Genomic DNA, 461,373 nt, shown 5'->3' on the forward strand with positions numbered 1-461,373 from the left:
CAACGCCGAGCGCATGCCCTTCGGTGGCGGCGGGCCGTATGCCATGAGCAAAGCCGCGCTGGTCGGTTTGACCAAGGGCCTGGCACGAGACCTGGGGCCGCGTGGCATCACCATTAACAACGTGCAGCCTGGGCCGGTGGACACCGACATGAACCCGGCCAACAGCGACTTTGCCGAGAGCCTGATCGGCTTGATGGCCATTGGGCGGTACGGACATGTGGAGGAGATCGCCAGTTTTGTGGCGTATCTGGCGGGGCCGGAAGCGGGGTATATCACAGGCGCGAGCCTCACCATCGACGGTGGCTTCAGCGCCTGACCCAGTGCAGGAGGGGCTTGCCCCTCTCACCTGTTGACCGTGTCGATTCAGGTCATCGGCGGTAAGCCATAGGCCGCCAGATCAAAGTCCGCGAGCTTGCGGATGATCTGGTCGGCGTGGTGGTATTTGCTGTCGGCCATGGCTTCATCGGGCACGGCGATGGCAGTCATCTGGGCGGCCTTGGCAGCGGTCACGCCGAACGGCGAATCTTCGAACACCAGGCAATCTTTGGGGTCGACACCCAGGCGGCGCGCGGCGGTGAGGAAGATGTCCGGCGCGGGCTTGGCCGCGCCGACTTCCGGGTCGTCCGCCGTGACGATGGTGTCGAACAACGCAAACCACTCGCGGTGCAAGGTGGTCTTGTGTCCGAACGAATTGCGCGACGAGCTGGTGCCCACGGCAATCGGGATGTTGTGCGCTTTCAAGTGCCGCACCAAAGCCTCAGCGCCGGGCATGCCAAGGGCCTTGGGGAAACGCTCGCTCATCAGCGGTTCGCGGATCTGCAGAAACTCGGCCGGAGTGATCGGCAGTTCCAGCGCCTTGACCACGTATTCAGCCAGGTCCTGAGCCCCACGCCCGATGATGTGCTGCTTGATACCCCAGTCGTAGGTACGGCCGTAGCGTTCGGCGATAATCTGCGTCACTTCGGTGTAGATGCCTTCGGTATCCAGCAATAACCCGTCCATATCGAAAATCACGGCCTTGATCGGGACAGCGGTACGCGGTGCATTCATCACAACGGATCCTTGGGAGAACGACTAAAAGGGTTCAGCACAATAACGGTGACACCGACACGCGGGCAACCTTTAGGGCGCGGTTGATCCCGCGTCGCGTACAGGATCGCGACAGCTTGGCTGGTGAAGAATCAGTATCCCTCACGCCGTTCACAGACGCCGCCATGTCCGAAGCCTTCGAAGTCCCGAGCCCCCACGAAAAACATATCGAACACACCACCGAACACGCCCACGCCCGCGGGGATAGTTTCGCCAGTCGCATCGCCGTGATGACCGCGTTGATGGCCACCCTCGGCGCCATGCTCAGCTACCAGGCCGGTTCCACCGAGAGTGAAGCGGCGATGGACAAGAACAACGCCGCGATCATCAAGACCGAAGCCGCCAACCAGTGGAATTACTACCAGGCCAAGTCCAGCCGACAAAACCTGGCGGAGCTGGCCACCCATATCCCCGGCGTGGATGCCGCGCATTACCGGGAAGAGATCGAACGCTACAAAAACCAGAAGGAGGCCGTGCGCCAACAGGCAGAAAAGCTTGAAGCCACTTCACGGGAGTGGGATGAAAAATCCGAGCAGGCGCTGCATCGGCACCACCGCTGGGCCCAGGCGATGACTGCGATTCAGATCGCGATTTCGTTGGCGGCAATTACTTTGTTGACGAGGAAGGAATGGTTGAAGCGGCTTTCGTACGCGGCCGCAGGCGGGGCCATGGTGCTGGGCGGGTTGGCGTGGCTGCATGTTTAGCCAGCGCGGCGTGAGCGAGCCTAATCGTTCAGATTCGTTTCAATTCGTCAGAGCAGCGATTACAGTACGCGCCCCCAGGAATTGAATCCTGGGCTTTAGTTCATGGAGTTACACAGTGAAGTACGTCAGCAAAGTGGTTGCAGCAGCAGTACTCGGTTTCACCCTGGCCGGCTGCACCGGCACCGCCATCAAATCCCCACAGTACGACAGCAGCCAATACACCGTGCTCGGTCACAGCGAAGCCAGCGCCACCGGCATCATGTTGTTCGGCCTGATCCCGATCGGTCAGAACAGCCGTTTCGTGCGCGCGCAGCAAGCCGCCATCCAGGCTAAAGGCGGCGACGCGCTGATCAATACCCAAGTGCAGGAAAAATGGTTCTGGGCCTGGGTGCTCAGCGGCTACACCACCAAGATCTCCGGTGATGTGGTCAAGCTGAAAACCGCGCACTAAATCGCCCGGGCGCTCGCCCACGCCCGCGACGTATCATGGGCCGACCTTTCGAGGATGGCCCATGAACCTCAGTATCGTTTACGCCCTCTGCGCCGCCGCCCTGTTCGGTGCCAGCACCCCGCTCGCGAAACATTTCGGCATGGGCCTCTCGCCCCTCCTGCTGGCCGGTTTGCTGTACCTCGGCAGCGGCCTCGGCCTCGGCGTGGTACGCCTGATCCGCGATCGCGGCTGGCGGCCCAGCGGGCTGAAGCCCCTTGAATGGCCCTGGCTGCTGGGCGCCATCCTCTTCGGCGGCATCCTCGGCCCCGTTGCCCTCATGTATGGTTTGATCCGCACCGCAGGCGCGACCGCTTCACTGCTGCTCAACCTGGAATCGGTACTTACCGCCCTGATCGCCTGGCTCGTGTTCCGAGAGAACGCCGACCGCCGTATCGTGCTGGGGATGATCGCGATTGTGCTGGGCGGCTTGGTGTTGTCGTGGTCCGACGGCGTCGGCGCCGGTCACGACTGGAGCGGGCCGCTGGCGGTCGCGCTGGCCTGCCTGTGCTGGGGCATCGATAACAACCTGACGCGCAAGGTCTCTGCCTCCGATGCGGTGTTTATCGCCGGCATCAAAGGCCTGATCGCCGGCCTGGTGAATACTGCCCTGGCCGTTTACCTCGGCGCACAATGGCCGGCGGCCACACAGTTGGCGCCGATCCTGCTGGTGGGCTTGCTCGGCTACGGCATCAGCCTGGTGCTGTTTGTACTGGCGTTGCGCGGCCTGGGCAGCGCGCGCACGGGGGCCTACTTCTCCACCGCCCCCTTCCTCGGAGCGGTCCTGGCCGTTCTGGCGCTGGGCGAGTCGGTATCGAACGCGTTCTGGATCGCCTCGGCATTAATGGCGGCAGGCGTGTGGCTGCACCTGACCGAACGCCACGCCCACGAACATCAGCACGAAGCCACGGAACACGGCCATCGGCATGTGCATGACGAACATCATCAGCATGAACATGCCTTTGAATGGGACCCGAAAGAGCCTCACAGCCATGTGCATGTGCACAGCCCGCTCAGGCATAGCCACGCGCACTTTCCGGATGTGCATCATCGACACCGGCATTGAGCGCCTGGCCGCAGCTCAGTCCGGCACCGGCTCAACCACCACGCGATTGCGTCCGCCTTGCTTAGCCTGGTACAGCAATTGATCCGCTCTCTCGAGGACGGCAGCTATCGACTCGCCATCAGCACGCCACAAAGCCACCCCGAGTGAGACCGTAACATGCCCGACGGTCTCGATGCTGGCTGCCTCAATCGAGGCGCGCAGCCGCTGAGCAACGTCGGCCGCTGTGTGCAGTGAACTGCCCGGCAATAACAGGACGAACTCCTCCCCACCTACCCTGCAAGGCAGGTCGTTGGCGCGTGAATTCTGTTGCATGAGTTGAGCAACGGCACGCAGCGTTTCATCCCCCACGCCGTGCCCGAACGTATCGTTGACGCGCTTGAAATGGTCAATGTCGATGGACACCACGGCGAACGCTTTGCCCGCCTCCTGCCAGAGCGACAGAACGTCCTGCATCGCACGGCGATTGGCCAGCCCTGTCAGGGTATCCGTGTGGGCCTGCTGATTGAGCTTGCCGATCTTTTCCTGCAACAGGGTTGCCCCCAGCAACAACGCTCTGCGGATCTGCCAGCTTTCAAAATAGCGCGCAGGTACAGCGCTGATGCGCGCATAACTGTCCGGCGTGTCCAAGCGTTTGGCACAGTCGGCGAGCCGCGACAACGGGGCCGAAATTCTGGTCCCCAACCACCAGATCAGAATGATCCCGAACAGCCCCAGTGGCGCGATACCTTGAGCGATTTTGATCATTGTCCGGCGCAGGACTGCCTGGATATTTTCCAGGGGCTGCTGCGAGATCACGCCCCACCCGCTGCTGGGCACTTGAGCAAAGCCGGCGAGCATTTCCACACCGTGCTCATCCACAGCCTGCAATGTGCCCGCGGCCTCTTTGAGCGATGCATCGGCGATCAAATCCGCGCCCCTCACGCTGCCTATCTGCTCGGGATAATTGTGATAGAGCACCCGGCGGGCGCCATCGATCAAGTAGAAATGCGCGCCGTCTTTACGCACATTCGTGTCCATGAGGGCTTGAAGGGTATTGCTCTGCTCCAGCCGAATAGTGCCGCCGATCAAGCCCAGGTACTGCCCTTTCACATCGAATATGGGATGAGAGATAAAGACCACCAGGTTGCCGGTGATGGATCTGAAGGCGTTGCTGATTTTCGCCGTGCGCAGACTCAGGGGCTCTTTGTGCTGCAACGTACGGCCGTTGAGCTGAAGGCTTTCGGGGGGCAGAAGCAACGATGGTGCCGTTCGCGTCGGCGACCAGTACGGAGTTGAAACTGGCATCCTGCTCAACCAGGCGTTTGGCTTCCCGAGTCAACGCACTGTTGTCGCCAAACGTTTTGCCAATCCCGGCTGAACCGTACTTCAACTTATCAAGGTCGGCGTTCAGTACCTGCTCGACACTGCGAGCAATACGGGCGGCATAGGCCTGGTTGGCGTCCAGTGCATTTTCAATCAGCTCTTGCTTCTGAATCTTGAACATCACCCAGAAACTGTTGGCCAGCGTCGCAACGGCAGAAAACAGGACAAAAATAAGAATCAGGCTACGCAGGTTGAGTGTGGGCTTCGGTCGAGTGGTCATTTACGCAATCCGGGTGAGGCGCAGGAGGTACAACAAACAAGTTAAAGTATGAATCGCCCGGTACACCGGCAGGAATGCGGGCTTCTCACACCAAGCTTGGCACCCATCGGGCGGTTAGAAAATGGAATTCGGATCTGCTTTGGATAATAGGGCTGCAGCCACATGAAAATGCTCGTCATCGCCTCACTGGGAATGCTGTCGCTGTCCCAGGTATCACTCGCCTCCGCAGACACTGCCAACGGCAAATCCCTCTTTTTACAGCGATGCTCTATGTGCCACGGGCCAGACCTCAAAGCGACGGGCCCTTTAGCGAGAAAAAGCACCCCGCCCACGCCTGACCTGACCACACCGGCTTTCAAGCAACGTTTAAATGAATACCCAGGTGTTATCGTGGCGTCAGTCATCCTTCGCCCAAATGGCAACTTGATTCCGAGGACCTTGCAGGAAAATGGTGTAAAGCTGCCGGCGCACGCATGGAGCGTTCAGGATCTGCGGGACTTGAATGACTATATGCGAGGGGTGATTGTAAAAAGTCGGTGACGAGACAGGGGCTGGGCACTACCTAGCGTGCCGGACCTTGTATTTGCGAACCCCAGAAACCACAAACCCCCGGCTCTTTATAAGAAACCAGGGGTTTGTGTTTGTAGAATGTGGCGGTGAAGGAGAGATTCGAACTCTCGATACAATTTCTTGTATACACACTTTCCAGGCGTGCTCCTTAAGCCACTCGGACACTTCACCGTATCTCGTCAAACCAGTTCAGTCTGTCGAGGCGCGCTAATGTAGTCGAAAGCCTTTCTGATGGCAAAGGTTTTTTTCAGAATATTCATGCGGTTAGCCGGCTATGCCGGAGCCTGCCCGGCGAGGGGTGGCGATTGTGCCATTCTCGGGCACTGCTGATGCCGGTCGTAAGGCTTTGCCGCGCCACGCCGCAGGCCGTCTACGCTTGGGCACGCGTGAAAAGCCTGACTGGGCAGTCAGTCATGGCGCTTTACCCGGGCGGGCGCGGTGGGTAACGTCTGCTGCATTCTTCTATAACAAGCCCTACAAGGAACCGCGTCATGAGTGAGCTGATTGCCTACCACCTCGAAGACGGTATCGCGACCCTGACCTTGAGCAACGGCAAGGTCAACGCCATTTCCCCTGCGGTGGTCAGTGCGTTTAACGAAGCGCTGGACCAGGCCGAGAAGGATCGGGCGGTGGTGGTGATCACCGGCACGCCGGGAATTCTGTCCGGGGGTTACGATTTGAAGGTGATGACCGCCGGCCCTAAAGAAGCAATCGGCCTGGTGACGTCGGGCTCCACATTGGCGCGGCGCCTGTTGTCGCACCCCTTCCCGGTGATTGTGGCGTGCCCTGGGCATGCGGTTGCCAAGGGCGCATTTCTGTTGTTGTCGGCGGATTATCGGATCGGTGTCGAAGGTCCGTTCAGCATCGGCCTCAACGAAGTGATGATCGGCATGACCATGCACCACGCCGGCATCGAGCTGGCGCGGGACCGTCTGCGCAAATCGGCGTTTCATCGCTCGGTGATCAACGCCGAGATGTTCGACCCGCAGGGCGCATTGCAGGCCGGCTTCCTCGACAAGGTGGTCGCCCCCGAAGAACTGCACGCAGCAGCCCTGGAAGCTGCACGGCAATTGAAGAAGATCAACATGAACGCCCACAAGCACACCAAATTGAAAGTCCGCAAAGCGCTGCTGGAAGCGCTGGACGAGGCGATTATCCAGGATCAGGGCCATATTCTGAGCTAAGTCCTTCGTTGCGTGCGTCTAAGCCCGACCTTGCGTCGGGCTTTGTCTTACAGCCATATCTGAAAAAAACTCCCGCCGCTCTAGGCTGGGGTCTCTGACAGATACAGAAACATGCCCTCAAACATCGCCCATCTCCTCACTCTATAGCGCCAATTGCCGAATACAGTGCACATCCGTACACTGCGCCCCCTTTTGTTTCGATAGGCCATGTGGATGCTTTTTCTGTTACGGATGGTGCTGATGAGCCTGCACTTTATAGTCGCCGGGGTGCTGGGCGTGCTGATCGGCGTCTGCCGACCGTTCAACCCGGACAACAGCCGCCTGTGCGCCCGTCTCTATGCGGTGCCTGCCATGTGGTTGCTGGGGCTGGAGGTGAAGGCCGATGTCGACTCGCTGCGCCATAAACCGGGCACCTGCGTGATTATCGCCAACCATCAGTCCAACTATGACTTGTTCGTGTTCGGCACCGTGGTGCCCCACCGTACCGTGTGCATCGCCAAGAAGAGCCTGAAATGGGTGCCCTTGTTCGGCCAGTTGTTCTGGCTGGCGGGCAATGTGTTGATCGACCGGGGCAATGCGCACAAGGCGCGCCGGGCGATGCTTACCACCACACGCACACTGCAACACGAAGACACGTCAATCTGGGTATTCCCGGAAGGTACGCGCAACCTGGGCAAGGGCCTGCTGCCCTTCAAGAAAGGCGCGTTTCATATGGCGATTGCCGCCGGCGTGCCCATCGTGCAGGTATGTGTCAGCAATTACGTCACCCATATGCAACTCAATCGCTGGAACAGCGGTGATGTGCTCATACGCTCGTTGCCACCTATTCCTACCGTTGGCATGACCTCGGAGGATATCCCAGCCTTGATGCAAGCCTGTCAGGCGCAGATGGACGCGTGCATCAAGGCAATGGATGGGCAACTGAACAGCGTGTAATCCCGTCTCCTTTGCAGGGCTGGGGTTGCTCGCTGCGCCAACGGAACGCCATTCAGGCTAAGCTGCCCAACATCTGTCCCCTCCTATAAGAAGTGATCAGCACCATGGGTAGAGTTGTTGCGGCCGCCGTGTACAGCGCCGGAAAGAAAGTCACCGATATCACCCTTGACGAAGGCGCGGCATGGGCCGCCAAACCCGGCCATTTTGTATGGATCGGCCTGGAAGAGCCCAACGCCCAGGAATTGGCCAACCTGCAACGCCAGTTCAACCTGCATGAACTGGCCATCGAAGATGCCTTGGAAAAACACAGCCGTCCCAAGCTGGAAACCTTTGGTGACGCGCTGTTTATCGTCACTTACTCGCCGGTGCGCGAGAACGGCAAACTGATATTTATTGAAACCCATATTTTCGCCGGCAACGGTTACGTGATCACCGCGCGCAACGGTCATTCGGCGTCCTACGGTTTTGTGCGCCAGCGCTGTGAGGCGCGGCCGCTGTTGCTGGAGCATGGGGAAGATTTCGTACTGTATGCACTGCTGGATTTCGTCACGGAAAACTACCAGCCGGTCAGCGAGGCGATTCACGCCGAGATCGATGAGCTGGAGCGCAATGTGCTGTGCAGTTCGTTGAGCGAACGCGATATCCAGAACCTGCACAGCCTGCGGCGCGATGTGCTGCGGCTCAAACGTCACGTGGCGCCGATGGTGGAGATCAGCCAGGAACTGCAAAAGCTGAGCTTCCCGTTTATCGACAAGAACATGCGCCCGTACTTCCGCGATGTGCAGATCCACGTCACGCGGCAGATGGAAGACCTCACCACCCTGCGCGACATCGCCAGCCAGACCATCGAGATCGGGGTGTTGCTGGAGGCGTCGCGCCAGAGCGTGGTGCAGCGCAAATTCGCCGCCTGGGCGGCGATCCTGGCGTTCCCCACTGCGGTGGCAGGGATTTACGGGATGAATTTCCAGAACATGCCCGAGCTGCAATGGCACTACGGCTACTTTGCGGTGCTCGGGCTGATTGCGGTGGGATGCACCAGCCTATGGGCCAGTTTCAAGCGCTCGGGATGGCTTTAACTTCGGCCTCGGGCGTGTGCGCCACGAAGCGCATCATCCATTCCGCTACGGTGACGCCGTGGTGCTCGCGTGCCAGGCTGGCCACACCGTTTGAGTACACCTTTTCACCCAAGGTTGTCTGAAGAATCTCCAGCAACTCGCGCGAATAGTCCTGGATAAATTCCGGGTGGCCCTGAAAGCACAGCACCTGATCGCCGATGTGGTATGCGGCGAACGGGCAAAACTCGCTGGAGGCAATGACCTTGGCGCCCTCCGGCAAGGTGGTCACCTGGTCCTGATGGCTGATCAGCAGGGTCAGTTCCGGCACCTCGGGGCTCATCCAGGGGGTCTTGGCATCCAGCGTGTAATCATGGATGCCCATGCCCCAGCCTTGAGTGGCGCGCTCGGCTTTGCCACCCAGCAGCAGTGCCAGCAACTGGTGACCGAAACAGATGCCCAGCAATTTGTCGCCGCGCTTGTAACGCTCTAGCAGGTAGGTTTTGAGCGTCTGGATCCACGGGTCGGTACCGAAGGAATCGGCCTTGCTGCCGGTAACCAGGTAGGCGTCAAACCGCTCATCGTCCGACGGGTATTCTCCGTTCACCACGTTGTACACGACAAACTCGGCAGGGATCGGCTGCTTGGCGAACAGGCGCTTGAACATCTGCCCGTAACCTTGGTACTGATCGATCAAGCCTGGACGCAGGATATCGGTTTCCAGGATGCAGACGCGTAGCGACATAAAAAATACCTGACACGGCGATGGGAATATTGAACACCTCAAGCCTGCCTGCAAACCTACCTGCAAAGCAAGCCCCCGCCGCACCTATACAAAGCGCTGCCCGCGCGCGGCCTTCTCCAGCAACAACGCCGGCGGTGTGAACCGCTCGCCATACTGTTCGGCCAGATAGCGGGCGCGGGCGATAAAGTCGTTCAGGCCGTACTGATTGATAAATTGCAGCGCGCCGCCGCTCCACGCGGCAAAGCCGATGCCCAGGATCGAGCCCACATTGGCGTCCGCCGTGGACATCAACACGCCCTCCTCCACGCAGCGCACGGTTTCGATGGCCTGGATAAACAGCAACCGGTCGCGCACGTCCTGGGATGCAATCCGTTGTTCGGGCCGCTCGAAACGTTGTTTAAGCTCAGGCCAGAGGTATTTCTGCGCGCCACTGGGGTATTCATAAAAACCGCCGCCGGCGGCCTTGCCTGGCCGTTTGAATTGATTGACGAACAGGTCGATCAGCGCTGTGGCTGGATGGGCCCGCATCGCCTTACCTTCGGCCTGCAGGTCCTTGGCGGTTTGCTGTCGGATATGGTTCATCAGGCTGAGGGAGACTTCATCGGACACCGCCAGCGGCCCTACCGGCATGCCCGCCTTGCGCGCTTGCATCTCGATCAACGGCGCGGCCACGCCCTCGCCCAGCATGGCGATACCTTCGCTGGTGAACGTGCCAAACACCCTTGAGGTGAAGAAGCCGCGACTGTCGTTGACCACGATAGGAGTTTTTTTGATCTGGCGTACGAAATCAAAGCTGCGGGCCAGGGTTTCATCCGAGGTGCGCGCGCCCTTGATGATTTCCACCAGCGCCATCTTGTGCACCGGGCTGAAGAAATGCAGACCAATAAACCTGGCCGGGTCCGGCACCGCCGTGGCCAGGCCACTGATGGGTAAGGTGGAGGTGTTGGATGCGATCACCGCGTCGGCCCCCACCACACGTCGGGCAGCGGCTGACACGCTCGCCTTGAGTTCGCGGTCTTCAAACACCGCTTCAATGATCAGGTCACAGCCGGCCAGGTCGCTGTCATCTTGAGTAGGATGGATCCGCGCCAGGATGCTTTCGCGTTGTTCAGCGCTCAATTGCCCACGGCCGAGCTTCTTGTCGAGCAGGGCCGCCGAATGCGCCTTGCCTTTCTCGGCCGCCGCCAGGTTGATGTCCTTGAGCACCACGTCGATCCCGGCACTGGCGCTGACATAAGCGATACCCGCGCCCATCATGCCCGCGCCGAGCACGCCGAGCTTGCGCGTCACACAAGGCGCAATACCCTGCGGGCGTGAACGGCCGGCGTTGATGTCATTGAGCTGGAACCAGAAGGTGCCGATCATATTTTTAGCCACTTGCCCGGTGACCAGTTCGGTGAAGTAGCGGGTTTCGATCAGATGAGCGGTCTCGACGTCCACCTGGGCGCCTTCGACGGCGGCGCAGAGGATTTTCTCCGGCGCAGGGAAGCAGCCGTGGGTTTTGCTGCGCAGGATCGATGGCGCAATCGCCAGCATTTGCGCGATTTTGGGGTGCGACGGTGTCCCGCCGGGGATCGGGTAGCCCTTGTGGTCCCAGGGCTGTCTGGCCTCGGGATTGGCAAGAATCCAGGCACGAGCCAGGGCCAGCATCGCCTCGCGGTCCGTGGCCAGCGCATGGACCAAACCGGCCTGCAGTGCTTGCTGCGGCCGCACTTTTTTCCCTTCGAGCAAATACGGCAGGGCTTTTTCCAGGCCCAGCAGGCGCACCATGCGTACCACGCCCCCGCCGCCGGGCAGTAAACCCAGGGTGACTTCCGGCAACCCCAACTGTATCGATTGATCGTCCAGGGCGATGCGGTAATGACAGGCCAGGCAAATCTCCCAGCCACCGCCCAGTGCCGCACCATTGATGGCAGCCACCACCGGCCTGCCCAAGGTCTCCAGGCGACGCAACTGCGCCTTAAGCACCCGCACGCCGTCGTAGAACGCCTTGGCGTCGGCCTTCTCGACCTTGATCAACTCGTTGAGGTCGCCGCCGGCGAAGAACGTCTTCTTGGCCGAGGTCATCACCACGCCGGCGATGTGGTCCTTTTCCGCTTCCAGCCGTGTGACGGTGGCGGCCATGGCCTCTCGGTATACAGCGTTCATGGTGTTGGCGCTCTGGCCGGGCAGGTCGAGGGTCAGCACTACGATCCGGTCCTGGCCTATTTCGTAACGAATGGCATCGGTCATGACTAATTCCTAAGGCTCAGAGACGTTCGATTACAGTGGCGATACCCATGCCACCGCCCACACACAGAGTGGCCAGGCCGTAGCGCTGTCGGCGTGCCTCCAGTTCGTCGAGCAAGGTGCCCAGGATTGCGCAGCCGGTGGCGCCCAACGGATGACCCATGGCGATCGAGCCGCCATTGACGTTGACCCGCGCCGGGTCGATGCCCATGTCCTTGATGAACTTGAGCACCACCGAGGCGAAGGCTTCGTTGACCTCAAACAAGTCGATGTCTTCCACACGCAAACCGGCCTTGGCCAAGGCCTTGCGGGTGGCCGGAGCGGGGCCGGTGAGCATGATGGTGGGATCGGTGCCGGTCACCGCTGCGGCGACAATGCGCGCCCGTGGCTGCAGGCCCAGCTCCCGGCCCTTGGACTCGGAACCGATCAGCATCAGCGCGGCACCGTCGACGATGCCGGAACTGTTACCCGGCGTGTGCACATGGTGGATGCGCTCCACATGGCTGTAGATCCGCAACGCGGTGGCGTCGAAGCCCATCTGCCCGATCATCTCGAAACTGGGTTTGAGCTGGCCGAGCCCCTTGAGGGTGGAGTCGGCGCGGATAAACTCATCATGATCCAGTAGCACAATGCCGTTCTGGTCCTGCACCGCGATCAGCGACTTGCTGAAAGAACCGTCCGCACGGGCCCTGGCTGCTTTCTGCTGAGACTGTAAGGCAAAGGTATCGACGTCCTCACGGGTGAACCCTTCCAGCGTGGCGATCAGGTCCGCACCGATACCTTGGGGGGTGAAATGGCTGTGCAGGTTGGTCTGCGGGTCGAGCACCCAGGCGCCGCCGTCGCTGCCCATGGGCACGCGGGACATGGATTCGACACCGCCGACCACCACCAGGTCTTCAAAACCTGAACGCACTTTCATCGCGCCCAGATTGACCGCCTCCAGGCCCGAGGCGCAGAAGCGATTGACCTGCACGCCGGCGACGCTGATGGCCCAGTCGGCGACTAGTGCGGCAGTTTTGGCGATGTCGGCCCCCTGGTCGCCCACCGGGGTCACGCAGCCGAGCACGATGTCATCCACTTGCCGAGTGTCGAGGTCGTTGCGTTGCGCCAGCGCCGTGAGCAACCCGGCGGCCAGGTTGACCGGTTTGACGCTGTGCAAGGCGCCATCAGCCTTGCCTTTGCCACGGGGCGTGCGTATCGCATCAAAGATCAGAGCTTGGGTCATGACATCCTCGAAACGTGCATATGAGCCCTTACCTTAAGCCCGATTGACACGGTTTCAATGACGGATGCGCTCACGGCCTTTGACCCTCACGCTCGGACGAACGGTAGGTTCCTAAGCTAATTGCCGGATTAATCGTTTTAGCTGTCTAGCCAAGGCATTGGCGCCAAGATGGCGTTGTGCCTCATGCCTTTTTAAGCAGAAATGCTGATTAGCTGATACGAAATGGATCTAAGCGAGGAAGAACGAGGGCTCTAAGGTTCAATCAGTAAGAAGTTGCTGCCGGGTTTTGCCGGGGCAGTTGTAAGAAAAGCGACACGTCACTGCGCCATACTGAAATATCACGGCACGTATTTGACGCTCAGGAATAACAACAAAAGGCAGTCAGCCATGTTCAAGCATTCGAAAGTTCGTCAGGCGGGACTCATTCTGTTCGCCACCACACTGATATTGATCCTGCCCAACCTGACCAAGGTCATTGGGTGATCGTTCAGCCCCCGTATTCTGTGCACTCACTGCATCAGGATTGCAGTTTTTGGCAGCACCTGTCGGGTCTTCGCGTAAAGCGATGCCGTGGCAGGGGCTGTCTTTTTACGCGCGTTTTTCCGGTATCGTGAGCGCTGTCGCCCTTCTTACCGAGCGCTCCTCTTGAAATCGATCCTCGCTCTTCTCCTCGTGCTGATTGCCCTGCCGGTTACGGCGGCATCCTTGACCCTCGAACTCGATCACGAGAGAAAGACCTGGCAGACCGCCGACTTGCTCACGCATCCGGATGCACAGACGGTGCGCATCGCTGATGACGTTTCCTACAAGCACGCCATGACTTATCGCGCAGTCCCCATGGCGGTGCTCCTGCAGGGCTTGAAGCCGGAGCACCATGTGCAAGCCGTTGCACTGGATGGCTTCGCCGCCGAGTTAAGCGCTGGCCCATTGCTGCAGAGCCACGGCGCCCGCGCCTGGCTGGCGGTGGAGGACCCGGCGCACCCCTGGCCCGCCCTCGCCGACGGCAAACCCAGCGCGGGGCCGTTTTACCTGGTGTGGACCGACCCGCAGGCCGGGCCTGTCAGCCCCGAACAATGGCCGTTCCAGATTTCCAGCATCAAGCAGTTAAAAACCGTGGCAGAGCGCTTTCCGGCTCTCTTGCCCGACCCGCAGCTGGCGGCCGACGATCCGGTCAATCAGGGTTTTACGCTGTTTCAGAAAAACTGCCTGGCATGCCATCGCCTCAACGGCGCGGGGGATGCGCAGGTGGGGCCGGATCTGAATATTCCCTACAACCCAACGGAATATTTCGCCGGGGATTTCCTCAAGCGCTACATCCGCGACCCGCAAAGCCTGCGGCATTGGCCACAGGCAAAAATGCCGGCGTTCGCCGCCAGCGTGTTGCCGGATCCTGAGCTGGACCTGCTGGTGGGCTATCTGAAGCACATGGCGGAGCGTAAGCAGCAGCGGTAAATCTCAGCAATGACCTTCGTTTGGCCGGTGAGCTTCGCGGCGGTGCCCGATTATTGCTGCTGGACTGAAATCACGGGCATCGGCGCCACCGATACCTTGGCGTGCATTTGTTCATGCCCACCGCCTCGGCGCATGCCGCGAACCGGGCAGGCGTCAAGATAGTCCAGGCCCACCGCCAGCTTGAGGTGGCGTTCCGGCCGGGCCAGACGGTTGGTCACGTCGAAGCTGTACCAGGCGTTGTCCAACCAGGCTTCGGCCCAGGCATGGCTGGCCAGGTGCGTGCTGTCCTCGCTGTACAAATACCCCGACACATACCGCGCCGGAATACCGAGGCTGCGTGCGCAGGCCAGGAATACATGGGTATGGTCCTGGCACACGCCCGCGCGGCCGGCGAACGCGTGGGCGGCACAAGTGTCGACTTCGGTGGCGCCGGGCGTGTAGACCATGGCCTCGTTGAGCGCGTGCATGAGGTCGATCAGCGCGCTGCGGTCACGCCCTTGACGACAGTGCTGCCGCGCGAAGCCGCGCAGGGCTTCATCGGACTCGGTCAGGCGGGTACCGCGCAGGAACGGATAGGCCGACTGCTGCTCATGCTCGGCTTCGCGCAATTCATCGATATCCACTTGGCCACGGGCGCCGATGATGATGGCGTCGTGGGGCTCATCCAGGGTCAACACGTGCAGGATATTACCGAACGGGTCGATCTGCGCGCGAACCGGGCGCGGCAGGTCGAGCTGCCAACTGAGTACCTGCTGCCGTTCGCTGTCGTGGGGCGTCAGGCGCAGGTACTGGATGCTGGCGCGCACCTGGTCTTCGTAGTGGTAGGTGGTTTCGTGGCTGATCGAAAGTCTCATGCCGCCTCCAGGTAGGAATGGTAGATGGCATCGCCCAAGTGGCGGACCAGGGGAATAAAGTCGGTCAGCCAGGCGTGCAGGCCTTCCTCCAGGATTTCATCAATGGCGGTAAAGCGCAGGCGCGCATCCATCTCTGCGGCCAGGCGCTGTGCCGGGCGGCCGTTCAGGCCGGGCAGGCTGGCGAGGATCTGATCGATCTCTTCGCTGCAGGCGCGCAGGGAGCGCGGCACATCGGCGCGCAACAGCAGCAACTGGGCCACTTGCCGGGCGCCGGGAGCGTCACGATAAATTTCGGTGTAGGCCTCGAACGAGGACAGCGCGCGCAGCAACGCGCTCCACTGATAGTACGCGTGAGCGGTGCCGTCGGTGACCGTGTCGGCATGGTCGCCGGCCATTTCATACCGCGCATCCAGCAGGCGCAAAGTGTTGTCGGCGCGCTCGATAAAGGTGCCCAGGCGAATAAACCGGAACGCGTCATTGCGCATAATGGTGCCGTAGGTTGCGCCGCGAAACAGGTGGGAGCGCTCCTTAACCCACTCGCAGAAACGGCTCATGCCATAGCGGCTCAGGCCTTGTTGAGCGATTTCACGAATATCCAGCCAAGTGGCATTGATGTTTTCCCACATGTCGGCGGTGATTCGCCCACGCACCGCATGGGCGCTGGCCCGCGCGGCGCCCAGGCAGCTGTAGATGCTCGCGGGGTTGGCCGCGTCCAGGGCAAAGAAGTGCAGCAGACGCTCGGCGTGTAACTGGCCGTGACGCTCGTGGTAATCCTCCAGGGTGCCGGTGATCAGCAGCGGCATCGCCAGTTCATGCAGGCCATCGCCGCGCCCGTCCTGGGGCATCAGCGACAGCGAATAACTGACATCGAGCATGCGTGCGAGGTTTTCCGCGCGTTCCAGGTAGCGCGACATCCAGTACAAATCCGAGGCAGTTCGACTCAACATGGCATCAGTCCTCCACGACCCAAGTGTCTTTGGTGCCGCCGCCCTGGGACGAATTGACCACCAGCGAGCCCTCGCGCAGGGCCACGCGCGTCAGGCCGCCAGGCACCACGCGGGTGTCCTTGCCGGACAGCACGAACGGGCGCAGGTCGATATGGCGCGGGGCGATACCATTCTCGACGAAGGTCGGGCACGTGGATAAACACAGCGTCGGCTGTGCGATATACGCATGGGGCTTGGCTTTGATGCGGGCGCGGAAGGCTTCGATTTCCGCCGCCGTGGACGCCGGCCCGACCAACATGCCGTAGCCGCCGGACCCTTGGGTTTCCTTGACCACCAGTTGCGGCAGGTGGGCGAGCACGTGGGACAATTCGTCGGGCTTGCGGCACTGAAAGGTCGGAACATTCTGCAGGATCGGCTCCTCATCCAGGTAAAAACGGATCATGTCGGTGACGAAGGGGTACACCGACTTGTCATCCGCGACCCCGGTGCCGATGGCGTTGGCCAGCACCACATTGCCCGAGCGATAGGCGGCCAACAGGCCCGGCACCCCGAGCATGGAGTCCGGGTTAAAGGCCAACGGGTCGAGGAACGCGTCATCGAGGCGGCGGTAGATCACATCCACCGCCTTGGGACCGTCGGTGGTGCGCATGAACACGTGATCGTCGCGCACGAACAGGTCGGCACCTTCCACCAGTTCCACGCCCATTTCCCGGGCGAGAAAAGCATGTTCGAAAAAAGCACTGTTGAACCGCCCTGGGGTCAGCACCACCACGCTGGGGTTATCCAGGGCGCTTGCGCTTTTGAGGGTGTCGAGCAGCAGGTTGGGGTAGTGGTCGATCGGCGCAATACGCTGGGCAGCGAACAATTCGGGGAACAGGCGCATCATCATCTTACGGTCTTCGAGCATGTAGCTGACGCCGCTGGGTGTACGCAGGTTGTCTTCCAATACGTAGTAAGTGCCGTCGCCATCACGGACGAGATCGACCCCGGCGACGTGAGCATACACATCGCGGTGCAGATCCAGGCCCTGCATGGCCAGTTGGTATTGCTCGTTGGCCAGCACCTGCTCGGCGGGAATGATCCCGGCCTTGATAATGCGTTGTTCATGATAGAGGTCGGCAAGGAACAGGTTCAGTGCCTTGACGCGCTGGATGCAGCCGCGCTCGACAATCCGCCATTCGCTGGCCGGAATACTGCGCGGGATGGTGTCGAAGGGAATCAGGCGCTCGGTGCCCTGTTCATCCCCGTAAAGGGTGAAGGTGATCCCGGCACGGTGAAACAGCAAATCGGCTTCGCGCCGACGCTGGGCCAGCAGTTCAGCGGGGGTCTGGGCCAGCCAGCGGGCGAATTCGCGGTAGTGAGGCCTGACCTGCCCTGCCCCATCGTACATTTCGTCGTAATAAGTGCGGATCATGCCGTACTCCTTGTCACTCGGACGCCAGAACCATCGCAAGGCCCGTGCCATCGGCATAAACACTTAAGAATCAGCGAGTTGTATAAATACGAAGCACTATGCGCACCTTACTGGTGCGCAGATTGCCCGGTGTGTGGTCGCGCGCTTCATCGCAATGCAGGCTTTGACTATCAAGAGCATAGTCAGAGTTGATTTCACCGGCCTGCAAAGCTTGCGGATAATCGCCACCATCTGCTGAACAGACCTTCAGCGCTCCGCTCTTCCCTTCGGCCACCCTACTCGGGTGGCTTTTTTTTGGTGCATGAAAAGAGCTCGCAGAATGCTCCGGGTATTGCCTGCGGCACAAACAAGATCGGCCGACCCGAAGGCCAGCCGATGCGTGGTGTTGTTGCGAGTGCGGGCAGTGTCGAACTACATCGGCAAACCGCGCACCTCCTGTTTGACGCCCCACCCCTCGATAATGCCACCGAGGGGCTCGACCACTGCTTCAAAGTCCTGCTCGAAATCTCCTATGCCGTCGTAGGTTGCAAACATGACCTTGCTCAGTTCCAGGTACCACGCGCCATCGTCGCGCGCGCTGACCTGGGCGTTCAGGGACTCTCCACGAAACTCGCCCGCCGCCCTGCGCGCCCGTTCTTCATCCGGGAAAATCGCGTAGAACTCGATGGGGTGGAAACGTGAGAAATCGAAACCGCCTTCTTTCATGCGGCGCAGAACGTGGGTGCTGATGTCTTCTTGATAGGCTGTGCTCATGAAAAGTGCTCCTCAAGACCGATGGATAGACTTTCCGTGCTCCCCGAAGCCCGCGCCCTGCTGGCGCGGAGGCTACGGCAATGACCTCACCGCGGGAAAACAAGCATGTAGCTGACAAGACCAGACCTTAGCGATTCATTCGCTGATCTCGTTTGCAGAGTAGCGCGAAGCAATCACCTCCACCAGAGGCGCTTGCCAGGCCTACAGGGAATATTCAGGCAGAGGGAGAAATATCGAGGATCTGGATACTGTTCTGGTCTTTGAGGATCTTGACCGTCGGCTCCGGCTTGCGTCCCTCAAGGTCATTGAGGTCGAGCTCGGCGGCGACCGGCACCAGTTTGCTGCGAATCATGTGCGCAGCGTCTTCGAGGCTGGGCTCTTGTTCGCAGGTGAACAGCTCTACGGTTTTTACGCCGTGATCATCAACGAAGGTAATTTGCCACGTTTGCATCGGTGCCTCCTCGATAAAACCCATGTGTGGGCTCACTTCTATCTGGACCTTGGGGGTTCGCCAAACGTTCCACCCAAGGCAGGGGCACCCGATCAATCGCGCTTATTTTTCCGCGCGCGCTTTAAGCGCCTTGAGGGTGTTGAACGGCGCGTCGACCACGAACTTGTTGGCCAGCCACGAAGGCACGCTGCCGCCTGGCTCGGTGTGCACCTGGTAAGTCACTTCGGTCTCATTTGCTCCCTTAGGGACCAGTTTCCAGAAGCCCTCGACTTGAGCAACACGCACGTAGCCTTTTTCTTCGGGCTTATAGGTCGGCACGCCCTGCAACGTGCGGGTTACGTTGCCGTCGGCATCCTTGGTGGTGGTGACATGGATGTAAGAATCGCGGTCGGTCACCGGGAACGGTGCCTTGAACTGGGTGTAGGTCCAGGCTTCATCGCCTTTTTTGTCGACCAGCTTCTGGGACTTGCACTCATGAATCCACGAACAGGCACCGGCGACATCTTCCTGCAGGGCCTGGACCTTGGCGACAGGCGCCTTGATCGTGGTCACACCGCGATACGCCTTATATTTGGAGCCGGCGACTTCGCTAAGGGACACCTTGATGCCGTCTTCATCCTTGGCAACCTGCCAATCCTCAGCCTGGGCAGTGGCGGCAAATACCAGCGTAAAACCGCACACGACAGCTATTCGTTTCAGCGAACCCATTGTTGTATTCCTTATTGTTGAAGTTCCGATAGTAAAGCCCATCAAGCCGCCGTCATCTGTTCCCACCAGCCGATCAGGCGGATCGCATCGGCCTGGTCGGTGCCGCACACCTCGATATCAGCCTTGAAATCACTGCATACCGCCGGTCGCTCCGGTTGGCCGAACAGTTGGCACAGCAGTTCGACCGACAGGTGCGCGCAGCGTTCGCCCGCCGGTTTGCCATTGGGCATACCGGGCAGCGGTGAACTGATGGAGGGGGCGATGCAGCAAGCGCCACAGCCTTCACGGCATTTCATGACCAGTGGGTCCTCGACGACTCAATAGGGATGGCCGGGCTAGACTACGCCCTTAAACAGCCGTTTTAAAATGGTCCAACAGGGGTTTTATGCAGAAAACCCAAGTGACCGACCAGTCCGCGACAAATGGTCGAAGGGTCATCTTGCAAAGGTAGGAAGCACTTACTGTTTGAATTCGAAATCCAGCGCGGCACCCTCTACCTCGCGCCGCTCTTCATTGCGCAATTGCAGGCGCATTTCGTTACTGAGCAGACGTCCGTTGATCTGGAAATCGCTTTTATCGGTGGGTTTCTCACCGAACATCGGCGGCAGCAGTGGCACGCTCTTAGGCTGCGGCAAGGTGCCCAGCGGCTGCAGGTGCCGGACCATGTCCGAGGGCAGCGACAGGTCCAATTGGGCCGGTGGCAATTTGGTCTCGGCCACTTCATGGGCGGATTTGGCCTTCCTGGCCGCCGTACGTTTCTTGGCGTTGGTGGTGTTTTTCTTCACGGCAGGCGCTTTTTTTGCCGGAGCCGGCGTTTTCGCGGGAGTGCTCTGCTCACTGCCGGCGGCCGGCTTGTTTTCGCTCACAGGCGCCGCCGCCAGCGCGGTGTGGACGTTGCACAGGCTTAACAGGCCAATTACCAGAACAGCTCGGAACATCGAGGTCATATCGCCTACAGCATTAAAGGCAGAGGGCCATATGCTCGCTTGTTGTGCGCGCCATGACAAGCGCGGTGATTAGCCAGCTATCGGCATAGCCCTGTTTTGCACGCTCATCAGCGCTCAAAAACCGGCAGCGGTTTCCTGGCACAACTGGCTCGCCAGCATGCCCAACGTCATCAGCGCGCGCTCTGCCTCGCGGTTCCACGGCGTGCCGCAGTTAAGGCGGATGCAGTGGTTGAATTGCTCGGTATTACTGAAGATCAACCCTGGCGCGATGCTGATGCCCTGTTGCAGTGCACGTACGTGCAGTTCCTGGGTATTGACCCGTCCTGGCAAACTGACCCACAGGATGAAGCCGCCGGTGGGACGGGTCATCTGCGTGCCCTCCGGGAAGTATTGCTGCACCGCCAATTGAAAGGCGCTGAGGTTCTTGCGGTATTCCTGACGGATGTAGCGCAAATGTCGGTCGTAACCGCCGTTCTCCAGGTACGCAGCCACGCCCATTTGAGTCACGCTGCAGGCCGAGTGGGTGCTGAACATTTGCAGGCGCTGGATTTCCTGCTGGTACTTGCCGGCGATCATCCAGCCGATACGCACCCCTGGCGACAACGTCTTGGAGAAGCTCGAACAATAGATCACCCGATCCAGGCGATCATAGGCTTTCAGGGCCTTGGTGCGGCCCAGCTCGAACATCAGCTCGCCGTAGATGTCGTCCTCGACAATCTGAATATCGAAATCCGACGCCAGGCGCAGCAACTGCTTCTGACGCTCCTCCGGCATGGTGCCACCCAGCGGGTTGCTCAGCCGCGTGGTCAGCACCAGCGCCTTGATCGACCACTGGTTCGCGGCCAGTTGCAGCGCCTCCAGGCTCATGCCGGTGGACGGGTCGCTGGGGATCTCAATGACTTTGAGGCCCAGCAGATCCGCCAATTGCAGCAAGCCGTAATAGGTGGGGGATTCCGCCGCGATCAGATCGCCGGGGCGAGTCAGCACGCGCAGTGACATCTGCAACGCATCGACGCATCCGTGGGTGATCACCACTTCGGAAGGGTCCACCACCACCCCGGCATCGCGCATGCGGATCGCGACCTGGCGGCGCAGCGGCTCGAAGCCGGGACTGAACATGTAGCTGAACGCGCGCGGGCTCTGGAAACGCGTGACCTTGGCCAGTTGCTGATGCAACGCGCGCACCGGCAGGTAATCGACGCTCGGGACTGCGGCGCCCAGGGGAAAAACCCCTTCGCGGCGCGACTCGCCCAATACCTGCTGGATGATGCTGCTGCGCGTGACCAGCCCCGGACGCTCGACCCGTGCGATATCCGGCGTGGGCGCGGTGAGCGCGGGGGTCTGGTGTACGTAATAACCGGACTGCGGTCGCGCCCTGATCAGCCCCTGGTCTTCGAGGTTGGCATAAGCCTGCAATACCGTGGCATGGCTCACATTGAGCTGGGAGCTCATCTTGCGTACGGAAGGCACCCGTTCGCCCGGTTGATAGACACCACGCCGGATATCCTCAGCCAGCTGCTGAGCGATACGTTGGTAGAGCAAAAGATTGGTCATGTCGCAGCACTCGATTTCACGGGCATTTTATTTTTGTGTGAAACATACCGGCACAGTTTAGAAGTGTACGGGGACAGTTGCCACAATAGTCGAGCGCGGCTGGCAGTGACAGCAAAAACTGTAAGGGTGGTGGAGAGAGCTTTCAGGCTTATGCAGAAAAAAGCAGGAGGGGCGGTGCGACGATTCGATTGGCCCGATAGCGGTGCGTCAGTGACAGCTGGGCTGACTGACCCACCGCGAACGGGGCATGGGTATCGACTTCTCTTCAGTGAACACCTCACCTGAGAGCCTGAGGCTCTTGGGGTGAGCCCCACCTTGTCAATCAGCCCAAGGCTTCAGCGGGCGGCGCCCAACTGGCCCTTGGCGTCGGAGAATACGATTTCTACCCGGCGGTTCTGCGCACGACCGCGCTCGGAAGCATTGGCTTCCACTGGATACTGGTCGCCATAGCCTTCGACCTGGATGCGTTTTTCATCAATGCCCAGATCTACCAGAACGTCCGCCACCGCCTGCGCGCGATCACGCGACAGTTTGAGGTTTTCCTGTTCGCCACCGGTACTGTCGGTGTAGCCCTCGATGCGTACCACGCGCTTGGGGTTCAGTTGCAGGAATTGCACGATCTTGAGCACGGTGCGATTGGCCGAGTTTTTCAGTTCCGCTTCGCCGGTGTCGAACAGCACGTCACCCAGGGTCATCACCAGGCCGCGATCGGTCTGGGTAGTGGCCAAACTGGCGATCTGCTCTTCAAGCCACTTGCCCTGTTGCTGCACGCTGCTCAATTTGCTTTCGCGCAGGGCCAGTTGCAGGCGCTGACGCTCCAGCTCAAGTTTGGCGCCGCGTTCTTCATTCAGTGCCTGCTCGGTGTGTTCGCGGGCGATGGCGCTGTAGCGCTGGCTCAGGTAGGCGTAGTGCACGACGTCATTGCCGCTGCCCCAATAGCTGGACAGTCGGTCGGCCCGGGCCAGGGATTCACCGGCGCGGATCACGTCCTTGGGCGCGATGCGCAGCACATTGGCATCTTCCTTGACCTTCTGGAAGTCGCTGCCGGCCTGCTGCAATGCCTGCTCGCTGTTGGGATGGCTGGCACACCCGCCCAGTACCGCACTGGCCAACAACGTTGCAAAGCCCAGACCTCGGATCGTCAGGCTCATTGGGCATCTCCCAATTGCAGTTGCTTGCGCAGGCGCGTGATGCGGGTATTGAGCACGTTCAGTTGTTCCTGGCTTTTGCGGGTCAGCACCTTGGCCTCGGCCAGACGCGCATCCAGCTCGGCCTGCTCAGCACGCATGCGCGCATGTTTGAAGGATTGGTCGGCCATGTCGGCCCTGGCCCGGGCAAATTTATCCTCGGCCAGCTTCAGCTCGGGCGAGTCATCGGCATTGGCACCGACGGCGCTGGCCTGTTCGAGAGCCTGCTGAGTAAGGCGTATTTGTTCATTCGGCGCAGGATCGGCTGCACATCCCGCCAGAGCGACAACGGCGAGGGCCGCGAAAAGAGGTCGAAGAGTCACTGAAAATCCCTACTTTGTTGGGGTGCCGACGGGTTGTTGCAATTGCGCCTTCCAGCGCTCGATATTGCGCTGCAGTGCAGCTTGCACCCCATCGGACCCGCGCAATTCTGTCATCTTTTTGGCCAGCTGTCCGCGCAGCCACGGATCATTACAGGCCGAGTTGTGAGAAATCGCCAGGTACAGGCCGGGCTGATCGACCGGTACATCGCGGGCGACCAAGTCATTGCTCATGCCCAACGACTGCGCCATGGCCATGCCGGAATAACGCCCGGCCAGCACATAATCCACCTCGCCCAGCAGCAGTTTCTGGAACGCCGGGGTCAAGGTGGGAAAACGTTGCAGGCTCAACTGCTGGCCCGCGAAGGTTTCAAAACCACGGCTCAGCCGCGCGCGTTCCGACACCGCGCCCTGATGGCCGTGCAGATCCGCAGCCGTGGCGTAAGCCAGCGTCGAGTCTTTGCGCGTCCAGACCAGGTAATCGTTCTGCATCAGGGCTGGATGAATGTAGTCAAAGTTTTCCAGCTCGCCGACATTTAGCGGCGCATCGGCCAACATATCCATGCGCCCGCTGCGCGCTTCATCCAGGGCCAGGGCGCGCTTGCCGCCGTAAAGCAGATCGATCTTTACACCCAGGTCCTTGGCCACTTGCTGCAACACATCCGCGGTGGCGCCAATCAGGCGCGTAGGGTCTTGCGGGTCGCGCCACAATAAAGGCGGTGCATCCGGGCTGCCGGTAATCACCAGGCGGTCACATTTACCGGCGGCCAGCGACAAGGTCGGCAGCAACAGTGTGAAACCCAGCAGCGCAGTCCAGGGACGCAATTGCATGGTGCATTTCTCCGATAGGCAAAAAGCCGGGCAAAAAAAACCCGGTCATACGACCGGGCTCTTTATAAGTGAAGCGACTGGATTAGACCAGCTTCTCCAACTCGGGTACGGCTTCGAACAAGTCCGCCACCAGGCCGTAATCGGCCACCTGGAAGATCGGAGCTTCTTCGTCCTTGTTGATCGCGACGATCACTTTGGAGTCTTTCATACCGGCCAGGTGCTGGATCGCGCCGGAGATACCGACGGCGATGTACAGCTGTGGCGCAACGATCTTGCCGGTCTGGCCGACCTGCATATCGTTGGGCACAAAACCTGCGTCCACTGCGGCGCGCGAAGCGCCAACCGCGGCGCCGAGCTTGTCGGCCAGGGCGTACAGGTGTTTGAAGTTGTCACCGTTCTGCATGCCACGCCCGCCTGAAACGACGATCTTGGCAGCGGTCAGTTCAGGACGATCGGACTTGGCCAGTTCTTCGTTGACGAAGCTGGATGTGCCGGCGTCATGAGCAGCCGCAACGGCTTCAACAGCAGCCGAACCGCCTTCTGCAGCAACCGGGTCGAAACCGGTGGCACGCACGGTGATCACTTTGATGGCGGCGGTCGACTGTACGGTAGCGATGGCGTTACCGGCGTAGATCGGGCGTTTGAACGTGTCGGCGCTTTCGACCGAGATGATCTCGGAGATCTGGTCAACGTCCAGCTGCGCGGCTACGCGCGGCAGGATGTTTTTACCGTTGGAGGTGGCGGCCGCCAGGATGTGGCTGTAGCCCTTGCCCAACTCGGCGACCAGCGGCGCAACGTTTTCCGGCAGCTGATGCGCGTAGGCCGCGTTGTCAGCGTTCAGAACCTTGCTCACACCGGCGATTTTCGCAGCGGCTTCAGCAACGGCGCCCGCGCCCTGGCCGGCAACCAGTACGTGAATGTCGCCACCGATCTTAGCGGCGGCAGCCACGGTGTTAAGGGTGGCCGGAGCCAGCACCTTGTTGTCGTGTTCGGCGATTACCAAGATAGTCATGTTCAGATTACCTTCGCTTCGTTTTTCAGTTTCTCGACCAGTTCAGCCACCGACTTGACCTTGATGCCCGCGCTGCGTGCAGCCGGCGCTTCGACTTTGATGGTCTTGTTGGTGGAGGCGGTGGAAACGCCCAAGGCATCCGGAGTCAGCGACTCGAGCGGCTTTTTCTTGGCTTTCATGATGTTTGGCAGGGACGCATAGCGCGGCTCGTTCAAACGCAGGTCGGTGGTGACGATGGCCGGCAATTTCAGGGAAACCGTCTGGGCGCCGCCGTCGATTTCACGGGTCACGGCAACGCTGTCGCCGCTCACTTCGACTTTGGAAGCGAAGGTGCCCTGGCCGTAACCGGTCAGTGCAGCCAGCATCTGGCCAGTCTGGTTGTTGTCGCTGTCGATGGCTTGTTTGCCGAGGATCACCAACTGGGGCTGTTCCTTGTCGACAACGGCCTTGAGCAGCTTGGCCACGGCCAGAGAGGTCAGGTCTTCGGCGGACTCGACCAGGATGGCGCGGTCGGCACCCAGGGCCAGGGCAGTACGCAACTGCTCTTGAGCGGTGGTCGGGCCGATGGACACTACGACGATTTCAGTCGCGACGCCTTTCTCTTTCAGGCGCACCGCTTCTTCAACAGCGATTTCACAGAAAGGGTTCATCGACATTTTGACGTTAGCAAGATCGACGCCGGAATTGTCCGCCTTGACGCGAACTTTCACGTTGTAATCGACAACGCGTTTGACAGCTACAAGAACCTTCATGGATTCCTCGTTACTCTCCGGTGAAAAGAAAGTCGCCTAGGCGAACCTGGCGGTTGATGCTCATCGGCACACAAGGGCACCTCCAAAAACATCCGCAGCGGCGAATCGACAGTAAAATGCAGACCGTTCGTCAGGAGTGACTGGGAGGTCATTCTCTATCGCGGCGTGTAAACTGCGCGCCACCCTCTGCACGCGTACCCGCCGTTCATGCCGTTGCATTGCTTTTGGACGTGCTCTTGAAACCTGCTGTCTGCCTACGGTAAGCGCAAAACCGACCGTATCTTGACCGGAACGCCTATTCTGGTCAATACGGCAAAATGGTCAGTCATAAGCCGCGTTGCTTTGATTTATCTAGCCTGCGGGCAATTCAAACAAACGTTTGTATTGGACGCTGTCGGTGGTCTATATATAATGCGCCACCTAGAGAGAGAGGTGGGTCTTGCCCTGTCTGCAAGACGAAACCGAACCTCCACCCATTAGAAAAAAAGCCTGTTGAGCCTTGAGTAGGAGATAGCCTGTGGAACGCGAATACATGGAATTCGACGTGGTCATCGTCGGCGCTGGCCCGGCTGGCCTGTCCGCCGCCTGCCGACTGAAGCAGAAGGCCGCCGAAGCCGGTAAGGAAATCAGCGTCTGCGTGGTCGAGAAAGGCTCTGAAGTCGGCGCCCATATCCTCTCCGGTGCCGTATTCGAACCACGCGCCCTAAATGAATTGTTCCCGGACTGGAAAGAACTCGGTGCCCCGCTCAACACCCCGGTGGTGCGCGACGACATCTATGTACTGCGCAGCAGCGACACCTCCACCAAGGTGCCTGACTTCTTTGTGCCCAAGACCATGCACAACGAAGGCAACTACATTATTTCTCTGGGCAACCTGTGCCGCTGGCTGGCCCAACAGGCCGAAAACCTCGGTGTGGAAATCTACCCCGGCTTCGCCGCCCAGGAAGCACTGTTCGATGAAAACGGCGTGGTGCGCGGGATCATCACCGGCGACCTCGGCGTCGACCGTGAAGGCAACCCCAAGGAAGGCCTCTACACCCCCGGCATGGAGCTGCGCGGCAAATACACGCTGTTCGCCGAAGGCTGCCGTGGCCATATCGGCAAGCAACTGATCCAGCGTTTCAACCTGGACAGCGATGCCGACGCCCAGCACTACGGCATCGGCCTCAAGGAAATCTGGGAAATCGACCCGGCCAAACACCAGCCAGGCCTGGTGGTGCACACCGCCGGTTGGCCGCTGGACATCATGAGCGCCGAGAACACCGGTGGCTCGTTCCTGTATCACCTGGAAAACAACCAGGTGGTGGTGGGTCTGATCGTCGACCTGTCCTACAGCAACCCTTTCCTGTCGCCGTTCGATGAGTTTCAGCGCCTCAAGCATCACCCGGTACTGGCTCAGTACCTGGAAGGCGGCAAACGCGTCAGCTACGGCGCCCGCGCCATCTGCAAAGGCGGCCTGAACTCACTGCCGAAGATGGTCTTCAAAGGCGGCGCGCTGATCGGTTGCGACCTCGGCACCCTGAACTTCGCCAAGATCAAAGGCAGCCACACTGCCATGAAGTCCGGCATGCTCGCCGCCGATGCCGTGGCCGATCGCCTGTTCGCCGCGTCCGAAGGCGGCGATGAACTGACCGCCTACGTCGACAGTTTCAAGTCCAGCTGGCTCTACGAAGAACTGTTCGCCACACGCAACTTCGGCCCGGCGATGCACAAGTTCGGCCCGATCCTCGGCGCCGGCTTCAACTGGTTCGACCAGAACATTCTGGGCGGCAAGATGCCGTTCACACTGCACGACACCAAGCCGGACTATGCCTGCCTGAAACTGGCCAAGGACAGCCAGAAGATCGATTACCCCAAGCCCGACGGCAAATTGAGCTTCGACAAGCTCAGCTCGGTGTTCATCTCCGGTACCAACCACGAAGAAGAGCAGCCGTGCCACTTGAAATTGAAAGACCCAAGCATCCCGATCGGCACCAACCTGCCGCTCTACGATGAACCGGCGCAGCGCTACTGCCCGGCCGGGGTGTATGAAGTGGTGACGAAACAAGACGGCGAGAAACGCTTCCAGATCAACGCCCAGAACTGCGTGCACTGCAAGACCTGTGACATCAAGGACCCTTCGCAGAACATCACCTGGGTCACGCCGGAAGGCGCGGGCGGGCCGACTTACCCGAATATGTAAGCCAGACAAGGCTCCCAAATGCAGACTGTGTGAAAACCTAGCAATCTGTCCGGCCCTTTAAGAGAATGCTCCGTATCGAAAGATACGGAGCATTTTTCGTTATGGCCTACATACAAGGCGAGTCCCGCAGCCAGACCAGCCTGTTCCCGGTCTCGCTGGAGGAACTGATCCCTGAAGATCACCTCGTACGGGTCATCGACCTGTATGTCACCAAGCTCGATCTGGGCCAGCTCGGTTTTGAGAAGGCTCAGCCCAAGGCCACTGGGCGCCCAGCTTACGACCCCGCCGATCAGCTCAAGCTCTATCTCTATGGCTATTTTCAGCGCATTCGATCGTCGCGGCGCCTAGAAGCTGAGTGCCAACGCAACATCGAAGTGATGTGGTTGATCAACCGGCTTAAACCCGACTTCAAGACCATCGCCGACTTTCGCAAGAACAACAAAGTAGCGTTCGTTACGACGTGCCGAGCTTTTGTGCAGTTCTGCCGATCCGTCGGCTTGATTGCGGGCGATCTGGTTGCGATCGATGGCAGTAAGTTTCAGGCAGTCGCTTCCTCGCGACGCCACCTGAATTTGAATCAGCTCAAGCGTCAGGAGGAGAAGCTGGATAAACGGATCGCCCAATACCTGGCTGACCTGGATGCCGTTGATAAAGCAGAGGGCGAGCAAGTGGTCGATCGCACTGCGATCAAGGCGGCACTGGCGAAGCTTGAGGCCAAGCAGCAAGACAACCGTAGTTGCCAAGCTTTGATGAAGTCGATGGGGCTGGAGCAATTCAACACGCACGAAAGCGATGCCCGAATGATGCGCACGCCAAAGGGGGCTCGTGTTGCCTATAACGTGCAAACAGCCGTGGACGCAGAGCACTGTCTGATTTTGCACCATGAGGTGACGCAAGATGGTGACGACCGCAAACAGCTTGAACCCATAGCTAAAGCTGCCAAGGCCGAACTGGGGCAGGACACGCTGACCGTGACAGCCGATATGGGCTACTCAAATGGCCAGCAATTCCAGGCGTGCGAGGATGCCTCCATTACCGTGTACGTGCCGCCAAACCGAACTTCGAACCCAGGCGGAGAGACATTATTCGAGCGCCAGGACTTTACCTATGACGCTGAACAGGATCGATACCAGTGCCCGGCAGGTCAATGGCTAACCCTGAAGCAGCGTTGCAAAGGCGACCGGATCTACCAGGCGGCAGTCAGCGACTGCGCTGGATGTGCGCTGAAAGCCCAATGTACAAAGGCTCAGCGCCGCTATGTCTCACGTCACGCACAAGAGGAAGCCTTTGAGCGTATGGCACAGCGGATGCAACTGCATCCAGAGATGATGGAGCGACGCAGATCCATCGTGGAGCACCCGTTTGGCAATCTCAAACAATGGCTATTTGGGAACGGGCGGTTCTTGCTACGACAACTTGAAGGGACGAAAGCTGAAATGGCCCTGGCCGTGACCGCGTACAACTTCAAGCGGGCGATCAGTGTCTTGGGAGCCAAGAAAATGATGCAACTGATGGGCTGAAGAGCCTTTTTCAGCACAAAAACAAACGCCCCGAACAAGTCGGGGCGTTTGGTCTAAGGCCTGTCAGTGTGTTTTCACACAGTCTGCAAATGGGAGCCTTTTTTATAGTTAACATCAATCCAATGTGGGAGGGGCTTGCCCCCGATATCGGTGGTGAGTTGCAGAAATGCTGACTTCACACCGCCATCGGAGGCCCCTTCGCACCTTGGGATTTGTTTCTTCGCCTGAACTCGCTACGCCGCTCGTTCTTCACCCGGATTGCGCAAAAAGTAGCGCTTATATTCCCGACTGAACTGCGACGTACTCTGATACCCCACGCTGTGTGCCGCCTGCGCCACGCCCATGCCGTCCACCAGCAGCAATTGCTGGGCCTTGAGCAGGCGCAGCCGTTTGAGGTACTGCACCGGCGACAACAACGTGCAACGCTTGAAATGCTCGTGAAAGGTCGACGCGCTCATATGTGCATAGCCGGCCAGGGTCTCGATATTCAGCGGCTCGGCGTAATGGGCATGCAGGTGATTCAACGAGGTGGCAATGCGTGAGAATTGGCCCTGTTGCTCTACCAGCGCGCGCAGCACATCGGCCTGGGGCCCGCGCAAGGCGGTAAACAGCAATTCGCGCACCCGCGACGGGCCGATGATCCGGCTTTCCAGCGGATCGTGCAGGCACTGCAACAGCCGCTCGACGCAGCCGCGCATCGCTTCGTCGAGCACCACCGAACTCATCGATGCCAACGTCTGCGCAGCGGGCGGCGGACCGGCCTGAATACCCATGGCCATGACCAGCTCGCCAAGCACCACGCGGTCGATCGCCACCGTCACGCCCAACAGCGGTGCACCAGGCGCCATGGCGAAGGTCTCGCACTCGAACGGCACCGGCATCGCCTGGATCAGATAGTGCCCGGCACCATACTCCAGCGTGCGCGGTCCCAGGTACGCGACCTTACTGCCCTGAGCCACGAACATCAGGCTCGGCTCATAGATCTGCGGGCCGCGTGCCACATCACAACTGGCACGCAAAACCTGTACGCCAGGCAAGTGGGTCGGGGAGAAACCGTCACGGGTCGTGAGGCCCTCGATCAAGGAAACCAGCGTGGCGTTGGCGTCGAGATGGCGGGTCAATAGCATAAAAGCAGTTCTCGGGAGTTTTCAGATCTGAGCGTCAGCAAGCTTCAAGCCTCAAGCTGCAAGAGAGCGCGCAGTTTATAGCTTGCGGCTTGCAGCTTGCTGCTTTTAGCTGCTCCGCCGGAGCTTTAGGCATAAGACTCGGAGCAATCGCCATGGCCGCCAACCAAGTCGATGGGGACAATGGCCCGCCTCACTTGCCATTGCTTTTGCGAGGTTCTCCCCATGTACACCGCCATCGGTTACGCCGCCCAGTCGGCCACCACTCCCCTCGCCCCCATGAGTTTCCAACGTCGCAGCCCACGGGCCGACGACGTGGCCATCGAGATTCTGTACTGCGGCGTCTGCCACTCCGACATTCACCAGGCACGCAACGAGTGGGGCATCGCCGTCTACCCGCTGATGCCAGGCCATGAGATCGTCGGCAAAGTCACCGCCGTGGGCGCCAGCGTCACCGCGCACAAAGTCGGCGACCTGGTGGGCGTGGGCTGCATGGTCGATTCGTGCCGCCAGTGCCAGGCCTGCCAGTCGGACCTGGAGCAATACTGCCTTGAAGGCCCGACCATGACCTACGCCACCCCCGACCGCGTGGACGGCAGCAACACCATGGGCGGCTACTCCGACAGCATCGTGGTCAGCGAGCATTTTGTGGTAAAGATCCCGGCCAAGCTCGACCTGGCCAGCGCTGCGCCGATCCTGTGCGCGGGCATCACCACCTACTCGCCGCTCAAGCACTACGGCGTGAAGGCCGGCGACAAGGTCGGGATTCTCGGCATGGGCGGCCTGGGCCACATGGGTATCAAGTTCGCCAAGGCCATGGGCGCCGAAGTGACGCTGTTCACCCGCTCCGCGAGCAAGGCCGAAGAAGGCCGCCGCCAGGGCGCCGATCATGTGATCGTGTCCACCGATGCCGAGCAAATGAAAGCCGCCGCCGGGCAGTTCGACTTCCTGCTGGACACCATTCCGGTGCAGCACGACCTGAACCCCTACCTCGATACCCTGCGCTTTGACGGCGTGCATATCCTGGTGGGCCTGATCGAGCCAGTGGACCCGCCCGTCAACGCCGCCAAGCTGGTGCTGGGCCGTAAAGTGCTGGCCGGCTCGTTGATCGGGGGTATTGCCGAAACCCAGGAAGTCCTGGATTTCTGCGCCGAGCATGACATCACCTGCGATATCGAGATGCTCGACATCCGCCAGATCAACGAGGCTTACACCCGCATGATCGCCGGCGATGTGAAGTACCGCTTTGTCATCGATATGGCGACCCTCAAGGTCTGATCAGGCCTTGGCGCCCAACTCCGCCGACAGCCGCGCTGCGACCTGTTTGATCACAGGGATCAGCTCGGCCATTTTTTCCAGCGGCATGTAGGGCACGGTACTGGCGATGCTGATGCCGGCGACGATCCGCCGGCTGGCATCGCGCACCGGTGCAGCCACGCAACGGATCGACGGTTCGTTGTCTTCCAAGTCGAAGGCATAACCACCCGCTACGTACTCGTGCATGCGTTGCTCGAACTGCGCCCAGGATTGCTCAGGATGGTGGGGCCACTGCAGATTCTTCCCGCCTGCCGGCAGGCTGGCGTCGTACAAGCGTTGCCATTCCTGTACCGAATCATCCAGCAACATCGCCTTGCCCACCCCGGTACGCGCCAACGGCATGCGGTGGCCGACCCGCGAGCGCATTTCCGGCCCGTAGCGGCCTGGGTTCTTGTGCAGGTAAAGCACGTCGTCGTGTTCACGGATGGCCAGGTGGATGGTGTCGCCGGTCAGCGCCGAGAGCTCGTCCAGATAGGGCACTGCCAGGGTGACCAGCGGCAACTCTTCGCGTGCCTGGAACCCCAATTCGATCAACTTGGGGCCCAGCAGGTAACCGACTTGCGGCACCACACGCAGGTAACGCTCGTCCACCAGGCAACTGGCCAGGCGGTGAGTGGTGCTGCGGGTGGTGCCGATGCGCCTGGCGATCTCTTTCAGATCCCGCGCACCCGCCGCCACCGCTTGCACCACCCCCAGGCCACGCAACAGGGTCTGGGTGCCGGTGGGAGCGGCGTCTTTGGCGGGGGTTTGGGCGTTTTCCTGCATATCGGGCCTATTGGGAAGTACGAAAACGGGCGCCATTATGGCAAATACCCGAGGGCAACACAGTGCGGATATCTATGTGGCGGGGGGCTTTACCCGATGGCTGTGGGTCAGTTTGAACATCCGGGTCTGACACATCGCTATCGGGGGCAAGCCCCCTCCCACCTTTTGATTTCACATGACCAGGGCTCAGCTTTGTTTCATGGACTCAATCACCGCTGCCAGCAACCACATCGAACCGCCTTACTGTGGGAGGGGGCTTGCCCCCGATTACGGAGTGTCAGGCTGCAATTTTTGCTCTGATACACCGCTATCGGGGGCAAGCCCCCTCCCACACTCAGTCCTCACATGGCCTGGAGTCAGCGTTGTTTCATGCGGTCGATGACCACGGCCAGCAGCAGGATCGAACCTCGAATCACATATTGGTAGAAGGTGTCGATGTTCTTCAGGTTCATCGCGTTTTCGATGATCGCCAGGATCAGCACGCCCGCGATCACATGGCGGATCATGCCGATGCCGCCGCTCAGCGACACGCCGCCCAGTACGCAGGCGGAGATCACGGTCAGTTCAAAACCCTGGCCGATCATCGGTTGACCCGAGGTCATGCGTGAGGCGAGGATCACGCCGGCGAGTGCGCCGATCAGGCCGTGCACGGCGAAGATCAGGATTTTGGTGCGGTCCACGTTCACGCCCGCCAGCAGCGCCGCTTCCGGGTTGCCGCCGATGGCCATGGTGTTGCGCCCGTAGGTGGTGTAGTTGAGCAGCCAGCCGAAAAACAGGAAGCACACCAGGGTGATCAGGATCGGCACCGGCACGCCGAACAGCTGGCCGTTGCCGAAGATGAAGAACTGCTCCTGGGACACGCCCACGGCCTTGCCGTCGGCAAATATGTAGGCCAGGCCGCGCACGATCTGCATGGTCGCCAACGTGGTGATCAGCGCGTTGACCCGCAGTTTGGCGATGACGATGCCATTGATCAGCCCGACGACCAGGCCCATCAGCAATGCTGCGCCAATGCCCAGCATCACGCTGTCGGTATCGCGCATGACGATGGCCGCGACCACGCCGGCACAGGCGATCACCGAGCCCACCGACAGGTCAAAATGCCCCGACGCCAGGCAGAACAGCATGGTGCACGCGGCGATGCCCACGGTCGACACCGCCAGGCCCAGGCCGCGCATGTTCAGCGGCGAGAGGAAGTTGTCGATCAGCAAGGCGCACAGCACGAAGATGCCGATGGCCGCCAGCAGCATCGCCCAGTTGTCGAGCAAGGCGCGCATGTCCAGGGGTTTGCGTGCGCGGGGCAGCGCGTTGTTTTGAGTGGTCATGGTCTTCTCTCAGTTCGTCACGCGGCGCGGCAAGGCCAGCTGCAGCAGGTTGGATTCAGTGGCGTGTTCGCGCAGTTGTTCGCCGCGCAGGGCGCCTTCGCACAGCACCAGGATGCGGTCGGAAATGCCCATGACTTCCATCAGGTCGCTGGACACCACAATCACCGCAATGCCCTGCGCCGCGAGGTTATGGATGATCTGGTAGATCTCGGCCTTGGCGCCGATATCGATGCCCCGCGTCGGCTCGTCGAGCAGCAGCACTTTCATCGGCATCGACAGCCAGCGGCCCAAAATGGCCTTCTGCTGGTTGCCGCCGGAGAGGTACAGGATCTTTTGCGCGGCGTTCGGGGTTTTGACTTTCATCGCCTGGATCTGGTGTGCGGCGTTGCCCTTCTCCCAGCCCTCGCGCAGCAGCCAGCCGAAGCGCGAGTGGGCGCCACGGGCACTGATGTTGATGTTCTCGGCCACGCTGGACAGCGGGATGATGCCTTCCTTCTTGCGGTCTTCGGGGCACAGCAGCACCCCGGCAGCGATGGCGTCGCGCGGCGAACGCAGTTGCAATGGCTCACCACAGAGCTCAAGGCTGCCGGCGCGGGCACGCTCCAGGCCGCTGAGCAGACGGAACAGCTCGGTACGCCCTGCCCCGACCAGGCCGAACAAGCCGAGGATTTCGCCTTTGCGCACCTGGAAACTCACCGGCTCGCGCAAGCCTGGCCCAAGCAGACCGTCGACCTTGAGCGCCACCTCGCCCTGCTCGCGCGGGCGGTAGTCGTAGATGTCCTGAATGTCGCGACCGACCATGCAGGTCACCAACTGGTCGTGGGTCAGTGCGCTCATGTCCTCGAACGTGCGCACGTAGCGGCCGTCCTTGAACACCGTGACCGCGTCGCAGATGCGGAACACTTCTTCCATGCGATGCGACACGTAGAGCACCACTTTGCCCTCGTCGCGCAGGCGCGTGATGATCGCCATCAAACGGTCGATCTCCCGTGCCGACAGGCTGCTGGTCGGCTCGTCGAAGGCGATCACATGGGCGCCACGGGACAGCGCCTTGGCGATTTCCACCAATTGGCGCTGGCCCAGGGACAAGCGCCCCAGCTTCTGGTCCGGGTCGATCTCATCGGCCAGGCCCTTGAGGCACGCCAGGGCCTGCTTGCGCAGCAGGCCACGGTTGACCACGCCCCAGCGCGTGGGCAAATGGCCGAGGAACAGATTCTCGGCCACGCTCATTTCCGGCACCAGATGCAGCTCCTGGTGAATCACCGCCACGCCGCTGGCGATGCTGTCGGCGGCACATTTGAAGGCCATGGTCTGCGCGCCGATCTGCACCGTGCCGCTGCTCGGGATATAGGCTCCGCCGAGGATCTTCAGCAGCGTCGACTTGCCCGCGCCGTTTTCGCCCATCAAGGCGTGCACCTGCCCCGGGTGGGCGGTGAAGCAGATACCGTCCAGCGCCTTGACGCCGGGGAAGGTTTTGCCGATGCCGTCGAAGCGCAAAGCCGCAGCGGTCATTTCCACAGCCCGATCTTGGTCAGTTCTTCCTGGAAGTTGGCGCGGGTGATCAGGGTGACTTCATCCATGGCGGTGTACTTGGCCGGTTCCTTACCGGTGGTGACCCACTCGTACATCGCCAACGCGGTGTTGTAACCCTCGATATGCGGGCTTGGCAGCATCGAGCCGAAGAAGCCGCTGTTCGGTTTTTTCAGCTCGCCGATGGCGTCGGTGCCGTTGATGCCGATACCGATCACATTAGCCGCCTTGAAACCGGCCGCCTCGGTGGCGCGTACGCCGCCGAGCACGGTGTTGTCGTTCATGCCGCCGATGATCAGGTTTTTCGCCGCGCCGGGCAGTTTGACCAGGGCCGAGTTGGTGGCGTCCATGCTGCCGGGGACGTCGAGGGTTTTCAGCGGTGCGGTGAGGATATGGTCTGCAGGGATGCCGGCTTTTTTCAGCGAATCCATCGAACCGTCGGTGCGTTTCTTGCCGGTATCGAGTTCGTTGTAGGTGGTAATCACCGCGTAAGTTTCTTTCCAGTCCCAGCCGCGTTTTTTCGCTTCATCCGCCATGGCCGCGCCCTGCTTCTGGCCCACTTCAAAGGCCGCCATACCCAGGTACGGCACGTCTTCCATGAACTTGCCCTTGGCATCGACAAAACGGTCGTCCACCGCCATGACTTTCAGGTCGTTGACTTTGGCCTTAGCCACGATAGCCGGGCCGAGGGACACATCCGGCGGGCAGATCACAAAACCCTTGGCGCCGTTGGCGGCCAGGCTGTCGATGGCCGAGAGGGTTTTTTCGCCGTCGGGCACGGCGATCTTGATCACGGTAAAGCCATGCTCCTTGCCGGCTTTTTCGGCGAAGGCCCACTCGGTCTGGAACCAGGGTTCTTCGGCCTGTTTGACCAGAAAACCGATTTTGACGGGATCGGCGGCCAGGGCGAAGGAACTGAGGCCGCTGAGCGCAACGGCGGTAGCAAGCACACGTAAGGCTTTTTTCATGAACGGCACCTCTTGTTGTTATGGGAGAGCAGCGGGTTTTAGTCGTGGTACATCACAGACCGCCCGCCATCGATCATCAGGCAGGTGGCATTGATAAAAGGCGCTTCGTCGGTGGCCAGGAACAGCGCCGTCATCGCCACCTCGACCGGCTGGCCGATGCGCTTGGGTGGGTGCAGGTCGAAGGCGCGCTGACGCTCGGCGTGGGGGTCGGGGAAACCGTTCCAGTAGTCCACATTGAGTTGGGTTTCGATATAACCCGGCGCGATGGCATTTACGCGGATGCCTTTGGGCGCATATTCGATGCCCAGGGCACGGGTCAGGCCGAGCAGGCCATGCTTGGCGACCGGGTACGGGAAGCAACCGGGAATGATGTGACTGGAATGGGTGGAAGCGATATTGATGATGTTGCCGATGCCCTGCTCGATCATGTGCGGCAGCACTGTGCGGCAGCCGAACCAGGCTCCGTCGAGGTCGATGGCGAAGCAGCGGCGCCAGTCTTCGTCGGTCATCTCCAATGGGTCACGGAACACATTGACGCCGGCGCAGTTGACCAACACATCCACGCGCCCGAAACGCTCGATGGCCAGGCTGACCAGCGCCTGCCACTGCTCCTTCACGGTGATATCGATAGGCAGCGCATGGATCCGGGCGCCACGTTCGCGCCAGCGGGCGGCTACGGCTTGGACTTTCTCACCCTGGATATCGCCGATCACCAACTGCGCCTGCTGGGCCTGGAAACACGCGACGATTGCCTCACCAATGCCTTGGGCGGCACCGGTGATAATCACCACCTTGCCTTTGAGACGCTCGCCGTAGGTAGGCTCGGGCACCACGGGTAAGGACAACGGTTGTGCCTGCATCGCTTCACCTGTTTTATTTTTGGTAGTGAGTGCTGATGCCGCCGACTATAAACCCAGACCCTGAAACATCTCAATATATAAATTTGCATCCCATAATGTGAGAGAAGATATAAAAAAACCGGCATTAGGATGCCGGTTTATTGAGCAATCGCTACGGCGGCTTTCAGCCTCAGCCCAAGGCAAAGTCGCGCAACGCGTCGCCTTCCATGCGATAACGCACCCACTCTTCCTGGGGCTGGGCGCCGATGGACTTATAGAAAGCAATCGCCGGCTCGTTCCAGTCCAGCACGCTCCACTCGAAACGACCACAGCCGTTGTCGAAGGCGATCTTGGCCAAGTGGCGCAACAGCTTCTTGCCTGCCCCGCCGCCGCGTTGTTCCGGGTTGATGTAGAGGTCTTCGAGGTACAAACAGTTGCTGCCCAGCCAGGTGGAGTAGCTGAAAAAGAATACCGCGAAGCCGATCGGCACACCGTCTCGCGAGCAGATCAGGCCATGGGCAGTCGCACCTTCGCCAAACAGGCTGCGCTGGATATCCGCCACGCTGGCGATCACCTCATGCCGGGCCTTTTCGTACTCGGCGAGCTCGGTGATGAAAGTCAGGATCTGCGCAGCGTCACTGGGCACGGCGGGACGAATCTCGATGGTCATGGGCGAGCCTTGGCAATGTGAAAGGCCACATATTAAGACGCTTCGATGAGCGATTGCAGCGCAATTTTATGCGCTGCGGGGTGCCGTCGTTGTGGCCGGGTGCGCTGTCACACAAATTCTTACAGGCGACTTGATACCGTTCGTCGCCCTTAAGGCACGATCAATAAACACCGGCTGACCAATAGAGGGTAAGGACATTAATCATATGGAGACACCCTCATGAACCATTCCAAATGTGCTGCCCTCGCCCTCGCCGGCCTGCTGTCCGCGGTTTCCCTGAGCAGCTTCGCGGCGACTTCGTCCACCGGCCCGACCAACCCAGACGCCACCACCGAATCGCAGAAGTCCATGGGCACGGGCCTGGACGCCAATGGCGGCGCGGTGATCGATAACACCAACGCCGCCGACCCGCACACCCAAGGCCACGACACCCAGCGCCAGGCACCGGCTGCGGTAGGCAATGGCAAGATGGGTCCATCGGTGAACGAGCCTAAGATCAACAAAGGCGACGACTCGAACCTGCCGGGCGCGCCTAAACAACCGACACCTTGATCCATCGTACGCCAGCCGAACACCCGATCATTTCCCCATGAAGAGGTACGCATGAACGTCGATAAGAACCTTGAAAAAGAAGTCCTCACCCGCCTGCTGCACGCCCATCCCCACGGTTTGGGCAAGGAAGTGCTGGACAACTACCGCGGCGAAAAAGAGGTCGCCAGTGCCTTGGCGTTTCTCCAGGACCGTGGATTGATCAAGGATGGTCATGTGACCACCGACGCTGCCGGTGAATATGCGTTGAACCTGCCGATCAAGCTGACCGCGTCGGGTGTCGATGAAGCGCGCAAGCTGGAGAGCGCAGACGCTCAGTAATTCATTTTGTCTGGTCTGGCCCTGGCGAAAGGGCCAGTAGGAGTATCGCAATGCCTCTTGGAAGCAAAGCCAAATACACCGCCGCACAGAAGCGCAAAGCCGCCCGTATCGAGCACAGTTACGAGGATAAAGGCGTGCCAAAGGCCGAAGCCGAAGCGCGCGCCTGGGCCACGGTCAACAAGCAATCCGGTGGTGGCGAAAAAGCCGGCGGTTCCGGGCAGCGCAAGGCCCCGGCGAAGAAAGCCGAGGATCGTCAGGCATCGGCCAAACGCGCTGCCGCCAGCCGCGAGGGACATCCGCGCAACAGCCGTGCGGCGTTAAGCGCCCAGACCAAGCAAAGCTTGCTCGAAGAAGCTCGGGCGAAGGATATCCCCGGGCGTTCGAGCATGCGCAAGGACGAATTGATCGAGGCGTTGAAGAAGGCGGGTTAACCCTGCTCTGACGCCAATGTCACCGATGTGAGGGCGCGCACGTCCTCACATCGGTGGCGTGTTATCCGTTGAGGAAAGCGTCGACTTCGCCAGCGCCCGGCGATGTGGCCGGGCCCCGACGGGTCACCGCCAATGCCGCTGCGGCATTGGCACGGCGCGCCGATTCCACCGGCGTGAGGCCTTGGGCAAGGCCGGCCATCATTACCCCTGCGTGCGCATCCCCGGCGCCGTTGCTGTCCACTGCCCGTACCTTGAAACCCGGCACGTGGTCGATGTGGGCGCCCCTCCCTACCCAGCAGCCATTCGGCCCGTCGCGCACCACCAGCAGCGCGTCGGCGGGCAGGTGCCGAGCGAGCGCGGACAGGGCCTGCGCGATGTCCACCGCGCCGGTGAATGCCAGCGCCTCGGGAGCGTTACTGGTCCAGATATCGATGCGCGGCAGCAATGCACGCATCAGGGCCGAATCAGGCGCTTTGACCAAAGGCCCCGGATCGAACACCACCACAATGGCGCGCGGCAGCGTCAGCACCCAGTCAATCAGCGGTTGCGCCTTGCCTTCCAACAACAGGCTGTAGCCGCTCACATAGACATAATCACCTGCATGCGGCGCCACGCTGGCAAGGTCTTCGGCACTGAGATCACCCTCGGCGCCGAGGCGAGAAATGAAGGTTCGCTCCGTGGACGCTTCGGTCAGGGCAACGCACAAGCCGGTGTCCTTGCCAGTGCTGGGCGCAAGGGCTATCTCGATGCCGTCCGCCTGCATTGCCGCGCGGGCCAGGTCGCCGAAACGCCCGGTACCATGGCGCCCCAGGTACACCACCGGCATCCCGTTGCGGCGTGCGGCGGCCATCACGTTGAAGCCCCCGCCGGTTTCGAAGCTGGCCGATTGCGCCAACACGTCGCCACCGGATTCGGGCAACGCATCGAGGGCCATGACCAGGTCGACAATAACCTGACCGGTGTGCAGCAACCTAGACATGCGCGCCCTCGACCAGCGCCGGACGGCGATCGGAGGCGCCACCCAGTACGGCATAAAGGCCACCCGCAACCAGGAACGTTACGATCCAGCCCAGGCCGTTGTGGCCCAGCCAGGAATCGGACAATGGTCCGGCAAACCAGATGTTGTCGGCGGTGGTGCCAATGGTGGTGAAGCTGAAACCCAACACGATCGCCACGGCCCAGGCGCCGAACGCGCGCCATTCCACGCCGCCGCGATACCAATAGGCGCTGCTGGGGCTGACGTCCAGCAAATCCTTGGCGCTGTAGTAGTGACGGTGAATCAGATCGACCACGAAGATCCCGACCCACGCAGTAATCGGCACCGCCAGCAGCGAAATGAAGGTGATGAACGGGCCATAGAAACTGTCGGCGATCAGCATGAAGTAAATCGAACCGGCGAAAATCGCCACGATATCGACGATCACCGCATGCACGCGCTTGACCTTCAGGCCGAGCGTCAAGGTGGTGAGGCCGGCCGAATACACCGACAGGTTGTTTGACAGCAACAGCCCGCCGAACGCGGTGATCAGGTACGGCACGGCCATCCAGGTGGGCAGCATGTCGCGGATCGCGATGATCGGGTCCGTGGCCGCCGCCAGGTCATTGTTGCCCACCGACAGCAGACCGCCGAGGGTGATCAACAGTACCAGCGGGATACCCGCGCCAAATGCGGCGGACGCCACCAGTCGTGCGGCCTTGACGCTGCGGTGCTGGTAGCGCGACATATCGGCACCGGCATTGGCCCAGCCGATACCGGTACCGGCGGCCATGGTGCCGATGCCGATGATCATCGCGCTCAGCGGAGCCGGGGCGGCGTTGAAGACGGCGCTCCAGTCGATGGTGGCGCAGAGAAAACCACCCACCAGGATGTTCAGCGCACCGAACACATAGGTGGCCCACTTCTGGATCACCAGCAAGGTGGCGTGGCCCAGGCCGGAGACGGCCAGGGTCAGCAGCACGAAGATGCCGATAAAGATCAGGGTCAGCACCGGCGCGCTTTTGGCTTCGACCGCCGAGCCGAACAGAATCGAACACAGCGACAGCAGCACAAACGCGGCGGTGGTGGTGTTGACGGTTTCCCAGCCCAGGCGCGACATCAGCGAGACCAGCGTCGGACCGATATTGCCGCGCACGCCGAAAATGGCTCGGGACAGTGTCAGGCTGGGCGCGCGGCCCCGTCGGCCGGCGATGGAAATGATGCCCACCACGGCAAAGGAACCGGCGGCGCCGAGGATTGCCACGATCACTGCCTGCCAGATCGCCAGGCCGCGAAACGCCACCAACGTGGCGCCCAGCGGCAAACCGAGGATGCTGATATTGGCGGCGAACCATACCCAGAACAGTTGCAGCGGGTGGCCGTTGCACTCCCCTTCCGGGACGGGCTCGATACCGCGTGTTTCCAATTGCCCGGCGCCTTGGCCGGAAGTCATGCTGCCCATCGTGGTGCTCCTGATGCCTGTAGTTGTTATGTGAAGGCAAATGGTTAAAGGGTTAACCCGTCATCCTGACTGTTCAATCATGCGCTTGACGCAAGGCCAGCAGCCCCTGGACCAAGGGCTGCAGATCCAGGCGATTGACCCGCCTGATCTGCTCGATCATCGCCGACGGCCAGCACGGCATGCCCAGGCAAGCGCCGAGCATGGCGCCGAGCATGGCCGCGATGGTGTCGGTGTCCCCGCCGAGGCTGGCGGCCAGGCACAGGGCATCCAGCGCCGTCAGCTCGCCCACCGCCACTTGCTGCGCAAGGGCAAACGACACCACCACCGACTCCTGGGAGGCGACGGAAGTGCCGATCAACTCGTACAGCAAGTCGGCGAACAGCGCCGTGTCGCCACTGCCGACGCTCAGGGTACGCGCCCAACTGATGCGGGTGGAAATCCGCCCGCCGGCAATCCAATGCCCGTGGGTTTCAGCCTGCTGGGCCATTTGAGTGCCGATGTTCAAGGCTTCGCCCAGGTCCGCACCGTTGATGCCGGCCGAGACCACCGCCGCCACCGCCGCCGCGCTGGAAATCCCCAAGGTGGTGTTATGGGTGACCTGGCACGCCTGGATCACCGCCTGGATAAACCGCGCCGAGTCGTTGACGTCGGCGGCAATGCCCACGGGCGTAATGCGCATGGCGGCACCGTTGGTGGTGCCATAGCGCCCGGACTCTTCCGGGGTATGGCCGGCGAGGATCATGTCGATGGCACGCTTGGTGGAAGGGCCGAGCAAATCCTGGGAGCCCTTGGCGCGCATGCTCGCTTCCCATTCGATCAGCCGATGGGCGAGCACCGAGGGTTGGATCGTGCCCTGCCCCTGCACCAGCAGCTCGCCCACGAGGATGGCTTGTTCGGTGTCATCGGTGATGGAGCCGGCCGGCATGTTGGGGGCGATAGGCTGGTCGGCGTGGGCGTCGACCAGCGTGGTGATAGCGCCGAAACGCGCGCGAACCTGTTCACGGCTCAGAGACTGGGTGGGCATGCCCAGGGCATCGCCCAGGGCCAGGCCGTAGAAGGCGCCGAGGGCGCGGTCGTGCGGAGTCATTTGGCGGTTCCGAATTGCAGGTGCAGGCGAAAGTGCACAGGGTCTAGAAGGCTTTCGACGTACTCCATGAAACGCCCACGGCGGTCATAGGTGGTGCGTGACGCCTTCAGAAACACTGTGCCGGCCGTACGCCCGAGCAACTCGGCGTCCGCAGCGCTCAGAGGCTCGGCACCGATCCACTGATCGCCGTCGGCGCCGATATAGCCGTAGGCCGCGAGGGTGATGGTCAGGGAATTGTCGATCAAGCCCACGCGGGGCAGGCTTTCCAGACTGCCGGAGGCTGGCATCAACGAGCGCTCCAGGGATACGGCAGTGCCGTCGGTAGTGCGCCGGCGGCGGTCGAGGGCGATGAATTGGTCGCTGCCGAAGCGGCTGCGCAGGTCCTCTCGCGTCACAGCTTCCAGGCGCAGCACCTCGGTGTTCACCAGTGCGCCCGTGTCGGCCAGGGCCTGGGCCCAGCCATTGGCTTGATCGAGCACCATGCCATCGAAGGTGACGATGGAGCCGACCCCGCTTTGGGTGGCGATGTAATTGCGCCGCTTGAGTTCGGCCAGTGCCTCGCGCAACGTGCCTCGGCTGACCGCAAACTCTTCGGCCAACTGGTGCTCGCCTGGCAGCAGGAAACCGTCGGCCATCACCCCGCCTTCGATACGGCGAATGAGTTCGTCGACGACGCGTTTTTTCTTATCAAATCGGACATGTCTAATCATGTACAAATTGATAACCGAAAGCCCCCATCAGCGGCAAGCGAATTATGTCAGGGCCGCGTAAAAACTGAACTCACGGCTCCAGGCCAATCACAAAGAACGCTCCGCCGCTCCAGACCCCAAGCCAGTTTTGCCCATTGATCGGACGGCTCACCGCCAGTTCTACCAACTGGTAGAACACATTGCGATGCACCAGCGCTTCGAGGTTGTTGCGTACGCAAAGATAAGGCGACGGCTCGTCGGTAACCGGATCAATCACCACCCGCAGCGGATGTTCAGGGCCAGCCTCGATCTGCTCGTCGATGTTAGTGGTGAAGCGCAATTGCTGACGTTCACCCTCGCCTTCGACCTCGAGCGTCACCGCAACGAAGGGTGCATCGTCGACCACGATCCCGACTTTTTCCACCGGCGTGATCAGGAAATAATCATCACCGTCGCGGCGAATGATGTTGGAGAACAGCTTGACCATCGGCTTGCGCCCGATCGGCGTGCCCTGGTAATACCACGTACCGTCCCGAGCGATACGCATGTCGATATTGCCGCAGAAATCCGGGTTCCACAGATGCACCGGCGCCGGGCCCTTGCCTTTTGGCAGTTGGGCCAAGAGATCATTGGTTTTGGCGGAATCGGTCATGGGTTCTCCCTGGTTGACGAACCTACTGATCACTCATGCCCAGCAGGCCGCGTGCGTACTGCGCCAGTGGGCGGGCAATCAGGTCTTGTGGCTTGTTGTCGTGGAATGTCAGTAAACCGCCACGACTGCGAATGCGTGCAGTATCAATCAAATACTGGGTGCTGGTCTCGATCAACATGATCTGGATGACACCGCTGTCCACGCCAACGCGGTCAAGCGCCTCCTGATCGGCCCATTCATCGGCGTTGCCGATACGGTCGTCGGCCTTGGCGAAGCGGCAATACAACAGGTAATGGGCGCCCGCCGCACGGGCTTCCGCCATGGCTTGCTCGAGGCCTTCGGGTTGGCGCGCGCGACGTACCATGGGGAAGTACTCGACGAAACCGTTGAAGGCTTCCTCGGCCACCACGTTCGGACGTGGATAGGCACTGCCGGGCGGTACGAAGGCCCCCTGGGCGATGAAGATGAACGAATCGGGCTGCACGCGAATCGACGCGGTGCGGCGGGTATCGCTGTGGTCCAGCAAACCGGCGTCACTCATCTGATAGCGGGTGCCTTCGGCCATATCGCTGACGGTCATGCAGCCACTCAGCGTCAACGACGCCAGCAATAACACCAGACTACGCATCCTAATCCTCCAGAAGCCGGTGACGGAAAACCGGCGAATGGGCACGAGATGCAGGTTCTGGGCCAGGGGAGCCGCTCGGCGTCAGCCGCCAATAATCTTCATGACGGTTGCACCGCCGGAGAAGGCCACTTCCTGTTTGTCGCCCAGAGCCTTCATCAACAGGCCCTGCAGCGCAGGCAGCGCCTGGTGGCGAGGCTTGTCGAGCAAGTCGCCGACGTAATGGCGGTTGCTCGACGACAGGCAGCCATGCAACCAGCCGGTGGATGACAGACGCAGCCGCGAACAGGTACGACAGAATGGCACGCTCTCGTTGGCAATCACGCCGAAATGGCCTTTGCCAGGCACTTCGTAGCGTACCGCGGTAGCGTCCACGGGGGCGTTGGCCTGCAGGTATTCGTGGTGCTCGCCGATCAGGCTGAGCAATTGTTGCAGACTGACGAATTGCTGCAGGAATGCGTTCGAATCCTTGGCCAGATGGCCCATGCGCATCAGTTCGATAAAGCGCAGTTCGTAGCCGCGTTCCAGGCAATAATCGAGCAGCGGCATGACCTGGTCCAGGTTCTGGCCGCGCAGGGGCACCATGTTGACTTTGATCTTGAGCCCGGCGGCACGCGCCTGGTCCATGCCATCCAGCACGGTCGCCAGGTCGCCGCCACGGGCGATGCTGCGAAACGCCCCGGCGTCCAGCGTGTCGAGGGAAACGTTGATGCGACGGATGCCGGCGTCCACCAACAGCGGCAATTTGCGCGCCAGCAACTGACCATTGGTGGTCAAGCTGATATCACTGAGCCCCATCCCGCCCACAGCGCCCAGAAAAGCCTCCAATTTGGGGCTCACCAGCGGCTCACCGCCGGTGATGCGCAGGCGCTCGATACCCGCCGCTTCAATCAGATACGCCACACCACGCGCCATGGCCTGAGCCGAGAGTTCGTCCTGGGCAGCCACCAGCCGCTTGCCGTCAGGCACGCAGTAGGTACACGCATAATTGCAGGCTGAGGTCAGGCTGATTCGCAGATTGCGAAAACGCCTGCCTTGACGATCAACGATCATGGATCACTCCGGCAGCGGTTAATTCGGGCGCGCTAAAAACTGACCTATAAATCAGCTTTTAGCAAGGTCCTTGCCTGAGTATATTCCTGGGTTACTGCACCTGGCAGCAAATCATTGCGTGGCGGGCGTTTCGGCGGGAGCCGCTTCCAGCGCAGGCTCACTGCTGTGCTTGCGCTTATTGCCCATGCGCACGCCAATGTCCATCAGGAACTGGAAGAAACCTTCCTGATCTTCCAGCACATTGCTCCAGAATGGCGAGTGATACAGCGCGACCGCACCGTGCACCAGCGCCCAGGCGGCGCAGTAGTGGAAATACGGCGGCACATCTTCAAGCTTGCCTTCGCTGATACGGCCCTTGATCAACAGGGTCAGCCGTTCGAAGTTGGACGCGCGAATCTTGTGCAGCTCTTCAACCATCTCCGGGACTTGATGGCCTTTCACCACTTTCTCTTCCAGGCGATCGAACAGGCGATAGCGCTGCGGGTCACGCATGCGGAACTCGAAATAGGCGCGGGACAGGGCTTCTTTATCCTTGTCCACGTCAGCCGAATGCAGCAGCTCATTCAAATCGCGCTCATAGTCGAGCATCAGGCGCAGATAGATCTCGGCTTTGGATTTGAAGTGCTTATAGATAGTGCCTTTGCCGATACCTACGGCATCCGCAATCATCTCGACGGTGACGCTGTCTTCACCCTGTTCGAGAAACAATTTGAGCGCGGTGTCGAGAATTTCCTGCTCACGGCGGCGAAACTCACGGACCTTACGGGGTTCTTTGTGCATGAGGAAGAGGTCTGCAGAGGTCGGTAGAGGGAGGGTTGCGCAAGGCCACGGACACGTGACGATACGATTTACCTGACGCGAGGGATTATCCCGACTGAACGGTCGTTGGGCAACGCCTATGTGAACCGACCCGGCACTTTAATGACAACACGCCAACGAATAGGCGCCGATCAGTCAGAAATAATACGCAACATCCACCGTTGCCCTCCGCTCAATGAGAACTCAACTGAAGCGCACGTATTCCAAATCTGTTTAAAAAACGACCAGCCGCCACTGGACTGAATCGGATACTGATCAATACTTCAACTGTCGGCGTGACATCTCCCCCAAGTGAAGCGCCGACCTGGGTACCGACGGACTGAGTGCCCTTGTTTTACTCCTAATGGTCTTAGCCCGGATTCACCCCCCAGAACCCGGGTTTTTTTTGCCTGCGATTTGGCCTTCAACCCGCTACGTGAGCCAATGGGAACAAGCGCTTGAAGTTTTCCGTGGTCTGCTCGGCGAACCGCTCGTAGGGTTCCCCGCGCAGCATCGCCAGGTACTCCGCTACGTCGCGCACATATTCCGGCAGGTTGGGCTTGCCGCGATGAGGGATGGGCGCCAGGTAGGGCGAGTCGGTCTCCACCAGCAAGCGGTCAGCCGGCACTTGCCGCGCCACGTCGCGCAGCGCATCGGCATTGCGGAAAGTAACGATCCCCGACAACGAGATGTAGAAGCCCAGGTCCAGGGCAGCCCTGGCCATGTCCCAGTCCTCGGTGAAGCAGTGCAGCACGCCGCCCTGGGGCAACGCAGCTTCGCGCAGCAGGGCCAGGGTGTCGGCACGCGCGCCGCGGGTGTGGACGATCACTGGCTTGCCGGTTTGGCGGGCAGCCTGCAGGTGCAAACGAAAGGAAGCCTGCTGCAACTCGGCGGCTTCGGGCTCGTAATGGTAGTCCAGGCCGGTTTCACCGATGGCCACGACGCGCGGGTGATTGAGTTCCGCCAGCAGCCACTCAAGCGCCGGCGCTTCGCCGGGTTTGAGGTCCAGCGGGTGGATACCCACCGAACAATCCACATCGGCATAGCGATCGGCGAGGGCTTTGACGTCGGTGGCGTTTTCAGCACTGACGCCGATGCACAGGAAATGCCCGACCCCGCGCTGGCGCGCCGCTTCGAGGGCGGCGTCAAGGGAGCCTGCGTGCTGGGCAAGGTCAAGACGGTCAAGGTGGCAATGGGAATCTACGAGCATAAGAAGGTACGACTTGAAATCACGGTAAATGTCCGGCCAACGATACACCCGTCGGCCATCGAGGGATTAACGGCGCCCGAGCAGGCCAACCCATTGCACCAGCAGCGCTTCAAGCAGTAGCACACGGTTGAGGTTGGCCTTGCCAAGGACTTTCTGGCGTTGGGCAAGGATCCAGTCCTGGATGTTCAGCACCTTGTCCTGAGGGCTTTTCTGCGCAAGGTACTGCACCACTTTGCGCATGTCCGGCAAGCCAAGACCGTTTTCGTCCTGGGTCAACTGATAACGCAGGATCAGGCTCGACCAATCGCAGAACCAGTCGAACAGTAGCAGTAAGGGGATGTCCTTCCAGGCCGTTTCGGCCAACTGCGTAGCGGACAATTCCTGTTTGAGCAACTTCTTCACGCCCTCCACTACCAGGGCTCGCTGTTCGCGCACGCCCTGGGCCTGCAGCTTGACGGCAGCCAATGGCGAGCCTGCGGCCAGGGTCAATAACTCCACACGTTCCTCAGCAGAGCAATCCGGCAGAGCCTGTCCCAGCCACTGCAGGCTCATGGCCTCGCTCGGCAGGGGGCACGCCTGCTGCACGCAACGGCTGCGAATGGTCGGTAGCAAACGGCTGGACTGATGGCTGACCAGCAACAACACGGTATCGCCGGAAGGTTCTTCAAGACTTTTAAGCAAGGCGTTGGCGGCGTTGATGTTCATCGCCTCCACCGGCTCGATCAATACCACTTTGCGCCCGCCCATCTGCGCGGTCTGCACCACAAAACTGACCAGATCACGCACCTGGTCGACCTTGATCGCCTTGTCGGCCTCTTCGGGTTCGAGCAGGTAATTGTCCGGGTGGCTGCCTGCCTTGAGCAGCATGCAGGATTTGCATTCACCGCAGGCCTGCAGATTAACCGGCCGCTGGCACAGCAGGCTGGCCATGAGGCGCTCGGCCAGATGGCGCTTACCGATCCCCGCCGGGCCATGCAACAAGTACGCATGGGCGTGCTGGGCACGGCCGGCCAATTGCTGCCAGAGGCCGTCCTGCCACGGATAGGCTTCAGCCACGGGCACGCTCCAAGAGCGTCGGCAACAGTGTGTCGATGGCGCGCTGCACATGGCTCAACGGTTGCGCCGCATCCAGCAGGTGATAGCGCGCGGGTTCGGCTGCGGCCCGCGTGAGGAAGGCGCTGCGCACGGCGTCGAAAAACGCCTGGCCCTCCTGCTCGAAACGGTCCAGGCGACCTCGGGCACTGGCGCGGGCCATGCCCACTTCCACCGGCAGATCGAACAGCAGGGTCAGGTCAGGACGCAGTTGGCCCTGCACGAACGCTTCCAGCGTAGCGATACGTTCCAGGCACAGGCCACGGCCACCGCCCTGGTACGCGTAGGTGGAATCGGTAAAACGGTCGCAGATCACTACGGCACCACGCGCCAGGGCCGGGCGGATGACCTCGGCCAGATGCTGGGCACGGGCAGCGAACACCAGCAGCAACTCGGTGTCCGGGTTCATCTGTTCTTCGCCCGGAGCCAGCAACACTTCACGGATGCGCTCGGCCAGCGGGGTTCCGCCCGGCTCACGGGTCAACACCACCTCGATACCCTCTGCACGCAAGCGCTCTGCCAGGTAATCGCGATTGGTGCTTTTGCCGGCGCCTTCCGGGCCTTCCAGGGTAATAAACAAGCCAGTCACAGGCGGTCCTTAGTCAGAGTCATTGCGGGCTTTGCGGTGCGGCGGTGCGGCGGTGTCCGGCGCGGCATCGGTCGCAGGTGCCGCCGGTTCGGACGGTTTCACCGCCGGCGCCGGGCTGGAGCGATAATCGGCCCGCCGCTTGAGCTGAAACTCACGCACGGCCGCATTATGCGCATCCAGGTCATCCGAGAAAATATGGCTGCCATCGCCACGCGCGACAAAATACAGGCTGCTGCCCGGCGCGGGGTTCAACGCCGCATGAATCGCCTCACGGCCGACCATGGCGATCGGCGTCGGCGGCAAGCCGGCCACCATGTAAGTGTTATACGGGTTGGCTTCCTTGAGATGGGCGCGGGTCAACTTGCCGTTGTAACGTTCGCCCAGGCCGTAGATCACCGTGGGGTCGGTCTGCAGCAGCATGCCGATCTTCATGCGGCGCACAAACACGCCGGCAATCTGCCCGCGCTCTTCGGGTACGCCGGTTTCCTTCTCCACCAACGATGCCATGATCAAGGCTTGATAGGGCTCGGTGTACGGCACATCGGCGGCGCGCTTGCTCCATTCCTGGGCCAGCACGTCGTCCAGGCGGTTATAGGCTTTTTTAAGGAACTCGACGTCGGTCATACCGCGCACAAAACGGTAGGTGTCAGGGAAGAACCGTCCCTCCGGGAACACACCGGGATGGCCGAGCTTGTCCATGACTTCGCTGTCCGTCAGCCCCGACAACGTCTGCACGATCTTTTCGTGCTTGGCCAACGCCGCGCGTACCTGACGGAAATTCCAGCCTTCGACCAATGTAAGGCCGTATTGCACCACTTCGCCGCGTTGCCACAGGCCGATCAGCCCTTGGGCAGTCATGCCGGGGGTCATGCGATATTCGCCGCTGTGCAGCGGCTGGCCGTCCAGGTTGAAGCGCCAATACAGGCGCAGCCAGAAAGCGTCGTCAAGCACGCCGTCGGCTTCGAGGCGGTTGAAGGTGCCGGTGGGCGTTGCTCCGGAAGGTACATCGAGCAATTGCTCCTGGGTCAGCTTCAAGGGCTGCGTAAGGGCAGAGTCGAGTTTCCAGGCAGAAAAGCCCAACAGCAAACCGGCGCAGAACAGACCGACCAGCAGCAGTACAACCAGTTTTCGTATCAACTCAAATATCCAATAGCGCGCGAACAATGCCCTGCAGTTTACGGGTGAGCGGGCCAACCGACCAGCTCATCGCAGCGCACTCACGCACCGGCCAAATGCCATAAATGCTGTTGCAGGTGAAGACTTCGTCAGCCTGACGCAACTGCTCCAGGCTGATGTCGGCCACGGCCACCGGGACGCCCAGCACTTGAGCCTGGGCCAGAATCTCGGCGCGCATGACGCCGGCAACCCCACAACGCTTCAGATCGGCGGTTAGTAACAAGCCGTTGCTTACAATGAATAAATTGCTGAACACGCCTTCGATGACACGCCCGGACGTATCCAGCATCAAGCCTTCGGCGTGCTCGGCATCCTGCCACTCGGCGCGGGCAATCACCTGTTCCAGGCGGTTGAGGTGCTTGAGACCGGCCAGCAGCGGTTGCTCGGCGAGGCGAGTGGCGCATGAAAACAGACGGATACCGACGGTTCCATGGGCCTGCGGATAGGATGCGGGCGGGCTGCCCTGAATCACTCGACGCACGGGGGCGCCGGGGTTGATGCCATAACCACGCAGGCTGTCGCCCCGAGTAAGGATCAACTTGAGAACACCGTCGCCGAGGGCGGCGGCATAGGCCTGCACCTCACCGCGTACGAGCACGTGATCGACCGCTAAGGCGAGGCGCCTGCAGCCCTCGTGCAGGCGCTGCAGATGCCGGTCGAGCAGCACAGGCTGCCCGGCCTTGACGGCAATGGTCTCGAACAGACCATCGCCGTATGCCAGGCCGCGGTCTTTCAGGGGCACGCCGTCCGCTGGCTGACCGTCGACCCAGCTGTGCATCACTCGGCGAACCGGCGGAACACCAGAGAGCCGTTGGTACCGCCAAAGCCAAACGAGTTGGAAATGGCGACATCGATCGGCATCGGCTGCGCTTCGTGAGGTACGAAGTTCAGGTCGCAGCCTTCGTCCGGCTCATCCAGGTTAATGGTCGGCGGAGCGACCTGATCCTTGATGGCCATCACACTGAAGATTGCCTCGACCGCGCCCGCCGCACCCAACAGGTGCCCGGTCATGGACTTGGTGGAGCTGACCGCCAACTTATAGGCGTGCTCGCCGAATACCGACTTGATGGCCTCGGCTTCCGCCAGGTCGCCGGTGGGGGTCGAGGTGCCATGGGCATTGATGTAGTGCACCTGGTCCGCATTGACCTTTGCATCACGCAGCGCATTGGTGATGCACCGCGCAGCGCCGGCACCGTCGGACGGTGGCGAAGTCATGTGGTAGGCGTCGCCGCTCATGCCAAAGCCGATCAACTCGGCGTAGATGGTGGCACCACGCGCCTTGGCATGCTCCAACTCTTCCAGGACCAGAGCCCCGGCACCGTCGGACAATACGAAGCCATCACGGCCTTTGTCCCAGGGACGGCTGGCACGGGTCGGTTCGTCGTTGCGCGTCGACAGTGCACGGGAAGCACCGAAGCCGCCCATGCCGAGGCCGCAGGCAGCCATTTCCGCGCCGCCCGCAATCATCACGTCCGCCTCGTCATAGGCGATGTTGCGCGCCGCCATGCCGATGCAGTGGGTGCCCGTGGTGCACGCCGTGGCAATCGCGTAGTTAGGCCCCTGTGCGCCCAGGTGGATGGACAGGAAACCGGAAATCATATTGATGATCGAGCCCGGTACAAAAAACGGTGAAATTCGACGTGGGCCCGTCTCATGCAGCGTGCGGCTGGTGTCTTCGATATTGGTCAAACCGCCAATACCCGACCCCATGGCTACGCCGATGCGCTCACGGTTGGCGTCGGTGACTTCCAGGCCGGCGTTACGCACTGCCTGAAAACCGGCGGCCAGGCCGTATTGAATGAACAGGTCGAGCTTGCGGGACTCTTTGATCGAGAGATATTCCTCGACGTTGAACCCTTTTACCGAGCCGCCAAAACGGGTGGAATAGGCAGAAAGGTCCGTATGTTCGATCAGACCAATGCCACTGCGGCCAGCCAGAATGCCCTGCCAACTGCTCGGCACATCCGTACCCAGTGGCGACAACATACCCATACCGGTGACTACGACGCGTCTACGCGACACAGCACTCTCCTTTTTCATGATGACGACACTATGCTTCAGCGCTCACTTTTCATTGGAGCTAAAGAAAAAACCGCACGCCGTTACAGCAGTGCGGTTTTTCCCTGACAGCAAGCGACGACTACAAACTATTACGCCTGGTGGGCAGTAACGTAGTCGATGGCAGCTTGAACAGTAGTGATTTTTTCAGCTTCTTCGTCCGGGATTTCGGTCTCGAATTCCTCTTCCAGAGCCATCACCAGCTCAACGGTGTCAAGGGAATCGGCACCCAGGTCTTCTACGAAGGAAGCAGTGTTGACCACTTCTTCTTCCTTAACGCCCAGTTGCTCGGCGACGATTTTCTTGACGCGCTCTTCGATGGTGCTCATACCTTGTTTAACTCCTAATGGACAAATTCAGGCAGCTGGCCAGTGGGTAAGTGTATAGAAAGCCATTTCAGCTTTTCAACTGAAAGCTTCACCCCGAACCCGCTCGGCCACCCGCCTATAAATTAAGTTGCAGCTTTATAACGGATTTTAGACAGCTCGTATGACATTTTTTTGAAGCGATCCGTCACAATTTAACTCATGTACATCCCGCCGTTAACCGGGATTGTAGCCCCAGTCACGTATGCCGCACCGTCGGATGCCAGGAAAGTGACCACATTCGCGATCTCTTGAGCCTGGCCCAGACGACCCAGCGGAATCTGCGTCAGCAAGGCTTCACGCTGTGCTTCCGGCAGTTCGCGAGTCATATCGGTGTCGATGAACCCAGGGGCCACCGAGTTGACCGTGATCGAACGCGAACCGACTTCACGCGCCAGTGCGCGGCTGAAACCTTCCAGGCCGGCTTTGGCGGCAGCGTAGTTTACTTGGCCTGCGTTGCCCATGGCACCCACTACGGAACCAATATTGATAATTCGGCCCCAACGCGCCTTGGTCATGCCGCGCAAAACACCCTTGGACAGGCGAAACAGACTGTTCAGGTTGGTATCGACCACGTCGTACCACTCGTCGTCTTTCATGCGCATCATCAGGTTATCGCGGGTGATGCCGGCGTTATTGACCAAGATCGACGGCGCGCCGAACTGTGCGGTGATCTCGGCCAGTACAGCGGCCACGGACTCATCGCTGGTCACGTTCAGCTCAAGGCCGGTGCCTTGAACGCCATTGTCCTTCAGGGTGGCGGCAATACGCTCGGCGCCCGAGGCGGATGTGGCGGTGCCGATCACAACGGCGCCCTGACGGCCCAGCTCCAGGGCGATCGCCTGGCCGATGCCACGGCTGGCGCCGGTAACCAGTGCAACTTTACCTTGCAGACTCATGCAGGTTTCTCCTGTTCAAGCTTGTGCTGCGCGAGCGGCAGCGAAAGCGTCTGGGGTGTTGAGATTGGAAGTGGACACGCCCTCGGCGCAGCGTTTGTTCAGACCGGCCAGCACTTTGCCTGGGCCGCATTCGACCAGTTCGGTCGCGCCCTTGGCCGCCAGGGTCTGCACCGATTCGACCCAGCGAACCGGCTTGTAGAGTTGCTCCAGCAGGTCGCGCTTGAGGGTGTCGAGGTCGGCAGCCACGGCGGCGCTGACGTTCTGAACCAGCGGAATCTGCGGCGCCTGCCAGTCGATGGCGGCGATGGCTTCGGCAAAGCGCTCGGCAGCCGGACGCATCAGTTCGCAGTGCGACGGCACGCTCACCGGCAGCGGCAGCGCGCGCTTGGCCCCACGAGCCTTGCAGCCTTCGATGGCGCGCTCGACGGCAGCCTTGGCACCGGCGATCACCACCTGGCCAGGGGAGTTGAAGTTCACCGCGCTGACGACTTCGCCCCGGGCCGCTTCGGCGCAGGCTTCAATCACCACGGCATCGTCCAGGCCCAGGATCGCGGCCATGCCGCCCTGCCCGGCCGGAACCGCCTCTTGCATCAACTGGCCACGACGTTCGACCAGCTTGACCGCTTCACCGAGGGTCAGGCTGCCCGCCGCTACCAGCGCGCTGTATTCACCCAGACTGTGACCGGCAACAAACGCCGGACGCGCGCCGCCTTCTGCCAGCCACAAGCGCCACAGGGCGATCGAAGCGGTCAGGATGGCCGGTTGGGTTTTATCGGTCTGATTGAGCTGCTCTTCCGGCCCTTGCTGGGTCAGGGCCCACAGGTCGTAACCCAGGGCGTCGGAAGCTTCCTTGAAAGTGTCCAGGATCAACGGGTATTGCGCGCCCAGCTCGGCCAACATGCCGAGGGACTGCGAACCCTGCCCTGGAAAGACGAATGCGAGGGATGTAGACATGTAACAAGCCCCTAATGATCTGGTCGTCGGAAATAGTCGCTCCTACGGTGGGAGCGCACGAAACTGACAGATTGGATGGTCAATTGAACTGGCCGGTCACATTTAAGCATTCCCGGGCCGATTCGCCTAAGGCAACAAGTCCTCGAGACGGCCGTGCAAGCGCTGCGGCAGGTTTTCCTGAATCTCGATCACCGCACGGGCAATCGCACTCTGGAAGCCTTCGACCCCGGCCGAACCATGGCTTTTCACCACGATGCCCTGCAGCCCCAGAAAACTCGCCCCATTATGCCGCGCCGGGGCCAGGTCGGCCTGCAGGCGCCGCATCAGCGGTAGCGCCAGGGCGCCCACCAGGCGCGATGCCAGGGTGCGTCTGAACAACACTTCGATACGCGAGGCGATCATGCTCGCCAGGCCCTCGCTGGACTTGAGCAGGATATTGCCGACAAATCCGTCGCACACCACCACATCCGCTTCGCCTCGGTACAAACCATCGCCCTCGACAAATCCGATGTAGTTCAGCCCGCGCGCTTGCTGCAACAGCGTCGCGGCGAGCTTGACCTGCTGGTTGCCCTTGATGTCTTCGGTGCCGATATTCAACAACGCTACGCGCGGCCGTGCCACGCCCAGCGCTTCGGCGGCTACCGAGCCCATCACGGCAAACTGGAACAGGTGCTCGGCGCTGCAGTCCACGTTCGCGCCCAGGTCCAGCAACTGGCAATAGCCATTCTGCGTCGGAATCGCCGCCACCATCGCCGGACGATCAATCCCGGGCAGCGTCTTGAGCACATGCCGCGACAACGCCATCAAGGCCCCGGTATTACCCGCACTGACGCAGGCCTGCACCTTGCCGTCGCGCAACAGCTCCAGGGCCACCCGCATTGAAGAGTCAGGCTTGCCGCGCAAGGCCGCCGACGGCTTTTCATCCATCGTGATGGTTTCGCTGGCCGGCACAATGCTCAGGCGCGCGCGATCCACCGCCGGATGGCTGGCAATCAGTTCTTCAAGAAGGGAGGGTTGACCGACGAGGGTCAGGTGCAACGAGGGTGTAGCGCACAGGCTGGCAAGGCAGGCCTGAACAATGCTGCGGGGACCGAAGTCCCCGCCCATTGCGTCAATCGCGATGACGAGAGCAGACAAGTGATTACTCGTCAGCGCCCTTGTCGATCACTTTACGGCCACGGTATACGCCTTCTGGCGATACGTGGTGACGCAGGTGAACTTCACCAGTGGTCTTTTCCACGGACAGGGTGCTTGCCTCGAGAGCGTCGTGCGAACGGCGCATGTCACGGGCGGAGCGGGATTTTTTGTTCTGCTGAACAGCCATAATTGATTAACTCCTAAACGTTTGGGTCACGCTTTAACTGCGCCAATACACTGAACGGGTTGGACCGCGTTACCTCGTCCTCGCTCGGTTCGGGCTCGGCATCGAGGCCCGCCGGCTGCTGGCATTCTTCCGGATGATGAGCAGGCACAATGGGCAAGGCGAGCAGAAGCTCCTCCTCGATCAGTGCATGCAGATCCAATGGATCTTCGCCCAGTTCCAGCACGTCATAACCTTTCGGCAACGACTGGGTATTCGCACCCTCCTTCACCACGGCGTAACTGCATTCGCTGTGGATCGGCAGGGTGACCAGCTCAAGACAACGCTGGCAAACCATTTTGACTTCGGTGTCGATAAAACTGTGGATCACCACAGATTTACGTTCATCTCGTTCAAAATCGAATTTGGCCTGCACCGTACCGACAGTGTCGGAAAGCGGGTCGCAGAGTCTCTCCAAATCGGCCAGCAGCACTTCACCTTGAAGGGAGGTGCCACGATCAGCCAATTTGCGCGGGTCAACGTGAGGTGGAATCGGGTCATTCAACATAGGCGCAGCATTATAGGGATGCACCCAGCCATGTCAAAGGAAATTCAGCCCTGTGCGTCAGCCGGTCGCCCCGCTAGAATCGGCGGCTGCCTTGAGGAGACGTATATGCTGCCTTTATTACTCGCTTCCAGCTCGGTTTATCGCCGGGAACTGCTCAGTCGCCTGCATCTGCCGTTCATCTGCCGCTCGCCGGATATCGACGAAAGCCACGCTGCAAATGAGTCCGCCACAGACTTGGTCAAGCGCCTGGCCAAACAGAAAGCCCATGCCCTCGCCGCCAGCCACCCAGGCCACCTGATCATCGGTTCAGACCAGGTTGCCACGCTGGAAGGCCGCATCATCGGCAAGCCCCACACGTTCGAAAATGCGCGCGAGCAGTTATTGGCCGCCAGTGGCAAGCGTGTCAGCTTCCTCACCGGCCTGGCTCTGCTTAACAGCGAGACGGGGCACTGCCAGGTGGACTGCGTGCCGTTCACTGTGCACATGCGCGAACTGGATGCAACGCGCATCGAGCGCTACCTGCAGATCGAGCAGCCGTACGACTGCGCGGGCAGCTTCAAGGCGGAAGGGTTGGGCGTGAGCTTGTTCCAAAGCACCGAAGGGCCGGACGCGACCAGCCTGATCGGCTTACCATTGATTCGGCTGGTGGATATGCTGCTCAGCGAAGGCGTGCAAATCCCTTAAGAACACAACCAAATGCGGGAGGGAGCCAGCTCCGTCCCACATGTTGATCTACGGCAGACTTGAGATATTAACGCAGCGCCGGGCCCTGGAAGCCCATGTACAGCGCCAGTTTCTCAGCCACGCTGGCGCCTAGTTTCTTGGAGAAACGATCAAACGGCGATTCTTCAACGGTGAAGTCCACCAGTTCTTTCTCGCCGACCACATCCCGCGCTACCGAACTGGCACTGCCCAGTCCATCGACCAGGCCCAGCGGCAATGCTTGCTCGCCCGACCACACCAACCCGGAGAACAACTCCGGATGGTCTTTGTCCTTCAGGCGATCCCCACGCCCCTGCTTCACGCTGGCGATGAACTGGCGATGGGTGGTGTCGAGCACTCCCTGCCAGAACTGGGTTTCATCGGCCTTTTGCGGCTGGAACGGATCAAGGAAGGACTTGTGTTCGCCGGAGTTGTAGGTCCGACGTTCAACCCCCAGCTTCTCCATGGCTCCGACAAAGCCGTAACCGGCCGCCGTCACGCCAATGGAGCCCACCAGACTGGCCTTGTCGGCGTAGATCTGATCGGCTGCACTGGCGATGTAGTAAGCACCGGAGGCGCCAAGATCGGCGATCACCGCATACAGCTTGATATCGGGGTGCAGGCCGCGCAGGCGACGAATCTCGTCATACACGTAACCCGACTGCACCGGGCTGCCGCCGGGACTGTTGATTCGCAGGATCACGCCCTTGACCTTGGGGTCCTCGAACGCGGCACGCAGGCTGCTGACGATATTGTCGGCGCTGGCAGGCTCCTTGTCGGCAATCACCCCACGTACTTCGATCAACGCGGTGTAGTTGGCGCCACGGGTCGCGCTCTTTTCCATATCCATCAGCGGGCTGAACAGCGCCAGCATGATCAACAGGTAAGCAAAGGTCAGCAGCTTGAAGAAAATCCCCCAGCGCCGCGCACGCCGCTGCTCCTGGACACTGGCCAGGAGCGTCTTCTCCAGCAACTGCCAGCTCTTGTCGTCACCGCTTTGAGCCTTCTCAGGCGCTTTCCACTCGTCACTCATGCCATCAACCCCAGCAAAGACTTATTGGGCCCGACCAAGCCAGGCCTGCAATTGCGAAAAATGATCAATCGTGACCCTCGGCTCGTATTGCTGCAGCGCCTCGGCGGACTGGGCGCCATAACTGACGGCCACACTGTCCATGCCGGCGTTGCGCGCCATCATCAGGTCGAAGCTGGCATCGCCCACCATTAATGCCTGGCGCGGCGACACCCCGCAATGCGCCACGATCTGCTCCAGCATCAGAGGGTGAGGCTTGCTGGCGGTTTCATCGGCCGCGCGGGTGGCATCGAAATAATCCTCAAAGCCATGAGCCTTGAGCACCCGATCCAGGCCGCGACGAGCCTTGCCGGTAGCCACCGCCAGGTGATAACCATCGGCACGGAAAGCCTCAAGCGATTGCCGCACACCCTCGAACAGAGGCGAAGGCTCGGCCTCCAGTCCAATGTAGTGTTCGGCGTAATGTTCACGGAACGCCAGCAGCCCGCCATCGGATATCTGCGGATACAGGGTGCGAATCGCTTCCGGCAGGCCGAGCCCGATAATGCCCTTGACCGCCAGGTCGCTGCACAACTCGAACCCCGAGCGGGTCGAAGCCATGTGCATCGATTCGACGATGCGACCAATGGAATCGGCCAGCGTGCCGTCCCAATCGAAAATCAGCAGCTTGTAATCACGGTGCGACACTCAAACGCTCCACGGTCTTGGCCCACATCTCGTCAACCGGTGCCTGAAGCTTCAGCTCACCGCCATCGGGCAGCGGCACCGTCAGCATGTACGCGTGCAGGAACAGACGTTTGCCGCCCAGATCGCGAATCTCCCTGGAAAAATCTTCGTCGCCGTACTTGGTGTCACCGGCAATGCAATGACCCGCGTGCAGGGTATGCACACGAATCTGGTGGGTGCGGCCGGTGACCGGCTTGGCCTCGACCATAGTGGCAAAGTCACCGAAGCGGCGCAGCACCTTGAACAGGGTCAGCGCCTCCTTGCCCTCCTCGTCCACCTCGACCATGCGCTCGCCGGAACGCAGGTTGCTCTTCTGCAACGGCGCGCGGACGCTCTTGATCGAACTGGCCCAATTGCCGCGTACCAGCGCCATGTAACGCTTGTCCACGCCATCGCCGCGCAGAGCTGTGTGCAGATGGCGCAACATGCTGCGCTTCTTGGCGATCATCAGCAGTCCGGACGTGTCGCGGTCCAGACGGTGGACCAGCTCCAATTCCTTGGCATCCGGGCGCAACTGACGGAAGGCCTCGATTACGCCGAAGTTCAGGCCGCTGCCGCCGTGGACGGCAATCCCGCAGGGCTTGTTGATCACGATCAGCTTGCTGTCTTCAAAGACAATCGAGGCTTCCAGGCGTTGCAGCAGGCCCTGGGCCAGCGGTACGGGTTCGTCGCGCTCGGGCACGCGAACCGGCGGTACGCGGACGATATCGCCGGCCTGCAACTTGTACTCGGGCTTGATGCGCCCCTTGTTCACGCGCACTTCGCCTTTACGCAAGATGCGGTAAATCAAGGTCTTGGGCACGCCCTTGAGCCTGGCCAGGAGAAAATTGTCGATGCGTTGGCCGGCATATTCCGGCGAGACCTCAAGCAGCTGGACGCTGGGGGTCGGGGGGGTGGTAGTCGTCATGGCGGCGATGATAACAATTTTTTATGGAATTGAAGCACTTAATCATTGCTGCTATAGTCGCGAACGCCGCCAAAAGCGGCCTGGCCAGAGGACTTGCGGCAAACTGCCGGCCCTGACCATCGCAATTCATCAGGACGCGAGGCCGTCCTACGGGGCGTTCGCCACCTTGGAAAGCTCGGGATTGTAACAAGCGCAGGTGACATGAGGCCTGAAGCGAGCGCGGAAAGCAGAGTGAATACTCGCCTTCTGCGCCGATATTTACGGCCAGTTCACAAAGTGCAGTCAGTCTTGAGCCAGACCATGGCGAATGCTTCGGAAACAACGCCTGTTAAGAGCTGAGTGAGAGCGCAGTCGCTTTCATTCAGGCCTGTTTAGCCATGAGCGTGAACTCCCCATTGGAGTACACGGTAAATGCCAACCCGCTGCGGATTCTGCGCGCGGCAGCACCCGAATTATCAGGGATACGTGTAGGGTGGAGATGCACAACCGTCGGACCGTGTAGCACTAGGCTTATATTTAGACGCTTCATCTCGTCCACAGTCGCCGGTTGATTCCTCCTCCTGACCTTAGCTTTTGTTGAAGTGGTGCCTTTGTCACCACCGCTAACAAGCAGGACGCGTCCGTCGCATACCGGCCCAATTGGCCGATTTTGCTGGACACTGGAGTGGCCAACCACTCTTGACGCACCTGACACCGACCGTGAGAAGTCGTGTGTGCCGAACGCCGTTTCCGGCAGCCCGGAAACCGACGGTACAACATGAAAAGAATGCTGATTAACGCAACTCAACCCGAAGAGTTGCGTGTTGCACTCGTAGATGGCCAGCGCCTCTATGACCTGGATATCGAATCCGGTGCACGCGAGCAAAAGAAGGCCAACATCTACAAAGGCCGTATTACTCGCATCGAACCAAGCCTTGAGGCTGCCTTTGTCGATTTCGGCTCCGAGCGCCACGGCTTCCTGCCCCTCAAAGAAATCTCCCGCGAGTACTTCAAGAAAGCCCCCGAAGGCCGCGTAAACATCAAGGACGTCCTGAGCGAAGGCCAGGAAGTCATCGTCCAGGTCGAAAAAGAAGAACGTGGCAACAAGGGCGCCGCCCTGACCACCTTCATCAGCCTCGCCGGCCGTTACCTGGTCCTGATGCCGAACAACCCGCGTGCCGGCGGCATCTCCCGTCGCATCGAAGGCGAAGAGCGCAACGAACTGCGTGAAGCGCTCAACGGCCTGATCGCTCCAGCCGACATGGGCCTGATCGTGCGCACTGCCGGCCTGGGCCGCAGCAGCGAAGAAATGCAGTGGGACCTCGACTACCTGCTGCAACTGTGGACCGCCATCAAAGAAGCCTCCCTGGATCGCTCCGCGCCGTTCCTGATCTATCAGGAAAGCAACGTGATCATCCGCGCTATCCGCGATTACCTGCGCCAGGACATCGGCGAAGTGCTGATCGACAGCGTTGAAGCCCAGGACGAAGCCCTGACCTTCATTCGCCAGGTGATGCCGCAGTACGCCAGCAAGATCAAGCTGTACGAAGACAGCGTCCCGCTGTTCAACCGTTTCCAGATCGAAAGCCAGATCGAGACCGCTTTCCAGCGCGTGGTCGAACTGCCTTCCGGCGGCTCCATCGTGATCGACCCGACCGAAGCCCTGGTGTCCATCGACATCAACTCGGCGCGCGCCACCAAAGGCAGCGACATCGAAGAAACCGCCCTGCAGACCAACCTGGAAGCGGCTGAAGAAATCGCCCGCCAGCTTCGCCTGCGTGATATCGGCGGCCTGATCGTGATCGACTTCATCGACATGACCCCGGCCAAGAACCAGCGCGCCGTGGAAGAAAAAGTCCGCGAATGCCTGGAAGCCGACCGCGCCCGCGTGCAGGTTGGCCGCATCTCGCGCTTCGGCCTGCTGGAAATGTCCCGTCAGCGCCTGCGTCCATCCCTGGGCGAGAGCAGCGGCATCGTCTGCCCGCGTTGCAACGGCACCGGCATCATCCGTGACGTTGAATCGCTGTCCCTGGCGATCCTGCGCCTGATCGAAGAAGAAGCCCTGAAAGACCGCACCGCCGAAGTCCGCGCGCAAGTGCCGATCCCGGTGGCCGCATTCCTGCTCAACGAAAAACGCAACTCGATCACCAAGATCGAACTGCGCACCCGTGCCCGCATCGTGATCCTGCCGAACGATCACCTCGAGACGCCGCACTTCGAAGTACAGCGCCTGCGTGACGACAGCCCGGAAGCCCACAGCGGCCAGTCCAGCTACGAAATCGCCGCTGCCGCCGCGGAAGTGGAAGAAGTCCAGCCAGCCGCCGCCACCCGCACCCTGGTTCGCCAGGAAGCTGCCGTGAAGACCGCGCCGGCGCGCGCCAATGCACCAGTTCCGGTTGAAGTCACCGCACCGGCTGCAGCACCGGCCGCAATGCCTGAGCCGAGCCTGTTCAAAGGCCTGGTCAAGTCGCTGGTCAGCCTGTTCGCATCCAAGGAAGAGCCTGCCGCCGCCCCGGTCGTGGTTGAAAAGCCTGCCACCGAGCGCCCGGCGCGTAATGAAGAGCGTCGCAACGGTCGCCAGCAGAGCCGTAACCGCAACGGCCGCCGTGACGAAGAACGCAAGCCGCGCGAAGAACGTGCACCGCGTGAAGAACGCGCGCCACGCGAAGAGCGCCAGCCTCGCGAAGCCCGCGAAGACACGCCGACCGTAGCCCGTGAAGAACGTGCACCGCGTGAAGAGCGCGCGCCACGCACCCCACGCGCTCCGCGCGAAGATCGCAAGCCTCGCGGTGAGCGTGAAGAGCGCGTACGTGAACTGCGTGAGCCGCTGGACGCTGCTCCGGCCGTTGCCGCTGCCGCCGCCACCGAAGAGCGCCCGGCTCGCCCGCCGCGCGAAGAACGTGCGCCGCGTGAAGAACGCCAGCCTCGTGCCCCGCGTGAAGAGCGTCAACCGCGCGCCGAACAGGCCGCTGCCGCCAGCGAAGAAGAAGTGCTGACCGGCGAAGAGCAACTGCAGGAAGACGGCCAGGACAACGCCGAAGGCGATCGTCCACGCCGCCGCTCCCGTGGCCAGCGTCGTCGCAGCAACCGTCGTGAGCGTCAGCGCGACGCCAACGGCAACGTGATCGAAGGTTCGGAAGAAACCGGCGAACACACCGAAGCCGGTGCCCAGCAACCGACTGGCGACGAACTGGCCGCCGGCCTTGCCGTCACCGCTGCCGTGGCCAGCTCGGTTATCAGCGCACCAGCTGAAGCCCAGGCCCACGAGCAGGCTGAACGCGCAACCGCCGCTGTCGAAGAGACTGCTGTTGTGCAAGCCCCGGTTACCGAAACTGCGGCCGTTGAGCCTGCCGTGGTGGAAGCTCCGACGGTAGAAGCAACGACCCCGATCGAAGCCCCCGTGGTTCCGGAAGTGGAAGTAGCACCGGTTCGCGACGCCCAGCCGGTCACCGATGTGATAGCCGTTGAGGTTGCGCCGCAGGCTGAGCCTCAGGCAGTGGTGGAAGCAGCGATTGAAGCACCGGTCGCCGAAGAAGCCGCCCCGGCAGTGCGTGAAGTTCGCGAAGAACAGACCGCCTTCCAATGGAACGCTGAACCTGCCGCTCCGGTTGAAGCACCAGCGCCTGCCCCTGTGGCAGAAGAAGCACCAGCGCCGGTTGCCGAAAACGTGGTAGTCGAGCCGACGCCAGTCGTCGAGCCCGCGCCGGTCGTCGAGGCCCCTGTGGTCGCCGAGGTTGCAGCCCCAGTGGTTGAAGCCGCGCCAGTCACTGCCCTGACCGAAAATGGCCGCGCGCCGAACGACCCACGTGAAGTGCGTCGCCGTCGCAAAGAAGCTGAAGCAGCTGCCGCTGCGGCAGCTGCTCAAGCCTCGGTTGAACCGGTGGCAGAACCCGCCGCCCCTGTCGCTGACGAAGCCCCGCGCGTCGTCGAAGAAGCGGCAGAGCCCAAGGCCCAGGAAGCAGAGCACGAGCCTAAACCTCTCGCCTGATTCCATCAGCCACTAAAAAGCCCCGCCTGAGTGATCAGGCGGGGCTTTTTTGTATCGCTCAGCGGTAATTCAACAGCGCAGGTACGTCCACATCCCACAACACGCCCGGATCGTTCACCGGCACCTGGGTGACATCTGCCTGAGTGAACAAAGACCTGGCGCCGCGATCACCCGTCAACGCCATCAACCCCAGCCCGAAATCACGGCCAAAGGCCACAGGGTGCCCATAACGGCCGGCTTGCACAGGCACGCGGATGCCTTCTCTGGATAACCCGTGGATCACCTGCTCGATGCTGGATGCCTGGATAAACGGCATATCCCCCAGCAGCACCAGCCAGCCCTCGGCGTTATCACTGGCCGCGACGGCCGCCGCAAGGCTTTCGCCCATGCCGGCGGAGCACAACGTCAGGACTTGGCAGCCGTAGGCTTCAGCCAGCCGAATGACGTCGGTGCGCTCCGGCAGTGTCACGACCCAGCGCTCAACCACAGCGGCGGGTAGGTTGACCAGCACCTGCTCAATCACCGGCCGGGTCACACCGTCCAGCCCCACGCAGGGCGCCAGCAATTTGTCCTGGTCAGCCCCGGCTTCGGCGCGAAAACGACTGCCCTGCCCTGCCGCCAGCACTATCGCCGTGACGGTCACTCAGCCAGCACCGGCAAGGGTTTTTTCTGCATAGGCGCCACGCCGTTCTTGATCGCGACAATTTCCGCCATCAGCGACAAGGCGATTTCCGACGGCGTGTGACTGCCGATATGCAGGCCGATCGGCCCGTGCAACCGCGCAATCGCCTGCGCCGTCAGCCCCAACGCCGCCAGGTTGTCCCGGCGTTTCTGACTGTTGACCCGCGAGCCCAGCGCGCCGATGTAAAACGCACGGGAGTCCAACGCCGTCAGCAGCGCCATATCGTCCAGGCGCGGGTCGTGGGTCAGGCAGACGATAGCCGTACGCTCGTCGGTCTGGATGGACAGCACCGCTTCATCGGGCATGCCCGGCACGAAGCGCCCGTGCTGCGCCTCCCAGCCGTACACGAACTCTTCGCGGGGATCGCAGATGAGCACTTCGAAATCCAGCAAGCGCGCCATTTCCGCGACGTAGCGCGACAGCTGCCCGGCGCCGATCAGCAGCAGGCGCCAACGCGGGCCGTAGATGGCGCGCAGGCGTTCACCGTCAAAGCTCAGACCATCGGTTTTGGTGGCGCCGCTCAAGGTGACCTCGCCCGTGGTCAGGTTCAGCTCCCGTGCGACAATCTCATGGGCCTCGCAGCGTGCCAGCAGGTCGGCGACCCATTGCCAGTCCTGCACCCGCTCTTCGGTCAGGCGCAAGGTGCCGCCGCAAGGCAGACCAAAACGTGCGGCTTCGTCCTGGGTGACGCCGTAGGTCACTAACTGTACCGGCGGACCGTCGTCTACCAGGCGGCCGTCGTGCAGGCGGGCAATCAGGTCATCTTCGATGCAACCGCCGGATACCGAGCCGATCACCACGCCATCGCCGCGCAACGCCAACATGGCGCCCGGTGGGCGTGGCGCGCTGCCCCAGGTCTGGACCACGCTGTACAACACCACTCGCTGCCCGGCGCGGCGCCACTCCAGCACGCTACGCAGAACATTCAGATCCACACTGTCCATCAAGCCTCCCGCGGTCACTATCGCGCTCACTGTAAACCAAAAAATCGCCTGAAGTGCCGAGCCATAAACGCAAACGCCCCGAACATGTCGGGGCGTTTGTGCAAGGCTGGGGGCGTCAGTTCACGCCATCAGCGTCTTACTTGACCACCGGTGCAGGACCTTCGGCCACGCCCAGGTCATCGAGTTCACGGGATTCGGAAATACCGGTACCGCCCGACGCCAGCTCACTCTGCAGTTTATCGGTGTCCAGTTCCTTGACCCACTTGGCCACGACGATGGTGGCAACGGCGTTACCCACCAGGTTGGTCAGCGCACGGGCTTCGGACATGAAGCGGTCGATGCCCAGGATCAGCGCCAGACCGGCGACCGGCAGGTGGCCGACAGCCGACAGGGTCGCCGCCAGGACGATGAAGCCGCTGCCGGTCACGCCCGCAGCACCCTTGGAAGACAGCAGCAGCACCAGCAGCAGGGTGATCTGGTGGGTGATATCCATGTGGGTGTCGGTCGCTTGGGCGATGAACACGGCGGCCATGGTCAGGTAGATCGAGGTACCGTCGAGGTTGAAGGAGTAGCCGGTCGGGATCACCAGACCGACTACGGATTTCTTCGCGCCAAGACGCTCCATCTTGATCAGCATACGTGGCAGCGCGGATTCGGAGGAGGACGTACCCAGAACGATCAGCAGCTCTTCACGGATGTAGCGGATCAATTTCAGCACGCTGAAACCGTGGGCGCGGCAGATGGCGCCCAGCACCACGACCACAAACAGCACACAGGTGATGTAGAAGCAGATCATCAGCTGGCCCAGTTGCACCAGCGAACCCACACCGTAGGCACCGATGGTGAACGCCATGGCGCCCAGGGCACCGATCGGCGCGAGCTTCATGATCATATTGATGATGTTGAACATCACGTGGGCGAAGCGATCGATGAAGTCCAGCACCGGTTTGCCGTAGGCACCCAGGCGGTGCAGGGCAAAGCCGAAGATGACCGAGAACATCAATACTTGCAGGATATCGCCGTTGGCGAAGGCGCCGACGATGGTGTTCGGGATGACGTTGAGGATAAAGCCAACCACGCTCTGGTCTGCACCGGCGGTCACGTAGGCCGCGACTTTAGAAGCGTCCAGGGTGGCTACGTCGATGTGCATGCCGGCACCCGGCTGCACCACGTTCACCACCACCAGACCGATCAGCAGGGCAATCGTGGAGACGATTTCAAAGTAGAGCAGCGCGTAGCCGCCGGTCTTGCCCACCGATTTCATGCTCTGCATGCCGGCGATGCCGCTGACAACGGTACAGAAGATGATCGGGGCGATGACCATTTTGATCAGTTTGATGAACCCGTCACCCAGTGGCTTGAGGGCCACGCCGGTCTGCGGGTAGAAGTGACCGAGCAAGATACCGATAACGATTGCAACGATCACCTGGAAATACAGGGATTTGTAGAGTGGCTGACGAGTCGTCATTGCAAAATTCCTCAAACGTCCCGTGTGGCAAATATCCGCCATTGCCCACGACACTTGAATTGCGAACCCTCCTGCACTGGAGGGATTTGTTGTTTGTGAGGGCAGTGGGATAAATCTTTCACTGCCTTACCTGTCGACCTATCGCAAACGCCGTGCCACTTTGCATAAATCCGCTGAAGGCCTTTAGACACCGGGGCCGGCGGTTTCAAGCTGCCGCCAACGCAGATCAATACGTGGCGGTTTTCCGCCGCACCGCTCTGCAGTGCCCTGCAATTTGGCGGATATCCGCCTTGCCGCGCCCGCCGGGTGGTGGCTACCATCCGCCACTCCATGGACGAGGGCCCCGCATGCGTGAACGAACCATTGCCAGCCACTTTGCCCGCGCCGCTCTGGGGGGTGCGCGTCGGGCCGGTCATGACTATTCGGCCCTGCTGCAGCAGGTGGGCATCCCACAGGAACTGTTGACCGAACCCCGCGCCCGCATCGCGCCGGAGCAATTTACCCGGCTGCTGCAAATGCTCTGGCTGGCGCTGGACGACGAATACCTGGGGTTCGCCGATGGCCCCAGCAAACGCGGCACCTTCGCCATGATGTGCCACGCGTTGATCCACTGCCGCACCCTGGAGAAGGCTCTGGAACGCGGCTTACTGTTTTATAGCTTATTCCCGCAGGGCCCGCGTTGGCAGCTGACGCGCGAGGGCGAAATGGCGCGCCTGAGCCTGGACCATTCGCAACTCTGGGACCCGGACCACTTCCTCAGCGAGTGCCTGCTTGTGATCTGGCACCGCCTGGGCAGTTGGCTGATCGGCCAGCGTATCCGATTGCACCAGGCCACCTTCGCCTACCCCAGGCCGCCCCATGCCAGCGAATACGACCTGCTGTTCCCCTGCACCCAGGTGTTCGGTGCACCGCACAGCAGCCTGGTGTTTCCGGTGCGCTACCTGAGCCTGCCGTTGCTGCAGGACGAGCGCACCCTCAAGCATTTCCTCGCGCGCTCCCCGGCCGACCTGTTATCGCGCCCGGATGAAGGCGACAGCCTGAGCAGCCAGTTGCGCCGCCTGCTGAGCCGCGACCGCACGCCCTGGCCCGACCTGGAAGCGGTCGCCCAGCATCTGCATATCAGCCCGCAAACCCTGCGCCGGCACCTGCGCGAAGAAGGCACCAGTTTCCAGGCGCTCAAGGATGAATTGCGGCGGGACATCGCCATCTACCACCTGGGTCGGGCGGATCTGTCCTTGCAGCAGATCGCCGAGCAGTTGGGTTTTTCAGAACCGTCGGCGTTTCATCGGGCGTTCAAGAAGTGGACGGGGCTGACACCGGGCGCCTATCGGGCGCAGGAGAGCTAGCACTGCGTCGTGTGTGAGGGCCTCATCGGGGGCTTGCTATGGTGAGCGGGCTTGCCCCGTGCATGGCCAGCCCAGCCACTGAAGATCACACGGCGGGGAAGTGAATCCTGAACGCCGCGCCGCCCAGGGGTGAATCGTCCAGGGTCAGCCGCGCGCCGTAGCTTTCGATAATGTCCTTGACCACCGCCAGGCCGATGCCCTGCCCAGGATGCTGGCGGTCCAGGCGCTCGCCGCGTTGCAGGATGCGCGCCCGCTGGTCCGGCGGCACACCGGGGCCATCGTCTTCGATGCACAGTTCCGTGCCGTCTTCGTTTTCGATCAGGCTGATGCGCACCTGGCTCAGGCACAGGCGGTAGGCGTTCTCCAACAGATTGCCGAGCAACTCGAGCAAGGCCCCCTTCTCGATGGGCACGTCGCACGCCTGGGGCAACTGGAAGGAGACCGTCACTGCTTTGTCGCGGTACACCTTGCCCAACGTGTCGCACAGGCTCTGGACCACCGGTTCCAGGCGCACCTGATGGCGCACCAGGCCGCTCTTGCGCAGGCTGGCACGCTGCAGCTGGTAGCTGATCTGCTGGCTCATGCGTTCGATCTGCGTTTGCAGTACCCGGGCCTGATCGCGGTCTTCTGGGCGCTGGGCCATGTCTTCGCTCACGCCCTGCAACACCGCGAGCGGGGTTTTCAGGCTGTGGGCCAGGTCGTCGAGGGAATCGCGGTAACGCGTGCGTTGTTCGCGCTCGCTGTGCAACAAACGGTTCAGGGAACCGGTCAGACGCAGCAGTTCGCGGGGATGCTGTTCGGACAGGCTTTCGCGGGTACCGCCTTCGATCTGGTCCAGTTCCTGGCTCAACCGCCGCAACGCCTGCAGGCCCCAGGTCAGGCCCAGCCACAGCAGAGTCAGCAGCACCAGCAACGCCGCGCCGAAGCCCAGGTAGAGGTTTTCGCGCAGACCTTCGAGGGTCAACTGGTATTCGCGCACCGGTTGCAGGGCGACGATACTGAATGCCGCGCTCTTGCCGCCGAGCAGCTTGACCTCGACGTCATACACGAAGAATTCCTGGCCATTGGCCTCGCGAATCCTTGCAAACTCGTTGCCGCGCCCGTCATAGCGCGGTTTGTAATTGATGTTTTCTTCGCGGGTCGCGCGCGAGCGCCACACCAGGTGGCCTTCGCGGTCATAGATATAGCCCAGCAGCCGGCTGTCGGCGAGGTTGAAGCGTTCATCCGGCAGTTGCGCCGGCATCAGCAAATGGTTGTTTTCCACCCGCGCGGCGGAGATCAGCGTGGTCACATCCGACGCCAGGCGCTGCTCGATGGAATCCTGCAACGCCAGGCTGAACGCACCTTGCATCGCCGGCAGCAGGCCGAGCATAAACAGCACGGCCAGGGTGGCGGCCGCCAGCATCAGTCTCACACGTAACGAGCGAATCAACGGCAGCGCTCATTAAACAGATAGCCCAGGCCACGCACGGTGTCGATCGGCTTGAATCCGGCCGGGCCTTCCAGTTTGCGGCGCAGACGACCGACCAGCACTTCGATGACATTCGGGTCGCGCTCGTCATCATCCGGGTAGAGCTGTTCCATCAGGCGGTCCTTGGCGACCACTTGCTGGTGATGGCGCATCAGGTATTCGAGGATGCGGTATTCGTAGGCGGTCAGCGCCAAGGGCTGTTCGTCGAGGGACGCCTGCTTGCGGTTGATGTCCAGCAGCAACGGCCCGGCGACGATGGTGGACTGGGTAAACCCGCTGGAGCGGCGCAACAGTGCGTTCATGCGGGCTTCCAACTCTTCGAACTGGAACGGCTTGACCACATAGTCGTCGGCGCCGGCGGCCAGGCCTTCGACCTTGTCCTGCCAGTTGCCGCGCGCGGTGAGGATCAGAATCGGGAACGTCTTGCCCTTGGCGCGCAACTGGCGGATCAGGTCCAGGCCGCCCATGCCCGGCAGGCCCAGGTCGACGATGGCCAGGTCGTGATTGAACTGGCCGGTCTGGTACAAGGCCTCCTCGGCATTGGCCACGGCCTCAACCACATGGCCGCTGTCGGTCAGGCGGGTAAACAGGTGATGGCGCAGCAGCGCCTCATCTTCCACCACCAGCAATTTCATAGGGCTCTCCAAAGCGTATCAACTGTCCGACTGGGTGACATCATAGCGGCCCTGCAGGTCTTGCGGGCGCAGTTTGATGCCATTGAATTGACCGGTCAGCTGCGCATAACCGACGCGGTAGGCTGGCTGCGGGGTCGTCGCGCCCAAGGCCTGGCCCCACGGCGAGGTCTGGCTGCCCGCTTCTTCGAAGCTCACACGATGGATCAGGTTACTGGGCTTTCTGGTTTTCTCCCTGCCGAATTCGGCGAAGGCGCCCTCCGACGCCTGCGCTCCGGCAGCGGCACTCAGCAGGGTCAAGGCCAGCATCAGCTTTTTGATCGCAGTCATGGTGTTACCTCATACGCGTTTGGCTGTCCGGCCAGACTACGCAAGCGCCCCTGAACTCCCCCTGAACAGGCTCTGAACCTGGCCTGAACCGGCGCGGGCTATCCTGTGAGACGGCAACTGGGCAAAATACCGCCCCATGAATCTCCTACCCGCTTGCTGCACTCCGCTCGACGCCCGCTGGCCCCTGCCCGATCCACTGGCGGGCACGGTGTTGCTCAGCACCCGTTTCGATCCCGCGATGCTGGCGGTGGACGATTTTCAACGCTGCGCCGTGCCGCCACCGGCGAGCATCCAGCGTTCGGTCGCCAAGCGTCAGGCCGAATTCCTGGCCGGCCGCGTGTGCGCCCGCGCCGCCCTGCACCAGCTCGGTCATCCCGATTGCATCCCGGCGATCGGCGCAGATCGCGCGCCGGTTTGGCCCCCCTCTGTCAGCGGTTCCATCACCCACAGCACCGGGCACGCCGCCGCAATTGTCGGGCACACGGCGCAATGGCGCGGCCTGGGCATGGACCTGGAAAATCTGCTGAGTGCCGAACGGGCGCAACGCCTGGCCGGGGAGATTCTGACCACCGATGAACTGCAACGCATGGCCAGACTCAAGCCAGAGCAGGTCGCGCTGCTGGTGACACTGACGTTTTCGCTCAAGGAAAGCCTGTTCAAGGCGCTCTACCCGCTCGTGCACAAACGATTTTACTTTGAGCATGCCGAGCTGCTGGAGTGGTCTGACACAGGCCATGCACGCCTGCGGTTGCTCACGGACCTGTCCCACGAATGGTGCCAGGGTACGGAGCTGCAAGGCCAGTTTGCACTGGACGACGGTCAACTGCTGAGCCTGGTGGCCGTGCAGGCCCAGGCGTGCTGATCAGTGCGCGTGCTTATCCTGGTCCCTCGGCCAGCTCAGGCTGAAACACGCGCCGCCCAGGTTGTTGCTTTTGCTGATCAACGCTCGCCCGCCGTGCCAATAAATGATGCGCCGCACGATCGACAAGCCCAGCCCATGCCCGCCGGAAGCGCGGGTGCGGCTGTCGTCCAGGCGCAGGAACGGCGTGAAGATGCGCTCCCAGGCGCTTTCCGGTACGCCGGGGCCGTCATCTTCCACGTCGATACGGCAGCGTACCTGCCCTACCTGATAACTGATCAACACTTGGCTGCGGGCGTGACGCATGGCGTTGGTCACCAGATTCTGCAGCGCGCGGTGCAGGTAGCGCGGCTCGGCATCGACCCGGGCGCCGTCCCAAAGGGCCGATGACAGGCAAATGCCGCGACTGACGACGATAGTCGGGCGCAGTGGCGATAATTCGCCGATCACCTGATCGAGCAGCCCATCCAGGTCCACGCGCTGGAAATTCAGCTCCGGCGACCCCTGCTCCAGTCGCGCGTAGGTCAGCATTTCATCCACCAGGCCGTCCAGATCCTGGATATCACTGTCCATGCCCTCCAGGTATTTGCGGCGCGCTTCAGACGTAGCGGCCTCGCCAAGCATCTCCAGGCCAAAGCGCAGGCGCGCCACCGGCGTGCGCAGCTCATGGGACACCGCACGCACCAGTTCGCGCTGGATCGCCAGCAACTGCTGCAAGTGCTCGGCCATGCCATTAAAGGCCGCCGCCAGACGCCCGACCGAGTCCGCGCCCCGGGCCGGCACACGCACATGCAGGTTGCCCTTGGCGATACGCGTGGCGGCGGCTTCCAACCCTTTGAGCCGACGTTCCAGCTGGCGCACCAGGAAATACACGATCAGGCCGATCAGGGTCAGGCCGATCAAGGCGATCAGGATCAGCCATTGCGCCGGATACGGGTTCATCTGGTACAGCGGGCCGATCTCCAACACCCACGGCGTGCCGACCATGCCGGCAAACACACGGATCGAGTCGCCGCCCTTACCCAGCGCCATCACCGTATCGCCCTCGGAGACGCGCCGGCGCTGGTCGTCATCCATGTCGGCCTGGTCCAGGGTCATCAGGCGCATGTCGAAGCCAAAGCCTTTGGTCTCCTTTATAGCCGCCAGCCGTTGAGGCTGTTCCGCCACGGGATAGCGCACCAGTTCGTCGGACAGCAGGTAAATCGTCGCGCGCGCCAACTGTTCGCTGATTTGCTGCACTTCGCCGGTCAGTACCAGTTGTTCCTGCTCGCTGACTAACCGCACCACCCGCGCCGCATGCGGGCCGGTCTGTTGCACCAGCACCTGGCCGCGCTGCAGGCTGGTGCGCTGGCCCAGGTCCAGGCGGGCGTCGGCGAAGGTGCGCAACTCCAGCGGTATGCCGAGTAAACGCTCCCACACCGCCAGGGCGCGCTGGCGTTCGATGCGGTTCATGGGCTGAAGGTTGTCGCCCATCAGGGCAAATGTGCCGTGGGCCAGGCGCTCGCGGTATTGGTCGCTGCGCACCTCGTTGAGCAGGTGCAAGGCGAGCACGCCGAGCAGCGCCACCAGGATCAGTGCGGCACACATACCGCCATAGATGCGCAGGAAGATTGAGTTCACAGCTGCAGGTCGACGGCGGCTTCGGGGACGAACAGGTAGCCTTTGCTGCGGATGGTCTTGATCAGGCGCGGGTGGATCGGGTCGTCACCGATTTTAGGGCGAATGCGCGAGATGCGCACATCAATGGAGCGGTCCTGACCGTCGTAGCCGACGCCGCGCAGAGCGATAAAGATTTCTTCGCGGGACAGAATGCGTCCGGCATTCGCGACCAATAGCCACAGCAGGTCGAATTCGGCGCTGGTCAGTTCGATACCGGCGTCATGCAGCCACGCCTCACGCAACGCGCTGTCCACCACCAGCGGGCCGAATTGCAGGCGCCGCTCAAGCGCCAAGGCCTGCGCTTGCGCCGGCTCGCTGCGGCGCAACAGCGCCTGGATCCGTGCCAGCAGCAGGCGCGGGCGTACCGGTTTGCACACATAATCGTCGGCCCCCAGGTCCAGGCCCAGCACCTGGTCCATATCGTCGGTGCGCGCGGTGAGCATCAGGATGACGCCGTCGTAGTGCTCACGCACCTTGCGACAGATGCTCAGGCCGTCTTCGCCGGGCAGCATCAGGTCGAGGATCACCAGGTCCGGCTGCTCGCGGATGATGCGCTCGGCCGCCAGCGCCCCATTGCCTTCCACTGCGACCCGCAGACCGTTGCTTTGCAGGTAATCGCGCGTCAGCTCGGCCAGTCGCTCGTCGTCCTCGACGATCAGGATGTGCCAGGCGTCGTGCTCCATCAGCTACCTCGGTTGTATTTATTATTGGAGCGAGCGCGCTCGCGAAAAGCCCAAAGGGCCGCAAGCACGCGCCTTAAGTTGTCATGTGGCGCGGACAAACTAGCGCCGATTGTAGCCATGGGCCAGCCCTCAAACACAAGGCGGGAAATCCATTCGGTGATCGTGTTTTTTTGTGATAGGGTTCGCGCCCTTCGAAAAGGGCACCCTGGTTTTTTGGACGAAACATTTCATGACAAACGGTCCGACGCAGTGGTAACGCGGCCTACAAGACCATTGCACCTTTCATACACATTTTACCCACAGCGTTATCCACAGGTTACTGCGTTGCTAAGCCCTCCAAAACGCATTATCTTGTAGCTCGGCGGCATCGAAGACCCTACATGTAGCGTTTTCGACCTAAGCGCCCAACCACACAAGTGGCTCGAAACTCAAGCGCTTTATTTGTTAGTGCAGCGTGGAACCAACCGATTTTCAGTAGACCAAACCGCTCACGCGGATGGCACCTGTTTCTCCATCCCGATATGGAAAACGGTACGGGTGTTGCAGGAAGAGCCTGGCACTCGCAATCAAATATAGAACGTGGAGACATCCCCCCATGCAAACCGACACAACTCGCGAGAACCCGCAGGGCTCCGTGCCGCAGGCCGCCGATTCGACTATGGATCTGTCCGCCACCGCACCTGGCCAGCTGCGCGTGATCAAGCGTAACGGCACTGTCGTTCCTTACACCGATGACAAAATCACCGTCGCCATCACCAAAGCGTTTCTTGCAGTTGAAGGCGGCACCGCTGCCGCTTCGTCGCGCATCCACGACACGGTTGCCCGCCTGACCGAACAAGTCACTGCGACCTTCAAGCGCCGCATGCCTTCGGGCGGCACCATCCACATCGAAGAAATCCAGGACCAGGTCGAACTGGCCCTGATGCGTGCCGGCGAGCAGAAAGTGGCTCGCGACTACGTGATCTACCGCGATTCGCGCGCCAAGGAACGTGCCGTGCGCACGCCCGCCGAAGAAGCGGCGGTACAAGCGCACCCGTCGATCCGCATCACCCTGGCCGACGGCAGCTTCGCGCCGCTGGACCTGGGCCGCCTGAACACCATCATCACCGAGGCCTGCGAAGGCCTGGAAGAAGTCGACGGCGACCTGATCCAGCGCGAAACCCTGAAGAACCTGTACGACGGCGTGGCCCTGACCGACGTCAACACCGCCCTGGTGATGACCGCCCGTACCCTGGTTGAACGCGAACCGAACTACTCGTTCGTGACCGCGCGCCTGCTGATGGACACCCTGCGTGCCGAAGGCCTGGGCTTCCTGGGCGTGGCCGACAGCGCCACCCACCACGAAATGGCCGAGCTGTACGCCAAGGCCCTGCCTGCGTACATCGCCAAGGGTATCGAATTCGAATTGCTGAACCCGGTCCTGGCCACTTTCGACCTGGAAAAACTCGGCAAGGCGATCAACCACGAGCGTGACCAGCAGTTCACCTACCTGGGCCTGCAGACCCTGTACGACCGTTACTTCATCCACAAGGACGGTATCCGTTTCGAACTGCCGCAAGTGTTCTTCATGCGCGTGGCCATGGGCCTGGCGATCGAAGAGAAGCACAAAGAAGACCGTGCGATCGAGTTCTACAACCTGCTGTCGTCCTTCGACTACATGTCGTCGACCCCGACCCTGTTCAACGCCGGTACCCTGCGTCCACAGCTGTCGAGCTGCTACCTGACCACCGTGCCGGACGACCTGTCGGGCATCTACCACGCGATCCACGACAACGCCATGTTGTCCAAATTCGCCGGTGGCCTGGGCAACGACTGGACGCCGGTGCGCGCACTGGGTTCGTACATCAAGGGCACCAACGGCAAGTCCCAGGGCGTCGTACCGTTCCTGAAAGTGGTGAACGACACCGCCGTAGCGGTCAACCAGGGCGGCAAGCGCAAAGGCGCTGTGTGTGCCTACCTGGAAACCTGGCACATGGACATCGAAGAGTTCATCGAGCTGCGCAAGAACACCGGTGATGACCGTCGTCGTACCCACGACATGAACACCGCCAATTGGATCCCGGATCTGTTCATGAAGCGCGTCTTCGATGACGGCAAGTGGACCCTGTTCTCGCCCTCCGAAGTACCGGACCTGCACGACCTGACCGGCAAGGCCTTCGAAGAGCGCTACGAGTACTACGAAGCCCTCACCGAGTACCCAGGCAAGGTCAAGCTGTTCAAGACCATCCAGGCCAAAGACCTGTGGCGCAAGATGCTGTCCATGCTGTTCGAAACCGGCCACCCATGGCTGACCTTCAAGGACCCGTGCAACCTGCGCAGCCCGCAGCAGCACGTGGGCGTGGTCCACAGCTCGAACCTGTGCACCGAGATCACCTTGAACACCAACAAGGACGAGATCGCCGTTTGCAACCTGGGCTCGATCAACCTGCCGAACCACATCGTCAACGGCAAGCTGGACACCGCCAAGCTGGAGCGCACCGTCAACACCGCCGTACGCATGCTCGATAACGTGATCGACATCAACTACTACTCGGTGCCGCAGGCGCAGAACTCCAACTTCAAGCACCGCCCGGTGGGCCTCGGGATCATGGGCTTCCAGGACGCTTTGTACCTGCAGCACATTCCTTACGGTTCGGACGCTGCGGTCGAGTTCGCCGACAAGTCCATGGAAGCGGTCAGCTACTACGCGATCCAGGCTTCCTGCGACCTGGCCGACGAGCGCGGCGCCTACGAGACGTTCCAGGGTTCGCTGTGGTCCAAGGGCATCCTGCCGCTGGATTCGCAACAGATCCTGATCGAAGCCCGTGGCCAGAAGTACATCGACGTTGACCTGAACGAAACCCTGGACTGGGCACCGGTACGTGCTCGTGTGCAGAAAGGTATTCGTAACTCCAACATCATGGCCATCGCACCGACCGCCACCATCGCCAACATCACCGGCGTGTCGCAGTCGATCGAACCGACTTACCAGAACCTGTATGTGAAATCGAACCTGTCGGGCGAATTCACCGTGATCAACCCGTACCTGGTGCGCGACCTCAAGGCCCGCGGCCTGTGGGACTCGGTCATGATCAACGACCTGAAGTACTACGACGGTTCCGTGCAGCAGATCGAGCGCATCCCGCAGGAACTCAAAGAGCTCTACGCGACTGCGTTCGAAGTGGACACCAAGTGGATCGTTGACGCCGCCAGCCGTCGTCAGAAGTGGATCGACCAGGCGCAATCCCTGAACCTGTACATCGCCGGCGCTTCGGGCAAGAAGCTGGACGTGACCTACCGCATGGCTTGGTACCGTGGCCTGAAAACCACTTACTACCTCCGTGCCCTGGCCGCGACCAGCACCGAGAAGTCGACCATCAACACCGGTAAGCTGAACGCAGTGTCCAGCGGCAACCACGGTGATGATTCGGTACTCGCCGCCCCGGCCGGCCCGGCGCCAGTGCCAAAGGCCTGCGCGATCGACGAGCCGGATTGCGAAGCTTGCCAATAAGCTGAGCCCGCTGGGTTAACCAGCCCCCGTTATGCTTATCGCATACCGGGGGCTTTGTTTTGCCGGATGAACAGCGCCGCGACTAGAACAAGACGGTTGCAATACCCGATCGAGGCATGCCGCCGCGTTTGCCCCACAACTCAATACGGCCCTCAATCACGGCCATCGAATGACCGTCGTATTCCACCGTCCCCACCTTGCTGCTTCTCAAGTCAGCACCGGTTGCCGGCCGGTAACGTCCCCTCAAACCCAAACGATCCAGCCCTTCACGCGAGTGTTCACCATCGTTGAGGCTGTTCATGGCCGCCTGAAAACTGCGTCCGGCGCTACCATCGTTGTTTTCCATCTGCGCCCGCTTGGCGCTCGCGGCATACATGAAGTTGGCATCGGTCATCATTGCCGGGTCATCGCCCTTGAAACGCGCATGAGTGGCCGCCTGCCTCACTTCATCCTTGGACAAAGACAGCTGGAAGCCGTCACGCATGGTCACTTCATAGCCGTTGCCAACCTCCTTGACCTCTTTGAAAACGTCCGTAGGTTTTTGGCCGTACTGCATCATTGCAGCCTTTATTGCCGATACCGTCACGCAATTGCCGTCAGGCCCCTGGCTGAACCCACTCCAGATATTGTTCGGCTTCTGCCCGGGGCTGCTCGTGTCGGGCTTGTAGTTATAGTGCCTTGAGCCTTCGGTAATCGGCTTGTGGCTCATCGACTCGCTGGGACCGAACCCGCCGCGGCCAGGAAAATGACCGCCGCCACCGCCACCGCCGCCACCAGGCGATGGGGGCGCGGGAGAAGGAGAAGGCGCATCCGGAAACAAATCCGGAAACAGCATCTTCAACAGCTCAAGCCATCGCCGGGACCATTCGTCCTTGAGTTGCTCGAGGATCTTCTTGAACGCCTCGTCCCCCAGCGCTTTGCGCTTCTCGTTGAGCTTGTCGCGTAGCTCCCGGACGGTCTGGCTCTTGCCGGTACTTTGGGCGTCGTCCAGTTCCTTGAGCAGTGCTGCGACGGCGTTCTTAGTTGCGCCCGCGTCCTCGCTGATATCGTCTGTCGCGCCCTTGCCGCTCAAATAAAGCGGTGCCGCTGCAGCGGCCCCGGCAAAACCCACCTGCCACTGATTTCCCATCGCTGTCCCCACCCCAGATCACAAGCTCAACGGCTTGCCGCCTCCTGGGTGGCATTGAGGGCGTAGGGCGTTCCATACGATATTCGTCAGAAAAAAAAACCCCTCGATCGAGGGGTTTTCAGTCAAGCGCGTGACGCCATGGCATCAGGTCATCTGAATGATGGTCTGCATGATGGTGCTTTGGGTGGAGATGGTCTTGGCGTTCGCCTGGTAGTTGCTCTGGGCCTTGATCAGGTCCACCAGCTCGTTGGTCAGGTTGACGTTGGAGTTCTCCAGGGAGTTGGCCACGATCGAGCCCAAGGTCCCGGACTGCGGGGTGTCGTAACCTGGCTGGCCCGAGGCGAAGGTTTCACGCCAGGAAGTGCCGCCCGCCGGCTGCAGGCCTTGTTCGTTGTTGAAGCTGGCCAGAGAAATCTGGCCGATGGCCTTGCTCTGCTGGTTGCTGAACGTTGCGAACAGTACACCGTTGCCGTCGATTTTGAGGCCGGTGATCTGGCCGGTGGCATAACCGTCGGTCACCGGTGGGTTACGGTAGGTGGCCGAGTTGTACTGGGTGATGTTAGCCATGTTGATGGCGATACCGGTCGGGTTGGCATCCGCGCCGTTTGCCTTCCATACGCCGTTGGTCACGGTACCCGGTACCCACCCAGTAACGTTCAGGGTCGTGCTGGAAACGGTACCGGTCAGAATACCGGTGAGTTTGCCGGCACCGTCAAAGCTCAGGGTCGACGGTACAGGCGGCGTCGAAGGCGTGCCGGTCGGCGCCGAACCGTCCGGGTTGCGGCCATCGATCAAGGTATAGGCGTTCCACTTGTTGCCGTCGGTTTTCACCAGGTACTGCACCATCGGGTGCGCGTTGCCCTGGGAGTCGTACAACGTGGTGCTGTACTGGGTGGTGAACGTACTGGTATCGGACGGGTTGAACGGCTTGAGCGTCTGGTCGATCACCGGCTCAGAGGAGTTCAGGTTACTGGTGGAGTCCACTTTGGTGGACGCCTTCGGCGGCAGGTTGGACAGGTTCAATTGCAGGTCGGTCAGGCCGCCCTTGATGATCTTGCCGTCGTCATCCGCAGCGTAGCCCTGCAGACGCGAGGTGCCGGTGTTGTTGGTGATGTAGCCGTCCTTGTCGGCACGGAACGCACCGGAACGGGTGTACTCCAGCGAACCGTCGCTGCCCTTCTGCACGAAGAAGCCGCCACCCTGGATCGCCATGTCCAGGATACCGCCGCTGCCGTTGACGTCGCCCTGGGTGAATTGCTGCGACACCGCCGCCAGGTTCACGCCGTTACCGATGCTGTTCTGGCCGGTGCCCAGTTTGGACGCGGCGTAGATGTCGGCGAATTCCGCACGGGACGACTTGAAGCCGGTGGTCGCAACGTTGGCGATATTGTTGCCGGTCACGTCCAGCTGTTTGTTGGCCGCATAGAGGCCGCTAAGGCCGATGTTAAAAGACATGTTTCTCTCCCTCTGCCGTATTTAGCCGGCTCTATGTACCGATAGTCTGAATTTGCGACAGCTTGACGCTGCCCATGCCGCCCGCAAGGTTCAGCAGCATTTCGCCGCCGGTCTTGCTCAATGTCACGCTGGTGACGGTTGCCGGCAGCGAGGTGGCCAGGGCCACCGATTCGCCCTTGTCGTTCTTGGTGGTGGCCGCGAAGGTATAAGTACCCGCCGCCGCCACTTCACCCTTGTCGTTCTTGCCGTCCCAGATAAAGTCGGACGTGCCGGCGCTTTGGGCGCCCATGTCGATAGTGCGGACCACATTGCCGTCCTTGTCGGTGATCTTGACGGACACATTGCCCGTCGCCGCCGTCACTGCCACCGAACCGTTCATGCTCTTGCTGGTATCGACCAGCGCCTTGTCGGTCTGGGTGATGATCGAGCGCCCCACCAACGACGAAGCCTGCAACGCCTGGGAGGAGCTGAAGTTGCTGGAAATCGAGTTCACCGAGTCGTTCAGGGTGTTGATACCTTCCAGGCTGCTGAACTGCGCCAGTTGGGCGACGAACGCGCCGTTGTCCTGGGGCGACAGCGGGTTCTGGTTTTTCAGCTGGGTGACCAGCAACTGCAGAAACGCGTCCTTGCCCAGCGACTGATTGCCGGTCGCGGCCTTGGAGGCGTTCGCCAGATTAGTGTTATCCGACGCCGTCTTGACCTTCGAATTGAAAAGGTCCTGAACCGCCGTATTGTTAGACGTATCGACAATGGCCATGGTTGGCGCCCCTTATCACTGACCCAGGGTCAGGACCTTCTGCATCATGGTTTTGGCGGTGTTCATCATTTCCGCGTTGGTCTGGAACGAGCGGCTGGCCGAAATCATGTCCGCCATTTCCTCGACCACATTGACGTTCGGGTAGTACACGTAGCCTTTTTCGTTGGCCGCCGGATGGTTCGGCTCGTAACGGGCTTCGAGGTTGCTCTGGTCTTCGACCACACCGAGCACCTGCACGCCCTGGCCTGCGGCATCCTGGTTCTGGAACAGCGAATCGCTGCCGCCGCTCTGGCCGCCCTGGAACATGGTGGCGAACACCGGGTGACGGGCGCGGTAGGTTTGGTCAATGCTCGAAGACACAGTCTCGGCGTTGGCGATGTTACTGGCGACGGTGTTCAAGCGCGTGGTCTGCGCGCTCATGCCACTGCCGGCAATATTGAAAACACTGGACAGGGACATGGCTTACTCTCCACGCAGGGCTGACATCAGCCCTTTGAATTTACTGTTGAGCAGGGTAAAGCTGGCCTGAAAGTTCACCGAGTTCTCGGCATAGGCCGATTGCTCCAGCTGCGCATCGACGGTGTTCTGGTCGATGGACGGCTGCATCGGCGTGCGATACAGCAGCGACTCGTCGCCACTGCTCAGGCCTTGCGCTTCGATGTGACGGTTGTTGGTCATGTTCAAGGCGAAGGTGCCGTTCTTGGTCTTGTCCTGCTGCGCGGCGAGCACGGCGGAAAAGTCCAGGTCCCGAGCCTTGTAGTTCGGGGTATCGGCGTTGGCAATGTTGTTGGCCAGGACTTCGGCACGCTGGGCGCGGAAGCCCAGGGCTTGTTCGTGGATACCGAGCGCTTTATCGAAGCTGATGCTCATGGCGGAAACCTTTAGGCTGACCTGCTGTTCGTTAACAGAGGTATAGCAAGGTGCATGCCAATCTTTTCAACGCCCGTATATCAAGGACTTAAGCCGATATTGCCGGCGGCAATGCCAGAAAAGCGGCAAGCGGCTTCCGCCTGGCGCCAGTAAAGCGGCAATGGGGGATTGCCGCGAAACTAAAAGTGGGAGAAGGCTTGCCTCCGACAGCGGCGTATCAAGTCATGGATAGGTGACTGATCCAAACGCTATCGGGGGTAAGCCCCCTCCCACATTTTTGACTGCACAGGCCTTGTTTACTTGGCCTGGTAAATGATGCCAGGGCTGCACTGCACCATCTGGTAATGGTCCGGCAGGCCGTTCAGTGCTTCGGAGGCCCCGAGGAACAGGTAGCCGCCCCGCTTGAGCGTGCCATGGATGCGCAAGAGGATGTCTTTCTTCACTTCCGCCGAGAAATAGATCAGCACGTTACGGCAGAACACCATGTCGAACTTGCCCAGACTGGCGTAACTGTCGAGCAGGTTGAACGAACGGAACTCCACGCGGCTCTTGATCGGCGCCTTGACCGCCCAACGCCCCGCCCCTTTGGAGTCGAAGTAACGTTGCAGACGCTCCTGAGACAAACCACGGCCCAGGGCCAGGCTGTCGTACTCGCCGGTTTTGCAATTGGTCAGCATGGTCCCGGACAGGTCGGTGGCGACGATCTGTGCCCCGGCCTTCAACTGGCCCATGTTGGTTCGCTCGAACTCGTCGATGGCCATGGAAATCGAGTACGGCTCCTGCCCCGACGAACAGGCCGCCGACCAGATGCGCAAGCGCTGGCCGGGGCTGGCCTTGATGGCCTCCGGCAGCACCTTGCTCTTGAGCACCTCAAAGGGGTAAGTGTCTCGAAACCACAGGGTTTCGTTGGTGGTCATGGCATCGACCACCATCTCCTTGAGCCCACCGCGCGGCTGACTCTGGATCCGCTGAACCAACTCGCCCAGGGACTTGATGCCCTGCTGCTCCATGAGTTTGTTGAGACGGCTGGATACCAGGTACTGCTTGTTCTCACCGAGCAATATGCCACAGGCTTTTTCCAGGAAGACCCGGAACTGTTCAAAATCCAAATTACCCGTAGACACTGATACTACCGCCTCTTAAATCGTATGACCGCCAAGGAAATACCTTAGCTGTGATCTGCTGCCTTGATCCGGTCGACTACCCGGGATGCGAGGTCATCAGGACGGAATTTGGCCAGGAAGTCATCCGCCCCGACCTTCTTGACCATAGCCTGGTTGAAGACGCCCGACAGCGAAGTATGCAGGACGATATGCAGTTTTTGCATACGCGGGTCACTTCGTATCTCGGCCGTGAGAGTGTAGCCGTCCATTTCCGGCATCTCGATATCCGAGATCATCATCAGAAATTCTTCTTCCGGCTTCTTGCCTTCGTCCACCAGTTTGCGCAGGTAATCCAGCGCCTGGCGGCCATCATTGAGCGCCACCACGTCAACGCCGACGGTTTGCAGGCAACGGGTCACCTGCTTACGCGCCACCGAGGAATCGTCCACGGTGAGCACACGCAGGGACACGGCCTTGTGCGCCGTCTCGGCGTCCACCACTCCCACCGAAATCGTCTCCGAGGTGGGAGCCACTTCGGCGAGAATTTTTTCCACGTCGATGATTTCGACCAACTGGTTATCGACCCGCGTCACCGCCGTGAGGTAATGATCGCGGCCGGTGCCCTTGGGTGGCGGATGGATCTCTTCCCAGTTCATGTTGACGATGCGCTCCACCGAGCGCACCAGGAAGCCCTGGGTCTTGGTGTTGTACTCGGTGATGATCACGAACGGACTCTCGCGATCCTGCAGGCCCGACGAACCGGTCGCCAACGCCAGGTCAAGAATCGGGATGGTCGCGCCACGAATATTCGCCACGCCGCACACCACCGGACTGGACTTGGGCATGATCGTCAGCTTGGGGCACTGCAACACTTCCCGCACCTTGAACACGTTGATGCCGTACAGCTGCCCGCCATCAAGGCGAAAAAGCAACAATTCCAGGCGATTCTGCCCTACCAGCTGTGTGCGCTGGTTTACTGAATCCATTACACCTGCCATGCCCAGACTCCTACGCTAAAACCTTCGGGGGTACGACGCGCACCCAACACTAAACGGCACGAGCTTTGCTATTTGTTGGCTATGGATATGAAAACGACAGTTTCTCGACACCCCCGCCACCGCAGATTGCTCTGCGTCACGTTGGCATTGCTTGCTTTCTGCCTGGGCGCCACGGCCCGCGCAGAGAACGTCACCTTGCCTGATCTCCTTATCGGCGTCACTCAGGGCTTTCTTGAGTTCACTGTAGAAGATTATCTGGCAAGCACACAGACGCCGGGGCGTTATGAAATCCAAGTCAACCAGCTGGACCCACGCCTGCGCATGCCGCTGTGCGACAAGGAATTGACAGCGACCCTGGAAAGCCCGGCCCAGCCCATCGGCCGCGTGACGGTGCGTGTACGCTGCGACGGCGCCTCGCCCTGGACCGTGTTTGTGCCGGCGCAGGTCAAACTGTTTCGCGATGTGGTCGTGGTGGCGCGACCGCTCAAACGCACCGGCATCATCAGTTTTGAAGACGTGGTGCTGCGTGAACGCGACATCAGCCAGATCAATCAGGGCTATCTGACGTCCGTTGATCAGGCCATCGGCCAGAGGTTGACCCGACCAGTGGTCACCGACCAGCTCCTCACGCTGGTCCATCTGGAGCAGGCCGAGGTGATTCGCAAGGGCGATCAAGTGGTGATTTCCGCCAGCAGCGGCGCCTTGAACGTGAAAATGCCGGGAGAAGCGCTGTCCAACGGGGGCATGAGCGAACAGATCCGCGTCAAGAATCTCAACTCCAATCGCGTCATCAAGGCGCGCGTGACCGCGCCGGGGCAAGTCGAGGTGGCCTTATAGATCACTGGTAGAGGACGCTGGGTTTTCCTACACTGTGCACGGACAAGTCCCGTGTGGAGATTTATTGTCATTCGCGCCTAAAGTTAATCCGGGTATGGCCGAAAACATGGCAAGCGTCCAAATACCCAGAGGTTTTTTATCATGGTCATTGATTTCAGTCGTTTAAATAACTCCCCGGCTACGTCCGGCGCCACGCGCACTTCAGGTGCCAAGGAAAGTGCAGACGCCAAGGCTGCGCTGCCCGCCAAGGCAGAACAGGCCAGCGCCAGCCAGAGCGGGGAATCGGTACACCTGAGCAATGAGGCTCAACAGTTGCAGAAGGTCACTGACTCGCTGCGCGATCAACCGGTCGTCAATAAAGCCCGCGTGGCCGAATTGAAACAGGCAATCGCTGATGGCAGCTACAAAGTCGACAGCAACCGTGTCGCCAGCAAGCTGCTTAACTTCGAAGCCGAGCGCTAGGCAAAGGCCTGCGCTGGGCTTCTGGACGCTTAAATCCCAAGGCCAGCCATGCATCACGACGAAAATCTGCTTCAACTGATCATCGATGATCTTGAGCCGACGCAACAATTGCTCGATCTGCTCAAAGAAGAGTCCCTGGCCCTCTACGGTCGGGACATGCCGCTGCTCGAAGAAATTCTCGCGCGCAAGCAGTCGCTGATTGTCCTGCTGGAGCAGCACGGCAAAAAACGCAGCCAGATCCTGATCAGCCTGGGCCTGCCGGCCAATCACGACGGGCTCGCGCAACTGGCCAGCCACTCCTCGGTCGGCGAACAGCTGCTGGCCCAGAGCAAAGAACTCAATCAATTGCTTGCCAAGTGCCAGGAAGCCAACCAGCTTAACGGCCAATCGATCCAGCTTCAGCAAGCCACCACGGCCAACCAGTTGCGTATCCTCCACGGCGGCGAGCCACCGGCGCTTTACAATGCCCAGGGTTCCACCTCGCGCCTGGTCAAGCCAAGCACTCGCAGCCAAGCCTGACATCGTTTATCGCGCGCCCTATCCAAGGCGCGCTACATGCTGGCAAAATGCCGGTTCTTGCGTGTAGTCGTATTTTGCCTGGAGATGGAAGAACCGTGTTCAACGCCCTTAATGCGGAAGATGCTCCGCAGCCCCCCAAGGTCCTCACCACGCCCCTGGAAATCGCCGGCACCTTGCGAATGCTGCAGGAAAGCCATGACCCGCTGATCATCACCTTCCACGAGCGCAGCCAGCGTTTCCAGAGTTATCTGGTGGATGTCGACCGGGACAACAAGACCCTGGCGCTGGACGAAATGATCCCCCGCGACGGTGAACGCCACCTTGAAAACGGCGAGCCGTTCCGCATCGAAGGCTTTCACGACGGCGTGCGTGTCGCCTGGGAAAGCAACGGCAGCCTGACCATCAGCGAAAAAAACGGCCATCGCATTTATACCGGCAGCATGCCCGACGAGGTGGTCTACCATCAGCGGCGCAATGCCTTTCGCGCCGCTCTGAAACTGGCGCAACTGGTGAACATCGAGCTGGGCGGCGAAAAGCTCAAGGCACCGGTCAGCGGCAAGCTACTGGATATTTCCGCTACCGGCTGCAAATTGCGTTTTGAGGGTGATATCTGCGCGCGCCTGCAATTGGGACAGGTGTACGACCGCTTTGTCGCCGCCCTGCCCTTCGGCAGCATGACCACCTCAGTGGAACTGCGTTACCTGCACTTCGAAGAAAAGATCAACACCACTTTCGCCGGCGTACGCTTCCACAACATGAGTGGCCTGGTGCAGCGCCAGGTTGAGCGATTTGTTTACCAGTTGCAGCGCGAAGCCCGTCGATTCGATAAAGACGACGATTTTTAAACGGTCCGGTCAGCGACAAAAAAACGGGCAGCTCCTTAAAGGGGCTGCCCGTTTTTTGTTTCAGGGGCGCGCCCTGCTCAAGTCGTGAGGATGCTCGTCCGGGTCCAACGGTTCGGTGGGCGGTTCAGGGCTCGGCTCGTCGACCGGCGGCTGCTCGGGGTCGGTTTGCGCCTCAGGCGGAGTGGTCTGCATCTGGTCCTGCACCACCTGCTCATCCACCCGCGGATCCAGTGCCGCTACCAGCGGCGAACTGGACATGCTGTCGGGCATTGCCACGTGGTGCAACGGTGCATCGTCCACCTGGTGCAGGTTGGTCACCGCTTTAGGACGAATGCGCCATACCAGAATCAGCGCACACAGGCTGAAAAACGCGTACAGCATCTGGCTGCCGAACAGCTTCATCACCACGCCCGCGAGCAGCGGCCCGATACTGGCGCCGACGCCATAAGTCACCAGCAGCATGGCCGTCAGGGAAACCCTACGATCGCCCTCGACATGGTCATTGGAAAACGCCACCGCCAACGGGTAAAGGCAGAACTGCACCAGCGAGCACAGGAATCCGGCGACGAACAGCACCTCCAGCGGTACTTGGGTGAGGATCGCCAGCGGCAGGGCCGCAACGGCCAGGCACAGCGCAAAGCAGCGGATCAGCAGCGCGCGGTCATAGCGGTCCGACAGCCAGCCCAGCGGCCACTGCACTAATAAGCCGGCGAAAATGCAGCTACCCATGAACAGACCGACCTGCTCGGTCGTCAACCCTTGCTGGGCCGCGTAGAGCGGCGCCAGGCCGTAGAACGACCCGACGATCAGCCCCGCGCCGAGTACCGTGCTCAGTGATTGCGGCACGCGCTTGATAAAGAAGCGCGGCTCCATCGGTGCCGGGTGCAAGGGCGCGGGGTGGATGCGCCGCGTCATCGCCACCGGCACCAGGCACAGCGCAAAGCACAGCGCCACCAGCATCAGCAGCTCAAGGCCGAGCTGGGGATGCATCACCAGGATCAACTGCCCGAGCACCAGGCCCAGGTACGAAGCGATCATATAACCGCTGAACACCACGCCACGCTGCTTGGCATCCGCCTGTTCGTTAAGCCAGCTTTCGATAACCATGTACTGGCACATCATCCCCAGGCCCACGATCACCCGCAGCACGATCCAGGCCGGCAACCAGTCGATCAGACCATGGCCAAGCACTGCGGCGCCGACGATCCCGGCGCAGGTAGCATAGGCGCGGATATGCCCGACCCGGGCAATCAGGCGGTGCCCGATTTTGCCGCCCAGCACCAGGCCGAAGTAGTTGGCCGCCATCAGCGCACCCACCCACAGGCTGTCGACATGATCGGCCGCCAGGCGCAGGGCCAGGTAAGTACTGAGCAGGCCGGAGCCGATCAGCATCATCAAGGAGGCGAAATAAAGGGCTCGAAAAGATTTCCAGATCTGGCGCATCGGCGTTCCGAGCGGCTCCTTGCAGTGAGAGACAGGGCTATCGGCATGATAGTCCTGGGTAGCCGGTTCCGGACAGGCGGTACGGGCGGTTTCCGGGGAAAATTTGTTTAAAACGATTGGCTACAGCTCAGACGCTGCCCAGTGAGGTGCAAGTTACAACGTTGCACTAAATACACGCCAAGCCCCTGCTGTGAACCTGGATCGTCGCCAAGGTTCGACCGGGGTTGGAAAAGATCCGGCGCACACAAAAAAGCCCCGCCGGATATCTCCGTGCGGGGCTTTGAATCTGGTGTCCCAGGGCCGGTTCGAACGGCCAACCTTCCCCTTAGGAGGGGGATGCTCTATCCAATTGAGCTACTGGGACTAATGACAGCCACCAAGCCGGGTAAGGCGATGGACGGCGTGCATGTTAACGGCCGAGGTGCATTTTGTCATGTCGTCCGTCAGCTTTTTGAGTGTAGGGCGATCCCGAGGCCGGAATGTGCGGTTTCGTCCAGTAAACACGGGAGATAGCCGTCATCGTGCAAAATGCACTCCCCATCAGTGACCATGTTGCAAATTGCAACCTCCAAAGCCTTCAATACTCAACCAAACCGTTGATTTCATTAATAAAATAGTTTGGCACGAGACCTGCACTATCCCTCTCGCAAACACCCTATTCAGCCACGGCGGTAAGCGGAGTACATCACCATGAACAGTGCCCTTCTGTTAGCCCTCAACACAATCGCCTTGGCTGCGCTGGTGATGTTTCACTTCCAGTCGTCACAGGCGCCGGATCCGGCCCAGATCAGCCAGGCGATTCCGCACCATCTGCAACAACGCCCGCAACTGGCGGTAATGACGCCTGGCGCGCAATCCCCGGTACGCCTTGCACAAGATACCCAGGGCGCCCCCGCATCCGAACACTGGGTTTTCTAAGGACACGATCGATGAGTAAATCCGCCTGGTTTTTCCTTTGCCTGACCACTGCAACCTGCATATATGGCTTGGGAACGCATGCCCAAGACGAGCAGACCACGGCATTCATTGCCAGCGGCGTCTGCGCCTGCCTGTGGTTGCTGACCCTGATCGTAGGGCGCCGTATCAAGTTCGACCCGGTGTTGCGCTGACCCTCGCGTCTGAATCATGGATGTTCGCCCGACACCTGCCAACCCCCTCTCCTTCGCCCTACCTTACGTCGCCTCGACCTAGTCAATCGGCAGATTGCCACTAGTCTTAAACACAGGGGCAAAAGGCCACTCTGCGTTAGGATGTGCGGTCTCAACCCCAGCTGCGGCTTGGTTTTGCAGGAATCCTTCCTGAAATCTCCCCGACGGGAAGTTTTCCAACCAGTCCGCAAAAATGTAAATCAGTGCTGGCATAAAGCCTCCAGGCAGTTCAATATTTGTCACAGAATTGACGCCAAGGAACTGGCAAATCTGAGGCATGATGCGGCCTCTTTGCAATTCGGGTTGAACTTTGGTCGTGAGTCTTGTCTTAACACTCATCTTGCGGCCAATTCCAAAAACCGCTCCCCTGAACTAACCGGTTAAATATATGCGCCCATTGAAACAGGCAATTTATTCCAGCCGTACGGCTGACAAGTTCGTCGTACGTCTGCCAGACGGAATGCGGGAACGCATTGCCGAGGTGGCTCGCAATCATCACCGCAGCATGAACTCCGAAATCATCGCGCGCCTGGAACAGAGCCTTATTCAGGAAGGTGCGCTGGGCGAAGAGTTGAGCATGCGCCTGGACAGCCCGGAGCTGTCGCTGCACGAACGCGAACTGCTGCAGCGTTTCCGTCAGCTCTCCCACCGCCAGCAAAATGCGCTCGTCTCGCTTATTGCGCACGACGTCGAGGCGGCCGCAGAAGCCGACTGATACGCTACTGAAAGCCGAAGCCAGCCTAGTGCTGGCTTTTTTTTGCCTGGGATTTGAGTGTTGAAATGCAGGAGCGAGCTCGCTCCCGCAGTGCCGCGACGGGAACGCCGCGCATGGGCATGGCTCAGAGCAGGAAGATCGTCGCCAGACCCAGGAAGATAAAGAAACCGCCACTGTCGGTCATGGCCGTAATCATGACACTGGCGCCCATGGCCGGGTCGCGCCCCAAGCGCGCCAATGTCATCGGGATCAGCACCCCCATAAGGGCGGCGAGCAACAGGTTCAGGGTCATGGCAGCCGTCATCACCACTCCGAGCGACCAGCTGCCGTAGAGCAAGTAAGCCACTACGCCGATCACTCCACCCCATACCAGCCCATTGATCAGACCAACCGCCAGCTCTTTGCGCAACAACCGCGAGGAGTTGGCCGTGCTCACCTGATCCAGCGCCATCGCACGCACGATCATGGTAATGGTCTGGTTACCGGAGTTACCGCCGATACCCGCCACAATCGGCATCAATGCCGCCAGCGCCACCAGTTTCTCGATGGAGCCTTCAAACAGTCCGATTACGCGTGAAGCGATAAACGCGGTAATCAGATTGATTGCCAGCCAGGCCCAGCGGTTATGCAGCGAGCGCCAGACCGAAGCAAAAATATCTTCCTCTTCACGCAGACCCGCCATGTTGAGGACTTCGGTTTCACTCTCTTCACGGATCAGGTCGACGATTTCGTCGATGGTCAAACGACCAATGAGCTTGCCGTTCTTGTCGACCACCGGCGCGGAGATCAAGTCATACCGCTCAAACGCCTGGGCCGCCTCATAGGCGTCCTCGTCAGGATGGAAGCTCACCGTGTCGCTGGCCATCAAGTCGGCTACTTTTTTCTCCGGGTCATTGACCAGCAAGCGCTTGATCGGCAAGACGCCCTTGAGAATGCCTTCGTAGTCGACCACGAACAGCTTGTCGGTATGGCCAGGCAATTCTTTCAGCCGGCGCAGGTAACGCAGCACCACTTCCAGGCTGACGTCTTCGCGAATGGTGACCATCTCGAAGTCCATCAGCGCGCCGACCTGGTCGTCGTCATAGGACAACGCCGACCGCACGCGCTCACGCTGCTGACCGTCGAGCGCTTCCATCAGCTCATGGACAACGTCCCGAGGCAACTCAGGGGCCAGGTCGGCGAGTTCGTCGGCATCCATCTCCTTGGCAGCGGCGAGGAGCTCATGATCGTCCATGTCGGCGATCAGGGTTTCGCGCACCGAGTCGGATACTTCGAGCAGGATGTCGCCGTCGCGATCAGCCTTGACCAACTGCCAGAGGGTCAGGCGATCATCGAGCGGAAGGGCTTCGAGAATGTAAGCGACGTCGGCGGAGTGCAAGTCGTCGAGCTTGCGCTGCAGCTCGACGAGGTTTTGCCGGTGTACCAGGTTTTCGACGCGGTCGTGGTGCGGACCTTCCTGGCGATGCGTGAGGTCTTCGACCACACGTTGGCGCTGCAGCAGCTCGATGACTTGAGCAAGGCGATCCTGCAGGCTTTCTTGAGTTTTCTTTACTTCAACTTCGGTCATAGGCGAGCTCCACTCCCAGCAGCAGGGCACGCCGGAAGGATCAATCAGTCAATTCATGATTGGTAAAACGCGGTACTGAGTAACTACTGGGTAAGTCCATGGAGGTATTCCACAAGCCCCGGCGGGGCTGACGGGCGCAATGATACACCTTTGCGGGCGCTTTTAATGTTAAAAAACTGGAAAGAACAAGCGCTTGCGAGCCAAAGTTGAGTAGTAGCCGCATCTATGAACTGCGACGACGCAGCAGAAAAGGAAAACACATGGCTGGAGCGAAAAAAGATAAAACCCAGACGGCAAAAAGCCCGCACTAGGCGGGCTTTTTGTTTGTATGGTGCACTCGACAGGATTCGAACCTGTGACCGCTCGGTTCGTAGCCGAGTACTCTATCCAGCTGAGCTACGAGTGCAAATTGTGTTTTTAGACCAGATCACAACTGGTTGGAGCCAAGCTACCTGCATTGCTGCAACTAACTCTTAAATGGTGCACTCGACAGGATTCGAACCTGTGACCGCTCGGTTCGTAGCCGAGTACTCTATCCAGCTGAGCTACGAGTGCATTTGTTGCCGCGCATTATAGGCCGTTCAATCTCTATGTAAAGCGATTTTTTCGAGTAATTTCAACAACTTACCGATAAATCCAGATTACAACGTACTAAGCAAATAATGGCGGAGAACGGGGGATTCGAACCCCCGACACCCTTTTGAGGTGTACTCCCTTAGCAGGGGAGCGCCTTCGGCCACTCGGCCAGCTCTCCGCAACACGGGGCGTATATTAACCACGTTGATCCCCGTTTGCAAACATAAAAAACGATAAAAATTAAAGGCTTGGTTCTTCGTCCTTCTCTTTCTTGATCCGCAGGTAAATTTCCTCGCGGTGAACCGCTACCTCTTTCGGAGCGTTAACCCCGATACGCACTTGATTGCCTTTGACGCCGAGCACGGTCACGGTGATTTCGCCATCACCGATAATCAGGCTTTCTGCGCAACGACGAGTCAGAATCAGCATGCCTTTCTCCTCACGCATTTCAGTTCAGGAACAACAGTCTGCAAAAAAAAGGCAATCGACCTACAACCAGAAGGCCATAGCCCTACCCACCTAAGTATTGTCCAGCGCAGGCAAAAGACCATGCGCCCTACAAAAAAATGAAAGGCGCGGTAAACCGCGCCTTTCAGGCAGTGCATCACTCGCCCTGTCGGGCCGGAGCGTCAAGCTCAAAAGCGGTGTGCAACGCGCGCACGGCCAGCTCAAGGTACTTTTCTTCGATCACTACCGAGACTTTGATTTCCGAGGTGGAGATCATCTGGATGTTGATGCTTTCCTTGGCCAGAGCCTCGAACATGCGGCTGGCAACGCCGGCATGGGAACGCATGCCCACACCAACGATCGACACCTTGGCAATCTTGGTGTCGCCCACCACTTCACGGGCACCGATTTCCTTGGCCGTGTTCTGCAGAATCCGCTCCGCCGCATCGTATTCATTGCGGTGCACGGTGAAGGTGAAATCGGTGGTGTTATCGTGCGAAACGTTCTGCACGATCATGTCGACTTCAATGTTCGCGCCGCTGATAGGGCCCAGGATCTTGAACGCCACACCCGGAGTGTCTGGCACGCCACGGATCGTCAGCTTGGCTTCATCGCGATTGAAAGCGATGCCGGAAATGATCGGCTGTTCCATGGATTCCTCTTCATCAATAGTAATGAGGGTGCCCGGACCCTCTTTGAAGCTGTGCAATACGCGCAGCGGAACGTTGTACTTGCCGGCGAATTCCACCGCGCGGATCTGCAACACCTTCGAACCGAGGCTGGCCATTTCCAGCATCTCTTCGAAGGTAATCTTGTCCAGGCGCTGGGCCACCGACACCACGCGTGGGTCAGTGGTATAGACGCCATCCACATCGGTGTAGATCTGGCACTCGTCAGCCTTGAGGGCCGCCGCCAGCGCTACGCCGGTGGTATCCGAACCGCCACGCCCCAGGGTCGTGATGTTGCCCTGCTCGTCCACACCCTGGAAGCCTGCTACAACTACCACGCGCCCGGCCTTGAGATCAGTACGGATTTTCTGATCGTCGATCTGCAGGATACGCGCCTTGGTATGCGCGCTGTCGGTCAGAATGCGCACCTGGCTGCCCGTGTAGGACACCGCCGGCACGCCGCGTTTGTTCAGGGCCATGGCCAGTAAAGCGATCGTCACCTGCTCACCGGTGGACACGATCACATCCAGCTCGCGCGGCAGCGGTTGCTGGTCGCCACTGATTGCCTTGGCCAGATCGATCAGGCGATTGGTCTCGCCGCTCATGGCCGACAGCACCACCACCAGGTCGTCGCCCGCGTCGCGGAATTTCTTAACCTTGTCGGCCACCTGCTCGATTCTTTCGACAGAACCGACCGAGGTGCCTCCAAATTTCTGTACGATCAAAGCCATTTCCAGCCGCCTCAGCCCGTAAAGGGGCGCCTAAATTTCCAATCCACCCGCACTGGTCAGGCCCGCGACTAGACCACGGGCCGATTAACAGCGCCTTAAATGCCAGCCTCGACGAACGGCACGGTCAGGGCCAGGGCCGCATCCAGGGCACCGGCGTCTACACCACCGCCTTGCGCCATGTCCGGACGACCACCGCCCTTCCCGCCCACTGCCGCGGCGGCCTGCTTCATCAAATCACCGGCTTTGAGTTGGCCAGTCAGGTCTTTGGTTACACCGGCAACCAGAACGACCTTATCCTCATGGACACCGCCGAGCAGGATCACTGCGCGGCCGAGCTTGTTCTTCAACTGGTCGACCAGCGCCAACAACGCCTTGCCGTCCTGACCGTCCAGGCGCGCAGCCAGAACTTTCACGCCCTTGACGTCGACGGCCGAAGCTGACAGATCGTCGCCCGCAGCGCTGGCGGCCTTGGCTTGCAACTGCTCCAGCTGTTTCTCCAGCGCACGGTTGCGCTCCAGTACGGCGGACAGCTTGTCGACCAGATTGTCGCGGCTGCCCTTGACCAGGCTGGCCGCTTCCTTGAGTTGTTCTTCCGCCGCATTCAGGTAGGCCAGGGCCGCAGCACCGGTCACCGCTTCGATACGACGCACACCGGACGCCACGCCACCTTCGCTGATGATCTTGAGCAAAGCGATGTCGCCGGTGCGGTTGGCGTGGATACCACCACACAGTTCCACCGAGAAGTCGCCGCCCATGCTCAGCACGCGCACACTGTCGCCGTACTTCTCGCCGAACAGCGCCATGGCGCCCTTGGCCTTGGCCGTCTCGATATCGGTCTCTTCGGTCTCGACCGGGGTGTTCTTGCGGATCTGGGCGTTGACGATGTCTTCCAGCGCCTTGATCTGCTCAGGCTTGATCGCTTCGAAGTGGCTGAAGTCGAAACGCAGGCGCTGGCTGTCGACCAACGAACCTTTCTGCTGGACGTGCTCGCCCAGCACCTGACGCAGTGCGGCGTGCAGCAAGTGGGTGGCCGAGTGGTTCAGCGCCGTGGCGTGACGCACATCGGCGTCTACCTGGGTGTCGACCGGCGAGCCCACGGTCAGGCTGCCCGAAGCCAGCACACCGTGGTGCAGGAAGGCGCCGCCGGTCTTGGTGGTATCGCGCACGTCGAAACGGCCGGAGGTGGATTTGACGAAACCGCAGTCGCCGATCTGACCGCCGGATTCGGCGTAGAACGGGGTCTGGTCCAGCACCACGACGCCCTCGTCGCCCTCGTTCAAAACGTCGACCGACTGGCCGTCCTTATACAGGGCAACCACTTTGGCCGCTCCGCTGGTGGCTTTGTAGCCGGTGAACTCGGTGGCCACGTCAACCTTGACCAGGCTGTTGTAGTCCATGCCGAAAGCGCTGGCCGAACGTGCGCGCACGCGCTGGGCTTCCATCTCGCGCTCGAAACCTTCTTCGTCGAGGGTCAGGTTGCGCTCGCGGGCGATGTCGCCGGTCAGGTCCATCGGGAAACCGTAGGTGTCATAGAGTTTGAACACCACGTCACCCGGCACCACGTTGCCCGACAGGTTGGCAAGGTCTTGCTCGAGAATCTTCAGGCCCTGTTCCAGGGTCTTGGCGAACTGCTCTTCTTCGGCCTTGAGCACACGCTCGATGTGCGCCTGGTTCTGCTTGAGTTCCGGGAATGCGTCGCCCATCTCGGCGACCAGCGCCGCGACGATCTGGTAGAAGAAGCTGCCATTGGCGCCCAGCTTGTTGCCGTGGCGGCAGGCGCGACGAATGATGCGGCGCAGCACGTAGCCACGGCCTTCGTTGGACGGCAGCACGCCGTCGGCGATCAGGAAGCCGCATGAACGAATGTGGTCGGCCACTACCTTGAGCGACGCCTGGTTGTCATTGCTGCAACCGATAGCCTTGGCGGCCGCCGCCAACAGGCTCTGGAACAGGTCGATTTCGTAGTTGGAATGGACGTGCTGCATCACCGCACTGATCCGCTCCAGGCCCATGCCGGTGTCCACCGACGGCGCCGGCAACGGATGCAGCACGCCATCGGCGGTGCGGTTGAACTGCATGAAGACGTTGTTCCAGATCTCGATGTAACGGTCGCCGTCTTCTTCCGGCGAACCCGGCGGGCCACCCCAGATGTCGGCGCCGTGGTCGTAGAAGATCTCGGTGCATGGGCCACACGGGCCGGTATCGCCCATGGTCCAGAAGTTGTCGGACGCGTACGGCGCGCCTTTGTTGTCGCCGATGCGCACCATGCGCTCGGCCGGCACGCCGACCTGTTTGGTCCAGATGTCGTACGCCTCGTCATCGCTTTCGTAAACGGTGACCCACAGTTTTTCCTTCGGCAGTTTCAGTACGCCGGTGAGGAAGGTCCAGGCGAAGTTGATCGCGTCCTGCTTGAAATAATCGCCAAAGCTGAAGTTGCCGAGCATTTCGAAAAAGGTGTGGTGGCGGGCGGTGTAGCCGACGTTTTCCAGGTCGTTGTGCTTACCACCGGCGCGCACGCACTTCTGGCTGCTGACTGCACGGGTGTAGGCGCGCTTTTCCTGGCCCAGGAAGCAGTCCTTGAACTGGTTCATCCCCGCGTTAGTGAACAGCAGGGTGGGATCATTGCCTGGGATCAAGGAGCTGGAGGAGACACGGGTGTGACCTTGCTCTTCGAAGAAGCGAAGGAAGGCTTCACGGATTTCTGCGCTTTTCATTAGGTTCTTCCACGGAGGCTGCGGCCAAAGGCCAGTGCGCAACATCATCAGACGGAGCGACGGCAAAGGGCCGCATTATATCGGCCCTTTGCCGGTGGTACAGCGTGTTTATGCGATAGCGACGTTCAATTAGACGGTCTGCACGATCATTTTTGCGAATATTCGACGAATGTCTCCAGCACCTGCGCCATCTGCGCCCGGCTTACATCCAGATGAGTGACCATGCGCAGACGCGGGGCGGCGCTCAACTTGATCCCGCGCTCGGCGGCAAACGCCTTCAAGGCCTGGGCCTGGTCGCCCACCTGCACATAGACCATGTTGGTCTGCACCGGCTCCACCGTGTAGCCGGCCTTGCGCAGCTCATCCCCCAGCCACTGGGCATTGGCATGGTCTTCGGCCAGGCGCTGCACCTGATGGTCCAGTGCATACAGGCCCGCCGCCGCCAGAGAACCGGCCTGGCGCATACCGCCACCGACCATCTTGCGCAGCCGGCGCGCTTTGGCGATCAGCGCGGTTGAGCCGCATAACACCGAGCCTACGGGTGCACCGAGGCCCTTGGACAGGCACACCGACACCGAATCGAAATGCGCGGCGATCTCACGCGCGTCCACGCCCAGCTTGACCGCCGCGTTGTAGAGCCGCGCGCCATCCAGATGCAGGGCCAGGTCGTGTTCGCGAGTAAATGCCCGTGCCCTGGCCAGGTACTCCATCGGCAGCACCTTGCCCTGCATGGTGTTTTCCAGGGCCAGCAAGCGGCTGCGGGCGAAGTGGAAGTCGTCGGGCTTGATGGCGGCCAGCACGTGCTCCAGATCCAGCGAACCGTCCGCCTGCACTTCCAGCGGCTGTGGCTGGATCGAACCCAGCACCGCCGCACCACCGCCTTCGTATTTGTAGGTGTGGGCCTGCTGGCCGACGATGTATTCCTCGCCGCGCTCGCAGTGGGCCATCAGCGCCAGCAGATTGCTCATGGTACCGGTGGGCACGAACAACGCGGCGGCGAACCCCAGGCGTTGGGCCAGCTCGGCTTCCAGGCGGTTGACGCTGGGGTCTTCGCCGTAGACGTCATCGCCGCAGACGGCGCTGGCCATGGCATCGCGCATGCCGGCGGTGGGTTGGGTCACGGTATCGCTGCGAAGGTCTATCACGGTCATCAAACTGGCCTCGGGCAGGTGGGGCGTTTTGTCGTATTGACGATTACTGCGGGCAAACCCGCGAGATATCAAGCCCTATGTGCAGTCAATCGAATAGCTACCAAACAAACCGATATAGCTTATCGATACGGCGTCCGTGCAGTTTCTGAAAAACCGTGTTAAAAACTCTGCGCCGCCAGGGTTCTGGCGGCAACGTTCTCAGGGCGGGGTGCAATTCCCCACCGGCGGTAATTGCACGCAATGTGCATAGCCCGCGAGCGCTTGACGCCTTGGACTGCTCACGCAGGCCGGCGCCAAGGTCAGCAGACCCGGTGTGATCCCGGGGCCGACGGTCATAGTCCGGATGAAGAGAGAACGGGATTGGCACCTAAGGGCCGCACGCCTGTTTGCGCATGCGTACCCTTAAATCCCATTCGATTCATAACGCCCTGTTTTTTTCTTAAACAGGAGTCAGAGCATGCAACCCACCGCTATCGACAGCAAAAGCAAAAACCATCACGGCGAGCGCGTCGCGTTTATCCAGGCCTGCTGGCACAAGGATATCGTCGACCAGAGCCGTAAAGGTTTTCTCGCCGAAATGATCGCCCAGGGCTACCAGGAATCGGACATCGATTTCTTCGAAGTCGGCGGCGCCTTTGAAATGCCCCTGCACGCCAAACTGCTGGCCAAGACCGGCCGTTACGCCGGCATCGTCGCTGCTGCGCTGGTGGTGGATGGCGGTATCTACCGCCATGAGTTCGTCGCCCAATCGGTGGTCAGCGGCCTGATGCAGGTGCAACTGGAAACCGAAGTGCCGGTGTTCTCGGTATCCCTCACGCCGCATCACTTCCACGGCGGCAGCGAGCACACGACGTTCTTCTACGAGCACTTCGTGCACAAGGGCCAGGAAGCGGCACGGACCTGCGCCGACACGCTGCACAAAGTGCGGGCGATCCGTCGCAGCGAGCCACGGGCGGTAGCAGTCTAAGCAATACTGCAAAACAAAATGTGGGAGGGGGCTTGCCCCCTCTCACATTCGGTCCAGGTCTATGCCAGGCCCACGTCCGTGGTCGGCACAATCAATATCCCTGCCCGCAAACCGTTTTTCACCTTCGGGTTGGGGAAGATGATACGCGCACCCTCCTCCTCGATTACCCAACGGGTCTTGGCCACGTCTTCGGCCAGCAGATAACCCTTTTCCAACTCAGAAAAGTTTTCCACATCCGCCGGCAAGTGCAGCAGGAAGGCGTCGCTGTGCTTGATCACTTCCCGCGACACGGCAAACAGTTTCAACCCATCCAGGCTGTCGGTCGCAGGCTCGGTGCCTTCGATGATCTGCGTCAGGCGCGATTCCAGGCGTGAAACGTCCACCCCCTGGTTCTGCCCGAACGGCCGCGCCTTGCCCAATTCCAGGGTGAATGCCTCGGCGTCCAGTTGCTCGTAGGTGAAGGCCGTGAAGGTGATCGAGGTTTTGTTCTGCAACAGCACCGCTTCCATGCCCGCCGCACGCAAACGTTCCAGCTCGCGACGCGAATGCTGGCGCCCGTCTTTCCACGGGTACAGCGCGAACTGCTCGATTTTGGAGCCACGGATGGCGGTGTGCAGGTCGTAATGCAGGCGCGTGCGCTCGGGTTTGCTGAAAAAACTGCGCGCCAGTTGTTCCAGCTCTGCGGCACGCATGGCTTCGGGGCCGATGTTTTTTTCGTGACGGCCGTTGAACAGCCGATTGATGTCCAGTTCCAGGTAACGCTCGCCGCGGCGCATGGCCTCGGGGTTGCCGAACAGGAACAGAATACGGGTGCGGGGCTTGATGTCCCCACGGGCGATGCCATGCAACAGGCGGTCGAGCAGTTCGATCGGCGCGGTTTCGTTGCCATGGATGCCGGACGACAGCAGCAGATCGCTGCCATTGTCCCTTGTCTCGGGAGGTCGCACTTCCAATGCGCCCTCGCTGAGCCAGCGCATCTGCACGCCGTCGACAGTCAGTTGAATTTTTTGCGCCGGTTCGCGACCGGCGAGGGTCAGTTCAAGCAGTTTGCCGAGGGCGAGCATACGCAAGCTTCCTTAGTGGTTGCAGCCAGGACCGTGGACGTGATCGTCATCATCGCCGTCAACGTCGGCCGGTTCCATTTCCAGTTGCAGGCTCATCAGGTTGGTGGCCAACGGGCGCATCAGCAGGTTGGCGTACTCGGCGTCGCCTTCCTCCACGTCCACACCGATCAGCAGTTGGCCGCGGCCGTCGTGCTGAATCCAGATTTCCTTGCCCTGCCACACCACGGCGACGCGGGTGCAGGAGGTTTCCAGCTGGGTGCCGTCGGTGTCTTCAAGGATCAGTTTCAGGGTGTCGGTCATAAAATGCTCTCAGCCGTGCGGCGTTAATTGATCTGGAAAGGATAAACCGCGCCCAGTTTAAGGATTTGCGTCAGTTCATCCAGTGCCGTCCGGCACTCAAGCAGCAATTGCGGGTCAGCCAGGTCGGTTTCGCGCAGGCTGTCGCGATAGTGCTTGTGGACCCATTGGGTCAGCGTGTCGTACAACGGCGCGGTCATGATAACCCCTGGGTTTACCGCCGCCAGTTCGGTTTCGTTCAGCGCCACGCGCAGGCGCAGGCACGCCGGGCCACCGCCGTTCTGCATGCTTTGCTTGAGGTCGAAGACCTTCACTTCACGGATCAACCCACCCGAGGCGGTCAGGCCCTGCAGGTACTGCCAGACGCGTTCATTGACGCGGCACTCTTCCGGCACGATCAGCAGCATCGAGCCGTCGGCGCGAGTCAGCAACTGGCTGTTGAACAGGTAGGAACGCACCGCATCCTCGACGCTCACCAGGACGCGCGGTACACACACCGACTGGAAATTGCCGCCCAGCTTGCCCAGCTTGGCCTGCAGTTCGCCGAGCATCTGCTCGGTATTGAGAAACGCATCCTCGTGGTAGAACAGCACTTCGCCGTTGCCCACCGCGATCACATCGTTGTGGAACACGCCGGCATCGATCACCGCCGGGTTCTGCTGGGCGTAGACCACGCCGTCATCCTTCAGGCCATGCAGACGGGCGACGGCCTGGGAAGCTTCCAGGGTCTGGCGCGCCGGGTACTTCTGCGGTGCCGGGTAGCGGGTGTCGAACGCACTGCGGCCGAACACGAAAAACTCCACACCGGCCTCGCCGTAGTCACGGCAGAAACGCGTGTGGTTGGCGGCGCCCTCGTCGCCGAACTGCGCCACTGCCGGCAACGCGGCGTGGTGGGCGAAGTGCTGCGGGTTGGCAAACATGGCGCCCAGCACGCGACTGGTGGTCGGGTGCTCGATGCTGCGGTGGTATTTGCAGTTGAGGTTGGCGGCGGTGAAATGCACGCGGCCGTCGGCGGTGTCGGCGCTGGGGCTGACGGTGGCGGCGTTGGCCACCCACATGCTCGATGCCGAACAACTGGCAACCAGCAACGGCATGGCCTGCTTGGCCGCCTGCTGGATCACCTGAGCATCGCTGCCGCTGAAGCCGAGGTTGCGCAGCGCGGCCACGTCGGGACGTTCCTGGGGAGCCAGCACGCCTTGCACGAAGCCCATGTCCATCAGGGCCTTCATTTTTTGCAGGCCCTGCAACGCCGCTTCCTTGGGGTTCGAAGACTGCTGGCTGTTGCTCTGGGACGCGACGTTGCCGTAGGACAACCCGCCGTAGTTATGGGTCGGCCCCACTAGACCGTCAAAATTGACTTCATAGGATTTCATCGGCGAGGCTCCACGAACATCTGTTTTTATAGGCATCAAAAGTCTTCAACACATCCCCTCCCACCTCTAGATGAGGGTAATGCCAGGGGTCAGTGTCGCGGGCACCACCAGGCTTGGGGTTTCCAGCGATGCCACCGGGTACGCGCAATAATCCGCCGCGTAATACGCACTGGCGCGATGATTGCCCGAGGCCCCTACTCCACCAAATGGCGCGGTGCTGGCGGCGCCGGTCAACTGTTTGTTCCAGTTGACGATACCGGCGCGGCTTTCCAGCCAGAATTGCTGGTAGCGCGCTTCGGAATCGGACAACAAGCCTGCGGCCAGGCCGTACTGGGTGTTGTTGGCTTCGGCAATCGCCGCTTCGAAGTCGTGGTAACGGATCACCTGCAGCAGCGGGCCGAACAGCTCTTCGTCTTCGCGTTCGGTCACGCCGGTCACATCGATGATACCCGGCGTCAGCAACGCTGCCTGGTCCTGGGGCTGGGTCATTTCCAGCAGCGCCACGGCGCCATTGGCCAGCATCAGCTCCTGGGCGTCCATCAAGGCTTTGGCGGCGGCGAGGGAAATCACCGAGCCCATGAACGGCGCCGGTTGCTGATCGAACGCGCCGACTTCAATGGTCGAACTGACTGCCACCAACCGCGCCAGCAACGCATCGCCCCAGGCGCCTTGCGGCACCAGCAGACGACGGGCGCAGGTACAACGCTGGCCGGCCGAGATAAATGCCGACTGGATAATGGTGTAGACCGCTGCGTCCACGTCGGCCACTTCGTCCACCACCAGCGGGTTGTTGCCGCCCATTTCCAGGGCCAGGATTTTGTCCGGGCGCCCTGAGAATTGCTGGTGCAGATGGTTGCCGGTGCGGCTGGAACCGGTGAAGAACAGGCCGTCGATGCCTGGATTGGCCGCCAAGGCGATTCCGGTTTCCCGCGCACCTTGCAGCAGGTTCAGTACGCCCGCCGGCAGGCCGGCTTCGATCCAGCATTGCACGGTCAGCTCGGCGACCTTCGGGGTCAGCTCGCTGGGTTTGAACAGCACCGTGTTGCCCGCCAGCAACGCCGGCACGATATGCCCGTTGGGCAAGTGACCGGGGAAGTTATACGGACCGAATACCGCGACCACGCCGTGAGGCTTATGGCGCAGCACAGCGGTGGCGTCGCCCAGCGGGCCGCTCTTCTCGCCGGTGCGTTCGCGGTAGCTTTGCACGGAGATGGCGATCTTGTTCGCCATGCTGGTGACTTCAGTCGCCGCTTCCCACAGCGGCTTGCCGGTTTCCTCACCGATGCAGCGGGCGATTTCATCGGCGCGGCGCTTGAGCGTGGCGGCGAAAGCGTCCAGCACCGCGATGCGTTCTTCCAGGCTGCGCCGAGCCCAGCTCGGGAACGCCTGACGCGCGGCCTGTACGGCGGACTCGACCTGCTCGGCGGTGGCGCCGTTGCCAGCCCACAGCACGTGCTGAGTCACCGGGTTGCGCGATTCAAACAGTTCACCCTGGCCGGCCAGCCAGCTACCTGCGATATACAACGAATTCATTACTTCGACTCCCGAGCAGCGGACAACGGTACGGCACGCACCTGATCACCAACCACCAGTTGCAGACGCTTGGCGGTCAACGGGTCGACCACCAGCGTGCCGGCGGCCAGGCGCGCCGGCGCGGCGGTAATGCGGCAATCTTCGCGTTTGCGGTTATGAATCAGGAACGGCGTGGCGTCGTCCCCTGGCGTACCGATGGCCAACACCAGCGACTGGCTGTCGCGCACCGCACGGATCTTGCTGGTTTCGCATTCCACCGCCGGGCCGGCGTCGAAAATGTCGACATAGCCCTGGTAGCTGAAGCCTTCGCTCTTGAGCATGCTCAGCGCCGGTTCGGTGTCGGGGTGGACCTTGCCGATCACGTTGCGCGCGTCTTCGGACAAAAAGCAGCTGTACAGCGGAAACTTCGGCATCAGCTCGGCGATAAACGCCTTGTTGCCCACGCCCGTGAGGTAGTCGGCCTGGCTGAATTCCATTTTAAAGAAATGCCGGCCCAGGCTCTCCCAGAACGGCGAACGCCCGGCCTCGTTGGACACGCCGCGCATCTCGGCAATGATCTTGTTGCCGAACAGTTGCGCGAACTCCGCGATAAACAACAGGCGCGCCTTGGCCAGCATGCGGCCGTTGAGACCGTTGCGGTAATCGGCGTGCAGGAACAACGAGCATAATTCGGAATTGCCGGTGAGGTCGTTGGCCAGAAACAGCGTCGGGATCTCGCGGTAGATGTTCAATTCCTGAGACGCGCTGACGGTCAGGCCCACCCGGAAGTTGTACCAGGGCTCACGCAGGCCGACGGCACCGGCAATCGCGGAAATGCCGACCACGCGGCCCTCGTCGTTTTCCAGCACGAACAGGTAGTCGGCATCGCCGCGACCGGCCTCGCCGCGAAAGGTTTTCTCCGCCCAGCCCACGCGGTGGGTCAGGCGCTCTTCGTTGGCCGGCAGGGTGGTCAGGCCGGTGCCGGTGCTGCGCGCCAGATCAATCAGGGCCGGTAAATCGCTGCTGCGTACGGGACGAACGATCATGCTATCTCCTCAGACGGGCCGCTCTTGGCCACCCGCGAAACTCTGCGTTTAAACCGCGACCAGGCGCACACTGGCGCCCTCGCCGACGCCCAGGGCTTCAGCCGCGGCCAGGTCCAGGGTTACCGGCTTGCCAGGCGCGTAATCCAGCTCCAGCATCACCGCACGGTAATCCTGCAGCTGCGCGTTGCTGACCAGGTACTGGCGGCCGACGCCCTTGACCATCTCGCCGATCTTCACCGGCACCACGCGGCTCTGGGCAATCGAACGGATGCCCGAGACCCGCGCATGCAGCGTCGGGCCGCCGTCGAAGATGTCGATGTAATGATCGGTCTCGAAGCCTTCGCGCATCAGAATGTCGAAAGTGATCTGCGCGCGCGGATGCACCTGGCCCATCGCCTCCTGGGCTGCGTCCGGCAGCAGCGGCACGTAGATCGGGTAATGCGGCATCAGCTCGGCGAGGAAGGTGCGGCTCTTGAGCCCGCACAGGCGCTCGGCGGCGGCATAGTTGAGGTCGAAGAAGTTGCGGCCGATGGCGTCCCAGAACGGCGAGTCACCGTTCTCGTCGCTGTAGCCGACAATCTCGGTGACCACCGAATCGGCAAAGCGCTCCGGATGGCTGGCGACAAACAACAGGCGCCCGCGGGAATTGAGTTCCGACCACGGCGAGCCGACCAGTTCCGGCACCACGTAGAAACTGGTGAGCAGGCTGTTGCCGGTCAGGTCGTGGCACTGGGAAAGCACGTGAATCTTGTTGTGGATCTTCAGCTCGCGGGAGGCGTGCACGAAGGTCTCGTTGCGAAAACTGTAGAACGGCTCGGAATAACCGGCCGAGGCGACGATGGCCGAGCAACCGGCGAGCTTGCCGGTCTCGGTGTCTTCGAGCACGAAGAAATAGCTTTCTTCGCCGTTGAAACTCACCTCGGCCGCGAAAGACGCTTCGCTGGCGGCGATCTTGTCGCTCAGGCGTTCCACATCGTCCGGCAAGGAGGTGACACCAATCGGGCTGTCCGCAGCCAGACGCTGTACCTCGCCCAGATCAGCCATTTGCGCGGGGCGCATCACCAGCATGGTGTCACTCCTTAACTCGAAAATTCACAGAAAAAAATACCGGACAGGTCAGGAACGCCACATAGCTTCAAGTGGGCATATTCCAGTGTGGGAGGGGGCTTGCCCCCGATAGCAGTCTGTCAGTTGATACATCTGTGACTGATACACCGCCATCGGGGGCAAGCCCCTCCCACATTTGATCCGGTCCGACAGAAAGATGTGTATCAGGCTTGGGTCAGCGTCTTTACCGCACGCTCGAAACGGTCCAGGCCTTCGCTGATGTCCGCCTCATCCACCACCAGGCTCGGGGCAAAACGCACCACGTCCGGGCCGGCTTGCAGGATCATCAGGTTTTCTTTTTCGGCCGCGTTGAACACGTCCTTGGCCTTGCCCTTGAATGCATCGCTCAATACGCAACCGATCAGCAGGCCCATGCCGCGTACTTCGGTGAAGATGCCGTACTGCTTGCCGATCTGCTCCAGGCGCGCCTTGAACAGTGCGTGCTTGGCCTTCACGCCCGCCAGCACCTCAGGGGTGTTGATCACATCGATTACCGCTTCAGCCACCGCACACGCCAGCGGGTTGCCGCCGTAAGTGGTGCCGTGGGTGCCGACCACCAGGTGCTTGGCCAGCGCTTCGGTGGTGAGCATCGCCGCGATCGGGAAACCGCCACCCAGGCTCTTGGCGCTGGTGAGGATGTCCGGGGTCACGCCGTAATGCTGGTAGGCGAACAGGTGGCCGCTGCGGCCCATGCCGGTCTGCACTTCGTCGAACACCAGCAGCGCGTTGTTCGCGTCGCACAGCTCGCGGGCGCCTTGCAGGTAAGCCAGTTCGGCCGGCAGTACGCCGCCTTCGCCCTGGATCGGTTCCAATACAACGGCGCAGGTCTTATCCGACACGGCGGCTTTCAGCGCTTCCAGGTCGTTATAAGGAACGTGGGTGATGCCGGTGATTTTAGGCCCGAAACCATCGGAGTACTTGGACTGCCCACCGACGTTGACGGTGAACAGGGTACGGCCGTGGAAGCTGTTGAGCGCGGCAATGATCTCGTATTTTTCGCTGCCGAAGCGGTCGAACGCCACGCGGCGGGCCAGCTTGAAGGCGGCCTCGTTGGCCTCGGCGCCGGAGTTGCAGAAGAACACGCGCTCGGCAAAGGTGGCGTCGATCAGCTTATGCGCCAGGCGCAGGGCCGGCTCGTTGGTGAACACGTTGGAGACATGCCACAACTTGTTGGCCTGTTCGGTCAACGCGCCGACCAACGCCGGGTGGGCATGGCCCAATACGTTGACCGCGATGCCGCCGGCAAAGTCGATCAGCTCGCGACCGGCCTGGTCCCATACACGTGAACCTGCGCCACGCACGGGAATGAACGCGGCAGGTGCGTAGTTGGGAACCATGACCTGGTCGAAATCGGCACGTTGCACCGGGGCTTGCTCAACGGACATCGGAGTCTCCTGAAGAGGAACGCCTGCCTGGAACTGGCGGGCGATGCAGGGATTGTAAGGACAGTTTTCGGCGCGGCCTTGCCGCCAAGCGACAACTTCTTATAGCGCCAACCCGCGATTTTCGTGGGTTTACGCCAATGCGACAAATAGCGTCGCAATGGCGCAGTTTAAACCGTGTAAAGCCGCAGAGGCAGGCCAAGGCGGATTGTTTTAATCCGGACAAGCCGCGCAACTATCTAACACCGCCCCTATGTCACCCTCTGGCTTGCTAGGCCTTCATTTACCACATGAAGGCGCCAGCCGATGCCCGTGCAACCCGACCCAACCGCCCCGCTCGATTTACTTCCCACCTATCGCGACCTTCACCACGACCTACTGGCGAAGGCCATTCCCGCCTGGCTGGGCAACGCGTCCGATGCTCGCCGGGCAGCCCTCAAGGCTGTCACCCCGGGCATCGAGCCCTGGCACGCGAATGCCACCGCCGAGCAACATGACGCGCTCAAGCCGCTGATCGGCGAAGCGTGGGCCGCGCAAAACCAAGTGGACCGGGTGATGACCAGCCTCAAATCCCCCCAAGACTTCGGCGCACCGATTCTGCAACAAGCCCTCAAGCAGCGCTTCGGTGTCGAGCGTGATGTGCACAGCACCTACCTTCGGCTCTATATCCCCGCCACCATTCCCTGGCTCAAGGTCAAGTCCGGTGCCGCGCGTACCTGGACGGTGTCGCTGCTGGAAGCGGCGTTGCACAACTTCGAAGAATCGGAAACCCGAGAAGGCGCGTACGAAGAAGCGTCCACCTTCATCACCCGCCCCGGTGCCGATGGCCATTTCGAAAGCCTGCCCGGCGTCGCCACCCGCATCAGCGTACCCGCCTTCACCCAGCTATGCCGCGAGCTGGATATCGGCCGCCAGTACAGCGCCTACCTCGAGCAGTACCTGGGGGTGCAGGATGCGGCGGCCAAGGCGGCCCTGCAGCTCAAGCTCAGGCAAAGCCACCAGTCGGCCTTGAAGGTCGCCTTGCAGATGGCACGGATGAAGGGCGACATCCCGCAAGCCAGTGTTGATCCCCTCGCGCGCCTGTTCAATGGCCAGGACTGCACTTCGCTGCTGCGTCACGACTTGAGCCTGCTGTCCACCCCGCTCACCGGCATCGTGCTGTTTGCCGCAGACCTTGAACGCAGTCAAACCGTGGTGCCCGTAGTGGCCTACATTCCCGGCGACCCGGAACACCCGCTCAAGTACTACCCCTCTACCGCCCACTTCATGCAGGAACTGACGATCAAACTGCGCCATCCCAAGTACCAGCGCTTTTTCAGCCATTTTGTCGGCCATGAGGAACAGGGCCGTTTTTTCACCCTGCTGGACACGCGCCTCAGCGAAGTCACCTGGCATCCACACACCCAGGGGGACGCACGCCCCAGCTGGCGCGAAACACCGACAGCCGCTCCTGACCTGCAAGCGGTCTCCACCCCTTTCGGCGAAGACCTGTTCGAGCACCTCTACCACAGCCACTTGAATAAGCTGCTCAACGATGCGCGGAGCATGGCGATCGCTACCGCCAGCGTCGACCAGCAGGCGCGCTGGCGGCGTTGGGACCTGCTGGGTAAGATCAGTTCGGCCTTGCTGCAGGTCGTCGCCTTCATCGCCGCGCCTTTCGTGCCGCCACTGGGGCTGTTGATGCTCGGCTACACCGCCTACCAATTGCTCGATGAGACCTTCGAGGGCATTGTCGACTGGGCCGAAGGCGTCAAGGACCAAGCCTTCGAACACCTGATGTCGGTGCTTGAACAACTGGTGCAACTGGGCCTGTTCGCCACCGGCCTGCCCATCGCCGAAAGTTTGCTGCGCCAGGCGCTGCCCGCGCACGTGTGGGCATTTTTTGACACGCTCACACCGGTCATGCGCAAGGATGGCTCCTCCAGGCTGTGGAATGCGGACCTGGCACCCTATGCCCACGACCTGTCGCTGCCCGCCGACGCCATGCCCGATGCCAAGGGCCTGTATCGCCACGCCGGCAAAGACGTCCTGCCCCTGGCCGGCCAGCACTACGCCGTAGCGACGGACCCTGTAACCGGGCACTATCGCCTGCAACATCCTTCACGCCCCGATGCCTACCGTCCGCGCCTGTACACCAATGACCGCGGTGCCTGGGTCACCGAACTGGACTACCCGCTGGCGTGGGACCGCCCGACCCTGTTGCGCCGGCTCGGCCATCAGGTCGATGCCCTGAGCGATGCCCAACTGGAGCAGGTTCGCCACATCAGCGGGGTCGATGACGATGCGCTGCGCGCGCACTACCTGAACCGGCAGCCGCCGCCGGCACTCTTGGCCGACAGCCTCAGGCGCTTCAAGATCGACCACGACCTGCACACCTTCGCCGCTCAACTGCGCAGCGACGATCCGGCCGTATATAGTCACGCCGATGCCCAGACCCAGCTGTTCCTGCTGACCCGTTACGGCCTGTGGCCCAAGACCAAAACCCTGCGTTTTCTCGACCGCCACGGCACCGTTGCCTGGGAAGTCGTCGGCAACCCGGATGCCGCCGTGGTGCAGATACCCGAGGAACAGTTAACGAACGGCGACCTGTTGAAAACCCTGCTGCAGGCACTGGACGAACCTGAACGTAAACAGTTGCTGGAGGAAGAGTTCGGCTTGCCGCCGATCTCCCTGGAGGCACGAGCCGGGACCCTCAGGGCTCGATTGGCCGACCTGGCCCAGGACAAACATGCGGCGCTGTTCGAGTCGCGCTACCACAGCCTGGAACACACCACCGACGCTGGGTTGCAAAGTCTTATCAACGCAGAGCGCGGCCTGCCTCTGAGCGCCGCCGAAGCGCTGCTGCATCACGCCAGCACCAGCGAACTGCGTGAGCTGAACCAGGGCAATATTCCGCAATCCCTTCAACAGCGGGCACGCGCCGCCTTGCATCAGGTACGCGTGGCTCGCGCCTATGAAGGGCTGTATCGGGAGTCGCTGGCTTCGCTGGACACCCACCGCCTGGCCCTGCATTCATTGCAGCGCCTGCCGGGTTGGTCGAGTGACGTGCGTATCGAGGTCAGGGACTACAGTGCCAGCGGCCCGCTGCGCGACAGCATTGGCAGCGCCAGCGCCCCTATCCACCGAACCTTGATCCGCCACGAAACCGGAGGCTATACACCGACCACGCTCACCGATGAGCTGTTCGGGGTCACCGACCTGTACACCGCCGTCCTGCAGGCCCTGCCCGACACCCAACGCGACGCACTGGGCCTGCACATCGGCCAAGGCCCGCAGCTCAGGCAGGCAATGGCCGAACACGCACTGGAACACCGCCAACTCAGCCCGTTACTGGCGGCCGATCCCATTCTCAAGCCCAGCCATGACCCCAGTACCATGCGCCTGCTCGGCGGCATGGAGGGTTATCGAGCGGCACCCGCGCACCAGCCCGGCACCGTGCCAAGCATCCAGGCGCAGTTGCAACAGCTCTATCCCCGCCTCTCTCAAGAACGCATCAATGCGCTGGTCATCACCCTGCAGCGCCTACCCGGTGGACCCTCGAGCGCGGTGGCGGCACTGAGAGTCGAATACGCGCAACTGGACAATGACCTGGATATCTGGGAAAGCAATACACCTCAGCGGTCCACCACCGGAGAACGCCTGAGGCATCAGGATTACACGTATGCAAGGCGCAATCGCCGCCTTTGGGCCGATGAAATCCGGCGCGCCTGGCGCCACGAAACCACGGTCGACGACTACTATGAGCCGATCACCCGCAACGGCCTGCGCCTGCTGCTCAGCGCCCCCATCGAAGGCGAGCTGCCACAACTGACCGCACGCTTGCCTCACGTGACACTCCTGGAACTGCAAGGCAGCGAGCGCCCGGTCGCGCACCTCGACGCCTTCCTGGCGCTGTTTCCAAACCTGCGCCTGCTGGCGGTGCGCGACATGCCGCTGAACGCACTTCCCGCCGCCACACCGGGCATGCCGCACCTCAATGAACTGATTCTGAGCAACTGTTCGATCACCTTGAATGCCCGGAGCGCGCAAACGCTGTCGGCCATGACGCGCCTCAGAAGCCTGGATCTCTACAACAACCCGTTGGGCATCACGCCCGATGTGACGAACATGCCGCAGCTGAGCTTTCTGGACCTCAACCACACAGGTATCACCGAAGTACCGCCAGGCCTGGCGAATCGCCCGCGACTGGAAGCCGCGATCCTGTCGAACAACCGCATCAGCGCGTTGCCCGCCGAGCTGTTCACCTTGCCGGCGGCTGTCAGCGAACACTTCGACCTGGCGAACAACCCGTTCACCCCGACGACCCTGGAACAGGTGAAAATCTACTTCCAACGCACCGGCAGCCACTGGGAAGCCACGCCACACGCCTTGGACGTCGCCCGGGTTAAAGCGCTTTATCCGTCCTTCAATGACAGTGAAGTGCGCAGTTTTATCTTTGGCCTGCACGGCACTTTGGAAATGGGGCGAATAGAACTGACACGCCTTGAGCAGGAGTACACAGCCCTGCAGACAGAATTGACCCAATGGGCCACGCAAGCGCCACGTCCGCAGGACATCCAGACGCGCCAGACCTTCAAGGCATTGCTTGAAGCCTGCTGGCGCAAGGAGTCGGCGTTGGACGAGCGCAGTACCAGCATCGTACCGACCTACGCACTGCGTGTTCCCTCGCCGCTTGCCGGTGACCTGCCGGCGCTGGGCGTGCTTTTGCGCGAGGTTTCATCGCTTGAGCTGCAAGGTAACGCCAGCCCACTGCAAGTGGCGCAGTTCCTTAACGCGTTTCCTCAACTGACCAGCCTGCGGGTGGAAAACGCCTTGCTCGGTGCCATTCCACCCACGGTCTTCGAGCTGCCCTACCTGGTCTCGCTGCAGCTGCCACGCTGCGGCGTGCGCCTGTCGGCCGGCGAGGAACAAGGCCTTATCGGCCTGTACTACCTTGAGCACCTGGACCTCAGTCACAACCCGCTCACCCACCTACCCGATTTCGAACGTCTGCCCAGGTTGTTCAGGCTATCGCTGCAAAACACCGGCATGACCGAGCTCCCCGCCAGCCTGCTGGTGCCCACGGGACGCCGTGAAATCAACCTGAGCCACAACCGGATCAGCCAGTTGCCCGAGGATTTGTTCGCACTGCCTGCGTCGGCCACCAGAGCCTTCAACCTATCGGGCAACCCGCTGTCGCGCCAGGCATTGCAGCACATCAAAACCTACAGCCAGGCCCAGGGCGAGCATCTGCAAGCCGATGCGCCAGCCAACGAGCGCGCGCGGGTATCAGTGCTTTACCCAACATTCTCTTCGGCGGAGGCCAACCGTTTTGTGTTCAACCTGCCAGGCGATATGGACGCCGTACCTCGAGCACTCGACAGCCTGGAAGCCGAGTACCGCCAGCTCTGCGCAGATTTGCAGACGTGGGCACTGGATGTCCCGGCACCCGAGCCCACGCAAGGCGCCCGGATGGATGAGCAGCTCCAGGCCCAGGAGCAGATCAACCGCCTGATGTTCAAAGAGTTGCTGGAACAGGGCTGGCGCCGCGAGAGTCCGTTGGATGAACTCAATGGCGGCGAGCCACCCACTCACGAGCTGACGTTTGAGACACCGCTGCGTGGCGCACTACCGAGGTTGAACGCGCGTTTCGAACACATCTCTCGACTGGACCTGAGCACGGGCGACATCACCACCGACATCGACGGGTTGCTCGCAGGCTTCCCCCAACTCAAAAGCCTGTCGGTGTTCCGTTACGCCCTGAGCAAGCTGCCTTCCTCGATATTCGACATACCCAGCCTGACCTCCCTGAGCCTTCAGGAATGCCGGATTATCCTGACTGAGGAAACCGCCGGCGCGCTGGCGGCGATGACGCAACTGGAGTACCTGGACCTGAGCGAGAACCCACTGGGCCTGCCGATTGACGTGAGCCAGCTGTCCAACCTGCAGTCGCTGTATATGCAGGACGTCGGGCTCACCGAGTTTCCCAGTGGCGTATTTGGCCTGCATCACCTGACCACATTGGACGTCAGCGACAACGCCATCGTAGAGGTGCCCGCCGACATCCTCGAACGGCAACTGCCCTTCGATGAAGAGTCTGACTTCAGTGGGAACTCGTTTTCGCCTGCCAGCATCGAGCGTTTAAGAACCTATTTCTTGCAGACCGGCAATGACCTGGGAGTCGCGGATGCGGCCCACGATGATGCAGGCGCCCCTCTGGCGCCGCCGACACCGCCGGAGCCCGTGGAGGAGTAACCCGTCAGCCGCGCTCGGCCGGCACCGACGACAACTCGAATGGGCTGCTGCTGCGGCGCTGGTTGCGGTCTTCACGGGGGGTGGCGCCGAAGAAATTGCGGTAGGCGCTGGAGAAGTGCGGCCCCGAAGAGAAGCCGCAGGACAGGCCGATCTGGATGATCGACTTGCTGGTTTGCATGAGCATCTGGCGCGCCTTGTTCAGGCGCAGTTCCAGGTAGTACTGGCTGGGGACGCGATTGAGGTATTGCTTGAAGATGCGTTCCAGTTGTCGTCGCGACACGCACACGTGCTGGGCGATTTCGTCGGTGGTCAGCGGCTCTTCGATGTTGGCTTCCATCAGCAGCACTGCCTGGGTCAGCTTCGGATGGCTGGAGCCCAGGCGGTTTTGCAGCGGGATACGCTGGCGCTCGCCGCCTTCGCGGATGCGCTCGACCACCAGCTCTTCGGACACCGCGCCGGCCAGTTCGGCGCCGTGGTCACGGGCCAGCACCGCCAGCAGCAGGTCGAGCACCGACATGCCGCCGCAGGCGGTCAGGCGGTCGCGGTCCCAATCGAACAGATGGCTGGTGGCGATGACCTTGGGGAAGCGCTCGGCAAAGTCGTCCTGCCAGCGCCAGTGCACGGCGGCACGGTAGCCGTCGAGCAGACCGAGCTGGGCCAACGGATAGACGCCGGCCGACAACCCGCCGATCACACACCCGGCGCGCACCAATTGCTTGAGCGCGCTGCTCAGTTGAGAGGCGATGACGGTGGGCGGCTCGTCGGCCAGCAGGAACAGTTTCTGGAAGCCTTCGAGCTTGCCGGCCCACGGCTCGCCCGGCAGTTGCCAGGCACCTTCGGCGGCAGGTTCGGCGAGCAGAAACGACAGCTCGTAGACCACTTCCGGATGCACCCGCTGGGCCACGCGCAAGGCCTCCTCAGCCAGCGCAAGCGTGAGTGCTTTTGTGCTGGGCCAGATCAGGAAACCAATTTTGTGGGCGGTCATGGAAGGCTATCCGAAGCAAAAACAGTGAAAGAAGCCGTGGGCCAATGCTAGCCCGTAAATGAACACAAATCTCAAAAACGATGAATATCCAATGTGGGCGGGGGCTTGCCCCCTCCCACATAAAGCAGCGCTCACACGGAGTGGCTACTTCAAGCTGCCGGACAGGAACTGCTGCAACCGCTCCGATTGTGGATTCACCAGCACTTCACGCGGGTTGCCGCGTTCTTCGACGATGCCTTTGTGCAAAAACACCAACTGGTTGGACACTTCACGAGCAAAGCCCATTTCGTGGGTCACCACCACCATGGTGCGGCCTTCCAGGGCCAGGTCCTGCATCACCTTGAGCACTTCGCCCACCAGCTCAGGGTCGAGGGCCGAGGTGGGTTCGTCGAACAGCATCACCTCCGGTTCCATCGCCAGGGCACGGGCAATCGCCACGCGCTGCTGCTCGCCGCCGGACATATGGCCGGGGAACGCATCCTTGCGATGGCCCACGCCGACTTTGGCCAGGTAGTGCTCGGCCTTTTCACGGGCGTCTTTTTTCGACATGCCCAGCACATGCACCGGTGCTTCCATCACGTTTTCCAACGCGGTCATGTGCGACCACAGGTTGAAATGCTGGAACACCATGGACAGGCGCGAACGCATGCGTTGCAGTTGCTTGGGATCGGCCGCCTTCATGGCGCCGTCCTTGTTGGCCACCAGCTTCAGCTCTTCGTTATTGAGCAGGATCTTGCCGGCGTGAGGTTGCTCCAGCAGGTTGATGCAGCGCAAAAAGGTACTTTTGCCCGAACCGCTGGAACCGATGATGCTGATCACATCACCGGCGGCGGCGGCCAGGGACACGCCTTTGAGCACTTCATGACTGCCATAGCGTTTATGCAGGTCTTGGACTTCAAGCTTGTACATGCGGTCGGTTCTCACAAAAACAGGTGGTCAGTCGTTGAGCAAGCGCCCGTGTCGCAGCGCTTCGCGCCCCGCCACCTTGGCCAGCCAGAAACCCGCTTGGGCATAACGTAGCCGTTCAACGGCAAACAGCACCCCCGAGGTGCCCGCGCAGATAATGCTCACGCGGTCGGTCAGGGGATCAATCACTTCAAAAATCGGTTCGCCTTTGTCGACCCAGTCCCCGGCCTTGCGCAGGTAACTGATCACCCCGGCGTGGGGCGCGAACAGCAACTCGGTGCCTTCGAACGGCACGCCTTCGCACGGTTCGTGTTGCGGCGCCGGCCACTCGCCTTTGATCAGGCCCTGCTCGGCGAGGAAGGCGAGGATGCCTTCGGCATGGAAGATCGCTTCGTCGCGACCGGTGTCGGCCTGACCGCCCAGCTCCAGCGTCGTCGCCAGGCACGCCAACGGGATCTGCGCCTCGGGGAATGCCCGCGACAAGCGCAACCACGGCAGCGAACAGGCTTCATCGAACGAACTGCCGCCGGAGTCTTCTGCGAGCAGGCCGACCTTCACATTCAGGTGCGCCGAGAGCGAACGCCACTGCGGCCAGTGCTGGGGCAACGCGTACATGTGCAGCGCGGCTTCGGCGTCGCAGTGCAGGTCGAGCACGATATCGGCGGTGCACGCATGCTTGAGCAATACGCGCTGCATGCCTTGCAACTGGCTGCTCGGCTCGGGCAGTGCGTCCAACGCCTGGCTCATCGCCTGGCGAATCAGGCGCACATTGGCGTGAGGGTCATCCTCCAGCTTGCCGGAGAGCAGCTCGGCCACTGGCTCGCTCAATTCAACGAAGTCGCGGTTGAAATTCTTGCCGCTGCCCACTTCGAAACGGCCCTGGTGGCTGCCTTGCAGCAGCTGCCCAAGGCCCATCGGGTTGGCCACCGGCACCAGCTCGATCACGCCGTTGAGGGCGCCTTGCCGTTCCAGTTCGATCAGACGCTTTTTCAGCTCCCAGGCGGCGCGCATGCCGGGCAGCTCATCGGCGTGCAGGCTGGCCTGGATATACGCCTTGCGCTCGCCGCTGCCGAAACGGAACACACTCAGCTGGCGCTCGCAGCCCAGGTGGCCCCAGGGCAACAGGTGGTCGATACGTTCCATATCAGTGCTTCCGTGGAGCCAGGTAGCTCAGCCAGCGGCGCTCGGCCAACTTGAACAGGCGCACCAGGATGAAGGTCAGGCACAGGTAGAACACGCCGGCGGTGATATACGCTTCGAACGGCAGGTAATACTGCGCGTTGACGGTACGGGCCGCGCCGGTGATGTCGATCAACGTGACGATGGAGGCCAGGCTGGTGGTCTGCAGCATCATGATCACTTCGTTGCTGTACTGCGGCAGCGCGCGGCGCAGGGCCGACGGCAGCAGGATGCGGCGGTACAGCTTGTAGCGCGACATGCCCATGGCCTTGGCCGCTTCGATCTCGCCGTTCGGAGTGGCCCTGAGGCTACCGGCAATGATTTCGGCGGTGTAGGCGCTGGTGTTGATCGCAAAGGCCAGGCACGCGCAGAACGTCGCGCTGGACAGCCACGGCCACAGGAAGCTCTCGCGCACCGCTTCGAATTGCGCCAGGCCGTAGTAGATCAGAAACAGCTGCACCAGCATCGGCGTGCCGCGGATCACGTAGGTGTAGAGCCAGGCCGCGCCGTTGACCAGCGGCTGTTTGGACACCCGCATCAAGCCCAGGGGCACCGCCACGAGCAGGCCGAAGAACAGCGAGATCGCCAGCAGTTTCAGGGTGGTCGCCAGGCCGCCGAGGTACAGCGGCATGGCCTCCCAGATGACGTTGTAGTCGAAGATCATAGATCAGCCGCCCTTACGCCTACCGAGTAGCGCTTTTCAAGGTAACGCAAGGCCAGCAACGACACGCTGGTGATCACCAGGTACATCGCCGCCACTGCGAGGAAGAAGGTGAAAGGCTCGCGGGTGGCGTCGGCCGCCTGCTTGGCCTTGAACATCATGTCTTGCAGGCCCACTACCGAGATCAGCGCGGTGGCCTTGGTCAGTACCAGCCAGTTATTGGTGAAGCCGGGGATCGCCAGGCGGATCATCTGCGGCACCATCACCCGGAAAAACACCTGGAAGCTGCTCATGCCATACGCAAGGCCGGCTTCGGCCTGGCCCTTGGGGATGGCCATGAAGGCGCCGCGGAAGGTTTCCGACAGGTAGGCGCCAAAGATGAAACCCAGGGTGCCGATGCCGGCGGCCAAGGGGTTCAAGTCGATATAGTCGTCAAAGCCCAGCAGCGGCGCGACGCGATTGAGCAGGTCCTGACCGCCGTAGAAAATCAGCAGGATCAGCACCAGGTCGGGGATCCCGCGGATCACCGTGGAGTACAAGTCACCCAGCCAGGCCAACCAGCGCACCGGCGACAGGCGCAACGCGACCCCGATCAGACCCAGAACAATGGCCAAGGCCATGGACGACAAGGCGAGCTGAAGCGTCAACCATGCGCCATCGAGGATGACGGCCCCGTAGCCTTTCAACATGATTCAGGTCCTCGAAAAGGGGAGATGAAAAAATGGCGCAAACCGCAGGAATTCTGTTGCTTGCGCCATTCTGGACAGACAGCCGCGACGATTTACTTGGCGTCGGCGCCGTAGATATCGAAGTCGAAGTACTTGTCCTGGATTTTCTTGTACTCGCCGTTGGCACGGATGGCAGCGATCGCAGCGTTGATGCGGTCCAGGTTTTCCTTGTCGCCTTTGCGTACCGCGATGCCTACGCCGTCGCCGAAGTATTTCACGTCGGTAAATGCCGGGCCTTCAAACGCGAAGCCTTTGCCGGCGTCGGTCTTCAGGAAACCGTCCTGCAGCAGGGTGGCGTCAGCCACGGTGCCGTCCAGACGACCGGCGGCCACGTCCAGGTAGATTTCGTTCTGGGTGCCGTAAGGAACCACGGTGGCGCCTTTAGGGGCCAGCACTTCCTTGGCGAAACGATCATGGATCGAACCGCGCTGCACACCGATCTTCTTGCCTTTCAACTCATCCAGGCTGTCGCTGACGGTCGTGCCTTCCTTCAACACCAGGCGCGCCGGGGTCAGGTAGTAGCGGTTGGTGAAGTCGACGGACTTCTTGCGGTCGTCGGTGATGGACATGGACGACAGGATCGCATCGATCTTGCGCACTTTCAGCGCGGGGATCAGACCGTCGAATTCCTGCTCGACCCAGGTGCATTTAACGTCCATCTGCTTGCACAGGGCGTTGCCGATGTCGTAGTCGAAACCGACGATGCTGCCATCCGGCGCTTTCGATGCGAACGGAGGGTAGGCTGCTTCGATACCAATTTTCAGCGGCTTGCCTTCAGCGAAAGCCTGCATGGACAGCACGGACAGCGCCAGGGCGCCCAACAGCACGAGTTTCTTCATCTTGGGACTCCATCGGTATAGGGCAGAAACAGCAGTATGAGCCAGGGCCCACGATGCGATTGAGTAAAACCGAATAGCGGTGCTGCGTCCTGCGCCGGTGGCTACCTGCGACGACGAGCGAGTGATCGGCATTCTAACGACAGGCCGGAAGCCGATATTTCCTCAATGCGACAACAATTTACAGAAGCACCGAGAAAGCGGTTCCAGCTCATTGACAGCCTCTGAAATTTATGCAGAGACAAAAGATATTAAACCTGTTGATGCTGCAAATTGCGGGCCTATTATTCGCAAACCCTTCTAGCACGGCAAGTCTGGCGTTTAATCTTATTTCAAGGGGTGTCTAAAACGCGGTTTTTCGCGGCATGAACGTAGCGCTTTGCCTCATGCCTGGGCAGGAGGTTACACATTTGCACCGCTCGGTAACATCCAGAAACCTCCTACGGGAAAAACCGATATTTATTGGTTTCTACCTTGATCGTTCCCACGCTCCGCGTGGGAATGCAACCCAGGACGCTCCGCGCCCGCTCTACTTGGATGTCCACCGTTTTTAAGCAACGACAAAAAAGCCCCACTCGGCCTACGCCGAATGGGGCTGTTTGCCACCTACCCCGCCTTACGCGACGTTCATGGTCTTGTGCGTTTCAATCAAATGCGCCACCACACCCGGGTCGGCCAGGGTGGAGATATCCCCCAGCCCGTCATATTCGGCCGTGGCGATCTTGCGCAGGATACGACGCATGATCTTGCCCGAACGCGTCTTCGGCAGGCCCGGCGCCCACTGGATCACGTCCGGCGAAGCAATCGGCCCGATCTCTTTGCGCACCCAGTTTTTCAGCTCCAAGCGCAGCGCTTCGGTCGGTTCTTCGCCACCATTCAAGGTGACGTAGACATAAATGCCCTGGCCCTTGATGTCGTGCGGCACACCCACCACCGCCGCTTCGGCGACTTTAGGGTGCGCGACCATGGCGCTTTCGATCTCGGCGGTGCCCATGCGGTGGCCGGACACGTTCAACACGTCATCCACGCGCCCGGTGATCCAGTAGTAGCCATCCTCGTCACGACGCGCACCGTCACCGGTGAAGTACATGCCACGGAAGGTCTTGAAGTAGGTGTCGACGAAACGGTCATGGTCGCCGTACAGCGTACGCGCCTGGCCCGGCCACGAATCGAGGATCACCAGGTTGCCTTCGGCGGCGCCTTCGATCAGGTTGCCGAGGTTATCCACCAACGCCGGCACCACACCAAAGAACGGCCGCGCCGCCGAGCCCGGCTTGAGCGCGTGGGCGCCGGGCAGCGGGCTCATCATGTTGCCGCCGGTTTCGGTCTGCCACCAGGTGTCGACAATCGGGCAACGGGACTGGCCGACGTTCTTGTAGTACCAGTCCCAGGCTTCCGGGTTGATCGGCTCGCCCACCGAACCGAGCAGGCGCAGGCTGCTGCCGTCGGCGCCTTCGCAGGCGGCGGTGCCCGAGGCCATCATCGCGCGGATCGCGGTCGGTGCGGTGTAGAGGATATTGACCTTGTGCTTGTCGACGATCTTGGCCACCCGGGTGATGTCCGGGTAGTTCGGCACGCCTTCGAACAACAGCGTGGTCGCGCCATTGGCCAGCGGGCCGTAAACGATATAGGTGTGGCCGGTGACCCAGCCGACGTCGGCGGTGCACCAGTAGATTTCGCCCGGGCGGTAGTCGAACACGCGCTCATGGGTCAGGGCCGCGTACAACAGGTAACCGCCGGTGGTGTGCTGCACGCCTTTAGGCTTGCCGGTGGAACCGGAGGTGTAGAGGATGAACAGCGCTTCTTCGGCGCCCATCTCTTTGGGCGCACACACGGTGCCCGCCACTTTCATCAGGTCTTCGTACCAGATGTCGCGATGCTGGTTCCACTTGATCTGGCCATTGGTGCGCTTGCACACGATGACCTTCTGGATGCTGCTGGTTTCCGGGTTGGTCAGGGCATCGTCGACATTAGCCTTGAGCGGAATTTTCTTACCGGCGCGGATACCTTCGTCGGCGGTGATCACCACTTTCGACTTACAGTCGATAATACGACCGGCCAGGGCCTCCGGCGAAAAACCACCGAATACCACCGAATGAATTGCACCGATACGCGCGCACGCCAGCATGGCGACCACGGCCTCGGGAATCATCGGCATATAGATAGTCACCACGTCACCACGGTGCACGTCCTGGCCACGCAGGGCGTTGGCGAACTTGCAGACTTCTTCGTGCAGCTCGCGGTAGGTGATGGTGCGGCTTTCGGCAGGGTCATCGCCCTCCCAGATGATCGCCGCCTGGTCGCCGCGCTCGGCGAGGTGACGGTCCAGGCAGTTGTAGGAAACGTTCAGGGTGCCATCGGCAAACCACTTGATGTCGACGTGGTGATCGTCGAACGACGTCTGCTTCACCGTGGTGAAAGGCTTGATCCAGTCGAGACGCTTGGCTTGCTCGCGCCAGAAACCATCGGGGTTGACCACCGACTGCTGGTACATGGCCTTGTAGGTCGCCTCGTCGGTCAGCGTGTTGGCTGCTACTTCGGGGCGAACGGGGTACAGGGAAGCCGCACTCATCTTTCTTACCTCGGTGACAATAGTTGTTTTTGTATGGCCCCTGTTGTAGCCGGGGTGAGCCTATAGAACCATTCGACGATGGTAGTAACAAGACCCTACAAATTGCCCTGCTATGCCCTTACGCCGCTCTGGCCCGCTGCCTGCGCGGCTTTGCGCGCAGATGGAAAAAACCTGATTCGGCGATTGTTACAAAAACCGCCAAAAGTGTTTATCAAAAGCACGGGTATATGAATATAACCCGCAGGCCTAGAATCAGTTCCGCCAACCAAGGCACCGTGATTAACACCGTAACAGCCCCCACGAAGGCAACGTTAATCCGAACTTCCCAACTTTCAAGTTACACACGCGGCCTCACAAGGGCCCCGTGACCCCTTTCGCCCTGAAGAAGGTAGATACAGTAATGAAAGCTTTACTAGTTATGGCCCTCAGCAGCCTGTGCGCCACCGCCGCCCTGGCCGACGAGGCCCCGACTGAACTGGCCGGCCAGAATGCACCGATTGTTGAGGATTACACCTACAGCACCAAGCTGGACGTAGCCAAAGTGTTGTCCATGAGCAACATCCCGGAAGTCTGCGAAGTTGTACCGGTAAAAATGGAATATGAAGATTCCCAAGGTCAGCGTCACATTCTTAATTATCACGTGATGGGTAATGGTTGCTCTAACGGATAACAACTTCGTTAGTTGGAACAGACCCGGATCTTATTCGCCGCAAGAAATCGTTCTTGCGGCAAAGAACCGACGCCTGGCAAAGCACGCGGTACATGTGGGAATGGGGTTGCCCCCGATAGCGGTCGTCACTCAGCCCCTCCCCTCCCTTCCTCTCTTCAAAAAGCCCTACCCTACCCCCCACAATAAATAGCCCACCGCCCGTCAAAAATTTCCTACCCCATCAACCCCCCGCAAACCCTCACTCTGGCTCAAATAGCCACCTTTTTGTCTCTGATCCGAGACCATCCGCCGCAACACAAAGCCGAATTTTTCCCTATAATGCGCGGGTAAATCGGGCCTGCAATATCCCTTTACACAGGGACGAAGAGCCAGACCTGAGGCCACCGCCGGAGCTTGCACCTGTTGCTCCGCCCCTCAAGCCTCACGCAGAGCACCCGTTACGCAATTTCCGTTTAATGCCTGCGCGAGCTGTTGCAAGAAACGATTCCTTAAGATCCACCGCGGCCCGAGAGCCGTGTGAACACCCAACCATCCGGTTTCACACGGGCACCTTGGAGCCCTCACGCAGGAGACGACACGTCATGCTGAGCTGGGACGAATTCGACAAAGAAGATGAAGGCGAAGTAGCCACCAAAGGCGCCAACGCCGGCCACGCCACCGAAGCCAACATGGACCGCCTCGACGGTGCCGGCGCCGCCGCCGCCATCGAAGCCCGCGCCGTCACCGCCAGTGACTCCGCCGCCATCGTGCGCGCCAAGGCCGCCCTGGACAAACTCGACGTCGCCGAAGGCCTCGCCGAACTCGAAGGCGCCTCCGCCCGCGTCGCCGTCGACGAAAAGCGCATGATCAACTGCCGCGCCGACCTCAACCAACTCGTGCCCTTCAAGTACGACTGGGCCTGGCAAAAGTACCTCGACGGCTGCGCCAATCACTGGATGCCGCAAGAGGTCAACATGACCGCCGACATCGCCCTGTGGAAAAACCCCGAAGGCCTCACCGACGACGAACGCCGCATCGTCATGCGCAACCTGGGCTTCTTCTCCACCGCCGACTCCCTGGTCGCCAACAACCTGGTGCTGGCCGTGTACCGCCTGATCACCAACCCGGAGTGCCGCCAGTACATCCTGCGCCAGGCCTTCGAAGAAGCGATCCACACCCACGCCTACCAATACTGCATCGAATCGTTGGCCATGGATGAAGGCGAGATCTTCAACATGTACCACGAGATTCCATCGGTCGCCAAAAAGGCAGCCTGGGGCCTGAAGTACACCCGCTCGATCTCCGATCCGAAGTTCGAAACCGGCACTGTCGACACCGATAAGGAACTACTGCGTAACCTGGTCGCCTACTACTGCGTACTGGAAGGCATCTTCTTCTACTGCGGCTTCACCCAGATTTTGTCCATGGGCCGCCGCAACAAAATGACCGGCGTGGCGGAGCAGTTCCAGTACATCCTGCGTGACGAGTCGATGCACCTGAACTTCGGTATCGATGTGATCAACCAGATCAAGATCGAAAACCCGCATTTGTGGGACGCCGAGATGAAGGAAGAAGCGACCCAGATGATCCTGCAGGGGACGCAGCTGGAGATCGAATACGCGCGCGACACGATGCCTCGCGGTGTTCTCGGCATGAACGCGGCGATGATGGAGGATTACCTCAAGTTCATCGCTAACCGTCGGCTGTCGCAGATCGGTCTTAAAGAAGAGTATCCAGGCACGACCAACCCGTTCCCGTGGATGAGCGAGATCATGGACTTGAAGAAAGAGAAAAACTTCTTCGAAACCCGCGTGATCGAGTACCAGACCGGCGGCGCGCTGAGCTGGGATTGATTCCTGAGTTAAGCACCCTTAAAAAGCCCTGACTTGTTCAGGGCTTTTTTATGCGTTCATGATTTGAATAGGAACTGTCTTACAAAAGGATCATCCACAAAACGATTGATGCGAACTTCGATACTGATAGCCTAGTCCGCCGGTGCCTAAGAAACGCCCAACGTAGATGCTAACCCTGATCGTATAGCAGAAATCCGCCTGAACTTTAGTCATGGGGACGTGATGCTGCATGAAGGGCAATGCCTGTTGGAGTTTCTTGAATCCGCTCTCTACGTTGGGCCCTTGGCCCTCCTGAAAATCACGTAGAGGTCATAGGAAATGCCTAACCAATATCTGCTCGACTTACCGACGGCCAAGAGTGCAGTAATACCTGAGCTTTATATTGCCGTCGTGTTCACTAGACATCATCTTCCCCTACATGCCCTCCTTTTAGAAAACCAACCGTGGTTCTGCGCGCGCGACCTCGGGCGCTTGATGGGTTACTGCCTGGATGAACGAACGACTCGTAAGCTCGATGCCGATCAACGGCAATACCTGAAATTGCTGTTCCACGGTCAACCAGAAGAATTGCTGATGATCAGCGAGTCCGGTGCATACGCACTGCTGGTCTATCACTACGCCCCAGAGAACAGGCTGTTACGGAGTTGGCTCACTCATGAAGTCGTTCCGACATTGCGCGACGAGCTCCAGCCCCGGACGGTGGAGCGACCGCTATTGAGCATGCTGGATTGGCCGGAGATGTCGTTGAACCTGCTGCACTGGCAGGATGAAGGCTGGATTCGCCTTCGAGACATGCCGTATCTGTTGATCAATCGAACCTATCGGAAAGAGTCAGCAAAGACTCCGTGGTGGCGCAAAGTCACTCAACCTTTCCGAATGAAGCAGCGAATTTACTAACTCGGACGACCGCCGAATCCTACCAATGCGTAGGAAATTTCGTAGACGCAATAATGGCTACTCAGTATCGTCCGAGGGTTTTCTACCCTCGGCGGCTGCATGGACATTACGAAAGACAAAACGGACTGGAGCGACGCGGAGCTGGCAGCTGCGGTCGAGGCGTACTTGAAGATGCTGGCCTGGGAAAAGAGCGGCCAACCGTTCAATAAAGCCCTCGAAAACCGCCTCCTACGCGAAGGACCGGTGGCAGGCCGTGCAAAGGGCTCCATCGAGTTCCGCATGCAAAATATCTCCACCGTGCTTGTGCGTATGGGCTGGGACCGCATCGAAGGCTATAAGCCTGCGAAGAACGTGGGCACAGGCGTGGAGCAACGCATCCGTCAAGCGCTGGCCGAGCAGGGTGTATTCGAATCCGAAGACGCCGCCCAAACAGCAGACGAGCAAACGCTTATCCGCCGCGCGTCCAAACTGCAGCAACAACCTTTTCCTAAGCTACCGGACGGCATTGCCCAACCGCAGAAGGTCTCGACCGTCAGCACCGCTTTTGTTCGCGACCCAAAGGTACGCGCCTGGGTGCTGAAAGAAGCCAACGGCATCTGTGACGGCTGCGGCGCTAACGCGCCGTTTGAGGTCGACGGTTTGCCATTTCTTGAAGTACATCACGTCAAGCACCTGGCCCAGAAGGGTTCGGATCGCATCACCAATGCTGTAGCCTTGTGCCCCAATTGCCATCAGCGTTGTCACCGGTCGAGTGATCGAGAGGCTTTCACCGAAGGGCTTTACGCCAAGGTCGGAAGATTGGCACGGGAGTAGACTCCTGCTGTCACACCTGATGCACGCTTAAAAAATACTAGATAGGACCGAGGCCACCCCGTGAACCCAGACATGCTCGAAGCCGGCCCCGCTGACGCCAAAGTACTCTCCGTCTTTGACTTCGACGGCACGCTTACCCACCACGACAGTTTCGTGCCCTTCCTCAAGTTTGCCTTCGGCACCGGCGAGTTTTATGGCCGGATGGTCAAGCTGGCGGTGCCGGGGCTGCGTTTTTTGCTGCGGCAGATCAGCCGGGATGAATTGAAGGCGCAGTTGATCCGCACCTTTATGACCGGGGTGGAGAAGACGTGGGTGCAGCGCAAGGCCGAGGAGTATTGCCAGCGCAATTGGGCGCGGTTGATGCGCCCGGCGGGGGTTTTGTCGGTGGAGCAGGAATTGGGCTCGGGGGCGGTGGTGACGCTGTGCTCGGCGTCGCCGGCGTTGGTGTTGCAGCCGTTTGCCGATCGGCTGGGGATCAAGTTGATTGGCACGGAGCTTGAGGTGGTCGACGGGGTGTTGACCGGCAAGCTCACCGGGAATAACTGCCGGTGTGAGAACAAGGTGCTGCGGCTGGAAGCGGTGTATGGCGATTTGGGCGAGTATCGGCTGCGGGCCTGGGGCGATACGCGTGGGGATCGGGAGTTGTTGGCGGCGGCGCAGGATGCGCATTTTCGGCATTTTCATGCGAAGAAGAAAAAGCGGGCTCGGTTGCAGCGGTGATTCGGGTGGTGGTTTTCAGGGAACGCTTTAAGCCGCTACCCAGTTCTCCACAATCAAGCCATTTACGCGCTTGAACTCACATTCATTGTTAGTCACCAACACCAAGCCTGCGCTTCTAGCGTGCCCGGCGATGTGGAGATCATTTACACCGATAGGCGTGCGCTTTTTCTCCAGATCCGAACGAATCGAGCCGTAGTGAAAGGCGGCCTTGTCATCGTAGTTAAGGACGTCGAGCCGGGAAGAAAAGTCTTCCACGGCTCGCGTATTTTTCTCAACGAGCTGACTCTTTTCTGCTCCATGCATCAGCTCTGCGAGGGTAATTGAAGAAATCACCATACGCCCTACGTTCGCGTTGAATTTTTCCAGTATTTCGATGGGCCGACGCTTGATGATGTAGATCACGATGTTGGTGTCAAGCATGTACTTAATCATCAAAAGACTCTCGCTCTTGCTGGGTTTGATCGGCGCGCTCTTCCATAAAATCATCAGATACCGATTCGCCTGCAAGGAAAAAGCTGTCCCAAGTGTTTTCAACCGGCGAAATGATCAGCTCGCGTCCCACAGCGCGGACCTCGACAGTTTTCACCCCCGCAGGAAAGCGCATGTCAGCAGGGATACGAATATTTTGCGTTCGATTGTTAGTGAAGATCGTTCCAGAAGACATAGAGAACACCTCTCTGGGCAGGGAAGACTGGGAAGAATGATAGTTCGTGGATGCTCTATTGCAAAGCTCTATAGCAGTCATCCGACGGACGCCCATCCTTAGCCCACAGGCATGGGGAGGTAGGATCAAACGTTCGAACCGCTCTTGCTCATAGCCTCCAGCTACTTACTGCAGCCATGAAAACGCTGACGCCCCCCTGAATTTGATAACAACTCCACTGTTCGCGTCGAAAACGATAACGGCCTGGAGGAAAAGGCGATGCGGGTGGAGAAGTTTGACAGGGAAACCGAATCGATCCCATCGCAGCCTCGCCAAAGCTCGACACCTCCCACATTTAACCTTTTTCAGCCCGTTGATCTGTGTTCGGCGAGTGGTTTATGTGGTGGCTTTGAGGTTTACGCCCAGGGCGGTGGCAAAAGCTTTTACCAGCGGGCTTCTCGGCGCGTTGTGGCGCAGGATCAGGTTGAAGGCGGTGCTCAGGTGAACGTGCTCCGGGCACAGTGCGCGCAGGCGTCCTTCCCTTACCAGCGGTGCGGCGTAGTGTTCGGGCAGGAAACCGATGAAGCGGCCGGTCAGCACCAGGATGGCGACCGCTTCAACCTGGGAGGCTGAGGCGGATTGGCTGTCGTAGTTGACGAAATTAGTCTTGTCGCGATGGATCGCATACCGATGGTTGACCACTTCGTATTGGCGCAGCACCTCGGGCGTTATGTCGTTCGCGGTGAAGAGCGGGTGTCCTACGGCGCAGTAGGCGTGGGCCTTTTCTTCGTAGAGCGGGAAGTAGTCGAATTCTTCGCGGCGCTGGTAGACGGGGACGATGCCGACAATCAAGCGCCCTTCCACCACGCCGCGTTCAACTTCATCCAGCTGCGAGGCGTGCAGGCGTAATCTAACTTTTGGCGATTGGCTATGTAAGTTGCCCAGTGCGGTAATCAGCGGGGAATTAACGTCGGACACAGTGTTATCAATAACGCCCACACTAAGGTCGCCAATGAGTTCATTTTGCGCTGAACTAAGCTTGTCTCTGAAACTGTCCACCGAGGTAAATAACTCGATGGACGCTTGATACACCAACTTGCCTTCTTCGGTCAGCCCGAAGCCTTCCCGGCCCCGCGTACACAGGCGCATGCCGATACGAATTTCCAGATCGGAGATCTGTTTGCTGATGGCCGCCAGGCCCACATTCAGCTCGTTTTGCGCAGCACTGAAGCCGCCGGCCTCGACCACGGCCATAAATACCCGCAGCAGTTTGAAGTCCAAACCACTGAGTTGCAGGGGCGGTCGTGCGCCGGGTTTGGGCGGCAGGTTTCCAGAAGTGGAAAGTGGAGTTTCCATAATACGCGTTGACCTCTAGTGCCATATTCAACAGGCTTCAACCCAATCCTTGAACATAGCCAGGCGGCGATAATGAACATAAACATCCGGCCTTGGCAACCTTGAATACGGCGCGTCAGACGTCGATTCAACCCGATGGAAATTTGATTGTTACTGCCTCCGACTCTTCTAAAAACAAGCGTGAGGAACACCTATGTCTCAGCCCACCGATCGCCTTTGGGGCGCGCGTTTCAAGACCGGCCCGTCTGCTGCGTTGGCCGCGTTGTCGCGCTGCCCTGAGCGCTATTTCCGCCTGACGCCCTACGACCTGGCCGGCTCCCGTGCCCATGCCCGTGAGTTGCAGCGCGCCGGTTTACTGGACGAGTCGGAGACCTTGCGTACCCTCGAGGCCCTGGACCGTATCGGCGATGACTTCGCCGCCGGCCGCCTGCATCCGACCCAGGATGACGAGGACGTGCACACCTTTATCGAACGCGTATTGACCGAACGCCTGGGCGCCCTGGGCGGCAAGTTGCGCGCCGGGCGTTCGCGCAATGACCAGACCGCCAACGATTTGCGTCTGTTCCTGCGCGACCATGCGCGCACCATCACCACCGAGGTGCTGGGTTTGCAGCAGGCGTTGGTGGCGCAGGCCGAGCAACATGTCGAGAGCATCTGCCCCGGTTTTACCCATTTGCAGCAGGCGCAACCCATCGTATTCGCCCATCACTTGCTGGCTCACGCGCAGTCGATGTTGCGCGATGTACAGCGCCTGGTGGATTGGGATGCGCGTACGGCGTTGTCGCCATTGGGCGCCGCCGCGATGGCGGGCTCGGCGATTGCGCGGCAGCCGGAGCATTCGGCTAAGGAAATGGGCTACACCGGGCCGTGCGAAAACTCCATCGACGCTGTCGCCAGCCGTGACCATGTGGCGGAGTTCCTGTTTGTGGCAGGCATGCTCGGGGTGAATATTTCGCGGCTGTCGGAGGAGTTTTGCCTGTGGTCGTCGCGCCAGTTTCGTTGGGTCGTGTTGGACGATGCCTACGCCACCGGCAGCTCGATCATGCCGCAGAAAAAGAACCCGGACATTGCCGAATTGGCACGGGGCAAAGCCGGACGTTTGATCGGCAACCTGACCGGGTTGATGTCGACGCTCAAGTCGTTGCCACTCTCCTACAACCGCGATTTGAGTGAAGACAAGCACAGCGTATTGGACAGCGTGGACACCTTGCTGCTGGTGCTGCCGGCCATGGCCGGGATGGTCGCGACCATGAAGGTGCAGGTAGAGGAGCTGCGGCGCCAGGCACCGATGGGCTTTACCTTGGCGACTGAGGTGGCGGATTGGCTGGCCACCCGTGGCGTGCCGTTCAAGGAGGCCCATGAGATTACCGGCGCTTTGGTGCAGGCCTGTGAGAAGCATGAGATCGAGTTGTGGGAAGCCTCACCGGCGATGTTGGCGGAGGTGGATGCAAGGTTGACGCCCGAGGTGCGGGACTGCCTGACATTGGAAGCGGCGATTGCGGCGCGCAGTGGCTGGGGTGGGACGGCGCCGGAGCGGGTTAGGGAGCAGATTGGGCGGTTGAAGGTAGCGTTGGCTGAGCAGCAGAAATGGGCTGAGAGTTACCTGGGGTTTCGGCTTTGAGCCGGTGGCATAGGTGGTGCCTGCACGGACGCTTTCGCAGGCAAGCCAGCTCCCACATTTTGACCGCATTTCAACAGTTACACCGAGTACAGCGGTAATCGCTTTTTTGGAGAATCACCATGAACCAAACTCCGGCCGAGCGCTTGGAAATAGAGCGCAAGCTGTCCGAAAACCAGTTCGATATCACGCAGTACGAGCACGTGCCGCGGCGTTATTACGGGCGCATGTTTTTTGCCACGTTGATCGTGATCGTACTGGCCGCGTTGTTGCGCGCGTTCGCCAACGGCCAGATCGAATGGTCCTACATCGGCCAGTTTCTGACGTCTGAAGCGATCCTATGGGGCTTGGCCAATACCATCATCATGTCGATCCTGGCGATGGCGCTGGGCGTGGTGATCGGGGTGATCACGGCGATCATGCGCATGTCGGCCAACCCGATCCTGCGTTACGTGGCCATCACCTACACCTGGCTGTTTCGCGGCACGCCGCTGATTCTGCAGTTGCTGCTGTGGTTCAACCTGGCGTTGATCTTCCCGGTGATCGCGATTCCCGGCCTGTTCAGCATCGACACCGTCGACCTGATGACACCCTTCGTGGCCGCCCTGCTCGGCCTGAGTATCAACCAGGGCGCCTACACCGCCGAGGTGGTGCGCGCCGGCTTGCTGTCGGTAGACACAGGCCAGTACGAAGCCGCCAAGTCCATCGGCATGCCGAGCCTGCAGGCGCTGCGTAGGATCATTCTGCCGCAGGCCATGCGCGTGATCATTCCGCCAGTAGGCAACGAGTTCATCAGCATGGTGAAAATGACCAGCCTGGCCAGCGTGATTCAGTACTCGGAGCTGCTGCACAACGCGCAGAACATCTACTACGCCAACGCCCGGGTGATGGAGCTGCTGATGGTGGCCGGTATCTGGTACCTGGCGGTGGTGACCGTTCTTTCATTTGGCCAAAGCCGCCTGGAGCGTCGTTTTGCCCGCGGCGCCGGCAAGCGCTCGTAAGCCTGGGTTGAGGAGATTTGCCCCATGAGAAGCATCGTCAAGGCCGTCAACCTGAATAAGTACTACGACCAGTATCACGCGCTGCGCGACATCAATATCGAGGTCGAGCAAGGCGAAGTCATGTGCATCATCGGCCCGTCCGGCTCGGGTAAAAGCACGCTGCTGCGCTGCGTCAACCAGCTGGAAAAAATCGACAAGGGCGGCCTGTGGGTCGACGGCGAACTGGTGGGTTATCGGGTCGTCGGCAACAAGCTGCATGAGATGAACGAAGTGCAGATCGCCCGCCAGCGCCTGGCCACTGGCATGGTGTTCCAGCGCTTCAACCTGTTCCCGCACATGACGGTGTTGCAGAACATCATCGAAGGCCCGTGCCAGGTGCTCAAGCGCTCGCCCAAGGAAGCCACCGAGGATGCCTTGGAATTGCTGGCCCGCGTCGGCCTGGCGGACAAGCGCAATGCCTATCCGGTGGAATTGTCCGGCGGACAGCAACAGCGTGTGGCGATTGCCCGCGCGTTGGCAATGCGCCCCAAGCTGATGCTGTTTGACGAACCTACGTCAGCCCTCGACCCGGAGCTGGTCGGCGAAGTGCTGTCGGTGATGCGCGATTTGGCCACCACCGGCATGACCATGATCGTGGTCACCCATGAATTGGGCTTTGCCCGTGAAGTGTCCAACCGCATGGTGTTTATGGACGCAGGCCAGATTGTGGAAGCCGGCAGCCCCGAAGACATTCTAATAAGCCCACAAAACCCGCGTACCCAAAGCTTTATTTCTGCCGTTCGCACTTAACTAAAAAACTAACGAGAACGCCCCCATGAAAAACATGTTCCTCCCCACCCTGCTCGCCGGCCTGATGGCCTCCTCCGCAGTGTTCGCGGCGTTGCCGGCGGCCATCAAGGATAAAGGCGAAATCAGCGCGGCCATCGTGCCGAACTACCCGCCGATGGACTTCAAGGACCCGGCCACCAACCAGCTCACCGGTTTTGACTTCGACCTGGGCAACGCCCTGGCCGAGCGCCTGGGCGTGAAGATCAAGTGGCAGGAAACCGGCTTCGAGCAAATGCTCAGCGGCCTGACCACCAAACGCGTGGATATCGTGCTGTCGGGTATGAGCGACACCGCCGAGCGTCAGAAATCGGTGACGTTCATCGATTACTTCACCAGCGGCCCACAGCTGTACACCCTGGCCAAGCGTGAAGAGATCAAGGAATTGACTGACCTGTGCGGTAAAAAGGTCGGCACCAGCCGCCGTACCACCTGGCCGTCGGAAATTACCGCGTGGAGCAAGGAACACTGCGAAGCGGCGGGTAAGCCGGCCATTGTGGTGATCGGCACCGAAGGCTCGGCGGACGCGCGGGCGCAGTTGCAGCAGAACCGCCTGGATGCGGCGATGCAGGGCAGCGAGACCCTTCCTTATCTGATGTCGTTGGACAAGGGTAAGTACAAGCCGGTGGGTCAGGCGATTTCCAAACAGTTCACCGGGCTGGGTATCGAGAAGAGCAACACTGAGCTGGTGACGGCGATCAGTGAGACGTTGCAGGGCATGATCGATGATGGCACCTACGGCAAGATCCTGAAGAAGTGGGACCTGGAGCAAGGGGCGGTCGGGAAGATCACCATTAATGCCGGCCAATAACTCGGTCTAAAAAATGTAGGAGGGGCTTGCCTCCTCCTACATTTGCCCTGTGTTGTCATCAAGTACTCACTAGGACGCTCGCCCCCACCGTGGCCACCTACTCCCTGGTAATCCGCCGCCTGATGATCTGCTCGGTGACCATTGTGGTCAGCCGCGCCATGACCAGCCCGTTGCTGGCGCTGCTGTTGAGCACGCGCCTGGGCTTGAATCAGCAGGACATCGGCCTGCTGATGGGGGTTGCGGTGTTTATCGCCACCCTGCTGGGCCTCTACGGCGGCTACATCATCGACCGTCTGGAAAAGCGCAAGCTGTTGATCCTGGCGATGCTCTCCAGCTCCATCGGGTTTCTATTGCTGACCTTTGCCAGCAACCTCTACCTCACCACCTTGACCCTGGTGATCACCGAAGCTGCGTCGGCGCTGTTTTTGATCGGTTCCAAGGCGATCATCAGCGAGAACCTGCCGGTGGGCGAGCGCGCCAAGGTGTTTTCCCTGCGCTACACCCTGACCAACGTCGGCTACGCCACCGGCCCGATGGTGGGCGTGGTGATTGCCGGGCATATGCAACTGGCGCCGTTCCTGATTGCCAGTGCAATTGCTTTGGGCAGTGTGTTCCTGATGATCGGCATTGCACCCACCCAGCGCGACGACAGCGTCAGGCCGCTGAGTTTTTTCAGCACCCTGCGTACCTTGCGCAATGACCGCACGCTGATCCTGTTCACCAGCGGCAGCCTGTTGAGCACCATTGTCCACGGGCGCTACACGCTTTATCTGTCGCAGTTTCTGCTGGTGGCCTACAAGCCCGAGCAGGCGCTGAAGATTCTGTCCGCCGTGCTGGCGTGCAACGCCATCACGGTAATCCTGATGCAGTACCAGATCGGCCGCTTTCTCAAGCGCGAACAATTGCGTTACTGGATCATGCTGGGCACCGCGCTGTTCATCGCCGGGCTGATCGGCTTCAGCCTGGCCGACGGCCTGCTGGGCTGGTGCGTGGCGATGTTCGTGTTCACTCTGGGCGAGATGATCATCTACCCGTCCGAGTTCCTGTTTATCGACACCATCGCCCCCGACGCCTTGCGCGGCAGTTACTACGGAGCGCAGAACCTGGCGGCCTTCGGCGGGGCGATGAGCCCGGTGATCTGTGGCTATCTGTTGATCAATGCGGCACCGACCAGCATGTTCTATGCGCTGGGTGCGCTGACCGCACTGGGGGGTACCTTGTGCTTCCTGAGTGGGCGGCGCGTTGCAGGTTCTTGCTGATATTTACTCGGGATCCGGCTATTAATAGCGAACTTTCTCACGGACCCGAGCCCCATGAAATTCGACACGGCCTACTGCCTGAGTCTCGACGAGAAGCTGTCGATCTATGATGTACGAGAGCTGAATTTCGACGAAACCGCCGATTTCGACTCCGACACCGACAGCTTCCTCTGCCCCAACGACGCGTGCCGTGCCGCCTTCAAGGCGAGCAACACACTGAGCACCTTCAATGCGAAAAACGTCAACTACCAGCGCACGCCGCATTTCAAGAACAAGACCGGCACCCAGCACATCGACGGCTGCCGCTACGCGAGTACGCACAAAGGTACGGACGGCGAAAACGAGGACGACCGCGAGGATAATTTCCCATCGGAATTCGTACTGACGCGGCGCACTTACCCGCGTAAAGCCTCGACCGTGAATACTGAGGGACAGCCCCCACAAGATCCGACGAAAACACCCCCGACACGCATCGGTACGTCCGTCAGCGGCAGCGACGCTACGCCGGATAAAACCAGCGTATTCGCCCACCCGGTGGAGTGCTACGTGTCGAATATCGACGACAAGGACAAGCTGAAGAGCATGCCGTTGAAGATCGGCGAGCACACCGCGACCTACTGGACCTTTTTCAAAAAGATCGAATACCTGCAGGACAACAAGGGCCTGATCTACTGGGGCAAAATCAAAGAGATCAAGGACTACACCAACAGCTTTCGCATCGATTTCGAAAAGAAGGTGTGGCTCGACAAGAAGCCCTATTCGGTGAATGTCTACCTGAGCAAAAAGCTCATCGACAACTACCGCAAGCGCAAGGCATTTCTGGAGCAGATCAAGGCGGCGGTCGCCAGCGAGCGGGCGTTGTATTGTTTTTTCTATGGAGTGACGCCGGAACTCAAGCAGGTGCCCAGCAAGAAAAACCCCGAACAGACGTTCGGGGTGTTCAGCGCGAATATCGAGAACCTGGACCACTTGATCGTTCGCGAGGTGCCGGGGGCCGAAGAGCTGTAACCCACTGCTAGCGAGCGATCTGTGTCGTGCACCCGGTTATCGGCATCGACGCGGCAAGGGGAAAACTTCGAGGGGATGAGCGGTCAAAACAACTGTACAAAAACACAGTATAGTAACCCCTCACTCGTCGAACCCTGGAGAAATCCCATGTCCTCTCTGGCAATGAGCTCTTCTGTAGACCAGCAGATCGTGCTTCACCAATTCACCGCTAAACACAGCGTGCAGGCGCGCGCCATGCTCGGCTGGAGCCGCGAAGAGCTGGCCCGCCAGGCCGGGGTGCCGGTGAGTGCGCTTCAACAATTCGAAAGCCTGGGAGAGGTGGACGATGACACCCGCCTGGCCCTGGCGTTTCGGCTGGAGGCTGAAGGGCTGGTGTTTTTTCCGGGGTTTGCGCCGGGGTGGGGAATGCGTACGCGCCGGTTTGGCACCTCACCCACCGAGCCCGCGGCGCAAAGCGTCATTTCGCGCCTGATGGGCTCGACAACGGCGGCCCTCGACGGGTCGGCGCCGCAACCCAATGGGGCCTGACAGCAGGCCAGGGGCTGGAACAGTGCGTAGTCACAACCCAGGCCTGGCAGGCACTTTTGCCGCCTGCTCATACCCATGCGCCACGGCCAGCAGCGTCGGCTCCGACCAGCGTGCACCGAAGAAGTAGGCACTGGTGGGTGCACCATTTGCATCCTTGCCCGACGGTACGCTGATGCCAGGGTAGCCGGACGCGGCGACTGCGAAGTAACTGTTGGTTTCGAAATCCGAGACCAGGGCGTCCAGGGATTGCTGATCGATCAACTCGTCCACCGTGCCGCGAAAGGCCTGGATGAGCGCATCCCATAACGGCGCGCGTTCTTCGGCGCTCAGGGTGGAGGCTTCGATGTCCTTGAGTACCGGCTGGTGGTCCGTGTCGGTGCCGTCGCGCTGCTCGTTGAAACGGATCAACTCAGACACAGACTTCACCGGCAACCCGTCGCGCTTGGCCAGATAGCCATTGAGTTCGTCCTTTACATCGGCAAGCAGTAACTCGTCATAACGCGAGGCATCCGCCAGGCGAATGTTGACCGGCACAAGCTGTGCCCCCTGGGTGCGGAGCACTTCAAGCGTTTGCGCAAACTGCGGGCTGTTGTCCACCGGCAGGCTTTCGCCGTCGGCGGAAAACGTTGCGGGATACCCGATACGTTTACCCTGCAACGCGCCGGGCGTGAGCAATGCGGTGTAGTCGATCCCTGTGGGTGCCTGAGTAGTCGCTGCGTCGTGGGGGTCACTGCCCGACAAGGCGTTGAGCAATAGTGCGCTGTCAAATACCGTGCGGGCCATGGGCCCTGGCGTGTCCTGTCGGTGGCTGGCCGGAATGATACCGCTGCGGCTCAATACGCCCACGCTGGGCTTGAGCCCCACCACACCGTTTAACGCGGCCGGTACGACGATCGAACCATTGGTTTCGGTGCCGACCGCCAATGGTGCCAGGCCGGCCGCGACCGCCACCGCCGAGCCTGAACTCGAGCCGCCTACGGGCGCGTCGGCATCGTGAGGGTTGCGAGTTTGGCCGCCCCGGCGGCTCATGCCGTCGGGGCCACCGCGAAAGCCTGCCAGCTCAGTCAGGTTGGTTTTCCCCAGGATCACCGCGCCCTGCTGGCGCAGGCGTTCGACGATAAATGCATCTTGGGCGGCCGGGGCGCCCACCAGGGCAAAGGCGCCGGCGCTGGTTTGCTGGGTGTCCGCGGTCTCGATGTTGTCTTTGAGCAACACGGGGATGCCATGCAGTGGCCCGCGCACTCTGCCGTTGGCGCGCTCGCAATCAAGCTCGCGGGCGATGTCCAATGCTTGCGGGTTGAGTTCGATGACGGCGCTCAAGGCGGGGTCGAGTGTTCGAATTCGCTGCTGCAGGTAACTGACCAGCTCGACCGACGTCAGCCCGCCCGGCCGGGCCATCTGCTCTCCAAGTTCACGAACACTCGCGTATTCGGTTCCCGGCGGAACGGGCCTTGATACCGGCGCAGGCGCGTTCAATCCCATCAGTTGCACAGCGTGTTGAACCACCGCACTCACACCGTAACCCATGCCAAACATAAACCACCTCCCAGGAAGGGTAAGAAACGACGAAGGATCACCGTTGATCCGTGCGCCAGTCTAAAAACTCCCCTCTTCCCAGGCTGCGTGATGCGAGCACTTCACTGCGTGCGATTGTTCAACGCGGCGAGTAGGCGTGCGGCTGGCCCTGACCAGCACTGCGATAAGCCTGTACCAGCGCGGGCAGCGAATCCCTGGACCACCGCGCCACGTAGAACCACAGCGTCGCGCCGTCCTCAAGCGGCTCGCCCAGCCTGGCGTAACCGCCCCAGCACGCGTCATGGAACGCACTGCTGCGGCTGTCCGACACCAGGGCATCGAGTCGGTATTCACTCACCAACGCATCGATTTCATTGTGGGTATGCAGATCGAATCGCAGACTGGCATCGGCCTGCCGGGCAGGCACAGGCACAAGTTGCGCACCGGCGCGGCTCAGCCTGTCCAGCGCATGGGTGAACGTCGCTCGATGTTCGATCGGTTCGTGCGCATCGCCATGGGTATAGCGGTCGGCAACGCCTATGCGCCTGCGCGCCAATGCCTGGCAGGGTGCAAACGTACTGTCATTTTGCACCAGCGGTACTTCCACCATCACCGGACCCGAAGGCTCGATGCCACTCAACGCAATAAGCGATAACGCCGGGTCTCGCACGGTCTTCATCATCGGCCCCGGCACATCTTGCCTGGGGGCAGGAATGCCTGGCTGGGGCGCGGTCGCGAAGGCGATGCTGCCTTGAGTGGCCTGCTGCTCAGGGCGATTGCCCACGGGCGCCGACGACAGGCTGGCCGGACAGGACGACGGGTAAGGTTCCAGGGCGCCAGGCGCGCAAGGTCGCAAAATTTTCCTACAATCTTCTTCCATCAAAACCTGCCCGGACTGTGAACTTGCCGGGATCACCGCACCTCTCACGCTTACGTGTCGCAGGGGTGAAACACTTTGAAAACTCCTTTTCCAGGCACCTGGCGCATCAGCTCACCAGCCGCTCCTCAAGGCCCTGGGGCTCCACGTCCAGCCACCATGCATGCCCGCGTTCCGGCTGGTTCAAGCTGAACGCCCGGCCCATTGGCGGCGTGGTAATCGCCACGTTGCGTTCCCACGCCAGCGCCATGATGCGGTCAAACGGTTCGTGCCAGGCATGAAACGCCAGGTCGAAAGTACCGTTGTGGATCGGCAACAGCCAACGCCCTTTGAGATCGATATGCGCCTGCAGGGTCTGCTCCGGCTGCATGTGCACATGCGGCCAGTCAACGTTGTAGGCGCCGGTTTCCATGAGGGTCAGGTCAAACGGACCGTAGTGATCGCCAATGCGTTTGAAGCCGTCGAAGTACCCAGTATCGCCGCTGAAAAAAATCCGTCGCGCGCCGTCGATCATCACCCAGGAACACCACAGCGTCTGGTTGGCGTCGAACAGGCCTCGCCCGGAAAAATGCTGGGCGGGCGTCGCGACAAATCGAATGCCGCCCACCTCGGTCCCCTCCCACCACTCCAATTGACACACCTTGTCGGCATCCACGCCCCATTTGATCAGCAGGTCGCCCACGCCCAGCGGCGCCAGAAAACAGCGGGTCTTGGCGGCCAACCGGACCACCGCATTGCGGTCCAGGTGGTCGTAGTGGTTGTGGGAAAGAATCACCGCCTCCAGGTCGGGCAGGTCTTCAAGGCTGATCGGCGGCTGGTGGAAACGCTTGGGACCGGCCCAACCGAATGGCGAGGCGCGCTCTGCGAAGACCGGGTCGGTCACCCAGAACTTGCCACGCAGTTTGAGCAGTACGGTGGAATGGCCGAGGCGAAACACACTGTGGTCGGGTGCGTCCAGTAACTGCTGGCGCGTTAAAGGCTCGACCGGAATGGCTCCTACCGGGCGCGTGGTGCGGGGTTTGTTGAACAGCATGTTCCAGAAAATGCGCAACGTTTTGCCAAACCCGGCGTGCTGCACCGGCGCCTCATTATTGAAATGTCGTTTGCCCTGCTTGGCGCGCGGGGTGGAAGGGTCGACACGGGATGAAATCGTGGGCATGACAGAGTGACTCCTGCGGTCCGCTCATAAATTACACTGCACAGTGTAGTTTCAAGATTGCAACAAAAGCGAGAACAAGTAAACTACCGAGTGTAATTTCCCCTCGAAGAGCCGAACGTTATCCATGACTGCCCCTAAACGCCTTACCGACCGCAAACGCGAAGCCATCGTGAGCGCGGCCATCAGCGAATTTCGGGCTAACGGCTTCGAAGTTACCAGCATGGATAAGATCGCCGCCACGGCCGGGGTGTCCAAACGCACGGTGTACAACCACTTTCCCAGCAAGGAAGAGTTGTTCGCCGAGATACTCCATCAACTCTGGGCCAGCACCGTGGCGCAGCTCGACGTGGTCTACGCCAGCGACCGCCCGCTGCGCGAACAACTGCGCGGTTTGCTGGAAGCCAAGATGAAGATGATGTCGGACGCCAACTTCCTCGACCTGGCCCGCGTCGCCATCGCCGCCACCATTCATTCACCGGAACGGGCTCAAGATATGGTCACGCGCCTGAGCCAACGCGAAGAAGGCTTCACGCAATGGGTGCGCGCGGCGCAGCAGGACGGGCGTCTGTCCTGCACCGACCCGGCTTTCGCGGCCCACCAGATCCAGAGCCTGCTCAAGGCGTTTGCGTTCTGGCCGCAGATTACGCTGGGCCAACCCACCCTCGACACGGCCACCCAGGCCAGCGTTATCGAGTCGGCCATTGACCTGTTCCTCGCCGGCTATGAAATCAACCCGCCCCGCCTGCAGTAATGCCTGTTGCCGGAGCGACATTCCTGGTCGCTTTTGACGCATTCGCCGTCTTTTTTGCGCAAATGGCCTGGAAGGACACTGATTATTCCTACGGGAATCCCTGACAATATTCACAGGGTTTCCCCGATCAACGGTCATGCCCGATCAAGTGCCGTCACCTCCGCAAAAAAAGAACTCACCCAGGTATTTATGGAAAACCGACAAGGCAAAGGGCTGTCATTTGCCAGGCGTCTCTACAAGCCAAGGATCATCGGCGCGGCCATGTGCTGCATCAGCGTGACCGCCGCGCTCTACCCGCTGGGCATGCCCGGATGGGTGTGGGCGCTATTGCTGGCCAGTGGATTTGCCTGGCCACATTTAGCGTTTCAACTGGCGACCCGCGCCAAATTCCCCTACAACGCCGAACGACGCAACCTGATGTACGACGCGGTGCTGGGCGGGTTCTGGGCCACGACGCTACAGTTCACGCCGTTGATCAGCGTAACGTTGCTATCGATGATCGCCATGAACAGCGTGGCCGCAGGTGGCACGCACTTGCTGCTGCGCGGGTTGCTTGCCCAACTGCTCGGTGCAGGGGTGGCCGGATTGATTTTCGGGCTGCGGTTTAACCCCGATGTCAGGCTGGTGGAGGTCTACGCCAGCCTGCCGATGTTGACGCTCTACCCCATGGCCATCGGCATGGTCTGCTATCAACTGGCGATCAAACTCTCGGAACACAAGCGTACCCTCAGTGCGCTGAGCCGTATCGACAGCCTCACCGGGCTGCTCAACCACGGTTCGTGGAAAGACCTGCTGAACCTCAAGTTCCATAAATGCCAGCAGCAGCAAAGCCACGCCACCATCGCGCTGATCGATATCGATCATTTCAAACAGATCAATGACACCCATGGCCACATCGTGGGCGACGCTGTGCTGCGTCAACTGAGCCTGGAACTGCGGCGCAACCTGCGCGACAACGACCTGGCCGGCCGTTACGGCGGCGATGAGTTTTGTGTGATTTTGCCGCAGATGTCGCTGAATAAAGCCGTGCACCTGATGGAGCACTTGCGCGAAACGTTCAGCGATTATCGTAACGCGCATATTCCCGAGCTACGGGTGAGCCTGAGCATCGGCGTGGCGGACTTCCAGCCCGAGTTCGCCGATGCGGCTGCCTGGCTGAATGCGGCGGACCGCGCGTTGTACGCCGCCAAACACACCGGGCGCAACCGGGTCGGCGTCAGTGACCATCGGCTCGCGTGTAGCGCCTGAAAGTGGCGCAATGACATCTCGTCTGAAATCTCCGTGCACCGCCCCGTCGATAGCATAATGCCTCTACTGGTCGTCAACCCAAAAATGGTCCCGCCCACGGGCGAACTTCCGGGCAGGCTGATCACTCTGAACCCTTTGTTACACCCACCCTGCCAGCACACGGAGGCTGGCAATGAGCACGTCAACCGTACGGCACAGGCCCTACGGCGGCAGGCGCATATCCATGGAACCCCCCAGACGCTTGCTTGCCTGAGCACACGACCATGCTATTCAACGCCCATAAGAAAACCATCGACGCCCTGCAGCACACCCTTGCCCAGCAAACCCACCTGCTGAACGCCATCGAGCGTTCGATGGCAGTGATTGAGTTCGACCCCCAAGGTCAGGTGCTGCGGGCCAATGACAACTTTCTCAAGACATTGCGCTACCGCGCCGACCAAGTGATCGGCCAGTCCCACCGGATGTTTTGCACGCCCGCGTTCGCGCGCAGCGCCGATTACGCGCAGTTCTGGACGGACCTGCGCAGCGGACGCTTCCAGTCGGGCACGTTCGAACGGGTGGCCGGCGACGGCCATTCGGTGTGGCTGCAAGCCAGTTACAACCCGATATGCGATGACAGCGGGCGTGTAATCAAAGTGGTGAAGTACGCCATGGATGTCACCGCGCGCCTGCAAAGCGAAAGCGAAACCCACGGCAAACTGGAAGCCATCGGCCGGGCCATGGCGGTGATCGAGTTCAACCTGGACGGCACCGTGATCACCGCCAACGCCAACTTCCTGCAACGCATGGGTTACAGCCTGGCGCAGGTCCAGGGCCAGCATCACCGCCTGTTCTGCACCCCAGCCACGGCCGGCAGCCAGGCCTACAGCGAGTTCTGGAGACGCCTTAACCAAGGCGAATTGTTCAACGGTCAATTTGAACGGGTGGACAAACACGGCAACCCGGTGTGGCTGGAAGCCAGCTACAACCCGGTGTACGACGCCGGCGGGCGCCTGTGCAAAATCGTCAAGTTCGCCTCCGACGTGACCGCCAGGGTACAGCAGCACGCGGCCGACGCCGCCAGCGCCGCGCAGGCCTATCACATCTCCATGACCACCCGGGACATCGCCGAGAAAGGCGCCGAGGTGATTCAGCAAAGTGCCAGCGGCATGCGCGACATTGCCGCCGACATCGACAGTTCATCGCACTTGATTGCCAAACTGGGCGAGCGTTCGGAGCAGATCACCACCATCGTCAACACCATCCGCGCGATCGCCGATCAGACCAACCTGCTGGCGCTTAACGCTGCCATCGAGGCCGCGCGCGCCGGTGAGCAAGGACGCGGATTCGCCGTGGTGGCCGATGAAGTTCGGCAATTGGCCGCGCGCACCAGCGGCTCGACGTCGGAAATTTCCAGCATGATCGCACTCATCCAGGCCGAAACCCGCCAGGCCATCACCAGCATGGACGGCACGCGCGACCGCGCCGCCCTGGGCGTGGAACTGGCCAACCGCGCCGGCGCGGTGATTGTGCAGATCCGCGAAGGCACCGGCGAGGCGGTGCAGGCGGTGAGCGCGTTCGCCAACGAGCGGGGCGCACGCTGAGCGCAGGCTCGGGTTATTCATGCATCAGACAGCCGGCCAGGCCTATAGTGAGTCACTGTCTTAACGTTGATGACCCGAGCCCGCCATGACCCCAGACAAACCCGAAACCGCCGCCGTCGACCACCTGCGTTTCCACCGGCGCCATGCCCACCTGGCCCCCACCTTCGGTAACGACACGTTTGCGCTGAAGGCCGAAGCGTTCGCGCGCTTCTTCGGCACGCCCGCCTTTCTTGGCGCGCAAACCCTGATCGTGATCCTCTGGGTGGCGCTCAACGTCAGCGGTGTCACGCATTTCGACGTGTACCCTTTCATCCTGCTCAACCTGGCTTTCAGCCTGCAATCAGCCTATGCCGCTCCACTGATATTGCTGGCCCAGACCCGTCAGGCTGCGCGCGACAAAGCGCAGTCCGACGCCGATGCCCAACACCGCGAAGCCTTGGCCGTCGCCAACAGCGAGCGCCAGGCCCAAGCCGCGCAGACCAACAGGCAGTTGCTGGAATTGTTGGAACAGAACACCCGGCTGACGGAAATCACCAAGCAGCTGTCGGAGCACATCGACAGCCTGACGTGCGAAATGCATCAACACTTTGTGCGCAAGACTTAACCCTGCGGCAAGCGCACATGTCGACCCAGTTCATCGAACAGCGTCACCACCGAGCGCAAGGCCCTGCAATCGGGGCGCGTGAGCAACCATAGTGCCGTGTTATGCGCCGCCAGTGGCGGGCCCAGGGCTTGCAGGGTGTGATCGAGCAGAAAACTCGGCAGCGCCGCGACGCCCAGCCCCGCCCGCACCAGTTCGGTGACCGACAACATGCTGTTGCAGCGATAACCGGGACGCACACCCGGCAAGTGCTCGCGACGCCAGACGACGGTGGGGTGATCGGGCAGAAAATCATCCGGCGCGATCCAGGCCAGTTCCGCCAACGCTCGGCCTGCGTGGCGGGCGGCATAATCGCTACTGGCGCAGACTTGATACGACACGCTGCCCAGGCAACGTCCCACGAGATGCTCCGGCGGCGTGCGCGTTAACCGCAGGGCAACATCGGCATCGCGTCGACTGAGGTTGGCGAAGTCATTGGAAGTGCTCAGTTCCAGGGCCAGCGCCGGATAGTCCGGCATGAACTGCGCCAGCGCCGGCAGCAGCAGGCCCTGTAATACCAAGTCGGTACACGTCAGGCGCACCGTGCCGCTGATCACTTCGCCACCTTGCTCCACGCCAATCCGCGCCGCTTCCAGCGCCTGCTCCGCGCGTTCGGCCTGTTGCGCCAGGGTAGCGGCCAGGCCGCTGGGCAGGTAGCCGGCGCGGCTCTTTTCAAACAGGGTCTGGCCCAATGCCGCCTCCAGCCGACGCACCGCGCGAAATACCGTGGAAACATCCACCCGCAGCAATGCCGCCGCCCGCGCCAGGGTGCCGCCGCGCACCAAGGCGAGGATCAGAGAGAGGTCGGCATAGTCGAGCTGATAGTGCGTGGCTGCATTGAGCATATGCGTAAACGCCAATATTGATTGCGTGAGCGCCAATCTATAGTGCACGCCAGGACACCACAAGCCATGGGATGCACCCAATGAAACACCCTCACCTGCACCTTGCCCTGATCGGCGACTACAACCCCGATGTGCTTGCGCACCAGGCGATTCCCATCTCGTTGCAACAGGCCGCGGACACCCTTGGCGTGCAGGTTCACGCGCAATGGCTGGCCACCGACACCGTGACGCCCGCCACCGAACTGCACGGCTTCGATGGTTTCTGGTGCGTGCCCGCCAGCCCCTACCGCGACACCGCAGGCGCGTTGTGCGCCATTCGGTTTGCCCGCGAACAACGGCGCCCTTTCCTCGGCACCTGCGGCGGTTTTCAACATGCGGTGCTTGAGTATGCCCGCAACGTGCTGGGCTGGGCCGATGCCGAGCACGGCGAGCTGGCGCCCAATGCCGCCCGCGCAGTGATCGCGCCGTTAACGTGCTCGCTGGTGGAAGCCACCGATACCGTGGGTTTAGCGCCCTACACGCGGATCGCCGAAGCCTACGGCCAGTTGCAGATCGAAGAAGGCTATCGCTGCCGCTACGGGGTAAACCCGACCTTCGCCGATGCATTGCTCGCAGGGGCACTGATCGCCTCCGGGCATGATTCGACCGGGGATCTGCGCGCGGTGGAGTTGCTCGACCACCCGTTCTTCGTCGCCACCCTTTTCCAACCGGAACGCGCCGCGCTCAAAGGCACCCCCGCGCCGTTGGTACTGGCGCTGCTCAAGGCCTGCCAGGCGGTGTCGGCATGATCGCCAGCACCCCGGCGACGCCTTACTACGCGGTGATTTTCACCTCGCTGCGCACCGCAGACGATCAAGGCTACGGCCGGGCCGCCGCGCGCATGCTCGAACTGGCGCGCGAACAACCGGGGTTTCTCGGGGTAGAGTCGGCGCGGGAGCACGGCCTGGGGATCACCGTATCGTATTGGGCCAGCGAAGCGGCGATCCTGGCCTGGAAACACCACGCCGAACACCGGGAGGTGCGTGAGCGAGGGCGCTCCACCTGGTATTCGGCGTTTCACACACGAGTGTGCAAGGTGGAGCGCGACTATGCCTTTTAGGCGCGAGCGTGTGCCTGCACCAGACTGCGCAAGGCACTGATCTGCGGGATTTCCACCCGGCGCATGTACACCCGCAGCGGTTCGGTGATGTGGATGCGATCGTCGATATTCTGATCAAGCAGCAACTGGATGCGCTCGCGGGACAGGGTCATGGTTTGCCCCGGGGCCGGCAGCCAGACAAATTCGGCGCAGGGAATGATGCCGTCATCGGCAACGTCCATGCCGAACGAGTCTTCGCTGAAACGCACGATGTATTGACCGGTCTTGCGGTTGAGGCCGACGAAACCGTTGAGTTGGTCGGCGGCCTGGCAGATAAGCTCGGAAGTGATGCGCATGCTAAACCTCACTGAAAAGTCCCACAGGGACTGGAAAGATGGTTTACACGCGTGGCAGAAATTGCTGTCCTCTGACGGGGCAGCTGCGGGCAAGAGTACTGCAATGCCTGCTGAAAAAGGCAGAAAATCGATGGGTGCACACGTTAATGTCGGTTTGGTGATAGCGCCTTTCGCAATCAATTGTTAAAAAGGAGCCCTTCTCAAAGCTACCTCCAAGAAAGGACTTCGCCTATGCCTGCCACGTTCACTAAGAGCGCCTTGCTGCTCGCCCTGATGCTCGGCCTGGGCCATGCACAGGCCGCCGAACCGATCAGCCCGGCTGAATTGGCAACCAACGAAGGCATTCCCTACCCCGCTGTGATCGCTCACCGTGGCGCCTCCTACGATGCCCCCGAGTCCACCGCCGCCGCTTACAAGGTTGCGCGTGACCTGGGCGCCGACTACTTGGAACTGGACCTGCAGCGCAGCAAGGACGGCGTGCTGTTCGCCCTGCACGACAACAATCTGCAACGCACCACCGATGTGGCCACCAAGTTTCCCGAGCGCAAGGACGCGCCGGCCAACGAATTCACTTGGAAGGAACTGCAAACCCTCGACGCCGGCAGCTGGTTCAACGCCGCCTACCCGGACCGCGCGCGCCCCGGTTTCGTCGGCCTGAAAATCCTCAGCCTGGACGACATCATCAAGATTGCCGAAGGCAACCCGCAGCACAAACCCGGCCTGTACATCGAAACCAAAGAACCCAAGCAATTCCCCGGCATCGAAGCCGACCTGAAAAACAAACTGCTGGATAAAGGCTGGTTGAGTTCCGCCGGCTCCAAGCTGGGCAAGAGCAACACCGGGGTTGGCCAGGGCAAGGGCCGCGTGGTGCTGCAAACCTTCGAAACCGCGAGCCTCAAAGAGCTGCAGAAGGAAATGCCGAACACGCCGAAGATTCTGCTGCTGTGGGTGGGCGAAGGCAGCATCGAGCCTAAATCCAAGCAGACCTTCGCCGAATCCGGCGAGCCGACCAAGGCCGCGTACTACGCCAAGCAAGAACCCAAGGACGCTGCCGAATTCGAAAAGTGGGTGGACGAGGCCAAGCGCCTTGGCGCCATCGGCACCGGCCCGTCGGCCCAGTTGACCAACCTCGGCGACCAGAGCTATTCGGACCTGGTGAAACCTGAGATGAACAAGCTGACCCACGACAAAGGCCTGCTGGTGCACGTGTACACCGTGGATGAGCCGGTGGACTTCGAGAAAGTGATGAAGGCCGGCGTCGACGGCATCTTCACCAACCGCGCCGCCGAACTGCTCAAGTTCTACAAACGCTGGCCGTCGTCGAGTGTGCAGGACTTGCTCAGGGACAATAAGTTCTGAGCCCGCCTTTAAGGGTGAGTTAAGTTGCGCCGGTTAATCTGGCGCCACTTAAACAGCTCAACCGAGAAGGACACACCCCATGAAAACTTTGACTGCCCTGTTCGCCGCCACCGCTCTGACCCTGACTGCCGGCCTGGCCCAGGCGGATGTTCGCCCGGACCACATTGAAGGTCTGCTCAAGTCCGGCGCGGTAATGCCATTCGAAAAACTCAACGCCGCCGCCGTGGCCAAGCATGCCGGCGCCAGCATCACCGACACCGAGCTGGACCACAAAAACGGCGTACTGGCTTACGAGGTCGAAATGACCGACACCGCCGGCAAAAAGTGGGATGTGACCCTCGACGCCAAGACCGGCGCCGTACTCGAAGACAAGCAGGACTCCTGACCAACGATTGCGCCACCCGCGAGGGTGGCGCTTTTTATGCGCGATCAACCGCCCAGTCGCGCCGTCACTTCATTGAGCTCCCCGGACAGCCCTCGCAGGTTTTGGCTCGCCGCTTCGGTGCGTCGCACGTTGTCCAGGTTGGCGGTAGCGACCGTTGTGATCTGTGTGATATTGCGCGAGATGTCCTCGGCCACCGAGGTCTGCTCTTCGGCCGCGGTTGCGATCTGACGGTTCATGTCACGAATCGCCTCCACCGCCTGCGTGATGTGCGCGAGCATGGCACCGGCCTGAGTGACTTTTTCCACACTGTCGTCGCTGCATGACTGCCCGCTGACAATCGCCTCGGCCGCATCCACCGCGCCGGTTTGTACCGCCTGGATGATCCCGTTGATCTCGATGATCGACGCCGCCGTGCGTTGCGCCAGGCTGCGTACTTCGTCGGCGACCACCGCAAAACCGCGGCCCGCCTCCCCTGCACGTGCCGCCTCGATGGCGGCGTTGAGCGCCAGCAGGTTGGTCTGCTCGGCAATCCCACGAATCACTTCCAGTACTTTGCCGATGCGCACGCTGTCGTTTTCCAAGCGACGAATGATGGTGCCGGTGTTGAGGATTTCAGTGCGCATCTGGCCGATGGTGGCAATGGTGACTTGCATCACGTCGCCGCCTTCACGCGCCGAGCGGTCGGCCTCATCGGCGGCGCGGGATGCGTCGGCGGCGTGACGTGCAACTTCCTGGGCGGTGGCCGACATTTCAGTCATGGCCGTGGCCACCTGATCGGTGCGGGTAAATTGATCGTGGGTGCCCGAGGCCATCTGACCGGCAATCGAATTCAGCTCGCCACTGGCATTGACCAAGTCGGTGGCACTGCGTTGCAAGCGGCTGAACGTCTCGGCCAGGAAGTCGCGCAACGTATTGGCGGCGGCGGCCAGATGACCCAGTTCATCCTGGCGCCGGCTGGCGACTCGCTCGGCAAAACGCCCACGGCTCAATTGCGTCACGTAGTCGATCAGGCCACGTATTGGCTGGATCAGGTTACGGTTGATCAACCACAGACTGAACAAACCGATCAGCACACCGGACAGCAGCATGATGCCCAGGCCCACCACTACGGTGCGCTCGGCATAGGCACTGATGGTCAGGGATTTCTGGTTGCCTTGCTCTCGCAGATCGTTGACCAAGGCGCTCATCTGCTCACTGGCGGCGCGGTCCACGCCTTTGACAGCCGTGTCGCCGGCCACCGGGTCGCCACCGGAAGCCACGTAGGCGTCGCGGCCTTTCTGGTAGGCCACGCCGAGTTGCTGATGTTCCTGGCGCAGGGTTTCAATGCGTCGGCTCAACGCCGGATCGCTGTCGGTCTGGGTGACCAGCCGCGCCAGAATGCCTTGCACATCGTGTTGTCGTGCCTCGAACTGGCCCCAGTATTTTTCCAGGTCCTGAGGCTGTTTGCCGCGCAGCAGAACGTTTTTCCATTCCTGCACCTGCACTTTGAATTGCAGGTTGGCTTCATCGATCAGTTGGGAGGTGTGCAACGGGCCATCGATCAAGCTGCGATAGCTCTGCACACCATTGGACAAGAAGTTGAAACAAGCCAGGGCGATCAACAGCATCGCCAACAGACTCCCGCCGAGCAGCGACAGAATCTGCGCTCTCAGTGAAGCTCGTAAAACGTTCATCGGGGAAAGCCTCGATACAGGAAGAAAGGCGCACGCACAGCCACATCCCTGTCATCCCGCCAACCCTTTCGACAGTGGTGCTTACACGTTGGATCGACCGTTCCAGACGCTTCTTGAGCGTAGCTGACCCGTGGTCAGCCCTTCCGAGCCGTCACAAAACTGTCAAATCTCCCTGCAATGATTCGCCCACGCGAACCTGTGAAAAGTCCTACAGGCGCTTTCTCTGCGAGCCTCCATGAACCACAGCATCGACCACAGCCACCAGGACTCTGACCTGTTTGGCTTGCTCTACGGTTTTCGTTTTCGCCCAGGTGAAAAAGGCGAGCAGATCGACTCAGCCACGGCCTTGCAAGCACTGCAGCAACCGGCCGACTCGGAAGAATTCCTATGGCTGCACCTGAACCTGGCCCACGCGGCCTGCGAGCGTTGGATGAAGGCTCACCTGCAGTTGCCCGAAGAGTTCTTCGAAGCGCTGCATGAAGGCTCGCGCTCCACGCGCATCGAACACGTCGACGCGGCCTTGCTGGCGGTGGTCAACGATGTGGTATTCAACTTCAGCAGCATGGTCTCCTCGGATATTTCCACGCTGTGGGTGTGTGCGCGCAGCCGCCTGTTGATCAGTGCGCGCCTGCAACCGCTGCACTCGGTGGATAAATTGCGTTCGTCGGTCAAAGGCGGTGAGCGCTTTCGTTCGCCGCTGGAATTGCTCGTGCATTTGCTGCGCGATCAGGGCGAGGTGCTGACGCAGATCGTGCGCAAGACCAGCATCAGCGTGGACCATATCGAAGACCAGTTACTTTCCTCGCGCGTGTCCACCAACCGCGCCGAACTGGGCGCCATGCGCCGGGTGCTGGTGCGCCTGCAACGCTTGCTGGCGCTGGAACCGGGCTCGCTGCTGCGGCTGCTCAACCGTCCGCCGCAGTGGTTGCAGAAGGAAGACGTCAAAGAGCTGCGCAAGTCCACCGAGGAATTCGCGCTGATCATCAACGACCTGACGGCCCTGGGCGAACGCATCAAGCTGTTGCAGGAAGAGATCGCCGCCAACCTCAACGAGCAGAGCAATCGCACGTTGTTCACCCTCACCGTAGTGACGGTACTGGCGCTGCCGATCAACATCATCGCCGGTTTCTTCGGCATGAACGTCGGCGGCGTGCCGCTTTCCCAGGATCCGGAGGGGTTCTGGATTCTGGTGGCGCTGGTGGCGACGTTTACCTTGATTGCCGGACGCTGGGCATTCCGCAAGCGCAAGGACTACTGAGTGCGCCCTGCCCTGGCTGCACGAGCAGACCGACGGCGCCTTCAATCACCTAAACACTGACGTGCCGCAGCATCTCTGTAACATTCTGCAATGATCATGGGCGACATCCTCCTCACTCTGGATGCTCCGGCATGGCCACCCCTTCCCTGACTGCTTCCACGTCCGCCCCCCTGGCAGGCCCCAAACCCCGGCTCGACAAGAAACCCGGCCTGGTCACGGTGATCATTTTCTTCGCCGTGCTTGCCATGGGCCTGTTATTCACCGCCTACAGCCTGATGCACGACATGCACGAGATGGGCGCACAGGTCACCACCTGGACGCCATTCCTGTTGCTGGGCGTGGCACTGTTGATCGCCCTGGGCTTCGAGTTCGTCAACGGGTTCCATGACACCGCCAACGCTGTGGCCACGGTGATTTACACCAATTCGCTGCCGCCGCACTTCGCGGTGGTATGGTCGGGCTTTTTCAATTTTCTCGGCGTGCTGCTTTCCAGCGGCGCGGTGGCGTTCGGCATCATCGCCCTGTTGCCGGTGGAGTTGATTCTGCAGGTCGGCTCCAAGGCCGGCTTTGCCATGATTTTCGCGCTGCTGATCGCCGCGATTCTGTGGAACCTCGGCACCTGGTGGCTGGGGTTGCCTGCGTCGTCATCCCACACCCTGATCGGTTCGATTATCGGCGTGGGCGTGGCGAACGCCTTGATGCATGGGCGCGACGGCACCAGCGGGGTGGATTGGAGCCAGGCGACCAAGATCGGTTATGCGTTGCTGTTGTCGCCCCTGATCGGCTTTGTGTTTGCCGCTTTGCTGTTGCTGGCCCTGCGCGCCTTCGTGAAAAACCGCGCGCTGTATAAAGCCCCCAAGGGCGACACCCCGCCGCCGTGGTGGATTCGCGGCATGCTGATCGCTACCTGCACCGGCGTGTCGTTCGCCCACGGTTCCAACGACGGCCAGAAAGGCATGGGCCTGATCATGCTGATTCTGGTCGGCACCCTGCCGATGGCTTATGCCCTGAACCGCACCATGCCCGCCGAACAATCGTTGCAATTTGCGGCGGTGGCCGAAGTGACCCAGGCCGCGCTGGTCAAAAGCGCGCCGCAGGCCGCGCCAGGCGACCCGCGCGCGATTCTGTCGGTGTATGTGCGCACCAAGGAAGCCACTCCGGAACTGGTGCCGGCCCTTGCCGCCCTCGCCGGCCACATTGGCGATGAAGTCAAAGGCTACGGCTCCCTGGCCAGGGTTCCCGCCGAAGCGGTCGGCAACGTGCGCAATGATATGTACCTGACCAGCGAAACCATTCGCCTGATGGACAAGGGCAAGGTCGGCAACTTCGACGCCGACACCCAAGGCAAACTGCAACTGTTCAAACAGCAGATCGACGATGCCACGCGCTTTATCCCGCTGTGGGTGAAAATCGCCGTGGCCATTGCCCTGGGCCTCGGCACCATGGTCGGCTGGAAGCGCATTGTGGTGACGGTAGGCGAGAAAATCGGCAAGACCCACATGACCTACGCCCAGGGCGCCGCGGCGGAAACCGTGGCGATGCTGACCATCGGCGCGGCGGATATGTATGGGTTGCCGGTCTCGACTACCCATGTGTTGTCATCCGGCGTGGCGGGCACCATGGTGGCCAACGGCGGTGGCTTGCAGATGAAGACCATCCGCAATTTGCTGATGGCCTGGGTGCTGACGTTGCCGGCGGCGATTCTTCTGTCGGGCAGCCTGTACTGGCTGTTCACCAACCTGTTCTGACGCACCTTGATCAAACATGCGGGTGGGGTTGCACCATGGCCGCCAACCAGTCCATGAACACCCGCACCCGCATGGGTAAATGCCGTTGCCCGGCGTACAGCAGGGCCACATCCAACGGCGGTGGCGGGTAGTCCGGCAGGATCGCCACCAGTTCACCACGAGCCAATTCGTCGGCCATGCCCAAGGTCGGCACCTGGATAATCCCGAAGCCGCCCAGGCAAGCCGATTTGTACGCATCGGTGCTGTTGACCGTCACCCGCCCCTTCATGGGAAGCCGTTGCACCTTATTGCCCTGCAGGTACTCGAACCCCGCCGAACGTGATCCCAGCGGGCGTACGTAATGCACCAAGTGATGGTCGGTGAGGTCGGCCAAGGTGTGTGGCACGCCAAAACGCTGCAGGTAGCTGGCGCTGACACAATTGATCATCGGCAGGCTGCACAGCGAGCGGGCTACCACCGTCTGATCCGGCTGCGCGCCGATGCGCAACACGCAGTCGAACCCTTCGGCGAGCAGGTCGACCTGGCGGTCGGTGGCGCTGATCTCCAGCTCGATCAGCGGGTGTGCGTCCATGAACGATGGCAGGCGCGGCAGAATCAACTCCCGCGCCAGGGCGTTGGGCATGTCCACGCGTATCCGCCCGGCCAACTGAGCTTCGTCCTGGCGAAACAGCCCCTCAAGTTCCTCCATATGGGCCAGCAAATCCTTGCTGCGCTCGTACAACACACGACCATCCTGGGTGGCTTGCACCTTGCGCGTGGTGCGTTGCAGCAAGCGTGCACCGAGCAGTTCCTCCAGCGCCTGCACATGCTCGGACACGGTAGAGCGCGGCAGGCCCAGGCTCTCGCCGGCCTGGGTAAAACTCGACAGCTCGGTGACGCGTACGAAGGTGCGCAGCAACTCAAGTTTGTTCATGGGATTGTTCGCCTTATCCGGCCAGTGATTCCGGTTTCGTTCTGTTTATCACGTTACAGGCGGACAAATACACTCAGTCCCACATTCACATCCGAAGAGGACTGCACCATGACCCGTAAAATCGCACTTATCACCGGTGCCAGCCGTGGCCTGGGCAAGAACGCCGCGCTGCACCTTGCCGCACAGGGCGTCGATATCATCGGCACTTACCACAGCAAGGCCGACGAAGCCCAGGCACTGCTGATGCAGATCGAACAATTGGGCGGTCGTGCCGCAATGCTGAAGCTGGATGTGAGCCAGAGCGCGACGTTCGGTGATTTCGTCGGCGATGTGGCTGGCGTGCTCAAGGATGTTTTCGCACAGGATCGCTTCGACTTTCTGATCAACAATGCCGGTATCGGCATTCACGCCAGCTTCGCCGAGACCACCGAAGCGCAGTTCGACCAACTGCTGGCGATCCAATTCAAGGGCCCGTTTTTCCTGACCCAGAAACTGCTGCCGGTGATCCGCGACGGTGGTCGCATCCTCAACGTCTCCAGCGGCCTGGCGCGCTTCAGCTTGCCAGGCTACGCAGCCTACGCGGCGATGAAAGGCGCGATGGAAGTGCTGACCCGCTACCAGGCCAAGGAGCTGGGCGGGCGTGGCATCAGCGTCAACATCCTCGCCCCCGGTGCTATTGAGACCGACTTCGGTGGCGGCGCCGTGCGCGACAACGCCGACCTCAACGCGATGGTCGCCAGCAATACCGCCCTGGGCCGCGCCGGTTTACCGGACGATATCGGTGGCGCGATCGCCAGCCTGCTCGCCGACGGCAGCCACTGGATCACCGGGCAGCGTATCGAGGCGTCGGGCGGGATGTTTTTGTAGGAGCTTTTCGCGCAGCACGTCATACCCCCAGTGATACACGTAGGTGTACGGCAGAAAAAACAGCAGTACACCGATGTCGAGGATGAAAGCCTGCAACAGGCTGATCTTGAGCCACGCCGCGATCAACGGCACGCATACCAGGATCAGCCCGCCTTCGAACAGCAACGCATGGAGCACGCGGGTCCATGGGTTGTTGGCCAACTGCAGGCGCACCTTGAGGCGGTCGAACAGGCCGTTGAAGATCACGTTCCATGTCAGCGCCATCACGCTGATCGCCAGGGTGACCATGCCCATTTCCAGGGCGGGCTTGTCCATGATCCAGGCCAGCAACGGCGTACAGATCAACAACGCCAGGGCTTCGAAACCGATGGCCTGGCACACGCGTTCGGTAAGGGATTTGCTAGGGCTCATGACCCGGCTCCACAGTGAGGAAGGTTGCCATCATTACCCTTTGAATCGATACTTCATAACCAATAACCATCGATCAAGGCGATAGTCATGGCCTCACATGAAGTGCTGCAGGCGTTTGTGCAGGCGGCTACCCAAGGCTCGTTTTCAGCGGCGGCGCGCAAGCTCGGCAAGAGCCAATCCACCGTCAGCGCGGCGGTGGCGAGCCTGGAGATCGACCTGGATGTGGTGCTGTTTGACCGCAGCAGTCGCAAGCCGACCCTCACCCCCGCCGGCCATGTGCTGCTGCAACGCGCCGAGCAGGTGCTGGAGGCCAGCAGCCGGCTTGAATTGGCGGCGAGCCAGCTGGCCCAGGGGCTGGAGCCTAAGCTGAGCATCGCGATGTCGGACACCTACCAGTCCGACCGTTTCGAGGTCGCCCTCAGTGCATTCGAACAACGCTACCCGGACCTTGAGCTGGAATGCCTGATCGCCGAGTGCGAGGACCTGATCGCGCTGGTGCAAAGTGGTCGCGCGCAGATCGCGTTTATTGAACAGCAGGACGTGTACCCACCGGACCTGACGCGCGCGCCCGTGGAAGAACGCACGGAAATTGCCCTGTTCGTGTCCCCCAAACATCCCCTGGCGCGCCTCGGCACGCTCACCGCGCACGCCCTGCAACAGCATCGCGAACTGCGTCTGGCCAGCATCATCAACCCGAATGAAACCCGCGCCAACGGCCGCGTCTGGTCGGCCCCCAGTTACCTGATGCTGCTGGAGATGGCCCAATTGGGTTTCGGCTGGGCGCCAATTCCGCGCTGGCTGGTGGAACGGTTTGGCGGCGGCCAATTGGTGGAGCTGAAAGCACGCGGCTGGCCGCGCTCGGTGGCGGTGGATGCGTTGTGGTCGCGGCATCATCCACCGGGGCCGGCGGGGAGCTGGTTGTTGGGCAAAATGCTGGAATGATCGGGACGACTAAAGTGGGACGGCGCGGTTGAAAAATAATGTCGCTGCACCAAACCCGATAGACTGCGCCCCTACTTGCAGCCGTTCGGACACCCTCGATGCACACCCGCCTCGTCGACTACGCGGCGCTGACTGCCATGCAACAACAGCACGTCAGCGCCATCGAAGTTCACCCTGAGCAGTTGCCGTTTTGCGGCGATATGTATTGCGCGCTCAATAGCCTGTTGGCTAAACCCAGCCCCGGCGTCAAAGGCTTTGCGCTGCTGGCCGACGACTTGCCGGTGGCCTTCCTGCTGCTTAAACGTCCACCTTGCCTGCCCCACTGGGCCGATGAACACAGCGCTACGCTGCATGCCTTGCAGGTGGACCGGCGGCAACAGGGTCGTGGGTTCGGCAAGGCGTGTCTGCAGGCATTGCCGGCGGTGGCGCTGGAGGCATGGCCGCAGATCAAGGGCTTGGAGTTGTCGGTGGACACGGACAATGTGGCGGCGATGGGCTTGTATCTGGGGCTTGGGTGGGTGGACAGCGGCGAGGCCTATAAGGGGCGGGTTGGCTACGAGCGCAGGTTGAGCCGGGCACTTCATCCGAAGCAATAACAGTCACGTAAACATGACGTTCAGAGGTCCATGTCATGTTTACGCGACATTGGTTGCCGGTTCAGCCCCGCTCTCCGATCGGTAACCAGATTTCCACCGTTCCCGTGCCTTTGCGCGCATCAAAATCCGCGCTGTAGCGCTCGAAATCCGCCCCCATCACCTTGTAGCCCGAGTGCGGCAACCACTCGAACATGATGCGCTCGTAGGTCTGTTCCAACGCCTGTACCGGGCCATGATGCGGGAACACGGCATAGTTGAGCGGTGGAATTTCGATCACTTCAAAGTTGCTCGGCACATCGCTTTTGGACGGGACTTCCACGCCGGCCATGTAATCGAATTCGCCGTGGCGGGGGTTATGGCACACGCCATAGGTCACACCACCGACACGTTTCTTGATGTCCTTGATGCAACTGTCGAACAACTCCCACAGCCGGGGGATATCGCCGACGGTGGCCTTCGAATAACGGCCTTGTACCCCGGCGATCACCAAGGCCTTGCCTGCTTCCAGGCGTGGCTCCAGCGGTTGTTTTGTCTGCTGATCCATACGAACAGTCTCCTTCTTATAAGGGAACGAACCCGCGTCGAGTATAGGGGCATTTCCACGCGGCGCCTCAAGCAGAAAATTTTCCTACGCATCTGGACAACTGGCCATCACCGACCGTATTGTCTGCCCCGCAGGCCACCGCAGTGGCCGACGTCGCTCGGACGGTTCCGGGCGCTTACGTACTCTCGAGGCAACAATGGCCGAACAAGGTTCGCCGCGCCGCTTTGCGCGCATCGATCGACTCCCCCCTTACGTGTTCAATATCACTGCCGAGCTGAAGATGGCTGCGCGTCGGCGCGGCGAAGATATCATCGACTTGAGCATGGGCAACCCCGACGGCGCCACGCCGCCGCACATCGTCGAAAAACTTGTGCAAGTGGCCCAGCGTGAAGACACCCACGGTTACTCCACCTCCAAAGGCATACCGCGCCTGCGCCGGGCGATCTCGCGCTGGTACAAGGACCGTTATGCAGTGGATATCGACCCCGAGACCGAAGCCATCGTGACCATCGGTTCCAAGGAAGGCCTGGCGCACTTGATGCTGGCCACCCTGGACCAGGGCGACACCGTGCTGGTGCCCAACCCCAGCTACCCGATTCACATCTACGGTGCCGTGATTGCCGGCGCCCAGGTGCGCTCGGTGCCGCTGGTGCCTGGCGTGGATTTCTTCGCCGAGCTGGAACGGGCGATCCGCGGTTCGATCCCCAAGCCGAAAATGATGATCCTCGGTTTCCCGTCCAACCCCACCGCGCAGTGCGTGGAGCTGGATTTCTTCGAACGTGTGATTGCGCTGGCCAAGCAGTACGACGTGCTGGTGATCCACGACCTGGCCTACGCCGATATCGTCTACGACGGCTGGAAAGCCCCGTCGATCATGCAGGTGCCCGGCGCCAAGGACATTGCGGTGGAGTTTTTCACCCTGTCCAAGAGCTACAACATGGCCGGCTGGCGTATCGGCTTTATGGTGGGCAACCCGGAACTGGTCAACGCCCTGGCACGGATCAAGAGCTACCACGACTACGGCACGTTCACACCGTTGCAGGTGGCGGCGATTGCAGCATTGGAGGGCGACCAGCAATGCGTAAAAGACATCGCCGAGCAATACCGCCAACGCCGCAATGTGCTGGTCAAGGGCCTGCATGAGTTGGGTTGGATGGTCGAGAATCCGAAAGCGTCGATGTACGTCTGGGCGAAGATCCCGGAGGCGTATGCCGCCATGGGTTCGCTGGAGTTTGCCAAGAAGCTGCTGCTGGAAGCCAAGGTGTGCGTGTCACCGGGAATCGGCTTTGGCGAGTATGGGGATGATCATGTGCGCTTTGCGCTGATTGAGAACCAGGACCGCATTCGCCAGGCGGTGCGTGGGATTCGCGGGATGTTCCGCGCGGATGGGCTGGTCCAGAAAGCCTAGCCATTTGTGTTGCAGAAATGCAGTTAAAAATGTGGAAGGGGGCTTGCCCCCTCCCACATTTGATTGGGTTTTCACCCTTGCCTTGTGGTGTGCCTGTTAGACCACTAACGACAGCAACATGATGAAGATCAACGCCACCACGGACAGGATGGTTTCCATCGCCGTCCAGGTCTTGAAGGTCTCGGCCACGGTCATGTTGAAGTACTGCTTGACCAGCCAGAACCCCGCATCGTTGACGTGAGACAGGATCAACGAGCCCGCCCCCGTCGCCAGCACCAGCAGCTCGCGGTTCACCCCCGGAATCATGCCCACCACCGGCACCACGATGCCCGCGCCGGTAATGGTCGCCACAGTGGCCGAACCGGTGGCCACGCGAATCACCGCCGCCACCAGCCACGCCAGCAGAATCGGGTTGATCTGCGCGGTCACGGCCATATGGCCGATCACGTCACCTACACCGCTGGTGACCAGCATCTGCTTGAAGCCACCACCGGCACCGATGATCAGGATGATCGCGGCGGTCGGCGCAAGGCTGGCGTCGAGCAGTTTGAGGATCTGCTTGGAGTGAATGCCCTGACGCGCACCGAAGGTATACAAGGACAGCAGCAACGCCAGCAGCAGGGCGGAGATCGGATGACCGATCATATCCATCCAGTTGCGCACGATGTGGCCGTCCGGCAGGCCGATGTCAGCGAAGGTTTTGAGCAGCATCAGGAACACCGGCAACAGCACGGTGATCAGGGTAATGCTGAAGCTCGGCAGGTCTTTGCTTTCCGGCTCGCGGGCCAGTTGATCCACCAGTTCCTGGGACGGGTTGCCCGGAATGTACTTGGCGATGAACGTACCGAAGATAGGGCCGGCGATGATGGCGGTCGGCAGTGCGACGATCAGGCCGTACAGGATGGTCTTGCCGATGTCCGCGCCAAACACACCGATGGCCAGCAGCGGGCCCGGGTGCGGCGGCACCAGGCCGTGCACCGCCGACAGGCCGGCGAGCAACGGAATGCCGATTTTGATCAGCGACACACCGGTGCGGCGCGCGACGATAAACACCAGCGGGATCAGCAGCACAAAGCCGATTTCGAAGAACAGTGGGATACCCACCAGAAACGCGGCGAACATCATGGCCCACTGGACCTTTTCCTTGCCGAAGGCGCGGATCAGGGTCTGGGCGATCTGATCGGCGCCGCCGGATTCGGCCATCATCTTGCCGAGCATCGTGCCCAGGGCGAGGATGATGCCGACAAAGCCGAGCACGCCGCCGAAACCGTCCTGGAACGCCTTGATGATCTTGTCCACGGGCATGCCCGAGGTCAGGCCGAGAAAGCCTGCCGCAATGATCAACGCGATAAACGGGTGAACCTTGAAACGGGTGATCAAGACGATCAGCCCGATAATAGTGACCACTGCATCAAGCAGCAGATACGACTCGTGGGACATGCCAAACATGGGGGTCTCTCCTGTTTGTTGTTGTTATTAAAGCGGGTATTGAATGAGTTGCCGGGGATAGCGCTATCTTGTCCGGCAAACAATTATTTGGATGGTTCAAAACCGTGTTCCAGCCACCAGGCGTTGGTCTGCTCGGCGAGTTGCTCGACGTTGTCGCGGCTGGCGTTGAGGGCCAGGGTCAGCGGCTCGCCTTTGGGCGATTCGAGGGTGGCGAACTGGCTGTCGATGAGGCTGGCCGGCATAAAGTGCCCAGGGCGGTGGGACACGCGGTCGGCGGCCACTTCACGGGTCAGTTCCAGAAACACGAACCCCAGGCCCGGCGCGGCTTCGCGCAGGTGGTCGCGGTATTTTTTCTTGAGGGCCGAGCAGGTGAGCACCGGGTGTTGGCCGGCCTTGAGCGAGCGGCGCAGCTCATCGCAGAGGATGTCGAGCCAGCCGGCGCGGTCGTCGTCGTTGAGGGGGTGGCCTGCGCTCATCTTTTCGATGTTGGCGGCGGGGTGAAAGCTGTCGCCTTCAATGGCGGTGGCGCCGTTAAGGCGGCACAGGGCCTCGCTGACACTGGTCTTGCCGCAGCCGGCAACACCCATGATGACCAAGGCGGTAACAGGTTGACTCATGAAACACCTCAGGACGCAGATAGCGCTACCCTTGCACGCTGTAAGGCTAGTGCAAAAACAGGCTTTTCCCGCGCCGTCTTGTCTTTTTTTATGGAGTGACGCGTGCATCCGCTCCAATGGTTTGAACAGGATCAGGCAACCCAACGTTCAAGTATTTGCAGCCTTTTGGAGACAGCGCTACCTTAGTGCCTCGATTTTTGTTTGGCAAGCCGCCTGATGACCTCCAAGAACGATAAAAATACCCGCACGACGGGACGCCCCACCCTGAACGAAGTCGCCCGCCTGGCCGGCGTCAGCCCTATCACCGCCTCACGCGCCCTGCGCGGCATCAGCACCGTGGCCACGGAGCTGGCGGAAAAAGTCCGGCACGCCGCCGCCGAACTCAATTACGTGGTCAACCCCGCCGCCCGCGCATTGGCCTCGGCCCAGAGCCATTCGGTGGTGGTGCTGGTGCCTTCGCTGTCCAACCTGCTGTTCATCGAAACCCTCGAAGCCATTCATCAGGTACTGCGGCCCAAGGGCTTCGAAGTGTTGATCGGCAACTCCCACTACTCGCGCGATGAAGAAGAAAACCTGCTGCGCAATTACATGGCCTACCAGCCGCGAGGCCTGCTGCTGACCGGCTTCGACCGCACCGAAAGCGCCCGACGGATGGTCGAGACCAGCAACGTACCCTGCGTCTACATGATGGACCTGGACCCCAACGCCGGCGTGAACTGCGTGGGTTTCTCGCAACTGGTCGCCGGTGAAACGGCGGCGGCGCACTTGATCGCCCGTGGGCGCAAGCGCCTGGCGTACATCGGCGCGCAACTGGACCAACGCACCCTGCTGCGCGGCGAAGGCTTTCGCCGCGCGCTGCAACAGGCCGGCCTCTACGACCCCGCCTTGGAACTGCTGACGCCGCGCCCCTCTTCCGTGGGCCTGGGCGGCGAGTTGTTTCTGCAGTTGCTGGCCAGCCATCCGGATGTGGATGCGATTTTCTTCGGCAATGACGACTTGGCCCAGGGCGCATTGCTGGAAGCGCTGCGCCATAACATCAAGGTGCCCGAACAAGTGGCGGTGCTGGGTTTCAACGACTTGCCGTCCTCCTCCTTCATGGTGCCGCGCCTGAGCAGCATCAGCACTCCGCGCGAAGCGATTGGCCGGCGTGCGGCGGAGCATTTGTTGACGATCATGGCGGGTAACAAGATCGCCAAGCCGGTGGTGGATATGGGGTTTGAGTTGCGCGTGCGGGAGAGCACGTAGGACAGGTGTAGGAAGCAGCTGACATTACGGTAAGCGCCTTGCCCGCTTGCCTACGCTTACGTCAGAATCCGCCGGCTTGTGTGCCTGGGAGGCGATCTTTAAGGTTTGCCGGTCGCTGAATTCTCGGTGATCGGGTTTAGTAGCCCGAGCCTCCCAACACAAGATGCATGAGCCTATCGATGCTTGATGGTGGCTGTGCGCAGGGCGCCTTCGGGTGCGCCGGGTTTGTGTGGGATACCGGTCTACTAACCTGCGTACAGCTGCCACCCTCGTTTAGTAGCGATGAGGTATCAGCCCAAATCAGGTACTTAAACATGCAAAGCCCACATCCCACGCATACGCTTTTCACCGTCATCCCCGATGTCTCCATCGAAAGCCTGTTGATCAACAGTTACGAAACCGTCTGTTCCGTCAGCACCTTGCTGCTTGATTTGTCCAATGACCTATCCGGTAAACACCGTGATGTCGCCTTGGCCATTCATCAATTAAGTGAGCTGAGCGTACTGCTGGTCGGCAAGGCCGCGGACCTGCACGCCCCACGCTGTTGAGCCCCTCCCCTTCGCACATTTTTTTCCGTGCACACTTAGAGATATCGCCGTCGCTTGTCGCCCCTGCTAGATTGTCCCTCTCTCCATCGCCAGGGAAGCACCATGGGACACTCACTGAAAATCTTGGGCCGCGCGTCGTCCATCAACGTGCGCAAAGTGCTCTGGACCTGCCAGGAACTGGGCATCGACTACGTGCGTGAAGATTGGGGCATCGGCTACACACCCACTCAATCCGCCGAGTTCCTGGCCCTGAACCCCAACGCTCAGGTGCCGGTGCTGATCGATGACCACGGCGTGCTGTGGGAATCCAATACCATTTGCCGCTATCTGGTCGGCCTATACCAACGGCATGACCTGCTGCCCGCCGAGCCCGCGCCAAGGGCTCGGGTGGAGCAGTGGATGGATTGGCAGGCTACCGAGCTGAACCCGTCCTGGGGCTACGCGTTCCATGCCTTGGTGCGCAAAAACCCGGACTATCAGGACCCGCAACGCATCCAGGCCGGTGTGCAAGGCTGGAACGACAAGATGGCCATCCTCGAACAACAGTTGACCAAGACGCAGGCCTACGTCGCCGGTGATGAATTTACCCTGGCCGACATCCTTATCGGCCTGTCGGTGCACCGCTGGCGCATGACGCCGATGGAGCATCCGCCCTTTCCCGCGGTGACGGCCTATTACGACAGGCTCAGCCAGCATGCGGGCTTCAAGGCATTCGCCCTTGATGGTCATAATTGATCGCCACGCCATAAAACCTTAAGCCATGCGCCTTATGCGCAATTAATTGCCAAATGTGCTCGGCGCCACCTGCAACTTAACAAGCAGCAGTTTCCGTTAGCCGGCTAAGATTCCAGGTCACTGCCCCTGGAATCTCAGCCATGTCGACCCTCACCGCCTCAGCCACCGACGGCATCGACCCGTTGCGCGCTGCCCACATCAGCGCACGCATCGACCGCCTGCCCGCCGTCGCCACCGTCTGGCGCCTGGTGGCGCTGCTGTCGATCGGTGGTTTTTTTGAGTTGTATGACCTGTTCCAGACTGCCTACATCAGCCCAGGCCTGATCAGCGATGGAATTTTCCACACCGGCAGCGAGGGTGTGTTCGGTTTCTCCGACCAGGCCGCGTTCGCCTCCGCGACCTTTCTGGGCCTGTTCCTCGGCGCCAGCCTGCTCAGTCCGATTGCCGATCGCTTCGGGCGCCGGGCGATCTTCACCTTTGCGCTAATCTGGTACACGGTGGCCACCGTGTTGATGGGCATCCAGACATCCGCCCTGGGCATTATCGGCATGCGTTTTCTGGTGGGCATCGGCCTGGGCATCGAGCTGGTGACGATCGACGCCTACCTCTCGGAACTGGTGCCCAAGCGCATGCGCAGCTCAGCGTTTGCCTTCGCGTTTTTTATCCAGTTTCTGTCGGTGCCCGCCGTGGCGCTGATGTCGTGGTGGCTGGTGCCCCAGGCGCCATTCGGGATCGCCGGTTGGCGTTGGGTGGTGCTGAGCAGTGCGGTGTTTGCGCTGTTTATCTGGCAACTGCGCAAGCGTTTGCCGGAATCACCGCGTTGGCTCGCGCAACAAGGCCGCTTCGACGAGGCCGGGCAGATCATGGACAACCTGGAGGCGCACTGCCGCCAGGATCACGGCAAACCGCTGGACGAGCCCGAGCCAGAGGCCGTCAGCGTGCAGGGCAGCGGGCGTTTTGCCGATATCTGGCAGCCGCCGTACCGACGCCGGGCGTTGATGCTGATCGTGTTCCATGTGTTCCAGGCCATCGGTTTTTTCGGCTTTGGCAATTGGTTGCCGGCGTTGCTGTCGGGCCAGGGCGTGAGTGTGACCCACAGTTTGCTGTACGCGTTTATCATCACCCTCGCCTATCCGCTGGGGCCGTTGCTGTTCGTGAAGGTGGCCAACCGCTTTGAGAACAAGTGGCAGATCGTCGGCTCGGCCATGGGCGCGGTAATCTTCGGCAGCCTGTTCGCGCTACAGACCACGGCGGTGGGGCTGGTGTTCTGCGGGGTGATGATCACGTTCTGCAATGCCTGGCTGAGCTTCAGTTATCACTCGTACCAGAGCGAACTGTTCCCAACCAATATTCGCGCGCGGGCGGTGGGGTTCTGTTATTCGTTCAGCCGCTTGTCGACGGTGTTCAGCAGTCTGTTGATCGGGTTCATTCTCGAGCACTTGGGCACGCCCGGTGTACTGGCGTTTATCGCCAGCAGCATGTTGATCGTAATGATCACCATCAGTTGGTTCGGGCCACGCACGCGCAACCTGGCCCTGGAACATATCGCCCATTGACGGCAACGGTTGGCCGTCGGTGGGATAAGTTTTGCCGCCGACGGCGCGCCGCCCCCAACAAACCGGGGGGGCCGGCACTCGGCATGCTATTTGCTCCAGCTGTGGCAACGAACATTTCACAGGTGACGATCATGCTGGTAAACAACAACACCCAAGCCGTGTCGACCGTTCAACAGATCAAGCGCCCCGACATGGACCCCGCCAACGCCGCCGCCAGCGCACTGTACAGCGGCGCTTTGCAAGCGGCGCAACAAGCCGTGACCGTACCGGCCGCGCAAAAGGAACTGGACAAGGCCACCGATCGTATCGATGAAGCCTTCGCCAAAACCCGTGTGCAATTGCAGACCAGTACCACCAGCGATGTGCCGGCCACCAACGCTACGTCCGGCGCACGCGCGGAGTTCACTGAATACATGAGCAAATCTCCGGCCGAACGTATCCGTGAGCAATTGCTCAAGGAACAGGGGCTGACCGAGGCGGATGTGCAGAACATGTCGCAGGAAAAGCAGGACGCGATTTCCAAGCAGGTGGCTGAACGCTTGAAGCAGCAGCAGGAACAGCAAGTAGCGGCGAAGACGGCTGCGCCTCAGGCGCAAGCGCTGAAAGAGACCTTGGCGGCCATCTGACGTCACTGGCCGCGAGGTTTTTAAGCACTCACGAACGCTGCGGCCATTCCCGGATGATCGTGCCATCGAACGACTTCGCAAGCCTGCTCGCCCTTGAGCGAACAGGCGTTTGCGGATCAGTGCCCGAACAGACCTGTTTCGGATTTCTTGGCTTTCTTGTCTGCGCGTTTTTCATCGGCGGTCTTTGCCGGTTTTTTCTTCGCGGCTTTCTTTGAATCCATACCTTTGGCCATGTTGCGTACTCCACTGTGAAGGGATGCAGCATTGGGTATACCACCTATTGCCCGGCAGAAGGCGCTTATAATCCTGGGCCCATCACGACGCCTGCTTGAATACCATGCCCGAGTTGCCCATTGAGCCACTGCCAGCGCCCCTGTGGCCGCTGCTGAACAAATTTTACCGCCGCCACGACTCATCGATGAAGGCGCTCAAGGGCGGGCGCTTATGGGTGGCGCGCGATGGCGACATTGTCGCCGGGTTGTGCCTGACCCCCGCAGTGGGCGGGCAGTGGCTGACGGGCGTGTTTGTGGCGCCGGATTATCGCGGCCAGGGTTTGGCGACGCGGTTGATCCGTGAGGCAGTGGCGTCAGCCGAGGGCACGGTATGGTTGTTGTGCCATCCTGACTTGGAGCGGTTGTATCAGCGGATGGGCTTTACCCAGGACACGCGATTGCCGCAGTCCCTCAGCGAGCGGCTGGTGCGTTACAAGCGCAACAAACCGATGATCGCGATGGGCTTGGAATCGGGAGTGAGGTCGCCCTCGGATAGCCGGTGACAGGCAGGGAATGGCCCATGTTTTTTGTCTGGCACACCGCTGTGTCTGGAGAGAGGGCCGCTTCGCGGCCCGGCGCGGGGCAAGCCCGCTCACCACAACCACTTTGTGCGCCGATCCCCTGTGGTGAGCAGGCTTGGATTATGTGCAGCTAACTAAGGCTACTGGGCAAGCCCCTTCCCACATTCTGATCGGCATTTGTTTGTTTAATCGGCCGTAGTGGGATCCAGCTCCGGGAACATCACGTCGATGAAACCGAACTTGCTGAAGTCGGTGATGCGCGACGGGTATAAGCGGCCGATCAGATGGTCGCATTCGTGTTGCACCACCCGCGCATGGAAACCATCTGCAAAGCGCACGATAGGCTCGCCCTTGGGGTCGAAACCTTCATAGCGGATCTGCTGGTAGCGGTTCACCGCGCCACGCAGGCCAGGCACCGACAGGCAGCCTTCAAACCCCTCTTCGAGCACCGGGCTGAGCGGCGTGATCAACGGGTTGATCAGGATGGTCTGGGGCACGGGTGGCGCGTCCGGGTAGCGTTCGCTGCTCTCGAAGCCGAAGATCACCAGTTGCAGGTCGACGCCGATCTGCGGGGCGGCCAGGCCCACACCTCCTACGTGTTCCATGGTCTGGAACATGTCATCGATCAATTGCCACAGCTCGGGGCTGTCGAACATTTCCGGCGGAACCGGAGGGGCGATGCGCAGCAGGCGTTCGTCGCCCATTTTCAAGATTTCACGGATCATCGATCAGACTTCGTCAGTAGTGGGCTTGATGGAGTGGTCACGGCCAAGGCCGGACACGTGCTGTTTTTCCAAGGCCGGCGGCTCGTCGAAATCCTTCGCCCCGGGTTCCTTGCCTTCGGCTGACATGTGTTCGATCACGGCGTTCATCTCCGCGCCCAGCAGCAGCACCGCGGCGGAAATATAAAAGTACAGCAGCAACACAATGATCGCACCGATGCTGCCATACATGGCGTTGTAGTCGGCGAAGGTCTTGACGTAATAGCCAAAGCCCAGGGAGGCGACGATCCACACCACCACCGCCAGCACCGAGCCCGGCGTGATAAAGCGAAACTTCTGCTCGACATCGGGCATCACGTAGTACATCAACGCCACGGCAAACATCAGCAGGATCACGATCAGCGGCCAGCGCAGGATGGTCCACAGGGTCACCACGAACTCCTGCATACCGATCTGCCCCGCCAGCCACTCCATCACTTGGGGGCCGAGCACCATCAGCGCGGCGGCGGCCAGCAGCATGCCGGCGATACCGATGGTATAAAAAATCGACAGCGGAAAACGCTTCCAGATCGGCCGACCTTCGACCACGTCGTAGGCCGCGTTCATCGCGCTCATCATCAGGCGCACACCGGCCGAGGCCGTCCACAGTGCAATCACGATACCTACCGAGAGCAGGCCACCTTTGGATTGCTGCAGCTGGTCGATCACCGGGTTGACCTGCTCCAGCGCCTGGGGCGGCAGCACCAGTTCCGATTGCAGGCGCAGCCAGCTGAAGAAGTCCGGCAGGTGCAGGAAACCGATCAGGGCGATCAAAAACAGCAGGAATGGAAACAGCGAGAACAGCATCTGGTAAGCCAGCGCCGACGCGTAGGTGGGCATTTCGTCATCGACGAATTCCTTGATGGTGCGAAACAGCACGGTGTGCAGCTTGAGGCCATCAAGTACGGGAAAAATCATAGCGTCTCCTTTCGCCGCAAAGAGGAAAAGATCGTGGGCGACTCAAGAGCCGTTTTCTACCTCAAAGTAGCCCATCTGGCGACTTTGAAACAATTTCCAAAGTTTAGTTGCAGCGCAGGACATAAAAACGGCCATCCGTGGATGGCCGCAGGACGACGGGTTTGCACCCGCCCTAGCCAGCATTACTTAGTGGCTTTTTTGACGGCATCCTTGGTCTTGCCGACAGCCTGCTGTGCTTCGCCTTTCTTCTCTTGAACCACACCTTCAGCACGCAGTTTGTCGTTATCGGTCGCTTTGCCGACACCTTGCTTGACGTTACCAACCGCTTCGTTGGCCAAACCTTTTGCCTTATCCGCTGTGCTGCCCATGGTATTTCTCCGAAAGAACAATCAAGGGTTTTTGGTCATTACCTAAAGATTGACCGGGGGCCGTTCGGCAGAGTTTCAATTATTTCAACGTGCATTTGATCGTCGCGCACAGGTTGGGCTTTATGTTTTGCGGCCAACCCACGAGAATGCGCGGCACATTCAGGCTATTACGCTGAATAACAGATCCCGTAGGAAGGTTATGAAACTCAATAAAGCACAGGCCATTGCCCGCAGAAACCAGGAATTGGGCGGTGCCGTACTCGGCGTCAACAATTGCCATTTCACCGACCTGGACCGTAAACGCAATATCTGGTGGTTCGATCTGCCGGTGGCGCGGATTGCGGTGGGTCAGTACGAGTGGATTCACTTGTTGATGCATAACGCCGAATCCGACCAGTTGCTGCACCTGAAGGTGCCGACGGCGTTTCTGCGTGAAAAACTCGAAGGGTTGGTGGTGCGTAATGCGGGCAAGCGCAGGCCGGAGATCACCTTGGAGCTGAGCGCGGACAAGGACTCGTTCTTGAAGGACGTGCGTCCGGCGGGTGCAGGTGTGAGCTTCGCGCAGTTCGCTCTGTAAGAGCCGCAGTCAAAAAAATGTGAGAGGTGGCTTGGCCCCTCCCACATTTGAATTGCATTACTTTTTAAGCCCGAGCTTCTTCAGCTCTTCGTCGCGCAACTCGCGACGCAGGATCTTGCCTACGTTGGTAGTCGGCAAGGCATCGCGGAATTCCACGGCCTTGGGCACCTTATAGCCGGTAACGTTAGCGCGCATGTGCTCCATGACCTGCTCTTTGGTCAGGGTCGCGCCCGGCTTGACCACGATAAACAGCTTGATGTGCTCACCGGATTTCTCGTCCGGCACACCGATGGCCGCGCATTGCAACACGCCCGGCAGGCCGGCCAGCACGTCTTCCAGCTCGTTGGGGTACACGTTGAAGCCGGAGACCAGGATCATGTCCTTCTTGCGGTCGACAATGCGCATATAGCCATCGGGCTGGATGATCGCGATGTCGCCGGTCTTGAGCCAGCCTTCGCTGTCGAGCATCTCGTCGGTGGCGTCCTGGCGCTGCCAGTAGCCCTTCATCACTTGCGGGCCCTTGACGCACAATTCGCCGGTTTCGCCCAGCGCCAGCTCGGTGCCGTCGTCGGCAATGACCTTGCACACCGTCGAGGGCACCGGAATGCCGATGGTGCCGATCTGGATATGCTGGATCGGGTTGACCGTGGCCACCGGGCTGGTCTCGGTCATGCCGTAACCTTCGCAGATGCCGCAACCGGTCACGGCTTTCCAGCGCTCGGCCGCCGCCAATTGCAGGGCCATGCCGCCCGACAGGGTGACTTTCAGTGCGGAGAAGTCCAGCTTGCGGAAAGCCTCGTTGTTGCACAGCGCCACGAACAACGTGTTCAGGCCGACAAAGCCACTGAACTTCCACTTCGACAGTTCCTTGACCATCGCCGGCAGGTCGCGCGGGTTGCTGATCAGGATGTTGTGGTTGCCGATCAGCATCATCGCCATGCAGTGAAAGGTGAACGCGTAGATGTGGTACAGCGGCAGCGGCGTGATCAGGATCTCGCAACCTTCATTGAGGTTTGAGCCCATCAGCGCCTTGCACTGCAGCATGTTGGCCACCAGGTTGCGGTGGGTCAGCATCGCGCCCTTGGCCACGCCGGTGGTGCCGCCGGTGTATTGCAGCACCGCCACATCGCTGCTGAGCGGACTGGCGTCGCTGACCGGTTGGCCACGGCCTTTGGCGAGCACGTCGTTGAACTTGACGGCCTGGGGCAAGTGATACGCCGGGACCATTTTTTTCACGTACTTGATGACGCTGTTGATCAGCAGGCGCTTGAGCGGCGGCAGCAGGTCGGCGACTTCGGTGACGATCACATGCTTGACGGCGGTCTTGGGCACGACCTTTTCCGCCAGGTGAGCCATGTTGGCCAGGCACACCAGCGCTTTGGCGCCGGAATCGTTGAACTGGTGTTCCATTTCCCGCGCGGTGTACAGCGGGTTGGTGTTGACCACGATCAGGCCGGCGCGGATGGCACCGAACACAGCGACCGGGTATTGCAGGACGTTGGGCAGTTGCACGGCGATTCGATCGCCGGGCTTCAAGTCGGTATGCTGTTGCAGGTAAGCGGCAAAGGCGCCGGACAGTTCGTACAATTCACCGTAGGTGATCGTCTTGCCCAGGTTGCTGAAAGCCGGTTTGTTGGCGAAGCGCTGGCAGGACTGTTTCAGTACCGCCTGAATATTTGGATACTCGTCTGGATTGATGTCTGCAGCAATCCCGGCGGGGTACTTATCCTTCCAAAAGTCTTCGTTCATGGAAGCCCACTCCTCAGCGACGCGAATTCATCATCGCATTTGATGCGATTATTATTGGTGTATGTTTTTTTAGGTGAGTCCGGCGCGTTCAAGCAGGCCGAGAGGTCACAAAGCGCGCCGAGAGTAGCAGCTTTGCCGAGGGCCGACTAGAGCCAAAAGAGGCCCCTACAGTCATAAACATGACTCAAGAATATCCAATAGTCATTTTTAGAGCAAAAATTCTATACCGCCTGAAAAGGCTCTAGAACAGGGCTTAACAGGTTAAACACAGACGAATGTGAGAGGGGGCCTGCTCCCGATGGCAGTGGATCAGTCGATACAAATGCTGACTGTTCCACCGCCATCGGGGGCAGGCCCCCTTGCACATTTTGATTGCATTTCACTTCGGGGTCAGGCGATCTCGCGCAGCTCCCTGCGCAGGATCTTGCCCACCGGCGTCATCGGCAACGACTCACGCAAGACGATGTGCTTGGGCACTTTGTAGCCGGTGAAGTTGGCTTTGCAGTAGGCCTTCAGCTCTTCAAGGCTAACGCCCTGAGAACGCGCTACCACGAACAGTTTTACCGCTTCCCCGGTGCGCTCGTCCGGCACGCCGATCACCGCACAACTGGCCACCGCCGGGTGGGCCATTACCACGTCTTCGATTTCGTTGGGGTATACGTTGAAACCGGACACGATGATCAGGTCTTTCTTGCGGTCGACGATGCTTACAAAACCGTCGCTGTCGATCACCGCGATATCCCCGGTTTTCAGCCAGCCCTCGGCATCCAGGGTTTCGGCGGTTGCCGCCGGCTGTTGCCAGTAGCCTTTCATCACCTGCGGGCCCTTGATGCACAATTCGCCGCGCTCCCCCAGGGGCAATTCGTGGCCTTCGTCATCGATCACTTTCATCGCCGTACCCGGCACCGGCATGCCCACGGTGCCCAGCCGCGACTGGCTGCCGTAAGGATTGGTGCTGGCCACCGGCGAGGTTTCGGTCAGGCCGTAGCCTTCGCCGATGGTGCAGCCGGTCAGGGCCTTCCAGCGCTCGGCGGTGGCCTTGACCAGGGCAGTACCGCCGGAATTGGTGATCTTGAGGTGGGAGAAATCCAGGGTCTTGAAGTCCGGGTGGTCCATCAGCGCCACAAACAGCGTGTTCAACCCCAGCAGGCAGGAGAACCGCCATTTTTTCAGCTCCTTGATAAACCCACCGATGTCGCGCGGGTTGGTGATCAGCACGTTGTGGTTGCCGGTCACCATCATGCACATGCAGTTCGCGGTGAAGGCATAGATGTGGTACAGCGGCAGCGGCGCAATCATCACCTCCTGCCCTTCGCGCACCAGCGGCTGACCGTTGTCGCTGACCTGGGACATGCACGCCCGCGCCTGCTGCATATTGGCGACCAGATTGCCGTGGGTCAGCATCGCGCCCTTGGCCAGGCCGGTGGTGCCGCCTGTGTATTGCAACACGGCGATGTCATCCAGGGTCACCGGGTGGCGGGTCACGCCCAGGCCCGCCCCCATGCGCAGCGCGCGCTTGAACGACACGGCGCGCGGCAGGTGGTAGGCCGGTACCATCTTCTTGACCTTGTCGACGACGGTGTTGACCAGCCAGCCTTTGACCGCGGGCAGGAAGTCGCCCATTTTCGCTTCGATCAGGTAGTCGATCTCGGTGTCCGCGCACACCTCCTGCACCCGTGAACCGAACAGGTTGAGGTAGACCAGCGCGCGCACGCCGGCATCCTTGAACTGGTGGCGCATCTCACGCGGGGTGTACAGCGGGTTGGTGTTGACCACGATCAGCCCGGCGCGCAGCGCGCCGAACACGGCAATCGGGTAATGCAGCACGTTGGGCATCTGCACCGCGATGCGCTCGCCGGGCTTGAGGTCGGTGTGATGCTGCAGGTAGCCGGCGAACGCCGCGCTCTGGCGTTCAAGCTCGGCGTACGTGAGGGTGATGCCCATGTTGCTGAATGCCGGACGGTCGGCGAACGCCTTGCAGGACCGCTCGAACACTTCGATCACCGACTTGTAGGTGGTGAGGTCGATGTCATTGGGAACGCCCGCCGCACGTTTGTCATTCCAGAAATCAGGTTGCATTATTCTTATTCCCCTTGCCCGCATGTGTCCGGCCGCCTTTATAGAAAGCGGAGCTTTGGGGACGTTAGCAGCTATGGCCAAACAGGCAAATACACTGAACTGTGTCATTGATTGTATGAATCTTGCCGCTGATGCGCAGGCAGATACCCCGCCCCTCACCCGATCAGCGATACACTGCAACGACCCGGAGCAAAGGAATCGCCATGAACCCGTCCACCTTCTGGCTGACCGCCAACGATCACACTCGTCTCTACGTGAATCAATGGATGCCGCAGGCTCCGATCAAGGCCGTGGTGATGGTGTCCCATGGCATGGCTGAGCACAGCGGGCGCTATGCGCGGCTGGCCCAGGCGCTGTGCGACGCAGGCTACGGCGTGTACGCGCCGGACCAGCGCGGTCATGGCCGGACCGCCGATGAAGGTACTCTGGGGTTGTTCGCCGAGCGCGACGGTTGGAGCAAAGTGGTGGGCGATCTGGCCAGCCTCAACCAGCACATCGGCCAACAGCATCCGGGGCTGCCGATCGTGCTGCTGGGGCATAGCATGGGCAGCTACATCGCCCAGGCGTACCTGCTGCACCACAGCGCCAGCCTGCATGGGGCGATTCTCAGCGGGTCGAATTTCCAGCCGGTGGCGCTGTACCGCGCCGCGCGCCTGATCGCTCGCGCCGAACGCCTGCGCCAAGGCGTGCGCGGTCGCAGCGCGCTGATTGACTTTCTGTCGTTCGGCTCATTCAACAAAGCATTCAAACCCAATCGCACAGCTTTCGACTGGCTCAGCCGCGACTCGGACGAGGTGGATAAGTACATCAACGATCCACTCTGTGGCTTTCGCTGCACCAACCAATTGTGGGTGGACCTGCTCGGCGGCTTGCAGCAGATCAGCAAAGCGTCCAACCTGCGGCAGATCGATCCGGGCCTGCCGATTCTGGTAATGGGCGGCGAATGTGATCCGGTCAGTGAGGGCAAGCGTCTCACCCACCTGGCCCAGGCCCTGCAAGCGGCCGGCTGCCAGCACCTGCAGCTGACTATTTACCCGCAGGCGCGTCATGAAGTGTTCAACGAAACCAATCGTTCGCAAGTCACGGCGGATGTACTGACATGGCTGGACCACGCCCTGAGCTTGCATCGACCGCCCCGCTGCGAATAACTTTTCCTTTAAAATCAAAAAATTACCGATTATCCACAGGATGCACCTTGAGATGACCCAGGTTACCAATACCCCGTACGAAGCCCTTGAAGTCGGCCAGACCGCCAGCTACAGCAAAACCGTTGAAGAGCGCGATATCCAGCTGTTCGCCGCCATGTCCGGTGACCACAACCCGGTGCATTTGGATGCGGAATACGCGAAGGCGACCATGTTCAAGGAGCGTATCGCCCACGGCATGTTCAGCGGCGCACTGATCAGCGCAGCGGTCGCCTGTGAGTTGCCTGGGCCGGGTACCATTTACATCGGCCAGCAGATGAGCTTCCAGAAGCCGGTGAAGATTGGCGACACCTTGACCGTGCGCCTGGAAATCCTGGAAAAACTGCCCAAGTTCCGCGTGCGCATTGCCACCCGTGTGTTCAACCAGCGCGATGAGCTGGTGGTGGATGGCGAGGCGGAGATCCTCGCACCGCGTAAACAGCAGGTGGTGACCCTGACCGAACTGCCGCCGATCAGCATCGGCTGAATACAAATGTGAGAGGGGGCTTGCACCCGATTGCGGTAAGTCAGTCATTAAACATCGACTGATTCACTGCTATCGGGAGCAAGCCCCCTCCCCGTTTGCTACGCGGTAAGCTTACGACTGAGCGCGAGCCTGGTTACGCAGGGCTTTCACTTGGTCGTGATTGCGTTGTACGCCATGGTACTGACGCTCAACCAGGTCACGAATGCCCAGCAGGTTGTGCTTGTTGATCTTCTCGATCGCTTCACGGTAAGCCTTAAGTGCGTGGTCTTCACCGCGCTCGGCTTCGTTCAGCACAGCCTCTTCATCTTTACCGGTCACCATCGACTTAACGTCGACCCAACCACGGTGCAGTGCGCCGGCAACGCTGCCGGAATCTTCCGGATCACCACCCAGGGCACGCACGGCGGTTTTCAGCTCGGCGGCAGCGGTGGCGCAATCAGCAGAACGCTTGGCAAACAGCGCCTTGAGTTCTGGGTGCTTGATGTCTTCAGCGCACTCTTTGAAACCTTTTTGACCGTCGATGCTGGTTTCGATCAGGTCGTTCAGTACAGAGATCGATTCTTTGTTGATGTCAGTCATTTTTCAATTCCTTATGTGGGTTGAGAAAGGTTGTCTTAATGATTGCAGCGCTCGTGCCAGGTTTTGAAAAATAACTTTATTGTTTAAATTCAAATAGTTACGAAATATTGAACCATCTGTATCTACGTTATTTGCATGATCTGTCATTTGGCCTTCATGCAGAATGCCTGTATTTTCCAAGACCACCCTCGTAACTGCCTGACGCCCATGAACCCGGAAAAGCTGGAACTGCTGGTCACCCGCGAAATGCCCTTCGGCAAATACAAGGGCCGGATCATCGCCGACCTGCCCGGCCCTTACCTGAATTGGTTCGCCCGTGAAGGTTTCCCCCACGGCGAATTGGGCGGTCTGCTGGCACTGATGCAGGAAATCGACCACAACGGCCTGTCAGAACTGCTCGACCCACTGCGCGCCAAGCACGGCAAACCCGCCCCACGCCATTAAGAGCCCACGCCCATGCCCTGCAATGCCGATAACGAAGCGCACTGGCAAGCCATCGCCCAGCGCTATGACTGTGAGCCAGGCCCGATCAATCTGGAAAATGGCTACTTTGGTCGCATGAGCCGTGCGGTCCAGGCGCAATACCTGGAGCATGTAGCGTTTATCAACCGCAGCAATGCGGTGTATGTGCGCCAGCGCTTTGAACAAGGCGAGAGCGTCGAGATCCGGCGCCAGCTCGCCGCCTTGATCGAAGTGGACCCCGAGTCGGTGGCGTTCACCCGCAACGCCACCGAAGCCTTGCAGTCGCTGATCCGCAATTACAACCGCCTGCAGCCGGGCGACCAGGTGCTGATCAGCGACCTGGAGTACGACACGGTCAAGGGCGCCATGCGCTGGCTGGCGGCGCATCGCGGTGTGGAGGTTGTCGAACTGTCCCACACCCACCCGACCAGTTTCGACAGCCTCCTACAGACCTATCGCGATGCCTTCGCCCAACACCCGCGCCTCAGGCTGATGGCTCTGACCCACGTCACCCATCGCACCGGGCTGGTGATGCCGGTGGCCGACATTGCTCAGGCTGCGCGGGCCCACGGCGTAGACGTGATCCTCGACGGTGCCCACGCCCTGGGCCAGATCGATTTCAACCTCGCCGAACTGGGCATCCAATTCGCCGGGTTCAACCTGCACAAGTGGATCGGCGCGCCGTTGACCCTGGGCTTTTTATACATCGCGCCCGAGCGCCTGGCCGATATCGACACGGACATGGGCGAATTTCACTACCCGACCACCGATGTACGCGCGCGTACCTCCTACAGCACGCCGAACTTTCCGGCGCTGATGACCCTGCCGCGGGTACTGGACGAGCATCGGGCGCTGGGCGGCGCGGCAGCCAAGGGCGCGCGGGTCAATTACCTGCGCAATGTGTGGGTGAGCCAGGTGCGGGCATTGCCGGGGATCGAGGTGCTGACGCCGGACGATCCAAGGTTGTATTGCGGGATTACCGCTTTCAAGTTCAGCGGTCGTGACCAGCAGGCGATGGTGGAGCGTTTGCTCAAGGACTACAACCTCTTCACCACGACGCGCGTCGGGGCATCGTTCGGGACGTGCATTCGGGTCACACCGGGGTTGGTCACCTCGGTGGCCGACATCCATCATCTGATCCATGCCATCACCGAACTGCACCACCGCCCTCATTAGAAGCGAGTTTGGCGTTATTGCAGGCAAAAAAAAGCGGTACACCGACCAAGTGCACCGCAAAAATGCCGTTAAGCACAGCAACAACGATTCGGTAAATCAGATCAATCCAGCAGCGCCAGCGCCTGAGCGGTGACTTCCTGAATACGTGCCCAGTCGCCGTTCTTGACCCACTCTGGGTCGAGCATCCAGCTGCCGCCCACGCACATCACGTTTTTCAACGCCATGTAGCTTTTGATATTGGCCGGGCCGACGCCGCCGGTGGGGCAGAACTTCACTTCGCCGAACGGGCCACCCAACGCCTTGATCGCCGCTACGCCACCGCTGACTTCAGCGGGGAACAGCTTGAAACGACGGTAGCCCAGGCCATAGCCTTCCATGATTCCGGACGCATTGCTGATGCCCGGCAGCAGCGGGATCGGGCTGTGTACCGAGGCTTCCAGCAGGTCGCGGGTGATCCCGGGGGTAACGATGAACTGCGAGCCGGCCACTTCCGCCGCCTCCAGCATGTGACGATCAAGCACAGTACCGGCACCGGTGCACAGCTCAGGACGCTGCTCGCGCAGGACCTGGATGGCCTTGAGTCCGAACTCCGAACGCAGGGTCACCTCCAACGCGGTCAAACCGCCAGCCGCCAGGGCATCGGCCAGCGGCAGAATGTCCTGTTCGCGGGCGATGGTGATCACCGGCAGGATCCGCGCCTTGGCGCAGAGGCTGTCGATCAAGGCAACTTTATCCGCCATGGACACGGTCGGTTGTGGGCTTTTCATAGCGGCTGATCCTTGGCTCATGGGCACCAGTAAATCTCTAAAGTAGGTTGCAAAAACGCGCGAATCGGCATGGCGGCGACATCGTCTCCGGCCAGCGCGGCGCTCAAGGTGGTCAATTTCGAACTGCCGGAGATCGACAGTACGGTGTAGTGGGCCGTGGCCAGCAACGCGCGACTCATGGTCAGGCGCTGGTGCGGCACGGTCGGCGCCAGCATTGGCCAGCAACGGCGGGTACCGTCGGGCTGCAGGGCTTCGTTCAGGTTCGGGCTGTTGGGAAACAGCGAGGCGGTGTGGCCGTCATCGCCCATGCCCAGCACCAGCACATCGATGGCCGGCAGTTCGGCCAGCAGGCGGTCGGCCTGCTCGGCAGCTTCTTCAAGGTTCACGGCAGCGCTGTACAGGCTTAGGAACCGCGCCTTGGCGGCCGGGCCCTGCAACAGGTACTTCTTCAACAGGCCGGCGTTACTGTCGGCGTGTTCCACCGGTACCCAGCGCTCGTCGGCCAGCGTGATGGTGACCTTCGACCAGTCCAGGCCCTGCTTGGCCAGGTTCTGGAAAAACGCCACCGGGCTGCGCCCACCGGATACGACCAGGGTCGCGACGCCGCGGGCACTGATGGCCGTGCGCAGTTGCTCGGCCACATCGTTGGCCAGGCCGTCCGCCAGCAACGCAGGCGTACGGTACTCATGAGCGTTGACGCCTTGCGGCAGTTTCAATTCAGATATCGCCATACCACGACCTCCCATCCCGCGTGATCAGTGCAATGGAGCTCATCGGCCCCCAGGAGCCCGCTGCATACGGCTTGGGCGCATCACCGGATTTCTTCCACCCGGCGATCAACTGGTCACACCACTTCCACGCGGCTTCGATTTCATCTTTGCGAACAAACAGGTTCTGATTGCCGCGCATCACTTCCAGCAGCAGACGCTCGTAGGCATCGGGGATGCGCGCGCTGCGATAGGTATCGGAAAAATTCAGTTGCAGCGGGCCGCTGCGCAGTTGCATGCCCTTGTCCAGCCCCTGTTCCTTGGTCATTACACGCAAGGAAATCCCTTCGTCCGGCTGCAGGCGGATGATCAACTTGTTGCTGATCTGCAGGCGCTGCTCGGGAGCGAAGATATAGTGGGACGGTTCCTTGAAATGGATAACGATCTGCGACAGTTTTTGCGGCATGCGCTTGCCGGTACGCAGGTAGAACGGCACTCCGGCCCAACGCCAGTTACGGATATCGGCCCGCAGGGCGACGAAGGTTTCGGTGTCGCTCTGAGTGTTGGAGTTCTCTTCTTCCAGGTATCCGGGCACCGGCTTGCCGGCGCTGTAGCCGGCGATGTATTGGCCACGCACCACTTGGGTGGTCAGACCGTCCGGGCTGATCGGCGCCAGGGCCTTGAGCACCTTGACCTTCTCGTCGCGGATACTGTCGGCGGACAGGTCGGCCGGTGGGTCCATGGCGATCAGGCAAAGCAGCTGCAACAGGTGGTTCTGGATCATGTCACGCAGCTGGCCGGCTTTGTCGAAGTAACCCCAGCGGCCTTCGATGCCGACCTGCTCGGCCACGGTGATTTCCACGTGGGAAATGTAGTGCTGGTTCCACTGGGTTTCGAACAGGCTGTTGGCGAAACGCAGCGCGATCAGGTTCTGGACGGTCTCTTTGCCCAGGTAATGGTCGATGCGATAGGTGCGGTTTTCCGGGAAAAACTGCGCCACGGCGTCGTTGACCTTGCGCGAGGACTCCAGGTCCGAACCGATCGGCTTTTCCAATACCACACGGGTGTTGTCCGCCAGGCCGACCTTGGACAGGTTCTCGCAGATCGCGCCATACACCGCCGCCGGGGTGGCGAAGTAGGCGATCAAGCGTTGTTCGGTGCCGGCCTTTTCGGCCAGGGCCACATAGTCGTCGGCTTTCAAGAAATCGACGTGAACATAGGTCAGGCGCGCCAGAAAGCGCTGGGCGATGCTCTCGTCCAGTTCCTTGCCGACGTACTTGCGCAGTTCTTTTTCGATATGGGCCAGGTGTTGCTGCTCGGAACCGGCTTCACGGGCCAGGGCCAGGATGCGTGTGTCATCGTGCAGGAGCCCGGCGCCATCAAGCTGATAGAGGGCAGGAAACAACTTGCGCAGCGCCAGATCACCCAAGGCGCCAAACAGGCCAAAGGTGCAGGGTTCTACGGTTATCGAAGGCATGATGTTTGTTCTTTTATCAAGTTAAGCTACAAATACCTTTTTTCAAGGTATCACTCAAGGAAAAATGTAGTAATAACCACAACATTTTCCCGAAATACGCATTGCGTGTGGTGGTGTTCAGCTACCCTCAGTAGGATAGGCCACCGCAACAGGCCGCTCGTCGATTGCTTGCCGGCCTTAATTTGCATCGTCGCCCGAAGGAAAGACTGAATGGACCGCGTGCGAAATCTTCTGGAGCAGATCCAGAACCGCCTCGAAGACTTGAACAAGGCAGAGCGCAAAGTCGCTGAAGTCATCCTGCTCAACCCGCAGCAGGCCACACGCTTCTCGATCGCCGCCCTCGCCCAGGCCGCCTCGGTCAGTGAACCGACGGTCAACCGTTTCTGCCGCTCATTTGGCGTCAGCGGTTACCCTGAACTCAAATTGCAGCTGGCGCAAAGCCTGGCCAGTGGCGCGGCGTACGTCAGCCGCGCCGTAGAAGCCGATGATAACCCCGAAGCCTACACCCAGAAGATCTTTGGCAGCGCCATCGCCTCCCTGGACAGCGCCTGCCAGGCCCTGGACCCTAACCTGATCAGCAAGGCCGTGGATTTGCTGATTCAGGCCCGGCAGATCCACTTCTTCGGCCTCGGTGCTTCGGCCCCGGTGGCGATGGATGCCTTGCACAAGTTCTTTCGTTTCAACCTGGCGGTCACCGCCCATGCCGATGTGCTGATGCAGCGCATGATCGCCTCGGTGGCGCATACCGGTGAGTTGTTCGTGATCATTTCCTACACCGGGCGTACCCGCGAGTTGGTGGAAGTGGCGCGCATCGCGCGGGAAAACGGTGCATCGGTACTGGGTGTAACCGCCGAGAACTCGCCACTGGCCAAGGCCAGTACCGTGAGCCTGAATATTCCATTGCCGGAAGACACCGACATCTATATGCCGATGACGTCGCGGATCATTCAGCTGACGGTGTTGGACGTGCTGGCCACCGGCATGACGTTACGCCGCGGCGTGGATTTCCAGCCGCATTTGCGCAAGATCAAAGAGAGCTTGAATGACAGCCGGTATCCGGTGGGGGATGAGTTTAACTAAGCTCCAATCGCTACCAGCAATACCGCCGCCATCGCGGGCAAGCCAGCTGCTCCCACAGGGGAATGCGTTCCAAATGTGGGAGCGGGCTTGCCCGCGATAAGGCCTTACAACAACGCTAAACTCCAGCCCGAGCCTGCAAACTCAGGTGCGCCCTCTCCCCCGGCGCCAGGCTCGCCCCGGCCATCGCCGACTCCACGCACACAAACCCTGACGCCTCGTTAAAGCTCACGCCCAACAATGGTCGACTGCCCGGATGCCACACCACGGTGTCGGCACTCTCGCCAGTATCGATGCACAGTTCGCGCTGCCAGGCGTGGTCCTTGAGGTGCAGCTCGCCCTCGTGCTGAAACACCCGCTGACATCCGCCCTCCACGCGCAACTCGCCCTCCTGCTGACACACCTGGCGATTGAGCTGATCGTAACCTTGCGCACCGTCGAGCCCAGACAGCGCTATCTCGTCGACGTGACCAATACGCCAGTAAGCGTGCAATGCATGGCTCAACTGGCATGGCAGTTCGTCCTGATGCTCGGTGCTCAGGCGCAATTCCAGGGTCTCGCCAAGGTGCGCGTGCAGGTCCACCTGCCAGTCACACAGTTGCAGCTGCCAGTGCAGGCGCACGCCTTCGTCGTCGTTGCTGCTGTCGAGCAGCTTCCAGTCGATCAGCCGGGCCCAGCCATGGGACGGCCAGGCGTTTTCGCTGGGGTGGCGGCCATACCAGGGCCAGCACACCGGCACGCCGCCACGAATGGCGCCGACCTGCGGCCACTTGGCCGCGCACCATAGCCAGGGTTTCTGGCCACGGGGCTGAAAATGCAGCAGTTGCGCGCCCTGGCGACTGAACACCGCCTGGCACAGCGGATGGTCGATCACCAATACATCGCGCATCTGAAAGCGCTCCCAGGCAAACACGGGGCGCGGGCGCAGGGATTTGAAAAAGCGTTGCAGCGGATGCTCAGGCATGTGCCACGGTCCTGTATCACAGTGCTGCGCAAAAAAAAGCGGATAGCCATGGCTATCCGCAAAATGCGCACAGAGAGAAGGAGCTTATCGCACCAGCGTTAGAACTGAGACTGAATTTTCAGGCCAGCCACCAGCGCGTTGTCGACTTTGTCCACGCCGCCAGGTTGCACGACGTATTGCAGGTTGGGGCGTACGGTCAGCCAGTTGGTGACGTGGAAGCCGTAGTTGAGTTCGAAGTTGTATTCGGTTTCGCGGATCGGCGTGTACAACGGGTTGTCGTAATCGCTGACACCGTTCGCGGCGTTGAGCAGCTCAGAGTTACGCTTCACGTCGTTGTTGACATGCAGACGCGCGGCACCAATGCCGACGTCGTCTTTTGGACGCGCATCGAATGGGCCTTTGTACACCAGCATGAGCGACTGATAGTTGTCGACCAGGTTGGTTTCCTTGTCGTGGAAGGTGGCGTTGGCTGCGATGTTCAGGCCGCGCGACGCGTCGCCGTTATGGGTGGTGAGTTGCTGCTGCGCAACGAACCAGTAGCCTTTCTTGCTGCTGCGGGTACGGAAGTCAGCGCCACTGAGGACCGCATCGCCACCGTTGACGTCCTTACGCACGTCCGGAGCGTCGGCTGCGCTCTTGTAGTAACCCACACGGTATTCGCCCGGCAGGTTATTCACCTTCGGCGACCAGACCAATTCAACCGGGATCACAGTACCCTTGGTGCCGCTGCCGCTGAGCTTGAAGCCATTGCCATGCTCCAGCTGCGATGGGTTCTGGTTGTAGGCGCCGATCTGGGCGTACAGCTCAGGCGTAATGTTGTACTTCACGCGGATAGCCGCCTGGCTGACTGGCCAGTTGTACCAGGTGTTGACGTAGTTACCGACCTGGGAGCCGCAGAACGACAGGTTCTGGAAGTCGCACGGGAAGGTGTTGAAGTCTTCGCCTTCACCGAAGTAGCCCAGTTTTACGTCCAACTTGTTGTCGAACATCTGGTGCTGGATCCAGAACTGGGTCAAACGCACCATGTGGCCACGGCCGTACACTTCCTGCGACGAGCTCAAGGTGCCGGCACGTGGGTCGCCGATACGGTCGTTGGAAATGTTCTGGCCATTACGATTGGTCAGCTGGATCTTGGCCTGGGTGTTATCCCAGCCCCACAGTTTTTGCAGGTCCAGTGCCACGCCAAGGCCGAACTGGTCGGAGTAGCGACCGGTCTTGTCGTTGTTGTAACCGCCGTGGGCGTTGTAGCCCATCTCCCCGACATAGTCGGCCTTGATGTCGATACCTTGCTCGATCAGCTTGGTACGCTCGCCGCCCCAATCGCCGGTCATCCACTTGGAGTCGGCACTGAAGGCATCGGCCGCCATCGCATTGGCGGACAATACCAGGGCTGCTGCTGCTGACAGTTGGCAGATCAGCCGAGTGTTGTTGTGCTGCTTTTTCATCCCTACATCCTCGTCTTTATTGTTATTAAACTGTTTTTATCTAACGCGGGTTACATTTTTTTAACTAAAACAACAACTTATCTTACTCAGCGGCCCTTGAACTGGGTCACGTTGTCGGCGTGCCCCGGTACCGGCAATGCGGCGACTGTGCCCAGGCGCTCGCCGGTGTTGGCGTCAAACAGCAGGACCTTGGCCGGGTCGAACTGCAGCGTCAGGGTCTCGCCCACCTGCGGCGCCACATCGGGCGCCAGGCGGCAGCAGACCTTGGTGTCGTTGAGCTGCACGAATACCAGGGTGTCCGGGCCGGTGGGCTCGGTGACCTGGACTTCGGCACGAATGCTCGACGAGCCGTTACCCTCGCCCGCCGCCAGCACGATCTGCTCCGGGCGCAGGCCCAGGATCACATCGCGGTCTTCCAGCCCGGCGTCGTTCATGCCCAGCGGCAACTCGCAACGAGCCTGGCCGCTGTCGAGCAGCGCCACCAGCCTTCCGTCTTTGCGTTTTAGACGCATAGGAACGAAGTTCATCGGTGGTGAACCGATAAAGCTTGCCACAAATAGGTTAGCAGGGTCGTTGTAAATTTCTTTCGGCGTACCGAATTGCTGGATGATACCGTCCTTCATGACCGCCACTTTGTCGCCCAGGGTCATCGCTTCGATCTGGTCGTGAGTCACGTAAACCGTGGTGGTTTTGAGGCGTTGGTGCATCAACTTCATTTCGGTGCGCATCTCGACACGCAGCTTGGCGTCGAGGTTGGACAGCGGTTCGTCGAACAGGTAGATCTTCGGCCGACGCGCCAGGGCCCGGCCCATGGCCACGCGCTGTTGCTGGCCGCCGGAGAGTTGGCCCGGCTTACGGTTGAGCAGGTGTTCGATCTGCAGCAGCTTGGCCACGCGCGCCACTTCGGCGTCGATATCGGCCTGGGGCATCTTGCGGATTTTGAGGCCGAATTCGATGTTCTCGCGCACGCTCATGGTCGGGTACAGGGCGTAGGACTGGAACACCATGGCGATGTCGCGATCCTTGGGGCTCATGCCGCTGACATCCTGATCGCCGATCATGATCGCGCCGCCGGTGATGGTCTCCAGGCCGGCGATGCAGTTCATCAGCGTGGATTTACCGCAACCCGAAGGGCCGACCAGAATCAGGAATTCGCCTTCCTTGATCGACAGTTCGATGTTCTTCAAGGTGTCGGGCAGGCCGGCGCCATAGGTCTTGTTTACATTGCGAAGTTCAAGCGTAGCCATGATTACCCCTTGACCGCGCCGGCCGTGAGGCCGCGCACGAAATACTTGCCTGCGATCACATAGACCAACAGGGTCGGCAGCCCGGCGATCATCGCCGCCGCCATATCCACGTTATATTCCTTGGCCCCGGTGCTGGTGTTGACCAGGTTGTTCAGCGCCACCGTGATGGGCTGCGAGTCGCCGCTGGAGAACACCACGCCGAACAGGAAGTCGTTCCAGATCTGGGTGAACTGCCAGATCAGGCAGACCATGATGATCGGCGTCGACATCGGCAGAATGATCTGACGGAAAATGGTGAAGAAACCCGCACCGTCCAGGCGTGCGGCCTTTATCAGCGCATCCGGGATGCTCACGTAGTAGTTACGGAAGAACAGCGTGGTGAACGCCAGGCCGTAGACCACGTGCACAAACACCAGGCCCGTGGTGGTGCTGGCCAGGCCCATCTTGCCGAGGGTGAACGATGCCGGCAGCAGCACGGTCTGGAACGGCAGGAAGCAGCCGAACAACAGCAAACCGAAGAACAGCTGCGAACCCCGGAAGCGCCAGAACGACAGCACATAGCCATTCAACGCGCCGATGGCGGTGGAGATCAGCACGGCCGGAACGGTGATCTTGATCGAGTTCCAGAAGTAACCATCCACGGTATCCCAGGCCTTGACCCAGCCGATGCCGGAAACCACGGTCGGCCAGCTCAGCAGGTTGCCGGTGCTGATGTCTTCCGGGGTTTTGAAGCTGGTGAGCAGCATCACCACCAGCGGCACCAGGTACAACAGCACCGCAAGGATCAGCACTGCGTAGATCGCGATGCGACTCAGGCTGATGGCAGGTTTGGAAGCGAAACTAGTCATTACGTTTGGTCCTCAGCTCGGAGTAGAGGTAAGGCACGATGATCGCGAGGATCGCACCGAGCATCAGGATTGCACTGGCCGAGCCCATGCCCATCTGGCCACGGCTGAAGGTGAACGAATACATGAACATCGCGGGCAGGTCGGACGAGTAGCCCGGGCCGCCGGCGGTCATGGCCGCCACCAGGTCGAAGCTCTTGATCGCAATGTGCGCCAGGATCATGACCGCACTGAAGAACACCGGACGGAGGCTGGGCAGCACTACGCTCCAATAGATGCGCGGCAGGCTGGCGCCATCGATCTGGGCCGCACGGATGATCGATTGATCAACACCACGCAGGCCAGCGAGAAACATCGCCATGATGAAGCCCGAGGCTTGCCATACAGCCGCGATCACCAGGCAGTAAACGACGCGGTCCGGGTCGATCAGCCAGTCCAGGCGGAAACCTTCCCAGCCCCAGTCACGCAGGAGTTTGTCCAGGCCCATGCCCGGGTTGAGCAGCCATTTCCAGGCGGTACCGGTGACGATCATAGAGAGCGCCATCGGGTACAGGTAAATGGTGCGGATAAAGCCTTCGCGGCGGATTTTCTGGTCGAGGAAAATCGCCAGTGTCACGCCGATCACCAGGGTTATGCCGATGAACATGCCGCCAAACAGCGCCAGGTTCTTACTCGCTACCCACCAGCGATCGTTGTCGAACAACCGCTCGTATTGCGCAAGACCGGCCCATTTGTAACTGGGCAGGAATGTAGACGTGGTGAACGACAGTACAAACGTCCACAGGATGTAGCCGTAGAAGCCCACCAGCACGATGAACATGCTGGGCGCCAGCACCAGTTTAGGTAGCCAGCGCTGCAGTGCATCGAACGGCGAGGCTTTGCTGAACACAGCAACAGAACTCATGGGGAAATCCAATAGTAAGACTGAAGGCAGCTACAAGCGGCAAGCTACAAGCGTCAAGACATACCGCGCCCGCTTGCAGCTCGTAACTTGCAGCTTGTAGCGAGTTCCTACTTGGCAGACTTGATCGCAGCGCCAAGTTTCTTGGCGGTGTCGGCCGGGTCGGCTTTCGGGTCGTTGATGTAGTTGGTCACGACATCAAAGAACGCGCCTTGCACGGCCAGGGTGGTGGCCATGTTGTGCGCCATGCTTGGTTGCAGGCCACCGGTCTTGGCATCGGCCAGGAAGTCTTTGGCCGCGGTCTGGGCGCAAGAGTCGAAGCCGAGCTTGTCCATTTCATTGAGCATGTCGGTTCGAACAGGGATCGAGCCCTTGTTGATGCTGAAGACTTTCTGGAAGTTTTCACCCAGCACGACTTTGGCGATGTCCTGCTGACCGGCCGCAGTGCCTTTGTCTTTCTGCTTGAACACCGCCAGGGAGTCGATATTGTAAGTGAAGGCTTTGTCGGTGCCTGGGAAGGCTACGCACTCGTAGTCCTTGCCGGCGACTTTCTTGGCGGCGGTCCACTCGGACTTGGCCCAGTCACCCATGATCTGCATACCGGCCTTGCCGTTGATGACTTTGCCGGCTTCCAGGTTCCAGTCCTGGCCTTTGCCGTCGACGTCCATGTAGGTCGCAACTTTCTTCAGCTCAGTCAGGGCCTTGACCATTTCCGGACCAGTCAGCGCGGCGTTATCCAGGTCGACCAGGGCTTTCTTGTAGCCATCGGCGCCCATCACCGACAGGACTACCGCTTCGAACACGGTGCTGTCCTGCCAAGGCTGGCCACCGTGGGCGAGCGGGATGAAGCCCGCGGCCTTGAGCTTGTCGCCGGCTGCGTAGAATTCTTCGAGGGTGGTGGGGTTCTTGGTGATACCCGCTTTCTTGAAGACTTGCGGGTTGATCCACAGCCAGTTCACACGGTGGATGTTGACCGGCACGGCAACGTAGTCACCGTCGTACTTCACGGTATCGGAGACTTTCTTGTCGAGCAGGGAATCCCACTTCTCTTCTTTGGCGACGTCTTTGAGCACGTCGGTGTCGAGCAGGCCGGTGGACGCCCATTCCTGGATGTCGGGGCCTTTGATCTGGGCTACACCCGGTGGGTTGCCGGCCACGGCACGGCTCTTGAGCACGGTCATGGCAGTGGCACCACCGCCACCGGCGACGGCACCGTCTTTCCAGGTGAAGCCGTCTTTCTCAACTTGGGCCTTCAGGACATCCACAGCCGCTTTTTCGCCACCCGAGGTCCACCAATGCACCACTTCCACCGTACCTTTGGAGTCGGCGGCAAATGCACTGAGGGGGAACAACGAGGCAACGGAAATAGCAACGGCGAGGCGATTAATCGCGTTCATCTGAGTACCTTTTTTTGTTGTTATGCATGCAAGTCTTAGGCTTGCGCTGCACGGAGTTTAAACATGGATTTTCAGGGCGCAGGTAACAAAGGGATGCACAAACGTCACCACTTGGTGACATAAGTACCGGCGTTCAATGCGCTGGTCATGCTGGGCGCCAACGGCAGTGCCGGCAGCACCACCGCTTGCCAGGCATGGTACAGGTCAGGCTTGCCGCCCCAGATCCTGCTGCTGGGCTGGTTGTGCGGGTTGAGTTCGTGGTGCCAGCTGCCGTCGGCGCGGTCAATGAAGTGGTTGTCACAGAATTCCCAGATACGCCGGTACCAGGTTTCGTAGTGCAATTGACCGGTGCGCTTGAGCAGAGCCTGGGCGGCGGCGCTGGCCTCGGCGTGGGTCCAGTGCAGGCGTTCGCGCACCACCGGGCGGTGGTTCCAGTCCAGGGTGTAGACAATGCCGGGAGCACCGTCCACGGCCCAGGCATATTCGCAGGCACTGGCGAACAGGCCTTTGGCGTCAGTCAGCAGCCACGCCGGGGTGGGCAGGCCGGCTTCCAGGCGCGCGGCCTCCAGGTGCAGCAACAGCCGTGCCCACTCGAAGCCATGGCCAGGGGTGATGCCATAAGGGCGAAAACCGTCGGCGGGGTTGTCTTCGTTGTAGGCCAGCAAAGGTTGCCAGTGCACGTCGAAATGTTCGATCACCATGAACTGGTTGCCGGCGGCGTGTTGGTGAATCACGCGCTCGACGATGCGCAGCGCGCGGTCCAGCCAGCGCGTGTCGCCGGTGACATCGGCCAGCGCGAGAAAGGCTTCGGTGGCGTGCATGTTGCTGTTGGCGCCGCGATAGGCTTCCAGGCCGCTCCAGTCCTGGGCAAAGGACTCAAGCATCGCGCCCTCCTCTTCGCTCCAGAAAAACTGCTCGATGATATGCATCGCATCGTTGAGCAACTGTTGAGCCCCCGGTGTGCCGGCTACCACCGCCGAACTGGCCGCCAGGGCCACGAATGCGTGCAGGTAGGCGGCCTTGCCCCGATTGCCATCCACCGCACGGGGCGCGGCAAACCAACCGCCGTGTTCAGGGTCGCGCAACGGGCCGCCGAGGGCGGCGACACCATGGGCCACCAGATCGGCATAACCGGGCAAGCCCATGGCATGGGCCATGGCGAAGCTGTGGGTCATGCGGGCGGTATTCATGGTTTCGGCGCGGGCGTCGGCGGGCAACTGGCCAGTGGCGTCGAGGTTGCCGAAGCCTTCAGGCACTCGGGACGCCTTGGCGAACCCCAGCAGACGTTGGCCTTCAGCAGCGAGCCAGGCGTGATGGGCAGGTGCATTCAGCCAACTGCTGGCAGGCAGTGGTTGGGTGGTCATGGGTGGCCCTTATTGTTTTTTGTAGGATGACCGGAGTCTAAACAAGGGCAACCGGAGGGCAAGTAACGAAGGAGACGGAAAATGTCACCAGACGGTGACATTTACTTGTGCGATCACTGGGCAGGCGTGCCGATCTGGCGCTGCAGGTTCTGCACCTGGCTTTGCAAGGTGGTGATATTGCGCGTGGTCTGGATGCGGAACACATCGAATTCCTTATTGGTAGGCGCATCGCTGTTGAGCGGTTGCGTCTCCTGCGCGCTCTTGAGCACGACCAGCTCCTGCTCGATACGGGCAATCGCGGCGCTCGGATTGCCCTGTTTTTTCAAGGCGGCCACATCGGCGGCCAGCTCCTTGAGTTCCGCATCGCGCTTGCCGGCATCGCCCTGGGCGGCCTTGAGGGTTGCCACGGCATCGGTCAGGGCCTGCACCTGGCCTTGCAGCTTGGCGTTGGCGTTGGACAGGTCGGTCGTGCTGGCGGTCATCTGGGCCAGACGCTTGTCCAGCTCGGTGGCCTGGCCGGCCACGCCTACCTGCTGCTTGCCCTGCTCCATCAATTGGGTTTCCAGCTGTTTAATCTGTTGCTTGAGCGCCTCGCTGCCGTTGTTCACGTTGGCCTCGCTGGCCACCACCTTGCCGGAAATATCCTGCAGGCGCCCGGCCGCTTCTTCACTGATGCGCGCAAAGCTTTCCTGGGTCGCAACCAATTGCTGACCCATCAGGGAAATCTGCTGGAAGCTCCACCACGCCAGGCCGGCGAAGGCGATCAGTAACGCGCCGACCAAGGCCCACAGCGGGCCGGTGCTGGCGCTCTTGACCTTGACCACGGGCGTGGTGCGCGAGCGCACCGACGTGGCGGGGGTCGGTTCGAAATCCTCGTCGTCCCCGTGGTCGGCCCGCAGGCTGGGAACGTTGTCGAAATCGTCGTTGGCATCGTTACGCATGGATCAACCCTGAATCATCGAAGTGGCTGGCTGGAACGCCGAGCGACGGGAGTATAAACCGCACTCGCGCCGCATTGATCGACCGGGCACCGCACATTCGGTTCCCGGTGTGTTGCCGGTTGTGACCTCAGCCGCCGCTCGGGTCCTGGGCCTTCCACCAACCGCAGAACTCGTCGAGGGCGGCCCACAGGCTGACCTTGGGCTCATAGTCCAGATAATGCCTGGCCCGACTGATGTCGAGGGTGAAATCTTTGTTCATCACTTGCATGCCCAGACGCGAAAGCGAAGGCTCCGGTCGACCGGGCCACATTGCACAGAATGCTTCGTTCAACGCTGCCATGCTGTAGGACAACCCGTAGGAACGATACCGGGTGACCTGAGGCAATTGCATTTGGCGCATCACATAATTCACCACATCCCACACCGGCACCGGCGCGCCGTTGCTGATGTTGTAGGCCTTGCCGAGCGCCGAGCCCGTGGCGAGCAGCCCGCTGAGCAACGCTTCGTTAAGGTTGTGCACGCTGGTGAAGTCGACCTTGTTCAAGCCGTCGCCGACGATGGCCAGACGGTTCTTGCGTTGCATTCTGAGCAGGCGCGGGAAAATGCTCATATCGCCCGCCCCGGTCACAAAGCGCGGGCGCAACGCCAGCACCTCAAGACCGAATTCCTGGGCACCGAACACTTTCTGTTCCGCCAGGTATTTGGTCGCGGCATAGGGATGCTTGAAGCGTTTGGGCACTTGTTCTTCGGTCAGGCCCAAGTGATCGCGGCCGTCAAAATAGATCGACGGCGAGGACAAATGCACCAGACGCCCGACCCGCTCCTTGAGGCAGGCCTCGACCACATTCTCGGTGACCAGCACATTGCCTTGGTGGAAATCCTGATACTTGCCCCACAGCCCCACGGCACCGGCGCAGTGCACCACGGCCTCGACATCGCGGCACAGTTCGCGCACCAGGTCGGCGTCGCTCAGGTCACCCTGGATAAACTCGGCACCGCGCCGGACCAAGTGCTCGACGCCTTCGGCGCGCCGCCCGTTGACCCGCACGTCCAAGCCCTGCTCCAGGGCGAAACGCGCAAAGCGCCCGCCGATGAAGCCGCTTGCGCCGGTGACCAGAATTTTCATGTATTACCCCGTGTCCTTTCATTTTTCATCGCTATTGCCTTGACGCGTGCCGTCACTCCAACGGCACCAACCATTGACCACACACCTGAGCCAGATGGTCGGTCAACAGGTTCAGCAGTTGCCCGCCATTGCGCCAATGATGCCAGTACAACGGCACATCGATCGGCTTATCTGGCAATAACTCCACCAGTACGCCTTTTTGCAGTTGGTCGCGCACCTGCAATTCGGGGACAAGGCCCCAGCCCAGCCCAGCCTCCGTGAGACGGATAAAGCCTTCGGACGAGGGGCATAAATGGTGTTCGAAACCACCGTCCACACCGAGCGATGCCAGGTAGCGGTGTTGCAGGAAATCATCCGGGCCAAACACCAGCGCCGGGGTGCGGGCCAGTTGGTCGGCGCGCACTCCGCTTGGAAAGTGCCGCGCAATAAAAGCCGGGCTGGCCAGCGCGCGATAACGCATGGCGCCGAGCAACAGACTGCGGGCACCGGCCACCGGGCGTTCGCTGGCGCAGATGCACGCCGCCACTTCACCGGCACGCATACGCTTGAGGCTGACCGTCTGATCGTCCACCACCAGGTCCAGCAGCAACTGCTGTTCGGCGCAAAAAGCGCTGACGGCCTCGGCCCACCACGTGGCCAGGCTGTCGGCATTCAAGGCGATGCGCAAGCGCTCGGGCATGCCCTCGTCGTCCAGCGCCGGCACCTGGCTCTGCAGGTCACGTTCCAGCAGACGCACCTGTTGCACATGGTTGAGCAGGCGACGGCCGATTTCGGTGGGTGTCGGTGGCGTAGCTCGCACCAGCACAGGCTGACCGACACGCGCCTCCAGCAGTTTTATGCGCTGGGAAATCGCTGACTGCGACAGCCCCAGCACCTGGGCGCCGCGCTCAAAGCCGGCCTGCTCCACCACGGCCGCCAGGGCGGACAGTAATTTGTAGTCGAACATCAGTTTCTCTAATGAGCGATCAGTAATATTGGTTTTTCTTATACAACCTACGCCGGGACAATAGCCAGCAGTGCCTCTCTTTAATAAGGAACCACCCCATGGCCGGCGAAACCGCCCTGGCAACCCTGCTGCGCAGCATGAGCCCACACCTCAATGACGGTGACTACGTGTTTTGTACCCTGCCCGACGCCCGTATCCCGCCAGGCTGCGAAGTGATTGGCAGCTTCCGCGAACAGGAAGGCCTGACCCTGATCGTGGAACGCCAACAGGCAGAACAGGCCGGACTGGCGTTCGAATACATCGCCGCCTGGATCACTTTAAATGTGCATTCGGCCCTGGAAGCCGTGGGCCTGACCGCCGCTTTTGCCGGCGCCCTGGGCACGGCCGGCATCAGTTGCAACGTGATTGCCGGTTTTTACCACGATCATCTGTTTGTCGGCCGCGCCGATGCCCAACGCGCCATGGCCGTACTGCGCCAACTGGCGACCACTGCGGAGTAAACCTTATGTGGCAAAGCTATCTTAACGGTCTGTTGGTGGCCCTTGGGTTGATCATGGCGATCGGCTCGCAGAACGCTTTTGTACTGGCCCAGAGCCTGCGCCGCGAACACCATTTGCCCGTGGCGGCATTGTGTGTGGTGTGCGACGCGATACTGGTGGCCGCCGGCGTATTCGGCCTCGCGACAGTACTGGCGCACAGCCCTGTGCTGCTGGCGATCGCCCGCTGGGGCGGCGCCGCGTTCCTGCTGTGGTACGGCACCCTGGCGCTGCGCCGGGCATTTTCCAAGCAGAGCCTGGAACAGGGCGGCAGCCTCAAGGTACGTTCATTGCGCGCGGTGCTGCTCAGCGCCCTGGCGGTCACGCTGCTCAATCCCCATGTCTATCTGGACACCGTGTTGCTGATCGGCTCCCTGGGCGCCCAGCAAACCGAACCCGGCGCATATGTCGCCGGTGCCGCGAGCGCTTCGTTCCTGTGGTTCGCCACGCTCGCACTCGGCGCGGCATGGCTGTCCCCATGGCTGGCACGGCCTTCGACCTGGCGCCTGCTGGACCTGTTGGTGGCTGGCATGATGTTCAGCGTGGCCTACCAATTGATCAACGCCTGACAGATATTCCAAAACGCTCTGGAACCTCTATCCCACACAGTTGTTGCGTGGTTTTGCCACACCCCCGGTGCTATGATCCGGACCCTGCGCCGCAAAGAGTACAAACTCCCCGGCGCATGTTTGGCCGCCCGTGATCGGCCTTGCGCTCACCGCAACTGACCTGATTAGGAGAATCATCATGGCTTTCGAATTGCCGCCGCTGCCCTACGCACACGATGCCCTGCAGCCGCATATCTCCAAGGAAACCTTGGAATACCACCACGACAAGCACCACAACACCTATGTCGTGAACCTGAACAACCTGGTGCCTGGCACCGAGTTCGAAGGCAAGACCCTGGAAGAGATCGTCAAGTCCTCTTCGGGCGGCATCTTCAACAACGCCGCTCAGGTCTGGAACCACACGTTCTACTGGAACTGCCTGGCACCGAACGCCGGTGGCCAACCTACCGGCGCGCTGGCTGAAGCCATCAACGCGGCGTTCGGTTCGTTCGACAAGTTCAAAGAAGAATTCACCAAGACGTCCGTCGGCACCTTCGGTTCCGGTTGGGGCTGGCTGGTGAAAAAGGCTGACGGCTCCCTGGCCCTGGCCAGCACCATCGGCGCCGGCAACCCGCTGACCAGCGGCGACACCCCGCTGCTGACCTGCGATGTGTGGGAACACGCCTACTACATCGACTACCGCAACGTGCGTCCAAAGTATGTGGAAGCGTTCTGGAACCTGGTCAACTGGAAGTTCGTGGCTGAGCAGTTCGAAGGCAAGACCTTCACTGCCTAAGCAACGCTTGCAGTACAGGAGCCCGGCGATTGCCGGGCTTTTTTATGGGCGGCGGAACCAGGCGCTTGGTTACGACCACGCAGGAGCGAGAGGAATTCGCCTCTTGCCCCTGTCGGAGAAATAACCATGACCATTGGAGCACTCGCAGCACTGCCGATCGTCGGCGACTTGGCCAAAGCCGCTGGCGACATCACCAAATCGCTCGCACCGCTCGCCCAGCCATTCGCCGATGTACTGGCAAAGGCCCTGGGCAACGCTTTGGAACCGCAAAACAAAACCGTGGATTTCTCGAGCGCCCAGGAGACTGCCAAGCGCCAGGTGATCTTCTCCAACTGATCGCCCATCCCACGCTGAACACAGCAGGCGGATACCCGTCCGCCTTGCCTGTTGCCGCTGCACCTTCCCGCCGAAACCGCCAAAGCGGCCCTTACCCCAATGTTCCTTTGACTGCCATCACCAGATTGCCAATACTCATGGCATATTGAAGGCCACCCGCATGAGACAAGGAATGCCCCTTTGAAGCTGGAACTCAAGAACAGCTTGTCGGTGAAGTTGCTACGGGTTGTGCTGCTGTCGGCGTTGGTCGTGGGCGTGGCGCTGAGCGTGGCGCAGATCGTGTTTGATGCCTACAAGACGCGCCAGGCCGTGGCCGGCGATGCCCAGCGCATCCTCGATATGTTCCGCGACCCTTCGACCCAGGCGGTGTATAGCCTGGACCGCGAGATGGGCATGCAGGTCATCGAGGGGTTGTTCCAGGACGATGCGGTGCGCATGGCCTCCATTGGCCATCCCAACGAAACCATGCTCGCGGAAAAAAGCCGCGCCCTGCAGCATGCTCCCAGCCGCTGGCTGACCGATCTGATTCTTGGCCAGGAACGCACCTTCACCACCCCCCTGGTAGGCAAAGGCCCCTACAGCGAGTACTACGGCGACCTGAGCATCACCCTCGATACCGCCACTTATGGCCAGGGGTTTATCGTCAACTCGGTGATTATTTTCATTTCCGGGGTGTTGCGGGCCCTTGCCATGGGCCTGGTGCTGTATCTGGTCTATCACTGGCTGCTGACCAAACCGCTGTCGCGGATCATCGAGCACCTGACCTCGATCAACCCGGACCGGCCGAGCGAGCACAAGATCCCGCAGCTCAAGGGCCACGAGCGCAACGAACTGGGGTTGTGGATCAATACCGCCAACCAACTGCTTGAATCCATCGAACGTAACACGCACCTGCGCCATGAGGCGGAGTCCAGCCTGCTGCGCATGGCCCAGTATGACTTTCTCACCGGCCTGCCGAACCGCCAGAAACTGCAGGAACAACTGGACAAGATTCTGACCGACGCCGGCCGTCGTCAGCGCCGCGTGGCGGTGCTGTGTGTGGGCTTGGACGATTTCAAAAGCGTCAACGAACAGTTCACCTACCAGGCCGGCGACAAATTACTGCTGGCCCTGGCCGACCGCCTGCGCGCCCACAGCGGCCGGCTCGGCGCCCTCGCCCGCCTGGGCGGCGACCAATTCGCGCTGGTGCAGGCCGATATCGACCAGCCCTATGAGGCTGCCGAACTGGCGCAAAGCATCCTGGACGACCTCGAGGCGGAATTCGCCCTCGACCACGAACAGATCCGCCTGCGCGCCACCATCGGTATTACGCTGTTCCCCGAAGATGGCGACAGTACCGAGAAGTTGCTCCAGAAAGCCGAACAGACCATGACCCTGGCCAAGAGCCGCTCACGCAACCGCTACCAGTTCTATATCGCCAGCGTCGACAGCGAAATGCGCCGACGCCGCGAGCTGGAAAAAGACCTGCGCGAGGCCCTCAGCCGCGACCAGTTCCACCTGGTGTACCAGCCACAGGTCAGCTACCGCGAGCAGCGCGTCGTCGGCGTGGAAGCCTTGCTGCGTTGGCAACACCCGGAACATGGCCTGGTACCGCCGGACCTGTTTATTCCGCTGGCCGAGCAGAACGGCACTATTATCGCGATCGGCGAGTGGGTGCTGGACCATGCCTGCCGCCAACTGCGCGAATGGCACGATCAGGGTTTCACCACCCTGCGCATGGCCGTCAACCTGTCGACTGTGCAGTTACATCACACCGAGCTGCCGCGGGTGGTCAACAACCTGATGCAGATCTATCGCCTGCCGCCGCGCAGCCTGGAACTGGAAGTCACCGAGACCGGCCTGATGGAAGATATCAGCACCGCCGCTCAACACCTGTTGAGCCTGCGGCGCTCGGGGGCGTTGATCGCCATTGATGATTTCGGCACCGGGTATTCATCCCTGAGTTATCTCAAAAGTCTGCCGCTGGACAAGATCAAGATCGACAAGAGCTTCGTCCAGGACCTGCTCGATGATGACGACGACGCCACCATCGTGCGAGCCATCATCCAGCTGGGCAAGAGCCTGGGCATGCAGGTGATCGCCGAGGGCGTGGAAACCGCCGAGCAAGAGGCCTATATCATCGCCGAGGGCTGCCACGAGGGTCAGGGCTATTACTACAGCAAACCCCTGCCGGCGCGGGAGTTGGCGGTTTTTTTGAAGCAGGTGGAGCGCAATAACGCAGCGATTCTCTAATCGGGCAAAACGATACTGAATATTTCCCGCGCATAACCCTTTACACAAAATGCAAATCTTTCGCATTATGTCGCAGTTTTGCGCGGCCTCCGCGCGTCCTCTCAACAACCGAAGCAGGATGTTCGCCATGATTCGTATGCCCCTGGCCACCGCCAGTCTGCTGGCCATTGCCATTTCTCTCGCCGGCTGCGGCGAAGGTAAAGACAAAGCCGCCGCGCCCCAGGCGCCGACCCCGGCGGCCAGCACTGCCGCTCCAGCGGCGGCCGCCCCTGCCGGAAAAGTCGACGAAGCCGCCGCCAAGGCAGTGGTCGCGCACTATGCCGACATGGTGTTCGCGGTCTACAGCGATGCCGAATCCACCGCGAAAACCCTGCAGACCGCCATCGACGCGTTCCTCGCCAAGCCGAACGATGAAACCCTGAAAGCCGCGCGCACCGCCTGGATCGCCGCACGCGTGCCGTACCTGCAGAGCGAAGTGTTCCGCTTCGGCAACACCATCATCGACGACTGGGAAGGCCAGGTGAACGCATGGCCGCTGGACGAAGGCCTGATCGACTATGTCGACAAATCCTATGAGCATGCCCTGGGCAACCCTGGCGCCACCGCCAACATCATCGCCAACACCCAGATCCAGTTGGGCGAAGACAAGGTTGACGTAAAGACCATCACCCCGGAAAAACTCGCCAGCCTCAATGAGCTGGGCGGTTCCGAGGCCAACGTCGCCACCGGCTACCACGCCATCGAATTCCTGCTGTGGGGCCAGGACCTCAACGGCACCGGTCCCGGCGCCGGCAACCGCCCGGCCTCGGACTACCTGACCGGCGCCGGTGCCACCGGCGGTCACAACGAGCGTCGCCGGGCCTACCTGAGCGCCGTGACCCAATTGCTGGTCAGCGATCTGGAAGAAATGGTCGGCAACTGGAAACCCAACGTCGCCGACAACTATCGCGCCACCCTTGAGGCGGAACCGGCCACCGACGGCTTGCGCAAAATGTTGTTCGGCATGGGCAGCCTGTCCCTGGGCGAACTGGCCGGCGAGCGTATGAAGGTGTCCCTGGAAGCCAACTCGCCGGAAGACGAGCAGGACTGCTTCAGCGACAACACCCACAATTCGCACTTCTACGACGCCAAGGGTATCCGTAACGTTTACCTGGGCGAATACACCCGTGTCGACGGCACCAAAATGACCGGCGCCAGCCTGTCGTCCCTGGTGGCCAAGGCCGATCCGGCTGCCGACACCGCGTTGAAAGCGGACCTGGCGGCCACCGAAGCGAAGATCCAGGTCATGGTTGATCACGCCAACAAGGGTGAGCACTACGACCAGCTGATCGCCGCCGGCAACGACGCCGGCAACCAGATCGTGCGCGACGCCATCGCCGCGCTGGTCAAGCAGACCGGTTCTATCGAAGCCGCAGCGGGCAAGCTGGGCATCAGCGACCTGAACCCGGACAGCGCCGATCACGAGTTCTGATCAGTGCAGGCTTAACGTTAAGTGATACTGAAAATGCCCCGACCCGTTCGGGGCATTTTTTGCCGACAGGTCGAGTCAGGTCAAACCCGCAAGACAAATATGGCCGCCGCGCTCCCCTCGAACGGCACATGGATGCCACCCACCAGCGACACCAATTTGCCCGCCGCCCGCGCGGCATTCACTTGCCTGCGAGACGCAGCATCCAGTAACGTTTCCCTGAGCGTCACATTGGGACCGCTCTCCACTACCTCCCCAAACACACGCCTTAACCGTAGCCAGTAAAGCGTGTCACGAGCCGGGCGTTTGAATAGCACTTCGCCAGGTGGGCTGTAGGCCGACATGACGATGTAGCCATCGCGAATGAGTACCTGGTTCATCAGGGCCTTGAGCGTTCCATCGGTACGGCTGACTAGCGCGTTGTACAAAAGAATGGGCGTGTGATCGGTACGAAAGGTGAGCCGCGTGTATAAGTGTGGCTGGGTCACCAGCCGCCAATGGCCCTGTGCCGTTCTCACCGTCGTGGGAAGCAGCGTCAACGGATCTCCCAGCCGCACGTGGCTCGAAGGCGAGGCCAGACGCCAGTCCTGCAAGGTACGTTGCATGGCGGTAATCCCCCACGCAGTGAGCCCGTTCGGGTTGGCCCGGTTGAACAACGTACGGGCGACATTGACCTGGCTGTCGATCGTCAGCATCGGGAACGCCTGCGCGACCGAGGCGGCGAGAGGCTTCTGGAAGGACATCGTCGTGGCATTGACCCAACGGCGATCCTGGGGCGCGAAGCTCGCTATACGGGGCTGGTCAAAGAGGTCCCTCCTGAGCATCGTTTCAAATTGCCCATACGTCCGAAACGGCTGATTGGGATCTCGCATAAAAACAAAATGGCGAGGCACTTCACCCACAGTGGCCGATGCACCGGAGGGCAGAATAGGAAAGTAGCGCTGATCAATCTTGACGTAGTCGGTACCGATCAGCGCGGCGGTTCCGCCAATGCGCCGGTAAATTCCCAGGCCGGCGTTATGTAACTGGAGTTCGGCGGCATCGATGGTTTGCCCCCAGTCGACGAACCGCTCAAGCGGCTGCCTGACGGGCCTGGCCTGGCTGAGGCCGGGAAGCGGTTCCAGCGGTGTGAGCGGCGTGCCGGAAGAATCGCCCCCTCGCAGGCGTAGGGACAAACGCCTGGGCGTCACCATCAAGTATTGGTTGAAGGCATCGAGCGCGGTGCCCGCTCTCAAGGTGTGAACGACATCCAATTGAAATTCAAGTTCACGCCCGGGTGGGAAGTTGAATGACTCAAACACCAGCCGAGCATTGTCCTGGCTGAGAAACGGATAGAGCTGCCTCAACTCTTCTTCAGGTGATAAGCCACCTTTCAACCCTTTGCCGGGGTGTGATCCCACTTCCCAACGGCCCTGCGAGTCAAGGCGAATAGGTGCATGGTGATACTGATAAGGCTTGCGTACATCCCTGACGCGCCAAGCCTGCTCGCCACCTTCATCGAGGATCGAAAACCAGCGATTTTGCGCACGGAGAAAATACTGCCGAGTGCCCTCCACGGTCGACACTTTGTAGTAGATACCTTTGCCCTCCCACCCCTTTAGAACCAGCAGATCAGCGGGTTTGCTTCTCAAGGCCATGTGCGGATTCAACCCCCGCGAAGCGGCGGTTGCCGCGCCGGTGCGGGCACCGACAGCACCATCCACCAGCGCCCCGATGAACTCGCCCAAGGCGCGGACAAGGTGATGCGCCGCTTCCCCGCGGTCACCAAGGCTGGCGGCGTCCATAGCGTTGAATATTGAAAACAGGCTCCTGGCCAGCCCAATCGGCAACATGACCTTGATCGGCAATACCATGGCGGCGATGTCAAAAGCCGTGGTTGCAACCGTAATGGCTGTGTCAACGTCCGTTTCAGTGGTGGTTCTCGACTGAGACCCGGCGTCGTTGATCGCGAAGTTAGCTTCTACCTCATAGGCTTCCTCGAAAATGTTACCGGCGATCCTGGGCATATGCATCATGGTCATGTCGCCTCGCCCACGCAAAATGCTACGGACATGGCGCTGCTGCGCTTTTTCCACCCGGCCCACCAGATACTCGCGCCAGGAGCTGTTATGGGTGAAGCCACTAGACAACTGGTCATCGGCGAACTCATAGAACACACGCCCACCAGGCGCTTGCGGCGCGTAGACCACGGTCGAGCCGACGCTCGAGGAGGCACTGCGAAACAACCACACACCGCGTACCCGCTGGCCGCGCAATTTCAGGGATTGCACCACCACCCGATGCCCCTCGACGGTCTCCCGCCGATCACTGTCCACCGGTTGATCCAGCACCACCCGCACCCAGTTGAAGCCCCGTTCCAAGCGGTCCGGCAAGAAATCACCGGCGATCTTCGCTTCGATTGCATCCAGCCTTACCTGTCGTTCAATGACGCGGGCAAAGTGGCTTTTTTGCGCCAGGGCTGCGGGCGAGGTGATCAAGCGATCCTTCAGCAGGGCGTCGTAGCTGTCGCCGATGTTGGCGCTGCGAACCAGGTCCTTCACCTGCCCGACGGTCAGGTCCGAGTAGACTGCGCCACTCTTGTCGGTCAGGCGGGAGAAGTTGGCAAAGTTGAAGTCCAGCCCACCGACATTTTCCAGAGCCAGCTCGGTCAAGCTGCGTTTGCGCTCGGTATAGAGCGGCGTACCGGGTTCCCTGGGCACAGACGATGCAGCGCCTGGTACGTAAACGATGGGCGGGGTATGGGGCTCGCGTGTATGGACCAGAATTTCGTCTGGATTTGCCTGCAGTCCGAATTGCGCCTTGAGGAGCCCGCGTAATTGGGCATTGCCATAGGCCAGCAAGGCGGTTTTATCACTGAATTGGGCCAAGGTCGGCAGACCCTCGGTGTCCGACAGATTCGACAGTTCATCGCAGTAGCCCTGGATCGCCTCGTGCCAGGCAAGTTTGTCGGCGGCACTCGCACCTTCAAGAAAGATTTTGAGCTGGGCCTGGCCACGTTTTTTAAGCCGCGCCAACAATACACGGCTGCCATCGAAAGCCCGCGTCAAATCGGTCGCCAGGTCCAGGCTCTCCGCCAGCCGGGAACGGTCTTGCGTAGCGGGAAAGGCCTGGTAGCGCATGAGGGTCGAGATGAAATCGGCTCGCAGCTTTTGGCATTGATCTTCGATGGCGTGGATGAAAGGCGAGTCTAACCATTCGAGGTATGTGAATTGATCACTGGTCTTGTCCTCACGGTGCAGAGCCAAACCCTGTGGCTGATCGTTGTCAGCCATCAGCGCCAGAAGACTGGAGAATTCGCTAGGATGGTTGAGGCGACGGTGCAGTTCGCGGTCGAGACTGGCCAGTGAATCAAACTCTTCAAGGCCGTTGTTCGGACTGAACAGCAGCACAATACCCAGGTTGCTGCCCGCATTAACGGGCCGCACTTGCAGCTCGGCGGGCGTGTCCGATTCCCAGGTGTTCTGTGCGTCCTGTGGGTCGCGGGCGGTCAAGACAAACGCGCCGTGGAGCAACGCATCCGCGGACGCCGCGCCCTTGAGCGCCAGGCCATAGGCACACGGTTTATAGCCCTTGAGCGCGCGGCGGGCCAACGTGTCGGGATAGCGCAACAACTTGTCGAACAGCGCCTCGCCCGCCGCCGTAACCAGGCCATCGCCTTTGAGCAAGGCCACTTCAGTGCGCAGGTGTTCGAGACGTTTATCCACCAGCCATTGTCGACGGCTGCGCACATCGGTCGAACCTCGCGGCATGGCCCAGTAAGTTTGCGTAAAGGTCAAATAACGAGAGGTCAAAGCGCCGCCCAGACTATCGACGAAGCCATCGAACGCCAGGCCGTTCAGTTCAGGTATGAGCGGCGGATCGCCTTCGTCGGCCGGTGTCCGATAGAACCGGGTATCGCGACTGGCATGGGTAGACGCCTGGCCGGTCACGATACGTTGCACCACGACGTCCAGCACTGTCGGCGCCAAGGGCGAGGGGGCCAGCGTATCCTGTAACGTCGTTTGCCCGAATGCTTGTTCCTCGCCGCCCTGAACATAGTCCTTGCGCACGTCCAGGCGCGGCATCAGGTCGCTGAAATGGCGGTCAAACTCGTCCTGCACAAACGTCTCGAACCTGGGCTGCTGGGCCAGCTCTTCCAGGAGCTGGAGATTGAGGGTCGACAGTTTCTCTACCAACGCCATTTGTGACGGGTTGTCATTGGCGTTCAGTCGTCGTATCAACGACGGGGTGGTTAAAGACTCAAACAGCATGGTGGGTCTCTTAAACAGAATAAGGAACCCCATGCTGACGAACCCGACAGTGGTCCGTGCTTTGCATATGTGTCGCTCGCCCATCCGCCGCACCGGTTTACATGCCCTGCCCCCCAGGTAGAATGGCGCCTCTGTTCCCTCATCCGAGCTCACTTCATGGCGTTGCCGACCCTGCGCATCATCGGTTTCATCATCGGCATCTTCCTGATCACCCTCGCGATCGCCATGGTCGTGCCCATGGCCACCCTGGTGATCTTCGAACGCACCAGTGACCTCCCATCCTTCCTGTGGGCCAGCCTGATCACCTTTGTCGCCGGCCTGGCGCTGGTGATCCCCGGCCGACCCGAGCAGGTGCACCTGCGCCCGCGCGACATGTACCTGCTCACCGTCAGCAGTTGGCTGGTGGTGTGCGTGTTCGCCGCGCTGCCGTTCCTGCTGACCCAGCACATCAGCTACACCGATTCGTTTTTTGAAAGCATGTCCGGCATCACCGCCACCGGTTCCACGGTGTTAAGCGGCTTGGACAGCATGTCGCCGGGCATCCTGATGTGGCGCTCGTTGCTGCACTGGCTTGGGGGCATCGGCTTTATCGGCATGGCGGTGGCGATCCTGCCGCTGCTGCGGATTGGGGGCATGCGCCTGTTCCAGACCGAGTCCTCGGACCGCTCGGAAAAGGTCATGCCGCGCTCGCACATGGTGGCGCGGCTGATCGTGGCGGCTTACGTGGGCATCACCATTCTCGGCAGCCTGGCATTCTGGTGGGCCGGCATGGGCCTGTTCGATGCGATCAACCATGCGATGTCGGCGATTTCCACCGGCGGCTTTTCCACCTCCGATCAGTCCCTGGCCCATTGGCAACAACCGGCGGTGCACTGGGTGGCGGTGGTGGTGATGATCCTCGGCAGCCTGCCGTTCACCCTGTATGTCGCCACGTTGCGCGGCAACCGTCGGGCGTTGATCAAGGATCAGCAGGTGCAGGGCTTGCTTGGCTTGCTGCTGGTCACCTGGCTGGTACTCGGCACCTGGTACTGGTGGACCACCAACCTGCACTGGCTGGAGGCCTTGCGCCACGTAGCGTTAAACGTCACATCGGTGGTGACCACCACCGGTTTCGCGCTGGGAGACTACAGCCTGTGGGGCAACTTCTCACTGATGCTGTTTTTCTATCTGGGTTTTATCGGCGGCTGCTCAGGCTCCACGGCGGGCGGGATCAAGATCTTCCGTTTCCAGGTCGCCTATATCCTGCTCAAGGCCAACTTGAACCAGTTGATTCATCCGCGCGCGGTGATCAAGCAAAAGTACAACGGCCACCGCCTGGACGAAGAGATCGTGCGCTCGATCCTGACCTTTTCGTTTTTCTTCGCCATCACCATCTGCGCCATCGCCCTGGCCCTTTCGCTGCTGGGGCTGGACTGGATGACCGCACTGACCGGCGCCGCCAGCACCGTGTCCGGGGTCGGCCCGGGCCTGGGGGAAACCATCGGCCCGGCCGGCAACTTCGCCAGCCTGCCGGATGCGGCCAAGTGGATCCTGTCGCTGGGCATGCTGTTGGGTCGCCTGGAAATCATCACAGTCTTTGTTCTGTGTATCCCGGCGTTCTGGCGCCACTGAGGGTCGACGCGTCCTGCAACCGCGCCCGGTACTCGCCGGGCGTGGCATCGAACCAGCGGCGAAATGCGCGGAAGAAATTGCTCGGATCGGCAAAGCCCAGCAGGTAGGCGATCTCCAGCAGGGTCATGCTTGGCTGCGCCAGGTATTGCTCGGCCAGTTCCCGCCGGGTGTCGTCGAGCAGGGCCTGGAAACTGGTGCCTTCTTCCTGCAAACGCCGTTGCAAGGTGCGCTGCGACAGGTGCAGGGTCTGGGCTACCACCTCGCGTTTAGGCTCGCCCTGAGGCAATAAGCGACACAGTACCTGGCGTGCCTTGTGGGTCACGCGACTTTCCGAGAACCGCGCCAGGTATTCGCCGGCAAACCGATCATGCAGCAGCGCCATGGCTTCGTTGGCGGTGGGCAGCGGCGCGTCCATATCGGCGCGTTCAAAGATCAGCGCGTCATACGGCGCATTGAATTCCAGCGGTGCGTGGAATGCCTGTTTGTAAGGCGCCAGATCGAGCGGTTGCTCACCCTGCAGCAAAACTTTGCGCGGCTGCAGGGAGCGCCCGCTCAGCCAGCCACAGAGCGCCAGCGCGCTGGCCAGGGACGCTTCGGCGCTCTGTCGAGTCGGTGGGAGATGATCACCATGCACCGTCAGAATCAGCGCATAGCCCTCGGGTAACAGGCGGAAACTCAAGTCGGCGCTTTCGGCGATGATCCGCTGATAGCGCACCAAGCGCATAAAGCCTTCAGCCAGGGTGTTGCTGGACATCAACGCATAACCGGCCACATGAAACGATGCCGGACGCACCACCTTGCCCATGTTCAGGCCAATCGCCGGGTTGCCCGACAGCTCGACCGCACGCTGCCACAGGCGGGTCATGGAATCCTGCGGGAACCGTGCATCGGGGTCGCTCAGGGCGGCGTAGTCCAGGCCCAGTTGCCTGAACAGGGCTCGGCAATCCAGGCCGTCCATTTCCAACGCCTTGACTATCCCCATCGCCCAGCTTGCAGAAGTTGTTCGTTCGCTCATGGCGTCTTCTTAATGAAAGCAGGCTCAAAACGGCAGCCAGGAAGGCAAGGATACTAAAGTGGCATCTATTGTCACTGGCTGTTACCACTGATCACTCTAGACTCAAATAAGCTCCCCGCCGAACACCCGTCGGACGGGATAACAATAAAGGGCCGGCCAACGTGGAAAACATCAAGCGATTCAACAGTTTCGCCGAATTCTACCCGTACTACCTGCAGGAGCACGGCAACAGTACCTGCCGCCGCCTGCATTTTATCGGCACCACTCTGGTCATCGGCATCCTGGCCTACGCCATTGGCAGGGGCTCGCTTGGCTTGTTGCTGGCGGTGCCGATTGCCGGCTACGGCTTTGCCTGGGTGGGGCATTTTTTCTATGAAAAGAATCGTCCGGCAACCTTCCAGCACCCGTTCTACAGCCTGTTGGGGGATTTTGTGATGTACCGCGACATGATTCTGGGCAAGGTGCCGTTCTAGGTGGCGTGGATATAAAAGTCTTTTTGTCATTTACACTGCTGTATCCTGCGAAGGCTTGTAGAACGCGCGGAATCACCTGCGATTGAAAAAACAGACTTTGCAAGGAGCGACGACGATGCACGAGATCCCTAATCTCCCCTTCCCAAGCCTGCACGAAACTGAGCAGCCAACACCGCAGCAGGCCAGCGCCCAGCAGCCTGAGGCCAAAGAAGCCAAACCAGTCGACAGCGAACGCCAGGACTGACGCCGTACCAGACCGTGTGGAAAGCGCACCGTTGAGCGCTTTCCACACTGCCTGAAGCCACGAGATACCCGCCATGACCGATACCCTCCCCGACACCCCGGATGCCGCCTTGCTCGACGCTGCCTTGCAGATGGTCGAGGTGTGGAACCGCCTGAGCGCCGATAAACAAGCCATGCTGCTCAAACGCTTCGGTACTCAGGAAAACGCCCTGGCCGCTCTGGTGACTACGCAATTGCTGAGCCCTGCCCAATCCTGAGTTTTTTGCGGTTTGATGCCCTGCGCGGGCATAAGCACCGGTATCATTAGCAGCCTATCTTTACCTGCTGCAAATGTGGACGTTTTCCCATGCCCGATACCCAGCGCCCCATGGCGGTCACGCTGCAAGTTGTTTCCATTGTTTTATTCACCTTTATCGGCTACCTGAATATCGGCATTCCCCTGGCGGTATTACCGGGCTATGTGCACAGCGAACTGGGCTTTGGCGCGGTGATCGCCGGGCTGGTAATCAGCGTGCAATACCTGGCCACGTTGCTCAGCCGCCCCTACGCCGGGCGCATTATCGATAACCTGGGCAGCAAGCGCGCCGTGCTGATCGGCCTGGCGGGCTGCGGCCTGAGCGGTGTGTTCATGCTGCTGGCCGCATGGTTCTCCAGCCTGCCGGCGCTGAGCCTGGGCAGCCTGCTGATCGGCCGCCTGGTGCTGGGCAGCGCGGAGAGCCTGGTGGGCTCGGGCGCCATCGGCTGGGGTATCGGCCGGGTGGGCGCGGCCAACACCGCCAAGGTCATCTCGTGGAATGGCATCGCCAGCTATGGCGCGCTGGCGGTCGGCGCACCGCTGGGGGTGCTGCTAGTCAGTCACCTGGGGCTGTGGAGCATGGGCGTGAGCATTATCCTGCTGGCTGCCGTGGGCTTGCTGCTGGCGTGGAATAAAGTCGCGGCGCCGATTGTCAGCGGTGTGCGCCTGCCCTTCATGAACGTCCTGGGTCGCGTGCTGCCCCACGGCTGCGCGCTGGCCCTGGGGTCGATCGGCTTCGGCACCATCGCGACGTTTATCACGCTGTATTACACCACCCAGCACTGGGACAACGCGGTGTGGGCATTGAGCCTGTTCGGCGCCAGTTTCATCGGTGCGCGCCTGTTGTTCGGCAACCTGATCAATCGCATCGGCGGGTTTCGAGTAGCGATTGCCTGCCTGTCGGTGGAGATCCTCGGTCTGCTGTTGCTGTGGCTGGCCCCGGACGCCCACCTGGCCCTGGCGGGCGCGGCGTTGAGCGGCTTCGGCTTTTCCCTGGTGTTCCCGGCGCTGGGAGTGGAGGCGGTCAACCTGGTGCCGGCGTCCAGTCGCGGCTCGGCGGTGGGCGCGTATTCGTTGTTCATCGATTTGTCGCTGGGCATCACCGGCCCGCTGGCCGGCGCAGTCGCGGCGGGCTTCGGTTTTGCCTCGATCTTCCTGTTCGCCGCCCTCGCCGCGCTGGGTGGCTTGCTGCTGAGCCTGTACCTGTACCGCCAGGCACCCAAGGCCCGCGAAGCGCGTGACGCCTAGAAGTCGACCTTGCCGCGCCCGGCCTTGATGCTGCCGCGCTTGGTCTTGGATTCCAGGCGACGCTTTTTCGAACCCAGGGTGGGTTTGGTCGGGCGGCGTTTCTTTTCCACCTTGGTGGCGCTCTGGATCAACTCCACCAGACGCTCCAGCGCATCGGCGCGGTTCTGCTCCTGGGTCCGGTAGGACTGGGCCTTGAGCACCAGCACACCGTCGCTGGTGATGCGACTGTCGCGCAGTGCCAGCAGCCGTTCCTTGTAGAACTCGGGCAACGACGATGCCGGAATATCAAAGCGCAGGTGCACCGCGCTCGACACCTTATTCACGTTCTGCCCACCGGCGCCCTGGGCGCGGATGGCGGTCAGCTCGATTTCGGCATCGGGCAGGTGGACGTTGTTGGAAATGACCAGCATCACTCAAAAACCTTAGGCAACGGATAAGCCAAACGTGGATAACAACATCGACAACAAAGCCACCTGTAAAATGAAAATACCCTTGATCGCTTTGCTAGGCACTTTATCACTCATTCAAACTTCGCAGTCTTTCGCGGATCTTGCCAATGGCAAGAATCTCTATGTGCCATGTGCCACGGAGCGGATCTCAAGGCAACGGGACCACTGGCCGGGAAAAGCAGCCCGCCTACACCTGACCTTACAACCTCCGCGTTCAAAAAACGCCTGACTGATTATCCGGGCGTAATTGTCTCTTCGGTCATCCTTCGTCCCAATGAAAACTTGACTCCAAAAACATTGCAGCAAAATGGTGTAAAGCTACCGCCGCGCGCGTGGAGCCTTCAAGACTTTCTCGATTTGAATCAATACATGAGTGGTGTCATTTTAAAAAGCCGGTGAATGTCTCTCGGTGTATGAGATTCCGCCGTGGGTGGTGTTTATGTGTGACATGACCATCGGGTTTAAGCGACTACTTTCACAACCACGGCAGGACGCCATGAGCCGCGCAGTTGCACGCGTTCCCACTTATTTCATCTGCTGCCATACATTTCACGTCTACACAGCACGGCCATATCGCCTCATTCACTACAAGACAACTGAAAAATGTAGTCCGGGCTATTGAAAGTCTTGCCGGTCATGCGTTCAAGAAGGCCGACTTGCTCTGGTGATAGGTCGTACTCATAGATCGCATCTTCAGGCTCACTCCAGGACATTAGGTCCGATAATTTGTCGTACTGGTCGGCAGGAATTTCAATACTGAAAGCCACCCCCTCGGTTTTTTTATCGAATGCAAGAATTTCATGCTGCATGTTGAGGCTCCTATCAAGATTATTTTGGCGTGGTTCGGCTTGGCTCGGCGTCCTTTGTGCGCTCTCCCGTATCAGGGGGGGAAATCTCCAAGATGTTTGCCTTGCTTGTCGTAAAGTTCAACCCGGCCATTCTCATAGTCCCACTCATAAATGCGTCCCTTGCGATCTTTCCAGCGCTTACGCTTTTGCGCCCCGCCTTTAACTGAGCGGACTGAGTACCGCATCGGGAAACGCTGTCAGCCCCTTGGGGCAGGGTGTGTACAAACTCAGCAATAAAAAAATATATTCGAAACAAGCTGAATTTTGCGTCTACTTTTCCCACGCTTATCATCGAATATGCTGATTCCAGCTCCTTGATCCTCCCTCGTAGGCTCACTCCCCCATACAAGGAAGTGAGCCCGTCATGTCTGAACGTGCCTACCCGATCACCGAAGAAGAACAACTCAAACGGCGAATCCTCACCCCGCAGCCATCGCGTGCGCCCTATTCGCCGCCTATCGATTTATTCATCCCATCCCCAGCCCCAGCCCCAACACCCAAGCCGGCCAAGCCTCCCGGCTGCACCTTCCTCAAACCCTGCCAACTGCCAGATGGCCTCACTCACTACACGGACCCCGCCGGTTACGTACCGCTGGAGTTGATCAGCGAGTACGGTCATTTCAGCCTGTTGGGTGGGCGGGAAGTGGACGCCCGGGGCGCGGTGGCCTTGCGCAAGATCGGTGGCAGCGCCTTGCCGGTCGGTTTGGGGCAGTTGGCGTTGCGTACGGCGGTGGTGGAATCGGCCATTGCCGCAGCCGGGTCTATGGCCGCCGGCTTATTGGCCGGTGTAGTGGGGTTGGCTTGGCCGGGAAAGTTGGGCGATAGCGCGTTATATAGCGAAGAGCAGTTGCGCTCGATGCAGCGAGCGCGGTCGCAGATGCGACTGCAAATTGAGCAGCGTGAGGACGGCACGCTCAGGGGTTATGGGTTTTACACAGGCAACCATGCCGCCTGGCAGATGATCGATGTGGTGCAGTTCCAAAGCCGTGACGAGCAGTTTGTTGCGGATTTGGGTGAGGGTGTTGAACTGATCTGGACTCCCGCCGTTGATCCAAGTGACACGCTGGGTATTCCGGCTCTGGAGGCTGCACCGCAAGCGCCGGTGATCTGGATTTACCCACCGACGGAGAAGGCGGCACAGATTCTGGTGAACCCGGTATATCCGCCGCAATATCGGGATTTTATTCTGGTGTTCCCGGTGGAGTCGGGGGTTCGGCCGCTGTATGTGGTGGTGAGTGTTCGAAGAAAAACACTTCCGGCACTCGGTCATGGTTATCACACGGCGCCGACTGCGGAACAAATCACCGGTTTCCCTGGTTTGAGGAACATAAAAGGAATGACCCCAAAGCAGGGAGGTGCGGGTGTACGGAAACGATGGACGGATGCCAAAAACAGAAAAACCTTTGAATGGGACTCGGCAGAAGGGGAGCTGGAAGTTTACTTGATAAGTGACGGGAGCCATATTGGTGCGTTCAATCATATAACTGGCGAAAGAACAAAACAGCCAAACCCAAAGAGAAACATCAAAAAACACCTGTGAGGAAAAACACCTATGAGCCTCAGAGTCATGCTCGAATGGTTTGAAAAGCCTACCGGTTTCGGAGTTGGAGAAGAACCGTCAACTATATTTGAAGATGCTCATTCGATACTTTCTTCACTTGAGCTAGAGAAAGACTATCAAATTTTCGATGGCGCTTACGATCTTAAGAAAAAGTGGATAGCGGTCCTACAACCTCACTTCAAACATGAGGTAAAACAAGACAACTATGACTATCAGATATCATTCCACCACCAGGGGCCTTGGCCATACTGAGTATGTACTGGTAGCGAGTGGCCGGTTCCGCGAAGGAGCCACATGGGACTCAAAGTGAGATTGGAATGGTTCGACAGAACCACAGAGTGGCTACGCGGAACGGAGCACTCGGCGGATTTAGGAGACGATTACTCCGTGATTTCCAAGCTCGGGTTGTCAGTAAACGAGGACGTCAATAACGGCATGTTTAAACTGCGGCAGGAGTGGTTATCACTGATCCAAGCGTACTTCTTTCATGAGATTACTTTTTCAGAAAACGACTACTTCATTGCGTTTGATTACGAACATGCACACGAGTGATACAGACTAAGAGCCCTTTCAACGAAGAACACTTCTCCTTTGTGTCTAAAACCCTGAAAAGCAAATGCCCCGACAAGTCAGGGCGTTTGCTTTCAGCTGGTGTAGGCAGCGTCTTCACACAGCCCGCATATTTTGCTTACTTTAACGCCGCTCCCGCCGTCGCCAACACCGCTTCAGCACTGCGCTTATTCTTGATCCAATAACACACCGCCATAAACGCCACCCACACCGGGATCGCGTACACCGACACCTGAATCCCCGGGATCATCAGCATGATCACCAGGATAAACACCACGAACGCCAGGCACACATAGTTGCCGTACGGGTACCACAGCGCCTTGAACAGCGGCATCTGGCCAGTGCGGTTCATGTGCTGGCGGAACTTGAGGTGGGAAAAGCTGATCATCGCCCAGTTGATCACCAGCGTGGCTACCACCAGCGACATCAGCAGCTCCAACGCGTGTTGCGGGATGAAGTAGTTCATCAGCACCGCCACCAGGGTCACCGCCGCCGAGGCGAGGATCGAACGCACCGGCACGCCGCGCTTGTCGATCCTGGCCAGGGCCTTGGGCGCATCGCCTTGCTCGGCCATGCCCAGCAGCATGCGGCTGTTGCAGTAGGTGCCGCTGTTGTACACCGACAACGCCGCCGTCAACACCACGAAGTTGAGGATGTGTGCCGCGGTGTTGCTGCCCAGCATCGAGAACACCTGCACGAAGGGGCTGCCGCTGTAGGCGTCGCCGGACGCATTCAGCGTGGCCAGCAGGCTGTCCCACGGCGTCAGCGACAACAGCACCACCAGGGCGCCGATGTAGAAAATCAGGATGCGATAGATCACCTGATTGATCGCCTTGGGGATCACGGTGCGTGGCTGATCGGCTTCGGCAGCGGTGAAACCGAGCATTTCCAGGCCGCCGAAGGAGAACATGATGATCGCCATGGCCATCACCAGGCCGCCGACGCCATGGGGGAAGAAGCCGCCGTGCTCCCACAGGTTGCTCACCGAGGCTTGCGGACCGCCGCTGCCGCTGACCAGCAGGTAGCTGCCCAAAGCGATCATGCCGACGATGGCCACCACCTTGATGATCGCGAACCAGAATTCGGCTTCGCCAAAGACTTTAACGTTGGCCAGGTTGATCAGGTTGATCAGCACGAAAAACGCCGCCGCCGAGACCCAGGTTGGAATCTCCGGCCACCAGTAATGCACGTATTTGCCGACAGCCGTCAGCTCGGACATGCCCACCAGAATGTACAGAATCCAGCAGTTCCAGCCCGACAGAAAGCCGGCGAAACCGCCCCAGTACTTGTGGGCAAAATGGCTGAAGGAACCGGCGACCGGCTCTTCCACGATCATTTCGCCGAGCTGGCGCATGATCATGAACGCAATGAAGCCGCAGATGGCATAACCCAGGATCATCGACGGCCCGGCGGATTTAAGCACGCCGGCCGAGCCCAAAAACAGGCCGGTGCCGATGGCGCCGCCCAGGGCGATCAACTGGATATGACGGTTTTTCAGGCCACGTTTCAGTTCGCCTGAAGAGGAATGGGGTCCACTCATGGAAAAGGTCTCACGCAAGGTTTGATGATGTTGAATGCACGTTGCTGCGTTGAATCTCTGCTCAAGCAGCGCCGCTCAAACCCCAGCGCAGGCACCAGGAGTACAGCGTTTTTCTAATGGTCATGCGTCACCTGTTTGTTTTTATCTGTGACGAAATCGAACCCGTCCGGCTCGTGGCCAGGCGGAGTGATCAGGGTGGGTGAACCCTGAGGTCTTGGCCTTTTGCGTAGGCACGCAATGGGCGTCACAGTAAAACGCGCGCATTGTACACGGCTCGACAGCCTGCGGCGGCCATCGCCTGACACGTGCGACGATCTGTCAGGCATTCCTTACAGGGTAAGAATGTTCAATATTGTCTCGATCAATACGTAAATTAATCGTTACAGCACGGAAATTCTGCGTTACAGCTGTAAATTTAATAGAAATTGACGGTAGGAAATTTCCTCAGAATTGGTAATCGCAGCCTTTTGAATTTTCTCAAAAAAACAATCACGCAAAAAATCAGAACAAAAAATCCAAATGAAACCGTGTCAATAAATTTTTTGCATTCTGAAACACCCTCACCTAGGTTTCCCACTTGCCCAGCGATGCCGCTGGCAAGCCGTTCTCAAACAACGTCCTCTAGGAGATACACCATGCAAGTACTGGAAAACGACCTGGAAACCGAACTGCAACTCGACGATTGGTTTGAAGCGCCGACCCATGAGGCCGCCGTTGAAATGATGCAAGCCGACGCCGTTGTGCCGTTTGGCACCGCGATGTGGCCTTTCTAAGCCTCGACAGGCATCCGGCAGGTGCTGTGCACGGCACCTGCTTCCTTACCCAAGGCATACAAGGACACCCGTCATGGACAAGGCCCGCGCCGTCGAACATTTTCTCTACTACCTCGCCCATCACCCGGCCCTTAACGGCGTGAACTGCCCGACCGTGCTGCTGGGCCACACCGAACGCTACGACGCCATCGCACAGGCCATCACCCAAGGCAGCGCCGGCCGCTTCAATTTCCAAGTGCAGCGCCTGGACTTGACCGCCAGCGATGCCCTGGCCCAGGCCATCGACGCCTGTGACCTGTACCTGTTTCTGTACGACTCTTCCACGCTGCCCAACCCACGCGCAGAAGGCCCGGATTTTATTCGCGCCCTGCAAGACGTAATGGCCGAGCATTGGAAGAAGTCCCTGCTGTTCAAGGATTACGGCGACTATTTCTACGATACCTTCAGTGTCGAGCCCCAGCGCATCGCCGACCTCAACGCCACGCTGATCCGGCGTATGGGCCAGGCCAACGTGCTGAGCTTTACCGACAAGCACGGCTCACGCCTTGAAGCGCCGCTGAGCAGCATCAAGAAGTGGACGAATATTAACGGCGTCGGCAACCACGACCTGGCGCCCGGCGAGATTGCCACCCACAGTGAGGCGATCAATGGCCAGGTGCGATTCATCGGCACCTTTCTCAGCACCATCCCTTTTGCGCGCAAATACGGCGTGCTGCAATCGCCCCTGGAGCTGTGGATCGAGAACTCCACCATCTGCAGCGTGGCCAGCGACGTGCCGGGGCTGGCGGATGACTTCAACAAATACCTCAACGCCAACCCGTCCAACCGCCGTGTGGAGGAGCTGGGGATCGGCACCAATGAAGGCGTCAAGGACCTCTACGCGCGCAATGCCGGTTTCGAGGAGCGCCATTGCGGTCTGCATCTGGGACTGGGGGGTGGGCAGAAAGGCAGCCATCACCTGGATTTGATCTTTGCCAGCGGGGTGTTGGCGCTGGATGACAAACCCGTGTTCGATGGCAGGTTTGCGTTCTAACGCCAGCTGCAAGTCGCAAGCCACAAGCAAAAAAAAGCGCCAACCCGTAAGGGCTAGCGCTTCTTCTTACAGCTTGCAGCTAAAAACTTACCGCTGCCCTTAAGGCTTCTTACGACCAAACCCTGGACGCTGGCCGGAACCGGCCGGGGCGCCGCGACGCTTGCCCGACGGCTCGTCCGCCACCAGTTTAGGGCCGGGGCGCTTGTTCGCTGCCGGCTTGGCTGGGCGCTTGGTGCTGGCGCTGTCGGCCGGGCGATCGGCTTCACCACGGTTGCTGCGACCGCCGGCCGGGGCTGGCCGCGGAGTGCGTGGTGCACGCTCGCCTTCCTGGCGCGACGGTGCGGTCGGGCGACGCTCGCCTTCGATCTGCGGCTCGCGGGAGATACGCCCGCCGGTCGCCGGTGCATTGAGCGCCGGGCGCAGGGTGCGCGCCACACGTTCGGTACGCGCCACCGGACGCGACGATTTACGCTGCATACGCTCAAGCTTGTCTTTGCTCTTGGCGTTCATCTGCGGCATCGCCACCGGGGTCAGGCCGACTTCGGCGCTGAGAATATCGACTTCGTACTGGCTCATTTCGCGCCAGCGGCCCATCGGCAGGTCGGAGTTCAGGAACACCGGGCCGAAACGCACGCGCTTGAGGCGGCTGACCACCAGGCCCTGGGACTCCCACAGGCGACGTACTTCACGGTTACGGCCTTCCATTACCACGCAGTGGTACCAGTGGTTGAAACCTTCGCCGCCCGGAGCCTGCTTGATGTCGGTGAACTTGGCCGGGCCATCTTCCAGCACCACGCCGGCCTTGAGGCGTTCGATCATTTCGTCGTCGACTTCGCCACGCACACGCACGGCGTACTCACGGTCCATCTCGTAGGACGGGTGCATCAGGCGGTTGGCCAGCTCACCGTCGGTGGTGAACATCAGCAGGCCGGTGGTGTTGATGTCGAGACGACCGATGTTGATCCAGCGGCCTTCTTTGGGCTTGGGCATCTTGTCGAACACGGTCGGACGGCCTTCCGGGTCGTCACGGGTGCAGATCTCGCCATCGGGCTTGTTGTACATGATCACGCGGCGCACCGATTCGGCGGCCTCTTCACGCTTGATGACCTTGCCATCAATGGTGATTGCGTCGTGCAGGTCGACGCGCTGGCCAAGGGTGGCCTCGACGCCGTTGACCTTGATGCGCTTCTGGGTGATCCAGGCTTCGACGTCACGGCGCGAGCCCACGCCGATACGCGCCAGCACCTTCTGCAGTTTTTCGCCTGCTGGGCCGATTTCCTGACTGTCGTTCTGGTCTTTGTCGTTCATCTTAAGCACCTCCCGGTGGGTCGATTCAGGCGTGGCCTGAAGGGTATTGAAAGCGGGGCTTTGGCCGAATAGCTCGGCAAAGGGTCGCGAATCATACGCGCATGGCGCGCATTGCGCATCAGAGACTAGTCGATTAGCGCCAGGTCATTTGCTTTTCCGCCGACCGGTGATGCCCAAAGCACCAGAGAACCGATGCGGGAGGGGGTTGCACCCACATTGGACCGTGTCAGTCTTCGAGCTGGCGGCGTTCGTTCTCGATGGCTTCGGCCAGGGCTCGGGCTTCGTCTTCTTCGTCGCTCAGGGGCGGCTGTTCGAGGGCGGCGACGGCGGCCAGGAGTTTTTCACGGGCTTGTGCCACGCCAAGGATATCTTCCTCAGGTTCAGGCTCGACCTCCACGCTCATCCGGGTTTCCGGCTCGGCCGCCCCATCACGCAGCAAATCATCAAAGTCGGTCTTGATGCCCTGCTCCATGTCGTCCAGTTCCAGCAGCAAGGTATGGAAACTGGTCTCGTCCTTCGGCTCTTCCGGCTCGGCCGTGGCATCGGCCAGTTCCTGCAAACTCGCGGGCACCGGTGCGTCGTCGAAATCCAGAACCGGTTCGGCCTCCATTTCGCGCAATTCGGCAAGCGGCGGAAGGTCGTCGAGATTCTTCAGGTTGAAATGGTCCAGGAACACCTTGGTGGTGGCGAACATCGCCGGTTTTCCCGGTACGTCGCGGTAGCCGACGATGCGAATCCACTCACGCTCCAGCAATGTCTTGACGATATGGCTGTTGACTGCCACGCCGCGCACATCCTCGATCTCGCCACGGGTAATCGGCTGCCGATAGGCGATCAACGCCATGGTTTCCAGCATCGCCCGCGAGTAGCGCTGCGGGCGCTCTTCCCACAATCGGCCAACCCAGGGGGAAAATTTCTCACGGATCTGCAAGCGATAACCCGACGCCACTTCGCGCAGTTCAAAGGCACGGCCGTCGCAGGATTTGCGCAGAATTTCCAGGGCCTTCTTGAACACCGGCGGCTCGGGGCGTTCGGCCTCTTCAAACAGTTCGAACAGGCGCTCCAGGGACTGCGGCTTACCCGAGGCCAGGAGAAAGGCCTCCAGCAGCGGCGCCAGTTCGCGGGGTTCAGTCAGATTCATCGTTTCAGCTCTTTATTCGGCTCGCGCCCGCACGTGGATAGCCGCAAAAGGCTCATTCTGGACCAGCTCGACCAAGGATTCCTTGACCAGTTCAAGGATCGCCATAAAGGTCACCACCACCCCCAGGCGCCCTTCTTCAGCGGTGAACAGCTCGACAAACGGCACGAAACCGCCGCCTTTAAGGCGTTCCAGCACATCGCTCATGCGTTCGCGGGTAGACAGCGCTTCGCGGCTGACCTGGTGGCTTTCAAACATGTCGCCACGGCGCAGCACCTCGGCCATGGACATCAGCAATTCCTCCAGGCTCACGTCCGGCAACAGCTTGCGCGCGCGGGCCTCGGGTGCGTCGAGCTTGGGCACCACCACGTCGCGGCCGACGCGGCTCAAACCGTCGATGCCCTCGGCGGCGGCCTTGAAGCGTTCGTACTCCTGCAGACGTCGGATCAGTTCGGCGCGCGGGTCATCCTCTTCGGCCTCCACTGTCTCCGAACGCGGCAGCAACATGCGCGATTTGATTTCGGCGAGCATGGCGGCCATCACCAGGTACTCGGCCGCCAGTTCCAGGCGCACCGACTGCATCAGCTCGACATAGCCCATGTACTGGCGGGTGATTTCCGCCACGGGGATGTCGAGGATATTAATGTTCTGCTTGCGAATCAGGTACAGCAGCAAGTCCAGCGGGCCTTCGAACGCTTCCAGGAACACTTCCAGCGCATCCGGCGGGATGTACAGGTCCAGCGGCATTTCCATGACCGCCTGGCCGTAGACCATGGCGAACGGCAGTTCCTGCTGGGCGCCTGCCTGGGGATCGACGGTTTCCACGGCCGACATTCAGGCCTCGGCCATGAAGGGCGCGGGGTCGCCGCAGCCGATCCGGATCACTTCCGGCTCGCCGTCTGCCAGATTGATCACGGTGGACGCCTTGGCGCCGCCGAAACCGCCGTCGATGATCAGGTCCACCTGTTTTTCCAGGAGCTGACGCATCTCGTACGGATCTTCCAGCGGCTCGGTCTCACCGGGCATGATCAGCGATACGCTCATCAGTGGCTCCCCCAGCTCGGCCAGCAGCGCCAGGGCAATCGGATGTTCCGGCACGCGAAGGCCGATGGTGCGCTTCTTGGGGTGCAGCAGCAGGCGCGGCACTTCGCGGGTAGCGTTGAGAATAAAGGTGTAAGGCCCCGGCGTGTGCGCCTTGAGCAGTCGAAACGTGCCAGTATCGACCTTGGCGAACAGGCCCAGTTGGGACAGGTCGCTGCAGATCAGCGCAAAGTTGTGCTTGTCGTCCAGCTGACGCAGGCGTCTGACACGCTCGACTGCGCTTTTGTCGCCGATCTGGCAACCGATCGCGTAGGACGAATCCGTTGGATAGATCACTACGCCGCCGGCGCGAATGATCTCCACGGCCTGTTTAATCAGGCGTGGCTGGGGGTTTTCCGGATGAATCTGGAAGAATTGACTCACGTGCTCTACCTGTTCAGACGGTGGCAATAATGGGGTCATGCTTGAATCGCCCCCACAAGAGCGGCAAATCTTCCGGGACGGGCCGATATTCGCCAATCTCGGACCAGCCGCCTGGGCCATGAAAATCACTGCCGGCACTGACCAGCAGACCAAATTCGCGGGCAAGAATCGCCAGGCTGCCGACCTGTTCGGCGGGTTGATGCCCGTTGACCACTTCGATGGCGTGGCCTCCCGCTCCAATATAGTCGCCAATCAGTTTGCGACGTTTGCTGCGGGTGAAATCATAATGCCAGGGATGCGCCAGGCTGACCCAGGCACCGGAGGCCCGCAGTGTGTCGACGGTGTCCTCCAGGGTTGGCCAGTGTTGCTTGACGTCACCCAGCTTACCGGCGCCCAGCCATTTACGAAAAGCTTCGGCCCGGTCTCGCACAAACCCTTCGCGCACCATCCAGTCGGCAAAATGCGGACGGGCCGGTGCGTTGCCGCTGTCGCCCAGTTCCTGCTGGATGGCTCGCGCACCGTCGAGGGCGTTAGGCATGCCTTTAAGGCTGAGCTTGCGGCTTATTTCTTCGGACCGCAGCCAGCGCCCATCGTGCAAATCGGCGATGGCCTTGACCAGCGGCGCGGCCTGCTGATCGAAACCGTAGCCCAGTACATGAATAGTGGCGCCACCCCAGGTGCAGGACAATTCCACGCCGTTGACCAGTTGCATGCCCAGGGCCTGGGCCGCCGCGCGGGCTTCGTCGAGGCCTTCAAGGGTGTCGTGGTCGGTCAACGCCAGGACTCGCACCCCGTGCTCATATGCCCGCGCAACCAGTACCGCGGGCGCCAGGGCGCCGTCGGAGGCCGTGCTGTGGCAGTGCAAATCAACATTCACGGGGGTGTGTAACCTCAAGTCAGGTGGCGCTTTCGCTGCCAAGGATGTTTGTTATTATGCCGACACATCCAGCTTCTGGCTCTTACTGTGAAACAATTCATCGACTTCATCCCGCTGTTGCTGTTTTTCATCGTTTACAAACTCGACCCCAGGGTCATCGATATCGCCGGCCATGAGCTGACCTTCGGAGGCATCTACAGCGCCACCGCAGTACTGATCATCAGCTCCATTGTGGTCTACGGCGCCCTCTTCATCTCCCAGCGCAAACTGGAAAAAAGCCAATGGCTGACCCTGGTCGCGTGCCTGGTCTTCGGCAGCCTGACCCTGGCTTTCCACAGCGAAACCTTCTTGAAATGGAAAGCCCCGGTGGTGAACTGGCTGTTCGCCCTGGCGTTCATCGGTAGCCACTTCATCGGCGATCGGCTGCTGATCAAGCGGATCATGGGCCATGCGCTGACCCTGCCGGAGCCGGTCTGGGCCCGCTTGAACGTGGCGTGGATTGCGTTTTTCATCTTCTGTGGGGCCGCCAACCTGTTTGTGGCCTTCACATTCCAGGATTACTGGGTCGACTTCAAAGTGTTCGGCAGCCTGGGCATGACCGTGCTGTTCCTGATCGGCCAGGGCATCTACCTCTCGCGCCATCTGCATGACACCGACCCCACCACGCCGAAAACCGAGGACTGACATGCTCTACGCCATCATTGCCACCGATGTTGCCCACTCCCTGGAAAAACGCATGTCCGTGCGCCCGGCCCATGTCGAACGCCTCAAGCAACTGCAGGCCGAAGGGCGTATGGTGCTGGCCGGCCCGCACCCGGCCATCGAGAGCAATGACCCAGGCGAGGCCGGTTTTACCGGCAGCCTGATCGTCGCCGAGTTCCCAACCCTGGCTGAAGCCAGGGCCTGGGCCGACGCCGACCCATACGTCGCGGCGGGCGTCTATGACAGCGTGGTGATCAAGCCTTTCAAGCAAGTCCTGCCTTAACCTGCAGGCGTGCCGAACCTATTGCGTTCGGCACACTCCTAATTGCTCATTATTCCCGGTAACCTGCCGACAACTTTCTGAATATTCGTGTGGAATCAGGAGTTCCGATGCGCTTACGTCAGTTGTGTCTGTTGGCAGTGTTAATGATCGGGGCCAAGGCCCACGCGGAAGACCCCTCAAACACCGGCGGCTCCACGCCTTTGTCCTTGAGTGCCGGCGCCCAGATCACCGAGTTGCAGCAACGCTTGAAAGACAGCGAACGGCAGCGTGAAGAACTGAGCAAGCAACTGCAAAGCGCCGATGCGACCCGCGAAAGCGCCCAACTGAGCCGCCTTCGCCAAGAGAACCAACGCCTGGCCCAGCAACTCAAAGACGCACAGGGCGGCGGCTTGACCCGATGGCTGACCGAGCAACAACAGTGGTTTGTCACCGGCGGCGCCGTCGCTCTGATTGCCCTGTTGTGCGGGATCTTCGCCAGCGGCGGGCACCGGCGTCGTCGACAATGGCTAAATTGAGTGAGTCATGAGCGAGCTGTTACTGATAGATGATGACCAGGAGCTCTGCGAGCTGCTGACCAGTTGGTTGAGCCAGGAAGGCTTCCAGGTGCGTGCGTGTCACGATGGCCTGAGTGCGCGCAAGGCCTTGGCCGACAGCGCCCCGGCTGCCGTGGTGCTGGACGTGATGCTGCCCGACGGCAGCGGCCTGGAGTTGCTCAAGCAGTTACGCACCGACCACCCGGAGTTGCCGGTGCTGATGCTTTCGGCACGTGGCGAACCGCTGGACCGCATCCTCGGCCTGGAGCTGGGCGCCGATGATTATCTGGCCAAACCCTGCGACCCTCGGGAACTGACTGCACGCCTGCGCGCTGTGCTGCGCCGCAGTCACCCGGCCGCCGTGTCGACCCAGCTCGAACTGGGCGACCTGTGTTTCAGCCCGGTACGCGGCGTGGTCAGCATCGATGAACAGGAATTCACCCTCACCGTTTCCGAGAGCCGCCTGCTCGAAGCCCTGCTTCGCCAGCCCGGCGAGCCGTTGGACAAACAGGAACTGGCGCAGATCGCCCTGGGCCGCAAGCTCACCCTGTACGACCGCAGCCTGGATATGCACGTGAGCAACCTGCGCAAAAAGATCGGCCCGCACCCTGATGGCCGGCCACGCATCGTGGCATTGCGCAGCCGTGGCTATTACTACAGCCTGTAGATTAAAAAGCCCGGCATGTTGGCCGGGCATTTACTCACTGTTCATCTCAATTGTTTTTCATCGCGTCCGTAGTAGCTTTTATTATTGCCTTGGCAGCCTCGACGCTGATGGGCAACGGTGCCTGTAAATCATCCTGGTCAGCTTTGGGCCGATGGTGGAAATAGCGCAACAGTGCAATAAGCAGCAGCGTAGGCACTGTAGAGAGGGACACGATGATCGGAATATCTCCCGCGCTGTGCGGGCGAACGGCGGCGAAGAAATACCAGACACCGGCTGAGATTCGAATATTCCCAAGAAAGACGAAGCCCAGCAGCGCCAGGTAAAACAATAGGATTAACGCGACAGTCACATTGGTCAGGCGCTTTTCCCACCTGAACCGCCAGGCTTCTCTTCTCAAATAGTCACTGATCAGGCCAGGATTATCAGCCTCGCCGCCAGACAGATCGTCGCTGCTATCAATCATAAAAGCCCAATCGCCTTGAGCCGGAACTCCATCGCAGCCGTAGAGACCCCGAACGCACTGGCCAACTTTGCGATATCGGTGATTCGCTGCTCAATGACCATATGTTTGACCAATGCCGCCGGCATCAGGAGCGCTGCGGCAAAGCGGTTGGCCGCCACTTCCCTGGGGTCCCGCGACTTGGCGCTGAACTGCTCCGAGGTGTCTCGCGGCGCGTCCAGGTCGCCATATACGTGGTGGCCGATCTCATGCGCAATAGTGAAACGTTGCCTGACCGGAGCGTCCATGAAGTTATAGGTAATCAGCGGGTTGCCACCGCGAAAAGAATAATGCCCGCTTTCAGTGGCACGCCACTTTTCGGGCTCATCCGGGGTAAGCGCCTCAACTTCTATTCCCATCGCCTCGGCAATGTTCTTTGGACTTACCGGCAAGCGACCATCCCAGTGAGCGCGCAGGACGTCGTCTGCAGTTCTGTACTCCATACGCCTCCCTTATAAGTTTAGAACTCAACATTTTGGTGGGTTGAATTGAGGGCAAATGTTGCATAGGGCCAAGCCCTCGTCAAATTGTAGTTGACACAAGTACAAGCATTCGTTCCTGCAATATTTAGTTTAACTGTATATGCATACAGCCCAGGCGCCGAAGTATGCCCGTATTCATGATGAACGTGGCAGCGCTGTTACAAAAGAGCACGCTTAAGTTATGTCAGCGCCCATCGTATGGCTCTTTACCGAAGCTTTACCCACACCTGACCGCCGCTGACCTTGGTCTGCGTAACCTACTCACATCCGGATTCACCGGAATAGAGACAGGAGAATCACCATGCGCAAGACCCTTATCGCTTTGATGTTCGCCGCAGCCCTGCCCACTGTCGCCATGGCCATGCCGGAAGGCCCGACACCAGGCCCGATGGGCGGTCCTGAAGGCCACATGATGGGTGGCCCGGGTCACGGCGAACACGGTCCGCGCGGCAAAGGCGGTCCGTTCAGCCAACTGGACCTGAGCAAAGAACAGCGTGAGCAGATCGGCAAGCTGATGGGCGATCAATGGCACGCTCGCAAGGATCTGGTCAAAAAGTACCTGGCCAAACTCCCGGCCGCCGACCAGAAAGCCATGCAGGATGAAATCGATGCCGGGCGTCAGAAAACCCAGGCCGATATCCGTAACCTGCTCAAGCCCGACCAGCAGAAGAAGTACGACGAGATCGTCAAAAAACAAGCCGAGCGTCGGGCCGAGTGGCAGCAATTCCAGGCCTGGAAAGCGCAACAGCCGCAAAAAGCGCAATAATGCTCTGGCGTTAATCTCCCAGCCCAGTGGCCCACGCCACTGGGCTTTTCCTGTTTGAGGGTGTCCTGTGCGTTCATTGTTCTGGCGGATCCTGGCGAGTTTCTGGCTGGCCATCGCCCTGGTTGCCGGTTTGTCGATCCTGCTGGGGCACATGCTCAATCAGGATGCATGGATTCTCAGCCGCCACCCTGGCCTCAACAACCTGGCCCAGGAGTGGACCCAACTCTACGAGGCCCAGGGCGAGGACGCGGCCCAGGAGTTGCTGCAGCAACGCAAGCGCCAGTATCACATTGATGTGCAAGTGCTGAACGAAAGCGGCGACCCGGTGGTGCGCGGCACCTTTCCGCGTCGCGCCGCGGCGTTCGAAGCCCGGCAAAACGACAGCAAGGACGGCCACCTGCCCTGGCGCCGCCTGACCGCCGAGTACACCAGCGACAAAACCGGCGACACCTATTTGCTGATCTACCGCATTCCTCATCCGGAACTCGACGAATGGCATCGCAGCAGCCTGGCCTGGCCCTTGAGCGCCCTGGCCATCGCCCTGGTGGTGCTGACGCTGTTCAGCCTGTTCGTCACCTTGTCCATTACCCGTCCGCTCAGCCGCCTGCGCGGCGCGGTACACGACCTGGGCCAGGCCACCTACCAACAGAACAGCCTGGCGCGCCTGGCCAATCGGCGCGATGAATTCGGCGTATTGGCCACCGACTTCAACCGCATGGGCGCCCGCCTGCAAAGCTTGATCGGCAGCCAGCGCCAGTTGTTGCGCGACGTGTCCCACGAACTGCGCTCGCCCCTGGCGCGTCTGCGTATCGCCCTGGCCCTGGCCGAACGCGCCAGCCCCGAAGAACGCGAGCGACTCTGGCCGCGCCTGACCCGCGAATGCGACCGCCTGGAGGCGCTGATCAGCGAGATTCTGGTATTGGCCCGCGTTGACGCCGACAACGCCAGCGCCGAAGAGGTGGACCTCTACACGTTGCTCAAAACCTTGCAAAAAGATGCCCAGCTCAGCGCACCCGACCAAGTGGTACGCCTGACCACCGACGCCGACCTGCACCTCAAGGGCTGGCCGACCATGATCGAGCGGGCGGTGGATAACCTGCTGCGCAATGCCCAGCGCTTCAACCCTGCGGGCCAGCCCATCGAATTACAGGCCCAGCGTCTGGGTGAGCGCATTGTGATCAGCGTGCGCGACCATGGGCCCGGGGTTGATGCCGAACACCTGAGCCAACTGGGCGAGCCGTTCTACCGCGCCCCAGGCCAGACCGCCCAGGGCCACGGGCTGGGCCTGGCGATCGCACGGCGAGCGGCGGAACGCCACGGCGGCAGCCTGGAGCTGGCCAATCACCCGACCGGCGGCTTTATCGCCAGCCTCGACCTGCCGCTGCAACCCGGGGTTGTCACACCCGCCGGCTGATCTTCTATAGTGGTCCTTCTCCCGGAGGGCCTTTGATGACTGACCTGCTGACTTCCATCCAAGCCGCGCTCGATCTACCGCAAACGCCGCTGCCTCTGACCGGCGCCGGCGCCCTGCCCTCGGCCTTCGCCGTGACCGACCTGGCCTGCGCCGGCCTCGGCGCCGCCGGCCAGGCCGTGGCCGAGCTGATCCGGCAACAGACCGGCCGCCTGCCCGACGTCAGCGTGGACCGACGTCTGGCGTCCTGGTGGTTCTCGTCCTCACTGCGCCCGCGGGGCTGGCATGTGCCGCCGCTGTGGGACCCGGTGGCCGGCGATTACGCCAGCGCCGACGGCTGGATTCGTCTGCACACCAATGCACCCCATCACCGTGCCGCCGCCGAGCAGGTGCTGGGCCAGGTCCGTGATCGCACCGAGATGGCCGGCAAGGTCGCCGCCTGGAAGGCCGCGGAACTGGAGCAGGCAATGGTCGAGGCCGGCGGTTGTGCCGCGCAGATGCGTACCGGGTCGGCCTGGCAGCAACATCCCCAAGGGCAGGCGGTGAATGCCGAGGCACTGGTGCAGCGTCAGACGTTTGCGGCCACCACGGCCAAACCCTGGCGCGGCTCGGTGGCCCGCCCGCTGGCAGGGCTCAAGGTGCTGGACCTGACCCGCGTCCTGGCCGGCCCGGTGGCCAGTCGCTTCCTGGCCGGGCTGGGGGCGGATGTGCTGCGCATCGACTCGCCGACCTGGGACGAACCGGGCGTGGTGCCGGAAATGACCCTGGGCAAACGCTGCGCGCGGCTGGATTTGAAAACCCAGGATGGTCGGCAGCTGTTCGAAGCCTTGCTCAAGGACGCCGACCTTTTGTTCCACGGTTATCGCGCCGACGCCCTCGAACGCTTGGGCTACAGCGCCGACAGCCTGCAACGCCTGGCCCCCGGCCTGATCGACGTGAGCCTTAACGCCTATGGCTGGAGCGGCCCATGGCGCAACCGCCGCGGCTTCGACAGCCTGGTGCAGATGAGCTGCGGCATCGCCGAGGCGGGCATGGCCTGGCAACAGGCGGACAAACCGCTGCCGTTGCCAGTGCAGGCGCTGGACCACGGCACCGGCTACCTCATGGCCGCCAGCGCGCTGCAGGCATTGCGCGAACGCTTGCAGTCCGGACGTGGTGGATCGGTGCGCTTGTCCCTGGCGCGTACGGCAAAGCTGCTGATGGAAGCAGGGCAAGCGCCACAGGAACCGGCGCTGAGGCCCGAGGAGCCAGGCGACCTGGGGCTGCTGGTCGAACACACCCATTGGGGCCCGGCGCACCGGCTGCTGCCCCCCGTGAGCATCAACGGCACACCGCTGCAATGGGATCGGCCGGCCGTAGAATTGGGTTCACATCGGCCACAGTGGTGATCGACCGTCCAGGCGTACGGCTGCCCGTCACAATGACAATACCCCGCTGTATAACCCGTATGCCGCCAGGCCCGCGCCGGCGATCACGCAGCTGAAAATGCCTTTTTCCACGTGGGTAAACAACGGTAGAGCCTGTTCGCGCTTGGCCAGGGCGAACAGGATCACACCGGGCGCATAGAGCAACGCCGACAACAGCAGGTACTTCAGACCTCCGGCATACAGCAGCCAGATCGCATAACCGAGGGCGATCAGGCCGATAAGCAAGTCTTTGAGGCGCTCGCGGGGCGCGTCTTGATAGGTCTCGCCGCGCCCGCTCAGCAACACTGCGTACGCCGCCGACCACAGGTAAGGCACCAGAATCATCGAAGAAGCCAGGTAGATCAGCTTGGTGTAGGTGCTGTGGGAAAACAGCGTGATCACCAGGAATGCCTGGATCATCAAGTTGGTCAGCCACAGCGCGTTGACCGGCACCTGGTTGGCGTTTTCCTTTTTGAGGAACGCCGGCATGGTCTTGTCATGGGCCGTGGCGTACAGAATTTCCGCGCACAACAGTGCCCAGGACAGCAACGCACCGAGCAGCGACACTGCCAGCCCGACGCTGATCAACAGCGCGCCCCACGGCCCGACGATGCGCTCAAGCACCCCGGCCAGCGACGGGTTCTGCAGCCCCGCCAACTCCGGCTGGCTCATGATGCCCAGGGACAGCACATTCACCAGCACTAACAGCGCCAGCACGCCGAGAAAACCGATCACCGTGGCTCGCCCTACGTCGGCACGTTTCTCGGCCCGCGCCGAATACACGCTGGCGCCTTCAATGCCGATAAACACAAACACGGTGACCAGCATCATGTTGCGCACCTGCTCCACCACCCCGCCGATCTGCGGGTTGCCCAGGCCCCAGATATCCCGGGTGAACACGTCAGCCTTGAACGCCACGGCGGCGATCACGATAAACATCAGCAGCGGGACGATTTTCGCGATGGTGGTGATCTGGTTGATGAACGCCGCTTCCTTGATGCCGCGCAGCACCAGGAAATGCACAGCCCACAGCAACAACGAAGCGCAGCCGATGGCCACCGGGGTGTTGCCCTGACCGAAGGCCGGGAAGAAATAGCCGAGGGTGCTGAACAGCAAGACGAAGTAGCCGACGTTACCCATCCAGGCGCTGATCCAGTAACCCCAGGCCGATGAAAAGCCCATGTAGTCGCCAAAGCCGGCCTTGGCATAGGCATACACCCCGGAGTCCAGCTCCGGTTTGCGGTTGGCCAGGGTCTGGAACACGAAGGCCAGGGTCAGCATGCCCACGGCAGTGATCGCCCAGCCGATCAACACCGCGCCCACTTCGGCACGTGCCGCCATGTTCTGCGGCAACGAGAAAATTCCCCCACCGATCATGGACCCCACCACCAGCGCGATCAGGCCGCTGAGGCGAAGTTTCTCGCTTGTTTGAGACATGAGTACTCCTGACTGAATAACGACTTGAGTCGACAACTGTGCACCCAACTTAATTTAACTAAGCGAGTGTAGCGCTTGTTTACGGCGCCACTATTTCGCCATGCTCATAACGCAAGCGCATGACAGATGTTCGAGTTTAGGCTTATTTAGAATTTAAATACGGCGCACACTTTAAATCATTGCGCGCTTGTTCGCGGTCAGCGTCGAAAAAGTTTGCACATTTGGCAATCCCGTCTAGCTTCAAACCCCATGCCTTGCACTAAATGATTAATTCCAACGCACAAAGCGCTCTGGAACAAGCCTCTGCGGGAAAATCCGTGCGTACAGGGTCGCCGTTAAGTCATTAATTCGCAATGGAATGTGCCAATGAAGTGATCTGAGTCAGCTGTTTGATCAGCTTACGGATTTATTCTGTGGCCTCTCTTCTCCTGCATTGGAGTCATGCAATGTCTGAATCTCCCGGAAAACTTCGATTAGGCGCCCTGGTTGCACTTGTCGTCGGTTCGATGATCGGCGGCGGCATCTTTTCACTGCCGCAAAACATGGCCGCGAGCGCCGATGTGGGCGCGGTATTGATCGGCTGGGTCATTACCGCGATCGGCATGCTGACCCTGGCATTCGTGTTCCAGACCCTGGCCAATCGCAAGCCCGACCTCGACGGCGGCGTGTACGCCTACGCCAAGGCCGGGTTTGGCGACTACATGGGCTTTTCATCGGCCTGGGGTTACTGGATCAGCGCCTGGCTGGGTAACGTCGGCTACTTCGTGCTGTTGTTCAGCACCCTGGGCTATTTCTTTCCGATCTTCGGCGAAGGCAATACGCCAGCGGCGGTGATCGGCGCCTCGGTGTTGCTGTGGGCCGTGCATTTCCTGGTGCTGCGCGGCATCAAGGAAGCGGCGTTCATCAACCTGGTGACCACCGTCGCCAAGGTGGTGCCGCTGGTGCTGTTCGTGTTGATCGCCCTGTTCGCGTTCAAGCTGGACATCTTCACCGCTGACATCTGGGGCGTGAAAAACCCGGACCTGGGCAGTGTGATGAACCAGGTGCGCAACATGATGCTGGTCACCGTATGGGTGTTCATCGGCATCGAGGGCGCGAGCATCTTCTCGGCACGCGCTGAAAAACGCAGTGACGTGGGCAAGGCCACCGTGATCGGGTTCATCACGGTGCTGTTGTTCCTGATGCTGGTGAACGTGCTGTCCCTGGGCATCATGACCCAACCGGAACTGGCCAAGCTGCAGAACCCATCGATGGCCGCTGTGCTGGAGCACGTGGTCGGCCACTGGGGCGCGGTGTTGATCAGCGTCGGCCTGATTATCTCGCTGCTGGGCGCGTTGCTGTCATGGGTGCTGCTGTGCGCGGAGATCATGTTCGCCGCCGCCAAGGACCACACCATGCCGGCGTTCCTGCGCAAGGAAAACGCCAACCACGTGCCGACCAACGCACTGTGGCTGACCAACGCCATGGTCCAGCTGTTCCTGGTAATCACACTGTTTTCCGCCAGTACGTACCTGTCGCTGATCTACCTCGCCACCTCGATGATCCTGGTGCCTTACCTGTGGTCGGCGGCCTACGCGCTGCTGCTGGCGGTGCGTGGCGAGACCTACGAAAACGCCCTGGCCGAGCGCAAAAAAGACCTGTTCATCGGCGCCGTCGCGCTGATCTACGCGATCTGGCTGCTCTACGCCGGCGGCATCAAGTACCTGCTGCTGTCCGCCCTGCTCTATGCGCCCGGCGCGATTCTGTTCGCCAAGGCCAAGCATGAACTGGGCAAACCGATTTTCACCAACGTCGAGAAGCTGATTTTCGCCGCGGTAGTCATAGGCGCCCTGGTGGCTGCCTACGGGCTCTACGACGGCTTCCTGACCTTGTAATTGTTGTTCATTGGAGGATCTGAAATGACCACGGAAAAAGTGAAGTACGGCGTCCACTCCGAAGCCGGCAAACTGCGCAAAGTCATGGTGTGCTCCCCCGGTTTGGCCCACCAGCGGCTGACCCCCAACAACTGCGATGAACTGCTGTTCGATGACGTGCTGTGGGTGGCGCAGGCCAAGCGCGACCATTTCGATTTCGTCACCAAGATGCGCGAGCGGGACATTGATGTGCTGGAAATGCACAACCTGCTGACCGATATCGTCGCCCTCCCCGAGGCGCTGGACTGGATCCTGGCGCGCAAGATCACCGCCAACACGGTAGGCCTGGGCCTGGTCGATGAAGTCGGCTCCTGGCTGCGCAGCCTGGAGCCGCGCAAAATCGCCGAGTTCCTGATCGGCGGCGTGTCGGCCGATGACCTGCCGGGCAGCTTCGGTGGCCGCACCATCGAGATGTTCCGCGAATTCCTCGGCCACTCCAGCTTCATCCTGCCGCCGCTGCCCAACACTCAGTTCACCCGCGACACCACCTGCTGGATCTACGGCGGCGTGACCCTCAACCCGATGTACTGGCCGGCGCGACGTCAGGAAACCCTGCTGACCAGCGCCATCTACAAATTCCACCCCGAGTTCACCAACGCCGACTTCCAGATCTGGTACGGCGACCCTGACCAGGAGCATGGCGCCGCCACGCTTGAAGGCGGTGACGTGATGCCGATCGGCAATGGCGTGGTATTGATCGGCATGGGCGAGCGCTCGTCCCACCAGGCCATCGGCCAGCTGGCGCGCAACCTGTTCAAGAACAACGCCGTGGAGCGCGTGATCGTCGCCGGCCTGCCGAAGTCCCGCGCAGCGATGCACCTGGACACCGTGTTCAGCTTCTGCGACCGCGACCTGGTCACCGTCTTCCCTGAAGTGGTCAATCAGATCGTGCCGTTTACCCTGCGTCCTGACGAGAGCAAGCCGCACGGTATCGATATCCAGCGGGAAAAAACCAACTTCGTCGAGACCGTGGCCGCGGCGCTCAACCTCAAGGCCCTGCGCGTGGTCGAGACCGGCGGCAACAGCTTTGCCGCCGAGCGCGAGCAGTGGGACGACGGCAACAACGTGGTGGCCGTGGAGCCGGGCGTGGTAATCGGCTACGACCGCAACACCTACACCAATACCCTGCTGCGCAAGGCCGGCGTGGAAGTCATCACCATCAGCGCCGGTGAACTCGGCCGTGGCCGTGGCGGCGGCCACTGCATGACCTGCCCGATCATCCGCGACCCAATCGACTACTAATTTTCAAGCCATGGCCGCCGCTCATAAGGCGCCGGCCATGGGGATAACCTAAACAGAAGGAGATCCATCATGGCTTTCAATATGCGCAACCGCAGCCTGCTGTCGCTGATGCACCACACCACCCGTGAGCTGCATTACCTGCTGGACCTGTCCCGCGACCTCAAGCGCGCCAAGTACACCGGCACTGAGCGTCCGCACCTGCAAGGCAAGAACATCGCGCTGATTTTCGAAAAAACCTCCACCCGCACCCGCTGCGCGTTCGAAGTGGCGGCCCATGACCAGGGCGCGCACGTCACCTACATCGACCCCGTGTCGTCGCAGATCGGCCACAAAGAAAGCATGAAAGACACCGCGCGCGTGCTTGGCCGGATGTTCGATGCCATCGAGTACCGTGGCTTCGAACAGGAAATCGTCGAAGAGCTGGCCAAGTTTGCCGGCGTGCCGGTGTTCAACGGCCTCACCGCCGAGTTCCACCCCACCCAAATGATCGCCGATACACTGACCATGCGCGAACACAGCGACAAACCGCTGCATGACATCAGCTACGCCTACCTGGGCGACGCGCGCTACAACATGGGCAACTCGCTGCTGATGATCGGCGCCAAGCTCGGCATGGACGTGCGCATCGGCGCGCCGAAAGCCCTGTGGCCCCATGAAGATTTCATCAAGCAATGCCAGGCCTTCGCCGAGGAAAGCGGCGCGCGCATCACCATCACCGAAGACCCCAAAGAGGCCGTGAAGGGCGTGGACTTCATCCACACCGATATCTGGGTGTCCATGGGCGAACCGGTGGAAGCGTGGGACGAACGCATCGAGCAACTGCTGCCGTACCAGGTCAACGCCCAGATGATGAAAGCCTCGGGCAACCCTCGGGTGAAATTCATGCACTGCCTGCCGGCGTTCCACAACAGCGAAACCAAGGTCGGCAAAGACATCGCCGCGCGCTACCCGAACCTGGCCAATGGTGTGGAGGTGACCGAAGAGGTGTTCGAGTCGCCGGCCAACATCGCCTTTGAGCAGGCGGAAAACCGCATGCACACCATCAAGGCGATTCTGGTATCGGCGCTGGCGGATATCTAAAGGCTACACGGGTGAAGTGTGGGAGGGGCCTGCCCCCGCCCACCTTGGTCCTGTGTTCGCAACATCGAACTTTGGAAGGACATTCTTTATGCGCATCGTCGTAGCCCTGGGCGGTAACGCCCTGCTCCGCCGTGGTGAACCCATGACCGCGGACAACCAACGCGCCAATATCCGCATCGCCACCGAACAGATCGCCAAGATCCACCCCGGCAACGAGCTAGTGATCGCCCACGGCAATGGCCCGCAGGTCGGCCTGCTGTCGTTGCAGGCGGCGGCCTACACCAGCGTCTCGCCCTACCCGCTGGACGTGCTGGGCGCCGAGACCGAAGGCATGATCGGCTACATCATCGAACAGGAGCTGGGCAACCTGCTGGACTTTGAAGTGCCGTTCGCCACCCTGCTCACCCAGGTGGAAGTCGACGCCAACGACCCGGCGTTCAAGCACCCCACCAAGCCCATCGGCCCTGTGTATTCCAAGGACGAAGCGGAAAAACTCGCCGCTGAAAAAGGCTGGGCGATTGCCCCGGACGGCGATAAATACCGCCGCGTGGTCGCCAGCCCACGCCCCAAACGCATCTTTGAAATTCGCCCGATCAAGTGGCTGCTGGAAAAAAGCGCCATCGTGATCTGCGCCGGCGGCGGCGGCATCCCGACGATGTATGGCGAAGACGGCAAACTGCAGGGCATCGAGGCCGTGATCGACAAAGACCTGTGCTCGTCGCTGCTGGCCACACAACTGGACGCGGACTTGCTGGTGATCGCCACCGACGTCAACGCAGCCTTTATCGATTATGGCAAGCCGACCCAGAAGGCCATCGGCCAGGCCCACCCCGACGACATGGAAAAACTCGGCTTCGCCGCCGGCTCCATGGGGCCCAAGGTACAGGCCGCCTGCGAGTTCGCCCGCCGCACTGGCAAAACCGCCGTGATCGGTTCACTCTCGGACATCGAAGCCATCGTCCAGGGCACCGCCGGTACACGCATCAGCACGGCGACACCTGGCATCACCTATCTGTGAAGTAGAGGAGATTCGCCTATGGCTACCTTTGAACCGGGACACTTGCACGTCGAACGCCACGCGTTGAACAAGGATGACTACAGCTACAACCTGTGCATCGATTACGAAGTCAGCCAGGACCCAAAGGAAGGTAAGGGCATGCTGTTCAAACTGCACGGTTCGGTCCAGGGCCAGGACCTCAAGGAAGAGTTCTTTTTGCCCAAAGACCAGGCCTTCGACTTTGCCCGGCATGCGATGAACATTGCGCAGAAATATGGGATGCCGAAGATGGCCGTACTCAATGGCTCAATGCACAAGCAGTACGACCTGATGTTCGAGGACGTGCGGCATCAGTTGGACGTGAAATCGGGCGATCCGGTCAAACCCGAACACCTGGGATAATCCGGTTGCGCTGACCCACTACCGTTCGATCTGTGGGAGGGGGCGAGCTCCCTCCCAGTTTGATCTCTATCGCCTGCAAGGCATACTGGGCACCCTCCGCATCCCAGAATCCAACGCCACCTCATGCGTATCCACGTCAGCTTCATCGACCGCGTCGGCATTACCCAGGAAGTCCTGGCCTTACTCGGTGGGCGTAACCTCAACCTGGATGCGGTGGAAATGGTGCCGCCCAACGTCTATATCGATGCACCGACGTTGAGTGCCGAAGTACTTGAAGAACTGCGTGACGCGCTGTTCAGCGTGCAGGGCGTGCAGGCAGTGACCGTGGTGGACATCCTCCCCGGCCAACGCCGCCACCTGCAACTCGACGCCCTGCTGGCCGCCATGACCGACCCGGTGCTGGCCGTGGACAGCGCCGGCAAGATCCTGCTGGCCAACCCGGCGTTGATCGCGCTGTACGGGCGCGAACCGGCCGGCGAAAGCATCAGCGCGCTGTTCAATGACGCGGCCCTGCTGGAGACCTTGCTGGAGGTAGGCTTTCGCCTGCCGCTGCGCGAAATCAGCGTCAACGGCCAAACCTGGTTGCTTGACGCCACACCCATCACCGACGCCGGCGCCCTGCTCACCCTCTACCAGCCCAACCGCATCGGCGAACAACTGTCGGCCCTGCACCACGACCATGCCGAAGGCTTCGATGCGCTGCTGGGCGAGTCCCCGGTCATCCGCACGCTCAAGGCCCGCGCACAACGGGTGGCGGCGCTGGACGCGCCGTTGTTGATCCAGGGCGAAACCGGTACCGGCAAGGAACTGGTGGCCCGCGCCTGCCACGCCATCAGCGCACGCGCCAGTGCGCCGTTCCTGGCGTTGAACTGCGCGGCGCTGCCGGAAAACCTGGCCGAGAGCGAATTGTTCGGCTACGCCCCCGGCGCCTTTACCGGCGCGCAGCGCGGCGGCAAACCGGGGCTCATGGAGCTGGCCAACCAGGGCACGGTATTTCTCGATGAAATCGGCGAAATGTCACCGTACCTGCAAGCCAAACTGCTGCGTTTTCTTAACGACGGCAGCTTCCGGCGCGTCGGTGGCGACCGTGAGGTGAAGGTCAACGTGCGCATCCTCAGCGCCACGCACCGCGACCTGGAAAAAATGGTCAGCGAGGGCACCTTCCGCGAAGACCTGTTCTATCGCCTCAATGTGCTCAACGTGGAAGTGCCGCCCCTGCGCCAACGTGGTCAGGACATTCTGCTGCTGGCGCGCTATTTCATGCAGCAGGCCTGCGCGCAGATCCAGCGTCCGGTGTGCCGCCTGGCGCCCGGCACCTACCCGGCGCTGCTGGGCAACCGCTGGCCGGGCAACGTGCGCCAGTTGCAGAACGTGATCTTTCGCGCGGCGGCGATCTGCGAAAGCAGCCTGGTGGACATCGGCGACCTGGATATCGCCGGCACCTCCGTCGCGCGTCAGAGCGATGGTGAGGTCGACAGCCTGGAACAGGCCGTGGAAGACTTCGAGCGCGACCTACTCGAAAAGCTCTACACCAGCTACCCCTCGACGCGCCAACTGGCCAGCCGCCTGCAAACTTCGCACACGGCCATTGCCCATCGACTGCGCAAGTACGGTATTCCCAACAAGCCCTGACATCGGGTGCAGGGGAGTTGACTATGGAACACCGGCAAGCCCCCTCCCACATTGTGTGCATTGCCAGGGTTTGGTCTGAGAACGACATTCACTGTACTGAAAGCGCTACAGCGTAACGATATCGCTACAACCCTGTTTTTTGCGCGCCATGCAAGGCTTTGATCCACATAGGCTTTTTTTCAGCAGCCCAGCTGTAGCGAAATCGCTACAGCTAAAGCGTCTCCCTTTCCGCCAAATTCTATTAAGCCTTTGATTTTTATAGATTAAATTACATTGGCCGCGATTTTGCTAAGCAACTCCTAATTATTCCAATCCCGTCCACCAGACGAATTCTGGCCCTGAGGAGTTTGCATGAGCGAGTTGCGTTTTACCGAAGATCACGAATGGCTGCGCGCCGAAGCCGATGGCAGCGTCACCGTGGGCATCACCGCTTTCGCTCAGAACGCGCTGGGTGATGTGGTTTTCGTACAACTGCCGGAGTTGCAGACTTACGATAAGGGCGCCGAAGCATCCACCGTTGAATCGGTCAAAGCCGCCAGCGGCGTGTACATGCCGTTGGACGGTGACGTGCTCGAAGTGAACGACAAACTCAGTGACAGCCCGGAACTGGTCAATGAAGACCCACTGGGCGAAGGTTGGTTCTTCCGCTTTAAACCGGCCGATGCCAATGCAGTGGCTAAGCTGTTGGATCAGGATGCGTACGACCGCCTGATCAAAGCCAACGCTGAAGCCTGAGGAGCGCGCCATGACCATTGAATTGAGCACCGCCAACGAATTCATCGCCCGCCACATCGGCCCGCGCCAGGCAGACGAGCAGCACATGCTCGCCAGCCTGGGCTTTGACTCCCTGGAAGCCCTGAGCGCCAGCGTGATCCCGGAAAGCATCAAGGGCACCAGCGTGCTCGGCCTGGAAGACGGCCTGAGCGAAGCCGAGGCGCTGGCGCGGATCAAAGCCATCGCCGGCCAGAACCAACTGTTCAAGACCTACATCGGCCAGGGTTACTACAACTGCCACACGCCGTCGCCGATCCTGCGCAACCTCCTGGAAAACCCGGCCTGGTACACCGCCTACACCCCCTACCAGCCGGAGATTTCCCAGGGCCGCCTGGAAGCGCTGCTGAATTTCCAGACCCTGATCAGCGACCTCACCGGCCTGCCGATCGCCAACGCATCGCTGCTCGACGAAGCCACCGCCGCCGCCGAAGCCATGACCTTCTGCAAGCGCTTGAGCAAGAACAAAGGCAGCAATGCCTTCTTCGCCTCGATCCACAGCCACCCGCAGACCCTTGACGTGCTGCGCACCCGTGCCGAGCCATTGGGCATCGACGTGGTGGTGGGCGACGAACGCGAACTGAGCGACGTCAGCCCATTCTTCGGCGCCCTGCTGCAATACCCGGCCAGCAACGGCGATGTGTTCGACTACCGCGAACTGACCGAGCGCTTCCACGCAGCCAACGCCTTGGTGGCCGTGGCTGCCGACTTGCTGGCCCTGACCCTGCTGACGCCTCCGGGCGAATTCGGTGCCGACGTGGCCATCGGCAGCGCGCAGCGCTTCGGTGTACCGCTGGGCTTTGGTGGGCCGCACGCCGCCTACTTCTCCACCAAGGATGCGTTCAAGCGCGACATGCCGGGCCGTCTGGTCGGCGTGTCCGTGGACCGTTTCGGCAAGCCGGCCCTGCGCCTGGCCATGCAGACCCGCGAGCAACATATCCGCCGCGAGAAAGCCACGTCCAACATCTGCACCGCTCAAGTGCTGCTGGCCAACATCGCCAGCATGTATGCGGTGTACCACGGCCCTAAAGGCCTGACGCAGATCGCCCAGCGCATTCACCAATTGACCGCCATCCTCGCCAAGGGCCTGACCGCTCTGGGCGTTAAGGTCGAGCAAGCGCACTTCTTCGACACCCTGACCCTCAACACTGGTGCCGCCACCGCTGCCCTGCACGACAAGGCCCGCGCCCAGCGCATCAACCTGCGGGTGGTCGACGCCGAGCGGGTCGGCCTGTCGGTCGATGAAACCACCACCCAGGCCGACATCCAGGCGCTGTGGGCGATCTTCGCCGACGGCAAGGCCCTGCCCGCCTTCGATGCCCAGGTCGACAGCTGCCTGCCGGCGACGCTGCTGCGTCAGTCGGCGATCCTCAGCCACCCGGTGTTCAACCGTTATCACTCCGAAACCGAATTGATGCGCTACCTGCGCAAACTGGCCGACAAAGACCTGGCGCTGGACCGCACCATGATCCCGCTGGGTTCGTGCACCATGAAGCTCAATGCCGCCAGCGAGATGATCCCGGTGACCTGGGCCGAGTTCGGTGCCCTGCACCCATTCGCTCCGGCCGAGCAAAGCGCCGGCTACCAGCAACTGACCGCGGACCTAGAAGCCATGCTCTGCGCAGCCACCGGCTACGATGCTATCTCCCTGCAACCGAACGCCGGTTCCCAGGGTGAATACGCCGGTCTGCTGGCGATCCGTGCCTACCATCAGAGCCGTGGCGAAGCCCGTCGCGATATCTGCCTGATCCCCTCGTCGGCCCACGGCACCAACCCGGCTACCGCCAACATGGCCGGTATGCGCGTGGTCGTCACCGCCTGCGACGCCCGTGGCAACGTCGACATCGAAGACCTGCGCGCTAAAGCCATCGAGCATCGCGAGCACCTGGCCGCACTGATGATCACCTACCCGTCCACCCACGGCGTGTTCGAAGAAGGCATCCGCGAAATCTGCGCGATCATCCACGACAACGGCGGCCAGGTGTACATCGACGGCGCCAACATGAACGCCATGGTTGGCCTGTGCGCACCGGGCAAGTTCGGCGGCGATGTGTCCCATCTGAACCTGCACAAAACGTTCTGCATTCCCCACGGCGGCGGCGGCCCGGGCGTCGGCCCGATTGGCGTCAAATCGCACCTCACGCCATTCCTGCCGGGCCATGCGGCCATGGAACGCAAGGAAGGCGCGGTGTGCGCGGCGCCATTCGGCAGCGCGAGCATCCTGCCGATCACCTGGATGTATATCAGCATGATGGGCGGCGCGGGCCTCAAGCGCGCTTCGCAGTTGGCGATCCTGAACGCCAACTACATTTCCCGTCGCCTCGAAGAGCACTACCCCGTGCTGTACACCGGCAGCAACGGCCTGGTGGCGCACGAGTGCATCCTGGACCTGCGCCCGCTCAAGGACAGCAGCGGCATCAGCGTGGATGACGTGGCCAAGCGTCTGATCGACTTTGGTTTCCATGCCCCGACCATGTCGTTCCCGGTGGCGGGCACCCTGATGATCGAACCGACCGAGAGCGAATCCAAGGAAGAGCTGGACCGTTTCTGCGACGCGATGATCGCCATCCGCGAAGAAATTCGCGCGGTGGAAAACGGCACCCTGGATAAAGACGACAACCCGCTCAAGAACGCGCCACACACTGCGGCCGAACTGGTGGGCGAATGGAGCCACCCGTACAGCCGTGAACAGGCGGTGTACCCGGTGGCCTCGTTGATCGACGGCAAGTACTGGCCACCGGTTGGCCGGGTCGACAACGTGTTTGGCGATCGCAACCTGGTGTGTGCGTGCCCGTCGATCGAGCTTTATGCCTAAAGCAGTTGTAAGCGGCAAGCTACAAGCTGCAAGTTAAAAGCCGAATGGCTCTTTCTTGCAGCTTGTGGCTTGGAGCTTGCCGCTGCTCCTATAACAAGAAACCGGAGAACAACTCATGTCTTTAAGCGTGTTCGACCTGTTCAAGATTGGCATCGGCCCCTCCAGTTCCCACACCGTCGGCCCGATGCGCGCCGCCGCTCGATTCGTCGAGGGGCTCAAGCGCGACGGCCTGTTGAGCGCCACCACCAGCGTCAAGGTGGAACTCTATGGCTCGCTGGGCGCCACCGGCAAAGGCCACGGCAGCGACAAAGCCGTGCTGCTGGGCCTGGAAGGCGAACACCCGGACACCGTGAATACTGAAACCGTCGCAACGCGCCTGGCACAGATGCGCAGCGATGGCCGTTTGAATCTGCTCGGCGAACACCGCATCGCGTTCAATGAGAAAGAACACCTGGCGATGATCCGCAAACCCCTCGCCTATCATCCCAACGGCATGATCTTTCGCGCTTTCGATGCCGCCGGTCTACAAATCCGCAGCCGCGAGTATTACTCGGTCGGCGGGGGCTTTGTGGTGGATGAAGGGGCCGCCGGCGCTGACCGGATTGTTGAAGACGCCACACCGCTGACCTTTCCATTCAAGAGTGCCAAGGATCTGCTGGGGCATTGCGCGACGTACGGGTTGTCCATCAGCCAGGTGATGCTGACCAACGAAAGCGCATGGCGTCCGGAGGCGGAAACCCGGGCCGGCCTGCTGAAGATCTGGCAGGTCATGCAGGACTGTGTTGACGCTGGCTGTCGCAACGAAGGCATTTTGCCCGGGGGGTTGAAGGTCAAGCGCCGCGCGGCAGCCCTGCATCGTCAACTGTGCAAAAACCCGGAATCGGCGTTGCGCGATCCGTTGTCGGTGCTCGATTGGGTCAACCTGTATGCCCTGGCGGTCAACGAAGAAAACGCCAACGGCGGGCGCGTGGTCACAGCGCCCACCAACGGTGCGGCCGGGATCATTCCGGCGGTGCTGCATTACTACATGCGCTTTATCCCAGGGGCGAACGAAGACGGTGTGGTGCGCTTTCTGCTCACCGCTGCCGCCATCGGCATCCTGTACAAGGAAAATGCGTCGATCTCCGGCGCCGAAGTCGGCTGTCAGGGCGAGGTCGGCGTGGCCTGCTCCATGGCTGCCGGCGCATTGTGCGAAGTGCTGGGCGGCAGTGTTTCGCAGGTGGAAAACGCCGCCGAGATCGGCATGGAGCACAACCTTGGCCTGACCTGCGACCCGATTGGCGGCCTGGTGCAAGTGCCCTGCATTGAGCGCAACGCGATGGGCTCGGTGAAGGCGATCAACGCGGTGCGCATGGCTTTGCGCGGTGACGGGCAACATTTCGTATCCCTCGACAAGGTCATCCGCACCATGCGCCAGACCGGCGCCGATATGAAGAGCAAATACAAAGAAACCGCCCGTGGCGGTTTGGCAGTCAACATTATCGAGTGCTGACGCCCGAAGGCGCGGCAGTACGTTTTTCAGGAGCTGAACATGTCCACCGAAACCCTGTTGAAAACCCCATTGCATGCCCTGCACATCGAGCTTGGCGCCCGCATGGTGCCCTTTGCCGGCTACGACATGCCGGTGCAATACCCGCTGGGTGTGATGAAGGAACACCAGCACACCCGTGATCAGGCCGGGTTGTTCGATGTGTCCCACATGGGTCAGATCCGTCTGACCGGCGCCAATGCCGCCAAGGCCCTGGAAACCCTCGTACCGGTCGACATCATTGACCTGCCGGTGGGCATGCAGCGCTACGCGATGTTTACCAACGATCAGGGTGGCATCCTCGATGACCTGATGGTGGCGAACCTGGGTAACGACGAACTGTTCCTGGTGGTCAACGCTGCCTGCAAGGATCAGGACCTGGCTCACCTGCGCCAGCACATCGGCGACCAATGCACCATCGAGCCGTTGTTTGCAGAGCGTGCCCTGCTGGCTCTGCAAGGCCCGGCGGCGGTGAAGGTGCTGGCGCGCCTGGCGCCGGAAGTGACCAGGATGACGTTTATGCAGTTCGCCGCCGTGCGCCTGCTGGGTGTGGATTGCTATGTCAGCCGCTCCGGCTACACCGGCGAAGACGGTTTTGAAATTTCCGTGCCGGCCGCGAGCGCCGAAAGCCTGGCGCGCAGCCTGCTGGCCGAGACCGAAGTGCAACCCATCGGCCTGGGCGCCCGCGATTCCCTGCGCCTGGAAGCCGGGCTGTGCCTCTACGGCCATGACATGAATACTGACACCACGCCGATCGAAGCCAGCCTGCTATGGGCAATCTCCAAGGCACGCCGCGCCGACGGAGCGCGTGCCGGCGGTTTTCCGGGCGCTGATCGGATCTTCACCCAGCAACAAGTCGGCGTGGATCGCAAGCGCGTGGGCCTGCTGCCTCAGGAGCGCACGCCTGTACGTGAAGGCGCTGAGCTGGTCGGCGAAGACGGCGCCGTGATCGGCCATGTCTGCAGCGGCGGCTTCGGCCCGAGCTTGGGCGCCCCCCTGGCCATGGGTTACCTGAACAGCGCCTTCACCGCTCTGGACACGCAAGTCTTTGCCTTGGTGCGTGGGAAAAAGGTGCCGGTTCGTGTAAGTAAATTGCCATTTGTGCCACAGCGCTACTATCGCGGCTGAGTAACTGTTTCTATAAGTAACGGAGGTCGCGTAAACGCGCACTAAACTGTAACGCGACCGCCATATAACAGTGCATTCACGATAGGAATTATTACTTGGTTCGACCTATAACAAGTGAGTGATTCTATCGAATAAGCCTGTGGACTTATATTCATCGAAGTGGCACGAAGCCAAGCAAACACGGGGCTATGAGCGGGGCTTGTTTTTTCCGCATTAGTTGGCGTAGAGTTTGCCCACTGTGTTTGCATGGGTCGCTTGGAACCTGGACCTGGGCAGTAGCTGAAGTAGTTGTGCTACAACCCGTTCGACGTCTCTTACTTTCCTGCAACCCAGCCCAGTACTCTTTCGTGTGGAAAGGGGCTGTCATTAATTTTTTAGCGTCAAGGAAATAAGAAAATGGCTGATCGTCAGAGCGGTACCGTCAAGTGGTTTAACGACGAGAAAGGGTTTGGTTTTATCACTCCAGAAAGCGGTCCGGATCTGTTCGTGCATTTCCGCGCTATTCAGGGCAACGGCTTCAAGAGCCTGAAAGAAGGCCAGAAAGTGACCTTCGTTGCGGTGCAAGGCCAGAAAGGCATGCAGGCTGACGAAGTTCAGGCAGAGGGCTGATTCCCTCTGCGACAAAAAGCCCCTGATATGACATCAGGGGCTTTTTTATGGGCGCAATTCCGTAAAATGGCTTTTTTCTTCCGAGAGCCCTGCCATGTCCAAACCCTTGCTGAGCCCCCAAGGCGAATTCCCCGCCGTGGGCCTGGGCCGTCGTCTGGCAGCGATGTTCTATGACTTCCTGTTGTGCACCGCACTGATGATCGTCACTGCGTTCATCTACAAACTGATCTGGATCGCGTTCGTGGGTGAAGCCAGGATGCGCACGCTTACCGAATCCGGCGCATTGGATGGAGACCCATTACTGTCGACGATTCTGTTATTTGTACTGTTCGGGTTTTTCGCCAAATTCTGGACCCATTCCGGGCAGACCCTGGGCATGCAGGTGTGGGGCGTGCGCGTGCAGAATGCCGACGGCTCGCGGATCAGCCTGTGGCAGGCGCTGCTGCGCTTTGTGGTGTCAATTGCGTCGTGGTTGTGTGTAGGGCTGGGGTTTATCTGGTCGCTGTTCGACAAGCACAAACGCAGCTGGCATGACATCTATTCCGACACCCAGCTGGTGCGGATTCCGAAGCAAAAAAGATAACCCGCCGCCTGAACGAGCTCAAAATGCGGGAGGAGCAAGCCCCTCCCTCCCTGTTTTTTTCGCGTTCGACTATGCGTTACCGGCCAGCTTCAGGCGTGCAGCCTGGGTGAAATCCAGCATGCGCTTGAGCGGCCTCACGGCGTGGGGGATCACGGAAGGCTCGACGAAGATCTCGTTGCTGCCCTCGCGCAGGCACTGCAGGGTGCGCTCCAGCGTGTTCATCGCCATCCACGGGCAGTGTGCGCAACTACGACACGCAGCACCGTTACCGGCCGTAGGCGCCTCCACAAACACTTTGTCCGGGCACAACTGCTGCATCTTGTAGAAGATGCCGCGGTCGGTCGCCACGATAAAGGTTTTGTTCGGTAAACGTTGTGCCGCCGCGATCAACTGGCTGGTAGAGCCCACCGCGTCAGCCAGCTCGATCACCGACGTCGGAGATTCGGGATGCACCAGAATGGCTGCATCCGGATACAGCGCCTTCATGTCTTCCAACTGCTTGGACTTGAATTCTTCGTGGACGATGCACGCACCGTCCCACAACAGCATGTCCGCACCGGTCTGGCGCTGGATGTAGGTGCCCAAGTGCTTGTCCGGGCCCCAAATGATGGTCTCGCCGTTGTCCATCAGGCTCTCGACGATTTCCAGCGCACAACTGGAGGTCACCACCCAGTCGGCCCGGGCTTTGACCGCAGCTGACGTATTGGCATACACCACCACGGTACGCTCGGGGTGCTGATCGCAAAACGCTGAAAACTCATCCACCGGGCACCCCAGGTCCAGCGAGCAGGTCGCCTCCAGTGTGGGCATGAGAATGCGCTTTTCAGGGGTGAGAATCTTGGCCGTCTCCCCCATGAAACGCACGCCGGCGACCAGTACGGTCCTGGCCGGATGAGCGGCACCGAAGCGGGCCATTTCCAGGGAATCGGAGACACAGCCACCGGTTTCTTCGGCCAGGGCCTGAATCACCGGGTCGCAGTAAAAATGGGCCACCAGCACCGCATCCTGAGCCTTGAGCTCGGCGGCGATGGCGCTACGCAGGCTCGCCTCTTCATCGGCGCTGAGGGCCTTGGGCTGCTTGGCATCGAGGTGGGCTTGAACCAGTAGGCGTTCGGAAATCTGCGTCATGTTCGCAAGACCTGCAGGCGCAGTAGCGCGAAAGTCGAGTGTACCACCGGCTCTGGAGCCCTTCGGGCGCCGCCGGACGAAGTGATTGTTCATCAAGCACGGGTGAAGCAGCGCAAGGCTACAGAATATCGAATGGATTCAAAAGCCTAATCTAGTATTCGCGGGTGCCTGCCGAAGCGGCGCGGGGCATGCACATCGTGTGATATTGGCTGCGGGAGATTCCATAGGGCAAAAAAAAACCCGGAAATCCTCACTTACGTGGGCCTTCCGGATTTTCTAAACCGCTAAAAATGGTGGGTCGTGTGGGATTCGAACCTACGACCAATTGGTTAAAAGCCAACTGCTCTACCAACTGAGCTAACGACCCGCTGTGTGGTGGCGCGTATAATACTGATTTCTAAGGATTATTCAACACCTTATTTCAAATAAATCAGAAAAAACGCGTTGAGGCTGTAATTGCGGCGATTCTTCGCCCTCTCAGCGACCCGGCTCGTCGTTCCACAGGTACTTGTGCAACTGCAACTGCAAGCGCACCGGCAGGTTGTCAGCCACCACCCAATCCGCCAGGTCGCGGGCATTGAGGTCGTGGTGACTTGGCGAAAACAGCACTTCACCAGCTCGACGATCGAGACCGTATTGGATCAGCTTGGAGTTCGCCCAGTCGTAATCCTCACGAGAGCAGATAACGAACTTGACCTGATCGTTGGGCGTCAGCAGCTCGATGTTCTCGTAACGGTTGCGATGAGCTTCCTTGGAGCCTGGGGTCTTGAGGTCGACCACGCGACTGACACGTGGGTCGACTGCGGAAATGTCCAAGGCTCCGCTGGTTTCCAGGGACACTTCATACCCGGCATCGCATAATTGCTTAAGCAATGGGATGGCATTGGGTTGGGCCAACGGCTCACCACCGGTCACACAGACATAGCGAGGCTTAAAGCCGGCAACCTGTTCCAGGATGTCGTCGAGGGTACGCACCGTACCGCCACTGAAGGCGTAAGCGCTGTCACAGTATTGGCAACGCAGCGGGCAACCTGTCAGCCGTACAAACACAGTGGGCAGGCCAGCGGTCCGCGTTTCACCCTGCAACGAGTAAAAAACTTCGGTAATACGTAATGTGTCTTGCATAGTCGCCACGGGCGTAACAGCTAAACAGGCTGTCCGCCTCCGTCAGGCACTTCAAGGAACCCCGCCAACGCGCAGGCCCCAGGAAGCGTGTTTCATAAAAGGGCGTGGATTCTAACGAAAAAACCCGCGCCAGGCGCGGGTTTCTTCTAAACGGGTAGCATCGCTTACAGGCGCTGCAGATCCCGTTGAGCCAACTGAGCGGCGGAAGTCCCCGGATATTGGGCTACGACCTGCTGCAGAATGCCTTTGACCTTGTCGGTATGACCCAGGCGGCGCTCTACGTCAGCGAGTTTGTACAGCGAGTCCGGCACCTTGGCGTGTTTGGGGTACAGTTGGCTGACCTTGGCAAATGCCTGGCCCGCGCCCTGCAGATCCCCCTTTGCCAGGTTGACTTCACCCAACCAGTATTGGGCATTACCCGCGTACTGGCTGTTGGGGTATTTGCGCAGGAATGCGGTAAAGGCCTGGCTGGCCTTATCGAAGTCCTTGGCTTTGATCAGGTCGAAGGCTGCATCGTAATACAGTTTTTCCTTGGCCGGATCACCCGGTTCGCTGCTGGCGGCAGGAGCTTGAGCAGCAGCAGCGGCCCCCGCTGCCGCACCACCGGCAGCAGCGCTTGGCGCGCCACCGGCAGAAGAATTATCAGGAGTAGCGGCAGGTGTAACGCCCGCTCCTATGCGTCGATCAAGATCCTGGTATCGCTCCAGGCCTTCTTGCTTGAGCTGGTTCACTTGATTCTGCAGAACTTCAATCGCGCCTTGCTGCTGCGCCAATTGATCCTGCATGCGTTGCAGCTGATTGAACAGTTCGCCCTGTGCCGAGGGGGCGGACGTAGCCGCCCCCCCAGCATAGGCGCCGTTCGTGCCATAACCTGCCGGCGGATAACTGCTCCCGCTATTGTTATAGCCAGAGTTGCTATCTTCCACAGGAACCGCAGCCCACACCGCAAGCGGTGCGAGGCTGAGAGCCAATACAGTCAGAGCACGACGGCACGTTCGCATGACGAATTACTTACGCAGTTCGACGCGACGGTTTTGAGCCCAGGACTGCTCGTCGTGGCCAGTAGCAACTGGACGCTCTTTACCGTAGGAAACCAGTTCCAGCTGAGCTGGCGAAACGCCTTGCAGGACCAGGTAGCGTTGAACGGCTTTCGCACGACGCTCGCCCAGTGCCATGTTGTACTCACGAGTACCACGTTCGTCGGTGTTACCTTCCAGAACAACGCGAGCGCCGTTACCTTTCAGGTCCTTCGCGTGAACGTCCAGAGCGCGCATGGCTTCTGGCTTCAGGTCCGAACTGTCGTATTCGAAGTAGAAAGTGGTGATAGCGCGCAGAGCAGCTTCTTCGCTCAGGGAGCCGTCAACTGCACCAGTGTTAGCGCCGTAACCAGCGTTTGGATCAACAGCTGCGCCTTCACCGGCATTGTCGCCGCCTTTGGACGAGCAACCAACGGCTACGGACAGAGCCAGAGCCAGAGCAGCAAACTTACCAAACTTCAGCATTTCCATCGTGAAACTCCTAATGAACCCCAGTGTGTTAAGCAAATCTTTTTGTAGCGCCGCGTCAGTTCAGGTAAGGGGACCAGGATGGTTCTCTGACTTCGCCTTGTGCGGTAGGAAGCGGGAGCCTTACGCGTCCGTTAATGGACACGAGCATCAAGACTCCCCGGCCCTGCTGGCGGGTGGCGTAGATTACCATGGTGCCGTTGGGCGCAACAGTGGCTGACTCATCAAGGTTGGTATCTGTAAGGATTTTTACGGTTCCGCGCTGCAAATCCTGGGCCGCAACCCGGAAATTAGTGAAACCATCCTGACGGTGAATCATCACCAACGTCTTTTCATCGGCCGAAAGCTTAGGGTTGGCGTTGTAGTTACCAATAAAGGTCACACGCTCCGCACCGCCACCGCCAATGCTGGACTTGTAGATTTGCGGCTTACCGCCACGGTCGGAGGTGAAGTAGATAGTCGAACCATCCTTACCCCAGAACGGTTCGGTGTTGATGCCCGGGCCGCTGGTGACACGGGTGATCTGGCGCGAAGCCATGTTCATCACGTAGATATCCGGGTTGCCATCCTTGGACAGCACGAACGCCAGGCGCGAACCATCCGGCGACCAGGCAGGTGCACCGTTGAGGCCTTCGAAGTTGGTGATCTGCTCACGGCGACCGGTATCGATGTGCTGGACAAAGATACGCGGACGTTTCTGTTCGAAAGACACATAGGCGATACGCTTGCCATCGGGCGCAAAGCGCGGCGACAGGATCGGCTCACGCGATTGCAGCAACGTCACTGCGCGCGCGCCGTCGTAGTCCGAACGCTGCAAGGTGTAGCGGGTGTTGTCCACGGAGAAACGTTCAGCCGTCACATACAGCAGACGCGTCGAGAAGGCACCCTTGATACCGGTCAGTTTCTCAAACGATTGGTCTGAAATGTAGTGGGCCATATCCCGCAGTTGATCGGTGGTACCCGACACGCTGCCGGTCAGGACCTGCTGCTCTGTCGCCACGTTGAACAACGTGTACGTGATCTGCAGACGACCGCCGGCCGGCACAATGTTGCCGACCATCAGGTACTGGGCGCCGACGGCTTTCCAGTCACGGAACACGACTTCGCTGGCCTGGTTCGGCTGGCTGATCATGTTGCCTTTCGGAATCGGTGCGTAGTAACCGGAGTTGCGCAGGTCGTCACTGACGATCTGAGCCATGTCGTCCGGCAATACGCTGCCGCCCTGCCAACCGAACGGCACTACGGCGATCGGGGTAGCCCGATCGCTGCCGCTGGTGACCAGGATGTTCTTTTCATCCGCCGCCGCTATCCCTGCCATACAGCAAATAACGACAAGCATTCCTCGAAGAAGGTTTCTCACAAGGCTAGATCCTCAGGTGTGAATGTCATCTTGAATGAACGATAGGGAGCGAAGTCGCTTGGTTTCATTCCCTGCATCTCGGTCAACCGGCCAATATTCTTGACTGCGGCAACCGCCGAACTGTCGAACGAACCGTCACCACTGGACTTGGCGACGCTGACCGAAGTCACCGTACCGTCCGGCAACATGCCGATCTGCAGCACTACTGTCATGCCTTTGCGTGCCGAAGGTGGACGCGTCCAACCTTCCGCTGCCCGCGCCCGAATCAGGTCGTCGAAACTGCCCGCGACTTCATCACCGCGTTCATCGGCCAAGGCTTGCTGACGCTGCGGCGTATCCGAAAGCAAATCTGCCAAGGCCTGAGCCTTTTTCTCTTCGGCGGATTTGCGCGCTGCTTCCTGGGCCTTTTTCTTCTGGGCGTCGGCGGCAGCTTTCTTCTTCGCGTCTTCGGCGACTTTCTTCTTCGCCTCGTCTGCTTCAGCTTTTTTCTTGGCGTCTTCGGCGGCTTTTTTCTTCGCGTCTTCGACTATCTTCTTCTTGGCTTCCTCAGCGGCCTTTTTCTTGGCCTCTTCCTCGGCAGCTTTCTTGGCTTCTTCTTCAGATTTCTTCTTGGCTATATCAGCCAATTGTTTCTCTTCGGCCTTTTTAGCTTCGGCGGCTTTCTCGGCTTTCTTGGCTTCATCAGCCTTTTTCGCCTCGTCGGCCTTCTTGGCTTCGTCAGCCTTTTTCGATTCCTCGGCCTTTTGAGCCGCCTCTTCTTTCTTTTGTTCCGCAGCAGCCTTCACCGCTTCCTGCTCGACCTTCTTCTGTTCCATCTGCTCGACTTCAGTCTGGCGCGCAGCCGACTTCTGGGCCTCCCCGGCAATCTTCTGATTGGTCTGGGTAGTGGCCTGGCTTTTCGATTTCAGCTGATACAGGGTCGCCTGCACGATCGGCTTGGCTGGCGGCAGGTCCGGGGTCATGGCAAAGCTGACGAACAGCATGCCGAACACCAGGACATGCAGGGCAATCGCCCAGACACTAGGCCAGAAGTAGCTTTCCGAGGCGGACGGCTCTCGCTGTTGCTGCATCAGGGCGCCTCGGTAATCAAGCCAACGTTACCGACGCCGGCCTTCTGCAGTCCGCCCATGGCACCCATGACGGAGCCGTAGTCGACCGACTTGTCGCCGCGGATGAACACCTGGGTGCGCTTGCCGCCTTCGTTACCGGCGCGAATGATCTTGGTCACCGCGTCGGTCATCGCCGGCAAGGTCAGGGCCTTGTCCTGCTGCTTCTGAGTATCGACTTCGCTGCCAAGGTTCCAGTAATAGGTCTTGTCGGACTTGATCGAAATGGTCAGCACCTGGGTGTTGTTGTCCTGAGGCAAGGCTTCGCTGGAAACCTTGGGCAGGTCAACCTTCACACCCTGGTTGAGCATCGGCGCGGTCACCATGAAGATCACCAGCAGCACCAGCATCACGTCGATGTAAGGCACTACGTTCATCTCGGCGACCGGCTTGCGCTTGGTTCGAGCTCGAGTGATTAAAGCCATCGGGGAGTACCTGCTTATTCTTCGCTGGTGTGCACTTTACGGTGCAGGATCGCCTGGAATTCATCGGCGAAGGTGTAGTAACGGCCAATCAGGTTCTCGCCGCGCGCGGCAAAACGGTTGTAGGCGATAACCGCGGGAATGGCGGCGAACAGGCCGATCGCGGTAGCGATCAGGGCTTCGGCGATACCAGGTGCCACGGTAGCCAGGGTCGCTTGCTGAGCCTGGGCCAGGCCGCGGAAGGAGTTCATGATGCCCCACACGGTACCGAACAAGCCGATGTAGGGGCTGACGGAACCAACGGTGGCAAGAAAAGGCAGGCTCTGCTCAAGCTTCTCTTCCTCGCGGGAAATGGCCACGCGCATGGCACGGGCCACGCCTTCCATGACCGCTTCCGGGTCTACGCCTGGCTGCTGGCGCAGACGGGAGAACTCCTTGAAGCCGGCGCGGAAAATCTGCTCGACGCCCGAATCCGGGTCCGGGTTGCTGCCGGCCTGGCGATAGAGCTTGGACAGGTCGATACCCGACCAGAAGCGCTCTTCAAAGCTCTCCAGGGCACGTCGACCGGCACGCAACAGGTTGCTGCGCTGAAAAATCATGACCCAAGAGGTAACCGATGCGGCTACCAGGATCAGCATCACCAGTTGAACCACGACACTGGCATTGCTGACCAGGCTCCACATGGAGGAATGGTCGACGACGGTAGGTTCCACGCTAAATCTCCTGCTTTGATTGTTTACCCGCGCCGCTCACGGCGGCAAAGGCCACACGTAGAGTTTCGGGAATGGCCCGAGGTTTCAAACTGATGGTGCGCACACACGCCACCAAAAACTGCCCCTCACAGAGCAGCGTTGCATCCGTTGCCCGCCTGACCTGCTGTTTGAAACGCAGGCTGGCACGGTTCAATTCAATTACTTCAGCGCTGACCAGCAGCTCATCGTCCAGTCGCGCCGGTGCGTGGTAACGCGCCTCGCTGGAATGCACGACGAATAACAGGTCCTCCCCTGCCAGCTGGGATTGGGCAAAGCCCAGCTCCCGTAGCCGCTCGGTTCGGGCCCGCTCCATGAACTTGAGATAATTGACGTAGTAAACGATGCCGCCGGCATCGGTGTCCTCGTAATAAACGCGACAGCGATGTGCGAACGACTGATCCCCGTTTTGCGCGCGCATACTCTAGTGCTTACTCCTGAGGTTGCCAATCCGGCCAGGCAACTGTTTTTTAATTCTCTGAAACATTTTCACTGACTGAATGACGACGCCAGTCACTGGGACAGCACAAAGCTGGAATAAATCGTCAAGCCGAACGCTTTTAATCGTCCACTGCATCGAGGAATTCGTCTACCACGGGCATCTCGCCCAATCGTGACGGGATATTTAACCCGAAGTGCAGGTAAGCATGGCGCGTCACCACCCGCCCCCTTGGCGTACGCATGATGTAACCCTGCTGGATCAGGTACGGTTCAAGCACATCCTCAATGGTATGGCGCTCTTCGCTGATGGCCGCCGCCAGGCTGTCCACGCCCACCGGCCCACCGTCGAACTTCTCGATCATGGTCAAGAGTAGCCGCCGGTCCTGGTGATCGAAGCCATGTTCGTCAACATCCAGCAGGTTCAGCGCCAGGTCTGCCACCGCCTTGGTGATGTGCCCTTTGGCGCGCACTTCGGCGAAGTCCCGCACCCGACGCAGCAAGCGGTTGGCAATACGCGGCGTACCGCGTGCGCGCCGAGCGATTTCAAACGAACCTTCCGGGTCCAGGGGCAAGCCGAGGATGCTCGCCGAACGACTGACGATGGTTGCCAGGTCCGCCGTGCTGTAGAACTCCAGACGTTGAACAATCCCGAATCGGTCTCGCAGAGGATTGGTCAGCATCCCGGCACGCGTCGTTGCGCCCACCAGCGTGAAGGGTGGCAGGTCGAGCTTGATTGAACGGGCCGCCGGGCCTTCGCCGATCATGATGTCGAGCTGGAAGTCTTCCATTGCCGGGTACAACACTTCCTCGACGATCGGCGAAAGACGGTGGATCTCATCGATAAACAGCACGTCGTGCGGTTCAAGGTTGGTCAGCAGGGCCGCCAGGTCGCCCGGACGCTCCAGCACCGGGCCGGACGTGGACTTGATCGACACGCCCATCTCCTGGGCAATGATGTTGGCCAGAGTGGTCTTGCCCAGCCCCGGCGGGCCGAAGATCAATGTGTGGTCCAGGGACTCACTGCGCCCGCGCGCCGCCTGGATGAACAGCTCCATCTGCTCGCGCACGGTGGGCTGGCCGATATACTCGGCCAGGCTCAGGGGGCGAATGGCCCGGTCCTGGACTTCTTCACGGTCGCGCGGGCCGGTGGCCGCAATCAGACGATCTGCTTCAATCACTTAAATCATTCCCTTCAGGGCGCGGCGGATCATGTCTTCACTGCTCAGGTTCTTGTCCTTGATCGCCGACACGGCTTTGCTGGCTTCCTGCGGCTTGTAGCCCAGGGAGATCAGCGCACTGACGGCGTCGCTTTCAGCGCTCGCAACCTGGCCCGCCGGCATATCCGGCTGGTTCGGAACCAATGCGAACATGCTCGGCACCACTTCCCAGGCTTTAAAGCGGTCTTTGAGTTCCACCAGCAGGCGCTCGGCAGTCTTCTTGCCCACGCCTGGCACCTTGGTCAGCGCCGAGGTGTCCTGCGCCGAGACGGCACGCACCAGCTCGTCCACCTCCAGGCTCGACATCAAGGCGAGTGCCAATTTGGGCCCTACGCCATTCAACCGGATCAGTTCGCGGAAGAAATCGCGGTCGCGCTTGCCAATGAAACCATAGAGCAATTGCGCATCTTCGCGCACCACCAGATGGGTATGCAGGGTTATCGGCTCGCCGACCGATGGCAGGCGATACAGAGTCGTCATGGGGACTTCCAGCTCATACCCCAGCCCATTGACGTCCAGAATCAGGTGCGGCGGCTGTTTTTCAGCCAGGATGCCGCGCAAACGTCCAATCACGGTACAGATCCTTAACACGTAGGGTCAGATCAACGCCTGACCGGAAATCACGATTGCGCTGATGCTATCAGAGACGCAGGCGCCCGCCACGACTGCGTGCCGTACCGAGGCCGTGAGGCAGCAGGCTGGAACGGGTATGGGCATGGCAAATGGCAATGGCCAGGGCGTCAGAGGCGTCAATCTGCGGTTTTGCGGTGAGCTTGAGCATGTGCATGACCATCATCTGCACCTGCTCTTTGTTGGCGGCGCCGGTGCCGACCACGGCCTGCTTGACCTGGGTCGCGGTGTACTCGGCGATCTCCATGCTCTCCTCCGCGCCGGCGACGATGGCCGCGCCACGGGCCTGGCCCAGTTTCAACGCGGAATCGGCGTTTTTCGCCATGAACACTTTTTCAATACCCATGGTGACCGGGCCGTAGGTCTGGATAACTTCGCGCACGCCCCGATAAACGATCTGCAGGCGCTCGGCCAATTCACCCGAACCGGTACGGATACAGCCCGACGCAACATACACACAGCCGCGCGGGGTGTGTTGCACCACGCCAAAACCGGTGATGCGCGAACCGGGGTCGATACCTAGGATTAAAGTCATAACGCCTGCGGGTTGGGTTAAACAAATTTTTTGATACAGGGAAAATTCAATGTGGGAGGGGGCTTGCCCCCGATTGCAGCGTATCAGTCACCCCATACAGCCACTGATACACCGCTATCGGGGGGCAAGCCCCCTCCCACAATGAAGCCACATCGCACTTCAGCCCAGCTGTTCGGCCACTGACTCTGGAATGTCGGCATTCGAATAGACGTTTTGTACATCGTCCAGATCTTCAAGCATATCCAGCAATTTCAACACTTTCTGCGCGCCGTCCAGGTCCAATTCAGCGCTGGTGGTCGGCAGCATGACGATTTCCGCGTCGGTGCCTTTGAAACCGGCAGCCTCCAACGCGTTACGCACGGCATAAAAGCTGGCAAACGAGGTGAACACATCGATGGAGCCATCCTCGTTGGTCACCACATCATCGGCATCCGCCTCCATCGCCGCTTCCATCAGCGCGTCTTCATCGGTGCCCGGCGCGAAGGTAATCTGCCCCTTGCGCTCGAACAGGTAGGCCACCGACCCGTCAGTACCGAGGTTGCCACCGCACTTGCTGAACGCATGGCGCACGGCAGCCGCGGTGCGGTTGCGGTTGTCGGTCATGCATTCGACCATTACCGCCACACCGCCCGGGCCGTAGCCTTCGTAGGTCAATTCGACCATATCATCGGTGTCGGCCGCGCCGGCCCCACGGGCCACGGCGCGATCGATGATGTCGCGGCTCATATTGGCGCCGAGCGCCTTGTCCAGAGCCAGACGCAGACGCGGGTTGGAACCTGGATCACCACCACCCTGACGGGCAGCGACGGTCAGTTCGCGGATCCACTTGGTAAAAATCTTGCCTTTCTTGGCATCCTGACGCTCTTTGCGGTGCTTGATGTTCGCCCACTTGGAATGGCCAGCCATAACACAACTCCGAATTCTCTAGAAACCTTGTCAATCCTGCCCCAGGCCGGATTTCTATCTGTTGAACACAGCCCTTGGAACGCAAAGGCGCATCCGAAGATGCGCCTTTTTAGACTGCGTAAACCTCAGTGCGCTTTCACGCAGCAGCCTTACTCAGCCTTCGGCGTCTCGCGCAGGCGGATGTGCAGTTCACGCAACGCCTTGGCATCGACTACGCCCGGAGCCTGCGTCATCACATCAGCAGCACTCTGGGTTTTCGGGAAGGCGATCACTTCACGGATCGACTGGGCGCCGGTCATCAGCATCACCAGGCGGTCCAGACCGAACGCCAGGCCACCGTGTGGCGGTGCACCGTATTTCAAGGCGTCGAGCAGGAAGCCGAATTTCTCTTCCTGTTCCGCTTCGTTGATGCCCAGCAGGCGGAAAACCGCTTGCTGCATCTCTTTGCGGTGGATACGGATCGAACCGCCACCCAACTCGGTGCCGTTGAGCACCATGTCGTAGGCTCGGGACAAAGCGCCTGCCGGATTGGCTTCCAACTCTGCAGGGGAGCATTTCGGCGCGGTGAACGGGTGGTGCAAGGCGCTGAAGCTGCCGTCGTCGTTCTCTTCGAACATCGGGAAGTCAACCACCCACATCGGCGCCCACTCGCAGGTCAGCAGGTTCAGGTCGTGACCGAGCTTGATACGCAGTGCGCCCAGGGCCTCGCTGACGATCTTGGCCTTGTCGGCGCCGAAGAACACGATATCGCCATCGACCGCACCGACGCGATCAAGGATCACATTCAGGTTGGCTTCCGGGATGTTCTTCACAATCGGCGACTGCAGGCCGTCAACGCCGTTGGCGCGCTCGTTGACCTTGATGTAAGCCAGGCCCTTGGCACCGTAGATGCCGACAAACTTGGTGTAGTCGTCGATCTGCTTGCGCGGCATGCTCGCGCCGCCAGGCACGCGCAGAGCGGCGATGCGGCATTTAGGGTCGTTGGCCGGGCCGCTGAACACCTTGAAGTCGACTTCTTTAAGCTGGTCGGCCACGTCCACCAGTTCCAGCGGGTTACGCAGGTCGGGCTTGTCGGAACCGTAGCGGCGCATGGCTTCTTCGAACGTCATGTGCGGGAAGTCACCGAATTCCAGGTCCAGCACTTCCTTGAACAGGTTGCGGATCATTTGTTCGGTGATACCCATGATCTCTTTTTCATCGAGGAAGCTGGTCTCGATGTCGATCTGGGTGAATTCCGGCTGGCGGTCGGCGCGCAGGTCTTCGTCGCGGAAGCATTTGGCGATCTGGTAGTAACGGTCGAAGCCGGCCACCATCAGCAGTTGCTTGAACAGCTGCGGTGATTGCGGCAACGCGAAGAACGAACCGGCGTGGGTACGGCTAGGCACCAGGTAGTCACGCGCGCCTTCCGGGGTGGCCCGGGTCAGGATCGGCGTTTCAACGTCAAGGAAGCCGTTTTCGTCGAGGAAACGACGGATACTGGTGGTCATGCGCGAACGCAGACGCAGCTTCTCGGCCATTTCAGGACGGCGCAGGTCCAGGAAGCGATAGCGCAGACGGGTCTCTTCGCCCACATCGGAGTATTCGTTGAGCGGGAACGGCGGGGTTTCCGACTCGTTCAACACTTCCAGCTCGTAGCCCAACACCTCGATACCGCCGGAGGCCATGTTCTTGTTCACGGCACCGGCCGGACGCAGACGCACCTTGCCGGTGATTTTCACGACGTACTCGCTGCGCACGCGGTCGGCAGCGGCGAAGCTCTCGGCGCGGTCCGGGTCGAACACCACCTGGGCCAGACCGTCACGATCACGGATGTCGAGGAAGATCACCCCGCCGTGATCGCGGCGACGGTGAACCCATCCGCAAAGGGTGATTTCCTGACCTTCCAGGGTCTCGTTCAGTTGGCCGCAATAGTGGCTGCGCATCATGGTCGTGGTTTCACTTCTCGTAATTCGAAATTCGGTGGAGGCCTGCCTCGGTCACCGGACATTTAAGCCAGGGGACGGATAATGCAGGAGCCTGCGCGTAGAGTTCAACTCAGTCTGCTTTGTCGCCGCCCGCCAGGTTCTTCTTGGCGCCGGTCTTGAAATCGGTCTCGTACCAGCCGCCGCCACTCAGACGGAAGCCCGGCATCGACAACATCTTCTTGAGCTCAGGGGCCTTGCAGGCCGGGCAATCGACCAACGGCGCTGCGCTGATCTTCTGGATGGCTTCCAACTGATGACCGCAGGAAGCACATTGATAGTCGTACATGGGCATGGCGATGTCTCGCGAACAGATCGTTACTGCGCCACGCCTGCCCGAAGGGTAAAGCCCCGGCCTGCGCAGCAAAGCGCGGGATTATATCTGGTTAATCGAGGCAGCGCAGCCGGCTTTCTGCCCGAAAGCCTGCCCGCCAGGATGGCGGACCGGCACCGGGCACCCGGGCTACTCCGGGCTGGGCGAAGACGCACGCCCCTTTAGCAGGTGAACCACGCACACCACCCTGACCAAACCGCTGAAGCTCTTCACCCCCCCATAACGCAAGTGCACTTCCCGATCGACGTAAGACAGCAACGCACTGACTGAACAGGCGTTGAGCCTGGCGATTTCCGTCAGGATATTCCAATAGATCTGCTCAAGACGCAGGCATGTTGAGAACCCGTTGAGCCTGACTGATCGAGACAGCGGCCTTGCCAGCCCCATGTCGAACCCCTTGGAAAAGGGATCGACCTTTATCTTATGAACGCCACAGGCTTCCATAACTCCATTACATACTGCACGTGACATACACCTGACACTCCATTGCCAAACAGCAGCCCACGGGTTTCTCCCATTGGGCAGTGGGCCTATCAAACAGCACGAAGCGCGGGGTGAGCCAGAAGACAGGGAGTTGAAAGCTGTAGGACAACGCCAGGAAGTGCGCAGAAACATGCAAGCGGCGCCAGGACGGCGCCGCTCAGGGCCGAGCCTTACTTGGACTCAAGCAGGGAACGCAGCATCCATGCAGTTTTCTCGTGCACCTGCATCCGCTGGGTCAGCAGGTCCGCGGTCGGTTCGTCGCTGACCTTGTCGAGCAGCGGAAAAATGCCACGCGCGGTACGAGTGACCGCCTCCTGACCTTCCACCAATTGCTTGATCATCTCTTCAGCGCTGGGCACACCCTCCTCTTCCTTGATGGAAGACAGGCGCGCGTAGACCGAATAGGCACCCGGCGCCGGGAAACCGAGGGCACGGATGCGTTCGGCAATGGAGTCCACCGCCAGCGCCAGCTCGTTGTACTGCTCTTCAAACATCAAGTGCAGCGTACGAAACATCGGGCCCGTGACGTTCCAATGGAAGTTATGGGTCTTCAGGTACAGTACATAGGTATCGGAAAGCAGGCGCGAAAGCCCATCGACGATGGATTTACGATCTTCTTCACTGATACCGATATCGATTGCCATGGTTATCCCCTTCAATTGACAAACATTCATTGAGCAGATGCAGCACCACTCTAGCAAGAGCGCCGGTGATGCGCAGCGGGCAAGGTGCGGCAAATCGCCCATGCGGACGATTTGCTGATCACGATAGGAACATTCTCAAATAATCCACCCAAACCACCCGCACCTGTCTAGGACAAGCGTTTGCTCCGGAAATGCCCAACCCTTCGCAACACCGCGAAATGCTTGATTTGAGAAGGCACGGCCTTTGCTGTTAAATAGGCAGCGTGTCGCCATCGTTAATGTCTGCGGTGGCCGGCATAGGCTGATACCCGCGTACGTGCCCAACGCCTCCCATTGTTCAGAAGCGAACCGTGCCAGTCAGCTCTTCCTTGTGATCCGTCTTAACGTGAGTTAATCAAAATGTTGAAAATCGTCCACCTGCTAACGGGCGTTGCAGCGTTGCTGCTGTCCTTTATACCGAGCCTGCAACCAGAGAGCCTGCCGTACCTGCAACAACACGACGCGCTGTATCTGGCTCTGTTCGGCCTTCTCAACCTGACGCTGGCACCCGTGATTCCTTATTGGAACAAGGGCACTCGTCATCAACTGCAAAACTTGGTCAGCGCGCTGCTGGTACTGACCGTCGTCGTACAAACCCTCACCCTCCTGGCACCCATGCCTGAAGTCGGCGGCCACCCGGCCATCCTGCTCAGCCTGGTCATTGCTGTGGTCGCCATTGTTCTTCACCTGGCCATCAGCTTCTACCGCTCGTCCCCGGCGGCCGCGTCGCAAACCTACGACATGACCAATCGGGATACCGGTACCGTCAAGTGGTTCAACACCTCCAAAGGCTTCGGCTTTATTTCCCGCGATTCGGGCGATGATATTTTCGTCCACTTCCGGGCCATTCGCGGCGAAGGCCATCGCGTCCTGGTGGAAGGCCAGCGCGTGGAGTTCTCCGTCATGAATCGCGACAAAGGCTTGCAAGCCGAAGACGTGATTGCCGCACTGCCGCGCCGCTGAGTCCAGCTGCCCGCAGCAAAAAAAACCGCGATCCAGCCTGGCTGGGTCGCGGTTTTTTCATGGCGCCATTAATAGTGAGGCGGTGGTGCTTCTTCTTCGGACGTTTCGAATTGGCCGCCCATCTCTTCCTGGCGCTTGAGCAGCGCAGTTATCTGCAACTGCAGGCGCTCGACCGCGCGTTGCTGCGTGACCAGGATGTCGTTGAGGGTCTCGATGGTGTCATCCTGAAAGGCCAGGCGGCTTTCCAGGTCGGTAACACGCTCTTGCAAGTCCATGATTCAGCCCTGGGCAAAATTGAAGTCGGCGGGTAGCAGCTCGCGCAGACGCGCACGCAATGCCGCCACCTGTTCTTGCGTATAAGGGCGAGCCGGATGCTTGCCCCATACCGGCGAAGGCCACGCGACGTCATCACGCTTGCGCACGATCACATGCACGTGCAACTGGCTGACGACGTTACCCAGCGCGCCGATATTCATTTTATCCGCGCCCAGACCGTCGTTTAGCCACTGCGCCAGACCGGTCGTCTCTTCCCAGAGTTTTTGTTGATCTGCGACATCCAGATGAAACACCTCGCTGATACCGTTGATGCGCGGGACCAGGATAAACCACGGGTAGTTCGAGTCGTTGGACAGCAGCAGGCGGCACAGCGGGAAGTCCCCGATGACCAGTGTGTCTTGTTGCAGGCGTTGATCTAAGGCGAACACCGCGGGCACTCCATTGGGCAAGTCAGATTCAGGGCCCCAGCATACCTTTGAATGCCTGTCGCTTCACGACCATTGCGGATCAGCCTGTGAGGCATCGAAGCGAAAATCCGCACCCTTTCGATGCAGACCAATATTTAAGCTACGCTGGAATGGGCCTCACCGGGATGCACCAAAATGACCCACTCATGCTTCAAAGGGATCCGCCAATTACTCACTTTCGGGGTGAACCGGTAACGTTTTATCCGGCCAGGCGTTTTGCGCTCACCCCAACCAGGCAGAGCACGCGGCCGTCAAGGCCAAACAAAAGGGCGTAAAAAGCCCGTGCTTATGCGGTTTTTACAGGAACGGAACTTTTTTCACGAAAAAATGACATTCGGTTACCGCTTTGAGCACGCTTGTTGCATTCACACCCACATCGTCGGCAACGGCACCCGTTCGGAAGCAGGTGTTTCGCGATAAAAACAACGGCGGTTCAATGCACGGCAGGGAAGCATTCAATCCTTCAAAGAGGTTTTGAAACAGTATTGAAGTTGTCAGTCCGGTTACATTCCGGACTGTGAATTTGCGACATGGAGCTAGCAATTTACGACAGCCTCGTAAAGAAGCTGAAAGGAAAGATGGGTAAGTATCGTCAATAGAGTCCGCGTGATATAACTTTGCGCCGACACAAAAAAGAAAGAGCCGCCCAGATAAAAATACAGGTGGGACGGCAGTACTCTTCCGAAAACCAAAGGAGCAAATCACGATGCGCGTGATGAAGTGGAGCATGATCGCACTGGCTGTTTCAGCCGGTACCTCGCAGTTCGCAATGGCGTCCGCCCAGGACGATTCCAAGGGCTTTGTTGAAGACAGCACTTTCAGCATCAATACTCGCGCCCTGTACTTCAGCCGCGACTTCCGTAATAACCCGTCGGGCCCTGGCTCCAAAAGCCGCGCCGAAGAAACCGGCCTGGGCTTCAACGCACTGTACGAGTCGGGCTTCACCCAAGGCACCATCGGCGTAGGTGTTGACGTGATCGGCCTGATGGGCCTCAAGCTCGACAGCGGTAAAGGTCGCGCGGGTACCGGCCTGTTCCCGACCGGCTCCGATGGCCGCTCGCAGGATGACTACTCCAAAGGCGGCGGCGCTGTTAAATTCCGTATCTCCAATACCGTCCTCAAAGTCGGTGACCAATACACCACCGCGCCGGTGTTCGCTTCCGACGACAGCCGTCTGCTGCCTGAGCTGCCACAGGGCATCTCGATCACCAGCAACGAGATCAAGGGCCTGAAACTGGAAGGCGGTCACTTCACTTCCAGCGTCGCGCAGAACCAGACCTACCATGACAGCCTGGGCCTGACCAAGACCGACTTTGTCGGCGGTGTCTACTCGTTCACTCCAGAGGTCACCGGCAGCCTGTACTACGCGAAGACTGAAGACTACTTCCGCAAGTACTACAGCAACCTGAACTGGACCCATGCCCTGAGCGATGACCAGTCCTTCGCGCTGGACTTCAACATCTACGACACCAAGAGCGACGGCGCAGGCCTTCAGCGTGCCGAGAAAGATGGTGTAACCAAGCTCGACAACCGCGCATTCAGCTTGCAGGGTGCGTACACCATCGGCGCTCACACCTTCACTCTGGCGGCCCAGAAGGTCACCGGCGACGGCGACTACGGCTATGGTGTAGACGGCGGCGGCTCGGTCTTCCTGGCCAACTCCGTGGCCCGCTCCGACTTCAACGCCGAAGGCGAGAAGTCCTACCAGGCGCGTTACGACATCAACATGGCCACCTTCGGCATTCCTGGCCTGAGCTTCATGACTCGCTACGTGACCGGCAGCGGCGCCAACACCGCCACGACCTCGAACGGCAAAGAGTGGGAACGCGACATCGAAGCCAAGTACGTCGTCCAGAGCGGCCCGGCTAAAAACCTCAGCTTGCGTCTGCGTCAAGCAACTTATCGCTCCGGCGATGGCGTGTACTACGGTTCGCCTTCGATCGACGAGCTGCGTCTGATCGCGAACTACCCGCTGAACATCTTGTAATTTTCGGTTTAATTACAACGATGACTTAAGGCCTCGGCCTTAAAATAGAAAGCCGGCCTTCTGTTTCCAGAGGGCCGGCTTTTTTATTGCAAAATTATTACTTCAGAAAATAACTAGCAAGCTAACTAACGAGATTAAGGTGACACGTTTAACCTGACCGAATGGCCAAGTTAAACGTTGGCTCTTTTATTACTTCGGCGCTGCTTCCTGCATGACACGAATAACCCGCTGCGGAAATGGAATATCAATCCCCGCCGCTTTCAAACGGTCACGTGCGAATTCATTGAGCATAAACATCACGTCCCAATAATCCGCCGTCTTGGTCCAGCAGCGCAGCGAAACGGTGATCGAGCTATCGCCCAAGGTCGAAACCACGGCCACGGCGGCGGGATCTTCCAGTACACGTGGGTCCTTGGCCAGCTCCAGCAGCACGTCGCGGGCTTTCTGCAGGTCGGCTTCATAGTCCACACCGACGTCGAACACCACCTTGCGGGTTGGCTGACGGTTGGTATTGGTGATGATGCCGTTGGACAGGATGCCGTTCGGCACAATGACGGTCTTGTTGTCGCCCGTACGCAGCACCGTGTGGAAAATCTGAATGCTGTCGACGGTGCCCGAGGTGCCCTGGGCTTCGATCCAGTCGCCGATACGGAACGGGCGGAACAGCAGAATCAGCACCCCACCGGCAAAGTTCGCCAGGCTGCCTTGCAACGCCAGGCCGATGGCCAGGCCTGCGCCCGCGATCGCAGCCACGAACGATGTGGTTTCGACGCCGATCATCGACGCCACACTGATCGCCAGCATGATCTTGAGGATGATGTTCGCCAGGCTGGTGATGAAATGCTGCAACGCCAGGTCTGCGTTGCGTATCGCCAGCAGACGGCCCACACGATGGGTCAACTTGTTGATCAGCCACCAGCCGATGGCCAGGGTGATGACGGCGAGCAAAACCCGGCTGCCGTATTCCATGATCATCGGGATCCAGGACTGGGAGGTCTTGATCAAGTGATCCACTTCAGCGTTCAAGTCCATTTCTTTTCTCCTGTGTATGGACGGTCGGCGCTTAAAGCAATTGAGCCCCGTAGGGCTCAAGAGTAGGCGCAATTGTTGGGGCGTGGGACGTCAAAAACGCCCTCGGGTTCCCTGGGGCGATCAGTCGCGGAAGTTATTGAACTGCAGCGGCATATCGAAAGACTTAGCGCGCAGGGCCGCGATGGCCTCTTGCAGGTCGTCACGCTTCTTACCAGTGACACGTACCTGCTCGCCCTGGATGGCGGCCTGGACTTTGAGCTTGGCGTCCTTGATATGCGCGACGATTTTCTTCGCCAGCTCTTTGTCGATCCCTTCTTTGAGGATGACTTCCTGCTTCATCAGCTTGCCGGAGGCGTACGCGTCCTTGATTTCCAGGCATTGCGCGTCGATCTTGCGCTTGACGAGTGACAGCTTGAGGATCTCGATCATCGCTTCCAGCTGGAAATCGGCTTCAGCGGTCAGGTTGACGGTCAGTTCCTTTTCCTTGAATTCGAAGCTGCCCTTGCCTTTCAGGTCATAGCGACGGTCCAGTTCCTTGACGGCGTTCTCGACGGCGTTGGTGACTTCGTGTTTGTCCAGTTCAGATACCACGTCGAACGAAGGCATGTGATTTCTCCAATATAAGGGGCGGGCTCAGTAGAGATGGAGCGCGCCCGAGCTAAAATGCCGGGGCATTATAGCGGTTCTTTCGTCCCATTCACTGTGAGCGACCCTGCGGAGTACAAACTGATGTCGACCACCTGGCATATTCTCGGCGCCGGCAGCCTGGGCACATTGTGGGCTGCACGGCTGGCGCGCGCCGGCTTGCCGGTCAGGTTGATCCTGCGCAACCAGACACGCCTGGCCAGCTATCAGTCGGCGGGTGGTCTGACCTTGGTGGAGCACGGCGAAACGCGGACCTACCCCGTGATTGGCGAAACACCCGATAGCCAGGAACCGATTCATCGCCTGCTCGTGGCGTGCAAAGCCTACGACGCTGAAGCAGCAATCGCGCAGTTGCAGCAGCGCCTGGTACCGAATGTCGAGCTGATCCTGTTGCAGAATGGCCTGGGCAGCCAGGACGCCGTGGCGGCGCAGCTACCCCAGGCCCGTTGCCTGTTTGCTTCCAGCACCGAGGGCGCCTTCCGCGAGGGCGACTGGCGCGTGGTGTTCGCCGGCCATGGCTATACCTGGCTGGGGGACGCGGCCCATCCAACGCCGCCCTTGTGGCTGGATGACCTGCACGCCGCCGGCATCCCCCACGCCTGGAGCACCGATATCCTGACGCGCCTGTGGCGCAAGCTGGCGCTCAATTGCGCAATCAACCCGCTGACCGTGCTGTATCAATGCCGCAATGGCGGTCTGCAAGACCATCACTGTGAAGTCGCGACGCTGTGCGCGGAACTGAGCGAGCTGCTGGAATGCTGCGGCCAGCCTGCCGCTGCGCTGGATCTACAGGACGAAGTGGAACGGGTGATCCACGCCACCGCCGCCAATTACTCCTCCATGTACCAGGACGTAGCCAACGCCCGGCGCACCGAAATCAGCTATCTGCTGGGCTATGCTTGCCACGCGGCAACTCGTCACCAATTGAACCTGCCCCATTTGCAACAGTTGCAAGTGCGCCTGGTCGACGAGCTGCTCGCGCGCGGATTGCCCCGCGACTGAACCACGCGCTACCCTGCCCGCCTGTCTCTCTCCTGGGAAAAGCCTGATGCCGCTGCGCCAGCGTCTAGAAAACCTACCGGTCGGGCAGAAACTGCTGGCGGCCCTGCTGGTGCTGCTGACCACCGTCCTGCTGGTGGCCAACCTGACCTTTATCAGCGCCGCTTACTGGATCTCCCAGGAAAGCATGGCGCCTCAGGCACTGCAGGCCATCGGGCGACTGGTGTCCAACCCGGCGCTGGCCGCCGAGGCACTGGACTCTCCCGCCAAGGCCGATGCCTTGCTCAATGAACTGACCAGTTATTCGCCTTTGCGCGCCGCCGCCCTGTACGACAGTGAAGGCAACCGCCTGGCGCAGATGCAGCACGGTGATCGCCTGCACCTGCCGGACAACTACCGGCATATTGAAGCCTGGCGCGTTACCGAGTTTCGCAGCAACCAGGTGATCACCTTGCCCCGTCCGGGGCAGCCCTCCGGGCATCTGCTGCTAGTGGCCAGCAGCGAACTGCCGGTAGCGTTTTATACCGGCACGCTGACGGCCAGCCTGGGCATCCTGATTTTCAGTGTGCTGCTGTGGCTGGTGATCGCCAGGCAGATCAAACGCCTGATCACTAAACCGATCCACGAGCTGGAAGAACTGTCGCGACAAGTGACTCGGGAAGAGAATTACGCCCTGCGCGCCGGCCGTGGCAATCGCGATGAAATCGGCAGCCTGGCCGAAGCGTTCAACACCATGCTCTCGCGCATCGAAGCGCGCGAACAGCAACTCAAGCGCGCACGTGACGACTCCCAGGCCGCCTATGACCAGGCCCAGGGCCTGGCCGAAGAGACGCGCCATACCAACCGCAAACTGGAACTGGAAGTCCAGGTGCGCAGCAAGATCGAGAAAAAGCTCACCGGGTTCCAGAACTACCTCAACAGCATCATCGACTCGATGCCCTCGGCATTGATTGCCCTGGACGAACAGCTCTACGTCACCCAGTGGAACCAGGAAGCCAGCGCGCTTTCCGGTACGCGCCTGGATGAAGCCTTGAACCAGCCGATCTACCTGGCCTTCCAACCGCTCAAACCATACCTGCCGCAGATCAAGGCCACGGTGGAGCAACACACCGTGGAGCGCATCGAGCGGGTGACCTGGATCAAGGACGACGAGCCCAAGCATTACGCCTTGACGTTCTATCCACTGAGCGGCGGCGCCGGACGTGGTGTGGTGATCCGTATCGATGACATCACCCAGCGCCTGTCCCTTGAAGAGATGATGGTGCAGTCGGAAAAAATGCTTTCCGTCGGCGGGCTTGCCGCCGGTATGGCCCACGAGATCAACAACCCCCTGGGGGCGATCCTGCATAACGTGCAGAACATCCGGCGCCGTCTGTCTCCCGACTTGCCCAAGAACCTGGAACACGCCGAACAGGCAGGCATCGAACTGGCCATGGTCAACCGTTACCTGCAAAGCCGCGAAGTGCCGCAATTGCTCGATGGCATCCAGCAAGCCGGGGCGCGGGCGGCGAAGATCGTTACCCATATGCTCAGCTTCAGCCGGCGCAGCAACCGGCAGATGGCGCCTTGCGACTTACCGGCACTGATCGATCAAGCGGTGGAAATCGCCGGCAACGACTTCGACCTGGCCATCGGCTTTGACTTCAAAGGCCAGGCAATCATCCGCCAGTTCGACCCGCAACTGGGCCCGGTGCCCGGCACCGCGAACGAACTGGAACAGGTGCTGCTCAACCTGCTGAAGAATGCGGCGCAAGCCATCCACTTGCGTGAAGACGATCGCGAGCCTGGGCGCATTATCCTGCGCACTCGCCTGAATCCGCCCTGGGCCGAAATCCAGGTGGAGGACAACGGCATTGGCATGAGCGAAAGCGTGCGCAAACGTACCTTCGAGCCGTTCTTCACTACCAAGGAAATCGGCCAGGGCACCGGACTCGGCTTGTCGGTGTCGTACTTCATCATCACCAACAATCACAAAGGCCAGATGGAAGTGCATTCCACCCTTGGCCAAGGCACCTGCTTTACCCTGCGCCTCCCCTTGGCCGGCAGCCAATTGCCGGCCCACGAACTGACCCAACTGGAGCACTGACCATGGGCTTTCGCCTGTCGAAAATCTACACCCGTACCGGCGACACAGGCGAAACCGGCCTGGGCGACGGCCGCCGCGTGCCCAAGGACCACCCTCGCGTGGAAGCCATTGGCGAGGTCGACGCGCTGAACAGTCAACTTGGCTTACTGCTGGCTGGCCTTGAAGAGCAGAGTGGGCAGCACCCGGCGCTCAATGATGTGATCGAAGTGCTCGCGCCGTGCCAGCACCGACTGTTCGACCTGGGTGGCGAGTTGGCGATGCCGGTGTACAAGGCGCTGAATGCGGCGGAAGTGGATCGCCTGGAAGCGGCCATCGATCGCTGGAACGAGGAAGTCGGGCCGCTGGAGAATTTCATCCTGCCGGGCGGCTCTGCGCTGATTGCCCAGGCCCATGTGTGCCGCAGCCTGGCGCGCAGTGCCGAGCGACGCTGTCAGCACCTGAATGCTGTCGAGCCGCTGGAAGGTGTGGGGTTGGCGTATATCAATCGTCTATCGGATTTGCTGTTTGTGGCGGCGCGGGTGATCGCCAGGCGCCAGGGTGTCGCGGAGGTTTTATGGCAGGCTGCGGCGAAGCCCCACTGATCATGACTCGGTGACTGGGAGGGCCCAATCGGGGGCAAGCCCCCTCCCACCTTTGATCTGTGAATACATTCCAATGTGGGAGGGGGCTTGCCCCCGATAAGGCCCGCCAGAGCAACCTCAAACCTGCGGCCAGAACGCCCTGATACCCGCCACACCCTGGGCACCGGTTTCCCAAGCTCGCTCCCGATCCGCAGGCCCGACCCCACCCAGCAAAAATACCGGCTTGTTAAACCCGCGGATCAACTCCGACGCCTGCTCCCAACCCAACGGCTGCGCGTCGGGATGTGTCTGCGTGGGCTGCACCGGTGACAGGGTGACAAAATCCACGTCCATCAATTCGGCCAACGCCAGTTCTTCGGCGCTGTGGCACGAAGCCGCCAACCAGCGATCCTTCGGCAACGGACGGCCCTTGCTGGCGTACTTGCGCAGTTGGGCCGAGGTCATATGCCAACCGGCGGAAGGAAAATCCCCGAGCCACTCGAACGGCCCTTTGAGCATCAAGTGTGCCTTGCCGGCGCACAGTCCCACCGCATCCACCGCCAGGTCGCGGTATTTGGGGTCGTAACCGTTGGGCGCGCGCAACTGCACCAGTTTGATCCCACCCGCAATGGCTTTCTGAAGACCGCGCAACAGCGGCGCAGCGTCCAGGTCCCCTGGCGTGATCAGGTACTCGGCCGGCAAGCGCGCGGCAGCCACAATCGGCGCATTGGCCGCGGGGAACTCATAGTTGGACAGATCCCGCGGCGCCACCCATTGCAAGGGTTGCCCTTCGGCGCCGTGGGGCTCACCGGTGAAGGCCGAAACCTCCCAGACATCCAATAACACCTGTTTATCCGGGTAGTCATGCCGCACGTTGATCAGCGGTCGCGCCGTGGTGACCTGGATGCCCAGCTCCTCCTGCAACTCGCGGGACAACGCGGCAGCGACCGACTCATCGGCCTCCACCTTGCCCCCGGGAAACTCCCAGAGGCCGCCCTGGTGTTGGGTGTCGGCGCGGCGCGCCAGCAGGATCCTGCCGTCGCCACCGCGGATCACCGCTGCTGCTACATGCACTCGTTTCACCGTGCGTTTCCTCCGGCTATCAGGTGCGGTATTCCGCATTGATCTTCACGTACTCGTGGGACAAATCGGTGGTCCAGATGGTTTCGCTGCAATCGCCGCGACCCAGCTCGATGCGGATCGTAATTTCTTCCTGCTGCATCACCGCCGAGCCCTGGGCTTCGGTGTAGCTTTCGGCGCGGGCGCCACGGCTGGCAATGCACACTTGACCGAGGAACACATCGATCTTGCTCACGTCCAGGTCCGGTACTCCGGCACGCCCGACAGCGGCCAGGATACGGCCCCAGTTCGGGTCCGAGGCGAACAGCGCGGTCTTGATCAGCGGCGAATGGGCCACGGTGTAGCCGACATCCAGGCATTCCTGGTGGTTTGCGCCGCCGTTGACTTGCACGGTGACGAACTTGGTAGCGCCTTCGCCGTCACGCACGATGGCTTGGGCCACCTCCATGCATACCTCAAACACCGCTTGCTTGAGAGCGGCGAAATAAGCGCCGCTGGCCTCGGTGATCTCCGGCAGGTCAGCCTGGCCGGTGGCGATCAGCATGCAGCAATCGTTGGTTGAAGTGTCACCATCGATGGTGATGCGGTTGAACGACTTGTTGGCGCCGTCCAGCATCAGGTTCTGCAGCACGCTGCGCGACACCTTGGCGTCGGTGGCGATGTAGCCCAGCATGGTCGCCATGTTCGGACGGATCATGCCCGCGCCCTTGCTGATGCCGGTCACGGTCACGGTCACGCCGTCGTGCACAAACTGACGGCTGGCGCCTTTGGGCAGGGTATCGGTGGTCATGATACCGGTGGCGGCCGCGGCCCAGTTATCCACAGACAGATCATCCAGCGCGGCCTGCAGGGCGCCTTCGATTTTGTCCACCGGCAGTGGCTCGCCGATCACACCGGTGGAGTACGGCAGCACCTGGCTGGCGTCCACGCCGGCCAGCTGAGCCAGTTTGGCGCAGGTTCGCGCGGCAGCCACCAGGCCCGGCTCGCCAGTGCCGGCGTTGGCATTGCCGGTGTTGGTCAGCAGGTAGCGAATCGGCCCGGCTACGCGTTGCTTGGCCAGGATCACCGGCGCGGCGCAAAAGGCATTGAGGGTGAATACGCCCGCTACGGTCGAGCCTTCGGCACAGCGCATCACCACCACATCCTTGCGGCCTGGGCGCTTGATACCGGCCGAAGCGATGCCGAGTTCAAAACCGGCAACCGGGTGCAATGTGGGCAAAGGACCAAGACCAACAGCCATGAATGCGCTCCTTAAAATGAGGTGATGTCTGTGCCGTCGCTATCGACGGTGGGAATTAATGGCAAAACGCCGCGACGGCAAAGGCCGGTCGCGGCGCGGGGTGTTGCAGCGTCAGGCGAAAATCTTATTCGATCTGGCCGTGGCAGTGTTTGAATTTCTTGCCTGAACCGCAATAGCACAGCTCGTTGCGGCCCAGTTTCTGGTCATTGCGAACCGGTGTCTGCGCCAAGGCCACATCGACCTCTTCGCCCAGTGCTTCCGGCTGATCCAGGCCCGGCGCTTCGTCGTGCTGGAACTGCATGCGTGCGGCCAGCGCTTCGGCCTCCTGGCGCAGGCGGGCTTCTTCCTCGATCGGGTCTTCGCGACGCACCTGGACGTGGGACAACACGCGGATCGAATCGCGCTTGATCGAATCCAGCAACTCGGAGAACAGCGTGAACGACTCGCGCTTGTACTCCTGCTTCGGATTCTTCTGGGCGTAGCCACGCAGGTGGATACCGTGACGCAGGTGGTCCATGGTCGACAGGTGGTCTTTCCACAGGTCGTCCAGCACGCGCAGTACGATTTGCTTCTCGAAGGTGCGCAGGGCTTCGGCACTCGCCTGCTCTTCTTTCTCGTTGTACGCGGCCAGCAGTTCGGCCATCAGTTTTTCGCGCAGGGTTTCTTCGTACAGGTGGTCGTCTTCGTCGAGCCACTGCTGGACCGGCAGGTCAACGCCGAAATCGCTCTTCAGCGCGGCTTCCAGGCCGGCCACATCCCACTGCTCAGGCAGCGATTGTGGCGGAATGTGCGCGCTGACGGTGGCGTTGAGCACGTCCTGACGGAAGTCGGCGATGGTCTCACCGATGTTGTCAGCGGCCAGCAACGTGTTACGCATGTGATAGATCACTTTACGCTGTTCGTTGTTGACGTCGTCGAACTCGAGCAGTTGCTTACGGATATCGAAGTTGCGGCCTTCAACCTTGCGCTGGGCCTTCTCGATGGCGTTGGTCACCATGCGGTGCTCGATCGCTTCACCGGACTGCATGCCCAGGGCTTTCATGAAGTTCTTCACCCGATCCGAGGCGAAGATGCGCATCAGGCTGTCTTCCAGGGACAGGTAGAAGCGGCTGGAACCGGCGTCACCCTGACGACCGGCACGACCACGCAACTGGTTGTCGATACGGCGCGATTCATGACGTTCGGACGCGATCACCTGCAGGCCGCCGGACTCCAGCACCGCCTGGTGACGCTTCTGCCAGTCGGCCTTGATCTGGGCGATCTGCTCAGGCGTCGGGTTGTCCAGGGACGCGACTTCCACTTCCCAGTTGCCGCCCAGAAGGATGTCGGTACCACGACCGGCCATGTTGGTGGCGATGGTCAGCGCGCCTGGGCGACCCGCCTGGGCGATGATCTCGGCTTCTTTTTCGTGGAACTTGGCGTTGAGTACCTTGTGCTCGATGCCTTCCTTGTTGAGCAGGTTGGACACATGCTCGGAAGTCTCGATGGTGGCGGTACCCACCAGGATCGGGCGGCCCTTGGCCATGCCGTCCTTGATGTCGTTGATGATCGCCGCGTATTTCTCTTCGGCGGTCAGGAACACCAGGTCGTTGTAGTCCTTACGCGCCAGTGGTTTGTTCGGCGGGATAACCACCACCGACAGACCGTAGATCTGGTGGAATTCGAACGCTTCGGTGTCCGCCGTACCGGTCATGCCGGACAGCTTGTTGTACAGACGGAAGTAGTTCTGGAACGTGGTGGACGCCAAGGTCTGGCTTTCCGCCTGGATGTTGAGCATTTCCTTGGCTTCGATCGCCTGGTGCAGGCCTTCGGACAGACGACGGCCCGGCATGGTACGGCCGGTGTGTTCGTCAACCAGTACCACCTGGCCGTCCTGCACGATGTACTCCACGTTGCGGTGGAACAGCTTGTGGGCACGCAGGCCGGCATAGACGTGGGTCAGCAGGCCCAGGTTATGCGCCGAGTACAGGCTCTCGCCTTCGGCCAGCAGGCCGATCTGGGTCAGCATGTCTTCGACGAACTGGTGACCGGCTTCGTTGAGCTCGACCTGGCGGGTCTTCTCGTCGATGGTGAAGTGACCTTCTTTGGTCACCACGCCTTCCACTTCTTCGATGTGCTGCTCCAGGCGCGGGATCAACTTGTTGATCTCGGTGTACAGGCGCGAGCTGTCTTCAGCCTGGCCGGAGATGATCAGCGGGGTACGGGCTTCGTCGATGAGGATGGAGTCGACTTCGTCGATCACGGCAAAGTTGAGTTCACGCTGGAATTTTTCTTCCATGCTGAACGCCATGTTGTCGCGCAGGTAGTCGAAACCGAATTCGTTGTTGGTGCCGTAGGTGATGTCGGCGGCGTAGGCGGCGCGTTTCTCTTCCGGCGGCTGGAACGGGGTCACAACGCCGACGGTCAGGCCGAGGAATTCATACAGCGGGCGCATCCAGTTGGCGTCCCGGCGAGCCAGGTAGTCGTTCACCGTTACAACGTGCACGCCCTTGCCGGACAGCGCGTTGAGATAAACGCCCAGGGTCGCTACCAGGGTCTTGCCTTCACCGGTACGCATTTCAGCGATCATGCCTTCATGCAAGGTCATGCCACCGATCAACTGCACGTCGAAGTGGCGCATGCCCATGACGCGCTTACCGGCTTCACGGGCTACCGCAAAGGCTTCTGGCAGCAGTTTGTCGAGGGTTTCACCTTTGGCTATGCGGGCCTTGAACTCTTGGGTCTTGGCGCGCAATTGCTCGTCCGAAAGGGCAACCATCTGCTCTTCGAAGGCATTGACCAGCTGCACCGTCTTGAGCATGCGTTTGACTTCGCGCTCATTCTTGCTTCCAAAAAGTTTCTTTAACAAAGGCGCAAACATATCGGCAGGTTCTTCCACACATAGGGATGGAGGGCGCACCGTCAGTGGCCCGAGCAGCCCTCACGGCCGCATGCGAACGCGCATTCTACCCGGAATCGTGGGTGAGGAAAGTGGCGTTGTTCCCCGATGCAGGCATGGGGCGGTGAGAGGGCTCGTTTAAAATAAGGGCTTTTGCGCGAACTTCAACCCATGAAGGGCAGAAGTTAACAATTGATTTCACAAGCAAACTGCCGTTGATGCAAGCCCTGAGGGCGGGCCGACGCTTTCTGCTAACATGGCGGCTCTGTTACTTAAGGTGTCCGATCATGGCATTTCGCCCTGTTACCGCCCGCGCGCCCGGCGTGTTGCTTCGCGAAGCCAAGCCGTTGCGAGCGATCTTTGGTCATGCGCAGCGCCTGGGTCATTTGCAGCGTCTGCTCGAAAGCCAGCTGCAACCGGCGGCGCGCGAGCATTGCCATGTAGCCTCGTGGCGCGAAGGCAACTTGCTGCTGATTGTCACCGACGGCCACTGGGCCACCCGCCTGCGCTATCAGCACAAACGCCTGCTGCGCCAATTAATGGCGTTCGATGAGTTCGCCAACCTCACGCGTATCCAGTTCAAGGTACAGCCGCCAACGGTTCACCCAGGCACTGCCGGACATACGCTGGACCTGTCGACGAACGCCGCCGAAACCATTCAAGCCACGGCCGACGGCATCCGCGATCCGGCGTTGCGCACGGCGCTCGAGCGGCTGGCCGCGCACGCGCGGCCCAAAGCCTGAGCGCCTATTTGCGCTTGCTGCCCCCCAGCAATGAGCCAAGCAGCCCGCGCACCAGTTGCCGCCCCATCTGATTGGCCGCTTGCTGCATGGCTGATTTGAGTGCCTTGCCCGCTGCCGTCCCGAGAAACGCCCCGGCCCGGTCGGTGAAGCTCGGCTCTTCGGCGGTCGGCGCGGTTTCTTCAGTCGGGCCTAACGCCTTGCGCGCCATCAGCACTTCGTAGGCCGACTCCCGATCAATCGGTTTTTCATAGCGCCCCTGCAGCGGCGAAGCGGCCACCAATGCCGCGCGCTCCGTCTGGCTGAGCGGCCCTATGCGCGATTGCGGCGGTGCTACCAACACGCGTTGGACGACTTCCGGCGTGCCTTTTTCCTGCAGTGTTCCTACTAACGCCTCACCGGTGCCCAGTTCGGTCAATACCGACAAGGCATCAAATGCCGGGTTGGGCCGGAACCCCTCCGCGACCGCCCGCAGGGACTTCTGCTCTTTGGTGGTGAACGCCCGCAGGCCATGCTGAATGCGCAGGCCCAACTGGGCCAGGACGTTGTCGGGCAGATCGCCCGGAGATTGCGTGACGAAATACACCCCGACACCCTTGGAGCGAATCAACCGCACCACCTGCTCCAGACGCTCTTGCAAAGCCTTGGGCGTATCGGCGAATAACAAATGCGCCTCATCAAAAAACAACGCCAGCAGCGGTTTTTCCGCATCGCCGCGCTCCGGCAGTTGCTCGAACAATTCGGCCAGCAGCCATAACAGGAACGTTGCATAGACCTTTGGCGCCTCATGCACCAGGCGGCTGGCGTCCAGCAGATGGATGCGTCCGCGCCCGTCCGCGTTGGGCTGCAGGATATCCTCAAGCTGTAACGCCGGTTCGCCGAATAACGCTTCGGCGCCCTGCTGTTCCAGCACCGCCAGACGCCTGAGCAAGGCCTGACTGGAGCCGGTGGTCAGCAGTGCGGCATCCTCGCCCAACAACTGCGGGTGATAGTGCAGGTGGTTGAGCAATGCCTTGAGGTCCTTCAGATCCAGCAGCAGCAAGCCTTCGCGGTCCGCCACTTTGAAGGCGGCGTACAGCGCCGATTGCTGGCTGTCGGTCAGTTCCAGCAGGCTGCCGAGCAACAATGGGCCCATCTCGCTGATGGTAGTGCGCAACGGATGACCGGACTGGCCGTGAATATCCCACAGCGTTACCGGATAAGCCTTGGCGGTGTAATTAAGGAAGGGCATGCCGGCGATACGCTCGGCCACTTTGTCTTGAGGGGTGGCCGCCGCGCCCAGGCCGCACAGGTCGCCCTTGATGTCCGCGGCGAACACCGCCACGCCAGCATCACTGAATGCCTCGGCCAGACGTTGCAGTGTGACGGTCTTGCCCGTGCCGGTAGCGCCGGCAATCAGCCCGTGACGATTGGCCAGGCGCATGGCCTGGGCGATAGGCTCGCCGGCAAGGTCTGCGCCGATAAGGAGTTGCGTGGAGTCAGGCATTTCGTCACCCATGGTTAATCTTTAATGCGCCAAGGTCGATACAGACAGAGTGAGACCCATAAAGTCGAAAAATAGGTCAGATAGTTCCCACAGGGACCACGGAACTGCGACTACAAATAGCACACCTTTTTTCGCACTGTCATTTCGCGCATCCTACAAGGACGCGCTTTGGATATTAAGACCTTAGCGGACCCTACAAGCCATGAATAAAAATCTGCGTTTCAGCCACAAAATCCTGCTTGCAGCCTCCCTTATCGTCATCGCCGCCTTTGCGTTATTCACGCTGTATAACGACTATTTGCAGCGCAACGCCATTCGCGACGATCTGAATAACTACCTGCATGAAATGGGCGATGTCACCGCCGGCAATATTCAAACCTGGCTGTCCGGCCGGATTGCCCTGGTAGAAAACGCCGCCCAGAACATCGCGATCAATCCGCAACCGACTGTGGTAGCCAGCCTGCTGGAACAAAAAGCGCTGACGTCATCCTTCATGGCCACCTACGTGGGCGACAGCCAGGGCGCGTTCACCATCCGCCCCGACACCAAGATGCCGGAGGGCTTCGACCCGCGTGTGCGCCCCTGGTACAAGGGCGCGCAAAGCAGCAACGGTTCAACCCTGACCGAGCCTTATATCGACGCGGCCACCGGGCAATTGATCATTTCCATCGCCACCCCCAGCAGCAAGGGCAGCCAAAGCATCGGCGTGGTCGGCGGCGACCTGAGCCTGCAAACCCTGGTGGATACCATCGGCGCGCTGGACTTCGGCGGCATGGGCTATGCCTTCCTGGTCAGCGCCGACGGTAAGGTGTTGGTGCACCCGGACAAAACCCTAGTAATGAAGACCCTGGCCGATGTGTATCCGAAAAACACACCGAAGATCAGCGGCGATTTCAGCGAAGTTCAAGCCAACGGCAAAGACAATATTGTCACCTTCACCCCTATCAAAGGCTTGCCGTCGGTGAAGTGGTACTTGGGTATTTCGGTAGATAAAGACAAATCTTTCGCCATGCTCAGCGAATTCCGCACCTCTGCGGTAATCGCCACGATCATTGCGGTGGTCATCATTATCGCCCTGCTGGGCATGCTGATCCGCGTGCTGCTGCAACCGCTGCACCTGATGACCCGTGCGATGCAGGACATCGCCGACGGCGAGGGCGACCTGACGCGCCGCCTGACCATTCAGAACCACGATGAGTTCGGCACCCTCGGTAACGCCTTCAACCGCTTCGTGGAGCGGATTCACACATCCATTCGCGAAGTGTCCTCGGCGACCGAACACGTCAATGAAGTGGCGCTGCGGGTTGTCAGCGCCTCCAACTCGTCGATGGTCAATTCCGACGAACAAGCCAATCGCACCAACAGCGTGGCCGCCGCGATCAATCAACTGGGCGCCGCGGCACAGGAAATCGCCCGTAACGCGGCGCAGGCATCCAATCAAGCCAGCGACGCGCGACAGTTGGCCGAGGACGGACAGCAGGTGGTGGAACGCAATATCAAGGCCATGACCGATCTTTCCAAGATGATCAGCGCATCGAGCAGCAATATCGAAGCACTTAACAGCAAAACCGTGAATATTGGCCAGATTCTGGAAGTGATCACCAGTATTTCCCAGCAGACCAACCTGCTGGCGCTCAACGCGGCTATCGAAGCGGCCCGTGCCGGCGAGGCCGGGCGCGGGTTTGCAGTGGTGGCCGACGAAGTGCGCAACCTGGCCCACCGCACCCAGGAGTCGGCGCAGCAGGTGCAGACCATGATCGAAGAACTGCAGGTTGGCGCGCGCGACTCGGTAAGCACCATGAGCGAGAGCCAGCGCCACAGCCATGACAGCGTGGAAATCGCCAACCTGGCCGGCGAGCGCCTCAACAGCGTGACCCAGCGTATCGGCGAGATCGACGGCATGAACCAGTCGGTCGCCACCGCTACCGAGGAACAGACCTCGGTGGTGGAGTCGATCAACATGGACATCACCGAGATCAACACCCTCAACCAGGAAGGCGTAGAAAACCTGCAGTCGACACTGCGCGCCTGCGCCGACCTGGAGCAACAGGCCGCACGCCTGAAGCAACTGGTGGGCAGCTTCCGCATCTGACAGAACACAGCGCGTAGGGGGGCGGGCCGGCCCGCGCCCCTCCACTCGCACAGTGCCCTCGCATCCCGACCGAACATCTATCCTTGCCTAAGGTCCACGTAAAGGAGAGCTTGGAAAGGAGGGATGTTCATCGTGCATATCGCTGACATAACCATGTTCTACGCCCCGGCCAGTGGCGGCGTACGCACTTACCTGGATGCGAAACACCGGCGCCTGGCGCTCAAGCCCGGCATTCGCCACAGCCTGTTGATTCCCGGCGCGCACTTGAGCGAACAGGACGGGGTGTACAAGGTGCCTGCACCCGCCCTGCCCTTTGGCAAGGGTTATCGGTTCCCACTGCGGCTGGCACCATGGCGAAATGTCCTGCACGATTTACAGCCTGATCTGATCGAAGTAGGCGACCCTTACCTGACCGCCTGGGCCGCGCTGGATGCCAGGCGCTCGCTGGATGTGCCCGTCATCGGCTTTTATCATTCCGACCTACCGCTGTTGGTGAGCAACCGCATGGGCCCGTGGTTTACGCCGAACGTTGAAGCCTATGTCAGCAAACTCTATGGGAATTTTGATCGGGTCCTGGCACCCAGCCAGGTGATGGCCGATAAGCTTACCGGGCTTGGGGTAAAGAACGTCTTCGTCCAGCCGCTGGGCGTGGATTTGCACACGTTCAACCCGGACGCACGCGACCCCGGGCTTCGCGCTGAACTGGGGATCGACCAAGACACGCGGCTGCTGATCTTCGCCGGCCGCGGCTCCAAGGAAAAAAACCTGCCGGTGCTGCTTAAATGCATGAAGCGCCTGGGCGAGCGCTATCACCTGCTGCTGGTGGGCTCCGGCATGCCCGCCAACGTGCCGGACAACGTCACCGTGGTCGATGGTTTCCAGCCCGCCGCGCAGGTGGCGCGCCTGATGGCCAGTGCCGATGCCCTGCTGCATGGCGGCGACCAGGAGACCTTCGGGCTGGTCATCCTTGAAGCCATGGCCTGCGCCATACCGGTCGTTGCCGTGGCCGCCGGTGCCTTCACGGAAATAGTGCACGAGCAATGCGGCCAGCTGTGCACGCCCAACGATCCGAGGGCGATGGCCGAAGCGGTGCGTACGTTGTTCGACCGTGACCCTGTTCGCCTTGGCGCACAGGCCCGGCGCCATGTTGAACAGCATTACGCCTGGGACACCGTGGTCGACAGCCTGCTCGGGCATTACCACGCGGTGCTCGGCACCCACAGCCCGATGCTTGCCCATGGCTGAGCGCTCGGTAGTGCTGGTATTGCACGATGTGGCTCCACAAACCTGGGTCGACTACCGCCCTTTTGTCGAAGCGGTGGACGCCTTGGGCGGGGTCCCCATCACATGGCTGGTAGTGCCGGACTTCCATCATGGCGGTGCTCTCGGCGATCACGCTGAGTTTCGTCGTTTGCTCGACATCCGCGTGACATGTGGCGATGAACTGGTACTGCACGGCTACTACCACAGCGATGACCAACCCGCGCCGCGCACGCCCAAGGATTGGTTTATGCGCCGCCTCTACACCCATGAGGGCGAGTTCTACCAACTGTCCCAGGACCAGGCACTGCAACGCTTGCACCAGGGTGTCGAGGTATTCCGGCGCAATGACTGGCCGTTGCACGGTTTTGTCGCCCCGGCCTGGCTGATGAGCCAAGGCACCCGGGATGCCTTGCGCCAACTGCCGCTCTCCTACACCAGCGACCCGCAGCATCTTTACCGGCTTCCCGACTTCACCGCTGTGGATGCCCCGGGCCTGGTCTGGAGCGCCCGCAGCCCCTGGCGTCGCGGCGTGTCCAAAGTCCTCAGCGATCGGCGCGAACGGCAGTGGCGAACCGCCCCGGTCATTCGCCTGGGGCTGCACCCGGTGGATATGCGCCATGAATTCTCCCGCCACTATTGGCTGCAAACCCTGCGGCGCCTGTTGGAGGCCGGCCGTACGCCAATGACTAAAATGGCCTGGCTGGCGTCGCAGGCATGAGCCGCCTGCTCTGGATGCTGCTGGCATTGCTGGTCGCCCTGGCGATTCCGGTATGGCTCGGCGGCAGCGAGACCGCCACACGCCTGCTGCAATTCCCACCCCTGCTCTTGTGGCTGATGCTTGCCATGATCATTGCATGCTGGATCATCAACAGCCTGCGTCTGCGCCTGTTGCTGGGCGAGCACAGGAGCCGGCTCAGTCGTCTGGGCAGTCTCGGCGTGGTGATGTCCACCGAGTTTGCGCTGTGCGCCACGCCTGCCGGCAGCGGCGGCCCGCTTACCCTGATGGCCCTGCTGGGACGCAACGGTATACGTCCGGCTCATGGCAGTGCGGTATTTGCCATGGATCAGTTGAGTGACCTGTTGTTCTTTCTGTGCGCCCTGACGGGGATCGCCGTGTGGGCTGTGTTTCACACACTCAATCCGCGCCTGGAATGGCTGTTGGGGTTGAGCGCGGCGACGATGCTGGGCGGGTTATGCAGTGGCCTGTTGCTGGTGCGTTCGCACCGCCGGGTGATACGCCTGACGGGACGATTGCTCAAGTACCTGCGCGTCAGTGCCAGCACTCGCCGACGTTGGGCACGCCGATTGCTGCATTTTATCGCGGCATTTTCCGACACGCTGAAATTGCCCTGGCTGACTCTGATCGGCGTGTTTGCGCTGACAAGTCTGCATTGGCTCCTACGCTACAGCGTGCTCTACCTGGCATTGCGCGGGTTGGGTGGGGATGTGCGTTGGGCCTGGAGTTTTTTGATCCAGATGCTCTCGCTCACGGCGGGGCAATTCAGCCTGTTGCCGGGCGGGGCGGGCGCCGCGGAACTGACGTCAGCGGCATTGCTGGCGCCAATGGTGGGCAAATCTACCGCTGCAGCGGCGATTCTGATCTGGCGCGCGGTGACCTATTACTTCTATCTGGTGGCCGGTGGGCCGGTGTTTTTGCTCATGGTCGGCAAGCCGCTGCTCAAGCGTCTTTTTCAGAAGGCGCCGGCGGCGCGTCCGGTGCCTGCAACTGTTCCCACAACCGGGCCGCGCCCGGAAAGTCAGTACCATCCTCGGCGTCCAGCGCATCCGGGTCATAGCGACTCAGACACCCCTCGCCCACCGTAGCGGGCGCCTTGGACGTGGCTTTTTCCAGTGGGTCGCTCATGCTCGATGCTCCATGGCAGACAGGTGAGAAAGGGCCCATGGCGATTACCACCACGGGCCCTCGGGCTTGGATCAGAACACAACCGTTTTGTTGCCGTGCACCAGGACGCGGTCTTCCAGGTGGTAACGCAGGCCACGCGCCAGCACCATCTTTTCCACATCACGGCCGAAACGCACCATGTCTTCAATGCTGTCGCTATGGCTGACGCGAACCACGTCCTGCTCGATGATCGGACCGGCGTCCAATTCCTCGGTGACGTAGTGACACGTTGCGCCAATCAACTTCACGCCACGCAGGGAAGCCTGGTGGTAAGGCTTGGCACCGACGAACGACGGCAGGAAGCTGTGGTGAATATTAATGACTTTGCCGGCGTACTCGCGGCACAGCTCCGGTGGCAGGATCTGCATGTAGCGCGCCAGGACGACCACGTCGGCCTCATGGTGCTTGACCAGGCGCGACACCTCGGCGAATGCCGGCTCCTTGTCCTGCGGATTGACCGGCACATGGTAGTAAGGAATGCCATGCCACTCGACCATGCTGCGCAGGTCGTCATGGTTGGAAATCACACAGGCAATTTCGCAGTCCAGTTCATCGCTGTGCCAGCGGTGCAGCAGGTCCGCCAGGCAGTGGGACTCGCGGCTGGCCATCAATACCACGCGTTTTTTCTGCTCGGTATCGGTGATCTGCCAGGTCATGGAGAACTCTTCAGCGATCGGCGCAAACGCCTCGCGGAACGCCTCAAGACCAAAGGGCAGCGTATCGGCACGGATTTCGTGACGCATGAAGAACCAACCGCTGAGGTTGTCCGAGTGATGGCTCGCCTCGGTGATCCAACCATTGTGGGAGGCCAGAAAGTTACTGACTTTGGCAACGATGCCGACCCGGTCCGGGCAAGCAATCACCAGCCGAAAAGTGCGCATTAGGGGGGAACTCCAGAACTTCGCAAAGGCCGCCATTCTAGCGATTGCGCAGCAAAACTGCAGTATTCGTTAACGCTTATTCCGCTCGCCGGCCCCGGCCTTGCCCCTTAGGAGCCTAAGGTTTTACCTGCTTATATCAATCAGCGGTTTTATCGCAGGCGTCTCGATAAAATTCACGCAGATGATGTTTCGCGCTACGTCCTTGTAATTAACTCGTTTGCAGCGCTTTTCTAAAAACATTCAACGTAATTCACATAATTGCATTCTTAAATGTTTACTTGGGCAAACCGCCTGACTATTATTGGGCCACTATCCCTGTCAATCAGCGCTCTACATAAGGTAGTCCACATGTCCCTGATCAACGAATACCGTGCCACCGAAGAAGCTATCAAAGAGCTGCAAGCCCGTTTGAAGAATCTGTCGCAAGACGACAAGCTGAAAACCGAGCTGGAATTCGAAGGCAAATTGCGCACCCTGATGGGTGAGTACTCCAAGTCCCTGCGTGACATCATCGCGCTGCTGGATCCAGAGTCGAAAGTTAAAGCACCTCGCGGCGCTGTGAAAACTACCGGCACCAAGCGTGCTCGCAAGGTCAAGCAGTACAAGAACCCGCACAACGGCGAAGTGATTGAAACCAAAGGTGGCAATCACAAAACCCTGAAAGAGTGGAAAGCCAAGTGGGGCGGCGATGTGGTTGAAAGCTGGTCGACCCTGCTGGGCTAAGCTTGACCAGGCCCGCGCCTGATACGCGACACATTAAAAACGCCAGCTTGCTGGCGTTTTTTATTGCTCGCTCTATTCTGAATATTCGATTACAGGGTCATGCGCGTCGCTAAAGCGTCAACATAGTCCTGCCAGTGTGCCAGTACCTGCAGCTGAAACGGTGTCGCACTAAGCGTTAATTCCTGCCGGGCCTGCTTAAATGATTCAAAGGTATTCGGTGCACCCCATTCAGGGTCCGACAAACGTTGCTGACAGAAAAGTTTCCAGCGTTGTAGCTCCTCGCTGTTCAACGTATCGGGGAAGTTACGTGCACGGTAGCGAAACAATAGTTCAGGTAAACGTTCATCATCAAAAGGCCATTGCTGACGTGCTAATTGCGCAGGTTCCGCCAGGCGGACTTGTTCGCACAAGCGTCTATCACGGTCGCCGATAAAGCCGTCATAGAGCTGCTGTTCGGGGTCCGCACTCGCTGCAAAATCTTCCTTGGCATAAATGATGGCCAACTTATCGCGCCACACTTGCTGTGCGTCAGTTAGCCGCAGCGCCCGCGCCTGCAACAGCGCCATGTCCAAATGCAGGCGCTCACGGTCTTCGGCCCTCAGCACGTTCAAGGGCGCAACCACCGGGCAGCGGTTGATATGCACCAGCTTGAGCGGCACCGCCAGCTCCCCGTCAGCCAAGTCATCGCGGCGTGTATAGAGGCGCCGGCGCAAGGTCTCGGCATCTGTGTCAAGCAAGCCCTGCGGGTCCAGCCCAAGGTCGCAGACAATCAGCGCATTGCGGTTGCGCGGGTGCCAGGCCAGCGGCAGTACAACGCCCAGGTAATGGCGTTCGGCGGAAAAACGCCCGGAGATATGCACCATGGGTTGCAGCAGGCGCACCTGGTCCATTACCCGCTGTTTGCTGCGCAGTTGAAACAGCCACTCGTAGAGCTTGGGCTGTTTCTCGCGAACCAACCGGGCCAGGGCAATCGTCGCGCGCACATCGGACAATGCATCGTGGGCCTGGCCATGGTCGATACCATTGGCCGCTGTCAGGCGTTCCAGCTTGAGCGTGACGCGCCCGTCCTGCTGCGGCCACTGGATACCCTGCGGGCGCAGCGCGTAAGCGGTGCGTACCACATCAATCAGGTCCCAACGGCTGTTGCCGCCTTGCCACTCTCGGGCGTACGGGTCAAAAAAATTGCGATACAAACTGTAGCGCGTCATTTCGTCATCGAATCGCAGCGTGTTGTAGCCGGCGCCGCACGTGCCAGGGGCCGCCAGCTCGGCATGCACGCGCGTCATGAAATCGGCTTCGGCCAGGCCTTTTTCGGCCAGGGTCGCCGGGGTGATGCCGGTAATCGCACAGGCGGCGGGGTGAGGCAGGATATCGTCGGCAGGCTGGCAGTAGAGGTTGACCGGGGTGCCGATTTCGTTGAGTTCGAGATCGGTACGAATGCCGGCTACCTGAAGAGGGCGATCGCTGCGCGGGTTGATGCCGGTCGTTTCATAGTCGTACCAGAAAATGGAGGTCACGAGCTGTTCCTGTGCTGAAGATCGGCAAAGTCTAGGCGCGGAACGGCATCCGGGGCCAGCGCCAAATCACCTGTACAAATATCCAGCAAAATCTTCAATGGTTGCTTCCAGCGCCGACACTGCTAGCATCCGTGTCTTCCAGCCGTTCCGCACTGCCAAGGATCGCGATGCCATCAGCCCCATTGGATACCCGCTATCAGATCGAAACTCCTGAGGGCATCGACCTGCCGCTGCGTCCCGCTGGCCTGGTGCCACGGGTACTGGCCTTCGCGTTCGACCTGTTGGCCCGCGCCATCATCATGGGCGTGCTCATGGCACCGCTGGCGCTGCTGGGCAACGTTGGTCTAGGCCTTGGCGCGCTGCTGCTGTTCCTGGTCAGTTGGTGGTACATGGTGTTGTTCGAAGTACTCAACCAAGGCTGCTCACCGGGCAAACAGGTCATGGGGTTGCGCGTGGTGCAGGACGACGGCACGCCGATCGGCTGGTCGTCCTCACTGATCCGCAACCTGCTGCGCTTTGTCGATATGCTCCCTTTCGGCTACTTTCTCGGTGCCATCAGTTGCCTGCAGCATCCCCATTTCAAACGCCTGGGCGACCTTGCCGCCGGTACGCTCGTGGTCTACCGCGAACGCCCCCTCGCACGCCCCCAGGTTCCTCAGGCGGCGGCCCTGCGCTTGCCTTTTGCACTGGACCTGAGCGAACAGCGCGCCATCCTGGGTTTCGCCGAACGCCAGGGCGAATTGTCCACGGAGCGCGTGCATGAACTGGCGGCAATCCTGGCGGCTCCCTTGCAAGTCTCCCCTGCCCGCGCGGCTCAACAACTCAACGGTCTGGCCCGCGGCCTGCTGGGGCCAACATGAAGCAGAGCCAGTTCGAAAGCCGTCACCAGCCCGAATGGCAAGCCTTTGCCGAACAGCTCAGGCAGCTGGAACAAGGCACGGCCAAGGCCGATGATGTTGCTGACTTCCCCCATCAATACCGGCGTCTTTGCCAGCATCTGGCGCTGGCACAGGAACGCGGCTACAGCAGTTACCTGGTAGACCCATTGCAACAACTGGCCCTGCGCGGCCACCAGCAACTTTATCGCCATCGCAGCCAACTGGCGGCGAACGTATTGGGTTTCATCCTGGCCGGTTTTCCACGCCTGGTGCGGGAGCAATGGCGGTTCGCAGCGGTCGCCAGCCTGCTGTTCTTCGGCAGCCTGTTGGGCATTGCGTTGCTGGTCTACCTTTTTCCCGAACTGATCTACAGCATCGTGAGCCCCCAGCAGGTGGCCGAGATGCAGGCCATGTACGACCCCGACGCCAGCCGCCTGGGACGCGCCGCCGAACGCGCATCGAGTGAAGACTGGATGATGTTCGGCTATTACGTGATGCATAACATCGGCATCGCCTTCCAGACATTCGCCGCCGGTTTGCTGTTCGGCCTGGGCAGCGTGTTCTTCCTGATTTTCAACGGGTTGATCATCGGTGCGGTATCCGGGCACCTGACCGAAATCGGCTACGGGCAAACTTTCTGGTCATTCGTCATCGGCCACGGAGCGTTCGAGCTGACAGCCATTGCCCTTGCCGGTGCCGCTGGCTTGCAACTGGGCTGGGCGTTGATCTCCCCGGGGCAGTTGACGCGTGGCGAGTCCCTGAGGCGTGCGGCGCATAAAAGTGTGCAACTTTTGTGCGGTGTGATGGTTTTCCTGCTGATCGCAGCGTTTATCGAAGCCTACTGGTCTTCCACCACGGTCATCGCTGCATGGGTCAAATACCTGGTGGGCGCAGTACTCTGGCTGCTGGTGGCGGCGTACCTGACGTTTGCCGGAAGGACACCCCATGCGCCTGAGTGATGCCAGCGTGGCAATCCGCCCCCGTACGGCCTGGGAAGCCATGGACCTTGGCGTACTCATGGCCAGGGAACACCGCCGACTGCTGACCCTCAGTTGGGCACTGGTCACGCTGCCGGCGTTCATCCTGCTCAGTGCCGCGCTGTGGAAGTATCCGTCCGTTGCCGTATGCGTGTTCTGGTGGTTAAAGCCTGCCTTTGATCGATTGCCTTTGTATATCTTGTCCAAGGCACTGTTCGGGGAGGTGCCCAGCCTCAAGCAAGCCGTACGCCAGTGGCCGCGTCTGCTCAAGGGTCAACTGCTGGCAAGCCTGACCTGGCGCCGGCTCAGCCTCAGCCGCAGCTTCGTCATGCCGGTGAGCCAGTTGGAAGGCCTGGATGGGCAGGCGCGGCAAAAGCGCCTGGGCGTGCTGCAACAACGCGACGCGGGCGCCGCACGCTGGTTGACGACCGTCGGAGTACACCTGGAAATCGGGCTGTGGTTCGGTTGCATGGCGCTGTTCTATCTCTTTATTCCGCAGAACGTCGAGCAAGGGTGGGACTGGCAGCGCCTGGTACTGGCGAGCCAGTCCGAAGGGCTGTGGCTGGAGCACCTGAGCAATGCGTTTTATGCCCTGATCCTGGTGTTCTGGGAGCCCATCTACGTGGCCTGTGGTTTCAGCCTTTACCTCAATCGTCGTACCGTGCTGGAGGCCTGGGACCTGGAACTGGTATTCCGCCGCCTGCGCCAACGCCTGAGTACGGTGGCGACGCTGTTGATACTGGTTGTGGGGCTGACTGTGCTGCCCGTCAATCGGCCCGCCATGGCCGATCAGCCCAAGCCGCTGAGTACGCAGGGCGCAAGCCAATCGATCAAAGCGCTGCTGGACAAGCCTCCGTTCAAAAACCCGGAGACCGTTACCCGTTATCGATTTGGCGAGGAAAAACCCGCTGTAAAGAGCAAGGCTCGCGGCGACAGCAAGCTGCCGGCGTGGCTGCAGGCGCTGTTGGACAACCTCAACAGCAATACCTTCAAGCACATCGCCCAAGGCCTGGAAGTCCTGTTATGGGGGCTTTTGATCGGCGGGCTGGCCCTGCTTGCATGGCGCTATCGGGACTGGCTGCGCACCTTTGTCAGCCGGCGTCCCCCCGCTCGCCCCAAGGCCATCCAACCGGCGCCCACGCAATTGTTCGGGCTGGAATTGGGCACGCAGACCTTGCCGGCAGATATTGCCAGCACCGCCGAACAGCTCTGGGCCACCCAGCCCCGGGAAGCTCTTGGCCTGCTGTACCGAGGGCTGCTGAGCCGGTTGCTGCATGACTTCAATCTGCCGCTTAAAAGCGCCGATACCGAAGGTCAGGTTCTTGAACGCGTTCATCAACTGGCGCAACCGCAACTGCTGGCCTTCAGTGATGAACTGACCCGGCATTGGCAAAACCTTGCCTACGGCCACACCCTTCCGCCAGCCTCGGCCCAGCAGAAATTATGTGGCGACTGGCGTGCCCTGTTCAGCTCAGGGAGCGCCCCATGAACCGACCCTTGGCATGGGCTGGGCTATTGCTGGTGTCTTTGCTCACAGCGTGTGGATTCTTCGTCTGGAGCAAAGCAATCCCTTACGAAGAAGTGGTAGACCATGGGCCCTCCCCCGAGGCCCAGGCCAACCCTTATCTGGCGGCCGAGCAGTTTCTGCGCCTGCAAGGCCTGGCGGTGGAGCACGCCTTCAGCCTCGACCGCGTGGCCACGTTGCCACCCCAGGGCACTAGCCTGCTGCTGTTCAATGAACGTAGCAACATGTCGCCACGCCAGGTGGCGCAACTGCTGGACTGGGCCAAGTCCGGCGGCCATCTGCTGGTGGTGGCGGAGGCGCTATGGGATGAAGAGGCCGGTAAAAGTGGCGACCTGTTACTCGACCGCCTGGCAATCCACCAAGCGTTGAGCGACGAATCCGCAGAGCCCGCGCCCGCCCGCAAGAAGAAAACACCGGACCTGACCAGGCTATATGTCGACAATGAAACCGCTCCGGCCTATTTCAGCTTCGACACCGACTTCAACCTCACCGACCCGCAGCACCTGGCGCAATTCTCGGCCAACAGCGCCAGGTCAAGTCACCTGATGCAACTCAACCTCGGGCAAGGCCGAGTGACGGTGATAACCGACAGCGAGCTGTGGAAGAACCGCGATATCGGCAAGCACGACAATGCCTGGCTGCTGTGGTACCTGACCCAGGGTACCGGCGTGACGCTGTTGTTCAGCAGTGACGTGGATGATCTGTTCAGCCTGCTGTTGCGCTATTTTCCCCAGGCGATAGTCGCGCTTATCGCCCTGATCGCGCTGGCACTATGGCACGCCGGCATGCGCCAGGGCCCGATCCAGGCACCTGCGCCCAAGGCTCGACGGCAACTGCAGGAACACTTGAAAGCCAGCGCCGACTTCCTGCTGCGCCACAGCGGCCAGGGCACGCTGCTGCACGCGCTGCAGCGCGATATCCTGCGCGCCGCCAGGCGTCGCCATCCCGGCTTCGAACACCTCGACACAGCAGAACAATGGCAGGTGCTCGAGCATCTGACGCATCAACCCTCTCACGTCATCAGCCAGGCCCTCGGCCCACTCCCGCAGAAACGGCTATCCAGCGCCGACTTCAGCCGGCAGGTGGCATGCCTGCAAACCCTCAGGAATGCACTATGAGCGAATTTCAAAGCGCCACTGCCCTGACCGGCGAAACCCTGCAACGCGCCAGCCAGCAGGCCCAAGCCTTGCGCGCTGAACTGCGCAAGGCCGTCATTGGGCAGGATCAGGTCATTGATGATGTCCTCACCGCCCTGATCGCCGGTGGCCACGTCTTGCTCGAAGGCGTGCCCGGCCTGGGCAAGACCTTGCTGGTGCGGGCATTGGCGCGCTGCTTCGACGGCGATTTCGCACGCATCCAGTTCACCCCGGATCTGATGCCCAGCGACGTCACCGGTCACGCCGTGTATGACCTGCATACCGAACAGTTCAAGCTGCGCAAGGGCCCGGTCTTCACCCATCTGTTACTGGCTGACGAAATCAACCGCGCCCCGGCCAAGACCCAGGCGGCCCTGCTCGAAGCCATGCAGGAGCGACAAGTGACACTTGAAGGCGAAGCGCTGCCCATCGGCCAGCCGTTCATGGTACTGGCCACCCAGAACCCTATCGAACAGGAAGGCACCTACCCGCTGCCGGAAGCCGAACTGGACCGCTTCATGCTCAAGGTGCGCATGGACTACCCCGACGCCCGGCAGGAACTGGAAATGGTGCGCGAAGTCACTCGCTCGTCACGCGCCGACATGCTGGATGTGCAACCACTGCGCACCGTGCTGCAGGCCGAGGATGTGCTGCAACTGCAACAGATCGCCAGCGAACTGCCCCTGGACGAGCAAGTGCTCGACTACGCCGTGCGCCTGGCGCGTGCCACTCGCAGCTGGCCAGGATTGGCCATCGGTGCCGGCCCACGCGCGTCCATCGCACTGGTACGGGGCGCCCGCGCCCGCGCCTTGTTGCGCGCAGGTGCGTTCGTCACCCCGGATGACATCAAGGGGTGTGCCCTGGCGGTCCTTCGCCACCGTGTACGAATCGCCCCCGAGCTGGACATCGATGGGCTGGAGGTCGACCAGGTACTCAAGCAGATGCTCGACCAGATCTCGGCTCCGCGGCAATGAATCGCCCATGAAACCGACCCGTCTGCTGTTAACTTGGCTGGGCATATTGCTGGGGCTCGGCATTCTGCTGGGCGCCGCCACGGCGTTGCGGTTCAAGGTGCCCGACGCCGTACAGTCAGTGGCCTGGGGCCTGCTCCTGGCACTGATGCTGCTGGCGCTGCTGGACGCCCTGCGCCTGCGCCGCCGCCCTACGCCCCGCGTGCAGCGGCAGATGCCCGGCAGCCTGGCGCTGGGACGCTGGGGCGAAGTACGCCTCACCCTGGAGCACGATTTTCCACAACCGTTGACGGTGCAGGTATTCGATCACGTTCCCGATGGCCTGAGCGCGGACAATATGCCTCAGACCGTCGAGCTGCGCCCCGGGGCGCGCAGTGAGCTGGGGTATCGCCTGCGCCCATTGCGCCGCGGGCATTTCGATTTCAGCCGCTGCGAAATTCACCTGCCCAGCCCGTTGGGACTGTGGTCGGCAAGGCGTTTTGTCGAACCGCGAGATGCCACCCGCGTCTATCCGGACTTCGCTCGTCTGTACGGGGCTCAGTTGCTGGGTGTGGATAACTGGCTGAGCCAACTGGGGGTTCGCCAACGTCAGCGACGAGGCTTGGGGCTGGAGTTTCATCAGTTGCGTGAATTTCGCGACGGCGACAGCCTGCGGCAGATCGACTGGAAAGCCACTGCACGGCAACGCACGCCTATCGCCCGGGAGTACCAGGACGAGCGCGACCAGCAGATCGTGTTCATGCTCGATTGCGGCCGACGCATGCGCAGCCAGGATGATGAATTGTCTCATTTCGACCACGCGCTCAACGCCTGCCTGCTGCTCAGCTATGTGGCATTGCGCCAGGGTGATGCGGTGGGGTTGTGCACCTTCGCTGGTGAGCAACCGCGCTACCTGGCGCCTGTCAAGGGCAGCAGCCAGTTGAATGTGTTGCTCAACACTGTGTACGACCTGGACACAACTCGACGAACCGCCGACTACCAGGCCGCGGCCAGCCAATTGCTGGCGCGGCAAAAACGTCGGGCATTGGTGATTGTAGTGACCAACCTGCGTGACGAAGACGACGAGGCGCTGTTGGCTGCGGTCAAGCGTATCAACCGCCAGCACAGGGTACTGGTGGCCAGCCTGCGCGAGGAGGTACTGGATCAACTGCGCCAATCTCCCGTGCAAACCCTGCAGGAAGCCCTGGCCTACAGTGGCACGGTTGATTACCTCAATACCCGCGACGAATTGCATGACCGCCTGAACGCTCATGGTCTGTCAGTATTGGATACCCTGCCTTCGCAAATGGGCGCGGCGTTGGTGACACGCTATCTGGGGTGGAAAAAAGCCGGCGTCTTTTGAGCGCCAGAAACAACCACGGCAGGCGCGGCAATGCTCCTGCCGTGGGGTGACCTGCAGGCTTAGACCGATGCCTGCAGGGGATCAAAGCTGAAGTAATGCACCAAAACGCTGATCAACTGCGCATATTCCTCCGACGCTGAAATCACTCGGAACCCGGAATCGTAATGCTGCGGGTTGATGTCTTCATGACTCCACAGACAAGTCGCCGTCAGGTCAATGGCATGAAAATCCCCATCAGCGCTGGGGATCTTTACGCGCAACTCGAAATTCGCGTCAACCATCATTGGCAACAGGCTGATTAACATCAGTCCGTCTTCCGAAGCATTGCCCAGAAACCCGATGGGTTTATCGGTCAAACGATTAAACACTTGCAGGAAACTTGGTAATTGATGCCGCTCGATCCGCCGGTCAGTAAACATGGTGAAATCGCCATCCAGTGGCCATGACTCAGGCCGTGCCAGTGATTCGGAACGAGCAATAGCGCTCGCTCTCCCTGGGCCTCGGAATGACAACCTCCTGGAATGTCACTAGACCGCCGCCGAGCCCGGGCCTCGCATTCGATTGAATAGAAACTTATACAAACGAACATTCAAAGAATAGCCCAAGACTGGCAACGGGCCAGTTATGAAATGGCAAATATTTTCACAGTGACGCGGGACGCGGCTGGGCAGCGCTTGCGTCGCGGTAGTGACCCAGTTGCTGCAGCGTGTCCAGGCGTGCGCGGGCACGGTAGGCGTATTCGCTCGACGGGTATTGGGTAATGATGAACTGATAGGTTTGCACCGCGTCGACAAACAGTTTCTGCCGTTCCAGGCACTGCCCGCGCAGCATAGAGACCTCGGGTTGCACATAGCGACGGCTGCGGCTCTCGCGGTCCACTTGGGACAACTCCAGGGTAACGCGCTGGCAATCACCCACGCCGTAGGCGCGGTAGGCGTTGTTCAAATGGTGGTCCATCGACCAGCGGGTGCAGCCGACAACACTGACGGCCAGGGCGGCAACGAGCAAAATTCGCATGAGGGTTCTCCTGTCTTGTGCAGTGTATCGACCCCTCGTCGAAAATCTTCAAGGCTGTTCGTCTTTTCGGCTGCGGCCAGAACAACTGAATCGTCGATAAGTAGTGCAAACGAACAATGACTACAACGAAAGAGCATAGTAGCCTTCCTCAGCGCTTGAACTCAGGAGTCTGTGCATGTCCGTCCGTCGTACCAAAATCGTCGCCACCCTTGGCCCGGCCAGCAATTCGCCGGAAGTCCTCGAACAGCTGATTCTGGCTGGTTTGGACGTCGCCCGTCTGAACTTCTCCCACGGCACCCCCGACGAGCACAAGGCTCGCGCCAAGCTGGTGCGTGACCTGGCTGCCAAGCACGGTCGCTTCGTGGCATTGCTGGGTGACCTGCAAGGCCCGAAAATCCGCATCGCCAAATTCGCCAACAAGCGGATCGAGCTGAAAATCGGCGACACGTTTACGTTCTCCACCAGCCACCCGCTGACTGAAGGCAACCAGCAAGTGGTAGGTATCGACTACCCGGACCTGGTCAAGGACTGCGGCGTCGGCGATGAACTGCTACTGGACGACGGCCGCGTGGTCATGCGCGTCGACACCGCCACCGGCACCGAGCTGATCTGCACCGTGACCATCGGCGGCCCGCTGTCCGACCACAAAGGCATCAACCGCCGTGGCGGTGGCCTGACAGCACCGGCCCTGACTGAAAAAGACAAGGCTGACATCAAGCTCGCCGCCGAAATGGAAGTGGACTACCTCGCGGTGTCCTTCCCGCGCGACGCCGCCGATATGGAATACGCCCGTAAGCTGCGCGACGAGGCCGGCGGCACCGCCTGGCTGGTGGCGAAGATCGAGCGCGCCGAGGCCGTGGCCGACGACGAAACCCTCGATGGCCTGATCAAGGCTTCCGATGCGGTCATGGTTGCCCGTGGCGACCTGGGCGTTGAAATCGGCGATGCCGAACTGATCGGCATCCAGAAGAAAATCATCCTGCACGCGCGCCGCCACAACAAAGCCGTGATCGTCGCGACCCAGATGATGGAGTCGATGATTCAAAACCCGATGCCGACCCGCGCCGAAGTGTCCGACGTGGCCAACGCCGTATTGGACTACACCGACGCCGTAATGCTGTCGGCTGAAAGCGCCGCCGGCCCTTACCCGCTGGAAGCCGTACAGGCCATGGCGCGTATCTGTGTCGGTGCCGAAAAGCACCCGACCAGCAAGACCTCCAGTCACCGCATCGGCAAAGTGTTCGAAAGCTGCGACCAGAGCATCGCCCTGGCCGCGATGTACACCGCCAACCACTTCCCGGGCGTGAAAGCGATCATCGCCCTGACCGAAAGTGGCTACACGCCGTTGATCATGTCGCGTATCCGTTCGTCGGTGCCGATCTACGCGTTCTCCCCGCACCGCGAAACCCAGGCTCGCGCCGCCATGTTCCGTGGCGTCTACACCGTACCGTTCGACCCGGCGTCGTTGCCGCCCCATGAGGTCAGCCAGGCGGCCATCGACGAACTGCTCAAGCGCGGCGTCGTGGAGAAAGGCGACTGGGTCATCCTGACCAAGGGCGACAGCTACCACACCATCGGTGGCACCAACGGCATGAAGATCCTGCACGTTGGCGACCCAATGGTCTGAGTGATCGATTGCTGAAACAAAAGCCCTGTCATGCAAGTGACAGGGCTTTTTGCTTTCCGTGGGGGAATGGGCCTTGCTCGCTTTCAGCGCCGAGCAATGAACGCCGATAATGCGGCGATTGCCTCCGGCGACCTCAGCCGCTGGGTAAACAGCGCGCCCTCCTCCTCTATTACCTGGCGCAACTGCTCGCGATCCACGCTCTTCATCAGTTGCTTGGTGACCTGCACCGCACCCGGCGCCAACGCGTCAAAACGCTCAGCGACTTGCCTGGCTTTGGCCAACGTCGCCTCACCACTGCCCAACGCTTCAGTAGCGATGCCCCATGCAGCCGCCTGTTCGCCGGTAAACCCTTCGCCCAACAGAAGTAATTCGGCGGCTTTGGCGTGCCCCAGCAAACGTGGCAGGATCAGGCTGGAGCCGAACTCCGGGCACAGCCCAAGATTGACAAATGGCATGCGCAGTCGCGCATCACGACTGACGTACACCAGATCGCAGTGCAACAGCAGGGTTGTACCGATGCCCACTGCCACGCCGGCCACGGCGGCGATCACCGGTTTGCGGCAGTTGAGCAGGCTTTTCATAAAGTGAAACGGCGGACTGTCGAGGTCACTGGGTGGCTGTTGGAGAAAGTCGCCGATGTCGTTGCCGGCGGTAAAACACTCGCTGCTGCCCTGGATCAGCACCGCATGGATGTTTGGGTCCGCATCGGCCTGCTCCAACGCCTGGGCCAAGTGGCTGTACATGGCGCGCGTCAACGCGTTCTTCTTGTCCGGGCGATTGAGTTGCAGGGTCAGCACCCTGGCTTCGCGGTGCTGGAGGATGGCGTCGGTCATGGCGATTCTCGCGGCTGTGGTGTTCAGCGCTCAACCATGGGGCACAAACACATCCGCCAGCAGTTGATTGCGCGGCAGTCCGGCCAGGAACAGACGCTTGGAGAATGCCTCGACACTGGCCGGATGCCCGCAGAGTAAGGCCAGGGTTTGCCGGGAAACAAGCCGCAGTTGCGCCAATGCCTGGGTCAACTCAGCCGCAGTCCACAGCTCCACGGTCAGCTGCGGGTGATGGGCGGCCAGCACCGCCAGCGGTTCAGCCAGATAATGGCCTTCAGCGTCATGGGCCAGATGAATCAGGCGTATGGCGCCGTGGTGATCCTGACGCAGCGCCTCGCGCATCACGCCCCATAAGGGGCCTAGACCGGTGCCCGAGGCCAGCAGCCACAGCGGTCGGGTTTGCCAGTCAGGATCATAGTGCAACGCGCCACCGCGCAATTCGCCGAGACACAGGCGATCCCCGACCTGCAACCGCCGGGCGATATCGCTGAATTGCCCGGGCTGGCGGCAATCGAGATGAAACTCCAGGAACGCGTCCTCCTGCGGCAGGCTCGCCAGGGAATACGGACGTGCCACCTCCCCGGCCCACAGCACCAGGTGCTGCCCGGCGCGATAACGCAGAGTGCGCTGGGGTTGCAGGCGCAAACGCAGCACCGCCGACGTCAGCCAATCGGCTCCCACCACCTGGGCAGGCGAGCCATCGCGCAGCGGATCGAACGTCTCGACCCGCACGTCCCCGCGCAACCGGCACTGGCAAGCCAGGCGCCAGCCATCCTGGCGTTGCACCGGGCTGAGGGCATCGGGCTGCTGATCGTCAACCTCGCCGTGGCAACGCACCAGGCATGCATGGCAACTGCCCGCCCTGCAGCTGTAGGGCACGGTCACACCGGCCTGATTCAAGGCATCCAACAAATTGCTGCCGGTGGGTACCGACCAGTGGCGTTCGCCGACGTGCAGTTCAGGCATGGAACATCTCGACTCAAAAGGCGCAGACAGGGAATCACGCCCGGCACAGTTTGACCATAGTCGGGTGTATCGGCCACCGCGCCGGGTTATACTGCCGCGCCTTTTTAGCGTCGCGCCTGCACCACTTGGCGTGCCTTGGAAAGGTGGCCTCAGCCGACCGATACACCCCACTGAAGCCACCTTTATTGAATGTTCCCGTCTTATAGAGGAGCGCGACTCATGACCGTGATCAAGCAAGACGACCTGATTCAGAGCGTTGCCGACGCCCTGCAATTCATTTCCTACTACCATCCCGTGGATTTCATCCAGGCCATGCACGAAGCCTACCTGCGCGAAGAATCGCCGGCGGCCCGTGACTCCATCGCCCAGATCCTGATCAACTCGCGCATGTGCGCCACCGGTCATCGCCCGATCTGCCAGGACACCGGTATCGTCACCGTGTTCGTGCGCGTGGGCATGGACGTGCGTTGGGACGGTGCCACCATGGGCCTGGACGACATGATCAACGAGGGCGTGCGTCGCGCCTACAACCTGCCGGAAAACGTCCTGCGCGCCTCCATCCTGGCCGACCCGGCCGGTGCGCGTAAAAACACCAAGGACAACACCCCGGCCGTGATCCACTACTCCATCGTCCCGGGTAACACCGTGGAAGTGGATGTGGCCGCCAAAGGCGGCGGCTCCGAGAACAAGTCGAAAATGGCCATGCTCAACCCGTCCGACTCGATCGTTGACTGGGTGCTCAAGACCGTTCCGACCATGGGTGCCGGCTGGTGCCCGCCGGGCATGCTCGGCATCGGCATCGGCGGCACCGCCGAGAAAGCCGCGGTGATGGCCAAGGAAGTGTTGATGGAATCCATCGACATCCACGAGCTGAAAAAGCGCGGCCCGCAGAACCGTATCGAAGAAATGCGTCTGGAGCTGTTCGAGAAGGTCAACCAACTGGGCATCGGCGCTCAGGGCCTGGGTGGCCTGACTACCGTGCTCGACGTGAAGATCATGGATTACCCGACGCACGCGGCCTCGCTGCCGGTGTGCATGATCCCCAACTGCGCCGCCACCCGTCACGCGCACTTCGTGCTCGATGGTTCCGGCCCGGCGTCGCTGGAAGCGCCACCGTTGGACGCTTATCCGGAAATCGTCTGGGAGGCCGGCCCTTCGGCCCGTCGCGTCAACCTCGACACCCTGACCCCGGAAGAAGTGCAGAGCTGGAAGCCGGGCGAGACCGTATTGCTCAACGGCAAAATGCTCACCGGTCGCGATGCGGCGCATAAGCGCATGGTCGAGATGCTGAACAAGGGCGAAACCCTGCCGGTGGACCTCAAGGGTCGCTTCATCTACTACGTCGGCCCGGTTGATCCGGTGCGCGAAGAAGTGGTTGGCCCAGCCGGTCCGACCACTGCGACGCGGATGGACAAATTCACCCGTCAGATCCTCGAGCAGACCGGCCTGCTGGGCATGATCGGTAAGTCCGAACGCGGCCCGACCGCCATCGACGCGATCAAAGACCACAAGGCCGTGTACCTGATGGCCGTCGGCGGCGCCGCGTACCTGGTCGCCCAAGCCATCAAGAAATCCCGCGTGGTGGCCTTCGCCGAACTGGGCATGGAAGCGATCTATGAGTTCGACGTCAAAGACATGCCGGTTACCGTGGCGGTCGACAGCCAGGGCGAATCCGTGCATATCACCGGCCCTGCCATCTGGCAGAAAAAGATCAGTGACAGCCTGGCGGTAGAAGTGCAATAAGCGCTGCCTCAGCGACAGAAAAAGCGACCGATGCGATCAGCACGGTCGCTTTTTTATTGCCCGCCCATTTCTCAGTGGGGAGCCTGCTTATCTACAACCACCGCGCGCACCACAAGACCTCTACCGCTCATGCTATGGTGCACTCCCCTTACCGTGCCTGTTCATCACCGTATGATCGCGATCCCTCGCCCCCTGCGCCTGACGTTCTATTCCCTGCTGATCATCGCCGGTGCGGTGCTGGCCGCGGCCCTGGCCACGCGGCATGCCGAGCGCCAGGCACTGGTGGACGATGCCGCCCGCGCCAATCAGCAACTGGCGTTGTATGCCAACTCCCTGCATACCCTGATCGAACGCTACCGCGCCCTGCCCGCCGTACTGGCGCTGGACTCGGAAATGATCAACGCACTCAAGGGCCCGCTGGACGCCGCCACCCAGGACCTGCTCAACCGAAAGCTGGAACGCATCAACAACGCCGCGCAGTCATCCACCCTGGAGCTGATGGACCACACCGGCCTGGCCGTGGCGGCCAGTAACTGGAACCTGCCGAGCAGTTATGTGGGTCACAACTACGCGTTCCGACCTTATTTCAGCCAGACCCGCAGCCAGGGCACCGGACGCTTCTACGCGGTGGGGGTGACCACGGGGATTCCCGGCTACTTCCTCTCCAGCGCGGTGCTGGATGAACACGAGCAGTTCCTTGGTGCCATGGTGGTCAAGCTGGAATTCCCCGAGCTTGAGCGCGAATGGGCCCAGGGCGACGATCTGCTGCTGGTCAGCGACGCGCGCGGCATCGTGTTTATCGCCAACCAGCCGGGCTGGCGCTACCGCAATCTGCGACCGCTGTCGGACAGCGACCTTGCCGAACTCAAGGCCACCCGCCAATACGACAAAAAGCAACTGCAGCCGCTCGAAAGCCAGCCGCTGCAACGCTTCGATGAAAACAGTCACCTGATGCACGTAAGCGGCCCCGATGGCAGCGCCGATTACATCTGGGAATCCCTGCCGCTGAAGGCCGAAGGCTGGACCCTGCACCTGTTACGCAAACCGCAGCTCGCGTTCGAGGATCAACGCAATGCCGGGCTGGCCGCCGCCGGGTCGTGGCTGGCGCTGGTGTTCCTGGTGCTGTTCCTGACCCAGCGTTGGCGTCTGGCCCGCCTGCGCCAGCGCAGCCGCGAAGAGCTGGAGCGCCTGGTGGAAGAGCGTACCCAGGCCCTGCGCACCGCCCAGGACGGCCTGGTGCAGTCCGCCAAGCTGGCGGCCCTGGGGCAGATGTCGGCAGCCCTGGCTCATGAAATCAACCAGCCGTTGACGGCCCAGCGCATGCAACTGGCCACCCTGCGCCTGCTGCTCGACCATGGTCGCGTGGATGACGCCTACAAGGCGCTCACGCCGCTGGACGATATGCTCACGCGCATGGCCGCGCTGACCGGCCATCTCAAGACCTTCGCGCGCAAAAGCCCCAGCGGCCTGCGCGAACGCCTGGACCTGGCCACCGTGGTCGATCAATCCCTGCAGTTGCTCGACGCGCGCCTGCGCGATGAAGGCATCGGCACCGTGCTGGACCTGACTCGGCCCGCCTGGGTGCGCGGCGATGCGATTCGCTTGGAACAAGTGCTGATCAACCTGCTGCGCAACGCGCTCGACGCCATGGCCGATAAGCCGCGCAAGCGTCTGGAAATCCGCCTGCACGCCGACCAGCAGCTGTGGCAACTGACGGTCAGCGACAGCGGCGGCGGTATTGCCGAAGAGCATCTGAACAATGTATTCGACCCGTTCTTCACCACCAAACCGGTGGGCGACGGGCTGGGCCTGGGGCTGGCAGTGTCCTACGCCATCGTGCACGAACTCGGCGGGCGCCTGAGCGCCGGCAACCGAGGCGATGGCGCGGTGTTCACCCTCACCCTGCCGATCGCACTGGAGGCCGCCGAGCCATGTTGAACACCGTAATTGTGGTCGATGACGAAGCCAGCATTCGCACGGCCGTGGAGCAATGGTTGAGCCTGTCAGGCTTCGACGTGCAGTTGTTCAGCCGCGCCGAGACATGCCTGGCGCAACTGCCCAGGGACTTCGCCGGGGTGATCCTGAGCGATGTGCGCATGCCAGGGCTCAGTGGTCTGGAGTTGCTGGCCGAAGTGCAACGACGCGATGCGGACTTGCCGGTGATCCTGCTCACCGGTCACGGTGATGTGCCGATGGCTGTCGAGGCGATGCGCGACGGTGCCTACGACTTCCTCGAAAAGCCCTTCAGCCCCGATGCCCTGCTCAACAGCCTGCGTCGCGCCCTGGACAAACGCAGCTTGATCCTGGAGAACCGCCGTCTGCATCAGCAGGCCGGCCAGCGGGCACAGTTGGAGTCGAGCTTGCTGGGCATGTCGCGCGCGCTGCAGAACCTGCGCCGCCAGGTGCTGGACCTGGCGGCCCTGCCGGTCAATGTGCTGATCCGCGGCGAAACCGGCAGCGGCAAGGAACTGGTCGCCCGTTGCCTGCATGATTTTGGGCCGAGGGCAAAAAAGCCCTTTGTGGCGCTCAACTGCGCGGCGATTCCCGAGCAACTGTTCGAGGCCGAGCTGTTCGGGCATGAAAGCGGAGCCTTTACCGGGGCCCAAGGCAAGCGCGTCGGCAAACTGGAGTATGCCCATGGTGGCACCCTGTTCCTCGATGAAATCGAGAGCATGCCCCTGGCCCAGCAGGTCAAGCTGCTGCGGGTGTTGCAGGAGCAGAAACTTGAGCGCCTGGGTTCCAACCAGAGCATCCACGTGGATCTGCGCATCATCGCCGCGACCAAGCCCGACCTGCTGGAAGAGGCCCGCGCCGGGCGCTTTCGTGAAGATCTGGCGTATCGCCTGAACGTTGCGCAACTGCGCCTGCCTCCGCTGCGCGAACGCCGTGAAGATATTCCTCTGCTCTACGAGCACTTTGCGCACAGCGCCGCCGAGCGCCTCGGCCGCACGGTCGAACCACTCGGCGGTGCGCAGCTGGGTCGTCTGCTCAGCCATGACTGGCCGGGCAATGTTCGCGAGCTGGCCAACGTCGCCGAACGTCAGGTACTGGGGTTGGGCGAACCGGAGCCGGAAGGTATCGAGGCCGGGCAATCCCTGGCGGCGCAGCAGGAAGCATTCGAAGCACAGTGCCTGAAAGCCGCGCTGACGCGGCACAAGGGCGATATCAAGGCGGTTCTGGCCGAACTGCAACTGCCTCGGCGAACCTTCAACGAAAAGATGCAGCGCCACGGCTTGACCCGAGAAGCGTTCCTCTGAGCGCAGCATCCGGCTTAGGCGGATTTCCGCTTATCGCCTGAAAAGCATCGGCGAATATCCGCTCAAAAAAAACCGGCGACCCTTCTAGACCGGGCCTTCATCCCGCTGGCACAGCTCCTGCTATAGCCCCAGCCAGGCTGCACTCACGCGGCTTCATAAAAACAACTAGATGAAGGTTCCTTCGATGGATAACTCCAACACCCTGCCTGCAGGGTCGGCAGCCGTGCCGACCAAAGAACGCACCACCACCAGCCGGATCAAATCGATCTTCAGCGGCTCGGTGGGCAACATGGTCGAGTGGTATGACTGGTATGTCTATGCCGCCTTCTCGCTGTACTTCGCCAAAGCCTTTTTCCCTAAAGGCGACACCACCGCCCAATTACTCAATACCGCCGCGATCTTCGCCGTGGGCTTCCTGATGCGCCCGATCGGCGGCTGGCTGATGGGTTTGTATGCAGACTACAAAGGTCGCAAGGCCGCGCTGATGGCCTCGGTACTGCTGATGTGCTTCGGCTCGCTGATCATCGCCCTCAGCCCCGGCTACGAAACCATTGGTGTCGGTGCACCGATCCTGCTGGTATTTGCGCGCCTGCTGCAGGGCTTATCGGTGGGTGGCGAATACGGCACCTCGGCCACCTACCTGAGTGAAATGGCAACCAAGGAACGCCGGGGTTTCTTCTCCAGCTTCCAGTACGTGACCCTGATCTCCGGCCAGCTCATCGCGCTGGCGGTATTGATCGTGCTGCAACAAGTGCTCACCACCGAGCAACTCTACGACTGGGGCTGGCGTATCCCGTTCGCCATCGGCGCCCTGTGTGCCGTGGTCGCGCTGTACCTGCGTCGCGGCATGGAAGAAACCGAGTCGTTCACCAAGAAGGAAAAAGCCAAGGAAAGCGCCATGCGCACCTTGCTGCGGCACCCCAAGGAACTGATGACCGTGGTCGGCCTGACCATGGGCGGCACCCTGGCGTTCTACACCTACACCACCTACATGCAGAAATACCTGGTGAACACCGTCGGCATGAGCATTTCCGACTCCACCACCATCTCGGCGGCGACGCTGTTTCTGTTCATGTGCCTGCAACCTATCGTCGGCGGGCTGTCGGACAAGGTCGGGCGCCGGCCGATCCTGATCGCCTTCGGCATCCTCGGCACGCTGTTCACCGTGCCGATCCTCAGCACCTTGCACACCATCCAGACCTGGTGGGGCGCGTTCTTCCTGATCATGGCGGCGCTGATCATTGTCAGCGGCTACACCTCGATCAACGCGGTGGTCAAAGCCGAACTGTTCCCCACCGAAATCCGCGCCCTGGGCGTCGGCCTGCCGTACGCGCTGACCGTGTCGATCTTCGGCGGTACCGCTGAATACATCGCGTTGTGGTTCAAGAGCATCGGGATGGAAACCGGATACTACTGGTACGTGACCGCGTGTATCGCGGTGTCGCTGGTGGTCTATGTGACCATGAAGGACACCCGCAAGCACTCGCGGATTACGACGGACTAACGCTTGGATGCAGTAACAAATGTGGGAGCGGGCTTGCCCCTCCCACATTTTGAATCAGGACAACTGCGCCACATCGGCCCGTCCATACCGCCTTTGCGCATACGAAGCCCCGGCAATCATTACCACCAGCACGGCCGCCAATACCGCCGAAGAGCCAATGGTGCCAAAATCCAATCCGCCCTTTTCGTGGGGCTTGGTCAAGAAGTCGCCCAGGGTTGCGCCAAAAGGCCGGGTCAACACAAATGCTACCCAGAACAACAGCACCGAAGAGATTTGGGTGAAGTACTTGAGCACCACCACCACCGCGATGGTCGAGCCAATCAGTAGGGCCCCGCCAGCAAAGCCCAACCCCGAATCATCCGCCAGGAAATCGCCCAGGGCCGTTCCCAGGGTGTTGGAAAACAGGATGGCCATCCAATAGAACAACTCGCCTCGGAAGGTCTGCACCTTGTTCACGTTCAGCGAGTCACCGCTGAGGTGCCACAATGCAAAGATGATCATCAGTATCACAATCAGGATCATCGACCCGGTGGCGTAACCCAAGCCCAGGGTGCGATCCATGAAGTCGGACATGGTAGTGCCGGCAGTGCTGGTGGACAAAATCACGATCCAGTACAGCACCGGGTTGTAGGTTTTCGACCAAAGTTGCGTCACCAGAGTGACCAGGAACACGCTGATCAAAATCATCGAGCTGATGGCGTAACCGACGTTCAGGGTCATCGATAGCAAGTCACCGGCGGTTTCGCCCAAGGTGGTTGCGCAGATTTTCATGACCCAGAACGCCAGGGTGATCTGAGGAAGTTTGTTCATGCGGTTGAAGGCTCCGAGGCTCAGTCTTATAAGGGGTGTCGACCTAGGCGCAGACTGAATGGGCCGCTGTGAAAAATAGGTGGGCGCTGAATGAAAATTCCATCGGCGCATGGAAATTCGTCGCTGTGGATTGCACTATGGCTGCCTTCCAGAACCCCACAGCAGGAACCCGGCCCATGCCTGACGATATCCACTTCTACGAACCGGCCAACGGCCACGGCCTGCCCCATGACCCGTTCAACGCCATCGTCGGCCCACGGCCGATCGGTTGGATTTCGTCACACGACAACGAGCGCCGGCTGAACCTGGCGCCCTACAGTTTCTTCAACGCGTTCAACTACGTTCCGCCGATCATTGGGTTCTCCAGCGTCGGACGCAAAGACAGCCTGAACAACATCGAACAGACCGGCGAGTTCGTCTGGAACCTGGCCACCCGCCCGTTGGCCGAACAGATGAACCAGAGCTGCGCGGCGGTCTCGCCGGACGTGAATGAATTCGAGCTGTCCGGCCTGACCCCGGTGCCGTCGAAAATCGTGGGCGTACCGCGGGTGGGCGAAAGCCCGGTGTCGTTCGAGTGCAAGGTGACGCAAATCATCCAGTTGCAACGTGCCGATAAGGCGCTGGTGCCAAGCTGGCTGGTGCTGGGCGAAGTGGTCGCCGTTCACATTGCCAAGTGGCTGCTCAAGGACGGCGTGTACGACACCGCCGCCGCCGAGCCGATTTTGCGTGGTGGCGGCCCGGCGGATTACTTCCAGTTGGGGCCGGAGGCGTTATTCAAGATGTACCGCCCAGGCGCCAGCAAACCCTGACTGAAATACAGTCAAACTGTGGGAGGGGCTTGCCCCCGATGGCCATGGGTATCTACACATAACCTGAGAAAATGAGGTTCTTGTGGCGAGCTCCCTTCCACATCAGATCAGCGCCGTTGTTCAGCGGGTGGCGCTCGCCCAGGTCAGTTGACCTTCTTCATCCACATTCACAAGCTGCTCAAGCTGCACGGTGGCCGCATCATCGGCATCGGAGGCAGTTTTGAACGTCTGCCCATCGAGGATCTTGTGAAACCGCGGGGCGCCCATGCCGTCCAGCGCTTTGACGGCGACGGCGGCGCTGTAGCCCCCTTCACCCGGTACTACGGCGGAGACGGCTTCGTGCTGAGCAAATTGTTTACGTGCCATGTTGCAGGTCCTGGCCAATGGAAAAGTTGGCCATTCTAACCATTAACCGGCCAGTTGCAGGTACTCACCGTAGGCATTGACGGCGCAGGCATCGGTGAAGGTCTGGAAGTCTATGCTGCGCACGACCATGTCGTTCAACAGTTCGGTAAAGATCATCAGGGCCGGCGAGTTGAAGTAGGCGCTCATCGCCTGCTCGCTGCTCCAGAGGCCCGAGACCAGCCACACATCGGGATCGACCTGGGAATGCTGCAACGAAAATTGCAGGCAACCCTGCGCCTGGCGGCCCGGTTCGATCAAACTGCTCAAGCGTGCACCCAGTTCGGTGCTGCACCCGCTGCGGGCGCGGATAAAGGCCATATGGCTCGCGGGAATGGGGGTGGACATATTCGACTCTCCCGTTGAGAAGTGATGCTCGGCAAGCACTGTGGAGGTGTGTTGCCACAGGATCAACGATAACGGCGCGGGTGCGAGCGCGGTTAGTCGATTCCTGCCGGCTTATTGCACGATCCTGCGAGAAGCGTAGATAGGACGTCGGGCCGGCGGCTTTATTCCACACCCAAACGCCGTGTTTCAGGCGCGTGACACGCCCGGCGCTTGCCTGATTGACGATAGGCCGCAGGATCAGGCAAGGATCGGGCAGAATCGACCTAACACATTTTGAAAAGCCGCCGCTAAGCTGGCCCCATCACAGCAGCCTGCAGAGGACGCGCCATGTCGTCACCCGAACATCAGCCCACCCCCCTCGATGCCGAGATGGAAAAACAGCGTGCTGAACTGGCCAGCATCGTGCACCGGCATACCTGGGAAGATGGTTCCTACGGCACCGCAATCACTTCGTTGTACCTGAACCGCCACAACGCACCGCGAGACTTTATGCCGGTACTGGTGGAGCCCGCGTTGTGCATCCTCGCCAACGGCAGCAAGGAAGTGCGCCTGGCCGACGAAGTTTTCGCCTATGACCCGCTCAACTATCTAGTGTTTTCCGTGGCGATGCCCGTGGCCGGGCGAGTCATCGATGCGACGCCCGAGGACCCGAACCTGTCGGTGCGCATCAACATCGACCCGGCGCAGCTCACAGCGCTGATTGCCGAGGCCGGCCCCATGGGCGTGCCCACGCGTCCGATCTCGCGCGGGATGTACGTGGACCGTATCGACACCCAGTTGCTCGACGCCGTGCTGCGCCTGGCACGTTTGCTGGATACGCCCAAAGACATCGCCATGCTCGCGCCCCTGATCAATCGCGAGATCCTGTACCGGCTGCTGCGCGGGCCGCAGGGCTATCGGCTGTATGAAATTGCCGTGGCCAACAGTCAGAGCCATCGGGTGAGCCAGGCGATCAAGTGGCTCAACGGCAATTACGAACAGCCGCTTCGCATTGATGATTTGGCCAAGGAAGTGAACCTGAGCGTCTCGACCTTGCACCATCGCTTCAAGGCGATCACGGCAATGAGCCCGCTGCAGTACCAGAAGCAACTGCGCCTGCAGGAAGCGCGCAGGCTGATGATTGCCGAAGGGCTGGAAGCGTCGGCGGCCGGTTATCGGGTGGGGTATGAAAGCCCATCGCAGTTCAGCCGCGAGTACAGCCGCTTGTTCGGCGCGCCACCGCTGCGGGATCTGGCGCGGCTGCGCCAAAGCATCTGACACACGAGAGAAACGCTGGTGACAAAGGGCTGGCTCGATAGCAGTGCGTCAGCCAAGCCATCCAGTGACTGAAGCCCCGTCATCGGGGGGCAAGTCAAATCGTCGCACCGCCCCTCCCACCTTTGTCCAATCGTGTTATCAGTCCAGGGTTCGGGGCAGTTGCAGGGTGACGCGCAAGCCGCCCTCGCGCAGGTTCTGCAAGCTCACCTCACCGCCATGGCTGTGGGCAATGTTGCGTGCGATGCCCAACCCCAGGCCGTAGCCCTGCTGCTGGCCGGCGAGGCGAAAGTGCGGCTCGAACACTTGCTCCAGACGTTGCTCCGGTACACCGGGGCCTTCGTCATCCACATGCAGGATGAATTCCGCGCCGTCGTCCTCAATATGCAAATGGGCGTTCTGCCCGTACTTCAACGCGTTGTCGATCAGGTTGCCGATGCAGCGTTTGAGCGCCAACGGTTTGCCCGGGTACGCCGCCAGCGCCATGCCATCCAGGGTCACGCGGCCGTTGCCGTTGGGCGCCACGTACGGCTCCACCAGGCATTCGAGTACATGGTTGAGGTCGACCGGCTGGATGTTCTCGTGAATATCGGTGTCTTTCACGCATTGCAGCGCGCCCTTGACCAGCAATTCCAGCTCATCCAGGTCACGACCGAACTTGGCCTGCAGGTTCTCGTCTTCCAACAGTTCCACGCGCAGGCGCAGGCGCGTGATGGGTGTACGCAGATCGTGGGAAATCGCACTGAACAACTGGCTGCGTTCGGTCAGGTAGCGGCTGATGCGCTCGCGCATGGCATTGAACGCACGGCCCACTTCCACCACTTCACTGCCGCCGCCCTCGGCCACCGGCTCGACGTCGGCGCCCAGGGACATGTCCCGCGCCGCCAGCGCCAGGCGCTTGAGGGGCCGACTCTGCCAATGCACCAGCAGGCCTATGAACAGGAGTAGAAAGCCGCTGGTCAGCACGATAAACCACACCTGCTGGGACGGTAGGCCCTGCTCTTCCAGACTGGTGTAGGGCTCGGGCAACAGCGAGGCGATATACAGCCACTCGCCGGGCGCCAGTTGAATCTGGGTCACCAGCACCGGCGGGTTCACCGGTTCCAGGGTCAGTGCGTAGTGCGCCCAGGAGCGTGGCAATTCATCGAGTTTGAGGCCGGCGTTGAAAATCCGCAGGTCTTCGGCGCTGACGAACTCCACCGAGATATGCACATCGGCGCCCAGGGTCTGACGCAGCACTTCATCCACCGCGGTCAGCACCGCCTGTTTGCGCGGGGTTTCGGGCAGCACCTGCATGTCCAGCGGGCGATCGTTGAGGGTCACCACAAAGCGGGTGCCGCCCATGCTGCGCAGTTGGTCAAGCACCAACGGGCGATAGGCCACCGGCAGCGAGCGGAAATAACTCACGCTGGCGGTCATCGAATGCGCCAGGCTGCGCGCGCTGGTGACCAGGCCTTCGAGCTGGGTGGCGCGCAACTGCGAGACCCAGATCACGCTGGACAGTGCCTGGGCGAACAGCACTGCCAGCAATGTGAGCAACAGCATGCGCCCCAATAGCGAGCGCGGTACCGGAAACCGGCGACGCCGTTCGCTCACCGGCTCAATGGGCATTGCCGGCAACCACGTTGGCTGCCAGTTGATAGCCGCTGCCGCGCACGGTGCGAATCAGCCGCGGAGGTTTTTCGGTATCGCGCAGGCGTTGGCGCAGGCGGCTGACGGCCATGTCGACGATACGGTCCAGCGGCATCAGGTCGCGGCCACGGGTGGCGTTGCCGATGGTGTCGCGGTCGAGGATTTCCTGGGGATGGTCGAGAAACAGTTTGAGCAGGGCAAAGTCGGCCCCGGACAGGATCACTTCTTCGCCATCGACGTGGAACAGCCGGTGGCTGATCATGTCCAGCCGCCATTCGTCGAACACCAGCACATCGCCCCCGGTGTTGCGCTCCTGGAACTGGCAGCGGCGCAACAGCGCCTTGATCCGCGCCTGCAGCTCACGCGGGCTGAACGGCTTGCCGATGTAGTCATCGGCGCCCAGCTCCAGGCCGATCACGCGGTCGGCTTCGTCGGAGCTGGCGGTAAGCATGATGATCGGCACCTGCGCCTGGCGCGGGTGCTGGCGAATCCAGCGGCACAGGCTGAAACCATCTTCGTCCGGCAACATCACATCGAGGATGACCAGGTCGCACGGCGCCTCGTTCATCGCCTGACGGAATCCCGCGCCATCCGGCACCCCCCGCACCTGGAAACCGGCGCGACTGAGGTAGGTCTGCAGCAACTCGCGGATTTCCTGGTCGTCGTCGACGAGGAGAATCGATTTACTGATTACGCTCACGGGGTCCTCCTTGTTGTTATGCGGTGTAGTTGAAGGCCTCATGGGGGCAAGCCCCTTCCACACTGATGTGGGAAGCCATCACTGCCTAAGCAAATGCCTGCTCCAGCGCCACACCCGCCCCGGTCAAGCCGGAATACGGCGCGGTCACCAGCCACACCGGAATACCGTTGAAGTAGTCGCTCATGCAGCCCTTGTCACGAAAGCTCCCGGCAAAGCCGCTTTGAATGAAGAAGTCGGCAAACCTCGGTATTACCCCGCCCACGATATACACACCACCACGTCCACCGGTGGTCAGTACATTGTTACCCGCCACTCGGCCCAGCCAGATGCTGAACTGGTCCAACACTTCCATGGCAATCGGGTCGCCGGCCAGGCCAGCCGCCGTGATGGCTTCGGGCGTGTCCAGCTGCGGCGTGTGGCCATCAACCGCACAGATTGCCCGATACAGACGCGGCAAACCACCACCGCTCAAGGCCGTCTCTGCGCTGACGTGGCCGATTTCGTTATAGATATGCTGCCACAGCTGGGTTTCCCTCGGGCTGCTCAAAGGCAGGTCGACATGGCCGCCCTCCCCCGGCAAGGCCGCGAAACGACCCGCGCCAAGATCCAGCAATGTGCCGACGCCCAGCCCCGTGCCTGGCCCGATCACCACCGCCGGACGCAGCGGTTCCGGCGTGCCCTGGCAGACCACGCGAAATTCATCGGGCTGCAGCCGGGTCATCCCCAGGGCCATGGCCGAAAAATCGTTGATCAGCAGCAGCTCATCCACCTGCAGCGTCTTGCAGAAAGCGGTCTTGCTCAAGCGCCAGTGATTGTTGGTGAACTTGAACTCATCGCCACTCACCGGCCCGGCCACCGACAGGCATACCGCGCCGATATCGCCGATTTGCAGGCCTTCTTCCATGAGGTAAACCAGGATGGCCGCCTCGGGACTGTCATAGTCCGCCGTGGCGTGCACGCGGATCGAATGCAGGGCCTGATCCCGCCACAACGCAAAACGCGCGTTGGTACCGCCAATGTCACCGACCAGCGCTAACTTCACTTAAGCGTCTCCAGGGCAGAGGTAAAGGCGCTGGCGCCCTGCTCTGCGGAGCTTGCGGCCAAGCGCATAAATGCAAACAGCTCGCGACCGGCCCCCACGTTGTTGCCCAACAGACCCGTGGCAGGCGCGCGCGCTGCGAATTCTTCGGCGTCCACCTTAAGCTCCAGGGTGCCTTTGACGCCATCCACGCGAATGATATCGCCATCGCGCACGCGTGCCAGCGGCCCGCCGCTTTGAGCTTCGGGGTTCACATGGATCGCGGCGGGGATCTTACCCGACGCGCCGGACATGCGCCCGTCTGTCACCAACGCCACTTTGAAGCCACGGTCCTGCAACACGCCAAGAAACGGCGTCATTTTGTGCAGTTCCGGCATGCCATTGGAGCGCGGGCCCTGGAAACGCATCACCGCGACGAAGTCTTTCTCCAACTCGCCGGCCTTGAACGCATCGGCCAGGTCCTGTTGGTCCTGGAACACCACCGCCGGCGCTTCGACGATCTGGTGCTCGAGGGCCACGGCCGAGACTTTCATCACGCCACGGCCGAGGTTGCCTTCCATCACGCGCAGGCCGCCTTCGGGCGAGAACGCGCGGGCCACCGGGCGCAGGATGGCTTCGTCGAGGCTCTCGATCGGGCCGTCGCGCCAGATCAGCTCGCCGTCGACCAGGAACGGTTCCTGGGTGTAGCGACTCAGCCCCTTGCCGGCCACGGTGTTGACGTCTTCATGCAGCAGGCCGGCTTCAAGCAGTTCACGAATCAGGAACGACATGCCCCCCGCCGCCTGGAAGTGGTTGATGTCGGCCTTGCCGTTTGGATAGACGTGGGACAGGGTCGGTACCACCTCGGAGAGGTCGGCCATGTCCTGCCAGGTCAGGATGATACCCGCCGACATGGCGATGGCCGGCATGTGCAGGGTGTGATTGGTGGAGCCGCCGGTGGCATTCAGAGCCACGATGGAATTGACGATGGATTTTTCGTCGACGATTTCGCCGATCGGGGTGAAGTTGCCGTTGACCTTGGTCAGGCGCGTGACCTGATGCGCGGCTTCGCGGGTCAGTGCGTCACGCAGCGGCGTATATGGGTTGACGAACGAAGCGCCAGGCAGGTGCAGGCCCATCACTTCCATCAGCAGTTGGTTGGTGTTGGCCGTGCCATAGAAGGTGCAGGTGCCGGGGCTGTGATAGGACTGCATCTCCGACTCCAGCAGCTCTTCGCGGCTGGCCTTGCCTTCGGCGTAGCGCTGGCGCACATCGGCCTTCTGCTTGTTGGAGATGCCCGACGGCATCGGCCCGCCCGGCACGAAGATCATCGGCAGGTGGCCGTAGCGCAGTGCGCCCATCATCAGGCCGGGCACGATCTTGTCGCAGATTCCCAGCATCAGTGCCGCATCGAACATGTTGTGCGACAGCGCCACTGCCGTGGACATGGCGATGACTTCACGGCTGAGCAGGCTCAGCTCCATGCCCGGCTCGCCCTGGGTTACGCCGTCGCACATCGCCGGGGTGCCGCCGGCGAACTGGCCGACCGAGCCGACTTCACGCAGGGCTTTCTTTATTTGTTCAGGGAAATGTTCGTAGGGCTGATGCGCCGAGAGCATGTCGTTATATGAAGAAACAATTGCCACGTTAGCGGCGTTCATCATGCGCAGGCTCTGTTTGTCTTCGGTGCCGCAACCGGCCACGCCGTGGGCGAAGTTGGCGCATTGCAGCTTGCCGCGCATCGGGCCGTCGCTGGCGGCGCCGCGAATGAGCGCAAGGTAAGCCTGGCGGGTGGCGCGGCTGCGGGCGATAAGCCGTTCGGTGACCTCAAGGACGCGGGGATGCATGTGTAGAACTCCAGGCTAACGGATGTGGCGACCTGAGTGTCTATGCTGATCAAACGCCCGCAGCGCATGGGATGGCAGGGTGTCGTTTGGATCATCGGACCAGTTGATTCAGGTCACTCGTTGTAGATTGAACAAAATATTGCCACTAAAAAGGCTTGTTTTCTATTTTTATGCGAATAATCTTGTAATTCTTACAACAAATCGACGACAGGCACTCTCCAATGACTCTTCGTATCGCAATCAATGGTTTTGGCCGTATCGGCCGTAATGTCCTGCGCGCACTGTATACCCAAGGCTACCGCCAGGATTTGCAGATCGTCGCCATCAATGATCTGGGCGACAGTTCGATCAATGCCCACTTGCTCAAATTCGACACCGTACACGGTACTTTCGATGCAGAGGTTGCCCACGATCAGGAAAGCCTGACCGTCAATGGCGACCGGATTGCCGTGAGTGCCATTCGCAACCCGGCCGAACTGCCGTGGGCCGCGCTGAACATCGACGTGGTGTTTGAATGCACCGGCCTGTTCACCGATCGCGCCAAGGCCGCCGCCCATATCACTGCCGGCGCGCGCAAAGTGATCATCTCCGCCCCCGCCAAGGGCGCAGACGCCACCGTGGTCTACGGCGTTAACCATGACATCCTGCGTCAATCCCATCAGATCATCTCCAACGCCTCGTGCACCACCAACTGCCTGGCGCCGGTGGCCCAGGTGCTGCACCGTGAACTGGGCATCGAAAGCGGCTTGATGACCACAATCCACGCCTACACCAACGACCAGAACCTGACCGACGTGTACCACACCGACCCGTACCGCGCGCGTTCGGCCACCCAGAACATGATCCCGAGCAAGACCGGCGCCGCCGAAGCGGTCGGCCTGGTGCTGCCGGAACTGGCGGGCAAACTGACCGGCATGGCCGTGCGGGTGCCGGTGATCAACGTGTCCCTGGTGGACCTCACCGTGCAACTGAAGAAAGAAGCCACGGCCGAGCAAGTCAACGCGCTGCTCAAGGACGCCAGCCAGCACTCCAAAATTCTCGGCTACAACACCCTGCCGCTGGTTTCCAGCGACTTCAACCACAACCCGCTGTCGTCGATCTTCGACGCCAATCACACCAAGGTCAGCGGTAAATTGCTGAAAGTGCTCGCCTGGTACGACAACGAGTGGGGCTTCTCCAACCGAATGCTGGATAACTGCCTGGCACTCTGCAACGCCGAATAATTTAGTTTGCGTGGGAGGGGGGTTGCCTCCTCCCACTATGGTTTTGGTGTAGCGCAGAACAGAATAGCCACTTGCCATTTGCGTTGATGATAAGCATTATCATTAACTGCCTATCGGTCTGGTATCACTGTGAGCCAATCTCGCTTCAACCATGTTTTTCTCACTCAACGGGCGATCCTGCTGCGCACCCTGCAACGGATGGTGCATAACCACAGCACCGCCGAAGACCTTCTGCAGGAAACCTACCTGCGCGTGACCCGGGCCCTGAGCGAGCGGCCGATCGATCATCTGGAACCTTTCGTCTATCAGACGGCGCGCAATCTGGCGCTGGATCACCTGCGCGCGCGCAAGATCCAGGCGCGCACCCTGCAGGAAGACGTACCGCTGCAAATCCTGCAAAGCGTTGCCGCGCCGATCACTACCCCCGAAGACGCGACCCAGGCCGAACAACTGCTGGAGCATTTGAGCGTCAGCCTGGGTCAGTTGAGCGTCCGCCAGCAGCGGATATTCATCCTCAGCCGCCTGCACGGCTGCAGTTACCAGGAGATTGCCGACCAACTGGGGGTGTCGTTGAGTACGGTGCAGAAGGAACTGAAATTGATCATGGCGATCTGCGTAGGTGTGGCCGAACGGTTGGATCAGTCTTAAGCTGCATCCCACAGAAGCGTCGACGCAAACCGTAGGAAAAATGAATAAAACGTGGCGAAGACCCGAGGAACACCGTGACGGACCCGAATAACGTGCGCCCCCTTGCGTTGGCGCATGAGGTGCTGCAAGACCCGGCGATGGACCAGGCTCTCGATTGGCTGATCGCCCTGCAGTGCCCGCAACCTGGCCAGCAGGCTGAATTCCAAGCCTGGCTGGCCTGCGATCCGGCCCATCGCCAGGCCTTCGAAAAAGCCCAGGCCGCTTGGGGTGGCGCGCCAGTGCACAGCGCCGCCGTAGCCCTGGCGGCGCCACGAGGGCCGAGTGTCTGGCGCCGTATTCGGCCACACTGGAAACCGCTGGCCACCGCCGCCTTGCTGGTGATCGGGCTGTGCAGTTTCAGCAACCTGCCCGTGCGCCTGCAAGCCGACCACCTCACCGTGGTCGGCGAACGTCAGCGCCTGCAACTGGACGAGGGTGCCAACGTGTTGCTCAACACTAATTCGGCGTTTTCCAGCCGCATCCAGGACCAGCAGCGAATCGCGCACCTGTACCAGGGCGAAGCGTTTTTCGACGTGGCCGCCAACCGTGGCCTGCCGCTGGAAATCGACGCCGGCCCGGTGCGTGCCAGCGTGCGCGACACCGCGTTCGCCGTGCGTTACCTCGATGGCGAGGCGCAAGTGCAGGTGCAGCGCGGCGACGTGGACCTGAGCAATACCTTCGACGATGCCCGGGTACGCCTGAGCGCCGGGCAAAGTATCCGCATCGGCCCCCAGGGCTTCGGTCAGCCGGGCAAACTGGACATCAACAAAGACCTGGCCTGGGTGCAGGGCCGGCTGATTTTCGAAAACTGCCCGATGAGCCAGGTGCTCGCCGAACTACGCCGCTATTATCCCGGCTGGATCGTCAACACCAATGAGCAGCTCGCCAGGGTCGCCGTCACCGGCAACTATCGCCTCGACCAGCCGCTGGACGTGGTGCGCTCGCTGGCCCACATCACGTCGGCCAAGCTTTCGGAATACCCGGCGCTGGTGATCCTCAACTAAATGAGAATAATTTTTACTCGATAGCCTGCGGTGGTACGTCTCGTCTTAGCCAATGCAACTGATTCCTATTTGGAAAGGTTCGCAACTATAAGATTCGTACCCCGGAGCGCTCTCGATGTCCTCTTGTTTCAACCGCCGGTCTTCTTCGCCCGTTCTGTCCTTGCTCACCGCCGCCATCCTGCTGGCCGGCCTGCCGGTTGCCAGCGCCACGGCCGCTGAACCGGCGCCGCGCAGCTACGGCAATTATCAATTCAGCATCGAACAGCAGCCGCTGGTTTCGGCTCTCAACGCGTTTACCGCGGTGACCGGCTGGCAGGTCGGCCTGCCGGCGGAACTCGGCCAGGGCGTGTCCTCTCCTGGCGTGCGCGGCCCGATGGCAGCGGAAAAAGCCCTGGACCGGCTGTTGGTGGGGACCAACCTGACCTATCGCAAACTGGGCAGCAATAACATCGTTCTGGAGCCACGCGCCGCCGGCAGCACGCTCAACCTGCAGCAAGTGACCATCAGCGCTACCCGTAACGCGCAGGACATCAGCAGCGTACCAAGCACCGTCAGCGTGCACGACCGCGAAGCACTCGACCGCCAGAACGTGAACACTATCCGCGACCTGGCCCGCTACGAACCCGGCGTCTCGGTGAGCGGTGCCGGCAGCCGTTCGGGCAACGCCGGTTTCAATATCCGTGGCATCGACGGCGACCGCATCCTCACCCAGGTGGACGGTGTGGAAGTACCGGACAACTTCTTCAACGGCCCCTACGCCAAAACCCGGCGCAACTACGTCGACCCCGAAATCGTCAAACGCGTAGAGATTCTGCGCGGTCCGGCCTCGGCCCTGTACGGCAGCAGCGCCATCGGTGGCGCCGTGAGCTATTTCACCCTCGACCCGGAGGACATCATCAAGCCCGGCCAGGATGTCGGCGCGCGCCTGAAGACCGGCTACAGCTCCGCCGACGACAGCTGGCTGACCTCGGGCACCTTCGCCGGCCGCGTGGCGGACGTCGATGGCCTGCTGCACCTGAGCCAGCGCAACGGCCATGAAACCGAATCCTACGACGGCAACAACGCCACCGGCCTGGCCCGCACCGGCGCCAACCCGGAAGACGCACGCACCACCAACGTGCTGGCCAAGCTCGGGTGGAACTACGGCGACGATAACCGCCTGGGATTGACCTATGAAAAATACAAAGATGATCGCGACGTCAACCTGAAGAGCGCGGTAGGCGGCCCTTTCACCGGCGGCCGAGGCTTCAACTTCTACCGCGCCCGTTCGGGCAACGACACCATTACCCGGGAACGCTTGGGCCTTGAAAACCGCTTCGGCCTTGACTCACCGATTGCCGACCATATCAAGACCAGCCTCAACTACCAGATCGCCAAGACCGACCAGAACACGGCGGAAATCTACCAGCCATCACGCCGCGTCCTGCGTACCCGCGAAACGCTCTATGAAGAAAAACAGTGGGTCTTCGATGCACAACTGGATAAGGCTTTCAGCCTCGGCGCCACCGACCACCAGGTCACTTACGGCACGACGCTCAAACAACAGAAAGTCACCGGCTCCCGCGAAGGTGCCGCCACGTGCCTGGCGGTCGGCGCGGGCTGCACGGCCATTGGCGCCCCCAGCCCTTCCCCCAGCGACAGTGTGAAAAAGGCCAGTGACTTCCCGGACCCGACCATCAACACCTACTCGCTGTTCGCCCAGGACCAGATCGCCTGGGACAAGTGGACGTTCCTGCCCAGCGTTCGCTACGACTACACCCAGCTCAAGCCCAAATTGACCGAGGAATTCCTCAACACCGTGGACCCGAACCGGATCTACGATCACAGCAACAAAGAAAAAACCTGGCACCGCGTCACGCCGAAATTCGGCCTGACCTATGCCTTGACCGAGCAATACACCTGGTTCGGCCAATACGCCGAAGGTTTCCGCACGCCTTCGGCCAAAGCGCTGTATGGCCGCTTCGAAAACCTCGGTCAGGGCTACACCGTGGAGCCCAATCCCGACCTGAAGCCAGAGACCAGCAAAGGCATCGAGACCGGGATTCGCGGCCAGTTCGACGCGGGCTCCTTCGACATCGCGCTGTTCTACAACAAATACCGCGACTTCATCGATGAAGACGCGGTGGTTGCCGGCAGCACCGTCGAAGCCTTCCAGGCCAAGAACATCAAGCGCGCCACCATCAAGGGCGTGGAAGCCAAGGGCCGCCTGAACCTGGATGCCCTGGGCGCGCCGCACGGTCTTTACACTCAAGGCGCTATCAGCTACGCCCATGGCCGCAATGACGACAACGGCGAGCCGCTCAACAGCGTCAACCCGCTCAAAGGCGTATTCGGCCTGGGCTACGACCAGGATCGCTATGGCGCGCTGGTCAGTTGGACCCTGGTGAAGAAACAGGACCGCGTCGACAGCACCACCTTTTTCGCCCCCGACGGCAACACCAGCCGTGGCCCATTCAAGACGCCAGGCTTCGGGATCGTCGACCTGACCGGCTTCTACAAAGTCACCCGCGACGTGACCATCAACGGCGGCCTCTACAACCTTACCGACAAGAAGTACTGGAACTGGGACGACGTGCGCAGCTACGACGGCGTCGGTGAAGCCGGCGTGACCTCGCCGGCCAACCTGGACCGACTGACCCAGCCCGGCCGCAACGTGGCGATCAATGTGATCTGGGACATCTGACCACGCCAGCCTCACCTCGCCGAAATTTCAGTGACGAGGTGAGGATTTTTTACTGTGCTGCGTCTTCTTGTTCGTCTAGTTGATAACCACTCTCTTTAAGAGCAACCAGGCGCTCCCCTCTCAAGGACTTTTTCATGACCGCTTCCCCTACCGCAGAACGCCCAAGCCTGCGCTCCCAGCGCCTGAACCAGATCACCCACGCCCCGCACGCCAGGCTCGATGCACTGGTCAAGGCCCATGCGCCGTTTGAAAACCAGGCCAACTTCGCACGCTTTGTGGTGGCGCAGTACCTGTTCCAATCGGAACTGGTGGCGCTGTACACCGATCCCGAGCTGATCGAACTGGTGCCGGACCTGGCCGAACGTTGCCGCGCCGAAGCCGCCCGGCTCGATCTCGCCGACCTGGAGACCGACGTGCCGGCGCCGGTGGCCGGCGCGGTGAGCCACCCGAGCAAAGCCGAAGCCTTGGGCTGGCTGTTTGTGTCCGAGGGTTCCAAACTCGGCGCCGCGTTCCTGATCAAACGCGCCGTGGGCCTGGGCCTGAGCGAAACCTTCGGCGCCCGCCACCTGGCTGAGCCAGCCGGTGGACGTGCCGAAGGCTGGAAAAGCTTCACTCGCACCCTGGATGCACTGCACCTGAGCGCCGATGAAGAAGCCGCGGCGGAAAAAGGCGCGATTGACGCGTTTGTGCGCTTCACCGTTTTGCTGGAACAGGCGTACGCTAGCGCCCCTGAGCTGGCCTGATCGCCGATTTGAAATGCAATCGACTGCGGGAGGGGGCCTGCCCCCTCCACTTTTGTATTGGTTTGTTCCTGACGTTGCATACCCCATGACCCGCAAAACCCAATCCACCTCGAAAATCGCCCAGCTCCTCTTCGGCCTGCTGGCCTACGTCAGCCTGGGCATCGGGCTGGTGGCGATTGTGGTGCCGGGGTTGCCCACCACCGAATTCATCCTGCTGGCCGCCTGGGCCGCCACCAAAAGCTCACCGCGCCTGAGCGCGTGGCTGGAGAACCACCGCCTGTTCGGACCGATCCTGTTCAACTGGCGCAATGGCAAGATCATCGCGCGGCGCGCCAAGGTCAGCGCCACGGTGAGCATGCTGCTGTGCGCCGTCCTGATGCTGGTCATGCTCGACCATGGCTGGCCGGTTTACCTGGCAATCGTCGGCATGGGCCTGGGCAATCTGTGGATCTGGTCACGCCCTGAACGGCTGGCAGTGCCCGCACAGCAAAGGCTGTAGCTGTTTTCCTACCGTTTATCGCCTGCTGCTCATGAATCGACCCGTTGCGCCGATGTTTCAGACATAGCGCTGAATGGACTTGGCCCTGCCTTGCCCACCCAACACGTCCATTCGTGAGTGAACCTATGTTCGACACCCTCTCTATCCGCTTGAAAATCGTGCTGCTGTCCGGGCTCTGCCTGTTAGGGGTGATAGCGCTGGTGGTCGGCATCAACATCTACAACACCAACCAGAATGATCAGTTGGTCAGCGATTCAAGCTCGCGCATGCTCACCGACGGCGTTGAACAGTTGCTGCAGGCCAAGGCCGCGGAACAGGCGGTGCAGTTGCAGAAAACATTCGGCGACAGCCTGTTGGCGCTGACCGCGCTGTCCGACCAGATCAAAGACCTGCGCATCCAGGCCAGCAAACGTGGCCTGGAAGCCGGCGCACTGCGCGAGGACATCAACCAGAGCCTGAAAACCACGTTCGATCGCAACAGCAAGGTGCTGGGTTTCTGGCTGTCATTCGAACCCAACGCCCTGGATGGCAAGGACAGCGAATTCCTCGACGACAAGGCGCGCGCGTCCAATGAAAAAGGGCGTTTCTCCAGCTATTGGAGCCGTGCCGGCGGCGAAGGCCTGAACACCGTGATGGTCGAAGAGGACCTGAACAAGACGACCCTCACCCTCAGCGGGACGCCCTACAACATTTGGTATACCTGCCCACGGGACACCCGCAGCACCTGCCTGCTGGACCCGTATGAAGATACGGTGGGAGGCCAAAAGGTACTGATGACCACCATCGCCTCGCCGCTGATCGTGGAGGGCAAACTGATAGGCGTCGTCGGTGTGGACATTGCCCTGACGGCCCTGCAAGCGACCACCGACGCCGCACAGAAAGACCTGTTCAATGGCGCGGCGCACCTGGAGATTCTTTCCAGCACCGGCCTGATTGCCGCCTACAGCGGCGAACCGGCCAGGGTCGGCAAGAACCTGATCGATACCCTTGGCGAAGAAGGCAAGGAAATCGTGCAATTGCTGGCAAGTGACAACCGCATGATCCGCGAACAGGGCGATACCATTCGCGCCGTGTACCCGGTCAAGCCACTTGCAGATGCCAAGCCGTGGGGTGTGGTGATCAAGCTCCCCAAAAGCGTAATGCTCGCCGATAACGTCAAGCTCCAGGCGGTGCTCGACGAAGCCCAGGCCAGCGGCACGATCAAGGCGCTGCTGGTAGCGGCCGCAGCCGGCTTGCTCGGCCTGCTGCTGATCTGGCTCACCGCCACCGGCGTAACCCGTCCGATCAACAGCGTGGCGGCCATGCTCAAGAACATCGCCAGCGGTGAAGGCGACCTTACCCAGCGCCTGGCCTACGCCAAGAAGGACGAACTGGGCGAGCTGGTGAACTGGTTCAACCGCTTCCTCGACAAGCTGCAGCCGACCATCGCGCAGATCAAGCAAAGCATCACCGAAGCCCGTGGCACGGCGGACCAGTCGTCGGCCATCGCCCGCCAGACCAGCGAAGGCATGCAGGTGCAGTTCCGCGAAATCGACCAGGTGGCCACCGCTTCCAACGAGATGAGTGCCACGGCCCACGACGTCGCCAACAGTGCCTCCAATGCCGCCAGCGCGGCGCGCGGTGCCGACCAGTCGGCGCGTGAAGGCATGCAGATTATCGAGAAGAGCACCCGCGACATCACCACCCTGGCCGACGAAGTCAGCAAGGCGGTGGGTGAAGTCGAAGCGCTGGCGGTCAACAGCGAGCAGATCGGCTCAGTGCTGGAGGTGATCCGCAGCATTGCCGAGCAGACCAACCTGCTGGCGTTGAACGCGGCAATCGAAGCGGCACGTGCAGGGGAAAGCGGCCGTGGTTTCGCGGTCGTCGCCGACGAAGTCCGTAACCTGGCCAAGCGCACCCAGGACTCGGTGGAGGAGATTCGCCAGGTGATCGAACGTATCCAGAGCGGCACCCGTGGCGTGGTGGCGACCATGCATTCCAGCCAAAACCAGGCCCAGAACAACGCCGGGCAGATCCATCAGGCCGTACAGGCCCTGGGCAAGATCAGCGACGCGGTCACGGTGATCAGCGACATGAACCTGCAGATCGCCAGCGCCGCCGAGCAGCAAAGCGCTGTGGCCGAAGAGGTCAACCGCAACGTCTCGGCGATCCGCACCGTGACCGAAACCCTCACCGGCCAGGCGACCGAATCGGCGGCCATCAGCAGCCAGCTCAATGCATTGGCCAGCCAGCAGATGAAGCTCATGGATCAGTTCAAAGTTTAAGAAACACCACGGGACCAATGTGGGAGGGGGCTTGCTCTAATGCCAGTCAGTTAAGGGCTCAGATGATCCAGCCCAGGCAATGACTATCAACAGTGGGAGGGGGCTTGCCCCCGATAGCGATGTGTCAGCTACAGATAAGTTGACTGACACACTGCAATCGGGTGCAAGCCCCCTCCCCCCATTGTCAAAGACCCGTCCAAGCCTGCACAAACGCCGCCACATCTTCCTTCGGCGCCGTACGCGGCGGGTTCTGCGGTGTGCCCAGATAGAGGAAGCCAATCACTTCCTCATTCGCCGCCAGCCCTAAGCCCTTGGCAACGTGAGCCGAGTAGGACAATTCGCCAGTGCGCCACACCGCGCCGATTCCCTGGGCATAAGCCGCCAGCAGAATGCCGTGGGCCGCGCAGGCCGCTGCCAGCAACTGTTCGGATTTGGGCACCTTGAAATGCTCCTGCAGGCGCGCGATCACCACCACCACCAGCGGCGCGCGCAACGGGCCGTTCTGGGCTTTGTCGATGACCGCCTGCAGGGCTTCGGGGTCCTGCAGGCGCGCGGCTTCAGCCAGCAGCGTGCCCATCTGTTCACGGGCCGAGCCTTCGACGGTGAGAAAGCGCCACGGACGCAGCTGGCCGTGGTCCGGCGCTCGCATAGCCGCAGCGAAAAGCACCTCGCGCTGCGCCTGGGTCGGTGCCGGCTCCAGCAAACGCGGCACGGAAACACGGTTGAGCAAAGCGTCGAGAGCCTGCATTGGCCACCTCCAGAAAAAAATGTGCGGTCATTCTAGCGGGAATGGTCCGTGAGTCCATCAAACGATAATTGCTCTTATTCAATCCGCCCTGCCCTGTTAGACTTTGCGCCCATCTTTTTCGCATTCGTCCAGGAAACTCGATGTTCCGTTCGCTTTTTCGTCTGTGCGTCGCCTTCATGGCCCTGGGCCTGGTTGCGTGCGATGACGCCCCGCGTTTCACTCAGGCTGAGCCCGGTGAAGCGCGAGCCGGCGGCGCAGCGACGGTGAACAAAAACGACCAGAATGCGTTTTCCCTGCCCTCCGCCAACCTGTCGCCCACGCGCCGCCTGGACTTCAGCGTCGGCAACAGTTTTTTCCGCAGCCCCTGGGTGATCGCGCCGTCCACCACCACCGCCCGCGATGGCCTGGGCCCGCTGTTCAACACCAATGCCTGCCAGAACTGCCATATCAAGGACGGCCGCGGGCACCCGCCGCTGGCCGACGCGCCCAACGCCGTGTCCATGCTGGTGCGCCTGTCGATACCGGATGCTGCACCCTACGCCAGGCTGATCGAGCAGTTGGGCGTGGTGCCGGAGCCCGTGTACGGCGGGCAACTGCAGGACATGGCCGTGCCGGGTGTCGTACCGGAAGGCAAGGTGCGCGTCGACTACACACCGGTCAATGTGACCTTCAAGGACGGCACCGTGGTGGAACTGCGCAAGCCGGATTTGCAAATCACCCAACTGGGCTACGGCCCGATGCACCCCGACACGCGCTTCTCGGCCCGCATCGCGCCGCCGATGATCGGCCTGGGCCTGCTCGAAGCGATCAGCGACGCGGATATCCTGCGCAACACCGACCCGAAAACCGCCGACAACGAAGCCATTGTCGGGCGGCCGAATTGGGTCTGGGACGACGCCCAGCAGAAAACCGTGCTGGGCCGGTTCGGCTGGAAAGCCGGGCAACCCACGCTCAATCAACAAAATGTTCACGCGTTCTCTGGTGATATGGGCCTCACCACCACCCTGAGACCCTTCGATGACTGCACCGACGCCCAAGTCGCCTGCAAACGGGCGCCCAACGGCAATGGCCCCGATGGCGAGCCGGAAGTCAGCGATAACATCCTGCGCCTGGTGCTGTTCTATACCCGTAACCTGGCCGTGCCCGTGCGCCGGGACGTCAACGCGCCGCAGGTGCTGGCCGGGAAAAACCTGTTCTATCAGGCCGGCTGCCAGGGCTGCCATAAGCCCACGTTCACCACCGCCACCGATGCCGCCGAGCCTGAGCTGGCGAACCAGACCATCCGCCCGTACAGCGACCTATTGCTGCACGACATGGGCGAAGGCCTGGCCGATCGGCGCAGCGAATTCAAGGCCGGTGGCCGCGACTGGCGCACACCGCCGTTGTGGGGTATCGGTTTGACGCAAACCGTAAGCGGTCATACCCAGTTTCTGCATGACGGCCGCGCCCGCAACCTGCTCGAAGCCGTGCTCTGGCATGGCGGTGAGGCCCAGGCGGCGCAGCAGCATGTGTTGTCCTTCAATGCCGAGCAGCGCGCTGCGTTGCTGGCGTTCCTGAACTCTTTATAAGCTTCGCCCCAATTACAGAAGGGAGCTCGACATGTTCCGTCCCAAGTTGTTGTTCACCAGCCTGGCCGCCCTTGCCCTCGGTGCCTGCTCGCCCCAGGACCCGCAGGCCGTGACCTCGGCGGCGATCGCCAAGCAAGTGATCCTGCCCACCTACAGCCGCTGGGTGGAAGCCGACCGCCAATTGGCGGTCAGCGCATTGGCCTATTGCCAAGGCAAGGAAAGCCTGGACACCGCCCGCGCCGACTTCCTGCACGCACAAAAAGCCTGGGCCGAACTGCAGCCGCTGCTGATCGGCCCGCTGGCAGAAGGCAATCGCGCCTGGCAAGTGCAGTTCTGGCCGGATAAAAAGAACCTGGTGGGTCGCCAGGTCGAGCAACTGGTGGAGGCCCAGCCGCAGATCGACGGCGCCGCCCTGGCCAAGTCCAGCGTGGTGGTGCAGGGCCTGTCGGCTTACGAATACATCCTCTACGACGCCAGGACCGACCTCGCCGACGACGCCCGGAAAGCCCGCTACTGCCCGCTGCTGGTGGCCATCGGCGAGCGCCAGAAAGCCCTGGCCGAAGAGATCCTGGCCAGCTGGAACAGCACCGACGGCATGCTCGCGCAAATGAGCAAGTTCCCTAACCAGCGTTACGCCGATTCCCACGAAGCGATCGCCGATCTGCTGCGGGTGCAAGTGACCGCACTGGACACCCTGAAGAAAAAGCTCGGCACGCCCATGGGCCGCCAGACCAAAGGCATCCCGCAGCCGTTCCAGGCCGATGCGTGGCGTAGCCAGTCGTCGCTGCAAAGCCTGGAGGCCAGCCTCGCGGCCGCCCAGACCGTGTGGGTCGGCGTCGACAATAAAGGCCTGCGTGGCTTGCTGCCGGCGGATCAGAAAGCCTTGGCCGACAAGATCGACGCCGCCTACGCCGCGTCCCTTAAACTGTTCGCCAGCAACCAGCGCAGCCTCAACGAACTGTTGAACGATGACGCCGGGCGCCAGCAGCTGAACGATCTCTACGACAGCCTTAACGTGGTCCATCGCCTGCACGAAGGTGAGCTGGCCAAGGCGCTGGGGATCCAACTGGGCTTTAACGCCAACGACGGTGACTGATGATGCTCAGGCGACAGGCTTTGGCGCTCGGCAGCGTGCTGCTCAGCGCACTTACGTTGGGTGGCTGGACGCTGTTCAAGCAGAAGGGCAGCGGCCCGCTGCTGCTGTCGGCACGTGACGATACGGACGGCAGGCACTACGCCGTGGGCTTTCGCTTGGACGGCAAGCAGGTGTTTGCTACCCAGGTCGGCCAGCGCTGCCATGACATCATCAACCACCCCACGCTGCCGATTGCGCTGTTCGTTGCCCGTCGCCCGGGCACCGAGAGTTACCTGATCGACCTGCGCGACGGCGCGCTGCTGCAAACCATCACCTCGAATGCCAATCGCCACTTCTATGGCCACGCGGTAATCCACAAGAGCGGCGAGTGGCTGTACGCCACCGAAAACGATACGTCCGACCCCGGCCGTGGCCTCCTTGGCGTGTATAAGTTCGAGGGCGAGCGCCTGGTGCACAGCGCCGAGCTGTCCACCCACGGCATCGGCCCGCACCAGGTCTCATGGATGCCCGACGGTGAAACCCTGGTGGTGGCCAACGGGGGCATTCGCACCGAAGCGGAAAGCCGCGTGGAGATGAACCTCAACGCCATGGAGCCGAGCCTGGTGCTGATGCGCCGCGACGGCACACTGATCAGCAAGGAAACCCTGGGCCAGCAGATGAACAGCGTGCGCCATATGGGCATCGCCAGCGATGGCACGATTCTCACCGGGCAGCAGTTCATGGGCCCGTCCCAGGAGCGCTCCGAACTGCTGGCGATCAAGCGCCCAGGCCAACCGTTCATGGCTTTTCCGGTGGCCGACGCGCAACTGCAGGCCATGGGGCATTACACCGCCAGCGTGGCCGTGCACAGCGAGTTGCGCCTGGTGGCACTGACGGCGCCACGCGGCAATCGCTTCTTTATCTGGGACATGGACAGCGGCGAGCTGCGCCTGGACGGTCCGCTGCCGGACTGCGCCGGTGTGGGCGCGGTGGCGGATGGGTTCGTGGTCACCTCGGGCCAGGGCCGGTGCCGCTTCTACGATTGCCGGCAGGCCCCGTTGGTGGCTAAACCCTTGGAATTGCCGGCCGGGCTTTGGGATAACCACCTGCACTTGGCGTGAACGCCAGCCGGCAGCCTGGAAAAAACGCAAAAAAAAGGGCCTCGCATCGCAAGGCCCTGTTCGGGAGGTTTAAACGTTTCAACTTTGAGGCCTCATTCCTTGAGACAGACCGAACATGAACAGCAGCAGTTCATGATCGGGCTTGGCCGCCGTGCTCGCCTTGGCGACACGCGGCAACAGGCATTGCGCGCCGCCCTGCGACGCGCTGAGTACCTGAGTACGAGGCTGCTCCCAGGCGGCCAGCGCCAAGGCTGCCACGCCCAACGCTCCCACCAGGAACAAACCTCGCGCTATTTCTAGCTTCATCTGGTTAAACCCTTGATAGCGCTGCCAAACGCCGTCTCATAAAAGTAGCTGAGTTTTTCCCAATCGGCGCTGCTCCACGACGAATGGCGACGCAGTTGCAGCATGTCATGGGACGCCGCCCGATAAGCGGTCAGGCGCTGGCGGCATTTTTCAAAATCCAGCAGCGCCACTTCTACCGTGGCCGAGTCGCCCTCGCCTGTCACCCGCGCAAAGATATGCTTGATGTACAGGCAGCCGTGCTGCCAACGCCCCTTGTGCATGCGCGCCAGGGTGGTCGCCACTTCCTTGAGCAGACGTTCGTGCACCTGCTCGCCGTACTGCTCACGGCCACCGGCGGCGTACCATTTTTCGATTTCGTCGAAACCATCCAGCGAAGCCGTCACCAACAACGCCTTCCATTGATGCTCGGGATCGCGACGTGCTTCGCAGAAGACCATTTCCGGCACCCGCACATCCAGCAGGCGCAAGCCCTTCAAAGCATCACGCTCACGCAGCACCGTGGGGCGCCCGAAGGGATGCAGCCAACTGCGATAAATATGCCCGGTCTGTCGCTTGCTGTAGAGCAAACGACCACTGGCGGTCTTGATTCGCTGTACCCCACTTTCACCACCGCGACGACGATTGGGCTCTTCCACCCACTCGCCTTGCTGACGCCAGAAATAATCGAAGCGTTCTTCTGGAGCTACGTGACTGCCTGCTACGCACTCAACTGCCATCCTGTTACCTCTTGCGTAATACGTATACCCGCCACATGGCGTAGAGCGGTATGAAGTCCAGGGATTCCTGAACGCGAAAACCCGCCTGCTCGAATTCTGCTTCTACAGTAGCAGCCGGTAACACAAACCTGTTTTGGTAACCTTCCTGCTCACCTTTCCTACGACGACGCGCTTCCGAACGCTTGCGCTTCCACGCCTTGAAATTGCCGTCAACCCACAGTGAGATGATCACGCTGTCTCGGGTAACTCGCTGAAACTCCCGCAGTATCGCCAGGCGATGCGCCGGATCACCTATGTGGTGCAGCAAGCGCATGCAAAAAATGCTGTCGACCGCGTTATCTGGCAAATCAATATCAAAGGCTGAAGTCTGCAAAGGGCGTACCCGTTTCACCACCTCTGCCGGTTGGGCGCCGGTTGCTATCTTCAACATCGAAGCGGAATTATCGGCGCCAATAATGATTCGGTTGGGCTTTTCCGCCAGCAGCGGCCAGAAACGGCCGGCGCCACACGGCAAGTCCAAAACCAAACCGGGCTCGCCCGCCATCGCCAGCGCGCCTCGGGCCAATTGCTCGTCGCGTTTGTGGGACAACCGGCGCGCCAAATTGTCCTGATGCTTGAGCAAATATTTCTGAGCGTGCTGATCGTCGTACTTTTCGGAAAATTCGAGTTTGATCGGGGTAGGCATCAACAGGTCTCCAATGACTGATGCCTACAAACTATTCAGCGATACGTGATCGCCAGGTCAACTCGTTGTGAAAAACTTGTCCTGTCCAACTTCATACATTTCAAGACTTTACAAAGACAATCAATAGCAAGTCGCCATCTTCGCCGAATAACGGCGGCTTATGGCAGGATAGCGGCAGCAGACGCGGTCAAGGCTTGACCTGACTCAACTCAACGTGAAAGCGGCAACCGTTGGGTTCCATGGTACTGAGGCTGACACTCCAGCCCTGGTTCTCGCAGATCCGCTGCACCAGTGACAGGCCCAGCCCCAGGCCTTCACCGCGCTTCTCACTGCCACGCACGAACGGTTCGAACATGGCCTCGCGTTTTTCTTCGGGGATACCGACACCGCTGTCTTCCACCACGAAACCGGTAGGTTCCAGGGTCAGGCGGATAAAGCCCTGCTCGGTGTAATGCAAGGCGTTGCGCAGCAGGTTGCCCATTACGGCGTGCAGGAAGGTGGTGTTGTAGCGCGTGTCCAGAGGGCTGCCCGGTTGATAGATCAGTTGCAGGCCCTTCTGCTCGATGGGTTCGCGCCAGATGCCGAGCAAGTCCTCCGCCACCTGGGTGAGGCTTACCTGGGGCGACATAGTGGACTCGCTGTGTTGCGCCCGCGCCAGCATCAGGAAGGTTTGCACCAGCTCGCGCATTTCTTCGCAGGCCCTGGCGATACGCAGCACCTGGTTACGTCCACGCTGATCGATGGCCGGATTTTCCAGCAGCAATTCGCAGGAACTGGCCAGGACCATCAGGGGGGTGCGCAACTCGTGGCTTACGTCGCTGGTGAACAACTGCTCACGGGATAGCGCCTGGCGCAGTCGGCCCAATGTGGCGTCGAAGGCCACGGCCAATTCGCCCACTTCGTCAGCCGCATAGTCCGGCGCCAGAGGCGGTGCCAGGCCCAGCAACTGGTCACGGTGGCGCACCTGGCGAGCCAGGCGCACCACCGGCGCCATTACCTTGCGCGCCAGCACCCATCCCAGGAACACCGCCAACGCCAGGCTGAGCACAAAGCCCACCAGGACCACGGCGAACAGCACCCGCTCACGCTCTTCGAAGTCACTTTGGTCCTGCAGCAGCACATAGCGCCGACCGTCGATCACTTCGACCATGGCGTGGTACGACAGCGACTCGCGAAACACCTCGTGAAAGCCCGGTTCCAGATGACGCAAATCCTTGGGCAATTCAAAGTCGCCACGCCCGCCGCTGAAATAGAACAGTTGGTCCGGCTCGGGTCGATGACTCCAGTCTTCGACGCTGTCCATCAGCAGCAAGCGTTGCAGGTCACCGCCCAAGCCCGCTGAAATCAACTTCTCTTCCACCAGGTGCACCGTCGCAACGATGCCCATGGCGAAGGCGCCCGCCACCAGTGCGCTCATCAAGGCAAACGCGATGATGATCCGCTGGGCAAGGCTTTGCTTAAACTCCATCGCGACCCTCGGCCAGGCGATAACCCACGCCGTGCACCGTGTGCAGCAATGGCTTGGCAAACGGTTTGTCGATCACCTGGCGCAGTTGGTGGACATGGCTGCGCAGGCTGTCGCTGTCCGGGCAATCATCGCCCCACAGCGCTTCTTCGAGAATTTCGCGGCGCAGCACATGGGGGCTTTTCTGCATCAGCACCGCCAGCAGCTTCAGGCCGACCGGGTTGAGCTTGAGCAGGCGCCCGTCGCGCGTCACTTCCAGGGTGTCGAGGTCGTAGCTCAGGTCGCCCACTTGCAACGCGCGGCGCCCCCCACCCTGGGCACGACGCAGCACCGCTTCGATGCGCGCGGCGAGTTCCGACAGGGCAAATGGCTTGAGCAGGTAGTCATCGGCGCCGGACTTGAAACCCTGCAGCCGGTCGTCCAACTGATCGCGCGCGGTGAGCATGATCACCGGCGTATCACGACGCGCATCTTCGCGCAGGCGTTTGCACAAGGTGTAGCCATCGATGCCCGGCAGCATGATGTCGAGCACGATCAGGTCGTAGTGTTCGGTGGCGGCCAGATGCAGGCCCGACAGCCCGTCCTGCGCACAGTCGACGGTGTAGCCCTTCAGCCCCAGGTAGTCCGCCAGGTTGGCCAGAATATCGCGGTTGTCTTCAACCAATAAAATTCGCATGGGCAGTGTCTCCGTACGCGGTAACGGCCGTGTTGGCTCGCGCAGCTTAAGGCCAAGTCGGGCTCAGGGATAGACCTCCAGGGCGCGTGGATCAAGGTTTTCAATCAAATTGAGAGGGCAACGAGTTTTTCACTATAGCTTCACAAACTGATTACAGTGTCAGGACGACCATCGCCTCCCATTTATATAAGGAACATAGACATGGGTTTGGTCAAAACTGCGCCAATGCGCTATTTGCTGCTGATAACCGGTGCCTGGTTACTGATTTTCCTGGTCACCCGTGCCGTGCTGTTGCTGACTCACTTGGACGAAGTCGGCGGTAACCTGCTGCCGGTGTTCGGCGTGGGGTTGCTGTATGACCTGGGGTTTCTTGCCTACGCAGCGCTGCCGCTGGGACTGTACGTGCTGCTATGCCCGCCGGGCCTGTGGCGTCGTCGCGGCCACCGCTGGTTTTTGCAGGCGGTACTCACTGTCAGTCTCTTCGCAATGCTGTTTACCTCGGTCGCCGAATGGCTGTTCTGGGACGAGTTCGGGGTGCGCTTCAACTTCATCGCCGTCGACTACCTGGTGTATTCCGACGAAGTGTTGAACAACCTGCTGGAGTCCTACCCGATCGGCAAACTGCTCAGCTTATTGGCAATGCTGGCCATTGTGTTGAGCCTGGCTTTGCGTAAAGCGTTCAATGCCGCCACGGCCTCACCACTGCCACCGTTGCGCGGCCGCTTGTTCAACGCGGTGGTGCTGGTGCTGGCCGTCGGCCTCAGCCTGCAGTTGATCAGTCAGGACAGCCCCCGCGCCCAGGGCGGCAATGCCTACAAAAACGAGCTGGCCAGTAATGGCCCATATCAGTTTTTTGCAGCCTTTCGTAACAACGAACTGGATTACTCGCAGTTCTACAAAAGCCTGCCGACCGACGTGGTCGCCCGCCAGTTGCGCGCCGAACTCAGCGAGCCGAACGCCCGCTTTATCGGCCAGGACCCGCTGGATATCCGCCGGTCCATCAGCCACTCCGGCCCGCCGAGCACGCCCAATATCGTGCTGGTAACCATCGAAAGCTTCAGCGCCAAATACATGGGCAGCAATGGCGACGGGCGCAATCTCACGCCGAACCTCGACGCGTTGCGAAAACAAAGCCTGTATTTCAATAACTTCTACGCCACCGGCACCCGCACAGACCGGGGCCTGGAAGCAATCACCCTGGCGATCCCTCCTACGCCGGGACGCTCGATCGTCAAACGCATCGGCCGTGAAAGCGGTTTCGCCAGCCTCGGGCAACAGCTCACCGCCGTCGGTTATGACAGCGTATTCGTGTACGGTGGGCGCGGTTACTTCGATAACATGAACGCGTTTTTCAGCGGCAACGGTTACCGCGTGGTCGATCAGAGCAGCGTACCCGAGGCCGAAATCTCGTTTAAAAACGCCTGGGGCATGGCCGACGAAGACCTGTACAAACAAACCCTGAAACTGGCCGACGCCGATTACGCCAAGCGGCAACCGTTCCTGCTGCAATTGATGACTACCTCCAACCATCGCCCTTACACCTATCCGGATGGGCGCATCGATATCAAATCCGGGAATGGCCGCGACGGCGCGGTGAAATACACCGACCATGCCATCGGTGAATTCCTCGACGCGGCACGTCAGAAGCCCTGGTTCGACAACACGATCTTCGTGTTCGTCGCCGATCACACGGCCGGCAGCGCGGGCAAGGAAGACTTGCCCATCACCAACTACCAGATTCCGCTGTTCATCTATGCGCCCAAACTGATCGACCCACGGGAGTCCGCGCAACTGGCCAGTCAGATCGACCTGGCGCCGACCCTGCTGGGCCTGATCAACCTGAGCTACGAGTCGACATTCTTCGGCCGCGACTTGCTTCAGGATAACCCGCTGCCGCCGCGCGTGGTGGTCGGCAATTACCAGCATCTGGGGCTGTTCGACGGCAAGGACCTGGCCATTCTCAGCCCGCGCCTGGGTCTGCGTCGCCACGACCAGGCCTTGGCTGAAAGCCAGGAGTCGCGAGTGGGCAGTGATGATCCCTTGATCCAGCGAGCAATCACCTATTACCAGGCCGCCAGCTACGGGTTCAAACAACAGTTGTTGAGTTGGAAAGCGCCCCAGGAGACGAGCCCACGGCTGACCGAGCGCTAAGCCAGCTCATGACCCCCAAGCAATAAAAAAGCCCCGCCTGCATCACTGCAGGCGGGGCTTTTTCAGTACGGGGGTAAGGCTGGCTTACATCATGCCGCCCATGCCACCCATGCCGCCCATGTCTGGCATACCGCCGCCAGCCGAGCCTTCTTTCTTCGGTGCATCAGCGATCGCCGCTTCGGTGGTCAGGATCAGACCGCCGATGGAGGATGCTGCCTGCAGCGCCGAACGGGTTACCTTGGTTGGGTCCAGGATGCCCATTTCGATCATGTCGCCGTAGACGCCAGTCGCAGCGTTGTAACCGTAGTTACCTTTGCCGTTCTTGACTTCGTTGACCACAACGCTTGGCTCGTCGCCGGAGTTGGCAGCGATCTGGCGGAGTGGTGCTTCAACAGCGCGACGCAGTACAGCGATGCCGACGTTCTGGTCAGCGTTGTCGCCGGTCAGGTCAGTCAGGGCTTCCAGGGCACGGATCAGCGCAACGCCACCGCCAGGTACCACACCTTCTTCAACGGCTGCACGGGTTGCGTGCAGGGCGTCTTCAACGCGGGCCTTCTTCTCTTTCATTTCAACTTCGGAACCGGCGCCAACCTTGATCACTGCAACGCCGCCGGACAGCTTGGCCAGACGCTCTTGCAGTTTTTCACGGTCGTAGTCCGAGGAAGTTTCGGCAACCTGGGCACGGATCTGGTTGATGCGCGACTCGATGTCGCCTTCAACGCCGGCACCGTCAACGATGATGGTGTTTTCCTTGGACAGGGTCACACGCTTGGCGCTACCCAGGTTTTCCAGGGTGGCGCTTTCCAGGCTCAGGCCGATCTCTTCGGAGATAACGGTACCGCCGGTCAAGACGGCGATGTCCTGCAGCATGGCCTTGCGACGATCGCCGAAGCCTGGCGCCTTGACGGCGGCGACTTTGACGATGCCACGCATGTTGTTCACAACCAGAGTCGCCAGGGCTTCGCCTTCAACGTCTTCAGCCACGATCAGCAGTGGGCGACCGGCTTTGGCAACAGCTTCCAGCACCGGCAGCATTTCGCGGATGTTGGAGATTTTCTTGTCGACCAGCAGGATCAGCGGGCTGTCCAGCTCGGCAACCATGGTGTCAGGCTTGTTGACGAAGTACGGAGACAGGTAGCCGCGGTCGAACTGCATGCCTTCTACAACCGACAGTTCGTTTTCCAGGCCCGAGCCTTCTTCAACGGTGATCACGCCTTCTTTACCGACTTTTTCCATGGCTTCGGCAATGATGTCGCCGATGGAGTTGTCGGAGTTGGCGGAGATGGTACCCACCTGAGCGATGGCCTTGGTGTCGGCGCATGGCTTGGACAGGTTCTTCAGCTCTTTGACGATGGCGATGGTCGCCTTGTCGATACCGCGCTTCAGGTCCATCGGGTTCATGCCGGCAGCAACGGCCTTGAGGCCTTCGTTGACGATCGACTGAGCCAGAACGGTGGCGGTGGTGGTGCCGTCGCCTGCGTCATCGTTAGCACGGGAGGCAACGTCTTTGACCAGCTGCGCGCCCATGTTTTCGAAACGGTCTTCCAGTTCGATTTCTTTGGCGACGGAAACGCCGTCCTTGGTGATGGTCGGAGCGCCGAAGCTCTTCTCGATGATCACGTTACGGCCTTTCGGGCCCAGGGTCGCTTTTACTGCGTCAGCCAGAACGTTGACACCAGTGAGCATTTTCTTGCGGGCGGAGTCGCCGAATTTAACTTCTTTAGCAGCCATGATCGATATTCCTTAAATACTTTGACGTAACGGGAAAATGAGCGGGAAATCAGCCTTCCAGTACAGCGAGAATTTCGTTCTCAGCCATTACCAGCAGGTCTTCGCCGTCGACTTTCACAGTGTTGCTACCGGAGTAAGGGCCGAAAACAACCTTGTCACCCACTTTCACGGCCAGCGCGCGTACTTCACCGTTCTCCAGGGTCTTGCCCGGACCCGCAGCGACGATCACACCGTGGTTGGCTTTTTCAGCAGCCGAACCTGGCAGAACGATGCCGCCAGCGGTTTTCTTTTCTTCTTCGCTGCGACGGATGACGACGCGGTCGTGCAGAGGACGAAGCTTGCTCATTGTCGATCTCTCCTAATTGTGTTTTTCATCGGCCGGTATCAATTCCGGCGGGTTAAATTCCGGCGGTGCCGGTCGCGGTTCGCTGGGCGAAACGCGGAAGTCTGTCTAGTGTCACCACCAGAAACCTTGCGGTGACCGTTACATAAGGGCGCCTGTGCTTATTACAAGGGCCCGCGAATGAAATTTTTTATGTCCAGGGAGCCGGTAAATGCAGCACGGCACCTGAAGGTGCCGTGTGGGTGGGGGTTATTTGCCGTCGCGGTGCTCGAACTCGCCTTCGATCACATCGCCTTCACGGCCCAAAGGCTGGCGCGGGGCCGGGCCACCACGAGGCTGCAGGTCGTCGGCGAACGCACGCTGGCGAATCGCGGCCTCTTCGGCGCGCTGGCGCATTTTGCCGGCCAGCAATTTGCGGGTGACCGGCAGCAGCATCACCAGACCGACTGCGTCGCTGATGAAACCCGGCAGGATCAACAGCCCACCGGCCAGGGCCATCATCAGGCCTTCCAGCATGGTCTGGGCGGGCAACTCGCCGCGGTTCAGGCTTTCCCGGGCACGTAATGCCGTAGCCAGTCCGGCGACGCGCAGCACTAGAACGCCAAGCATCGAGCCTAGAATGATCAACAGCAATGCCGGGAAAAACCCGATCGCACTGCTGACTTGAACGAAGACGAACAGCTCCAACACCGGGAACAGCAGAAAGAGCAATAAAAAAGGGCGCATCAAATGGTTCCTCAACGCAAGAATGCCTTGCCAGTCCACCTTAGATGACGTCGCCGTTTCGTGAATTCAAGCGTCGGACGCCGTTTTTTTCGGCCAGGCAGCGGCATGAGCCAATGAAACCAGGGCTTCGCGCACCTGTGTCGGCGTGTTGCAAGACGTTGCGAACGGCAGCCAGTGCAACGACTGACCAATGCGCAGGTGCATGCCCTCACTGTCGATCCCGGCCAACTGCGCGGGCTCGCCGGCAGGCAAATCGGCAAGTGCCACGTAATGCGCAATCGCCTTGGCATGGTCGCTGTTCATGTGCTCGACCATGCTGCGCTCGGCCGTGCCGGCGAAAGGGTTGGCCAGGGTCAGCTGATCAAGCCAATGGATCGCGCCGAACCCGCCTATATAGCGGTGACGCACCGGCTTGAGCACCCAGAAATCAAAATCGTGAGCCTTGTGGTAGTTGGCCGACTCGGGAAAGTAGCGGTAGTAGCGTTCGGCCGCTGCCTCGACGGCGGTGGCGTCCTGCAGTTTTTCGGCTTCGGCCAGGTAGGTCAGGCGCCCCACTGCCTGCACATCGTCCGCCTCGCGCTCGCCGACCAGCAGCGAACACTTGGGATCTTTTTGCAGGTTATGGGTGTGCTGGGCGATACGGCTGATCAGAATCAATGGCCGGCCCTGCTCGTCCAGGCAGTACGGCACCACCGATCCAAAGGGAAAGCCGGGCATGGCTTTGGACAATGTGGAGAGAGCCCCACGGTATTCCTTGAGCAACAGCTCTCGGGCGTTCCTGGCAACCTGTGCGCTCAACGTATGACTCCTCGGGTATTCAGCCGCCCACTGCGTATGGGAATGGATCTCAACACAAGGTAATCAATAAAGGCCGCGGTTGCCAGGGGCTCGATTACCAGGCCACGCCGAACCCAGCGGTGTAGCGGGTTTTGCTCAGGCTGCTCTGGGAGTCGCCGCTGATCACATCGCGCTCGGCCTTGAGGTTGAGCGATGCCCACTCGGTGACTTTGTAGCGCAGGCCCATTTCCGCATCCAACGAGTACTCGGCCGGTGCATCGATAGGCTTGCCCAGTTCGCCGTTGGTGAAGAACTCAACGGTCTTGCCCACCAGGTAGCGGTTGTAGTTCCACTTCATGGCCAGGGAATAGAAGTTGTCTTTGCCGCCGTCGGCATATTCATAGTCGGTTCGGTTGACCAGCGAGCCGAGGGAGAACGCGCCCAGTTCATCGTCCCAGAACTGGTAGCCAGGGCCGGTACCCACGGTGCGCTGGCGAGCCAGGTCTTCAACCTTGTCGCGCTTGTAGGTCAGACGCCCTTGCCAGAACCAGTGCTCGGTGAGAAAACGGTCCAGGTCGTATTCCAGCGCCCAGTTGTCGGTGGTGGTCACATCGTCCTGAAATTCGCGGTTGTACTCGCCCTGCCCGGTATGGCGCCATTGACCATGACGCGCGGACGTCTTGAAATCGATATCGTAGTCGTTGGTGTCTTTCTCGGCGCGCTTGTAATCCAGGGCCAGGTCGACGTTGCCCTTCCATACCAGGTCCTCGATCACAGGCTTTGGCTTGATGATCTGCTGAATGCTCGCCAGCTCCACGGTCTTGGGTGCCTCGCCATTGGCCAGCACCACCTTGCCGTCTTCCGCCGCGTGGAGGGACTTGGCCTTCTCGCCGCTGTAGGCATCCTGCTTGACCAGCAGTTCCTGGTCGCTTTCCAGGGTTTTGACCTGCTTCCAGTCCACGGGCACAGCGCCGGCGTAAGCGGTCTGGATCAGCAACTTGCCGCCGTCGAACAGCTTGATTTTGCCGGTCAGGCGATCACCGTTTTTCAACCAGACGGTATCGGCAAGCAGAGGCGTTGAGGCACTGAGAACAGCAAGGCACAGCAGGGTTCTGGACAACATAAGCGGATTCGAGGCTCGGGCGTGGCGAAAAGAGGGCATTATCGTGTTAGATCACGTCTTAGCAAGCACTGACTCAAGGATCGCAGATGAGTTCAATTCTCACCGCCATATTCACAGACGTTTCTTACATTATTACTGACGTTTTAAACGGATAGCGCCACAGTGAATCCCACACTCGAGCCTGAACAAAGCCCTGCCGAGATACGCCGCACAGCGCTGTACCTGACGCTGGCACAAGTGCCCGAAGGCTGCGTGGTGAGCTACGGCGAGCTGGCGCACCTGGCCGGTTTAGGGCGCGCGGCTCGCTGGGTGGGCCGCACCTTGAGCCAGCTCCCCGAAGACACGCGCTTGCCCTGGCATCGTGTGCTGGGTGCCGGCGGTCGGATAAGCCTGCCGGTCGGCAGCGCCTCGGGCGACGAACAACGTGCGCGTTTGCGCAGCGAAGGCGTCAGTATCCTGAACAATCGCGTTGATATTCAGCGCCATGGCTGGCGCCCGGTAGAGCACAGCGGTTAGAGTGCGCGCTTTGTTTCCGTGAATCTGAGGCAGACTCCAGCCCATGCCCCGTAAAACCTGGCGCGCCGCGCTCGCTGCCTATGCCAGCCCCTCGACGTTAGTGCTGTTGTTGCTCGGCTTCGCCGCCGGCATGCCTTACATGTTGGTGTTCTCGACGCTTTCGGTGTGGTTGCGCGAAGCCGGTGTGGCCCGCGAAACCATCGGTTATGCCAGCCTGATCGGGTTGGCGTACGCCTTCAAATGGGTCTGGTCGCCGCTGCTCGACCAATGGCGCCTGCCGCTGCTCGGCAAACTCGGGCGGCGTCGTTCCTGGCTGGTGCTGGCCCAGTCGCTGGTGATCCTGGGCTTGATCGGCATGGGCTTCTGCGATCCGCAGAAGCATTTGTCCTGGCTGATCGCCATTGCAGTGATCGTCGCCTTTGCCTCCGCTACCCAGGACATTGCGGTCGACGCCTATCGCCTGGAAATCGCCGACGACAGTCGCCAGGCTGCCTTGGCCGCCAGCTATATGTCCGGTTATCGGATCGCCGCGCTGCTGGCCACCGCCGGCGCACTGTTTTTCGCCGAAGGTTTCGGCTCCACCGGCTTCAACTACAAACACTCGGCGTGGACCGGCACCTATGTGCTGTTCGGCGTGCTGATGATTCCAGCCTTGCTGACCACCCTGCTCATGCGCGAGCCCAATGTGCCACTGCGCACCCAGTTGCAGGCTGGCCGCTACAGCTTCGTGCATCAACTGGTGTCGGTGTTCGTGCTGATCGTACTGCTGGTGTCGGTACCGGCGATGTTCACCCAGTTGTACAACACCGATTTCGCCAGTGTGCTCTTCCAGGGCGTGAGCCTGTGGGACCTGCTGATGGAAGACCGCGCGTTCCTGCGGGCCATCCTCTATATCACGCTCACCAGCCTGTGCCTGTCGGCCATGGGCCGGCGTGGCCTGGCGCCGGTGCTGACACCGGTCAACGACTTTATCCTGCGCTATCGCTGGCAGGCGTTGCTGCTGCTGGGCCTGATCGCAACGTATCGCATGTCCGACACGGTCATGGGCGTGATGGCCAATGTGTTCTACATCGACCAAGGCTTTACCAAGGACCAGATTGCCGGGGTCAGCAAAATCTTCGGCCTGATCATGACGCTGCTCGGCGCCGGCATGGGCGGCCTGCTGATTGTGCGCTTCGGCATCCTGCCGATCCTGTTCATCGGTGGCGTAGCGTCGGCCGGCACCAACCTGCTGTTCGTGATGCTCGCCGACATGGGCCCGGACCTGCAGATGCTGATTTTCACCATCTCACTGGATAACTTCAGCTCGGGCCTGGCCACGTCGGCCTTCGTGGCCTACTTGTCGAGCCTGACCAACCTCAAGTTCTCCGCTACCCAATATGCGTTGCTCAGCTCGATCATGCTGTTGTTGCCGCGCCTGATCGGCGGGTATTCGGGGGTGATGGTGGAGAAGTTCGGCTACCACAACTTCTTCCTGATCACCTGCATGCTGGGGGTGCCGACGCTGCTGCTGATCGCGTTGCACTGGTATCAGGAGAATCGGCGCATTCGTTTGAGTCCGCCGGCTGAGGACTGACAATGTGGGAGGGGCGTTGCGACGATTCGACTTGCCCCCTCCCACATACCCCTCTGCATTCTGATGCCTGTACTCCGGCAGCCCGCGCCCGTACAATCCCAAGTCATTTCAAGTTCAAGCAACCGACAACGGCCTACCATGCGTACCAGTCAATATTTGCTCGCCACACAGAAAGAAACGCCTTCCGATGCGGTCGTGATCAGCCACCAACTGATGCTGCGCGCCGGCATGATCCGCAAACTGGCCTCGGGCCTGTACACCTGGTTGCCCATGGGCTTGAAGGTGATGCGCAAGGTCGAAGCCATCGTTCGTGAAGAAATGAACGCCGCCGGCTCCCTGGAAGTGTTGATGCCGAGCACTCAGCCGGCCGAACTGTGGCAGGAATCCGGACGTTGGGAAGAGTATGGCCCTGAGTTGCTGCGCTTCAAGGACCGTCATGGCCGCGATTTCTGCGCCGGCCCGACCCATGAAGAAGTGATCACCGACCTGATGCGCAACGAGCTGAGCAGCTATAAACAGTTGCCGCTGAACCTGTATCAGATCCAGACCAAATTCCGTGATGAAATCCGCCCACGCTTCGGCTTGATGCGCGGCCGTGAATTCATCATGAAGGACGCCTATTCGTTCCACGCTGACCAGGCGTCCCTGCAAGTCACCTACGACCGCATGCACCAGGCCTATTGCAACGTGTTCACGCGCCTGGGCCTGAAATTCCGCCCGGTTGAAGCGGATAACGGTTCCATCGGCGGCGCCGGCTCCCACGAATTCCACGTACTGGCCGAGTCCGGCGAAGACGATATCGTGTTCAGCAACGGCTCCGACTACGCGGCGAACATCGAGAAAGCCGAGGCCGTGCCACGGGAAACCTCGCGCCCTGCCCCGACCGAAGAACTGCGCCTGGTGGACACCCCGGACACCAAAACCATCGCGGCCCTGGTGGAAAAATTCAATCTGCCGATTGAAAAGACCATCAAGACGCTGATCGTGCACGCTGAAGAAGAAGGCAAGCTGATCGCGCTGGTGATCCGTGGCGACCACGAACTCAATGAAATCAAGGCCGCCCAGCAGCCGGGCGTTGCCAACCCACTGGTCATGGCCACCGATGCCGAGCTGCGCGACGCCATTGGCGCCGGCGCCGGTTCCCTCGGCCCGCTGAACCTGCCGCTGCCGATCATCATCGACCGCTCGGTCGAGCTGATGAGCGACTTCGGTATCGGCGCCAACATCGATGACAAGCACTATTTCGGCGTGAACTGGGAGCGTGACCTGCCGGTTCCCACCGTCGCCGACCTGCGCAACGTGGTGGCCGGCGACCCTAGTCCGGACGGCAAGGGCACCCTGGAAATCAAGCGCGGCATCGAAGTCGGGCATATCTTCCAGCTGGGCAACAAATACAGCAAAGCGATGAAGTGCGAAGTGCTGGGCGAGAACGGCAAGCCGATCACCCTGGAAATGGGGTGCTACGGTATTGGCGTGTCCCGCGTGGTGGCGGCTGCCATCGAGCAGAACAACGACGAGAAAGGCATCATCTGGAGTGACGCCCTGGCGCCGTTCCAAGTGGCGCTGGTACCGCTGCGCTATGAAACCGAGCAAGTACGCGAAGCCACCGACAAACTGTATGCCGAACTGACGGCCGCCGGTTTTGAAGTGTTGCTTGATGACCGGGACAAGAAAACCAGCCCTGGCATCAAGTTCGCCGACATGGAACTGATTGGCATCCCTCACCGGATCGTGGTCAGCGACCGCGGCCTGGCCGATGGCAATCTGGAATACAAGAGCCGGACCGAAGCCGAAGCCCAACCGTTGCCGGTGGCTGACGTGCTGTCTTTCCTTCAGGCGCGTATTCGTCGCTGAAAACCAGATCAAGAGAAGTCATGTTCAAGCGAAACACCAGAGCCCTGGGGGGCGCCGCCTTGTGCGGCGCCCTGCTGGTCAGCGGCTGCGCCAATCAGATGTCGCAACGCAGCGAGCACGAGGAGCGGGTCGAGCGCAAATTGCTCGATCACAGCCTGCAGATCGATGTAGGCGAGCCCAAAGTGCTGGAACTGCCGCAACGCCGGGTGCGCATTCACGAACAAAAGACCTTTGAGGTCACCGAGTTCGAAGTCACCCGTCGTTATGACCGCTATACGCCTTACCAACCCTGGCGCGAAGTGTATGAAATGCCACTGGGTGCGGTGGCGTTGGTAGCAGGCGCAGGCGCCAACGTGGCGAACATCTTCGCCCTCGGCAACCTGCCGACGAGCGTGACCCATGATTGGCTGATCTACGGCGTGGACGGGCTCAACCCATTCATGAACGTGCAGTCTCATGGTCGCGCGCAGCAGAATCTGGCCGGTATCGATGAAGTCCAGCGCGACAAGCGCCTGGAGTATTCGAGCCTGCCCTGGAGCGAACGTCCGGTCCAGGTCACTGCCGGCAACCAGACCCATGAGCTGACCACCGACCGCAACGGCGTGCTGCGCCTGAATTTGCTGGACAGCCCCTTTGCCGAGCAGGACCTGAACCACGTCACCACCTTGAAGATCAATGTGGAGGATGGTCAGGACGATGTGCACGTGGATTCGACATTGGCCATCAGCCACACCCTGCGCGGCAAGTTGCTCGAAGCCCACGGTTTGATCTACGACGACCTGGAAGACGACGAAGTCAGCCAGTGGGTGCACCGCGTCAAACGCTTGTCGGAGTTGGGCCTGGAAGAAGAAGCCAGCGAGCTGGAACAAAGCCTGATCGAACTGACCCGCAATGATCCTGAGTTGCAGCAGGAATTTTTGCAGGCGTTGACCAAGGATGCAGGGCGACTCGTAGCGGATCCAGGCGCACGCTGAGAGCGCAAAGGGTTGGAGATCAAATGTGGGAGGAGCCCCTTCCACATTTTGACTGGCGGTTTCTACCAGGCGAACTCTAACTGTTCGTTACCGCCACTCAGGTCCAGCAAGCGCACGCCAATCCCCAGCAAACGCACTGGTTTCCCACCGCGATTGAACGCCTGGGTCAGTAGCTGCTGATAACTCTCCAGATCCCGCCCTGCCCCGGCCTGCTCCAAGGTGGTCTGGGTAAAGTCATGAAACTTCACCTTAACGAACGGCTTGCCCGCCCGATAACTGCTGTCGATGCGCGCCATGCGCCCGGCCAGGGTTTCCATCAGCTCAGGTAGCTTGGCCAGGCAACTTGAGAGATCCGGCAGGTCGGTATCGTAGGTATTTTCCACACTGATGGATTGTCGCCGGCTGTCATTCTGCACCGCGCGCTCATCAATCCCACGGGCCAGACTCCACAGTCGCTCGCCAAAACTGCCGAATTCACGCACCAGCGCCAGCTTGTTCCACTCTCGCAGTTGCAGACAGTCCTCGATACCCAGGCGTGCCAGCTTGTCGGCGGTGACCTTGCCCACCCCATGAAGCTTGCTCACACGCAGCTGGGAGACGAAATCTTCAATCTGGTCCGGGGTAATCACAAACAGGCCGTTAGGCTTCTTCCAGTCGCTGGCGATCTTGGCCAGGAACTTGTTCGGCGCCACGCCAGCAGACACGGTGATGTGCAGTTGGTTGGAAACCCGACGGCGGATGTCCTGGGCGATGCGCGTGGCACTGCCGCCAAAATGCGGGCTGTCGGAAACGTCCAGGTAAGCCTCATCCAGTGAAAGCGGTTCGATCAGATCGGTATAGTCGCGAAAGATCGTGTGAATTTCCTTCGACGCTTCTTTATAGGCATCCATGCGCGGCTTGACGATGGTCAGGCCCGGGCACAGCTTCAGGGCATGCCGTGACGACATTGCCGAACGCACACCGTAGGCCCGTGCTTCATAGTTGCACGTGGCGATCACCCCGCGCCGATCCGCCGAGCCGCCCACGGCCAGTGGCTTGCGGGCCAGGCTCGGGTCATCGCGCATCTCGATGGCGGCGTAGAAGCAATCACAGTCGACGTGGATGATTTTGCGCTGCGTCATAAATAGAAGGGGTAATCCAACGGGCGTTCAGTATCGCACTCACCCCCTGTATATAGCACCAGTAGTTTGAATCTTCCGTCTGAGCGGTAGGAATTTTCCTGATGAGATTTAATTTCTCAATCGAAACAAGCCGCGCAATAGAGCTGAAACCCTCGGCCTGCCTGGGCCCGTGCGGTCAAGGAAGCCGTTATCGAGAGCTAACCGATTGAACCCAAAGCGCTTTTCTTGCAATCACAGGTTGACACACTCGCGTTCCTCTGTAGAATGCCGACACACAGACGCGGGATGGAGCAGTCTGGTAGCTCGTCGGGCTCATAACCCGAAGGTCGTCGGTTCAAATCCGGCTCCCGCAACCAAACATCAAAAAAGGCTACTCGAAAGAGTGGCCTTTTTTGTGCCTGCCTGTTTTACATCTGTACGAAAATTGTAAGACAAAAAAATCTTTAGTCGCCGCGCACTTAGCGCTCCTGACCGGTATGCAGCCTCCGATTCACACTTATTTGACCCATCGGGCCATTAACGGTTGACACCTCGCCGCTGGACTGTAGAATGCCGCCCACAGACGCGGGATGGAGCAGTCTGGTAGCTCGTCGGGCTCATAACCCGAAGGTCGTCGGTTCAAATCCGGCTCCCGCAACCAAACATCAAAAAAGGCTGCTCGAAAGAGTGGCCTTTTTTGTATCTGAAGAAAAAGTTCTTCTGAAACAATGAGATGGCATATTTCATGAAACCGCACACGGTTTGTGGAGTCCATCTGATCACGCGCTATGCTTACTCCTCTACGACCAATGGCCGCAGTCGCCGCACCCGGTGATACGCGTTAATATTTGTAATTATTTTGTCCATAGGGATTGGTAACTTGGCTGGATACCTCCATCCTGTCGCGCACAATCCACGAGGTGATTGATGCGCGCCAACTCGTCTGAACCACAAGATTCCGTCACAGCAACCCAACCGATCGCCCCCACCCGTTTGCGCTGGCTCGATCTGTTGAGCAAATACCGACAGCCGATCGGCCTGGCAGTGACGTTGCTGCTGTTCGCCATCGCCCTGATCGCCTGCCGACATCTGTTGCTGGAACTGGATCTCTACGCTCTCCACGACTCGATCCTGGAAGTGCCCAAGCCAGCCTTGCTGGGAGCCTTCGCTGCGGCCGTCGCCGGCTTTGTGATCCTGCTGGGCTATGAGTTTTCCGGCGCCCGCTACGCAGGGGTAAACCTGCCCGCCAAGACCTTGGCCCTCGGCGGCTTTACCGCCTTCGCCATCGGCAATGCCATTGGCCTGTCGATGCTCTCGGGCGGATCGGTGCGCTACCGTCTCTATGCACGCCATGGCATCGGGGCCTCGGAAGTAGCCCGCATGACGGTGTTTGCCAGCCTGGCCTTGGGCACTGCCCTGCCGCCGCTGGCCGCGATCGCGACATTGAGCAACCTGCCGGCCGCCTCCAGCTATCTGCATCTGCCGCAAATACTGCTCGGCGGTATTGCCGGCGCGGTGCTGATACTGTCGGCCGCGCTGTGCATCGGTATCTATCGCCGTCGTTTGCCGGAACAGCCCTATCCGGACAACCTGCTGGTCAAGGTCGGCCGCCGCACCCTGCGCCTGCCGGGTCGTCGCCTGACCTTCCTGCAACTGGTCATTACCGCACTGGATGTTGCCGCCGCCGCCGCCGTCCTTTATATGCTGCTGCCGGAAGCGCCGCCCTTCGGCCCGTTCCTGCTGGTCTACCTGCTGGCCCTGGCCGCAGGTGTGCTCAGCCACGTACCGGGCGGTGTGGGAGTGTTCGAGGCGATCCTGCTCGCAGCCTTCGCCGACAAGCTCGGCGCCGCGCCACTGGCGGCGGCGTTGCTGCTCTATCGCATGATCTACGTGGTGCTGCCACTGCTGATCGCTTGCGTTTTCCTGCTGGTCAACGAGGCCCAGCGCCTGTTCCAGACCCAGCAGAGCCTGCGAGTGGCCTCGGGCCTGGCGGCCCCGGTGCTGGCCGTACTGGTTTTTTTGTCCGGCGTGGTCCTGCTGTTTTCCGGCGCCACGCCGGAGATCGATTCACGCCTGGAAAACATCGGCTTCCTGATTCCCCACCGCCTGATTGACGCCTCCCACTTCGGTGCCAGCCTGATCGGCGTGCTGTGCCTGCTGCTCGCCCAGGGCCTGCGTCGACGCCTGTCGGCCGCCTGGATGCTGACCATGGTGTTGCTGTTGGTGGGCGCCCTGCTTTCGCTGCTTAAAGGCTTCGACTGGGAAGAAGCCAGTCTGATGACCATGACCGCGGTGCTGCTGGCGATCTTCCGACGTTCGTTCTACCGCGCCAGTCGCCTGACCGAACTGCCGTTTTCGCCGCTGTACCTGGTGGCCAGCGTATGCGTGCTGGGCGCCTCGATCTGGCTGCTGTTGTTTGCCTACCAGGACGTCCCCTACAGCCACCAACTCTGGTGGCAGTTCACCCTCGACGCCAACGCCCCGCGTGGCCTGCGCTCCTTGCTCGGCGCCGCCGTGCTGTTGGTGATCGTGTCGCTGACCTGGCTGCTGCGTACTGCGCGCCCCGTGATCCATCTGCCCACGCCGGAAGAACTGGAGCGCGCTACCAGGATCCTGATGGCCTCGTCCCAACCCGACGGTGGCCTGGCGTTGACGGGAGACAAAGCCCTGCTCTTCCACCCCAATGACGAAGCGTTCCTGATGTACGCCCGCCGTGGGCGCAGCCTGGTGGCCCTGTACGACCCGATCGGGCCGACCCAACAACGCGCCGAGATGATCTGGCAGTTCCGCGACCTGTGCGACATCCACCATGCGCGCCCGGTGTTCTACCAGGTGCGGGCGGAGAATCTGCCGTACTACATGGACATCGGCCTGACCGCGATCAAGCTGGGCGAGGAAGCCCGCGTGGACCTCAAGCGCTTTGACCTGGAAGCCAAGGGCAAAGAGATGAAGGATTTGCGCTACACCTGGAACCGTGGCACCCGGGATGGCCTGTCCCTGGAGATCTGCGAGCCGGGCACGGCGCCGATGGATGAATTAAAAGTTATCTCGGACGCCTGGCTTACCGGTAAGAATGTGCGCGAAAAAGGCTTTTCCCTGGGGCGCTTCAGTGATGACTACCTCAAGCACTTTCGCATCGCGATCATTCGCTTCGAAGGGCGCCCGGTGGCCTTCGCCAACCTGCTCGAAACCTACAACCATGACCTGGCCAGTCTGGACCTGATGCGTGCGCACCCGGACGCGCCCAAGCTGACCATGGAGTTCATGATGGTCGGCCTGATTCAACACTATAAGAACCATGGCTACGCCCGCTTCAGCCTCGGCATGGTGCCGTTGTCGGGCCTGCAACCACGACGCGGCGCCCCATTGACCCAACGCCTGGGCTCGATGGTGTTCCGTCGCGGCGAGCAACTGTATAACTTTCAAGGTTTGCGCCGCTTCAAAGACAAATTCCAGCCTGACTGGGAACCTCGCTATATGGCCGTGCCCGCAGGACTCGATCCGCTGGTGGCACTGGCCGATACCGCCGCCCTCATCGCGGGCGGCTTGACTGGATTGGTGAAACGCTGATGATTCGACGCTCCTGGCGGTATGTATTGGTCTTAGTAGTGCTGCTCGCCCTGATCCTGGGTGGCGGCTTTTGGTACTGGAACCGCCCTGCCCCGCAGCCCACTCTGGAGCAATTGCCCCAGGCCGATGGCGCGGCGCTGACCCGTGTGACCCCGGCCGGCACCGCCAAAGCCCGCGTGATCGTGGCCGTGCTGGCCGACGACGTGCTGGCCGACAGCCAACTGCTGGCCCTGAGCCAGGGCGGCAAGGCGCAGATCGTGCAAGTGGTGCTGCCCAAGGATGACTGCAAACTGCAGGAACAAGCCCTGCAAGAGGCCCTGGCGCAGCTCAAGGGCCCGGCCACCCTGGTCAGCGGCATCGGCCCTGGCGCAGCACTGGCCTGGCGCTGGCTGGCCACACAGAACGACGACAAGGCCAACGCCATCTCGGTCGGCTTTGCGCTTGTGCAGGAAGGGTGCAAGGATCCTTTGCCGAAAACCGCCGCCCACGGCAACTGGCTGGTGGCATGGAATGACAATCCTGACGATGAAAGCGCCAGCTTCGTACGTGATACGCCGCGCGCCACCACCAGCATCAGCGACTACGACATTCATTACCCGCAAGTGCTGAACAACGAACTGCGCAAGCAATTGGTCGGTTCGGACAACGGCGGGCTGGCGATCCCGGTGGTCGAAGTGCCGGCCGGCCAGGCCAAGGACACGGTAACGCTGTTCCTCTCCGGTGATGGCGGCTGGCGCGACCTGGACCGCGACGTAGCCAGCGAGATGGCCAAGATCGGCTACCCGGTGGTCGGCATCGACACACTGCGCTACTACTGGCAGCACAAGACGCCGGAACAAAGCGCCAAAGACCTCACCGAATTGATGCAGCACTACCGGCAAAAGTGGGGCACCAAGCGCTTCGTGCTGACCGGCTACTCCTTCGGCGCCGACGTCCTGCCGGCCATTTACAATCGCCTGCCGGAGAACGAGCAACAGCGGGTCGATGCAATCATCCTGCTGGCCTTCGCCCGTACCGGCAGCTTTGAAATCGAAGTGGAAGGCTGGCTGGGTAACGCCGGTAAAGAAGCCGCCACCGGACCCGAAATGGCCAAGCTGCCGGCAGACAAGGTGGTGTGCATCTACGGTGCCGAAGAAGTCGACGAGAGCGGCTGCACCGACAAGACCGCCGTGGGTGAAGCCTTGAAGCTGCCGGGCGGGCATCACTTCGACGAAAATTATCCGGCGCTGGCCAAACGGTTGGTGGATATCATCGTCAAGCACCAGGCCAAAACCGAATAAAATCGGCCTTACAGGAATCAAAATGCGGGAGGAGGCTTGCCCCCTCCCACCTTTGTTTGGTCAGCGCGGCTCGATATGCGCGATCATCAGTTGCACGGTTTCATTGCCCCGGAACTCGTTCACATCCAGCTTGTAGGCCAGTTCCACCCAACGCACCGTCGGGTTCGGCCAGACCTCCCGATCCACCCCGAACGCGATGCCGTCGAGCTTCACCGAACCGCACTCACTCTTGAGCACCACTTTCAGGTGGCGCTCCCCCACCACACGTTGCTCCACCAACTGGAACACGCCGTGAAATAACGGCTCGGGAAAGTGCTGCCCCCATGGGCCGGCATGTCGCAGAGCGCGGGCCAGTTCCAGGTGGAATTCCTCCACCGCCAGAGTGCCGTCGGACAGCAGGCGGCCCGTGAGGTCTTCTTCGCGCAATTGGCGACGCACTTCGGCATCGAAGGCTTGCGCGAACAGTGGGAAGTTTTCCTCAGGCAATGTCAGCCCCGCCGCCATCGCGTGCCCGCCGTATTTCGCGATCAGCGTGGGATGCTGGCTGGCAACCACGGCCAGGGCGTCGCGGATGTGAAAACCCGGCACAGAGCGCCCTGAGCCTTTGAGCAGGCCGTCCCCGGCGTCGGCAAAGGCGATGGTCGGCCGGAAGTAGCGCTCTTTCATGCGCGACGCCAGGATACCGATTACTCCTTGGTGCCACTGCGGGTCGAACAGGCACAGGCCATAGGGCATGGAGTCCACCGGCAAGTCCTTGAGCTGGGCCAGGGCTTCGCGCTGCATGCCTTGCTCGATGGATTTGCGGTCCTGGTTCATGCCGTCCAGTTGTGCGGCCATCTCGCGCGCCGCGGCAACATCTCGGGTGAGCAGGCATTCGATGCCCAGGCTCATATCATCCAGGCGCCCAGCGGCATTGAGCCGTGGCCCGAGAATAAAGCCGAGGTCGGTAGAGGTGATTCGCGCCGCGTCGCGCTTGGCCACCTCCAGGATCGCCTTGATCCCCGGCCGCGCCCGTCCGGCGCGGATGCGCTCCAGCCCTTGATGCACCAGGATGCGGTTGTTGGCGTCCAGGGGCACCACGTCCGCGACGCTGCCCAGGGCAACCAGATCGAGCAGATCACCAATATTGGGCTGCGGTGTGTTCGCGTATCGGCCCAACTCGCGCAGGCGCGCGCGCAGGGCCATCAATACGTAGAAGATCACGCCGACACCGGCCAAGGCTTTACTGGGGAAGGTGCACCCCGGCTGGTTCGGGTTGACGATAGCATCCGCCGCCGGCAACTCTTCCCCCGGCAAGTGGTGATCGGTCACCAATACCTTCAGCCCGGCCGCCTTGGCCGCGGCCACGCCTTCGACGCTGGAGATACCGTTGTCCACGGTGATCAGCAATTGCGGCTCGCGCTGCAGGGCCACGGCGACGATTTCCGGCGTCAGGCCGTAGCCGTATTCGAAGCGATTGGGCACCAGGTAGTCGACATGGGCAGCGCCCAGCAGCCGCAGGCCCAGGGTGCCGACGGCGCTGGCCGTGGCGCCATCGGCGTCGAAGTCGCCCACGATCAGGATGCGCTGGCGCTGCTCCAGCGCCGTCACCAGCAGATCCACCGCCGCGTCGATGCCCTTGAGCTGCTGATAGGGAATCAACCGCGCCAAACTCTTGTCCAGCTCGGCCTCGGACTGCACTCCGCGCGCGGCGTAGAGGCGGGTCAACAGCGGGGGCAGTTCACCGAGAAACGGCAGGACGGCGGGCAATGGGCGGGGATCGATACGCATGGGGTGACGGGCGCTTCTCTTCTAATACAACGGTTAAACAGCAAGGCTGAAATCAACTGAACTCAATCGCGTTCGCCGACCAGCCATTGCAGTTGCACTTCATGCTGGCCGCGGTCGTCGGTGACGAAGATCGTACCTTCGCTGATCATCACGTCCCACTTGATCACGCGGGGCATGTCCTTGGCCAGGGTCTCGAGGACCTCCTGCGGTACGGCTGCGATGTGCACATTCTTCAGGTTGTTGGCCACCGGCACCACCTTGCCTTCCCACACGCGCAGGCTACCGTACGCCAGCAGGCTGGTGCGCTCGGTGCGACGCGAGCACCAGGTCAGGCGGTCGGCATCGGGCTGGCCGACTTCGATCCAGTGCAATACACGGTCATCCAGGCTTTTCTCCCACAAGGCCGGTTCGTCTACATCTGACAGGCCACGGCCAAACGCCAACTGCTCGTTGTACCAAAGCGCGTAGGCCAGGAGCCGCACGGTCATGCGTTCTTCAGTCTCCGACGGATGGCGAGCGATGGTCTGTTTGACACTCTCGTACACCGAGCGATCGAGGTCGGTGAGGTTAAGTTCGAATTTGTAGGTCGTGGACGGCTGGGCCATGAACGGGCTTCTAGAGACAAGGAAAGGCGGCCAGTCTAACCGATGGCGACGCCAATCCACGAATACTGCGCTGCATCCGCCTTATCCCTGGGCCCTCGCCTATGTTAAAAGGCATCACACACCTGTTCTGCGCAGCCAAGGATCCCCATGTCGTTTAATGCCAAACCGCTTGCCGGCCTGAAAGTCATCGAACTCGGCACCCTGATCGCGGGCCCGTTCGCCTCACGTATCTGCGCGGAATTCGGCGCCGAGGTGATCAAGGTCGAATCCCCGGACGGCGGCGATCCGCTGCGCAAATGGCGCAAGCTGTATGAAGGCACATCGCTTTGGTGGTTCGTGCAGGCGCGCAATAAGAAATCCCTGACGTTGAACCTCAAACACCCGGATGGCCTGGCCATTCTCAAGCAACTGCTGGCGGATGCCGACATTCTGATCGAAAACTTCCGTCCCGGCGTGTTGGAAAAACTGGGCCTGAGCTGGGAGACCTTGCACGCGCTCAACCCGAAACTGGTGATGGTGCGGCTGTCGGGTTTTGGCCAGACCGGGCCGATGAAGGACCAGCCAGGGTTCGGCGCGGTGGGCGAATCCATGGGCGGGCTGCGTTATATCACGGGCTTCGAAGACCGCCCGCCGGTACGCACCGGGATTTCCATCGGCGACTCTATCGCGGCGTTGTGGGCGGTAATCGGCGCGCTGATGGCGCTGCGGCATCGCGAGGTCAACGGCGGCCAGGGCCAGATGGTCGATGTGGCGCTGTATGAAGCCATTTTCGCCATGATGGAAAGCATGATTCCCGAGTTCGACGTGTTCGGCTTCATCCGCGAACGCACCGGCAACATCATGCCCGGCATCACGCCCTCCTCGATCCACACCAGCGCGGACGGCAAGCATGTACAGATCGGCGCCAATGGCGACGCAATCTTCAAGCGTTTCATGGCGACCATCGGTCGTGACGACCTGGCCAACGATCCCCAACTGGCCAGCAACGACGGTCGCGACAGTCGCCGCGATGAGCTATACGGCGTGATCGACCGCTGGGTCAACGCCCTGCCGCTGGATCAGGTCATAGCGCAACTGAACCAGGCCGAGGTGCCTGCCAGTCGCATCTACAGCGCCGAGGACATGCTGGGAGACCCGCAGTTTTTGGCCCGGGAGATGTTCCTCAAGGCACAACTGCCCGGCGGCAAGGATTTCAAAATGCCTGGCATCGTGCCCAAGCTGTCGGACACGCCGGGCAGCTGCGAGTGGGTCGGCCCGCAGCTGGGCGAGCACAACGGCGCAGTGCTGGGCGAGCTGGGGTACGACACGGCGGCGATTGCGCGCCTGCGCGAGGAAGGCGCGATCTGATACGCCGTCGGCACAGGCGAAGGTTTGCTTGGTTCGGCCTGGGCGCAAAGAAGGCTGGCGGGTGCGTAGCGTCGCCCCCGCCATGACAAATCGCAGGCAAAAAGAAACCCCGAAGAGTGGGGAGACACTTCGGGGTTAAACGTGGCCTACAACAAGACCAGTACAGCAAGCCACAAACACCGGAGCACAATGTTTGCTCTTGCTGTTACGAAATCTGACCGGGCACGCTGTAGGAAGTTTCCATAAATAAACAATTCTTCATGCGCGCACGGCGCCGCGAGTCTGGGCGGCATTGCGCAGCGCGGCGATCACCGACGGTTCCAGCCGCCCTTCGGCGATTTTGATATCGCGCAACAGGCAATCCACCACATCCACCAGCCCGCGCTTGTCCATCAACTGTGCGCGATCGAATTCACGCTCGACCACGATCGCGTCAGCAGGATTCCTGACAGTCACCAAGCACTCATCCTGCATACCTGCGGTGGTCAACGTCACCTGATAAGGGCTCAGTGCTTCTTCGAGCAATAGGCTGATAATTTCCATCTCGATCACCACTCAATAGTTCGCAAACATTCTTGTAAACGGGAGCTGCATCTTTCCTTAGTGACTGGTTGCGACGTAGGAAAGTTCGCTTTTTTGTTTATGCGGGGTCGCCGGGGGATGACGTCTCCAGCATGCGCTTGCAACATGACAGGCAAAAAACGGCGGCACATAAATGCTTACGCAATGGGCTGCTGTTTTGGGGTTTGCCGGGCCAAGGCTGAGGCTGAATCCTATACTCGATAAGCGCTGGCCGCGCTGCGATGCGGACACAAGCGCATGTCAAAAGGCCCATATTGCGAAGGATAAATAGCGATGGCGGAACACAATGAACCGCAGACGTCGACAGACAGAATGCACGCAGAGGTGTCTCGTATTTTTGCCGAGGTGTCACGGATGAATGCCGAGATATCACGCATGAATGCAGAGCAAAACAAACTTCACGCAGAATCGTTGAAGATAACCTGTGAGACGTTCTGGCACCCGGTGGCTATCGCGACAGGCTTCTATGCCGCTGTGGGCACAGTCATCGTGGTCGCGCAGAAACTACTCTCGTAACGCGAGACCGGGCCTGCCACAAACTAAAACGCCGCTGACCCAAGGAAGGGAAAGCGGCGTTTTTGCATTCGCGATGGGCCTTACAAAGGCTTACCCCGATTGCCATGCTGGCTCACAAACGCCTGCACAACCTTCAGGTCATTGGCCAACACCGTGCAGCGCTCTTCGCGCTCGAACAGGTTTGTGAGATGCGCCGGCAGTTCAAGAGCCTTGCCGACCCCGGCCTGCTCCACCGCTTCCGGAAATTTGACCGGGTGGGCGGTGCCGAGGATCACCATCGGGATATCCAGGCTGCGACGGCATTCGCGGGCGGCCTTTACACCGATGGCGGTGTGCGGGTCGAGCAACTCGCCGGTGTGGGCGTAGACTTCGGCGATGGTTTCGCAGGTCTGCGCGTCGTCCACGGCCAGGGAATCGAAGAGCTTGCGGGTTTCGGTCCAGCGCTCTTCATCAACGCTGAAACCACCGCCACTCTTGAATGTGTCCATCAAGCCGGCAATGGCCGCACCGTTGCGACCATGCATGTCGAACAGCAGACGCTCGAAGTTCGACGACACCATGATGTCCATGGACGGCGACAATGTGGCGTGCAGGGTTTCCTTGACATACTGGTTGCCGCTCATGAAGCGGTGCAGGATGTCGTTGCGGTTGGTGGCGACGATCAACTGGTTGATCGGCAGGCCCATGTTACGCGCCAGGTAGCCGGCGAAGATGTCGCCGAAGTTGCCGGTCGGCACCGAGAACGACACCGAACGCGCCGGGCCACCCAGCTGCAGGGCGGCGTGGAAGTAGTAGACGATCTGGGCCATGATCCGCGCCCAGTTGATCGAGTTCACCGCCACCAGACGCGTTCCCTTGAGGAAGCTCTGGTCGGCGAAGCTGTTCTTGACCATTTCCTGGCAGTCATCGAAGTTGCCTTCGATGGCGATGTTGTGGATATTTTCGCCGAAGATAGTCGTCATCTGGCGACGCTGCACTTCCGACACGCGCTGGTGTGGATGCAGGATGAAGATGTCGACGTTTTCGCAGTGCTTGCAGCCTTCGATCGCCGCCGAGCCGGTATCACCGGACGTGGCGCCGATGATCACCACACGCTCGCCACGCTTGGCCAGCACGTAGTCCAACAGACGACCCAGCAATTGCAGAGCAAAATCCTTGAATGCCAGGGTCGGGCCGTGGAACAGCTCCAGCACCCATTCGTTGCCGTTCAACTGACGCAACGGGGCGATGGCGCTGTGGGAAAACACGCCGTAGGTCTCTTCCAGAATCTTCTTGAAGTCCGCATCCGGGATGCTGCCGGTGACGAACGGGCGCATCACCCGAAACGCCAGCTCGTGGTACGGCAGGCCGGCCCACGAAGCAATGTCTTCCTGGGTAAAGCGCGGCAGGTTTTCCGGCACGTACAGGCCGCCGTCGGTGGCGAGTCCCGCCAGCAGGACGTCTTCGAAATTCAGGGCCGGTGCCTGGCCGCGGGTGCTGATGTAGCGCATAGGGGCAAACCTTCGGTTTGGGCTTCAAGCTTCAAGTGACAAGCTTCAAGTTAGAGCAGATCTGCTTCTACTTGAAGCTTGCAGCTTGGCGCTTGCAGCTGAATTAATTCAAATGTTCGACGCGAATCCGTACAACCGGCCCAACCACACCCTGGAGCGCTTCCAGTGCCTGGATGGCATCGTTGATGTGTTGTTCCAGCACACGGTGGGTCAGCAGGATCATTGGCACCTGGCCATTTTGCTCCTCGACTTCCTTCTGCATGATCGATTCGATGTTGATGCCGCGCTCCGACAGAATGCTGGCCACCTGAGCCAATACGCCAGGGTGATCCTGAGCCTGGATGCGCAGGTAGTAGGCACTTTCGCAGGCTTCGATCGGCAGGATCGGATGGGCCGAGAGCGAGTCCGGCTGGAAGGCCAGGTGCGGTACGCGGTTTTCCGGGTCGCTGGTCATGGCGCGCACCACGTCCACCAAGTCGGCGATCACCGACGACGCAGTCGGCTCCATACCGGCGCCGGCGCCGTAGAACAGGGTCGAGCCGGCGGCGTCGCCGTTGACCATCACAGCGTTCATCACGCCATTGACGTTGGCGATCAGACGGTCGGCCGGGATCAGCGTCGGGTGCACACGCAACTCGATACCCGCCGGCGTGCTGCGAGCCACGCCCAGGTGCTTGATGCGATAGCCCAGCGCTTCGGCGTAATTCACGTCGGCGGTGGTCAGCTTGGTGATGCCTTCGGTGTAGGCCTTGTCGAATTGCAGCGGGATACCAAAGGCGATGGACGCCAGGATGGTCAGCTTGTGCGCCGCGTCGATGCCTTCCACGTCAAACGTCGGGTCGGCTTCGGCGTAGCCCAGAGCCTGGGCCTCGGCCAGCACGTCTTCGAACGTGCGGCCCTTCTCGCGCATTTCGGTGAGGATAAAGTTACCGGTGCCGTTGATGATACCGGCCACCCAGTTGATACGGTTGGCGGACAGGCCTTCACGGATCGCCTTGATCACCGGGATACCGCCGGCTACCGCGGCTTCGAACGCCACGATCACGCCCTTCTCGCGGGCTTTGGCAAAGATCTCGTTGCCATGCACGGCAATCAGCGCCTTGTTGGCGGTGACCACATGCTTGCCGTTCTCGATGGCCTTGAGCACCAGCTCGCGGGCCACGGTGTAGCCGCCCACCAGTTCGATGACGATATCGATCTCGGGGTTGGTGGCCACGGCGAAGACATCGTGGGTAATCGCAATACCGGTCGTTTGGAACTGAGGCTTTGGCGAACGCGTGGCAATTTGTGCCACTTCAATTCCACGCCCTGCACGGCGCGAAATTTCTTCAGCGTTACGCTGAAGAACGTTGAAGGTACCGCCACCGACGGTCCCTAACCCACAGATGCCTACTTTGACCGGTTTCACTGAAGAACTCCCCATGAAACGGCCGACGCTAGGTCGGCCGTGGAAAACAGCCGCACAACCGCGGCTTTCAATTAATGGCCCGCCGGCTTATCCGCGGGCCATGATCGTCAAAGGTTCGACGATGCTGGTTTATTTGGCACTCAGCGCCAGTTTGGCAACTTGTGGCGCCGGCTGGTAGCCCGGAATCACTTGGCCGTCTGCCAATACGATGGCCGGCGTACCGTTCACACCGATGGACTGGCCGAGGGCGAACTGTTTGGAAACTGGATTGGCGCATTTAGCGGCCTTGATTTCCTTGCCGTCGACCATCTTGTCCATGGCGGCCTTCTTGTCGGCCGAACACCATACAGCCTGCAACTGCTCGTCACCCGGAGAACCCAGGCCCTGGCGCGGGAACGCTACATAGCGCACTTCCACGCCCAGCTTGTTCAGCGCAGGCACTTCGGCGTGCAGCTTGTGGCAATACGGGCAGGTGGTGTCGGTGAACACGGTGATGTGGGTCTTGGTTTCGCCAACCGCCGGGTACACCACGGTTTCAGCCACAGGAATGCCATTGATCAGCTTGGACACACCCAGGCGCTCGGCCTTCTCGGTCAGATTGACCGGCTTGCCGTCCTTGAGCTGGAACAGGTAGCCCTGGACGATGTACTGACCGTCGGCACTGGCATACAGCACGCGGCTGCCCTTGAGCTTGACCTCATACAGGCCGGCCATGGGGCTGGCGCTGATGCTTTCGATCGGGGTGTCGAGCTGCAGGTTGGCCAGGCTCTTGCGAATGGTCTGTTCGGCCGCGTCATCCGCGACGACAAAGGTGGAAACCAACGCAATCGCTGCGGCGGCAATAATCTGGGTCAAGCGCATGGAAACTCCTGAAGGCAGACGCAGGGACGGGAAGGAGCGCCGGTCTGGAAACACGGGCCTGTGCCGTCCCCCTTGCTAACCGGCAAAGCCTACCACAGTTGGGCCGCAGGGCAGCCCGTGGCGGGACAAATTGGCGGTTTTCACCCACGCGGATGGTGCTTGGCGTGCAGATCCTGCAACCGTGCGCGCGCCACATGGGTATAGATCTGGGTTGTGGATAAGTCGCTGTGTCCGAGCAGCATCTGCACCACGCGCAAATCCGCGCCATGATTGAGCAAATGGGTGGCGAAAGCATGACGCAACGTGTGCGGCGACAGGGTCTTGCCGATCCCGGCGACCTTGGCCTGATGCTTGATGCGATGCCAGAAGGTCTGGCGCGTCATCTGCTCGCCGCGCAGGCTGGGGAACAGCACATCGCTGGGGCGCCCACCGAGCAATTCGCTGCGACCATCGCGCATATAGCGCTCAACCCACACAATCGCCTCCTCGCCCATCGGCACCAGCCGCTCCTTGCTGCCCTTGCCCATTACTCGCAGTACGCCCTGGCGCAGGTTGACCTGCTCCAGGGTCAGGCTGATCAGTTCGGTCACCCGCAGGCCGCAGGCGTACAGCACTTCCAGCATGGCGCGGTCGCGCTGGCCGATGGCTTCGCTGAGGTCGGGGGCATTGAGCAAAGCGTCGACGTCGGCTTCCGACAGGGATTTAGGCAGCGGCCGGCCCAACTGTGGCATCTCGATTTGCAGCGTCGGGTCGAGGCTGATGAGTTTTTCGCGTAGCAGATAGCGATAAAAGCCACGCACACCCGAGAGGAATCGGGCAGTGGAACGGGGTTTGTAGTTTTGCTCCAGGCGCCAGGCCAGATGATCGAGGATCAGCTCACGACCCGCATTAATCAGTTCGAGGTTTTTATCCTGCAACCAGCCGTTGAACAGGGCCAGGTCGCTGCGATAGGCCTGGCGCGTGTTATCCGACAAGCCTTTCTCCAGCCAAAGGGCGTCGAGGAAGCGGTCGATCAAAGGGTGGTCAATGGCAGGCATGGGAGCTCGAACAGGTAAATAGCGGAAGGGTAGATCCTAGCGCGGACCTTAAATCGCGGGCACAAAAAAGCAGCCCGTAGGCTGCTTTTTTCTGCATCGGAAGCTGGGCTTAAGCCAGTTTTTCCTTGATGCGAGCTGCTTTACCGGACAGGTCACGCAGGTAGTACAGCTTGGCTTTACGTACGTCACCGCGACGCTTAACGGCCATGCTGTCGATCTGCGGGCTGTAGGTCTGGAAAGTACGCTCTACGCCAACACCGTTGGAGATTTTACGAACAGTGAAAGCACTGTTCACACCACGGTTACGCTTGGCGATTACCACGCCTTCGAACGCTTGCAGACGCGAACGGTCGCCTTCCTTCACTTTCACCTGAACGACAATGGTGTCGCCCGGGGCAAAGGTAGGGATCTCTTTGGTCATCTGCTCTGCTTCGAGTGCAAGGATGATTTTGTTAGTCATGCTGTGCTCCTAAGGTAAGTCATTGGACCTACCATCGATACGTTGTTAACTATCGTCCCGCGCGAGGATGTATTCCTCGAGCAGCTTCTTCTCTTCTCCAGAAAGCGAGCGGCTTTCCAGAAGATCGGCGCGTCGTTCATAGGTCCGACCAAGGGACTGCTGTAAACGCCAACGCCGGATGTGTGCGTGATTGCCACTTAGCAATACGTCGGGAACACGCTGATCCGCATACACCTCCGGACGGGTGTAGTGCGGGCAATCCAGCAAACCATCCGTGAAGGAATCTTCCTCCGCAGAGTCCGCATGCCCTAAAGCTCCAGGCAGCAGTCGTGTAACCGCATCTATCAGGACCATCGCCGGCAGCTCGCCGCCAGACAGGACATAGTCCCCAATCGACCACTCTTCATCGACATGAGCTTCAATAAAACGCTCGTCAATGCCTTCATAGCGACCGGCAATCAGGATCAGTGCGTCCTCATTCGCCAGTTCGCGTACCGCCGCCTGTTTCAGCTGACGGCCTTGAGGGGACAGGTAAATCACCTTCGCCTTCTCCCCGGCGGCTGCCTTGGCCTGAACCAACGCATCTTCCAGGGGCTTGATCTTCATCACCATGCCCGGGCCTCCGCCAAATGGGCGATCGTCCACAGTGTGATGTCGATCCGTCGTGTAGTCTCGCGGGTTCCAACAGGTGAGCTGCAGCAGCCCCTGTTTCACCGCCCGACTGGTGATGCCGTACTCGCTGATGGCGGAAAACATCTCGGGAAACAAACTGATCACTTCAATGCGCAAATTAGCCACGCTTAGAAGTCCGCGTCCCATTCCACCTTCATCTCGCCCGCTGCCAGGTCGACGGCCAACACGCATTGCTCGGTATAGGGCAACAGGCGTTCGCGATCATCCAGGCTGCCAGCGCAAGGCTTGACCACCATTACATCATTGGCGCCGGTTTCCAGAAGATGATCGATTTTCCCGAGCAGTTGCCCCAGTTGATCAATAACCTTCAGACCTTCCAGCTGGTACCAGTAGTACTCGCCGTCGGTCAATTCAGGGAACAGGTTGCGCGGCACGCAGATCTCATAACCGGCCAGAAGACGAGCTTCTTCACGATCATCAAGACCCTTGAGCTTTGCGACCAGGAACTTATCGCTCCCGCGTCCACTGACCAGCTCGACCTGTTTCACGCTGCCTTCGCGCTTGAGCGTCCAGGTTTTGTACTGCAACAGGTTTTCAGTCGGATCAGTAAAGGAATACACCTTCACTTCGCCGCGAACGCCATGAACAGAGTAGATCTTGCCGATAACGATCAAATCATCAGCAACCGCTGGCGTCGCGTTCATATTGCTCAGGCTGCGGCCTTAGCCGAGTCCTTCAACAACTTGGCAACACGCTCAGAAGGCTGTGCACCAACGCTCAGCCAGTAGGCTACGCGCTCTTGGTTCACGGACAGGCGGACTTCTTGACCACGAGCGATCGGGTTGAAGAAGCCAACTTGTTCCTTGTGAGAGCCGTCACGTGGGTTGCGGCTGTCAGTTACGGTCAAGTGGTAAAACGGGCGCTTTTTGGAGCCGCCAAGGGCAAGACGGATTGTTAGCATGTGAACATCGTTCCTGTAGTCGGTGCTGCAAATCTAAATGCACAGCGGGCATAGGTGCCCGAAAGGCCGCATATTCTAAGGAATATCCCGACTTTTGCAAATGTCTTTTTCCGGCGCCTATAGCCGTGACACTCAGATCTGCTGGAGAGCCGTCGCTTAAAACGGCAGGTCAGCGCCCGCCAACGGCGGGTTTGCTGGAGATCCCACATCCCTGTGGGTCGGAGCAAGAGCAAGCCCTTGCTCGAATTCTTTACATCTTGGGCATGCCGCCGCCGGGCAACATACCGCCCATGCCGCGCATCATCTTGGCCATTCCACCCTTGGCGGAGAACTTCTTCATCATTTTCTGCATCTGCTTGTGTTGCTTGATCAAGCGGCCGATGTCCTGCACCTGGGTGCCGGAACCCATGGCGATCCGACGTTTGCGCGAACCGCTGATCAGCTCAGGGTCACGGCGCTCGGCCGGGGTCATGGAATTGATGATGGCTTCCATCTGCTTGAATTGCTTCTCGGCCGCGCCCTGGGCATTGCCCATTTGGGCCAGGTTCACACCGCCGATGTTCGGCAGCTTGTCCATCAGGCCGCCGAGGCCGCCCATGTTCTTCATTTGCTGCAGCTGGTCGCGGAAGTCTTCGAGATCGAAGCCCTTGCCCTTCTTCAGCTTCTTGGCGAGCTTGTCGGCCTTGTCCTTGTCGAGGGTGGCTTCGGCCTGCTCGATCAAGCTGAGTACGTCGCCCATGCCGAGGATGCGCGAGGCGATACGCTCAGGGTGGAACGGTTCGAGCGCTTCGCTCTTTTCGCCCATACCGATGAACTTGATCGGCTTGCCGGTGATGGCGCGCACCGACAGCGCGGCACCGCCACGGGCGTCACCGTCGACCTTGGTCAGGATCACACCGGTCAGGGGCAGCGCGTCGCCGAAGGCCTTGGCGGTGTTGGCCGCATCCTGGCCGGTCATGGCATCGACCACGAACAGGGTCTCAACCGGATTGATCGCGGCATGCAGCGCCTTGATCTCGCCCATCATCTCTTCATCGATGTGCAGGCGACCGGCGGTATCGACGATGACCACGTCGATGAATTTCAGGCGTGCTTCTTTAATAGCCGCGTTGGCGATGTCGACCGGCTTCTGGCTCAGGTCCGACGGAAAAAAGGTCACCCCCACTTCGCCCGCAAGCATTTCCAACTGCTTGATGGCCGCCGGACGGTAGACGTCGGCCGACACGACCATTACCGATTTCTTCTTGCGCTCTTTGAGGAAGCGCGCCAGCTTGCCGGCGGTGGTGGTCTTGCCCGCACCCTGCAGACCGGCCATCAGCACGACGGCCGGTGGCACGGCGCTGAGGTTCAGGTCTTCGTTGGCCGCGCCCATCAGGCTTTCGAGTTCGGCCTGGACGATCTTCACGAATGCCTGGCCCGGCGTCAGGCTGCGGGACACTTCAGTGCCGACCGCTCGCTCCTTGACCGAGTTGACGAAGTCCTTGACCACAGGCAAAGCAACGTCGGCTTCCAGCAGCGCCATGCGCACTTCGCGCAGGGTGTCTTTAATATTGTCCTCGGTCAGCTTGGCCTTGCCGGTAACGTGGCGCAGCGTCTGCGAGAGACGGTCAGTCAAGTTTTCAAACATGCGCGATCCTTTCAGGCCCTATTCAACGAAGTGCGTTGTAGACCGAGGTAATGGCGGCCCAGGCTGTGGTAAATCGCTGTTAAAAACAGCGCTCGGCGAGCCTGCGGCGTGGGCAGGTCGCGGATTATAGCGAAGACTGCGTCCATGCACACCCGCTGTCTGGCCCGGGAGTCTTTCGTGGAGCGCAGGTGTGTGCCAAACTCAGCGCCTTTCGGGCTTGCCTATCAGGATTTATGCTCCCTTTGCCACCCAGTTTGCTACCCAGTCTCGCCGCCGCCCTGCTGTACGCCGCTGCGACCCTCTACCAGGGCACTCGCCTGGCCCAATGCGCCAAGGCCGACAAGCGCCTGCTGGTCGGCCTGGGCGTCCTCGCCCTGCTGGCACACGCCGCGAGCCTGTTCACCCACCTGTTGACGCCGGTCGGCCTGGCCCTGGATTTTTTCAGCGCCGCCAGCCTGATCGCCGCCGCGGTGATTGCCCTGACGCTGCTCGCCTGCTCCCGCATCCCGGTGGAAAACCTGCTGGTCCTGTTATTCCCGCTGGGCATGCTCACCGTACTGCTGGCACAGTTCGCCCCTACCGGCACCGTGCAGGTCATCGACGAAGAGCCGGGCATGCTCGCCCACATCCTGCTGTCGATCCTCGCGTACGGCATGTTTACCATCGCGGTATTCCAGTCCCTGCTCCTGCTGCTGCAGGACCACCAGCTCAAGCACAAACACCCGCTGGGCCTGATCAAGAACTTCCCGCCGCTGCAGACCATGGAGAGCCTGCTGTTCGGCTTCCTGTGGGCCGGCTGGACCCTGCTGTCGCTGTCGTTGATATCCGGCTGGGTATTCGTCGAGAACCTGTTCGCCCAGCATCTGGTGCACAAAACCCTGCTGGCATGCCTGGCGTGGGTGGTGTTCAGCGTACTGCTGTGGGGCCGTAACCGCCTCGGCTGGCGCGGACACAAGGCGATCCGCTGGACCCTGGCCGGCTTCTGCCTGCTGATGCTGGCCTATTTCGGCAGCAAGCTGGTTCGCGAATACATCCTGCATATCTGACGGGCAGCGATCATGGACAATTTGCCCCTGGGGCCGATGCTCGCGGTAATCGCCCTACTGGTGTTATGGGCCGGGCTGTTTACCGCCATTGAAGCCGCCCAGCAGCACTTGCTGGCGCTGCGCCCCGGCACGCGCCAGGGCGACAAGGCCGCTGCCCGGCTGAATTTCCCGCGCAACAGTCTGATCCTCTGCAATACGCTGTGCCGTGGCGTGGTGGTGATCCTGTGCACCTTGCCGGCGATCCATGCCTGGGCGGAAAACGGCCCCTGGCTGGGCTGGCTGGTGTCCTGCGCGACCCTGCTGGTGCTGGCCGACTACCTGCCCCGCGCCCTGGCCACCCGCTATCCCCAGGCTGTACTCGGCTTTGGCAATACGCTGTTGGGCGTGCCCCTGAAAATCGTTTATCCGTTGGCCTGGCTGCTCAATGGCATCAGCCTGCTGCTGCTGCGCCCTTTCGCGCGCAAGACCGGCACGGTGAAAAACAGCGATGAGCCGTTGCCCGATCACGACGACGAACCCGCGCCTGAGGCGGACGAAGGCCGCTCCCACGGCATGCCCGGCATACACGCGCTGGACAACATCACGGTCAATGACATCCTCGTGCCGCGCAGCGAGGTCGACGGCATTAACCTGGATGACACCGTCGAAGAGATCATCGAACAACTGCGTACATCCAAGCGCACGCGCCTGCCGGTGTTCCACAGCGATATCAACCAAGTGCAGGCTGTATTGAACACGCGCCAGATCCAGCACCTGCTGCCCGACGCCAGCCTGACCAAGGAAGCCTTGCTCGCGGCCTGCCACGAACCCTACTTCGTGCCGGAAAGCACGCCGCTGCAATTGCAGCTGCTGAACTTCCACAAGCAACAGCGCCGCCTGGGCATGGTGGTGGACGAATACGGTGAAGTGCTGGGGATTGTCACGCTGGAAGATATTCTCGAAGAAATCGTCGGCGAATTCGAAAGCGAGCAAGGCATGGACAACCCGCACATCCAGGCCCAGCCGGACGGTCGCTATATCATCGACGGCGCCGCTTCTATTCGTGAACTGAACAAGAGCCTGAGCTGGCACTTGCCCAGCGACGGCCCCAAGACCCTCAACGGTCTGGTGACCGAGGCGCTGGAAACCATTCCTGACTGTGCGGTATGCCTGAAAATCGGCCGCTATCGTCTGGAAATCCTCGAGACCGAGGATAACCGGGTGGCCAAGGTGCTGATCTGGCATACCAGCCGGGTACCGGTCGCCGCGTAAGCACCTGACAGCAAACAGCTGCGATGTGGGAGGATCTTGCCACCTCCCACATTTAGATTTGCGGTGTGTCGGCTCTTGTTGTAATTCCAGACCCCTTCCTATAATCCCTGCGGTTTATCCAAGCTTCGCCCGACCGCGTGCAACCCTGATCCATGGGTGTTCGACCAATAATAATCCGCGTCCAAAACGCGCAACGACCGTCAGGGATACCACCATGAGCACCACCTATAACGAGGCCGCAACCGCCGCACCGAGCAACTCGACCGCGCGGGTTGCGACCGCGAGCATCGTCGGCACCGCCATCGAGTTCTACGATTTCTATATCTACGCCACCGCCGCGGCATTGGTGATCGGCCCGGTGTTCTTCCCGCAGAGCTCCGGCACCGCGCAGATGCTGGCGTCGTTCCTGACCTTCGGTATCGCCTTTATCGCCCGCCCGCTGGGTTCTGCGCTGTTTGGCCATTTCGGCGACCGCATCGGCCGCAAGTCGACACTGGTGGCGTCGTTGTTGCTGATGGGCGTCTGTACCACGCTGATTGGTTTGCTGCCCGGCTACGACAGCATTGGCGCCTGGGCGCCGATCCTGTTGTGTGTGCTGCGTTTCGGCCAGGGCCTGGGCCTTGGCGGGGAATGGGGTGGCGCGGCGCTGCTGGCGACCGAGAATGCGCCCAAGGGCAAACGGGCCTGGTTCGGCATGTTCCCGCAACTGGGGCCTTCGATCGGCTTTCTGGCGGCCAATGGCTTGTTCCTGATCCTGGCCATGAGCCTGAACGACGAACAGTTCCGCAGTTGGGGCTGGCGCATTCCGTTCATCCTCAGCGCCGCGCTGGTGATGATCGGCCTGTACGCGCGTCTGAAGCTGCATGAAACCCCGGTGTTCGCCAAGGCGGTGGCCAAGGAAGCACCGGTGAAGGTGCCGCTGGTAGAACTGTTCAGCCAGCATTGGCTGCCGGTGTTGCTGGGCGCCGCGTCGATGGTGGTGTGTTATGCACTGTTCTATATCACCACGGCGTTTTCCCTGAGCTACGGCGTTTCAACCTTGGGCTACAGCCGCGAAACCTTCCTTGGCCTGCTGTGCTTTGCGGTGCTGTTCATGGGATTGGCCACGCCCATCGCCGCATTGGCCAGCGACCGTTACGGGCGTAAACCTGTGCTGATCGTCGGTGCGATCCTGGCGATTCTGTCCGGTTTCACCATGGAGCCGCTGCTGACCCATGGTTCCACCTGGGCCGTGGCGCTGTTCCTGGCGCTGGAACTGTTCCTGATGGGCGTGACCTTCGCCCCGATGGGTGCGCTGTTGCCGGAGCTGTTCCCGACCCGCGTGCGTTATACCGGAGCTTCGGCGGCGTATAACCTGGGCGGCATCGTTGGCGCATCGGCCGCGCCATTCTTCGCGACCAAGCTGGTGGCGATGGGCGGTCTAAGTTATGTGGGTGGGTATGTGTCGGCGGCAGCGTTGCTCAGCTTGATCGCCGTGCTGTGCCTGAAGGAGACGCGGGATAACGATTTGAATAGGGTGGCCTGAAACCTGATCGTTCCCGCGCTCCGCGTGGGAATGCAGCCCAGGACGCTCCGCGTCTCAGCGTGACGCAGAGCGTCACAAGAGGCATTCCCACGCAGAGCGTGGGAACGATCTGCGTCAGGGTGGCGTGATGGACCGCTATCGGGGGCAAGCCCCCTCCCACTTTGATTTGTGAATACAGTCAAATGTGGGAGGGGGCTTGCCCCCGATGCTTTTAGAGCTCTACGACAACCGCTTTAGAAGCACGGGTAGCCTTGGCCCGAGCCGCTTCAATCGACTCATCCCGCGCCAACGCCACGCCCATGCGGCGCTGGCCGTTCACTTCAGGCTTACCAAACAGACGCAACGCCGTGTCCGGCTCGCTCAACGCGGCGCCGAGGTTGGCGAACGCGGTCTGGGTCGACTGCCCTTCCACCAGGATCACCGCCGACGCCGAAGGCCCGAACTGGCGGATCAGCGGGATCGGCAGCCCGAGAATCGCGCGTGCATGCAGGGCGAACTGCGACAGGTCCTGGGAAATCAGGGTCACCAGGCCGGTGTCATGCGGGCGCGGCGACACTTCGCTGAACCACACCTGATCGCCTTTGATGAACAGCTCCACGCCGAACAGGCCACGCCCGCCCAAGGCCTCGGTCACGGCCTTGGCCACGCGCTCGGATTCGGCCAGGGCAATCGGGCTCATGGCCTGTGGCTGCCAGGATTCCTGATAGTCGCCCTTTTCCTGGCGATGGCCGACCGGCGCGCAGAACGTGGTGCCGCCGATGTGGCGCACGGTCAGCAGGGTGATTTCATAGTCGAAATCGATAAAGCCCTCAATGATCACCCGGCCCTTGCCGGCACGCCCGCCCTCCTGAGCGTAGTCCCAGGCCTTCTGCACGTCGTCGGCGCTGCGCAGCAGGCTCTGGCCCTTGCCCGACGAACTCATCACCGGCTTGACCACGCACGGGAAGCCCAGGTCATGGACGGCCTTGCTGTAGTCTTCGAAGGTGTCGGCGAAGTGGTACGGCGAGGTCGGCAGGTCCAGTTCTTCCGCGGCCAGGCGACGGATGCCTTCACGGTTCATGGTCAGCGACGTGGCGCGCGCGGTCGGGATCACGGTGAAGCCTTCGGCCTCCAGTTCCACCAGGGTGGCGGTGGCGATGGCTTCGATTTCCGGCACGATGAAGTGCGGCTTTTCCGCTTCGATCACCGCACGCAGGGCGGCGCCGTCGAGCATGTTGATCACGTGGCTGCGATGGGCCACCTGCATGGCCGGCGCATTGGCGTAACGATCCACGGCAATCACTTCAACGCCCAGGCGTTGCAGTTCGATTACCACTTCCTTGCCCAGCTCACCGCAGCCACACAGCAAAACGCGGGTCGCGGTCGGCGACAATGGAGTTCCGATTCGGGTCATCTCAGGTCCTCAGGGGAGCGGATCATGGGGAGAAAGGCCGGCATTTTACATGAACTGTAAAAATTGGCCTCAGTTGGCGACAGCCCGTTTGCGCAGGCGCCAGGCCATGATCAGCCACACCGCCGTGACCCCGGCGAATTTCGACACGAGCGCGGTGCCTGCCACCATCGGGGTCAGCGCGCCGATCAGGCCGAAGAAGATAAACGTATCGAGGGGAATGCTCAGCGCCGAACTTATCCACAGGCGGTCGTGCAACGGGCGCTTGGTGATGCTGAACACCAGCCAGTCGATGCACTCGGACACCGCGAACGCCGTGGCGCTGGCCAGGGCGATGGACGGGTCGGAGGTGATATACGACAGCACCAGCGCCGCCAGCATGGCAATGATCGCACCGTGGCCGAAGCGGGTTTGCACCATGTCGCGCAGGATAAACACCAGGCCACCCCAGGCGGACCAGATCACATCCAGGTGCGGGGCGGTGGAGAAGGCGAAGTTGATCAGCACGACGCTGCTGATGTAGGCGATCAGGAAGAGCATGGCGGGATGGGCCCTGTGTATAAGGGGCACAGGGTACTTCACATTAAGAAATATGTCGTCTGGGGGGCCTTATCGGGGGCAATGGTTCAGGCGCCGGATTTACCAGAAGCCATAAACACCCACCCACTCGCCAAGGCCCGCTCATGGCACAACCCCAACACTACCCGACGCTCGGCATTATCCATGCGACTCCAGCGTGTGATTTCATCCACGGTGCGCTGGCAGCCGGTACAGATGTCATCATCATCCAGCGCGCAAATGCTCACGCAGGGCGATGCAACAGGTCGTTCAACTGCACTCATTCTTCCTGCTCAGCCAGATCACGGGCATAACGCTGCGAATTGTGTACATAGTGCGCGGCACTGGCCTCGAGCATCCTCTTCTGCGCCTCGGTCAATTCACGCACCACTTTGCCCGGCGAGCCCATCACCAGTGAACCATCGGGGATCTCCTTGCCTTCGCCAATCAGCGAATTGGCGCCGATAATGCAATGCTTGCCGATCTTCGCACCGTTGAGCACCACGGCATTGATGCCGATCAGGCTGTAATCGCCAACGGTGCAGCCATGCAACATCGCGTTATGGCCGATGGTCACGCCGGTACCCAGGGTCAGCGGGTAGCCCATGTCGGTGTGCATCACGCTGCCGTCCTGCACGTTGCTGTTCCTGCCGATCAGGATCAGTTCGTTGTCGCCGCGCAATACCGCGTTGAACCAGACGTTGGCGCCCTCCTCCAGCTTGACCTTGCCCACCAGCGTGGCATTGGGCGCGACCCAACTGCTGGGATGCGTCTCGACGTGGGCGTCGCCCAGGCGGTATTTCATGGTTATTCCTCACGGCGGGCCATTCGTTCGATGGCTTAGCGATTAATAAAGCTCTTGGGTGGATTGTGCAGGCTGATCTGCGCGTCGTCATAGAGCACGTTGATCAGCTCGACGATCATGATTGCCGTCAACCCCCAGATTTTGTACTCGCCATAACGATAGCTGGGCACATACCAACTACGGCCTTGGTAGTCGATCCTGTGGGTATGTTCGCGCGGGTCCTGTCGGAAAAAATCCAAGGGTACGCTGAAGACAGCGGCAATCTCGGCATCGTTGGCCAGGTACTCGACGTAGTCGGGGATGACACCGACATAAGGCGTGACACGAATGCCATGCAGTGAGATCAGTGGACTCAGGGGGCCGATAATTTCCACCAGGCCCGGTGCCAGGCCGATTTCTTCCTCAGCTTCGCGCAGGGCGGTGAAGATCAGGTCCGGGTCTTCGGGGTCACGGCGCCCACCGGGAAAGGCCACTTCGCCACCGTGGGTCGACAGGCCGCTGGCGCGCAGGGTCAGGATCAGCTCAGGTTCGTCACTGCGGGTGATCGGCACCAGCACCGCCGCTTCAGGGAAACGCCCGTCAGTCTCCAGCGTATGCGGCGTGTGATTGCTTACCCGGCGAAGTAGCTCGTCCAGCATGAGTCATCTCGATCTGTTGGCTACCTGGCATCATGCACCAAAGCGCGCGGGCGCCCAAGCCCAAACCGGAGCGGTGTCGCTAAACGACAACTTGCAGGAACGCCTGGCCCCAAGCCAAGATGGACGCACTCTCCAGGAACCCCAGCATGAAATTCTGCAGCCAGTGCGGTAAACCGGTGACCCAACGCATTCCCGATGGCGACGCGCGCCTTCGCTATGTGTGCGATCACTGCTCGACCATTCATTATCAGAACCCCAATATCGTCGCCGGCACCGTGCCGGTGTGGGGCGACCACGTGCTGTTGTGCCGCCGCGCCATCGAGCCGCGCCTGGGTTACTGGACCCTGCCGGCCGGCTTCATGGAAAACGGCGAAACGGTGGAACAGGCCGCCATGCGCGAAACCCTGGAAGAAGCCTGTGCCCGCGTGCGCAACTTGAGCCTCTACACGTTGATCAACGTGCCGCACATCAGCCAGGTGCATATTTTCTACCGCGCCGAGCTGATCGACCTCGACTTCGCCGCAGGTGCCGAGAGCCTGGAAGTGAAGCTGTTCGCCGAAGCCGACATCCCTTGGTCCGAGCTGGCTTTCCGCACGGTCGGGCGTACCTTAGAATGCTTCTTCGCTGACCGCAGGCAACAGGCCTACCCGGTACGCAGCGAATCGGTGCCGCCACTCGCCAAGCCCGCCCAATAACAAACCGGCAGACGGCCTTCAAAGGGAAATCGTTTCAATGCGTTGGTTGCTTGCTTTGCTCTGCCTGTCGTTCGCCGCGTTGTCGTCAGCCTCCACCCTGGAAACCCTGGGCGGCAAGCCGGTCGAGAAAGTCCTGGTACTCAAGTCCGCCCATCAGTTGCAGCTGATCAACGACGGCAAGCCGCTCAAGACCTATCGCATCTCCCTGGGCAAAAACCCCAAAGGCCCCAAGCTGATCGAAGGCGATCGCCGCACACCCGAAGGCCTGTATTGGATCGACTGGCGCAAGACCAGTGAGCGCTTCAACCTGGCCATGCACATCTCCTACCCTAATATCAGCGATGCCGCACGCGCACGCCGCGAAGGCGTCAAGCCCGGCAGCATGATCATGATCCACGGCACCCCCGACACCGAGGACTACCCGGAACAGTGGTTCCACACCCTGGACTGGACCGACGGCTGCATCGGTATGCGCAATGTGGACATGCGCGAAGTCTGGAACCTGGTCAAGGATGGCACGCTGATCGAGATCCGGCCGTAATCGTCGACCACTCGTAAAATAATTCGAAAAAAAAACCTCCCCCGACAATGCCCGCCGGTGAATACCAGTTCACCGCGCGGGCTACGCCGTTATGCACGCGCTGAAGACCTCTCTAATACCACTTCAAACCAGGCACCTGAATAGAGCCCTAAAAGCCCTGTACGCACTGTTCTGGCGGCATTGACATGGTATTTAAGTGGTATTAGTTTTCGGCCACTACCGGGCGACAACACTCCAATAACGCATCGGAAACCTGACAGATGAATCTCATCCTGGCCCTGCGCCCCGACGACAAACAATCCACACCGCTGTATCTGCAATTGGCGCATAAGCTGGAAGCCGCGATCCATGCCGGCGAGTGGAAATCCGAACAGGCGTTGCCCTCGGAACGGGCACTCAGTGAGCAGTTGAACATCTCGCGGGTCACGGCCCGCAAGGCACTCGAGGTGCTGTTTGCCCAAGGCCTGATCCGCCGCAGCCAAGGCTCCGGGACCTTTATCACGCCACGCCTGGAACAGCCGCTGTCGCGCCTCTCGGGGTTCAGCGAGATGTTGCGTCTCAAGGGCTTTGTGCCCAGCTCCCAATGGCTGGAGCGCGACATCACCCAGCCAACCCACGAAGAGCTGATCCGCCTGGCCTTGTCGCCCACCGACAAAGTGGCGCGCCTCAAGCGGCTGCGCAAGGCTGACGACACGGTGATGGCAATTGAAATGACCACAATGCCTGCCTCGGTTCTTCCACAGCCGCAAGCCATCGGCAACTCGCTCTACGAGTACCTGGAAAGCATCGGCAAACCCATCATGCGCGCGCTGCAGCACATTCAGGCGATCAACGCCTCGGACGAATTCGCCGCGCTGGTGGGCATCGCTCCAGGCACCGCCATGTTGCTGATGACCCGCGTGGGTTACACCGCCGACAACACACCGATAGAAATCACCGACACCTACTGCCGCAACGACTACTACGACTTCGTAGCGGAGCTGCGCAGATACGACTTTGCCGCCGAGCTGCGGCCTTAGAGAACTGCCATGCCCGAAGACAATATCCTCACGCCCGACGGTTGGATTCGTGGCCGCCTGGCGCATGCACATGGCAAGGTGACCGCCATTGAAGGCACGCCCTGCGACCCGGCCGACAACGATTTGCCCTACCTGCTACCGGGCTTTATCGACCTGCATGTGCACGGCGGTGGCGGCAAGGACATCATGCAAGGCACCTCCGCCTTCCAGACGATCACCCGCACCCATGTGCGCTTCGGCACCACGTCGCTGCTGGCCACCACCATGACCGCGCCGGTGGACGAGATCTCCCGCGTACTGGGCCAGCTCGGCACTTTCTGCGAGCAGCGCCCCGCCGGCTGCGCCCGTGTACTCGGCGTGCACCTGGAAGGTCCCTACATCAATCCGGGAAAACTCGGCGCCCAACCTAATTTCGCCCACACCGCCTTGATGGAGGAAGTCGAGGCCTATCTGCGCCTGGCGCCGATCCGAGTGATCACCATCGCACCGGAAATCGCCGGCCACGATGCGTTGATCCGCGCCCTCAGCGAACGCGGCGTACGCATGCAGATCGGTCATACCCTGGGCAGCTATGAAGAAGGCGTCGCCGCCCTCGCCGCCGGTGCCACCAGTTTCACCCACTTGTACAACGCCATGAGCCCGCTGCATCACCGCGAGCCCGGGATCGTCGGCGCCGCACTGGCCCATGCCAAGTACGCCGAGCTGATCCCGGACCTGCTTCATGTGCACCCAGGCGCCATCCGCGTGGCGTTGCGCTCGATCCCATGCCTGTACTGCGTCACCGACTCAACCGCCGCCGCCGGCATGCCCGACGGCGAATACAAGCTGGGCAGCCACACCGTGACCAAATGCCTGGGCGGCGTGCGCCTGGCCGACGGCACCCTGGCGGGCAGCACGCTGACCATGGACCAGGCGCTGCGCAACCTGGTGAAGATCGGCCTGCCCATCAGCGAAGCCTCTCAACGCCTGTCGCAATTTCCGGCGGACTACCTGGGCCTGGAAGAACGCGGCCGCCTGCAACCCGGCAGCTATGCCGACTGCGTGCGCCTGGACCGCTCCCTGCACCTCACTGACGTAATGGTCGAAGGAGACACCGTTGACTTCAAAAATGCTTGAAGAGGCCCTCGCCTCCGCTGACGCGGTCGCCGCGCAACTGCAACGCCTGGGCCCGCCGCTGGATGAAATCGCCGGCCGCTTGCGCCGCCAGCCGCCGCAGGTGGCGATGACCATCGCCCGTGGCAGTTCGGACCACGCCGCCAGCTACTTCGCCTACCTGGCCATGCAGCATGTGGGGATTCCGGTGGCGTCGTTACCGATGTCGGTGGTCACGTTGCTGCAAGCGCCGTTGAAGGTCAGCGGCCAGGTAGCGTTCGGGTTCTCGCAGTCCGGCCAAAGTCCGGACCTGGTGGACAGCCTGCGCCTGCTGCGCAAGCGCGGTGCGTTGAGCATCTCGTTGGTCAACGCTGAAGCGTCACCGCTGCAAGCCGCGTGCGAATGCCACGTACCGCTGTGCGCCGGGCCGGAGCTGAGCGTGGCCGCCACCAAAAGTTTTATCGCCACACTCAGTGCCAGCGCCCTATTGGTGGGGCACTGGAACCAGGAAGCAGACTTGTTGCAAGCCTGCCAGGCGCTGCCTGAGGGCCTGCGCGACGCCGCCGGACAGGATTGGCACCAAGCCGTCGAGGCCCTGCGCGACAGTCAGCGCTTGATGGTGATCGGCCGTGGCGCCGGTTTTGCCGTCGCCCAGGAAGCCGCGCTCAAACTCAAGGAAACCTCGGCAATCCAGGCCGAAGCCTTCAGCAGCGCCGAAGTGCGCCACGGGCCGATGGCGCTGATCGACGAAAATTACCCATTGCTGGTGTTCGCCCCGCGCGGCGCCGAACAGGCCGGCCTGCTGACGCTGGCCGCCGACATGCGCCAACGCGGCGCCCGTGTATTGCTGGCCGCGCCGGACGATATCGCCGAACGCGACCTGACCCTGAGCCGCGCCGAACACCCGAGCCTGGACCCGATCCTGGCGATCCAGAGCTTCTACGTGATGGCCGCCGGCCTGGCCGTGGCGCGCGGCATGGACCCGGACCAGCCGCGCCACCTGAGCAAAGTCACTCGCACTCACTGAGTCGATTGCCGTGTTTTCCTGATGAGTACCGTGCCCATGTCCAACAACAATAAAGAACTCACACTCAGCGCGCCCCTGAGCGGCCCCGTGCTGACCCTGGGCCAGGTCCCCGACGAGGTGTTCGCGAGCCACGCCATGGGCGACGGCATTGCCATCGACCCGTTGAACGACTGCCTGCATGCCCCCTGTGACGGGGTGATCATTCATGTCGCGCGCACCGGCCACGCGCTGACGATCCGCGCCGACAACGGTGCCGAACTGCTCATGCATGTGGGCATCGATACCGTGGAACTGAACGGCGAAGGCTTTGCGTTGCTGGTCAAGGACGGCGCGCGAGTGACAAACGGCCAGGCGCTGGTGCAGTTTGATCTGGATCGCCTTGCGCGCCGGTGCAAAAGTTTGGTCAGCCTGATCATCCTGACCAATGGCGAACAGTTCGAGCTGCAGCCTCTGGCGCGTAAAACGGTCAAGGTCGGCGAGCCGCTGATGCGGGTACTCGCTCGCTCGACCGTCGGCGACGAAACCGCTGTGGATAACGTGAGCGCTGAAGCCAGCGCCAGCGTGCGTATCACCCATCGGGGCGGTCTGCATGCGCGCCCTGCGGCGCTGATCCGCAAAACCGCACTGGGTTTCAGCAGCCAGGCACGCTTGCATTACGGCGATAAATCGGCGCCGTGCGACAGCCTGGTTGGCTTGATGGGCTTGGGGATCGGCGAGGGTGATGAAGTGCGGGTCAGCTGCCGTGGTACGGACGGCGAAGCGGCGTTGCAGGCATTGATTGCCGCCTTGTCAGTTCCGGTCACAGCACAACACGTCGCACCTGTAGCGGCGCCACCACGCCGGGCCAGCAACGAAGCCAACGTGCTGCAGGGCGTGTGCGCGGCGCCCGGCCTGGTGTGCGGGCCGTTGTTCCGCCTCGCCGGCATCGAACTGCCGGCGGATATCGGCACACACGTGGTCGACGACCAACGGCAACGCCTGGACACCGCCCTGGAGCAAGTGCGCAGTGAAATCCGCGCCACCCTGGACCACGCTCGCCAGCGCCAGCATGTCGAGGAAGAAGAGATCTTCGCCGCCCACCTCGCCCTGCTGGAAGACCCTGCCCTGGTCGAAGCCGCCACCGCCGCCATCGAACACGGCAGCGCCGCCACTCATGCCTGGCGCGATGCCATCCAGGCCCAATGCACGGTGTTGCTCGCATTGGGTAAACCCTTGTTTGCCGAACGTGCCAACGACCTGCGCGACCTGCAGCAACGCGTGCTGCGCGCATTGCTGGGCGAGGCCTGGCACGTCGAATTGCCGGCCGGTTCGATTGTCAGCGCGCACGAGTTGACGCCTTCGGACCTGTTGCAACTGAGCGCGCAGCAAGCGGCGGGCATCTGCATGGCAGTAGGCGGGGCCACGTCCCATGTCGCGATCCTGGCGCGCGCTAAAGGCCTTCCCTGTGTGGTCGCGCTGGGCGCCGACGTGCTCGACGTGCCCCAGGGCCAGCGCGTGGTGCTCGACGCCGCCAACGGCCGCCTGGAACTGGCGCCCAGCGAGGCGCGCCACGCCCAAGTGCACCAGATTCGCGACGCGCAGCAACTGCGGCGTCAACAGCAACAGGCCCAGGCTCGACAGCCCGCGCGCACCCTCGACGATGCGAGCATTGAGGTGGCCGCCAATGTGGCCTCCAGTGCCGAAACCCAGGTGGCGTTTGAAAACGGTGCCGATGGCGTCGGCCTGCTGCGCACCGAGTTCCTGTTCGTCGACCGCCGCACCGCGCCGGATGAACAGGAGCAGCGCCAAGCCTATCAAGCGGTATTGGATGCCATGGGCGACAAGTCGGTGATCATCCGCACCATCGACGTGGGTGGCGACAAGCAGCTCGACTACCTGCCACTGCCCGTCGAGGCCAACCCGGTGCTGGGCCTGCGCGGCATTCGCATGGCCCAGGTACGGCCGGAACTGCTCGACCAGCAACTGCGTGCGCTGCTGCAAGTGCGCCCGTTGGCGCGTTGTCGGATCCTGTTGCCGATGGTCAGTGAGGTGGACGAGCTGCTGCAGGTCCGCCAGCGCCTGGATGAGCTGTGCGCGGAGCTGGAACTGACCCAGCGCCCTGAACTCGGGGTGATGATCGAAGTGCCCGCCGCCGCGCTGATGGCCGAGCAACTGGCCGAGCATGCGGATTTCCTCTCGATCGGCACCAATGACCTGTCCCAGTACACCCTGGCCATGGACCGCGACCACGCCGGCCTCGCCGCGCGGGTGGATGCCTTGCACCCGGCACTGCTGCGGCTGATCGCCCAGACCTGCGCCGGCGCCGCCCAGCATGGGCGTTGGGTCGGTGTGTGCGGTGCCCTCGCCTCCGATCCTCTGGCCACGCCGGTACTGGTTGGCCTGGGCGTACGCGAGCTGTCGGTGAGCCCGCTGCAGATCGGCGAAATCAAGGACCGCGTCCGCCACTTGGACGCGGCGCAATGCCGGCAATTGAGCCAAGAGCTGCTCGACCTGAGCAGCGCCAAAGCCGTTCGCCACGCCTGTCAACACCACTGGCCGCTGAGCTGACAACAACAAGAAAAAAGGAGACACGCCATGTATCAATACTTCATTGAAGGCCTGCAACGCCTGGGCCGGGCACTGATGCTGCCGATCGCAATCCTGCCGATCGCCGGCCTCTTGCTGCGCCTGGGCGACACCGACCTGCTGAACATCGCGGTGATGCACGACGCCGGCCAGGCGATCTTCGCCAACCTGGCGCTGATCTTCGCCATCGGCATCGCCGTGGGCTTTGCCCGCGACAACAACGGCACCGCCGGATTGGCCGGGGCCATCGGTTATCTGGTGATGATCTCCACCCTCAAGGTGATGGACAGCACCATCAATATGGGCATGCTTGCGGGTATCGCCAGCGGCTTGATGGCCGGCGCGTTGTACAACCGCTTCAAGGACATCAAGTTGCCGGAATACCTGGCGTTCTTCGGCGGGCGACGGTTTGTACCCATCGTCACCGGGTTTTCGGCCGTGGGCCTGGGCGTGGTGTTCGGCCTGATCTGGCCGCCGATCCAGCACGGCATCAACAGCTTCGGGGTGCTGCTGATGGAAAGCGGCAGCCTCGGCGCATTTGTGTTCGGTGTGTTCAACCGCCTGCTGATCGTCACCGGCCTGCACCACATCCTCAACAATATGGCCTGGTTCGTGTTCGGCAGCTTTACCGACCCGGCCACCGGCGCGGTGGTGACGGGCGACCTGACCCGCTATTTTGCCGGCGACCCCAAGGGCGGCCAGTTCATGACCGGCATGTTCCCGGTGATGCTGTTCGGCCTGCCCGCCGCGTGCCTGGCGATGTACCGCAACGCCTTGCCGGAGCGGCGCAAGGTGATGGGCGGGATTTTCCTGTCGATGGCGCTGACCTCATTTTTGACCGGCGTGACCGAGCCGATCGAATTCGCCTTTATGTTTCTGGCGCCGTTTTTGTACCTGATCCATGCCGTGCTGACCGGCCTGTCGATGGCGATCACCAACATGCTGAACATCCACCTGGGCTTTACCTTCTCCGGTGGCTTTATCGACATGGTGCTGGGCTGGGGCAAGTCCACCAACGGCTGGCTGGTGGTGCCGGTGGGGCTGGCCTATGCGGCGATCTACTACTCGGTATTCAGCTATTGCATTCGCCGCTTCAACCTGAAGACGCCGGGCCGTGAAGATATCCAGGTGGCGCAGGCTGAAACGATGAGCGACAACCAACGCGCCACGGCGTACATCCGCGCATTGGGCGGCGCGGACAACCTGCTGAGCGTCGGCGCCTGCACCACGCGCCTGCGCCTGGACATGGTCGACCGTAACAAGGCGGTGGATGCCGACCTCAAAGCGCTGGGCGCCATGGCCGTGGTGCGGCCCGGCAATGGTGGGAGTTTGCAGGTCGTGGTCGGGCCGATGGCCGACAGCATCGCCGATGAAATTCGCCTCGCTATGCCGTCCTTTGTTGGCAGCACGCCGGCAGCGGCGGCACCTGTGGATAAACCGCTGACGGTGGATGTGCAGGAAGCCGAAAAGTGGCTGAGCGCCCTGGGTGGCCGAGAGAATGTGCGGCAGTTGGAAGCCGTGGCGATGACGCGATTGCGGGTGGCGCTGAGGGATGATTCGGTGTTGTCCGAAGCTGATCTCACTGCCCTGGGTTGCCAGGGTGTCAGCCGACTGGAAAACGGGGTTTGGCACCTGTTGATGGGTGACAAGGCACCGGGATTGGGCGAGGCGTTGGAGCGGTTGGTCGGTGCTCAGCAGATCAGGACGGGGGCTTAAAGCTTCATCGTTGAAAAGGCCTCTTCGCGAGCAAGCCCACTCCTACATTTCGACTGTATTAACAGCTCAAAATGTGGGAGCGGGCTTGCTCGCGAATGGGCTTAACGGGCGCCTGATGATTTGAGTTCGGGCACCTCATTCAAATCCAGCATGCGGTCCACCATTAACTGGATTCCTTCCAACATCCGGTGAATGCACAGCACGACATTTCGCTGCGTGCCGTCGACTTCAAAAGCCAAGTGCCCCGTCAGCGCCTGTACCGAAGCAATATCCTGGGCGGCATTGGCGAGTAAAGTTTCGCTATCGAGACTGAGCCGTACGCTGAAAAGCTGGTCGGTGGGTAGAGAGTCAGTTGGGGGATTTGGACTGTCTTTGATCATGGTAAACCTCTGGTGTGAAGTAAGAGCTACCAGCATCACTTGCAGATGATGGGTGGCAGCCGTGTGCGGGCCTGCAAGACCGAGTCACCAGAAAACCTCGGTAGACCCGAAGGTCTCCCGCACACAGCCGCCATAAATGGCGACCATGAAAAAGCGCCGCGATTATAAAGGCGCTTATGACTGACTGGTGAGGTTTCGGCGGGCTTGCAGTCCCGGTCGCTGAATTGGCAGCGACTGGGGGAGGTTAGTTATGCGAGTTCCGAGGGACAACCTGAAAGACTTGTCGGAAATGTCCGAAGCGACTATTCCAACGCAGTTACAGCATAGGTATCCGCAAATTTTGAAGGCCGACACATAACTCTGTGGTGAGCAGGCTTGCCCTGCGCTGGGCTGCGAAGCAGCCCCCAAATCAAGCGCCTCGGTGTACCAGATAAAACCACATTGTCTGGAGTGGGGCCGCTTCGCAGCCCAGCGCAGGGCAAGCCTGCTTGCCACAAGAACCTCATTTCTCAGCTTATGTTCACCGAAGCTGTGTAGATACCCCATGGCCGTCACCGGCAAGCCCGCCGACCTGACAGTTGCCATGCGCCCCTGCGCCTGTTCCCGCTACTTATTTACGGCCTGCCGCCCACCACGGTTCTCCATGCTGAGGGCTCTACCCCTCGCATGGAGCGCGTACCCGTGAGCACGACCAGCCCGTCCTTTGACGACATCAAAGGCTACCTCAACCAGATCGGCCATCATTTGCTCAAGGCTCAGGCACCGTTGCTGCCGCAGGCCGAGCCGTCGCAGGAACTGCGTTACCTGGAGCGCCTGAACGGTATCCTCAAGCCCTATCACCAAGCGTTCATCGCCAAGGGTCGCAGCCACTACCAAGCCTTGCACAACCTCGACCTGCAAAGCGCCGGCGGGCAAACCCTGCTTGCCGAGCTCAAGGCCACGTTGAATAAGCAACTGCTGGAAATGGACCTGCGGGAGCAGGTCGATGGCAAGCCACGCAAGTCTTTCATGGTCTTTGAGGCGGGTTTTACTGCCCTGGGTAACGAAGCCAGGCTCGGCGTGCAGGATCGTCTGTTGCACCCGCAGGAAGGTGAAATCCTCGGCAAAGTGCCGCTGGGCCCGACCCTGCGCCCCGGGCTGTACGCGTTGCAGTTCACCTACCAGCAGGCAACGGTGGAGCTGGCCGGCGCGTTCGTCGTTACGCAGCTCAACAGCCCCGTAGTGACTGCGCTGACCACGACGCAAGGCGTGGGCCAGGTGATGCTGTTCACCCCGCTGCGCGGGATCGAGTCATTCGACTCGCTGGCCGACCTGAATAAGCATTTACTCAAGAGCCTCGACCACCGCAGCGGCCGCGAGGAACTCATGAGCCTGCTGCCGGCCCGTTACCAGGCGCTGACGGCCGCCGGCATCTGGCCGTTGATGCTGTCGCCCATCGTCGATAAACCGCTGTTCGAACACACGTTCCAGGCGCTGGTCGACAAGCGCAGCGCGGATGTCGAGCGGGCCCTGAGCCTGGCCGACAACCCCACGCAGAATGCTGCGCAACTGATCGACGAGTTGGACCGCGCCATCGCCGCCGCCCTGCCCGACCTCGATGCGCGCCTGGAGCTGCGCGCCCAGGCCTTGCTCGAACGCTGCCTGCGCTACAGCGCCCCGGCCTGGTACCGCAGCGCCAGCGAGGCACGCCGTGCGACGTTGGCGCAGCACCTGGCCGAGTACGACCAGGCGCGCCACACCCTGTTGAGCCTGCTCGGCCCCGCCGCCACCCCGCACACCCTGGCACGCCATGAGTGGCTTGAGCGTTTGAGCGATGATTTGGCTATCCACGACCTGGAGCCGGAACACCTGCAAGTCAGCACGCGCCGTTTCGTTACAGGCGTGGGGCATTACGAGCAGACCCATACGTTGACTGAGCTGGCATTGCGCGGCCTGCATGACGGCGACGAACAGTTCGGCTCGGACTTCCTCAGCCAGACCACGCTCACCTGCGATGACGCGCCATTGCCCGAGCGCTACGCTGACCTGACCCCGACATGGCTCGTCGACCAGTTGAAAACCCTGCACCCGCGTGTCGCCTTCGCCCCTGTACAGCACGAGCTGCATCACCGGGAAGAAGTGCGGCACGCTATCGAACGTCTGCTCGAACAGCGGATCAACGCCCTTGCCTACATCGCCGTGCTGCAAGGCCACCTCGGTGAAGATGATTTCCAACTGATCCAGCGCCTGCGCCAAGGTCCCGACACCCCGGAGAGCACCACGGTGCTCAGCGCCAACACGCTCTCACTCCACGGCGCCCAGCTTCAAGACATGTGGGCACTGCGCCAGAAAAATCCGCAGGGCCACGTCACCCGCGTGCTGTTGTGCACGCCAGGCGCGCCTCGCGAGCAACAGTTCCAGGTGTTTGATTCCGACAGGGCCTGCCAGCAGCACATCCTGGGGTGGGCCATGGACAATGGCGTGAAGGCCGCGCCCGGTACGCTGACCGACTACCTGATCAGCCGAGTGCCCTTGCGCTTTCAAAAAGCCATGAAGCAAGTGCTCACCGGCCTGAGCTTCAAGCCCCATGCACAGGAATACGCCGAAATCACCTTCAGCCCGGCCGACAGCCAGCGCCAGTGCCTGACATCCATGGCCGAACACGTGCTCACCACGCGCACGGATGACTACGACTTCGGCACACCGGCCTGGTATCGCTCAACCACCGAGGCTATCAGGCGAAAACTCCTGACGCTGGCCGAGGATGCCGAGGGCGCCTTGCGCGCCTACACCGACGAACCGTTGTCCCTGTCGACGTTTCCCAGCTTCACCACGTACCTGCACGAACAGGCCAAGCGGCAACTGAACCAGTTGCTGGGGCGTTCCGGTAACGATGTCGATCCGGATACGGTATGGGCCTACTCGCCACCTTCGCTGGTGGGCACCTGGACGCCGCCACCCTTGACATACACCCAGTTGTTCCGCGATGGCTATGCCGATGGCATCGGTTTTCTCGATGAAAAATTCTCGCGCTCGGCGACGTTCAAGGGACCCGAAGGCATCGACTTGAGCACCTTGACCGCGCAAACAGTAGCGCGCTCGGTCACGGGGGTATGGATCGGCCAACGGTATATCGACAAAGTCCGCGCTGAACTACTGAGCCCAGACAGCCAGGGTTATGCCTACCGGCGCAACGCAACCCTGGCGATCACCCAGCTGCACATGCACAGCGCCGCGCTGGAATCGCGATTGCAAGGGCACATCGCCGCAGTGGACTTGGACTGGTTGGAAAAAAGCATCGCCAGCCTGGGCGATACATCGGCCCGCACCCGTGGCAACTACGCCATCCACCGCCTGATGGTGGACGGTGAATGGGTAATCGATACCCTGTTGTTCAGCCATGCCGACAACCCCGTCCTGCTTTACACGCCCCAGGCTCCGGATGGCATTCAGTTTCGCGAAGCGCGGCAGTTCAATTACCTGTTGAAAAAGCAGCCAGGCATGATCGAGTACCTTTGCAGTCGCATGGCCCGACAGTCCCAGGTTCGTATGCGAAGCTTCCTGGAAAACGCACGCAAAGCGCTGCCTGAACACCTGAATAAAACCGATATCAGCCCTGCGCGCTACGACTCCACCCGTCGCGTAACCCCACTGCTCGACCTGCGCCAAGCCTTGTACAACATGAAATTGCAGCGCCGGATCGATGACGTCCGAGGTTCGACATCGGACCGCACGCAGATGATCGGCGCGATCGTCTGGAGCTGTGTGGAGTGGATAGCGGCCGTTGCCACCGCCCCCTTCCCGCTCGTGAGTCTGGCTACCGGCCTGTTGCTGGCCTTCAAGGACGCCATGCTCGCCCTGCACGCTTATCACCAGGGCGACAACGCTGGCGCCTTTGAGCACTTCATGGGCTACTTGTTCAACAGCGCCGGCGGCCTGCTGACCGACCTGCGCCCGGCGTTGCGCGCACTGCCACGATTTAGCCGTCCGTCGCGCCTACCGGCCGCCAGCCCCGAACATGCCCGGGCCATGAACCGCCTGCAGACCCTGGAAAGCGCCCGGCCGGCGCTCTCGAACATGCAGCCGGTGCTCTTCTACGGCCAGCCACATTGGGCGCCCAAAACACCGGATGTATTGGGGCGTTACCTGTTGTACCGACTGGACCCGACCAGCGGGCAACTGCGGTCGACCACCCGCCTGGCAACGCCGACCGCCGACGGTGGATGGGTGCGCAGTGGCGTGTCGGGCGGCGCGCCCAAGTTTGAAAAACTCCCGAACTCGCCCGAGACACTCAAGCCTTATGAAATGCCTGCCAAACACTGGCGTGATCTTGAACGGGTAATGGACCCGCAGCTCAAGGCCGACCTGATGGCACAAAGCGAGTGGGCGACCAATAGCCCGTTGCACGCTCTGCCGACAGTCATCGACGAACTGCGCCCGATCCGCACGCTCTACCTGCAGCAGGTTGAACGGCTGACCCGCGATGCCAAGGCTTTTTTCGATGCGCTGGAGCCGATTGTCCCGCGTGTCGACGTGCTCCTGTTCGAGGCCAGTGCCAGCGCCGAACACATCATCCAGCAGTTGTTCAAAGAACGTTCAGGCTGGATCATCGGCCAGGTTGCCGCCTCCATCGCCAGTAAGCAGTTCCTGATCGACAACATGGATGCGCTGGTCCGACAAGGCCTCAAGCGCCTGTACGTGGAATACCTGCCGGCCGATGTGTTCCGCCTCAAGCTGGATAAGTTCAACGCCGGTAAATCCTGGCGGCATATCGAAAAACACTTGGCGGCCGTCGACAAGGCCTTGGGTTTCAGCCAGGGCGCTCAATACTCGTACCTGGCCCTGGCGCGCAAGGCGCGTGAAAAAGGGGTGAAGCTATTGCCGCTGGATGCCTCGACGTCATACCAATTGGAAGACGCCCTGCAATTGGGTGAGACCGCGCCCACCACCCCGCGCAGCAACAACTTGCGCAATTTCTACTCGCATCGCCTGCTCGAAGCCGACGTCGCCGCCGCGCCCGATGAACGCTGGGTGGCCCTGGTGGATCAGACCCGCATGAGCACGTTCGAACAGGTGCCCGGGCTTGCGGACCTGCATAAAACCGTCGCGTTGCGCATTCAAGACGTCTCCGCCGGCCAACCGGTGGGTATCTGGGCGGACGCCGCCGGAGCCATACCGGGGGATGCCTTGGCCAAGGGCGACTATAAGCTCACGCTGCAGACCGCCTACAAGGCCGCCGAAGCGCCGCCCGCCTCCGCTGCTAGCCCTCGTGCGGCGACGCAGCATTTCAGTGAGTTCGATTCAGTAGCCGAGCATCATGCAACCCTGGCCGAGTTGTCGATGCACCCCCGCGGCCTGGACACCCGCTACGGGCCCTCCAGCCCACTTCACGTCGAGGCGTTCAATGCCTTCCAGAAAACCCGCTCACGCCTGAAGGAAGCCGCCGAGCACTTCTTCACCGACTATGCGCCCGCACCGCGCCCCATATTGCCGACGGTACCGGCCGAGGTAACGCTGGAATCGTTTCTCAAGCAAGTGGCGGACGGGCCTTTCTCCGGGTTGGTGATCGGTGAAGCGCACAATGCACAGTCAAGCAAAGCGCTGCTCAGGACCCATATGAAAAGCATCAAGGAAGCAGGCTTCCAGACACTCTACGTCGAACACCTGCTGACGGATTTGCACCAGGCCGAGCTGGACATATTCCATCGCACTCAACGCTTTCCGGAACGTCTCAAGTCTTATTTGAAAGCTCAAGACGGCGGCCATATGCCTAGGTATAGGGGCCTTGATACCTACTCGAACACCATCCAGGCTGCGGCCAAGCACGGTATTCGCGTACGGGCACTGGACTGCACCGCCAGCTATCACCTGCGCGGCTTGCGCGGCAATGGCAAATCCCGGACACAGATGTTCAACTACTTCGCCTCGCGAGTTATTCAAGACGACCAGGCCCGCCACGGTCCTCATAAGTGGGTGGCCTTCGTCGGCAGCTCGCATACCAATACTTACCAGAGCGTTCCCGGCCTGGTGCAACTGCAGGATGCAGTCAGCCTGCATGTGCAAGACACCGCATCTGGCTTGGGCAAACGCATTCATCCTGGTTTCTGGGAGGTCAAGCAAGAAAGTGTGCCCGGACGCTGGAAGGCGGTGCGCAGCGACTTCAAGCTGGAGGTCGAGGTCGCCACCACCGAGGCGCCTGCGCCTTTTGTCCCGGTTGACCGGTCACGCCTGAACCAACCCGGTCACTTCCTGATCGAGCGCCCTTCGGCCGCCGAGACCCATTTGCTGCATCACTCCAGCACGGGAGAGATTATTTCCACACCCATCCAGGTGGACGATAACGGGCTGTTTTTCATCAACCGCTGGGGCTTCGATGCACGGCGCTTTGAAGACCTGGGCATTCTGATCGAAACGCTCAAGGCCGAGGTGCACCTGACACCCGCGCCCTGAAACGCAGTCAACAAAAAACCCGCTGGCCAGACTGGCCCAGCGGGTTTCCCGTGGTTGCAGCGGGCGGCTCAAAAGTCCGCCAGCTGCCACACCTCATACGCCGGTGTTTCGTACGGGTGACTGAGTTTGAGCGCGGCCACCACCGCCCCGATCAGCTCATCCGCCACCACCAGCTCGACCTTCCACTCTTCGACCACTTCAACCTGACCCACTTGCCCGATAAACGGCTGGCTGCCGTCCAACGCGCGAAACTGGCCCTGGCCCAGCACTTGCCAGGCGCAGCTGTCGTAGTCGCCGATGCGCCCGCCGCCGGCTTCGAAGACGGCGGCTTTCACCGTCTCCACATGGCTGTCGGGCACGAAGAAGCTGAGCTTGTACACCGCCTTAGTTCACCCACGCGCGCGCGTTGCGGAACATGCGCATCCAGGCGCCGTCTTCGTCCCACTCTTCCGGGCGCCACGAGTTCTGCACGGCACGGAACACACGCTCCGGGTGCGGCATCATGATGGTCACGCGACCGTCGCGGCTGGTGAGGCCGGTGATCCCGCGCGGCGAGCCGTTGGGGTTGGCCGGGTAGGTCTCGGTGACTTTACCGTGGTTGTCGACGAATCGCAGAGCCACGGTGCCGGACAGGTCGGCTTCGAGCAACGCTTCTTCGCTGGCGAACTCGGCATGGCCTTCACCGTGGGCGATGGCGATCGGCATGCGCGAACCGGCCATGCCTTGCAGGAAGATCGAGTTGGACTCCTGCACCTGCACCATGGCCACACGGGCTTCGAACTGCTCGGAGCGGTTGCGCACAAAGTGCGGCCAGAACTCGCTGCCCGGGATCAGTTCGCTGAGGTTGGACATCATCTGGCAACCGTTGCACACACCCAGGGTGAAGCTGTCGTTGCGCTCGAAGAACCCCTGGAACGCATCGCGGGCACGGCTGTTGAACAGCGCCGACTTGGCCCAGCCTTCGCCGGCACCCAGCACGTCGCCGTAGGAGAAACCACCGCAGGCCACCAGGCCCTTGAACTCGTTGAGGTCGACGCGACCGGCGAGGATATCGCTCATGTGCACGTCGATCGCATTGAAACCGGCGCGGTCGAACGCGGCCGCCATTTCCACCTGACCGTTGACGCCCTGCTCACGCAGCACGGCCACCTGTGGGCGAATGCCCTTCTTGATGTACGGCGCGGCGATGTCCTGGTTGACGTCGAAGCTGAGCTTGGTGCTCAGGCCCGGATTGTCTTCTTCCAGGATCACGTCGAATTCCTGCTCGGCGCAGTCGGCGTTATCGCGCAGGCGTTGGATCTGGTAGCTGGTCTCGGCCCACTGGCGTTGCAGCAGACGGCGCTGGCCGGTGAACACGGTGTCGCCGTTGAACGAGATGTTGATTTCGCCGTTGTTGATCGGCTGACCGATCACCGCCACGCAATCGGCCAGGCCGGCGGCGCTGAACTGAGCCAGCACATCCGGGGTCGCGTCCTGGCGTACCTGGATCACCGCACCCAACTCCTCGTTGAACAGGATGCCGTTGATCTCGGACGCATCCTCGGCAACGCTGTCGAGCACGATGTTCAGACCGCAGTGACCGGCGAAGGCCATCTCGACCACACTGGTCAGCAGGCCGCCGTCGGAACGGTCATGGTAGGCCAACAGGTGGCCGTCGGCGTTGAGGCCCTGGATCACGGCGAAGAAGGCTTTGAGGTCTTCGGCGTCGTCGACGTCCGGGGCCTGCTTGCCGAGTTTGCCGTGGGTCTGCGCCAGGATCGAGGCGCCAATGCGGTTCTGGCCACGGCCCAGGTCGATCAGCACCAGGTCGGTGGTGCCCTTGTCCATGCGCAGTTGCGGGGTCAGGGTCTGGCGGATATCGGTGACCGGCGCGAAACCGGTGACGATCAGCGACAGCGGCGAGGTGACGCTCTTGTCGGTGCCGTCTTCGTTCCAGCGGGTGGCCATGGACATCGAGTCCTTGCCCACCGGGATGGTGATGCCCAGCTCCGGGCACAGTTCCATGCCGACCGCTTTAACGGTGTCGTACAGGCGCGCGTCTTCACCGGGGTGACCGGCGGCGGACATCCAGTTGGCCGACAATTTGATGTCGGACAGCTTGCCGATGCGCGACGCGGCGATGTTGGTGAGGGTTTCGCCAATGGCCATGCGGCCCGACGCCGGAGCGTCCAGCAGGGCCAACGGGGTGCGTTCGCCCATGGCCATGGCTTCACCGGTATAGACGTCGAAACTGGTGGCGGTGACGGCCACGTCGGCCACCGGCACCTGCCACGGGCCGACCATTTGGTCACGGGCCACCAGGCCGGTGATGGTGCGGTCGCCGATGGTGATCAGAAAGCTTTTGCTCGCCACGGCCGGGTGATGCAGCACGCGTTCGATGCTGTCGGCCAGGTCCAGGGCGCTTGGGTCGAAATCATCGCCCAACTCGGTTTCACGTACCGCCGAACGGTGCATGCGCGGGGCTTTGCCCAGCAGCACTTCGAGCGGCATGTCCACCGGGCTGTTGCCGAAGTGGCTGTCGGTGACGGTCAACTGCGGCTCGGCAATGGCTTCGCCGACCACGGCAAACGGGCAGCGCTCGCGCTCGCAGATGGCCTGGAAGCGCGCAAAGTCGTCAGGGCCGACCGCCAGTACGTAGCGTTCCTGGGATTCGTTGCTCCAGATTTCGTGCGGGGCCATGCCCGGCTCGTCGTTTGGAATGTTGCGCAGTTCGAAGCGGCCACCGCGGTCGCCGTCGTTGACCAGTTCCGGGAAGGCGTTGGACAGACCGCCCGCGCCGACGTCGTGGATGAAGCTGATCGGGTTCTTGTCACCCAACTGCCAGCAACGGTCGATGACTTCCTGGCAGCGGCGCTCCATCTCAGGGTTTTCGCGCTGTACCGAAGCGAAGTCCAGGTCCGCCGAGCTGGTGCCGGTGGCCATGGAGGAAGCCGCGCCGCCGCCCAGGCCGATCAGCATTGCCGGGCCGCCGAGCACGATCAGCTTGGAGCCGACCAGAATCTCGCCTTTCTTGACGTGTTCTTCACGGATGTTGCCCATGCCGCCGGCCAACATGATCGGCTTGTGGTAACCGCGCACCTCGTCGCCACGCGGGGTGGTGATGGACTGTTCGAAGGTACGGAAGTAACCGGTGAGCGCCGGACGCCCGAATTCGTTGTTGAACGCCGCGCCGCCGAGCGGGCCTTCGATCATGATGTCCAGCGCGGTGACGATGCGCTCAGGCTTGCCGTACGGCACTTCCCAAGGCTGTTCGAAGCCCGGGATCTGCAGGTTGGACACGGTGAAACCGGTGAGGCCCGCCTTGGGCTTGGCGCCACGGCCGGTGGCACCTTCGTCACGGATTTCGCCGCCCGAACCGGTAGCTGCGCCAGGGAACGGGGCAATCGCGGTCGGGTGGTTGTGGGTCTCGACCTTCATCAGGATGTGCACCGGCTCCTGCACCGCGCCGTACTGGCGGGTTTCCGGGTCCGGGAAGAAACGGCCGGCAACGCTGCCGACGATCACCGAGGCGTTGTCCTTATAAGCCGACAGAACGCCTTCGCTGTGCATCACGTAGGTGTTCTTGATCATGCCGAACAGGCTTTTTTCCTGGCTTTCGCCGTCGATGTCCCAACTGGCGTTGAAGATCTTGTGACGGCAATGCTCGGAGTTGGCCTGGGCGAACATCATCAGTTCGATGTCGTGCGGGTTGCGCTTGAGGCCGTTGAAGGCGTTGACCAGGTAGTCGATCTCGTCTTCGGCCAGGGCCAGGCCCAGTTCGGTGTTGGCCTTCTCGAGGGCGGCGCGGCCACCGCCGAGCACGTCGATCGCGGTCAGCGGCTTGGGCTCGGCGTGGCTGAACAGGCCGGCGGCCTGTTCCAGCTGGCCGACGATGATCTGGGTCATGCGGTCGTGCAGGCTGCTGGCGATCAGCTCGGCTTCGGCGTCGCTGAACTGCCCGGCGACGTAGAAGGCGATACCGCGTTCCAGGCGCTGGATGCTCGACAGGCCGCAGTTACGGGCGATATCGCTGGCCTTGCTCGACCAGGGCGAGATGGTGCCGAACCGTGGCAGAACCAGGAACAAGCGGCCGGTGGGCTCTTGAACGGGAACGCTGGGACCGTACTTCAGAAGGCGTGCCAGCACTTGCTGTTCGTCGGCGGTCAAGACGCCGGTTACGTCGGCGAAGTGAGCAAATTCAGCATACAGGCCTGTAACAGCTGGAACCTTCTGGCTCAGTTGCTCAAGGAGTTTGCTGTGGCGAAAGGCAGAAAGGGCAGGAGCGCCGCGCAGGATCAACATCTTCGGGACAGCCTCGGGAAGGGGTGTGCTTTGAGGCCGTGCATTCTAGCGTAAACCGCCGCCAACGGCACCCGAAACGGCACCGCTGGCCGCTGCCGAACGTCAGTTGGCCGACATTGCAGGCCGCCGACGCGTTATCGCCGCTATTGGGCGCAGTTATTTTAACCGTCACAATCGCCCGCCAATGCCCATTTCTGCGGGCTGCAGCACAGTTTCAGCGGCGCTAGCAGACAAGTCCGCCGCTGTCGAGATATGGCGCCGTGGGCCGTTTGCGTATACTGCGCAGATGTTCTCCCCAACTGCTTTGCGCCCGCGATGCGCCAGATGGCTTATCGCAACCGGACTCTTCCTGATGCTCAGCGCCTGTGTTGATAAGCCCAGCACGCTCGAGCGAATCAAGGAGGATGGCGTATTGCGGGTGATTACCCGAAACAGCCCGGCGACTTATTTCCAGGACCGCAACGGTGAAACCGGTTTCGAATACGAACTGGTCAAGCGTTTTGCCGATGACCTGGGGGTGAAGCTGGAAATCGAGACCGCCGACAACCTTGACGACCTGTTCGGCCAGTTGGGCAAACCCAACGGCCCGGTGCTCGCCGCCGCCGGCCTGGTCAGCAGCCAGGAGCGCCAGCAGCAGGTACGTTTCTCCCACCCGTACCTGGAAGTGACCCCGCAGGTTATCTACCGTAACGGCCAGTCGCGCCCGACCAATGCGGCGGACTTGGTGGGCAAGAAGATCATGGTGCTCAAGGGCAGCACCCACGCCGAACAACTGGCCGAGCTTAAAAAGCAGAATCCCGCCATCGAATACGAAGAATCCGACGCCGTCGAGGTGGTCGACCTGCTGCGCATGGTCGACGAAGGGCAAATCGACCTGACCCTGGTGGACTCCAACGAAGTGGCGATGAACCAGGTGTACTTTCCCAATGTGCGCGTCGCGTTCGACCTGGGCGATGCCAGCAACCAGAGCTGGGCCGTGGCCGCCGGTGACGACAACAGCCTGCTCAACGAAATCAACGGTTACCTCGACAAGGTGCAAAAGAATGGCACCCTGCAACGGCTCAAAGACCGCTACTACGGGCATGTCGATGTGCTCGGCTACGTCGGCGCCTACACCTTTGCCCAGCATTTGCAGCAGCGCCTGCCCAAGTACGAAAAGCACTTCCGGGCCTACGCCAAGGAAGAAAAGGTCGACTGGCGCCTATTGGCCGCCATCGGCTACCAGGAGTCACTCTGGCAGCCGGCGGTCACCTCCAAGACCGGCGTGCGCGGCCTGATGATGCTGACCCAGAACACCGCCCAGGCAATGGGCGTGTCCAACCGGCTGGACGCCAAGCAAAGCATCATGGGCGGCGCCAAGTACCTGGCCAGGATCAAAAACGAACTGGACGACAGCATCGCCGAGCCGGATCGCACCTGGTTCGCCCTCGCGGCCTACAACGTGGGCACCGGCCACCTGGACGACGCGCGGCTGCTGGCAAAAAAAGAAGGCTTGAACCCGAACAAGTGGCTGGACGTGAAAAAAATGCTGCCGCGCCTGTCGCAGAAGCAGTGGTACAGCAAAACCCGCTACGGCTACGCACGCGGCGGTGAACCGGTGCACTTCGTGGCGAACATCCGGCGTTACTACGACATTCTCACCTGGGTGACCCAGCCGCAGCTGGAAGGCAACCAGGTGGTCGAAGGCAACCTGCATGTGCCGGGTGTGGACAAGACCAAGCCGCCGGAAGAAACCCCGCCGTTATGATCGTTCCTCACGCTCCGCGTGGGAATGCATCCGGTGACGCTCTGCGTCACGACTTTAAGAGCGGACGCATAGCGTCCAGAGCGGCGTTCCCACGCGGAGCGTGGGACCGATCATCGAGGGCAAGCCCTCTCCCACATTGTGATCTCTCCTTGGATCAGAGGCCGGTGATCAGGTGGACCACTCCTCCCGCCAACACCATCACACCCTGCACACCCGTCGCTTTCAATGCCGCCTCATCCAACCGGCCCGCATCTTGCAAGTGCACCCTCACCCGCTGTTGCGATTCTGATCGTTCCCCACGCTCCGCGTGGGAATGCATCCGGTGACGCTCTGCGTCACGACTTTAAGAGCGGACGCAGAGCGCCCAGAGCGGCGTTCCCACGCGGAGTGGGAACGATCATCGAGGGCAAGCCCTCTCCCACATTGTGATCTCTCCTTGGATCAGAGGCCGGTGAGCAGGTGTACCACTCCTCCCGCCAACACCATCACACCCTGCACACCCGACGCTTTCAATGCCGCCTCATCCAACCGGCCCGCATCCTGCAAGTGCACCCTCACCCGCGTCAGCGCCACACGCTGTTGCGATTTGAGGTTATTCGCACCGCCCAACGCACTCAGCACATCGGCCGACAAGAGCCCCAGCGTCGGTGTCGCCACCGTTTCGGCGACCAGATCCGGGGTCAGGGCTTTCCAGAACGCCCGCTGCAATTTCTCGAACATGTTCAGTGCTCCATGACAGGTGAGGTTTCAACGGCGGTTGCCTGATACAGGCGCAGCGCCTCGCGCACCTGACTGGCACCCTCCAGGCCCAGCACGTGGGTTGCAAGGGTTTGGCAGCTATGCAGATCAAGGTCGCGCACCGCGGCCTTGATGGTGGGAATCAGTGGCACACTGACGGACAGCTCATCCACCCCCAGCCCGACCAGCACCGGCACCGCCAACGCTTCGGAGGCCAGGGCGCCGCACACGCCGACCCACTTGCCATGGGCGTGGGCGGCCTTCACCGTGGTAGCGATCAGGCGCAGCACCGCCGGGTGAAAACTGTCGGCCTGGCCGGCCAGGCGCGGATGATCGCGGTCCATGGCCAGGGTGTATTGGGTCAGGTCATTGGTGCCGATGGAGAAAAAGTCCACGTAGGGCGCGAACACGTCGGCCATCAGGGCGGCAGATGGCACCTCGACCATGATCCCCAGTTTCGGCAGTTCTTCAAGCCCGAGGGCCAGCGCTTCCTCCTCAAGGATTTGGCGGGCCAGGTGCAACTCCGACAGCAGGCTGACCATCGGCAACATGATGTGCAGGCGTGCGAAACCGGCGCAGGCGAGGATCGCGCGCATCTGTTCGCGCAGCAGCTGCGGACGTTCCAGGCACAGGCGAATGCCGCGCAAACCCAGAAAGGGGTTGGCCTCGGCCGCCATTGGCACGTAGGCCAACGGTTTGTCGCCACCGACATCCAGAGTTCGCACGACCAGGTTGCGCTCGCTGCCCAGAGCGCGCGCGATGGCCGTGTAGGTGCCGGCTTGCTCCTGCGGGCTGGGCGCACGGTTACGGTCCAGGTAGAGAAATTCCGAGCGCAGCAACCCCACGCCATCGCCGCCCAAGGTCAGGGCCTGCTCGACTTCCTGCAACGAGGCGACGTTGGCCGTGACTTCAAAGTGATGGCCGTCTCGGGTAATGCTGGGTAGCGCAGCCTGTGCCATTTCACGCTCGCGCCGTTGAATCTGCCGTTGGCGCGCCGCTTCCAGTTGTTCGATGTCGGCCAGGTTCGGCTGCAGATGCAACTCGCCTTTGTCTGCGTCGAGCAAAACCTGTTGGCCATCGGGCAGCGCCAGCACCTGCGCAGGCACGCCGCAGATCGCCGGCAGGCCAAGGGCACGCGCCAGGATCGCAACGTGGCTGGTGGCGCCACCGCCGACAGTGACGAAGCCGAGCACCTTGTGGGTGTCGAGGCTGGCGGTCTGCGAAGGGGTCAGTTGCTCGGCGATCAGGATCGCGCGTTCCGGCAGCTCCCAGACGCGGTCCTGGATACCGAGGATCAGTTTGAGCACCCGCTGGCCGACATCGGCCAGGTCGGCTGCACGCTCGGCCAGCAGGGCATTGCCCAGGCCCAGGAACAACTCGGCGGTGGCGAGCGTGGCGCGCTTCCAGGCGAATGCGGCACTCTTGCCTTCGGCCAGTAGCCCGTAGGCTTGCTCCAGCAGGGTCGGGTCTTCAAGCAGTTCCTGATGGGCCCGGAAAATTTCCGCCTCCGCAGCGTTGGCGGCCTTGGCTTGCAGCGTTTGCAAGGCCTCGGTGGCCGCCCGCAGGCCTTGTTCCAACATCGCGCGTTCGGCCGCTTGACCGGTGCCGTGTTCAACAATGTCCAGCTCCGGCTCGGCCACTTGCACCACTTGGCCGAACGCCGAGCCAGGCGACGCGCAGACGCCCTGCAGCACGCCGGCTGACGGTAAGGATGCGACCGGCTCAATCCCAGCGGCCACAGTGGCAACCTGTTCTCCACAGCCTTCAGCCAACAGCGCCACCAACGCCTGGATCGCCGCCGCGGCCTCTTCACCTGCCGCGCTCACCTGCAGCGTATCGCCCTGCACCGTCTGCAATGCCATGATCGCCACCAGCGACTTGGCATTCGCGCTCTGGGTCTGCTTGTGCAGATAAATACTCGCATTGAAGCCTTTAGCCGCCTGGGCCAACACCGCCGCCGGGCGCGCATGCAGGCCGTTGGCGTTGGGCAGCGTCAATGGCTTGGAAAACAACGCATCGCCCTGCGCGTCGATTGCGGCCTCAGCTGTGTCGATAGGCGATACCTGCATCAGCGGCTGGCCCGCCTCCACCAGCCCGCTCGCCAGCAGGCTGAACGGCTCGCCACTGACCACCAGCATCAGGGTCAGCAAACTGCGGGCGTGGAGCGCCACGTAGTCGGCATCGAACTCGATCAACGGCTGCCCCGCCTCCACCCGCTGACCCTCCTCAACCAGGCGGGTGAAGCCTTTGCCTGCCAGGTTCACGGTGTCCAGGCCAATATGCATCAGCACCTGCACGCCGCTGTCGGCGGTGATGCTGACCGCATGCCCGCTGTCCTGGATAGTGCTGATTACGCCGGCCAGCGGCGCGCACAGAGTCTGCGAGGTGGGATCAATGCACAGGCCGTCGCCGATCATGCGGCTGGCGAACACCGGGTCCGGCACCTCGTCCAGTGACAGCAGGACACCCGCTAAGGGCGCCAGCAGTTCCAGGGGTTCAATTGCGGTCATGACTTCACCTGCTTTTTGCTCTGTAAAAATCATTGGGTGGATGCACATCCCACGGATGGCGGTTATTTCCACCAGTATTCGACTTGCACGCCCACATTCGACCCATGCCGCGCGGTGCCGTAGGAACCGGTGTCGGACAACGCCGAGCCCGCCGCCAGTTCATTCGCGGCGCGTTTGGCCGCTTCGTTCCAGGTCGCATAGGTGTAGTACACACGCACTTCCGGCCGCGCCCAGAAATCCGGGCCTTTGGGCGACCACGTGGGCGCGAAGGTAAATTTGCTCAGCTTGCGCGTACCGCCGCTGGCGTCGACCTGATCATGACCAAGCTCGGTAACCAGTTTGAATTGTTCACTGATGGCATACGCCGGGCGCACGCCGAGGGACATCCAGGTCTGGTCCTGGCTGCCGGGGCGAATGTCCTTCTGGTACACCGCTTCGATCTGCCCACCAAAGCGCGGCGTTACCTGCCAATCGAAGAACTCCACGGCGCGATAACTTTTGCTGCTGTCATCCAGGAAAGTGTTGCCGGTGTAGCCCAGGCCGGTGCCGGGGCCTTCGCCGTACTGCAAGGCGAATTTGTTCTTGCCACCGAGGAAAGGCGTTTGCACATGCTGCGCGGTGAGTGCCCAGCCGCTGTGGGTGTCACGCCCACCGGCCTTCTCGATGTAGCTCAAGCCCAGCTCCAGCTCGCCACCAGGGTTGGTCTTGAAGCCCGCAACGTTGAAGTCGTGACGGGTGGCATATTCCTTCTGGTAGAGATTGTCTTTGCGCGAAATGGCGTAGCTGTACTTGAGGTCGCCGATCCGCACGTCCTCGATGCCCCCGCCAGTGGCACTCTGGTTCCAGTAGTAGAAGTCGGAGATATGGATGTCATTACGCTTGTAGTAACGGCGACCGGCCCACAGCGAACCACCGTTGAGGCTGGGCAGGTTGGACCACTGCGCATACATCTGCGGCATGCGCGCGGTGCCGTTGTTTTCGCCCTGGAATTTCAGCTCACGGTCGTACTTGTTATAGAGCGAGGCCATGGCATCGACGCTGAGCACCGAGCCGTCATCGAAGGTCAGCAGGTCCTGGCGCAATTCCAGCTCGGCGTATTGCTCGCATTCGTTACCCAGCCGATATTTGGTCTGCGCCCCCGGCAATTGGAAACACTGCTGGGGACCGCTGCCGGTGGATGTGCCGGCACCACTGCGCAGGTAACCGGCAAATTCCAGAGCCTGGGCACCCAACGGCAGGCTCAGGCAAGACGCGACGACGCCCAGCTTTATTGTGGTTTTCATGAACGCTCCTTCTATTTTTATTGTTGTATTGCTTCTGTTGCACAACGCGGTTCGCTGGCGGGGAGTTTCAGTCGATCAGGTGCAGCACAAACGATTCGTAGGGGCGCAACGCAACCGTTGCGGTACGTGGCGGGCAGTCGGGGTAGTTACTGATCAGCAGGCGTTGCTTGCCCGCCGCGTGGAGCACGTCGTCGGGCAATTGGATTTCGCAGGGCCAGCCATAGAAGTTGTTCAGCACCAGCAGGCGCTCGCCCTGGCCCTCACGCAGATACGCCCAGACCTGACGGTGGTCCGCCAGCAGCTGGCGATAAACGCCGTGTTGGATCAGCGGTTCGCTACGACGCAAGGCGATCAGTGCTCGATAGTGATGCAGCACGGAATCCGGATCTTGCCGCTGGCATTCGACGTTGATCTGCGCGGCATTGGCCGGCAGCCCGATCCACGGTTCGCCAGTGCTGAAACCGGCATTGGGTTGTGAATTCCACTGCATCGGCGTGCGCCCGTTATCGCGGGATTTCTGCATGATCGCCGCCATGCTCGACGCTTCGGGCTCTCCCGCATCCCGCTTGAGGCGGAAGATGTTGAGTGTCTCTACATCGCGGTACTGCTCGATTCGGTCGAAGCCCGGATTGGTCATGCCCAATTCTTCGCCCTGGTACACAAACGGCGTGCCCTGCAAAAAATGCAGCGCTGTGGCGAGCATCTTGGCCGAAACCTCGCGGTACTCACCGTCGTTGCCAAACCGGGAGACCACCCGCGGCTGGTCGTGGTTACACCAGAACAGCGCGTTCCAGCCGCCACCGGCCTGCATGCCTAGTTGCCAGTCGGAAAAAATCCGTTTGAGCTGCAGAAAATCGAAGTCGGCCTTCACCCACTTTTGCAGATTGGGGTAATCGACTTTCAGGTGATGGAAATTGAAGGTCATCGACAGCTCTTTCGAGGCCGGGTTGGAATAGCGGATGCAGTGCTCAAGGCTGGTGGACGACATTTCGCCGACGTTGATCAGGTCATACCCTTCGAAGACCTCGCGGTGCATTTCCTGCAGGTATGCATGCACATTCGGACCGTCGGTGTAGAAGCGTCGACCGTCACTGTTGTCTTCGGGGAAATCGGCGGGCTTGGAGATCAGGTTGATCACGTCCAGGCGAAACCCGCCGACGCCTTTGTCGCGCCAGAAGCGCATCATCTTGAACACCTCGGCGCGGACCTGGGGATTGTCCCAATTGAGGTCGGCCTGGGTGTGGTCGAACAGGTGCAGGAAGTACTGCCCGGTTTGCGCCTCGTACTCCCAGGCCGAGCCGCCGAACTTGGACTCCCAGTTGTTCGGCTGGTCACGCCAGATGTAGAAGTCGCGGTAGGGGTTGTCGAGGCTGCTGCGTGCCTGCTGGAACCATTCATGCTCGATGGAGGTGTGGTTGACCACGATGTCGAGCATCAGCTTGATGCCGCGCCTGGCCGCTTCGCTGATCAACCGCTCACAGTCGGCCATGGTCCCGTAGCTGGGGTCGATGGCGTAGTAGTCGCTGATGTCGTAGCCATTGTCGCGCTGCGGCGAGCGCAGGAACGGCGTGATCCAAAGGCAGTCCACGCCCAGCCATTGCAGGTAGTCGAGTTTGTCCACGATGCCCAGCAGGTCACCGGTGGCGTTACCCGCGTGGCTATGGAAGCTTTTGGGGTAGATCTGGTAGATCACCGAGTGCTGCCAGGTTTGCATGGTGGGGTTCCTTCAATTAATGGTGTGCTGGCTTTGGGGCCGCCTCGGGCGGTAGATCAGGCAACCCTGAATCCGGGCCGAACGATCTTCATGCTCAACGCACAGGTCAGCACAAACGGCACGACCATCGCGATGACCATCCCGATCACAAACATCGCAATGGATTGCGGCACGATGGAGATAAATCCAGGTAAACCACCGACGCCGATGGCCGAGGCCTGCACCTTGTTCAGCGACAGGAAAATGCTGCCCAGCGCCGAGCCCACCAGGGCCGCGTAAAACGGAAACTTGAAGCGCAGGTTCACCCCGAACATCGCCGGTTCCGTGATGCCGAAGTAGGCGGAAATCGCTGAAGTCGAAGCCATGCTTTTATCCCGCGCATTTCGGGTGGTGTAGAACACCGCCAGCGCCGCGCTGCCCTGGGCCAGGTTGGACATCACGATCATCGGCCAGATAAAGGTGCCGCCCTGTGTGGAGATCAGTTGCAGGTCCACGGCCAGGAACATGTGGTGCATGCCGGTGATCACCAGCGGGGCATACAGAAGACCGAAAATCGCGCCACCGAGCATGGGCGCCAGGTCAAACAGGGTGACCATGCCCTCAGTGATCAGGATGCCGATGTGGCGCGTGACCGGGCCGATGATCGCCAGGGCAAGCACGCCGGTGACGACGATGGTGGTGATCGGTACGACCAGCAGTTGAATTGCATTGGGCACGCGCGCGCGCAGCCACTTCTCGATCACGCTCATCACGTACGCGGCCATCAGGATCGGCAGGATCTGCCCCTGATAGCCGACTTTTTCGATCTGGAACCAACCGAAAATATCGAAGTACGGCAGGCTCTGGCCATCGAGGCCGGCGACTGCCTTGCCGTAGTTCCAGGCATTCAGCAGGTCCGGGTGCACCAGCATCAGGCCAAGCACAATGCCAAGGATTTCGCTGCCGCCAAAACGCTTGGCCGCCGACCAGCCCACCAGCGCCGGCAGGAATACGAACGAGGTGTTGGCCATCAGGTTGATCAGGCTCCACAGGCCATCCAGATTCGGGTAGGCCTCCAGCAGCGTCTTGCCCTCGATGAACATGCCCTTGGCGCCCATCAGGTTGTTGATGCCCATGAGCAGGCCGGCAATGATCAGTGCGGGCAGGATCGGCATGAACACATCGGAGAACACCCGCACCAGACGCTGCAGGGCGTTGGTCTTGTCGGCGCCCTTCTTCTTCACGTCGGCGATGGTGGCGGCGGCCAGGCCGGTGATTTCGCGCAGGGCGGCGTAGACCTTCTCGACTTCACCGGGGCCGATCACCACCTGAAACAGGCCGCCGGTAAAGAACGAGCCCTTGACCAGGTCGACCTGGTTCAACGCGCTGTTATTGACCAGGCTCGGGTCCTTGAGCGCCAGGCGCAGGCGGGTTACGCAGTGGGCAGCTTGCTCGAGGTTATCGCTGCCCCCGAGGTGCTCGAGAATCTCGCGGGCAATCGTCGAATAGTCGTGGCTCATGCTTGGTTTCCACTTTGATTTTTTTATTGGAGGGCAGTCATTGGCAGCACGCCGAAAGCAAAAGTACTCGTACAGACGAGTTAAAGCAACAACTCGTCTGTACGAGTTACAAATTGTTTTCTTTTCTGATTCAGAGGTCAGACATTTCGCTTCTTACGCGCGCGCTCAATGGACAAACCCCACCTCTGCCACTAAGGTTCCTGCCTTGAACGCGCCGTTCACCTTACTCAAGCCGCGCACAGAGCCCTCTCCATGAGCAAATACAACCAGATCTATACCGATCTGCTTGCCAGCATCACCACCGAACGCCTGCAACGCGGCACGCGCCTCCCTTCCGAAACCGAATTGATGGACAGCTACCAGGCCAGCCGCGGCACCGTGCGCCGGGCGATCGAGCAGCTTCAGGAGCGCGGGTTTGCGCAAAAGATCCATGGCAAGGGCACCTTCGTGCTATCGCCCAACCCGATCGAGTTCCAACTGGGCGGCATCGTCAGCTTCCATGAAACCCACGCCGACCTGGGCGATGACGTACATACCGAAGTGGTCGAGTTCACCCAACTCCCACTCGAAGGTGCGCTGCTGCAACACATCGAGGCCGAGCCCGGCACCCTGATCACCCGCATCAAACGCGTGCGACGCATCGGCGGCAAACGGGTGATTCTCGACATCAACCACTTCGTCGCCGACCTGATCCCGGGCCTGGACCCGACAATCGCCGAGCAGTCGATCTACGCGTTCATCGAACAGACTCTGCAGCTGCAGATCAGCTACGCCCAACGCACCATCGAAGCGCTGCCGCGCAGCAAGGACGACCAGACGCACCTCGACCTCGACGGACAAAGCCATGTGATCGTGGTGAGCAACCAGACGTTTTTGCAGGATGGGCGGCAGTTCGAGTACACCGAGTCGCGGCATACGCTGGATAAGTTTTACTTTTCGGATATTGCGCGGCGGTGATATGAGCCTAGGGACAGTGGCTTCCGGGCACTCAGGGCAAGCCGCAACGCGATAAAATCGCATAAATAAGCACCCAAGATGTCCTTGTCAGGCGTCTTGGTCTTTCACTCAGCGCAGACACATAGATCAACTTTTCCGTTCAGCTTTAGTTGATCGAAAGTCGTGTGTGGCGACAAAGGACTGAGCGAGTCACGAGCATAGCCCTGCCGTAGGTATCAAGGGCGGCAGTGATAACTGACAAACCATCACCGGAGCTGAAAATTTACTAAGTAAACATTTGCTCCGGCAGAGATGGAAAGAAGTGTAGAGCCTCCTGAGGTATGGAGACCTTCGAAGCTCCCACCACTGATGAGACAGCAGCTAAAAGAAGCCACCTCTAGGTTCTTGTCAACAACCTAATGAAATAGCGCTGTTATCCGAATAAAAATCTCCTGGTTCACTCCTGTTCAGACGAAAGGTAAAGTGAAGCATTGGCAAACTGTTGAGTCCAAAAACCATTTAGCTGACCATTCGCATAACTGGGTACTTTTTCTCTTAGAGAACGAATTTCTCGACGAGAGGTTTCACGCAAAAGGCCTATTGCCTTATTGACGGATTTTCCAGTTATCCTACTCAACAAAGACTTTCCAACCAGATGCGCCTTAAGCCGACCATCCGCTCGCGCATCGTGCGACACAAATAGTGCATTGGCAACATCCACCTCTCTAATATCGAATAAAGCCTTGAGGTGAGCACTATCCAGAACCAGAAATCCATTTTTGTGTGCTTTTTCGCCCACTGGAATTCGTTGATCCTCAACTATTAAAACGAAACCGTTATCGCTTAATGCTCTAGAAACTACTCCATACCTACCGATTGTTTCAATCCATAGCTCCGGTGGAATTTCGTGGAAAACATTACACAATACAACTAACGCGAAAGAGCCTTCGTCTTTTTTCTCGAACAGCTGATCAGGTGTGCTGAAATAGCGGTTCTGACTATCAGGGTAGTACGTTGCCAACACCCCCTCACAAATAGCTCGGTCATCCGGAAACGGTTCATAAGCGTGGTAATCGATAACATCGGAAACCTTCACTCCATCCTCGTGCATAGATGTCGCAAGACCTTCAAGAAGTCGCCCCTTACCTGCCCCGAAATCTAAAACTCTCAGCAGGGATTTTTCGTTGCGCGCACGAAGGAGAATCGACTGGATTTGCGAGACCTGCGGATCAGGACCGCTCGCCGCAATTACGGTCGGGGGATATAGGCTTTCAGTCGCATAGTTAACGGCGGCCAGCACGGCGGGCAAGCCAGAGAACGCGTTCAATTGAGCAACCCCTTCCTCTCCACCCAACAGGCTGTCGAGCACAATCTCAGGGCGCCTCCCCGCATGCTCCACACCGCCATTGCTCACATACCATAGACACATAGGATCAATGCTGGTCATATAGGCTAGCAGCGGGACAGAATGCGTGGCGATAAAGATCTGGGAAGTTGTTGTAGCATCATGTAAAGCTTTGACAATTTCTATCACCGCCGAGGGATGCAAGTGATTTTCCGGCTCATCAAGAAGCAATACCGTATTATCTAGATTTTTACCCTGAGCGTGTAACGCAACACATAGCTGGAGCAAAACCTTCTGGCCATCCGAAAGCCGAGCATCAGCAATTGGCTTTCCGAAAAGCATCGGGTCTCCTGAGAAGTTCCTCTCCAGCCTCTCTCCCAACATCCTCTGCATTAGAGCCTGAAGCCGACAATAACTCGCCTCGACTTCTGCTCTTGCCTCAAGATCAGAAGAATGACTGGAATGCGTCACGGCGAACCACTTTTCTAAAACATGATGCAAGTAGAATAGACTGAGATCATGGTAATCAGATGCCCCCCAAGACATAGCGGCATCCGCTCGATTCTCTACTTCTCCTCGCATTTCTTTACGTGGATCTGTCAAATTTAATTGTTTTGGAACAAAGTACAAGCTATTAAAAAAAACATTTCCAGTAGTACTGATCCATTCATTGGTAGCTAAAATTGCTAATCTTAGAGTATCAGAATGCTCACGCCACACTTTCGTAGAACTACCATCAGGATTGCCTTCAATACTCCTATCATAATTATTTTTTTCAGAAATTAACTTATCCACACCTGATCGAGCTCGCCAACGCATATTGATCACAGCATCGACTGCAGCCAATAAACGAGACTTACCTGAACCATTTTTTCCTGCTAACGCCACTAATCGTCCAAGGCGCCGCATATGAATATCTTTAAGACCAAGCGATTGAAACTCTACTGCTGGAATATGAATCCTCTCTATCAACATTTTCCGAATCCTTTCATACAGTACACAACCAAATAACTGCTTAAGTTTCAGTTAACAAAAAGCTCATCGCAGCCAGACTGAAAAAATATGTCGCTTAAACTGTGACAACTCTCGTATAGCTACACAGCCGACCATGCCACTCCGAGGGTGACCTAGTGGTTCTTAAAGCAGTGATATTGGCATACCTGAAAGTAAAAAAGCCCGCAATTACGCGGGCTTTTTTACTTTTTGACTCAGGGAAGCAATCTAACAAACGCCCGATCATTCCCACTCAATCGTCGCCGGCGGCTTGCTCGACACGTCATAAGTAACGCGCGAAATACCTTCGATCTCATTGATGATACGGCCGCTGACAGTCTCCAGCAGTTCGTACGGCAGATGCGCCCAACGAGCAGTCATGAAGTCGATGGTTTCCACCGCACGCAGGGCCACAACCCAGGCGTAACGACGGCCATCGCCGACCACGCCAACCGATTTCACCGGTTGGAACACCACGAAGGCCTGGCTGACTTTGTGGTACCAGTCGGCCTTGCGCAGTTCTTCGATGAAGATGTGATCGGCGCGACGCAGCAGGTCGGCGTATTCCTTCTTCACTTCACCGAGGATGCGCACGCCCAGGCCCGGGCCTGGGAAGGGGTGGCGGTAGACCATGTCGTACGGCAGGCCCAATTCCAGGCCCAGACGACGGACTTCGTCCTTGAACAGTTCGCGCAATGGCTCGACCAGCTTAAGGTTCATTTCCTCCGGCAGGCCACCCACGTTGTGGTGGGATTTGATCACGTGGGCCTTGCCGCTCTTGGCGCCGGCCGACTCGATCACGTCGGGGTAGATAGTGCCCTGGGCGAGGTACTTGATGTTGTCCAGTTTGCTCGACTGGGCATCAAACACGTCGATGAAGGTGCGACCGATGATCTTGCGCTTCTTCTCCGGGTCGGACTCGCCGGCCAGGTTGTTGAGGAACTGCTCCTCGGCGTTGGCGCGGATCACTTTGACACCCATGTTCTCGGCGAACATGGCCATCACTTGCTCGCCTTCGTGCAGGCGCAGCAGACCGTTGTCGACGAACACGCAGGTCAGTTGGTCGCCGATGGCCTTGTGCAGCAACGCAGCAACCACGGAGGAGTCAACGCCGCCGGACAGGCCGAGCAGCACGTTGTCGGTGCCGACCTGGGCGCGTACTTGGGCGATGGCGTCTTCAGCGATCTTCGACGGGGTCCACAGGGCTTCACACTCGCAGATGTCGAGGATGAAGCGCGACAGGATGCGCCCGCCTTGCTTGGTGTGGGTCACTTCCGGGTGGAACTGCACGCCGTAGTAACGACGCTCGTCGCTGAACATGCCGGCGATAGGGCAGCTCGGGGTGCTGGCCAGGATGTGGAAGTCTTCCGGCATCTTGGTGACTTTGTCACCGTGGCTCATCCACACGTCGAGGCCGAACAGGCCGTCGGCGTCGATGTGGTCTTCGATGCCGTCCAGCAGGCGGCTCTTGCCGACCACGTCGACACGGGCATAACCGAATTCACGCAGCTCGGAACCTTCAACCTTGCCGCCCAGCTGCTCGGCCATGGTCTGCATGCCGTAGCAGATACCGAAGACCGGCACGCCCAGGTCGAATACCGCCTGCGGGCAACGCGGGCTGTTGGCTTCGTGCACGGACTCGGGGCCGCCGGCGAGGATGACGCCTTTAGGGGCGAATTCGCGGATCGCTTCGTCGTCCATGTCGAACGGATGCAGTTCGCAATACACACCGATTTCACGCACGCGGCGGGCGATCAGTTGGGTGTACTGGGAACCGAAGTCGAGGATCAGGATGCGGTGGGCGTGAATGTCGAGGGCCATGAGAGAAACTCTGAAGAGCAGTTGCAAGCTTCAAGCTGCAAGCTGCAAGTAATCGGAAGCCGCGCGGTAGCTGTACGAATACAGCCCCGCTTGCAGCTTATAACTTGTGGCTTATAGCTGTCGGCATCAGCCGACCCGATAGTTTGGCGCTTCCTTGGTGATCTGCACGTCGTGGACATGGGATTCAGCCATGCCGGCGCCGGTGATCCGTACGAACTCTGGCTTGGTGCGCATTTCTTCGATGTCGGCGCTGCCGGTGTAGCCCATCGAGGAGCGCAGGCCACCCATCAGTTGATGGATGATGGCGCTCAGGGTGCCCTTGTACGGCACACGGCCTTCGATGCCTTCCGGTACGAGCTTCTCGGCGCCTGCCGAGGAGTCCTGGAAGTAACGGTCGGAAGAACCTTGCGCCTGGGACATGGCGCCCAGCGAACCCATGCCACGGTAAGCCTTGTACGAGCGACCCTGGAACAGCTCGATTTCGCCCGGCGCTTCTTCAGTACCGGCGAACATCGAGCCCATCATCACGCAGGAAGCACCGGCTACGATGGCCTTGGACAGGTCACCGGAGAAACGGATGCCACCGTCGGCGATCAACGGCACGCCGGTGCCTTCAAGGGCAGCGGCGACGTTGGCGATGGCGCTGATCTGCGGCACGCCTACACCGGCAACGATACGGGTGGTGCAGATCGAGCCAGGGCCGATACCGACCTTGACGGCGTCGGCGCCAGCTTCGGCCAGGGCCTTGGCGGCAGCGCCGGTGGCGATGTTGCCGCCGATCACCTGCACGTCAGGGAAATTCTGTTTGACCCAGCGCACGCGGTCGATCACGCCTTTGGAGTGACCGTGGGCGGTGTCCACCACGACTACGTCGACACCGGCAGCGACCAGGGCTGCAACGCGGTCGCCGGTGTCTTTACCGGTGCCGACGGCGGCGCCGACCCGCAGACGACCTTGGTCATCCTTGCTGGCCAGTGGGTAAGCCTTGGCTTTCTCGATGTCGTTGACGGTCATCATGCCTTTGAGGGCGAATTTGTCGTCGACGATCAGCACGCGCTCGATGCGGTGCTTGTGCAGCAGTTCGCGCACGTCGTTCTTGTCGGCGCCTTCCTTGACAGTCACGAGGCGCTCTTTCGGGGTCATCACTTCGCGGACGGTGACTTCAAGACGGTTCTCGAAACGCACGTCACGGGAAGTGACGATGCCGACCAGGTCGCCATCGTGCAGTACCGGAACGCCGGAGATGTTGTGCAGGCGGGTCAGGTCGAACAGGTCACGCACGGTAGCGTCGGCTTCGATGGTGATCGGATCCTTCACCACACCGGCTTCGTAACGCTTGACCTTGCGCACTTCGGCAGCCTGCTGCTCGATGGTCATGTTCTTGTGGATGATGCCGATGCCGCCTTCCTGAGCCATGGCGATGGCCAGACGGGCTTCGGTGACGGTGTCCATGGCAGCGGAAACCAGGGGAATATTCAGCTCGATGCCACGGGTTAGGCGGGTCTTGAGACTGACTTCGTTAGGAAGCACCTCGGAATAACCGGGCACTAGGAGAATGTCGTCGAATGTCAGAGCTTCTTGGCTGATACGCAGCATCGCGGGGGCTCCCGAGCGGGAAAATGGAAGCGCGCCATTATATACATGCACCCTGCCCGGCTCAATGTAAAACTCTGACAAACTTGGTAATACTGATAGATGGATTAAAGCTCGACCTTGACCCAGCTGATCTTCTGATCCAGCCAATCGGCAAACTCGTCGATAAAACTCTGCTTGAAGCCTGCTTCGGCCCAGTTATTGAAGATGAAACCCAGGTTGGAAAATCCGCATTCCTGCAGGAACAGAAACCCGTTGATGTCATCTTCATGCCCGCACAGCGGGCAAGTGAAGTTGTCGGTATGGCCGGGCATCCAGTCTTCCAGGCTCTCGAACAGCGCCTCCCCTACCTCACGACGGCATTCAGGGCAGCCGGCTTCTCCAAGAAAGCCCTTGGCGGGCGTGTAGATACAACGTTTGTAGATGATCTCCAGGCCATTGACCGGCTCGTTGAACGGCAGTGCTTCGGGGTACAGCACCACGGCACGCGCTCCATCGGCCAGGGCATAACCCATGCGGTTGCCGGTACGGCCACAGGTGGTCAGTTCTTCCTTGACGATGTTCTTGCGCACCAGCCAGCGCACAATCGCCCGGGCGCGGGGCTCGTGCACGGGCAAAGTGGAGATTTTCGGAACAAGGATGCTTTGGGAGTTCATGGGAGTCCTGCGGTGTGGCTTCTGGCCTCATCGCGGACAAGGCCGGCTCCCACAGTTGATTGCATTCCTAGGTGGGAGCCGGGCTTGCCCGCGATGACGCCCGGGAGGACGGCAGCTTAATCCCTGAAGAAATCAGGTCAAGTACTCAAATACCGACCAATCAACGCAATGCCGCTGGCCAGCACCAGCCACGTCACCAACCGCACGAACGCTTCCCGTGACAGACGCATCGTCAGTCTGCGCCCTGTCCACAACCCCAATGCCATCGCCGGTAACAAGCACACCGCCAATAGCAACAACGGTAAGTCCGCATACACCCCGGCCACCAGGAACAGGCTCAGGCGCACCACAGTGCTGCAACTGATCAACGCGCTCTGGGTGGCGCGCGCCGCGTCCTTGGGCAAACGACTGTTGAGATAGATCGCATACAAAAAACCGCCGCTGCCAAACAGCGCACCGAACAGCCCGCCGACCGTGCCCATCGGGATCGACCAGCCCGTCGCCAACTGTGTCGGGCGCGCCTTGATCGCCAGGCTGTAGAGGGCGTAAGCGCTGATAAACACCCCCATCAACAGTAAAAGAAGGTCGGAATGCAGATTGAGCAAAAACACCACGCCCAGTGTGCACCCGATGGCCATGCACGGCAGCAGGCGCAGTAACTCAGGCTTGCTCACATCGCGTCGGGTTTGCAGCAAACCGCCAAACGCCGCGACAAAGTCCAGCAGCACCAACAGCGGGATGATCTTCGACAGCGGCATGAACATAATCAGTACCGGCCCGGCTACCAGCGCCGTGCCAAAGCCGGCGATACCGAACACGATATAGGCAACCGCCACGCCCAGGCCGATGACCAACCACTCCAAACCGCTGAACGACCACTGACTCATCAGCTCGACCGGGCCCATGGGAGATTCCTTGCAAGAGATGGCGTTCACTTTAGCCATCGACGAGCGTTGCGACTAACATCTTCAAAACCTTTCAGTCATCTCAAAAAGGCATGACGTGTGATTTCCACTCGCCAATTGCGCTACTTCGTTGAAATCGCCGACAGCGGCAGCTTCAGTGCCGCGGCCGAACGCCTGTTCGTCGCGCAGTCGGCCTTGAGCCGACAGATCAAGGCGCTCGAGACCCAACTGCAGACGCCGCTGTTCGAGCGCACGGCGCGCCAGCCAAAGCTGACGGCAGCGGGCGCGGCCTTCTATCCGCGAGCGCGCAACTTGCTGAGCGAACTGCACAAGGCCGGTGAAGTGGCGACCCAGATCGGCAACGGCCAGGTCGGCACACTGCGTCTGAGCCACTCGAGCACCGTGCCGATGAGCGGAGCGCTGCTGCGCGGCATCAGTACCTGGCTGGAACGCTGCCCTGGGGCGTCGGTGGATATCGTCAAGATGTCCTCCGAGGCGCAATTGGCCGAGATCGCCGACGGTCGCCTGGACATTGGCCTGCTGCGCTTGCCGGTGTTGCGCCAGCGCGAAGGTGTGCGCGTAGCGCCTTTATACAGCGAGCCCTTGATGCTGGCGGTGCCGGCGGGCCATGCGCTGGCGGGCTGTGATGCGCCCATTGAGCTGGCGCGGTTGCGGGATGAGGCGTTTATCTCAATCCCCCATCCGCAACGCGGTGGCCTGAGTTATCTGTCAGCCGAACTGTGCATGCGCGCAGGATTTTTCCCCAAGGCGGCTCGGGTGATGTCGCGCAAGACCACGCAGTTGCAGTTGATCCAGGCCGGGTTCGGTATTGCCCTGTTACCAAAATTCATGCAGGACATTGCCCCCGCCAACCTGCACTTTTTAACCCTGGCCGAGCCGGACAGCCTCAGCACCGTGGCTCTGGCCTGCCATCAGGCGCCGAGCGCGCTGGTTGAGCAATTCTGCCAAACGCTGCACGAATGCCTATAAACTGCCGTCCATGATTAAAGACCTCCTGCCATGATTAAAGACCCGTTTGCCCGCCTGGGCCTGGACCGCGAAGTCCTGACAGTCAGCCAGCTCAACGGCCGCGCGCGGGTGTTGCTGGAAGATGTGTTCACCAATATCTGGGTCGAAGGTGAGATCTCCAACCTCGCCCGCCCGGCCTCCGGCCATGTGTATTTCACCCTCAAGGACAGTGGCGCCCAGGTGCGTTGCGCGTTGTTTCGCAGTAACGCCGCACGGGTACGCCAGGCATTGAAGGACGGCCTGGCGGTGAAGGTGCGCGGCAAGGTCTCGTTGTTCGAAGGCCGTGGCGACTACCAATTGATTCTCGACACCGTGGAGCCCGCCGGTGACGGCGCGCTGCGCCTGGCTTTCGACGCGCTGAAGGAAAAACTCAGCGCCGAAGGCCTGTTCAGCGCCGAGCGCAAAGTGCCTCTGCCGGCGCACCCGCAGCGCATCGGCATTATCAGCTCGCCCACCGGTGCGGTGATCCGCGACATCATCAGCGTGTTCCGCCGCCGAGCGCCGCAGGTGCAACTGACGTTGATCCCCACCGCCGTGCAGGGCCGCGAAGCGATCCCGCAGATTGTGCGGGCGCTGAAGCTGGCCGATGCACGCGGCTTCGACGCACTGATCCTGGCCCGTGGCGGCGGTTCGCTGGAAGACCTCTGGTGCTTTAACGAAGAAGCCGTGGCCCGCGCGGTGGATGCCTGTGTGACACCGATTGTCAGCGCCGTCGGCCATGAGACCGATGTGTCGATCAGCGACTTCGTGGCTGACGTACGCGCGCCCACACCGTCCGCTGCCGCCGAATTGCTGGCACCGGATTCAAGCCATCTGGTACGCCAGGTCGAAAACCTGCACCGGCGCCTGGTGATGCTGATGCGCAACCGCCTGCGACACGACCGCTTGCGTGTCGAGGGTATGGCCCGCCGCCTGCGTCACCCCGGCGAACGCCTGCGCCAGCAGGCCCAACGCCTGGACGATCTGGACATGCGCCTGCGCCGCGCTTTCGAGCGCAGCCTCAACACCCGTCGCGAGCGCTTGATACGCCTGGAAACCCGCCTCGCCGGCCAGCATCCGGGGCGCCAACTGGCCCTGTTGCGCCAGCGCCTGGACAGCCTCGCCGAACGGTTGCCGCGCGCCATGCGCGAAGGCCTCAAGGCGCGTCGCCTGCAGCTGCAAAGCCAGGTGCAGACGCTGCAGGTGGTCAGCCCGCTGGCCACCCTGGGCCGTGGTTACAGCATCCTCCTGGATGAGCGCGGCCAAGCCATTCGCAGCGCCGCGCAAACCCACACCGGCCAACGCCTCACCGCCAGGCTCGGTGAAGGCCAATTGCAAGTACGGGTGGAAGACAACCACCTGACACCCGTTACCCTTTCGCTATTGGATTGATCGATGCCACGTCTTTTTAGCCTGTTGATGCTGCTGTGCCTCGCCTTTAACGCCCACGCCGACAGTTACATCAGCCGCACCCTGAACAAGCCGGTGCCGGGAGGCGTCGCGGTGGTCGAACTGGGCCCTTCGGCAGCGGCGCCCAAAGCCACGTATCAAGGCAAACCGGTGCTGGTGATCAAGGAACAGGACAGCTGGCTGGCGATTGTCGGCATTCCGCTGACGGTCAAGCCCGGCAACGAGCGCATCAGCAGCGGCGGACGCAGCCTGCCGTTTATCGTCGGCTATAAAAAGTACCCGGAACAGCGCATCACCTTGAAAAACAAAAGCCAGGTCAACCCTGCTCCGGCGCAGCTCAAGCGGATCGAAGCCGAGCTTGCGGTGCAGATCAAGGCTTACCGCAGCTTCAGCCCGAACCTGCCGAGCAATTTGATACTGGACAAGCCGGTCAATGGTCCATTGTCGAGTAAGTTCGGCGTGCGCCGCTTTTTCAACGGCGAGGAGCGCAACCCGCATTCGGGCCTGGACTTCGCGGTGCCCGCCGGTACGCCGATCAAGACACCGGCCAATGGCAAGGTGATCCTGGTGGGCAATTACTTCTTCAATGGCAATACGGTGTTCGTCGATCACGGCCAAGGTTTTATCAGCATGTTCTGCCACATGTCGGCGGTGGACGTGAAGGTCGGCCAGCAACTGGTGCGAGGTGCGGTGGTGGGCAAAGTCGGATCAACCGGCCGCGCGACCGGGCCTCACATGCACTGGAACGTCAGCCTGAACGACGCGCGGGTGGACCCGGCGATCTTTATCGGCGCGTTCCAGCCTTGAGGGCATCGATTGCGCGCATGATAATCGGCGCGCAATAAAAACCAGATAATTCAATTATTACAACCATAAAATCTCGCATTCATCCTCAATCGAAGAACTTCTATCAATTTTTTTCGACTGCTTGCCATCATTCACCTCGACGGTTAGGGTTGAGCCTATGAAAACCTCTCACACCCTCATCCAGCTCCGCCAGCACCGCAGCCTGTGCCTTGTCAGCGCACGACTGCCAGGCTGAATCGATCTGCCTCGTCTTGTGCTTTATCTCCAATAACAGTTCCACGGCAGGCCGCCTCTTTTCGGCCCCGACACAAAGGATTCCCCGATGAGCATGCTCAAAGACCCGTCTTCGAAATACCGCGCGTTCCCGACCATCGATCTCCCGGACCGCACCTGGCCGTCGAAAACCATCACTGCCGCGCCGATCTGGTGCAGTTCCGATCTGCGTGATGGCAACCAGTCGCTGATCGAACCGATGGATGCAGTGAAAAAGCTGCGCTTCTGGAAGACGCTGGTCGCCGTGGGCGTCAAGGAAATCGAGGCATCGTTCCCGGCCGCTTCGCAGACCGACTTCGATTTCGTGCGCACCCTGATCGAAGACAACCATATCCCCGAGGACACCACCATCCAGGTGCTGACCCAGGGCCGTGAAGACTTGATCGCGCGCACCTTCGAATCCCTGCGCGGTGCCAAGAAAGCCATCGTGCATTTGTACAACGCCACCTCGCCGTCGTTCCGCCGCATCGTGTTCAACCAGGACAAGGACGGAGTCAAGGCGATTGCGGTCAATGCCGCCAAGCTGTTCGTCAAATACGCCGCCCAGCAGCCGGAAACCCAGTGGACGTTCGAGTATTCCCCCGAGACGTTCAGCGCCACCGAACTGGAGTTTGCCAAGGAAGTCTGCGATGCCGTGATCGAGGTGTGGAACCCGACGCCGGAGCACAAGGTGATCCTCAACCTGCCGGCCACCGTGGAATGCGCCACGCCGAACATCTATGCCGACCAGATCGAATGGTTCGGTCGCCATATCAATCGTCGCGACAGCGTGATCATCAGCCTGCACACCCACAACGACCGTGGCACCGGCGTGGCGGCTACCGAGCTGGGCCTGATGGCTGGCGCGGATCGTGTCGAAGGCTGCCTGTTCGGCAACGGCGAGCGGACCGGTAACGTCGACCTGGTCACGGTGGCCTTGAACATGTACACCCAGGGACTCGATCCGCAACTGGACTTCTCCGACATCGACGGCGTGCGCAAAGTCGTTGAGGAGTGCAATCAGATCCAGGTACATCCACGCCACCCGTACGTTGGCGATCTGGTGCACACCGCGTTCTCCGGCTCTCACCAGGACGCAATCCGCAAGGGCTTCGCCCAGCAGAAAGACGACGCCCTGTGGGAAGTGCCGTATTTGCCGATTGACCCGGCCGACATCGGCCGCAGCTACGAGGCGGTGATTCGCGTAAACAGCCAGTCGGGCAAAGGCGGTATTGCTTACCTGCTGGAGCAGGAATACGACATCAGCCTTCCGCGCCGCATGCAGATCGAGTTCAGCCAGGTGGTACAGGCCGAAACCGATCGCGTGGGCCTGGAGATGACCGCACCGCAGATCTACGCCTTGCTGCAACGTGAATACCTGCAAGCCAACACGCCGTATGCGTTGGTCAGCCATCGCCTGCAGGAAGAAAACGGCAACAGCTTTGTCGAAGTGGAAGTCTCGGGCAAAGGCCAGGGCGAAACCAACCTGCACTGGAAGGGCAAGGGCAACGGCGCACTGGAAGCCCTGGTGGCTGGCCTGCCGATTGGCGTGGAAATCATGGACTACAACGAACATGCAATCGGCGCAGGCACCAACGCCAAGGCGGCGGCCTACATCGAACTGCGTGTGAACGGCGAACGCCCGGTGCATGGCGTGGGCATCGATGAGAACATCACCACGGCCAGCTTCAAGGCGCTGTTCAGTGCGCTGAACCGCTCGTTGAGCCAGCAGGAAGCAAAAGCGGCGTAAACGATGGCCGCTGAGTGCTGAAGGCCCCTGGGTGTGAATCCAGGGGCCTTTTTATTGAGTGGCAAATTTAGGTTGATTGTCGGGGACTCATCGGGGGCGAGCCCCACCCACATTTTGAACGGTCCACAGATCAACCTGTGGGAGGGGGCTTGCCCCCGATAGCGGTCCGTCAGACGAACTGAAAACTATCGGCATCCAGGTTCGCCGGAAACCGGGTGCGATATGCGGCCAACTCCGCCGCATCCAGCTTCACCTCAAACACCCCGTCAGCCTCTCCCGCACTGAGCAGAGTCTCGCCCTGGAAGTCCAATACCTGGCTATCGCCGGTGTAGGCGAAGCCTTTGCCGTCGGTACCCACTCGATTCACCGCCGCCACGTAACACAGGTTTTCGATGGCCCGCGCCGGCAATAATCGATTCCAGTGCTGACGCCGCGCTCCCGGCCAATTGGCGGTGTACAGCAGCAAGTCAGTGTCCTGGGCGTCGCGGCTCCACACCGGGAAGCGCAAGTCGTAGCAAATCAATGGGCGAATACGCCAGCCCTTCAACTCGAACTGCACCTGGCGCTCGCCGGGCGTGTAGTGATTGTGCTCACCGGCCATACGGAACAGATGACGCTTATCGTAGTGCAGCACTTCACCATCCGGCCGCACCCACAGCAGGCGGTTACGATGGCTGCCGTCAGCCGCCTGGATAATCACGCTGCCGGTAATCACCGCGTTGTGTTTCGCCGCCTGAGCTTGCAACCAGCGCTGAGTGGGGCCGTTTTCCGGCTCGGCGAGGGCGTGCGAATCCATGGAAAAACCGGTGGTGAACATCTCCGGCAGTACGATCAGATCGGCACTGCCGGCCTGCGCCAGCAGCGGCTCGAAATGCTCAAGGTTGGCCTGGCGGTCATGCCAGGCCAAGGTGGTCTGGACCAGGGCGATATTCAGATCGGGCAGTGCGGTCAGATCACGCATAGTTTTTCAGCTGCATGGCGCAGCGTCTCCTCGCGTTTGGCAAAGCACAGGCGCACCAGGCGCTGCTCTTTGGGCGGGTTCTGGTAGAACACCGAGATAGGTATGCTCGCCACGCCATGCTCGCGGGTCATCCACAGGGACATGGCGACGTCGTCCAGGTCGGGGCGTATCCGGGAGTAATCCACCAGCTGGAAGTAGGTTCCGGCCACCCGGGTAAAGGTGAAACGCGACGGTGCCAGCAGATCGCAGAACAGGTCGCGCTTGGCCTGATAGAACCCCGGCAATTCGTCGACATGCTCTGGATGATCGGCCATAAAGTCGGCCAACGCGAACTGCAACGGCGTCACGCAGCAGAAATTGACGTACTGATGCACTTTGCGCAACTCGGCCGTGAGGTCGGGTGGCGCTACCACATAGCCGGTTTTCCAGCCGGTCACGTGGTAGGTCTTGCCGAATGAGCTGATCACGAAGGCGCGCGCATACAGCTCTTCGTGAGCCAGCACGCTGACGTGGGCCGCGCCATCGAATACCAAATGCTCGTAGACTTCGTCGCTGAGCAGGTAGATATCGCGGTCGCGGATTAATTCAGCCAATTGGTCCAGCTCAGCGCGGCTGATCAGCGCACCGGTTGGGTTATGCGGGGTGTTGAGGATGATCATGCGCGTGCGTGGCGAGAGTGCGGCCTTGATCCGCTCAAAGTCGAGTGCAAAGCCCTGCAGGTTCAATTGCACCCGCACGCACCGGCCGCCGGCCAGTTCCACAGAGGGCACGTAGCTGTCGTAGCACGGGTCGAACACAATGACTTCATCGCCGTTGCGAATCACCGCCTGAATCGCGCAGAAGATCGCCGCGGTGGCCCCGGGGGTGATGGTGACCTCAGTGTCAGGATCGACCGTGGCGCCATAGCTGCGGGCGATCTTGGCGACCACTTGCTGGCGCAGGGCCGGCAGGCCAGTCATGGGAGAATATTGGTTGTGCCCGGCCCCCACGTGCCTGCCCACCGCGTCGAGCAGGCCTTGAGGCGCATTGAAATCGGGAAAACCCTGGGACAGGTTGAGCGCGCCCGTTTCGGCGGCGAGTTGCGACATGGTGGTGAAAATGGTCGTGCCGACCGTTGGCAGTTTGCTGATGATCATCTTAGGCCCCTGCGAATAAGTCCCAAGTTTTAAGCTGCGAACCCCATGGGGTCAAGGCACAAACCGACGCGCACAAAAAAGGGCTCATCAAGAGCCCTTTCTGCGAAGTCGATATCAGCGCTTGTCGCGGCGCTTTTTGTCGGCTTTCTTGTGGTGAGTCATCAAACGACGCTTCTTGTTCACCTGACGGTCAGTCAGTGTGTTCTTGTTGCCTTCGTATGGGTTCTCGCCGCCCTTGAACTCGATGCGAATCGGCGTACCAACCAGTTTCAAGACACGACGGTAGGTGTTCTCCAGGTAACGCACGTACGACTTGGGCACCTTCTCGATCTGGTTACCGTGGATCACGATAATCGGCGGGTTGGCACCCCCCAGGTGGGCATAACGCAGCTTGATCCGGCGGTTGTTGACCATCGGCGGCGCATGCTCGCCTACCGCATCTTCCAGGATCTGGGTCAGACGGTTGGTCGGCCAGCGGGTGACCGCAGACTTGAACGAGTTCTGGACGGAGGCGTAAAGGTTACCCACGCCGGTGCCATGCAACGCCGAGATGAAGTGAATATCCGCGAACTCAACGAAGAACAGGCGACGCTGCAGCTCGATCTTGACGAAATCGCGCTCGCTCGGCGTCATGCCGTCCCACTTGTTGATTGCGATAACCAGAGCACGACCGGCCTCCAGGGCAAAACCCAGCAGGTTCAGGTCGTGGTCCACCACGCCTTCACGGGCGTCCATCACAAAGATCACCACGTTGGCGTCCTTGATGGCCTGCAGGGTCTTGACCACGGAGAACTTTTCAACTTCCTCGTGGATCTTGCCGCGCTTGCGCACACCGGCGGTGTCGATCAGCGTGTACTTCTCGTCGTTACGCTCGAACGGGATGTAGATACTGTCGCGAGTGGTGCCGGGCTGGTCGTAGACGATGACGCGGTCTTCGCCGAGCATCCTGTTGACCAGAGTCGACTTGCCGACGTTAGGGCGACCGATGATGGCGATCTTGATACCGTCTTTTTCGCTCGGACCAGGAATGCGCTTGGCTTCCTCGCCTTCTGCAACAATCTCTTCTTCGCCGTCTTCTTCCTCGACATCATCCTTGGGAAAATCGCGCAGAGCGATTTCCAGCATCTGGGTGATACCGCGACCGTGGGCGCCGGCGATCGGGATCGCATCGCCCAGACCCATAGGGCTGAACTCGGCACGGGCCTGCTCAGGATCGATGTTGTCGATCTTGTTGGCGATCAAGTAGGAGCGTTTATTGCGCTTGCGCAGGTGCTCGCCGATCATCTGGTCGGCAGCGGTGTAGCCCGCACGGGCATCCACCAGGAACAACACGACATCGGCTTCTTCGATGGCCAGCAGCGACTGCTCGGCCATTTTTTCGTCCATGCCATGCTCGTCACCGGAGATACCACCGGTGTCGACAATAATGTAGGAGCGCCCTTGCCACTTTGCCTCACCGTATTGGCGATCACGGGTCAGACCGGACAAGTCGCCGACAATGGCGTCGCGAGTCCTGGTCAGGCGGTTGAACAAGGTGGACTTGCCGACGTTAGGTCGGCCCACCAGGGCGATTACGGGAACCATGCGGCTCTCCACTTCGTTATTTCAGAAAATACAAAAGCCGCTGCAGGGCAGCGGCTGGTGCTCGGGGCGGCATTTGATATGCCGCATGCCCTGCCGAAGCAGGGCCGCCTGGGGGTAACCCCAAGCATAGTCAAACCTTTACTTGATGGTCAGGGCTTCCAGCTTGCCGCTGTTGCCATACACATAAAGCATGTTACCCACCACCAGCGGACGCGCACGCAGGCCGTCGCTGTCGATACGCTCGCGACCGACAAAGCGACCGTCCACCTGGCTCAGCAGGTGCAGGTAGCCTTCGAAGTCGCCGACCGCTACGTAGCTGGAGAACACTTCCGGTGCCGACAGCTGGCGGCGAGCCAGCGAGTCATTACTCCAGAGTGCGGTGGTGGTGCGCTCGTCGACACTTTCAACGGTGCCCGACGCCAGGCTGACGTAAACGCTGCCAAACCCTTGGGCAACACCGGCGTAGCTGGAAGCATCACGCTGCCAGTTCACACGACCGCTCTGCAGGTCCAGCGCCGCGACACGGCCCTGATAAGTGGCGACATAGAGTGTTTCACCCGACAGCAGCAAGCCACCATCGATGTCCACGACGCGGTCCAGCTCGGAACGACCTTGAGGAATCGCCACACGGGTTTCCCAGGCCGGTACGCCGTTCTGGGTATCGAGGGCGACCACTTTACCGGTCGACAGGCCTACCACGGCCAGATTGTTGGTCACAATCGGACCACTGGTACCGCGCAGCGTCAGCACCGCCGGGGTGCTGTCGTACAACCAGCGCTGTTCGCCAGTGCTGGCGTCCAGGCCAATCACACGGTCGTCCTGGGTCTGTACAACCACCACGTCACCATTGGTGGCAGGCGGTGCGAGCACTTCACTGGTCACGCGAGCGCGCCATTTCTCTTCACCGGTGCTGGAGTCCAGGGCCACGACTTCGCCCTTGAGCGTGCCGAGCATCACCAGGCCATAGCCCACGCCGACCGCACCGGATACCGGCAGTTCGAGGTCTTTCTTCCACTTCACGTCGCCGTTCATGCGATCCATGGAGATCACCACGCCGGTGACGTCCGCGGCCACGATGTTTGCACCGTCGATGGCCGGCACCAGCATGTTGTAGGTTTCACCCTGGCCGTCACCGATGGAGCGGCTCCACTGCTTTTGCAGGACCACTTCTTCCTTGAAGCTGGTCAGCTCGGCCGGAGGCAATTCTTTCTTACTGTTGCTGCTGCAACCCGCGGCCAGAACGGCCAGAGCCAGCAATGCTGCATGTTTCCAACGGATCACGTCACGCATCCCCTTTGGCCAAGTCGTCGAGCTTGATTTGTAAGCCACCGACCGCCGCTTCATCAGACAGCGCCGCCTTGGCTTTCTGGTACGCAGCATTCGCTTCGTCGGTACGACCCAATTGGACCAGCAGGTCGCCCTTGAGCTCTTCGCGAGTGGCTACAAATGCCTTGTCTGCATCGCCGTCGAGCAGTTTAAGTGCATCGTCCGGCTTGTTCTGTGCCGCCATCACCTGAGCCAGGCGCTGACGTGCGATTTCACCCAGGATCGGGTTGGTCGGCTTGTCGACGATGGATTTCAGCTCGGTGGCTGCCTCATCCAGCTTGCCGGCATCCACCGCAACCTTCGCGACGAACAGGCTGCCGTACTGGGCATAGGTACTACCGCCGAAGTCGCTCTTGAGCTTACCGGCCAGGTAGATGACTCGAGCCTGATCAGGCTTGCCGTCCGGCGTCAGGGAGGTTTCCAGCAATTGCTGATAGAGAATCGAGGCGCCTTGGGACTGGTTGGCCTGATACTTGGTCCAGGCTTGCCAGCCGAACACCACCACTAAAGCCAGCAGGCCGCCGGTAACCAGGGGCTTGCCATTACGCTGCCACCAGTCCTTGAACTCGGCCAACTGCTCATCATCAGTACTCGACACCCCAATACTCCTTTAATCGCTAAATTCGGCTGTTCGACAGCTTCAACCCTGCACGACGCAGGTGGCCAAGTGCGCAGCGAGCGCATCAAAGGCAATGTTCTGTTGCTCACCCTGACCACGCAGGGGTTTGAAACCTATCACTTGCTGGGCCAGTTCGTCGTCGCCCAGGATCAATGCATACAACGCACCGCTCTTGTCGGCTTTCTTGAACTGGCTCTTGAAGCTGCCGGCGCCGGCGTTGATCTGCAGACGCAGGTTGGGCAACTGATCGCGCACCTTTTCGCTCAGGGTCAGGGCCGCCAGTTCGGCAGCCTCGCCGAAGGCGCACAGGTACACGTCCACCTGCCGCGAAATGTCTTCCGGCACCTGCTCCAGGGTTTCCAGCATCAGGATCAGCCGCTCGATGCCCATGGCAAAACCTACGCCGGTGGTCGGCTTGCCGCCCATCTGCTCGACCAGGCCATCGTAACGTCCACCGGCGCACACGGTACCCTGGGCACCGAGCTTGTCGGTGACCCATTCGAATACGGTCTTGCTGTAGTAGTCCAGGCCGCGTACCAGCTTAGGGTTGATCACGTAGGGAATACCGGCCGCATCCAGGCGAGCCTTGAGCCCCTCGAAGTGCGTGCGGGATTCGTCGTCCAGGTAATCGGCCATTTTCGGCGCATCGACCAGAACTGCCTGGGTATCGGCGTTTTTGGTGTCCAGCACACGCAGCGGGTTGGTTTTCAGGCGGCGCTGGCTGTCTTCGTCCAACTGATCCAGGCGCGCCGACAGGAACTCGACCAGGGCTTCGCGGTAGCGGCCCCGGGACTCGCTGGTGCCCAGGCTGTTGAGTTCAAGCTTGACCGCATCGCGAATCCCCAGCATGCCCCACAGGCGCCAGGTCAGCACGATCAGCTCGGCGTCGATGTCGGGGCCATCGAGGTTGAACACTTCAAGGCCGATCTGGTGAAACTGACGATAACGGCCTTTCTGCGGGCGCTCGTGACGGAACATCGGGCCGATGTACCACAGTTTCTGCGGCTGGCCGCCACCAGTGAGACCATGTTCGAGCACCGCGCGCACGCACGCGGCCGTGCCTTCCGGACGCAGGGTCAGGGAGTCACCGTTGCGGTCTTCAAAGGTGTACATCTCTTTTTCGACGATGTCGGTGACTTCACCGATGGAGCGCTTGAACAGCTCGGTGAATTCCACAATCGGCATGCGGATCTGCTTGTAACCGTAGTTATCCAGCAGGCGCGCGACGGTCCCTTCGACGTAGCGCCACAGCGGCGTCTGGTCGGGCAGGATGTCGTTCATGCCACGAATGGCTTGCAGAGACTTGCTCACATCAAATCCTTAAATTCGTTCTTAGCCGCGCGCGATCAGCGCTGCGTCAGCCGCGACCTTCTCGGCCGCTTTCTGGCGAATCAGCCTTTCGAGCTCATCCACCAGATTGTCATTCGTTAACTTCTGCGACGGCTTGCCGTCGATGTAAATCAGGTTCGGTGTACCACCGGTCAAGCCGATATGCGCTTCCTTGGCTTCGCCAGGTCCGTTGACCACACAACCGATCACCGCCACATCCAGCGGAACCAGCAAGTCTTCGAGACGCCCTTCCAGATCGTTCATGGTTTTCACCACGTCGAAATTCTGCCGCGAGCAACTTGGGCAAGCGATGAAGTTGATGCCACGGGAACGCAAATGCAGGGACTTGAGAATGTCGTAGCCGACCTTCACTTCCTCTACCGGGTCTGCCGCCAGGGAGATGCGGATAGTATCGCCAATCCCTTCGGCGAGCAGCATACCGAGACCCACCGCAGATTTCACTGTGCCTGAGCGCAAACCGCCCGCTTCGGTGATACCCAGGTGCAGCGGCTGCACAATTTCCTTGGCCAGCAAACGGTAGGCTTCTACCGCCATGAACACGTCGGAGGCTTTTACGCTGACCTTGAAGTCCTGGAAATTCAGGCGCTCCAGGTGCTCGACATGGCGCAGCGCCGATTCAACCAGGGCCGCCGGGGTGGGCTCGCCGTACTTCTTCTGCAGGTCTTTTTCCAGGGAACCGGCGTTGACGCCGATACGGATCGGGATGCCACGATCACGCGCAGCATCCACCACCGCGCGCACACGGTCTTCGCGGCCGATGTTGCCTGGGTTGATGCGCAGGCAATCCACACCCAATTCGGCGACGCGCAACGCAATGCGGTAGTCAAAGTGGATGTCGGCCACCAACGGCACCTTGACCAGTTGCTTGATACGGCCGAACGCCTCGGCGGCGTCCATGTCCGGCACCGACACGCGAACGATGTCAACGCCGGCGGCTTCCAGGCGGTTGATCTGTGCAACCGTGGCGGCCACGTCATTGGTGTCGCTGTTGGTCATGCTCTGCACCGCGATGGGAGCATCGCCGCCCACCGGCACCGAGCCGACCCAGATCTTGCGCGATACGCGACGTTTGATTGGAGATTCGCCGTGCATGACTATTGTCCCAACTTGAGGCGAGCGGTCTCGCCACTGGTGAACGGCGCCACGTCCACAGGCTGGCCGTTGTAGGCCACTTGCGCGCCACGGGCATAGCCCAGACGCAGCGTCAAAGGAGGCTTGCCGCCCTGGTCAAGCGTATCTCCCTTACGCTTGAGACCGCTAAACAGCACTTTGCCATTGCCATCGGTGATCTGCGTCCAGCAATCAGCGATGAAGGTGATCTGTACTCGCCCGTCACCGGCAATCAGCGCAGGCGTGGTGGGCGGTGAAATCGCCGGGGCTGCAGGAGCGACGGGCGCGGTCGTTGCCGGGGCCTGTACCGGAGCAGCGGGAACATGGGCCTGTACCGTCGGCGCAGCCGGCGTCGCGGAGTTCGCCGGCGCGGGCGCCGGGGCGTTTGCAGCAGGGGCCGGGGTGGTTTGCGGCGCGGGTTGCTCAGTGGCGGGCGGCGCCTCAGCGACGCCCTGCCCTTCTACAACGGCCTGGTCTTCCGGCTCGTCCAACGGATGAATCTGGGTGGTGCCGTCGGCGCTTTCGACTTCGACGTGCTCCATGGCATTACTGGTCATGTCCTTGGTGCGCTGGGACGTTTGGTCCTGCCACCAGACAAAACCGCCGCCGATAACGGCGATCAGCAGCAACAGGCTGACAATTCGCAAAATAGTGTGGGAAACGCGCACCGGCTCTTCGATTCGCCCCAGGCCATGCACGCTGCTGCCCTGAGAGTCGGTACCGGTAAACTGATCGAATTCCTGGACCAGCACGGCCTGGTCGATGCCCAGCAATTTGGCATAAGCGCGGATATAGCCACGGGCAAAGGTGTGCCCTGGCAGCTTATCGAACGCGCCGGCTTCCAGGTTGGCCAGGGACGTTGTGGTCAAATTGAGCTTGAGGGCCACTTCCGCCAGCGACCAACCATTGCTTTCGCGGGCCTGACGCAAGGTCTCGCCTGGGTTTACGCGATTAGCTGCTACAACTTCCGGGTGCGCCGCTTTCATCATTGCTCCGACAGGTATTGCTGATATTCCGGGGTACCGGGATAGAGTCGTTCGAGTTGCTGGCCAAATCGTGCGGCCGTGTCGCGTTCTTCATGAACCGTCGCCAGGCGCACGCCGAGCAATAGACTACGTGCATTTTGCCCGCTGAGCAGGCTAAAACGCTCGTAATAGTCACGCGCCGGCACATAATGCCTGTCTTCGTAGGACAACTCAGCCATTTCAAGCAAGGCACGGGGCTGAAGGGCGTTCAAATGCAGGGCTTTTTCCAGGTGCTGGCGAGCGTTTTCACGCTGGCCGAGGCGCATCGAGGCGACTCCAAGGTTTTCGAACACCCGCGAACGTTCAGGATAGAGGGTATCGGCACTCGCTTGCTGAAAATAACGCGCAGCTTGCTCATAGCGTTTCTGCTCGAACAGGAAGCTGCCGTAGTTGTTCAGTAGCCGCGGGTCGGCAGGACGAGCAGCCAATGCCTTGTGGAAATACCCGTCGGCCAGTTCCGGCTCGGCCTGGGCCTGAAACACCAGTGCGAGCGCGGCGTTGGCGTCGGCATCGTTGTCGTCCAGCTCCAAGGCCCTTCTCAACGGCACCTTGGCTTGCTCGCTCATGCCCTGGCGCAAGTAGCCCAACCCCAGCTGTACATAAGCGACTCGCGCTTCATCACGGCCCTTGCCGGTTTGCAACGGGCTGTCATGGCCCGATGAAACACACCCGGCCGCAAGACCGAAAATCAACAGAAGCAGCGCAAGGCGCAAGGGCATAGAGATCCTCTCTCAGGTTCGATTCACAGCGCTTTGCGGCATATCGTCGGCGGCGCTCAGCTCGCGTACCGCGATATAACGTTCGCTGCGTCGGGTGCGATCCAGCACCTGTCCTACCAATTGGCCACAGGCGGCGTCGATGTCTTCACCACGGGTGGTGCGTACGGTGACATTGAAGCCGGCCTGGTGCAGTTGATCCTGGAAACGACGGATGGCGTTGTTGCTCGGCCGCTCGTAGCCAGAATGGGGAAACGGGTTGAACGGAATCAGGTTGATCTTGCACGGGATGTTCTTAAGCAGCTCGATCATCTCGACGGCGTGTTCGACCTTGTCGTTGATGTCCTTGAGCAAGGTGTACTCGATGGTCAGCACGCGCTTTTCGCCCAGGGACGACATGTAGCGCTGACAGGATTCGAGCAGCATCTTAAGCGGATACTTCTTGTTGATCGGCACCAATTGGTTACGCAATGCGTCATTAGGTGCATGCAGCGACAACGCCAGGGAGACGTCGATGTGCTTGGACAGCTCATCGATCATCGGCACCACGCCGGAGGTCGAGAGGGTCACACGGCGCTTGGAGATGCCGTAGCCCAGGTCGTCCATCATCAAATGCATGGCCGAGACGACATTGTCGAAGTTCAGCAGCGGCTCACCCATGCCCATCATCACCACGTTGGTGATGGCACGGTCGACGGTCGCCGGGACGCTGCCAAAGGATTTGTTGGCAATCCACACCTGTCCGATCACTTCGGCGGCGGTGAGGTTGCTATTGAAACCTTGCTTGCCGGTGGAGCAGAAACTGCAATCCAGGGCACAGCCTGCCTGGGACGAAACGCACAGTGTGCCGCGCTTGCCCTGGGGGATATAAACGGTCTCGACGCAGCTGCCGGACGCCACGCGCACCACCCACTTACGGGTGCCGTCGCTGGAAATGTCCTCGCTGACCACTTCGGGACCACGCACCTCGGCAATGGCCTTGAGCTTGTCGCGCAAGGCTTTGCTGACGTTCGTCATGGCGTCGAAATCGTCGACGCCAAAGTGGTGAATCCACTTCATTACCTGACCGGCACGGAAACGCTTCTCCCCGATTGAGTCGAAGAATTTTTCCATTTCCTGTTGAGTCAGACCCAGCAGGTTGGTTTTTACAGTCGATGTAGTCATGGATTCACCTTCACTCTTAAGCCGATGCTTAGCGAGTGGTTACTTCGGTAGCGGCGAAGAAGTACGAGATTTCGCGAGCAGCAGCGGCTTCGGAGTCCGAACCGTGTACGGCGTTGGCGTCGATGGATTCAGCGAAATCGGCGCGGATGGTACCGGCAGCAGCTTCTTTAGGGTTGGTAGCGCCCATCAGCTCACGGTTCAGAGCGATAGCGTTTTCGCCTTCCAGAACCTGGACGACAACTGGACCGGAGATCATGAAAGCAACCAGGTCGCCGAAGAAACCACGCTCTTTGTGTTCAGCGTAGAAGCCTTCAGCTTCAGCCTTGGACAGTTGCTTGAGCTTGGAGGCTACAACCTTCAGGCCGGCTTTTTCGAAACGAGTGGTGATCTCGCCGATGACGTTTTTTGCAACAGCGTCAGGCTTGATGATGGAGAAAGTACGTTGAACAGCCATGGTGTAACTCCAGAAACGGTAATTTACGAAAAATTAAACCCGCGAATTATACGCGGGTTATTGGGTATTGCCTAACTGCGTAAAAAGGCGACTCAGTCTGCTTCTTCGATCCACAGGCCTTGAATCGCCTCCAGAACCTTTTCGCCGCCCCGGTCCGGGACGTCGTCAAAGTCAGGCAGCTCCAACACCAAATTGCGCAACTTGACGAAGTTGACCGTTAGAGGATTGACCTCAGGGTGAGCTTCAGCAAGTTGTATAGCGATTTCTTGTACATCAACCCATTTCAGGCTCATGACATTTCCTTGAATCAATGCGGTGCTTCGGCCGCATGGTTGAGCGAATATTTCGGGATTTCCACGGTGAGGTCTTCAGTTCCCACTTTTGCCTGGCAGCTCAGGCGCGATGTCGGTTCAAGGCCCCACGCCCTGTCAAGATAGTCTTCTTCCAGGTCATCGGCCTCGTTGAGGCTATCAAAACCTTTACGAATGATGCAGTGGCAGGTGGTGCACGCGTTGACGCCACCACAGGCACTTTCGATCTCGATATGGTTGTCATGCGCGACATCGAGAAGGGACTTGCCGGTCTCAGCCTCCACGACCATGCCGTCCGGGCAATGCTCGGCGTGCGGTAGAAAAGTGACCTGCGGCATCAGTTATTCCTCAATTTCATTCAGGTTGCGGCCCGCCAGCGCGGCTTTGACCGTCTGATCCATACGGCGGGCGGCAAAGGCATCGGTGACTTGCGACAGACGCTTGGTCTGCTGCTCGATGGCATAACCATCGTTACCCTTCATCAGTTCGGCCAGTTCCTGCATCTGCAGGTCGATGACCATGCGCTCTTCGGCGTCCAGCAGGCGCTCACCATCGGCGTCCAGCGCCCCCTGCACCGCTTCGAGCAGGCGCTGGGCATCCACTTGCTGCTCGCGCAGCACACGGGCGACCTTGTCGTCGCCGGCGTGCTGGAACGAATCCTTGAGCATCTTGGCGATTTCGCCGTCGGTGAGGCCGTAGGACGGTTTGACCTGGATACTGGCTTCAACGCCCGATCCCAGTTCGCGCGCGGCCACGTTCAGCAGGCCATCGGCGTCGACCTGGAAGGTCACGCGAATCTTGGCAGCTCCGGCGACCATCGCCGGAATGCCGCGCAATTCGAAGCGCGCCAGGGAGCGGCAATCGCTGATCAGTTCGCGCTCGCCCTGGAGCACGTGAATCATCATGGCCGTCTGGCCGTCTTTGTACGTGGTGAAATCCTGGGCGCGGGCGACGGGGATGGTGGTGTTGCGCGGAATCACCTTTTCCATCAGCCCACCCATCGTTTCCAGGCCCAGCGACAACGGAATCACGTCAAGCAGCAGCAATTCGCCGCCATCGCGCTTGTTGCCTGCCAGGGTATCGGCCTGGATGGCGGCGCCGATGGCGACCACCTGGTCCGGGTCGATTTCGGTCAGTGGCTGGCGGCCAAACGCCTCTGCTACGGCGTCACGGACCCGTGGAACGCGGGTGGAGCCGCCTACCATCACCACTGCGCCCACGTCTTCGAGCTCGATACCAGAATCACGTACGGCGCGGCGGCAAGCCTTGAGGCTGCGGGCAACCATCGGCTCGATCAGCGCATCGAAGGCCTCGCGAGTCAGTTGAGCCGACCAGGCGCCGTAGGAAACTTCAACGGATGCGGCGTCAGTCAACGCTTCTTTTGCCGCACAGGCCGTTTGCAACAGGTTGCGTTGCGCGCCTGGATCGAGATCGGCGGACAAGCCAGCGCTGGTGATGATCCAGCCCGCAATCGCGTGATCGAAGTCATCGCCGCCCAGGGCACTGTCGCCGCCGGTGGCCAGCACTTCGAAGACACCGCCGGTCAGGCGCAGGATCGAGATATCAAAGGTGCCGCCGCCCAGGTCATAAATGGCGACCAAGCCTTCGGCGTGCTGGTCCAGGCCATAGGCAACGGCCGCCGCGGTCGGCTCATTGAGCAAACGCAGCACAGTGAGACCGGCCAACTTCGCCGCATCCTTGGTGGCCTGACGCTGCGCGTCATCGAAGTACGCGGGCACGGTGATCACCGCGCCGACCAACTCGCCGCCCAGGGTTGTTTCCGCGCGCTGGCGCAGCACCTTGAGGATTTCTGCCGACACTTCCACCGGGCTTTTCGGCCCCTGGACGGTGTCGATGAATGGCATATGGGACTCACCGCCAACAAACCGATAAGGCAGTTGGTCACCCAATTGTTTCACATCGGACAGACCACGGCCCATCAGGCGCTTGACCGACAGCACGGTATTGAGCGGGTCGGCCGAGGCCGCGAGCTTGGCGGATTCGCCGACCTCGACGCGATCGGCGTGGTAACGCACGGCAGACGGCAGGATCACCTGGCCATCGGCATCGGGCAACGGCTCGGACAGGCCGCTGCGCAAGGCAGCAACCAGGGAATTGGTGGTGCCCAGGTCAATCCCCACCGCCAGGCGTCGCTGGTGCGGTTGAGGGCTTTGGCCGGGTTCGGCGATCTGCAGTAGAGCCATGGTAATCAGGTCTTATCTGTCAATCAGGCGTGCAACGGGGCAGCGCTGGGTTAATCGTCGAGGCGCTCTTCCAGCTGGCGCACTTCGTAGGAGAGCTTGTCGAGGAACTGCATGCGCCGCATCAGGCGTTCGGCCTGTTCACGTTGCGCTGCGTCATCCCAACAGGCTGCGAAGCTTTCGTTGAGCTCATCCTGGGCCGTTTTCAGTCGACGCTTGAAGACCGCGACACCCGCCAGATCGGCTTCGTCCTGCAACTCTTCGAGCTCTTCGCGCCACTGCATCTGCTGCATCAGGAAGTCGGGATCGTGCACCGTGACTTCCAGGGGCAACTCGCCACCGTTCATCGCGAGCAGATAGCGCGCGCGTTTCGGCGGACTCTTGAGGGTCTGATAGGCTTCGTTGAGACTGGCCGATTGCTCCAGGGCCAGGCGTTGCTCGCGCTCGGAACCGTCGGCAAAGCGGTCCGGATGCACCCCACGCGCCAACTCTCGGTAGCGCGTGGCAAGCTGCTCAAGGTCCAACCGAAAGCTCGGCTGCAACTCGAATAAAGCGAAATGACAAGGAGTACCCACGAATAGCCTCAGATGTTGAAGCTTTCGCCGCAGCCACATTCACCGCGGACGTTGGGGTTGTTGAACTTGAAACCTTCGTTCAACCCTTCCTTGACGAAATCGAGTTCGGTGCCGTCCAGGTAGGTCAGGCTCTTGGGGTCGATAATCACTTTCTCGCCGTGACTCTCGAACACCTGATCTTCCGCAACCACCTCGTCGACAAACTCCAGCACGTAGGCAAGGCCGGAACAGCCCGTGGTGCGAACACCCAGACGAATCCCCTCACCTTTACCGCGCCCATCCAGGGAGCGTCGCACGTGCCGCGCAGCCGCTTCTGTCATGCTGATAGCCATCGTTGACTCCTTACTCGTCGCCAAATGCTTAGATCAAGCCTTTCTTCTGCTTGTAGTCGCGAACGGCCGCCTTGATGGCGTCTTCAGCGAGTACCGAGCAGTGAATTTTCACGGGCGGCAAGGCCAGTTCTTCGGCCAGCTGAGTGTTGCTGATGGTTACAGCCTCATCCAGGGTCTTGCCTTTCATCCATTCAGTCGCCAAGGAGCTGGAGGCGATGGCCGAACCGCAACCGTAGGTCTTGAACTTGGCGTCTTCGATAACGCCGGCATCGTTAACCTTGATCTGCAGGCGCATGACATCGCCGCACGCCGGAGCGCCGACCATGCCGGTGCCTACATCCGGGTCTTCCGCGTCCATCTTGCCGACGTTGCGGGGGTTTTCGTAGTGGTCGATGACCTTTTCACTGTAAGCCATGGTACTGAATCCTCACTCATCAGGGCCGCTCTGGAACTCTGTAGAAACGCCTGCGGTATGCGCCACGTTCCTACAGAGCCTGGGTGGCGGCTTCTATAGTTAGTGTGCCGCCCACTCGATCTTGGAAATGTCGACACCGTCTTTGTACATGTCCCACAGCGGCGACAAGGTACGCAGTTTGTTGACGGCTTCGCAGACTTTCTGCGCGGCGTAGTCGACTTGCTCTTCGGTGGTGAAACGGCCGAACGTAAAGCGGATCGAGCTGTGCGCCAGTTCGTCGTTGCGGCCCAGGGCGCGCAGTACGTACGAAGGCTCAAGCGAAGCCGAGGTGCAGGCAGAACCCGAAGAAACCGCCAGGTCCTTGAGCGCCATGATCAGCGACTCGCCTTCGACATAGTTGAAGCTCAAATTCAGGTTGTGCGGGACGCGGGCGGTCATGCTGCCGTTGACATACAACTCCTCGAGGTTTTCGACTTGCTTGTAGAAGCGGTCGCTCAAGGCCTTGATGCGCACGTTTTCGGCAGCCATGTCTTCCTTGGCCACACGGAAGGCTTCACCCATGCCCACGATCTGGTGGGTCGCCAGGGTGCCCGAACGCATGCCGCGCTCGTGACCGCCGCCGTGCATGGTGGCTTCGATACGTACGCGCGGCTTGCGGCTTACGTAGAGCGCACCGATACCTTTGGGGCCGTAGGTCTTGTGAGCGGAGAACGACATCAGATCGACTTTCAGCTTCGACAGGTCGATGTCGACCTTGCCGGTGGACTGAGCAGCGTCGACGTGCAGCAGAATGCCTTTGGAGCGCGTCAGCTCGCCAATGGCTGCGATATCGTTAATGGTGCCGATTTCGTTGTTCACGTGAATCACGGAAACCAGGATGGTGTCTTCACGCAGCGCGGCTTCGATCATGGCCGGGGTGACGATACCGTCGGTGGTTGGCTCAAGGTAAGTCACCTCGAAACCTTCACGCTCCAGTTGGCGCATGGTGTCCAGGACAGCCTTGTGCTCAATCTTGGTAGTGATCAGGTGCTTGCCTTTGCTCGCGTAGAAATGCGCCGCGCCCTTGATTGCCAGGTTGTCGGACTCGGTGGCACCGGAGGTCCAGACGATTTCACGCGGGTCCGCGCCAACCAGGTCGGCAACCTGGCGACGAGCGTTCTCGACCGCTTCCTCGGCTTTCCAGCCGAATACGTGGGAACGGGAGGCCGGGTTGCCGAAGTTTCCGTCAACCAGCAGGCATTCGCTCATCTTTTGCGCGACACGCGGGTCAACCGGGGTGGTCGCTGAGTAATCAAGGTAAATCGGCAATTTCATGGACTTTCTCCTAAATCAGGCTGGCTGGCGTGCCGTTAGCTCTGCGGCTGTCACTCGACGGCGGACGCTTCAATCTTGTCCAGACGCGGCGCCTTGGTGTTGCAACGGCGCTGGTCCTGACGCTGGGCTACTTCTTGCACCTCACGGCGAGTCACAAGATCAGCCAAGCTGATACCACTCAAAAACTCATGGATCTGCAGGCTCAAGTCACACCAAAGGTGGTGTGTGAGGCAGGTGTCGCCGGCATGGCAGTCACCCAACCCCTGGCATTTGGTGGCATCGACCGATTCGTTGACCGCGTCGATCACCTGGGCTACCTGGATACCCTGCATATCGCGGGACAACTGGTAGCCACCGCCTGGCCCACGTACGCTTGAGACCAGATTGCTGCGGCGCAATTTGGCGAACAGCTGCTCAAGGTAGGACAGGGAAATGCCTTGGCGCTCGGAGATATCGGCCAGGGACACCGGCCCGGTTTGCGCGTGCAAAGCCAGATCAAGCATGGCGGTTACCGCGTATCGGCCTTTTGTAGTCAGTCTCATGGACAAGTACCAAGGTGTTTCAGAATGGGAGCAAGTATGCGATTCCCGAGTATTTAAGTCAACTATAAGACCTAGTACTTTAGTCAGGATTACCCGTAAAAAGGGCGCGCGAATCATAGCAGGATGGGGTGGGGACGAACAGCGGCAGCCGGGCGATGGCTCGATATCGAGACCAATGGAGATCAAATGTGGGAGGGGCATGCCCCCTCCCACATTGAACTTGCCGCGAATGTAAGATCTCAGCCAGCCTTGGTGGCAGGCTCACTCTTGATCTCGGCGAAGTCTTCTTCGCGCAGTTCAGGCAGCTCTTTCGCACAGTAGCTGCTGCCCAGCTCCTTCAGCGCACCGCACATACCGTCCAGCTTGCCGTCCACCGCTTGCAGGTGGTCGAGCAACTGGCCGATGGCGCGCGCCACTGGGTCGGGCATGTCTTCGCTGACACCGTAGGCGTCGAAGCCGATTTTCTCGGCCATGGCCTTACGCTTGGCCTCCTGCTCGTCGCCGACTTCCGGCTTGACGATGATGCGCCCCGGGATACCGACCACTGTGGCACCCGGCGGCACCGCTTTAGTCACCACCGCATTGGAACCCACTTTAGCCCCCGCGCCGACGGTAAACGGGCCAAGCACCTTGGCGCCCGCCCCAACTACCACGCCATCGCCCAGCGTGGGGTGGCGCTTGCCCTTGTTCCAGCTGGTACCCCCCAGAGTGACCCCCTGGTAAAGCGTCACGTCATCGCCGATCTCGGCGGTTTCACCGATGACAATGCCCATGCCGTGGTCAATAAAAAAGCGGCGACCCACCTTGGCTCCAGGGTGAATCTCGATCCCGGTGAGCCAGCGACCGAAATTCGATACCAGTCGCGCCAGCCATTTCCAGCCCATATTCCACAAGGCACCGGACAGGCGATGGATCCAGATCGCGTGCATGCCCGGGTAGCAGGTCAGCACTTCAAAGGCGTTGCGCGCCGCCGGATCACGGTGGAAAACACTCTGGATATCTTCTCGCAGACGCTCGAACATTTTTAATCCTTCCGCTTAAGGAGCTCGCCACGGGCCGCTTTCTGGGTTTCCGTGAGGATGCCACGCAATATATTCATTTCCGCTCGACTGATCGAGCTGCGCCCGTACAGGCGACGCAGGCGGGCCATCAAGTGCCGCGGCTTTTCAGGATCGAGGAATTCGATGGTGACCAGGGTGTGCTCCAGGTGCTCATAGAACCGCTCCAGCTCATCCATGGTGGCCAGCTCGCCACTTTTGGTGGACGCCACTTCATCCTTCTCGACCTTGCTCGGCTGACCCTCAGCGGCCAGCCAGGCCATGCGCACTTCGTAACTCAACACCTGCACCGCCGCCCCGAGGTTCAGCGAACTGAATTCAGGGTCTGATGGAATGTGCACATGGAAGTGACATCGCTGCAGCTCCTCATTGGTCAGGCCGGAGTCTTCACGGCCGAACACCAAAGCGATTTCGGCGCCACCGGCCGCTTCTTCCACCACCTTGGTACCGCACTCACGCGGGTCCAGCAGCGGCCAGGGGATGCGGCGGTCGCGCGCACTGGTGCCGAGCACCAGATTGCAGCCAACCAAGGCGTCTTCCAGGGTGGCGACCACCTGGGCCTTTTCCAGGATGTCATTGGCGCCGGAGGCGCGCGCATCGGCCTCGTGGTGCGGGAACACACGCGGCTCGACCAGCACCAGGCGCGTCAGCCCCATGTTCTTCATGGCTCGCGCCACCCCACCGATGTTGCCGGGATGACTGGTATTGACCAAGACGACACGAATGTTTTGCAGCAAGGGAGGCGCTCTCGGACACAGGAAAGGGGAGCAAATCTTACAGAACAGCCTAAGGTTATGCCATGAAAGCGAACGTCGTCCTTCACCTGAACAAAGTTTCTGCTAGAATGCCCGGCTTTCTTTAACAACCTTAGGTGACACATCCATGCAGCCCATGCTGAATATCGCGCTGCGCGCCGCCCGCAGCGCCAGTGAATTGATCTTCCGCTCCATCGAGCGCCTGGATACCATCAAGGTCGACGAAAAAGACGCCAAGGATTATGTATCCGAGGTGGATCGCGCCGCCGAACAGAAAATCATCGACGCACTACGCAAGGCCTACCCTACCCACGGCATCCTCGGTGAAGAAACCGGTTTGCACAAAGGCAGCGGCGAAGGCGAAGACTATCTGTGGATCATCGACCCACTGGATGGCACCACCAACTTCCTGCGTGGCATCCCGCACTTTGCCGTGAGCATTGCCTGCAAATACCGTGGTCGCCTTGAGCACGCGGTGGTACTCGACCCGGTTCGCCAGGAAGAATTCACCGCCAGCCGTGGCCGTGGCGCTCAACTGAACGGTCGTCGTCTGCGCGTCAGCGGTCGCACCAGCCTGGACGGCGCTCTTCTGGGCACTGGCTTCCCATTCCGCGACGACCAGATGGATAACCTGGAAAACTACCTGGGCATGTTCCGCGCCCTGGTTGGCCAGACCGCCGGCATCCGTCGCGCCGGCGCGGCAAGCCTGGACCTGGCCTACGTGGCTGCCGGTCGTTTCGATGCGTTCTGGGAGTCGGGCCTGTCCGAGTGGGACATGGCGGCAGGCGCCCTGTTGATTCAGGAAGCCGGCGGCCTGGTGAGCGACTTCACCGGCGGTCACGATTTCCTGGAAAAAGGCCACGTGGTTGCCGGGAACACCAAATGCTTCAAGGCAGTACTGACGGCGATCCAGCCGCATCTGCCGGCGTCGCTGAAGCGCTAAGCGAACGAGCACAAAAAAAGCACCCTTCGGGGTGCTTTTTTATGCCTGGGATTTGGTGCGAGCCGGAATACCAGCAGCGCCACAAATCAAATGTGGGAGAGCGCAAGCCCCTCCCACATTTTGAACGCACAGACCTTTTGAATCTGCGCCCAGGCCAGTATTACTGCTGGTTTTGACCGAGGACGAGACGCCCTTCCTTGTCGACTGGAATCTGGCCGCCTGGATCACGATCCATACGCACCGAACCTTCCTTGCCATCCAAGGTGTACCGCACGTCATAGCCTACGACCTTATCGCTGATGTCGTTGACGGTGTTACAGCGGGTTTGCGTGGTGGTGTAGGTATCGCGGTTCTGCATACCTTCCTGCACCTTGTTGCCGGCGTAACCGCCACCGACCGCGCCGGCCACGGTGGCCAGTTTCTTACCGTTGCCGCCGCCGATCTGGTTACCCAACAGGCCGCCTGCGAGGGCGCCTACGACGGTACCGGCAATTTGATGCTGATCCTGCACCGGACGCTGCCGGGTCACGGTGACGTCCTTGCAGACCTCACGCGGGGTTTTGATCTGGGTCTTGACCGGCTGCACCGCCAGTACTTGCGCATACTCAGGGCCGCTTTTTACCAGGCTGTAGGTGGCGACAGCACCCCCGGCAGTCACACCGACAGCACCCAATACCGCACCAACCAGTAACGACTTGTTCACGTTGAACCTCCTGACCATCACAAACGGACCGAAAGGTCCGCGCTATACCCAGCCTTGGAGCAAAAAAAAAGGCGCGAGTTCAATACTCGCGCCTTCTTTGTAACAGCGATCAACAAGCGCCCATCAAGGACGGTCGTCGACCTCCTTGCCTGTGGTGGTCGGAGGGATCAGGTCTTCGCTGTTGAGGTTCAGCCAGATCAGCACCACGTTGGCGATGTAGATCGATGAGTAGGTGCCCGCCAGAACGCCGATGAACAGCGCCAGGGAAAAGCCCCACAGGTTGTCGCCACCGAAGATCATCAACGCCGCGATCGCCAGCAAGGTGGAGATCGACGTCGCCATGGTCCGCAACAGGGTCTGGGTGGTGGAGATGTTGATGTTCTCGATCAACGACGCCTTGCGCAGTACGCGGAAGTTCTCGCGAACCCGGTCGAATACCACGATGGTGTCGTTAAGGGAGTAACCGATGATTGCCAGCACCGCCGCCAGCACGGTCAGGTCGAAGGTAATCTGGAAATAGGCCAGGATACCCACGGTCACGATCACGTCGTGGATCAGCGACACGATGGCGCCGACACCGAACTTCCACTGAAAGCGGAACGCCAGGTAGATCATGATGCCGACCAGCGCCATCAGCATGCCGAGGCCGCCCTGGTCGCGCAGCTCTTCACCGACCTGCGGCCCCACGAACTCGACGCGCTTGACCGACGCCGGGTTATCGCCACCGACCTTCTGCAAGGCCTCGGCGACCTGATGACCCAGTTGCGGGTCTTCGCCAGGCATGCGCACCAGCAGGTCGGTGGTGGCACCGAAGTTCTGCACGATGGCTTCGTGATAACCGGCCTTGACCAGCTCGTTGCGCACCAGGGTAACGTCGGCCGGCTTCTCGTAGGTCAGCTCGATGAGCGTACCGCCGGTGAAGTCCAGCCCGTAGTTCAGCCCCTTATGGAACCAGCTGAACAATGCCAGAACGGTAAGGAGCACTGTGGCGCCGAACGCAATGTTGCGAACGCCCATGAAGTTGATTGTACGTAACATGGCAGCCCCTTAAATCCACAACTTCTTGAAGTCACGCCCGCCAAAGATCAGGTTGACCATTGCGCGGGTCACCATGATGGCCGTGAACATCGAGGTAAAGATACCCAGGGACATGGTCACCGCAAAACCTTTGACCGGGCCGGTGCCCATGGCAAAGAGAATCCCGCCGACCAGCAAGGTGGTCAGGTTGGAGTCGAGAATCGCGGTAAATGCCCGGCCGAAGCCTTCGTTGATTGCGCGCTGCACGGTCATGCCGGCGGCGATCTCTTCGCGAATACGCGAGAAGATCAGCACGTTGGCGTCCACCGCCATACCCATGGTGAGTACGATACCGGCGATGCCTGGCAGGGTCAGCGTAGCCCCCAGCAGCGACATCAGCGCCAGCAGCATCACCATGTTGCCCGCCAGGGCCACGGTGGCAATGATGCCGAAGAAGCGGTAGATGGCGATGATGAACAGCGACACGAACAGCATGCCCCACAAGGCCGCGTCGATACCCTTGGTGATGTTGTCCGCACCCAGGCTCGGGCCGATGGTACGTTCTTCGGCGAAGTACATCGGCGCCGCCAGGCCACCGGCGCGCAGCAGCAGCGCCAGCTCGGACGATTCGCCCTGGCCGTTCAGGCCAGTGATGCGGAACTGAGCACCCAGCGGCGACTGGATGGTCGCCAGGCTGATGATCTTCTTCTCTTCTTTGAACGACTGCACCGGCACGTCTTTCTCGACGCCGTTGACCATTTGCTTGGTGTAGGTGGTGATCGGACGTTGCTCGATGAAGATCACCGCCATGCTGCGGCCGACGTTGCTGCGCGTGGCGCGGCTCATCAGTTCGCCGCCGTGGCCATCCAGGCGGATGTTCACTTCAGGAGTACCGTGCTCGCCGAAACCGGCCTTGGCATCGGTCACCTGGTCACCGGTGATGATCAAGCCACGCTCGATCAGCGCTGGAGGACGGTTGCCCTCGCGGAACTCGAACTCTTCGGAAGTGGCGCGCGAAGCACCCGGCTCGGCGGCCAGGCGGAATTCCAGGTTGGCGGTCTTGCCCAGGATACGCTTGGCTTCAGCGGTGTCCTGCACGCCCGGCAGCTCAACCACGATACGGTTGGCGCCCTGGCGCTGCACGATCGGCTCGGCCACACCCAGCTCGTTGACGCGGTTACGCACCGTGGTCAGGTTCTGCTTGATGGAGTATTCGCGGATTTCCGCGATCTTGGCCGGGCTCATCGCCAGACGCAGTACAGCCTGGCCATTCAGGTCAGCCGGTACGATGTCGAAATCGTTGAAGTTCTTGCGGATCAGCGCACGGGCCTGTTCGCGGGAAGCTTCGTCGGAGAAGCCCAGCTGGATGGCACCGTTGAGCTGCGGCAGGCTGCGATAACGCAGCTTCTCTTTGCGCAGCAGGCTCTTCACGTCGCCTTCGTAGACCTTCAGGCGCGCGTCGAGGGCTTTGTCCATGTCGACTTCCAGCAGGAAGTGCACACCACCGGACAAGTCCAGGCCCAGCTTCATCGGGTGCGCGCCAATGCTGCGCAACCATTGCGGGGTGGTCTGTGCCAGGTTGAGCGCGACTACATAATCGTCACCCATGGCCTTGCGCACGACATCCTTGGCCGGCAATTGGTCTTCCTGCTTGGTCAGGCGCAGCAAGCCGCCCTTCGCACCAGCCGCCAATGTTGCCGCCTTGACCTGGATACCCGCGTCGGTGAGCGCCTTGCTCGCACGGTCCAGATCAGCCTGATTGACCTGCAGCGAAGTGCTGGCGCCAGTGATCTGGATCGCCGGGTCATCAGGGTAGAGATTGGGAGCGGAATAAATAAAACCGATCGCCAGCACCGCCAGGATCAGTACGTATTTCCACAGAGGGTATTTGTTCAGCATCACGCCGCCCGCTTATAACGCGGGGCGCCTTGCGCGCCCCGTCGATTGGTAAAGGTTGTTACTTAGATCGCTTTGAGCGTGCCTTTAGGCAGCGTGGCGGCGATGGCGCCCTTCTGGAACTTCATTTCCACGGTATCGGAGACTTCCAGTACCACGAAAGCATCGGACACTTTGGTGATCTTGCCGGCGATACCGCCGGTGGTCACGACTTCGTCGCCTTTCTGCAGGCTGCCCAGCAGGTTCTTCTGCTCTTTGGCGCGCTTGGCCTGTGGACGCCAGATCATCAGGTAGAAGATGACCAGAAAGCCGACCAGGAAAATCCACTCGAAACCACCGCCCATAGGGCCCGCGGCGGCAGGCGCAGCGGCGTCGGCCATGGCGTTAGAGATAAAAAAGCTCATTTAGCACTCCAGTTGCAAATAGTGAATCTTAGGGTCGGGAAACTCAGTCCAAGGGCGGCACAGGGAGCCCGCGCTTGGCATAGAAGGCATCGACGAAGGCGGCCAATGTACCCTGTTGAATAGCCTCGCGCAAACCAGCCATCAGGACTTGGTAATGGCGCAAATTGTGGATGGTATTCAACATGCTACCCAGCATTTCCCCGCACTTGTCCAGATGGTGCAGATAAGCACGGGAGAAGTTCTGGCAGGTGTAGCAGTCACAGGTGGGATCCAGCGGCGAATCATCATGGCGATGGAACGCGTTACGGATCTTCAGCACGCCTGTATCGATGAACAGATGCCCATTGCGGGCATTACGGGTTGGCATCACGCAATCGAACATGTCCACACCGCGGCGCACACCCTCTACCAGATCCTCCGGTTTGCCAACGCCCATAAGGTAACGAGGTTTGTCAGCCGGCATCAGGCCCGGCAGGTAATCCAGCACCTTGATCATCTCGTGCTTGGGCTCGCCCACCGATAGACCGCCAATGGCCAGGCCGTCGAAGCCGATCTTGTCGAGGCCTTCCAGCGAACGCTTGCGCAGGCTTTCATGCATGCCACCCTGGACGATACCGAACAGCGCCGCAGTATTGTCGCCATGGGCGTTCTTCGAGCGCTGGGCCCAACGCAGCGACAACTCCATGGACACCCGCGCGACATCTTCATCGGCCGGGTACGGAGTGCATTCGTCGAAAATCATCACGATGTCGGAGCCCAGGTCACGCTGCACCTGCATCGACTCTTCCGGGCCCATGAACACCTTGGAACCGTCGACCGGAGAGGCGAAGGTCACGCCCTCCTCCTTGATCTTGCGCATGGCGCCCAGGCTGAACACCTGGAAGCCACCGGAGTCGGTGAGGATCGGACCTTGCCACTTCATGAAATCATGCAGGTCGCCATGCTTCTTGATCACTTCCGTGCCCGGGCGCAGCCACAGGTGGAAGGTATTGCCGAGGATGATCTCGGCGCCGGTGGCGACGATGTCGCGCGGCAGCATGCCCTTAACGGTGCCATAGGTGCCGACCGGCATGAACGCCGGGGTCTCCACGGTGCCGCGCGGGAAGGTCAGGCGGCCGCGACGGGCCTTGCCGTCGGTGGCCAGCAATTCAAACGACATACGACTCATAGTTGTTCCTCCGGGCCGCGCGGCGCCGGGTTACGGGTGATGAACATCGCATCACCGTAGCTGAAAAAACGGTACTCATTGGCGATGGCGGCCTGGTAGGCGGCCATGGTCTCGGGGTAACCGGCAAATGCCGACACCAGCATCAACAGCGTGGATTCCGGCAAATGGAAGTTGGTGACCAGGCAATCGACCACATGGAACGGCCGGCCTGGGTAAATGAAGATATCCGTGTCGCCGCTGAACGGCTTGAGCACGCCATCGCGCGCCGCGCTTTCCAGGGAGCGCACGCTGGTGGTGCCGACCGCGACCACCCGCCCGCCGCGCGCTTTGCACGCATTGACTGCGTCCACCACGTCCTGGCTGACTTCCAGCCACTCGCTATGCATGTGATGGTCTTCGATGTTCTCCACACGCACCGGCTGAAACGTGCCGGCCCCCACGTGCAGGGTGACATAGGCGGTCTCGACGCCCTTGGCGGCAATCGCCTCCAGCAGCGGCTGGTCGAAATGCAGCCCGGCGGTCGGCGCGGCCACCGCACCCAGGCGCTGGGAGTACACGGTCTGGTAGCGCTCGCGGTCGGCGTCGTCATCCGGGCGGTCTATATAAGGAGGCAACGGCATATGGCCGACGCGCTCCAGCAACGGCAAGACCTCCTCGGCGAACTTGAGCTCGAACAAGGCATCATGGCGCGCCACCATCTCGGCTTCGCCACCACCATCGATCAAGATGCTCGACCCTGGTTTCGGCGACTTGCTGGAGCGCACATGGGCCAGCACGCGATGGCTGTCCAGCACCCTTTCCACCAGAATTTCCAGCTTGCCGCCGGAGGCTTTCTGGCCGAACAGCCGCGCCGGAATCACCCGGGTATTGTTGAACACCATCAAATCGCCCGGGCGTAAATGCTCAAGCAAATCAGTGAATTGACGGTGTGCGAGGGCACCGCTCGGCCCGTCCAGGGTCAGCAGTCGACTGGCGCGACGCTCGGCCAACGGGTGGCGAGCGATCAGCGAATCAGGGAGCTCAAAAGTAAAGTCAGCAACGCGCATGATGGGGTTCGTCTAGCAGGGCCGGGAAGTCTAGCGGAAATAGTCAAAATTGACCATGAAACGTGATTGACCAACGGTAATCACCTCTCTATACTTCGCCGCCATTGAGCCCTGATGGCGGAATTGGTAGACGCGGCGGATTCAAAATCCGTTTTCGAAAGGAGTGGGAGTTCGAGTCTCCCTCGGGGCACCATATAGCAGTATCTGAAAGTCTCTACCAGACTATCAGCACCAGAGAAACCGGCCACCTAAGCCGGTTTTTTTGTGTCCGCTTATCTACCTCTGTATCCCCTTATCCGTTGTATCCCTGTATCCCTGCTTGTATCCTGAGGAAAACACCGAACTTTGGGATACAAGGATGAAGCGCGCAGATATCAAGCGCCGCCCTCTCGCAGACACAACGCTTGCAGGGCTGGAGCCGGAGTCAAAGGAATACCGGGAGCTAGACGGAAACGGCCTCTACTTCAGGGTCAAACCTGATGGCGGTAAATCTTGGCAGCTTCGCTACAAACGTCCGGCGGGCAATTGGGCTTGGATGGGGCTCGGGGGTTACCCAGAAGTCAGTGGTGCGCTGGCAAGAGACAAAGCTGCCGATCTACGCAAAGTAGTGAGTAGCGGCGCCGACCCCCTTGAGCAGAAACGATCCGCTAAAGCTGCAATCGATGCGGCCAAGACCCGTACGTTTCGAGCTGCCGCTGAAGCTTGGCTTAAGGCCAAAGAAGAAAAGGGCCTTGCACCCTCTACCCTTCACAAAATCCGCACCTACCTCGACAAGGACATACTCCCAGCACTGGGAGATAAGCCCCTCGACGAAATCACCCGCACCGACTGTGCAGATCTCCAGGCAACCCTCGAAGCTAGAGACGCTCACAACGTGGCGGAAAAGTGCCGCACCTGGATCAACCAAATCTTCGGCCGAGCCATTGGTTTAGGACTCACCGAAAACGATCCGGGCAGCCGCCTTCGCGACATTGCCGCCCAGGCACCCAAGACTCAGCAGCATCCACACTTACTGGAGCCTGAACTGGCTGAGTTTCTCCAAGCACTTAAAAACACTCCGAGCAGACTGACGGCACGCACCGCCGCTTGGCTTTGTATCTGGACGGCATCCCGCCCAGGCATGGTCCGCTTGGCTGAATGGAAAGAGTTTGACCTTGAGAAGGCCGTTTGGACGACGCCTGCTGCCAAGATGAAGATGCGTCGGGATTTTGTATGCCCCCTTCCCCACCAAGCAGTTACAGCTTTGAGGGAGCTGCACTGCTTAACGGGACGGAGTCGTTGGCTTTTCCCTGGCGTAGGAGCGAAGAACCCAACCATCAGCGAAAACACAATCAACAAAGTCTTCGCCACCATCGGCTACAAAGGTCGTCTCGTAGGGCACGGTACTCGACACACCGCGAGCACGTTACTTCGAGAGCATGGCTGGCCGAAGGAACATGTTGAAGCACAGCTGGCTCACAAAGAGGAAGGCATCTCGGGGGTATACAACAAGGCCCAATACTTTGAGCAACGCGTAAAAATGATGCAATGGTACGCCGATCACCTTGATTCCCTAGAGGCCGGAAATGTAGTGCAAGGTCAATTTGGGAAGGCTGTGTGAAGTCGTTAACCCCCTTCCCTTTAAAAAATAGTGTTACGGGTGTTACGCGTGTTACGCCTATCTTCAAGCCATTGTTTTTATTGGATATATTGAGCGTTACACGCGTTGCAAAGCTTCTGAGCACCACGTGTTACATCGAGCAGTCGTGTTACAGAAAGGTCACACCCTCAACCCAGCTGGGATTGACGCTTCCAGCTGAAAATCGCTGTAACAGCCTATCGGCTTCGGGGCAGCGGGGAGATCTAAATGGACTTTGAACGGGGCATCAATGCAGAAGAGCTTGAACTCGAAATCGCAGGCTTCGATGTAACGTGCCTGATGTGGGATCAGGACGACGTCGAGGCAGCCGTTCGCAGTCTTGTGCTGTTTCCGCAGTTCAACGAACACTTCAAAGACGCCTTCGATCTGATCAACACGGCCACCTCGTTCTGGCTTGAGGAGGGCTCATACGCTCCGTGTGCAGAGTCGGTAACAAAAACCCTTTATCGACTTCGCGATCCCATTAGCGAGCATGCCAGTTATGCAGAGGCAGGCTCATTGCCCAGTGTCATTCGACGGTTTCTTGGGGTGAGTCATTCCGCAGCAGATTCACAGCTTACGGCTACCTTTGCCCTGGTCATGGGAACGCAGGCTGTGGAGACGCTTGCAAATTGGCTGTTCGACCTTGAGCTCACCACTTACGACATTGATGCAGACCTGATAGAGCAGCTGAAACACGACTCTCCCCGCCAGTACCTTGCCCTGATCGAAAAAGAGCGGGACCGCAGCAGTGGAAACGAGATCAGGGCACGAGAAGAATTCGCGACGTTGCTAGGCGAGGCGAATCAGGCGCTGCTGATGGCGAGTCTTTATCGCCAGGTGGAGCAAATGGATGTGTTTAAAAAAGGCTTCAACACATCAAGCTTGATGCATCGAATTCTCGACGACGCCTTGTCTACAAAGGCGACGAGAAGGGGTCAGGAAGCCGGCAAGGGGAACCGAGATCCCAACTCAAAAATACAGACCGACACAATGGATAGACGAGCAAAAATCAAGGTTGCTGCCGAGCAAATCATTAACGGCCGAAAAATTGAAATGCGAAGTCTGTCCGACTCTGAACTCACCAATATTCTTTTCAACCAAAAGGTTCACGGTACGGAAAAGACCATCCGACGCCATTTGGAAGCTTTGAAGCTTCGACCTCTGAAATAAAAAAGGGAGCGGACACAGTCCACTCCCGTCCCCCTGCGTAGCGTATGACCCGTTGTCTCAATTAACAAAGGGTTAGCTCGCTATGACTACCGTATTAAAAGCAATTCCCTCGCATGATCCCTCAATGACCCTCATCCGCATGCCAGAGGTCATTTCAATCGTAGGGCTCGCACGCCCGACTATCTACAAGCTGATGCGTCAACCTGAAAGCGGATTCCCGTTGCCGGTAAAGCTGAGTAACAGCAATGCCCGAAGCGCTCCGGTTGCGTGGGTATTGGGGGAAGTTCAGGCATGGACACGCGCACGCATCGCTGCCCGTGATCAGGTGGCAGCATGAAAAATCGTGTCGCCAACAAGGCCATTTTGCAGCCCTTTTCTGTACTCAGAACAGTCGGATTCTCATCACGCGGTATGCAGCGTTTTGAACGTTACCGCACAGAGCAAAAACGCCTGAACCGGGACGTGATGGTGATGCGATGGAGAGATGGCATCTGGTGCGCATTGTCAGTTCCCTGCCAAGCCCCGCAAGCAATCATCGTCGACGAAGGCCAACAAATCGACGCCTACGAGGATGCACGCGCCTGCCTCGAAGGCGACCTATTGCCCTTTGTCTCCCTGCGCTGGGACGCCCATGCCTGAAACGAAAACGCCCCCGGAGGCAACCGGAGGCGTTGAGGTAAATCTACATGCCTGATCAATTTATGCCGCATCGAAAAAATCCGCAAGCGATCCACACAGTTGCACTTTCAAAAAACGGGCGTTACTCTCTGACGGTCGCTGCAAATTCAGCGACCGGGTTTGGCGACCCGAGATACTTGGCGCACAGGCGCCCCATCCGACAGCAGGCGCTTTTTTTGTGCCCGCCGTTTCGTGTTATGGCAGCTGTGCGTGGGAGACCTTCGGGTCTGCCGGGTTCCAAGTTCCCGGTTCGCCAACCTGCGCACAGCTGCCACCCTAAATCGTTTGGCGACGATCAGTGGCAGCTCCATCTTCAAACTTGGAGTGTCACCTATGCCCGCCCTCAATCCGTCCAAAATTCGCGCCGCCGCTCATCGAGCAATGGCTCTCGCCGCTTTACACGCCAACTCCAGCCTCGCTACACGCCTTTCCCGTTACAACGCCCATATGTCCAAGGCTCGCGCCCTGGAAGCCGCAGGGGGTGCCCAATGAGCATACTCCCAGGCTTCTCACTTCCCGAGGATCTGCTCTGCGTCAGCCAGGATGCTGAAGCCGGTATTCCCATTGATGCCATCACCTGCGCCCTCGACCGTGCCGACTCAGTTCTGATGCTCCTGGAAGATCATTTAGACGGCGATAAACCCGTGCTCTCCAACCGCGTGCTGTCATCCGTCATTTGGGACGTTCGCGGCACCTTGGGCTTGATCAAAACACTCGCCTTGTACGGTGATGCCTCCTCTGTGCCAATGGGCCAGAAAGGCGGTGCCTTGTGAAGGCAGCCACTACTCTCGGGCGTGCCGAATTCTCATGTGCTAACGACACCCACCAGAAGCTATTCCGGGTGAATGCAGGCGTGCCTCTTGAGGATGCGCTTGAAGCAATTTCACTGTTTCAGCACTACGCCAATCAACTGACCCTCGATGCTGCCATGAGTAACGAGGGCGAGCGTTTCAGTTGGCCGGCGTTCTACCTGGGCGAGATGGCAAAAGCACTGATCGATGACGTCAACGATGCGCTGTATGCAACGAGGACAGCCCCATGACTCAGCGCACCGGCAACAACTCAAAACGTCCCAGCTTTGCCGATGTGAAAAGCGCTGCCCTGAAGAACATCGACCGCGTGCTTGCCCACTGGCTGCCAAACGGCAAACGCGTCGACGGCGGCAAGGAATACACCGCACCTAATCCCACGCGTACAGACAAACGCGCAGGCTCACTCAAGATCAATTTGAGCAAAGGCACCTGGGCGGATTTTGCCACCGGCGATAAGGGCGGCGACCTGATTGACCTGGTGCGCTACATCGACGGCGGCACCGACGTTGAGGCCTGCAAAAAGCTGGCGGATCTGCTCAGTGTTTCCGCTGGCTCTGCGACTGCCAAAAGCGCACCGGCCAAAAGCGCAACGCCGGAGTGGATTGCGATTGAACCGATCCCGGCCGAGGCCATGAACAAGTGTCCAACCAAACACCGGCAACACGGTGTTCCGTCCAAAGTGTGGATCTATCGCGATGCTCAGGGCCAGCCGGTCATGGCGCTGTATCGCTTCGACCTGGGTCCCGATGAAGACGGCAAGCCGCGAAAGGTTTTCGCACCGTTGACCTGGTGCAAGCGCTCCGATGGGCAAACCACGCAATGGCGCTGGCAAGGATTGCTGGAGCCTCGGCCACTGCTGCGCCTGGATGAGCTGGCACAGCGCGCCGATGCGCCTGTGGTGCTGTGTGAAGGCGAAAAGGCTGCTGATGCCGCCGCTGAACTGATGCCCGACCATGTAGCCACGTGCTGGCCGAACGGCTCCAACTCTTGGCACAAGGCCGACCTGACGCCACTCAAAGGGCGCACGGTGGTGCTATGGCCGGATAACGATGCCAGCGGGAAGACCTGCATGGGCGCTATCGAGCTAAAGTTGATTGAACTGGGCGTCGCTTCGGTACAACGAATCTCGCTCGACGTGTTCAAGCTCAAGCCCAGCAGCAAAGGCGGCAAGCCCACGCTCATCAAGGGTGGAAAATGGGCAGACGGCGACGATGCAGCGGATGCGTTAGCCAAAGGCTGGACCGCTGCCCACGTCGCCGAGCTGGTGCGCAGCGGTGAGTTTTTCGGCGGTGCCGCTGAGCCAACTGAACCTCAAGAACAGAAGGCCAAGGCGCCCGCCAAACGCCCTGCGAAATCGAAAAATGACTTATTGCCGGGCGGCTTTCGCCTGACGCCTGAAGGGGTGTTTTATTCCGGCGATGATGGCGAGGCGCGCCCCGTGTGTTCGTCTTTGGAAATCATCGCTCGCACTCGCGACGACAAGGGCCACAACTGGGGCTTGCTTGTCGAGTTCGACGACCCGGACGGCGCCAAAAAGCGCTGGAACATTCCGGCCCGAACCATGACCGGCGACTTCGGCAAAGATGTACTCGGCCCGCTGGTAGACATGGGTCTGCGCCTTGCCGGAAGCCGATCAGGGCGCAACGCACGCAATGACCTGCAGAGTTATCTCGGCGGCTTCGACAGTGCCCAGCGCGCCCGCTTGGTGACGCGTTTGGGCTGGCACGACAACGCCTTCCTTTTGCCCGAACAACAGATCGGCTCGCACGCCGAGCACCTGCATTTTTATGAGGCCGGTGCGCAGCTGCCGCCGATCAGCGAGGCGGGATCTCTTGAGCAATGGCAAAAGCAAATCGGTGCGCTGTGCGTTGGTAACCATCGCTTAGCGTTTGTCGTCTCTGTGGCCTTTGCAGGGCCTCTGCTAAACCTGCTGGGGCATGAGTCAGGCGGCTTCCACCTGTATGGCGACAGCTCCGGGGGCAAGACCACTCACCTACAAGTCGCCGCCTCGGTTTATGGCGGGCCGCGTCTGGTGCGTTCGTGGCGCTCGACAGATAACGCCTTGGAGTCCATCGCCGCTGCACACTCAGACGGCCTCCTGGTGCTGGATGAAATCGGCATGTGTGACCCACGCATTATTGGCGAGACGGTGTACATGCTCGGCAATGGCACCGGTAAGGCCCGGGCGAATGATCGGGGACAAGCGGGCCGACAGGTGCAAGAGTGGCGCTTACTGTTTCTCTCGACCGGCGAGAAGACATTGGCGCAGCACATGGCGGATGCCAACAAGGAACTGAAAGCCGGTATGGAGGTGCGCATGCTTGCCGTGCCAGCGGATGCCAGCAAAGGCCTCGGCATGTTCGATGTGCTGAATGGTTTTGAGGACGCTGCAGCCCTCTCCGATGCGCTCAAGGCCCGTGTCGCTAAATACTACGGCACACCCCTCACCGCCTTCCTGCACGCACTGTGTGCGCCTGGAGAAATGCTCAGGTGGTCGGTGATAGTTCGCCGCACGGTAGAACAGTTCATCACCCAAAACCTGCCCGCTTCAGCCAGTGGACAAGCCCAGCGCGCCGCCCTTCGCTTCGGCCTCGCGGCAGCGGCGGGAGAGTTGGCGACTGCCTTCGGAGTCACCGGTTGGCCCGACGGCACGGCCACGACCGCCGCAAGGGTGTGCCTGCATGCATGGCTGGCAGAGCGGGGCGGCGCCGGTAACTTCGAGGGTGATGCGATTTTGGCGCGGCTGCGCCAGGTCATCGAGCGGTTTGGAGAAAGCCGCTTTACCCGCTGGGAGTCCGCCGCCGCCAAGATCGATGAACACGGCCCACGCACGATTGATCGGCTGGGCTTTCGCAAGACCATGGAACACGGCATGGGCGACACCCTGCACACCATCAACACCTACTACGTGCTGCCGGAAGCCTGGAGGGCCGAAATTTTCAAGGGCATGAATATCAGCGCAGTGAACAAGGAGCTGCTGCAACGGGGCGTGCTTGAGCCGGGAAGTGACGGCAAGGCTTACAGCTTGATCCGTCTGCCCGGGCTAGGCCCCCAGCGCTGCTATGTGGTGAAGACGGCTCCGGGGACGGATGAAGGCGAGGCCAAGGCCGCTTGACGGCATGCCTACTGATAGAGGTAGCGCCGGCTCATTACCGGCCTCGCCAGCCGTTCGACAACCATCCCTATCAACCGCAGTACCCAGAGACAATACAGATGAACACTATCCAAGAACTGAAAGACCGCCGCGACACACTGACCCTCGAAATGGAGAGCATTCAGCGCGACCTGGCGCCCTTCGAAGAAGCGCTGGAAAGTCCCGAGGTTATCCAGGAGGGCCGTCAAAGGGCCGTCCAGGATGAAATCAACGATCACAAAAGACGCATCGACTCGCGAGACTTTGAGATCCATCGTCTGAATCAAAAAATCGATCGCCTCGAGACTTTGGCGAACTGTGAGAGCTTGGCTGCGGGTTACCTCAGCGGCATGGCGAACTGGAAAGCCGACGAGATGGAGCTTAACGCAAAGCGCACCAGTATCGAGACCAGGTTGCAGCAAGTCCGCCAGAGCGATCAGGAAGACATGGCAAAGGCTCGACAAGCTGAAACGGACGCAGCCACTGCTTACGCACAGGCTGTCGCCTGGGGCGACGTGGAGGGCGAGAAAACCGCTAACGCGGAAGCTCAAAAGGCAGCAAAAAATCTCACGGCTGCGGCTGAGCATCACCGTCGCCAACAACTGATCATCAACGCGCTGGAGCAAGAGTTGGTGACGATTGATCTGCACATCACTGAGGCACAAAAAGAATGCGCCAAGATCGAGAACAACGCGGCTCACCTGGCGAACACTGTGCTGGAAGAACAATGGAATGAGGCGGCGAAAGCATTGCTGGAGACCGGTGGCAAGTTGTGGGCTGCGCGCAGACTGATTAATCGTGATCCGGTTGCGCTGCTGAATCTGGACATCCCTGAGCAAGGTGAAAACTTCGGAAGCTGGACCTTCCGAGAACTTGCAGAACGCTCACACCAACACAGCCTGCTTGACCTGTTGGCGGCCTAACCTAAACCCTCCCCGAAACAACCGGCGAGCGCCGGTTGCTTCGGGCCTACCATCGGTCTAACCATGAACCACGCACCACAGAACAGCGCTCAGATACCTGATGACCTAAAGGCCCGAAAGCTGCATTTAAACGGGATAATCGTCGGCATCGCTGGCATGAAAAAGCTCAACGCAAGAGCAAACAAAATCACCAAGGTTGAGACGCTCACGATTGATGCAATCAAGGCAGAGCTGGATTTCATTGACCTCCAGCTCAAAAGAAAGAGCGGGTGATTAAGAGGCGGAAGCCTGATCGGCTTCCGTTTCGCTACACCGATTTGCGCATAGCGAAGCAAACACATCAGCGCGTGAAAGTTAAAGAGACGTTTGTGATCGTCGAAGCCGCCGCTCTGGCAGCTTTTTCATGCCTTGTCTCAAGCTGACGTTGGGTAGGGCATTTTCGAGCAGCATGACTGCCGGATCATGATCGCTAAGGATTGACGCGATCTCAAGAATTCAATATCGGATTAGGGGACACCGCTATAACAGGAAGCCAAAGGCTCAATCTTGCCATGGTGATGTAACGAGCACCTGTACCTCGGTAAAGGCCCTTGAATTCCGCCCAGCGAGAGTGAATCCGTTTCTCCGCTTTAGTTGCCCCCGCTTTTGTAGAGAACTCCAACGCGATGACGCAGTCAGAAAGCTGCACGGTTTGCTCTAGCTTAACTGCTTTCACGGCCTGAAAGTCCGGGAGGCCGACTCTAGGGACTAAAATGACCCATCCTTTTGTCCTTCCCTTAGCCACATTGCCGGTTTTGGATAGACCTTCAATTTTGCCTGCAGCCGCAATGTACTTAAGATCTGTAGAGTGTACAAACGGTACTCCAGACGAATTAGAGACATTCAGATGGACTGGAAGGCTGCCTCGCAAGAGCCTGGCATGGATGACGCCATTGTAATGCCTGAATTCTTGATGATACTGCTGATGACCTCCAGGCAGGATCTGGACGACGGAGGCCTGAACTTTGGCACCGCGGAATGTGCATCGTTGCAAGTCTGCCAATTTTGTAAGTTGATAGTCTTCCGCAAGAGCTTTTCGGGCGTCCTGATCAGTTTCAGAGTAGAGAAGAGATTCTGGCGCTATCACGATGGCGCCCAAACGGGGCTGGAACAAGTCGAAGCTTCGCAGCAGGTGGGCCATTGCGATGCTTCCCCTCATTTCTTTTCCGGCAAACTGGATCTCTACGAATTTCTTATGTCCGTGGCTGAATGGCGGATTAAGCACCAGCAAATCGACAGGCTGCCGCCTATGCAAGGTCTCGCAGGTACTTGGATGGAGCAAGTCACCTATGGACAAATGCCAGTCAGGCCTTCTCAGCCGTAGCTGACTGATCGCTTCCACATCACGGTCAATTCCAATAGATTCTACTGAGCCAAACACCGCGTTTGCGGCATCTAAAAGCCGGCCAGATCCACACGTGGAGTCGGCGCACACCTTAGGCACATAAGGAAACACGCCGCGCTCTAGGGCGCTAACCGCGACGTCTTCCGGCGTATAGTACCTATCCAAATCAATAGGCATGGAAGTCCTCAAAATCGTAGACGTGGACTATCCCCACACCTGACGTTCGTCCACTTTTCTTCACAGGATGGTCAAATAATATTTCGGTCGTTTCGGCATGCTTCATAGCGAATAGAACAGAGCCAATAGCGTGCGGCTTGGTGCCGACAAGCGCCAAGTATATATAGTGCTCTGGGTAATCTCTACGAATCTTGGTCAGAGCTTCGAATGCCTCGAATGGACAGCTTGCACGGGCATATCTTACCTCCGAATGGGCTTTGTACTCATCCAGAAACATTCGGTTGCACCCGACCGTGAACGCTGGGTATTCGAGTTGAAATCCCGGAGCTCCCACCACAGGGATGACTTTCGGAACTGGGTCAAGCTGGGCAGCAAGGTGTTCAGGACGATTACCTTCAAACCCCAACATTGCTATAAACAGACACCGGTCTTCATCATCTGGCCCTGCCAGTTGGGCGAAGCCTGGCAATGGGGCTAACCCACCAAATGTGACACTTAGGTCGAAAATGGCAGAGGACGCAGGGCTGGGATGAGGGGTATAAGACTCTGGCTCAACGTACATCAAGCGCGTGTTGATTTTTTGCGTGTAGGCACTTTTAAAGAGTGGCGCCCATACATCATGGGAAAGTCCCGTGACGTCAATTAAGAAATCTCGAGAATGAAAGATGGAGTTTATAGAGTCTTCGTCTCTAAGAGAGATGCGCAACTCTTGGGCTTTATGACGTACTACTATCGTATCTTTGTCTAAGCTCTTAATCGATACGATTCGCTCAGGAGCGGTGCGCTGGATTTCCTCCCATGCGTAGAGCCTGTCCCTATTCTCCGCTAAATCATCGGCAAGGATTATTGTCTCTTCCGGCTTTAAATCGCTAATCGTAAAGTTTTTGAAACGCTTGGTATGGAGCGACGGCAAAGGCAATCTGATCATTTTGCTTGCCCGTCATCATAAAATGCAGAAAAAAGTGCCAATTGTTCTGGCAGATCGTCCTCAGTTGTTTGAGGCCTCTCATCAAGAAGCGCAGAAATTGCCCGCGCAGGGCGATCCTCTAGCACCCTTATAAGGGTCGAGGCCTCGATAGACATACGTCTTTTTTTACGATGTGAGATCTCAAAAAAGGCGCTGAAGATTCTGTGCAAGCGGTATTCATCATCTCTGAGCTCGACGCTGCTGGTGGATTTTGTTCTGGGGTCTGATTCGAATGCGAGGTGACCAACGCCTTCCTGCAGCAAGCGATGAATCCTAGCAGTTTCCGTTTGGTTGCCTGATAAGACAAAAGATGTAACTTCTGGAGTTTTACCGCTTGGTTCTCTTGCGAGCTCAAAGAACACCTTGCCTATAGCAAGAACCAGTCGCTTAAGCTGCACGCCATGGTCTGCAAGTCCCTCTAGCTGATTGAGACGCCGTTTCCCAACTTCTCTAGCCGCGAGAGTTTGAGATTTTGCGGAAATAATTAGAGGTCGCTGGTTGGCTCCCTCCTCATCGAGCTGGAAACCGATCGCAGTATCGATTAGTTCCAAGAAGTATCGTATGTTTCCAGCGGCGAGTGAGAGCAGCGTCCGCTCACCGCAATAGTACTTTCTAATCCTCGCGCCTTTTCGGCCTTTTGAAAGCCAAAAAAGGCTGGCGTAGCCGTGATTGCCTAGTCTGGTTTTCCATTCAGCCTCTTTGTTAAACCAGTCATTTGCCAGTTCTTGTAATGAACCACCTTCACTTTGTTGCCAGTACTTAAGAAAGGAAAGCTCAGCATGAGACTTTTGACTGAAATAGCTGTAGTGCTTGTCAGCTTTAAGTTCATCGAGCACAGCAGCAGCAACTCGATCTGCTCCTAAAACGACAGCCTCCTCAGCAAGCGACAGCTCTTGCAAGAAGTCGCGAAGATTGTCGGAAATCTGCGCCCCAACGCCTTGGGCGTATTTAAGTCTTAACTCCGCAACAGCCTTCGCAAAGAATTCAAAGCCCTCGTCAGCGATCTCAATTTCCAGACAATCGTCTGGCACTCGCAGCAAGTCCTGTCCATCCAATGTCTGCCTATTGCGGAGTCCGTTTTTTCTGACGCCTACCTTGTAAGACAGCGGTGGTTCAGCATGCTTTATGTACGTGTTAAGTATAGCTTGTTGATAATCTAACAGATTTTCGTATTCATCAATGCAGCAAAATATGACTCTGTCACCGAGTAGGTTTTGAGATTGAATAGCTTCAGCAAATGTTCGGAGAGGAGACTCCGCCATTGATAGCGTTATCCCAAGATCCTTCATAGGATTGTTAACTTGGAGCTGTAGGGATGAAATTGCCTTCTTTATCAAAATTTTCAGTTGATCAAGCGTTTCACAGCATTCCAGCCCTAGCTCTAGCGCAATTGTTTCCAGGTGCTCCGGCTGTAACCTTAAACCCTGCTTAGTTTCCAGCCAGAGTGTCAGATTTACCATTTCGCTGCAGACTGACAGGTTGAAGTAATGGGCAAATAACTTTGACCACCTTTCCTCCCCAAGGCCGCTGCCTGCAAAAGCACGAACCCGATTCTTGTTCATTCGAACAAGCACACCCAAATACTCTTGGTCTGCGAAGGATTGACCGCTACCTTCCAGGCGCTCTAGCATCGAATCGTAGCGTAACGACTGCAGTGCCGTTGTCTTACCCGTTCCGCGCCCCCCAACAAGGAAGCATGGACGCATTACTTCAAGTTTTCCTAGGTAAGCTGGTTTGACAAATAATTCTTTGAAATTAGCAGATGGCCATTCTGCCCGGTTATCGCCAAAAAGCTGTCTCAAGACACCTGCGGAATTATGTTCGCTCAATTAGTGGCTCCCAGTTGTCTCGCCCCGGTGACCAAAAAATCGGCAGGGTGGCGTCAGGTATTGAATGTTCAAAGCCGAACATCAGGCCTCGTGTTTTATATCCAAACATCAGGTAGTTTTGATTATTAGCGATGTACGGCTCTGTCGGTGTCAGACGAGGCGTGTATTTAGCCAAAAATTGCAGAATGGGTGATTTCCAGCTGGGGTTTGAATCCATCACGCCTTCTATAGTGGATTTTCTTTCCAGTATGTGTGTGGCGCATACCGCAACAGAAGGAGCGCAATTATTGATTTTAATGAGGCCAAAATCAGTTGTAACTAACGTCACGTATATTGCAGTGAAATGGGTCTTCGAGTGGGCGTCTGCAAATGATCTGCTCTGCTTATCAAGCATATTCCATGTTGAGACAAATTGATCACCGGAACCCACGAAGTCATCAATAAAGATCACCGTGCCGCCCTGGTACGCGTGGTCAAGTGCCGCGTCCGAGTCCAGTACAAAACTGTCGTTCAGGTGTAACAGCTGCCGGGCGCTGCGGCATAGAAAGTAGCCGGAATCAGTAGGGTTGGGGTTCTCCCCCCTTACTGGCGTCAAGACCGCTGAACTGATACTTGCCACAAGCTCCGCCCATTGGGGAGCAGACGGACCTTTAGCCATCCCGTCACCAATTGAATTATAGGAGGCCACCAGCAGGGCGTCAGTGAGCGATTTATTATAGAAAGTGAACTTATCCAACAGAAAGGCTGCGATGTGGGCGTCTGAGTCGTCGAAATTCCTGAGCCAAGCCCGAGGGCGTAGCTTGGGTTCAGGCGGCCACAAGCCTGCTCGCTTGAGGATGTCACATTTAGACAAAATTTCTTGCACTTGAGTGTCGGCGCGCAATTGGGAACTCCATGTTTCATTGCTGCGGCTCACGGCAGGCCGAAGCTCATTCTGGTGACCGCATCCATATCCAGAAACTGTGAATTGGGCAAAGGAGACGTGTGGTTAGGCGGAAACTGATACTGGCTTGAACCGCTTAACCACCACTTAGGAAATGATTTTGAGGCTATCAAAATGCTATGCAGGCGTCTACCAACCGCCGACCCACTCATGGGGTGACCAACGCACATTGGTTCAGACAGGTGGGAGGTAAGGGTTGTCTAGCATAGTCGACGCCGCCTAGGATGATCCTAGAAATTAGCGGGGCGCTTGTTCAAAACGCGGGACGACAGCTATCGAACGTTAAATCCGGCCTAGATTTGCAACATACGGCTGAGCTCACTGACCGTATAGCATCCGCTTCTGGCCGAATTCTGCAGCTACAGATCGACAGCGATCAATCCCAAAAGTCCACCATCTCCCCGTCCGAGGCAGCCAGATACACGGCTGCACACGGCTACTTTAGCTAAGGGGCGACCCAACTTATGCTTTTTGATCGCTCGTTGGAGCTGATCAGTTGTACATCGTTATCTCAGGGCTATGATGGCTTTGTGTTTCTTTTTTGTAAGTTTCCAAGGAAGAGGGCTCAATGCCCCCCGCATTAACCACTCTCTCAAGAAACCTTTCTGTTGGAGTTCTGTCCATCATGCACGCTGTTGCAGTACCTTTCGGCACAACTATATAGGCATACTTTTCAAGATGCCTATCTCTGTCTTTGAATGAATCACGATCAACCTTTAACACATCACCCTTGTGTTCATAATATCCGTTGTTCGTTTCGTTACAGTCGATATACTGGTCGCCCCATAGCGTCGCATAATCAGTTTTTCTCTCTGCGCCTAACGCCCTTGAAATTGGTTGCCCTTCATTATCAACGAGATCAAAAGGGGCTGACGGCGCTAATAACAAAATAAAGAAATTTTTGTAGGGATAATGAGAGTCCCTGTGAATAATTAGCTTAGACAGCTTTATTTCAGTCATATCGCAAAATAAGTAATTTGAATCTGACAACTGTTCAATTCCGGTTAATTCATTGTCGCCACCATCTAGGCTCATATACCAGAAGTCATCAAAATTGCAATCTTCTTGAAAATTCTTAAAAAATCTATTGCAAACTTTTGTATCGGTAATTTCTAAGACACCTTGTATTGTTGGTACTGAGCGCCTGATAGAGTTGTCCAGTGCATGCAGTGCTTTCCAGTAGTCAGGCCTGCTCGGCTGTTTTAGCTGCTTTAAAAAATCAGATATCTCTGACATTGATTGAAAACGTTTAACCGGATCATTGATCAAACATTTTCTTAAAATTTGACTCAGATGTTTTAGCTTTTCCGGAGAGTTTGCGTTTGCAATTGGGTGCATTTCCAAACCCCTAATTGTGTTACCTGTCAAATACCAATAAATCACCTGACCCAAAGAATAAATATCGCATGATGCCTTGACTGGCTCTTTGCTATTTATTTGTTCCGGAGCGCTAAAGCCAAAGTTTGCCATGCGCTCGGATGGCTTTGTTTTAGAGTCTCTCTCGAACTTATCATCTGAAAAGTGCGCAATCCCTAGATCACCGACGACATATTCATCGGCACTTTTGTCAAAAAAAATATTTTGAGGTTTAAGGTCGCGATGAATTATTTCATGAGAGTGGAGGTGGGTAAGGGCTCTGGCTAAACACGCAAATAAACTCCATGCTTTTTCCGATCTGGCATCCTCATCATCAGTACTTATAACCCCCTCGGAGCTTAAGGTGCCATCGTAGTACTTCATCAAGATAATGAAATATTTCTCATCCTCCACATCGATTTTGTCAAAGTGATATGTTCTGGCAATATTCTTGTGTGAAGGTATTTGCACTGAGCAGAAAAACTCATCCTTGAATCGATTTAACTTAGATTCTTCTGAAGTCTTTAAAAACTTAACAGCAAAACTTGTGCCCCCTTTCTTAAATTGAAAAACGAAGCTATTTCCTCCCTCACCCAAGCTCCCTACATATTCAAATTCGCCTAAATCGGTCTGAATTGTTTTTTTACTACTTAATTTTTTACTTAGACTCATTTTCATCTTCTTAATTTTTTATAAATTCACTTACTCAACAATAGAATTATAATCAAAATAATTAGTCAGAGTGATTTTTCCCTCCATTCGGCCCCAATAGCGGCTCATGCCTAAACCCTCATCGACTTGGAAAAACGCAGTGAAAACGTAACATGACCTGCGCGGAGATTACGAAGTCGCTAGCGGCGTGTCCATTACCTATTTTCACCCTTCAACGCTACTCGTATCAAAACGTTGGCAGCATTCCCCGGGCCGCTTCTAACCGAAAGCGACCATAAACGACCGCTGGGCGATAGCGGCCCTTCTAAGCGGAGGGCTCGCGTCCGATGACATTCGCGGAACTCATCATGAACCGCTCCTCGCTGAGCAGTTACTGATGTAACACCTACTTACCATGTAACACGTCTAGCGGCAAACGAAGAACAACCGTGTAACGCTATATAAATCGTTTTAAATCATATAGTTACCACACACCGTAACAAGCGTAACACCCGTAACACGGTTTTAGGGTACCCCCCGAGCCCCATAACCATTGCTCCTCCAGCGAAGGGATGTGGGTCATGCTCTTAGCTTTGGTTCGGTAGTGGGGACCCTGGAGTACTCTTGAAGGTACGGGGTCGGAAACCCGCGCGTTCGTGTTAGCGGCTGGATTTTTTAAGTCGGTTGACAGCCATCTCCCTGGTTGACGCCATGCAGGTGTTCACTATCAGCAACAGACAAAGCCACCGTTACCAAAGCGGTAACGATGGTCCTTTTTCTTCAAGATCCTTTCAATTTCAACGATTGAAATTTCAGTAACTTCCACCACCTCCCACTAGCTTGATCCCGCGGGTTTCATGCCCCGTACCATCACTTGTCTTCCAGGGGCCCCGGCGGTTTCTGGGCAAGTAGGCTACGCTGGTCGCTAACCCATGATCGCCCCCTCCTGAACCGAGCAATTTATGAGTCAGCTAACCACCACGGCACGATTTGAATGCCCTGCATGTAGGCAAGAAGCCTGCGTAACTGTTGAAGTGCCAGAGGTAGATTGGTGCGTCGAGCCGCTCTCGGACTCCCTGTCGGAGGATGACGGTGAAATGGCATGTGACCAATGTGGAGAGTTCTTCAATATCAACATTCAGAACTCCCCTGCTGGCTGCTTTATAGAAATTCTCGATCATCCCGATGTTGATGTCGATGCAGACGAGACTCCCTTTGGGTCGGGCGACTCAGAGGAAAATGAATGGCTCAACAATTCTATTCCCCAGAGGCCATACGAGATTTACATCTCTACCTATCACCACCTGGGTGATGTGCTCGCCGAGTGTTCAGGTAGTGAACTGGGAGTTTTTAAGCGGTCAGCATCGATAATACAGAGAATGATTTTCGCCGAAACAATCAGCTCGATGGAGGCGTATCTAGGAGACACACTCCAAAGCGTAGTGCTGACCGAACCGCAGGCAATGCAACGATTAGCCATCAAAGATAAAGAGCTATCCGCTGAGAAGGTCCCTTTGAGCGCTATATTGGCGAACCCTGAGGTGGTAAGTGACAGAATCCGCAGCTATCTCAAGGGGCTGCTTTATCACAACCTCCCAAAAATCGAGGTGATTTTTAAGATCGCTCTAGAGGTAGATATCTTTCCAGACGAAAAGCTCAAGATCAGACTTCTTGAATTGGTGCAGCTTAGGCATGACGTTGTTCATAGGAACGGAAAGGACAAGAACGGGGCGGAGCACTCATTCCCTGCAGAATGGGTTACAGAGGCAATGGAGGACGTTAGAAAATTCGTCGAAACCGTTGAAGCATCTGTCGTACGTGCTCGCGTTGCATTACTTTTCCCGACCAAGGATAAGCCGCAGCCAGACTAAATATGTATCCCGGCTTGTATCCCTGCCCAGAAAATCACTCTGCAAGGCTTGATTTATATGGAGTGCACGAGTCTCCCTCGGGCACCATCTTAAAAAAAGACCTTGAAATTCAAGGTCTTTTTTTTCGCCTGTCGAAAAGTGCGGGCCGGCCGATTCACCGCTCACGCCAGCCGAAAACACGATCCACTGCGTGAGCTGGCTTGCCTGCGACTACCATAGCCTACCCAGACATCTGCGCTGAAAACATTACCCGAGAAACTAAGGTTTTGTGGTGAGCAGGCTTGCCCTGCGCTGGGCTGCGAAGCAGTCCCAATTAAAGGCACCGGGATTTTTCTGTTAGTTACTCAGCGTGTAGTTTTAGGGCCGCTGCGCAGCCCAGCGCGGGGCAAGCCTGCTCACTACAGAGTGATGTGCCAGCCCTTAGGATTTGTGTAGATACATAAAGCCTCGCCACACCCCGACCCGCTATCATCACTCACCCCAGCCTCAATGACGACCGTGTGCATGCCCACCCCCGACTGCTGGCAGTTCCTCAACCTGCCCCCGCACACCGACGAGCGCACCCTCAAACACCACTACGCCAAGTTACTCAAGCTAACGCGCCCGGATGACGACCCCGTCGCCTTCCAGCGCCTACGCGAGGCTTACGAGCAGGCACTCAACAGCGTACGCGCCAGAGCATCCGCCCCCGTTCAAACCGAGGACATGACGTCGTCGCGGTTTGCCACGCACCTTGCGCCCGGCCCGACGCCCTCCTCCCTGGAACACGCCTTCGCACTGTTATCCGACTTCGACGACTCCCGTGTGGACGACTACTGGTCCCGAGCCCAGGCTCAAGGTTGTGCCGCCGAGTTCGAACAGATGTTGTTCCAGCGCTGTGTCGATGCGCCGAGCGGGCATTTGGAGTTGCTGACCTGGGGCGTGGAGCAGCGTCAATGGCTCACCCCGTGGCAGCAGATCAACAGCGGTGGCTTCCCCCATCAGCGGTTGGTGCATGCGCTGACCACAGCGCTGTACGACGCGCTTGAACAACTGATGAAGCCGGGCGAGCAGGCGTTTTTCTTTCCGCATCTGGAGCGTGCCAGTCGGCAGGGCTGGTTGCTGGATTTCGAGCATCGCCAGGCATTGCAGGTGCACGTGCTGAACCTGTTCATGAGCCATGAGCGTTGGTCGCCGCAACTCTTCCAGCGCGTGTGCCGGCTGTTCGCCTGGGACGCTGAAGGCGCGTCTGCCCCTATCGACACGGCGCAGTGGCGAGCCTTGGTCAGGCGCTGCGAGCAACAGGATTGGTTGCACCAGCTGCAGACCCTGGCGCAGCAACGTGAGCTACACCCCAGCGCGGCGGCCAACGCGGCGGCGTTGTTTCTGATGTCGGCGGAGCCTGCACGGCAAGCGCAACTGGCGGCGACCTTCGGCGAGGCCGATTGGTTGGCGTGTGAGCAGTTGTCAACGGCATTCTCCACGCACTTTGCCGATCTGCTGGGACTGTTTCCCAATCACAATTCATGGTTCTGGCAAGAACTTGTCGGCCATCGCCCGTTGCGCCATGGCGTCAAACGCGCGGCCTGTGTTTTGGCAATCTGCCTGACGCTCAGCCAACTTTCCAGCGAGTCCAGCCTGGTTCCCCTGCTGCTGATGCTGCCGTTGTATGCGCTCGGCGGTTACGTGATGGCGCAGGTCGGCAAATGGCTGCTCACCTACTGGGCGGCCATTGCGCAAAGCCTGCATGACGTCGACCAACGCCTCAGCCGCTGGTGTGTGCGCCACAACCTGACCTCGGACCGTCGCGATTTGCTGATTCGTAACAGCGGTCCGTTACTGGGGCTTGGCTTTGTGATTTGGCAATGGCTCGGGTGGCTCGGGCTGGGCACTTATGCGATCACCGGGCTGATTGGCGTGTTGCAGCCGGAAAGTGCTGTGCCCGCCGAACGCGAATACCGCTGGCGCAGGCCGCTGCAGGCGATTTATCGGATCGCCGGCCTGAGTAGGTTGCAATGGCTGTTCTGCGTGATGATGATCGGTGTCATCGTCTACCTGCGGCTTGAAAGCCCTGGCACGCTGCTCGCCCTGGGCTTGCGGCCTTAACTCACGACGATCAAACCCTCGAATTCAAAACTTGGTTAGAGCAAGTTGAAGAGTGACGGCAAGCATTTAACGCAGGTTTACTCACTGTAATGATGCTGGCGAATTTCTAGGTAAGGCGGGCCATGCGGCGTTGCTCCACGTCGCAAGCGTGCCGGGCTGGCACTACCGAGCGGCGGGAGCGGACCTGATCGTGACACCACGTATTGCGTGAGCCTCGAACCAGTTGAAACCCGACCGCCCTTACCGAGCGGCCGGTAGTTTTACTTGAACAGCGCAATCACCACGCAGACGACCATTAACACCAGCGCCGGCCACTGCATGGGCAGGAAAAAGAAGTGGTGGCGCACGCCATCTTCATGAACCTCCCGATTCAGCACAAAACCCAGCACGGCGTTGATGGCCGAGCCGATCCCCGCGCCCACCAACAGTTGCATCAAGGAGGTGTTGCCGGGCTTGACGCTGGGGTCGGGCCACAACCACATCAGCAATAAAATCATCGCCACCGGAGTGAACAACGTCAGCCAGCCTGCACCACGATAAATCATCGTTTAATCCCTTTATTCACAATCAATGACCACGCGACTGGCTTACGCCAACTCGCGCGCTTGAGCCTCTTTGGTAAACACTGCGTCGAGCGTATGCAGGAACAGGTCGTGGCTGAGGATGCCGGTGGCGATGGTCGACAGGACCGACTTGCCGTTTTCGTCCTTGACCACCACTTTTTCGGTCCAGGCGTTGAGGTCGACGCTGCGCAGTGTCGACATCGGCACCTTGCTCCCCTGGTATTCCAGGCACTGCGCACTCACCAGGATGGGCGCCGTGGTGATCTTGAGGAAATTGCCGCTCATGCGCTTGCCCCACACCTGCCCGGAGCTGATGCAATTGAACCTCACCGCCTCGCCCGATTCCAGCGTGCTCAGCACACCCGGCATGCGCGCACGTACGTGCAGCTCGCGCACCATCTGCTGGAATTCCTGGAAGCCCTTGAGACTTTCAATCACGCGATGGAAGGGCTCGGCGGCCGTGCGGCGGTAGGCCAGGTTAGTAATCAAGCCCGTCATCACCGTTTGCCCGGAGCTGAACAGGTACAGGTCCTGGATCTCTACAAACGGAGTGTATTCGCGCTGGCCTTGGTTGATGCGCGCAATGCCATGCTCGTACACCTCGTAAGAGGTACTGCGCAATTTCTTGTGCCAAGCGTAGAGGCCGAACACGCACAGCCCAAGAATGGCCAGAAGGCCACTGGTGAAGTTGATCACCGATTGCGCGCTGCTGAAGTTCATTGTCATGCCCCGTGACGTCGTAATGCCGACAGGGCCTTCATTGCCCGGCGGCAGGATCGTGCCCAGGTACAGCACGAACGCGGCGAGCGCCAACAGCGCGACGCCGAATATCAGGCTGAAAATCAGAAAACCCTTGCCGTGGCGAAAGCTCGCGATCAGCTCGCCCGTGTCGGACGAAGCAGGAGTGGAGGATGACTGCATGATTATTTGCGTCCCTGTAAGTGAATGAAGTGCGCCGGTTCAACTTCGCACCGGTCCATTTATGGCTGCGCGAGCTTGGCACGGCGGTTTGGAACATGGCTAATTAATATCGTTCCTTGGAGGCCGTGTCACTCAAACGTCTGGGTCCTTTTTTTTCGGCGTCAGAACAGTGATCATCGCGCTCCGCCCGAACACCGAGGAAGCCCCACCATGGAATTGACGCTGGAAGCTGTTGCGCTCTTTGCCCTCAAGCTGGTGCACGAAACCGACGACGGCAGCCCGATAGTGCGCGACGACCCGGTGATGGCTACGTATGAGCGTGAAGTGTTCGGTCTGCTGATGCGCCAGGGTGATCTTCGTGCGATTCAAACTAAGCTGGACGAATGCGTGGCGCAGGCGCTGGTGGCGCTGGGCGGAAAGGAGACGGTGTTGGGACGGGAGTTGGAACGATTGGCCGTCGACACCCGAAAAGCCTCGACACTGGAGGAGCTCGACGCCCCGCTCGACGCACTCAGGCATTACCTCAAAGCGGTTCAGTAACAGCGCTCTAGTGCGAGCGCGCTTGACCGCAGCGAGCACACCTCGTTGATGCTTCCACGAAATGCAACGCTGTATTTGGCGTGCGATGCGCAATGTTGACGTTTTTACTTACTCAGCTCATTGCCACTTATAAAGCAGCCCAAGGACGACGATGAAAAAACCCCTCCTCTACCGCTCCGTCAACACCCGCACCCACGGTGTGACCGCACAAATGCCTACTTGGGCTGAAACGTCTCAAGATACGCCAGGATATTTTCTATCTTCTCCTGATCGCTGATGCCCCAGAAAATCATCCGCGTACCGCTTACCACCTTCTTGGGGTTCTCGATGTACGCCGCGAGTTTTTCGCGGGTCCAGACCACGCCGGAGTTTTTCATCGCGTCGGAGTACTGGTAGTCCTCAGTGGTGCCGGCGGGGCGGCCGATGATGCCATTGAGCTGTGGGCCGAAACCGCCACGCGCGCCTTCGCCGATGCTGTGGCAGCCGCCGCAGGTTTTCGTGAAGAGTCTGCCGCCGGCTTCGGCATCCCCGGCGGCGAAGGCCGGGGCGCTGTTGAGGATCAGGGCGAGGGTCAGAAAGGCGTACTTCATGGGCGACTCCACATCGGCGGTTGCAAGCGATTATGCCTGTTTGTCAGCCATGCACATCCATCCGGATTATCGCTGTGCTGCAATTGCCTCGGCATGAACCCCCAACCTAGACGCCCTGGACGACCACCCATCGCTTGGGACACATCCAATCGAACCTATACCGCTGCGCTCCACTCCACCTAACTGAACCCTGATGGTGGAGTAAGGATCATGGCTCAGCCATCGATTTTAGTATTGGAAGACGACGAAATTATTCGGGCGTTGATGGTGGATGTGCTGGAGGATTTCGGCGCGATTGTGACGTCGTTTCCTTCAGCCGATGAAGGGATGATTTACCTCGAACGCGAGAACGACCCTGTGGACCTGATAGTCAGCGATATTCAAATGCCAGGGTTGCTCAATGGTTATGACTTGAGCCGCGTGGTTGCCCATCGGTGGCCTTCGGTGCGCGTGGTACTGACGTCGGGTAATACAAAAATGGCGGAAGAACTGGGCGGTTCCGTGCGTTTCCTGCCCAAGCCATGGAGCACTGAGCATCTGATCGAATGTGTGCAAACGGCGCTGACCCAGCAGGGTTCGTCGCTGCACTGATAGCGTTGCAATATCACCTAAACCGAACTTACCGGTACGCCTTACGGTCAGTCATGAGGCAGGGAGCGACTCTTCTGATCCGCTGGTCAGGCTTTTCGCCTTGCGCGTACAGTCAATGGCCATGACTTGTGTAGAATCGTCGCCCATTTCCACGCGTCATTCATGGCCGGCAGGCCCACAGTTCGAGCTTATTGCATGCTTTCTCAGGCCCATGACGTTGGTGCGCCCTCCTTGCTTGACGCGTTACGCACAGGCACTGCCCTGCTGCATGTGGCGCTGGAGAAGCGCATGCCGTTTTTTTCCGAGCGCCTCGACGCCGACTGGTATCAGCGCCTGTTGCAGGCCTATCACGGGTTTTACGCGCCGATGGAAGCGGCGCTGTATGCCAGCGCCCGTATTCCTAACGGATTTGATGCCGCCTCGCGTGTGAAAACCCCGACACTGCTTTCTGATCTGCGCGCATTGGGCCTGAACGACGCCGCCATCCACGCCCTGCCGTATTGCACCGCGCTGCCTCGCCTGGATACCCCGGCGGCCTGTCTCGGCACGCTCTACGTACTCGAAGGCGCAACCCTGGGCGGCCAGGTGCTGCGCCGGGAAATGGCTCGTCGCCTGGGCATCGACGCCGATAACGGTGGCGCGTTTCTGGATGTGTACGGCGCCGAGACGGGCCGACGCTGGAAAGATTTTCTCGACTATCTGGGTAACCAGGCGCTGGACGCCAAGGCCCGACAGCGCGCGGTTGACGCCGCGCGTTCGACATTCAGCTGCTTCGAGCGATGGCTCGACAGCCAGGAGGTACTGCTATGAAACCCGACGATTTTGAAGAGCTGCTCGCCAACTGCGCTGACGAACCCATTCGTTTCCCAGGGGCGATCCAGCCTCATGGTGTGCTGCTGACCTTGTCTGAGCCGGACCTGAAGATCATCCAGGCCAGCGCCAACGTCGCCACGCTGTTCAACCACGCACCCGAAACGCTGTTGGGCCAGCCGCTGCACAGCCTGCTCGGCGCCGAGCATGCCCAGGCCGTGCAGGCCATGGCTGAACACAACACTTTTGTCGATGCGCCGCCGTTGCACGTCACGCTTAACGGCGCGCAATTCGAAGGTTTGTTGCACCGCCATCAAAACGTGCTGGTACTGGAGTTCGAACCGCGTCTCAAGGATTTCCAGCCACGCGCCCTGAACGGTCGCACCAGTGATTTGGGCAAGATGCTGCGCCGCTTGCAGTCGGCAAAAACCCTGGCGGCGCTGTACGACATCAGCGTGACCGAAATCCAGGCCATGACCGGTTACGACCGCGTCCTCATTTATCGCTTCGAAGAAGAAGGTCACGGCCAGGTAATCGCCGAAGCATCCGCCCCATCCATGGAACTGTTCAACGGGCTGTTCTTCCCCGCGTCTGACATCCCCGAGCAGGCCCGCGAGCTGTACCGCACCAACTGGTTGCGCATTATCCCGAACGCCGATTATGAGCCGGTGCCTCTGGTACCCAAGCTGCGCCCGGACACCGGAGAGCCGCTGGACTTGAGCTTCGCCACCCTGCGCAGCGTGTCGCCGATTCACTGCCAATACATGAAGAACATGGGCGTGTTGTCTTCCATGAGCATCTCGCTGATGAAGGGCGACAAGCTGTGGGGGCTGATCAGTTGCGGCAACCGCACGCCGCTGCTGGTGCCGAACGAGCTGCGTACCGCCTGCCAGACCATCGGCCAGGTGCTTTCGTTGCAGATCAGCGCCATGGAAGCCCTGGACCTGAGCCACCAGCGCGAAGAAAAAGTCGAAGCCCTGGCGCGGCTGGACAAGGCGATGAAAGCCTCGGACAACAATGTGTTCGACGGCCTGGCCCAACAGCCGCAAGTGCTGATGGACCTCACTCTGGCGGGCGGCGTGGCGATCATCGAAGACAAACAGCTGCACCGCTACGGCAATTGCCCGGAGCCGGCACAGATCCGTGCCTTGCACAAATGGCTGCAGGCAAGCGGCGAGCCGGTGTTTGCCAGCCATAACCTGGCGGCGGTGTACCCGCCGGCGGCCGAGTTCCAGCAGGTGGCCAGCGGAGTCTTGGCCATGGCCCTGCCCAAGCCGGTGGACAACGGCGTGCTGTGGTTCCGCCCCGAAGTCAAAGAAAACATCAACTGGAGCGGCGACCCGAAAAAACCGCTGGACCTGGAAAACTCCGACGCCGGTATGCGCCTGCGTCCGCGCACGTCTTTTGAGATCTGGAAAGTGGAGATGGCCGGTATCTCGACCAAATGGAGCCATGGCGACCTGTTCGCCGCCAATGACCTGCGTCGCTCAGCGCTTGAGAACGACCTGGCTCGCCAGGTCAAGCGTGAGCAACAGGCCGTGCGCGCCCGTGATGACCTGGTGGCGGTGGTGTCCCACGACCTGCGCAATCCCATGACGGTCATCTCCATGCTCTGCGGCATGATGCAAAAAGCCTTCAGCTCCGAGGGCCCACACACTTCGCGGCGAATTTCCACGGCCATCGACACCATGCAACAGGCAGCCGGGCGCATGAATGTGCTGCTGGAAGACCTGCTCGACACCTCCAAAATCGAGGCCGGGCGCTACGTGGTCAAGCCGGTGGCGCTGGATGTGAGCCAGATGTTCGAGGAGGCCTACTCCTTGCTTGCGCCGTTGGCCATGGAAAAAGGCATTGACCTGTCGTTCAACGCCGAGCCGGGCCTGCAGATCAATGGCGACCCGGAGCGTTTGTTCCAGGTGCTGTCTAACCTGATCGGCAACGCCATCAAATTCACCCCGCGCCAGGGCAATATCGGCATCAGTGCCATGAGCAACGGCGAGGAAATCGTATTTTCGGTGCGCGACTCCGGCGAAGGCATTGCCCCCGAACAGTTGCCTTATGTGTTCGATCGTTACTGGACACAGACCGAAAACAATCCCACCGGCAGTGGACTGGGGCTGTATATCACCCAGGGCATTGTCCAGGCCCACGGCGGCGAGATCGTGGCTGAAAGCGAAGTGGGGCGTGGCAGCGAGTTCCGGTTTACGGTGCCGAAAGTGATCGGCGATTCGCATACCTGAGCAAGCCAATGCGTGGGTTCAAGGGTGCGCAGTCACACTCTGCCACGAGGCGTTTATATATTTACCGCCTCGTCCCTCTCTAAGTTGGGTCCGGCTTCGCGATCGCGAAGCTCACCCACTGACAGAAGGAGAGTGACTATGCTCGGCACCATTCATTCCACATTTGGCAACGCTCATTACCCCACCGCGCAGCAAGACGAGGCAGCAGGCCTGCCGCGTAAAAAACGCAACCTGGATGAGCGCCTATCAACCCTTGTGTCTGAGGCGTGCGACGGTTCCTCACGCACCTCCCGACGCCGCCAGGGCACGTTGGACAGCCTGGGCAAGGGCAACCTGCTCTAAACCGGTGTACGCAGGGCAATATGCGGCCCTGCGTCCCCCCTCTGCTTTAACAAAACGCTGACATTTCCTGCGCTAACCTTGCCGGCTCAAGCCTGGCTGGAGTGTTTCCCTGGATGCTGCCCCCCGATAACCTGCCCGCCGTGCTCGCCGGCCCTTTACTGCGTCGCCTGGAGCCTCGGCGGCTGGTGCTGTGGCTGGCAGGCAGCCGCATGCTGGACCTGAGCCTGACGCTGCAGTGGGCCGACCAGGTCCTGCACATCCCGCTGGATCAAGGCCAGTGTCAGGTCGTGCCCATAGGGCGCCACGCCTTCGTCCACCTGATCGATGTGCCGCTGGACCAGGCGTTACCCCAGGACGTGGTCATCGACTACGACTTGCTGGTTGACGGCCTCGGCATCGCCCACTGGGCACCGCACCTGGTGTATGGCGAGGCACTATCGCCGAATTTCATCCTGCACAGCCGCCTCCACCAATTGGTGCATGGCTCCTGCCGTAAACCCCACCATCACGCCGACGACGGTTTGCTCTGCGTCGATCGCCTGCTTGCCGATGCGCGCGCACCGGATGAACGCCCGGCCCTGCTCATAATGAGCGGCGATCAGGTGTACGCCGACGACGTGGCCGGGCCAATGCTGCGGGCGATCCATGCCCTGACTGCGCGGCTGGGGTTGTTCGACGAGTATTTGGACGGTGCGGTGGTGGACGACAGCGCCAGCCTCTACGGGCATCGCGCCAGCTACTATCACCGCGCGGACCTGCTCCCGGCACTGGACAGCAACGAGACCCTGCGCGAGCGCTTTTTCGGCGGGGTGAAAAAACCGATTTTCACCAGTAGCAGCGCCGACAACCATCTGGTGACTTTCGCCGAAGTCGTGGCCATGTACCTGCTGGTGTGGTCGCCTACGCCCTGGGGCCTGATCGCTTCCCAACCGCCGCAGTTAAGTGCGCACGACCTGGCGCGCTATGCCCGCGAACGCCTGCAGATCGAGCGATTTTGCAGTGGCTTGCCTGGGGTTGCGCGGGTCCTCGCGCACTTGTCCACCCTGATGATCTTCGACGATCACGACATCACCGACGACTGGAACCTCAGTGCCCAGTGGGAAGAGACCGCCTACGGGCACCCGTTTTCCAAGCGCATCATCGGCAATGCGCTGCTCGCTTACCTGCTGTGCCAGGGCTGGGGCAACCACCCGGACGCCTTCGCCGGCCTGTTGCAGCAAACCCGGAGCCTCGCCGCTGCGGTGCACGACAACCACCTCGATGCCACCGCGCAGGATGCCTTGCTCGCGCAATTGTTCAACTTCCAACAATGGCATTACGTACTGCCCACCACGCCCGCCCTGATTGTGCTCGACACCCGCACCCGGCGTTGGCGCAGCGAGTTCACCCTCAAACAACCCTCCGGCCTGCTGGATTGGGAAGCCTTGAGCGAGCTGCAACAGGCATTGCTGGACCATCCCTCGGCGATCATCGTCTCGCCCGCGCCGATCTTCGGTGTGAAGTTGATCGAGACGGTGCAGAAAGTCTTCAGTTGGTGCGGCCACCCGTTGCTGGTGGACGCGGAAAACTGGATGGCACATCGGGGCGCGGCCCAAGTGATCCTCAATATTTTCCGCCACTCGCGCACGCCGGGTAACTACGTGATTCTGTCGGGCGATGTGCACTATTCGTTCGTGTATTCGGTGTTGATCCGTCATCGCAACGCCGGCCCGCGCATCTGGCAGATCACCAGCAGCGGCATCAAGAATGAATTTCCACCGCGCCTGCTGGAATGGTTCGACCGTGTCAACCGCTGGCTATACTCACCCCGCTCGCCGCTCAACGGGTTCACTCGTCGGCGCACCATGCAGGTGGTGCCCTATATTCCGGAACATGCCGAGGCCGGCGAACGGTTATGGAATTCGGCGGGCATAGGGCAGGTATTTTTCAACGAACAGGGCCAACCGGACGCGATCTTTCAACACAACGCGAACGGTAAGCCTCGCACCAGGATGGTGGCGCCTGAGCAGTAGCGCGCGGCCCCAGGCAAGGAGCAGCACGTGGACGACAGGTCAGGCGGCAACCCCCAGCATCAGGATTTCTCACACCTCAACGCCGATATGCTGCACACCATTCTGGAACTGGTCAGCGACGGGATATGGGACTGGAATGCCAACACCGGGTTCGTCTACCGCAGCCCAGGCTGGTACGAAATGCTCGGTCACCCACGCAACGCCTTGGAAAATACGCTGTTCACGTGGGAAAACGTGATCCACCCGGATGATTACGCCCAGGTGATGACCCTGTTCGATGAGTACATCAACCGCAGGGCTCCCTACTATCAGGCCGAATACCGCTGCCGTCGAAAAGATGGCAGCTACCTGTGGATCGAAGACCGCGGCTATGTCATCGCGCGTAACGACGACGGCTCGGTGGCGCGGATGATCGGGGCGCATCGCGACATTCAGGCACGCAAGTATTCAGTCGTTCAACTGCAACAGCGCAACCAGTCTCTGGAAGCGCTGGTGGCCGAGCGCACGCAGGAGCTGTCGCGGGTCAATCAGCAACTGCAATTGCAGTTGGATGAAAACCGCGCCCTGGCCGAACGCGATGCCCTGACCCTGGTCGCCAACCGCTATCGCCTGGAAAAAACCCTGCTGCGCGAATGCGAGCGCGCCCAGCGTTTTCGCCGGCCGCTGTGCCTGATCGCAATGGACATCGACGGTTTCAAACCGATCAACGATCGCTATGGCCACAGCTTGGGCGACCAGACGCTGGTGCGCGTAGCGCAATGCCTGGAACGCTGCACCCGCCCCGGCGACCTGCTGGCTCGCTGGGGCGGCGATGAGTTCATGATGACCCTGCCCGACAGCACGCTGGTCACCGCCACGGCACAGGCCGAGCAGATCCGCCGCCAGGTGCGTGCGATCACGGCACCCGCCGACTTCGTCATCACCCTGAGCCTGGGCGTGGCCGAGCGTCAGCTGGATGAGTCGCCTGCGGCGCTGATGGAGCGTGCCGACCAGGCGTTGTATCGCGCCAAGGCGGCAGGGAAGGACGGGGTATCGACCTAACGCCGCCGCGCGGCAGGGCTCCTTCCGATTTGGAATGACCCGAAGACTTTATTTCGTTTGCGACAGACCCGGGCTGGCGGCTTAGATAAAAAACACCCGCCTTTGTCGAGTCCCGGATTCATGAGCCACGCCAGCATCAGCCAGTCGATTTCCATCGTCCACCCCATCAGCCTCAGCCACGGCAGGAACGCCGAAGTGTGGGACACCACGGGCAAACGCTATATCGACTTTGTCGGCGGTATCGGCGTGCTTAACCTCGGCCATTGCCACCCGCACGTGGTGGAGGCGATTCGCGAGCAGGCGACCAGACTCACGCACTACGCCTTCAACGCCGCGCCGCACACGCCTTACATTGAGCTGATGGCGCGCCTGAGTGAGTTCATCCCGGTGAGCTACCCGGTCAGCGGCATGCTCACCAACAGCGGTGCGGAAGCTGCGGAGAACGCCTTGAAGATCGTGCGCGGAGCCACCGGCCGCAGCGCCGTGATCGCATTCGACGGGGCATTCCACGGCCGCACGCTGGCGACTTTGAACCTCAATGGCAAGGTGGCGCCCTACAAGCAAAAAGTCGGCGTATTGCCTGGCCCTGTGTATCACCTGCCCTACCCCAGCGCCGACAACGGCGTGACCTGCGCAGAAGCGCTGAAGGCCATGGACCGCCTGTTCAGCGTGGAAATCGACGTGGATGATGTCGCCTGTTTCATCATCGAGCCGGTGCAGGGCGAGGGTGGTTTCCTGGCTCTGGACCGCGAGTTCGCCCAGGCCCTGCGACGTTTCTGCGATGAGAAGCGGATTCTGTTGATCGCTGACGAAATCCAATCCGGGTTTGGCCGCACCGGCCAGCGCTTTGCCTTTACGCGCCTGGGCATCGAACCGGACCTGATCCTGCTGGGTAAAAGCATCGCCGGTGGCGTGCCGCTGGGGGCGGTGGTCGGACGCAAGGCACTGATGGACAACCTGCCCAAGGGCGGCCTGGGCGGCACGTACTCCGGCAACCCCATCGCCTGCGCGGCGGCGCTCGCCACCCTGGGGGTGATGACGGACGCACATCTGCAGGCCTGGGGCGCGCAGCAGGAGGCGGCGATTGTGAGCCGCTACAGCGCCTGGCGTGCGCAAGCGCTGTCGCCCTACCTCGGGCGCCTGACCGGCATCGGCGCCATGCGCGGTATCGAACTGGCCAACGCCGACGGCACGCCGGCGCCCCGCCAATTGACGCAACTGCTCGGCCTGGCGCGGGACGCCGGGCTGCTGCTGATGCCCAGCGGCAAGGCGCGGCACATCATCCGCCTGCTGGCACCGCTGACCACTGAGCCGCACGTGCTGGAGGAAGGGCTGACTATCCTTGAAGCCTGCTTCAAGCAATTGGATTGATCCCACACGGTCGGCAGCCTTTCGTCGCGATAACAGCGTTGTGCTGCCTTGACCTGACTCCCCCACCCCTTGAAAATGCGCGACGCTTTTTTGTCCTCGTTTATTGAAGTAGTGAAATTTTAATGTCCGATTCCTACACCGCAGAATCCGTGGCCGCCTTGGCCTCCAAAGCTGAATACGAAAACGCCATCAATCTTTCACAGCATGTGCCAGCGGCCAAATCCATCAGCGAGATGGTGCTGGATGCGTTCCACACCTCCAAGGAGAGCGACCAGATCCGCGAACTGCGCGTCGCCATCCGCCAGGCCCACGACGCGTTCGACGACGACAAGGCCTACGACCTGATGGGCCAGCTCAAGCAACTCAAGGACGCCGAAGCCGCCGACAACCTGGCCTTGGAAGACTTGAGCAGCAAGTTCTCCATCAGCCGCATCCTGTCCAGCTTCAAGGAC

At 60.4% G+C, this 461,373-nt stretch carries 432 protein-coding genes, 9 tRNA genes, 5 pseudogenes and 1 riboswitch (2 of these 447 cut by a window edge); of the genes and pseudogenes, 189 read left to right on the forward strand and 257 right to left on the reverse strand.

Translation table 11 applies throughout. From position 1 onward, the window contains the following. Positions 1-316, forward strand: the final stretch of a protein-coding gene (locus tag PSH94_RS18815; RefSeq protein ID WP_305435553.1) for a 3-oxoacyl-ACP reductase family protein. Its footprint begins 431 nt before the window's first position; only the last 316 of its 747 coding nucleotides appear in the window; its start codon lies beyond the left edge, outside the window; the stop codon is at positions 314-316. A gap of 47 nt (positions 317-363) precedes the next feature. Here the strand turns inward: PSH94_RS18815 and PSH94_RS18820 are convergent, their stop codons facing one another. After that, a complete protein-coding gene (locus tag PSH94_RS18820) occupies positions 364-1,050 on the reverse strand; it encodes an HAD-IA family hydrolase (protein ID WP_181081683.1) in 687 nt (228 codons plus the stop codon). 164 nt (positions 1,051-1,214) lie between these two features. On the opposite strand from PSH94_RS18820, the gene PSH94_RS18825 reads away from it, so the two are divergent. The 3 genes from PSH94_RS18825 (at position 1,215) to PSH94_RS18835 (ending at position 3,346) form a co-directional block, all read left to right on the forward strand. Beyond that, on the forward strand, positions 1,215-1,793 hold the full coding sequence (locus tag PSH94_RS18825) for a DUF4337 domain-containing protein (RefSeq protein ID WP_305435554.1): 579 nt from the start codon (positions 1,215-1,217) through the stop codon (positions 1,791-1,793). Positions 1,794-1,908: 115 nt separating this feature from the next. Further along, positions 1,909-2,244, forward strand: coding sequence for a hypothetical protein (locus PSH94_RS18830; RefSeq protein ID WP_181081685.1), 336 nt, complete (start codon positions 1,909-1,911; stop codon positions 2,242-2,244). Positions 2,245-2,305: 61 nt separating this feature from the next. Beyond that, entirely contained in the window at positions 2,306-3,346 is a 1,041-nt protein-coding gene (locus PSH94_RS18835) for a DMT family transporter (RefSeq protein WP_266246352.1), read from the forward strand. A gap of 15 nt (positions 3,347-3,361) precedes the next feature. On the opposite strand, the gene PSH94_RS18840 is transcribed toward PSH94_RS18835, so the two are convergent. Then, entirely contained in the window at positions 3,362-4,351 is a 990-nt protein-coding gene (locus tag PSH94_RS18840; protein WP_313629935.1) for a diguanylate cyclase, read from the reverse strand. Then, the gene (locus tag PSH94_RS18845; RefSeq protein WP_305435555.1) at positions 4,344-4,928 is read right to left on the reverse strand and encodes a hypothetical protein; all 585 of its coding nucleotides are present in this window, start codon (positions 4,926-4,928) and stop codon (positions 4,344-4,346) included. Before PSH94_RS18845 ends, PSH94_RS18840 begins: the two co-directional genes overlap by 8 nt. 162 nt (positions 4,929-5,090) lie before the next feature. Here PSH94_RS18845 and PSH94_RS18850 point away from each other — a divergent pair, with 162 nt between their 5' ends. After that, positions 5,091-5,468 (forward strand): c-type cytochrome, encoded by a 378-nt coding sequence (locus PSH94_RS18850; RefSeq protein WP_181081688.1) that lies wholly within the window; start codon positions 5,091-5,093, stop codon positions 5,466-5,468. A gap of 111 nt (positions 5,469-5,579) precedes the next feature. Here the strand turns inward: PSH94_RS18850 and PSH94_RS18855 are convergent. Then, positions 5,580-5,669, reverse strand: a tRNA-Ser gene (locus PSH94_RS18855). A gap of 320 nt (positions 5,670-5,989) precedes the next feature. Here PSH94_RS18855 and PSH94_RS18860 point away from each other — a divergent pair. From PSH94_RS18860 to PSH94_RS18870, 3 genes are all read left to right on the forward strand, one after another. After that, positions 5,990-6,682, forward strand: a complete 693-nt coding sequence (locus PSH94_RS18860) for a crotonase/enoyl-CoA hydratase family protein (RefSeq protein ID WP_034099749.1) — start codon at positions 5,990-5,992, stop codon at positions 6,680-6,682. Positions 6,683-6,895: 213 nt separating this feature from the next. Beyond that, positions 6,896-7,618 (forward strand): 1-acylglycerol-3-phosphate O-acyltransferase, encoded by a 723-nt coding sequence (locus PSH94_RS18865; RefSeq protein WP_305435556.1) that lies wholly within the window; start codon positions 6,896-6,898, stop codon positions 7,616-7,618. A gap of 104 nt (positions 7,619-7,722) precedes the next feature. After that, on the forward strand, positions 7,723-8,694 hold the full coding sequence (locus tag PSH94_RS18870) for a magnesium and cobalt transport protein CorA (protein WP_181081690.1): 972 nt from the start codon (positions 7,723-7,725) through the stop codon (positions 8,692-8,694). On the opposite strand, the gene PSH94_RS18875 is transcribed toward PSH94_RS18870, so the two are convergent. The 3 genes from PSH94_RS18875 to PSH94_RS18885 form a co-directional block, all read right to left on the reverse strand. Next, positions 8,672-9,415, reverse strand: a complete 744-nt coding sequence (locus tag PSH94_RS18875) for an amidotransferase (protein ID WP_253508949.1) — start codon at positions 9,413-9,415, stop codon at positions 8,672-8,674. The two genes, PSH94_RS18870 and PSH94_RS18875, sit on opposite strands and share 23 nt — an antisense overlap. 84 nt (positions 9,416-9,499) lie before the next feature. Further along, the gene (locus PSH94_RS18880; protein ID WP_305435557.1) at positions 9,500-11,647 is read right to left on the reverse strand and encodes a 3-hydroxyacyl-CoA dehydrogenase NAD-binding domain-containing protein; all 2,148 of its coding nucleotides are present in this window, start codon (positions 11,645-11,647) and stop codon (positions 9,500-9,502) included. Positions 11,648-11,663: 16 nt separating this feature from the next. Then, the gene (locus PSH94_RS18885) at positions 11,664-12,869 is read right to left on the reverse strand and encodes an acetyl-CoA C-acetyltransferase (RefSeq protein ID WP_305435558.1); all 1,206 of its coding nucleotides are present in this window, start codon (positions 12,867-12,869) and stop codon (positions 11,664-11,666) included. Between the two features lie 645 nt (positions 12,870-13,514). On the opposite strand from PSH94_RS18885, the gene PSH94_RS18890 reads away from it, so the two are divergent. Further along, on the forward strand, positions 13,515-14,321 hold the full coding sequence (locus PSH94_RS18890) for a cytochrome c (protein ID WP_181081694.1): 807 nt from the start codon (positions 13,515-13,517) through the stop codon (positions 14,319-14,321). Positions 14,322-14,371: 50 nt separating this feature from the next. On the opposite strand, the gene PSH94_RS18895 is transcribed toward PSH94_RS18890, so the two are convergent. The 15 genes from PSH94_RS18895 to PSH94_RS18965 form a co-directional block, all read right to left on the reverse strand. After that, entirely contained in the window at positions 14,372-15,175 is an 804-nt protein-coding gene (locus PSH94_RS18895; protein ID WP_181081695.1) for a transglutaminase family protein, read from the reverse strand. Further along, a complete protein-coding gene (locus PSH94_RS18900) occupies positions 15,172-16,122 on the reverse strand; it encodes an alpha-E domain-containing protein (protein WP_181081696.1) in 951 nt (316 codons plus the stop codon). Before PSH94_RS18900 ends, PSH94_RS18895 begins: the two co-directional genes overlap by 4 nt. A gap of 4 nt (positions 16,123-16,126) precedes the next feature. Further along, entirely contained in the window at positions 16,127-17,536 is a 1,410-nt protein-coding gene (locus tag PSH94_RS18905; protein WP_181081697.1) for a circularly permuted type 2 ATP-grasp protein, read from the reverse strand. Between the two features lie 70 nt (positions 17,537-17,606). Then, on the reverse strand, positions 17,607-17,810 hold the full coding sequence (locus PSH94_RS18910) for a hypothetical protein (protein ID WP_305435559.1): 204 nt from the start codon (positions 17,808-17,810) through the stop codon (positions 17,607-17,609). 137 nt (positions 17,811-17,947) lie between these two features. Continuing rightward, the gene (locus PSH94_RS18915) at positions 17,948-18,289 is read right to left on the reverse strand and encodes a ribonuclease E inhibitor RraB (RefSeq protein ID WP_181081699.1); all 342 of its coding nucleotides are present in this window, start codon (positions 18,287-18,289) and stop codon (positions 17,948-17,950) included. A 214-nt stretch (positions 18,290-18,503) separates the two neighbouring features. Next, the gene (locus PSH94_RS18920) at positions 18,504-18,740 is read right to left on the reverse strand and encodes a hypothetical protein (RefSeq protein WP_253508959.1); all 237 of its coding nucleotides are present in this window, start codon (positions 18,738-18,740) and stop codon (positions 18,504-18,506) included. Positions 18,741-18,842: 102 nt separating this feature from the next. Further along, positions 18,843-19,448 carry an START domain-containing protein gene (locus PSH94_RS18925; RefSeq protein ID WP_181081701.1) on the reverse strand — a complete coding sequence of 202 codons (606 nt, stop codon included), beginning with the start codon at positions 19,446-19,448 and terminating at the stop codon, positions 18,843-18,845. Positions 19,449-19,489: 41 nt separating this feature from the next. After that, the gene (locus tag PSH94_RS18930) at positions 19,490-19,744 is read right to left on the reverse strand and encodes a YkgJ family cysteine cluster protein (protein ID WP_181081702.1); all 255 of its coding nucleotides are present in this window, start codon (positions 19,742-19,744) and stop codon (positions 19,490-19,492) included. Between the two features lie 162 nt (positions 19,745-19,906). Further along, the gene (locus PSH94_RS18935; protein ID WP_181081703.1) at positions 19,907-20,395 is read right to left on the reverse strand and encodes a translation initiation factor 2; all 489 of its coding nucleotides are present in this window, start codon (positions 20,393-20,395) and stop codon (positions 19,907-19,909) included. A 114-nt stretch (positions 20,396-20,509) separates the two neighbouring features. Next, entirely contained in the window at positions 20,510-21,949 is a 1,440-nt protein-coding gene (locus tag PSH94_RS18940; RefSeq protein WP_017527404.1) for a PLP-dependent aminotransferase family protein, read from the reverse strand. Positions 21,950-22,284: 335 nt separating this feature from the next. Continuing rightward, positions 22,285-23,100, reverse strand: a complete 816-nt coding sequence (locus PSH94_RS18945) for an OmpA family protein (protein ID WP_181081704.1) — start codon at positions 23,098-23,100, stop codon at positions 22,285-22,287. Further along, complete coding sequence (locus PSH94_RS18950) at positions 23,097-23,459, reverse strand: DUF4398 domain-containing protein (RefSeq protein WP_181081705.1); 363 nt, start codon at positions 23,457-23,459, stop codon at positions 23,097-23,099. Before PSH94_RS18950 ends, PSH94_RS18945 begins: the two co-directional genes overlap by 4 nt. Before the next feature lie 9 nt (positions 23,460-23,468). Further along, positions 23,469-24,287, reverse strand: coding sequence for an ABC transporter substrate-binding protein (locus PSH94_RS18955; RefSeq protein ID WP_181081706.1), 819 nt, complete (start codon positions 24,285-24,287; stop codon positions 23,469-23,471). Between the two features lie 82 nt (positions 24,288-24,369). Then, a complete protein-coding gene (locus PSH94_RS18960) occupies positions 24,370-25,299 on the reverse strand; it encodes an electron transfer flavoprotein subunit alpha/FixB family protein (protein WP_181081707.1) in 930 nt (309 codons plus the stop codon). Positions 25,300-25,301: 2 nt separating this feature from the next. Beyond that, positions 25,302-26,051, reverse strand: coding sequence for an electron transfer flavoprotein subunit beta/FixA family protein (locus PSH94_RS18965; protein ID WP_181081708.1), 750 nt, complete (start codon positions 26,049-26,051; stop codon positions 25,302-25,304). Positions 26,052-26,568: 517 nt separating this feature from the next. Between PSH94_RS18965 and PSH94_RS18970 the strand changes: the two genes are divergently transcribed. Then, positions 26,569-28,233: an electron transfer flavoprotein-ubiquinone oxidoreductase gene (locus tag PSH94_RS18970; RefSeq protein WP_305435560.1), complete on the forward strand. Its 1,665-nt coding sequence runs from the start codon at positions 26,569-26,571 to the stop codon at positions 28,231-28,233. 101 nt (positions 28,234-28,334) lie between these two features. Continuing rightward, positions 28,335-29,753: an IS1182-like element ISPfl3 family transposase gene (locus PSH94_RS18975; protein WP_305435084.1), complete on the forward strand. Its 1,419-nt coding sequence runs from the start codon at positions 28,335-28,337 to the stop codon at positions 29,751-29,753. Between the two features lie 233 nt (positions 29,754-29,986). On the opposite strand, the gene PSH94_RS18980 is transcribed toward PSH94_RS18975, so the two are convergent. After that, positions 29,987-30,880, reverse strand: coding sequence for an AraC family transcriptional regulator (locus PSH94_RS18980; protein WP_181081710.1), 894 nt, complete (start codon positions 30,878-30,880; stop codon positions 29,987-29,989). A 222-nt stretch (positions 30,881-31,102) separates the two neighbouring features. Between PSH94_RS18980 and PSH94_RS18985 the strand changes: the two genes are divergently transcribed. After that, positions 31,103-32,155 (forward strand): NAD(P)-dependent alcohol dehydrogenase, encoded by a 1,053-nt coding sequence (locus PSH94_RS18985; RefSeq protein ID WP_253508971.1) that lies wholly within the window; start codon positions 31,103-31,105, stop codon positions 32,153-32,155. Here PSH94_RS18985 and PSH94_RS18990 read toward each other — a convergent pair whose 3' ends face one another. From PSH94_RS18990 to PSH94_RS19015, 6 genes are all read right to left on the reverse strand, one after another. Beyond that, complete coding sequence (locus PSH94_RS18990) at positions 32,156-32,959, reverse strand: IclR family transcriptional regulator (protein ID WP_305435561.1); 804 nt, start codon at positions 32,957-32,959, stop codon at positions 32,156-32,158. Between the two features lie 356 nt (positions 32,960-33,315). Further along, the gene (gene araH, locus PSH94_RS18995) at positions 33,316-34,284 is read right to left on the reverse strand and encodes an L-arabinose ABC transporter permease AraH (RefSeq protein ID WP_181081933.1); all 969 of its coding nucleotides are present in this window, start codon (positions 34,282-34,284) and stop codon (positions 33,316-33,318) included. 9 nt (positions 34,285-34,293) lie between these two features. Beyond that, positions 34,294-35,796 (reverse strand): L-arabinose ABC transporter ATP-binding protein AraG, encoded by a 1,503-nt coding sequence (gene araG / locus PSH94_RS19000; protein ID WP_253508973.1) that lies wholly within the window; start codon positions 35,794-35,796, stop codon positions 34,294-34,296. Beyond that, positions 35,793-36,782: a substrate-binding domain-containing protein gene (locus PSH94_RS19005; RefSeq protein WP_305435562.1), complete on the reverse strand. Its 990-nt coding sequence runs from the start codon at positions 36,780-36,782 to the stop codon at positions 35,793-35,795. The genes araG and PSH94_RS19005 overlap by 4 nt, the downstream gene beginning before the upstream one ends. A 38-nt stretch (positions 36,783-36,820) precedes the next feature. Then, a complete protein-coding gene (locus PSH94_RS19010; RefSeq protein ID WP_253508977.1) occupies positions 36,821-37,642 on the reverse strand; it encodes an SDR family oxidoreductase in 822 nt (273 codons plus the stop codon). 169 nt (positions 37,643-37,811) lie between these two features. Further along, positions 37,812-38,291, reverse strand: coding sequence for a GNAT family N-acetyltransferase (locus tag PSH94_RS19015; RefSeq protein WP_181081151.1), 480 nt, complete (start codon positions 38,289-38,291; stop codon positions 37,812-37,814). 219 nt (positions 38,292-38,510) lie between these two features. On the opposite strand from PSH94_RS19015, the gene PSH94_RS19020 reads away from it, so the two are divergent. From PSH94_RS19020 to PSH94_RS19030, 3 genes are read left to right on the forward strand one after another with little or no spacing between them, the layout of a single operon-like run. Next, complete coding sequence (locus PSH94_RS19020) at positions 38,511-38,843, forward strand: hypothetical protein (RefSeq protein ID WP_253508979.1); 333 nt, start codon at positions 38,511-38,513, stop codon at positions 38,841-38,843. Positions 38,844-38,894: 51 nt separating this feature from the next. Beyond that, a complete protein-coding gene (locus PSH94_RS19025; RefSeq protein ID WP_181081153.1) occupies positions 38,895-39,161 on the forward strand; it encodes a hypothetical protein in 267 nt (88 codons plus the stop codon). Positions 39,162-39,211: 50 nt separating this feature from the next. Continuing rightward, positions 39,212-39,592: a Rho termination factor N-terminal domain-containing protein gene (locus PSH94_RS19030; RefSeq protein WP_305435563.1), complete on the forward strand. Its 381-nt coding sequence runs from the start codon at positions 39,212-39,214 to the stop codon at positions 39,590-39,592. 61 nt (positions 39,593-39,653) lie between these two features. On the opposite strand, the gene PSH94_RS19035 is transcribed toward PSH94_RS19030, so the two are convergent. The 20 genes from PSH94_RS19035 to PSH94_RS19130 form a co-directional block, all read right to left on the reverse strand. Continuing rightward, positions 39,654-40,571: a PfkB family carbohydrate kinase gene (locus tag PSH94_RS19035; protein ID WP_285428097.1), complete on the reverse strand. Its 918-nt coding sequence runs from the start codon at positions 40,569-40,571 to the stop codon at positions 39,654-39,656. Further along, on the reverse strand, positions 40,564-42,030 hold the full coding sequence (locus PSH94_RS19040; RefSeq protein ID WP_181081156.1) for a cytosine permease: 1,467 nt from the start codon (positions 42,028-42,030) through the stop codon (positions 40,564-40,566). The genes PSH94_RS19035 and PSH94_RS19040 overlap by 8 nt, the downstream gene beginning before the upstream one ends. Before the next feature lie 73 nt (positions 42,031-42,103). Then, positions 42,104-43,117 carry an ADP-ribosylglycohydrolase family protein gene (locus PSH94_RS19045; RefSeq protein WP_253508985.1) on the reverse strand — a complete coding sequence of 338 codons (1,014 nt, stop codon included), beginning with the start codon at positions 43,115-43,117 and terminating at the stop codon, positions 42,104-42,106. Beyond that, positions 43,114-43,827, reverse strand: coding sequence for a GntR family transcriptional regulator (locus tag PSH94_RS19050; protein WP_181081158.1), 714 nt, complete (start codon positions 43,825-43,827; stop codon positions 43,114-43,116). The genes PSH94_RS19045 and PSH94_RS19050 overlap by 4 nt, the downstream gene beginning before the upstream one ends. Before the next feature lie 70 nt (positions 43,828-43,897). Next, entirely contained in the window at positions 43,898-44,458 is a 561-nt protein-coding gene (locus PSH94_RS19055; RefSeq protein ID WP_305435564.1) for a DUF1285 domain-containing protein, read from the reverse strand. A gap of 22 nt (positions 44,459-44,480) precedes the next feature. Next, positions 44,481-45,086, reverse strand: coding sequence for a DUF4823 domain-containing protein (locus tag PSH94_RS19060; protein ID WP_181081160.1), 606 nt, complete (start codon positions 45,084-45,086; stop codon positions 44,481-44,483). An 81-nt stretch (positions 45,087-45,167) separates the two neighbouring features. Beyond that, positions 45,168-46,136, reverse strand: coding sequence for a GTP 3',8-cyclase MoaA (locus tag PSH94_RS19065; RefSeq protein ID WP_266246389.1), 969 nt, complete (start codon positions 46,134-46,136; stop codon positions 45,168-45,170). Between the two features lie 111 nt (positions 46,137-46,247). Further along, positions 46,248-46,916, reverse strand: coding sequence for a TetR/AcrR family transcriptional regulator (locus tag PSH94_RS19070; RefSeq protein WP_181081162.1), 669 nt, complete (start codon positions 46,914-46,916; stop codon positions 46,248-46,250). Positions 46,917-47,358: 442 nt separating this feature from the next. After that, on the reverse strand, positions 47,359-48,144 hold the full coding sequence (locus PSH94_RS19075; protein ID WP_266246391.1) for a TatD family hydrolase: 786 nt from the start codon (positions 48,142-48,144) through the stop codon (positions 47,359-47,361). 66 nt (positions 48,145-48,210) lie between these two features. Next, positions 48,211-49,200, reverse strand: coding sequence for a DNA polymerase III subunit delta' (locus PSH94_RS19080; RefSeq protein WP_253508992.1), 990 nt, complete (start codon positions 49,198-49,200; stop codon positions 48,211-48,213). After that, a complete protein-coding gene (gene tmk / locus PSH94_RS19085) occupies positions 49,193-49,825 on the reverse strand; it encodes a dTMP kinase (protein ID WP_181081165.1) in 633 nt (210 codons plus the stop codon). The genes PSH94_RS19080 and tmk overlap by 8 nt, the downstream gene beginning before the upstream one ends. A 9-nt stretch (positions 49,826-49,834) precedes the next feature. Then, positions 49,835-50,962 (reverse strand): endolytic transglycosylase MltG, encoded by a 1,128-nt coding sequence (gene mltG, locus PSH94_RS19090; protein WP_305435565.1) that lies wholly within the window; start codon positions 50,960-50,962, stop codon positions 49,835-49,837. 1 nt (position 50,963) lies between these two features. Next, positions 50,964-51,779: an aminodeoxychorismate lyase gene (gene pabC / locus PSH94_RS19095; protein WP_305435566.1), complete on the reverse strand. Its 816-nt coding sequence runs from the start codon at positions 51,777-51,779 to the stop codon at positions 50,964-50,966. After that, a complete protein-coding gene (gene fabF / locus PSH94_RS19100; RefSeq protein WP_181081168.1) occupies positions 51,779-53,023 on the reverse strand; it encodes a beta-ketoacyl-ACP synthase II in 1,245 nt (414 codons plus the stop codon). The genes pabC and fabF overlap by 1 nt, the downstream gene beginning before the upstream one ends. Before the next feature lie 128 nt (positions 53,024-53,151). After that, a complete protein-coding gene (gene acpP, locus PSH94_RS19105) occupies positions 53,152-53,388 on the reverse strand; it encodes an acyl carrier protein (protein ID WP_007987170.1) in 237 nt (78 codons plus the stop codon). 191 nt (positions 53,389-53,579) lie between these two features. Further along, positions 53,580-54,323 carry a 3-oxoacyl-ACP reductase FabG gene (gene fabG, locus PSH94_RS19110; protein ID WP_266246402.1) on the reverse strand — a complete coding sequence of 248 codons (744 nt, stop codon included), beginning with the start codon at positions 54,321-54,323 and terminating at the stop codon, positions 53,580-53,582. A gap of 15 nt (positions 54,324-54,338) precedes the next feature. Next, on the reverse strand, positions 54,339-55,277 hold the full coding sequence (gene fabD, locus PSH94_RS19115; protein ID WP_305435567.1) for an ACP S-malonyltransferase: 939 nt from the start codon (positions 55,275-55,277) through the stop codon (positions 54,339-54,341). Between the two features lie 126 nt (positions 55,278-55,403). Beyond that, a complete protein-coding gene (gene plsX / locus PSH94_RS19120) occupies positions 55,404-56,414 on the reverse strand; it encodes a phosphate acyltransferase PlsX (protein ID WP_305435568.1) in 1,011 nt (336 codons plus the stop codon). Positions 56,415-56,418: 4 nt separating this feature from the next. Then, positions 56,419-56,601 (reverse strand): 50S ribosomal protein L32, encoded by a 183-nt coding sequence (gene rpmF, locus PSH94_RS19125; RefSeq protein ID WP_003179396.1) that lies wholly within the window; start codon positions 56,599-56,601, stop codon positions 56,419-56,421. 13 nt (positions 56,602-56,614) lie between these two features. After that, positions 56,615-57,145, reverse strand: a complete 531-nt coding sequence (locus PSH94_RS19130; RefSeq protein WP_181081171.1) for a YceD family protein — start codon at positions 57,143-57,145, stop codon at positions 56,615-56,617. A 105-nt stretch (positions 57,146-57,250) separates the two neighbouring features. On the opposite strand from PSH94_RS19130, the gene PSH94_RS19135 reads away from it, so the two are divergent. Then, a complete protein-coding gene (locus PSH94_RS19135) occupies positions 57,251-57,829 on the forward strand; it encodes a nucleoside triphosphate pyrophosphatase (protein WP_305435569.1) in 579 nt (192 codons plus the stop codon). A gap of 67 nt (positions 57,830-57,896) precedes the next feature. On the opposite strand, the gene PSH94_RS19140 is transcribed toward PSH94_RS19135, so the two are convergent. The 3 genes from PSH94_RS19140 to rluC are packed head-to-tail and all read right to left on the reverse strand — an operon-like array spanning position 57,897 to position 60,510. Beyond that, positions 57,897-58,880 (reverse strand): S49 family peptidase, encoded by a 984-nt coding sequence (locus tag PSH94_RS19140; RefSeq protein ID WP_253509005.1) that lies wholly within the window; start codon positions 58,878-58,880, stop codon positions 57,897-57,899. A gap of 21 nt (positions 58,881-58,901) precedes the next feature. Continuing rightward, complete coding sequence (locus PSH94_RS19145) at positions 58,902-59,564, reverse strand: HAD-IA family hydrolase (protein ID WP_305435570.1); 663 nt, start codon at positions 59,562-59,564, stop codon at positions 58,902-58,904. Further along, complete coding sequence (gene rluC, locus PSH94_RS19150) at positions 59,551-60,510, reverse strand: 23S rRNA pseudouridine(955/2504/2580) synthase RluC (RefSeq protein ID WP_181081175.1); 960 nt, start codon at positions 60,508-60,510, stop codon at positions 59,551-59,553. Before rluC ends, PSH94_RS19145 begins: the two co-directional genes overlap by 14 nt. Before the next feature lie 757 nt (positions 60,511-61,267). On the opposite strand from rluC, the gene rne reads away from it, so the two are divergent. Beyond that, the gene (rne, locus tag PSH94_RS19155) at positions 61,268-64,477 is read left to right on the forward strand and encodes a ribonuclease E (RefSeq protein ID WP_370694736.1); all 3,210 of its coding nucleotides are present in this window, start codon (positions 61,268-61,270) and stop codon (positions 64,475-64,477) included. Positions 64,478-64,535: 58 nt separating this feature from the next. Here the strand turns inward: rne and PSH94_RS19160 are convergent, their stop codons facing one another. From PSH94_RS19160 to PSH94_RS19170, 3 genes are all read right to left on the reverse strand, one after another. Next, positions 64,536-65,120, reverse strand: coding sequence for a nucleotidyltransferase family protein (locus PSH94_RS19160; protein ID WP_305435572.1), 585 nt, complete (start codon positions 65,118-65,120; stop codon positions 64,536-64,538). Then, on the reverse strand, positions 65,117-66,103 hold the full coding sequence (locus PSH94_RS19165) for an XdhC family protein (RefSeq protein WP_253509012.1): 987 nt from the start codon (positions 66,101-66,103) through the stop codon (positions 65,117-65,119). Before PSH94_RS19165 ends, PSH94_RS19160 begins: the two co-directional genes overlap by 4 nt. Positions 66,104-66,239: 136 nt before the next feature. Beyond that, a complete protein-coding gene (locus PSH94_RS19170; protein ID WP_181081179.1) occupies positions 66,240-67,571 on the reverse strand; it encodes a dicarboxylate/amino acid:cation symporter in 1,332 nt (443 codons plus the stop codon). A 347-nt stretch (positions 67,572-67,918) separates the two neighbouring features. On the opposite strand from PSH94_RS19170, the gene PSH94_RS19175 reads away from it, so the two are divergent. Beyond that, on the forward strand, positions 67,919-68,917 hold the full coding sequence (locus PSH94_RS19175) for an AraC family transcriptional regulator (RefSeq protein ID WP_181081180.1): 999 nt from the start codon (positions 67,919-67,921) through the stop codon (positions 68,915-68,917). Between the two features lie 85 nt (positions 68,918-69,002). On the opposite strand, the gene PSH94_RS19180 is transcribed toward PSH94_RS19175, so the two are convergent. From PSH94_RS19180 to PSH94_RS19190, 3 genes are read right to left on the reverse strand one after another with little or no spacing between them, the layout of a single operon-like run. After that, the gene (locus tag PSH94_RS19180; RefSeq protein ID WP_181081181.1) at positions 69,003-70,349 is read right to left on the reverse strand and encodes an ATP-binding protein; all 1,347 of its coding nucleotides are present in this window, start codon (positions 70,347-70,349) and stop codon (positions 69,003-69,005) included. Then, on the reverse strand, positions 70,346-71,023 hold the full coding sequence (locus tag PSH94_RS19185; protein ID WP_181081182.1) for a response regulator: 678 nt from the start codon (positions 71,021-71,023) through the stop codon (positions 70,346-70,348). Before PSH94_RS19185 ends, PSH94_RS19180 begins: the two co-directional genes overlap by 4 nt. 18 nt (positions 71,024-71,041) lie before the next feature. After that, the gene (locus PSH94_RS19190) at positions 71,042-71,350 is read right to left on the reverse strand and encodes a hypothetical protein (RefSeq protein ID WP_181081183.1); all 309 of its coding nucleotides are present in this window, start codon (positions 71,348-71,350) and stop codon (positions 71,042-71,044) included. A gap of 136 nt (positions 71,351-71,486) precedes the next feature. Here PSH94_RS19190 and PSH94_RS19195 point away from each other — a divergent pair, with 136 nt between their 5' ends. Next, positions 71,487-72,212 (forward strand): 4'-phosphopantetheinyl transferase, encoded by a 726-nt coding sequence (locus PSH94_RS19195; RefSeq protein ID WP_305435573.1) that lies wholly within the window; start codon positions 71,487-71,489, stop codon positions 72,210-72,212. Here PSH94_RS19195 and PSH94_RS19200 read toward each other — a convergent pair whose 3' ends face one another. Together PSH94_RS19200 and PSH94_RS19205 are read right to left on the reverse strand one after the other, a co-directional pair. Beyond that, positions 72,213-73,829, reverse strand: coding sequence for an ATP-binding protein (locus PSH94_RS19200; RefSeq protein WP_285428087.1), 1,617 nt, complete (start codon positions 73,827-73,829; stop codon positions 72,213-72,215). After that, a complete protein-coding gene (locus tag PSH94_RS19205; protein ID WP_305435574.1) occupies positions 73,826-74,551 on the reverse strand; it encodes a response regulator in 726 nt (241 codons plus the stop codon). Before PSH94_RS19205 ends, PSH94_RS19200 begins: the two co-directional genes overlap by 4 nt. Before the next feature lie 595 nt (positions 74,552-75,146). Here PSH94_RS19205 and PSH94_RS19210 point away from each other — a divergent pair. Further along, positions 75,147-78,041, forward strand: a complete 2,895-nt coding sequence (locus PSH94_RS19210; RefSeq protein ID WP_141155820.1) for a ribonucleoside-diphosphate reductase subunit alpha — start codon at positions 75,147-75,149, stop codon at positions 78,039-78,041. Between the two features lie 82 nt (positions 78,042-78,123). Here the strand turns inward: PSH94_RS19210 and PSH94_RS19215 are convergent, their stop codons facing one another. From PSH94_RS19215 to PSH94_RS19245, 7 genes are all read right to left on the reverse strand, one after another. After that, positions 78,124-79,170 (reverse strand): hypothetical protein, encoded by a 1,047-nt coding sequence (locus PSH94_RS19215; RefSeq protein ID WP_305435575.1) that lies wholly within the window; start codon positions 79,168-79,170, stop codon positions 78,124-78,126. Positions 79,171-79,314: 144 nt separating this feature from the next. Next, a complete protein-coding gene (gene flgE, locus PSH94_RS19220) occupies positions 79,315-80,625 on the reverse strand; it encodes a flagellar hook protein FlgE (RefSeq protein WP_181081188.1) in 1,311 nt (436 codons plus the stop codon). A 31-nt stretch (positions 80,626-80,656) separates the two neighbouring features. Then, positions 80,657-81,382, reverse strand: coding sequence for a flagellar hook assembly protein FlgD (gene flgD / locus PSH94_RS19225; protein ID WP_253509022.1), 726 nt, complete (start codon positions 81,380-81,382; stop codon positions 80,657-80,659). 15 nt (positions 81,383-81,397) lie between these two features. Then, on the reverse strand, positions 81,398-81,841 hold the full coding sequence (gene flgC / locus PSH94_RS19230; RefSeq protein ID WP_024076985.1) for a flagellar basal body rod protein FlgC: 444 nt from the start codon (positions 81,839-81,841) through the stop codon (positions 81,398-81,400). A gap of 3 nt (positions 81,842-81,844) precedes the next feature. Then, the gene (gene flgB / locus PSH94_RS19235) at positions 81,845-82,252 is read right to left on the reverse strand and encodes a flagellar basal body rod protein FlgB (protein WP_017529461.1); all 408 of its coding nucleotides are present in this window, start codon (positions 82,250-82,252) and stop codon (positions 81,845-81,847) included. A 296-nt stretch (positions 82,253-82,548) separates the two neighbouring features. Further along, positions 82,549-83,376, reverse strand: coding sequence for a protein-glutamate O-methyltransferase CheR (gene cheR / locus PSH94_RS19240; RefSeq protein WP_181081190.1), 828 nt, complete (start codon positions 83,374-83,376; stop codon positions 82,549-82,551). A 44-nt stretch (positions 83,377-83,420) separates the two neighbouring features. After that, positions 83,421-84,353, reverse strand: coding sequence for a chemotaxis protein CheV (locus tag PSH94_RS19245; RefSeq protein ID WP_181081191.1), 933 nt, complete (start codon positions 84,351-84,353; stop codon positions 83,421-83,423). Positions 84,354-84,434: 81 nt separating this feature from the next. Between PSH94_RS19245 and flgA the strand changes: the two genes are divergently transcribed. The 4 genes from flgA (at position 84,435) to PSH94_RS19265 (ending at position 87,016) form a co-directional block, all read left to right on the forward strand. After that, a complete protein-coding gene (gene flgA / locus PSH94_RS19250) occupies positions 84,435-85,190 on the forward strand; it encodes a flagellar basal body P-ring formation chaperone FlgA (RefSeq protein WP_181081215.1) in 756 nt (251 codons plus the stop codon). A 141-nt stretch (positions 85,191-85,331) separates the two neighbouring features. Next, a complete protein-coding gene (gene flgM / locus PSH94_RS19255) occupies positions 85,332-85,652 on the forward strand; it encodes a flagellar biosynthesis anti-sigma factor FlgM (protein WP_181081192.1) in 321 nt (106 codons plus the stop codon). A gap of 48 nt (positions 85,653-85,700) precedes the next feature. Then, entirely contained in the window at positions 85,701-86,171 is a 471-nt protein-coding gene (locus PSH94_RS19260; RefSeq protein WP_181081193.1) for a flagella synthesis protein FlgN, read from the forward strand. Positions 86,172-86,266: 95 nt separating this feature from the next. Beyond that, complete coding sequence (locus tag PSH94_RS19265; protein ID WP_181081194.1) at positions 86,267-87,016, forward strand: flagellar brake protein; 750 nt, start codon at positions 86,267-86,269, stop codon at positions 87,014-87,016. A 60-nt stretch (positions 87,017-87,076) separates the two neighbouring features. Here the strand turns inward: PSH94_RS19265 and PSH94_RS19270 are convergent, their stop codons facing one another. Further along, positions 87,077-88,459, reverse strand: a complete 1,383-nt coding sequence (locus PSH94_RS19270) for an MFS transporter (RefSeq protein ID WP_181081195.1) — start codon at positions 88,457-88,459, stop codon at positions 87,077-87,079. 287 nt (positions 88,460-88,746) lie between these two features. Beyond that, a tRNA-Arg gene (locus tag PSH94_RS19275) sits at positions 88,747-88,823 on the reverse strand. Between the two features lie 326 nt (positions 88,824-89,149). Between PSH94_RS19275 and PSH94_RS19280 the strand changes: the two genes are divergently transcribed. Both PSH94_RS19280 and PSH94_RS19285 read left to right on the forward strand, forming a co-directional pair. After that, positions 89,150-89,377, forward strand: a complete 228-nt coding sequence (locus PSH94_RS19280; RefSeq protein WP_181081196.1) for a hypothetical protein — start codon at positions 89,150-89,152, stop codon at positions 89,375-89,377. A gap of 11 nt (positions 89,378-89,388) precedes the next feature. After that, a complete protein-coding gene (locus tag PSH94_RS19285; RefSeq protein ID WP_181081197.1) occupies positions 89,389-89,568 on the forward strand; it encodes a PA3371 family protein in 180 nt (59 codons plus the stop codon). 78 nt (positions 89,569-89,646) lie between these two features. Here the strand turns inward: PSH94_RS19285 and PSH94_RS19290 are convergent, their stop codons facing one another. After that, on the reverse strand, positions 89,647-89,946 hold the full coding sequence (locus PSH94_RS19290) for a hypothetical protein (protein WP_305437758.1): 300 nt from the start codon (positions 89,944-89,946) through the stop codon (positions 89,647-89,649). Positions 89,947-89,995: 49 nt separating this feature from the next. Between PSH94_RS19290 and PSH94_RS19295 the strand changes: the two genes are divergently transcribed. Beyond that, positions 89,996-90,322: an Arc family DNA-binding protein gene (locus PSH94_RS19295; protein ID WP_024076996.1), complete on the forward strand. Its 327-nt coding sequence runs from the start codon at positions 89,996-89,998 to the stop codon at positions 90,320-90,322. Positions 90,323-90,446: 124 nt separating this feature from the next. Here the strand turns inward: PSH94_RS19295 and mgtE are convergent, their stop codons facing one another. From mgtE to ltaE, 8 genes are all read right to left on the reverse strand, one after another. Then, positions 90,447-91,889, reverse strand: a complete 1,443-nt coding sequence (gene mgtE / locus PSH94_RS19300; protein WP_181081198.1) for a magnesium transporter — start codon at positions 91,887-91,889, stop codon at positions 90,447-90,449. Between the two features lie 329 nt (positions 91,890-92,218). Next, positions 92,219-92,295: transfer RNA gene (locus tag PSH94_RS19305), tRNA-Arg, on the reverse strand. Positions 92,296-92,367: 72 nt separating this feature from the next. Next, positions 92,368-92,444: transfer RNA gene (locus PSH94_RS19310), tRNA-Arg, on the reverse strand. Positions 92,445-92,552: 108 nt separating this feature from the next. Then, a tRNA-Ser gene (locus PSH94_RS19315) sits at positions 92,553-92,643 on the reverse strand. Positions 92,644-92,705: 62 nt separating this feature from the next. Beyond that, entirely contained in the window at positions 92,706-92,894 is a 189-nt protein-coding gene (gene csrA / locus PSH94_RS19320) for a carbon storage regulator CsrA (RefSeq protein WP_003175645.1), read from the reverse strand. Between the two features lie 175 nt (positions 92,895-93,069). Beyond that, complete coding sequence (locus PSH94_RS19325) at positions 93,070-94,311, reverse strand: aspartate kinase (RefSeq protein ID WP_010208327.1); 1,242 nt, start codon at positions 94,309-94,311, stop codon at positions 93,070-93,072. Between the two features lie 95 nt (positions 94,312-94,406). Then, a complete protein-coding gene (gene alaS, locus PSH94_RS19330) occupies positions 94,407-97,025 on the reverse strand; it encodes an alanine--tRNA ligase (protein WP_181081199.1) in 2,619 nt (872 codons plus the stop codon). Positions 97,026-97,171: 146 nt separating this feature from the next. Then, the gene (ltaE, locus tag PSH94_RS19335; protein WP_266246460.1) at positions 97,172-98,176 is read right to left on the reverse strand and encodes a low-specificity L-threonine aldolase; all 1,005 of its coding nucleotides are present in this window, start codon (positions 98,174-98,176) and stop codon (positions 97,172-97,174) included. A gap of 190 nt (positions 98,177-98,366) precedes the next feature. After that, positions 98,367-98,536, forward strand: a riboswitch (FMN riboswitch). A gap of 97 nt (positions 98,537-98,633) precedes the next feature. On the opposite strand from ltaE, the gene PSH94_RS19340 reads away from it, so the two are divergent. Beyond that, positions 98,634-99,143 carry a 6,7-dimethyl-8-ribityllumazine synthase gene (locus PSH94_RS19340; RefSeq protein WP_057723717.1) on the forward strand — a complete coding sequence of 170 codons (510 nt, stop codon included), beginning with the start codon at positions 98,634-98,636 and terminating at the stop codon, positions 99,141-99,143. A gap of 59 nt (positions 99,144-99,202) precedes the next feature. Here PSH94_RS19340 and astE read toward each other — a convergent pair whose 3' ends face one another. The 7 genes from astE to PSH94_RS19375 form a co-directional block, all read right to left on the reverse strand. Next, a complete protein-coding gene (gene astE / locus PSH94_RS19345) occupies positions 99,203-100,207 on the reverse strand; it encodes a succinylglutamate desuccinylase (protein WP_305435576.1) in 1,005 nt (334 codons plus the stop codon). Positions 100,208-100,219: 12 nt separating this feature from the next. Further along, positions 100,220-100,507: a topoisomerase II gene (locus PSH94_RS19350; protein WP_181081202.1), complete on the reverse strand. Its 288-nt coding sequence runs from the start codon at positions 100,505-100,507 to the stop codon at positions 100,220-100,222. Between the two features lie 23 nt (positions 100,508-100,530). Next, positions 100,531-101,877 (reverse strand): N-succinylarginine dihydrolase, encoded by a 1,347-nt coding sequence (gene astB / locus PSH94_RS19355; RefSeq protein ID WP_305435577.1) that lies wholly within the window; start codon positions 101,875-101,877, stop codon positions 100,531-100,533. A gap of 66 nt (positions 101,878-101,943) precedes the next feature. Next, a complete protein-coding gene (gene astD / locus PSH94_RS19360) occupies positions 101,944-103,410 on the reverse strand; it encodes a succinylglutamate-semialdehyde dehydrogenase (RefSeq protein ID WP_181081204.1) in 1,467 nt (488 codons plus the stop codon). Further along, positions 103,410-104,435 (reverse strand): arginine N-succinyltransferase, encoded by a 1,026-nt coding sequence (gene astA, locus PSH94_RS19365; protein ID WP_305435578.1) that lies wholly within the window; start codon positions 104,433-104,435, stop codon positions 103,410-103,412. Before astA ends, astD begins: the two co-directional genes overlap by 1 nt. Before the next feature lie 48 nt (positions 104,436-104,483). Then, entirely contained in the window at positions 104,484-105,503 is a 1,020-nt protein-coding gene (aruF, locus tag PSH94_RS19370; RefSeq protein WP_181081206.1) for an arginine/ornithine succinyltransferase subunit alpha, read from the reverse strand. Positions 105,504-105,706: 203 nt separating this feature from the next. Further along, positions 105,707-106,927 (reverse strand): aspartate aminotransferase family protein, encoded by a 1,221-nt coding sequence (locus PSH94_RS19375; RefSeq protein ID WP_305435579.1) that lies wholly within the window; start codon positions 106,925-106,927, stop codon positions 105,707-105,709. A gap of 303 nt (positions 106,928-107,230) precedes the next feature. On the opposite strand from PSH94_RS19375, the gene PSH94_RS19380 reads away from it, so the two are divergent. Next, a complete protein-coding gene (locus tag PSH94_RS19380) occupies positions 107,231-113,158 on the forward strand; it encodes a dermonecrotic toxin domain-containing protein (RefSeq protein WP_305435580.1) in 5,928 nt (1,975 codons plus the stop codon). 4 nt (positions 113,159-113,162) lie between these two features. Here the strand turns inward: PSH94_RS19380 and argR are convergent, their stop codons facing one another. The 7 genes from argR to acs form a co-directional block, all read right to left on the reverse strand. Further along, complete coding sequence (gene argR / locus PSH94_RS19385; protein ID WP_181081209.1) at positions 113,163-114,143, reverse strand: transcriptional regulator ArgR; 981 nt, start codon at positions 114,141-114,143, stop codon at positions 113,163-113,165. Positions 114,144-114,287: 144 nt separating this feature from the next. Further along, positions 114,288-115,052, reverse strand: a complete 765-nt coding sequence (locus tag PSH94_RS19390) for an ABC transporter ATP-binding protein (RefSeq protein WP_124368064.1) — start codon at positions 115,050-115,052, stop codon at positions 114,288-114,290. A gap of 27 nt (positions 115,053-115,079) precedes the next feature. After that, positions 115,080-116,192 carry a succinylglutamate desuccinylase/aspartoacylase family protein gene (locus PSH94_RS19395; RefSeq protein ID WP_305435581.1) on the reverse strand — a complete coding sequence of 371 codons (1,113 nt, stop codon included), beginning with the start codon at positions 116,190-116,192 and terminating at the stop codon, positions 115,080-115,082. Position 116,193: 1 nt separating this feature from the next. Next, positions 116,194-116,892, reverse strand: a complete 699-nt coding sequence (locus PSH94_RS19400; RefSeq protein WP_181081211.1) for an ABC transporter permease — start codon at positions 116,890-116,892, stop codon at positions 116,194-116,196. Then, complete coding sequence (locus tag PSH94_RS19405; protein ID WP_003193627.1) at positions 116,889-117,578, reverse strand: ABC transporter permease; 690 nt, start codon at positions 117,576-117,578, stop codon at positions 116,889-116,891. Before PSH94_RS19405 ends, PSH94_RS19400 begins: the two co-directional genes overlap by 4 nt. 92 nt (positions 117,579-117,670) lie before the next feature. Continuing rightward, a complete protein-coding gene (locus PSH94_RS19410; protein WP_181081212.1) occupies positions 117,671-118,456 on the reverse strand; it encodes an ABC transporter substrate-binding protein in 786 nt (261 codons plus the stop codon). A gap of 613 nt (positions 118,457-119,069) precedes the next feature. Continuing rightward, a complete protein-coding gene (acs, locus tag PSH94_RS19415; RefSeq protein ID WP_181081213.1) occupies positions 119,070-121,025 on the reverse strand; it encodes an acetate--CoA ligase in 1,956 nt (651 codons plus the stop codon). Between the two features lie 400 nt (positions 121,026-121,425). Here acs and PSH94_RS19420 point away from each other — a divergent pair, with 400 nt between their 5' ends. The 5 genes from PSH94_RS19420 to PSH94_RS19440 all read left to right on the forward strand — a co-directional run bounded on the left by PSH94_RS19420 (position 121,426) and on the right by PSH94_RS19440 (position 125,957). After that, entirely contained in the window at positions 121,426-121,695 is a 270-nt protein-coding gene (locus PSH94_RS19420) for a DUF2790 domain-containing protein (RefSeq protein ID WP_181081214.1), read from the forward strand. 581 nt (positions 121,696-122,276) lie between these two features. Then, complete coding sequence (locus PSH94_RS19425) at positions 122,277-123,527, forward strand: ribonucleotide-diphosphate reductase subunit beta (RefSeq protein ID WP_253509038.1); 1,251 nt, start codon at positions 122,277-122,279, stop codon at positions 123,525-123,527. Positions 123,528-123,845: 318 nt separating this feature from the next. Then, the gene (locus PSH94_RS19430; protein ID WP_305435582.1) at positions 123,846-124,424 is read left to right on the forward strand and encodes a Bro-N domain-containing protein; all 579 of its coding nucleotides are present in this window, start codon (positions 123,846-123,848) and stop codon (positions 124,422-124,424) included. Between the two features lie 99 nt (positions 124,425-124,523). Then, a complete protein-coding gene (locus PSH94_RS19435; protein WP_305435583.1) occupies positions 124,524-125,237 on the forward strand; it encodes an HNH endonuclease signature motif containing protein in 714 nt (237 codons plus the stop codon). A gap of 72 nt (positions 125,238-125,309) precedes the next feature. Next, complete coding sequence (locus tag PSH94_RS19440; RefSeq protein WP_181080164.1) at positions 125,310-125,957, forward strand: HAD-IB family hydrolase; 648 nt, start codon at positions 125,310-125,312, stop codon at positions 125,955-125,957. 27 nt (positions 125,958-125,984) lie between these two features. On the opposite strand, the gene PSH94_RS19445 is transcribed toward PSH94_RS19440, so the two are convergent. The 3 genes from PSH94_RS19445 to PSH94_RS19455 all read right to left on the reverse strand — a co-directional run bounded on the left by PSH94_RS19445 (position 125,985) and on the right by PSH94_RS19455 (position 127,956). Beyond that, positions 125,985-126,389, reverse strand: coding sequence for a type II toxin-antitoxin system VapC family toxin (locus PSH94_RS19445; RefSeq protein WP_181080163.1), 405 nt, complete (start codon positions 126,387-126,389; stop codon positions 125,985-125,987). Next, complete coding sequence (gene vapB / locus PSH94_RS19450; RefSeq protein ID WP_115487096.1) at positions 126,382-126,621, reverse strand: type II toxin-antitoxin system VapB family antitoxin; 240 nt, start codon at positions 126,619-126,621, stop codon at positions 126,382-126,384. Before vapB ends, PSH94_RS19445 begins: the two co-directional genes overlap by 8 nt. A 375-nt stretch (positions 126,622-126,996) precedes the next feature. Next, positions 126,997-127,956, reverse strand: coding sequence for a LysR family transcriptional regulator (locus PSH94_RS19455; protein ID WP_253509046.1), 960 nt, complete (start codon positions 127,954-127,956; stop codon positions 126,997-126,999). Between the two features lie 193 nt (positions 127,957-128,149). Here PSH94_RS19455 and argH point away from each other — a divergent pair, with 193 nt between their 5' ends. The 7 genes from argH to PSH94_RS19490 all read left to right on the forward strand — a co-directional run bounded on the left by argH (position 128,150) and on the right by PSH94_RS19490 (position 135,006). Continuing rightward, positions 128,150-129,577 (forward strand): argininosuccinate lyase, encoded by a 1,428-nt coding sequence (gene argH / locus PSH94_RS19460; protein ID WP_305435584.1) that lies wholly within the window; start codon positions 128,150-128,152, stop codon positions 129,575-129,577. 119 nt (positions 129,578-129,696) lie between these two features. Beyond that, complete coding sequence (locus PSH94_RS19465; protein WP_057013616.1) at positions 129,697-130,575, forward strand: amino acid ABC transporter permease; 879 nt, start codon at positions 129,697-129,699, stop codon at positions 130,573-130,575. A gap of 24 nt (positions 130,576-130,599) precedes the next feature. Then, positions 130,600-131,364 (forward strand): amino acid ABC transporter ATP-binding protein, encoded by a 765-nt coding sequence (locus PSH94_RS19470; protein ID WP_065887758.1) that lies wholly within the window; start codon positions 130,600-130,602, stop codon positions 131,362-131,364. Between the two features lie 25 nt (positions 131,365-131,389). Beyond that, the gene (locus PSH94_RS19475; protein WP_305435585.1) at positions 131,390-132,211 is read left to right on the forward strand and encodes an ABC transporter substrate-binding protein; all 822 of its coding nucleotides are present in this window, start codon (positions 131,390-131,392) and stop codon (positions 132,209-132,211) included. An 89-nt stretch (positions 132,212-132,300) separates the two neighbouring features. Then, positions 132,301-133,470, forward strand: a complete 1,170-nt coding sequence (locus tag PSH94_RS19480) for an MFS transporter (RefSeq protein ID WP_181080157.1) — start codon at positions 132,301-132,303, stop codon at positions 133,468-133,470. Positions 133,471-133,524: 54 nt separating this feature from the next. After that, complete coding sequence (locus tag PSH94_RS19485) at positions 133,525-134,478, forward strand: hypothetical protein (protein ID WP_253509050.1); 954 nt, start codon at positions 133,525-133,527, stop codon at positions 134,476-134,478. Positions 134,479-134,625: 147 nt separating this feature from the next. Continuing rightward, positions 134,626-135,006, forward strand: a complete 381-nt coding sequence (locus PSH94_RS19490; protein WP_181080155.1) for a helix-turn-helix transcriptional regulator — start codon at positions 134,626-134,628, stop codon at positions 135,004-135,006. 30 nt (positions 135,007-135,036) lie between these two features. Here the strand turns inward: PSH94_RS19490 and PSH94_RS19495 are convergent, their stop codons facing one another. The 3 genes from PSH94_RS19495 to PSH94_RS19505 form a co-directional block, all read right to left on the reverse strand. Beyond that, positions 135,037-136,542, reverse strand: coding sequence for an amidase family protein (locus PSH94_RS19495; protein ID WP_305435586.1), 1,506 nt, complete (start codon positions 136,540-136,542; stop codon positions 135,037-135,039). 118 nt (positions 136,543-136,660) lie between these two features. Beyond that, entirely contained in the window at positions 136,661-137,377 is a 717-nt protein-coding gene (locus tag PSH94_RS19500) for an amidase family protein (RefSeq protein WP_305435587.1), read from the reverse strand. Positions 137,378-137,507: 130 nt separating this feature from the next. Next, the gene (locus PSH94_RS19505) at positions 137,508-138,557 is read right to left on the reverse strand and encodes an MBL fold metallo-hydrolase (protein ID WP_305435588.1); all 1,050 of its coding nucleotides are present in this window, start codon (positions 138,555-138,557) and stop codon (positions 137,508-137,510) included. A 124-nt stretch (positions 138,558-138,681) separates the two neighbouring features. Here PSH94_RS19505 and PSH94_RS19510 point away from each other — a divergent pair, with 124 nt between their 5' ends. From PSH94_RS19510 to PSH94_RS19525, 4 genes are all read left to right on the forward strand, one after another. Further along, complete coding sequence (locus tag PSH94_RS19510; RefSeq protein ID WP_181080151.1) at positions 138,682-139,308, forward strand: TetR/AcrR family transcriptional regulator; 627 nt, start codon at positions 138,682-138,684, stop codon at positions 139,306-139,308. A gap of 189 nt (positions 139,309-139,497) precedes the next feature. After that, a complete protein-coding gene (locus PSH94_RS19515) occupies positions 139,498-140,556 on the forward strand; it encodes a diguanylate cyclase (RefSeq protein WP_305435589.1) in 1,059 nt (352 codons plus the stop codon). Positions 140,557-140,819: 263 nt separating this feature from the next. Further along, positions 140,820-142,139, forward strand: coding sequence for a PAS domain-containing methyl-accepting chemotaxis protein (locus PSH94_RS19520; protein ID WP_266246479.1), 1,320 nt, complete (start codon positions 140,820-140,822; stop codon positions 142,137-142,139). 85 nt (positions 142,140-142,224) lie between these two features. Continuing rightward, positions 142,225-142,743, forward strand: coding sequence for a DUF1003 domain-containing protein (locus PSH94_RS19525; protein ID WP_181080148.1), 519 nt, complete (start codon positions 142,225-142,227; stop codon positions 142,741-142,743). On the opposite strand, the gene PSH94_RS19530 is transcribed toward PSH94_RS19525, so the two are convergent. Next, positions 142,740-143,624, reverse strand: a complete 885-nt coding sequence (locus tag PSH94_RS19530; RefSeq protein WP_305435590.1) for a LysR family transcriptional regulator — start codon at positions 143,622-143,624, stop codon at positions 142,740-142,742. The genes PSH94_RS19525 and PSH94_RS19530 overlap by 4 nt on opposite strands. Before the next feature lie 80 nt (positions 143,625-143,704). Here PSH94_RS19530 and PSH94_RS19535 point away from each other — a divergent pair, with 80 nt between their 5' ends. Next, positions 143,705-144,412, forward strand: coding sequence for a CTP synthase (locus PSH94_RS19535; RefSeq protein ID WP_305435591.1), 708 nt, complete (start codon positions 143,705-143,707; stop codon positions 144,410-144,412). Continuing rightward, positions 144,409-144,723 (forward strand): antibiotic biosynthesis monooxygenase, encoded by a 315-nt coding sequence (locus PSH94_RS19540; RefSeq protein WP_181080146.1) that lies wholly within the window; start codon positions 144,409-144,411, stop codon positions 144,721-144,723. Before PSH94_RS19535 ends, PSH94_RS19540 begins: the two co-directional genes overlap by 4 nt. Here PSH94_RS19540 and PSH94_RS19545 read toward each other — a convergent pair. Next, positions 144,720-145,058, reverse strand: coding sequence for a DUF2025 family protein (locus tag PSH94_RS19545; RefSeq protein ID WP_181080145.1), 339 nt, complete (start codon positions 145,056-145,058; stop codon positions 144,720-144,722). The two genes, PSH94_RS19540 and PSH94_RS19545, sit on opposite strands and share 4 nt — an antisense overlap. Positions 145,059-145,289: 231 nt before the next feature. On the opposite strand from PSH94_RS19545, the gene PSH94_RS19550 reads away from it, so the two are divergent. Both PSH94_RS19550 and PSH94_RS19555 read left to right on the forward strand, forming a co-directional pair. Beyond that, complete coding sequence (locus PSH94_RS19550; protein ID WP_181080144.1) at positions 145,290-146,417, forward strand: glycerophosphodiester phosphodiesterase; 1,128 nt, start codon at positions 145,290-145,292, stop codon at positions 146,415-146,417. 79 nt (positions 146,418-146,496) lie between these two features. Beyond that, the gene (locus PSH94_RS19555) at positions 146,497-146,802 is read left to right on the forward strand and encodes a PepSY domain-containing protein (RefSeq protein ID WP_253509068.1); all 306 of its coding nucleotides are present in this window, start codon (positions 146,497-146,499) and stop codon (positions 146,800-146,802) included. 44 nt (positions 146,803-146,846) lie between these two features. Here the strand turns inward: PSH94_RS19555 and PSH94_RS26185 are convergent, their stop codons facing one another. After that, positions 146,847-147,614 (reverse strand): methyl-accepting chemotaxis protein, encoded by a 768-nt coding sequence (locus PSH94_RS26185; RefSeq protein WP_370694782.1) that lies wholly within the window; start codon positions 147,612-147,614, stop codon positions 146,847-146,849. 165 nt (positions 147,615-147,779) lie between these two features. Further along, a pseudogene (locus PSH94_RS26190) lies at positions 147,780-148,475 on the reverse strand (methyl-accepting chemotaxis protein); the annotation flags it as partial. A gap of 235 nt (positions 148,476-148,710) precedes the next feature. Between PSH94_RS26190 and PSH94_RS19565 the strand changes: the two are divergent. Further along, positions 148,711-149,733 (forward strand): transporter, encoded by a 1,023-nt coding sequence (locus tag PSH94_RS19565; RefSeq protein ID WP_181080141.1) that lies wholly within the window; start codon positions 148,711-148,713, stop codon positions 149,731-149,733. A 131-nt stretch (positions 149,734-149,864) separates the two neighbouring features. Continuing rightward, positions 149,865-151,481: an inorganic phosphate transporter gene (locus PSH94_RS19570; RefSeq protein WP_253509071.1), complete on the forward strand. Its 1,617-nt coding sequence runs from the start codon at positions 149,865-149,867 to the stop codon at positions 151,479-151,481. A 10-nt stretch (positions 151,482-151,491) separates the two neighbouring features. Here PSH94_RS19570 and PSH94_RS19575 read toward each other — a convergent pair whose 3' ends face one another. Next, positions 151,492-152,394: a LysR family transcriptional regulator gene (locus PSH94_RS19575; protein ID WP_253509073.1), complete on the reverse strand. Its 903-nt coding sequence runs from the start codon at positions 152,392-152,394 to the stop codon at positions 151,492-151,494. 108 nt (positions 152,395-152,502) lie between these two features. Between PSH94_RS19575 and PSH94_RS19580 the strand changes: the two genes are divergently transcribed. Beyond that, positions 152,503-153,261, forward strand: a complete 759-nt coding sequence (locus tag PSH94_RS19580; protein ID WP_305435593.1) for an SDR family NAD(P)-dependent oxidoreductase — start codon at positions 152,503-152,505, stop codon at positions 153,259-153,261. On the opposite strand, the gene PSH94_RS19585 is transcribed toward PSH94_RS19580, so the two are convergent. Continuing rightward, positions 153,160-153,672 carry a multidrug/biocide efflux PACE transporter gene (locus PSH94_RS19585; protein ID WP_253509076.1) on the reverse strand — a complete coding sequence of 171 codons (513 nt, stop codon included), beginning with the start codon at positions 153,670-153,672 and terminating at the stop codon, positions 153,160-153,162. The genes PSH94_RS19580 and PSH94_RS19585 overlap by 102 nt on opposite strands. Positions 153,673-153,759: 87 nt before the next feature. On the opposite strand from PSH94_RS19585, the gene PSH94_RS19590 reads away from it, so the two are divergent. Next, positions 153,760-154,614 (forward strand): LysR family transcriptional regulator, encoded by an 855-nt coding sequence (locus PSH94_RS19590; RefSeq protein ID WP_266246495.1) that lies wholly within the window; start codon positions 153,760-153,762, stop codon positions 154,612-154,614. Positions 154,615-154,712: 98 nt separating this feature from the next. Next, a complete protein-coding gene (locus tag PSH94_RS19595) occupies positions 154,713-155,210 on the forward strand; it encodes an N-acetyltransferase (RefSeq protein ID WP_305435594.1) in 498 nt (165 codons plus the stop codon). A 61-nt stretch (positions 155,211-155,271) separates the two neighbouring features. Here the strand turns inward: PSH94_RS19595 and PSH94_RS19600 are convergent, their stop codons facing one another. Continuing rightward, positions 155,272-155,754 carry a GyrI-like domain-containing protein gene (locus PSH94_RS19600; RefSeq protein WP_305435595.1) on the reverse strand — a complete coding sequence of 161 codons (483 nt, stop codon included), beginning with the start codon at positions 155,752-155,754 and terminating at the stop codon, positions 155,272-155,274. A 196-nt stretch (positions 155,755-155,950) separates the two neighbouring features. Between PSH94_RS19600 and alaC the strand changes: the two genes are divergently transcribed. Then, positions 155,951-157,162, forward strand: coding sequence for an alanine transaminase (alaC, locus tag PSH94_RS19605; RefSeq protein ID WP_305435596.1), 1,212 nt, complete (start codon positions 155,951-155,953; stop codon positions 157,160-157,162). Positions 157,163-157,258: 96 nt separating this feature from the next. Here alaC and PSH94_RS19610 read toward each other — a convergent pair whose 3' ends face one another. Together PSH94_RS19610 and PSH94_RS19615 are read right to left on the reverse strand one after the other, a co-directional pair. Continuing rightward, entirely contained in the window at positions 157,259-158,611 is a 1,353-nt protein-coding gene (locus tag PSH94_RS19610; protein ID WP_305435597.1) for a GntP family permease, read from the reverse strand. A gap of 83 nt (positions 158,612-158,694) precedes the next feature. Further along, positions 158,695-159,228 carry a gluconokinase gene (locus PSH94_RS19615; protein ID WP_181080131.1) on the reverse strand — a complete coding sequence of 178 codons (534 nt, stop codon included), beginning with the start codon at positions 159,226-159,228 and terminating at the stop codon, positions 158,695-158,697. 213 nt (positions 159,229-159,441) lie between these two features. Between PSH94_RS19615 and PSH94_RS19620 the strand changes: the two genes are divergently transcribed. The 6 genes from PSH94_RS19620 (at position 159,442) to PSH94_RS19645 (ending at position 164,713) form a co-directional block, all read left to right on the forward strand. Continuing rightward, a complete protein-coding gene (locus PSH94_RS19620; RefSeq protein ID WP_181080171.1) occupies positions 159,442-160,473 on the forward strand; it encodes a LacI family DNA-binding transcriptional regulator in 1,032 nt (343 codons plus the stop codon). A gap of 314 nt (positions 160,474-160,787) precedes the next feature. Then, a complete protein-coding gene (locus PSH94_RS19625) occupies positions 160,788-161,021 on the forward strand; it encodes a DUF6124 family protein (protein WP_181080130.1) in 234 nt (77 codons plus the stop codon). Positions 161,022-161,123: 102 nt separating this feature from the next. Further along, the gene (locus PSH94_RS19630; protein ID WP_181080129.1) at positions 161,124-161,756 is read left to right on the forward strand and encodes a glutathione S-transferase family protein; all 633 of its coding nucleotides are present in this window, start codon (positions 161,124-161,126) and stop codon (positions 161,754-161,756) included. A 140-nt stretch (positions 161,757-161,896) separates the two neighbouring features. After that, a complete protein-coding gene (locus PSH94_RS19635) occupies positions 161,897-163,312 on the forward strand; it encodes an MFS transporter (RefSeq protein ID WP_181080128.1) in 1,416 nt (471 codons plus the stop codon). A 131-nt stretch (positions 163,313-163,443) separates the two neighbouring features. Further along, positions 163,444-163,938: a hypothetical protein gene (locus PSH94_RS19640; RefSeq protein WP_181080127.1), complete on the forward strand. Its 495-nt coding sequence runs from the start codon at positions 163,444-163,446 to the stop codon at positions 163,936-163,938. 337 nt (positions 163,939-164,275) lie between these two features. Next, positions 164,276-164,713 carry a GNAT family N-acetyltransferase gene (locus PSH94_RS19645; RefSeq protein ID WP_305435598.1) on the forward strand — a complete coding sequence of 146 codons (438 nt, stop codon included), beginning with the start codon at positions 164,276-164,278 and terminating at the stop codon, positions 164,711-164,713. Positions 164,714-164,916: 203 nt separating this feature from the next. Here the strand turns inward: PSH94_RS19645 and def are convergent, their stop codons facing one another. The 3 genes from def to PSH94_RS19660 form a co-directional block, all read right to left on the reverse strand. Continuing rightward, positions 164,917-165,456 (reverse strand): peptide deformylase, encoded by a 540-nt coding sequence (gene def, locus PSH94_RS19650; protein ID WP_181080126.1) that lies wholly within the window; start codon positions 165,454-165,456, stop codon positions 164,917-164,919. Positions 165,457-165,459: 3 nt separating this feature from the next. Continuing rightward, on the reverse strand, positions 165,460-166,410 hold the full coding sequence (locus tag PSH94_RS19655) for a YihY/virulence factor BrkB family protein (RefSeq protein ID WP_253509092.1): 951 nt from the start codon (positions 166,408-166,410) through the stop codon (positions 165,460-165,462). A gap of 182 nt (positions 166,411-166,592) precedes the next feature. Then, entirely contained in the window at positions 166,593-166,778 is a 186-nt protein-coding gene (locus tag PSH94_RS19660; protein WP_181080124.1) for a CsbD family protein, read from the reverse strand. Between the two features lie 199 nt (positions 166,779-166,977). On the opposite strand from PSH94_RS19660, the gene PSH94_RS19665 reads away from it, so the two are divergent. Beyond that, positions 166,978-167,355, forward strand: a complete 378-nt coding sequence (locus PSH94_RS19665) for a hypothetical protein (protein ID WP_253509094.1) — start codon at positions 166,978-166,980, stop codon at positions 167,353-167,355. Positions 167,356-167,412: 57 nt separating this feature from the next. Here PSH94_RS19665 and fadD1 read toward each other — a convergent pair whose 3' ends face one another. Further along, on the reverse strand, positions 167,413-169,104 hold the full coding sequence (gene fadD1, locus PSH94_RS19670) for a long-chain-fatty-acid--CoA ligase FadD1 (protein ID WP_181080122.1): 1,692 nt from the start codon (positions 169,102-169,104) through the stop codon (positions 167,413-167,415). Between the two features lie 390 nt (positions 169,105-169,494). Then, a complete protein-coding gene (gene fadD2 / locus PSH94_RS19675) occupies positions 169,495-171,183 on the reverse strand; it encodes a long-chain-fatty-acid--CoA ligase FadD2 (protein WP_181080121.1) in 1,689 nt (562 codons plus the stop codon). A gap of 203 nt (positions 171,184-171,386) precedes the next feature. On the opposite strand from fadD2, the gene PSH94_RS19680 reads away from it, so the two are divergent. Together PSH94_RS19680 and PSH94_RS19685 are read left to right on the forward strand one after the other, a co-directional pair. Further along, on the forward strand, positions 171,387-172,331 hold the full coding sequence (locus PSH94_RS19680) for an alpha/beta hydrolase (protein ID WP_305435599.1): 945 nt from the start codon (positions 171,387-171,389) through the stop codon (positions 172,329-172,331). Positions 172,332-172,383: 52 nt separating this feature from the next. Next, a complete protein-coding gene (locus PSH94_RS19685) occupies positions 172,384-172,854 on the forward strand; it encodes a MaoC family dehydratase (protein WP_003175719.1) in 471 nt (156 codons plus the stop codon). 111 nt (positions 172,855-172,965) lie between these two features. Here the strand turns inward: PSH94_RS19685 and PSH94_RS19690 are convergent, their stop codons facing one another. Next, positions 172,966-173,433, reverse strand: coding sequence for a PA2169 family four-helix-bundle protein (locus PSH94_RS19690; protein WP_003175720.1), 468 nt, complete (start codon positions 173,431-173,433; stop codon positions 172,966-172,968). 207 nt (positions 173,434-173,640) lie between these two features. Here PSH94_RS19690 and PSH94_RS19695 point away from each other — a divergent pair, with 207 nt between their 5' ends. Together PSH94_RS19695 and PSH94_RS19700 are read left to right on the forward strand one after the other, a co-directional pair. Then, positions 173,641-173,877: a DUF3820 family protein gene (locus PSH94_RS19695; protein ID WP_181080169.1), complete on the forward strand. Its 237-nt coding sequence runs from the start codon at positions 173,641-173,643 to the stop codon at positions 173,875-173,877. Between the two features lie 12 nt (positions 173,878-173,889). Beyond that, on the forward strand, positions 173,890-175,071 hold the full coding sequence (locus PSH94_RS19700) for an aminotransferase class V-fold PLP-dependent enzyme (protein WP_305435600.1): 1,182 nt from the start codon (positions 173,890-173,892) through the stop codon (positions 175,069-175,071). A gap of 101 nt (positions 175,072-175,172) precedes the next feature. On the opposite strand, the gene PSH94_RS19705 is transcribed toward PSH94_RS19700, so the two are convergent. Genes PSH94_RS19705 through zwf form a run of 3 tightly spaced genes read right to left on the reverse strand, consistent with a single transcriptional unit; the run spans position 175,173 to position 178,022 of the window. Then, positions 175,173-175,838: a bifunctional 4-hydroxy-2-oxoglutarate aldolase/2-dehydro-3-deoxy-phosphogluconate aldolase gene (locus tag PSH94_RS19705; protein ID WP_026067364.1), complete on the reverse strand. Its 666-nt coding sequence runs from the start codon at positions 175,836-175,838 to the stop codon at positions 175,173-175,175. Positions 175,839-175,855: 17 nt separating this feature from the next. Then, positions 175,856-176,569 (reverse strand): 6-phosphogluconolactonase, encoded by a 714-nt coding sequence (gene pgl, locus PSH94_RS19710; RefSeq protein ID WP_181080118.1) that lies wholly within the window; start codon positions 176,567-176,569, stop codon positions 175,856-175,858. Next, entirely contained in the window at positions 176,556-178,022 is a 1,467-nt protein-coding gene (gene zwf / locus PSH94_RS19715; protein ID WP_305435601.1) for a glucose-6-phosphate dehydrogenase, read from the reverse strand. The genes pgl and zwf overlap by 14 nt, the downstream gene beginning before the upstream one ends. 219 nt (positions 178,023-178,241) lie before the next feature. Here zwf and PSH94_RS19720 point away from each other — a divergent pair, with 219 nt between their 5' ends. Continuing rightward, a complete protein-coding gene (locus PSH94_RS19720) occupies positions 178,242-179,102 on the forward strand; it encodes a MurR/RpiR family transcriptional regulator (protein WP_181080168.1) in 861 nt (286 codons plus the stop codon). A 115-nt stretch (positions 179,103-179,217) separates the two neighbouring features. Here the strand turns inward: PSH94_RS19720 and PSH94_RS19725 are convergent, their stop codons facing one another. From PSH94_RS19725 to PSH94_RS19770, 10 genes are all read right to left on the reverse strand, one after another. Then, positions 179,218-180,063 (reverse strand): D-hexose-6-phosphate mutarotase, encoded by an 846-nt coding sequence (locus tag PSH94_RS19725; RefSeq protein ID WP_266246506.1) that lies wholly within the window; start codon positions 180,061-180,063, stop codon positions 179,218-179,220. A gap of 98 nt (positions 180,064-180,161) precedes the next feature. Beyond that, the gene (locus PSH94_RS19730) at positions 180,162-181,508 is read right to left on the reverse strand and encodes a carbohydrate porin (protein WP_181080115.1); all 1,347 of its coding nucleotides are present in this window, start codon (positions 181,506-181,508) and stop codon (positions 180,162-180,164) included. 86 nt (positions 181,509-181,594) lie between these two features. Continuing rightward, entirely contained in the window at positions 181,595-182,755 is a 1,161-nt protein-coding gene (locus tag PSH94_RS19735) for an ABC transporter ATP-binding protein (RefSeq protein WP_181080114.1), read from the reverse strand. A gap of 2 nt (positions 182,756-182,757) precedes the next feature. Beyond that, on the reverse strand, positions 182,758-183,603 hold the full coding sequence (locus PSH94_RS19740; RefSeq protein WP_181080113.1) for a carbohydrate ABC transporter permease: 846 nt from the start codon (positions 183,601-183,603) through the stop codon (positions 182,758-182,760). Beyond that, positions 183,596-184,504, reverse strand: a complete 909-nt coding sequence (locus tag PSH94_RS19745; protein WP_003175732.1) for a carbohydrate ABC transporter permease — start codon at positions 184,502-184,504, stop codon at positions 183,596-183,598. Before PSH94_RS19745 ends, PSH94_RS19740 begins: the two co-directional genes overlap by 8 nt. Positions 184,505-184,611: 107 nt before the next feature. Beyond that, complete coding sequence (locus PSH94_RS19750) at positions 184,612-185,898, reverse strand: ABC transporter substrate-binding protein (RefSeq protein ID WP_253509107.1); 1,287 nt, start codon at positions 185,896-185,898, stop codon at positions 184,612-184,614. Between the two features lie 104 nt (positions 185,899-186,002). Then, positions 186,003-187,262 carry an AGE family epimerase/isomerase gene (locus PSH94_RS19755; protein ID WP_305435602.1) on the reverse strand — a complete coding sequence of 420 codons (1,260 nt, stop codon included), beginning with the start codon at positions 187,260-187,262 and terminating at the stop codon, positions 186,003-186,005. A 113-nt stretch (positions 187,263-187,375) separates the two neighbouring features. After that, entirely contained in the window at positions 187,376-188,203 is an 828-nt protein-coding gene (locus PSH94_RS19760) for an ATPase (protein ID WP_181080110.1), read from the reverse strand. 127 nt (positions 188,204-188,330) lie between these two features. After that, complete coding sequence (locus PSH94_RS19765; RefSeq protein ID WP_181080109.1) at positions 188,331-189,329, reverse strand: NAD(P)-dependent oxidoreductase; 999 nt, start codon at positions 189,327-189,329, stop codon at positions 188,331-188,333. Between the two features lie 52 nt (positions 189,330-189,381). Further along, positions 189,382-190,275: a LysR family transcriptional regulator ArgP gene (locus PSH94_RS19770; RefSeq protein ID WP_305435603.1), complete on the reverse strand. Its 894-nt coding sequence runs from the start codon at positions 190,273-190,275 to the stop codon at positions 189,382-189,384. Positions 190,276-190,373: 98 nt separating this feature from the next. Between PSH94_RS19770 and PSH94_RS19775 the strand changes: the two genes are divergently transcribed. From PSH94_RS19775 to PSH94_RS19800, 6 genes are all read left to right on the forward strand, one after another. Further along, a complete protein-coding gene (locus tag PSH94_RS19775) occupies positions 190,374-190,775 on the forward strand; it encodes an ACT domain-containing protein (RefSeq protein ID WP_181080107.1) in 402 nt (133 codons plus the stop codon). 5 nt (positions 190,776-190,780) lie between these two features. Next, a complete protein-coding gene (locus PSH94_RS19780) occupies positions 190,781-191,380 on the forward strand; it encodes a LysE/ArgO family amino acid transporter (RefSeq protein WP_181080106.1) in 600 nt (199 codons plus the stop codon). A 178-nt stretch (positions 191,381-191,558) separates the two neighbouring features. After that, positions 191,559-192,155, forward strand: coding sequence for a superoxide dismutase (locus PSH94_RS19785; protein ID WP_003212997.1), 597 nt, complete (start codon positions 191,559-191,561; stop codon positions 192,153-192,155). Between the two features lie 126 nt (positions 192,156-192,281). Beyond that, a complete protein-coding gene (locus tag PSH94_RS19790) occupies positions 192,282-192,491 on the forward strand; it encodes a hypothetical protein (protein ID WP_181080105.1) in 210 nt (69 codons plus the stop codon). Positions 192,492-192,671: 180 nt separating this feature from the next. Then, a complete protein-coding gene (locus tag PSH94_RS19795) occupies positions 192,672-194,723 on the forward strand; it encodes a bifunctional diguanylate cyclase/phosphodiesterase (protein ID WP_181080104.1) in 2,052 nt (683 codons plus the stop codon). Positions 194,724-194,850: 127 nt separating this feature from the next. After that, positions 194,851-196,194, forward strand: a complete 1,344-nt coding sequence (locus PSH94_RS19800; RefSeq protein ID WP_181080103.1) for an imelysin family protein — start codon at positions 194,851-194,853, stop codon at positions 196,192-196,194. Positions 196,195-196,274: 80 nt separating this feature from the next. Here PSH94_RS19800 and PSH94_RS19805 read toward each other — a convergent pair whose 3' ends face one another. Next, positions 196,275-200,474 carry a dermonecrotic toxin domain-containing protein gene (locus PSH94_RS19805; RefSeq protein WP_305435604.1) on the reverse strand — a complete coding sequence of 1,400 codons (4,200 nt, stop codon included), beginning with the start codon at positions 200,472-200,474 and terminating at the stop codon, positions 196,275-196,277. A gap of 123 nt (positions 200,475-200,597) precedes the next feature. On the opposite strand from PSH94_RS19805, the gene PSH94_RS19810 reads away from it, so the two are divergent. Continuing rightward, a complete protein-coding gene (locus PSH94_RS19810; protein ID WP_181080102.1) occupies positions 200,598-202,052 on the forward strand; it encodes a TrkH family potassium uptake protein in 1,455 nt (484 codons plus the stop codon). On the opposite strand, the gene PSH94_RS19815 is transcribed toward PSH94_RS19810, so the two are convergent. Next, entirely contained in the window at positions 202,009-203,067 is a 1,059-nt protein-coding gene (locus tag PSH94_RS19815) for an AraC family transcriptional regulator (RefSeq protein ID WP_253509117.1), read from the reverse strand. The two genes, PSH94_RS19810 and PSH94_RS19815, sit on opposite strands and share 44 nt — an antisense overlap. Positions 203,068-203,228: 161 nt before the next feature. Between PSH94_RS19815 and PSH94_RS19820 the strand changes: the two genes are divergently transcribed. The 4 genes from PSH94_RS19820 to PSH94_RS19835 all read left to right on the forward strand — a co-directional run bounded on the left by PSH94_RS19820 (position 203,229) and on the right by PSH94_RS19835 (position 205,326). Continuing rightward, positions 203,229-203,540, forward strand: a complete 312-nt coding sequence (locus PSH94_RS19820; RefSeq protein WP_181080100.1) for a DUF962 domain-containing protein — start codon at positions 203,229-203,231, stop codon at positions 203,538-203,540. Positions 203,541-203,655: 115 nt separating this feature from the next. Continuing rightward, entirely contained in the window at positions 203,656-203,784 is a 129-nt protein-coding gene (locus PSH94_RS19825; RefSeq protein ID WP_266246522.1) for a hypothetical protein, read from the forward strand. A 73-nt stretch (positions 203,785-203,857) separates the two neighbouring features. Then, complete coding sequence (locus PSH94_RS19830; RefSeq protein ID WP_181080099.1) at positions 203,858-204,040, forward strand: hypothetical protein; 183 nt, start codon at positions 203,858-203,860, stop codon at positions 204,038-204,040. An 89-nt stretch (positions 204,041-204,129) separates the two neighbouring features. Next, positions 204,130-205,326 carry an MFS transporter gene (locus tag PSH94_RS19835; RefSeq protein ID WP_253509118.1) on the forward strand — a complete coding sequence of 399 codons (1,197 nt, stop codon included), beginning with the start codon at positions 204,130-204,132 and terminating at the stop codon, positions 205,324-205,326. On the opposite strand, the gene arfB is transcribed toward PSH94_RS19835, so the two are convergent. Further along, positions 205,323-205,736, reverse strand: coding sequence for an alternative ribosome rescue aminoacyl-tRNA hydrolase ArfB (gene arfB / locus PSH94_RS19840; protein WP_181080097.1), 414 nt, complete (start codon positions 205,734-205,736; stop codon positions 205,323-205,325). The two genes, PSH94_RS19835 and arfB, sit on opposite strands and share 4 nt — an antisense overlap. 70 nt (positions 205,737-205,806) lie before the next feature. On the opposite strand from arfB, the pseudogene PSH94_RS19845 reads away from it, so the two are divergent. Further along, a pseudogene (locus tag PSH94_RS19845) lies at positions 205,807-206,174 on the forward strand (cytochrome c). Between the two features lie 179 nt (positions 206,175-206,353). Here the strand turns inward: PSH94_RS19845 and PSH94_RS19850 are convergent. Together PSH94_RS19850 and PSH94_RS19855 are read right to left on the reverse strand one after the other, a co-directional pair. Continuing rightward, positions 206,354-206,584 (reverse strand): hypothetical protein, encoded by a 231-nt coding sequence (locus PSH94_RS19850; RefSeq protein WP_181080096.1) that lies wholly within the window; start codon positions 206,582-206,584, stop codon positions 206,354-206,356. A gap of 71 nt (positions 206,585-206,655) precedes the next feature. Next, positions 206,656-206,808, reverse strand: coding sequence for a colicin E3/pyocin S6 family cytotoxin (locus PSH94_RS19855; RefSeq protein WP_305435605.1), 153 nt, complete (start codon positions 206,806-206,808; stop codon positions 206,656-206,658). Between the two features lie 179 nt (positions 206,809-206,987). Between PSH94_RS19855 and PSH94_RS19860 the strand changes: the two genes are divergently transcribed. From PSH94_RS19860 to PSH94_RS19870, 3 genes are read left to right on the forward strand one after another with little or no spacing between them, the layout of a single operon-like run. Then, positions 206,988-208,163, forward strand: a complete 1,176-nt coding sequence (locus PSH94_RS19860; protein WP_305435606.1) for an S-type pyocin domain-containing protein — start codon at positions 206,988-206,990, stop codon at positions 208,161-208,163. A gap of 12 nt (positions 208,164-208,175) precedes the next feature. Next, positions 208,176-208,436 carry a colicin E3-like toxin immunity protein gene (locus PSH94_RS19865; protein ID WP_305435607.1) on the forward strand — a complete coding sequence of 87 codons (261 nt, stop codon included), beginning with the start codon at positions 208,176-208,178 and terminating at the stop codon, positions 208,434-208,436. Positions 208,437-208,478: 42 nt separating this feature from the next. Then, positions 208,479-208,736, forward strand: a complete 258-nt coding sequence (locus tag PSH94_RS19870) for a colicin E3-like toxin immunity protein (RefSeq protein ID WP_305435608.1) — start codon at positions 208,479-208,481, stop codon at positions 208,734-208,736. Positions 208,737-208,872: 136 nt separating this feature from the next. Here PSH94_RS19870 and PSH94_RS19875 read toward each other — a convergent pair whose 3' ends face one another. Further along, the gene (locus tag PSH94_RS19875; RefSeq protein ID WP_253509129.1) at positions 208,873-210,294 is read right to left on the reverse strand and encodes an amino acid permease; all 1,422 of its coding nucleotides are present in this window, start codon (positions 210,292-210,294) and stop codon (positions 208,873-208,875) included. A 635-nt stretch (positions 210,295-210,929) separates the two neighbouring features. On the opposite strand from PSH94_RS19875, the gene PSH94_RS19880 reads away from it, so the two are divergent. Then, positions 210,930-211,067, forward strand: coding sequence for a hypothetical protein (locus tag PSH94_RS19880; protein WP_034100099.1), 138 nt, complete (start codon positions 210,930-210,932; stop codon positions 211,065-211,067). 73 nt (positions 211,068-211,140) lie between these two features. Continuing rightward, positions 211,141-212,100 (forward strand): leucyl aminopeptidase, encoded by a 960-nt coding sequence (locus PSH94_RS19885; protein ID WP_181080090.1) that lies wholly within the window; start codon positions 211,141-211,143, stop codon positions 212,098-212,100. Positions 212,101-212,199: 99 nt separating this feature from the next. On the opposite strand, the gene rluB is transcribed toward PSH94_RS19885, so the two are convergent. From rluB to PSH94_RS19910, 5 genes are all read right to left on the reverse strand, one after another. Next, positions 212,200-213,408, reverse strand: a complete 1,209-nt coding sequence (gene rluB, locus PSH94_RS19890; protein ID WP_181080089.1) for a 23S rRNA pseudouridine(2605) synthase RluB — start codon at positions 213,406-213,408, stop codon at positions 212,200-212,202. A 226-nt stretch (positions 213,409-213,634) separates the two neighbouring features. Further along, positions 213,635-214,549: an SMC-Scp complex subunit ScpB gene (scpB, locus tag PSH94_RS19895; RefSeq protein ID WP_181080088.1), complete on the reverse strand. Its 915-nt coding sequence runs from the start codon at positions 214,547-214,549 to the stop codon at positions 213,635-213,637. A 12-nt stretch (positions 214,550-214,561) separates the two neighbouring features. After that, entirely contained in the window at positions 214,562-215,260 is a 699-nt protein-coding gene (locus PSH94_RS19900) for a ScpA family protein (protein ID WP_164365898.1), read from the reverse strand. A 120-nt stretch (positions 215,261-215,380) separates the two neighbouring features. Further along, positions 215,381-216,010, reverse strand: a complete 630-nt coding sequence (locus PSH94_RS19905; RefSeq protein WP_181080087.1) for an L-threonylcarbamoyladenylate synthase — start codon at positions 216,008-216,010, stop codon at positions 215,381-215,383. 13 nt (positions 216,011-216,023) lie between these two features. Next, on the reverse strand, positions 216,024-216,887 hold the full coding sequence (locus PSH94_RS19910; protein ID WP_181080086.1) for a PHP domain-containing protein: 864 nt from the start codon (positions 216,885-216,887) through the stop codon (positions 216,024-216,026). 87 nt (positions 216,888-216,974) lie between these two features. Here PSH94_RS19910 and PSH94_RS19915 point away from each other — a divergent pair, with 87 nt between their 5' ends. From PSH94_RS19915 to PSH94_RS19930, 4 genes are all read left to right on the forward strand, one after another. Beyond that, complete coding sequence (locus PSH94_RS19915) at positions 216,975-217,571, forward strand: septation protein A (protein ID WP_305435609.1); 597 nt, start codon at positions 216,975-216,977, stop codon at positions 217,569-217,571. Position 217,572: 1 nt separating this feature from the next. After that, the gene (locus tag PSH94_RS19920; RefSeq protein WP_181080084.1) at positions 217,573-217,872 is read left to right on the forward strand and encodes a YciI family protein; all 300 of its coding nucleotides are present in this window, start codon (positions 217,573-217,575) and stop codon (positions 217,870-217,872) included. Between the two features lie 107 nt (positions 217,873-217,979). Beyond that, positions 217,980-218,387 (forward strand): translation initiation factor 2, encoded by a 408-nt coding sequence (locus PSH94_RS19925; RefSeq protein ID WP_181080083.1) that lies wholly within the window; start codon positions 217,980-217,982, stop codon positions 218,385-218,387. A 7-nt stretch (positions 218,388-218,394) separates the two neighbouring features. Further along, positions 218,395-219,072: a response regulator transcription factor gene (locus PSH94_RS19930; protein ID WP_181080082.1), complete on the forward strand. Its 678-nt coding sequence runs from the start codon at positions 218,395-218,397 to the stop codon at positions 219,070-219,072. Between the two features lie 46 nt (positions 219,073-219,118). Here PSH94_RS19930 and PSH94_RS19935 read toward each other — a convergent pair whose 3' ends face one another. Continuing rightward, positions 219,119-219,535 (reverse strand): hypothetical protein, encoded by a 417-nt coding sequence (locus PSH94_RS19935; RefSeq protein WP_181080081.1) that lies wholly within the window; start codon positions 219,533-219,535, stop codon positions 219,119-219,121. Beyond that, positions 219,532-220,014, reverse strand: coding sequence for an ImmA/IrrE family metallo-endopeptidase (locus tag PSH94_RS19940; protein ID WP_181080080.1), 483 nt, complete (start codon positions 220,012-220,014; stop codon positions 219,532-219,534). Before PSH94_RS19940 ends, PSH94_RS19935 begins: the two co-directional genes overlap by 4 nt. 340 nt (positions 220,015-220,354) lie before the next feature. On the opposite strand from PSH94_RS19940, the gene PSH94_RS19945 reads away from it, so the two are divergent. The 3 genes from PSH94_RS19945 to PSH94_RS19955 all read left to right on the forward strand — a co-directional run bounded on the left by PSH94_RS19945 (position 220,355) and on the right by PSH94_RS19955 (position 223,618). After that, complete coding sequence (locus PSH94_RS19945) at positions 220,355-220,819, forward strand: LTXXQ domain protein (protein WP_181080079.1); 465 nt, start codon at positions 220,355-220,357, stop codon at positions 220,817-220,819. 67 nt (positions 220,820-220,886) lie between these two features. Next, positions 220,887-222,233: a HAMP domain-containing sensor histidine kinase gene (locus PSH94_RS19950; protein WP_305435610.1), complete on the forward strand. Its 1,347-nt coding sequence runs from the start codon at positions 220,887-220,889 to the stop codon at positions 222,231-222,233. Positions 222,234-222,268: 35 nt separating this feature from the next. Beyond that, complete coding sequence (locus PSH94_RS19955) at positions 222,269-223,618, forward strand: CoA transferase (RefSeq protein ID WP_305435611.1); 1,350 nt, start codon at positions 222,269-222,271, stop codon at positions 223,616-223,618. A gap of 27 nt (positions 223,619-223,645) precedes the next feature. Here the strand turns inward: PSH94_RS19955 and arcD (PSH94_RS19960) are convergent, their stop codons facing one another. After that, positions 223,646-225,073 (reverse strand): arginine-ornithine antiporter, encoded by a 1,428-nt coding sequence (arcD, locus tag PSH94_RS19960; protein ID WP_253509137.1) that lies wholly within the window; start codon positions 225,071-225,073, stop codon positions 223,646-223,648. A 446-nt stretch (positions 225,074-225,519) separates the two neighbouring features. Between arcD (PSH94_RS19960) and arcD (PSH94_RS19965) the strand changes: the two genes are divergently transcribed. The 12 genes from arcD (PSH94_RS19965) (at position 225,520) to PSH94_RS20020 (ending at position 239,773) form a co-directional block, all read left to right on the forward strand. Then, complete coding sequence (arcD, locus tag PSH94_RS19965) at positions 225,520-226,947, forward strand: arginine-ornithine antiporter (protein ID WP_181080075.1); 1,428 nt, start codon at positions 225,520-225,522, stop codon at positions 226,945-226,947. A 24-nt stretch (positions 226,948-226,971) separates the two neighbouring features. After that, complete coding sequence (arcA, locus tag PSH94_RS19970; protein WP_305435612.1) at positions 226,972-228,228, forward strand: arginine deiminase; 1,257 nt, start codon at positions 226,972-226,974, stop codon at positions 228,226-228,228. A gap of 69 nt (positions 228,229-228,297) precedes the next feature. Then, complete coding sequence (locus tag PSH94_RS19975; RefSeq protein WP_034100131.1) at positions 228,298-229,308, forward strand: ornithine carbamoyltransferase; 1,011 nt, start codon at positions 228,298-228,300, stop codon at positions 229,306-229,308. An 88-nt stretch (positions 229,309-229,396) separates the two neighbouring features. Next, positions 229,397-230,326 (forward strand): carbamate kinase, encoded by a 930-nt coding sequence (arcC, locus tag PSH94_RS19980; protein ID WP_181080073.1) that lies wholly within the window; start codon positions 229,397-229,399, stop codon positions 230,324-230,326. A gap of 18 nt (positions 230,327-230,344) precedes the next feature. After that, a complete protein-coding gene (locus tag PSH94_RS19985) occupies positions 230,345-230,707 on the forward strand; it encodes a DUF5064 family protein (protein WP_181080072.1) in 363 nt (120 codons plus the stop codon). Positions 230,708-230,830: 123 nt separating this feature from the next. Continuing rightward, positions 230,831-232,339: a sigma-54-dependent transcriptional regulator gene (locus PSH94_RS19990; protein WP_181080071.1), complete on the forward strand. Its 1,509-nt coding sequence runs from the start codon at positions 230,831-230,833 to the stop codon at positions 232,337-232,339. A 351-nt stretch (positions 232,340-232,690) separates the two neighbouring features. Then, positions 232,691-233,074 carry a glycine cleavage system protein GcvH gene (gene gcvH, locus PSH94_RS19995; RefSeq protein WP_181080070.1) on the forward strand — a complete coding sequence of 128 codons (384 nt, stop codon included), beginning with the start codon at positions 232,691-232,693 and terminating at the stop codon, positions 233,072-233,074. 10 nt (positions 233,075-233,084) lie between these two features. Next, on the forward strand, positions 233,085-235,925 hold the full coding sequence (gcvP, locus tag PSH94_RS20000) for an aminomethyl-transferring glycine dehydrogenase (RefSeq protein ID WP_305435613.1): 2,841 nt from the start codon (positions 233,085-233,087) through the stop codon (positions 235,923-235,925). Positions 235,926-236,040: 115 nt separating this feature from the next. Then, positions 236,041-237,417, forward strand: a complete 1,377-nt coding sequence (locus PSH94_RS20005) for an L-serine ammonia-lyase (RefSeq protein WP_181080068.1) — start codon at positions 236,041-236,043, stop codon at positions 237,415-237,417. Between the two features lie 39 nt (positions 237,418-237,456). Then, the gene (gcvT, locus tag PSH94_RS20010) at positions 237,457-238,581 is read left to right on the forward strand and encodes a glycine cleavage system aminomethyltransferase GcvT (RefSeq protein WP_305435614.1); all 1,125 of its coding nucleotides are present in this window, start codon (positions 237,457-237,459) and stop codon (positions 238,579-238,581) included. A gap of 396 nt (positions 238,582-238,977) precedes the next feature. After that, a complete protein-coding gene (locus PSH94_RS20015) occupies positions 238,978-239,190 on the forward strand; it encodes a cold-shock protein (RefSeq protein WP_014339904.1) in 213 nt (70 codons plus the stop codon). A gap of 94 nt (positions 239,191-239,284) precedes the next feature. Further along, entirely contained in the window at positions 239,285-239,773 is a 489-nt protein-coding gene (locus tag PSH94_RS20020) for an RDD family protein (RefSeq protein WP_181080066.1), read from the forward strand. A 69-nt stretch (positions 239,774-239,842) separates the two neighbouring features. On the opposite strand, the gene nadA is transcribed toward PSH94_RS20020, so the two are convergent. From nadA to PSH94_RS20110, 18 genes are all read right to left on the reverse strand, one after another. After that, positions 239,843-240,901: a quinolinate synthase NadA gene (gene nadA, locus PSH94_RS20025; protein WP_181080065.1), complete on the reverse strand. Its 1,059-nt coding sequence runs from the start codon at positions 240,899-240,901 to the stop codon at positions 239,843-239,845. A gap of 291 nt (positions 240,902-241,192) precedes the next feature. Further along, positions 241,193-241,268, reverse strand: a tRNA-Lys gene (locus PSH94_RS20030). 110 nt (positions 241,269-241,378) lie between these two features. After that, the gene (gene queE, locus PSH94_RS20035; protein WP_253509147.1) at positions 241,379-242,026 is read right to left on the reverse strand and encodes a 7-carboxy-7-deazaguanine synthase QueE; all 648 of its coding nucleotides are present in this window, start codon (positions 242,024-242,026) and stop codon (positions 241,379-241,381) included. Positions 242,027-242,190: 164 nt separating this feature from the next. Continuing rightward, a complete protein-coding gene (ybgF, locus tag PSH94_RS20040) occupies positions 242,191-243,027 on the reverse strand; it encodes a tol-pal system protein YbgF (RefSeq protein ID WP_181079090.1) in 837 nt (278 codons plus the stop codon). Between the two features lie 6 nt (positions 243,028-243,033). Next, on the reverse strand, positions 243,034-243,534 hold the full coding sequence (gene pal, locus PSH94_RS20045; protein ID WP_181079088.1) for a peptidoglycan-associated lipoprotein Pal: 501 nt from the start codon (positions 243,532-243,534) through the stop codon (positions 243,034-243,036). Positions 243,535-243,589: 55 nt separating this feature from the next. After that, positions 243,590-244,870: a Tol-Pal system beta propeller repeat protein TolB gene (gene tolB, locus PSH94_RS20050; RefSeq protein ID WP_181079086.1), complete on the reverse strand. Its 1,281-nt coding sequence runs from the start codon at positions 244,868-244,870 to the stop codon at positions 243,590-243,592. Between the two features lie 17 nt (positions 244,871-244,887). After that, entirely contained in the window at positions 244,888-245,961 is a 1,074-nt protein-coding gene (gene tolA, locus PSH94_RS20055; protein ID WP_181079084.1) for a cell envelope integrity protein TolA, read from the reverse strand. Beyond that, complete coding sequence (tolR, locus tag PSH94_RS20060; RefSeq protein WP_181079099.1) at positions 245,961-246,413, reverse strand: protein TolR; 453 nt, start codon at positions 246,411-246,413, stop codon at positions 245,961-245,963. Before tolR ends, tolA begins: the two co-directional genes overlap by 1 nt. A 23-nt stretch (positions 246,414-246,436) precedes the next feature. Then, positions 246,437-247,132 (reverse strand): protein TolQ, encoded by a 696-nt coding sequence (gene tolQ, locus PSH94_RS20065; protein WP_032890916.1) that lies wholly within the window; start codon positions 247,130-247,132, stop codon positions 246,437-246,439. 1 nt (position 247,133) lies between these two features. Continuing rightward, entirely contained in the window at positions 247,134-247,589 is a 456-nt protein-coding gene (gene ybgC, locus PSH94_RS20070; protein ID WP_181079082.1) for a tol-pal system-associated acyl-CoA thioesterase, read from the reverse strand. Between the two features lie 139 nt (positions 247,590-247,728). Next, positions 247,729-248,787, reverse strand: coding sequence for a Holliday junction branch migration DNA helicase RuvB (ruvB, locus tag PSH94_RS20075; RefSeq protein ID WP_181079080.1), 1,059 nt, complete (start codon positions 248,785-248,787; stop codon positions 247,729-247,731). Further along, entirely contained in the window at positions 248,788-249,399 is a 612-nt protein-coding gene (ruvA, locus tag PSH94_RS20080) for a Holliday junction branch migration protein RuvA (protein WP_181079078.1), read from the reverse strand. 67 nt (positions 249,400-249,466) lie between these two features. Further along, positions 249,467-249,991 carry a crossover junction endodeoxyribonuclease RuvC gene (gene ruvC, locus PSH94_RS20085; protein WP_181079076.1) on the reverse strand — a complete coding sequence of 175 codons (525 nt, stop codon included), beginning with the start codon at positions 249,989-249,991 and terminating at the stop codon, positions 249,467-249,469. A gap of 159 nt (positions 249,992-250,150) precedes the next feature. Then, positions 250,151-250,897, reverse strand: coding sequence for a YebC/PmpR family DNA-binding transcriptional regulator (locus PSH94_RS20090; RefSeq protein ID WP_124387983.1), 747 nt, complete (start codon positions 250,895-250,897; stop codon positions 250,151-250,153). 149 nt (positions 250,898-251,046) lie between these two features. Continuing rightward, positions 251,047-252,822 carry an aspartate--tRNA ligase gene (gene aspS / locus PSH94_RS20095; RefSeq protein ID WP_181079072.1) on the reverse strand — a complete coding sequence of 592 codons (1,776 nt, stop codon included), beginning with the start codon at positions 252,820-252,822 and terminating at the stop codon, positions 251,047-251,049. A 109-nt stretch (positions 252,823-252,931) separates the two neighbouring features. Further along, the gene (locus PSH94_RS20100; protein WP_181079070.1) at positions 252,932-253,153 is read right to left on the reverse strand and encodes an FmdB family zinc ribbon protein; all 222 of its coding nucleotides are present in this window, start codon (positions 253,151-253,153) and stop codon (positions 252,932-252,934) included. A 168-nt stretch (positions 253,154-253,321) separates the two neighbouring features. Next, a complete protein-coding gene (locus PSH94_RS20105; RefSeq protein WP_305435615.1) occupies positions 253,322-253,663 on the reverse strand; it encodes a ribbon-helix-helix domain-containing protein in 342 nt (113 codons plus the stop codon). A gap of 182 nt (positions 253,664-253,845) precedes the next feature. Further along, positions 253,846-254,319: a Dps family protein gene (locus PSH94_RS20110; RefSeq protein ID WP_181079066.1), complete on the reverse strand. Its 474-nt coding sequence runs from the start codon at positions 254,317-254,319 to the stop codon at positions 253,846-253,848. A 399-nt stretch (positions 254,320-254,718) separates the two neighbouring features. On the opposite strand from PSH94_RS20110, the gene PSH94_RS20115 reads away from it, so the two are divergent. Then, a complete protein-coding gene (locus tag PSH94_RS20115; RefSeq protein ID WP_078734478.1) occupies positions 254,719-255,321 on the forward strand; it encodes a cold-shock protein in 603 nt (200 codons plus the stop codon). Between the two features lie 68 nt (positions 255,322-255,389). On the opposite strand, the gene PSH94_RS20120 is transcribed toward PSH94_RS20115, so the two are convergent. Next, positions 255,390-255,596: a SlyX family protein gene (locus PSH94_RS20120; protein ID WP_181079064.1), complete on the reverse strand. Its 207-nt coding sequence runs from the start codon at positions 255,594-255,596 to the stop codon at positions 255,390-255,392. A gap of 3 nt (positions 255,597-255,599) precedes the next feature. Continuing rightward, the gene (locus tag PSH94_RS20125) at positions 255,600-256,025 is read right to left on the reverse strand and encodes an HIT domain-containing protein (RefSeq protein WP_305435616.1); all 426 of its coding nucleotides are present in this window, start codon (positions 256,023-256,025) and stop codon (positions 255,600-255,602) included. 745 nt (positions 256,026-256,770) lie between these two features. Between PSH94_RS20125 and PSH94_RS20130 the strand changes: the two genes are divergently transcribed. Beyond that, positions 256,771-258,051: an OprD family porin gene (locus tag PSH94_RS20130; protein ID WP_266246549.1), complete on the forward strand. Its 1,281-nt coding sequence runs from the start codon at positions 256,771-256,773 to the stop codon at positions 258,049-258,051. A 189-nt stretch (positions 258,052-258,240) separates the two neighbouring features. Here the strand turns inward: PSH94_RS20130 and PSH94_RS20135 are convergent, their stop codons facing one another. Both PSH94_RS20135 and PSH94_RS20140 read right to left on the reverse strand, forming a co-directional pair. After that, complete coding sequence (locus tag PSH94_RS20135; RefSeq protein WP_181079058.1) at positions 258,241-259,083, reverse strand: mechanosensitive ion channel family protein; 843 nt, start codon at positions 259,081-259,083, stop codon at positions 258,241-258,243. 120 nt (positions 259,084-259,203) lie between these two features. Then, a complete protein-coding gene (locus PSH94_RS20140; protein WP_034100192.1) occupies positions 259,204-259,689 on the reverse strand; it encodes a YajQ family cyclic di-GMP-binding protein in 486 nt (161 codons plus the stop codon). 123 nt (positions 259,690-259,812) lie between these two features. On the opposite strand from PSH94_RS20140, the gene PSH94_RS20145 reads away from it, so the two are divergent. Genes PSH94_RS20145 through PSH94_RS20155 form a run of 3 tightly spaced genes read left to right on the forward strand, consistent with a single transcriptional unit; the run spans position 259,813 to position 263,394 of the window. Next, entirely contained in the window at positions 259,813-260,730 is a 918-nt protein-coding gene (locus PSH94_RS20145) for a putative 2-dehydropantoate 2-reductase (protein ID WP_181079054.1), read from the forward strand. Positions 260,731-260,776: 46 nt separating this feature from the next. Next, the gene (locus tag PSH94_RS20150) at positions 260,777-262,813 is read left to right on the forward strand and encodes a PAS domain-containing sensor histidine kinase (RefSeq protein WP_181079052.1); all 2,037 of its coding nucleotides are present in this window, start codon (positions 260,777-260,779) and stop codon (positions 262,811-262,813) included. Positions 262,814-262,815: 2 nt separating this feature from the next. Further along, the gene (locus PSH94_RS20155) at positions 262,816-263,394 is read left to right on the forward strand and encodes a cob(I)yrinic acid a,c-diamide adenosyltransferase (protein WP_253509155.1); all 579 of its coding nucleotides are present in this window, start codon (positions 262,816-262,818) and stop codon (positions 263,392-263,394) included. Positions 263,395-263,511: 117 nt separating this feature from the next. Here PSH94_RS20155 and PSH94_RS20160 read toward each other — a convergent pair whose 3' ends face one another. From PSH94_RS20160 to secA, 3 genes are all read right to left on the reverse strand, one after another. Next, positions 263,512-264,456: a Nudix family hydrolase gene (locus PSH94_RS20160; RefSeq protein ID WP_305435617.1), complete on the reverse strand. Its 945-nt coding sequence runs from the start codon at positions 264,454-264,456 to the stop codon at positions 263,512-263,514. Between the two features lie 19 nt (positions 264,457-264,475). Next, entirely contained in the window at positions 264,476-265,693 is a 1,218-nt protein-coding gene (gene argJ, locus PSH94_RS20165) for a bifunctional glutamate N-acetyltransferase/amino-acid acetyltransferase ArgJ (RefSeq protein ID WP_181079046.1), read from the reverse strand. A gap of 124 nt (positions 265,694-265,817) precedes the next feature. Further along, the gene (gene secA / locus PSH94_RS20170; protein ID WP_181079044.1) at positions 265,818-268,553 is read right to left on the reverse strand and encodes a preprotein translocase subunit SecA; all 2,736 of its coding nucleotides are present in this window, start codon (positions 268,551-268,553) and stop codon (positions 265,818-265,820) included. A gap of 305 nt (positions 268,554-268,858) precedes the next feature. On the opposite strand from secA, the gene PSH94_RS20175 reads away from it, so the two are divergent. After that, positions 268,859-269,314, forward strand: coding sequence for a DUF721 domain-containing protein (locus PSH94_RS20175; RefSeq protein WP_181079042.1), 456 nt, complete (start codon positions 268,859-268,861; stop codon positions 269,312-269,314). A 4-nt stretch (positions 269,315-269,318) separates the two neighbouring features. On the opposite strand, the gene PSH94_RS20180 is transcribed toward PSH94_RS20175, so the two are convergent. Beyond that, positions 269,319-270,797: a helicase HerA-like domain-containing protein gene (locus PSH94_RS20180; protein WP_305437745.1), complete on the reverse strand. Its 1,479-nt coding sequence runs from the start codon at positions 270,795-270,797 to the stop codon at positions 269,319-269,321. A gap of 202 nt (positions 270,798-270,999) precedes the next feature. On the opposite strand from PSH94_RS20180, the pseudogene PSH94_RS26195 reads away from it, so the two are divergent. From PSH94_RS26195 to PSH94_RS20200, 5 genes and pseudogenes are all read left to right on the forward strand, one after another. After that, a pseudogene (locus tag PSH94_RS26195) lies at positions 271,000-272,031 on the forward strand (cache and HAMP domain-containing protein); the annotation flags it as partial. 93 nt (positions 272,032-272,124) lie between these two features. Beyond that, on the forward strand, positions 272,125-272,889 hold the full coding sequence (locus PSH94_RS26200) for a methyl-accepting chemotaxis protein (protein ID WP_370694783.1): 765 nt from the start codon (positions 272,125-272,127) through the stop codon (positions 272,887-272,889). Positions 272,890-273,012: 123 nt separating this feature from the next. Next, complete coding sequence (locus tag PSH94_RS20190) at positions 273,013-274,134, forward strand: glycosyltransferase family 1 protein (RefSeq protein WP_181079037.1); 1,122 nt, start codon at positions 273,013-273,015, stop codon at positions 274,132-274,134. Then, positions 274,127-274,870 (forward strand): polysaccharide deacetylase family protein, encoded by a 744-nt coding sequence (locus PSH94_RS20195; protein WP_266246553.1) that lies wholly within the window; start codon positions 274,127-274,129, stop codon positions 274,868-274,870. Before PSH94_RS20190 ends, PSH94_RS20195 begins: the two co-directional genes overlap by 8 nt. Next, positions 274,867-275,976 carry a lysylphosphatidylglycerol synthase transmembrane domain-containing protein gene (locus PSH94_RS20200; RefSeq protein WP_305435619.1) on the forward strand — a complete coding sequence of 370 codons (1,110 nt, stop codon included), beginning with the start codon at positions 274,867-274,869 and terminating at the stop codon, positions 275,974-275,976. The genes PSH94_RS20195 and PSH94_RS20200 overlap by 4 nt, the downstream gene beginning before the upstream one ends. A 111-nt stretch (positions 275,977-276,087) precedes the next feature. On the opposite strand, the gene purU is transcribed toward PSH94_RS20200, so the two are convergent. Then, on the reverse strand, positions 276,088-276,936 hold the full coding sequence (gene purU / locus PSH94_RS20205) for a formyltetrahydrofolate deformylase (protein WP_181079031.1): 849 nt from the start codon (positions 276,934-276,936) through the stop codon (positions 276,088-276,090). A gap of 348 nt (positions 276,937-277,284) precedes the next feature. Between purU and mvaT the strand changes: the two genes are divergently transcribed. Continuing rightward, positions 277,285-277,659: a histone-like nucleoid-structuring protein MvaT gene (gene mvaT, locus PSH94_RS20210; protein WP_181079029.1), complete on the forward strand. Its 375-nt coding sequence runs from the start codon at positions 277,285-277,287 to the stop codon at positions 277,657-277,659. 89 nt (positions 277,660-277,748) lie between these two features. Here the strand turns inward: mvaT and sbcB are convergent, their stop codons facing one another. Continuing rightward, a complete protein-coding gene (gene sbcB / locus PSH94_RS20215; protein ID WP_305435620.1) occupies positions 277,749-279,176 on the reverse strand; it encodes an exodeoxyribonuclease I in 1,428 nt (475 codons plus the stop codon). 167 nt (positions 279,177-279,343) lie between these two features. On the opposite strand from sbcB, the gene PSH94_RS20220 reads away from it, so the two are divergent. Genes PSH94_RS20220 through PSH94_RS20245 form a run of 6 tightly spaced genes read left to right on the forward strand, consistent with a single transcriptional unit; the run spans position 279,344 to position 286,005 of the window. After that, positions 279,344-280,036 (forward strand): RDD family protein, encoded by a 693-nt coding sequence (locus tag PSH94_RS20220; RefSeq protein WP_181079025.1) that lies wholly within the window; start codon positions 279,344-279,346, stop codon positions 280,034-280,036. Continuing rightward, positions 280,033-281,013 carry a stage II sporulation protein M gene (locus PSH94_RS20225; RefSeq protein ID WP_181079023.1) on the forward strand — a complete coding sequence of 327 codons (981 nt, stop codon included), beginning with the start codon at positions 280,033-280,035 and terminating at the stop codon, positions 281,011-281,013. The genes PSH94_RS20220 and PSH94_RS20225 overlap by 4 nt, the downstream gene beginning before the upstream one ends. Further along, positions 281,000-282,520, forward strand: a complete 1,521-nt coding sequence (locus PSH94_RS20230; RefSeq protein ID WP_305435621.1) for a DUF4129 domain-containing protein — start codon at positions 281,000-281,002, stop codon at positions 282,518-282,520. The genes PSH94_RS20225 and PSH94_RS20230 overlap by 14 nt, the downstream gene beginning before the upstream one ends. Further along, positions 282,517-283,674: a DUF4350 domain-containing protein gene (locus PSH94_RS20235; protein ID WP_253509173.1), complete on the forward strand. Its 1,158-nt coding sequence runs from the start codon at positions 282,517-282,519 to the stop codon at positions 283,672-283,674. The genes PSH94_RS20230 and PSH94_RS20235 overlap by 4 nt, the downstream gene beginning before the upstream one ends. After that, positions 283,671-284,666 carry a MoxR family ATPase gene (locus PSH94_RS20240; protein ID WP_181079017.1) on the forward strand — a complete coding sequence of 332 codons (996 nt, stop codon included), beginning with the start codon at positions 283,671-283,673 and terminating at the stop codon, positions 284,664-284,666. The genes PSH94_RS20235 and PSH94_RS20240 overlap by 4 nt, the downstream gene beginning before the upstream one ends. A 7-nt stretch (positions 284,667-284,673) precedes the next feature. After that, positions 284,674-286,005 carry a DUF58 domain-containing protein gene (locus PSH94_RS20245; RefSeq protein ID WP_305435622.1) on the forward strand — a complete coding sequence of 444 codons (1,332 nt, stop codon included), beginning with the start codon at positions 284,674-284,676 and terminating at the stop codon, positions 286,003-286,005. Between the two features lie 59 nt (positions 286,006-286,064). Here PSH94_RS20245 and PSH94_RS20250 read toward each other — a convergent pair whose 3' ends face one another. Both PSH94_RS20250 and PSH94_RS20255 read right to left on the reverse strand, forming a co-directional pair. Continuing rightward, positions 286,065-286,424 carry a PilZ domain-containing protein gene (locus tag PSH94_RS20250; protein WP_181079013.1) on the reverse strand — a complete coding sequence of 120 codons (360 nt, stop codon included), beginning with the start codon at positions 286,422-286,424 and terminating at the stop codon, positions 286,065-286,067. Positions 286,425-286,647: 223 nt separating this feature from the next. Next, the gene (locus tag PSH94_RS20255) at positions 286,648-287,022 is read right to left on the reverse strand and encodes a tol-pal system YbgF family protein (protein ID WP_305435623.1); all 375 of its coding nucleotides are present in this window, start codon (positions 287,020-287,022) and stop codon (positions 286,648-286,650) included. Between the two features lie 175 nt (positions 287,023-287,197). Here PSH94_RS20255 and pyk point away from each other — a divergent pair, with 175 nt between their 5' ends. After that, entirely contained in the window at positions 287,198-288,649 is a 1,452-nt protein-coding gene (gene pyk / locus PSH94_RS20260) for a pyruvate kinase (protein ID WP_181079009.1), read from the forward strand. Between the two features lie 83 nt (positions 288,650-288,732). Here the strand turns inward: pyk and PSH94_RS20265 are convergent, their stop codons facing one another. Then, positions 288,733-289,482, reverse strand: a complete 750-nt coding sequence (locus tag PSH94_RS20265; RefSeq protein WP_181079007.1) for an enoyl-CoA hydratase-related protein — start codon at positions 289,480-289,482, stop codon at positions 288,733-288,735. Positions 289,483-289,512: 30 nt separating this feature from the next. Further along, entirely contained in the window at positions 289,513-290,445 is a 933-nt protein-coding gene (locus tag PSH94_RS20270) for an iron-sulfur-binding ferredoxin reductase (RefSeq protein ID WP_266246560.1), read from the reverse strand. 219 nt (positions 290,446-290,664) lie between these two features. Here PSH94_RS20270 and PSH94_RS20275 point away from each other — a divergent pair, with 219 nt between their 5' ends. The 4 genes from PSH94_RS20275 to PSH94_RS20290 all read left to right on the forward strand — a co-directional run bounded on the left by PSH94_RS20275 (position 290,665) and on the right by PSH94_RS20290 (position 296,949). After that, complete coding sequence (locus tag PSH94_RS20275) at positions 290,665-292,188, forward strand: fumarate hydratase (RefSeq protein ID WP_266246562.1); 1,524 nt, start codon at positions 290,665-290,667, stop codon at positions 292,186-292,188. A gap of 171 nt (positions 292,189-292,359) precedes the next feature. Next, complete coding sequence (locus PSH94_RS20280) at positions 292,360-294,126, forward strand: ATP-binding protein (RefSeq protein ID WP_181079001.1); 1,767 nt, start codon at positions 292,360-292,362, stop codon at positions 294,124-294,126. After that, positions 294,120-295,445, forward strand: coding sequence for a sigma-54 dependent transcriptional regulator (locus tag PSH94_RS20285; RefSeq protein WP_305435624.1), 1,326 nt, complete (start codon positions 294,120-294,122; stop codon positions 295,443-295,445). The genes PSH94_RS20280 and PSH94_RS20285 overlap by 7 nt, the downstream gene beginning before the upstream one ends. 184 nt (positions 295,446-295,629) lie before the next feature. Beyond that, complete coding sequence (locus tag PSH94_RS20290; protein WP_181078997.1) at positions 295,630-296,949, forward strand: MFS transporter; 1,320 nt, start codon at positions 295,630-295,632, stop codon at positions 296,947-296,949. Positions 296,950-297,003: 54 nt separating this feature from the next. Here PSH94_RS20290 and PSH94_RS20295 read toward each other — a convergent pair whose 3' ends face one another. Continuing rightward, positions 297,004-297,759, reverse strand: coding sequence for a hypothetical protein (locus tag PSH94_RS20295; protein ID WP_285428716.1), 756 nt, complete (start codon positions 297,757-297,759; stop codon positions 297,004-297,006). A gap of 176 nt (positions 297,760-297,935) precedes the next feature. Between PSH94_RS20295 and PSH94_RS20300 the strand changes: the two genes are divergently transcribed. Beyond that, positions 297,936-298,568: a flavin reductase family protein gene (locus tag PSH94_RS20300; protein WP_305435625.1), complete on the forward strand. Its 633-nt coding sequence runs from the start codon at positions 297,936-297,938 to the stop codon at positions 298,566-298,568. Positions 298,569-298,688: 120 nt separating this feature from the next. On the opposite strand, the gene PSH94_RS20305 is transcribed toward PSH94_RS20300, so the two are convergent. Continuing rightward, entirely contained in the window at positions 298,689-298,934 is a 246-nt protein-coding gene (locus PSH94_RS20305; protein WP_253509185.1) for a hypothetical protein, read from the reverse strand. Positions 298,935-298,976: 42 nt separating this feature from the next. After that, positions 298,977-299,318, reverse strand: a complete 342-nt coding sequence (locus tag PSH94_RS20310; protein ID WP_181078988.1) for a putative quinol monooxygenase — start codon at positions 299,316-299,318, stop codon at positions 298,977-298,979. A 327-nt stretch (positions 299,319-299,645) separates the two neighbouring features. On the opposite strand from PSH94_RS20310, the gene PSH94_RS20315 reads away from it, so the two are divergent. Beyond that, positions 299,646-300,575 (forward strand): AraC family transcriptional regulator, encoded by a 930-nt coding sequence (locus PSH94_RS20315; protein ID WP_305435626.1) that lies wholly within the window; start codon positions 299,646-299,648, stop codon positions 300,573-300,575. 138 nt (positions 300,576-300,713) lie between these two features. Here the strand turns inward: PSH94_RS20315 and PSH94_RS20320 are convergent, their stop codons facing one another. From PSH94_RS20320 to edd, 4 genes are read right to left on the reverse strand one after another with little or no spacing between them, the layout of a single operon-like run. Then, a complete protein-coding gene (locus PSH94_RS20320) occupies positions 300,714-302,183 on the reverse strand; it encodes an ATP-binding protein (RefSeq protein ID WP_181078984.1) in 1,470 nt (489 codons plus the stop codon). Then, a complete protein-coding gene (locus tag PSH94_RS20325; protein WP_219855273.1) occupies positions 302,173-302,946 on the reverse strand; it encodes a response regulator transcription factor in 774 nt (257 codons plus the stop codon). Before PSH94_RS20325 ends, PSH94_RS20320 begins: the two co-directional genes overlap by 11 nt. 43 nt (positions 302,947-302,989) lie before the next feature. Next, the gene (locus PSH94_RS20330) at positions 302,990-303,946 is read right to left on the reverse strand and encodes a glucokinase (RefSeq protein WP_305435627.1); all 957 of its coding nucleotides are present in this window, start codon (positions 303,944-303,946) and stop codon (positions 302,990-302,992) included. Next, entirely contained in the window at positions 303,943-305,769 is a 1,827-nt protein-coding gene (gene edd, locus PSH94_RS20335; RefSeq protein WP_305435628.1) for a phosphogluconate dehydratase, read from the reverse strand. The genes PSH94_RS20330 and edd overlap by 4 nt, the downstream gene beginning before the upstream one ends. A gap of 221 nt (positions 305,770-305,990) precedes the next feature. On the opposite strand from edd, the gene gap reads away from it, so the two are divergent. From gap to PSH94_RS26210, 8 genes and pseudogenes are all read left to right on the forward strand, one after another. Beyond that, positions 305,991-306,992 carry a type I glyceraldehyde-3-phosphate dehydrogenase gene (gap, locus tag PSH94_RS20340; RefSeq protein ID WP_181078976.1) on the forward strand — a complete coding sequence of 334 codons (1,002 nt, stop codon included), beginning with the start codon at positions 305,991-305,993 and terminating at the stop codon, positions 306,990-306,992. Between the two features lie 129 nt (positions 306,993-307,121). Further along, entirely contained in the window at positions 307,122-307,640 is a 519-nt protein-coding gene (locus tag PSH94_RS20345; protein WP_266246574.1) for an RNA polymerase sigma factor, read from the forward strand. A gap of 74 nt (positions 307,641-307,714) precedes the next feature. Further along, complete coding sequence (locus PSH94_RS20350; RefSeq protein WP_305435629.1) at positions 307,715-308,683, forward strand: FecR domain-containing protein; 969 nt, start codon at positions 307,715-307,717, stop codon at positions 308,681-308,683. Between the two features lie 115 nt (positions 308,684-308,798). Beyond that, positions 308,799-311,366 (forward strand): TonB-dependent receptor, encoded by a 2,568-nt coding sequence (locus tag PSH94_RS20355; protein WP_305435630.1) that lies wholly within the window; start codon positions 308,799-308,801, stop codon positions 311,364-311,366. Positions 311,367-311,500: 134 nt separating this feature from the next. Beyond that, the gene (locus PSH94_RS20360; RefSeq protein ID WP_181078969.1) at positions 311,501-312,109 is read left to right on the forward strand and encodes a biliverdin-producing heme oxygenase; all 609 of its coding nucleotides are present in this window, start codon (positions 311,501-311,503) and stop codon (positions 312,107-312,109) included. Positions 312,110-312,194: 85 nt separating this feature from the next. Beyond that, the gene (locus PSH94_RS20365) at positions 312,195-312,608 is read left to right on the forward strand and encodes a YbaN family protein (protein ID WP_266246580.1); all 414 of its coding nucleotides are present in this window, start codon (positions 312,195-312,197) and stop codon (positions 312,606-312,608) included. Positions 312,609-313,909: 1,301 nt separating this feature from the next. Further along, positions 313,910-313,966, forward strand: a pseudogene (locus PSH94_RS26205) (hypothetical protein); the annotation flags it as partial. Positions 313,967-314,167: 201 nt separating this feature from the next. Next, complete coding sequence (locus tag PSH94_RS26210; RefSeq protein ID WP_370694784.1) at positions 314,168-314,872, forward strand: methyl-accepting chemotaxis protein; 705 nt, start codon at positions 314,168-314,170, stop codon at positions 314,870-314,872. Between the two features lie 184 nt (positions 314,873-315,056). Here PSH94_RS26210 and PSH94_RS20375 read toward each other — a convergent pair whose 3' ends face one another. Further along, complete coding sequence (locus PSH94_RS20375) at positions 315,057-315,620, reverse strand: nitroreductase family protein (protein WP_305435631.1); 564 nt, start codon at positions 315,618-315,620, stop codon at positions 315,057-315,059. A gap of 140 nt (positions 315,621-315,760) precedes the next feature. Between PSH94_RS20375 and PSH94_RS20380 the strand changes: the two genes are divergently transcribed. The 3 genes from PSH94_RS20380 to PSH94_RS20390 are packed head-to-tail and all read left to right on the forward strand — an operon-like array spanning position 315,761 to position 319,384. Further along, complete coding sequence (locus PSH94_RS20380) at positions 315,761-317,188, forward strand: di-heme oxidoredictase family protein (RefSeq protein ID WP_305435632.1); 1,428 nt, start codon at positions 315,761-315,763, stop codon at positions 317,186-317,188. 31 nt (positions 317,189-317,219) lie between these two features. Then, positions 317,220-318,284, forward strand: coding sequence for an imelysin family protein (locus PSH94_RS20385; RefSeq protein ID WP_285428719.1), 1,065 nt, complete (start codon positions 317,220-317,222; stop codon positions 318,282-318,284). A gap of 2 nt (positions 318,285-318,286) precedes the next feature. Continuing rightward, positions 318,287-319,384, forward strand: coding sequence for a DUF1513 domain-containing protein (locus PSH94_RS20390; RefSeq protein ID WP_181079096.1), 1,098 nt, complete (start codon positions 318,287-318,289; stop codon positions 319,382-319,384). A gap of 78 nt (positions 319,385-319,462) precedes the next feature. Here the strand turns inward: PSH94_RS20390 and PSH94_RS20395 are convergent, their stop codons facing one another. From PSH94_RS20395 to colR, 5 genes are all read right to left on the reverse strand, one after another. After that, on the reverse strand, positions 319,463-319,690 hold the full coding sequence (locus tag PSH94_RS20395) for a hypothetical protein (RefSeq protein ID WP_181078957.1): 228 nt from the start codon (positions 319,688-319,690) through the stop codon (positions 319,463-319,465). Further along, a complete protein-coding gene (locus tag PSH94_RS20400) occupies positions 319,687-320,406 on the reverse strand; it encodes a lipopolysaccharide kinase InaA family protein (protein WP_181078955.1) in 720 nt (239 codons plus the stop codon). The genes PSH94_RS20395 and PSH94_RS20400 overlap by 4 nt, the downstream gene beginning before the upstream one ends. 4 nt (positions 320,407-320,410) lie before the next feature. Next, the gene (locus PSH94_RS20405) at positions 320,411-321,091 is read right to left on the reverse strand and encodes a class I SAM-dependent methyltransferase (protein WP_181078953.1); all 681 of its coding nucleotides are present in this window, start codon (positions 321,089-321,091) and stop codon (positions 320,411-320,413) included. A 187-nt stretch (positions 321,092-321,278) separates the two neighbouring features. Further along, complete coding sequence (locus tag PSH94_RS20410) at positions 321,279-322,559, reverse strand: HAMP domain-containing sensor histidine kinase (protein ID WP_181078951.1); 1,281 nt, start codon at positions 322,557-322,559, stop codon at positions 321,279-321,281. Continuing rightward, positions 322,549-323,232, reverse strand: coding sequence for a two-component system response regulator ColR (colR, locus tag PSH94_RS20415; protein ID WP_266246588.1), 684 nt, complete (start codon positions 323,230-323,232; stop codon positions 322,549-322,551). The genes PSH94_RS20410 and colR overlap by 11 nt, the downstream gene beginning before the upstream one ends. Positions 323,233-323,433: 201 nt before the next feature. Between colR and PSH94_RS20420 the strand changes: the two genes are divergently transcribed. Next, positions 323,434-325,383 carry an LTA synthase family protein gene (locus tag PSH94_RS20420; protein ID WP_181078949.1) on the forward strand — a complete coding sequence of 650 codons (1,950 nt, stop codon included), beginning with the start codon at positions 323,434-323,436 and terminating at the stop codon, positions 325,381-325,383. 84 nt (positions 325,384-325,467) lie between these two features. Here PSH94_RS20420 and groL read toward each other — a convergent pair whose 3' ends face one another. The 5 genes from groL to PSH94_RS20445 all read right to left on the reverse strand — a co-directional run bounded on the left by groL (position 325,468) and on the right by PSH94_RS20445 (position 330,083). Next, on the reverse strand, positions 325,468-327,114 hold the full coding sequence (gene groL, locus PSH94_RS20425; protein WP_181078947.1) for a chaperonin GroEL: 1,647 nt from the start codon (positions 327,112-327,114) through the stop codon (positions 325,468-325,470). Positions 327,115-327,163: 49 nt separating this feature from the next. Beyond that, positions 327,164-327,460: a co-chaperone GroES gene (groES, locus tag PSH94_RS20430; protein WP_017846112.1), complete on the reverse strand. Its 297-nt coding sequence runs from the start codon at positions 327,458-327,460 to the stop codon at positions 327,164-327,166. Positions 327,461-327,706: 246 nt separating this feature from the next. Then, on the reverse strand, positions 327,707-328,183 hold the full coding sequence (locus PSH94_RS20435; RefSeq protein WP_181078945.1) for an FxsA family protein: 477 nt from the start codon (positions 328,181-328,183) through the stop codon (positions 327,707-327,709). Between the two features lie 66 nt (positions 328,184-328,249). After that, on the reverse strand, positions 328,250-328,981 hold the full coding sequence (locus tag PSH94_RS20440; protein WP_181078943.1) for a HugZ family protein: 732 nt from the start codon (positions 328,979-328,981) through the stop codon (positions 328,250-328,252). Positions 328,982-329,075: 94 nt separating this feature from the next. Further along, complete coding sequence (locus tag PSH94_RS20445) at positions 329,076-330,083, reverse strand: DUF481 domain-containing protein (RefSeq protein ID WP_181078941.1); 1,008 nt, start codon at positions 330,081-330,083, stop codon at positions 329,076-329,078. A gap of 162 nt (positions 330,084-330,245) precedes the next feature. On the opposite strand from PSH94_RS20445, the gene PSH94_RS20450 reads away from it, so the two are divergent. From PSH94_RS20450 to PSH94_RS20465, 4 genes are all read left to right on the forward strand, one after another. Continuing rightward, positions 330,246-330,599, forward strand: a complete 354-nt coding sequence (locus PSH94_RS20450; protein ID WP_181078939.1) for an MGMT family protein — start codon at positions 330,246-330,248, stop codon at positions 330,597-330,599. A gap of 43 nt (positions 330,600-330,642) precedes the next feature. Further along, positions 330,643-332,175, forward strand: a complete 1,533-nt coding sequence (locus PSH94_RS20455) for an AmpG family muropeptide MFS transporter (protein ID WP_181078937.1) — start codon at positions 330,643-330,645, stop codon at positions 332,173-332,175. Positions 332,176-332,313: 138 nt separating this feature from the next. Continuing rightward, complete coding sequence (locus PSH94_RS20460; RefSeq protein WP_181078935.1) at positions 332,314-334,029, forward strand: proline--tRNA ligase; 1,716 nt, start codon at positions 332,314-332,316, stop codon at positions 334,027-334,029. 20 nt (positions 334,030-334,049) lie between these two features. Next, positions 334,050-335,003, forward strand: a complete 954-nt coding sequence (locus PSH94_RS20465; RefSeq protein ID WP_305435633.1) for a hypothetical protein — start codon at positions 334,050-334,052, stop codon at positions 335,001-335,003. 62 nt (positions 335,004-335,065) lie between these two features. Here the strand turns inward: PSH94_RS20465 and dinB are convergent, their stop codons facing one another. Next, positions 335,066-336,124 (reverse strand): DNA polymerase IV, encoded by a 1,059-nt coding sequence (dinB, locus tag PSH94_RS20470; RefSeq protein WP_305435634.1) that lies wholly within the window; start codon positions 336,122-336,124, stop codon positions 335,066-335,068. A gap of 279 nt (positions 336,125-336,403) precedes the next feature. Between dinB and PSH94_RS20475 the strand changes: the two genes are divergently transcribed. The 4 genes from PSH94_RS20475 to PSH94_RS20490 all read left to right on the forward strand — a co-directional run bounded on the left by PSH94_RS20475 (position 336,404) and on the right by PSH94_RS20490 (position 340,953). Continuing rightward, positions 336,404-336,480, forward strand: a tRNA-Met gene (locus PSH94_RS20475). A 207-nt stretch (positions 336,481-336,687) separates the two neighbouring features. After that, a tRNA-Met gene (locus PSH94_RS20480) sits at positions 336,688-336,764 on the forward strand. 266 nt (positions 336,765-337,030) lie between these two features. Continuing rightward, positions 337,031-339,673 (forward strand): bifunctional lysylphosphatidylglycerol flippase/synthetase MprF, encoded by a 2,643-nt coding sequence (gene mprF / locus PSH94_RS20485; protein WP_181078929.1) that lies wholly within the window; start codon positions 337,031-337,033, stop codon positions 339,671-339,673. Further along, positions 339,673-340,953, forward strand: a complete 1,281-nt coding sequence (locus tag PSH94_RS20490) for a virulence factor family protein (RefSeq protein WP_305435635.1) — start codon at positions 339,673-339,675, stop codon at positions 340,951-340,953. The genes mprF and PSH94_RS20490 overlap by 1 nt, the downstream gene beginning before the upstream one ends. A 60-nt stretch (positions 340,954-341,013) precedes the next feature. On the opposite strand, the gene recJ is transcribed toward PSH94_RS20490, so the two are convergent. Beyond that, the gene (gene recJ, locus PSH94_RS20495; RefSeq protein WP_253509218.1) at positions 341,014-342,723 is read right to left on the reverse strand and encodes a single-stranded-DNA-specific exonuclease RecJ; all 1,710 of its coding nucleotides are present in this window, start codon (positions 342,721-342,723) and stop codon (positions 341,014-341,016) included. Between the two features lie 62 nt (positions 342,724-342,785). After that, positions 342,786-343,328, reverse strand: a complete 543-nt coding sequence (locus PSH94_RS20500) for a YaeQ family protein (RefSeq protein ID WP_305435636.1) — start codon at positions 343,326-343,328, stop codon at positions 342,786-342,788. A 147-nt stretch (positions 343,329-343,475) separates the two neighbouring features. Between PSH94_RS20500 and PSH94_RS20505 the strand changes: the two genes are divergently transcribed. Next, positions 343,476-344,675, forward strand: a complete 1,200-nt coding sequence (locus PSH94_RS20505) for a CaiB/BaiF CoA-transferase family protein (RefSeq protein ID WP_253509222.1) — start codon at positions 343,476-343,478, stop codon at positions 344,673-344,675. A gap of 258 nt (positions 344,676-344,933) precedes the next feature. Here the strand turns inward: PSH94_RS20505 and PSH94_RS20510 are convergent, their stop codons facing one another. Next, complete coding sequence (locus PSH94_RS20510) at positions 344,934-345,218, reverse strand: DUF3509 domain-containing protein (protein WP_181078919.1); 285 nt, start codon at positions 345,216-345,218, stop codon at positions 344,934-344,936. 312 nt (positions 345,219-345,530) lie between these two features. Here PSH94_RS20510 and PSH94_RS20515 point away from each other — a divergent pair, with 312 nt between their 5' ends. Further along, entirely contained in the window at positions 345,531-345,773 is a 243-nt protein-coding gene (locus PSH94_RS20515) for a hypothetical protein (RefSeq protein WP_305435637.1), read from the forward strand. An 80-nt stretch (positions 345,774-345,853) separates the two neighbouring features. Here PSH94_RS20515 and thrC read toward each other — a convergent pair whose 3' ends face one another. The 9 genes from thrC to ffh form a co-directional block, all read right to left on the reverse strand. Then, a complete protein-coding gene (thrC, locus tag PSH94_RS20520) occupies positions 345,854-347,263 on the reverse strand; it encodes a threonine synthase (protein WP_181078917.1) in 1,410 nt (469 codons plus the stop codon). Between the two features lie 103 nt (positions 347,264-347,366). Next, entirely contained in the window at positions 347,367-348,671 is a 1,305-nt protein-coding gene (locus tag PSH94_RS20525) for a homoserine dehydrogenase (protein WP_181078915.1), read from the reverse strand. 129 nt (positions 348,672-348,800) lie between these two features. Beyond that, positions 348,801-349,532 carry a thioredoxin fold domain-containing protein gene (locus PSH94_RS20530; protein ID WP_181078913.1) on the reverse strand — a complete coding sequence of 244 codons (732 nt, stop codon included), beginning with the start codon at positions 349,530-349,532 and terminating at the stop codon, positions 348,801-348,803. Between the two features lie 140 nt (positions 349,533-349,672). After that, complete coding sequence (xerD, locus tag PSH94_RS20535; protein WP_305435638.1) at positions 349,673-350,569, reverse strand: site-specific tyrosine recombinase XerD; 897 nt, start codon at positions 350,567-350,569, stop codon at positions 349,673-349,675. Between the two features lie 109 nt (positions 350,570-350,678). Further along, positions 350,679-351,029 (reverse strand): 50S ribosomal protein L19, encoded by a 351-nt coding sequence (rplS, locus tag PSH94_RS20540; RefSeq protein ID WP_003175895.1) that lies wholly within the window; start codon positions 351,027-351,029, stop codon positions 350,679-350,681. 45 nt (positions 351,030-351,074) lie between these two features. Then, positions 351,075-351,848, reverse strand: a complete 774-nt coding sequence (gene trmD, locus PSH94_RS20545) for a tRNA (guanosine(37)-N1)-methyltransferase TrmD (RefSeq protein WP_253509226.1) — start codon at positions 351,846-351,848, stop codon at positions 351,075-351,077. Then, entirely contained in the window at positions 351,830-352,366 is a 537-nt protein-coding gene (rimM, locus tag PSH94_RS20550) for a ribosome maturation factor RimM (RefSeq protein WP_003175898.1), read from the reverse strand. The genes trmD and rimM overlap by 19 nt, the downstream gene beginning before the upstream one ends. A 5-nt stretch (positions 352,367-352,371) precedes the next feature. Then, positions 352,372-352,623 carry a 30S ribosomal protein S16 gene (rpsP, locus tag PSH94_RS20555; RefSeq protein ID WP_003238923.1) on the reverse strand — a complete coding sequence of 84 codons (252 nt, stop codon included), beginning with the start codon at positions 352,621-352,623 and terminating at the stop codon, positions 352,372-352,374. Positions 352,624-352,873: 250 nt separating this feature from the next. Further along, the gene (gene ffh / locus PSH94_RS20560; protein WP_003175900.1) at positions 352,874-354,250 is read right to left on the reverse strand and encodes a signal recognition particle protein; all 1,377 of its coding nucleotides are present in this window, start codon (positions 354,248-354,250) and stop codon (positions 352,874-352,876) included. Between the two features lie 233 nt (positions 354,251-354,483). Here ffh and PSH94_RS20565 point away from each other — a divergent pair, with 233 nt between their 5' ends. The 3 genes from PSH94_RS20565 to PSH94_RS20575 all read left to right on the forward strand — a co-directional run bounded on the left by PSH94_RS20565 (position 354,484) and on the right by PSH94_RS20575 (position 358,072). After that, a complete protein-coding gene (locus tag PSH94_RS20565) occupies positions 354,484-355,296 on the forward strand; it encodes an inner membrane protein YpjD (protein ID WP_370694737.1) in 813 nt (270 codons plus the stop codon). Positions 355,297-355,308: 12 nt separating this feature from the next. Next, positions 355,309-356,547, forward strand: a complete 1,239-nt coding sequence (locus PSH94_RS20570) for a transporter associated domain-containing protein (protein WP_181078905.1) — start codon at positions 355,309-355,311, stop codon at positions 356,545-356,547. A gap of 214 nt (positions 356,548-356,761) precedes the next feature. Next, positions 356,762-358,072, forward strand: a complete 1,311-nt coding sequence (locus tag PSH94_RS20575) for an MFS transporter (protein ID WP_181078903.1) — start codon at positions 356,762-356,764, stop codon at positions 358,070-358,072. Between the two features lie 211 nt (positions 358,073-358,283). Here the strand turns inward: PSH94_RS20575 and purT are convergent, their stop codons facing one another. The 5 genes from purT to PSH94_RS20600 all read right to left on the reverse strand — a co-directional run bounded on the left by purT (position 358,284) and on the right by PSH94_RS20600 (position 361,463). Continuing rightward, complete coding sequence (gene purT / locus PSH94_RS20580) at positions 358,284-359,465, reverse strand: formate-dependent phosphoribosylglycinamide formyltransferase (RefSeq protein ID WP_181078901.1); 1,182 nt, start codon at positions 359,463-359,465, stop codon at positions 358,284-358,286. A 69-nt stretch (positions 359,466-359,534) separates the two neighbouring features. Next, positions 359,535-360,002: a VUT family protein gene (locus tag PSH94_RS20585; protein WP_181078899.1), complete on the reverse strand. Its 468-nt coding sequence runs from the start codon at positions 360,000-360,002 to the stop codon at positions 359,535-359,537. Between the two features lie 86 nt (positions 360,003-360,088). After that, the gene (locus PSH94_RS20590; protein WP_181078897.1) at positions 360,089-360,304 is read right to left on the reverse strand and encodes a DUF1289 domain-containing protein; all 216 of its coding nucleotides are present in this window, start codon (positions 360,302-360,304) and stop codon (positions 360,089-360,091) included. Further along, on the reverse strand, positions 360,301-360,825 hold the full coding sequence (locus PSH94_RS20595; RefSeq protein ID WP_266246616.1) for a gamma carbonic anhydrase family protein: 525 nt from the start codon (positions 360,823-360,825) through the stop codon (positions 360,301-360,303). The genes PSH94_RS20590 and PSH94_RS20595 overlap by 4 nt, the downstream gene beginning before the upstream one ends. A gap of 35 nt (positions 360,826-360,860) precedes the next feature. Continuing rightward, positions 360,861-361,463 (reverse strand): CoA pyrophosphatase, encoded by a 603-nt coding sequence (locus tag PSH94_RS20600; RefSeq protein ID WP_181078893.1) that lies wholly within the window; start codon positions 361,461-361,463, stop codon positions 360,861-360,863. Between the two features lie 146 nt (positions 361,464-361,609). Between PSH94_RS20600 and PSH94_RS20605 the strand changes: the two genes are divergently transcribed. The 7 genes from PSH94_RS20605 (at position 361,610) to nagE (ending at position 370,118) form a co-directional block, all read left to right on the forward strand. Continuing rightward, positions 361,610-362,158, forward strand: a complete 549-nt coding sequence (locus PSH94_RS20605) for an NUDIX hydrolase (RefSeq protein WP_181078891.1) — start codon at positions 361,610-361,612, stop codon at positions 362,156-362,158. 37 nt (positions 362,159-362,195) lie between these two features. Continuing rightward, positions 362,196-362,699 (forward strand): murein L,D-transpeptidase family protein, encoded by a 504-nt coding sequence (locus PSH94_RS20610; RefSeq protein WP_181078890.1) that lies wholly within the window; start codon positions 362,196-362,198, stop codon positions 362,697-362,699. A gap of 260 nt (positions 362,700-362,959) precedes the next feature. Next, positions 362,960-363,718 (forward strand): GntR family transcriptional regulator, encoded by a 759-nt coding sequence (locus PSH94_RS20615; RefSeq protein WP_305435639.1) that lies wholly within the window; start codon positions 362,960-362,962, stop codon positions 363,716-363,718. Positions 363,719-363,727: 9 nt separating this feature from the next. Beyond that, complete coding sequence (nagA, locus tag PSH94_RS20620; protein ID WP_305435640.1) at positions 363,728-364,834, forward strand: N-acetylglucosamine-6-phosphate deacetylase; 1,107 nt, start codon at positions 363,728-363,730, stop codon at positions 364,832-364,834. After that, a complete protein-coding gene (locus PSH94_RS20625) occupies positions 364,815-365,837 on the forward strand; it encodes an SIS domain-containing protein (RefSeq protein WP_305435641.1) in 1,023 nt (340 codons plus the stop codon). Before nagA ends, PSH94_RS20625 begins: the two co-directional genes overlap by 20 nt. A gap of 36 nt (positions 365,838-365,873) precedes the next feature. After that, complete coding sequence (gene ptsP / locus PSH94_RS20630; protein ID WP_305435642.1) at positions 365,874-368,384, forward strand: phosphoenolpyruvate--protein phosphotransferase; 2,511 nt, start codon at positions 365,874-365,876, stop codon at positions 368,382-368,384. A 27-nt stretch (positions 368,385-368,411) separates the two neighbouring features. Further along, positions 368,412-370,118, forward strand: coding sequence for an N-acetylglucosamine-specific PTS transporter subunit IIBC (nagE, locus tag PSH94_RS20635; protein ID WP_305435643.1), 1,707 nt, complete (start codon positions 368,412-368,414; stop codon positions 370,116-370,118). 101 nt (positions 370,119-370,219) lie between these two features. Here nagE and PSH94_RS20640 read toward each other — a convergent pair whose 3' ends face one another. Next, a complete protein-coding gene (locus tag PSH94_RS20640; protein ID WP_266246622.1) occupies positions 370,220-370,498 on the reverse strand; it encodes a DUF6124 family protein in 279 nt (92 codons plus the stop codon). Positions 370,499-371,179: 681 nt separating this feature from the next. Between PSH94_RS20640 and PSH94_RS20645 the strand changes: the two genes are divergently transcribed. Next, a complete protein-coding gene (locus PSH94_RS20645; protein ID WP_305435644.1) occupies positions 371,180-376,927 on the forward strand; it encodes a membrane-targeted effector domain-containing toxin in 5,748 nt (1,915 codons plus the stop codon). Between the two features lie 68 nt (positions 376,928-376,995). Here the strand turns inward: PSH94_RS20645 and PSH94_RS20650 are convergent, their stop codons facing one another. Together PSH94_RS20650 and purL are read right to left on the reverse strand one after the other, a co-directional pair. Further along, the gene (locus PSH94_RS20650) at positions 376,996-377,307 is read right to left on the reverse strand and encodes an NGG1p interacting factor NIF3 (RefSeq protein WP_305435645.1); all 312 of its coding nucleotides are present in this window, start codon (positions 377,305-377,307) and stop codon (positions 376,996-376,998) included. 4 nt (positions 377,308-377,311) lie between these two features. Further along, positions 377,312-381,208, reverse strand: coding sequence for a phosphoribosylformylglycinamidine synthase (purL, locus tag PSH94_RS20655; protein ID WP_305435646.1), 3,897 nt, complete (start codon positions 381,206-381,208; stop codon positions 377,312-377,314). Positions 381,209-381,494: 286 nt separating this feature from the next. Here purL and mltF point away from each other — a divergent pair, with 286 nt between their 5' ends. Continuing rightward, positions 381,495-382,955 (forward strand): membrane-bound lytic murein transglycosylase MltF, encoded by a 1,461-nt coding sequence (gene mltF / locus PSH94_RS20660; RefSeq protein WP_181078870.1) that lies wholly within the window; start codon positions 381,495-381,497, stop codon positions 382,953-382,955. Positions 382,956-383,109: 154 nt separating this feature from the next. Here the strand turns inward: mltF and PSH94_RS20665 are convergent. From PSH94_RS20665 to treP, 6 genes and pseudogenes are all read right to left on the reverse strand, one after another. Further along, a pseudogene (locus PSH94_RS20665) lies at positions 383,110-383,229 on the reverse strand (PTS glucose transporter subunit IIB); the annotation flags it as partial. 167 nt (positions 383,230-383,396) lie between these two features. Continuing rightward, the gene (locus PSH94_RS20670) at positions 383,397-383,675 is read right to left on the reverse strand and encodes a PTS transporter subunit EIIB (RefSeq protein WP_305435647.1); all 279 of its coding nucleotides are present in this window, start codon (positions 383,673-383,675) and stop codon (positions 383,397-383,399) included. 2 nt (positions 383,676-383,677) lie between these two features. After that, the gene (gene ptsP, locus PSH94_RS20675) at positions 383,678-386,203 is read right to left on the reverse strand and encodes a phosphoenolpyruvate--protein phosphotransferase (protein ID WP_305435648.1); all 2,526 of its coding nucleotides are present in this window, start codon (positions 386,201-386,203) and stop codon (positions 383,678-383,680) included. Positions 386,204-386,265: 62 nt separating this feature from the next. After that, positions 386,266-387,486 (reverse strand): carbohydrate porin, encoded by a 1,221-nt coding sequence (locus tag PSH94_RS20680; protein WP_181078628.1) that lies wholly within the window; start codon positions 387,484-387,486, stop codon positions 386,266-386,268. Positions 387,487-387,553: 67 nt separating this feature from the next. Then, entirely contained in the window at positions 387,554-389,200 is a 1,647-nt protein-coding gene (gene treC / locus PSH94_RS20685; protein ID WP_305435649.1) for an alpha,alpha-phosphotrehalase, read from the reverse strand. A gap of 56 nt (positions 389,201-389,256) precedes the next feature. Further along, complete coding sequence (gene treP / locus PSH94_RS20690; protein WP_181078632.1) at positions 389,257-390,699, reverse strand: PTS system trehalose-specific EIIBC component; 1,443 nt, start codon at positions 390,697-390,699, stop codon at positions 389,257-389,259. Between the two features lie 252 nt (positions 390,700-390,951). Between treP and treR the strand changes: the two genes are divergently transcribed. Beyond that, positions 390,952-391,656, forward strand: a complete 705-nt coding sequence (treR, locus tag PSH94_RS20695; protein WP_181078634.1) for a trehalose operon repressor — start codon at positions 390,952-390,954, stop codon at positions 391,654-391,656. Between the two features lie 436 nt (positions 391,657-392,092). On the opposite strand, the gene PSH94_RS20700 is transcribed toward treR, so the two are convergent. From PSH94_RS20700 to PSH94_RS20720, 5 genes are all read right to left on the reverse strand, one after another. After that, positions 392,093-393,955 (reverse strand): AAA family ATPase, encoded by a 1,863-nt coding sequence (locus PSH94_RS20700; RefSeq protein ID WP_305435650.1) that lies wholly within the window; start codon positions 393,953-393,955, stop codon positions 392,093-392,095. A 261-nt stretch (positions 393,956-394,216) separates the two neighbouring features. Next, positions 394,217-395,794 carry a glutamine-hydrolyzing GMP synthase gene (gene guaA / locus PSH94_RS20705; protein ID WP_181078636.1) on the reverse strand — a complete coding sequence of 526 codons (1,578 nt, stop codon included), beginning with the start codon at positions 395,792-395,794 and terminating at the stop codon, positions 394,217-394,219. Between the two features lie 126 nt (positions 395,795-395,920). Beyond that, positions 395,921-397,390, reverse strand: a complete 1,470-nt coding sequence (gene guaB / locus PSH94_RS20710) for an IMP dehydrogenase (protein ID WP_003209646.1) — start codon at positions 397,388-397,390, stop codon at positions 395,921-395,923. Between the two features lie 104 nt (positions 397,391-397,494). Then, positions 397,495-398,043 carry a hypothetical protein gene (locus PSH94_RS20715; protein WP_034100393.1) on the reverse strand — a complete coding sequence of 183 codons (549 nt, stop codon included), beginning with the start codon at positions 398,041-398,043 and terminating at the stop codon, positions 397,495-397,497. 137 nt (positions 398,044-398,180) lie between these two features. Continuing rightward, positions 398,181-398,948 (reverse strand): sulfite exporter TauE/SafE family protein, encoded by a 768-nt coding sequence (locus PSH94_RS20720; RefSeq protein WP_305435651.1) that lies wholly within the window; start codon positions 398,946-398,948, stop codon positions 398,181-398,183. A gap of 99 nt (positions 398,949-399,047) precedes the next feature. Between PSH94_RS20720 and PSH94_RS20725 the strand changes: the two genes are divergently transcribed. The 4 genes from PSH94_RS20725 (at position 399,048) to leuA (ending at position 404,175) form a co-directional block, all read left to right on the forward strand. Next, positions 399,048-399,938: a LysR family transcriptional regulator gene (locus PSH94_RS20725; protein WP_305435652.1), complete on the forward strand. Its 891-nt coding sequence runs from the start codon at positions 399,048-399,050 to the stop codon at positions 399,936-399,938. Positions 399,939-399,968: 30 nt separating this feature from the next. Beyond that, positions 399,969-401,348 carry an exodeoxyribonuclease VII large subunit gene (xseA, locus tag PSH94_RS20730; RefSeq protein WP_253509268.1) on the forward strand — a complete coding sequence of 460 codons (1,380 nt, stop codon included), beginning with the start codon at positions 399,969-399,971 and terminating at the stop codon, positions 401,346-401,348. A 3-nt stretch (positions 401,349-401,351) separates the two neighbouring features. Continuing rightward, on the forward strand, positions 401,352-402,173 hold the full coding sequence (locus PSH94_RS20735) for a peptidoglycan DD-metalloendopeptidase family protein (RefSeq protein ID WP_181078644.1): 822 nt from the start codon (positions 401,352-401,354) through the stop codon (positions 402,171-402,173). A 322-nt stretch (positions 402,174-402,495) separates the two neighbouring features. Then, complete coding sequence (gene leuA, locus PSH94_RS20740) at positions 402,496-404,175, forward strand: 2-isopropylmalate synthase (protein ID WP_181078646.1); 1,680 nt, start codon at positions 402,496-402,498, stop codon at positions 404,173-404,175. A gap of 169 nt (positions 404,176-404,344) precedes the next feature. Here the strand turns inward: leuA and PSH94_RS20745 are convergent, their stop codons facing one another. From PSH94_RS20745 to trmJ, 21 genes are all read right to left on the reverse strand, one after another. Next, complete coding sequence (locus PSH94_RS20745; protein ID WP_181078647.1) at positions 404,345-405,136, reverse strand: amidohydrolase; 792 nt, start codon at positions 405,134-405,136, stop codon at positions 404,345-404,347. Further along, complete coding sequence (locus PSH94_RS20750; protein WP_181078649.1) at positions 405,124-406,272, reverse strand: pyridoxal phosphate-dependent aminotransferase; 1,149 nt, start codon at positions 406,270-406,272, stop codon at positions 405,124-405,126. The genes PSH94_RS20745 and PSH94_RS20750 overlap by 13 nt, the downstream gene beginning before the upstream one ends. A gap of 114 nt (positions 406,273-406,386) precedes the next feature. Next, entirely contained in the window at positions 406,387-407,856 is a 1,470-nt protein-coding gene (der, locus tag PSH94_RS20755; protein ID WP_181078651.1) for a ribosome biogenesis GTPase Der, read from the reverse strand. A 138-nt stretch (positions 407,857-407,994) separates the two neighbouring features. After that, positions 407,995-409,146, reverse strand: a complete 1,152-nt coding sequence (gene bamB / locus PSH94_RS20760) for an outer membrane protein assembly factor BamB (protein ID WP_181078653.1) — start codon at positions 409,144-409,146, stop codon at positions 407,995-407,997. Further along, positions 409,139-409,780 carry a YfgM family protein gene (locus PSH94_RS20765; protein ID WP_305435653.1) on the reverse strand — a complete coding sequence of 214 codons (642 nt, stop codon included), beginning with the start codon at positions 409,778-409,780 and terminating at the stop codon, positions 409,139-409,141. Before PSH94_RS20765 ends, bamB begins: the two co-directional genes overlap by 8 nt. A 42-nt stretch (positions 409,781-409,822) precedes the next feature. Continuing rightward, complete coding sequence (hisS, locus tag PSH94_RS20770; protein ID WP_253509274.1) at positions 409,823-411,112, reverse strand: histidine--tRNA ligase; 1,290 nt, start codon at positions 411,110-411,112, stop codon at positions 409,823-409,825. Positions 411,113-411,133: 21 nt separating this feature from the next. Continuing rightward, positions 411,134-412,243 (reverse strand): flavodoxin-dependent (E)-4-hydroxy-3-methylbut-2-enyl-diphosphate synthase, encoded by a 1,110-nt coding sequence (gene ispG, locus PSH94_RS20775; RefSeq protein ID WP_181078659.1) that lies wholly within the window; start codon positions 412,241-412,243, stop codon positions 411,134-411,136. Between the two features lie 2 nt (positions 412,244-412,245). Further along, entirely contained in the window at positions 412,246-413,247 is a 1,002-nt protein-coding gene (locus tag PSH94_RS20780) for a RodZ family helix-turn-helix domain-containing protein (protein ID WP_181078661.1), read from the reverse strand. Continuing rightward, positions 413,247-414,005 (reverse strand): type IV pilus biogenesis/stability protein PilW, encoded by a 759-nt coding sequence (gene pilW / locus PSH94_RS20785; protein WP_253509276.1) that lies wholly within the window; start codon positions 414,003-414,005, stop codon positions 413,247-413,249. Before pilW ends, PSH94_RS20780 begins: the two co-directional genes overlap by 1 nt. Before the next feature lie 12 nt (positions 414,006-414,017). Continuing rightward, positions 414,018-415,166, reverse strand: coding sequence for a 23S rRNA (adenine(2503)-C(2))-methyltransferase RlmN (gene rlmN / locus PSH94_RS20790; RefSeq protein WP_034100424.1), 1,149 nt, complete (start codon positions 415,164-415,166; stop codon positions 414,018-414,020). 28 nt (positions 415,167-415,194) lie between these two features. After that, positions 415,195-415,620, reverse strand: coding sequence for a nucleoside-diphosphate kinase (gene ndk / locus PSH94_RS20795; protein WP_034100426.1), 426 nt, complete (start codon positions 415,618-415,620; stop codon positions 415,195-415,197). A gap of 92 nt (positions 415,621-415,712) precedes the next feature. Then, on the reverse strand, positions 415,713-415,913 hold the full coding sequence (gene iscX / locus PSH94_RS20800) for a Fe-S cluster assembly protein IscX (RefSeq protein WP_034100428.1): 201 nt from the start codon (positions 415,911-415,913) through the stop codon (positions 415,713-415,715). Positions 415,914-415,927: 14 nt separating this feature from the next. Further along, a complete protein-coding gene (gene fdx / locus PSH94_RS20805; protein ID WP_005791182.1) occupies positions 415,928-416,269 on the reverse strand; it encodes an ISC system 2Fe-2S type ferredoxin in 342 nt (113 codons plus the stop codon). Positions 416,270-416,272: 3 nt separating this feature from the next. Continuing rightward, complete coding sequence (gene hscA / locus PSH94_RS20810; protein WP_181078664.1) at positions 416,273-418,135, reverse strand: Fe-S protein assembly chaperone HscA; 1,863 nt, start codon at positions 418,133-418,135, stop codon at positions 416,273-416,275. A gap of 50 nt (positions 418,136-418,185) precedes the next feature. Next, entirely contained in the window at positions 418,186-418,707 is a 522-nt protein-coding gene (gene hscB, locus PSH94_RS20815) for a co-chaperone HscB (RefSeq protein ID WP_305435654.1), read from the reverse strand. Between the two features lie 8 nt (positions 418,708-418,715). Beyond that, entirely contained in the window at positions 418,716-419,039 is a 324-nt protein-coding gene (gene iscA / locus PSH94_RS20820) for an iron-sulfur cluster assembly protein IscA (RefSeq protein WP_010565230.1), read from the reverse strand. A 28-nt stretch (positions 419,040-419,067) separates the two neighbouring features. Continuing rightward, on the reverse strand, positions 419,068-419,454 hold the full coding sequence (iscU, locus tag PSH94_RS20825; protein WP_028617851.1) for a Fe-S cluster assembly scaffold IscU: 387 nt from the start codon (positions 419,452-419,454) through the stop codon (positions 419,068-419,070). 99 nt (positions 419,455-419,553) lie between these two features. Continuing rightward, positions 419,554-420,768, reverse strand: a complete 1,215-nt coding sequence (locus tag PSH94_RS20830; RefSeq protein WP_181078668.1) for an IscS subfamily cysteine desulfurase — start codon at positions 420,766-420,768, stop codon at positions 419,554-419,556. 50 nt (positions 420,769-420,818) lie between these two features. Continuing rightward, positions 420,819-421,310 (reverse strand): Fe-S cluster assembly transcriptional regulator IscR, encoded by a 492-nt coding sequence (gene iscR / locus PSH94_RS20835; protein WP_003194020.1) that lies wholly within the window; start codon positions 421,308-421,310, stop codon positions 420,819-420,821. Between the two features lie 239 nt (positions 421,311-421,549). Next, the gene (cysE, locus tag PSH94_RS20840) at positions 421,550-422,332 is read right to left on the reverse strand and encodes a serine O-acetyltransferase (RefSeq protein WP_181078672.1); all 783 of its coding nucleotides are present in this window, start codon (positions 422,330-422,332) and stop codon (positions 421,550-421,552) included. A gap of 2 nt (positions 422,333-422,334) precedes the next feature. Further along, entirely contained in the window at positions 422,335-423,105 is a 771-nt protein-coding gene (trmJ, locus tag PSH94_RS20845) for a tRNA (cytosine(32)/uridine(32)-2'-O)-methyltransferase TrmJ (RefSeq protein WP_253509282.1), read from the reverse strand. Positions 423,106-423,250: 145 nt separating this feature from the next. On the opposite strand from trmJ, the gene suhB reads away from it, so the two are divergent. After that, positions 423,251-424,066, forward strand: a complete 816-nt coding sequence (gene suhB, locus PSH94_RS20850; RefSeq protein WP_003175971.1) for an inositol-phosphate phosphatase — start codon at positions 423,251-423,253, stop codon at positions 424,064-424,066. Positions 424,067-424,226: 160 nt separating this feature from the next. On the opposite strand, the gene PSH94_RS20855 is transcribed toward suhB, so the two are convergent. The 6 genes from PSH94_RS20855 to queA form a co-directional block, all read right to left on the reverse strand. Beyond that, a complete protein-coding gene (locus PSH94_RS20855; RefSeq protein WP_034100446.1) occupies positions 424,227-424,769 on the reverse strand; it encodes a glycine zipper 2TM domain-containing protein in 543 nt (180 codons plus the stop codon). 123 nt (positions 424,770-424,892) lie between these two features. After that, positions 424,893-425,807 (reverse strand): protein translocase subunit SecF, encoded by a 915-nt coding sequence (gene secF / locus PSH94_RS20860; protein WP_181078675.1) that lies wholly within the window; start codon positions 425,805-425,807, stop codon positions 424,893-424,895. A gap of 9 nt (positions 425,808-425,816) precedes the next feature. Further along, positions 425,817-427,685, reverse strand: coding sequence for a protein translocase subunit SecD (secD, locus tag PSH94_RS20865; protein ID WP_181078677.1), 1,869 nt, complete (start codon positions 427,683-427,685; stop codon positions 425,817-425,819). A 62-nt stretch (positions 427,686-427,747) separates the two neighbouring features. Beyond that, positions 427,748-428,086 carry a preprotein translocase subunit YajC gene (gene yajC / locus PSH94_RS20870; protein ID WP_003175975.1) on the reverse strand — a complete coding sequence of 113 codons (339 nt, stop codon included), beginning with the start codon at positions 428,084-428,086 and terminating at the stop codon, positions 427,748-427,750. Positions 428,087-428,129: 43 nt separating this feature from the next. Then, positions 428,130-429,245: a tRNA guanosine(34) transglycosylase Tgt gene (tgt, locus tag PSH94_RS20875; protein WP_010565220.1), complete on the reverse strand. Its 1,116-nt coding sequence runs from the start codon at positions 429,243-429,245 to the stop codon at positions 428,130-428,132. A gap of 5 nt (positions 429,246-429,250) precedes the next feature. Then, positions 429,251-430,300: a tRNA preQ1(34) S-adenosylmethionine ribosyltransferase-isomerase QueA gene (queA, locus tag PSH94_RS20880; RefSeq protein ID WP_266246660.1), complete on the reverse strand. Its 1,050-nt coding sequence runs from the start codon at positions 430,298-430,300 to the stop codon at positions 429,251-429,253. Between the two features lie 108 nt (positions 430,301-430,408). Between queA and PSH94_RS20885 the strand changes: the two genes are divergently transcribed. The 10 genes from PSH94_RS20885 to PSH94_RS20930 all read left to right on the forward strand — a co-directional run bounded on the left by PSH94_RS20885 (position 430,409) and on the right by PSH94_RS20930 (position 438,910). Beyond that, a tRNA-Leu gene (locus PSH94_RS20885) sits at positions 430,409-430,493 on the forward strand. Positions 430,494-430,658: 165 nt separating this feature from the next. Beyond that, complete coding sequence (locus PSH94_RS20890) at positions 430,659-431,900, forward strand: tyrosine-type recombinase/integrase (protein ID WP_305435657.1); 1,242 nt, start codon at positions 430,659-430,661, stop codon at positions 431,898-431,900. 246 nt (positions 431,901-432,146) lie between these two features. After that, complete coding sequence (locus tag PSH94_RS20895; protein WP_305435658.1) at positions 432,147-433,091, forward strand: hypothetical protein; 945 nt, start codon at positions 432,147-432,149, stop codon at positions 433,089-433,091. A gap of 82 nt (positions 433,092-433,173) precedes the next feature. Beyond that, entirely contained in the window at positions 433,174-433,428 is a 255-nt protein-coding gene (locus PSH94_RS20900) for an AlpA family transcriptional regulator (protein ID WP_026078127.1), read from the forward strand. Next, positions 433,425-433,730: a hypothetical protein gene (locus PSH94_RS20905; protein ID WP_305435660.1), complete on the forward strand. Its 306-nt coding sequence runs from the start codon at positions 433,425-433,427 to the stop codon at positions 433,728-433,730. The genes PSH94_RS20900 and PSH94_RS20905 overlap by 4 nt, the downstream gene beginning before the upstream one ends. A 527-nt stretch (positions 433,731-434,257) precedes the next feature. After that, complete coding sequence (locus PSH94_RS20910; RefSeq protein ID WP_105162821.1) at positions 434,258-434,542, forward strand: hypothetical protein; 285 nt, start codon at positions 434,258-434,260, stop codon at positions 434,540-434,542. Then, positions 434,539-434,811 carry a DUF3077 domain-containing protein gene (locus tag PSH94_RS20915; RefSeq protein ID WP_305435662.1) on the forward strand — a complete coding sequence of 91 codons (273 nt, stop codon included), beginning with the start codon at positions 434,539-434,541 and terminating at the stop codon, positions 434,809-434,811. The genes PSH94_RS20910 and PSH94_RS20915 overlap by 4 nt, the downstream gene beginning before the upstream one ends. Then, on the forward strand, positions 434,808-437,696 hold the full coding sequence (locus PSH94_RS20920; protein ID WP_305435663.1) for a DUF927 domain-containing protein: 2,889 nt from the start codon (positions 434,808-434,810) through the stop codon (positions 437,694-437,696). Before PSH94_RS20915 ends, PSH94_RS20920 begins: the two co-directional genes overlap by 4 nt. Before the next feature lie 98 nt (positions 437,697-437,794). Then, complete coding sequence (locus PSH94_RS20925; protein WP_305435664.1) at positions 437,795-438,637, forward strand: chromosome segregation protein SMC; 843 nt, start codon at positions 437,795-437,797, stop codon at positions 438,635-438,637. Positions 438,638-438,700: 63 nt separating this feature from the next. Beyond that, complete coding sequence (locus PSH94_RS20930) at positions 438,701-438,910, forward strand: hypothetical protein (RefSeq protein WP_305435665.1); 210 nt, start codon at positions 438,701-438,703, stop codon at positions 438,908-438,910. 214 nt (positions 438,911-439,124) lie between these two features. Here PSH94_RS20930 and PSH94_RS20935 read toward each other — a convergent pair whose 3' ends face one another. The 5 genes from PSH94_RS20935 to PSH94_RS20955 form a co-directional block, all read right to left on the reverse strand. Continuing rightward, positions 439,125-440,198, reverse strand: coding sequence for a hypothetical protein (locus tag PSH94_RS20935; RefSeq protein ID WP_305435667.1), 1,074 nt, complete (start codon positions 440,196-440,198; stop codon positions 439,125-439,127). After that, positions 440,188-441,126 carry a hypothetical protein gene (locus PSH94_RS20940; RefSeq protein WP_305435668.1) on the reverse strand — a complete coding sequence of 313 codons (939 nt, stop codon included), beginning with the start codon at positions 441,124-441,126 and terminating at the stop codon, positions 440,188-440,190. Before PSH94_RS20940 ends, PSH94_RS20935 begins: the two co-directional genes overlap by 11 nt. Beyond that, positions 441,123-442,994 carry a hypothetical protein gene (locus PSH94_RS20945; RefSeq protein WP_305435670.1) on the reverse strand — a complete coding sequence of 624 codons (1,872 nt, stop codon included), beginning with the start codon at positions 442,992-442,994 and terminating at the stop codon, positions 441,123-441,125. The genes PSH94_RS20940 and PSH94_RS20945 overlap by 4 nt, the downstream gene beginning before the upstream one ends. After that, positions 442,981-443,877: a hypothetical protein gene (locus tag PSH94_RS20950; protein ID WP_116628779.1), complete on the reverse strand. Its 897-nt coding sequence runs from the start codon at positions 443,875-443,877 to the stop codon at positions 442,981-442,983. Before PSH94_RS20950 ends, PSH94_RS20945 begins: the two co-directional genes overlap by 14 nt. Before the next feature lie 552 nt (positions 443,878-444,429). Further along, complete coding sequence (locus tag PSH94_RS20955) at positions 444,430-445,965, reverse strand: protein kinase (protein ID WP_305435672.1); 1,536 nt, start codon at positions 445,963-445,965, stop codon at positions 444,430-444,432. 941 nt (positions 445,966-446,906) lie between these two features. Between PSH94_RS20955 and PSH94_RS20960 the strand changes: the two genes are divergently transcribed. Further along, positions 446,907-447,815: a hypothetical protein gene (locus tag PSH94_RS20960; protein WP_305435673.1), complete on the forward strand. Its 909-nt coding sequence runs from the start codon at positions 446,907-446,909 to the stop codon at positions 447,813-447,815. A gap of 504 nt (positions 447,816-448,319) precedes the next feature. Continuing rightward, positions 448,320-449,900, forward strand: a complete 1,581-nt coding sequence (locus PSH94_RS20965) for a J domain-containing protein (RefSeq protein ID WP_305435674.1) — start codon at positions 448,320-448,322, stop codon at positions 449,898-449,900. A gap of 260 nt (positions 449,901-450,160) precedes the next feature. Here PSH94_RS20965 and PSH94_RS20970 read toward each other — a convergent pair whose 3' ends face one another. Together PSH94_RS20970 and PSH94_RS20975 are read right to left on the reverse strand one after the other, a co-directional pair. Further along, positions 450,161-450,445, reverse strand: a complete 285-nt coding sequence (locus PSH94_RS20970; protein WP_181078687.1) for a hypothetical protein — start codon at positions 450,443-450,445, stop codon at positions 450,161-450,163. 42 nt (positions 450,446-450,487) lie between these two features. Next, entirely contained in the window at positions 450,488-451,384 is an 897-nt protein-coding gene (locus PSH94_RS20975) for a hypothetical protein (protein ID WP_253509290.1), read from the reverse strand. A 210-nt stretch (positions 451,385-451,594) separates the two neighbouring features. Between PSH94_RS20975 and PSH94_RS20980 the strand changes: the two genes are divergently transcribed. After that, positions 451,595-451,924: a hypothetical protein gene (locus tag PSH94_RS20980; protein WP_181078690.1), complete on the forward strand. Its 330-nt coding sequence runs from the start codon at positions 451,595-451,597 to the stop codon at positions 451,922-451,924. A gap of 215 nt (positions 451,925-452,139) precedes the next feature. On the opposite strand, the gene PSH94_RS20985 is transcribed toward PSH94_RS20980, so the two are convergent. After that, on the reverse strand, positions 452,140-452,514 hold the full coding sequence (locus PSH94_RS20985) for a cytochrome c family protein (protein ID WP_181078692.1): 375 nt from the start codon (positions 452,512-452,514) through the stop codon (positions 452,140-452,142). A 210-nt stretch (positions 452,515-452,724) separates the two neighbouring features. Here PSH94_RS20985 and PSH94_RS20990 point away from each other — a divergent pair, with 210 nt between their 5' ends. The 8 genes from PSH94_RS20990 to PSH94_RS21025 all read left to right on the forward strand — a co-directional run. Beyond that, on the forward strand, positions 452,725-453,105 hold the full coding sequence (locus tag PSH94_RS20990; RefSeq protein WP_181078694.1) for a response regulator: 381 nt from the start codon (positions 452,725-452,727) through the stop codon (positions 453,103-453,105). A gap of 195 nt (positions 453,106-453,300) precedes the next feature. Next, entirely contained in the window at positions 453,301-453,915 is a 615-nt protein-coding gene (locus tag PSH94_RS20995; RefSeq protein WP_305435676.1) for a biliverdin-producing heme oxygenase, read from the forward strand. Beyond that, positions 453,912-456,155 (forward strand): ATP-binding protein, encoded by a 2,244-nt coding sequence (locus PSH94_RS21000; protein ID WP_253509292.1) that lies wholly within the window; start codon positions 453,912-453,914, stop codon positions 456,153-456,155. The genes PSH94_RS20995 and PSH94_RS21000 overlap by 4 nt, the downstream gene beginning before the upstream one ends. A 138-nt stretch (positions 456,156-456,293) precedes the next feature. Beyond that, positions 456,294-456,497 (forward strand): hypothetical protein, encoded by a 204-nt coding sequence (locus tag PSH94_RS21005; RefSeq protein WP_305435677.1) that lies wholly within the window; start codon positions 456,294-456,296, stop codon positions 456,495-456,497. 113 nt (positions 456,498-456,610) lie between these two features. Beyond that, positions 456,611-458,509: an alkaline phosphatase family protein gene (locus PSH94_RS21010; protein ID WP_305435679.1), complete on the forward strand. Its 1,899-nt coding sequence runs from the start codon at positions 456,611-456,613 to the stop codon at positions 458,507-458,509. Positions 458,510-458,536: 27 nt separating this feature from the next. Next, positions 458,537-459,550: a sensor domain-containing diguanylate cyclase gene (locus PSH94_RS21015; protein WP_305435680.1), complete on the forward strand. Its 1,014-nt coding sequence runs from the start codon at positions 458,537-458,539 to the stop codon at positions 459,548-459,550. Between the two features lie 120 nt (positions 459,551-459,670). Continuing rightward, positions 459,671-460,921, forward strand: coding sequence for an aspartate aminotransferase family protein (locus PSH94_RS21020; RefSeq protein ID WP_305435681.1), 1,251 nt, complete (start codon positions 459,671-459,673; stop codon positions 460,919-460,921). 122 nt (positions 460,922-461,043) lie between these two features. Then, positions 461,044-461,373, forward strand: partial view of a hypothetical protein gene (locus PSH94_RS21025; protein ID WP_181078730.1) — the 5' end (the start) only. 375 nt of this gene lie beyond the right edge of the window; only the first 330 of its 705 coding nucleotides appear in the window; its start codon is at positions 461,044-461,046; the stop codon falls past the right edge of the window.

This window comes from Pseudomonas sp. FP2254 (genome assembly GCF_030687695.1).
Classification (GTDB): Bacteria; Pseudomonadota; Gammaproteobacteria; order Pseudomonadales; family Pseudomonadaceae; genus Aquipseudomonas; species Aquipseudomonas quebecensis.

Bases quoted from the DNA above. Each gene is read 5' to 3' on its own strand.
- PSH94_RS20320 (WP_181078984.1), bottom strand. From the start codon at position 302,183: ATGCCCATTGAGCCGGTGAGCGAACGGCGTCGCCGGTTTCCGGTACCG.
- PSH94_RS20360 (WP_181078969.1), top strand. From the start codon at position 311,501: ATGACCGCTTCCCCTACCGCAGAACGCCCAAGCCTGCGCTCCCAGCGC.
- PSH94_RS20940 (WP_305435668.1), bottom strand. From the start codon at position 441,126: ATGATCAGATTGCCTTTGCCGTCGCTCCATACCAAGCGTTTCAAAAAC.
- arcD (WP_181080075.1), top strand. From the start codon at position 225,520: ATGTCTGAATCTCCCGGAAAACTTCGATTAGGCGCCCTGGTTGCACTT.
- PSH94_RS18965 (WP_181081708.1), bottom strand. From the start codon at position 26,051: ATGAAGGTTCTTGTAGCTGTCAAACGCGTTGTCGATTACAACGTGAAA.
- araH (WP_181081933.1), bottom strand. From the start codon at position 34,284: ATGACCACTCAAAACAACGCGCTGCCCCGCGCACGCAAACCCCTGGAC.
- tgt (WP_010565220.1), bottom strand. From the start codon at position 429,245: ATGTCGTTTGAATTGCTGGCCACCGACGGCAAGGCCCGTCGCGGCCGC.
- csrA (WP_003175645.1), bottom strand. From the start codon at position 92,894: ATGCTGATTCTGACTCGTCGTTGCGCAGAAAGCCTGATTATCGGTGAT.
- PSH94_RS20600 (WP_181078893.1), bottom strand. From the start codon at position 361,463: ATGCTGGACGAGCTACTTCGCCGGGTAAGCAATCACACGCCGCATACG.
- PSH94_RS18905 (WP_181081697.1), bottom strand. From the start codon at position 17,536: ATGATCCGCACTTATTACGACGAAATGTACGATGGGGCAGGGCAGGTC.
- bamB (WP_181078653.1), bottom strand. From the start codon at position 409,146: ATGCGTGACGTGATCCGTTGGAAACATGCAGCATTGCTGGCTCTGGCC.
- PSH94_RS19870 (WP_305435608.1), top strand. From the start codon at position 208,479: ATGGGACTCAAAGTGAGATTGGAATGGTTCGACAGAACCACAGAGTGG.
- flgE (WP_181081188.1), bottom strand. From the start codon at position 80,625: ATGTCTTTTAACATCGGCCTTAGCGGCCTCTATGCGGCCAACAAACAG.
- queE (WP_253509147.1), bottom strand. From the start codon at position 242,026: ATGCAAGACACATTACGTATTACCGAAGTTTTTTACTCGTTGCAGGGT.
- PSH94_RS19290 (WP_305437758.1), bottom strand. From the start codon at position 89,946: ATGAGTGTTAAGACAAGACTCACGACCAAAGTTCAACCCGAATTGCAA.
- PSH94_RS19580 (WP_305435593.1), top strand. From the start codon at position 152,503: ATGACCCGTAAAATCGCACTTATCACCGGTGCCAGCCGTGGCCTGGGC.
- PSH94_RS19875 (WP_253509129.1), bottom strand. From the start codon at position 210,294: ATGAGTGGACCCCATTCCTCTTCAGGCGAACTGAAACGTGGCCTGAAA.
- PSH94_RS20400 (WP_181078955.1), bottom strand. From the start codon at position 320,406: ATGGCAGTTGAGTGCGTAGCAGGCAGTCACGTAGCTCCAGAAGAACGC.
- PSH94_RS20435 (WP_181078945.1), bottom strand. From the start codon at position 328,183: ATGCGCCCTTTTTTATTGCTCTTTCTGCTGTTCCCGGTGTTGGAGCTG.
- PSH94_RS18845 (WP_305435555.1), bottom strand. From the start codon at position 4,928: ATGACCACTCGACCGAAGCCCACACTCAACCTGCGTAGCCTGATTCTT.
- iscA (WP_010565230.1), bottom strand. From the start codon at position 419,039: ATGGCTATCAGCATGACAGAAGCGGCTGCGCGGCACGTGCGACGCTCC.
- recJ (WP_253509218.1), bottom strand. From the start codon at position 342,723: ATGCGTATCGATCCCCGCCCATTGCCCGCCGTCCTGCCGTTTCTCGGT.
- PSH94_RS19285 (WP_181081197.1), top strand. From the start codon at position 89,389: ATGAGTAAATCCGCCTGGTTTTTCCTTTGCCTGACCACTGCAACCTGC.
- PSH94_RS20970 (WP_181078687.1), bottom strand. From the start codon at position 450,445: ATGATTTATCGTGGTGCAGGCTGGCTGACGTTGTTCACTCCGGTGGCG.
- PSH94_RS19375 (WP_305435579.1), bottom strand. From the start codon at position 106,927: ATGTCCGTTGAGCAAGCCCCGGTGCAACGTGCCGATTTCGACCAGGTC.
- PSH94_RS20090 (WP_124387983.1), bottom strand. From the start codon at position 250,897: ATGGCTGGCCATTCCAAGTGGGCGAACATCAAGCACCGCAAAGAGCGT.
- PSH94_RS20510 (WP_181078919.1), bottom strand. From the start codon at position 345,218: ATGGAAATTATCAGCCTATTGCTCGAAGAAGCACTGAGCCCTTATCAG.
- PSH94_RS18980 (WP_181081710.1), bottom strand. From the start codon at position 30,880: ATGCTATTGACCCGCCATCTCGACGCCAACGCCACGCTGGTTTCCTTG.
- scpB (WP_181080088.1), bottom strand. From the start codon at position 214,549: ATGAATCTGACTGAACCCCGCGAACTGGCGCCGCTGCTGGAGGCCTTT.
- PSH94_RS19425 (WP_253509038.1), top strand. From the start codon at position 122,277: ATGCTGAGCTGGGACGAATTCGACAAAGAAGATGAAGGCGAAGTAGCC.
- PSH94_RS19490 (WP_181080155.1), top strand. From the start codon at position 134,626: ATGTCCTCTCTGGCAATGAGCTCTTCTGTAGACCAGCAGATCGTGCTT.
- astD (WP_181081204.1), bottom strand. From the start codon at position 103,410: ATGAATTCGTTGTATATCGCAGGTAGCTGGCTGGCCGGCCAGGGTGAA.
- PSH94_RS20105 (WP_305435615.1), bottom strand. From the start codon at position 253,663: ATGTCACGTGCAGTATGTAATGGAGTTATGGAAGCCTGTGGCGTTCAT.
- PSH94_RS19660 (WP_181080124.1), bottom strand. From the start codon at position 166,778: ATGGGCAGCACAGCGGATAAGGCAAAAGGTTTGGCCAACGAAGCGGTT.
- PSH94_RS18925 (WP_181081701.1), bottom strand. From the start codon at position 19,448: ATGGGTTCGCTGAAACGAATAGCTGTCGTGTGCGGTTTTACGCTGGTA.
- flgM (WP_181081192.1), top strand. From the start codon at position 85,332: ATGGTCATTGATTTCAGTCGTTTAAATAACTCCCCGGCTACGTCCGGC.
- PSH94_RS20565 (WP_370694737.1), top strand. From the start codon at position 354,484: ATGCTCCCTTTGCCACCCAGTTTGCTACCCAGTCTCGCCGCCGCCCTG.
- PSH94_RS19550 (WP_181080144.1), top strand. From the start codon at position 145,290: ATGCCTGCCACGTTCACTAAGAGCGCCTTGCTGCTCGCCCTGATGCTC.
- rlmN (WP_034100424.1), bottom strand. From the start codon at position 415,166: ATGACTACATCGACTGTAAAAACCAACCTGCTGGGTCTGACTCAACAG.
- PSH94_RS19880 (WP_034100099.1), top strand. From the start codon at position 210,930: ATGCAAGTACTGGAAAACGACCTGGAAACCGAACTGCAACTCGACGAT.
- rimM (WP_003175898.1), bottom strand. From the start codon at position 352,366: ATGAACGCGACGCCAGCGGTTGCTGATGATTTGATCGTTATCGGCAAG.
- fadD1 (WP_181080122.1), bottom strand. From the start codon at position 169,104: ATGAACGAAGACTTTTGGAAGGATAAGTACCCCGCCGGGATTGCTGCA.
- PSH94_RS20910 (WP_105162821.1), top strand. From the start codon at position 434,258: ATGAGCATACTCCCAGGCTTCTCACTTCCCGAGGATCTGCTCTGCGTC.
- vapB (WP_115487096.1), bottom strand. From the start codon at position 126,621: ATGTCTTCTGGAACGATCTTCACTAACAATCGAACGCAAAATATTCGT.
- PSH94_RS20395 (WP_181078957.1), bottom strand. From the start codon at position 319,690: ATGAAGCTAGAAATAGCGCGAGGTTTGTTCCTGGTGGGAGCGTTGGGC.
- guaA (WP_181078636.1), bottom strand. From the start codon at position 395,794: ATGGCCCTCGACATTCACGCCCACCGCATCCTGATCCTCGACTTCGGT.
- PSH94_RS19800 (WP_181080103.1), top strand. From the start codon at position 194,851: ATGATTCGTATGCCCCTGGCCACCGCCAGTCTGCTGGCCATTGCCATT.
- PSH94_RS19295 (WP_024076996.1), top strand. From the start codon at position 89,996: ATGCGCCCATTGAAACAGGCAATTTATTCCAGCCGTACGGCTGACAAG.
- PSH94_RS19410 (WP_181081212.1), bottom strand. From the start codon at position 118,456: ATGAAGAAACTCGTGCTGTTGGGCGCCCTGGCGCTGTCCGTGCTGTCC.
- PSH94_RS20385 (WP_285428719.1), top strand. From the start codon at position 317,220: ATGTTCCGTCCCAAGTTGTTGTTCACCAGCCTGGCCGCCCTTGCCCTC.
- PSH94_RS20920 (WP_305435663.1), top strand. From the start codon at position 434,808: ATGACTCAGCGCACCGGCAACAACTCAAAACGTCCCAGCTTTGCCGAT.
- PSH94_RS19590 (WP_266246495.1), top strand. From the start codon at position 153,760: ATGGCCTCACATGAAGTGCTGCAGGCGTTTGTGCAGGCGGCTACCCAA.
- PSH94_RS19865 (WP_305435607.1), top strand. From the start codon at position 208,176: ATGAGCCTCAGAGTCATGCTCGAATGGTTTGAAAAGCCTACCGGTTTC.
- flgC (WP_024076985.1), bottom strand. From the start codon at position 81,841: ATGTCCCTGTCCAGTGTTTTCAATATTGCCGGCAGTGGCATGAGCGCG.
- PSH94_RS20610 (WP_181078890.1), top strand. From the start codon at position 362,196: ATGCGTTGGTTGCTTGCTTTGCTCTGCCTGTCGTTCGCCGCGTTGTCG.
- PSH94_RS19705 (WP_026067364.1), bottom strand. From the start codon at position 175,838: ATGAAAAGCCCACAACCGACCGTGTCCATGGCGGATAAAGTTGCCTTG.
- PSH94_RS19745 (WP_003175732.1), bottom strand. From the start codon at position 184,504: ATGAGTTCTGTTGCTGTGTTCAGCAAAGCCTCGCCGTTCGATGCACTG.
- PSH94_RS18870 (WP_181081690.1), top strand. From the start codon at position 7,723: ATGGGTAGAGTTGTTGCGGCCGCCGTGTACAGCGCCGGAAAGAAAGTC.
- PSH94_RS20890 (WP_305435657.1), top strand. From the start codon at position 430,659: ATGAAGCGCGCAGATATCAAGCGCCGCCCTCTCGCAGACACAACGCTT.
- secD (WP_181078677.1), bottom strand. From the start codon at position 427,685: ATGCTGAACAAATACCCTCTGTGGAAATACGTACTGATCCTGGCGGTG.
- PSH94_RS20445 (WP_181078941.1), bottom strand. From the start codon at position 330,083: ATGTTGTCCAGAACCCTGCTGTGCCTTGCTGTTCTCAGTGCCTCAACG.
- PSH94_RS19765 (WP_181080109.1), bottom strand. From the start codon at position 189,329: ATGAAAATTCTGGTCACCGGCGCAAGCGGCTTCATCGGCGGGCGCTTT.
- PSH94_RS20130 (WP_266246549.1), top strand. From the start codon at position 256,771: ATGCGCGTGATGAAGTGGAGCATGATCGCACTGGCTGTTTCAGCCGGT.
- mgtE (WP_181081198.1), bottom strand. From the start codon at position 91,889: ATGACCGAAGTTGAAGTAAAGAAAACTCAAGAAAGCCTGCAGGATCGC.
- arcA (WP_305435612.1), top strand. From the start codon at position 226,972: ATGACCACGGAAAAAGTGAAGTACGGCGTCCACTCCGAAGCCGGCAAA.
- PSH94_RS19545 (WP_181080145.1), bottom strand. From the start codon at position 145,058: ATGCGCATCACTTCCGAGCTTATCTGCCAGGCCGCCGACCAACTCAAC.
- PSH94_RS18835 (WP_266246352.1), top strand. From the start codon at position 2,306: ATGAACCTCAGTATCGTTTACGCCCTCTGCGCCGCCGCCCTGTTCGGT.
- acpP (WP_007987170.1), bottom strand. From the start codon at position 53,388: ATGAGCACCATCGAAGAGCGCGTCAAGAAAATCGTCGCCGAGCAACTG.
- PSH94_RS19140 (WP_253509005.1), bottom strand. From the start codon at position 58,880: ATGAGTGACGAGTGGAAAGCGCCTGAGAAGGCTCAAAGCGGTGACGAC.
- PSH94_RS19515 (WP_305435589.1), top strand. From the start codon at position 139,498: ATGGAAAACCGACAAGGCAAAGGGCTGTCATTTGCCAGGCGTCTCTAC.
- PSH94_RS19615 (WP_181080131.1), bottom strand. From the start codon at position 159,228: ATGAGTCAACCTGTTACCGCCTTGGTCATCATGGGTGTTGCCGGCTGC.
- PSH94_RS20115 (WP_078734478.1), top strand. From the start codon at position 254,719: ATGTTGAAAATCGTCCACCTGCTAACGGGCGTTGCAGCGTTGCTGCTG.
- PSH94_RS19680 (WP_305435599.1), top strand. From the start codon at position 171,387: ATGAACCCGTCCACCTTCTGGCTGACCGCCAACGATCACACTCGTCTC.
- rpsP (WP_003238923.1), bottom strand. From the start codon at position 352,623: ATGCTAACAATCCGTCTTGCCCTTGGCGGCTCCAAAAAGCGCCCGTTT.
- arcC (WP_181080073.1), top strand. From the start codon at position 229,397: ATGCGCATCGTCGTAGCCCTGGGCGGTAACGCCCTGCTCCGCCGTGGT.
- xseA (WP_253509268.1), top strand. From the start codon at position 399,969: ATGATTAAAGACCCGTTTGCCCGCCTGGGCCTGGACCGCGAAGTCCTG.
- ptsP (WP_305435642.1), top strand. From the start codon at position 365,874: ATGTCCAACAACAATAAAGAACTCACACTCAGCGCGCCCCTGAGCGGC.
- PSH94_RS19340 (WP_057723717.1), top strand. From the start codon at position 98,634: ATGCAACCCACCGCTATCGACAGCAAAAGCAAAAACCATCACGGCGAG.
- PSH94_RS19815 (WP_253509117.1), bottom strand. From the start codon at position 203,067: ATGAGCGAACGAACAACTTCTGCAAGCTGGGCGATGGGGATAGTCAAG.
- PSH94_RS20300 (WP_305435625.1), top strand. From the start codon at position 297,936: ATGCCTGACGATATCCACTTCTACGAACCGGCCAACGGCCACGGCCTG.
- araG (WP_253508973.1), bottom strand. From the start codon at position 35,796: ATGACCGCTGCGGCTTTGCGCTTCGACGGCATCGGCAAAACCTTCCCC.
- ybgF (WP_181079090.1), bottom strand. From the start codon at position 243,027: ATGCGAACGTGCCGTCGTGCTCTGACTGTATTGGCTCTCAGCCTCGCA.
- PSH94_RS19430 (WP_305435582.1), top strand. From the start codon at position 123,846: ATGCCTAACCAATATCTGCTCGACTTACCGACGGCCAAGAGTGCAGTA.
- PSH94_RS20155 (WP_253509155.1), top strand. From the start codon at position 262,816: ATGGGCTTTCGCCTGTCGAAAATCTACACCCGTACCGGCGACACAGGC.
- flgA (WP_181081215.1), top strand. From the start codon at position 84,435: ATGGATATGAAAACGACAGTTTCTCGACACCCCCGCCACCGCAGATTG.
- PSH94_RS19810 (WP_181080102.1), top strand. From the start codon at position 200,598: ATGGCGTTGCCGACCCTGCGCATCATCGGTTTCATCATCGGCATCTTC.
- PSH94_RS19455 (WP_253509046.1), bottom strand. From the start codon at position 127,956: ATGGAAACTCCACTTTCCACTTCTGGAAACCTGCCGCCCAAACCCGGC.
- PSH94_RS18940 (WP_017527404.1), bottom strand. From the start codon at position 21,949: ATGACCAATCTTTTGCTCTACCAACGTATCGCTCAGCAGCTGGCTGAG.
- ruvC (WP_181079076.1), bottom strand. From the start codon at position 249,991: ATGACTTTAATCCTAGGTATCGACCCCGGTTCGCGCATCACCGGTTTT.
- flgD (WP_253509022.1), bottom strand. From the start codon at position 81,382: ATGGCCATTGTCGATACGTCTAACAATACGGCGGTTCAGGACCTTTTC.
- PSH94_RS19805 (WP_305435604.1), bottom strand. From the start codon at position 200,474: ATGGGGTTCCTTATTCTGTTTAAGAGACCCACCATGCTGTTTGAGTCT.
- PSH94_RS18985 (WP_253508971.1), top strand. From the start codon at position 31,103: ATGTACACCGCCATCGGTTACGCCGCCCAGTCGGCCACCACTCCCCTC.
- PSH94_RS20455 (WP_181078937.1), top strand. From the start codon at position 330,643: ATGCCCCGTAAAACCTGGCGCGCCGCGCTCGCTGCCTATGCCAGCCCC.
- PSH94_RS20270 (WP_266246560.1), bottom strand. From the start codon at position 290,445: ATGCCTGAACTGCACGTCGGCGAACGCCACTGGTCGGTACCCACCGGC.
- PSH94_RS19945 (WP_181080079.1), top strand. From the start codon at position 220,355: ATGCGCAAGACCCTTATCGCTTTGATGTTCGCCGCAGCCCTGCCCACT.
- ltaE (WP_266246460.1), bottom strand. From the start codon at position 98,176: ATGACCGTGATAGACCTTCGCAGCGATACCGTGACCCAACCCACCGCC.
- ffh (WP_003175900.1), bottom strand. From the start codon at position 354,250: ATGTTTGAAAACTTGACTGACCGTCTCTCGCAGACGCTGCGCCACGTT.
- PSH94_RS19570 (WP_253509071.1), top strand. From the start codon at position 149,865: ATGGCCACCCCTTCCCTGACTGCTTCCACGTCCGCCCCCCTGGCAGGC.
- PSH94_RS19555 (WP_253509068.1), top strand. From the start codon at position 146,497: ATGAAAACTTTGACTGCCCTGTTCGCCGCCACCGCTCTGACCCTGACT.
- PSH94_RS19990 (WP_181080071.1), top strand. From the start codon at position 230,831: ATGCGTATCCACGTCAGCTTCATCGACCGCGTCGGCATTACCCAGGAA.
- PSH94_RS18920 (WP_253508959.1), bottom strand. From the start codon at position 18,740: ATGCAAACGTGGCAAATTACCTTCGTTGATGATCACGGCGTAAAAACC.
- PSH94_RS19860 (WP_305435606.1), top strand. From the start codon at position 206,988: ATGTCTGAACGTGCCTACCCGATCACCGAAGAAGAACAACTCAAACGG.
- PSH94_RS20465 (WP_305435633.1), top strand. From the start codon at position 334,050: ATGTTCAAGCGAAACACCAGAGCCCTGGGGGGCGCCGCCTTGTGCGGC.
- guaB (WP_003209646.1), bottom strand. From the start codon at position 397,390: ATGCTGCGTATCAGCCAAGAAGCTCTGACATTCGACGACATTCTCCTA.
- PSH94_RS20005 (WP_181080068.1), top strand. From the start codon at position 236,041: ATGTCTTTAAGCGTGTTCGACCTGTTCAAGATTGGCATCGGCCCCTCC.
- PSH94_RS20200 (WP_305435619.1), top strand. From the start codon at position 274,867: ATGAGCCGCCTGCTCTGGATGCTGCTGGCATTGCTGGTCGCCCTGGCG.
- PSH94_RS20530 (WP_181078913.1), bottom strand. From the start codon at position 349,532: ATGCGCTTGACCCAGATTATTGCCGCCGCAGCGATTGCGTTGGTTTCC.
- PSH94_RS19420 (WP_181081214.1), top strand. From the start codon at position 121,426: ATGAAAGCTTTACTAGTTATGGCCCTCAGCAGCCTGTGCGCCACCGCC.
- PSH94_RS19885 (WP_181080090.1), top strand. From the start codon at position 211,141: ATGGACAAGGCCCGCGCCGTCGAACATTTTCTCTACTACCTCGCCCAT.
- PSH94_RS18860 (WP_034099749.1), top strand. From the start codon at position 5,990: ATGAGTGAGCTGATTGCCTACCACCTCGAAGACGGTATCGCGACCCTG.
- PSH94_RS20100 (WP_181079070.1), bottom strand. From the start codon at position 253,153: ATGCCCATGTACGACTATCAATGTGCTTCCTGCGGTCATCAGTTGGAA.
- PSH94_RS19565 (WP_181080141.1), top strand. From the start codon at position 148,711: ATGAACCACAGCATCGACCACAGCCACCAGGACTCTGACCTGTTTGGC.
- PSH94_RS20590 (WP_181078897.1), bottom strand. From the start codon at position 360,304: ATGAGTGCAGTTGAACGACCTGTTGCATCGCCCTGCGTGAGCATTTGC.
- PSH94_RS20575 (WP_181078903.1), top strand. From the start codon at position 356,762: ATGAGCACCACCTATAACGAGGCCGCAACCGCCGCACCGAGCAACTCG.
- PSH94_RS20375 (WP_305435631.1), bottom strand. From the start codon at position 315,620: ATGCAGGCTCTCGACGCTTTGCTCAACCGTGTTTCCGTGCCGCGTTTG.
- PSH94_RS19625 (WP_181080130.1), top strand. From the start codon at position 160,788: ATGCAAAGCCCACATCCCACGCATACGCTTTTCACCGTCATCCCCGAT.
- PSH94_RS19635 (WP_181080128.1), top strand. From the start codon at position 161,897: ATGTCGACCCTCACCGCCTCAGCCACCGACGGCATCGACCCGTTGCGC.
- PSH94_RS19015 (WP_181081151.1), bottom strand. From the start codon at position 38,291: ATGACCATCGAGATTCGTCCCGCCGTGCCCAGTGACGCTGCGCAGATC.
- PSH94_RS20980 (WP_181078690.1), top strand. From the start codon at position 451,595: ATGGAATTGACGCTGGAAGCTGTTGCGCTCTTTGCCCTCAAGCTGGTG.
- PSH94_RS20670 (WP_305435647.1), bottom strand. From the start codon at position 383,675: ATGTTCGAGAAATTGCAGCGGGCGTTCTGGAAAGCCCTGACCCCGGAT.
- argR (WP_181081209.1), bottom strand. From the start codon at position 114,143: ATGACCGCCCACAAAATTGGTTTCCTGATCTGGCCCAGCACAAAAGCA.
- PSH94_RS19165 (WP_253509012.1), bottom strand. From the start codon at position 66,103: ATGGACAGTGTGGATCTGAATGTTCTGCGTAGCGTGCTGGAGTGGCGC.
- PSH94_RS18945 (WP_181081704.1), bottom strand. From the start codon at position 23,100: ATGAGCCTGACGATCCGAGGTCTGGGCTTTGCAACGTTGTTGGCCAGT.
- PSH94_RS19025 (WP_181081153.1), top strand. From the start codon at position 38,895: ATGAACGTCGATAAGAACCTTGAAAAAGAAGTCCTCACCCGCCTGCTG.
- PSH94_RS20020 (WP_181080066.1), top strand. From the start codon at position 239,285: ATGTCCAAACCCTTGCTGAGCCCCCAAGGCGAATTCCCCGCCGTGGGC.
- astA (WP_305435578.1), bottom strand. From the start codon at position 104,435: ATGATCGTTCGTCCCGTACGCAGCAGCGATTTACCGGCCCTGATTGAT.
- PSH94_RS20895 (WP_305435658.1), top strand. From the start codon at position 432,147: ATGGACTTTGAACGGGGCATCAATGCAGAAGAGCTTGAACTCGAAATC.
- PSH94_RS19075 (WP_266246391.1), bottom strand. From the start codon at position 48,144: ATGCTCGTAGATTCCCATTGCCACCTTGACCGTCTTGACCTTGCCCAG.
- PSH94_RS26210 (WP_370694784.1), top strand. From the start codon at position 314,168: ATGAGTGCCACGGCCCACGACGTCGCCAACAGTGCCTCCAATGCCGCC.
- PSH94_RS19485 (WP_253509050.1), top strand. From the start codon at position 133,525: ATGAAATTCGACACGGCCTACTGCCTGAGTCTCGACGAGAAGCTGTCG.
- PSH94_RS19475 (WP_305435585.1), top strand. From the start codon at position 131,390: ATGAAAAACATGTTCCTCCCCACCCTGCTCGCCGGCCTGATGGCCTCC.
- PSH94_RS19520 (WP_266246479.1), top strand. From the start codon at position 140,820: ATGCTATTCAACGCCCATAAGAAAACCATCGACGCCCTGCAGCACACC.
- zwf (WP_305435601.1), bottom strand. From the start codon at position 178,022: ATGCCTTCGATAACCGTAGAACCCTGCACCTTTGGCCTGTTTGGCGCC.
- PSH94_RS19835 (WP_253509118.1), top strand. From the start codon at position 204,130: ATGCCCGATACCCAGCGCCCCATGGCGGTCACGCTGCAAGTTGTTTCC.
- PSH94_RS20405 (WP_181078953.1), bottom strand. From the start codon at position 321,091: ATGCCTACCCCGATCAAACTCGAATTTTCCGAAAAGTACGACGATCAG.
- purU (WP_181079031.1), bottom strand. From the start codon at position 276,936: ATGCGCACTTTTCGGCTGGTGATTGCTTGCCCGGACCGGGTCGGCATC.
- PSH94_RS20960 (WP_305435673.1), top strand. From the start codon at position 446,907: ATGAGTCAGCTAACCACCACGGCACGATTTGAATGCCCTGCATGTAGG.
- PSH94_RS20285 (WP_305435624.1), top strand. From the start codon at position 294,120: ATGTTGAACACCGTAATTGTGGTCGATGACGAAGCCAGCATTCGCACG.
- PSH94_RS18975 (WP_305435084.1), top strand. From the start codon at position 28,335: ATGGCCTACATACAAGGCGAGTCCCGCAGCCAGACCAGCCTGTTCCCG.
- nagA (WP_305435640.1), top strand. From the start codon at position 363,728: ATGCCCGAAGACAATATCCTCACGCCCGACGGTTGGATTCGTGGCCGC.
- PSH94_RS18885 (WP_305435558.1), bottom strand. From the start codon at position 12,869: ATGACCCAAGCTCTGATCTTTGATGCGATACGCACGCCCCGTGGCAAA.
- PSH94_RS20990 (WP_181078694.1), top strand. From the start codon at position 452,725: ATGGCTCAGCCATCGATTTTAGTATTGGAAGACGACGAAATTATTCGG.
- PSH94_RS19185 (WP_181081182.1), bottom strand. From the start codon at position 71,023: ATGAAATTGCTGGTGGTGGAAGATGAGGCGCTGCTGCGCCATCACCTG.
- fadD2 (WP_181080121.1), bottom strand. From the start codon at position 171,183: ATGCAACCTGATTTCTGGAATGACAAACGTGCGGCGGGCGTTCCCAAT.
- PSH94_RS18875 (WP_253508949.1), bottom strand. From the start codon at position 9,415: ATGTCGCTACGCGTCTGCATCCTGGAAACCGATATCCTGCGTCCAGGC.
- PSH94_RS20985 (WP_181078692.1), bottom strand. From the start codon at position 452,514: ATGAAGTACGCCTTTCTGACCCTCGCCCTGATCCTCAACAGCGCCCCG.
- PSH94_RS19730 (WP_181080115.1), bottom strand. From the start codon at position 181,508: ATGAAAAAGCAGCACAACAACACTCGGCTGATCTGCCAACTGTCAGCA.
- dinB (WP_305435634.1), bottom strand. From the start codon at position 336,124: ATGACGCAGCGCAAAATCATCCACGTCGACTGTGATTGCTTCTACGCC.
- PSH94_RS20015 (WP_014339904.1), top strand. From the start codon at position 238,978: ATGGCTGATCGTCAGAGCGGTACCGTCAAGTGGTTTAACGACGAGAAA.
- PSH94_RS19065 (WP_266246389.1), bottom strand. From the start codon at position 46,136: ATGATCGTTGATCGTCAAGGCAGGCGTTTTCGCAATCTGCGAATCAGC.
- PSH94_RS18930 (WP_181081702.1), bottom strand. From the start codon at position 19,744: ATGAAATGCCGTGAAGGCTGTGGCGCTTGCTGCATCGCCCCCTCCATC.
- PSH94_RS19040 (WP_181081156.1), bottom strand. From the start codon at position 42,030: ATGGGCAGCATGACTTCCGGCCAAGGCGCCGGGCAATTGGAAACACGC.
- trmD (WP_253509226.1), bottom strand. From the start codon at position 351,848: ATGGGACGCGGACTTCTAAGCGTGGCTAATTTGCGCATTGAAGTGATC.
- PSH94_RS20240 (WP_181079017.1), top strand. From the start codon at position 283,671: ATGAGCGAATTTCAAAGCGCCACTGCCCTGACCGGCGAAACCCTGCAA.
- PSH94_RS20930 (WP_305435665.1), top strand. From the start codon at position 438,701: ATGAACCACGCACCACAGAACAGCGCTCAGATACCTGATGACCTAAAG.
- hscA (WP_181078664.1), bottom strand. From the start codon at position 418,135: ATGGCTCTACTGCAGATCGCCGAACCCGGCCAAAGCCCTCAACCGCAC.
- pyk (WP_181079009.1), top strand. From the start codon at position 287,198: ATGTCCGTCCGTCGTACCAAAATCGTCGCCACCCTTGGCCCGGCCAGC.
- PSH94_RS19510 (WP_181080151.1), top strand. From the start codon at position 138,682: ATGACTGCCCCTAAACGCCTTACCGACCGCAAACGCGAAGCCATCGTG.
- PSH94_RS20250 (WP_181079013.1), bottom strand. From the start codon at position 286,424: ATGTTTACTGACCGGCGGATCGAGCGGCATCAATTACCAAGTTTCCTG.
- PSH94_RS20295 (WP_285428716.1), bottom strand. From the start codon at position 297,759: ATGAACAAACTTCCTCAGATCACCCTGGCGTTCTGGGTCATGAAAATC.
- def (WP_181080126.1), bottom strand. From the start codon at position 165,456: ATGATCCGTGAAATCTTGAAAATGGGCGACGAACGCCTGCTGCGCATC.
- arfB (WP_181080097.1), bottom strand. From the start codon at position 205,736: ATGCTGGTCATTTCCAACAACGTCCACCTGCCCGATGCCGAAATCGAG.
- PSH94_RS19655 (WP_253509092.1), bottom strand. From the start codon at position 166,410: ATGATTTTTCCCGTACTTGATGGCCTCAAGCTGCACACCGTGCTGTTT.
- PSH94_RS19400 (WP_181081211.1), bottom strand. From the start codon at position 116,892: ATGATCTTCGACTACAACGTCATCTGGGAGGCCATGCCGCTGTACCTC.
- PSH94_RS19600 (WP_305435595.1), bottom strand. From the start codon at position 155,754: ATGGATCAGCAGACAAAACAACCGCTGGAGCCACGCCTGGAAGCAGGC.
- PSH94_RS19760 (WP_181080110.1), bottom strand. From the start codon at position 188,203: ATGCGTAACGATGCCAACGACGATTTCGACAACGTTCCCAGCCTGCGG.
- PSH94_RS19035 (WP_285428097.1), bottom strand. From the start codon at position 40,571: ATGTCTAGGTTGCTGCACACCGGTCAGGTTATTGTCGACCTGGTCATG.
- PSH94_RS19830 (WP_181080099.1), top strand. From the start codon at position 203,858: ATGACCGATACCCTCCCCGACACCCCGGATGCCGCCTTGCTCGACGCT.
- PSH94_RS19690 (WP_003175720.1), bottom strand. From the start codon at position 173,433: ATGACTGACATCAACAAAGAATCGATCTCTGTACTGAACGACCTGATC.
- pgl (WP_181080118.1), bottom strand. From the start codon at position 176,569: ATGGCGATATCTGAATTGAAACTGCCGCAAGGCGTCAACGCTCATGAG.
- PSH94_RS19195 (WP_305435573.1), top strand. From the start codon at position 71,487: ATGAATCTCCTACCCGCTTGCTGCACTCCGCTCGACGCCCGCTGGCCC.
- mprF (WP_181078929.1), top strand. From the start codon at position 337,031: ATGCGCGCCAACTCGTCTGAACCACAAGATTCCGTCACAGCAACCCAA.
- PSH94_RS20110 (WP_181079066.1), bottom strand. From the start codon at position 254,319: ATGGCAATCGATATCGGTATCAGTGAAGAAGATCGTAAATCCATCGTC.
- PSH94_RS19215 (WP_305435575.1), bottom strand. From the start codon at position 79,170: ATGGGAAATCAGTGGCAGGTGGGTTTTGCCGGGGCCGCTGCAGCGGCA.
- gcvT (WP_305435614.1), top strand. From the start codon at position 237,457: ATGTCCACCGAAACCCTGTTGAAAACCCCATTGCATGCCCTGCACATC.
- PSH94_RS20190 (WP_181079037.1), top strand. From the start codon at position 273,013: ATGTTCATCGTGCATATCGCTGACATAACCATGTTCTACGCCCCGGCC.
- PSH94_RS20150 (WP_181079052.1), top strand. From the start codon at position 260,777: ATGCCGCTGCGCCAGCGTCTAGAAAACCTACCGGTCGGGCAGAAACTG.
- PSH94_RS20905 (WP_305435660.1), top strand. From the start codon at position 433,425: ATGAAAAATCGTGTCGCCAACAAGGCCATTTTGCAGCCCTTTTCTGTA.
- PSH94_RS20255 (WP_305435623.1), bottom strand. From the start codon at position 287,022: ATGCGAATTTTGCTCGTTGCCGCCCTGGCCGTCAGTGTTGTCGGCTGC.
- PSH94_RS18825 (WP_305435554.1), top strand. From the start codon at position 1,215: ATGTCCGAAGCCTTCGAAGTCCCGAGCCCCCACGAAAAACATATCGAA.
- PSH94_RS18900 (WP_181081696.1), bottom strand. From the start codon at position 16,122: ATGTTGAGTCGAACTGCCTCGGATTTGTACTGGATGTCGCGCTACCTG.
- ybgC (WP_181079082.1), bottom strand. From the start codon at position 247,589: ATGCGCGCGCAAAACGGGGATCAGTCGTTCGCACATCGCTGTCGCGTT.
- PSH94_RS20750 (WP_181078649.1), bottom strand. From the start codon at position 406,272: ATGATCATCAGCAAACTGCCAACGGTCGGCACGACCATTTTCACCACC.
- PSH94_RS19440 (WP_181080164.1), top strand. From the start codon at position 125,310: ATGCTCGAAGCCGGCCCCGCTGACGCCAAAGTACTCTCCGTCTTTGAC.
- PSH94_RS20410 (WP_181078951.1), bottom strand. From the start codon at position 322,559: ATGGAGTTTAAGCAAAGCCTTGCCCAGCGGATCATCATCGCGTTTGCC.
- PSH94_RS19445 (WP_181080163.1), bottom strand. From the start codon at position 126,389: ATGATTAAGTACATGCTTGACACCAACATCGTGATCTACATCATCAAG.
- PSH94_RS18865 (WP_305435556.1), top strand. From the start codon at position 6,896: ATGCTTTTTCTGTTACGGATGGTGCTGATGAGCCTGCACTTTATAGTC.
- nadA (WP_181080065.1), bottom strand. From the start codon at position 240,901: ATGACGCAGATTTCCGAACGCCTACTGGTTCAAGCCCACCTCGATGCC.
- PSH94_RS19935 (WP_181080081.1), bottom strand. From the start codon at position 219,535: ATGATTGATAGCAGCGACGATCTGTCTGGCGGCGAGGCTGATAATCCT.
- PSH94_RS19920 (WP_181080084.1), top strand. From the start codon at position 217,573: ATGCTCTACGCCATCATTGCCACCGATGTTGCCCACTCCCTGGAAAAA.
- PSH94_RS20490 (WP_305435635.1), top strand. From the start codon at position 339,673: ATGATTCGACGCTCCTGGCGGTATGTATTGGTCTTAGTAGTGCTGCTC.
- PSH94_RS20640 (WP_266246622.1), bottom strand. From the start codon at position 370,498: ATGATCAAAGACAGTCCAAATCCCCCAACTGACTCTCTACCCACCGAC.
- PSH94_RS21000 (WP_253509292.1), top strand. From the start codon at position 453,912: ATGAAACCCGACGATTTTGAAGAGCTGCTCGCCAACTGCGCTGACGAA.
- PSH94_RS20120 (WP_181079064.1), bottom strand. From the start codon at position 255,596: ATGGACTTGCAAGAGCGTGTTACCGACCTGGAAAGCCGCCTGGCCTTT.
- PSH94_RS18880 (WP_305435557.1), bottom strand. From the start codon at position 11,647: ATGACCGATGCCATTCGTTACGAAATAGGCCAGGACCGGATCGTAGTG.
- PSH94_RS19175 (WP_181081180.1), top strand. From the start codon at position 67,919: ATGCGTGAACGAACCATTGCCAGCCACTTTGCCCGCGCCGCTCTGGGG.
- PSH94_RS19770 (WP_305435603.1), bottom strand. From the start codon at position 190,275: ATGTTCGACTACAAATTACTGTCCGCCCTGGCGGCCGTGGTGGAGCAG.
- PSH94_RS19505 (WP_305435588.1), bottom strand. From the start codon at position 138,557: ATGCCCACGATTTCATCCCGTGTCGACCCTTCCACCCCGCGCGCCAAG.
- PSH94_RS19045 (WP_253508985.1), bottom strand. From the start codon at position 43,117: ATGACTCCGCACGACCGCGCCCTCGGCGCCTTCTACGGCCTGGCCCTG.
- PSH94_RS19785 (WP_003212997.1), top strand. From the start codon at position 191,559: ATGGCTTTCGAATTGCCGCCGCTGCCCTACGCACACGATGCCCTGCAG.
- rne (WP_370694736.1), top strand. From the start codon at position 61,268: ATGAAAAGAATGCTGATTAACGCAACTCAACCCGAAGAGTTGCGTGTT.
- PSH94_RS19525 (WP_181080148.1), top strand. From the start codon at position 142,225: ATGACCCCAGACAAACCCGAAACCGCCGCCGTCGACCACCTGCGTTTC.
- PSH94_RS20720 (WP_305435651.1), bottom strand. From the start codon at position 398,948: ATGGGCCCGGTCGAGCTGATGAGTCAGTGGTCGTTCAGCGGTTTGGAG.
- PSH94_RS19695 (WP_181080169.1), top strand. From the start codon at position 173,641: ATGAACCCGGAAAAGCTGGAACTGCTGGTCACCCGCGAAATGCCCTTC.
- tolB (WP_181079086.1), bottom strand. From the start codon at position 244,870: ATGCTTGTCGTTATTTGCTGTATGGCAGGGATAGCGGCGGCGGATGAA.
- PSH94_RS20505 (WP_253509222.1), top strand. From the start codon at position 343,476: ATGTCGTTTAATGCCAAACCGCTTGCCGGCCTGAAAGTCATCGAACTC.
- PSH94_RS19850 (WP_181080096.1), bottom strand. From the start codon at position 206,584: ATGCAGCATGAAATTCTTGCATTCGATAAAAAAACCGAGGGGGTGGCT.
- PSH94_RS19495 (WP_305435586.1), bottom strand. From the start codon at position 136,542: ATGTTTGGCATGGGTTACGGTGTGAGTGCGGTGGTTCAACACGCTGTG.
- PSH94_RS18935 (WP_181081703.1), bottom strand. From the start codon at position 20,395: ATGACCTCGATGTTCCGAGCTGTTCTGGTAATTGGCCTGTTAAGCCTG.
- acs (WP_181081213.1), bottom strand. From the start codon at position 121,025: ATGAGTGCGGCTTCCCTGTACCCCGTTCGCCCCGAAGTAGCAGCCAAC.
- PSH94_RS20955 (WP_305435672.1), bottom strand. From the start codon at position 445,965: ATGAGTCTAAGTAAAAAATTAAGTAGTAAAAAAACAATTCAGACCGAT.
- PSH94_RS20715 (WP_034100393.1), bottom strand. From the start codon at position 398,043: ATGAACTCCCAAAGCATCCTTGTTCCGAAAATCTCCACTTTGCCCGTG.
- PSH94_RS20310 (WP_181078988.1), bottom strand. From the start codon at position 299,318: ATGTCCACCCCCATTCCCGCGAGCCATATGGCCTTTATCCGCGCCCGC.
- astE (WP_305435576.1), bottom strand. From the start codon at position 100,207: ATGCTCGCCCTCGGCAAACTGCTTGAACTGACCCTCGCCGGTCGCGAA.
- PSH94_RS20390 (WP_181079096.1), top strand. From the start codon at position 318,287: ATGCTCAGGCGACAGGCTTTGGCGCTCGGCAGCGTGCTGCTCAGCGCA.
- ispG (WP_181078659.1), bottom strand. From the start codon at position 412,243: ATGCACGGCGAATCTCCAATCAAACGTCGCGTATCGCGCAAGATCTGG.
- yajC (WP_003175975.1), bottom strand. From the start codon at position 428,086: ATGAGCTTTTTTATCTCTAACGCCATGGCCGACGCCGCTGCGCCTGCC.
- PSH94_RS19350 (WP_181081202.1), bottom strand. From the start codon at position 100,507: ATGACCGACACCCTGAAACTGATCCTTGAAGACACCGACGGCACCCAG.
- PSH94_RS19640 (WP_181080127.1), top strand. From the start codon at position 163,444: ATGCTGGTAAACAACAACACCCAAGCCGTGTCGACCGTTCAACAGATC.
- PSH94_RS19735 (WP_181080114.1), bottom strand. From the start codon at position 182,755: ATGGCTACGCTTGAACTTCGCAATGTAAACAAGACCTATGGCGCCGGC.
- PSH94_RS19940 (WP_181080080.1), bottom strand. From the start codon at position 220,014: ATGGAGTACAGAACTGCAGACGACGTCCTGCGCGCTCACTGGGATGGT.
- PSH94_RS20140 (WP_034100192.1), bottom strand. From the start codon at position 259,689: ATGCCTTCGTTCGACGTGGTATCTGAACTGGACAAACACGAAGTCACC.
- PSH94_RS20195 (WP_266246553.1), top strand. From the start codon at position 274,127: ATGGCTGAGCGCTCGGTAGTGCTGGTATTGCACGATGTGGCTCCACAA.
- PSH94_RS20595 (WP_266246616.1), bottom strand. From the start codon at position 360,825: ATGAAATACCGCCTGGGCGACGCCCACGTCGAGACGCATCCCAGCAGT.
- PSH94_RS20225 (WP_181079023.1), top strand. From the start codon at position 280,033: ATGAAGCAGAGCCAGTTCGAAAGCCGTCACCAGCCCGAATGGCAAGCC.
- PSH94_RS19575 (WP_253509073.1), bottom strand. From the start codon at position 152,394: ATGAACAAACTTGAGTTGCTGCGCACCTTCGTACGCGTCACCGAGCTG.
- PSH94_RS20585 (WP_181078899.1), bottom strand. From the start codon at position 360,002: ATGCTCTTCCTGATCGCCTACATCAGCAGCGTCGTGCTGATCAACTTC.
- PSH94_RS20900 (WP_026078127.1), top strand. From the start codon at position 433,174: ATGACTACCGTATTAAAAGCAATTCCCTCGCATGATCCCTCAATGACC.
- PSH94_RS20420 (WP_181078949.1), top strand. From the start codon at position 323,434: ATGGGTTTGGTCAAAACTGCGCCAATGCGCTATTTGCTGCTGATAACC.
- flgB (WP_017529461.1), bottom strand. From the start codon at position 82,252: ATGAGCATCAGCTTCGATAAAGCGCTCGGTATCCACGAACAAGCCCTG.
- PSH94_RS19030 (WP_305435563.1), top strand. From the start codon at position 39,212: ATGCCTCTTGGAAGCAAAGCCAAATACACCGCCGCACAGAAGCGCAAA.
- PSH94_RS19955 (WP_305435611.1), top strand. From the start codon at position 222,269: ATGACTGACCTGCTGACTTCCATCCAAGCCGCGCTCGATCTACCGCAA.
- tolA (WP_181079084.1), bottom strand. From the start codon at position 245,961: ATGCAGCAACAGCGAGAGCCGTCCGCCTCGGAAAGCTACTTCTGGCCT.
- PSH94_RS21005 (WP_305435677.1), top strand. From the start codon at position 456,294: ATGCTCGGCACCATTCATTCCACATTTGGCAACGCTCATTACCCCACC.
- PSH94_RS19170 (WP_181081179.1), bottom strand. From the start codon at position 67,571: ATGACGACTCGTCAGCCACTCTACAAATCCCTGTATTTCCAGGTGATC.
- PSH94_RS19280 (WP_181081196.1), top strand. From the start codon at position 89,150: ATGAACAGTGCCCTTCTGTTAGCCCTCAACACAATCGCCTTGGCTGCG.
- xerD (WP_305435638.1), bottom strand. From the start codon at position 350,569: ATGCCTGCCATTGACCACCCTTTGATCGACCGCTTCCTCGACGCCCTT.
- PSH94_RS20325 (WP_219855273.1), bottom strand. From the start codon at position 302,946: ATGAGGCCTTCAACTACACCGCATAACAACAAGGAGGACCCCGTGAGC.
- PSH94_RS19055 (WP_305435564.1), bottom strand. From the start codon at position 44,458: ATGACCGATTCCGCCAAAACCAATGATCTCTTGGCCCAACTGCCAAAA.
- PSH94_RS20515 (WP_305435637.1), top strand. From the start codon at position 345,531: ATGGCGGAACACAATGAACCGCAGACGTCGACAGACAGAATGCACGCA.
- colR (WP_266246588.1), bottom strand. From the start codon at position 323,232: ATGCGAATTTTATTGGTTGAAGACAACCGCGATATTCTGGCCAACCTG.
- alaC (WP_305435596.1), top strand. From the start codon at position 155,951: ATGGCCGAACAAGGTTCGCCGCGCCGCTTTGCGCGCATCGATCGACTC.
- secA (WP_181079044.1), bottom strand. From the start codon at position 268,553: ATGTTTGCGCCTTTGTTAAAGAAACTTTTTGGAAGCAAGAATGAGCGC.
- PSH94_RS19135 (WP_305435569.1), top strand. From the start codon at position 57,251: ATGCTGCCTTTATTACTCGCTTCCAGCTCGGTTTATCGCCGGGAACTG.
- PSH94_RS20315 (WP_305435626.1), top strand. From the start codon at position 299,646: ATGTCGTCACCCGAACATCAGCCCACCCCCCTCGATGCCGAGATGGAA.
- fabD (WP_305435567.1), bottom strand. From the start codon at position 55,277: ATGTCTACATCCCTCGCATTCGTCTTTCCAGGGCAGGGTTCGCAGTCC.
- PSH94_RS19725 (WP_266246506.1), bottom strand. From the start codon at position 180,063: ATGCCTGAGCATCCGCTGCAACGCTTTTTCAAATCCCTGCGCCCGCGC.
- PSH94_RS19585 (WP_253509076.1), bottom strand. From the start codon at position 153,672: ATGAGCCCTAGCAAATCCCTTACCGAACGCGTGTGCCAGGCCATCGGT.
- PSH94_RS19595 (WP_305435594.1), top strand. From the start codon at position 154,713: ATGCACACCCGCCTCGTCGACTACGCGGCGCTGACTGCCATGCAACAA.
- PSH94_RS20935 (WP_305435667.1), bottom strand. From the start codon at position 440,198: ATGCCTATTGATTTGGATAGGTACTATACGCCGGAAGACGTCGCGGTT.
- edd (WP_305435628.1), bottom strand. From the start codon at position 305,769: ATGCATCCCCGCGTCCTTGAGGTCACCGAACGGCTTATCGCCCGCAGC.
- PSH94_RS19390 (WP_124368064.1), bottom strand. From the start codon at position 115,052: ATGTACAAGCTTGAAGTCCAAGACCTGCATAAACGCTATGGCAGTCAT.
- PSH94_RS19070 (WP_181081162.1), bottom strand. From the start codon at position 46,916: ATGCACAAAGAACCCCGTAAGGTCCGTGAGTTTCGCCGCCGTGAGCAG.
- PSH94_RS20680 (WP_181078628.1), bottom strand. From the start codon at position 387,486: ATGAAAACCACAATAAAGCTGGGCGTCGTCGCGTCTTGCCTGAGCCTG.
- fdx (WP_005791182.1), bottom strand. From the start codon at position 416,269: ATGCCGCAGGTCACTTTTCTACCGCACGCCGAGCATTGCCCGGACGGC.
- PSH94_RS20175 (WP_181079042.1), top strand. From the start codon at position 268,859: ATGGCATTTCGCCCTGTTACCGCCCGCGCGCCCGGCGTGTTGCTTCGC.
- pal (WP_181079088.1), bottom strand. From the start codon at position 243,534: ATGGAAATGCTGAAGTTTGGTAAGTTTGCTGCTCTGGCTCTGGCTCTG.
- groES (WP_017846112.1), bottom strand. From the start codon at position 327,460: ATGAGCAAGCTTCGTCCTCTGCACGACCGCGTCGTCATCCGTCGCAGC.
- gap (WP_181078976.1), top strand. From the start codon at position 305,991: ATGACTCTTCGTATCGCAATCAATGGTTTTGGCCGTATCGGCCGTAAT.
- PSH94_RS19190 (WP_181081183.1), bottom strand. From the start codon at position 71,350: ATGACTGCGATCAAAAAGCTGATGCTGGCCTTGACCCTGCTGAGTGCC.
- astB (WP_305435577.1), bottom strand. From the start codon at position 101,877: ATGAAATCCTATGAAGTCAATTTTGACGGTCTAGTGGGGCCGACCCAT.
- PSH94_RS19050 (WP_181081158.1), bottom strand. From the start codon at position 43,827: ATGATTAGACATGTCCGATTTGATAAGAAAAAACGCGTCGTCGACGAA.
- PSH94_RS19245 (WP_181081191.1), bottom strand. From the start codon at position 84,353: ATGGCAGGTGTAATGGATTCAGTAAACCAGCGCACACAGCTGGTAGGG.
- PSH94_RS20830 (WP_181078668.1), bottom strand. From the start codon at position 420,768: ATGAAATTGCCGATTTACCTTGATTACTCAGCGACCACCCCGGTTGAC.
- PSH94_RS19010 (WP_253508977.1), bottom strand. From the start codon at position 37,642: ATGCAGGCACAACCGTTGTCCTTACCCGTGGTGCCCGAGCCTACCTAC.
- PSH94_RS20355 (WP_305435630.1), top strand. From the start codon at position 308,799: ATGTCCTCTTGTTTCAACCGCCGGTCTTCTTCGCCCGTTCTGTCCTTG.
- rluC (WP_181081175.1), bottom strand. From the start codon at position 60,510: ATGACGACTACCACCCCCCCGACCCCCAGCGTCCAGCTGCTTGAGGTC.
- PSH94_RS18915 (WP_181081699.1), bottom strand. From the start codon at position 18,289: ATGAGCACAGCCTATCAAGAAGACATCAGCACCCACGTTCTGCGCCGC.
- PSH94_RS20220 (WP_181079025.1), top strand. From the start codon at position 279,344: ATGCCATCAGCCCCATTGGATACCCGCTATCAGATCGAAACTCCTGAG.
- PSH94_RS19750 (WP_253509107.1), bottom strand. From the start codon at position 185,898: ATGAACGCGATTAATCGCCTCGCCGTTGCTATTTCCGTTGCCTCGTTG.
- PSH94_RS19435 (WP_305435583.1), top strand. From the start codon at position 124,524: ATGGACATTACGAAAGACAAAACGGACTGGAGCGACGCGGAGCTGGCA.
- PSH94_RS20380 (WP_305435632.1), top strand. From the start codon at position 315,761: ATGTTCCGTTCGCTTTTTCGTCTGTGCGTCGCCTTCATGGCCCTGGGC.
- PSH94_RS19325 (WP_010208327.1), bottom strand. From the start codon at position 94,311: ATGGCTTTGATCGTACAGAAATTTGGAGGCACCTCGGTCGGTTCTGTC.
- PSH94_RS19210 (WP_141155820.1), top strand. From the start codon at position 75,147: ATGCAAACCGACACAACTCGCGAGAACCCGCAGGGCTCCGTGCCGCAG.
- PSH94_RS19645 (WP_305435598.1), top strand. From the start codon at position 164,276: ATGCCCGAGTTGCCCATTGAGCCACTGCCAGCGCCCCTGTGGCCGCTG.
- pilW (WP_253509276.1), bottom strand. From the start codon at position 414,005: ATGCCCTTGCGCCTTGCGCTGCTTCTGTTGATTTTCGGTCTTGCGGCC.
- PSH94_RS19005 (WP_305435562.1), bottom strand. From the start codon at position 36,782: ATGAAAAAAGCCTTACGTGTGCTTGCTACCGCCGTTGCGCTCAGCGGC.
- thrC (WP_181078917.1), bottom strand. From the start codon at position 347,263: ATGCGCTACATCAGCACCCGCGGCCAGGCACCGGCCCTGAATTTCGAA.
- PSH94_RS19780 (WP_181080106.1), top strand. From the start codon at position 190,781: ATGTGGCAAAGCTATCTTAACGGTCTGTTGGTGGCCCTTGGGTTGATC.
- PSH94_RS20965 (WP_305435674.1), top strand. From the start codon at position 448,320: ATGCCCACCCCCGACTGCTGGCAGTTCCTCAACCTGCCCCCGCACACC.
- PSH94_RS21010 (WP_305435679.1), top strand. From the start codon at position 456,611: ATGCTGCCCCCCGATAACCTGCCCGCCGTGCTCGCCGGCCCTTTACTG.
- PSH94_RS20570 (WP_181078905.1), top strand. From the start codon at position 355,309: ATGGACAATTTGCCCCTGGGGCCGATGCTCGCGGTAATCGCCCTACTG.
- PSH94_RS18990 (WP_305435561.1), bottom strand. From the start codon at position 32,959: ATGCAGGAAAACGCCCAAACCCCCGCCAAAGACGCCGCTCCCACCGGC.
- alaS (WP_181081199.1), bottom strand. From the start codon at position 97,025: ATGAAAAGCGCAGAAATCCGTGAAGCCTTCCTTCGCTTCTTCGAAGAG.
- PSH94_RS20305 (WP_253509185.1), bottom strand. From the start codon at position 298,934: ATGGCACGTAAACAATTTGCTCAGCACGAAGCCGTCTCCGCCGTAGTA.
- PSH94_RS20245 (WP_305435622.1), top strand. From the start codon at position 284,674: ATGAAACCGACCCGTCTGCTGTTAACTTGGCTGGGCATATTGCTGGGG.
- PSH94_RS19465 (WP_057013616.1), top strand. From the start codon at position 129,697: ATGAACCAAACTCCGGCCGAGCGCTTGGAAATAGAGCGCAAGCTGTCC.
- ptsP (WP_305435648.1), bottom strand. From the start codon at position 386,203: ATGACCGCAATTGAACCCCTGGAACTGCTGGCGCCCTTAGCGGGTGTC.
- cysE (WP_181078672.1), bottom strand. From the start codon at position 422,332: ATGTTCGAGCGTCTGCGAGAAGATATCCAGAGTGTTTTCCACCGTGAT.
- PSH94_RS19740 (WP_181080113.1), bottom strand. From the start codon at position 183,603: ATGACTAGTTTCGCTTCCAAACCTGCCATCAGCCTGAGTCGCATCGCG.
- secF (WP_181078675.1), bottom strand. From the start codon at position 425,807: ATGTTACGTACAATCAACTTCATGGGCGTTCGCAACATTGCGTTCGGC.
- PSH94_RS19405 (WP_003193627.1), bottom strand. From the start codon at position 117,578: ATGTTGAAAGGCTACGGGGCCGTCATCCTCGATGGCGCATGGTTGACG.
- treP (WP_181078632.1), bottom strand. From the start codon at position 390,699: ATGAGCCACGACTATTCGACGATTGCCCGCGAGATTCTCGAGCACCTC.
- PSH94_RS20135 (WP_181079058.1), bottom strand. From the start codon at position 259,083: ATGGACTTGAACGCTGAAGTGGATCACTTGATCAAGACCTCCCAGTCC.
- mltF (WP_181078870.1), top strand. From the start codon at position 381,495: ATGTTCTCCCCAACTGCTTTGCGCCCGCGATGCGCCAGATGGCTTATC.
- PSH94_RS20290 (WP_181078997.1), top strand. From the start codon at position 295,630: ATGGATAACTCCAACACCCTGCCTGCAGGGTCGGCAGCCGTGCCGACC.
- ndk (WP_034100426.1), bottom strand. From the start codon at position 415,620: ATGGCTGTTCAACGTACTTTCTCCATCATCAAGCCTGACGCTGTTGCA.
- argJ (WP_181079046.1), bottom strand. From the start codon at position 265,693: ATGGCTGTTGGTCTTGGTCCTTTGCCCACATTGCACCCGGTTGCCGGT.
- PSH94_RS20500 (WP_305435636.1), bottom strand. From the start codon at position 343,328: ATGGCCCAGCCGTCCACGACCTACAAATTCGAACTTAACCTCACCGAC.
- treC (WP_305435649.1), bottom strand. From the start codon at position 389,200: ATGCAAACCTGGCAGCACTCGGTGATCTACCAGATCTACCCCAAAAGC.
- PSH94_RS19260 (WP_181081193.1), top strand. From the start codon at position 85,701: ATGCATCACGACGAAAATCTGCTTCAACTGATCATCGATGATCTTGAG.
- der (WP_181078651.1), bottom strand. From the start codon at position 407,856: ATGGTTCCCGTAATCGCCCTGGTGGGCCGACCTAACGTCGGCAAGTCC.
- PSH94_RS20365 (WP_266246580.1), top strand. From the start codon at position 312,195: ATGACCCGCAAAACCCAATCCACCTCGAAAATCGCCCAGCTCCTCTTC.
- gcvH (WP_181080070.1), top strand. From the start codon at position 232,691: ATGAGCGAGTTGCGTTTTACCGAAGATCACGAATGGCTGCGCGCCGAA.
- arcD (WP_253509137.1), bottom strand. From the start codon at position 225,073: ATGTCTCAAACAAGCGAGAAACTTCGCCTCAGCGGCCTGATCGCGCTG.
- nagE (WP_305435643.1), top strand. From the start codon at position 368,412: ATGTATCAATACTTCATTGAAGGCCTGCAACGCCTGGGCCGGGCACTG.
- PSH94_RS20615 (WP_305435639.1), top strand. From the start codon at position 362,960: ATGAATCTCATCCTGGCCCTGCGCCCCGACGACAAACAATCCACACCG.
- PSH94_RS20995 (WP_305435676.1), top strand. From the start codon at position 453,301: ATGCTTTCTCAGGCCCATGACGTTGGTGCGCCCTCCTTGCTTGACGCG.
- PSH94_RS19975 (WP_034100131.1), top strand. From the start codon at position 228,298: ATGGCTTTCAATATGCGCAACCGCAGCCTGCTGTCGCTGATGCACCAC.
- PSH94_RS19630 (WP_181080129.1), top strand. From the start codon at position 161,124: ATGGGACACTCACTGAAAATCTTGGGCCGCGCGTCGTCCATCAACGTG.
- PSH94_RS20230 (WP_305435621.1), top strand. From the start codon at position 281,000: ATGCGCCTGAGTGATGCCAGCGTGGCAATCCGCCCCCGTACGGCCTGG.
- iscR (WP_003194020.1), bottom strand. From the start codon at position 421,310: ATGAGACTGACTACAAAAGGCCGATACGCGGTAACCGCCATGCTTGAT.
- PSH94_RS19775 (WP_181080107.1), top strand. From the start codon at position 190,374: ATGGCCGGCGAAACCGCCCTGGCAACCCTGCTGCGCAGCATGAGCCCA.
- PSH94_RS18850 (WP_181081688.1), top strand. From the start codon at position 5,091: ATGAAAATGCTCGTCATCGCCTCACTGGGAATGCTGTCGCTGTCCCAG.
- purL (WP_305435646.1), bottom strand. From the start codon at position 381,208: ATGTTGATCCTGCGCGGCGCTCCTGCCCTTTCTGCCTTTCGCCACAGC.
- PSH94_RS19790 (WP_181080105.1), top strand. From the start codon at position 192,282: ATGACCATTGGAGCACTCGCAGCACTGCCGATCGTCGGCGACTTGGCC.
- groL (WP_181078947.1), bottom strand. From the start codon at position 327,114: ATGGCTGCTAAAGAAGTTAAATTCGGCGACTCCGCCCGCAAGAAAATG.
- PSH94_RS18820 (WP_181081683.1), bottom strand. From the start codon at position 1,050: ATGAATGCACCGCGTACCGCTGTCCCGATCAAGGCCGTGATTTTCGAT.
- PSH94_RS20780 (WP_181078661.1), bottom strand. From the start codon at position 413,247: ATGAAAGCGGCGCACCCGGAAGTTGTAGCAGCTAATCGCGTAAACCCA.
- PSH94_RS19535 (WP_305435591.1), top strand. From the start codon at position 143,705: ATGAAACACCCTCACCTGCACCTTGCCCTGATCGGCGACTACAACCCC.
- aspS (WP_181079072.1), bottom strand. From the start codon at position 252,822: ATGATGCGCAGCCACTATTGCGGCCAACTGAACGAGACCCTGGAAGGT.
- PSH94_RS20275 (WP_266246562.1), top strand. From the start codon at position 290,665: ATGACCGTGATCAAGCAAGACGACCTGATTCAGAGCGTTGCCGACGCC.
- treR (WP_181078634.1), top strand. From the start codon at position 390,952: ATGAGCAAATACAACCAGATCTATACCGATCTGCTTGCCAGCATCACC.
- PSH94_RS20180 (WP_305437745.1), bottom strand. From the start codon at position 270,797: ATGCCTGACTCCACGCAACTCCTTATCGGCGCAGACCTTGCCGGCGAG.
- PSH94_RS20700 (WP_305435650.1), bottom strand. From the start codon at position 393,955: ATGTTGATAGAGAGGATTCATATTCCAGCAGTAGAGTTTCAATCGCTT.
- aruF (WP_181081206.1), bottom strand. From the start codon at position 105,503: ATGCTGGTGATGCGCCCCGCGCAAATGGCTGATCTGGGCGAGGTACAG.
- PSH94_RS19985 (WP_181080072.1), top strand. From the start codon at position 230,345: ATGGCTACCTTTGAACCGGGACACTTGCACGTCGAACGCCACGCGTTG.
- PSH94_RS26200 (WP_370694783.1), top strand. From the start codon at position 272,125: ATGGTCAATTCCGACGAACAAGCCAATCGCACCAACAGCGTGGCCGCC.
- argH (WP_305435584.1), top strand. From the start codon at position 128,150: ATGTCTCAGCCCACCGATCGCCTTTGGGGCGCGCGTTTCAAGACCGGC.
- purT (WP_181078901.1), bottom strand. From the start codon at position 359,465: ATGACCCGAATCGGAACTCCATTGTCGCCGACCGCGACCCGCGTTTTG.
- PSH94_RS19855 (WP_305435605.1), bottom strand. From the start codon at position 206,808: ATGCGGTACTCAGTCCGCTCAGTTAAAGGCGGGGCGCAAAAGCGTAAG.
- PSH94_RS20145 (WP_181079054.1), top strand. From the start codon at position 259,813: ATGTCGACCACCTGGCATATTCTCGGCGCCGGCAGCCTGGGCACATTG.
- PSH94_RS18960 (WP_181081707.1), bottom strand. From the start codon at position 25,299: ATGACTATCTTGGTAATCGCCGAACACGACAACAAGGTGCTGGCTCCG.
- PSH94_RS19130 (WP_181081171.1), bottom strand. From the start codon at position 57,145: ATGTTGAATGACCCGATTCCACCTCACGTTGACCCGCGCAAATTGGCT.
- PSH94_RS19825 (WP_266246522.1), top strand. From the start codon at position 203,656: ATGCACGAGATCCCTAATCTCCCCTTCCCAAGCCTGCACGAAACTGAG.
- PSH94_RS19270 (WP_181081195.1), bottom strand. From the start codon at position 88,459: ATGCGCCAGATCTGGAAATCTTTTCGAGCCCTTTATTTCGCCTCCTTG.
- PSH94_RS19685 (WP_003175719.1), top strand. From the start codon at position 172,384: ATGACCCAGGTTACCAATACCCCGTACGAAGCCCTTGAAGTCGGCCAG.
- PSH94_RS21020 (WP_305435681.1), top strand. From the start codon at position 459,671: ATGAGCCACGCCAGCATCAGCCAGTCGATTTCCATCGTCCACCCCATC.
- leuA (WP_181078646.1), top strand. From the start codon at position 402,496: ATGAGCATGCTCAAAGACCCGTCTTCGAAATACCGCGCGTTCCCGACC.
- queA (WP_266246660.1), bottom strand. From the start codon at position 430,300: ATGCGCGTTGCTGACTTTACTTTTGAGCTCCCTGATTCGCTGATCGCT.
- PSH94_RS20265 (WP_181079007.1), bottom strand. From the start codon at position 289,482: ATGACCGACGCCATCCTCCAGCACCGCGAAGCCAGGGTGCTGACCCTG.
- PSH94_RS18895 (WP_181081695.1), bottom strand. From the start codon at position 15,175: ATGAGACTTTCGATCAGCCACGAAACCACCTACCACTACGAAGACCAG.
- PSH94_RS20235 (WP_253509173.1), top strand. From the start codon at position 282,517: ATGAACCGACCCTTGGCATGGGCTGGGCTATTGCTGGTGTCTTTGCTC.
- iscU (WP_028617851.1), bottom strand. From the start codon at position 419,454: ATGGCTTACAGTGAAAAGGTCATCGACCACTACGAAAACCCCCGCAAC.
- PSH94_RS20460 (WP_181078935.1), top strand. From the start codon at position 332,314: ATGCGTACCAGTCAATATTTGCTCGCCACACAGAAAGAAACGCCTTCC.
- fabG (WP_266246402.1), bottom strand. From the start codon at position 54,323: ATGAGTCTGCAAGGTAAAGTTGCACTGGTTACCGGCGCCAGCCGTGGC.
- PSH94_RS19060 (WP_181081160.1), bottom strand. From the start codon at position 45,086: ATGCGTAGTCTGGTGTTATTGCTGGCGTCGTTGACGCTGAGTGGCTGC.
- PSH94_RS19665 (WP_253509094.1), top strand. From the start codon at position 166,978: ATGAAACTCAATAAAGCACAGGCCATTGCCCGCAGAAACCAGGAATTG.
- PSH94_RS19610 (WP_305435597.1), bottom strand. From the start codon at position 158,611: ATGTTTGGCATGTCCCACGAGTCGTATCTGCTGCTTGATGCAGTGGTC.
- iscX (WP_034100428.1), bottom strand. From the start codon at position 415,913: ATGAGCCTGAAATGGGTTGATGTACAAGAAATCGCTATACAACTTGCT.
- PSH94_RS18955 (WP_181081706.1), bottom strand. From the start codon at position 24,287: ATGCAATTGCGTCCCTGGACTGCGCTGCTGGGTTTCACACTGTTGCTG.
- rpmF (WP_003179396.1), bottom strand. From the start codon at position 56,601: ATGGCTGTTCAGCAGAACAAAAAATCCCGCTCCGCCCGTGACATGCGC.
- PSH94_RS19540 (WP_181080146.1), top strand. From the start codon at position 144,409: ATGATCGCCAGCACCCCGGCGACGCCTTACTACGCGGTGATTTTCACC.
- PSH94_RS19470 (WP_065887758.1), top strand. From the start codon at position 130,600: ATGAGAAGCATCGTCAAGGCCGTCAACCTGAATAAGTACTACGACCAG.
- PSH94_RS20280 (WP_181079001.1), top strand. From the start codon at position 292,360: ATGATCGCGATCCCTCGCCCCCTGCGCCTGACGTTCTATTCCCTGCTG.
- gcvP (WP_305435613.1), top strand. From the start codon at position 233,085: ATGACCATTGAATTGAGCACCGCCAACGAATTCATCGCCCGCCACATC.
- PSH94_RS20925 (WP_305435664.1), top strand. From the start codon at position 437,795: ATGAACACTATCCAAGAACTGAAAGACCGCCGCGACACACTGACCCTC.
- rplS (WP_003175895.1), bottom strand. From the start codon at position 351,029: ATGACTAACAAAATCATCCTTGCACTCGAAGCAGAGCAGATGACCAAA.
- PSH94_RS19530 (WP_305435590.1), bottom strand. From the start codon at position 143,624: ATGCTCAATGCAGCCACGCACTATCAGCTCGACTATGCCGACCTCTCT.
- PSH94_RS20605 (WP_181078891.1), top strand. From the start codon at position 361,610: ATGAAATTCTGCAGCCAGTGCGGTAAACCGGTGACCCAACGCATTCCC.
- PSH94_RS19395 (WP_305435581.1), bottom strand. From the start codon at position 116,192: ATGGAACGTATCGACCACCTGTTGCCCTGGGGCCACCTGGGCTGCGAG.
- PSH94_RS19925 (WP_181080083.1), top strand. From the start codon at position 217,980: ATGCGCTTACGTCAGTTGTGTCTGTTGGCAGTGTTAATGATCGGGGCC.
- PSH94_RS19755 (WP_305435602.1), bottom strand. From the start codon at position 187,262: ATGACCACCCAACCACTGCCTGCCAGCAGTTGGCTGAATGCACCTGCC.
- PSH94_RS20745 (WP_181078647.1), bottom strand. From the start codon at position 405,136: ATGCGTGATCTGACCGCACTGCCCGATCTGAATATCGCCCTGGTCCAG.
- PSH94_RS19930 (WP_181080082.1), top strand. From the start codon at position 218,395: ATGAGCGAGCTGTTACTGATAGATGATGACCAGGAGCTCTGCGAGCTG.
- PSH94_RS19700 (WP_305435600.1), top strand. From the start codon at position 173,890: ATGCCCTGCAATGCCGATAACGAAGCGCACTGGCAAGCCATCGCCCAG.
- PSH94_RS19020 (WP_253508979.1), top strand. From the start codon at position 38,511: ATGAACCATTCCAAATGTGCTGCCCTCGCCCTCGCCGGCCTGCTGTCC.
- mvaT (WP_181079029.1), top strand. From the start codon at position 277,285: ATGTCCCTGATCAACGAATACCGTGCCACCGAAGAAGCTATCAAAGAG.
- pabC (WP_305435566.1), bottom strand. From the start codon at position 51,779: ATGCACAGCTGGGTCGACGGTCAGCCAGCGGACGGCGTGCCCCTGAAA.
- suhB (WP_003175971.1), top strand. From the start codon at position 423,251: ATGCAGCCCATGCTGAATATCGCGCTGCGCGCCGCCCGCAGCGCCAGT.
- PSH94_RS19205 (WP_305435574.1), bottom strand. From the start codon at position 74,551: ATGGAGCACGACGCCTGGCACATCCTGATCGTCGAGGACGACGAGCGA.
- PSH94_RS20975 (WP_253509290.1), bottom strand. From the start codon at position 451,384: ATGCAGTCATCCTCCACTCCTGCTTCGTCCGACACGGGCGAGCTGATC.
- rluB (WP_181080089.1), bottom strand. From the start codon at position 213,408: ATGAACGACAAAGACCAGAACGACAGTCAGGAAATCGGCCCAGCAGGC.
- PSH94_RS20735 (WP_181078644.1), top strand. From the start codon at position 401,352: ATGCCACGTCTTTTTAGCCTGTTGATGCTGCTGTGCCTCGCCTTTAAC.
- PSH94_RS26185 (WP_370694782.1), bottom strand. From the start codon at position 147,614: ATGGCCTCGGGCACCCACGATCAATTTACCCGCACCGATCAGGTGGCC.
- PSH94_RS19380 (WP_305435580.1), top strand. From the start codon at position 107,231: ATGCCCGTGCAACCCGACCCAACCGCCCCGCTCGATTTACTTCCCACC.